This is a genomic window from Nesterenkonia sp. HG001 (assembly GCF_034438835.1).
GTDB lineage: Bacteria > Actinomycetota > Actinomycetes > Actinomycetales > Micrococcaceae > Nesterenkonia > Nesterenkonia xinjiangensis.
Genome location: NZ_JAOSZD010000002.1, coordinates 168,513 through 594,970, shown reverse-complemented (window position 1 = coordinate 594,970; position 426,458 = coordinate 168,513). Strand labels below are relative to the sequence as shown.

Sequence of the window (426,458 nt, the reverse complement as noted above, 5' to 3'; positions counted from 1 at the left end):
GACGGAACCGCCGGAAAGCGATGACATTGCCCGCCATCGGCAGATAACGAAAGATCAGCAGAAACACCAGAGGCAGGACCAGCAAGCTATAAAGCCGCCAATCCTTCTTCAACGCATACCGCCAGGTATTCGTATTGTTCGTCCCGGCATACAGACTCCGCCGCCGCGACCCACGCCGGGGCTCCGACACCAGATCATCGACGACGGCGGCCTCCGCCCCGCCGCGTCCCGGGAGGGTGCCCGGACCGGGCTGGATAGTCGTCATCACTCGCCCTCCCCATGCCCCTCGGCCTCGTCGAGCTCGTCGAGCATCTCCTGACCCCGCTGGTATGCCTCGTTGGCGAGCTCGACGTACTCGTTCATGTTCCGCGCCTCGAGCTCCGCCACGTAGGTGTCCCAGTCGTCCAGGTCCCGCTGGCCCAGGATGAACTGGGCGGTGGCCTGATGGACCTGGTCCGTCAAGGAGTTCTGCCACAGCGCGGCCTGTTCCAGCTCGAGCTCGTCGAACGGGATGTTCGGCTGCAGGGGCAGCTCCTCCTTATCTGCCATCTGATCCTGCAGCTCGACGATCTCCTCGCTCATCAGCGACAGGAAGATCTCGGTGTCAGACCCGAAATTGTGCGTGAACACGCCGTTGTAGAAGCCATGATCGATGGAGAGATGCTCCTCGGCACCGGAGTTGAACCCCTTGATATCCACGTCCTCGGCCAGCTGCCGCTCACCGTCGTCGTCGATCTCATAGGTCTCGCCCTCCACACCCCAGGTGGCGAAGACCAGTCCCTCGTCGGAGTAGTAGAGCCAGTCGAGGAACTGCAGCATGGCGATGAAGTCCTCGCGTTCGGCCGTGTGGGCTCCGATCACCATCCCGACGTCGAAGCGACCGCCGCTGGCCACGTTGTCGCCTGCAGGACCGGCAGGCACCCGGATCATCCGCACCTCCGCGTCGTCCTCACCGATCTCCTCGAAGGCGGTGCGCAGGGTCTCCAGCTCCTCCTCGTTGGAGGCGACTGCCGCCGACTGCCCGGAGGCGAACTTCTGCACGGCCGAGTCGTCGTCCTGGGTCAGCGACTCGGAGTCCAACAGGCCGTCCTGAGTCAGTCCCGCGAAGTACTCCAGCATCTCCCGGTATTCGTCAGTGGCGCCGGTGAAGACCAACTCATCAGCCTCGGCGTCGTAGTAGAGGCCGTTGCCCAGCCCCCACCCACCGGTGGTGTTGAAGTTGGGGCCGGCAAGGTTGAGGGTGGCGTTCATCTCCCACCGGTCAGACCACGGGATCATCTCCGGATGCTCGGCACGGATCTGCTCCAGCTGGTCTTGGAACTCGTCCCAGGTCTCGGGATCCCCGAACCCCATGTCCTGCCAGATGTCATCCCGGATGGCCACGCTCCAGTTGTGGAACGGGTCCTCCCGCATGCCCGGCAGGATGTAGGCCCTTCCGTCGTCCTGTCGCAGGTTGTCGAACTCCTCCTGCAGGTCCCACCGCTCAAGCTTGTCGGTGAAGTTCGGCATGTACTCCAGGTAGTCGCTCACCGGCAGCAGCGCCCCTCCGGAGATGTAGGGGATCTCATCCCCCGGCCACATCACGGGCACATAGTCGGGGATCTCCCCGGAACCGATGAGCACCGAGCGCCGATCCTCGAAGTCGCTCAGCGGCGCCACCACAGGATCCAGGGTGACCCCATGCTCCTCCTCCAGATGTTCCAGGATCAGCCAGTCGTCCTGCAGCGGGTAGTTGGGGTGGTCCCGATACAGCAGCGAGACGGTGATCGGCTCCTCGGCGACGAAGGTCTCACCGACGGAGTAGTCCCCCATCGCGCCCACTCCCTGGGCCTCCTCGTCGATCTCGGCCAGCTCGGAGGCTGCTCCGGAACCGCAGCCGGCCAGCAGCAGGGAGGTCACTCCCAGCGCGGCCACCGGTGTCCTCCAGCGTCGCATCTCAGGCATCGTCCTCACCCTGCTCCTCACCCTGCTCCTCTGCCTGTTCCTCGATCTGCTCCTGGGCCCGCTCATAGGCCTCGTTGGCCATGTCCACCAGGCTCTGCATGTTCAGGCTCTCCAGCTCTGCCACATAGGCGTCCCAGTCGTCGACGCTGCGCTGCCCCAGGATGAACTGAGCGGTGGCCGTCTGGACGTGATCCGTCAGGCTGGTGGACCACAGGCCCAACTGCTCCAGCTCGAGATCGGTGAAGGGGTACGCCGGTGTCACCGGGCGCTCCTCCTTGTGCTGCATGCTTTCCTGCCACTCGATGACATGCGGACGCAGGCCCGAGTGGACGAACTCCGTCAGCGAGCCCGCGGCGTGCATGAACGGCTGGTTGTGGAAGCCGTAGTCGCGCAGCAGATGCTCCTCGGCATCAGGGTGGAGGCTGTTGAGGTCGATGTCCTCACCCAACGTGATCGCGCCATCCTCATCACGCTCGTAGGTCTCGCCCTCCACTCCCCATGTGGCGAACTCGAGCCCGTCGTCCGAGTAGTAGAGCCAGTCGATGAACTGCAACAGCGCCAGGAAGTCGTCCTCGTCAGCGACCGAGTTGGAGATCATCAGCCCGGAGTCGGTCCGCGCCCCGCTGTGCACGAAGTCCCCGTCACGGCCCCCAGGGATGGGGATGAGCCGAGCTTCGGCTCCTTCGGTGCCGAGCTCCTCGAATCCACGGTGATAGATGGTCGTGGACTCGTCGTTGCCTCCGATGACGAAGGAGTCCCCGGCGGAGAACTTCTGCTCCGCCATCTGGTCGTCCTGGGTCATGGTCTCGGCATCCATGAGCCCTTCCTCCACCAGACCGGCGAAGAACTCCACGAGATCGCGGTACTCGTCCGAGGCACCGGCGTAGATGAACTCGTCGTTCTCATGGTCGAAGTACAGACCTTGCCCGTAGCCCCAGCCTGCCACGGTGTCGAAGTTGGCCGAGGCGATGTTCAGGGTGCTCTGCAGCTCCCACCGGTCGGACATCGGGGTCACATCCGGGTAGGCGTCCTTGACCTCGCGCAGCTGGTCGGCCAGCTCGTCCCAGGTCTCGGGGTTCTCCAGCCCCAGCTCGTCCCAGATGTCTCCGCGGACCACCATGCTGAAGATGTAGAAGGGGTCCTCACGGAGCCCCGGGAGCATGTAGGCCTTGCCGTCCTCCTGACGCAGCGCGTCGAACTCATCCCAGAGCTCCCACTGGTCCAGCTTGTCGGTGAAGTTCGGCAGATACTCCAGGTAGTCGCTGACCGGCAGCACGGCGCCCCCGCCCAGATAGGGGACCTCCTGGCCGGGATAGGTCACCGGGACGTAGTCCGGCATCTCCCCGGCGCCGATGAGCAGGGAGCGCTGCTCCTCGAAGTCGCTCAGCGGCGCATCGACCAGGCTCAGGGAGACGTTGTGCTCTTCCTCGAGCTGCTCGAAGAACATCCAGTCCTCATCGAGGCCATGATCGGGGTTGTTGCGGTAGAGCACGGAGATGTCCACGGGCTCGGTGGCGACGAAGGTGTCGCCGACGCCGAAGTCCTCCATGGCGCCACGGCCGACATGGTCCTCGTCCACCTCGACGCCGTTCTCCTCAGCGCTTCCCGCTCCCCCGCAGGAGGTCAGCAGCAGGGCCCCGGTGATCGCCAGGGCTGTGGTGGTCCTCCACGGGCAGATCCCCCCGGATCGGTTGTGCGCAGCATGCCTCATGGTGCAGTTCCCTTCAGGTGCGATGGAAGGTGCGGTGCCACGGTCTTATGTTTTGTTGTGACATGAGGCACAATAAGCGGAGACCTCACACTGTGCAACAGCTCACAGTGCGGAAAGAGCGATTCCACGCCCGGCGACGCGGGGCGCGGTCAGCGTGCCTGGAAACGGCCCTCGCCGGGCAAGCAGATTCGCCGGGCAAGCAGAACAGCCCCCGCCGTGACGGCAGGGGCTGCTCCTCGGAGACGTTCCGGCGGAGGGAACACGCGTGCGGAGCAGGCTCACCCCGCTCAGTATCGGCCCACGGCCCTCGGATCGGCCTGGATGTCACGGCCGACGACGCCACCGTCATGTGGCTGACGGTGCGGCGGCGACCTCCTGGCTCCTCACGCGGGATTCCACCGGCGGAACCAGGAGGCGGCCGGAGGAAGCGCCTCAGCCAGCGGGGCGATCTGCGGGTGCCAGCGACGCTCCCACTCCAGGGACACCCAGCCCGTGAAATCCTGCAGCAGGCGCGCCTGCTGCTGAACGGGAACCTGCCCTTCGCCCACAACCACCGGCACCCACGCCCCGTCCCTCCAGACGGCGTCCTTGACCTGGAAGTACGCGAGGTGGTCGCCGAGCAGCTCCCTGGTCTCCTCCGGGTCCTCTCCGCTGCGCCAGGGGTGCAGGCCATCCCACAGCACGGCCGCCAGCTGGGGCTCCCTGAGCTCCTGCACCAGCCGCAGGGTCTGGCGCCCCGTGGGGTGGCTGTCATGGGTCTCCACCAGCAGCCGGACCCCTGCCGCGCGCAGCTGCGGAAGCACCGCAGCGATCCGGTCCTGCGCGCCCGCGTCAGCCTCGTCCTCGCCGCCGGGGAACACCCGGACAGCCTCAGCCCCGGTGACCTCGGCCAGCCGGATCATTGCCCGCAGCTCCTCCACCACCCTCGCGTCCTCGCCAGGGCGGCAGACCTGCACGTACCCGGCCAGCGCGGAGATGACGAGGCCCGCGGCTCGGACCTGCTCACCGATACCTGCCGCCTCCGGCTCGGAGACACCCAGATGGAGGAACTCCTCCTCATGGACACGCAGCTCCACCCCCTGGGCATCGTTCTCGACAGCCAGACCCAAGACATCCTCCAGGGAGGCTCCGGGGCAGCCCAGCGTGCTGAAGGCGAACCTCCAGCTCATGCCGCACCCCCGGAGCTTCGGGTCACGGCCACCGGATCCAGGGACACCACCGTGTCCTGGGTGTCTCCCGTCCAGCCGAAGAGGACCGAGTCCTCGGTGATCCGCAGACCACGGATGATCTGCGCCGGGTCGGAGACGGCGCCGTCCTCATGGGTCAAGGCCGCCAGTGCGACGAAGACCTGTGAGGAATCCGGCTCCGTGGCCGCTCGCAGCCGCGGCACCCGTGCCGAGGCGACATGAGCGGTGCCAGTGGGAGCAGCCACGTCGTCGAGCTGCTCCCATCCGGCCAGCGGCAGCAGCACCGAACGCAGGTCCGCCTCGAGCTGAGGACCGGCGACGGCCCAGCCTGTGGACTCCACCGTGGCACCGATCGGGCAGCCGGCGACCTGATGGATACGCAGCTCATAGGCTCCTCGTGCCACCACGATGCTGTCCACGCGCAGTCCCGGCACCGCGGAGGAGGCTCCTCCGCCGAAGATCGGCTTGTGCCAGGAGGCCGCCCACCCCCAGTCGCCGTGTGACGCCGCACCCAGGCTGCGGGCTCTGACCCGAGAACCGCGACGCTCGCGCCAGACGACGGCGAGATCGTTGTCCGGCAGGTTGTGCCGGGCAGTGGGGCCGGTGTGCGAGGAGTAGGACCAGCGGGCATAGAGAGGGTCCGGGGCCGCGGCGGCCTCGCCGGACTCCTCGCGCAGAGGATCGGTGCCGTGGTTGTGCATGCGGGCCACACCGTCGGCCACAGTGGACTGCAGCAGGAAGCCGGCGCTGGGCACCGCCACCACGTGGTCCTCCAGCTCTGTGGGCATCGGCTCCTCGGTGGCCGTCCACAGCGGATGGTCCGCCGGAGCCAACAGGGCGGAGAACGCCTTCGAGGCCCAATACGGTGAGGCCGGGCCCGAGTAGGGCTGCAGGCTGGCCTCATGCTCGCCGAACCAGCCCAGGCTCAGCAGCCCGTGCTCGTTGAGGGCCCCCTTGTCCAGGAAGCAGCGCAGCGTCCCGGACATGATCCGCCGGGAGGCGCCCGGGGTCAGCGGGGAGACGTCAGCCGCGGCTCCGAGCCCCACCGCCGAGGCGGCCGCGAACCGGTAGGTCATCGACCGGCCCATATAGATCGGCGCCCCGTTGGGCGCGAAGAAATGGCTGAAGGTCTCCAGGTGCTCGCTGAGCCGGTCGCCGTAGATGCCGGCGATCTGTTCCGGGGCGGCACCGGATTCACGGGCGGACATGACCGCGTCCAACACCGGGTAGAGGTGCAGGGCCCAGCCGACGTAATAGTCGATGCCGCCGCGGTCGCCGTCGGTGTACCAGCCCTCTCCCTGGTACCAGCTCTCCAGCAGGTCGAGACCACGACGCCGGATGCGGGCGGTCTCCGCATCGCCTCGTCCCACCGATTCCAGGAACCCGGCCACCGTGTAGGGGAAGAGGTACCAGTTGTTCGGCGCAGGCAGGGAGCGGAGCGAACCACGCAGCCAGTGCTCGATCTTCTCCTGCTGGATCTCGTTGAGCTGATCCCACAGCCAGGGCCTCGTGAGCCGCAGGCCGATGGCCACCGAGGCGGACTCCACCATGGGCTGGCCGAACACGTCGAAGTCGCGGATGATCGGCCAGGACTCGGGGTCGTCGGCCCCCGCGTTCTCGGTGCCTGCCACGACGCCCGAGGCGTAGCGGTCCACCCAGTTGTGCGGGTCCGCGCCGCCGGCTCCGGCAACCCGGAACGCAGCAGCCAGGAAGGTGCGGGCGTAGCCCTCGAGCCCGTCGGAGCGCACGCCGGAGCGCGAACTGCGGCCAGGCAGGTCCAGACGACCTCCGCGCGGCGAGGCCCAGCGCCACGCGTTGGCCACCATGCCGTCTGCGGCGGCCTCCCAATGCTCGCGTGTGAAGCCTGTGTACGGGCTCAGCGTCCGGTGTTCCGCCGGCAGAGTGAGTCCCGTGTACTGCAGGGTGTCCTGGGTGGTCGAGGTGGTCATGCGGTCAGCTCCAGAGTCTCGTGACGGACAGGGTGAAGGAGGGGTTCGCCGGCGACGGCGCGCGCCAGGTCGGCCAGGGCGGAACGGCGCATTCGGATCAGCTCGTTGCCCTGTGAACCGGCAAGATGCGGTGTGATCAGTACGTTCTCGCATCCCCACAGGGGATGCTCCGGCGGAAGCGTCTCGGGGTCGGTGACATCGAGCACCGCACGAATACGTCCGGCCACGGCGGCCTCGGTCAGCGCGTCCTGATCCACCACCGCACCGCGAGCGGTGTTGATCAGCGTGGCTCCAGGCTTCATGGCTGCGATCAGCTCCGCACTGACCAGTCCGCGGGTGGCCGCGAGCAAGGGGGTGTGCAGGGAGACGATGTCGCTGCGTGCGAAGAGGTCCTCATTGGTGACCAGCTCCGCGCCCCAACATGCGGCTTCGTCCGCCTCGACGTAAGGGTCCGCCACGAGCAGGTCCATGTCGTGCCATGCAAGACGCTCCAGCACCCCCCGGCCGATGAGCGAGGCGGAGAGGACCCCTACCGTGATCCCGTGATTGCCCAACCCCGGGGGGATCTCCCCCAGCGACGGCTGGCGACAGGTCCGGGCGTAGGCTTGGGCTCGAGGCAGCACCTTCTTGCCCTCGAGAAGGATCATCGCCAGGGTGTATTCGATGACAGGCTTGGCATTGGCCGCCGCCGCCGAGGAGACCACGATCCCGCGGGCGAAAACCTCCGGTCCCACATGCCCGCGCACCGAGCCGGCAGTATGGATGATGGCGCGCAGCTTCGGTGCCGCGGCGAGCTGTGCCTCCCCCACCGGAGGGCACCCCCACCCGGTGATGAGGACCTCGACATCGCCGAGCAGCGCCTCGGCCTCCGGGGTGCTGAAGTCGGTCAACGGCGTATCGGTCAGCAGTCGTGCGTGCTCGGCGATCTCTGCCCGCCCGGCCTCGCCGATGAGCGCCTCATCGGTCGCCGGGGCCATGGCCAGCAGGGCGGTCGGCGTCGTCGTCATGTTTTCCATGGTTCCGTTTCTGCGCGGGGTCTGCCCTGCGCTCATTTCACCGACCCCGCGGTCAGGCCGGCCTTCCAGAACCGCTGCAGCAGCATGAACGCCAGGATCAGGGGCAGCAGGCCCAGCAACGAGCCCGTGATGACCACCAGCTGGTACTCCGGTGAGACCGTGGCCATGGAGTTCCAGTTGTACAGGCCCAGAGCCACCGGGTAGAGCTCCTGGTCGGAGAGCATCACCATCGGCAGGAAGAAGTTGTTCCAAATGGCGGTCAGCTGGAACAGGAAGACGGTCATCACCCCGGGGGCGAGCATCTTCAGCGCCACGGTGAAGAACATCTTCACCTCTCCCGAACCGTCCATCCGTGCGGCATCAAGCACCTCGTCGGGGATGTACCCCTCGGAGAAGATGCGGCCCAGGTAGACGCCGAAAGGATTGAACAGCACAGGGATGAACACCGACCAGAACGTGTTGACCAGACCGATCTCTGAAGCGATCAGGTACAGAGGCAGCGCCAGCACCGTCTGCGGGACCATCACGGCCAAGAGCACCAGCCCGAAGAGCTTCTCCTTGTGCCGGTAGTCGTATTTGTCGAACGCGTAGCCGGCGGCCACACTGATCAGCGAGGCGAGGATGCCGCCGAGCACCGCATACAGGATGGTGTTGAGATACCAACGGGCGTAGAGACCTCCATCGGTGGCGAACAGCTCCCGAATGTTGTCGAAGAGTGCGAACTCGCGGAGGCTGAACACCTGTGCCGAGGAGAGCGCGTCCGCATCGGAGGCGGCGGCGAAGAACAGCCAGGCCACCGGGGCCAAGGTGTAGATGACGAACACGCCCAGGACCAGGTAGACCACCGGCCGCCCCAGCAGGAACGGGCGGCGTGGCCTCGTGGTCATCGGCGCGGATCCTCCCGCACCGGAGCTGGAGCGCTCAGCGCGGGCTGCTTGCCCGCTGCGAAGCGGATCAGTGATGGTCGTGCTCATGTCAACGTCCTTCCTGCCGCTGGAGCCGATTCGACAGCTTGGTCAGCCCGAAGGACAGTGCCATGGTCGCCACCATGAGCACGACGGCGGCAGCTGCCGCCAGGCCGTAGTTGTTGCGGGTGAAGGCGGCGTCATAGATGTACATCGACGGGGAGAACCGAGAATTGATGGCCGGCGTCGACTGGCTCAGCAGCATCGGCTCGGTGAACAGCTGCAGGGTCCAGATCATGGCGAAGAGCAGCACCATCACCAGCGAGGACGTGATCATCGGCAGCTTCACCAGGGTGGCGATGCGCACCGGACCGGCGCCGTCCATGCGGGCAGCCTCCAGCACCTCCCCGGGGACCGCCTGCAGGGCGGCGTAGAAGATCACGGAGAAGTAGCCCAGCGAGGACCACACCGCGATGTTGATGATCGAGGGGACCACCATGTTCACGCCCAAGAAGTTGATCTCCAGATCCAATCGGGACAGCGCCTCCGTGACCGGGCTGATGCCGGGGGTGTAGAGGTAGAGCCAGATGATGGCGGCGATGATGCCGGGCACGGCATGGGGCAGGAAGAGACCCAGCTGGATCACCGAGCGCAGCCGGGAGATCCCAGAGTCCAACAGCAGCGCCAGCAGCAGAGCGCCCACGGTGACCACTGGAATGTAGACCACGCAGAAGAGCAGGATCAGCCCCAGCGACCCCATGAAGGTGGGGTCGGAGAACACCGCCACGTAGCTGCGCAGCCCCACGAAGGTCTGTTCAGGGGCGCCGAAGCCGAGCCCCGTGTTGTCCTGGGTGAAGAAGCTCATATAGAGCGCCATGACCAACGGGGCGACGAACACCCCCGCCATGAGCAGGAAGAACGGGGCCATCAGCATCCCGGAGGCGCGCAGCTTCTGCCTGCGCCCCGGGGATCCGGCGGGGAGATGTCCTCCCCCCGGCGCTGTGGACCGCGACGGCTCAGGCGGGGCCGGCGCCGTCCTCGGGCGGTGGTCTGTCACACTCATCCTGTCACCTCACTGACCGACAGTCCCAGGGCGCGCAGGTCGGGCACGGTGCCGGCCTGGGAGGCACGCACCGCATCCAGCAGGGTGTCCTCACCGGCGGGGACACGGGCGAAATTGTCCTGCATCACCTGCAGGGTGGATGTCATGCGTGGCCCCCAATTCCAGTCGTCGCGCACTTTGGGCGCCTCCTGGGCGAAAAGGCTGTAGATGTCCTGGCCGCCGTAGTAGGACTCGTCGAAGGCCTCACGTGCCACCTCCACCAGCTCTTCGACCACCGGGAACATGCTCGAGGTCCCGGCAGAGAGGCGCGCGGCCATGGAGTCTGGATGGCTCACCTGCCACCGGATGAACTCCAGGGCGGCCTCGGGCTCGCGGCTGTCTCCGGTCAGGGCGAAGGTCGATCCGCCATGGTCGCCCAGAGATGCTTCGCCCTGGGACCACTGCGGCAGCGGTGCTATCCGCCAGAGCCCGGTCTGCCCGGGCCGTGCGCCCATCTGGGCACCGGCGTCCCAGGCGCCGGAGAGCCGCGTGAGGATCTGGTCGGAGCTGAGCAGGGCATCGAACTCCTGGCCGTCCGGCATGATGCGGACGATGTCCTCGTCGATCATGGACTGCCAGAACTGGGCGACCCTGCGGGTCTCCTCGTCGGCCATGTGGACGTGCCACGCATCGTCACGGGTGTCGAACCACCGTCCTCCGGCCTGCTGGCTGTAGCCGGCGAAGTACGTGCCGCCGTTCGTCGGGAAGATGGCGATGCGTCTGCCGTCGCGCTCGTCGCGGATGCGTCGGCCCAGTTCAGCGAACTCGTCCCAGGTGCCGGGGATCCCGTATCCGCGGTCCGTGAAGATGTCGTCGCGGTAGTGCATCACCAGCGGTTCCAGGTCATTGGGGACGGCGTAGATCCCGTCCCCGTACGTGGTGCGGGCCAGCGCAGCAGGCAGCAGCTGGTCATGGAAATCCGGGCTCATCATCGAGCTGATGTCCTGGGCGATGCCGTCCACCACGAACTCGGGCACCTGGGGGTACTCGAGGGTGACCACGTCCGGAGCGTTGCCAGCACGGGAGGCGTTGCGCAGGATCGCGTACCCGCCCTCGCCTCCGGTGGGTATCTGGTTGAAGACGACCTCGATGTCATCGTGGGTGTCGTTGAAGACCTGGACCACCTCGTGACTGCCGCGCAGCGAGGACCAAAAGGTCACCTGCGTCTTCCCTCCGGGGCGCGGACGGGTGCCGGATGTTCTTCCCGAGCCGCAGGCGGTGACGCCGCCCAGCAGCGGCAGGGCCAGCCCCATGCTCAGCAGGCTCCGGCGGTTGACGGCCTCTGACATGTCGACCTCCACGTCCTTTCCTCATCATGTGATGCCCGACACAGCGGACGGTGACAAGTATCATTATCGATCTCATATCAGTCAAACGATCAAACAATCTCTTATGATGGCGTGAGACCGCAGAGAAGCCGAGTCACTGGGCGAGGGAGACGCTCATGCGCATCGACCCGAACCTCACCTCATCCATGCGACCCGCGATGGCGAGGCCTCGGCTGATCGCACCTATACTTCACTCAAACGATCATCCACGGAGGGAAGGAGCCGAGGTGCGAGAGTCTGCGGAGGATCGACGCCAGAGGATCCTGGAGATCATTGACCACCGTGATGAGGTCAAGGTCGCGCATCTGGCCGCCCTGCTGGGAGTCTCCATGGTGACCGTCCGGCGGGACCTGGAGGCCCTGACCCGTCAGGGCGCGGTGGTGAGGCTGCACGGGAAGGTGACCGCACCGCGGCGCACCTCCGGAGAACCGGCACCTGGCGACGGCGCGGCGGGGACGGTGTCGATCATCTCCCCGGAGAGGCATCCCTACCTGAACGAAGTGGTGCAGAGCGCACGACAGTCCCTGCAGCATGCCGGATATCGCGTGGTGCTGCATCTCACCCCGAACGAGCGCTCCCCCGCGGCCCACCAGTGGCGGCATCTGATCGACGACGAATCCGACGGGCTGCTGCTGGCCCCGCGGTGGCGCTCGGCGGAGGTGATGCAGGCTGAGGCACAGGCACTGAAGGACGTGGCGCTCCCCACGGTGCTCATGGAGCGCCGGCCGCCCCGAGGTCCGGCATGGCAGCACTTGGACGCGGTCTCCAGCGACCATGAGCACGGGGTCTCCCTGGCGGTGGAGCACCTTGTGGACCTGGGGCACCGCAGGATCCTGCTGGCGACCCGGCAGGACTCCCCCACGGCGCGCGCCGTGAGCACGGCCTTCGCCTCAGTCGCCGCCGCGCACCCTCAGGTGGAGCACCACATGAGCGTGCTCAGCTCGCCCGATGCTGCCGGAGAGGACCATGGTGCGGTGGTAGGAGCGGTTCAGGTGGCCTACCCGGACCACGACGACCCGTCATGGCTGCCCCGGCTGCTGAAGGATCAGGGATTCACCGCCGCACTGATCCACAGCGACGAGAACGCCTTGGTGCTTGCCCATCGCCTCACCGCGGCAGGGCTCTCCCTGCCGGGGGACTGCGCGGTGGTGGCCTATGACGACGTCGTCGCCGGACTGGGCTCCGTGCCGCTGACGGCAGTCGCCCCTCCGAAGGCGGCGGTGGGCCGGGTGGCGGCACAGCTGCTCATCGAACGCATCCGCACCCAGCGCAAGGAGCAGTCATGGACCCCGCGCCGCATCGAGCTGCTGCCGACTCTCGAGGTCCGTGACTCCACCTGACGGCCAGCCACCGGCCCGACGATCCCGCTGAGCACGCCGTTCAGCACCTCCGGACCGCCTCCGGGGTGGTGTGGACGTCGCGGCGCACCTCGGCGGCGAACACGTCATGCGTCCGAAGAGCTCACCGGCTGGTGCCCGGCTGGATCGCGGCGGGGACCTCCGGAATCCAGACTCGCATGGTGGAGGGGCCCCGATTGGCCCAGCGGTGATAGGGAATCATGGGCACATGAGCCAGCGGCGTCTCGTCATCGGGCTCCTGGGGGCGCCGCGGGGGGAAGGGCCACTGCGATTCGGAGTTCCGGTGCCGGCGCACCGGCAGCATGACCTGCCCCTCGGTGAGGGTCAGGGGGTGGCGCGGATCGGCACGGACCGTCGCAACATCGGCGTCCGCTGCCTCGACGGCGTCCGGAGCCGCTGCCGCAACGTCCGGCGACTCCAGCGCCATGACCAGAGGCCCGCACTCGACGGCGACGTGGCCGCGCACCGCATCCACGCGCGGATCTGCCCACGACCACCGCGGGGCCACCGGCAGGTCCAGAGTCACGGCTTCGCCGACGCGCAGAGGTCGGGGCAGCTCAAACATGCCGGGTTCGACCATCTGAGGAGCTTCTCCCGTGATCCAGGCCCTGGCACCGTCGGCCCAGTTCGGGATGCGCATGCTCAGCGTCCACGTCTGAGGGGCCTGTTCCACCCGCACCTGGATGTTCCCGTGGTGGGGGTACTCGGTCTCCACCAGCAGTCGGAGGGGTTCTCCGTTCAGCTCCGTGGCGATCGTCCCCTGCGCGTACTGGTGGATCTGGAGGCCCTGGTCATCAGCCGTGGCGACGTAGGCGGCCAGGGAGGCCAGCGTGCGGGTGACGTTGGTGGGACAGCACGACACGTCGAACCAGGGGGCTCGCATGCCGGAGGCCGCACGCGGGCTGGCCTCGCCTGCTGGAGGCCTCCTGCCTGCCTCGCGCTGGTGCAGGGTGTTGGTGTAGAAGAAGCTGTGCCCGTCCTCGGCCACGGCTGCAGCCACCACATTGAACAGGGTGCGCTCCACCGCATCGGCATGCAACGGATCTCCGGTCGCCAGCAGCAGCCTGTGGTTGAGCTGGACCGAGGCGATCCCGGCGCAGGTCTCCGAGTAGGACCTGTCGGGGGGCAGCGCGAAGTCGGCCCCGAAGGACTCGCCCTCATGCTGTGCTCCCATCCCTCCGGTGATGTAGGTGCGTCGGGCGAGGGTGCGCCGGACCTGCTGCGCCGCGGCGGTGAGCAGTCCATCGTCATCGGTGTCCATGGCCACGTCCACAGCTCCGGCGGAGAGATAGAGGGCCCGCACCGCATGACCGCGCAGTGTCTCGGCTGCACGTACGGGGGTGTCATCCTGGAAATACTCCTGGCCGAGGAAGATCTTGCGCAGGCTCCCGTGGCCGCGCCGCTCCACGAACTTCTTGGCCTGCTGCAGGTACTTCGGCCGACCGGTGGCCCGGGCGAGCTCGGCCAGCGCGGTTTCGATCTCCGGGTGTCCGCAGACTCGGGTGTCACCCTCATCGCCGAACTCCCTGCAGACGTGGTCTGCTGCGGCGACGGCGGTGCGCACCAAGAGGTCCTCACCGTAGGTGCGCAGTCGTGCCACACCTGCCTGGATCAGGTGCCCGTAGCAGTAGAGCTCGTGGCCCCATTCCAGGTCCGAGTATCTCGGCCGTTGCCCTGGACGGCCGAAGGCCGTGCTCAGGTAACCGTCGGCTTCCTGGGCCGAGGCTACTCGCCGGCTCAACCTGGCGAACCGTTCTTCCAGCTCGGGATTCGGACGGCGCCCCAGCTCCCAGGCCATACCTTCGAGCAGCTTGTAGATCTCCGAATCGGCGAACTCTCGGCCGCTGCGGCCCTCGGGGAGTCCCCCCGTCATGGCCAGGTCGAAGTTCCCCGCCCACCCCTGGCGCTCCAGCCAGTGCTCCACATGCGGAATGATCTCCTCCGCGTTCAGCTGCTGGCGGTCGCCCCAGAACCCGGGGGCAAGCGTCACTTCATGGATGCCGAGGGGTCGCAACCGGGGATGATCGGGCATGACAGGTGCTGGGGTGCTCATGGTGGGGGCTCCTTGTGTCGGCACTACTTCACCGCGCCGACGGTCAGTCCGTCGCGCAGCAGGCGGTAGCTGGAGATGAAGACGATCAGGATGGGGATGGAGGTCAGCACGGCCAGCGCCATCAGGCCCGGCCAGTCGATTCCGAAGGCGGACACCTGCTGGGACAGCAGTGCGGACAGCGGATACCCTCCGGGGCTCAGCATGAAGCTCACCGCGTAGAGGAATTCGCCCCAGGCCAGCAGGAAGGTGATGGAGCTGATGGTCAGCACCCCGTTGCGCGCCAGCGGCAGGACGATCAGCCAAAAGATGCGGAACAGTCCTGCCCCGTCCAATGCCCCGGATTCCTCCAGAGACATAGGCACGGCACGGAAGAACGGCCGAAGCAGCAGAGTGGCGAACGGCGTGAGCAGCGCGGCGTCGGCGATGATCACACCGACCAGCGAGTCCAGCAGTCCCCAGTTGCCGAAGAGCCTGAACAGGGGGATGACCATGGCTGTCTGAGGCATCATCTGCAGCACGATGAGCGCGATCAGCCCGATCGTGACGGACCAATGCGTCACTCTGGCCAGCGCGTAGGCGGCGGGGACCGAGATCAGGAGCACCAGGACGGTGGCCCCGACGGCGATCGCCACGGACTGACCGAGCGCATCGATGAGATTGCTGTTCACGTTCCGTGTATAAGCCTGGACTGTCGGTTCGAAGAGCAGCGCCGACGAGGGGTCGAACACGTCCGCGGAGTCTTTGAACGAGGTCAGAACGATCCACAGCAGCGGCACTCCGTAGAGCACCGTGAAGAACAGCTTGGTGACGATCGCCACCGGCCCGGCGTGGGGATTCATGACCTCTCCTCCCGACGGATCGTCCAGGCGTAGGCGCCGGCGAGCGCCAGCACGCCGACGACCGCCAGGAACGAGGTCGCCGATCCGAGCCCATAGTCGTAGCGGTTGAACGCCTGCAGGTACCCGAGGAACGGCAGGGTGGCTGTGGCAGTGCCCGGGCCTCCGAAAGTCATCACGTAGATGTAGTCGAAGCTGCGGAATCCGTAGACCACGGTGAGCACGAACAGCACCAGGGTGGTGCCGCGGACGGCCGGCATCATGATGAAGCGAATCTCCTGGAACTTGCTTGCCCCGTCCACGGCAGCAGCCTCGAACACCTCCGGGGGAATGGCCATCAGCGCGGCTCGGAAGACCAGGGCGTTGAAAGGGATGACGGCGAAGGCCGCCACGGAGGCGACCGAGATCAGCGCCCACTGCGGGTCGTACAGGAAGGGGAGGGTGTCCAGTCCGAGGGCGCCCAGCACAGTGTTGAACAGGCCGCGTTCGGCCAGCAGGAACTTCCAGACCGAGCCGTTGACCACCGGCGGCAGCGCCCAGACGAACACCATCAGCGCCAGCAGCGCCGCGGACCACCATCCGGAGGTCCGCATGGCGATCGCCGCGACGAACCCGAGCAGCATGCCCGAAGTGGTGACCACCGCGACGACGACCAGGGTCCTGTTCACCGCGGCCGCGCTCTCACCGGCGGTGAAGCCCCTGATGAAGTTCTCCAGACCCACGAACTCCCACCCTGGGACGTTGAGCGTCGCCTGGGTGACATCGTGGACGCTCATCCACGCCAACTGGAGCAGCGGATAGACCGCGAATGCGGCCATGAACGCGGCAGCGGGGATCAGGAAGACCAGGTGCCGCCGCGAATTCTGGAACCCGCGGCGGCTCCTGGAGGTCGTCAGAGGTGCTGTGGTCACTGGTCGAGCAGACTCTCGAGCGTGGCCATCGCCTCGGCGGCGGCGTCCTCAGGTGACGACTGCTTGCCGATCACCGCGCTCCACGCCTGTGCCATGCTGACCTGCACATCTCCCACCGCCTCGGGGGGCAGCACCGTATCCGGGTAGTTCGCCCCGAGCTCCGTGACGGACTCGCTGAAGGCGGAGAGGATCTCATCATCGGTGACCAGATCGTCTTCGGCAGAGTCCGAGCGAGATGGCAGGGACCCTACGATCTCCAGCGCATGAAGCTGTCCCTCGGCGTCGAGAAGGGTGCTCTCGAGGTACTCCCACGCCAAGTCGGGATTCTCACTGTTGACGCCGATGCCCTGGCCTTCGCCGCCCAGGTACACCCCACCGCTCTCACCCAACGGCAGCGGCACCACACCGTAGTCGAAGTCAGCGTCGGCTTCGGCGTTGCCGCGCTGCCAGTTGCCGTTCACGGCGAAGGCGGTGTCTCCGGAGGCCCATTCCTGGAATGGCACCGTCTGGTCCCACGTCACCGCTTCTTGGGAGAGCCACCCCTCGTCGACCCATGTCTCCGCACGGGTCAGAGCCTCGACCAGCGCTTCTTCATCGGGGGACTCGTAGCTGAAGCCGGCAGCCGTGAGCCAGGGGTAGGCCTGCCATTCCCCCTGGGAATTGGGCAGTCCGGTCAGCGTGATGCCCCGGTATCCGGCCTCCTCAGCGGCGCCCATGGCGGATTCGAGCTCGTCGATGGTGGTCGGCGGCTCCTCTCCGAGTTCGTCGAGGATCTCTGCGTTGTACCACAGCCCCAGTAGGTTGACGTAGCCCTGGACGGCGTAGATGTCCCCGTCGATCTGGTGCAGCACGGATTCTTGGACGAGGTCGGCGTCGTCGAAGGTGTCCCAGTAATCGTTGATCGGGGTCAGCGCGCCACCCAGGGCGATGATCGACGTCTCTGCGCCGTTGAAGAAGGCGACGTCGGGCCCTTCTCCGGCGCCTGCGGCGTTGACCAGGCGCGAATTCATCTGGTCATAGGGGACGTAGACGTTCTCGACCGTCACGTCGTCGCGCTGCGCTTCGAACTCCTCGGCGTAGGTGTCCATCAGCTCCACCTGTGCATCCTCGGACTGGTAGTGCCAGACGGTCAGCGTCTGCGGACCCTCCTGGGCTCCCGAGTCGCCGGACGCGTCATCATCGCCGTCACCTCCGCAGGCAGTGATCGTGAGCAGCGTCGCAACGCTGGCGATGCCGAGAGCTCGGACGCCGTTGTTCGTTGACATGAGTTCCTCCGGGTGCGAGTGAGAGCGGTGATGGAAACTTTTAGAAAACGTTTTCGGTTACGCTAGCAGTGACATCAATCACATACAAGGGTCGCTCTCCGGCGGTTCCAGGCTATTCTTGACTGACCAGCGATCAAGGATGGGCTCAGTGAACGAAACAGAAGCACCGCTTCGACGGCGGGTGACGCTGCGGGATGTCGCCGCCCTGGCAGGCGTCTCGCCCAGCACCGCGTCGAAGGCCCTCAACGATCGTCCGGGACAGGTCAGCACCTCCACGAAGGAACGCGTTCGAGAGGTCGCCGAGAGGCTGGGCTTCACCCCCAATGCACTGGCTCAGGCCATGCACAGCAGCCGCACCGGAACGGTGGGGCTGATCACCGATGATCTGGAGGGCCGATTCAGCCTGCCGATCCTGATGGGTGCCGAGGATGCCTTCGGTGCGGGACGAACCTCAGTGTTCCTCTGCGACGGGCGAGGTGACCCCATCCGGGAGAGCCACCACCTCAAGGCCCTGGTCGGGCGGGACGTGGATGGCCTGATCGTGGTCGGGGCGCGCCCCGACGCCCGGCCGTCGGTCAGTCACCGTGTGCCCATGCCGGTGGTCTACGCCTACGCGCCCTCCGAGGACTCGCAGGATCTGGCCGTCGTGCCGGACAATACGCGTGCCGGCGAACTGGCAGCTGAACACCTCGTGGCGATGGGCCGTACCCGTATCGCCCACATCTCCGGTGACCCCACATATTCTGCCGCCCAGAACCGTGCTGCCGGCATCGCGACGGTTCTGGACGCCCATGGCCTGGAGCAGGTCGGGCCCACCCAGTTCGGCGCCTGGGATGAGCCATGGGGACGAGCAGCGACTCGCAACCTCCTGGAGCACCGCACCGCAGTGGATGCCATCATCGGAGGCAGCGACCGCATCACCCGGGGAATCATCGAGACCGTGCGGGCCTCGGGCAGGGAGATCCCCTCCGACATCGCCGTCGTCAGTTTCGACAACTGGGAGCCCCTGATCAGTGGGTCACAGCCCAGTCTGACCAGCGTGGACTTCGGCTTCAAACAGATCGGCCGACGCGCGGCGCATCTGTTGTCTGCCGCGCTGGACGGGCAGCCCCCTGCACAACGTGTCGAGACGGTCACTCCCAAGCTGGTGATTCGCAATTCCTCGACCGGAACATAGCCATGCCAGCTGCCCGACGATCCCGCTGAGCACCCCGGTCAGTACCTCCGGACCGCCTCCGGGTTGGTGTGGACGTCGCGGCGCACCTCGGCGGCGATGCGACGCTCGACGATGAAGCTCAGGAACGGCACCACCCCGCCCAGCACGATGGTCACCAGCCGGGAGAAGCGCCAGTTCATCAGGAACCAGAGGCGGAAGCCGGCGATCACGTAGACCACATAGATCCAGCCGTGCACCACGGCCGTCCAGTAGGAGATTCCCGTGCCGCCGACCACTGACTCCTTCGGATGGAAGCCCAGCGTGTTCTCCTCCCCTGCAGCCGTGGTGCCGCCGGCGTAGAGCTCGTAGCCGAAGCCGTAGTCCATGATCATCTTGGCCACCAGGATCAGCAGCATGATCCCGGTGGTGAAGGCGAAGATCTTGTAGAAGGTCAGGGAGCCGTTGATCTGCTGCATCGTGCCCTGGAAGCGGCGCTTCTGCGGGCGCTTCGGCGCGGCGGGCACCTCGGGTGCGGCGCCCTGGAGGGATCCGGTGTTCTCGGTCATCGTGCGTCCTTCTCGTCAAGCGTGCGTGCCGCCTCATCCGTGGCGGTCTGTTCGGCCTGCTCCGGGCTCTGCCCGGACTCGATCGCGGCCAGGTACTCGAGCCGCCACTGCTCCTCCCACTCGGTGTCGAGCACGGAGGCCTCCTGCTCCTTCTCGTGGGCGTCCTTGACCAGGCGCCACCAGAGATAGAAGGCGAAGCCGGCGAAGACCACCCACTCCACGGCGTAGAACAGGTTCAGCCAGTTCACCGAGGAGCCCTCCGGCTGTGGCCCCACCCAGACAGACTCCAAGGGCGAGGCCGGGTCCTCGGCACCGATCTCCTGACCGGAGGCGTCGACGACGTCGAAGGCCACCAGGAACCCGGAGTAGGAGGGCAGGTCCCAGACGTTGATCAGCTCCGCCGGAGAGAGGCTCGAGAAGATGTGTGCGGCCTCGCGCTCCCCCGGGATCGGCGCCTCCGGGGGCAGCAGACGCCCCTGCAGCTCGAGCTGCCGGCCGGCGGGCAGGGAGTCCACCGCGTCGACGTCGTCGGTCCAGCCGCGCACCACCGGGATCACCTCATCCGCCGGGGCGCCGTCGACGGCGAATGCCCCGACGACCCACCAGCCAGACTCGCCGTCCTGCAGGCGCTCATCGATGAGCACCTGGGTCTCTTCGATGAACTCGCCGGAGAGGGTCACGATGCGGTCCGCCTGCTCCAGGGCCATCGGCTGCTCGGGCTCGTGGACCTCGGTCAGCGGGACCGGCTCCTCGGTGATCTCCTCCGAGGGAGCACTCTCCGTACGGGACTGGCCGAACTGCCAGGCGCTGAGCACCACGAACACAGTGGCCAGGATCAGGGCCAGGGCGAGCATCGCGATCCACTTGGGCTGCAGCGCGGTCTTGAGCACCGCACCAGGATACGCGTGACAGCTGCGACCCGCTCCAGAGGCTCCGATTATTTCTACCTTCGGTAGAAGAAACCCCAGGTCGTCACGAAGATGACCCCGATTGGTGACGAGGAGCACGCTGGTGTCAGTATGGACCCATGATGCGCTTGGATCACGTCTCTTATGCGGTCGGCCCGGATGGCATGGACGCCACGGTCGAGAGGATCGTCCATGAGCTGGGCGTGGAACGAGTCAAGGGTGGCATCCACCCGCGCTTCGGCACACGCAGCTCGATCATCCCGCTGCGAAACCGCCAGTACCTGGAGATCGTCGAGGTTCTCGACCACCCCTCCGCCAACAAGGCACCGTTCGGCCAAGCGGTGCGCAACCGCTCCCAGGTGGGCGGCGGCTGGATGGGCTGGTGCGTGACGGTGGACGACCTCTCCCACTTCGAGGAGCGGCTGGGCCGGAAGGCCGTGCCGGGCAATAGGAAGTTTCCTGACGGCCAGGAGCTCACCTGGCAGCAGATCGGCATCAAGGGGCTCATCGCTGACCCCCAGGTGCCCTATCTGCTCCGGTGGGATGAGGGCACCGAAGACCTGCACCCCTCCCAGGCCTACCCGCCGCAGGCGGAGCTGGTGCGGCTCTCCATCGCCGGTTCTCCGGACCGGGTGGCCGACTGGCTGGCCTGTCCCAACGGCGATCCCTTCCAGGACGTCGCAGTGGACTGGGTGGCCCCCTCGGGCACGCCCGGGCTCATGTCAGTCACCTTCCGGACCCCCAAGGGCGACATCACCATCTGATCCGTCGGCCCCTGCGAGCCTCGCCTGGACTTCAGGCGGGGTCGGACAGGTGCCGGCGGGCGCGCTCGAGCACAGCCTGCGCCGCCTGCTCGGCACCGTCGGAGAACGGCTCACGCGGGCCGGCCAGCTCCGCGCCGCGAGCGTCCATGGTCTCCAGCGCTGCGGTGAGCCGGGCGCGCAGACGGTCGACGTCGTGCGGGCCCTCCAGCTCCTCACGCAGACCCCAGCCGGCATCGGCGGCGCGCACCGCTCGAGTGCGCAGCGCCTGCTGCTGCTCGGGGCGCAGGCGACGCCGCGAGCGACGGGCCGCCCCGCGGAGGGGCTCCTCACCCGCAGGCCCCTCGGTGAGCCATAGGGCCGGCACCCCGGCGGGCACCCAGGTGTGCAGGGCCCGGAATCCGGGGACTGCCAGCGCCGCCACGGTGCGAGCCACCAGCTCAGGGGTCAGCCCACCGGCGACCTTCTCGGCTCCGGCGGGCACGCGCCGAGCCACGGCGCTGTCCAGCAGGGCGACAGTCCACTGCCTCTGATGCGCAGCGAACCACTCCAGGGCCAGGTCCTCGGCCGCGGCGGCGGTGTCCGGGCTCAGCCCGGCCAGATCCACGACCACCGTGGGCCGTGCGGTGGCGTCTCCGGCGAGGTTCGCCTCGGCGTTCTCTGCGCTCCCCGCGGCGGCATCCAGCACGGCGGCCTCCAGCACGGGGTCCACCTCGACGCGGCTGTGCTCGGCGGTTCCGGAGGAGCGTGAGGTGAGGCGGCCGTTCACCAGCTCACCGACCTCGATGGTGAGTTCGGCGGTGCGCGGGGCCGCTCCGCTGCGCTCCTGGGCGTCCATCGCGGAGACGACGTCGACCCGAGACACACCGTGGGTGCGACGCAGCCGGTCCAGCAGCCAGGCGGGGAAGTCGCCGTCGACCACGAGCACGTCCGGCTCGAAGCCGACGGTGAGCCGGTCCAGGCGAGGAAGGAGGTAGTCCTCCGCCCACGTCTCGGGATCCATGTTCAGCCGGCGCGCCGAGCCGATGCGCTGCAGCGGGAAGGGCGGACCCTGCGGCCCGGGCGGCTCGGTGGAGGACAGCGTCGCCATGACCACGTCGGCCTGGCTGTGGAGCTTCTCTCCGATGCGCGTGAGGCGGCGCAGGGTGCCGGTGACGGCGTCGTCGTCGCTGAGCAGCAGCACGCGGGGACGGGTGTGCGGCATGGTTCGTTCCTTCGTCTCGGCGAGATGTCGTCCAGCCCTGGGGCTCAGAGGCGTTCGATGCCCTCAGCAGTGGTCGCTCCACGAGTGTCGAAGAGCAACTCCGCAGACTCAGCAATAGCGTCCAAGTCATAGACCGCATGCGGCTGCAGAACCACCACGATATCCGCCTCCCCCAAAGCCTCATCCAGATCCGGAACCCGCTGCAGCGACCCACCACCCACGAACCAGGTCTCCACATACGGATCATGAAAAGACACCACCGCCTTCTTCTCCCGCAGCACCTTCGCCACCGGCACCGCCGGAGACTCCCGCTGATCCGCAATATCCGGCTTATACGTCACCCCCAACAACAACACCTTCGACCCATTCAGCGGCTTACGCACCTCATTGAGCGCCTCACCGATCCGCGCAGCCACATACGTCGGCATCGAGTTGTTGATCTCCTGAGCCAACTCCACGAACCGGAACTGATACCCCAGAGTCTTCCGCACCTGAAAACTCAAATAATTCGGATCAATCGGAATGCAATGACCCCCCACACCAGGACCAGGAGTGAACTTCTGGAACCCGAACGGCTTCGTCCCAGCCCCCCGGATCACCTCCCAGATATCAATATCCAGATCATGACAGAACCGCGCCATCTCATTGACCAACGCGATGTTCACATGCCGATACGTATTCTCCAGCAGCTTCGCCGTCTCCGCCTCCTTGGTGCCCGAGACCGGCACCACCTCCTCGACGAACCGGCCATAGAACCCCGACGCCACCCGCGTAGCCGCCGCAGAAAGCCCACCCACCAGCTTCGGAGTGTTCCTGATCCCATACCTCGTAGACCCAGGATCCACCCGCTCCGGCGAATAGGCCAACAGAAAATCCTCACCATGGACCAGCCCTGAAGACTCCAGAATCGGCAGCACCACATCCTCAGTGGTCCCCGGATACGTCGTCGACTCCAGAATCACCGTGGTCCCCGGCACCAGATGCTCAGCAATCGTGCGCGCAGAAGCCTCCACCGCCCGCAGATCCGGACCACCCTCCTCACTGAGCGGAGTCGGCACACAGATCACAATCACCGAAGCCCCCGCCAGATCCCCCGGATCCACACTGGCCCTAAACCCCTGGGAGAGCATCACCGCGACATCCTCATCACTGAGGTCATCCACATGCGAGACACCGGCGTTCAGCTGATCCACCAACGACTCCGAGACGTCGAAACCCACCGTGGGAATCCCCACCGCCACCGCCGCCTGAGCCAACGGAAGACCCACATACCCCTGCCCCACAATCACAGCAGGACGCTCGTGGGCGTGCCCGCCATCAGCGGCTGAGGGGGATCCGGCAGTTGGATTCGATGCAGGTGTCACACGTGTCCTTCGGTCTCGTGGCGTCCTCGTGGGGCCGATGCCACTCTATCGGGCCGAGCGTGATCCGGACTGGGCCTTCCTCCCCGTGTCACACGGGGAGGAAGTGTTCCAGGACTGCCCCGGCCATGTCACGTGGCTTCCCTTCCACAGGAAACTCAGTCATCGGCATAGGTGCAGTCTCCACCTCGGTCACCAGATGGTTCTCGGGAGTCGGAGCTTCGGTGATGGATGTCGCAATGAGGTCCACCCCGAGGCACTCCACCCCTGGGATCGCCTCCACGGCCTGCACGGCGATTTCCGCGAATCCAGGGTGGATGGTCTCAGTGAAGTCGATGCTGTCGCCTCCGCTGGCGAGGTTGGAGACGCGACGCAGAGTCACTCGGGTGTTCTCTGCGGGGACATCCTGAAGGCACGCCCCTGAAGCGGCGAGGTCGTCGAGGTGTTCCAGAGAGTCAGGAATCGGGTACCTGTGGAGCATCGGGTGCTCAGCACGTCGCCTGTTCTTGGCCTCGATCAGCTCGAGAATCGTCGAGGACCCGTCCCCCACGACAGAGGCTCGTCGGCGCATCGTGACGGACACGAGACGGCCCCCCACCACGAAGCAGCGATAGTCGTCCCCAGAGAAATGCTGCTCCACCAGAGCCAGTTGCATCTGTTTGGACGTGCCGTAGGCATTGAAGGCTCGGTTCCAGGCCTGGTGGAACTCGTCCTCGGTCCGGATCCCAGTGGTGACTCCCCGCCCCCGGGAAAGCCTGGTCGGTTTGATCACGGCGGGCTCGGTGAGCGTCTGCGCCCATTGCCAGGCCTGGTGCTGCTCGTCTCGGGTGAACGTGCGGGATCTGGGGACACTGATACCGGCCTCCGCGAGGAGTTGCCGGCTGAGCTGTTTGGTGTCCGCGAGGTATCCCCCGGCGTGGCTGGTGGAGGGGCCGAGCATGTTGTAGAAGATGATCGGGAGCCGGCCGCCAGGTTCGACGACGATCACATACCGGTTCAACCGACGATACGGCAGGCCACGGCGGATGACGGCATGCTCCATGACCGCACTCTTCTGGTGGATACCCTGCTTCTCACAGGTCGCGAGGTGAGCGGCCAGACCCTCCATCAAAAGGCTTCCATCTCCGAACCGGTCCTCGATGACGCCTCGTGGATGACACGATTCGCCAGCAGGACCGCGGGGTCGATGAGCGGACGTGCCGACTCCTGCGGATCCAACGCCAGAGGGATCTCTGTGCAGGCACCCAGAACAATGTCTGCTCCTTGGGCCGCCATCCACTCCGTCACCTGAATCAGGGCCCGGCGCTCCGTCGGACCGAGGGTACCGGACTTCACCGCGTAGATAGCCTCCATGACGGTCCGCTGATCTTCCACCCCAGGAAGGACAGGATCAACTCCCACAGCTCGCAGACCGCGCTGATACAGCTGAGCTGTGATGGTCGCGTTCGTGGCCAGCACACCTGCCTTCTTCACGTGGGGCAGTGATCCAAGATGCTCCGCCGCAACATCGACGATGCTGAGATACTCAAGGTCGACCCGTTCGCGGACCTCCGGCAGAAAAGCGTGGGCTCCGTTGCAGGTGACGACGTAGAAATCCGCTCCAGCATCCTTCAGGGCCTGAGCTCCGCGAGACAGCGCAGGGACGGGGCTCTCCCCCTCACCTGAGATGGCCATGGACCGATCTGGCACTGAGGGGTCAGACCAGATCATCACTTTAAGGTGATCCTGGTCCCGGGTAGCAGGTGTCGCGGCGACAAGCTTGGAATAGAAGTCCACTGTCGCGGCGGGACCCATGCCGCCAAGAATACCTACCAGGGGTGTCTCGCCCGCGTGCTCCATCGCTGGGCCCTCCTCCCGAACAAGCTTGCCATCCGATACCCCACCTGCCGGTCGACGGCCCACTGATCGTACCGCAGGTCACCGTCGAGATCGGTGTGACACCTCGACGGTCAGCTGAGCTGCTCGGAGCATAGGATCATCAGGGAACAGTCCCGCCCACACCAACCATCACACGCTGTCGGATCAGCTGAGGGTGTTGGTGGGGCCCGCGCGTAGCTCCACTTCTGAGTGGGAGCTCCTGGGAAGGATCACATGGTGAACGATTGGCCCGCAGACTTTCAGCCAGACGTCGTACGAGACGCCTTCGGAGGCAAACTCACCAGCTATGTCATCGCTTTGGAAGCCTGGCGGAGAGGCCTGAGCGTCACGTTCCTCAGCGCTGACATCAGCCGGTATCGGATCACGGACGGCGCCGGGCGTTCGGTGCGTTTCATCAGATCGCGCCCGAACCTGACGACACTGCAGGCCGTCAGGACGGCTAACGACAAATCTCTCACCAACGAAGCGCTCCGAGCTGCGGGCATCCCCGCACCGCGATCCGTACGGGTGGACTTGGCCTCCGCAACGCCCGCTACACTCATGCACCAGGCGGACAGTCTCGGCTATCCGGTGGTTCTGAAACCCACGAACGGCAGCATGGGGCAGGGAGTCTTCGCCAACATTCGCACCCCGGAACAGCTCTGCCGGAGGTTCGAGGATCTGCGAAGCACCGTCAAGACCACGGATGCCGTCCTCGAGACTCATATCGCAGGAGAAGACCACCGAGTCCTGGTCGTCGGCGATCGCTACGTGGCCGCGTGCCGGCGGATACCGGCGAACGTCACTGGCGACGGTCGTTCAACAGTCTCCGAACTGATCCGACGGAAGAACGCGGCTCGACGCCGAAACCCGTTCCTGTCCAAAGGACTCATACGTGTGGATGACGAAGTCAGAGACTTTTTGGAGTCCCAGGGGCTCGAGACAGACTCAGTACCCGCACACGGAGCCCGCATCCAACTCCGCAGCGCCGCGAATGCCAGTGCCGGAGGAGACGTCGTCGATGTCACGGAGTCACTCCCGCAGGAGATTCGAGAAGCCGCAGTCGCAGCTGTCGCGGCCTTTCCGGGACTTCACACGGCGGGTGTCGATGTGCTCATAGACCATGATGAGGCTCACTCCACCACCTCCTACGCCGTCCTTGAACTCAACGCGCACCCCCAGATCGGAGTGAATATGTACCCGACGGAGGGACGAGGAGCCGACGTCCCCCGCCACATCCTGGATGTGCATTTCCCCGACTCGCAGCGCGGAGGTCGACAAGAGGACGCAGAAATCTGCTTCCCCCTGTCCGCCATCCAGCCAGCATTGAGCAGTGGCGTGTCTGACGCCGTGACTCTGGCGCCGCTCCCGCATCACGGATTTCCCGTGCGGCAGGTGCACGTGGGGCCAGGCTCGACCTCCCTCACGAGGGGGCAGCTCATCCAGGTGCAGCGGGCGGCCCGTGAAGCCGGAGTCGCCGGGTCCCTGAGACAGGAAGACCAGGAGATCACCTTGCGTCTCGCCGGAGAAGCCGCAGGAGTCGAGACCGTGCTGGCTCGGGCAGAAGCTGTTCTGTCGACGTGCTTCGACCGCCACCGTCCGTGGGTAGGACCGGTCAGAGTCGGTTTCGTCACGGGTGGATGACGCTGCACCTCAGAGGATGAGCCTGCACGGAGGTCACGACGATCGTCGTCTCACTTCTCCAGCAGCCTTGTCGACTCCAGATAGGGGCCGAACGTGCGCCCATGGAGCAGGTCGGCCAAGATCCGGGATTCAGCACGGACCCAGGCCTCACCCAGCACCCTGTCCCAGTGGTCGTTGAACTCATCGAAGTTCCCCGGCCGTGGAGTGAACTCTCCGAAAACGATCCCGTCCTGGCCATTAAGCATGTCAATACGCATGAATGGGTGAGGGATCGCCCGGCTGATCGCTGACACCGTCTCCAGATGTTCCGAAGTGACGCCGATCCCGTCGAAGACGAGATCCTCGTATCGCCCGGTCCTGGTGGGCTGGTTGTCCGCCGTCCAGAAGGCAACTTCGAGGTCAGGCTCGCGACGCGACTCTTGCATGAGCAGGATTTCGCCGTAGAACGCGTAGAACTTCAGGTTTCGCGCGGCGGTCCCGGCCGAAGCGTCTTCGAGAACCAGCTCCTCCACCATCCAGCGGTCTGGAAGAGGGTTGGGATTCGTCGTGTCATCACGAGCCATCAGAGCTCGCGCGTGGTTCTCGAAATCCTCCCAGGAGGAGAAGGTCTCGTTGTCTCGGACATGGACGATCCTCGACTCGCTGAAGAGGAGATAGCATCCCCGGGCACCGGTGGACTTGGTCGCCTTGATCACCCCGGGGGTCTCGCGGGGCAGCGCGTCGAAGGAGTAGGTCTGAGTGTCCGACTGCGGCCTTCTGACTCCGAGACCGTCCAGAAAGGCGTAGGCCGAGTTCTTCTGGTCGAGGGCCCACGTGGGACGCAGGACTCCGAGTTTCCTCGCCTCAGACATCTCCAGCATCTTCGCGCGGAAGGAGATCCCCTTGGGGACCCGCAGGCCTCGTCGCTCGATGCGCCGCAGGACGTTGTGTGTCACGTGCTGGGGGCCCGCCTGATCCAGCAGCGGCTGCACCTCGTCACGGAGGTAGCCGCTGCTGACACCGCGCAGGGCTCGCGGCGACAGCTTGCTGTTGATGGTGCTCTTGAGCAGGGCGTCTGCGGACTCACTGACCGCCAGGGTCGACGCCGTCACCTTCTTGATCGCCACGGATCATCCTCTCTCAGGAGAGACCTCGGCGGTCTCAGCCAACATTGCACGTTGTCCCCCCACACCAGAATCGAGGGCTTGCTCGATCAGTGCGGCGACATCGTGTGCGCCACCGCGCAGCGTCATGGTCACTGTTCCCAGGGCCGTGTCGGCGACCTGCCCCATGGCCTCCAGATCGAGCGTGTCGGCTGCTCCGATCATGGCGTCGAGGAATCCCTGCGCGTTCACGGCTCCTTCGAGCCGCGTCTGCACATGTATGCCCGTATCAGTCGGAGTTGGAAGAGTTCTGGCCACGCCGGATTCCAAGATCGCGACGGCCAACTCCTCTGCCGTGTCCGAAGAGACAGCTCCCTGGACTGCGAGCCACGGCCTTTCGGACAGTTCAACGATCGGGACCTCTTGGCGAGTCACCTCCGTCCGCCAGTCCGGGACAACAACGTCAACCGCGGCCAGAGACAGTCCCTGGAATGCTGTGACGACATCGCGCGCGACTGTCTTCAGCGACTCGTGCACCTCGTCCGTGATGTCCTTGCCCTGGTCCCCGGAGTTCCACGGGCCGTGCGGAAGGTACATGGCATTGACGATCTGCCCCTCCAGGACGAGCAGTCGGACATAGGCGCCCCGCACCTGCTCCTCGATGAGGAAGCGATACCCGGGAGGCACGACGATCTGCCCGTTGTGAATTCCTGGTTCACGAAGCTCCGTCAGGGCATAGGCCGCGCGCACGTAGTCGGCTCGGTCTCCCGGCGGGGCGAAGAAGTACTCAGCTCCGCGCACGAGGGCCTCTTCATCTCGGATGTCCGCCTGCGTCTCGATGGTGTTGTCACCCTGCGCAGGCTTGAGCACGACGGGGTAACCGATGCGTTCGGCGTACCGCCGTGCGGCCCCGCGGCTGCGTCCCACCGAGAACGTCGCCCCCTTGGGGACCTTGAACCCGGCCTTGGCCAGGATCGCACGCCTGATGCGCTTGTCCTGGGCGAAGGTCGCGCCGGACAACGTCGTCGTCTGAGGTATGCCGTGAGCGAAAGCAGTCTCACCCGCCGGGCGCCCGTCGCCGCCGACGATCAACACCTGCCTCGGGAGGAGCGTCACGCTCATCCGGCGCGCCAGGGCGGCGGTGTGCACTTCAAAGCCATCTCGCAGTGCAGAGGGCATCTCGGCGGTGCGCTGTCGACTCGTCATCTCTGTACTCACTTCTCTCGGGCTGTCAGGCTCGCGCTGCGGGCTTGGTCTCGACCGGTGCCTGGTCGACGATCTCGAATCCGCTGACGCCCGGATCCTGGATATGCTCGGTGGTGTAGGTCGTCGGCAGGGACCTCCGGGGCCCGAGGATCGTCGACGCGACGAGCGCCGTCGTCGCATCTGTGGACCCCACGAGGACAGCTTCGACAGTCTTCCGGCTCACATTTCTCACCCAGCCCGTGACGCCGGACTGGAGCGCACGACGCCGCAACCAGTTCCTGTAGCCCACTCCGGTGACCTTCCCACGGACGGTCACCTTCAGTGCCACCGAGCTGGACCGCTCCGTGTGGGCGTCCAGGGCATAGTGATCGATGGTGGCCTGCATGAGCGTGGCCGCGACCTTCCTCGGGGTGCCGTACATAGGGTATTCGCAGTTGCCGATGGCGGCATGCGCGTTGAGCTCGCAGATGCCTGCGTCCTGCTCGTCCAACGGCCTGCGGTGGTCCTCGAGGAGGAAGTCCACCCCGCAGTACACGAGTCCCGGAATCGCCTGGACCGTCTTGACGCAGGCCTCCTGGATCGAGGGATGCAACTCGTCGAGGACATCGATCGAGTCGCCGCCCTGGGACAGGCTGCAAGTGTTGGCCAGCTGGACACGTTGACCGGGCGAGGGCACAGAGTCGAGGCTGAGTCCTGCCTTCTCCAACTCATACCTGGCGGCCTCATCGTACTTAGCCGGTCGCGCCCAGAGGTGGGGGTTGCGCCGACGGGCCACGTTCTTGTCGATCATGAGCTCCGCCACCGTGCGACGACCGTCTCCCATAACCGAAGCAGGCTCGCGGAGGATCGCGGCGACTACGCGGTCCCCCACCACGACGATGCGGTAGTCCTGACCATTGACGTGCTTCTCGACGATGAAGTCCTGGGTGCCCAGTTTCGAACCCGACATGAGCCGGAAGGCGGAATCAAGCTGGTCACCATCCTGGATGCCTGCCACCACACCGATGCCCCGCACTCCCATGGCGGGCTTCACCACGACGGGATAGCCGATCCTCTCGGCGAACGCCCTCGCGGTCGCAAAGTCTCCTTGCGCGAACGTCCTTCCCTGCGGGACGGGGATGCCAGCACGCTGCAGCTGCAGTCGGGTGGCTTCCTTGTGCGTGCACAACGCCAGCGACACAGCGCTGCTGAGAGGGTTTCGGCTCCACTTGAAGGCCACCGGCGGGTGCGTGCCGTCGGTAGCGCTGAACGCCCCTTTGGAGAAGCGTGTCGTCTGCAGACCCAGGGCCAGCGCTTCGCGTTCGAGCAGGTGCCCCTTAGAGCCGTTCGGGCCCAGCGGATGCAGGTTGTCCACGTCGTCGTACACGGTCGGCGCCATTCCAGCGTTCATGACCACGGGGGCCTCCGGAAAGGTCACCATGTTCTCGATGTCGCCAACGAGCGCCGCTGGAGCCAGTGACACACCAAGCCCTTCGGCATCAGCGCCGGCGACCTGGCGGAACGGCAGCCGCCGCAACGCGCCGAGCCCCGCCCAGAGGTCCTGGTACGAGGAAGACGAGTCGTCGTCACCTTCGTAGGCACCCGAATCTGAAGTTCCCGTGGATTCGGCCGACTCCTCGTCATCCGTCTCGTCCTCGGATTCCTCCGGCTCGTGGGGCGTCATGACGACCTCAGCACCGACGAGTTCCTGATCGATGAGCGGCTCCGTCTCAAAGCCGTCCAGCTGGGTGAACGGCAGGTGCTCTTCGACGACGGCGGAGACCGTGGCATGATGCACCGCCGGCAGCGACAGGGCGAGCTGGCTGAGGGCAGATGTGGTCACCCGACTTGCGCCGATCATCCGGCTCAGAAAGATCTGCATACCCGGGTCATGGGCGACAGCCCGTTCAGCGATGTCCAGGCTGGCGAGCAGACCCCCTACCTGCGCCGGCCGGAGGTGAATAGCCCTCACTCCGCCCTGAGAACACAGGCTCTCGAATGACTCCATGTCCCACACGGACTCATCCGCCATGATGCGGACGTCCAGATCGGAGCCAGCGGTCAGCTCGTCGGCCAAGATCTGCAGCGAAGCCAGCTTATCGCCAGCTCCACGCTTCACAGGCTGATCCATGACGACGGCGGCAGGCAGGTCTCCCTGACGAGCACCCACGACCACTGACCGCACGAAGTCCCGGGCGGTCTCGATATCCATGCCCGACGTGAAGTCGAGCCACAGCGGCGTAGCGGGGTCATCAGCTTCTCGCACGGAGGCCAGCACCTTGAGAAAGCCACCTGCTGCCTCGTCGGCGTCTCGGCAGGCGAGCCGGATACGACGGTGCGCTCCAGGCTCCAGATGACGTCCGTCAGCGTAGTCACTCTCTCCCGGTTCGCCATGAGAGGCGATCGGCAGACCGGGACCCCCTTCACGGCACTTCCCCAGCAGGCCGCTCAGGGGGATGCCCAGCGCGCGGGCTGCCAGATCCAGCAGCGCCTCCTCCACGCCGAGCAGCGTCCCGCGGAAGGGGCGGACATAATCCGAGTCGACAGAGTAGTCATCCGCCATCTCGACGAAGCTCGCCATCAGACGTCTCACGGTCCGCACGGCATCCTCCGCCTGGCCGATGCCGAGAGCCTCCCCCTCGAGCCTCTGCACCACGGCGCTCAAGAACGGCCAGGACGAGCCAGTCTCATCACCCGTCACGGCTCCGCGTGGCTGCCCTTCCCCCAGGCCCTCGACGATCCCTCCGTCCGAGGACTCCGCCTTGAGGTGGACTACATAATTGAACTTGGTGCCGCGGCCCACCACCTCGCGCGGGACTCGATACGAAAACGCCCGAGTGCGAACGATTCGGATAGCCGGGGAGGTGTCTGTGGATGTGGAGGAAGTCATATGTGGTGGCGAACTCTCGTCCATCGGTCGGCTGAGGTGCGGGTCAGATCGGACATGGACCAGACCGCAGTGATGCTATCACCGCGACCTCGCTGAGTTTCGGCACGGCTCGGCCTCAGCGACCGATGAGCCGACGAATCCGCCGCGCTGCGGCGGCGATGAATCTGCCCCCGGCAAGGCCGGTGGGGGCACGCGTACGGAGACTGTTGCCCGCAGGCGTCATCGCGGCATGGACAGCCTGCAGAGCCTCCTCGGGGCCGTCGGCCCGCAGCACCCGCTCGGGTCCGAAGCGGCCCAGCGCCTCCTGATGCAGCTCGGTGAGGGAGCCCGTCTCCGACGCAGGGACCGCGATATGCGTGACCAGCACCGCGGCGGGGGCGTCCAGGTCCGCGAGACTCTCCACCCAGAGCACGGACGGGCGGCCGGTGTGTTCGGCGCGGATCAGCGCTTCCAGCGTCTGCGGGTCCGGGGCGTCGTCGAGACCTCGCGCCGTCTTCCCCGCGTGCAGCAGCAGCGGCAGTACTCGTGTGCTCATCATGTCTCCTCAGCCGTGCCGCAGCGGGGTCGGATCGGTCTCGGTCAGGCGGTCCTCATGCCGACGCAGCCACAGCGCCATGAGGGCGAGTCCGCGGATCAGGTGCTGGGCACGGGTGCGAGTGAGCTGACGGCGCCACAGCTCGGCGTCGCCCTCGCGAAGCTTGTCCCCGAGCAGGGCAGCCGCCGGGGAGGTCATGACGAGCTCCCGATACCAGGCCGCCGCGTCCAGCGAAGCACCGCGGCGCACATGCTGTCGGCCCGTGGTGAGGTCCGCGGCGGTGGGGATGTCGTCGAACTCAGGACGCACCCGGCGCAGCAGGCCCGGGTACCAGCGGCCGTCCCGTTTCGCCGCGTGCTCCACACGCAGAGCCTGCGAGACCACCTGGTGGGACATGATCGGCACCGCCGTGGGCCGGCTTCCGCCCAGCACGGCGGCTGGGGCCATGCTGATGCCGGGCAGGGTGCGGGTCAGGTAGGCCGTGAGCGTCGCTCCCTGCGGGTGCTCGGCCAAGGGTTCGGCGATCCTCATGAAGTCATCCCGCCCTGCGGCGGTCAACGCGCCCGCCACTCCTGGGGCGAGGAGCTCCTCGGCCACCTGCAGGTATCGCGCCAGGCGGCCGAACCGGGAGGTCATCAGCTCCTGCGGTCCACCTCCCTCCTGGAGCACGGCTGGATCGTCGGGGAATCCGCCTCCCAGGAAGACCCCTCCGCCAAGACCGTCTAGCACGGTCCCCTGCTGACGGGCCAGCTCACGTGCCACCGGCATGAGCCATACATGGAAGGAGGCCTGATGCCCGGTCACCTCAGCGTATTCCGCGAAGTCCTGCGCGAAGCCGTCATGCCGGCCGGGCACGATCCGCTGCCGGATTCCCAGACGAGAGGCGATCCGGGCCGCGGTGAGCTCCTCCAAAGTCGTGCCGGTGTCGGAGCTGGTGGTCCAGGCGGTCAGCCCGCCGGGCTGGCCCAACTCGTCTGCGAGGCCGGTCAGCAGCCGGGAGTCACGGCCTCCGGAGAGCATCGGCTGCAGCGGGCCGCTCTCGCCGAGCGCGGCGACCTGACCGCGCATCGCCTCCAGGACGTCGCCGGTGAGGCTCTCCGGGCTCAGGCCCGGTTCCGGGGTGATCTGCTCCCAGGGCCAGGCCACACGTCTGCCGCGCGGAGCGCCGCCGTGCTCCAGACGCACCTGCTCCATGGGGCCCAGGCGGCGGATCCCCTCCACGGTGGTGCGCCCGGCCAGGGGCGCGCCGATGCCGATGATCTGTGCCCAGCCGGTCCAGTCGGGGGCGAGCAGCCCCGGCGCGGTGTCCACCAGCAGATTCAGCTCGGTGGCGAAGTAGACGACGTCCTCATGCTGCTCCACGTAGACGGGCTGGACCCCGGAGATGCCGGTGTGCAGGACCATCGCGCCGTCAGGCTCCAGGACCACTCCCGCGACGTCGGCGTCACGGGCGGCGTGCTCCCACCGCACCGGCGCGGTCCCGAGCCCCGCGGGCTCCGGAGTGGCGGTGGAGAACATCCAGGCCTCGCCACCGACCTCGGGACGGGCCCGCAGCGCGGTGCTGCCGATGAGCAGCGCCGCAGGACGGTCGACGATCACCGCGGTGCCACTCTCTTCCGGAGCGAGTCCGGCCGCGCCGGCCATGCGCCGCACACGCGCAGGATCGCCGGCTCCGAGCATGCCGCAGACTCGGGTCGTCTCGGTCACAGACATCTCCTTGCGCGCCCGGTGCCCGGACGCCGACTCTTCGGGAACCTCGGATGTACGAGGATGGCAGAGGCCCGGGGCGTCGGCGAAGCACGGCGCCTCCGGCTTGGTACGATCCTAACGCTCGTGAACCCCTGCACCTGGAGGCGACCACACCGATGGATTCCGCGGCCGACCACGGACGGCACACCGTCCCAGACGGTGCGGCACAGCCCGTGCCCTCTCCGACGCCTCCCCCGCCGTCCTTCTCCCGGAAAGTGGTGCGGAAGTCCCGGCAGATCGCCCGCAAGGCGGACCACAAGCGCCGCAATTGGCGCAAGGAGGTGCGCAAATCACGTCGCTGGGCCGAGGACTACCGGAAGTTCCTCCGCAAGGAGTTCCGGTGGGAGACCTCACCGGCTATGCGTCGCCCTCAGTGGTGGGCCCAGGGTTTCCTCTCCCGTTCCGTGACCCTCTACGACCTGCCCAATGAGGACCAGCAGGACTACGTCACCGACGTCCAGCGATACACCCGCACCAAACGCATGGTGCACCCCCACCTGCAGGAGATCCTGGACAACAAGTTCTCCTTTTTCCTGCTGATGAATCAGCTTGGGCTCGACTCCGACGTCGTGCCGCTGCTGGGCCTCTACTCCCGAGGAGAGGTCCATGTCTTCCCGAACGACGACCAGGTCCCCCTCCGGGAGTTCCTCGAGACCCGCTTGGAGGTCGGCCAGCGAGTCTTCGTCAAGCCCCTGCGGGGTGCGGAGGGGCGGTTCGTCGTCTCGGTCCGCCGCACCGCGGACGGTTGGCGGATGAACGGCCAGGATCGCAGCTTCGAGGACGTCGCCTCCTGGATCGAGGCTCGCCCGAAGCCGATGATCTTCGAAGCCGCCGTCCCGCAGGCCGAGTCCCAGGCCCAGCTCAATCCGCATTCCACCAACACACTGCGGGTGCTGACCATGCCGGACCTCACCCAGGGCAAGGAGCCGTTCATCGCCGTCGCGGTCCAGCGCATCGGCACCTCCCGCTCGGCCCATGTGGACAACTGGACCCAGGGCGGGCTCAGCGCGAAGATCGACATCGCCACGGGCACCCTCTCCCGCGCCGGGCAGCTTCCCGACGACCACACCCCGGTGTGGCACACCGTGCATCCGGACTCCGGGGCGCAGATCGAAGGCGCGACGGTCCCCTTCTGGGAGGAGACCAAGGCGCTGGTGCTCGAGGGCGCGAAGCGGCTGAACTTCATGGAGTACATCGGCTGGGACATCATCGTCAGCCCCACAGGCCCGGTCATCCTCGAGGCCAACGTCAACTCCGGGATGAACGTGCTGCAGGTCCACGGCCCCCTGTTGAAGGACGAGCGCGTGCGGCGCTACTTCGAGAAGCGCGGAGTGGTTCCCAAGAAGCGCAACTGAACCTCCCCCGCTGAGCACCAGCGGAAGTGGACCTCAGAGTGTGGTGGCCAGGTGGATCCTGCGCAGCCGGTCCAGGGCCGTGGGCAGCTCGGCGGCACGGATCCGGGTGCTCGCCCCATAACCCATGAGCAGCTCCGCGCTCCAACCGGTGCCCGGCTCCTCCGGACGGTGCAGCACGACGACGCCGTCCAGACCTTCGGGCACCGGGTGGTCCTCCTGCGGCTGGTCGGTGATGAGCAGCAGCGGCCCGGCGGCACCGACGGCCCGAGCGGCGCCCTCCCCTGCGGCACGGAGCAGCGCCTGATGCAGCCGCTCGGCCGTGGGCCCGGCGGCCTCAGCCCGGCCGATGCGCACCACTGACCATCCGGACTCCGAGGCCCAGCCCTGCAGCGCCTCACCGGCGGTGACGCCGTCGGCGACGATGACCCCGGCAGAGTCCCCGCCGGTGACTGTGACCGTCGGAGTGAAGCCCCCACCGAGGTCCAGCTGACGGGCGAGGCCGTCCTCGAGGGCTCCCCGCCACCAGCCGCGCAAGGCCCTCTCCTCCTGTGCCACCGGCCCACCAGGCTGTGGGCCCTCGGGCAGCGCCTGGCGGGCCAGCTCTGCGGCGGTGGACATGAGCTTCTCCGGCGCCCGAGAGAAGGCTCCCACCCGGGCGATGTCCTCCAGGACCTGCTCAGGGCTCTCGGGTGCCAGCACCAGCGAGGCGCCGTACTGCCGGCGCGCCCACTCCAGGTGGTCGACGGCGGCCGGGAGCCAGTTCTCCCCCTGCAGCGCGGCCCAGTCGGCCTCGCCGAGCAGGTGTTCCACGGTCCAGTCCACAGTACGCACGGGCGCGCTGGTCGGCACATCGGTGACGACCACCATGCGGAAAGCATAGGTGGCCTCACGGATGATCTCCACGGCCCGAGTCAGCGCGGCGTGCAGCGAGGCGCTGCGCCGTGTCATCACCGCCATCACCACCGGCAGCTCGTAGAAGGTCTGGGGGCGCAGGGTGCCCAGCGGGGCGAAGTCCATCGTGCTCGCCACGGTCAGCACCTTCTCACCGTGACGGCCGCGGGCCCAGGTCTCCAGGCTCGTGGACCAGGAGTCCGCGGAGGCGGCGCCGGCCGGCGCCTGGCCGACGCGCGTGTCACTGGTCGGCGTCGAGCTGCTCGACGTGGAGGAGGTCTGCATCAGCGGGACTCCTGTCCTTCTCTGGGTGCATGGTGTGCGAGCGGGGCCTCCGCGGCGGTCCCGGGGGCCCTCGGCAGCTGGGAGGGCGTCATCACGCGACGGAAGCAGCTGGCCACCCGCGGCTCGGGGGCGACGTCGTCGCCGGCACGGCCACGCACCCAGGTGCCCGGGACATCGGCCCAGGCCAAGGCCCTGAGCACTCCTTCGGGGACCTCCTCCCCCACCACGAGCACCTGCCCGGGACGGTGAGTGCGCAGCAGCCGTCGCAGGCTGCCGTGGAGGTGGCTCTGCCAGGTCTGATCATCGGTCTGCAGCGCCGCGGCGGTGGGCAGCTGCACCGTGGGACCAGAGCCGTCGGGTCCACGGCCGAGGCGGTCGGTCAGGTCCACGCGCAGCACAGGACGGTCCCCGGAGGCCCGCAGGTGGGCGAGCGCCCGCTCCAGGACATCCTCCTCGGCCTGGGCGGCGACCAGCAGGGTAGGACCGGGCAGGGCCGGGACCTCCCCCGGCTCGGCGTTGACGGGGGTGCCGGGTGCCTCGACGCCGAGTTCTTCGAGCCGCCGGATGTGCATCTCCGGGCTGAACGCCAGGGCGAAGTCCTGGGCACGTGCGGACTGCTTCAGGAACTTCGCCGGGTCCGCGTAGTACTCGTCCACGGTGCGCTGGACCTCCCGCGGCGAGGCGTAGAGCGCGGCGTCGCCGAAGAGCTCCTCCATATAGGGCGGCATGATGGCCACGCAGCCGGCCGCCAGCGCCTCCATGGCCGCCCGGCCGAACGCCTCCTTGAGGTCCGGGTGGTGCATGTACACCCAGAAGTCGATGCGTTCCAGGAAGTGCTCCGGCTCTTCGCCGCCGAACTCCACCACGTGCCAGCGGGAAGGCACGTAGCCCAGTTTGTGCTCGGCCACCTGCGCTCCGCCGAGGATCTCCACCTGATAGCGCGGCGAGTCCGGGTAGGCCTGCAGGATGTCCCGTCCGGTGGCCGGCCACTTTCCCGGCTGCGGGCGGGAGTGCCGGCCGATCACCGGCCGATCCGCGATGAAGCCGGTGCGGCGACGGATCTCCCCGGAGATGCGGAAGATGTTGACCCAGTCCTTCTCCCGCAGCGGGACGCGGGTGGTCTGGTCCAGCACGGTCTGGCGCACCACCGGGCCGATGGGGGCCCACACCGGGGTGACGCCGAAGAGCCGGCGAACCCGCGCGTCGGTGGCCTCCACCGGGTAGTGCCAGGTGTCCGCGGCGTCGACCGCGGCATGGTTGACCACGATGATCACGTGGTCTGCGCTGATCCCCTCGCAGGCGGAGAGCGTGCTGTAGATGACAGTGGGGTGCCTGATGACCAGCACCTTGGCGTGGATCCGTTCCCGCGGGGAGGCGATGCGCACTCCGGGCAGGTCCAGGATGCGCTGGATGTGGGTGCTCCAGGGATTCGGGTAGTTGGTGATCGAGCCCGCGGCGTGGACCAGGGCCGTGCTGATCCCGGCCTCCGCCTGGGCGCGGACCTCCTCGGCGATGCTGCTGGTGGTGCCGCCGGGCAGTCGGAAGTCGGAGAGGATGACGACGTCGACGTCGTACGTGTCAGCTGGCCCAGCCAGGACCGATGCCATGGCCGCCCTCAGTCCTGCTCGGGCGCCCGGGAAGCGTCCGGGGAGAAGGACTCCTCGAAGAGCCGACGGCGCAGCTGGGTCTGCGCGGCCTCCTGCTGCTCCAGCAGCCGGGCCAGGCGCTGCTCGTTGCCGCCGTGGGCCTCGAGCTGCTCGCGCACACCTTCGATGACGTCCTCCGGGGAGATCTCCGGGCGGGGCTCACCGACGCGGCCTTCTTCGGACCGGGTTCGAGTGCGCAGCACCGCCCGGTGCAGCACCACGGCGCAGCCGGCGATCAGCCCCTGGGTAGCCAGCAGCAGGATGACCAGACCTGCGGTGTCATGGCCGAACAGCACCGCGAGGATCCCACACAGGGACACCACCGCCGCGGCGGCGCAGACCGCGAGCATCAGGCGCATCCGGCGCAGCCGCCGACCGATCATCGTCACCCGTCCCACTCCCCACGGTTCGTTCTGCAAGACCACATCATTCATACCAGAGCCGGGCACCTGTGCGGCGTCGGCGCACCGGGCGACGGACACCCTCGCGGCACGCACCATACGATCAGCTGATCACCAGCGATCACCCAGTCTCACCGCGCATCACGGCACCTGTGCCAGAACCTCGCGAGTACGACATCTCCCAGCATATGGCCTCCTTCGGGAGGCGGCCGCTGAGCACCGTGCTGCTCGAGCGCGAATGCCTGCGGCACGGCCTGGGCACCCTGTGCAGCGGCGGGCTGACCTTCACCGCCACGGACCCCGCGGGACGGAGCACGGTCTTCTCCCGCACCGGCTCAGTGCTGAACTCCAGCCCCACGTGCTCCCCGTCCACACGCCACCGATAAACGCCGGTGACGCCGTCTTGTCCCTGAGCCGCGCTAGACTCTGCCTGGATCGACCTCGGTCATGCTCCCTGTCCGCCGCCTGTCGGCGTGCGGGGGGAGGTTTGTAGACTGTGGGGCAACTGTGGCTGGGCGCACGCGTCAGCCCCGGTCGCAGCGATCACGCACGCAGCAGTCGGAGGCTCCCCGCACGGGACGCACCAGGGAGCACACCGTCACAGATGAGGCCGACCACGAGGAGTCCAGCAGCGATGACGGGAACGGTCACCGAACCCTCGAATGAGCGCACCCAGGAGCTGAAGCCGGTTCCGGATCTTCCCGCGCCGCCGCAGGGCGAGCAGCTGGACCCCCTGGTCGTGCAGCTCCTCGAGCAGCACCGCGCCCTGCTGCGCGAGCTGCAGTGGGCCTATAAGCAGCTCGACACCTTCCACCGACTGGAGGTCGAGGGCGTGCTGAAGGATCTCTCCCGCAGCATCGACGAGAAGATGGCAGACCGCCAGCTCGCCAAGCAGGTGGAGAGGCTCTCCAAGGACGTCGAGAAGCTCACCCGTGACGTCAAGTACGTGAAGAGGAACACGCCGGAGCAGTCCGCCCGGATCAGCCACTCCGCCCGGCGCGCGGTGAAGGTCGCGGCGACCGACCCCAGGCGCGCCGCCCGGGCCGCGGCGCGTCGTCTGCCCCGCCCGGTGAAGGATCAACTCAAGCGGCTCTCCGGGGGCGCCGGCAGATGACGCCGGAGCCGAACACCCTCCAGTACCGCATCGCCCAGCTCGAACAGGGACTGGAGCTCTTCGAGGACCTCGGCACCGAGCTCACGGGCCACAAGGCCTCGCTCGAAGGCCTGCTGCAGGACACCCGATTCCGCCAACTCTCTCCGTTGCGCGCGACCCCCTTCACCCACGGCGCGCTCAACGCCGAGCAGCTGCTGGAGGACGTCCGCCCCGCTGTCGAGGCCCTGCCGCCCGGGGAGATGGGCATCTCCCGCCCGCACAGTCAGCTGAGGATCGCCGTCGTCTGCGACAGCTTCTTCCACCAGTCCATGGACGGTCTGGTGGACCTGGTCCCGCTGAAGCCCAAGGACTGGCGCAACCAGCTCACCGAGGAGAACCGCCCGGACCTGCTGCTGGTCGCGGCCACCTGGAAGGGTGTGGACGGCAAGTCCTGGATCGGCAACGCCCGCCCCGACTCCTGGCGGCGTCGGCAGCTCACGGACGTGATCATGCGGACCTTCCGAGAGCACGGCATCCCGGTCGTCTACTACGGCAAGGAGGATCCGCCCAACTACGAGCTCTTCCTCTCCCTCGCCCAGGCCGCGGACCACATCCTCACCACCGCGGAGGAGATGGTCCCGCACTACGAGCGGGACTGCCCGGACGCGCAGAGCATCGGGGTGCTGCCCTTCGGGGTGAACCCGCTGGTCCACACGCCCATCGGTTCCCGGCCCGCCGCCAGCGACCTGATCCACTTCGCCGGCTCCTGGCTGCCGGAGAAGTACCCGCAGCGCACCACCTACGGCTCCTGGGCGCTCAACGGGGTCATCCAGTCCGGCTACCCGCTGGTGATCATCGACCGCCACTCGGCCTTCGAGCCCAGCCCCTACGACCGCCGCTACTCCTACCCGCGCGGCTACACCCCCTACATCGCGCCCGCGCAGCCGCGTGAGGACCTCATGGAGATGCAGCGGGTGACGGATGTCGCGGTGAACCTCAACTCGGTGGTCGCCTCCCAGTCGATGTTCGCCAACCGGGTCCTGGAGCTGCAGGCCTCCGGCACGATGGTGATCTCCACCTACAACCAGGGGGTGAACTCGTTCTACCCGCAGGTGCACATCGCCAACTCGGCCGACGACGTCGCCGCCATGCTGAACTCCATCACGCTGGAGGAGCTGCGCCGGGTCCAGGGCGACGGCATCCGCAAGGTCTTCCTGGACGATCACGCGATCAACCGGCTGGCCAGCATCGCCCGGGCCGCCGGCGCCACCCCGCCGCAGGACAGCGAGCGCATCCTGGCGGTGACGGACAGGCCCACCGACGCCCTGGCCCGGGAGATGGCCGAGCAGACGCATTCCGCCGTGCCGCTGACCAGCTGGGAGAAGCTGCGCGAGCACGACGGCGACTACGACATCCTGCTGCCTGTGACCCCCTCCCGGCACTACACGCCTCGCTACGCCGCCGACCACGCCGCAGCCTTCACCTACCAGTCGGCCGCGGTCACCACCAAGCTGGCGGGCACCGCCGCAGAGACCGACGACGACGCCCACCGCCACCACACCGGCATCCGTCGGCTGGACCTCACCGCCTGGTGGCGTCCGGACCTGGACGGCGTGGACTCCCCGACCAGTCTGGCTCTCCGCGCCCGCCAGGCCCGGGTGTACGCCGTGGACCATCTGAACCATCACCCGGCGGACCGCACCGTGACGATCTCACCCAACACCGGGGAGCTCTCCGGGGTAGCCCAGGCGCTGAAGGACATCCAGGAGGACCTGGTGTTCTCCAATGCGGACCCTGCCCAGCTGGACCACTCCGCCCATGCTCCGCTGGCCCGGCGCATCCTCACTCCCCGCCGGCCGGCCCCTGACCGGCTCCGCGGCGACGACCTCGACTTCGCCGGCCGGGAGTTCCGTACAGTGGCGGAGAAGTACGGCCTGCAGCTCTCGGTGGTGGTGCCGGTCTACAACAACGGCGATCACCTGCGCCACAAGGCCTTCGCCTCGCTGCGCCGCTCCACGATCTTCGACATGATGCATGTGCTGCTGATCAACGACGGCTCCACGGATCCGGCCACCGCCGACACCGTGGAGGACCTGGCGCACACCTATCCGAACGTCTCCGCCTTCCACCACCCCGAGGGTGGCTCCGGCTCGGCGTCGCGGCCGCGCAACACCGGGTTGGCGCTGGCCTCCACCCCGTATGTGACCTATCTGGACCCAGACAACGAGGCCGTGGAGTCGGGGTACACCCGGCTCTACCAGGAGTTCGTGGAGCACCCGGAGGTCGACTTCGTGCTGGGCCACATGACCTTGTGGCGCAACGCCCCGACCAAGCGGCAGCAGAAGAACGTCAAGACGGTGAAGTTCCTCAACAGCCTGGCCAAAGGCATGGAGGAGGATGAGCACGGGAACCTGATCAGCCCGGGAGATGTGCTCTCCCGCACCGCCTTCATGCCCTTCAGCATCCAGGCGATGATCGCCCGCACCTCGTGGCTGAAACGGCTGGGACTCACCCAGCCGGTGGGCGGCGTCGGGCAGGACTCCTACTTCTCCCAGCAGATGCTGCACTACGCGCGTCGGATCCGTCCGGTGCGCACCAAGGTGCACACCTACTACAGCGAAGTCAGCGACTCCACCGTCAATGCCGTCAGCGCCAGGCTCTTCCACCGCTACGTGCCGTTGGAGCGGGACCGTTCCGAGTGGCTGCGCTCGGTGGGCCTGCTGGACGAGTACCGCCGGACTCGGCTCGAGGGCTTCCTGGTCAGCTGGTACCTGAAGAAGCTCGACGCCGTCCCGGCCGAGCAGTGGCAGGAGGCGGCTGAGACCCTGGCCTGGATCGTGGACCTCTACGGAGGCTACGACGGCGACCATCCGCGGATCCTGGACTTCTACCGATCGCTGCACGACGCACGGCCCGATGCTGCCCAGGAGGATGCTCGATGACCCGCCCACCCGCCGGGGAGTTCTCCTTCCGCGTCGCCGAGCTCGACGCCGGTCTGGAGGCCTTGGAGTCGCTGATCTCCGGAGGAGGGTCCCAGCGGGGGCTGCGCCGGACGCTGCTGCGTGAAGGGTCGCCCCACCTCTCCAGCCCCTTCATCCGGGACGCTCAGGACGTCGGCGAGCTGATCGATCGTCTGGCGCCCGTGCTCCAGGAGCTTCCTCCCGGCGAACCGGGGATCGCGAAGCCGCACACCGGGCTGCGCGTGGCGATCATCTGTGACGAGCCGCTGCATCGGAGCTTCACCGGGCTGGCTGACCTGATCTACCTGAGCCCCGAGTCCTGGCAGGAGCAGCTTGCCGAGTCGGGGCCCCCTGACCTGCTGCTGGTGACCCCGGTGGTCTCCGGGATCGACGGCGGCTGGTCCGGCGTCGAGCGGCTCTCCTCCGCCCCGCGGACCGCGCTGACCGGACGCATCATCCCGCACCTGCGCGCCCGGGGTGTTCCGGTGGTCTTCTGGGGCACCCAGGTGCCGCGCTTCTACCCGCACTGGCAGGGCATCGCCGAGCAGACGGATCACATCCTCACCGCCACCGCGGAGCATCTCCCCCGCTACGCGCAGGACTGCCCGCGGGCGCAGTCGATCGGGCTGCTGACGATGGGGGTGAACCCGGTGCACCACTCCCCGATCGGCACCCGCCCGGCGGCCACAGACCTGATCCCGTTCTTCGGAACCTGGCACGAGCAGCTCTTCCCCCAACGACGCGAATACGCCGGCTGGCTGCTGGACGGGGTGCTCGAATCCGGCCGGCCGCTGGCGCTGATGGACCGCCGCTCCCAGGATCCGGCCCGCACCGGCGAGACCGCCTGGCCCCCGCGCTGCACCCCGTACCTGACCACGACTCGTCCGCGGGACCTGGTGGCTCGGCTGCACCGGGCCACGGACCGTGCGATCGCACTGAACTCCGCGGTCGGCTCGCAGACGATGCTCAGCGACCGGATCCTGGAGCTCGAGGCCTCCGGGACGATGGTGCTCTCCACCTACAACCAGGGCGTGAACTCCGAGCACCCGCATGTGCACATCGCCCAGTCTCCCCAAGACGTGGCCGCGGCCTTGGAGGTGCTCACCCACCGGGAGCTGCGCCGCACCCAGGCCGAAGGCATCCGGAAGGCCTTCCTGGACCACCATGCCGCGGACCGGCTGATGACCATCGCCGCGGCCGCCGGCGTCGGGACGCTCCCACGCTCTCCACGGCTGCTGGCCGTCACCGAGGAGCCCAGTGAGACGCTGCGCCGGGACCTCGCGGGCCAGAGCCTCGGCCCGGTGGAGCTGATCGACTGGGAGCAGCTCTCCCGCCGCGCCTCCGCCGGCATCGCAGAGGTGGACATGCTGCTGCCGGTGAGCCCGCAGCACCGCTACGCCCCCACCTACGCGGCCGACCACCTGGCCTCCTTCGCCCACCAGCGGGACTGTGTGACCACCAAGCTCACCTCCCCGGGCGTCCCGACCGGAACCCTGGACGGCACGCGGCCCGGCACCACCGCCGACGACGACGCCGTCGCCCAGTCGGATCGGCACTCCCACCGGCACCGTGTGGGTGTCGAGGACCTCGCACTCAGCGCCTGGTGGCGCCCGGCCGCCGACCGGCTGGTCTCCGCCGAGCGGCTGGGGCAGGTGGCGCGCAGCGTGCAGGCCTACGCGATCGACGGATTCGGACATCACCCGGCGACCACGGGGATCACCCTGCGGGATGCCGCTCCGGATCTCGACGACGCCGTGGAGACCTTCGCCGCCGAGGTCCGCGAGACCGCCGAGACCCTCAGGCTGCGCCTGAGTGTGGTGATCCCGGTCTATGAGAACGGCGACCACCTGCGGCACAAGGCCTTCGCCTCGCTGCGCCGTTCCAGTCTCTTCGACCAGATGCACATCCTGCTTCTCGACGACGGCTCCAGTGACCAGGCGACGCTGCAGACCGTGGACGAGCTGGCCGGCGAGCACCCGCAGGTCAGCGCCTACCGCTTCGCCCAGGGCGGCTCCGGTTCTGCCTCACGCCCCAGGGACTTGGGGGTCCGACTGGCCGCCACCGAGCAGATCGCCTTCCTCGACCCGGACGATGAGATGGTCGAGGACGGGCTGGCCCGGCTGGTGGCTGAGCTGGACGCTCATCCGGACGTGGACTTCGTGCTGGGCAACTTCACCCGTTGGTCCACCCGGCATCAGCGTCTGGACCACCATGCGGAGATCCAGGAGACCTTCGCGGAGCACCTCGATGCGGCGGGCACTGTCGTGCTGCCGACAAGCCCGCATGAGCTGTGGGGGTTCCGCTCGCTGCGCATCCACGCCGCGGTGGTGCGCACCGCCTGGCTGCAGTCACTGGAGCCGGTCCAGCCGGTGGGCGCGGCCGGGCAGGACAACTTCCTGGCCCAGCAGATGATGCACCGGGCGCGCCGGATCCGCTCTGTGGACACCCCGGTGAACGCGTACTACAGCGAGGTCAGCGGGTCGATGGTGAACTCGGTGTCCCCCCGGTACTTCCGCAAGTATCTGCCGCTGGACCGTGCCCGCGCCCGCTGGCTGCGCGAGAACGACCTCCTGGAGACCTACCGCCGCACCCGGTTCGAGGGGTACACGGTCAACTGGTATCTGAAGAAGCTGCGCACCGTGCCCCCGGAGCAGTGGCTGGATGCAGCCGAGACGATCGCCCAGATCCTCTCCTGCTACGGGGAGCACGAGTGGACCGACCCCGTGGTGGGGCAGTTCTTCTCCGATCTGGAGACCGCCCGGTCGGGTCAGGGTGGGAGCGGCGCCGATGGTTGAGCCGCCCGCACGTCGGGGGCCGGATGAGCCGACCACCGACGCGAACCTCGCCTTCGTGCAGCGGCACCTGGCGCACCGGCATCTGCAGTTCACCCCGCTGGCCTCATGGCCGGGGCATCGCGGTGCCTTGACACGAGAGGCCAAGCGCCGGGGCCTGACGGTGCGCGAGCAGGACAAGTCGATGTACTTCTTTGAGGCCGGCCGCTGCATCGGCGGCACGGTGGGGCTGATCAGCACCCTGGTCGGGTACTCCGCGGCCCGCACCACCCGCTCCAAGACCTTCACCAAGGATCTGCTGGCCCGCGCCGGGCTCCCGGTGCCCCGGGGCCGGCACTTCCCGGCCACCCGGCTGGAGACCGCGGTGAGCTGGTGGGCGGAGCAGACCACCGACGGCGGACTGGGCGAGGTCGTCGTCAAACCCGCCGACGGCAACGCGGGCCGGGGGGTCAGCGTGGAGGTCCGCACCGAGGATCAGCTGCGCAGCGCGTGGCAGCGTGCCCGCCGCGAGTCCACCAGAAAGCAGGTGATCCTGGAGGAGCAGGTGCGCGGGGTCGACACCCGGGTGTTCGTGGTCGGCGACAGCGCCGTCGCGGCGACGGTCCGGGTCCCCGCCCATGTGATCGGCGACGGCTCGCGCAGCGTGGCGAAGCTCGCCGAGGAGTACGAGCAGGCCCGCACCGTGCACAAGTACCTCTCCTCGCGCCCCACGTTTCTGGACGTGACGCTGCTGGGCCGGCGCGGCATCGGACTGGACGACGTCCCCGCCACCGGTGAGGTGGTCTTCCTCAACGGGACGGCGAACGTCTCCCAGGGCGGGGTGACGGTCGACGTCACCGAGGAGATCCATCCGGAGCTGCTGGAGCTTGCAGTGCGCGCGGTGTCGGCCTTCCCGGACCTGCGATGCGCCGGAGTCGACCTGCTGGTCCCTGAGCTCGGCTCCCCCGAGGACGCGAGAGTGATCGAGCTGAACACCTCGGCGAATCTCTCCATCAACCAGGTGCCCGGATACGGGACATCGCGGGACGTGGCCGCGGCTCTGCTGGAGGAGATGCAGCGCGGCCGATGAGCGAGGGTCCAGGAAATGAGAAGCCCGGCGGCTGCCGAGCGAGCAGGCCCTGGGGCATCTAGACTGATGACGGCCGGGAGCAGGGGGTGCTCTCGGACGAGACCATACCGATCACACATCACTGAACGTGGACTGGACGAACAAGGAGTCACCCGTGACAGCAGGGGCAGCGGCATCGGAGAGTGAAACGACCACCTTCGAGGGCAGGACGGACATCACCGCCACGGACGACGTCGACGGCAGGGGGCCGGTCGCCGTGGAGGAGCCGCTTCCTGACGTGGTCGACGCCCTGCTGGACCAGCAGCGCGCCCTCCTGCGTGAGCTGCAGTGGACCTATCAGCAGCTGGACACCTTCAACCGCAACGAGACCCAGCGGGTGCTGAAGAACCTGGCCTCGAAGATCGCCAGCTCACCTGCGGTCTCCACCGAGACCGTCGAGAAGGCCGAGGATTCGCTGCGCAAAGAGGTCCGCCAGGTCGGCAACTACGCCCAGCGCGTCCCCTCCGGGTTCCCCAAGCGGTTCCAGCAGCTGGAGCGCCGTCTGGACGGCGTCGAGAAGCGCCTCTCCTCCATGGAGCAGCGGCTGGAGGCGCTGGAGGATCCCCTGACGAAGCTGTCTTCGACGATGACCCGAATCGACCGTTCTGTGGCTCGGCTCTCCCGTGCCCAGGACCAGCAGGGGACGGTCCAGCGCCGGGTGAAGACGGTCGTGCGGAACACCGTCCCCAGCCCGGTGGTGCGCCGGATCCGCCAGGTGATCTCCCGGGCGGGTGCTGACCGTTGAGTCCAGCGCCGCACTCGGTCAGGTTCCGACTTGAGCAGGTGCAGCAGCGCCTGGGCCAGTTCGAGGAGGTCAGCAGCGGCCACCAGCCGCGCCGCGCCCTGCTCGCACCGCAAGGGGCTGTCACCGCGGCGGCTTCGGCGCCGTTCGTGCATGACGCCCGGGATGCCCGGGAGCTCTTCGAACGCCTCCTCCCGTCCCTGCATCAGCTTCCCGCCGGGCAGATGGGCATCTCCCGGCCGCACACCGGGCTGCGCATCGCCATCATCTCGGACACGTTCCTCTTCGAGTCCTTCGCCGGCCTGGCGGAGCTGATCCCGCTCACCCCACGGAACTGGGAGGAGCCGCTGGAGCAGGAACAGCTGCCCGACATCCTGCTGGTGGCCGCGACCTGGCGAGGGCTCAATGAACGCTCCTGGCGAGGGCTGTCGAATCCGGCGTCGAACCGGCGCCGGCTGACGGTCGAGGAGATCATGCCGGCCTACCGGCGCCGCGGCATCCCGGTGGTCTACTACGGCAAGGAGGACCCGCCGAACTACTCCTCCTTCGTGGGCCTCGCCCAGGCCGCCGACCACATCTTCACCACAGCTGCAGAGATGATCCCCGACTACCGCCGGGACTGCCCGCAGGCCGCCAGCGTCGATGTGCTGCCCTTCGCCGTCAACCCGCTGGTTCACACCCCGCTGGGGTCGCGCCCGGCCGTGAGCCCGATGATCCATTTCGCCGGTTCGTGGCTGCCGGACAAGTACCCGCAGCGCAGCCGGTACGGCACCTGGGCGCTCAACGGCGCGGCGCTGTCTGACCGCCCGCTGGTGATCTTCGACCGCAACTCGGACCTGTTCCTAGGAGACCCGCGGTATTCGTTCCCCACCGGATACTCGCCGTATCTGGCGCCGGCGCGGGAACGTGAGGACCTGATGCTGCTCCAGCGGGGCACGGACATCGCGGTGAACCTGAACTCGGTGGTCGCCTCGCAGACGATGTTCGCCAACCGGGTCCTGGAGCTCCAGGCCACCGGCACGATGGTCATCTCCTCGTACAACCAGGGGGTCAACTCCTACTACCCGCAGGTGCACATCGCCAACTCCACGGCAGACGTCTCCGGCATGCTGGAGGCGCTCACCACCGAGGAGCTGCGTCGCATCCAGGGTGATGGGATCCGCAAGGTCTTCAGCGATGACCACGGGGTGAACCGCCTGGCGGCGATCTGCCGGGTGGCGGGGGTGCCGGAGCCGCAGGATCATGACGTGGTCCTGGCGGTGGCCGAGCATCCCACGCCCCAGCTGGTGAGGGATCTGCGGCATCAGACCCACTCCGCAGTGGACGTGGTCAGCTGGGAGCAGCTGCCCCAGCGGCATGGCACCTATGACATCCTGCTGCCGGTCTCCGCTTCCCGGCGGTACTCCCCCACTTATGTGGCTGACCATGCAGCCTCCTTCGCCTACAGCGCGGCCGCGGCGAGCCACAAGCTCGACGGCGACGCCGAGGCCGCGGACCCGCTGGCACACCGGCACCACCAGGGCGCCTCCGCGCTGCCTGACCTGTCGCTGTCGTCCTGGTGGAGGCCTGAGGCGGAGCAGGTGAGCTCCCCGCAGGCCCTGCGCCGCCATGCGGAGCAGGCCGAGATCTACGCCATCGACCATCTGGGGCACCGGGCCGCGGCCGAGTCCGTGACCCTTCAGCCTCAGCAGGAGACCCCCGCCGAGACCGGCGGCACCGAGGCGCCGCTCTACACCGGGGACGATGTCGGGGCCAAGGCCGCGGAGTTCCGCGCGCTGGTGGAGGAGTTGGATCTCACGCTCGCGGTGGTGGTCCCGGTGTACAACAACGCCGATCACCTCCGGCACAAGGCGTTCCAGTCGCTGCGCCGGTCGCGGAACTTCCACCGGATGCACATCCTGCTGGTCAATGACGGCTCCACCGACATGCACACGGTGGACACCGTGGATGAGCTGGCGGCTTCCTGGCCGAACGTCTCTGCCTTCCATCACTCCCCCGGCGGTTCCGGATCCGCCTCGCGGCCCCGGAACACCGGCCTGGATCTGAGCTTCACCGAGTTCGTGACCTATCTGGACCCCGACGATGAGGAGTACCGGGACGGGTACTCGGTGCTCATGGAGGCGCTGGAGGCCCGGCCGGACGCCGAGTTCGCGGTGGGTGACATGATCCGCTGGCGTTCCGGCCGGAAGCACATGCACTATGTGAACCACATGAACCGCCACATCGAGGAGCGCGACGGTCTGCTGCGCCCCGCGCAGGACTCGCTGCGCCAGATGCGCTTCGTCCCCGTCTCCATCGAGGCGGTGGTGGCACGCACCGACTGGCTGAAATCGCTGGGTCTGACCCAGCCGGTGGGCGCCACCGGCCAGGACACCTACTTCTTCCAGCAGATGCTGTACTACTCGACAGCGATCCTCACCATCTCCAAAGCGGTCTACACCTATTACGGCGCGGTGGACACCTCCATCGTCAACGTGGTCTCTCCGCGGTACTTCCGCAAGTACCTGATCCTGGAGGAACACCGCACCCGGTGGCTCGAGGAGACGGGCCTGATGCAGGACTATCGGGACACGCGCCTGGAGCCGTTCTTCCGCTCCTGGTACCTGAACAAGCTGGAGAAGGTCCCCGCGGATCAGCGCCAGGAGGCCGACGACGTCGTCCGCGAGCTTGCGGCGCTCTATGGCGACCATCAGTGGCAGGATCCGGCGATCCGCTGCTTCCTGCAGCTCGAGGAGGTCGCCCGATGAGCGTGGAGACACCCCGGAGCCCGGGTGCGGACATCACCGCCCGGCTTCACCAGCTCGAGTCAGCCGTGTCCCAACTGGACCAGGTCCATGCAGGCAGGCTCGCCGCCGCGGAGTACCTGGCCGACGCCGCCCTGGCCGGGCCGCACCCCTCGACACCCTTCGCCCACGGCGGGGTCAACGCGCAGGATCTCGTAGAGGAGCTGAAGCCTGTGCTGTCCGCCCTGCCCGAGGGTGAGCCGGGGATCAGCCGTCCGCACACGGGGCTGCGCATCGCCCTGATCGCGGATCCGCAGCTGTTCCAGATGCTCGAGGGGGCCGCAGAGCTGCACCATCTGGCTCCCACCGCCTGGCGCGGGATGCTGACCGCCGGAGAGGACGAGCGCCCGGATCTGCTGCTGGTCACCCCGGTCCAGGAGGGCCGGAAGGGCAGCTGGAGGAACGCGGACATTCCGGGCACCTACCTGCGCCGCCGGATCACCGAGAAGATCATGCCCGCCTTCCGAGAGGCCGGCATCCCGGTGGTCTTCTGGGGGACCCAGGAGGCCCGTTTCTATGACGACTGGGTGGATGTCGCCCGCCAGGCGGACCATGTCCTGAGCACCGGGGAGGAGCTGCTGGACCGGTACGCCGCGGACTGCTCCCAGGCGCAGTCGGTCTCGCTGCTGCGGACCGGGGTCAACCCGCTGCGACATTCGCCGATCGGCACCCGACCGGCGGGCTCGGATCTGATCTCCTATGCCGGCACCTGGCATGCGAAGCTGTTCCCCCAGCGACGTCAGTACGCGACCGCCCTGCTGGAGGGAGTCATCCGTGCCGAGCGGCGCCTGCTGCTGGTGGATCCCCGCTCCCAGGCGGCCACCCGGGACGACCGTTTCGCCTACCCACGAGGCTTCACGCCCTACCTGGCTCCACAGATGGGCAGAAAGCGCCTGCTGCGTCTGCAGAGGGCCTCGGACACGGCGGTGGCGCTGAACTCCACCGTGGACTCGCAGACCGCACTCTCGCAGACCGTGTTGGAGCTGCAGGCCTGCGGCACCGCGGTGCTCTCCACGTACAACCAGGGGGTGAACTCCGAGTATCCGCATGTCCACATCGCCCAGTCCGCAGATGACGTCGCCGCGCATCTGGAGACCCTGACCCTGGAGGAGCTGCGCCGCACCCAGGCCGCCGGGCTCCGCCGTGTGTTCCTTCAGGACCATGTGGTGGACCGTCTGCACGAGCTGGCCCGGATCGCCGGCGTCGTCCCCCGTGGTGAGGCGCCGGTGCAGAATCTCCGGGTGCTGGCAGTCGCGGAGGAGCCTTCGGAGGCGCTGCAGCGCCAGATGGCACAGCAGAGCATCGGCCCGGTGGAGCTCGTGGCCTGGGATGAGGCCGCCCCCTGGCGGCGCGCAGTCGATGTGCTGCTTCCGGTCTCCGCCGAGCGGGTCTACGGGCCGGAGTACGCGGCCGATCATGTGGCCGCCTTCGCTTACCAGTCCGCACCGGTGACCGCCAAGGTGGAGGGGCCCGCCGAGGCCGCAGATCAGCTGTCTCACCGGAGGATCGACGGCAGCTTCGTCCCCTTGGAGCTGAGCGCATGGTGGCGGCCCGTGGCCGCGCTGCTGGTGAGCAGGGAGCGGCTGGGCATGGCACGCCGGGAGTTCCCCGTCTACGCGATCGATCATGGCGAACATGGCCGGGCCGATGGTCCGCTCACTGGGGTGTCGGACGGTGCAGGCGGCTCAGGTACAGACGATGACGTCGAGGCGGCGCAGCAGGTGATCCGCAGAACGGCGGAGGAGCTGGGGCTGAAGCTGAGCGTCGTCGTGCCGGTCTACAACAACGGGGCGCATCTGCGGCACAAGGGCTTCGCCTCGCTGCGGCGATCCTCGATCTTCGAGCAGATGCATGTGCTGCTGATCGACGACGGCTCCACAGATCCGGTGACCAGGGCGACGGTGGATGAGCTGGCTGAGGAGCATCTCAATGTCTCGGCCTATCGTTTCGCCTCCGGCGGGTCCGGCTCGGCCTCCCGCCCCCGGAATCTGGGGGTCCGGCTGACCGCCACACCGTATGTGACCTACCTGGATCCTGATGACGAGATGGTCGAGGACGGCCTGGCCGCTCTGGTGACCGAGCTGGACGCCCATCCGGAGGTGGACCTGGTGATGGGCAACTTCCTGCGCTGGTCCACCCGGAAGCTGAGGATCAATCATCATCGGGAGCTCCAGGAGGCGTTCTCCGAGGTCCTCGATGATTCCGGCACGCTGCACCTGCCGGAGGATTCCCTGGCACAGTGGGGCTTCCGCTCCCTGCGCATCCACTCGGCGGTGATCCGCACCGACTGGCTGAAGCCCCTGGATCTGCAGATGCCGCACGGCGCGGTGGGCCAGGACAACTACCTCTCCCAGCAGATCCTGCATCATGCCCGGCGGATTCGGACTCTGGACGTCGACGTCAACGCCTACTACTCCGAGGTCACCGGCTCGGCGGTGAACGCGATCTCGCCGACGTACTTCCGGAAGTATCTGCCCCTGGAGCAGGACCGTGTCGCCTGGCTGCGGGAGCAGGGGCTGCTGGAGGCGTATCGGCGGACCCGCCTGGAGGGGTATGTGACCAACTGGTACCTCAAGAAGCTCAGCTTCGTGCCGGCGGAGCAGTGGCGTGAGGCGGCGGAGCACATCGCCGAGATCCTCGCCCTGTACGAGGACGGCCCGTGGCTGAGTCCGGAGATCGAGGAGTTCCTGACCACGCTGCGCTCCGCCCTGGACGGCGCCTGACCTTTCCTGCTGGACATCTGCGAGGAGACTCCGTTGACGATCACCCATCTGGCCCCGCATCGCCGCTTCATCGAGAACCATGTGGTGCCGCGCTACCGCGTCATGAACACCTGTGCCGTGTGGCCCGGCCACCGCGGGGGCATCATGCAGTGCGCCCGAGAGCGGGGCATGGAGGTCATCGAGCATGGCAAGACGGCCATGTTCTTCCGGGACGGGCGGCTGATCGGCGGCCTGAACAGGTTCGCGCCCTCGCTGACCGGGGGCCTGGCGGAGCGGGTCTGCCTGTCCAAGACATTGACGAAGGTCGCCCTGGGCCAGGCCGGCGCCCCTATCCCGCGGGGGGTGTTCCTGACGGTGAAGCAGCTCGACGCCGGGCTGGCGCATCTGCGCGGCGCCGAGGGCCGGGCATTGGTGCTGAAGCCTTCTGATGGCAATGCCGGTCGTGGTGTCACCACGAACATCACCACCGAGGAGCAGCTGCGGGCGGCGTGGGCCGAGGCCCGCCGGGAGACGGCGAACGGGCGGCTGATCCTGGAGGATCATGTCGAGGGGGTCGACCTGCGCACCTATGTGGTCGACGGCGAGCTGATCGGAGCCGCTGTGCGTGTCCCCGCCCATGTGGTGGGTGACGGCACGGCCAGCGTCTCCACCCTGGTGGAGGAGCTGACGACGATGCGCGCCTCACACGCCTACCTGCGTTCCAAGAAGCTCCAGGTGGACGGCCGCGTCCTGGCGGCTCAGGGGGTGGAGGCGGAGTCGAGTCCCGAGAAGGGTCAGGTGGTCCTGCTGAACTCCGAGCCGTATCTGGGCTCCGGCGGGATCAATGTGGACGTCACCGATGTCCTGCACGAGGATCTGCACCGGCTCTCCCTGGAGACGGCGGCCGCCATTCCCGGGCTGCATGCCGTGGGGCTGGATCTGATGGTCCCGGACGTGCAGAGCGGCGAGGGGGCCTTCATCACGGAGCTGAACTCCCGGGCGAACCTGTCCATGAACCAGTGGCCCGCCTATGGCCAGGAGCGGCCGGTGGTCAGCCGGCTCGTGGACGCCATGGAGCGGCTGGGAGCCGTTCAGGGAGTCTGAGGGTCCTCATCTTCCGGGGTGGGCTGCCCCCGCAGTGCCTCAAGGTCGGTCTGGGCCTGCTTGAGCTTCTTCTTCAGGACCGCGTTCTCCTTCTGGAGCTCCGTCTTGCGGGCGTAGGTCTTGTCTCCGCGCTGGAACTCAGCCACAGGGATGCTGAGGTCGGGGGTGCGCCACTTCTTGCCGTTGACGTAGAACTTCACTAGCTGTGGTTCGCTGCGCTCAATGATGGCTCGGAAGAGGCCCTTCTGGGCACGGACCGCTTCGGGGACCTGCAGCATGAGCTGGATCATCCGGCGGGAGCCGTAGAGGCTGTAGGTGTCGAACGTGAAGTCGGACTCCACCAGGTGCGCCAAGCCCCAGTAGGCGGTCCGGTGCTCCCACTGGAAGATGTCACTGATCAGATAGCCGTTGGGGACGCTGCGAAGCTGCGTGGAGTCGATGTACTCCTGGAACGCGTCGATGCCCGGTCGGAATGCTGACCGGGGTTTCTTCGTCCTGCGCAGGGCCCGACCATGTTTGGTCAGGGTCGCCATGCGTTCGGCGCTGAAGTTGTGGTCCTCGGAGTGGTGCATCAGGTGCCCGTAGTGCCATTTGCCGATGCCGTTCACCTGGGATCTCAGGTGGATGGCGTCATGGGGAAGCTTGCGGTGGTAGACCCACGCCAGCTTGCGCATGTGTGCTCGCGGGCTGGCCTCCTCCAGCACAGCGCGGAAGGCCTCCGGGGTGGCTTCCTCCTCGTCCAGGTGGAAGACGGTGTGGTCCAGTCCGTAACGTTCTGCGATGCGCCCGGCCAGCTGCCCGTCTCGAGAGAGCATGCGGGAGGTCGAGTCACCGGGCCGCTTCTCCTTGGAGTAGGTGAAGGTCTTCAGTTTGTCGTAGTGGCCGTTGAACGCCGCCAGCGATGTTCGGGTGTCCACGCCGGCGCTCATCGAGAGCAGGATCTGCCGGTCCTCATCCAGCAGGAGGTCCCGCTGGATCTCCAGCTGGGGGAGCATCCTCTCCACGGCCTCATCGACGGTCAGCGGGTCGTAGGGGCGCGGCCCGACACGGGTGATCGCCCCGGTGCCGACGGTGACCTCGGTGTTGGGCATCAAGAACCAGACGTCCGCGTACTCCGTGGAACGCCCGGGCATGTCGAAGGACTGGGTGTCCCCGATCCACTTCGCGATGCGACTCAGCGGGGCTCCGACGACCATCCCGACCAGGTTCACGTGTGAACCGAGTACTCGAGCTTCGGAGTCGTGGAACATGGCACGGGCTCCGGAGGCGTCGGTCTGCGCCTTGACGGTGCTGCCCTGACGATCCAGCACCACGTACTGGCCGAACATGTCCTCGAGGTCGTCCAGGAACGCCTGTCGACTCTCGGCCAGGGAAGCCACCAGGGCACGCGCGATCTCTCCGACATCGGTCGTGCGGAAACCCGTGTGGACCACGTGCCCGCTGACCAGCACTTCAGTGTCGTCGAGCCGCGCGATGGCCAGGGCATTCCGGGGGTCCCAGTGAAAGGTCCCGCCGGCGAACTCTACGCTCTGCCAGTGGTCCGCCGGTGCTTCGACGGAGGGCCCAGCGCTGTAGAGGTAGCCACGGCTGAAGCGCAGGTGGGTGAAGGCTTCCTGCGGTTCGACAGGTTCGCTCTGACGCGGCCGGTAGTCGACATTGACTTCAGTTGATTCGGTGCGCGCTGTCACAGGTATCCCTCCACTCGGATTGACGGGCATTCGATGTCTATAGGAGAGCTCATATGGTCAGCGCAAGGGCGGAGCGATGAGCGAGATTCAGCTTCTGCAGTATCAGGCCGATGTCCTCGACGTTTGCCTCTGTTGAACTTCCGAAAGCAGTCGCCACTAGGCCAGTACCTATATTGACAACAGCAAGAACTTTGGGATGTTGAAGTGTCTCTTCAACCCCGTCCGGGAACAGGCCTGCCACGACAGCTGGTCCGTCTGAATCGAGGAAGGCATCACACGCCGCTCCAGCCAGAGAAGCAAGGACTGCAGGACTCACTTCTCCGGCGACACTTGTAACCTCGATGGAAGACCAACCGGCCTGTTGGGCCGCCCTGGTCCACTCTCCACTGTCGTGCCCGATGAAGACTCCTGGCGCGTCGCTCTTGGTGATTGTCAAGAACGCTTCACCACCAGGAAGCGAGATCGGGACCTTGCTGACGCCCTCCTCCACCTGATGCAGCCATCCACGGAGACCGTTGCGCGACGAGGACGCCGAATCCCCAACCGTCCCGCTGAAGTGCGCGATCGCTGTGCGGAGCGTGGAGTCGGGAATCTCGAAAACTCTCGCAACTCGACGGAGGGCGGCCGGCACCTCTCTGGCATCTGTGGGCGCAGTCAAAAGTCCGACGCCGTAGGCACGCTGGGCCCACTGCACTCGAGCGGCTGCCATCTCTAACCAGTTTCGATGCGAGATCTTGTGCCAGTTGCTCTCAGAAAAGCAGTGTTCAATAGCCCAATCGAAGTCGCGGAGTCCAGCCCGGGTGACATCGTCTGTGAACACCACGACTTTAAAGGACGACGTCACCTGTTGCATCATCTCAAGGGCTTCGTAGAACGCCCTTTGAAAGGACTGCGTGGCTTCCGTGGAGATGACCATGAGTACAGGAACAGCATCATAAGCGCGAGGATTCAATACATGTCGCGGCGCAAACGGCAATGGCTTTCGACCGGCTGGCCGCAGTCCTGAATACTCTCCTGCGGCGACTTGCTCGAGACTGCAAGACCAGGACGCCGCAAAGACACGGTTCACTTGTGATTGTGTCACAGTGATTCTCTCTTTCCCATGATCATTCGGGCCGCTTCCACGGCACCATTCACTTTCGGCAGCGCGGCCAGCTTCTCGCGCATCAGGTCAAGGGTCGAGTCCTGGGTCATGAGCTCCAGCGCCCGGGCGACAGAATTGACGTCCTCGCTCTCAAGCTGAGCACCCACGCCCGCATCTGCAGCCCAGCGGACTCGCGCAACCTGGTCATCAGTCATCGTCGCCTCGTTCGGCACCCATAGAGTCGGAAGGTCTCCGGCAACCCACTCGTGGAAGGCGTTGTAGCCGGCAGCGGATACCGCGACGTCAAAGGCCTTCGTATAGCGGGCAAGGGGATAGACCTGCAGGGTCTCGATATCGTGAATTGAGTCGCCTTGGGCGATGGGCGGCTTGGTCATGACTACTCGCCAGCCCGGAGCATTGTTGGTGAACCAGTTCAGGAGGGCACTCTGCAGCCCACCTATGTCATTGATATTGCCGGCACCCAGGGTGATGAGTACTACTCTGTCATCCTGGCCGTAGCCCAGCTCGTCGCGCGCCGATGTCCGGCTCAACACATCATCCCCTGAGAGCAATGTGATGGGCGCAACCCGTGCCGCGTCGGTCAGGTTCGTTGTCATCCCCCTGTCGTAATCCGACGCGAACTCCCCTGGCTCAATGATCAGATCGAAGAACTTCGCGTGGTCGAGCTGCTTGCCGGGAACTTCCGGCCGCCACATGGCTCGCCTCATCCAGATCTTCTCCACTGGCCGATGGCGCAGGACGGCCATCAACCCCTTGTACGGCCATGTGCCGTCGAAGACGAACGCGTCCGGCTGAACGTCGTCCAACAGCCGTTTGAAGCGCTCCTTGAAGAGATCGTTCCACGGCGACGTCTCCATGGACATCGCCCCACTCGACCCTATGTACTCGAATGGGATCCCATACTGAGCCACTACAGGCGCGCCCATGGACAGAGACGCGAATATTGGCTCGGCCTGACCCTCCAGGCGCGTCGCCACGGACAATAGGCGGGTGAGATGCCCCATGCCAGCACCGTTGCTGGTCAGGAAGAGCACTCGCTTCTTGGGTTTCCACCGCAGGTGAGGGGTCGGCGCAGACGGGCTCTCGGACCCAGGCTCTACCGAACGGACGCCAAGAGCCGACATCCGTTCCACATGCATCCTCGGTTGGAAGTTCTTGACGAACTCCTGCCCTCTCCGAGACTGTGCCAGGTAATCCTGAGGAGCCGCATACAAACTCCGCACCAGATCCTGAACTTTAGCGGGCGTAGAGTACAATGCCGCATCACCATACGTCTCCCGCAGATACTCCGGAAGGATCACCACAGCTCCAGCCGCCAGCGCTTCCATGATCGCCCGTCCGTAGGCTTCCCGGAGGTCTTCATGGTGGAAATACACCCAAAAGTCAATGCGGCGAAGGAAGGCTTCGGGAGACTCTCCTCCGAAATTGATGACGTTCCAGCTGTTGGGAACCCACCCTATGACCGACCGGACAACCTGGGCGCCGCCCAGTATTTCGACTTGGAAGTCGTCGCCACGCGGGTAGGCGGCGAGAATCTCGCGCTTGGTAGAAGGCCATTTCGCGGCCTGCGGCCGAGAGTGACGGCCGATCACCGGCACATCTCCGACGAAACCCGAGCGCCCGGAATCCACCTCGCCCAGGTCCAGAACGTTGAACCAATTGTCCTGCATGAGATCAACCTCGACGCGCTGCTCGGCGATCGTCTCCCTGACCACAGGGCCGATAGGCGCCCAGGTAGGGCGCACGCCGAACATCCGAGTGAGTTTCGAATCAACTTCGGCGACGTCGTAGTGATAGTCCCCTCGGTTATCGACGGCCGCGTTGTTCGCCACCATTATGACCCGGTCAGCGGTAATGCCCTTGAACGTCGCTGGCGTCGTCTGGACAACTGTCGGGTGACGCACGACGACTGTCCGAGCGTGAACCTCCGCCCGTGGAGAGAGCATACGAACGTGCGGCAGGTCTAGGAGACTACGAATGGGAGGGCTCCAGCCCGCGACTTTACCCACCAGGTCACTTGGGGCGTGCAGGAGATAGGAGGGCATTCCCGCGGCTGCCTGAGCACGGACTTCCTCAGCAACACTGTGGCTCGTGCCTCCCGGAAGGCGGAAGTCCGACATGTGGATCACTTCCACTACTTGCTTGTGAATCATGGAGCGACCTCTTCCGGATTAGGCGAGTGCTTGGGGTTCCGGTCGTCTTCGAGCAAGAGCCTCTCGAAAAGGGCCCTCTTGACGGCGTCTATGCTGGCTGGGCTGCTTCCCACCCGGGCATCCGCACCAGCTAACATTTGGACAGTCTCCCGCGTACGGCTCTGCACGGCGCGGACATCGGCCATATCCTTGCGAACGTTCGCCGTCTGCGCGCGGATTTCTTTGCGCAGAGACGCCGTCGCCTGTGTCAGGGCCTCTGCCGTTCCAGTTCGGACCTCATTGATAGGAGCTGTGACTACACCATCAATCACCTCGCCGAGAGCCCCCTGGAGTTCCTGGCGGATACCTGAGTCCAGTCCATGGACCACCAACTTCATGGCATCAGTGCGGGCAAGGACACTCTCGACGAGGTCCTGCTCGCCGAGCGAACTCGCCTCCTGGCGAAGGCCCTGAATTTCTCGCAAGATGGCTGCTCTGGCCTCTTCAAGCCCGATGTTCGGCGTAGTCGATGGCATCGTTGTGTCTTCTCCTCGCATCTGAGTCGCCTATGTAGGGGACGGCTTCTCACCGCATGTGGCTGGTTCGCGGACCGTCAGAGACGGTGGACGTCGTCCCGGCCGCTGGATCCTCGGGTGTCGAAGAACAGCTTCGCGCGATCAGCGATCCAGTTCAGGTCGTAGCTAGAGTGTCCCTGCAGAAGGACCACAGCGTCGGATTCCTGCAGGGCGGTTTCCAGATCTGCCACCCGATCAAGGGTGCCACCATTGACGTGCCACCGCTCAACATGGGGGTCGTGGAAACTGATGTCCGCCTTCTTCTCCCGGAGCACCTTTGCGACCGGGATAGCAGGGGATTCCCTCTGATCGGCGATGTTTGGTTTGTAAGTCACGCCGAGAAGGAGGATCTTGGACCCGTTGAGCGGCTTCCCTACGTCGTTGAGCAGGTCCCCCAGTCGACTCCCCACATAGGCGGGCATCGAGTTGTTGATCTCCTGGGCAAGCTCCACGAACCGGAACTGGTAGCCGAGAGTCTTCTTGACCTGAAAGCTCAAGTAGTTGGGATCGATCGGGATGCAGTGACCCCCCACCCCCGGGCCCGGGGTGAACTTCTGGAATCCGAAAGGCTTGGTCGCAGCTCCCCGGATGACCTCCCAGATGTCGATACCGAGGTCATGGCAAAACCGCGCCATCTCGTTGACCAGTGCGATGTTCACATGCCGGTAGGTGTTCTCCAGCAACTTCGCGGCCTCCGCTTCTTTCGTGCCGGACATCCGGACGACCGTGTCGACGAACCGCTCGTAGAAGGATGCCGCGCGCTCCGTCGCCTCGGGGCTGACCCCTCCGACGAGCTTCGGGGTGTTGGTGATCCCGTAGTGCGCGCTACCAGGGTCGACGCGTTCCGGTGAGTAGCCCAGGTAGAAGTCGGTGCCATGCTCAGCGCCTTCGGCGGACAGGATCGGTAGCACCACGTCATCGGTCGTCCCCGGGTAGGTTGTGGACTCCAGGATCACCGTTGCGCCAGGCTTCAAGTTCCGGGCAACGGTACCCGTCGCGGCTTCGACCGCCCTCAGGTCCGGGCCTCCGTCGTCGCTGAGCGGCGTCGGGACGCAGATCACGATGACGTCGGCGTCGCGCAGACTGGCGGGGTCACTGGATGCCCGGTAGCCCTGGCCCAGCATGGTGGCGATGTCATTATCAGATAGGTCATCGACATGCGATCGCCCTCCGTTGAGGGCTTGTACGGTGCGGTCCGCGATTTCGAAGCCGATCACACGAAGCCCAACGTCGCACATGGCCTGTGCCAGGGGCAGGCCGACGTATCCCTGGCCGATCACAGCGACGGTCTGCTGCTCATCGATATCTGTCAAGCTTCTACCTTCGGCTCGTGCGAGTGGATCGAGCGCAAGTCTACTTGTTGGCAGGACGACATCGGCCGCAAGCAAACTTCTAGGCCCAAAGATCACCTGGCACTTCAACGTGCGGCCGAGGGAACTAGTCAGAACGAAGTACTGAGCCGAGCTGCCTCCCCCGCCAGGATCACCGTAGAAACACCACGTCCTTTGATCGCGTGCTCAAACCGTCGCCCCTCCGTGGATTCCAATGCCTCGCGGGCCCGTGCCACATACGTCGAAGACAAGAGCCCACACTCGATTGCTCCGGGAGCAGCCGCGTGAAAGGCCTCCATGAAGGGCTCCAACGGCTTCTTCGCTGGGGAGATCTCCCTGGGTGGATGCTCCATCTCCCCGTAGACCGCTCCCTGGAATCGATCAGGATTCACGCGAACTCTTGTCAGATCGCGGTAGTGCTCGTCGCCCCATCCCTTCGACGCGGAGTCATACGGCTCCTTCGCCAGGTCAGGAGCGAGGTTCAGCATGATGTCCGCGTAAAACTGAGCCCGGTCAAGGTGGGCATCCGTCATCAGTCCAGAAGCAACTTTCAATCGGCGCGAGGCCAGGGGAGCAACGTTGTGGGTTCGAAGTGGGACCCTCCCACCGTGAAAACGGTTTCTAAACTGACGGAAATGCTCAAGCCGCCGATCTGGGTGACCTGAAACATAGTCGAGAGTCTCATCTATTCTTCTAGATAGTTTGCTCACATCAGCATCAGACACATATGAAGTCTTTAGGCGCCCAAGTCTATCCCTCAGAAATTCCTCTCTATATACACTCCTATGAACCCCGCCAGCGGCGCCACTTAATGTTATTTCGGCAGTATAGGAGCGAAATTGATAGAGCGGAGTGTAAGTTCCGAGGTCGTGGGCACGCCACACTCGATAACCATGGTCCAAATCTACAAAATAGGAATCGGCGCTAGTGTTACGGTTCAATCTAAGACCGTACTTCTCGTCCAACGCCGTCGCGACCCTCCAGTCATCCACGAGCTTTGGATTGCTGCGGAAACGCACAATATCGCCTATAGCGACGGAAGACTCGTTTGCCACCTTCAGTCCAGCCAAGACCGTCCTGGAGTCCCTGCCACCGGTGATATCGCTGGCCAACGGAACACCCGCTTGGAGTATCGATGTCAGCCGCCCGACCATCTCGTCAAGTGCGTCTTGAAGAGCTTCCTGGTAGTCAACTGGGCGGGCCTCTTCGCGCCATCGGATGGAAATCGTGGTTCGAGCACCCGAACAGACCACAGCTTCTTCCCGGGGTGCCAGGAGGCGGATCTCGCGGAAAATGGTGTCCAAAGACAGTAGCTGGCTACCTATCATACCCTTGGGACTAAGCAGAAAACCCCGAAACTGCAGTTCATCAATAGCTAATGGCCACCTGCACTCATTCACATATTCAGCAAGCTCGATCAATGAGGTGCCTAGCGCCCAACGATGCCCACGCTGATAGAGAAAGAGGCGACCGTACCCCGCATCGTCTGTGCCAACTACGGCTTGTTCGAGAGCATTCCGCGTCACGCTGACATATGCCCCGTCATGCCCGGCAGGAACCTGTCCGTATACACGTCGCCCGGACTCGCCAAAAATGAAGTTCCCCCCGACCTGTGCATACCCTCGCAGAGCAGGGATCGGAAGAAGACCATCTGAAGATGAGGCGATGAGACTAGAGGTCACGTTGCCAGCCTATCCAGATTCGCGCTTTTCACAAGGTTTCGCCTTTGGCCAACACTCCAAGACGGCTGACGGCGGCGTCCACGTGACGATAGGGGCCCTCGGCCGCCCAACGCTTCAGCGTTCGCTGCTCCGCGTCCCTATGGGCGTCATCCAGCACAACGACCGCACATTCACTGAGGACTCGACTCAGTAGTGGGACAGCAGGGTACCTGGCGTCGTCTCCAGTCGATTCAGGAGGGCCATCCACGATCAAGAGATCAATTTTTCCCACGTCTTCGAAGGCGGACAATGAATACCAGCGAAAGTCATCACCTGCTACCTCTACGGCCTGCAAAGGCGCCAAGCGTAAGTCGACACTGCCGGAAAGACCATGCCGCTCCACGTCAGCACGCGTCTTTTCTAAGTAGTATTCATCATGATCTACAGAAATCAAATCTGAACCCAACTCTTCGCACAGATAGCCGAGCCAAATCGTGGAGGTGCCGCTCCCAAGTTCGAGAATTCTCTTTGGCTTGATGCTACTGACTACATGAACTAGATGAAGAAGAGCACCCGCATCGATTGCGAACCCTCCCGTAGAAGGAAGGGGAGCACGAGGGTGCTTGATCACATCTGAAAGACGCAACAATGCTTCCACCTGCCGGACAGTGTCACGACTACTCTGTGTCATCTGCCGGGCGATACGCTGACGAACGCTCCGCAGGGCATCGGAGTCGTCCCTCCGAGAACTCGATTCTTCTTCAGCCTCGAGCAACTGCCTATGATGCGCGCGAAGCCGCTGAACGACCTTGCGTTCTGATTGCTCAATTCTTTCCTGGTTGCGCTGTGATTCCGATCGAACGGAGCTCTGAACCCTACGAATCGTGGAATCGAGAGCGACAGTCTGTTCCAACACCTCCGCTACCTGGGCATCCAGACTTTCGAGCGTGGAGTGAATGTCTGAGCGGTCGCCGACAGCTTGTCCTCGATCCACAGGTTTTGAAGAGGCTGTCCACTCGCGCGAGGCACCCCGAACTTTACTCCAGCCCATACGCCATATGACCGCCCCCACAATCGCAACGCCGACCACAGTGAAGACCGCGACTCCCACATCGCCTGCCACCGTGGCTGCCACACTCAGCGTGAATAGACCGACCGCCGTTGCAAGGAGCACGAAGCGGAGCACCCAGCGTGCCATAGTCACCAACCCTTGTGGACATCCTGGTTCGCCGATGCCGTGCCCGAGCCATCCGCACTCCCTGAGCGGCACATCCATTCGGCAACATTACGCGCTTTACACTAGCTGACCGCCATCACCTACGACGGAATCTCCAACCGATTGGAAGCGCGATCCGACCGCAGAAGAGCTTCGGCCGCTTGGAACGTTCCGACCCGCGGTACGAGATCACGCCCGCGCGCCGCCACCTGATCCGCCGCCCCGGGCACAGCCTCGGCGAGGTCATCCCCCAGCGCGACGATGCGGTTCTCGGCGTCGACGTGCACCACCCTGGGAGCATGCTCGGCGATCTCGGCATCGGTGCCCATCTGGTAGGTGATGATGATCACCAGGTCCCCGGTGTCGACCAGGTGCGCGGCGGCACCGTTGATGCCGATCACCCCAGAGCCCCGCTCCCCGGCGATCGTGTAGGTCTCCAGGCGGGCGCCGTTGCTGATGTCGACGACGTGCACCTGCTCCCCCTCGACGATGCCCGCAGCCTCGAGCAGGTCCTCATCGATCGTGATGGATCCGACGTAGTGGAGGTCAGCCTGGGTCACCGTGGCGCGGTGGATCTTGCCACCCAGGACGGTTCTCAGCATCCGGTGCTCGCTTTCGACGTCGGTCTACTCGATGATCTTGACGCTCGGCCCACGGAGGCAACGCCTTCCACAGGGTACTAAACCCCGGGACGACTTCCTGAGCACGGGGAGAGTCTCTCAGCAGAACTGTCAGTCAACACAGTGGGGTCCCGCAGGAAAGCTCCTGCGGGACCCCACTGCCGACGCGCAGATCAACTGCGGACGGTCGGCGCATTGGAGTATTCGGCGTCCTTGCTCAGCTCGGCCACCAGCTTCTTGCGGCGCACCGCGTAGACCTCTTCGAGGCGAGCCTGGCGGCGGGCCCGGCGCCGCTTGGTGGGCCAGGTGATGATCAGCGTGAGGATTGCCAGGATCACAACCAGCCCGACCACGGTGACGCCCGCATCCATCCAGAACTGCTCCGGGTAGAGACGGATCAGCGTGGACTCCGGGCTGAACGTCCACGTTCCGTCGGCGAAGAAGACGCGGTGGAAGGCTTCGAAGAACTGCTGCCAGCTCAGAATCGCGACGACGGCGGCCGCGGCGATCAGCCCCAGGGTTACCCAGGCGCCGGCGAAGAAGCCGCGGGCCACTCCCCCCGGGCGCCAGCGCCGCAGCAGCAGAGCGAAGATGAGGACGAGCAGCAGCAGGACCAGCCCACCGCCCATGGCTGCCAGCATGACCACCTTGACATCGGTCATGTGGCTGACCTCTGCGTCGGTGAACAGCGCTTCCCCACCGGGGGCCAACTCCGCCAGGTAGCGGGAACCCGCAGCGTTGAAGAGGTAGTCCATGCCGTAGGAGCCGTAGAGCAGCCGGTCGGCGAGGTCGAAGCCGAAGGTGTCCTCCGGGAAGCCCGGCCTGTTGTAGGCGACCCAGAGGAACGCCGGAGAGGCCACCAGGCGGATCGCCGCCACGGTGACCAGCAACGGCACGAAGATCGCGATGAGGACCTGCAGGAAGCGGGAGACTCCGCGCTTGTCCCGAGAGACCTCCTCATCGAGGTCTGCATCGGTGATGGCCTCACCGGACTCGGTGCGAGAGACCGGGCCCGCCACGGCGGCTGGTTCGTAAGGTCGGTAGGGTTCCTCCTCCTGGACGGCAGGAGCAGACGAGACTGCCGCTGGGGCGGTCTCCTTCGGGGAGCTCGCCGCAGAGATCGTCTCCGGGGAGCCAGCAGCGGCAGGGGAACCCGCCACCGGGGAGGCCGCCGTCGTCTTCGGCAGCGCGGTCGTGTCGGAGGTGGTGCCAGCTGCGGTGCTGGGGGTGGTGTCGTCGTCGCCCGTGGCTGCGCCGCCGGCGGGCGCCGCCGTCCCCACTGCGGCGATGTCGCCAAGCGGGCGGGTCTCGTCCTGGGAGGGGCGCGGCACCGCTGTGGTGGCGTCCCCGTCTGCCGGGTCTGGGGTCACGGGCGGCGCCACGCCGCCCTGATCCTGAGGAGCCTCGCCGGAGGTCTCCTGTGCCGAGGCGCCCTCGTCCTCCAGGTGGTCCTCCGGGAAGTCTGGCTCGTCCTCAGCGAACTCACCGTAGTTGAGCCCCGACTCGAAGTCGTTGCTGGCCCTGGCGGTCTCCTCGTTCTCGGACCGCTTCGAATTCGCGCTCATGTTCGCCTCTCCACGCAGTGCTTTCCACTCTCGAGAGTACGGTCTCCCCGGGACAATTCCATGGAGACCTGCCGCAGAGTGTCGGAACACCGCCCCCACAGGGCTGGTGCAGCCCTGTCAGGCCGTCAACTCGTGGGCGCCGGCGTCGTACCGGCCCAGATCGCCGGTCACACCTGCACGGTGGGCGCGCCCGCCCAGCACCAGGGTGTACACCCAGTAGGCGGCCAGGACGACCGCGCCGATGAGGATCTTCAACCACGGGGGCAGCCCACTGGGCGTCACGAAACCCTCTACGATTCCGGATATCAGCAGCACGATCACCAGCCCGACGGCCACGGTGATCAGCCGCCTCCCCTCATAGGCCAGTGAGGTCAGGCGCCGCTGCTGTCCCGGCGCCACCCAGGCCCAAAAGATCCTCAGACCCGCAGCACCGGCGATGAAGATTGCGGTGATCTCCATCAGCCCGTGCGGCAGAATGTTCAGCCAGAACACGTCAGCTGCACCCTGCTCAGCCATGATCCCTGCAGCGATGCCCACGCTCTGGGCGTTGACGAACAGGATGAACGGCACCCAGACCCCAGACACTCCGAAGGCCACCTCCTGGGCAGCGATCCACGCGTTGTTCGTCCACACCTGGGCCGCGAACGAGGAGTTCGGGTGCTCCGAGTAATACTCCACGAATAGTGACTCCGCGAGCTCCTGACGCTCTGCCTCCGGCATCAGCAGATCCAGCTGCGGGTGGTGATAGGTCCAGACCCCGTAGCCCACTGCCACTGCGATGAACGCCGTGCCCAGGATCAGGGTCAGCCAGCGGATCCGGTAGAACGCCGCCGGCAGCGATTGCGCGAAGAAGTAGGCGATGCCCTCGAAGACGTTTCCTCCGGAGCCTGTCAGCTGGGTGCGGGCCCGGCCCAGCCGGGCGGAGAGGCCCGCCGCGAGCGAGCCACCGGGCTCCACAGCCTGGACCATGGACAGATGCGTGGAGGTGCGTTCATAGAGCCGCAGCAGCTCATCAGCCTCCCCCGCACTCAGGCGGCGGCGGTCGGAGAGCACCGCCAGGCGGTCCCACTCCGACTGATGCACGGCGACGAAGGCATCGATGTCCACAGCATCGAGACTATCGGACCACCACAGTTCCTCGTCAGCGGGACTGGACTTTCACACCCTCGTCTCGGGAAACATGACGTCCAGAACGGCGCCGGCCGCATCCCGAGGCGTTCCGGCCCAAGGAAAGTGGTGTCCCTGGATCTGCGGACTCGCGTTGATCTCGATGATGTTCATCTCGCCGCTGTGCCGCTCGACAGCGACGTCGAACCCCGCGCATCTCAGCCCAGGCACAGCCTGCACACTGCGTGCTACGAGCTCCCGCACCTGCCCCTTCAGCTCATCAGTGACATCCACGGCATCGCCACCGGTGGCCAAGTTGGCTGACTCGCGGATCTGCACGTCCTCCCCTGACGCCGGCACGCTATCCAGGGTTCGACCCTGTGAGGCCAGGAATCCGCGGGCGATTCCATCCAACGAGATCTTCTTGTGGGCGATCCTCCGATCGGCGTTCTTCCGCTCCACGAGTTCGGCGATCGTTGAGACGCCGTCACCCTGGACGTTGGCCGGTCGACGGCAGGTGATGGCGATGACGTCACCGTCGACGACGAAAACCCGGTGGTCCTGCCCAGAGACCTGTTTCTCCACCAGGACGCTGCGGTGCCGGGCGGCCAGATCCCGGAATACTTGAGCGAGCGTCCCCGCATCTCTGACGCCCATGTGGACATCTTTGCCCTGCCGCCCGTCCACAGGTTTGATCACCACCGGTGCGATGGACTTGGCCCAAGCCCATGCCCGGTCAGCGTCTCCGACATCAAAGACGCAGTTCTCCGGGCACGCAACCCCGGCGTTGCGCAAGAGTCGGCTGAGGACGTCCTTCTGGGAAACACACCGCCGCGCCAGGCTGGAGTTCAACCCTGAATTCCCTGCGTACCACCGATGCTCCGTGGTGCCGTGGCGGAGGTAGATGCTCTTCCTGTCTGGCTTGCCGAACACCTCGATGCCACGGTCGATCGCCGACGCCACCATCACGACGTTGTTCCAGGCTGACGGGTTGAAACCCTGCTGCTCCAGGATGTGTTGCGCAGCTCGGTAGTCGGGTGAAGCCACCATCAGCCTCCTGAGGTCATCGAGGAACCGCGCATGAGACCGTGCACAGACCCTGCGGCAGGGACCGGACAGACATCCGATCCGACAATGACGGTAGGCACCAGACCTGATGGCCGCCTTCATGGGAGGTGGGAGTACCCTGCCCCCACCCGGAATGAACGTCCAAGATCGCTTCAGTACAGTGGACCCATGCGCACCGTGATCACCGGCGAGGCCGTCCAGCTCGAGCTTCCTCCGGCCTCCGTGGCGGTGCGCGGCACATCGCTGCTGATCGATCTTGCTCTGTACGTGCTGATCTACATCGGCATCCAGCTGCTCTTCGGCTACTACTCAGGCCAGATCTTCCAGACCATGGACCCCGCCATGTACGCCGCCTTCAGCATCAGCACCCTGGTCCTCTGCTTCGTCATCCTGCCCATCGTCATCGAGACGCTCTCCCGGGGCCGCTCGCTGGGCCGGCTCATCATGGGAGTCCGCATCGTCCGCGACGACGGCGGCACCGTCCGCATGCGCCACGCCCTGATCCGCGGCCTGGTCGGCTTTCCGGAGATCTTCATCACCCTGGGGATGCTGCCGCTGTTCTGCGGCATGCTCAATGCCCGCGGCAAGCGACTGGGCGACATGGCCGCCGGCACCTACGGGATCCTGGTCCGCCAACCGAAGATCAGGCCGATGATGCTGCCGGTGCCGCAGCACCTGACCTCCTGGACCCAGATCGCGGACCTGGGCCGAATCCCCGACCGCCTCGCGCTGCGCCTGTCCCGGCTGCTGCGCCGGATGGAGACCACCGGCCGAGGCGACAACATCGCCGTGCTGCACCGCACCGCTGACCAGCTCGCTGAGGAGCTGCGTCCGCATATCTCCCCTCCTCCGCCACCGGCGACCTCTCTGGAGTTCCTCACCGCCGTGATGGCCGAGCGGCGCAACCGCGAGTACCGTCGGATGCGCCGCCAACAGGACCGCACCGCAGAGCTCGGACGGCGGCTGCACACGCTGCCCTATTCCTGAGTGACCTGAGGTGACGCCACCAGGATGTTGCGTCAGCGCCCCGCGATAGGCTGGGATCCATGCCCAGTGCACCCCAGACGACCGTCATCTCCCCCGACGTCCTCGAGATCCTGCGCTGTCCCGTGACCGCGGCACCGCTGCGTCAGGACGGCGACCACCTGGTCTCCGTCAGCGATGACACGATCCGCTATCCCATCGAGCACGGCGTACCGCGGCTGCTGGCCGACGCCGCCTCCCGCGACACCCCCGAGGAGACCTCCACCCCATGAGCTTCGACCACAAGATCGCCGACATCTCCCTGCATGAGGCCGGCCGGCACCAGATCCGCCTCGCCGAGCACGAGATGCCCGGCCTGATGGCGCTGCGCGAGGAGTACGGCGCATCCCAGCCGCTGGCCGGGGCCCGCATCGCAGGCTCCCTGCACATGACCGTGCAGACCGCCGTGCTGATCGAGACCCTCACCGCACTGGGCGCCGAGGTCCGCTGGGCCTCCTGCAACATCTTCTCTACCCAGGACGAGGCCGCGGCCGCCGTCGTCGTCGGCACCGGCACGCCGGAGGACCCGCACGGCGTGCCGGTCTTCGCCTGGAAGAACGAAACGCTGGAGGAGTACTGGTGGACCGCCTCGCAGATCTTCGCCTGGCCCGGCATCGATGAGGACCCCACCAAGGGCGCCAACATCATCCTCGACGACGGCGGCGACGCCACCATGCTGGTCCACAAGGGTGTGGAGTTCGAGGCCGCCGGTGCCGTCCCCTCGGCAGGTGAGGAGGACCCGGAGGAGTACCGCATCGTCCTGGAGACGCTGCGCAAGTCCCTGGGCGAGAACCCGCAGCGGTGGACCGGAGTGGCGCAGAACCTGCTCGGCGTCACCGAGGAGACCACCACCGGCGTGAACCGGCTCTACCAGCTGGCCCGTGAGGACTCGCTGCTGTTCCCAGCGATCAACGTCAACGACTCGGTCACCAAGTCAAAGTTCGACAACAAGTACGGCATCCGCCACTCCCTGCCCGACGGCATCATGCGCGCCACGGACGTGCTCATCGGTGGCAAGATCGCCGTGGTGTGCGGTTACGGCGACGTCGGCAAGGGTGCTGCGGAGGCGCTGCGCGGGCAGGGCGCGCGCGTGATCATCACCGAGATCGACCCCATCATCGCCCTGCAGGCCGCGATGGACGGCTACCAGGTGGCCACCTTGGACGAGGTCATCGACCAGGGCGACATCTTCATCACCACTACCGGCGGCAAGGACATCATCTCCGCCGCGGACATGCAGAAGATGAAGAACAAGGCCATCGTGGGCAATGTGGGCCACTTCGACAACGAGATCGACATCGCTGGCCTGGCCGCGATCCCCGGCGTGGAGAAGATCGAGATCAAGCCCCAGGTCCACGAGTGGGTGTTCCCCGACAGCAAGGGGAAATCCATCATCGTGCTCTCAGAGGGTCGCCTGCTGAACCTGGGCAACGCCACCGGCCACCCCAGCTTCGTGATGAGCGCGAGCTTCGCCAACCAGGTGATCGCCCAGATCGAGATCTTCGCGAAGTCCCACAAGACCCACGCCGGCGAGGACGTGTACCAGAACGCGGTGTACACGCTGCCGAAGGTCCTCGATGAGAAGGTCGCCAGGCTGCACCTGCCGGCCCTGGGCGTGAAGCTCACCGAACTGAGCAAGGACCAGGCCGATTACCTCGGCCTCGACGTTGCCGGCCCGTACAAGCCGGAGCACTACCGCTACTGAGCCTCACGCAGGCCCACGGCATAGGGCCCGTTCCGAGCACTTCATCAGAGTGCTCGGAACGGGCCCTATTGCCGTGCTTGATGCGGGATTGCGTCCTCAGCGACGCTTCGTCAGGAATCCCCAGACGAAGGAGAACACCAGGGCGCCGATCACGGCGATGCCCAGGGAACCCCATGACCAGGGGTCACTGAGCACATCCCCGACACCCTTGCCGCCGAACAGGCCGAACAGGATCCCCCCGACGATGGCGCCGACGATCCCGAGCAGCATTGCGCCGATCCAGCCTCCGCCCTGCTTGCCGGGGAGGATGAGACGTGCCAGGGCGCCGGCGATCAGGCCGACGACGATCCAACCGATGATGGTCATGAACAATGCCTACTTTCTTCAGGTGAGAGGTGATGATCAACGGGCCGCAGCGTGTTCGCCGCCGGTCCGCACGGTCTCCGCATCATGTGGCGGAAAAAGGACGGTGGCAGTGGAGGATGAGCGAGTGCGCAGCACCGGGTCGAGGACCACGGTGACCGATCCGAGCCGGGTCTCCAGGGACCGCGACAGATCACCGCAGACGTCGACCGTCAGGCGGTGGAGCGCCTCCTGGAGGTCTCCGCGCTCGTCGACCTCTGCGACAAGCAGAACCTCCGGTCGGCGAGCCCGCCCGCCGATGTGCGCACTGACGCCGACCACGTCGGGGATCTCCTCGGCCGCCTCTTCCACGGCGGAGGCGAGTACCCTGGACGGCAGGACCGTCACTCCGGTGCGTCCGTCCTGCTGCAGCTGAAAGTCGGGGCGCCGGGACGGGCGGGGGAAACCCCGGACCAGCCAGGTCAGGACAAGGACGGCCACCAGGATGCTCAGCCCCAGAACCAGGGCGGGAAGCCATGTCAGGCCTGCCACCGCCTCGTCGAGCGTCTGATCTGTACCGGCGAGCTCGATGCCCTCAGGCAGCTGACGCTGCCACTGATCGGCCAGCCCGGTGCCCAGCAGCACCAGCAGTCCTCCGGCCACCACCGAGACCAGCCCGATGCATGCCAGCCATGTGCGGTTTCGAGCATGGGAACGGGCGATCATGAGGTACCTCCGCTCCGCACATGCACGGTCACCCGGTGCCGCACCCGAGGCTGCAGCGTCCGGACCCTGCGGTCGATCCGCTCCTGGATCTCCCGCCGGGTCTCCGCCAGCTCAGCGGCGTCCGAACGTGCCACCACCGAGATGCGGCGGCCCGTGGAACGGGCCCCCGCGCTGGTGACCCCGTCGGTGCGCCTCGCCTCACCCTCCGCCAGACGTCCCAGACCTCGCGAGGTCACGAAGTACGTGAGGTCCCCGACGTGGTCAGCAGATGTCCCAGAGGACGGGGCGATCCCGTGGACGACCGGTCGGCCCGGCCAGATCGCGGCACAGAGAACCAGGACCCCAACCAGTAGGAGCAGTGCTCCGAGCGTCAGGACGACGGGGGATCCCCAGCTGAGTGTGCCAGCGGTCTCCAACGGCGGCACGCTCTCCCCTGCCAGCAGCAACGCCGAGACCCATCCGGTCAGGCCTGCCACCATCAGGAGCACGATTCCCACGATCCACGCCGCGATGACCCGCTGAGGTCTGCGCCTGATCACCTGGTCTCGTCTCATGCGAGTCTCCTTCCCTCGGTGCCGTCCCGGGAGCCCAACCGTCCGGGAGAGCCCATCCGTTCGATCTGCAGATCCACCCGGCGCACCGGGATGCCGGTGAGCAGCTCCACACGGTCGGAAAGGTGCCGCCGTGCCGATTCGGTGACCTCGCGCACCGGCACCGGGTACGGAAGCGCCAGACGCACCTCGAGCGCAGCTGTGCCTCCGGAGAGGGTCGCCTCGACTCTGGGACGGGTGTTCCTGTCCACGCGCCGGAGGCCGAGAGGGCCCCGCCCGGCGGCCCAGACCTCCGGAAGCTCCGAGGCGGCCTGGGCGGCCGACTTCGCCACCACAGACTCGTGGATCACGAGGCTGCCGCCGACGCCTGCTGGGGCACTCATCGCCGGGCCCTCTCGCGGGAGAGCAGCCTGGTGAGATCCAGCCGTCCATCGACGACCGCTCCGACTGTGAGCCCGAGCGCTCCGAAGAAAGCCACGCCCAGCATGGCCAGGAAGCTCCCGAAGACAGCAACGAGTCCCAGGACGAGACCGACAAAGAGTCCCGCGATGGTCGTATTCATGGTGCGCTCCTCTCGAACAGTTCGAGCATCAGGCCAGATCGTGGTCGTCGCCCTCGTCGTCGTCCTCCGGGAGGTGCACGTCAGCGACAGTGATGTTGACCTCCACCACCTTCAGTCCGGTGCCGTGCTCGACAGACCGGATGACGTTGCGGCGGATGTTCTCCGCGACCTCCACGACCGCGGCGCCGTACTCGACGATGACGGTGAGGTCGACAGCGGTCTCCTTCTCGCCCTTCTCCACGGAGACGCCACCGCTGACCTGGGTCTTGGATCCCGGGATGCGCTCGGAGATCGCGTCGAAGGTGCGTCGTGCGACGTTGCCCATGGCATACACTCCGGGGATCTCACGTGCGGCGATCCCGGCGAGCTTCTGCACCACCGTCTCCTCGACCGTGGTGGTGCCGTAGGCGGTGACCAGAGGGCTGTCTGCGGGACGCCCGTCGTTCGGAGCCTGTACGGCCTTGCCCGTGCTGGTACCCGCGCTGCTCTGCGCGACGGCGGACGGGGTGGCGGTCTGACGGTTCTCAGCCATGATGTTCTCCTTCTGATTCACCCCCACGGGCCTTCCCGTGAGGTGTTGACATCAGTGATGACGATGACCGTCCGGTAACCTCACGCTCGATCTGAGAACTTTTTCGAGAATCCCCTCCCCCGTCCGGACCCCGCGCCGGATGTACCATGAGCCCATGAGGAGCAGTCATGCCTCGCGGCCACCGGCCTCACGTGACGTGGGGACCGCCGTCGCGCGGGCTCAGGATGGCGATGTCCAGGCCTTCGAAGAGCTGCTGGACATGTACGAGGCGCCGTTGCTGCGCCTGGCGGTCCGCATGCTCCGGGACCGCTCCGAGGCCGAAGACATCGTGCAGGACACCTTCTTGACCGTGTGGAGGAGATTGCACACGCTGGAGGATGTCGAGAAGTTCAAGACCTGGATCTATCGACTGACCAGCAATGCCTGCATCGACGTGATCCGTCGCCGGGAACGGCAGCGCACGACGGCGACGGACCCGTCCGACCTCGTGACCGTGGTGTCGTCGGAGTCATCGCTGGAAGACGCCACCGAGAGAGGCGAAGCGCTCCGCCACCTGGAGTCGGTCCTGGTGACCCTGCCGGCCGAACAGCGCCTGGCCTGGCTGCTGTTCGAGATCGAGGGCCAGTCCTACGCGGAGATCGCCGCTGTCATGGACAGCACGGAAGGCAGCGTCCGGGGACGGATCCATCGGGCGCGCGCAGCCATCGTCAGGGGAATGGAGGGATGGGCATGACACGCACTCCAGACCAGTTCGCGCACGACCCTGATGACGCGCAGCGACACGATCAGGAGCTCGTAGGGGCCAGCTATCGGCGTCTCCAGGGGGTCATCGACGATTATCGGGACACGGAGCCCGAGGCCCCGTCCACGCTGGAGTCCCTGCGAGGGCGCATCATGGACATCGTCCATCGCGAATCGGCGCTGGGGCCCACCACGGAGCTCGCCACCTCCTCCGGTGGACGCTTCGAGATGCTGACCTCCACGATTCGGCAGGTGGTCCGTGAGGCGGTCGACGACGAACCCGGGGTCGTCGCTCGGCGGGTGCACGTGCGCGTGACCGAGCAGGCTGATCAGCAGGGGCTCGACTTGGAGGTCTCGGTGTCGATCGGGCCCGACGTCTCCATCCCCGCAGTCGAGAGCTTGGTGCGCGACCGAGTCGCCCGCGCTGTGACTGCAACGGTGGGAACTCAGCTGGCGACCATGGACATCAGAGTGGAGGACATCCATGACATCTGAGCAGCAGCAGGTCCTCGACCCCCATGCAGCGGTGGTCCGGGCCATCGAAGACGTCCCCGGGGTGGCGCGTGTGGTCCCCGGCTTCCGCCAGATCCTCACGTCGGCGGCCAAGTCCCTGCTGCGCCTGGACTCCGCAGAGCGGGCCACAGGTGTGGACATCGTCACGCGGGAGGGGTCCCGGCGGGTCTATGTGGACTGCCACATCGACGGCACGCGCCCGGCGACCCTGGTCGCGGAGGACGTGGTGGCCGCCGTCGCCGAAGTGCTCGACATGTCTCCGCAGGACGTCACCCTGCGGATCATGCGGGTGGAGCAGAAGGACGAGAAAGGCTGAGGGCTCAGTCCTTCAGCATGCGCAGGTGGCCGCGGGTGAGGGCCGCCTCGGGCGTGGGTGGTTCGATCCGGCTGCGGCTCTCTCGGGTAGGCAGGCTCCCCGGGGCACGGACGCCCGTCTCTTCCGTCAGGTTCTGCTCGTCACGAGCACGCTGGGCGGCGCGGTCGGCGTCTTCACCATGCCGGACGGCGTCGGCCAGGGCCAGCAAGTCATCCTGCGGCTCGGCGGGAGCTGAAGGGTAGTCCAGGCGCATCACCTCCCAGCCGCGGGGTGGGTTCACCGTGTCGGCGTGGTGGGCGCAGAGGTCGTAGCTGTGAGGCTCTGAGTACACGCTCATCGGCCCCACGACGACCGTGGAGTCTTGGTAGCTGTAGGTCAGCGTGGCGACAGCCGGTCGCCCACAGCCACTTCGAGTGCATCGTCGCGAGGAATCCACGGTGCTCAACCCTAACGGAGGCCGACGCCGGGGCCCAACAGGCGCACCGGCAGGTGCAGGAGCAGTTCGGCGGAGCAGCCCATCTCAGTGCTGCAGCCGGACGGGGACGGTCTGGCTGGGATCACGCAGCAGGTCCACGGTGCTCAGCGAGAGACGTTCCTGGTCGCGGGTGGTCATCCCGGCGTAGACGCCCGGCTCCGCCTCGTCCACGACGACGGCGACGGCATCACCGAGATCATCCGGGCTCAGCGTCAGCTCTCCTTCCGCCGGCACGGTCACCTCCTGGGCATCTGAGAATTCTCCGTCCTCGTCGAGCAGCCGGTAGCTGAGCCGAGACTCATCCTGCAGGCTGGTCAGCCGAAGCTCCGACTCCCCCACGTCCGGGATGAGCGCGCCCGAGCCCTCCGAGAGCGGCGTGGCACCGACCTGCCAGGAGAAGTCCAACGCGGCGGTGTCCTCGGCGGGGTCCCCGCCCTCGATGCCGTGGCTGGAGGCGGCCACGTGCGTGGGTTCGTCGGAGCGGACGACGACGTCGTACACCCCGGCGTCGAGCCCGCGCAGATCGACGGTGTCCACCTCGCCGGGCTCCACCGTGAAGACCGCAGGGCCCTCGAGCAGCTCCACACCGTCTGCCCCGTAGACCTGGACCTCCATGGTGGTCCGGGTGTCCCCGGGGGCATGGATCCACAGCTGGGCGGGTCGGGGCGCGGGATCCTCCTCCGTGGACTCGGGCACCGGGATTCCCGGCATCACATGCTCGGCAGCGGGGGCGGCACGTCCGGGGAGGAAGTCGATGCCCTGACCGGTGAGCCCCACCGCGCGGGAGGACTGCAGCTGAGCAGAGACCGGTGCGCCGGAGGCCTGCACGGCGACGGCGAACTCCGGATCCGATCCGGCCAGTGCCGCGATGTTGACGGTACGCACGGACTCGCCGGGCACCACCAGGGTGCGAGTTCCCGAGGAGCCACGGTGCCCGTCGGCGTCATAGCCGACCACCTCCACGGTGGCGGGACGGTCGAAAGGGTTGGCCAAGGTCAGCAGCGAGGTGGACCCGGCCCCGACCTCAGGGCCGAAGAACCACTGGGAACGCTGCGGGACGGTGCATGTCGCGGTGGCCAGACCGGTCACCGGGCCGGAGTCGGCGAGGTAGGTGTAGCGCGCCGCCCCCGCGCCGGAGACCCCGCTGGGCAGCCCCTGGACCTCCAGCAGGGGGGCACGGGTCATCCCCCCGAACGATTCGTAGACCGCATCCAGCTCCCCCAGTGCGGGCGGATCCGGCGGCAGCTGGTCCAGGTCGACGCTCTCGGACTCCTCAGGATCAGTCAGCTCCGTGGTGTTCACCCGGTACTCCTGTCCCAGCTGAGCCCACCAGGCCGCCGGGAAGGTGCCCTCGGCATCGGCCGCCAGCACCAGCGCCTGGAAGCGGACGGCGGCGGAGTCGTCACGGTCTCGGTACTGGAGCAGCCCATCCGTGCTCAACGAGTCCGCCAGCCCCGGCATCGGCGGACACACGGCAGCCGTGCCGGAGTCCGCGGCAGGGAATGCCGCAGCGGCGACCCCTCCCGGCTCGGTGGATCCGCCGCGCGGGTCCAGCGCCACCGAGCCGCCCACCACTCCGAGGATGCCCAGAGTGGCCAGCACCGCGCCGGCGCGCACGCCCGCACCAGGACGACGCGTGCGTTCCGGCTGTTCAGGCTGTGCAAGCGGCTCCGGCTGCTCCGCTGCCTCTGGCGGCTCCGGCACCTCTTCCTGCTCGGGGGGCTCAGTGGGCTCGATGGCGGTATCCTCCGCCACAGGCTCAGCCGGGACGGCCTCCGGCTCCTGCCGCGCGGCACGGCGGAGCTCCTGACGACGCTCCTTCTTCAGCTGACGGATATGACGGCGGACCTTCTTCGCACTCACGACTGCTCACCCCTCCCGTCCATACGGGCCAGCTCGGCATCGGTGGCCACCGGCAGCAGGCGTGCCCCACGCGGCAGCGGCACCGCGATCAGCACCACCAGCAGCAGGAGACCGCCCACCAGGATCAGCAGCGGCCACCGGTATGGGCTGCTGTGCTCGGCGGTGAGCACTCCCGAGACCTCACCGGCGGACTGGCCGGTCAGCAACTCGGCAGGAACGTGGAAGCTCTGTGTCCAGGTGCCTCCGGGAGCAGGTTCCAGGGACTCGCCGTCGAGCTGGGCGGACCATCCGGACGCCCGTTCCGTGGCCAAGCGCAGCACCAGGTCCTGATCAACGACCAGAGACTCCCCAGCGACGTCGACCAGCTCGGCCAGGTCCACGTCGACCTGCCGCCCCTGGGAGGGCAGCAGTGCCACGGTGTGGCCATACTCATCCACGAGCCGCGCCCACGCTGTGGAGGCGCCCTCCACATCGGGGACGGCGAACACTTCCGCCCGCTCAGGGACCTCCGCACGCCAGAGCAGGCCACGATCAGTCGGCCCCACCGCAATCAGCCCCCCGGCCGTGTCCACGGCATCCACCAGCGGGGAGTCCTCACCGCTGCGAATCAGCACGTACCCGATGCCGAGCTCCTCCATCAAGGGACCGACCTCCCCGGAACCGGGGGTCACCAGTGCCGCGACGAGCTGCCCCAGACGCCGGTCGCCGGGGGTCAGGTCACGAGCTGAAGCGGCCGGCTCGACCCACAGCGGGACGTCGCCGGCGCTCACGACGGCCCGGGTGGAGTCCAGCGTGCGGCCTTGCTCGGAGACCAGCTCACCGACAACGCCGTCGCGACCGGCGTCGAGCACCAGAGTGCGCAGCTGGGCGGGGCCGGTGCCCTGATCCGCCGCCGTGGCGGGGACCTGCCGCACCTGGCCTGGGGCGATCAGCGTTTCAGTGGGGGTGACCGCGGTCAGCGACTCGTCGCTCAGCTGCGACCCCGGCAGCGCACGCGGCACCGCCCAGGAACCCAGCGAGGCGATCACCGAGAGCACCAGCAGCGTGGCGGCCACCGGCGCCAGAGTGGGGCCCATCTGCGGCAGCGCACGCGGCAGGCGGTCCAACGAGCCCACGGCGGCGATCAGCAGGCAGAACGCCATCACTGAGACCAGTGGGCCGACGTCGGCGGGGATGAGCTGGACGCCGTCGTCGCCGGCAGCCATCCGGGAGGCTGCTGCCGAGACGCCCAGCGCGGCCAGCAGGACCACCCCGGCCGTCAGCGCATGGGAGCTGCGGCGGGTCGCGGTGACCACGCCCAGCAGGGCCACCAGCAGCAGCGGGGCTCCGACCACCAGCGCCAGGCGCAGGCTCCAGAAGTCGGAGGCGAAGAACTCGGGCATCGTCGCGCCGAACAGGCCCGCAGAAGGATCGAAGGGACGCGAATGGCCGAGCAGCTGCTGCCACAGCGGCGCCACTGCGGCGACCAGCGGACGGGTCGGGTCCGAGAGCAACACAGCGACCGCGTTCTGCCCAGTCAGCACAGCCGAGCCGAGCATGGGTGCGGCCAGTGCCAGCGAAGGCAGCGGGAGCAGCCAGAGCACCCGGCCCCGGCCACGCAGGACCAAAGCCCCGACCACGCACACCACGACCGTGAGCACCAGCAGCACCGGGGCGGCGGCGGTCACCACGGTCAGCAGCAGTGCGGCCGCCGCAGCGTGCTCCCAGGAGGCGGCGTAGAAACTGCGCGTCTGTCCGGGGCGCGAGGGCGACTCGTACACCGGTCTCGCGCCCAGTGCCCGAGCACCGGTGAGCACCACCAGCGGCATCAGAACATGGGCCAGCACCACGCCCACCCTCCCCTCGCCGAGGGCGATGTGCAGACTCGGCACCCCGGCCCAAAGCAGCGCCGCCACCACACGGACCGTGGCCCGGGCGGTGACCAGCCGGGAGGCCAGCCAGGCGGTCAGCGCCGCCAGCGGCAGCGCGAGGACCGTCAGCCAGACCAGCACTGTGGAAGCGTGCCCCCCGGAGAGCACAGAGAGGATCAGCAGCACCAGGGTGAACGGGTCAGCCCCGGAAAGCTGCCCCAGGCCGTCGGTGGAGATCAGGCTGACCATCGAGGCGGCGATCTCTGCAGGCACGGCAGTCACCGGCAGGGCCGCGCCCCCGATGAGCGCCTCGGCGGGGAGCAGATCGCGGAACACCAGCAGAGAGAGACCGGTGAGCCCCAGAAGCATCAGGAACAGGCCCAGCCGGTCCCCCGAACGGCGGGTGGGCATCTCGTCGAACTCACCGTCGGCAGAACCCTGTCCCAGCAGCGCGTCGTGGTCATCCTCTTCGTCACCCCGCGCCCCGGCCAGGCCATAGCCGGCCCGCTGCGGCGCGACCGTCTCGGCGGTCATCAACCGCCGGCGGTGCCTGCGCAGCTCAGCTGAGCTCAACCGCAGTTCGCGCTCAGCCCGGCGTCCGGAGCGCAGCAGCTCATGCTCGGAGTCGATCCGCTCGTCCCGCAGCAGCCTCTCCATCACGGCGCGCCGTCCCGCACGGATGAAACGTCGGGAATGCCCGATCGCACCGAGTCCGAACAGCGCACCGGCTGAGGAGACCAGTTGGCCCACGGCCGCGTCAGGCGCCTTCACAGCGGTGAGCAGCACAGTGCGCAGCACGGCGGCCATCCATTGGCCGATCCAGAGGAAGGGCACCGCCGCCGGGGAAGATTCGGTGAGTCGCCGACGGATCTGACCGCGGCGCTCAGGTCCCGACAGGTGCAGGGCACCGCCGAGCCGGTGGACCTCCTCACGAGGAGTCGGGTCCAGTCGGCGGATGCGGGCTGCCGGCCGGATGACGACGTGGGCACCGACCTCCCGGGCGCGTCGGCAGAACTGGGCCGCCGCGGCATCGGGTGGAAGCGTCGGGTCGAATCCACCCAGATCTCCGAAGAGCGGGGCGTGGACGAGCATGCCGTGAGCGGCGACCGCCGGCACGGCATCGCGGCCGTCGTACTGTCCCTGATCCAGCTCCTTGGGCTCGCTGAGCGGCACGACTTCCCCGGAGCGGGCACTCCAGAGCCCGACGTCAACCAGCCGGTCGACGGCGACCTCCTCTGCGGAACCGCTCGCATGCAGCTGCTTGGCACCGATCACCTGGATCTGCGGGTGGGTCTCCTCATCGGTGACCGTGAACAGCCGCTCCTCGAGCTGCTCCAATGCGTCGGGCTCAGGAAGGGCGTCACTGGGAAGGATCCACAGCCACTGGGGGCGGGGAGAGAATCCGTCCGGCAGCCGGCGCTCCAGATGACGCCACAGCGACGTCACGCGGCTGCCACCCGGGCCGGGGTTGGTGGTGCGGGAGGCCTGCCCACGATCGCGCAGCAGACGGGAACGTAGCGAGCGCGAGAGGTCCTGGGGGCCCCGCCACGTCTCGGCGGAGAGCTCGATGACCGCGTCGGGCTGCCGAGTCTGGGCGGCCAATGCCGCCCGCAGCTCCTGGACCCGCCCGTCTGACGAGGAATCGCCGCCGGCGTGCAGGACGACGGCGGCGATGTGTGGGACGGAGATGCCGGCGATCAGACCGCTCGCTTCCGCAGCTTGCGGCGCTCGCGCTCGGAGAGACCTCCCCAGATGCCGAATCGCTCGTCATTGGCCAAGGCGTAGTCCAGGCATTCCTGCTGGACGTGGCAGGCACCGCAGACCTTCTTCGCGTCCCGGGTCGACCCGCCCTTCTCCGGGAAGAAGGCCTCGGGGTCGGTCTGTGCGCAGAGCGCGTCGACCTGCCAGGCGAGCTCGCCCTCGATCTGCTCCGCGGGGATCAGCGACGGCAGTCCGAGCCACGCCTCGTTTCGGACGGGCTGGACCTCGGGCTCAGTGCGGCGGGAAGGAGCCTCACTGAGCGCGACCGGCGGCTCTACGTCGTCCTCGTACTGTGGGGTGATCTCGGGGTGCTTCTCCGACTCTTCATGGGCGGCGAGGAAGGAGGTGGCCTGGTCATCCAGGGAGCGTCCGTGCTCCAGCCGGTCCGCGGCCTGCGGGTCCGCCGGGTCCACGAACCAATCGGCAGGGACGTCCAGCGAGGGTCGCTGGGCGGCGCGAGAGTGCTCGTGCTGCTCGTCGCTCAGCCGCTGTGCGTTCCCCATGGAGGCCTCCCCTGTCATCAGTCAGTGGTGTGAAGTACAGATGGTCCTTGACCACCATGCGGCCGAAGCCGCCGACACCCCCTAATTACACTGGCGTAAGTAACCATCCGTCAAGTGCTGTGAGCCTGGTCTCCAGAGGCCTCGATCAGCGCCATGACGCCCGACACGCCGCGCCAGCACCGGTCGACGATCGGTGTGGCGCAGGAGGAGGAATCCATGACACCGCTCAGCCTGGGCACAGGATCCCACGGAGTTCCCAGGGACTTCCCAGCTCTGATGGAGCTGCTGGGGTCCCGACCCCAGCCCGCCGTCGTCTGGTACGGGCCGTCCGAGGAGCGCGTGGAGCTCTCCGGAAGGGTCCTGCAGAACTGGGCGATCAAGCTGGTCGGACTCTTCCGCGAGGAGGCCGAGCTGGAGCTCGGCGATCACGTGCTGGTGGACGTCGCCCCGCACTGGAAGGCCTGCGCCGTCGTGCTGGCGGCCAGCTCCCTGGGCTGCCGAGTGACGCTGGGCCGCACTCGGGAGGTCAAGGCGGAGGAGGTCCGCCTGGTGGTCACTGACCGACCCCAGGCTTGGGAGGCGTCCGAGGCGCTCGGCGACGCCGAACTGGCGGCCCTGTCCCCCGGCCTGCTCGACGACTCCTACGCCGACGCCCTCGGAGAAGACATCCCCGGATGGGTGCTCGATGTCTCCGCGGAGGTCCGTCAGCACCCCGATCAGCTCCTGGACCCGCTGCCGCAGGTCGCCCTTCCGGCGCACGAGGGGGCCAGCACAGCCGGATCCGAGTCGATGGCGCGCTGCGACGTCATCTGCGCCGACGAAGAGGGCCTGGCCGTCATCCTCGACTCTGCCCAGCGATGGAAAGCCTGGCGCGCCCAGGCCTGGGACCCGCAGGCACCAGCGGTGATCCTCCACGCCTGGGCCGGCAGCGGGACGGTGGTGGTGGTCGACGCCGGCACCCTCGGGGGCCAGGACGAGATCTGGGATCGGGTGCTCAGGAACGAGGGTGTCGACTGAGATGCTCGTCGCGGGCGGGCCGGTGCTCTCCGGTGACCACAGGGATGTCCCCGGTGAGCAGCTCGCGGTCGGAGATCATGTGCGGACCCGGCTCATGCTCGGCCTCGGCCTCGCCGGTGAAGACCCAGAACTTATAGGCCACGAAGCGGAACGCGGTGGCCAGCACCAGGCCGATGACGTTGCCGGCGATGAAGACCTGGGTGACCGAGTCCATCCCCAGGAGGTACTTGCTCACGCCCACACAGCCGGTCTGGATTCCCAGCCCGATAGCGTTCATCAGCAGGAACATCATCAGTTCACGCATCTTGCCGCGAGTACGGCTGTGCCGGAAGGTCCAGTACCGGTTCGCGACCCAGGAGAACATGGTGGCCACCGCACCGGCGACGACCTTCGCCTTGAGCTGGGAGTCGTCGAGCGGCCCGCTGAGGAGCCAGAGGAAGATCGCGGAGTCGATCACGAACGCCACGCCGCCGACCACGCCGAACTTGGCGAGCTCCCGCCACAGGGCGAGGAAGAGGTCGCGGGCGCGGAACCAGAGGCGGGAGATCATAGACTGCAGGGACTCCATCAGCGGAAATAACGGGGGCGGGCGAGCAACTCAGGCCACAGCCTAGGCCTTACCCGCCGTCGTCCAGTGTACGGAAAACCCTGGACGTCTCCTGCAGAGCAGCTGGTTCGACCCCCTGCTATGAGCAGAATCACGGCCCCGCCCGCACCGACCGACACCCCGCAGACACGGCCGCGGGCGCACCCGCCATGCCCTCCCGGGTGTTTCCTCACCGCCGGGGCATCCCCGATGCTCCATAATGAGGGACTGTGACTCCAGCCGAAGCCCACTCATCAGTGACCGCGCCCCACCTGGCAGCTGCGGCCCGCGGCGATGCGCCGCGCGTCGGCGTCCTCGGAGACGGCCAGCTGGCCCGCATGATGGCGCCGGCCGCCGTGGAGCTCGGCATCGAGCTGCGGCTGCTCGCCGGCTCCGCGGACTCCTCCGCCGGTCAGGTGATTCCCCGCACCACCCTCGGGGACTACCGCTCCGTGGAGGACGTGCTGGCCTTCGCCGACGATGTCGACGTCATCACCTTCGACCATGAACACGTCCCGGCCGAGGTGCTCACCGCGCTGATCGACCAGGGCACGGCACTGCACCCAGGCCCAGACGCCCTGCACTACGCCCAGGACAAACTGGCCATGCGCCGCGCCGTCGAGGAGCTCGGCCTGCCCAACCCGCGCTGGGCGGAGGTGCACAGCGTCGAGGAGCTGGTCGGCTTCGGCGAGGAGACCGGCTGGCCCGTGGTCCTCAAGACCCCGCGCGGCGGCTACGACGGCAAGGGCGTGCGCATCATCACCTCCGCTGAGACCGCCGTCCAAGCTCAGGACTGGTTCGACCGCGCCGCAGCCCAGCACACCGGGCTGCTCGCCGAGGAGAAGGTCCCCTTCACCCGTGAGCTCTCCGCCCAGGTGGCACGCTCCGCCCTCGGCGAGATCCGTGCCTATCCTGTGGTCGAGTCCAACCAGGCCCACGGCGTCTGCGATGAGGTCATCGCCCCCGCCCCGCACTCCCACCCCACCCACATGGAGGACGCCGCGAGCATCGCCCGGCTCATCGCCGAGCGCCTCGCCGTCACCGGGATGCTCGCCGTGGAGCTCTTCGAGATCGCCGAGGGCGAGCGCGCCGGCGTCTACGTCAACGAGCTGGCCATGCGTCCCCACAACTCGGGCCACTGGTCCATGGACGGGGCCGTCACCGGTCAGTTCGAGCAGCACCTGCGCGCGGTGCTGGGCCTCCCCCTGGGCTCCACCGCCCCGATCGCCGGCCCCGGCAGCCGCACCGTGATGAAGAACCTCTTCGGAGCCTCCGCGCCGAACCTGCACGCCGGAGTGCCCGACGCCGCACGCCACCTGCCCGAGAGCAGGATCCACCTCTACGGCAAGGAACCCCGCCCCGGGCGCAAGGTGGGACATGTGAACGTGGTGTTGGCACCGGAGCCCGGCGAGCCCGCCGTCGCCGCCGGGGAGCTCCAGCGCGCCCGGCAGGCCGCTGCACGCGCCGCGGAGCTGATCACCGAGACGACTGCCGCACGACCACACCACGACGAAGGGACCGGCACCGATGGCCGATGACTCCAGCCCACTGGTCGGACTCGTGATGGGTTCGAACTCCGACTGGCCCACCATGAAGGCTGCCGCCGCGGCTCTCGACGAGTTCGGCATCCCCTTCGAAGCCGACGTCGTCTCCGCCCACCGGATGGCCGAGGAGATGATCGACTACGGGCGCACCGCCCACGACCGAGGGCTGCGGGTGATCATCGCCGGCGCCGGCGGAGCGGCTCATCTCCCCGGGATGCTCGCCTCCGTGACACCCCTGCCGGTGATCGGCGTGCCGGTGGCGCTGCGGCACCTCGACGGCATGGACTCGCTGCTGTCCATCGTCCAGATGCCAGCTGGAGTCCCGGTGGCCACCGTGTCGATCGGCGGGGCGCGCAACGCCGGGCTCCTGGCCGTGCGCACCTTGGCCTCCGGCGACGGTGACCTGGCTGCCCGCCTGCGCGAGAAGCTCGTGGAGTTCGCCGCCGACCTCTCCGCGCAGGCTCACGCGAAAGGGGCCTCGCTGCGCGAGGAGGCCGCTGAGCTGCCCACCTACCGTCGTCGCCACACGCATTCCTGACCGATGACCCCGGCAAACGTCACCTATCACCGTTTCACGACCGAACCCGAGGTCGTCCGCAGCCCGCAGAGGGGCTCCTCCACTGACCGCACCCGTCGGGCCGTCCTGCTGCTGGCCATGACCCTGTTCTTCCCCGGCTCCGCGCAGATCGCCGCCGGCCACCGAGGCTTCGGGCGCAAGGCGGTGGCCGTCACGATCGCCGTCTGGGCGGTGCTGCTGGTCGGTGTCGTCATGTTCTTCACGCTGCGCGGACTGGTGCTGGGCCTGGCCACCCGTCCCTTCACCCTGTGGATGCTCACCGTGCTGCTCGGCGCCCTGGCCCTCGGCTGGGCCGTACTGTGGATCGACACCTTCCGGCTGCTGCGGATCACCACCCTGGCGCCCGGGCTGAAGCCGATCATGGCCGTGGCCACCGTGCTGCTGATGGCGATCACCTCGGGCGGACTGGGCTACGCCGCGCACCTGGTCAACGAGTCCCGCGGGTCGCTCTCGGGCATCTTCAGCGCCGGCCCGGCCATCGACGCCGTCGACGGCCGGTACAACTTCCTGCTGCTCGGCGCCGACGCGGGCGAGGGCCGCGAAGGGCTGCGCCCGGACTCCATCCACGTGGTCAGCGTCAATGAGAACAGCGGTGAGTCGATCCTCATCTCCATCCCGAGGAACTTCCAGAACGCCCGGTTCAACGAGGGGTCCCCCCTCTGGGACGCCTACCCCACCGGTTATGACTGCGGCAACGAGTGCATCATCAACTTCCTCTACACGGATGTGATGAACCACCACCAGGACCTCTACCCCGACGCCGAGGACCCCGGTGCCGAAGCGATGATGGACGCCACCTCCGGCATCCTGGACCTCGACGTCAACGGCTACGTGATGATCGACATGGACGGCTTCGCCCACCTCATCGACGCCATGGGCGGGGTCACCGTGGACTCCGGAGGCTGGGTCCCCTACCGCGGCCCGCGGCCGGACGGCACCTGGGGCGACAACTGGTGGGGCCCCGGAGAGCACACCTTCAGCGGCAACGACGCGCTGGCCTACGCACGCTCTCGCACGTTCTCCTCCGACTACAACCGCATCCAGCGGCAGCAGTGCATCCAGCAGGCGATGATCGCCCAGTTCAACCCGCAGACCCTGCTCACCCGGTTCACCGAGATCATGGATGCCGGCGAGCAGGTCGTGGAGACCAACCTGCCGCAGTCGCAGCTGGGCTCCTTCCTCGACCTCGCCGTGGACGCCAAGGAGCAGACGCCGCAGCGCCTGGTCCTGGGGGCGCCCGACTTCGGCTCAGCCGGCGATCAGTTCTCCACCTACCCGGACTTCGATGAAATCCATCAGCGCGTGGACGAGCTCATCGAGCAGGAGGAGGGAGGCAGCAGCTGGTTCAGCTCCGCCGGACCGCAGAAGCCGGTGCTGGGCGCCGCAGTGGTCACCACCGCCTCCGTGGAGACCCGTGACGCTGTGGAGGATGACGAGCCCACCCTGGATGATGAGACCGAAATACCCACTCAGCCGGACGGCTCCCCCCTGACCGCGGAATACCTGCGGGACCTGCAGGACGCCGGGCAGCAGGGCGTCCTGGAAGAGGCGGCCTCCAGCAACTACGAGTGCACACCGCTGCGCTGAGCCCGCCCGTCGGAGCAGGGAGGCGCCCCTGGGAGTTTGGCCACAGTTCTCCGGAAGTCCGCCAGCATCTGCCTGACCACGCCGCGCCCGCTGATAGTGTTCTGGCGATGTTCAGGATGACCAACCCCGTACGCGACTATGCCTGGGGCTCGACCACTGCGTTCAGCCGGCTCTTCGGCCTGCCTGCCGACGGACCCCAGGCCGAGCTGTGGATGGGCGCTCACCCTGCGGCCCCCTCCCAGGTGGTGATCGACGGCGCCCCCACCGGCCTCGACGCCCTGTGCGAACGCCGCCCCGAGCTGCTGGACGGGCACGACGGATTCCCCTACCTGTTCAAGGTGCTGGCCGCCGACCGGCCGCTGTCCATCCAGACCCATCCCACCAGGGAACGCGCCCAGGCAGGCTTCGCCGCCGAGGAGGCGGCCGGGATTCCCCGGGACTCCCCACGACGCAACTACAAGGACACTCACCACAAGCCGGAGCTAGTGGTGGCGGTGGAGGACTTCTCCGCCCTCTGCGGGTTCCGCCCATCTCCGGCGGCCGCCGGCGACGTCGCCGCGCTGCGCAGTCTGCTGGCCGACGCCTCAGCTGGCAGTACGGCCGACGTGCCGATGCTCGCGGCGCTGGAGCAGCTGGAGCACCTGCTGGAGGCAGAACGCCTGGCCGAGGCCCTGGAACTGATCCTGCGCGGAGAACGCGGAGCCTTCGCGAGGATCGCTGCCGCAGTGGTCGAGATGCTGGACGAATCTGGGCCGGATGAGCCCGGTCTGGACCCGATGGCTGCAGACACTCTGCGGCGCGCCGGCTCCGCATTCCCGGACGACCCTGGGCTGCTCGTGGCACTGCTGCTGAACCGGGTGGACCTCTCCCCCGGCCAGGCACTGTACCTGCCCGCCGGGAACCTGCATGCCTACCTGCACGGGGTGGCCGTGGAGATCATGGCCAACTCGGACAATGTGCTGCGCGGCGGGCTGACGTCCAAACACATCGATGTGGACGAGCTGCTGGCAGTGACCGACGCGACCGTGCTCCCGGTGCCATGGTGCACCCCTGCCTCGGTGGACGAGCACCGGCGGCGCTACACCCCGAACTGCGAGGAATTTCAGCTCGAGCATCTGATCCTGGGAGCTCACCGTCGGGAGACCGGGGAAGAGACCCCTGCCGTTCGAATCCGCCCCGATGGGCCGAGCGTGCTGCTGTGCCTGCGTGGCGAGATCCACGTGGAGGGCGAAGCCGAAAGCCGGACCTCCTTGGTCCTTCGAGCCGGCGAGTCGGCGTTTCTGGCTCCGGATGAGGGCGTCGCCGTGAGCGCCGAGGCTGAGTCTGAAGCCTTCCTCGCCGCGCCTGGCCGTGCGGCGCAGGACTGACCCTCAGTCTCAGCTCTCTCCAGGAGGTGGCTCCCGCCGCAGCTCCCTGGGCCGAGCGTCACGACGGCGGCGCGCCGTCCAGTAGGCCCGCGCCTCCTCCGGAGACTCGGTCGGCTCATGCGTGACGACCGCCGAGGGCGGTGGCACGTCCTCCGAGGCGCTTTCCTCGGCGTCGTCCTCCTGGCCTTCACGGCCTTCACGGCCTTCACCCTCGACGGTCGTCATGCGTGGTCCTCTCTCAGGGTCCTGGTCTCAGGGTCCGGGCCCCGATCATACGCCTGGCTCAGCGCGTGGAGGCATAGTCGTACACCTGCTCGGCCTCAGCGCCGAAGTAGGGTCCGAACATCACGTCGGGCAGGAAGGTGTAGCCGTAGGAGTTCACGGAGTTCTGCGCGCCGGCAGAGCCGGTGCCCAGGAACCAGGGGCCACCGGAGGAGCCGCCGGTCATGTTGCACGGGATTCCCTGGGTGCTGCCGCCGAGCGGATCGTTGCTGGCGGTGCCCTGGCACTGGTGCAGCTCCTGGCCGTTGAAGGGTGCGGCGGCCGGATAGCCGTAGGCCGAGTAGTACTGGCCGCGGGGCTGGTTGAAGGTGATCGCGGAGGCGACACCGACCTGCTGCTGCACGGTGGTGCCGTTCTTGGTCTCCAGGACCGCGAAGGCATAGTCGTGCTCGAAGTCGCTGCTACGCGCCCACTGGTCGGAGGTCACGAGTTCCTCGGCAGCCCAGACGCCGTGCTGAGACTCCCCGTAGTCGTAGGCGGGGGCGAAGACGAAGTTGCTCGCGAAGTCTCCTCCGTCGCCGTCGTGCAGACAGTGCCCTGCAGTGGCGACTGTGGACTGGTTGGCCGACGCCACCACGTTCGCCGAGCAGACGAAGTCGCCTGCGGAGGTGGAGAAGAAGACCTTGCCGATGTGCGGGCTGTCTGCCGGATTCTGCTGCTGGCTCTGGTGGGGCTCGATCGTTCGCGGGTCTGCCGCCTCGAACTCGCTGAAGATGTCCTCCAGAGTGGCGCCGTCCACCTCTTCCACGATCTCCGGCTCGACGGGTTCGGCCGCAGCCATCCGCTCCGGCGTCCAGTACTCCTCAGCCTCGGCCTGCTCGCCGTCAGGCACGACGTCGACTTCGACGCCGTCCTGGGCGGGACCGGACGGGAGGTCCGCTCCGGAGTCTGCGGCGACGGGGGTGGCCGTCACCAGTGCTGCGGCGCTCAGCCCGAGGACGCCGCCCAGGCTCATGATTCGCCTGATGCTCATATTCTTCTCCCCTTTCAGGAGTTTCTCTGTCAGGCCACAGCCCATGTTCCGAGCTGTGACCAACGACACAGTAGCAACGGGATTCACTCCTGTGAAGAGGTTGCCAGAAGAAAGTAACTCAGAAGTCACATGCTGATCAGACTGACAGGCAGCACCGATCATCGGTGAATCGTTCCAGGTCAGCGAGACTCTGCACGAGGAGCAGACGACGAGGTCGTCGACGGCGGCGAGATGTGCTGCGCTGGACTGTCCCAAGCCTGAGCATCGTGGACCACCTGATGCCATGGCGCTCCAAAGGGGTGTTACGATACGGACCGTGACGAATCTAAACCCAGATGTGACGACGAGACCACCTGGTCGCCCACGTGACACCGCCAGAGAAGATGAGATTCTGGGTGTCATCCTCGAGGTGCTGAGCACATCGGGCGTCGACGGTGTCACGTTCGAAGAAGTCGCTCGGCGCGCCCGAGCATCGAAACGCACGCTCTATCGCCGGTGGGCGACGAAGCAGGAGATGATCGTCGCCGCCATCAAGGCCGGACCCGCCGCGGCGACCAAGCCCGAGCCGATCGACACGGGATCTCTGCGAGGAGATCTCTTGGCACTGCTCGAACGGCTGGAAGCGACGATGGACGCCGGCGAACCCATCAGCCTGACGATCATGCAAGCAGGGCTGCGTGACCCCGACCTCTGTGAACACATCGAGGCGTCAGCAGGTCCGACCGGCGCCCGCCTCACCGATGCCGTCCTGCAGTCCGCGATAGCCCGCGGTGAGCTCCCCGCGACGGCTGACCGCTTCGCCTACGAGGAAGTCGCCGCCGGGGTGCTCATCATCCGCAAGCTCAACGGCCTGTCGACCGACGCCACCTACCGCGAAGCCCTGGTCGACGCGATCCTGATCCCCGCGCTCCGCAGCGGCGTGGAAGCCGGCCAGCACGGCATCTTCTCCGGCGCGCCCACACCGTCAGCTCCGACCCGCACCGATGAACACGAGAGACTCCATGACTGATCTCAGGATCCCAGACTTCACCTACGACCGCCTCACCGGCACGGACGGCGTCGGGCTCAACGTCGCACATGCGGGGCACGGACCACCCGTCGTCCTTCTTCACGGCTTCCCACAGACGCATGTGATGTGGAGCGCCGTCGCCGGAGACCTCAGCCGCGACCACTCCGTGATCGCCGTCGATCTGCGAGGCTACGGGGACAGCGACAAGCCGGAGGCTGCGACGCCGGACACGTATTCGAAGCGCACCATGGCCTCGGACGTCGTGGAAGTCGCCATGCAGCTCGGTCATGATCGATTCGCCGTCATCGGCCACGATCGTGGCGCGCTCGTCGGCGTCCGTGCCGGCCTCGATCACCCCGACACGATCACCCACACCGGGATACTGGACGTGCTCCCGACGATGGACACCTGGGATGTCCTCCACGGCGTCGACGCCAAGATCGCCTGGCACCTCTACCTCATGGCGCAGCCCAGAGGGCTGCCCGAGAAGATGATCGAGGCTGTCGCCGAAGAATTCTTCGCCTCCTTCCTCGACGCCTGGGACCCCACCGGCACCACCTTCTCCCCGGAGCTGCGCGCCCACTACGTGAGGGCGTCCACGGCGGCCGTGCCATCCATCGTCGCCGACTACCGAGCGACGGCGAGCATCGACCTGGACATGGATCGGGCAGATCGCGCGAACGGGCGGCGACTCTCGATGCCCGTGGCCGTCATCTCGCAGGACTGGGGCAGCCAGCTCGGGTTCGATCCCACCCAGATCTGGGGTGCCTGGGCAGCCGACTTCACCTACGAACCGATCAACGCCGGTCACTTCATGGCCGAGGAGAATCCTGCCCGGATCGCTGAGTTCACCCGACGGCTCCTGGGTCGATAGACCACGGAGCCGACCGCCGGCCCTCCGATCATCCAACACAGGGAGGGAGTCCCGATCAGCTGCGGATGTAGGTCTCCCACTTGCGGGCCTGGTGCTCAGCCTCCACCGTGCGAACCGTGCCGGACTTCGCGCGCATGACGATCGAATGCGTCGTGACCCGCTCGCCCTCATAGCGCACACCGCGCAGCAGGTCGCCGTCGGTGATGCCGGTGGCGGCGAAGTAGCAGTTGTCAGAGGTCACGAGCTGCTCGGTGGTGAGGATGTCCGAGACGTCATGGCCCGCGGCCTCGGCAGCCTCACGCTCGGCGTCGTCGGTGGGGGCCAGACGGCCCTGGATGACGCCGCCGATCGCGCGGATGGCGCAGGCGGTCACGATGCCTTCCGGCGTACCCCCGATCCCCATCAGCGCGTCCACGCCGGAGCCTTCGCGGGCAGCGGCGATCCCGCCGGCCACGTCCCCGTCCATGATGAACCGGGTGCGGGCCCCCGCATTGCGGATGTCCTCCACCAGCTGTGCGTGGCGCGGGCGGTCCAGCACGCAGACATTGAGCTGGTTGATGCGCTTGCCCTTGGCCTTGGCGATCAGGTGCAGGTTCTGCTTGACCGGAAGGCGCAGGTCCACCATGTCTGCGGCCTCAGGACCCGTGACCAGCTTGTCCATGTAGAAGACCGATGAGGGGTCGAACATCGAGCCTCGCTCAGCCACGGCCAGCACGGCCAGCGCATTGTTGTAGCCCAGCGCGGTCAGCCGCGTCCCATCGATCGGATCGACGGCGACGTCGGCCTCCGGCCCGGCGCCGTTGCCCACCCGTTCACCGTTGAAGAGCATCGGCGCCTCGTCCTTCTCCCCCTCACCGATGACGACCACGCCGTTGAGGTTCACCGTGTCGAGAAGGGAGCGCATGGCGTCCACGGCGGCACCGTCGGCGCCGTTCTTATCACCATGGCCGACCCAGGCGCCGCCGGCGATGGCGGCCGCCTCGGTCACGCGGACGAGCTCGAGGGCCAGGTTCCGGTCCGGCTCGGAGTCCCCCACCGCCAGCCGGGGCGAGAGATGCGAGTAGTCCTGCGGGCTCTCGGCACTCGGGGCGGGGGTCGTCGTTTCAGTCTCGGACTCGTTGGACACGTCGTCAGCCACCTGTTCGTCTCGCCGTGGACGGCTTCGTCGCCGCCCGTTGCTGTCGGTGCCTCGATGATAACGCGGGGCATGCCTGGAGGAGCTGGTGACCGGCGGGTACAGGCGCCTGTGACATGTAAGGTTCTGCTCACTCAGCCGGGCGGACGATGTGAGACGACGGCGGAGGCTCGCCATCTCCCCAGACCCGCGCCCCGATCCAACTGCCCCGCCCCCGCCCGGCTGCGTGATGCGATCACCTTCCGCGACGGCACCTGCCAAGCCCTCGGCTGCGAGATCCCCGTGCCTCGCTGCGACATCGACCACCGGCCGAAATCCCACGGCCACCTCACAGTGCCCGAACCCACGGCACCAGAACCCACACCACCCGAACCCGCACGGTCCGACCCTCCTCCGGAACGGATCCGCCGCAGGGGCCGTCCCGAGGACACCCTGCCCACCGGCCTGCACTCCCATGATCCCCGCGGCCCCAGCAGCCATCGCCGGGGACTCCCTGCCCACACACCCGTCGACCTCGTCCACACACATCACGAGGTCCACGACCGTGCCCACCCCTCAGTCGGCGCGCGCGTCGTCGACCGCTCCCGGGGTGGCGAGCCGGTCGAGGGCCTCATCCCGCATCTGGACCTTGCGGACCTTCCCAGTCACGGTCGTGGGGAACTCGTCGACGACTGTCACGTACCGGGGGATCTTGTACCGCGCCAGACGACCATGGCAGAACCGCCGCAGCGCCGTTGCGGTGAGCAGCTCGGCCCCGTCGCGCAGCCGCACCCAGGCCATGAGCTCCTCGCCGTACTTCTCGTCCGGCACTCCGATCACCTGGGCGTCGACGATGTCCGGATGGGAGTAGAGGAACTCCTCGATCTCTCGGGGGTAGATGTTCTCCCCTCCCCGGATCACCATGTCCTTCATCCGGCCGGTGATCTGCACGTACCCGGCGCTGTCCATCCGTGCCATGTCCCCGGTGTGCATCCACCCCTCGGCGTCCACCGCCTCGGCGGTCCTGTCGGACTGGTCCCAGTAGCCCTGCATGACCAGATATCCACGGGTGCACAGCTCGCCGTCGCGATCCACAGGCAGGGTCACCCCACTGACCGGGTCCACCACCTTGACCTCCACGTGCGGGCCTGCACGTCCCACGGTTCCCACCCGGCGGCCCAGCTCGTCGTCCACGCGCGTCTGCAGAGACACCGGTGAGGTCTCAGTCATGCCGTAGCAGATGGTGACCTCTTCCATATGCATCACTTCGATCACCTGCCGCATGATCTCCTGCGGACACGACGAGCCGGCCATGATGCCGGTGCGCAGGCTGCTCAGGTCGAAAGAGTCGCGGTCCTCGAGCCCGAGCTCGGCGATGAACATCGTGGGCACGCCGTAGAGGCTGGTGCAGCGCTCGTCCTGCACGGTCTGCAGCGTGATGCGCGGATCGAACGTCGGGGCCGGGATGACCATGGCCGCACCGTGGGTGGTGGCTCCGAGGTTTCCCATGACCATCCCAAAGCAGTGGTAGAAGGGCACCGGGATGCAGATCCGGTCCCGTGCGGTGTATCGACAGATCTCCCCCACGAAGAAGCCGTTGTTCAGGATGTTCCGATGAGTCAGCGTCGCACCCTTGGGGAAGCCGGTGGTCCCGGAGGTGTATTGGATGTTGATCGGGTCGCCCGGGTCCAGCGCGGCGGCGACGGCGTCGAGTGTGTACTCATCCGGCTCCGGGACCATCAGCTCCTCCCACTCCGGGGAGCCCATGATCACGCTGAGCTCCAAAGCGCCCAGCTCCTGCTCGGCGGCGCGCAGCATGGCCGGGTAGTCCTGGCCGCGGACGGCGTCGGAGGCGATGACGGCGGTGATGCCCGCCTGGCCGAGCACGTGGTTCAGCTCGTGCTGGCGGTAGGCGGGATTGATGGTGACCATGATCGCGCCCAGCTCGGCGGTCGCGTACTGAGTCAGCGTCCATTCCCAGCGGTTCGGGCTCCAGAGGCCGACCCGCTGCCCTGTCCTGACTCCGGCGCGATGCAGTCCGGTGGCCAGCCGACGCACGTCGCGGCGGAACTCGGCGTAGGTCCAGCGCCGGCCGTGATGGACGTCCACCAGCGCCTCCCGCTCACCATGCTCCTCGACGGTGAGCCGGAGGCTGTCGCTGATGGTGGTCTGCAGCAGGACCGGCTCGGCCGGGCCGACGTCGTATGCGAGGGTGTCGCGGGTCTCATGGCTCAGGTTCATCTGTGCTCCGGATCCTGCCGAGAATAGTGGCGACGTCCGATGGATGACGACAGGGCCGAAGCTCACAGCACAGTGAGGCGGATCACAACACTTCGGCGAGGAGAACTGCAGGGCAGCCTGCGGAGGCCTGCTCAGCGGGGCATCTCGACCTCCACGGCGGCGCGCGCCATGACCTCCAAGGCGCGGGCGCCGATCTGCGAGGTCCGCGCCGAGGGGGCCCGGCCATGGAAGTGCCTGAGCGAGTGGGCGGTGGAGTTGATCAGACCGAAGAGGCCATGGACGCGGATCCGCAGCTCCTCGGCATCCGCCGTCGGATGGAGGGCACTGATGCTCTCGGCCCAGATGTCCATGTATTCGCGCTGCATCCGGCGGATGCGCCGCCGGTCGTCGTCCGCCAGACGGCCCAGCTCCTGCTCCTGCACCCGGATGACCTCAGGGCTGCCCAGCGCGAAGCGCACCTGGAAGGCGATGAGCCGATGCAGCCTCTCCTCCGGGGACAGCGACTGGGCACGCAGCTGCTCGGCACCTTCGAGCAGCTCCTCGCTCACCCCCAGCAGCAGCTGGCAGAGCATGTCCCGCTTTCCCTTGAAATGGCGGTAGATGGCCTGGCCAGTCACTCCCACCTCACCGCCGATGTCGTCCAGCGCCACGGCGGAGAAGCCGCGAGTGCCGAAGAGCCGGCCGGCTGCCTCGAGGAGTTCCCCGCGGCGCCGGTCCTTCTCCTGCTGGCGGCGCGTGAGCGGGGCACCCTCAGGGATGGACATCATGTGATCACCCCCACTAGAGTCGCTTTCAGTGAACATCGGTTAACTCAAATCTACCGGACTGCAGGAGGACGACGTGGAGCCACGGGGCATCTCGCAGATCCTCTCCAGCGCCGTGGACCCTCGGGACGAGACCTTTCAGGCCAACGCCCGACGGAACCGCGAGCTGCGGGCAGAGCTGCGCCAGACTCTGCGCCGCACCGCCCTGGGCGGCTCGGAGAAGTCCCGGCAGCGCCACCAACAGCGTGGCAAGCTGCTCCCCCGCGAGCGCGTGGACCGGCTCCTCGACGCCGGCAGCCCTTTCCTGGAGATCGGCGCCCTGGCCGCCCACGGCATGTACGAGGACTCCTCCCCCGGCGCCGGCATCATCACCGGCATCGGGCTCGTGCACGGCAGACAGGTGATGGTGGTCTGCAACGACTCCACCGTCAAGGGAGGCACCTACTTCCCCCTGACGGTGAAGAAGCACCTCCGCGCCCAGCGGATCGCCGCGGAGAACCGTCTGCCCTGCCTCTACCTGGTGGATTCTGGAGGAGCCTTCCTCCCGATGCAGGACGAGGTCTTTCCCGATGAGGACCACTTCGGCCGGATCTTCTACCACCAGTCCCAGCTCTCCGCGCAGGGCATCCCCCAGATCGCCGCGGTGCTGGGCTCCTGCACCGCCGGCGGGGCCTACGTGCCAGCGATGAGTGATGAATCGGTGATCGTGCGCAACCAGGGCACCATCTTCCTCGGCGGCCCGCCGCTGGTGAAGGCCGCCACCGGGGAGGTCGTCACGCCCGAGGAGCTGGGCGGGGCGAAGGTCCACACCGCCCAGTCCGGAGTCGCCGACCACATCGCCGAGGACGACGACCACGCCCTGCAGATCGTCCGGGACATCGTCGCCACCCTTCCGCCCCCGGGGCCGCGGGCCTGGGAACGCGCGGAGGCGGCACCCCCGCCCCGGCTCGACGTCGCCGAGCTTGACGGCATCATCCCGCAGGACGTCAACCGGCCCTACGACGTCCACGAGATCATCGCCCGGATCGTCGACGACGGCGCCTTCCACGAGTTCAAGCGCGACTACGGCACCACCCTGGTCACCGGATTCGCCCACCTCGACGGGCACCCGGTGGGCATCGTGGCGAACAACGGGATCCTGTTCTCCGAATCCTCGCTGAAGGGCGCCCACTTCATCGAGCTGTGCGACCAGCGCGGCATCCCACTGCTGTTCCTGCAGAACATCTCCGGCTTCATGGTGGGCCGTGACTACGAGGCCGGGGGCATCGCCAAGAACGGCGCGAAGATGGTCACAGCGGTGGCCACCACCCGGGTGCCGAAGATCACCGTGATCATCGGCGGCTCCTTCGGCGCCGGGAACTACTCGATGTGCGGCCGTGCCTACTCCCCACGGTTCCTGTTCACCTGGCCCAATGCCCGGATCTCCGTGATGGGCGGGGAACAGGCCGCCGCGGTGCTGGCCACGGTGAAGCGCGACCAGATCGAGTCCGCCGGCGACGACTGGGGCCCTCAGGAGGAGGAGTCCTTCAAGGAGCCCATCCGACAGACCTACGAGCACCAGGGGCAGCCGTACTACTCCTCGGCCCGGCTCTGGGACGACGGGATCATCGACCCCGCCGACACCCGCCGGGTGCTCTCCATGGCGCTGGAGGTCTGCTCGCGGACCCCGCTGCCGGAGCCGAACTTCGGCCTGTTCAGGATGTAGGAGACCAGATGCCGCAGCCCCCGAGGACCCGTCCCGCTCCGCTGTTCTCCACCGTGCTGGTGGCCAACCGCGGGGAGATCGCCTGCCGGGTGATCGCCACCCTGCACCGGTTGGGGATCGCCTCGGTGGCGGTGCATTCGGAAGCCGACGCCGACGCTGCCCACGTCCGCCTGGCGGACCGTTCCGTCTGCCTGGGTCCGGCAGCGGCCTCCGCCTCCTATCTGGACATCGAGGCGGTCATCGAGGCCACCCGCGTCACCGGGGCGGAGGCCATCCATCCCGGCTATGGGTTCCTCTCCGAGAACCCCGCCTTCGCCCGGGCCTGCGCAGAGGCCGGCATCGTGTTCATCGGCCCCGGAGTCCGCGCCCTGGAGATCATGGGCGACAAGATCCGCTCGAAGGACCACGTGGCCGCCGCCGGGGTGCCGCTGGTCGAGGGCGTCTCCGCACCGGGGCTGGGTGACGACGAGCTGGTCGCCGCGGCCGCGGGGATGACCTATCCTGCGCTGATCAAGCCCTCTGCCGGGGGTGGCGGCAAAGGGATGCAGGTGGTCGAGCGTCTCGAGGATCTCGCCGCGGCGCTGCCGGCGGCGCGCCGGGTCGCCCGGTCGGCCTTCGGGGACGACTCGCTGATGATCGAGCAGCTGATCCGCTCCCCCCGGCATATCGAGGTTCAGGTGCTCGCCGATGACCATGGGCGCGTCATCCACCTCGGCGAGCGCGAATGCTCTCTGCAGCGCCGTCATCAGAAGGTCATCGAGGAGGCCCCCTCCCCGCTGCTGCTGGACTCACCCGACGGTGAGCGGCTCCGTGCCCAGCTAGGTGAGGCCGCCTGCGAGGCGGCACGCAGCGTGGACTACCGCGGTGCCGGCACGGTCGAGTTCCTGGTCTCCGACGCGCAGCCGGAGAAGTTCTTCTTCATGGAGATGAACACCCGCCTGCAGGTGGAGCACCCGGTCACCGAGGAGATCACCGGGGTGGACCTGGTGGAGCAGCAGGTGCGCATCGCCGCCGGCCAGCCGCTGGAGCTCACCCAGGACGACGTCGTCCTCACCGGTCATGCCATCGAGGCGCGCGTCTACGCGGAGACCCCTGAGGCGGGGTTCATGCCCTCCACCGGCCGTATCCTGCACCTGCGTGAACCCTCCGGGCCCGGGATCCGAGTGGACTCCGGACTGCGTGAAGGCTCCACCGTCGGGGTGGACTACGACCCGATGCTGGCCAAGGTGATCGCCTCCGGCCCTAATCGGGAGCAGGCGCTGGCGCGGCTGCACCGCGCACTCGGCGAGACCGTGGTGCTCGGGGTCCAGACGAACCTGGCCTACCTGCGCGGTCTGCTCGCCGACGAGGACGTCCAGGCAGGGCGGATGGACACCACGCTGATCGAGCGCCGGCTTCCCGAGCTCGAGTTCCCCTGGCCCGACGACGACGTGCTCACCGCCGCGGGTCTGCACCTGGCCGGACCACAGGCCAGGCCGGCGTCGGGCATGGGATCAGGCTGGACCAGCGACGGTTGGCGGCTGACCGAGCCGGCGGTGCCCACCGTGTTGGTCACCTACTGCTCTCCCGGCGGGGAGCAGCTCACCGCCACGGTGCAGCTCGACGGCACCGCGACGCTGACCCCACTGCCGACCGGCGCCTCGACCTCCGGCCCCGGGACGCACCTGCTGACCCGTAAGACACGGTGCCGACCGGTGGCGCTCGTGCGGGACGGCGCCGAGGTCTGGGTGTGGGCACAAGGCCTCACGGTCCGGCTGACCGTGGCGGACCGGCGAGCGCAGACGGTGACCGCTCTCGCCCAGCGGGAGGCCGAGCTCTCCGAGGCGTCGCCGGAGGTCACCGCACCGCTGCCCGGCACCGTGATCGCCGTCGAGGCCGACACCGGGACGCAGGTGACCACCGGGGATCCCCTGGTGACGATCGAGGCGATGAAGATGGAGCATCGGATGCTCGCCCCGTTCGACGGCACGGTGAGCATCGCCGTGGCCGCCGGAGACCAGGTGTCGCTCGGCCAGGTGCTGGCGACCGTGACCAAGGAGGACTGAACCCATGCCACAGTCGATGGACCACATGCTCAGCGAGGAGCACCAGGCCCTCGTGGGCGCCGTCAGGGACTTCACCCGGGAGGTGGTCGCCCCCGTCTCGGCGACCCACGACGAGGCCCACTCCTTCCCCTACGAGGTCGTCTCCCAGATGGCCGGGATGGGGCTGTTCGGCCTCCCGTTCCCGGAGGAGCACGGCGGCCAGGGCGGTGACTACTTCGCCCTCTGCCTGGCCCTGGAGGAACTGGCGAAGGTCGACCAGTCGGTGGCGATCACCCTGGAGGCCGGCGTCTCGCTGGGGGCGATGCCGATCTACCGCTTCGGCACCCCTGAGCAGAAGGAACGTTGGCTGCCGGAGCTGACCAGCGGAGAGCGGCTGGCCGGGTTCGGGCTCACCGAGTCCGAGGCCGGCTCCGACGCCGGAGGCACCCGCACCCGCGCGGTGCTGGAGGACGGCGAATGGGTCATCGACGGCACCAAGGAATTCATCACCAACTCCGGGACCGACATCACCTCCCTGGTCACCGTCACCGCCGTCACCGGAGAAAGGACGCTGGGCGACGGGAGCGTGAAGAAGGAGATCTCCACGATCTTGGTGCCCACCGACACCCCGGGCTTCACGGCGGAACCGGCCTATGACAAGGTCGGCTGGAACGCCTCAGACACCCATCCGCTGACCCTGCGGAACGTCCGCGTCCCGGAGGAGAATCTGCTCGGCGAGCGCGGGCGGGGCTATGCGAACTTCCTGGGCATCCTGGACGAGGGTCGCATCGCCATCGCCGCACTGGCCACAGGGGCCGCACAGGGCTGCGTGGACGAATCCGTCCGCTACGCTCAGGAACGGGAGACCTTCGGGGCCCCCATCGGCTCGAATCAGGCGATCTCCTTCAAAATCGCCCGCATGCAGGCCAGGGCACACTCGGCCCGGCTGGCCTACTACGACGCCGCCGCTCGCATGCTGGCGGGCAAGCCGTTCAAGACCGAGGCGGCCATCGCGAAGCTGATCGCCGGTGAGGCCGCCATGGACAACGCCCGCGACGCCACCCAGGTCTTCGGAGGCTACGGCTTCATCAACGAGTTCGTGGTCGCTCGGCACTACCGGGACTCGAAGATCCTGGAAGTCGGCGAAGGCACCACAGAGGTCCAGCTGATGCTCATCGCCCGCAGCCTCGGACTGGACTGACCGGCGCAGGAGGGAGAGGATCAGCCATGACCACTGAACGGATCATCCAGCAGCGCGGCCTGTATCTGGACGAGATCGAGGTGGGCGCCGTCTACCGGCACGCCCCGGGTCGCACGGTGACCGAATCTGACAACGTCCTGTTCACCACGCTGACCATGAACACCCAGTCCCTGCACCTGGACGCCCACTGGGCCGCCACCCAGCCCTTCGGCCGTCCGCTCATGAACTCCATGTTCACCCTCTCCACCCTGGTCGGAGCCTCGGTGGCGCAGCTGACCCAGGGCACGATCGTGGCGAACCTGGGCTTCGAGACCGTCTCCTTCCCCCACCCCCTCTTCCCCGGGGACACGCTCTCCTCGGAGTCCGAGATCCTCGAGAAGCGGCTCTCCTCCTCCCGACCGGGGCAGGGGATCCTGAAGATCCGGCACCGAGGGCGTAACCAGGACGGCACCGTGGTGGCCGAATGCATCCGCTCGGTGATGCTCTGGGTCTCGGAGGACGCCCACCGGGAGGGTGCACCAGGAGGTGCCTCATGAGGCGACGTCGTGGATTCACCGTGGGCCCGTCCCTGCTGTTCTGCCCGGCTGACCGGCCAGAACGCTATGCCAAGGCCGCCGATCGTGCCGATGCGCTCATCCTCGATCTGGAGGACGCCGTGGCCGACCGGGACAAGCCGCACGCCCGCCGGCACCTCCGTCAACACCTGCAGACGCTGGCCGCACCCGAGTCCGCCGAACTGCGCGCCCGCACCGTGGTCCGCATCAACCCCGCCGGCACCCCGGGCTTCGCCGCCGACGTCGACCTGCTGGCCGGCACCGGTGTGGAGCTGGTGATGCTGGCCAAGACGGAGTCCCGCGAGGAGGTCGACGCCGCGGCCCGGGCGCTGCCCGATGCCGGGATCATCGGCCTGTGCGAGACCGCCGCCGGGGTGACCCGCGCCGAACAGATCGCTTCCCACCCGCAGGTGGTCGCGCTGATGTGGGGCGCGGAGGATCTCCTGGCCTCGATCGGGGGGAGCTCCTCGCGCCGGCCGGACGGACGCTATCGGGATGTGGCCCGACAGGCCCGCGCCCAGGTTCTTCTGGCCGCGGCCACCCACGGAGCGGCTGGGATCGATGCGATCTACGCCGACATCGAGGACACCGACGGGCTGGCCGCCGAAGCCGCCGACGCCGCCGCCAGCGGCTGGACCGCCAAAGCCTGCATCCATCCCGCCCAGGTGCCTGTCATCCGCAGCGCCTATGCTCCCACCGAGCAGGAGCTGGACCACGCCCGGGCGCTGCTGGCCGAAGTGCCCCACCACGGCGGAGCGTTCCGCTTCCGCGGGTCGATGGTGGACCTGCCGCTGGTCCGCCATGCCGAGCAGGTGGTCCGGCGGGCCGAAGCCGCGGCTCAGTCGCTCCGGTGACGCTGGCCGGGAAGCGGACGCGAGGAGGTGCCCTTCCAGCTGCGCAGGGCCCAGATGGTCAGGAGGACGACGACGGCCCAGGCGCAGAGCACGACGACCCCCGGCATGATCCCGGGCTGCGAGATGAACGCGCCCACGGCCACCAGAGAGACCTGGCCGGGGATGGTGGAGACCAGCCCGGCGACCACGAAGTCCCGCTGCGAGACCCCGAAGGCGCCTGAGCCGTAGTTCACCGGCCAGTACGGCAGCCCGGGCATGAGCCGCAGCGTGCAGACCGCGTGGAATCCGGCGTCGGCCAGGTGCCGCTCCACAGTGGAGGCGTGGGTGCCCAGCAGACGGATCACCGTGGTCCGGCCCAGGCCACGGGCGAGCCAGTAGGCGGCCCAGCAACCGATGAGCACCCCGATGATCGAGAGGATGCTGCCCTGCACGACGCCGAAGAGCAGCCCTCCGGTGACGGCCATGATCGTCACCGGGATGGGTGTCATGGCCACCAACGCGTAGAGACCGATGAACGCGAACCAGGCGCCCCATCCGAGGTCCTCCATCGCGGCGCGCAGCTCCTCCACCGAAGGCAGCCGGACGTTGAAGGCAAGCCAGAGCATGAGCAGCAGCACCAGCACCAGCACCGTGTTGCGCAGGTAGGTGCCCCACTGCAGGGCGAGACCACGCCGGGGAGGGGTGTCCCCGCCGTCGTCGGGGGTGGTGCTCCCGTCCGGCTGGTCCTGACTCATCGGCTCCACTCTACGACGCTAGGCTGACGTCCATGACCCCAGACACGAGCACCGGCAGCACCTTCCACCAGCTGTGCGCCGAGCGTGGCAGGGCGTTCCCGCTGCTCACCGAGCGGCTGTTGCTGAACCCTTTCACCGCGGAGGACCTCCATGAGGTGTGGGAGTACTGGCTGTCCCGGGGGTCCAAGTTCACGGTTCCTCGGCTGGCGGGACGGCGTCGGCTATGCGGTGCTGGCCGAGGAGCTGCCGCCCCGTCATTGAAGGTCAGGTGGACGGATCACCGGCAGAACTTTGGGACAATGGCAGGGTGACAGAGCGCGAACACGAGCCCCGCCCCTCCGAGGACCACGCCCCGGCCAAACCGCAGCTGACTCCTGCCCAGTCCAAGCGGATCTCGCAGCCGATGGTCGCCATGGTGATCACCATGGCCGTCACCGTGGGGGCCGTCGCCGCCTTCTACATGATGAACCCGGAGCCGGACGTGGAGCCGTACCACCGGGACGAGGACGTCCACCAGGAGGCGCTCTACGTCGCCGAGGTCGCCGACTTCGCACCCCTGGCCCCGGACGTTCCCGAGACCTGGACCGCCAACTATGCCCGCTGGGAGACCCGCCCGGAGCACGGCGTGTCGGTCTGGGAGGTCGGCTACACCACCGACGCGGTCGACTTCATCGGGTTCGCGCAGACCGACCAGGGCAACCCCACCTGGATCGCGGAGGAGACCTACCAGGCCACCCCCACCGGCATCGTGGACATCGAAGGGCTGGAGTTCGAGGTCCGGGACGGCGACCGCGGCCGCACCTACTATGTGCTCACCGAAGACGAGAACGACGTCGACGGCACCACCGTGGTGATCACCGGCGACGCCTCCGAGGAAGAGTTCACCCACGCCCTGACCGCGCTCGTCGACTCCCTCGGTGAGGAGCCGGACACCGAGGAGTGACCTGCGGTGGCTTAGTCTGATCATCATCGCCCAAGCCCGCGGGAGGCATCCCGTTCACTGTGACATCTGTGAGGAGCACGATGACCCACACCACCGCCCCTGAGCCCACTCCCTCGCCGCTGAGTCCCTTCGAGGTCTGGGAGCGCCTGCAGATCGGCAACGCCCGGTTCGTCTCCGGAGAGGTCGCACATCCGAACCAGAACGCCGAGCGCCGCAGCTCGCTCACCGAGGGGCAGCACCCCATGGCGGTGATCTTCGGCTGCTCGGACTCCCGGCTGGCCGCAGAGATCATCTTCGACGTCGGACTCGGTGACGTCTTCGTGGTCCGCACCGCCGGTCAGGTGATCGACGACGCTGTGCTGGGCTCCCTGGAGTACAGCGTCGACGTCCTGCAGGTGCCGCTGATCGTGGTGCTGGGCCACGACTCCTGCGGCGCGGTGACCGCCGCCATGGAATCCGCGGCCTCGGCGACCACGCCCACCGGCTTCGTGCGCAGCCTGGTGGAGCGCATCACGCCCTCGGTGCTGGCCGCTCAGCGTCAAGGGCTGACCACAGTCAACGAGACCGTCGAGGAGCATGTGAAGCAGACCGTCTCGCGCATCACCGAGCACTCGCGCACCATCTACGAGGCCGTCGAGGAGAACCGCACCGCCGTCATCGGGGTGACCTACCGGCTCGCCGAAGGGCGTGCAGATCTGGTGAGCACCATCGGCAGGGTCTGACCTCCGCTTCACAGTGCGCCGGCTCGGTGCGGAGCCTGCCGGGCCTCCCTAGAATGGCCCCATGACAGAGAACTCTGCATCTCAGACCGAATACCGAATCGAGCGCGACACGATGGGCGAGGTGAAGGTGCCCGCCCACGCGCTGTACCGCGCACAGACCCAGCGCGCCGTGGAGAACTTCCCCATCTCCGGACGCACCCTGGAGCGCGCCCACATCGAGGCGCTGGCACGAGTGAAGAAGGCCGCCGCCCGCGCGAACGCAGAGCTCGGGGTGCTCGACGCCGAGCTCTCCGAGGCCATCGCCGGTGCCGCCGAGAAGGTCGCCTCCGGCGAACTCGATGAGCACTTCCCTGTGGACGTGTTCCAGACCGGGTCCGGGACCTCCTCGAACATGAACACCAACGAGGTGCTGGCCACCCTGGCGAACCAGGCGCTGAAGGAGAAGGGCTCGGACAAGGAAGTCCACCCGAACGACCACGTCAACGCCTCGCAGTCCTCCAACGATGTCTTCCCCACCTCGGTCCACGTGGCCGCCACCTCCGCGCTGATCAATGACCTCAAGCCCGCCCTGGCCTACCTGGCCGAGGCCCTGGAGGCCAAGGCCGCCGAGTTCGCCGACGTCGTGAAGTCCGGCCGCACCCACCTGATGGACGCCACCCCGGTGACCCTGGGGCAGGAGTTCGCCGGCTACGCGGCCCAGATCCGATATGGCATCGAGCGCATCGACTCGGCCCTGCCGCGCGTTGCCGAGGTTCCGCTGGGCGGAACCGCCGTGGGCACCGGTATCAACACCCCGAAGGGCTTCGCCGAGAAGGCCATCGCCCACCTGGCCGAGGACACCGGCCTGCCGCTGACCGAGGCGCGCGACCACTTCGAGGCGCAGGCCAACCGCGACGGACTGGTCGAGGCCTCCGGCCAGCTGCGCACCATCGCCTACTCGCTGATCAAGATCAACAACGATCTGCGCTGGATGGGCTCCGGTCCCAACACCGGTCTGGGCGAGATCTCCCTCCCGGATCTTCAGCCCGGCTCCTCGATCATGCCCGGCAAGGTCAACCCGGTGATCTGCGAATCCGCCATCCAGGTCTGTGCCCAGGTGATCGGCAATGACACCACTGTGGCCCTGTCCTCGACCAACGGCGCCTTCGAGCTCAACGTGGGCATCCCGGTGATGGCCGCCAACCTGCTCGAGTCCATCCGCCTGCTGAAGAACACCAGCTACGTGATGGCCGACAAGATGATCTCCGGCCTGACCGCCAACGAGGACCGCTGCGCCTTCCTGGCCGGAGCCTCACCCTCGGTGGTGACGCCGCTGAACAAGCACATCGGCTACGAGGCGGCCGCCGACATCGCCAAGCACGCGGTGAAGAACAAGGTCACCGTGCGCGAGGCCGTCGTGGAGCTGGGCTACCTCGAGCGCGGCGAGCTCACCGAGGCGCAGCTGGACGAGGCCCTCGATGTGAAGTCGATGACCCAGCCGGGATGACACCCCGTGCGGCGACAGATTCCCCGGTGATCGCGGAGCTCCATGCGGCCCTTCCCGGACGGGTCATCACTGACCCGTCCGGGCTGGTCGCGCTCTCCACCGACAAGTCCGGGCACCGCGGCGAGGGCGTTCCGCTGGCGGCCGTGCACGCCCAGAGCGTGGAGGACGTCCAACAGGTGTGCCGGATCGCCAGCGCGCATCGCACCCCGGTGGTGACCCGAGGTGCCGGCACCGGTCTCTCCGGCGGCGCCACCGCGGGCGCCGGGGAGATCGTGCTCTCCCTGGAACGCATGGACCAGGTGCTGGAGATCTCTGAGGGCAACCGGCTGGCGGTGGTGCAGGCCGGAGTGATCAACGGCCGGCTCGACGAACATCTGGCCCCCCACGGGCTCTGGTGGTCCCCGGACCCGGCCAGCAAGGACATCTCCACCGTGGGCGGCAACATCGCGATGAACGCCGGCGGGCTGCTCTGCGCCAAGTATGGGGTCACCCGAGAGTCGGTGCTGGCGTTGAAGGTGGTGCTGGCCGACGGGCGGTTGCTGGAGGTGGGGCATCGCACCGTCAAAGGTGTGACCGGCTACGACCTCACCGCGCTGATGATCGGCTCCGAGGGCACGCTGGGGATCATCGTGGAGGCCACGTTGGCGCTGCGCCCCGCCGTCACCGGGGACACCCCGACCCTGGGTGCGGTCTTCCCGAGCATCGTCGACGCCGCCGCGGCCGCCGCCGAGGTGGTCCGCGCAGGCCATGTGCCTGCGGCCATGGAGCTGTTGGACCGGCCCTGCCTGGACGCGATCGCCGCGCACACCGGCAAGGAGCTGGCCCCCGGCGGTCAGGCGTATCTGCTGCTGCAGCACGACGGCGCCGCAGCCCGTGAGGAGGTCGCCTCCACCGCGGAGATCCTCGCCCGGCACCGGGCGCAGCTGACCCATGCCACCGACCAGGCCGACTCCGAGCGGCTCTTCGCGCTGCGGCGCCTGATGTTCCCCTCCCTGCAGGCGTTGGGTTCGCTGCTGATCGAGGATGTCGCGGTGCCGCGGGATCGCCTGGCCGAGGCGTTCGCGGAGATCCGCCGCATCGAGGAGGAGTTCGGGCTGAGCATCCCCACCGCCGCCCATGCCGGGGATGGAAACCTGCATCCCACGTTCACCTTCACCGGGGAGATCGTGCCGCCGCAGATCTGGGAGGCGGCGGGCCGGATCTTTGAGATGGCCCTGGCCATGGGCGGTACGCTCACCGGAGAGCACGGGGTGGGGCTGCTGAAGCGCCGTTGGCTGGCCGACGAGCTCGGAGCCGACCAGATGGACCTGCAGCAGCAGATCAAGGCGGTCTTCGACCCTGCCGAGATCCTCAACCCGGGAAAGATCTTCACTCCATGAGCAGCTGCGCGGGCGCCCCGGCGTCGAGCGCCCAGTCGATGACCATGCGCTGATCCTCCGCGAGCGGCTCGGGCAGCGCGGCGACCGAGAACCAGCCCACGTCCACGGATTCGTCGTCGTTGACCCGCGGCTCGCCCTCCACCGGCTCCATCTCCAGCACGGTGTCCAGGAAGCGGCAGCGGTCCCCGTTGGCGTACTGCACCAGGTGGGTGGCGAACACTCCGGCCACCCGCACCGGCCGCGCGAGGACGGCAGTCTCTTCCGCGACCTCCCGCACGGCGCCCTTCCCTGGCTGCTCACCAGGATCGAGGATCCCGGAGGTCACGGTCCACGCCCCGTTGTCACTGCGACGGACCAGCAGCACCTCCGGCTCCGGCAGGTCGACGTCCCCGACCCGACGGCGCAGGACGACGCCGCGCACAGCAGGAATCCACAGGTCAGAAGTGCCGATATGGGTGCGCAGGTCACGGATGAACTCTGGTGTCGGTGCCATCGCCTGCCACCTTAGCGGCTCAGGCCGCGATCATCGCGATCGCGGTGCCCAGGATCAGGAAGGGTCCGAAGGGAAGACGGGTGCGTCGGTCCGCCTGCCGGGTCAGGATCAGGACGAGAGCGACCGCCCCGGCCAGCAGGAAGGAGAGCAGCACGGCGGCCGCCACCGTCGCCCAGCCCAGAAAACCGGTATAGAGCCCCAGCACGACGGCGAGCTTGACGTCGCCCATGCCGATGGAGGGCGGGTGCGCGAGCCGAGCGATCAGGAAAAGCACTCCCCAGAGCAGCCCGGCACCGATGCCTCGGAGAAGTCCCAGGATGTCCCCAAGCAGCACCGAGACCACGAGCAGCATCCCCGCGGTCACCGCCGCCCACGGGTAGAGGATCCGGTTGGGCAGCCGGTGCTCCGTGAGGTCGATGAAGCTCAGGGCGACCGCGCACACGGCGAAGACCATTCCCCCGAGGAGAAGCACCATCCCCGCTAGCACCTCCGCCGCCGCCCCCGAGGTGATGAGGTCGCCGATGAAAGGAATCACGCATCCAGCTTAGGAAGGCGCAACGCTGAGGGGAACCCGCCCGGTGCGCCCTGTGGAGAGCCTCTCCACCCTGTGCGCCGGCAGGTCGCCCCGACCGAGCAGGGGGCGCCGTACCGGTGACGGCTCCCCCTGCTCGGTGGACATGGCGCTCAGTGGTGAGCGTGAGTCAGCGGCGCGATCCCTTGCGGCCGGTGATCAGCTGCCAGATGAACGCGACCAGGACGCCGCCTCCGATGGCGAACAGCCAGGTGGCCAGGTCGAAGAACTCGTCGTTGACGTTGATGTCGAAGACGGCAGAGGCGATGAACCCTCCCAGCAGCGCTCCGAGCAGGCCCGTGATGAGCGCTCCCAGCCATCCGCCCGGGCCGTTGCCCGGAAGGATCAGCTTTGCGATGGCGCCGGCGATGAGGCCCAGGACGAGCCAAGCGATGATTCCCATAGGTGTCTCCCTCGTGTGGATGTGATGTGTCACGGTGTTCGCTGGTCAGCGGACGGCGGATCGGGCCCGAGCGGGCCGCCGTACCCGATGCCGTCATGCTTCCGCGAGCGGACCGGGCAGTGTCCTTCTCCGGCAGGGCGGTTCAGGTGGTTCATGGGGCCGGCCTTCGCCCCTGCAAGTCCTCGGGGAACAGGAAACCGACAGGGTCACGACCGTCGAGGACGAGGAAGGGACTCTCGGAGTCACAGGCCAGGAGGCAGGACATCGCTTCCACATCGACGAGCGAGGCGTCGACGCGGATCCGGCCCTGGTGCTCCACCAGGAGAGCGGCGCAGAGCTTGTGCCGCCAACCGGCGGGGTCCTCCGCCATGCGGCGTCGCAGGCGGCGCCGAGGCAGGTGGCCGACGATCTGACCGGAGAGGTCGATGACCCCCAGCTCGGCATCGTCCTCGAGCGCCATGGTCATCACGCTGTGCAGAGCAGCCGTGACGGGCACGGTGCTCGCCAGGGGCCGCATGACCTCGCCCGCAGTCTCCGGTCTCCGCGTGGAGACGGCCCCGCCTCCCGGTCGGAGCAGCACGGCGCGCTGACCTTGCGGGAGTGGGCCCTGGAGGCGGCGCTCCAGCATGCGAAGAGCGCCGGCGTCCCAACGGCCCACATGGCGCAGATCAAGGATGACCGGTGGAGTCCCTGGTGGTGACGCACGCTCTGACAGCGCGTGAAGAAGATCTCCGACAGCGATGTGGTTCAGTGCGCCGAAGACACGCAGACGTCGCGGGGCGACGGGGTCGTCGACGACAGAGATACGGGCAGCGGGCATCGGGGCACACCTCAAGCAGAGTCATTGAGGATGAGGCCCACTGCTGAACCTGATCCCCTCAAATAAACCACATCTCTTCCACGAGTGAAAACATCACCCCCTGAACAGGCTGAGCAGACATCGGCCATGGCCCGCGGCAGGCGCCACCCGGAATGCACCCGCCCCGTGCTGGCGATGAGACGCGTGGTGTCGTACATTTGCTTCTCGTCGCATCCGCGGCGACCCGCAGGGCCTCCGAGAGCAGGGGATGAACGATGAGCCACGACGATCCCGAGGCAGCGGGTCAGCAGCTGTACGAGCTCCTGGCCAAAGACCGGGAGCTGACGGAGTTCCTCCACGAGGTCGCCAGCACCTCCGCCGGTCAGATCGGACGCCACGGCCGAACGGGCTGCGGGGTGATCCTGACCCGCGGCCGCCGGAACACCGTCGTCGGGTACTCCGATCCGGACGCCAGGAGGATGGACGAGATCCAGGCCGGGTTCGACGACGGCCCCTGCCTCACCGCCCAGCGCACCGAGACGATCTCCCATGTGGTCGACGTCCTCCATGAGACACGCTGGCCCGCATACATGTCGGAGGTCAGGGCCTTCGGCATCCGCAGCATCCTCGGGGTGCCTCTCGTGCTCGGCGATGCCGGAGCCGCCGCCATGAACTTCTACTCCACCGAGGCGGATTCCTTCACCACCGCGGACATCGAGGATGCGCGCAGGTTCTCCAGGATCGCCTCGCAGGCGCTCACCGTCGCGGCACGCATTGCCCGGACCCAGGAGGCTGCGGAGCACCGACGCCGCGCCATGGCGTCCCGCACGCCGATCGACGTCGCGGTCGGCATCGTGATGGCGCAGAATCGTTGCAGTCAGGAGGCGGCGTTCGAGATCCTCCAGACGGCGTCGAGCCATCGCAACGTCAAGCTCCGGGACCTCGCGACAGAGCTTGTGGCCTCCATCGGCCAGCCGGTGCCGGTTGCGGCATTCGAGGAATGACCATCTCCGATCTCGGTCGGACGAGCAGCATACGCTCGGTCACGACCAGAGGTTGCCGCCTCTGCACCCCGACGGGACTCTTGATCCCGGTACGGCTCTGAGAACGTGTCCGAGACATGCAGTGGCTGATTCTCCGAACCCCTGTGGAGGGACCGAGGTCAGTCACCCATCGACCCCTGCCAGGCGGTCACGTAGCGCCAGACGCCCTCGCAGCCCTCGACATAGTCGACACCGAGCTCCTCGATGACGGCGTCGGCGATCGCCTCGGTCTCCGCCTGCGACGCCGTGCCGCCGGTGCGAGCACGCTCGACCGCGGCGCAGATCCACCCATGCAGCTCACTGAGGTGGGACTCCACTCCTTCGATCCGCCAGCTTCTGGTCTCCTCCGTCGCAGCCTGATCAGGTCCGGTGGCCAGCGTCATCGCTCGCCTCCAGCCCCGGCTGACTGGTCGACCCGCGCCTGGGACGCCTTCAGCCCTGCGGACAGGTGCCGGTGAAGCTGCTCAGGAACCAGGGTGCCGACGGCCTCGTCGCCGTCGACCACCACCACCGGGCCGACGTCGGGCTCCTGACATCGGCGGAGCGTCTCGGCCACCGAAGGGTCGTCGAGGAAGGCGTCCGCCGAGACCTGGTCGGCGAAGGTCTCCACCAGGGAGGCGCAGCGTTTGTGCCGCCAGTCCTCCTCGCTGTGCAGCATCATCGCTCGCAGCCGCTCCTGACGGATGAGCCCCAGCGGCTGGTGGGCGAGGCTGAGCACCACCAGGTCCTCACCCTCGCTGACACGCTCGGAGGCCTCGTGCAATGACTGCACGGTGCTGATCGTGGAACGGACCGGAGTCATCACCGCCCGGATCGGGACGCCGCCGTCGTCGGGCCTTCGGACATCGTCCTGCGACATCTCACTCTGGTGGCTCCACTCCTGGCGGGCGTCGGTGACATGGCTGGGAACGACGGAGGCGTCGGCGGAGACCGGAAGGTCCACTGTGACGGCGGGTCCGAGGCCTCGGCTGTTGAGTTCGGCGACACTCCGCATGGTCTCATCCAAGGCGTGCGGCTCGATCTCTTGGAGCCCACACAGGCTCAGCAGCAGGTCCGGGCAGTCGGGAAGGTGCGCCCGACGCTCCAGGAACGTGATCAGCTGCGGCACGGTGCGTGAGGTCAGAGATCCTCGGACCCGGATCCGCAGGGCTCCCCGGAGGCTGTCCGGTGACAGGTCGAAATGGAGTGCATGGTACATCGTCCACCCCTAGAACGGTGAGTGGAATGGGCCTGCTGCTAGACCTGGCTCTCCACTTAACCACAATGAATGCATCCGGGGAAAGGGCGCGGGGCCGCCCCGGGGGGTCCATCACTTCTCGCCTCATCACGTACCATGGGTGACCCCGCTCATAGGCGGCCACGAAGCTCGTCGAGCTCCGCGAGAGAGGATTCATGGTGACTTCTGGCGAAAGTTCGACGTCGGCGGCTGAGATGCTCTACGACCTGCTGGTCGACAACGAGGACCTCGCCGGCTTCCTGGGCGATCTCGCGAGCATCTCGACCGATCAGGTGGGGCCGGGCGGCGCCACGCACTGCGGGGTCCTCCTGGAGCGGCACCGCCGCAACGTGGTGGTGGGCTGGAGCAGCCCGGAGGCCCGGCAGCTCGACGAGACGCAGGCCGGATTCGACGCCGGTCCCTGCCTGGACGCCCAGCGCACCTCCACCCTCATCCGTGTGCCCGACGTCCGATACGAGGCGCGCTGGCCTGCCTATATGGCTGTGGTGCGCGAGTCCGGGATCCGCAGCATCCTGGCAGTGCCGCTGACCTTGAGCGGGGCTGGCGTGGCGGCGATGAACTTCTACACCTCCGACCCTGCCGGATTCGACGATGCCGACATCGAGCGTGCTCGGCAGCATGCCGCCCTGGCCTCCCGCGCCCTGTCGGTCGCAGTGCGGATCGCCAAGGAATCCGAGGAGGCCGCGGACCGACGCCGGGCCATGGAGTCCCGCACCGCGATCGACGTGGCGGTCGGGGTGATCATGGCGCAGAACCGGTGCCGCCAAGAGGAAGCATTCGACATCCTGCAGAAAGCCTCCAACAATCGAAATCTCAAGCTGCGCACCCTCGCCGAGGAACTTGTGGGCTCGATCGGGCAGCAGGCGCCGATCACCAGCTTCGACAGCTGAGCATTTCCTCTCCCCTGTTGTTAAGTCGCGCTCTCGCAGATCCCATCAGCCGAAGCTGCACGACGACGAATGGCGATGCTCTAAAGCCAATGAGTGCAAAAAATCACCCCTGCGGGTATCCTGATTAGACATTCGCTATTCTGGCGACGGAATCAGGGAGGCACTCATGGCTGAGGCATGGCGTGAAGCACGTCTGATTCCGACCTCGGGGATCCGAGGCACGACGGAGCAGGAAGTCAGGGCCACGTCTGCCCTGCTGGCCGTCTTGAGCATCGTGCCCAGCTTCGCTCATGCTCTGCTGAAACCCTGCGGTGCGTCATTGGGCCGCATGCGGGCGAATGTCGAGTGCTTCGTGGAAGTCGCCTTCGAGGACAAGAAGAAGAAGCGCTCTCCCAGACCCGATGGTCTGATTCGTGTGACCCGAGGGAGCACGGTGTGGACCGCTCTGGTGGAGGTCAAGACCGAGGGCAACGGACTCGACCAGGAGCAGGTCGAGAGCTATATGGACGTCGCCAAGGAGCACGGATTCGACGCCGTCCTCACCATCTCCAATGAGATCCCTCCGATCCAGGGGACCCATCCTCTCTCGCTCGATGGGCGGAGCCTTCGCGCCATACCCGTCTTCCATTACTCGTGGGTCCGGATTATCACTCTCGCCATCATGGAACGGGAAGTCCGTGGCATCGAGGACGATGAACAGAAGTGGATTCTCGGCGAACTGATCCGGTATCTGGAACACGAGAACTCCGGTGCGCTGGACTTCACCGACATGGGCACATCGTGGAAGGCCGTCACCGAGTGCGTGAAGACGGGGCTGGTCCGACGCGGAGCCTCCGATGTGCTGGAAGTGGCCACGAGGTTCGACGGATTGATCCGCTATATCTCCTTCAAGCTGGGGCAGCGGCTCGGAGTTGACGTCACTCCCCAACTCCCCCGCAAGCAGAGAGAGAATCCTGCCGAACGGGCAGCGCAGCTCGCCTCGGAGCTTGAGAAGGACGGATCCTTCTCAGGGAGCATCCGCATTCCCGGCACCGTCAGCGACATGGACATCCGCTGTGACATGCGAGCCAAGCAGATCCAGATATCGACCACTGTCCCGGCCTCCGGTCACGCGCGGAATGCAACCCGGATCAACTGGCTCCTCCGTCCGCTGGATGACGATCTGACGGACGTCGTCGTCGAGGCTCATGCTGGGAGGCGACACCACGCCGAAAGCCTCGAAGCACTCCGCGAAGACGTGAAGGACGCCCTCCCCGAGGGGTTCCCGGAGATCAGGAGCTTCACCATCACCCGTGTCAGCCACCTGGGCCTGCAGGGGACCACGCGGGGCAAGGAGTCGTTCATCAACTCCGTCATCCAGGCAGTCGATGACTTCTACGCCAACATCCTGCAGCGTCAACGTGTCTGGACACCGCCCGCCCCCGAGTATCGCTCTCGCGCCAGCGAGCCCGGTCAGGAGGAGGTCTATTCCTCTGAAGAACTGGCTTCTCCACCAGCTGAGGTCGATCATTCTGAGGAAGGCGTCACCGCACACGACAGCTGAGCATCTCTCCTCGCCGTCTCGTTCATCTGCCCTCCCTACAATGGACGCGAGTCGACTCGAAGGGCGAGACATGATCATGAGGAGAAGCTCCACCCCGGCGCCGTCCGGGAGCGATCCGCAGGGCTCCGACTCCTGGGGGGCACTCTGGAAAGACGCCCGCCGTCACGCTCTGCGGACGTTCGCCCCGGTTCTGATACCTCTGGTGCTGATGTGGGGGTTCTACATCGTGAAGCTCGCCACGGGGAACTGGATCAACATCGCCCTCAGCCTAGATGCCCGCAGCATCTCCGGGCTCGTCGGCATCCTCTTCATGCCGCTGCTGCACGGCAGCTTCAGCCACCTCCTGGGCAACACCTTCTCCTGGCTGATCCTGGGTGGGATGACCGCCCTGCTGGACCGACGCTTCCTGCTGATCATGGGGCTCATCTGGCTGCTCACCGGGGCGATCCTGTGGGTCATCGGCACCCCGTGGCTGTGCCACGCCCCGGACGGCTATGACTGCGTCCGCCGACACGTCGGCGCCTCCGGGGTCATCTACGGCTTCGGCGCGTTCCTGGTGGCCTACGGATTCCTCACCCGCCGCATCTCCGCGATCCTGGTGGCCTTGTTCGTGCTGCTCTTCCATGGGCTGTCCATGCTGGCCGGCATCCTGCCGCTGACTGCAGGGTCCGGGGTCTCCTGGACCGGACACCTCTCCGGCGCGATCGCCGGCGTCGTGGTCGCCTTCCTCATGACGAAGGAGGCCCGGGCCGCGCGTGCGGCCCGAGCCTCCCCCTGAGAGCTGACGCGCTCCCGGTTCAGTCAGATTCGAGCACGGAGGTGACCAGCGCGGCGATCCGCGAACGCTCGGACCGGGTCAGGGTCACGTGGCCGAACAGGGGGTTGCCCTTGAGGAGCTCGACGACGGCGGCGACCCCGTCGTGGCGGCCCACGCGCAGGTTGTCACGCTGAGCGACATCGTGGGTGAGCACGATCTTGGAGTTCTGCCCCATGCGGCTCATCACGGTCAGCAGCACGTTCTTCTCCAGGGACTGGGCCTCGTCGACGATCACCCAGGCATCGTGCAGGGACCGGCCACGGATATGGGTCAGCGGCAGGACCTCCAGCATTCCGCGGTGGGTGACCTCATCGAGCACATTCTCCGAGACCAGAGCCCCCAGAGTGTCGTAGACCGCCTGGCCCCAGGGGTTCATCTTCTCCGCCTCGGTGCCGGGCAGGTAGCCCAGCTCCTGGCCGCCCACCGCGTAGAGCGGACGGAAGACGATGATCTTCTTGTGCTCGCCGCGCTCCAGCACCGCCTCCAGTCCGGCACACAGGGCCAGCGCGGACTTCCCCGTCCCCGCGCGACCGCCCATGGACACGATCCCGACAGAGGGATCCATGAGCATGTCGATGGCCAGTCGTTGCTCGGCCGAGCGCCCGTGGAGCCCGAAGACCTCCTGATCACCCCGGACGACCTCCACATGCCGAGGAGTCGAGGAATCCGGCTGGGCATCGCCCGCGGCCGTCTTGACCCTGCCCAGCCCGGAGCCGCTTCCCGAGGAGATGATCAGCCCGGTGTTGACGGGAAGCTCAGAGGCCTCCTCGAGGTCGATCCTCTCGCCCGCATAGAGCTCGGAGACCTGCTGCTCGGTGGCGGAGACCTCAGCCAATCCGGTCCATCCGGAGTCCGTCACCCACTCGTTGCGGTACTCGTCGGCGTCCAGACCCATGGCTGACGCCTTCACCCTCATGGGCAGGTCCTTGGAGACCACGGTGACATCCCGACCTTCGTCGGCGAAGCTCTTCGCCACGGCGAGGATCCGCGAATCGTTGTCCGTGCCGCGGAACCCCTGCGGGAGCACATCCAGCGAGATGTGGTTGAGCTCCACGATCAGGTGGCCTCCCTCCTCATTGAGCGGGATGGGCCGGTTGAGCACACCATGGGTGACCCGCAGCTCGTCCAGCAGGCGCAGCGCGGAACGGGCGTAATACCCCAGCTCGGAGTCGTGACGCTTGTTCTCCAGTTCGGAGATCACGACGACGGGGATGATCACCTCGTGCTCGGCGAACCTCAGGATCGCCTTCGGATCCGAGATCAGGACCGAGGTGTCGAGCACATAGGACTTCTGCGCGACCTCACGCTCGACGGGGTCGTCGGTGCGCTCGGCGGCTGCAATCTGGTCGGGGGTGTTGACGGAGGCCACGGTAACTCCAGTCCGGAAACGACGAGAGGCTCCGCCGTGCGGCCGGCTGCGCTCCTGGAGAGCGTGCACTGCCACCTCGACGGAACCTCACGTGTTCCCGCATCGATAGTCGGACGATGTCTGCGGCTCGGCCCCTGCAGGGGCCGGACCGACCCTTGCTGCCATTCGGCATGTGTATGGGCCTCCCCGGTCAGGTACCTGACACCTTCAGAGTAGGGCCCACCATGCCCTCTGACGCGGATGCGTGCGGAGTGTCACATGACGATTCGGTGAACACCGGGGCTCATCCGCCGAACCTCCGCTGCCGCTGAGCGTAGTCGCGCAGGGCGCGGACGAAGTCCACCCGCCTGAAATCCGGCCACAGCGCCTCGCAGAAGTAGAACTCCGAGTAGGCCGACTGCCACATCAGGAACCCGGAGAGGCGCTGCTCTCCTGAGGTGCGGATGATCAGGTCCGGGTCCGGCTGCCCGCGGGTGTACAGCCACTGGGAGATCGAGCCCGGCGTCAGCTCTTCGGCCACCTCTTCCAGGCCACGCCCCTGGGAGTCGGCCTCGCGCAGCAACTCCTTGACCGCGTCGACGATCTCCTGCCGACCCCCATAGCCGACCGCGACGTTGACGTGCACGGCCGGCGACCGCTCGCGACTGCGGCGCACGATCCGCCGGATGCTTCCGGTGCGGGTGGTGACGGTCTCGGCGTCGTCGTCGGCGGGCTCCGCGGCATCCTCGGCCTCGTCGGCCGCCGCGTTGCGCTCCCCCAGCTGGCGCAGACGAGCCGCCAGAGGCTCCGGAAGCAACTCCAGGGCGCCCACCGGATGGACCCGAACCGGGCGCCCGCCCGGGCGGCTCTCGGCCAGCCGATCCAGCGTGTCACCGATGATCTCCATGAGCTGGTCCAGCTCCGCGGCGGAGCGGTTCATGTTGTCGGTGGAGAGCATGTAGAGGGTCACCGTGGGGATGCCCAGCTCCGCGCACCAGTCGATGAACTCCACGATCTTGTGAGCGCCGGCCAGATGCCCGTCGGCGGTGGGGGTGCCAGCCAACTTGGCCCAACGACGGTTGCCGTCGACGACGACTCCGATGTGCTGCGGCATACGCTCTCTGGGCAAGGCGCGGCTCAGCCGCGACTCATACATGCTGTAGGCCAGATCCATCAGCCCCATGCGGCCTTCCTTCCTCAGCGCCCCGCCGTGCTCCCCCACCGTACCGCGCCGACACGGGTGGAATCGTTGACACCCACCTGCGGGTTTGCGACAGTGAAGTCACCCACGATGGAGACCACGGAGGCAGCTCATCCCCATGATCCAGCGGAGACCCCGCAGCCGAGCCGAAGCCGCGGTGGCCGCCCTGGCCGCCGCCGGCGTGCTGGTTCTGCTGGGCTGCGCTCCCGAAGCCCCGCCCGCAGCCCCGGAGGAGCCGCAGGAGTCCGACCCTTCGGAGGAGACTCCTGGCACGGAACCCGACCCCGAACCGGAGCCCGAGGAGGACCCCGGGGAGGATCCTGAGGGGACGGACGCGGTCGTCGTCGACCAGACCGTGTGGAACTTCGACACGATGGAGGAGGTCGACCTCCGGGTGGAGGTCCATCCCTTCGTGCGGGTCTCGACCAAGGAGGGCGACTTCCTCAACGGGCTGATCACCTATCAGATCACCTCCGACTCCGGCGAATACCACCTGGACCGCCACGGAGTGCATCCCCACGAGGTTCGCCTGGTGGACACCGAGGCCCAGAGGATCACGCATCCGGCCTTCGCCACCGACGGCAGCGGCGAGGAACACCTGGCCGATGTCGAGGACTCCACGGTGCATGCCGGCGACGGCCCCGTGCGCTGGGCCGGGGTCCACGCCGATCCGGGCACCGAGAGCACCGCGGTGCTGCTCCCCTACCTGGGACTGATCGAGGACGTGGCCATCGTGGACGCGGAGGACGCCGACACCTCCGACTACCTGCCGGCGGAGGAGGCGCTGCCCGAACTGGTGGAGATCCATGAGGCCACCTGGGACCTGCAGTCCCACCGCGAGCGCGCCGACGGAGACGTCCAGATCCGCCAGAGCGACGATGGAGCCACCCTCACCCTGGACTCGGACATCCTCTTCGCCGTCGACGAGCACACCCTCACCGAGGAGGCCGAAGCCGCTCTGCAGGTGGCCTCCGACGAGCTGGAGGGCTTCGAGGGAGGTGAGCTCAGGATCATCGGGCACACCGATGACGTGCGCTCCCTGGAGCACAACGAGCAGCTCTCTGCGGATCGCGCCGAGGCCGTCCACCAACGCCTGGAGGAGCTGCTGGATGCGGAGGACCTCACCGTCACCGCGGAGGGTCGGGCCTTCCACGAGCCGGTGGCCAGCAATGAGACCGAGCAGGGCCGGGCGATGAACCGCCGGGTGGAGCTGCACTACACGCCGGCCGAGGTGTCGGATCCGCCTGACACCGAAGACGCCGGAGGGCTCGAGCAGACCGAGGACGACGATCTGCCGTCCACCTCCGGACCGGTCGGAGAGGCCGGGGAACCCCTGGAGATCACCGGAGAGCACGGCGGGGTCGTCGAGGTCAACGTGGAAGGGGTCTACACCGCCGGGAATCTGCTGGTCGGCAGAATCCGGGTGGAGGTGCTGGAGACCGCCGACGACGGCGAGGAGCCCCTGCCGCTGTCCTGGGCGCTGGGATTCGGGGACCTGGGCATGCACGAGAGCCATGAGAACCCCTACAATCCGGGGAACCAGACCGACGCGCTGACCCTGCTGAATTCTCAGGAGCGGATCTTCCCCTTGGAGTTCGGCGGCACCGAGAGCTTCGAGGGCGCCGACGAGGACGGATTCATCCTGGAACAGGGCGACCCCTGGCGCTCCGTGGCGGCCGACCGCGGCTTCGGCACGGACGCCGAGGCCGAGGTGGGAAGCTGGTCGATGGCCACCGTCCTGTGGCCGCAGACCGGAACCGAGGAGGTCGTCGTCGACGTCCCGGGGCAGAGTGAGCACGCCGAACGCCCGTGGTCCGAGCCATGGCGCGTGGTGGACGTGCCCGTCGAGACGGAGAAACCCTAGTGCAGGAGACCCTCACACCGACTCGCCGGCGCTCCGCCCTGCCGATCTTCATCGCCTGCGCCTACGGCCTCGCATGGCTGGTGGCCCTTCCGCTGTGGCTGGGTGACGGCCTGAACTCACCGTGGTTCATGGTCGTCACCATCGCGATGATGTTCACCCCCGCCGTCGCCGCGCTCGTCGCCGTACTGGTGGAGAGGCCGCAGAAGAAGGCCCAGGCACTCGGGCTGGTCCCGCTGCAGCCAGTCGGCAGGCTCCTGCGCCACCTGGCGCTGGGACTCGTGGTGCCGATCGTCGTATGCCTCGCCGCGCTGCCGATCGGCCACCTCGCCGGCGTCTTCCCTGCGGACTTCACCGGTTTCAGCGGCTTCCAGCAGATCACCGAGCAGCAGCTGGCCCAGGCCGGCGTCGACGAGCTGCCCCTGCCGATCGAGACACTCGCCGCCCTCCAGATCATCAACGTGCTCGTGGCGGCGCTGGTCATCAATCTGCTGCCTGCACTGGGAGAGGAGATCGGGTGGCGCGGATGGATGCTGCCCAAGCTCCTGCGCTTCGGCCCCTGGGGCGCCATCGGGATCTCCGGGATCATCTGGGGCCTGTGGCATTCCCCGCTGATCCTGCTGGGCTACAACTACCCCGGCACCCCGGGATGGCTCGCATTGGTCGCGATGGTCGCCCTGTGCACGATCATGGGCGGTGTCTTCGGCTGGCTGCGCCTGCGCAGCGGCTCAGTGTGGCCGGCCGCGCTGGCGCACAGCACCTTCAACGCAGCGGCCACCACCTACTTCCTCTTCATCGCCGCCGACGCCACCTTCGACCCCCTGCACGCCACCATCACCGGATGGACCGGATGGATCCTTCCGGCCGTCGTCGTGCTGCTGGTCGTCCTGACCGGCAGGTTCTCCCCCGTGTACCAGGGATCGGCAGGAGATCTGCCGCGCGACGACCAGTGAGCCGTGCGACACAAAGTTACCCGCAGGTTACTTGTGGCCTTTAGACTGGGCATATGGCACAGAAGTCCGCCGTGGACACCTCCCGTCCCACTGTCGCACCCGCCGACCGGCTCTTCGACTCAGACCTCGCGCTGAAGCCGCGGATGCGCGGCTGGCTCCACGCCGGAATGGTCCCCCTGGCTCTTGCGGCCGGCATCGTGCTCATCGCCGTGGCCCCCACGAGCACACTGCGCGCCGCCTCGGCGGTCTACGCCCTCACCGGGCTGCTGCTCTTCGCGGTCAGCGCCACCTACCACCTGGGCCGCTGGTCGCCACGGACCAAGCTGCTGCTCAAACGGCTGGACCACACCAACATCATGCTCATCATCGCCGGGACCTACACCCCACTGACCCTGGCGCTGCTGCCCGAGCCCAAGGACCTCATCCTGCTGGTCGGCGTCTGGGTCGGTGCGCTGGGCGGGGTGGCGTTCCGGATCTTCTGGACCTCCGCCCCGCGCTGGCTCTACACCCCCGTCTACGTGATCCTCGGACTGGCCGCAGTCGTATTCATCGGAGACTTCTTCGCCGCGGATCTGGCAGCGGCGATCCTCATCTGCGTCGGCGGCGCCGCCTACATCACCGGAGCCGTGATCTACGGACTCAAGCGACCCAACATCTCCGCGCAGTGGTTCGGCTTCCACGAGCTCTTCCACGCCTGCACGCTGATCGGATTCATCTGCCACTACATCGCGATCATGCTGGCCCTTCTGGGCTGACCTGCTCCAGCGCCTCCTCCACCGAGGCCACCGGGGGCAGACAGACCATCGCCCCCGGGGCGTTCAGGCACAGACTCAGCTGCAGCTCCACCGAACCTGCCGGGGCGGAGCCCGCAGAACCTTCCATGCTCTCCCCCGCACCCGGCTCGACCGGCACCCCCAGCAGCGCGGCGGTGCGGCGCACCTGACGCGCCTGCTCGACATCGGCGGAGACCAGCCGCAGCGTCGGGGAACGACGCGCGGCCCGACGAGCCACCAGCAGGCTCGCCCCGGCCACACCGGGCGCCTTCGACGTCACCAAGGGCAGATGATGCAGCAGATCCGTGGCACGGAGCCGATGATGGTCCCCCAGCGCCTCGGCCAGCTGCAGGGCGACCGCCAGCGAAGCGACCGGACTCGGCTCCGGGCCGTCCAACGCACCCGCCAGACTGGGGCCGTCCTGCACCGCGGTGAGCAGGCCGTCGTCGAGGCTCTCCAGCACCTCCCAGCCGTGCTCGCCGTGGCGGGTGAAAGCCTCCAGCGTGGCCGCGAGGACGGCGACCCCGCGCTCCAGCCAGAGGCGGGCCCCGGCGGCCGAGCTGAGGGCGAAGCAGGCTGAGGCCAGCTCCGCGTGATCGGCCAGAGTTCCGGGGCGGTCCGCCGCCCGCCCCTGATGGGAGACCCGTGCCACGCCCGTGACCCGGCCGTCCTCCTCCTGGGCCACGTGGATGCTCCAGAGGGTCTCGGCGATCTGCTCGGCCAGCTCCACCGGGGCGTCCTCGCCCCAGAGCATGCCCGCCTCGGCCAGTGAGCGGATCGCCGTGGCGTTCCAGGCGGCCACGACCTTCTCGTCCCGGCCGGGCTGGGGACGCTGGTCACGACGGCTCAGCAGCTCCTCGGCGATGCTCTCCCAGATCTGCTGGTCCGCTGCGGAGAGCGGCACCGAGAAGTGCAGCGTGCGACCGGTGGCGAGGTCCACGTGGCCGCCCTCTGGCGGGGCGCCGCGGCTCAGTGTGGCCAGCCGCCGAGCCTGCTCCATGCTGTGCCCGGCCGCCCGGGCGGCGTCGACGATCTCCACGTCGCTGAACAGGTAGGTGCCGCCCTCGACGTGCCGGCCCTGGTCATCCACCGTGTCCGCATCGAGGGAGGCCGCCAGCAGCCCTTCCGGGGTGAGCATGCGGCCGGTGAGCCAGCCGATGGTGGCTCGCGCGCGCCGTCCGGCCCGGTCCTGCTGCGCCGCGGTGCCAGCTGGATGCACGCTCAGCCGCGCGCAGTGTCCCAGCAGCTGGGCGTTGTCGGCGAGCATCTTCTCGAAGTGCGGAACCATCCAGGCACGGTCCGTGGCGTAGCGGGCGAAGCCGCCGTCGAGCTGGTCGAACAGCGCCGAACGGCCCATCGCCTCGAGGGTGCGGACCGCGAGCCCGCCGGCCACGTCTGCCGGATCTCCGCCGGCCTGCCGCTGCCAGCAGGACTCCTCCAGCAGGAACGCGAGCAGCGGAGAGGGCGGGAACTTCGGGGCGGCCCCGAACCCGCCATGGACGGTGTCCTCCTCAGAGGCGAGCACTCGCAGCGCCGTCTCCACCCACTCCTGGGTCTGTGCCCAGGTCTCAGAGCCGGGGTCGCTGTCCTCGGCCGGGAAGAGTGCCAGCTGCGCCTGCTGTCGGCGCTGGACGCCCAGCGCGCGAGCGATCTTCTCAGCGGACTCCTCGACCTCCTCGCGGCGCTGGGTCCAGGCGGTGTGGACGGCGTCGAGCACCTCGGTGAAGGCCGGGATCCGCCCGTGGCGCGCCGGTGGGAAATAGGTGCCCGCGTGGAAGGCGCGTCCGTCGGGCAGAGCGAAGACGCTCATCGGCCAGCCGCCCTGCCCGGTGAGGGTCTGCGTGGCGGCCATGTAGGCGTCGTCGACGTCGGGGTGCTCCTCGCGATCCACCTTGATCGCCACGAAGCGGGAGTTCAGCGCCTCCGCGGTGCGTCCGTCCGCGAAGGACTCGGCAGCCATCACGTGACACCAGTGGCAGGCGGAGTAGCCGATGGAGATGAAGACCGGCACATCGCGTCGGCGAGCCTCCTCGAAGGCCTCCGGGCCCCACGGATGCCAGTCCACGGGGTTCTCGGCGTGCTGCCGCAGGTACAGCGAGGAGCTCTCAGCCAGACGATGTCCCATCACGCCAGTCTCCCGCACCGTCGACGACGGCGTCGATGGCCCACGCCACACCGTCGTCACCTGAGGACATACGCGGAATAGTGCGGACAGGACCCCCGTTCCTCCTCTCGTGCCGCGCCGAGTCCCGGCCGCGGGACGACCGCGAACACCTCTGAAGACCCTGAACGGAGCTCACCCATGTCCACCACAGCGGACACCGCCGAGACGACGCCGACCAGGCGCCTGCCCGCCTGGATGACGTCCTTCGGCAACCAGATCCTCGCCGCACTCGTGCTGGGCCTCGGCGTCGGATTCCTCGCCCGCGGCATGGGCGGGACCGAGGAGGATCCCAACTGGCTGACCGCCACCGTCACCGAGGTCGGCGGGGTCTACGTGTCCCTGCTGACCGCCGCCGTCGTGCCCCTGGTGTTCACCGCGGTGGTCACCTCCATCGCCCAGCTGCGCCAGGTCACCAACGCCGCCCGGCTTGCCGGCCAGACCCTGCTGTGGTTCGCCATCACCGCGTTCATCTCAGTGCTGATCGGCATCGCCATCGGTGTCATCGGGCAGCCCGGCCAGCACACCGACGTCACCGCCGAGTCCGCCGCGGAGCCCGGAAGCCAGGGCTCCTGGATCGGATTCCTCGAATCCATCGTGCCGGCGAACTTCATGGGGCTGACCGCGGACTCCTCGATGGGCGAGGACGGCGCCCTCACCACCGATCTGACGTTCAACGTGCTGCAGGTGCTGGTCATCTCCATCGCCATCGGCATCGCCGCGATGCTGATCGGCAAGAAGGCCGAGCCGTTCCTGAACCTCACCTCCTCGGTGCTGGCCATCATCCAGAAGGTCCTGTGGTGGATCATCCGGCTGGCTCCGATCGGCACCCTGGCGCTGATCGCCCGCGCGGTGGCCACCTACGGCTGGGACGCGCTGTCCTCGTTGGGGGTCTTCGTGCTGTGCATGTATGTGGGTCTGGCGATCGTGTTCTTCCTGGTCTACCCGCTGCTGGTGCGCACCAACGGGCTCTCCGCCAAGCAGTACTTCACCGGCGTGTGGCCGGCCGTGCAGCTGGGCTTCGTCTCCCGCTCCTCGGTGGGCACCATGCCGCTGACCCAGCGGGTCACCGAACGGAGCCTGGGCGTGCCCCGCTCCTACGCTTCCTTCGCGGTGCCCCTGGGTGCGGTGACGAAGATGGACGGCTGCGCGGCGCTCTACCCGGCTATCGCGGCGCTGTTCGTGGCCCAGTTCTTCGGCCTGGACCTGACCATCACCCAGTACGTGCTGATCGTGTTCGTCTCCGTCATCGGCTCCGCCGCCACGGCAGGCACCACCGGTGCGACCGTCATGCTCACCCTGACGCTGTCCACCCTGGGGCTGCCCCTCGAGGGCGTGGGGCTGCTGCTGGCGGTCGAGCCGATCGTCGACATGGGCCGCACCGCGCTCAACGTGGCCGGGCAGGCCCTGGTCCCTACCATCGTCGCCAAGCGTGAGGGCCTGATCGACATGGAGCTCTACTCCGCGCGCCGCACCGGGGTGCCCTTCGACGACGACACCGAGGATGAGGAAGCCGACGACACCACGGATCTCCCCTCGTCCGACGGGGACTCCGACGCTGGCCCGGAGGCCCGCCAGTCGGCTCGCTGAGGCAGCACCCGCCCCTCCTTCGCTTCCCCTCCGTCGAGTGGGGGATTCACCCGCAGCTCACTCGCCGATCCGGCAGTGAGCCGCCGGTGAATCCCCCACTCGACGTGACGGGGCTCGGGCCCGCCGCATCCGCCGCGCGCCAGGTCCCTGACAGCTCGCGGACTCAGATGAGTGAGCGGCGCCGACGTAGCGCCTCAGCGACGGCGGCCACCACCGCACGGAAGTCCGTGCGAAGGTCCTCCCCATTGACGTGGAGCACCTCCCAGCCTGCCGCCCGGAAGATCGTGTCTCGACGCTGATCCCGGCGGTGCTGATCGGCATCGTAGTGAGTCTTCCCCTCGTACTGGATGGCGATCCTCCACTCCGGATAGCCAAGATCTGCCCGTGGCGACCAGGGCGAGTCAGGGTTCGCCGGCACCTGCAGCTCCGGCTCAGGCAGGCCCGCCTCGACCAGTGCCAGCCGAAGCAGCGTCTCCGGCGGAGAATCCGCGCCGACGCGAACATCATGAAGCGCCAGTCGGGCGGTCCGTCGACCCCTCACCCGGCGCGTCGTCTCCACCACCTCGTGCAGCTCGTCCATCGTGGTGAAGGGCTCGAATCGCCCCTCGTATCGCTCGTAGGGTCGGCGCACGAACTGGTCTCCCAGGACGACCAACTCCCGATGTGAGCAAACTTCCGCCAGTTCGAGCCAGTTTCTCGCTGCGGAGCTGACGGAGACGCCGTCGAACTCCACCACATCCCGATCTCGCACCGCGCGCCGGTGCCCGACCACGCCTGTGCGCTCCACACGCGTATCCGGCGAGGGTCTCTGGGTCAGATGGACGCGGCGGTCCATCGCCAGGTGTCGCGGAAGGTCCAGGCCTCGCAGCTGGGCCGCCGTACTGTCGGAGATCCAGGCCTCTGGGCGCTCCGACATCAGCGCGCGGGCCACAAGATGGTGGCGTCTCTCCGGTGGCGTGCGCTCCACCAGCTCCGTGGCGGCATAGACGCCCGCTCCCAGCGGGACGACGTCGTCATAGGTCAGGCGCCGTTCGTCGACGCCCATGGCCACGGCCTGTGCACGGGTGAAGGCCGAGCTCAGGAGCGGCTCAGGAAGGCGATGGCGACGGGGCGATCGTCGAGGCATGGGATGAGTGTGCCGTAGATCGATGACCGCCTGCAGACGTTATCCACAGGTTCGCTCCGACCTCCGTCGAGTGGGGGATCTGCAGGCACTTAACTGCCTGTATGGGCGAGTTAGCTGCCTGTAGATCCCCCACTCGACGGTGGGAGGTGGTGGGAGGTGGTGGGAGACGGAGAGGGCTTCAGCGGGTGAGTTCGAGCCGCGGGATGCCCACCGGTTCGAAACCGAACACCTGCCCGTAAAAGCTCAGCGAGGCCTCCTGGGCGGCGATGATGTTCTCCGCCTTCCTGAAGCCGTGCTGCTCCCCCTCAAAGAGCAGGTAGGCATACGGGATCCCCTTGGCGGCCAGCGCATCGCGGAACATCTCCGCCTGATTCGGCGGGACGATCGGGTCCTCGTCGCCCTGGAGCAGCAGCACCGGGCAGGACAGCGAGTCCACGTGGTTCAGCGGTGCACGCTCCACGTAGACGGACTCCTCCTCCGGGTACCGGCCGATCAGCCCGTCCAGGTACCGGGACTCGAAGTCATGGGTGTCCTGAGCCAGCGCGACGGCGTCAGCCACCCCGAAGCTGGAGACCCCGGCGGAGAACTCCTCGGTGCGGGTCAGGCAGGCCAGCGTGGTCCAGCCGCCCGCACTGCCCCCCTCGATGCCCAGCCGCTCCCCGTCGGCGATGCCGGCCCTCACCAGGTGCCGCATCACCTCCACAGTGTCCTCGACGTCGACCACGCCCCACTGGCCCTTGAGCCGGTCACGGTAGGCCCGCCCGAAGCCGGTGGAGCCCCCATAGTTGATGTCGACCACGCCGATCCCTCGCGAGGTGTAGTACGCGATCCCCAGTGACAGCCCGACGGCGGCCTGCCCGGTGGGGCCGCCGTGGACCTGCGCGATGTACGGCGGCAGCTCTCCCTCAGGCGCCTGTGCCCCGGCGTTGCGCGGCCGGTAGAGCACCGCGTGGACCTGCTGGCCTGCGGCAGTGGTGACAGTGATCGGTTCGGGCACCGGCAGCAGCCCCGGGTCCGGGGCGTCCTCGCGGGAGGAGCGCACCGTATGGAGCCCCTCGACCCGCCAGCCGTCGGCCCTGCCGGTCCCATCGTCCCCGACTCCTCGGACCAGCGCCCCCGCGTGCACCCCGGAGAACTCCTCGGGAGACACCCCGGCGAAGGCGAGCAGGCCGTCCGCGCGGTGCCGCACTCCGGTGATCATGGTGTGGGGCAGGTCCAGTTCTCGCACGGCACCGGCCGGGATGTCCAGCACCCCGAGACGGTCGACGGCGGTCCCATGGACCACCAGGGCGGTGTCGGCGTCGAGCAGGGTGAGCCAGGTCTGGCCGAGCTGCCACAGCGGCCCGGCGAACTCCTGCTCAGCGACCTCCGGATCAGCGGCAGGACCGGATGTCAGCACCGGGCGCGGATCCTTCCCGAGGGTGGCGGTCCAGGGGTTCCACCACCCGGTCCGGTCGGAGAGCCAGATCAGCCGGGAGGCGTCGCGCCACTCCGGCTGCAGCACGGAGGTGCCGGTGTCGCCGTCGAGCACGGCGTCCTCGACGACGACGCCGGCCTCCACCCTGCCCACATGCAGTTCGGTGCCGTCCCAGGGCATCTGCGGGTGCTCCCAGGAGACCCAGGCCAGGTGCGCGCCGTCGGGCGAGAGCCGCGGGTGGGCGACGAAACGCGATGACGGGGTCACCCGCCGGATCAGCGTGGCGTCGTCGGCGGCGGCCCCGTCAAGCGGCACCGCGGCGACATACCGTTCGATGCCCTTTGCGCCGGTGTGGTCCTCACAGATCCACCAGACCTCGTCGTCGTGGCCGGGCAGCTGCACGTGCACGGGCTGGGCCCAGCGCAGTGAGGGCCCCGCGGCAGAGGCCACGGTCTCGCCGATCGGACTGAGCGGTGTGGGGGCCTCACCTTCCCGGAAGCGATGGATGCGCTGGTCGGCGAAGTTCACGAACAGGATCAGCGGAGAGTCCCGGCCATCGTCGATCGCCAGCCACGAGGCTCCGCCATATTCGTGCACGCGCGAGCGAGCGTTGTAGGGGGCAGGCAGCACGGTGACGGTCTCCACCGGTCCGAGCCCGTGGGACGTCACACCGGGCCGTCGCACCGGCCGCGCGCTGCGCACGATGGCCTGACGCCCGGCCTCGGCGGCCAGCCCCTCGGTCCACCACAGGTGGTCGCCCACCAGGGAGGGTGCGGAGACCCGGTTCCCTCCGACGGCGAGCTGCTCGGCGGTGATGCTGGAGGGCCACTCCCCGAAGGGGAGGGTGGCGGGGGTCGTCGTGGGGCGTGTGGCGTCAGACATGACGCCAGTCTAGAGATCAGCGCACGGCGTCGGTGCCGGGGCGCTCCTCGTCGGGCTCGGCGGACTGCGCCTCGGGGGCTTCTGCGGAGCTCTCCGGGGGCGCTTCTGCTGCGGGGCCGAAACGCTCGGCCGCTGCGGCGTCGCGGGCATGCCGCTGGGCTTCGGATATCTCTGCCGGGACCACCTCGCCCGGAAACTCAGGCTCCTCGCCGGCCAGCTCGGCCTCGACCTGGGTGCGGTACTTCATGCGCCTCATGCGCTTGGCGAGATCACGGACCACGAAGATCAGCAGCACGACGATCAGTGCAGTGAACAGGAACCCCTCGATGCCGGGGCTGATGTCAGACTCTTCCAATCCGGGGCGCAGGTCGGGCGCGTCACCACCGCCCCCTCCGGGCCACCAGTTCGTCAGTGCTGGGAATGGATACACGGGAGTCTCTCGCCTCTGGTCCGAAGTCTGTCGCTTGTCCGAAGGCCAAGTCTACGCCGTGTAGAAATCGAAAGCACACGCGGCAGGTCAGGTCGATCCCCGCTCATCGCGGGAGGCTGCGAGGATCTCCTCCAGCGCTGCGACATGACCGGCGTAGGCCTGTCGACCGGTCTCGGTCAGCGAGACCAGGACTCGGGACCGTCCCGCACGGAGGAAGGGGGCCTGCCGCGCATACCCCGCCTCCGCGAGCTGACCGAGATGCTTGCTCAACGCTGACTTCGACAGCCCGGTGCGCCGCTGGATCTCGGAGAACTCGATGCCGCCGGCCTGGGAGAGCATCGCACTGATGCGCAACCGGTGCGGCGCGTGGATGAGCGGATCGAAGCACGGCTCGGGCGAAGGGTCAGGCACGACGCCGGACCCGGACGTAGAACAGGTCCACCACGACGATGAATCCCGCGAGCAGCGCGCCCCCCGCGATCCACACCCAGGAGCCGAGCATGCTCTCCAACAGCAACGGGGAGAGCGCCAGGAGTACGACCACGATCGACGCCGGCACCACCCGTCGCCAGCGGACATCCATCCTGACATAGCCCTTTGGCGGATTCGCCGTGAGCACGAGCCAAAGCACCAGGCCGGCCGCTGCCAACGTCAGCACGGACAGCGTCACCCGAAGAGCGGGCGACGAGCCTCCCACTCCCTGATTGACGAAGCCGAGCAGGAGCATCACGGCCAGGGCAGGGACATACCACCGGGAGAAACCTCTGTAGAGGGTCTGGTCCTCCTCAGCGCGTGCGGCCTCCAGCGCTTCCCTGGCGGCCTCCACACCAGGGAGCTCGTGGGGCGACGGGCGATCACTCGGAGTTTCCATACAGGAAACCCTAATTCTCAGTTTCCCTTATGGCAACACGCAGTGATCAGCGCAGACCCGCGAACAGATCGTGTTCGGGCAGCTGCGTGTCCACCCGAGAGTCGATGAGCACGTAGTCGTCGTACGGCCACACCTTGCGCAGGAAGTCGTTGGGAGTGGCGAAGAAGAACCCATCCGGCTCCACCTGGGTGCGGTGGGCGCGCAGGGCGCGATCCCGGTGTTCCAGGTAGTCCCCGACCGGCACCTGGGTGGTGACCTGATGCTTGGTCAGCCAGGGCACCTCGCCGTCCTCATCGAAGCGGGCCAGACGCTCCCCGTAGGGCGAGTCGAAGCCCGCCTCGACCAGCGCCTCGTGGATGGCACGGAACCGCCCCGGGTTGAACGCACGATCGTAGTAGAGCTTCTGCGGCTCCCAGGGCTCCCCGGCATCCGGGTAGAGTCCGGCGTCTCCCGCCGCATGGAAGGCGTCCACGGTGATCTTGTGGGACATGATGTGATCCGGGTGCGGGTAGCCCCCGGACTCGTCGTAGCTGATGATCACATGCGGCCGGAACCGGCGCACCAGACGCACCAACGGGTAGGCCGCCTGCTCCAGGGGCAGCGCCGCGAACGACCCGGCCGGCAGCGGCGGCATCGGGTCGCCCTCGGGCAGCCCGGAGTCCTCGAAGCCGAGCCAGACATGCTGGACGCCGAGCGCCTCGGCGGCCTCACGCATCTCCACCCGACGCACTCCGGGCAGATCCCGATGGCACTGCTGCAGCTCCCCGGCGGCGGCGTTCAGCAGATCACCGCGCTCCCCGCCCGTCGCCGTGGCGACCATGACCTCCGCGCCGGCATCTGCATAGGCGGCCATCATCGCCGCGCCCTTGGAGGACTCATCGTCGGGATGAGCGTGCACGGCCAGCAGACGCAGCCCGGCTGAACGCGGCACATGCTCGTGGTGCTCCGCCGCGTGCGGGTCGACGGCGTCGCGGAGCCCGCGAGGGGGACGGACCGTCGCGGCGTCCTTGCGGATCACCGGCGTCGAGGCGGCGAGGGGGTCGGCGGGGTGGTCTGGGGTCGGGGTCACAGGTGATCTCCGTGGCTGGTGGGCTCGGTGAGGGTCCGGGATCGGGTCGGTTCTGATCGAACGTCATCGTCCCTCGACGCATCAGAACCCCTCGAGACACTAGAATAATCCCGATGAGTCACTCGACCGCCCCGCACAGCCTCGCCGAGCGTTACGGCGCCCCGAAGCGGCCCCTCTCGTCCCGGACGCGCGTCGGGCTCGTGGTCGGTGCGCTGGTCGCAGCCCTGGCGGTGGCCGTGTACTTCACCGTGGGCAACACGGTGGGTCAGCTCACCTCGAAGGACGTCGGTTACATCATCCACTCAGACACCTCGGCCTCGGTGGACTATGAGCTCACGAAGGACTTCGACGCCACTGTGCAGTGCATGGTGCAGGTGCTCGACGACTCCTACGCCATCGTGGGCGCCAAGACTGTGACCATCGGCCCGCACGAAGGCAGCGGTTCGGCGGACCGCAGCCAGTACTTTCGCACAGATGTGCGCACCGAGTACCGCGGAGTCACCGGCATCGTGGACTCCTGCTGGGAGCTGGGCTGATGCGACCAGGCTCGTTGATGCACCGCATGCGCGGTGTCATCGCGCTGGTCCTGCTGGTGTGCTTCGTGGCCGCCTTCGTGCTCACCGCCTGCGACGGCGACTCCCCCGATCCCGAGTCCGCCGCCACTCCGGACTCCGAGGTGGTGGTGCTCGCCGCCGCCTCGGTGGAGCCGGTGCTGCAGCGGATCGAACAGGGCCTGCAGGAGCGCGACGCCGGACTCACGCTGGCCGCTGAGTACGGCGGCACCTCGACGCTCGTCTCGCAGATCAGGTCAAGCCGCCCCTTCGACGTCGTCATCACCGCCTCCCGAGCGCACATGGGCGAACTGGTCGAGGACGGCCACGTCAGCAGAGACGCCTACCCGGTGGCCACCAATCGGCTCGCCCTGGTCGTCCCCGCGGAGAACCCTGCCGACGTCGACAGCTTCGACGACTTCATCGCCCACGCCGACGACCTCCTCACCGCGACCTGCGCACCGGAGGTCCCCTGCGGTGAGCTGACGCGCACCATGGAGGAGGAGCTCGGGGTCGAGGTCCACACTGACACCGAGGAGACGTCGGTGTCCTCGGTGATGACGAAGGTGCGGATGGGAGAGGTCGACGCCGGCTTCACCTACATCACCGACGCCCACGCCGCCGGAGACGAGGTGCAGGTCTTCGAGATTCCGGACTTCGCGAACAACGACACACAGGTCTGGGCGGCCATCGCCGCCGAGCCAGAGGACCGTGAGGCCGCCGAACAGCTCCTGACCCTGGTGGCCGGCGAGACCGGACGCACCGCCTTCGAGGAGGCCGGCTTCCTGCCGCCTCCGGCCGCTGAAGCCTCGAGCACTGACTGACCCTCCATGGCCCGACACGTCGACCGCCTCCCCGGCGTGCTGTGGCTGCCCGCCCTCGTCGGCGCTGCGCTGCTGACCCTGCCGGTGCTCGCCCTGCTCCTGCAGGCCGACCTTCTGGCGGTCCCGGCCCTGCTGTCCTCGCCGGTCACTCGTGACGCCCTCGCCCTGAGTTTCCAGACGGCGACGGCGGCGACTCTCCTGTGCGTAGTCTGCGGAGTCCCGCTGGGGGTGCTGATGGCGCGCGGCAGGTCCGTCCTGCTGCGCTGGGCGCGCCCGCTGGTACTGCTGCCCCTGGTGCTGCCGCCGGTGGTGGCGGGTGTGGCCCTGCTGTCCGCCTTCGGCCGCATGGGCCTGATCGGAGCGCCCCTGCAGGCTCTTGGCGTCCAGATCACCTTCACCTGGGTGGCGGTGGTGCTCGCCCAGGCCTTCGTCGCGATGCCGTTCATGGTGCTCTCGGTGGAGTCTGCCCTGTCCTCGCTGGACCGGCAGTACGAGGAGGCCGCCGCGACCATGGGGGCCGGCCCGCTGGCCGCGCTGTGGTGGGTGGTCCTTCCGCTGATCCGCCCCGGCATGCTGGCCGGCACCGTGCTGTGCTTCGCCCGCTGCTTGGGCGAGTTCGGCGCCACTCTGGCCTTCGCAGGCTCAGCCTCCGGCACCACCCGCACCGCTCCGGTCGAGGTCTACCTGCTCCAGCAGTCCGACCCCGAGGCCGCCGCCGCCCTGGCGGTGGTGATGATCGCCGTGGCGCTGGTCGTGGTCGGTCTGGTCTATGGGCCTGGACGGCGGCTGTTCACCCCACTACGCTGAGCCGCTCACCGTTTCGCCCAGAGTGCTCTCGCGGCCGCACCGTTGAGGTTCTGCCGCGACAGCACTACGATTGTGGAAACGCAGAACAACCCCGCCGGGGAGCGACCGGGCCAGAGGCTCGGGACGTGTGTCCTCAGGCGGGGTCTTTGCATGTACGACGAGGAACCTCACGGCATCGCTGTCTGGACGGGAAACCCCGGCACGGAGGGCGATGCCGACTGATGTGGCGGCGGACCCTCCGTCCGCGGCTGGGTTCCTCCTCAGACCCGAGGAGATCAACAGTGGCGACGCACGCGCACCAGACCGACGAGAACGCACAGTGGCTGACCCAGGAGGCCTACGACCGGCTCAAGTCCGAGCTGGCGCACCTCAGCGGCCCTGGTCGCCAGGAGATCGTGGACCGTATCGAGTCCGCCCGAGAAGAGGGCGACCTGAAGGAGAACGGCGGCTACCACGCGGCCAAGGAGGAACAGGGCAAGGCCGAGGCCCGGATCCGCTACCTGACCAGTCTGCTCGAGAACTCCTACGTGGGTGAGGCCCCCGCCGGCGACGGCACCGTCATGCCCGGCATGGTGGTCACCGCGACGATCGCCGGGAACGAGATGCGATTCCTCTTCGGCAACCGTGAGATCGCCGGAGACTCGGATCTGCAGGTCTACTCGGCCAGCTCCCCCATCGGTGAGGCGATCAACGGTGCCAAGGCCGGGGACAAGCTGTCCTATCCGGCGCCGAACGGCAAGGACATCCCGGTGGAGATCCACTCCGCGGAGCCCTTCACCGGCTGATCTTCAGACCCAGCCGTCGAGGTCGCTGGCGTTGTCCTGGCGCCGGCGGCCGCGGCGGACGCTGCGCCGCGTGCGCCGGGAGGTCGGAGCGTGTCCCTTCGCGGAGGCACCCTGACCCCCGGCGGCCGGGTGCTTCCGACGCTGCTCTCGATTGCGCATCCAGCGGCCCAGCACCCAGGCCAGCCCGGCCAGGGCCGCCAGGCTCAGCGCCCACATCAGGCCGATCAGAGCCAGCCCGATCAGGTCCGCCCAGGCGCCGTCGGTGCCCCCGGTCCCGGCGCCGTCCTCGGGGACCACGCTTCCCGCGACGCCGATCTTCCACGGCATGACTGTGCTCATCACCACGTCCTCAGTTCATCACGATCGGCTCGTAGCCTTCAGCCCGCAGGCTGTTGAGCACCAGGGCGGAGTGCTCCTCCCCTTTGGTCTCCATGTTGATCACGATGGAGACGTCTCCCATGGACAGCGCGCCGCCGATACGGGTGTGGTCCACCCCGGTGACGTTGGCATCAGTCTCGGCGATGATCCGCGAGATCATCGCCAGTTCACCGGGCCGGTCCTTGAGCATGAGCTTCACGGTGAGGAAACGGTTGGCGGCTGAGAGCCCGCGCTGAATGACCTTCAGCATCAGCATCGGGTCGATGTTGCCCCCGGAGAGCAGGGCGACGATCGACCTGGGTTCGATCCCCAGCCCGGCGAGCCGGCCCTCCATCAGAGCGGCGACGCCGACCGCGCCGGCCGGCTCCACCACCATCTTGGAGCGCTCCATGAGGAAGATCAGCGCCTGGGCGATGGCATCCTCACTGACGGTGACGACGTCGTCGACGAGGTCCTTGATGATCTCGAAGGGAATCTGCCCGGGCCTGCCCACAGCGATGCCGTCGGCGATCGTCCGGACGCCCTTGATGGGCACCAGCGCGTCGGCGGCCAGCGAGGGCGGATAGGCGGCGGCGTTCTCCGCCTGCACGCCGATGATGCGCACCTCACGGCCCTGCCGGGCGGCCTCCTGCTTGATGGCCACCGCATTGCCGGCGAGCAGACCGCCGCCGCCGATGCCCATGATGACGGTGTCGACGTCGGGGACCTGCTCGAGGATCTCCAGGCCGATGGTGCCCTGACCGGCGACGACGTCGGTGTTGTTGAACGGGTGGATGAACACCGCCCCGGACTCGGAGGCGTAGTCCTGCGCCTCGGCCAAGGCCTCATCCACGTTGGAGCCGTGCAGGATGACCTCGGCTCCGTGATCCCGGGTGGCGGCCAGCTTGGGCAGCGCGACCCCGCGCGGCATGTAGATCTTCGCGCGGATCCCCAGCTTCTTCGCGGCCAGCGCCACACCCTGGGCGTGGTTCCCCGCAGAGGCGGCGACGACGCCGCGCTCCTTCTCCTCCGCGGACAGCCGCGCCATGCGCACATAGGCGCCGCGGACCTTGAAGGAGCCGGCACGCTGGAGATTCTCGCACTTGAGATGGACGGTGGCGTCCATCATCCGCCCCAGGGCCCGGGAATGCTCCATGGCGGTGGGCACGATGACTCCGTCCAGCAGCTCCCGGGCGGCGCGGATGTCCTCCAGCTGCACGCTGAGGTGGCGGCCGGGCAGCTGCTGCGGGGCGTGATGCTCCGTGATGGCGTCTCCTCCTGCCGCGGAGCCCTCCGGGCTCGTCATGGGCGTCTGGCGCTGGATCTGGTCGATCTGGGGCATCCGGTGTCCTGTGTCAGTCCTCGTCCTTGGAAGCGTCCCGGGAGTCTGCGGCGCCGATCTTCCCCGGACGCCCGCCACGGCGGACGAACCCGGGCTTGTCCGGATCCAGACCGGGCATGGTCTCCAGGAAGCGGCGCTTGATGCCCGCCGTGGTCTCCTGCTCCTGGACCTCGATCTCGCGGCGGGCGACCTCGCGGCGCAGCTCCTCCTCCTGCTGCTCCTGCTCCATCGCGATCGCTTCGTCGTCTCGGCGCCACTCCTCCTTGACGATGTAGCGCACCGAGCGGTTGACGAAGGCCAGCACCGGCACGGCGAACAGGGCGCCGACGATCCCGAGCAGCGTGGTGCCGGCGGTCACGGCCAACACGACAGCCAGCGGATGCAGCTTCACGGCCTTGCCCATCACGATGGGCTGCAGCACGTTGGATTCGATCTGCTGGACCAGCAGCACCACGCCGAGCATCAGCAGCGCGTTGACCAGGCCGTTGGCCACCAGGGCCAGCAGGACTGCGATCGCACCGGTCACCACGGCACCGATGATCGGGATGAAGGAGCCCAGGAAGACCAACACGGCCACCGGCATGGCCAGCGGCACGCCGAGCAGCGCGGCACCGATGCCGATGCCGACGGCGTCGACGGCGGCGACGAAGACCTGCACCCGCACATAGGTGCCCAGCGAGGTCCATCCGCGGCGGCCAGCCCCGTGGATCGCCGGGCGGAACTTGCGCGGCACGAAGTGCACCGAGAAGTCCCAGATGCGGCGCCCGTCGGAGAGGAAGAAGATCAAAGTGAACAGTGCCAGGATCAGTCCGACGACCAGGTTGCCGGCCGTGGAGCCGATGGACATGGCCCCGCCGAGGATCGATTCGGAGTTGTCCTGCACCCACTGGGTGACCTCGGCGATCCACTGGTCGAACTCCTCAGCCGAGATGGAGACGCCCAGATCCCGGCCGACCTCCTCGGCCATGGCGACGAGCTCCATCACCCCGGTGCGGACTTGGTCGGCCATCTCGGCGAAGCCGGTGATGATCTGTTGGCCCACCTGGAAGAGCAGACCCAAGACGAAGGCGATCAGCAGCAGGATGGTGGTGATCGCCGCGAGGATCCTGGGGAAGCGCAGTCTGCGGAGGAAGTCATGGACAGGGCGCAGCAGCGTGGACAGCAGGGCCGCCACCAGCAGCGGAATGATCAGCAACGAGACATAGCTCAGCAGCCACAGCAGCACACCGGTGAAGGCCAGGATGAGCAGCACCCGCCAGGCCCAGGCCGCGGCGATGCGCACCCCCCACGGGATGTCCTCCTGGACGCGCTGGGCGTCGGTGAGGCCGGCGAGCCGGTCATGCTCGAGCCGACCGGCGCCATCGATGCCGCCCTCCGCGCCAGGCGTGTGGGCCGACGGTGCGGACTCCGACTCCCGGGCACCTGCACGCCTCGTCGCCCCGACGGACCCTTCGGCACCCGACGCCGCCGCGTGCGCGCCCGCGGGCACGGCGGCCGGCTGCCTGTCGGCCCCATCGTCGACGGCGCCTTGCCGGCTGTCAGCGCGGTCTTCCTCAGCGTTCATGCGCTCCATGGTGACACAGCTCTCCTGGACTCGAAGGATCAGTGCGTGAAGGTTCAGTGACTGAGACGTCCTCAGACGACGACGGGCCCGCTGCGCACCCGGTGCGGCGCGCGGCGGACCCATCGCGGTGTCATGCGAGGCACAGCAGAGTGCTGCCTCGCCGAGGCTGCTGCGTCAATCCGCCATCGACCTGATGATGGCGATGATGCGCAGGATCTCGATGTAGAGCCAGACCAGGCTCACGGTCAGGCCGAAGGCGGCGGCCCAGGCGTACTTGCGGGCGACACCGGCCTCCACCCCCTCCTGGATGTTGGTGAAGTCCAGGACCAGCGAGTACGTGGCCAGCAGGATCGCCAGCGCGCCGATGGCCAGGCCGATCCACGGGCTGAACTCGGTGCGCAGGCCGAACATGGAGGAGGTGCCGCCGAACATCATCAGTCCGAAGTTGACCAGGCAGAACACCAGGTAGGCCATGCCGGCGACCATGAACATCTTGTTCAGCTTCGGAGTGGCACGCACCTTGCCGGAGCGGAAGAGCACCAGCACCGAGGCGAAGACGATCACGGTGCCCAGCACCGCCTGCAGGACGATGCCTGGGAACTGCCACTCCAGGAACATCGAGATGCCGCCCAGGAAGAGTCCCTGGAATGCGCTGTAGGCCAGGATCAGCGCCGGGTTGGGCTCACGCTTGAAGGCGTTGACCATGCCGAGCGCGAAGCCGCCCAGCACACCCAGGATCATCAGGCCGCTGGCCAGTCCCGGAGACATGGCACCGACGGTGACGGAGACTCCGGCACCGATGAGCACCACGACGAAGCTGATCAGGGTCCTGCGGATGACCTCGTCATAGGTCATCCGGCCCAGGTCTTCGCCGGTCGGGGACGGCTGGCCGTACATCTGGCGCAGCTGGTCAGCGCCCGGAGTCTGCTGGCCGGGCAAGCCGTGCTGCTGGGCGTAGGTCGGACCGGCGCCGGGCTGCTGAGCCCGGGGCTGCTCGGTGACGCTGCCCTGGTCGCTCATGTAGAAACGACGCCGCTCTCGCTCCTTGAACTGCGAGGGAAACGCCTGCGAGTTGAAGATCGGGTTGGACATGTCGTGGGCCGCACTCCTATCGGGGCTCGTGGCTCTGTCGAATGCGCAGCTCCTGCAGTCCGCCGGTGAGCGGCTCTGCGGCGAGCACCTGCCCGCCGCGGCAGGGGTGCAACGCTGACGCACCTTGCGGACAGTCTACCGGGAACCGGGCGTGATGTGCGCCGCATATCCCCTGGTGAGGCGCCCGAGGTCGATCTCGTCCGCGCAGGGCTGAAGCGCGCCGGAATCTGCGGCGCCTCCGGAGCCCGCTGGCGCTGGGCGCGAACGCGTCCTACAGTAGGGCGGCAGACCCTCTTGAACACCGTTCAAACCAGTCGATCCCTCAGCCCGACATCAGGAGCACCGATGACACCGCCCGCGGGCCCCCAGCACCCGACCACCCCCGAGGCCAGCACCCGGGACAGCGAGGCTCTCCCCTCCGAGGCCCTGGTGGCCGGCACGGCCACCGCCTCGGTGCGCGGCGTCGCGCAGATGGCGATGTTCGCCGCCCTGGTCGGCGTACTGGGTCAGCCCTTCGCCATCCCGCTGATCGGCGGCGTCCCGATCACCCTGCAGACCCTCGGCGTCATGCTCGCCGGCGCGATCCTCGGCCCCTGGCGGGGCGCAGGCTCCATGCTGCTGCTCCACGCGCTCGTCGCCGCCGGCCTGCCGCTGCTCTCCCAGGGCTCGGGCGGGCTCGGCGTCTACGCCGGCCCCACGGCCGGCTTCGCACTGGGCTGGATCCCTGCGGCGTTCCTCATCGGCCTGATCACCCAGTGGCGATGGCCGCTGGCCTGGTGGCGCACCGGACTGGGCGTGATCCTCGGCGGCATCGGGGTGATCTACCTGTGCGGGATTCCCGTGATGGCCCATCAGCTCGGCCTGACTCTGACCCAGGCGGCGTTCGCCAGTGCAGGGTTCCTGCCCGGCGATGCGGCCAAGGCCGTCATCGCCGTGGGCATCACCCATGCCCTGATCAGGGCCTACCCCGCGCCGTTCACCTGGGCACGCCGTCGATGACGCCCGGCACGGTCCGACGGCGGGCCCCCCGGGCGGCATCGGGCGGACCGGGGGGCCCGGCGGCGGCGATCATGCCGCTGCACCGTCCCGGCACCTCGCTGCTGCACCGCACCGGTGTGGCCACGAAGTTTTTGCTGGTCTTCCTGTTCGCGCTGGCTGTCTCGCTGCAGCGCGAGAACGTCTGGGTGGTGCTGGGAGCCTGGGCGCTCGTGCTGCTCGGGCACCTGGCCGCCGGCGTCGGCGCGGCCGGGCTGCTGCGGCGCCTCTGGGGGCTGCGCTGGATCCTGATCATCCTCACCGTCCCGCAGCTGATCTTCCTGGACCCGCAGACGACCGCGCTCAACGTCTCCCGGGTGGTCGCGGTGATCATGGTGGCCGGACTGTTCACACTGACCACCCGCACCACGGACATCATGACGGCGTTCGACCGTGCCCTGAGGCCGCTGGGACGCTGTGGGGTCGACACGTCGCGGATCTCGCTGGCGCTGTCGCTGACCATCCGATCGGTGCCGGTGATCCTGGCGTTCTCCTCCCAGATCCAGGAGGCCCTGCGCGCCCGAGGCCGGCGAATGACTCCGAAGGCGCTGGTCATGCCGCTGCTGGTGATGTCATTGCGGCATGCCGAAGAGACCGCCGAGGCGCTGGCCGCCCGCGGAGTGCGCTGAGACGAGCCGATGGAGCGGGTGCTCCTCCGCCAGAGTCAGCAGGGTCACCGCGCCGTCCACACCCTCCCCTGCCTCTGCCGGGAACCCGGCCTCCGGAATGGCTTTCCGCACCAGTCGGCGAAACTCCTCCCGCACGACGGAGGAGCGGAGGACGCCGCCGATCGCGGCGACCTGCGGGGCCGCGCCCGCACCGTCCTCCCCCACCCGCCGCAGAGCGGTGAGGGCTGAATGGGCGAGCTCTCCGGCGGCCTCGGCGCTGATGCGTCGGGCCACCTGATCGTTCTCGGAGAACTCCGCCACCGCCGGAGCGAAGGAGGCCATCACACTGACCGCCGCGGGATCGTTCTGCAGCCGGATGTAGGCGCCCTCGAGGTCGGGCCACCGGGATCGGACGACCTCGGTGAGCGCGGTGGCGGGCCCGCGGCCGTCATAGGCACGCATCACTGCTTGCAACGCGGCCCGCCCCATCCAGCAGGCGCTGCCGGCGTCGCCCATGAGATGACCCCAGCCGTCCACGCGGGCCACCTCCTCGGCACCTACGCCGAGGGTGACGACTCCGGTGCCGGCGGCCACGACCACACCGCGCGCGGCACCCAGCGCACCGAGGTAGCCGGTGACCGAGTCATGGGCCAAGCGCAGGGTGCCGATGCACTCGTCCGTCGGGGCGGAGCCGTCGAGCAGCTCAAGCAGGCGCGCGGCGTCGGCATCCGCAGCGGTGAGCCCGGAGACGCCCAGGGCGACAGTCGCAGCACCCCGCGAGGGACCCGCGACGGCCTCTGCCAGACCCGCAGAGTCTGCGGCGGCGCGGATGATGTCGCGCAGCTGGGGCAGCAGGGGCCGATGGGTCTGCACACCGGGCAGCTCGAGGCGCTCCGGCGGGTGTCCGGCTTGCAGCAGACGCGCCTTGGTGGTGGTCTGCCCGACGTCCAGGGCCAGGGAGGACGCGCGGAGCTGCGGCGGAGCGCTCCGGGGTTCGGTGATGGGCACTGGTCCTCCGTCCGATGGTGGGGATCATGACATCGTAGGACATTCGTGCGCGGTCAACAATGAAAGGGAAGAGCTTTCGCCTGCGTCACACATGTCCTACGCTGTCATGGTCAGCCGATCAGCCACCTCAGGAGGCGGGGATGTCCCTGCAGCAGCGTGCCACCCTCGACGACGTCGCCCGCCTCGCTGGTGTGAGCCGCAAGACCGTCTCACGGGTCTACAGCGAACCGGAGAAGGTCGCCGGCACCACGCGTGATCAGGTGCTCGCCGCCGCACGACGGCTGCGCTTCCGACCCAACACCTTGGCCCGGACGCTGCGCCGCGGCGGCACCTCCTCCACGGTCGGACTGCTGATCGGGGACATGAGCAACCCCTTCTACCACAGCGTCGCGGCCGGCATCGAGCGTGAGCTCTCCTCGGCAGGACTGACCCTGGTGCTCGGCTCCAGCGACGATTCGGAGGAGGGCGAGGAACGGGTCGCCGACGCCCTGCTCTCGCAGCGTGTCGCGGCGCTGATGATGATCCCGGCGGCCGCAGACCAGTCCTACCTGGACGGCGAGCGCCAGTTGGGCACCCCGGTGATCGCCGTGGACCGGCCGGCGAAGAACCTGCTGGCGGACGCCGTCCTGCTGCAGAACCGCAGCGGCGCCCGGCAGGCCACGGAGGCGCTGCTGGCCCAGGGGCACCGCCGGATTGCCTACCTCGCGAGCCCAGCCGACATCTATACCCAGCGGGAACGCCTGGCCGGATACCGGGGGGCCATGACGGAGGCGGGCCTGGGCAGGACCGGACCGCTGGAGCACCTCAGCGACGATGCGGACGAAGACGCCGTCGCCCGGGCCGCCCTGGGCTCTGCGGAGCCGCCGACGGCCGTGCTGGCGGGGAACAACCGGATGAGCGTGGCGGTGCTGCGCGCGGCACGCGAACTGCAGGTCAGCCCTGCGCTGATCGGATTCGACGACTTCGACACCGCCGATGTGCTGGGCATCAGCGTCATCAGTCACGACCCGCTGGAGATGGGGCGCCGCGCAGCGGCCCTCGCCGTGGAGCGCATCGCCCGGCCCGCGACCGTGCCGGAGGTGGTGGAGCTCCCCACTCGTCTGGTGCTGCGCGGCTCCGAGCGACCGGAAGGGGTGTCGCTGTGACCAGCGGCGAGATCCGCCCGGGCAGCGGTCCTGTCTTCTCCCCCACCTCGGCCACAGGCCAGGGGCTGCTGAGCCCACAGCCCCTGCTGCTGAGCGTCCCCGCCGGCCAGGCGAGCGTCGCCCTCCCGCTGCCCGGCGTCGGGGACGGGCCCGCGTCCTCCTTCCTCGGGGCCGGACTGGTCGGGCGGCGTATCCGGGCTGAGGACGAGCTCACCTTCGCGGTCCTCCCGGAGGCGGGCGACGCCACCGAGGATCCGGAGCGTCGTTGGGCGGCGACGGCGGTGACCGTGGACGTGCTGCTCGACGACGGCACGCGGCTCAGCGCCCACGGGGTGACCGACCAGTACGGGGCCGCCCTGGATCCCGAGGCTCAGGCACGCGCGCGACGCACATGGGTGGACCAGTGGAACCTGCGGACCGTGGCCCTGCGCCCCGTCGCAGGGCGGAGCATCGCGGAGGTCCAGGTGCGGGCGACGGCCGATCCCGGGGCCCCCATCCGCTGCTGGATCGACGCGATCGCGATCGGCCCGGGCGCCCCCGTGCCACGGAGCCTGGTCGACGCCGTGGACATCCGCCGCGGCACCCACTCCAGCGGCGAATTCTCCCGCGGCAACAATGCGCCGCTGGTGTGCGTCCCCCACGGCGGACTGTTCGGCCTGCCCATGACCGACGCCTCCGCCGGGAACTGGCCCTATTCCTATCAGGCACATTCCGCGGTGGACCCTTCCCCGCGCCACGGAGAGCCCCGGGTCCGGCCGCAGCTGCAGGGCTTCGGGACCAGCCATCTCCCGAGCCCCTGGATGGGCGACCGCGGGGTGTTCATCCTGGCACCCACCCTGCGCAGCTCCGCCGTCTCTGCGCCCGCCGACGAGGCGCGTCGACGTCGGGCGCTGTGGTTCGACCACGCCGAGGAATCCCCACACGCGCACCAGTATGAGGTGAGGCTCGAAGGTGAGGACGATGCCGGTCGGCGGCGCCGGATCGAGGCCGCGCTGACCGCGGCGCACCACGGGATCGGCCTCGCCCTGGACTATGAGGTGCCCGGCAGCCTCTGCCTCGACCACCGGGGTCTGATGGAGGACCTCAGCTGGCAGCTCGAGGACGGAGTCCTGCTCCTGGAGGGGACGCTGCATGACCGGGAGAACACCCCGGCCCTGCACGTGGCGCTGCGCGTGGAGGGCGTCACGTCCGCGCAGCTGAGCACCGGGGACGTTGCAGCAGGCCTGTGCGGGCACCTCAGCGTCGGTGCAGGACACGTGGAGGCCGTCGTCGGGATATCCTCGGTCAGTCCGACCCTGGCCCGCGCCCATCGCGACGGGCTCCCCGACGTGGCGACCATGGGAGCCCGGGCCCGGCAGAGCTGGAGCGCAGTGCTGGACCGTATGCAGGTGGCGGAGCCCACACTGCTCGGGGACGTTCCCGCCCAGCGCGACAGGCTCACCACGCTGGCCTCGAGCCTGTACCGGGTCTGGGCGTATCCGCAGCGATCCGGCGAGCCGGTCGACGGAGGCGGCCTGGTCCATCGGGCGGTGGCGGGAGAGGCACTGCGAATCCCGATCACCCCGCACGGGGCCCCGGAGGTGGCCGCAGGAGAGCTGACGGTGACCAACGGCTTCTGGGACACCTACCGCACGGAGTGGCCGCTGCTGGCGCTGCTGGATCCCGTGCGGGCCGGAGAACTGGCTGACGGACTGCTCGCCCATGCCCGGCACGGCGGGTGGGTGCCCCGATGGAGCGCCCCGGGGCCCTGCGACATCATGACCGGCACCTCCAGCGACGTCGTCCTGGCCGACCTGCTGGCCCGCCAGGTTCCGGGGGTGAACTGGGCGGAGGCCTATCGGACGGCGGCCCGGCACGCCTTCACGGCACCGCCCGACGACAGGGTGGGCCGCAAGGGGCTGCGGCCGGCGATCTTCCGCGGCCATGTGGACACCGCCACCGACGAGGGCCTCTCCTGGACCTTGGACAACGCGATCAACGACGCCGGGGCGGCCCTGCTGGCTCGCCACCTGCTGGAGACCGACGCCGACCTGCCTGGCCATGACCTGGCCGCCGAGGCGGAGCACCTTGAACGTCGTGGCCTGGCCTACCAGGACGTCTTCCACCCGGAGCACCAGTTCTTCATCGGGCGGAGGCCCGACGGCGCCTGGCGCGTGGACCAGGACTTCGACCCCGATGTCTGGGGCCACGACTACACCGAGACGAACGCCTGGGGCACCCGGGTCACGGCACCTCACGACCCGCTGGGACTCGCCGAGCTGTTCGGCTCTGAGGCCGCACTCGGCGAGGCACTGGACGAGATCCTCGACCGGCCGGAGCTCGCCCGGGAGGAGACCAGCGGCAGCTACGGATTCGTCATCCACGAGCAGCGCGAGGCTCGGGACTGCCGCCAGGGGATGCTCGCGCTGTCCAACCAGCCGGCCCACCATATGCCGTTCATGCTGATGGCGGCCGGACGTCACGACGACGCCCACCGGGTACTCGGCGACGCCCTGGACCGACTCTTCGTGGGGTCTGATCTGGGACAGGGGCATCCAGGCGATGAGGACAACGGGGAGATGAGCGCCTGGTGGCTGTTCGTCTCGCTGGGCCTGTACCCGCTGGTGCCGGCCAGCGGCGAGTACGTGCTGACACCGCCGCGCTGGCGCAGCATCAGCCTGCAGATCCCCGGCGCCTCGGCGCCGCTGCGTGTGACCACCGACGGTCCGCTGCCCGGGGCCGGCCCCCGCTTCATCCAGGAGGTCCTGCTGGACGCCGAGCCGTGGGAGCGGATCTCCGTGCCCCATGCCCGGCTGCGCGACGGCGCCCATCTGCACATCTCACTGAGCGACCGGCCGCAGGGTTGGGCCTCTGACACCCGCCCCCGCGGGCTGAGCGACCGGCTGCGGGCCGCCGGACGCCCGGACACCCCGCTGCGGGATGCGCTGGCGGCGGCCCAGGACCCGGCCCATGCACCCCTGGTGGACGACGTCGGCCAGACCGCCGTGGAGCTGGCGCCGGGAGAGTCAGTGGTGCTGGAGGCGCTGCGCACCGAGGACGGCACCACCGCCCGGAGGACGCCGCTCTACACCCTGAGCTCCGCCCGGGCGGAGACCTCGGCGGGCTGGCAGCTGCACGGGATCACCGCGGGCGGCGGCGAGCTCCTCCTGGACGAGCGGACCGACGAGCGCTTCGACCAGCCGCGCAGCACGCGCCCGTTCCTCACCCGGGCGCCTGTGACCCCCGAGGTCCCAGACTGGGCGGCCGTCCGGCTGACCGCAGGCACCGCCCTGGCCCTGGAGCAGGTCGAGCTCTTCCTGGACTGAGCGGCCGCGGCCTGGGCCCGGGCCGGGACTCAGCAGGGAGGGGCGGTGCTCGCCCGGACCTCGAGGGTGGCCTGGGGTCCCGGCTCTTCGCGGGCCGGGCCGCCGGCGACGGCGGCGAGCAGCAGCCTCGCGGCCTGTGCTCCCAGAGCGGTGGTGTCACGGGAGACGGCCGTGATGGGTGGCCGGACTAGTCGGGCGACGTGCGAATCGTCGAAGGAGGCCAGGGAGAGGTCTCCGGGCACGGCGACGCCCATCTCATGGGCCACGTTGAGCCCGGCGACGGCCATGACGTCGTTGTCATAGACGATGGCGCTGGGCCGCTCCCCCAGGCTGAGCAGGCTGCGGGTGCGGGCAGCGGCCGAGGCCGCTGAGAAGTCCCCGTCCTCCACGAGGGCCTGCAGTCCTCTGCCCTCGGCGGTTCGCCGCAGCTGAGCCCGGCGGGCCGCCACGTGGTCGAGCTCGGGATCGCCGCAGACGTAGGCCAGCCGGCGGTGCCCGAGCGCGGCCACATAGTCGAAGAGCATGGTGGCCACGCCGTCGTTGTCCATCCACACGGCCGAGACCTCCGGCCTCGGAGCGTGGGAGCCGACCACGACGGCGGGCAGCTCCAGCTCCGCCAGGAGCTTCAGTCGAGGATCGTCGGCGTGGGGGTCGATCACCACGACCCCGTCCACCCGCCGACTGGACCACCAGCTGGAATATGTCTCCAGCTCCTCCTCCTCCGCAGAGACCACACGGACCATCAGTGCGCTGTGGGAGTCACCGAGGCCGAGCTGCAGACCGGCGATGAGCTGGTTGAAGAAGGCCTCTGTGCCCAGCGCCGCGGGCGGTCGGTCGATCACCAGACCGATCGCCCCCACGGTGCCGCCGGTCAGCGCCCGGGCCGCTGAGTTGGGACGCCACCCCAGGTCCCGGGCGATGCGCAAGATCCGTTCCCGGGTGGCCTCGCTGACCCCGGGCCGCCCGTTCAGCGCGAACGACACCGCGCCCTTGGAGACACCGGCCTCTCGGGCGATGTCGGCGATGGTGGTCCGTTGTCCGCTCCGTGATGCTGGCACTGTGCCGTCCTCTCCGCGTCCTCGACGTGCGCACTTCTGGTCCATCGTCGCCCATACCCATGCGGCCGGGACTGACAGTCCCTGATGATCTCGTCATACTCGAGGGGCTTGACTCTACCGGTTTAGGTCACCATTATAGGTGACTACCGGCATCATTGTGAGCCAAGTCACGAAGAATTGCTGAACAGTTTTATCACTCGTATCCGCGTCCGTCGCAGGACGCCGAGGAGGAACGGACCATGACCCCCAGAGCCCCGCACCACCCAGGTCTCCCCCGCCCGCACGCCGGCCGCAGCGGCCCTCGGGCCGCCCTGGGCGTCGTCGCCCTCTCCGCGCTGGCCCTGACCGCCTGTGGCGGAGGCGACGATGCCTCCGCCGAACCCCAGGACGGCGAGATCACCGGCTCGGTGACTCTGCAGACCTGGGCGCTCACCCCCAGCTACACCGACTATCTCGACGACGTCATCGAGGCCTTCGAGGAGGCGCACCCCGGCACCGAGGTCACCCTGCTCGACCAGCCCGGTGACGGCTACTCCGACCAGGTGCTCACCCAGGCGGCCGCCGGAGAGCTTCCGGACGTGGTCAACCTGCCGCCGGACTTCGCTCTGCCGCTGGCCCAGGAAGGCATGCTCCTCGATGTGGCGGCCGCCGATGAGACCCTCCGCGACACCTATGTGGAGGGCGGCATCGAGGCCTACGAGTTCGAGGGCCTCGAGGGCGTCTACGGCTACCCCTGGTACCTGAACACGGACATCAACTACTGGAACATGGACAAGCTCGAGAGCTGCGGGCTCGATCCGGAGAACCCGCCCGCGGACCTGGATGAGCTCTTTGAGCAGGCTGCCGTCATGCATGACGAGTGCGACGGCGAGGAGCACCTGATCAGCGCCCGGCCAGGACTGGGCACCTTCACCCTGGCCGGCATCGAGATCCTCGACGACGCGGGCGACGAGTTCGTCTTCGCCGTCCCGGAGGCCGTCGAGATCCTGGACCGGTACCGTGATGCCTACGCCGAGGGCCACATGCCCGGCCAGGTCCTCAACGATGACTACCTCGGCAACGCCACGATGTTCACCGAGGGTCAGGTCGCCTGGACCACCGGCGGCGGCACCGCCATGGGCGACTTCATCACCAACAACCCCTCCCTGGAAGGCAACGTGGCGGTGAGCCCCGCGCTGGACACCCCGCCGCTCTACGTGCAGGGGTTCTCCGTGGCCGCCGACTCGGACAACCCGGCCACCGCCCTGGCGCTGGCCCAGTGGTTCACCAATGCGGAGAACCAGGAGGCCTTCGCCGCGGAGGTGAACATCTTCCCCTCCACCATCGCCTCCAAGGACAGCGAGGAGCTCGCCGAATCCGACGGCACACCGGAGGACGACGCCCGGGTCCTGGCCTTCGAGTCGATCTCCCAAGCTGAAGTGGTCCAGCCCTTCGCCATCAACGAGGCGATGACGGACTACTTCAACCAGCAGCTCAGCCTGGCCATCAGCGGGGACATCACCAGCGAGGAAGCCCTGGAGACCGCCCAAGAACGCATGAACCAGCTGCTCGACTGAGACGTGAGGACATCCCTGTGACTCTGGCCACACGCTCCGGCCCCCAGTCCGTGAAGCTCAGAAACGCCCGCAGCACCCAGGTGCCGACCAACGGCCCCGTCGTGCCCTGGGTGCTGCTGGCTCCGGCGATCCTGTTCCTCGCCGTCTTCACGGTCTGGCCCTCCCTCAACACCATCCGGGTCGCCTTCACCGACACCACCCCGCTGGGAGGCGGCGACTACATCGGATTCGACAACTTCGCCGCCATGGCGCAGGACCCCCAGGTGGTCAACGCGCTGCTCAACAGCGTCGTGTTCATGATCGTCTGCCTTCCGCTGCTGATCATCCTGCCTCTGCTGATCGCCATGCTGGTGCTCAAGGCGCTGCCGGGCATCGCCTTCTTCCGGATCGCCTACTACACCCCGGTGATCGCCTCGGCCGTCGTGGTCGGCCTGGTCTGGCAGTGGATGCTCAACGATCGAGGCCTGATCAACAACCTGGCGCTGCAGCTCGGCGTCCTCCAGACTCCGATGCCGTTCCTCACCGAACGTTGGCTGCTCATCCTCAGCGCCATCGCGCTGACGGTGTGGCAGGGCCTGGGCTACTACATGATCATCTACATGGCCGCCCTGGGGAACGTGGACCGCAACCTCTATGAGGCGGCCGCCGTGGACGGAGCGGGCGCCATCCGCCGCTTCATCTCCGTGACCATTCCCGGCGTCCGGCGGACCATGACCCTGATCGGCATCCTGGTCTCCGTCTCGGCCCTGCGCGTCTTCTCCGAGATCTATGTGCTCTCGGGAGGGACCGGGGGGCCGGGCGGGCAGGCGATGACCCTGGTGATGCTCATCCAGCAATACTCCCGGGGCTTCTTCGGAGACCTGGGCTATGCCGCCACGCTGAGCATCCTGCTGTTCCTGGTCACCCTGGTCCCGCTGATCGTGCTGGCCAGACTCAACAAGGGAGACGACTGATGTCCACCACCGTCAGCACGGTCACGGAGCCCGTCGCGCCCGAAGGACCGACCCGCCGACCAGACCGCCCGGCCCGGCGCCGCCGACCGCGCAGACGAAGCGGCCGCGGCTTCGGCACCCTCTCCCCCAGCGGCATCGCCCTGCGCTATGCCCTGCTGCTGTTCGTCCTGGTGATCACGATCGGGCCCTTCCTCTGGCAGTTCTCCACCTCGTTGCGCGGCCCCGGGGAGGACGTCTACTCCCGAGAGATCTCCTTCATCCCTCAGGAACCGACCCTGGACAACTATCTGCGGGTCACCGACGCCATCCCGGTGTTCGGATTCATCATGAACTCGGTGATCGTGGCGGCCCTGGCCGTCGGAGGCAACGTCCTCTTCGCCACGCTGGCCGGCTTCGCCCTGGCCCGTCTGCGCTTCAAGGGGCGGGTGGTCCTCATCGGCGCACTGCTGGGTACCCTGGTGCTGCCCGGGGAGGCCACGATCATCGCGCAGTATCTGACCATCCGCGGCATGGGGCTCTCCGACACCCTGCTCGGCGTCGCCCTGCCCGGCATGGTGGCCGTGCTCAACGTCCTGCTGATGTACAACGCCTTCCGTCAGATCCCTCCGGAGATCGATCTCGCCGCCGTCGTCGACGGGGCCGGAGTCTGGCGCCGGCTCTGGAACGTGGCGCTGCCCTCGGCCAAGGGGACCATCGCGGTGGTCGCGATCTTCTCCTTCATCGGCGCCTGGAACGACTTCCTCTGGCCGCTGATCGCGCTGACCACCCCGAGCAACTACACCCTCACCGTCGGCCTGCAGTTCCTCGCCGGCACCTTCGTCAATGACCAGCGACTCATCGCCGCCGGAGCGATGATCGCCTTCATCCCGATCGCGATCGTCTTCGCGGTGCTGCAGCGCTACTTCTTCCGCGGCATCGAGGAGGGCGGGGTCAAGGGCTGAAGCCCGTCCTCCTCAGTCCCACACGATCCACCAGTTCAGCAAAGGACCCCGCATGACCTGTTCCTGTCCCACCACTGCCCCTGCCCCGTCGCCGATCGGTACGGTGCGCTGATGCGGTTCGGGCTCAATCACACACCGCGGCACGGCTGGTTCCACGCCTGGCAGGACCTGGACCTCGCCGACGTCGCCGACGACATGTCCGCCATCGCCTCCCTCGGCGTTGACCATGTGCGGATCTTTCCGCTCTGGCCCCTGATCCATCCCAACCGGGGACTCATCCGCGAGCGCGGACTGGCCGACGTCGTCGACGTGGCCCGGGTGGCTCACGAGCATGGGCTCGACGTCGTCGTCGATGCGCTCCAGGGGCACCTCTCCAGCTTCGACTTCCTGCCGGCCTGGCTGGGCACCTGGCATCGTCGGAACATGTTCACCGACCCGGAGGTGGTCAGCTCCACCGCCGAGTACGTCCGGCGGCTCACCGCCGCGGTGGCGCGGGAGCCGAACCTGATGGGCATCACCCTGGGCAACGAGATCAACCAGTTCGCCGCCGCCCCGCATCCGGACCCGCACCCGGTGGACGCGGCCGGCGGCACCGCGTGGTTGGAGACCATGCTCGGCGCCGCCCGCGCCGAGACCGACGCCCTGGTGACCCATTCGATGTACGACGCCGGCTGGTACGACTCCACGCAGCCCTTCGGTCCCGCCCACGCCGCCGAGCTGGGCGACGCGACGATCACCCACTCCTGGGTCTTCAACGGCGCCGCCCAGCTTGCAGGAGGGCTCGCCGAGGAGTCGGTCAGCCACGCGGAGTACCTGACCCGCCTGGCCCAGGCCTGGCACCCACCCGGCTCGGCCCGGCCGATATGGCTCCAGGAAGCGGGAGCTCCGACCACCGTGATGGATCCGGCCGAGGCACCCGAGTTCATCCGCCGCAGCATGCGCCGGGTCGCGCAGGTCCCGCACCTGCTGGGGATCACCTGGTGGTGCAGCCATGACGTCTCCCGGGACCTGCTGGACTTCCCCGAGGTGGAGCACGACCTGGGGCTGATCGACGTCTCCGGCCGGATCAAGCCCACCGGGGAGGCCTTCGCCGAGACGGTGGCCGAGCTGCGCGCCGAGCCTCCGGCCGCCACCGCGGCGCAGGCGCCCGCGGTGATCATCGACGACCTCGGCCGGGATCCCCGCGACGAGCTCGGGCCGGGCGGCGCCGTGCATCGGGCCTGGCTGGACGCCCGTGACGGGCATGCTGGCACTGCGCTGACGCTGCGCTCCCAGTCCCAGGATCAGGACCCGACCCGGGACCTGACCCGCGGATCCCTGTCCGCTCACCACCTCTCAGACCTTCCGACCCCTGCCCCCACCCCCCAGAGGAGCTGACCTGTGCACGACGACGTCTCACTGACCCTCGGACGAGTCCGCCGCGTCCTGACCGAGCGCATCCGCCCAGCCGTCCATGGACCCCGCCTGCCGATGGAGGTCCGGGCGCATCGGCTGCCGGGTGAGCCCGTGCCGCCCGACCAGGGTCTCGGGCTCGAGCATGACCCCTATGAGGTCGGCACCCCCTGGGGCCCGGCCTGGTCCACCACCTGGTTCCGTCTGCGGGGCGAGATCCCTCAGCAGTGGGCCGGTCAGCCGGTGGAGGCCCTCATCGATCTGGGCTTCGACGTCAACATGCCCGGATTCCAGTGCGAGGCCCTGGTCTACCTGCCTGACGGCACGCCGGTGAAGTCGCTCAACCCGCGCAATCAGTGGGTGCGGGTCTCCGATACTGCCGTCGGCGGAGAAGCGGTGGAGCTCCACCTGGAGGCCGCCGCGAACCCCGTGCTGCTGGACTATCACCCGTTCCTGCCCACTCAGGAGGGCGATGTGCAGACCAGCTCTCCGAAGCCCCTCTACACCACACGACACATGGACCTCGCAGTCTTCCACCCGGAGGTCTTCGAGCTCGCGAGTGACCTCACGGTGCTCCTCGAGCTGGTGGAGCAGCTGCCGGAAGGGGCCCGTCGGGGACGGATCCTGACCGCTCTCGACGCCGCACTGGACCGGGTCGACCTGCAGCGTATCCCTGAGACCGCCTCCGCAGGACGAGCTGAGCTGGTCGAGGTGCTGCAGGCTCCCGCCTCGGCGAGCGCGCACACGATCTCGGCGATCGGGCATGCCCACATCGACTCCGCCTGGCTGTGGCCGGTGCGCGAGACCATCCGCAAGGTGGCCCGGACGAGCTCGTCGATGACGGAGCTGATCGACGCGACCGATGATTTCCTCTACGGAATGTCCTCGGCCCAGCAGTACGCCTGGCTCAAGGAGCACCGCCCGGAGGTCTTCGCCCGGGTGAAGCAGGCCGTGCAGGAGGGCCGATTCGTGCCGCTGGGTGGCATGTGGGTGGAGTCGGACACCACCATGCCCTCCGGGGAGTCCCTGGTCCGGCAGTTTCTTCACGGACAGCGGTTCTTCGAGTCCGAGTTCGGGATCCGCTGCCGTGGTGTGTGGCTGCCGGACTCCTTCGGCTACTCCCCCGCCCTCCCGCAGCTGATGCGCCGGGCCGGGTTCGAGTGGTTCTTCACACAGAAGATCTCCTGGAACCAGGTCAACAGGTTCCCGCATCACAGCTTCGACTGGGAGGGGATCGACGGGTCCCGGGTCTTCACCCATTTCCCACCGATGGACACCTACAACGCCCAGCTCTCCGGGGAGGAGCTGGCGCGTGCTGATCGCCAGTTCCGGGAGCACCGCACCTCCACGAGCTCGGTGGCGCCGACCGGATGGGGCGACGGCGGAGGCGGCACCACCCGGGAGATGGTCGCGGCCGCGCGCAGGGTGGCCGACCTGGAGGGCAGTCCGAAGGTCCGCTGGGAGCACCCGGATGACTTCTTCTCCCGGGCCAGGGCCGAGCTGCCCGAGCCGCCGGTCTGGGTCGGTGAGCTGTACCTCGAGCTCCACCGGGCCACGCTGACCAGCCAGCACGGCACCAAACGCGGCAATCGCCGCACCGAGCACCTCCTGGTGGCCGCCGAGCTGTGGTCGACGCTGGCGGCCGTGCGGACCGGCGCCGACTACCCGTATGAGGCGTTGGAGACGCTGTGGGAGACCGTGCTGCTGCACCAGTTCCACGACATCCTGCCGGGCACCTCGATCGCCTGGGTGCACCGCGAAGCCGTGGAGACCTACGCCCGGGTGGAGGACGAGGCCCGCAAGATCATCGACGGCGCCCTGGATATGCTCGCCGGCAGCGGCACGGATCACCTGGTGGCCAACGCCGCCCCGGCGCCGGCCCGGCTGCACGGCATCGAGCTGCCGGCCGACACCCTGACGGCCCCGGGATCCTCCTCTGCGCCGGCCGTAGAGCTTCGCCGCGACGGTGAGGACCTGCTGCTGGAGAACTCCCTGGTGAGGATCCGCCTCGACGACGCCGGGCACGTGGTCTCCGCCGTGGAGCTGGCCACCGGGCGGGAGGCGATCGTGGCCGGTGAGCGCGCCAACGTGCTTCGTCTGCACCAGGACTTCCCCAACATGTGGGACGCCTGGGACGTGGACCGTTTCTATCGCAACACCGTGGAGGTCATCGACGGCGTCGACGAGCTGACCGCTGAGGTCGACGCCGCCGGTGCTGCGGTGGTCACGGTCACCCGTTCCTTCGGCAGCTCGACCGTCACCCAGCGGCTCACCCTGGAGCCGGAGAGTCGGATGCTGCGCATCGAGCAGGAGACCGACTGGCACGAGGCGGAGAAGTTCCTCAAAGCGGTGTTCCCCCTCCAAGTCTGGGCCACCGAGACGATCGCCGAGACGCAGTTTGGCGTCCAGCGGCGTCCGACCCACACCAACACCAGCTGGGAGGCGGCGAAGTTCGAGACCTCCATGCACCGGTTCGTGCTGGTCGAGGAGGAGGACTTCGGCGTCGCACTGGTCAACGACTCCATCTACGGATTCGACGTCACCCGCGATGCCGACGGTGAGGTCACCACCACAGTGGGGCTCTCGCTGCTGCGCGCGCCCCGATTCCCCGACCCGGAGACGGACCAGGGCCTTCAGCACCACTGCCTCGGGCTGGTCGTCGGCGCCGATGTGACGTCCGCGACCGTCGAGGCGTCCGCACTGAACATCCCACCGGTGGAGATCGCCGGCGATGCACAGACCGCAGCACGTCTGGGCCGCCCCCTGGCCCAGGTGGAGGGGCCCGCCGTGCTGCGGTCCGTGGTGAAGCTGGCGGCGGACCGCTCTGGGGACGTCGTGGTGCGCGTCTACGAGTCCGCCGGCCGGCGCAGCCATGCCGAGCTGACCCTGGACCCGGCCCTGGACGCCGAAGCAGCGCGCGCCGTCTCTCTTCTCGAGGAGGAGACCGATGACGTCCCAGAGCTGACCGTGGACTCCCAGGCCGGGCGACTGAGCTGGCCGATCAGACCGTTCGAGGTGACCACGGTGCGCATTCCGCAGGCCTGATGCCCGCCAGACGACGGGAGCCCCTCCACCGTCAGGGTGGAGGGGCTCCCGTCACTGCGAGGTGGTCAGCTGATCGCGTCCTCGATCTCGCCGTGCATGCGCTCGGCGGCCTCCTCGGCGGTGACGCGGCCGAAGAAGAACTCGTCCTCGTACCGGATGACGATGTCCTGCACCGCACCGTAGCCTTCCGGCGCCAGAGGCGGCGAGTCCGCGACGACGTCCTCGAGGCTCTCGGAGAACTCCACGATCCGAGACTCGACACCGTCGAGGTCGTCGCGGATCTGATCCCGGATCGAGGCGTTGCCGGGGATGCCGCGCTCGATCTGCTGCAGCTCACCGGCACGCTCATCGTTGACCAGGAAGTCCACGAACAGCTGGGCCTCCTCTGGGTGGTCGCTGCCCGAAGCCACGGAGTAGAACATCGAGGCCTTGTAGTACATGTAGGCGTCGGAGGCGTCCCCGGTGAGGCTGGGCATCATCAGCGGCTCGAGGTCGATCTCCTCGTTGCCGGAGAGCGCCACGAGCATGGCGTCCCAGGCTGGGAACATCGCTCCCTCCCCGGTGGCCAGCAGGGTCTGTTCGCGGGCGATGCCGCGCTGCTCGGCCATCTCGGCCGCATCGGGGAAGGCCCCGGCCTCGTCGAACTCGCCGAGCATCTCGAAGTAGCCGACAGCGTCCTCCGGCTCCCAGGCCAGCTGCCCTTCGTCGTCCACCATGCTGACCCCGTGGGTCTGTCGCAGCCAGGTCTCCAGACCGGCGGAGTCGAAGGAGCCGGACTGTCCGTAGGCGTCGGTGTTCTCCGAGACTCCCACGGCGAGGTCCTTCAGATCGTCCCAGGTCCAGGTGGAGTCATCGGGCATCTCCAGCCCCGCCTCCTCGATCAGCTCCGGGTTGACCGCGAAAGTCAGGGCGGTCTGACCCACCGGCATCGCGTAGAGCTCGCCGTCGAGGGTGCCGGTGTCCATCAGCTCATCGGTGAACTCGCTGGTGTCGATGTCCTCAAGCGGCAGCAGGATGCCGCTCTCGATGTACTCGCGCAGGTACACCAGGTCCATCTGGATGATGTCGGGAGTGTCACCGGCCGCGGTCTGAGTGGCCAGCTGATCCCAGTAGCCGTCCCATTCACCGTACCGGTGGTCGATGGTGATGTGCGGGTGCTCCTCCTCGAAGATCTCGATGATCTCCTGGGTGTACTGGTGACGCACGTCCCCGCCCCACCAGCTGAAGGTCAACGTGACGTCGCCCTCGTCGTCGCCCCCGTTCCCGCAGGCGGTGGCGGCCAGGCCGGCGATCGCCAGGCCCGCACCTGCCCTCATCCATCGTCTCCGGCGAACGCTCGGGGGCACGTGCCTCGGAGTTGTCAGTGTGTTGCTCATGGGGTGCTCCTCATCATCGGGGGCTCTGCCGGTCCACTAGGGTCTCGGGAGCGCTCCAGACCTGGAGCCGCCCGCACATGCCGAACAGCCGCGGCTCGGGTCTGGGTGTCCCACGGATCACGGAGGCTTCGCTGAGGTGGGCGCCGTCGCCTTCCGCCAGCGCGTCCATCTGGACCCGCGTGCGCTCGGTCTCGGCCTCTACCGTGGCGGCCCAGATCCTCCGCCACTCGTCGAGGCGCGGCCGGACCAGCTCGACGGCGCGGGCATGGAGCCGCTGCAGCGCAGCAGGTCCCTCACGCTCGACGGCGGCCAGCAGCGTTCGGTAGCCCTCGATCGCCAGGTCTCTGCGCGTGCGCGCCGCCTCGGCCCGGGCCTGCTCGTCCCCCTCGGACGGCAGCGCGACGGCCCGGCGGTACCGCTCGGGGTCGGCGAGGATCTCGTCCGGGAAGGTCATCACGGCATCACCGGCCTCCGGGAGCCCGGCGTTCTGCATGATCACGGAGAGCTCCAGGCCCGCATGGTTGACCAGACGGTGCACCGTGCCGGGGGTGAACCACAGCAGCGAGCCCTTCTCCAGGTCATCCCGGGCGGCACCAGCGGAGCTGAGCGTGTGGACCTCACCGCGCCCGGCCGTGACCACGTAGGCCTCGGTGGAGAGCGTGTGCAGGTGCGGCGTCCCGCCGTGCAACCCGTCCGGGGTGTCCCAGTCATAGACGCACAGGTCGCTGACCGAGGTCCCGCCGGGGAAGTCCGGGAGGGAGCGCGAAGGCTTCGCGGAGCTCTGATGCGCGGCGCTCACCAGGCGAACTCCCTGCCCAGCTCGTCCAGCTCCGCACGGGAACAGACCTTGGCGATGAACACGAACCGGTGGCCCAGCCGCAGCCGACCCTCATGGGGCAGGTGGATCTCCTGGTCGAAGGCCGGGGACTGGCTGGTGACCGTGAAGATCCCGGTGCGGGTGAACCACTTGATCGGAGGCAGCTCGGCGTCCTGGGACTCCGAGGCCCCGGCGAAGGCCATCACGGTCCCACCCCCGTCGATCTCGTCATGTGCGGAGGAGAAGGCGACCCAGTCCGCCACCGCGCCCATGGTGTTCTCCTCACCCTCGGCACCCGCGGAGTTGACGACGTCGCATCCGGTCCAGGAGCGCGGGCCGCGCCAGAACCAGCCGGTGTATCCGGCATTGGGCCGGCCGGCCGTGGTCGGGCTCCCCATCGGCAGGGTGCGACCGCTGACGTTGGTCAACTCTGTGGTCAGATCGATCGCCCAGAGGCCCTGCCCGGGGCCGAAGCGGTCAGCGTCCAGGGAGTGGATCCGCTGGACGCGGTGCTCGTCGAACCAGTGTTCTCCGCGGGAGGTGAACCACTCCAGGGATTCGTCGAACACGACCTCCTCGCCACCCTGCGGCGCTGAGGCGAATCCGGCGTGCTTCATCGTGCCGAGGTTGTCCCGCATCTGGTAGCCGGATTCGGTCGAGAAGGTCGGCCCGCCCCAGAAGTTCTGGTCAGCCACATGGGACCAGGTGAACTGCAGGCCGGTGTGCCAGCGGTGATCCCAGGGGCGGCGGACCGCGGCGGGACCGCCGTCAGTGAAGCGCAGCGGGTAGAGGTAGGGCTTCGGGGCCTCCTCCTGCGGTGAGTCCGGGTGGATCACATAGCGCAGGATCTCGGTGCCGCCGGCGTCGACGGAGACGGCGTCCTGCTCGGTGCGGACGTCGAAGCGGGTGGTGACTGCCGTGGTGGTCACTGGACGGTCTCCTTGCTGACAGCGGTGTTCTCCGCGCTGCCGTAGATGAATGCGGGGTCGTGCATGCCGGTGTAGTAGGTGCCCGTCGCGGCGAGCTGGTCGCGTGCGACGGTCCGGCCTGTCTCGGCGGACTCGTAGAGGGCGGCGATGAACTCCAGCACCCGACGGCCGTCATCGCCGGAGGCGCGTGGTCGGACCCCCGCCGCCATGGCGTCGAGCAGCTCGGCGAGCTGCTGCTTGTGCGATGAGGGGATGTTCTCCTGCGGCACCCAGCCGGTGGCCGCCTCGTCCCCGGCACGGTGCGGGGCCGGGGTCCAGGTCCAGGAGCTGTTGTCATAGCCGTAGAGGTGCTCGACCTCCACCGTGGCGTCCTGGAAGTCGAAGCGCAGGTAGGAGACCTCGCGCGGGGAGAGGACGCTGTTGACGATGGAGGCCATCGCGCCGTTGGTGAAGCGCACCGTGGCCATGGAGACGTCCTCAGTCTCGACGTCGCGGTCCAGCGCGTCGGCGACGGCGGTGACCTCGGTCCAGTCGCCGAGGATCTCGAAGAGCAGGTCCATCTGGTGGATGCCGTGGCCCATGGCCGGCCCTCCGCCCTCGGTGGCCCACTTCCCGCGCCACGGCACCTCGTAGTAGCCGTGGGTGCGGTACCAGAGCGTGTGGCAGACCGCCACGAGGGGGCGCCCGAGGGTGTTGTCGCGGACCTGCTGCTTGAGCTGCTGGGCGCCGGATCCGAAGCGGTGCTGGAAGACGTAGGAGGCGAAGGGCCCCTGCGCGCCCTCATGGGCGGCGACCTCGTCGTACTCGGCGAGCGTGAGCACCGGAGGCTTCTCGCACCAGACCCACGCGCCGGCCTTGAGCCCCTTGATGAGCCCTTCCTTATGAGCCACCGGAGGGGTGCACAGGATCAGCAGATCGGGCTCCTCGACCGCGAGCATGGAGTCCACGTCGGTGTGGCGGCCCGGGATCCCCCACTCGTCCGCGACGGCGGCCACGCGGTCGGCGTCGACATCGGCGATGGCGACCACCTCCACGCGGTCCTCGTGGGCCTTCAGCGTCGGCAGGTGCGCCCCGCTGGCGATCCCTCCGGCGCCGACGACGGCGGCACGGATGCGGGCGGAAGAGGCTGTCATGGAAGGGCTCCTGGAAGTAGAGGGGCGATCTGCGCGTCAATGTGATCGATCACTATTCGGCGTCAGACACGAGCCTAAGGAGCCGATGGATATGCTGTCAACACCCTGATGTTGCTCAGATCACCTCTTCCCGGCGCCCAGGGCGCCCTGTCGCCCGGAACGGCGGGCGCTGACAGACTGGAGGAGATCAGCTCCACCCGACCCGACCAGAGGTGACCACGTGGCGTCCCATCCCACATCCGAGGCGCGGCCGGCACGCGCGGCGACGATCCACGAGGTCGCCCGGCGCGCCGGGGTGTCCCATCAGACCGTCTCGCGCTTCCTGCGCGGGCTGGGACCGTTCCGCCCGGACACGGTGACCCGGGTGGAGGCTGCGATCAAGGAGCTCGACTACCGGCCCAACATGATCGCCCGGTCCATGCGCACCCGGCAGACCGGGGTGCTCACCGCCCTGCTCCCCTCCCCCGTGACCCAGATGCCGACCCCGATGCTCGCCGCGGCGGCCGAGGCCGCCCATGCCGCGGGCTACTTCATGGAGATCGCCGTCGTGGAGGGCCCCGCAGAGGCCCGCAGCCGCCGCGCCCGGGAGCTCATGGGCTCCGGGCGCGTGGAAGGGGTGCTCTCCCTGGCCGGCCTCCCGGACATGGACGACCAGCCGAAGACCGCCACCTCAGGGGCACTGACGATCATCGAGCAGTTCGATGATGACCTGCGCGGACTGGGCGGACTGGCAGACGCCGGAGCGCTGCGCGAGATCGTCCGCACCCTGGCCGACTGGGGACACCGCCGCTTCCTGCACATCCAGGGCCCCGAGGAATGGACCTCGGCTCGGGCCCGCCGTGAGGTCTACGAGCAGACCATCGCCGAGCGAGGACTCGAGTCCCACGGCGTGGTGGGAGGCGACTGGTCGGCCGCCATCGGATATGAGTCCATCCGCGCGCTCGAGGACTCCTCCGGCGTGACGGCGGTGATCGCGGCCAACGACTTCGTGGCCATGGGAGCGATCCGCGCCGCTCACGAGCGCGGCTGGCATGTGCCTCGAGATATGAGTGTGACCGGCTGGGACGACATCGACGTGGGCCGGTACGCGACCCCCTCGCTGTCCACGGTGACGGTGGACCGTGCGGGGCGGGGCCGCGGGGCGATGCGTCGGCTCATCGCCCTGGTCCGCGGCGAGGAGCCGCCGAGCAGCGCACCGGAGCCCAACCGCGTGGTGCTGCGCGAGTCCACCGGCCCTGCGCCGCGGCCCTGACTCGCCATCACGACCCGCGGACCCTCCCGGTGTCATCGAGGGGTCGATATGAACGCCGCAGGCCCCCTATCTCGGCCTCGCAAGCGATCATATCGACCATTCGACGAGTCAGGGGTGGTGCCCCCACTGGGACTCGAACCCAGACTGTGCTGATTTTAAGTCAGCTGCCTCTGCCGATTGGGCTATGGGGGCGCACACATGACGACGGCGAGCGGCCGCCAGGACCATCTTAGGTCGAGGCGACGGCTCGCCGTCGTCGTCTGTGGAACTCTCCGCGTCAGACCAGGTCGGTCTTCGGCTCTCCGCCGGTGATCAGGCGTCGGCCTTCTTCTTCGCCGGAGTCGCCGCCTCCTCGAACTGGCGACGCGGGGTCTCCAGGTCGCGCAGCGGGGTGATGTCCCGGCCGAAGATGAACTCACTGATCCAGTTGCTGGCCACCCGCACCTTGCGCTCCACAGTGGGGATCGCCATGCCGTGGTAGCCACGGTGGGCCATCCAGGCCGGCACACCCTTGAGCTTGACGCCCATCGGGTTGCCGACGCCCTTGAAGAGGCCCAGACCGGCGACAGCACCCAGGGAGTCGTGCTTGTACTCGCTGATCTTCCCCTCGCCGAAGCGAGCGGCCAGGAGATTCTTCACCAGCTGCTTGGACTGGCGCAGGGCGTGCTGGGCGTTCGGGACGCAGAAGCCGCCGGGGCCGGCGCCGGTCAGATCCGGCACGGCGGCCACGTCGCCGGCGGTCCAGGCGCCCTCGATCGAGCGGCCCTCCTCGTCGACGATCTGCAGGGTGGCGGAGGCCGTGATGCGGCCGCGCTCGTCGATCGGGAAGCTGGAACGGCGGGCCACCGCGTTGGCAGCCACACCGGCGGTCCAGACGAGAGTGTCGGACTCGAAGCGGTCGGCCTCGGACTTGTCGGCCATGTTGATGAGCTGGAGCTCACCGTCCACCGCGGAGCCCAGGGAGGTGTTCAGCAGCACCTCGATGCCGCGGCCGCGCAGGTGCTCGACGACGCCGACCGCCTGGTCCTCGGAGACCTCGGGCATGATGCGGCCCATGGCCTCGACGAGCACGATGCGCACGTCGGACTGGCTCAGCCGGGGGTTGGCGGCCACGGCGGCGCGGATGATGTCCTCCATCTCCGCGATGCACTCGATGCCGGCGAAGCCGCCGCCGACCACGGTGAAGGCCAGGGCGCGGGCCTTGGCCTTCTCGTCGGTCATGGTGGAGGCGGCCTCGATCCGGTCGAGGATCTGGTTGCGCAGGGTCAGCGCCTCCTCGATGGTCTTCAGGCCGATGCCCTGCTCCGCGAGGCCTTCGATCGGGAAGGTGCGCGTCGTCGCGCCAGCGGCCAGGATGACGTCCTGATAGGGGATCTCGAAGCTCTCACCGTCCTCCAGCTCGACGCTCGCGGTGCGTGCGGAGTGGTCGACGTCGGTGACCTTGCCGGTGATGACCTCGGTGTCCCGCAGGTGCTTGCGGTGGGAGATGACCGCGTGGCGGGCCTCGATGTGGCCTCCCACGACCTCCGGGAGGAACGGCTGGTAGGTCATGTAGGGAAGCGGGTCGACAAGGGTCACCACACCACCCTCGGCCTTGACCTTCTTCTGGAGCTTCTGGGCGACGGTGAGGCCGACATAGCCACCGCCGACGATCAGAATGCGCGGTTTCTCTGAGAGCTTCTGCGAGATTGCCATAGATGCCATCCTAGCGCTGGTGCCGAGGGGAACGTGAACTGCACACAGCAGAGGCGGTGGGCCGACGCCGAGTGCTCGGCACGGCCCACCGCCACGCTGCGTGTCCTTCTGCGGCTCATACTACTGCCAGGCGCGGTGTCCAGCGCAGGTGTGACGCGGAACCCACCCGCCGAGGAGACGTCAGGACCTCCGGCGCGAGGTCAGGTGCACCGCGGCCACGCTGATCACGGAGATCACGAGCAGGGCAGCGACGCCAACCACCACCGGGCCTGCCCAGTTCTGCACGACCCGCGCCTCGGAGGCCTGAGGCTGATCGCGCGGGTCACCCTCCGGCCCCGGCGAGACACCGGAGTCAGAGGGGATGTCGGTGTGCTCGGACTCCTGCGACTCTCCCCGTCGGTGGACGCGGATCCATTCCTCCAGGGTCTCGTACGCGGCCGAGTCGAATTCAGGGACGTCATCGCTGCCCACAGCCTCCGCCACGTTGAGCATGCCCTGCCCGAACTCCGGGTCGATGCCCTCCCCGTCGCCGACTCCGTCGGCGGTGCTCAGCAGGCGATGCTTGACCTCCGCCGCAGAGAGCTCCGGGTGTGCGGACCAGACCAGCGCGGCCGCTCCGGCGACGATCGGTGCTGCGCCGGAGGTGCCCATCCATTGCGTGTTGTGGCCGTCAGGCACGGCACCGACGAGCGGTTCGGAGGGCGCCGCGATGTCCACGGCGATGCCCTGGGCGGAGGCGTCCTCGCTGATCTCCCGCTCCTCGTTGACCCCGGCGACGGTGAGCACCCCGGGGATGGTGGCCGGCGCGCCCACGCTCCAGCTGCCCGAGACGCGGTTGCCCGCGGCGGCGACGATGAGCACGTCGTTCTCGGCGGCGTTGAGGAAGGCCTCGTCCCAGGACTCGGGCCATTCCTGCTGGTTGGGCAGCCCGAAGGACATGTTGATGATGTCGGCTCCGTTGGCCACCGCCCAGTCCACGGCTTCGACGACCTGATCCTCCAGGTCGGGGCCGTAGGCGTTGGGGATCTCCAGAGCCATGGAGGCGCTGAGGATGTCAGCTTCCGGGGCCACCCCGATCACGCCCGCGGACTCCTCCTCGTCGTCCTCGTCGTCATCGTCATCGTCATCGTCGTCGTCATCGTCATCGTCATCGTCGGAGTTCGACGCCGGCAGGACGGCGGAGGCGGTCAGATCCAGTGCCTCGCGGCCCTCCCCGGAGGTGAGCCGCGCGGGGCTGAGCACCCCGGTGCCCTGGGTGAGGCCCATGTTCTCCTGCTCTTCGAGCTCTTCGATGAGGTCGTCCCAGAACTCCTCCCAGTCCTCGTCGGAGAAGTCTTCGTAGTCCTCAGGCTCGGGAAGCTCCTCGAGATCGTCCTCGGTGGCCTCCTGCCCGCGACCAGCGGCCAGCGAGGCCACCATGGTCCCGTGCTCGGTGGAGAACTGGTCCACCGGACCACCGGAGCCGTCACCGCCACCGGAGACGTCGGTGCCTTCGACGACGGCCCCCTCCAGGGTCGGGTGGTCGCCGTCGACACCGGTGTCCAGGATCGCGATGGTGACCCCGTCGCCCCGCGCAGTCTCCCAGGCCTCCGTGACGCCGTAGTCCTCGAGCCAGAACTGGGCGTCCCGCCAGGCATCGGCGTGGGCGGAGGGTGCGGCGACCAGGCTCGGCGCAGCCAGCACCGGCGCCAGGAGCAGGGCGGCGGCGGCAAGGGCTCCGCCGCGTGCCGCACCCCGCCGGGCTGCATGTCTCGTCTCCGGCCCAACCTCAGTCATGATGTGTCCCTCGGTTCCGCACCCCGTCGGGGTCCTCGTCGATCGTCTCGCCTGGTCCTCGCAGCCGACAGCCGGCTCGTCGGCTGAGCCGACGTCGTCGTCCGGCTCAGTCCTGGTGGGCCGTCTCCCGCGCCGCGCCGGTGGCGATCGACAGCGCGATGCCGTCCAGAATGTCATGCTCCGAGGTGAGGGCGGTAGTCACCCGCCCCTTGGAGACCTTGTTGACATAGTCCAGGATCGTGCCCCAGATCAGCGCGCCGGCACCGATGACGTCCACCCGCCCCGGGTGCATGAACGGCATCTGGGCACGCTGGTCGCGGGTGGAGTGCACCAGCTGGTCCACCGACTGGTGGATCCGGTCCAAGCCCACCTCGGCACCGTGGATGAGGTCGGGATCGTAGTCCTCAAGGTTCAGCGCGTGGGCCGTCACCGTGGTCACGGTGCCAGCCACGCCGATGATGACGTCGGTCTCATCCAGCGGCATCACCTGCCCGACGTCCTCCAGGAAGGAGAGCGTCTCGAAGCTTGCCATGGAGGTCTCGGTCTCCTGCGGCGGGTCGGTGCGCATGTGCCGCTCGGTGAAGCGCACGCAGCCCATGTCCGTGGAGATGGCGTGCTCCATGCCTCGGGAGGTCCCCAGCACGAACTCCGTGGAGCCGCCGCCGAGGTCCACCACGAGCACCGTGCGGTCCGGATCCCAGTCCAGCAGGGAGGAAGCCCCCACGAAGGACAGACCGGCCTCCTCGCTGCCACGGATGACCTCCGGCTCCACTCCCAGGCGATCCCTGACGCCCTCGACGAACGCCGCTCGGTTCTTCACGTCCCGGGTGGCGGAGGTGGCCACGAAGCGCACGGCCTCGACCTTGTGGCGCCGGATCAGCGCCGCGTAGCTGTCCACGGCCGCGAAGGTGCGCTCCAACGCCCCTGCGGAGAACTCGCCGGTCTCGTCCACGCCCTCACCAAGGCGGACGACGGTCATCTGCCGGACGACGTCGGTGAGGCGAGAGCGATGCATCTGGGCGACCGCAGAACGTTCCCCGGTGTCGGTGCCGAACGGCTGTTCCGCCTCGTCGGGGACGGAGTCGCCCGCGCCCTCCACGTCGGCGATCAGCAGGCGGATCGAATTGGTCCCGCAGTCGATGGCGGCCACTCTCATTGCTGCTCCTCCTTCAGTCGCCGCACATGTCGGCTGAGGTCTTTGGTCGGGATCTCTGCGGCGTGGTCCCACGCCTCGGCGCAGGTACACACCGCAGGCGTCCAGTCATCGGAGATGCGGTCCAGGGTCTCGTCGCCGAGCGGGCTGATCCCCCGGCCCACGGCCAGTGTGTGCCCCAGCAGCACGTGGAGGCACTTGACCCGGTCCGGCATGCCGCCGGCCGAGATGCCTTCGATCTCCCACACCGGCTCCAGCCCGGAGGCGAGCCGGATGCGCTCACGCTGGGCGAGGTAGTCCTGATGGGCGGCGCGGTGCCGGGCGGCCAGCTCCTCGTCCTGACTGAGCCGTTCGGTCATCTCCGCCATCACTCCGGCGGCCTCCAGCCGGGAGACCGCTTGGGTCAGCGTCGGGTGGGTGAGGTAGAAGGTGGTCGGGAAGGGGATCCCGTTCGAGAGCCGCGGCGCCGTGGCCGCCACCAGCGGGCTGCCGCAGCGGCAGCGGGCGGGGATCTCGATGACGTCGCGCACCGGCCTCCCCAGCTGCAGGCTGAGGGTGTCCAGATCTTCCTGGGTCGGCAGGGACGGGCTGGGCTGGCTCATCGTCTTGCGGGGTCTCCTGAAGGTGGTGGGCGGGCCCACCTCCGCGATGGGCCTCCACAGTCGAGACTAATCTACGGCAGACCGGACCAGGGAATCCCAGAGGGCGTCGGCCCAGGGAAGGTCGGTGCGAACTTCGCTGTCTTCCTGGTTCTCCGGGGCGTCGTCGTCCCCACCGAGGTCACCGATGACGTGATACTGCCGCTCCCCCGGCATCACCAGGTTGACGCGCTCCCGTGCCTGCTGGCGGACATACTCGGGATCGTCCCAGCGGGTGACCTCGGACTCGAGCTCGTCCTGGCGCTCCTGCTGCTCGGCGATGCCGGCCTCCAGCTCCGCGATCTCGCCGCGCTGTTGGATGTAGGTGCGCACCGTGGGGACCAGGAAGGACACCACGACCAGCGCCACCAGAGTCATCACGATCAGCCGGCCGGAGAGCGTGCGCTCCGGGACCATGGTGCGGGCGCTGGCGGTCGTCTTCCCTGCTGGCCTTCCGGTGGAGTCCCGGTCGAGGTCCCTCTGCGGGGCTGCGCGGCGAGCCCGGCGGGCGGTGATGTCGACCGGCATGCGGATCTCCCCGGAGATCTGCTCGCGCTCGGCGAGCCGACGAGCCTCCGCGGTTGCACGACGGCGCTCTGACCTGGGTTTTTCTGTCTCTGGAGGATTCTCGCGGGGATGCTTGGCGTGCCTGCCCATGGTCACCGCCTTCCCTCTGCCACCGGCGTCTCACCTGCGGCGGCGCCACTCGCGCCGTCGGAGTTCAAGGGTAGTCGCGGCCCGGGGCTCGACCGCGGCAGACACGCTGAGCGGCTCTGGGGATGACAGAAAGAGGCCACGTCCTGCCGCGTGTCGACGCAGCGGACGTGGCCTCTCTCAGCCCCTCAGCGGGCGGGCAGGAGTTTCAGCGGGTGAACCGCGGGAAGGCGCTCGCTCCGGCGTAGGCCGCGGCGTCGCCCAGCTCCTCCTCGATGCGCAGCAGCTGGTTGTACTTGGCCACACGCTCGGAGCGGGCCGGGGCGCCGGTCTTGATCTGGCCGGCGTTGGTGGCCACGGCGATGTCGGCGATGGTGGTGTCCTCAGTCTCGCCGGAACGGTGGGAGACCATGGTGGTGTAGCGGCTGCGCTGCGCCAGCGAGATGGCGTCGAAGGTCTCGGTCAGCGAGCCGATCTGGTTGACCTTCACCAGCAGCGAGTTGGCGGTGTCCGCCTCGATTCCCTTAGCCAGACGGTCCGGGTTGGTGACGAAGAGGTCGTCACCGACCAGCTGGACCTTGTCCCCGATCTGCTCCGTCAGCGTCTTCCAGCCGGCCCAGTCGTCCTCGTCCAGCGGGTCCTCGATGGAGACCAGCGGGTAGGCGTCGACGAGCTCCGAGTAGTAGGCGCTCATCTGCTCGGGCGACTTCTGCTCACCTTCGAAGGTGTAGGCGCCGTCCGTGTAGAACTCGGTGGCCGCCACGTCCAGGGCCAGCGCGATGTCTGTGCCCGGGGTGTAGCCGGCACGCTTGATCGCCTCGGTGATCAGGTCCAGCGCGTCACGGTTCGACGGCAGGTCCGGGGCGAACCCACCCTCGTCGCCGAGGCCGGTGGCCAGGCCTTTCTCCTTCAGCAGGCCCTTCAGCGCGTGGTAGACCTCGACGCCGGAGCGCAGCGCCTCGGAGAAGGTGGCCGCACCGATGGGAGCGATCATGAACTCCTGGATGTCCACGTTGGAGTCCGCGTGGGAGCCGCCGTTGAGGATGTTCATCATCGGCACCGGCAGCAGGTGAGCGTTGGGGCCGCCGAGGTACTTGTACAGGGGCAGGTCGGAGGCGTCGGCAGCGGCCTTGGCCACGGCCAGGGAGACTCCGAGGATGGAGTTCGCACCGAGGCTGTTCTTGTTGTCCGTGCCGTCGAGGTCCAGAAGGATCTGGTCGATCAGGCGCTGCTCGGTGGCGTCCTGACCCTCCAGGGCGGGGGCGATGACGTCATTGACCGCGGACACGGCGGCGGTGACACCCTTGCCCAGGTAGCGGTCCTTGTCGCCGTCGCGGCGCTCGACGGCCTCGAAGGCGCCGGTGGAGGCTCCGGAGGGGACGGCGGCCTGGCCGAAGCTGCCGTCGTCGAGCAGGACGTCGACCTCGACGGTCGGGTTGCCGCGCGAGTCGAGGATCTCGCGACCGTACACACTGGCGATGAGTGACATAAGTTGTCGGCTCCTTCTTGGGTTATCTGGACACTCCGGGGCCGACGCGTCCTTGCGCCAGCGTGCTGAGGTGGCGGCGCAGCGCTCGTTCGGGATCTTGACCCCGAGAACGCGCTCTGTGCACCACCGAGAAGAGTAGTTCACCCAGGGCGTCCTCGTCAGCCGCTACGAGTGGATCGTGACCCGTGGAGAAGTGCCCCGGACCGGCGTCGGGCTCTCCCACCGCACCCGGGGGCAGGGTGCGGTCCAGTCGGTCGATGAGCTTGGCCGCGCGCGCCAGGGCCGGCAGGTGGGCGGGCAGGGAGCCGACGACGGCGGAGAGCTCGGCCGCCCCCTCGCCTCTGGGCGGGGAGGTTCCGTTCGCGTCCCCGGCGGTCTCGCCCACTCTGTCCGCGGCATCCTCAGCCACCTTCGCGGCAGCATTTTCGGCAGCCTTCTCCGTGGCCTTGATCCGCGTCCAGGCACGCTCGATCTCCTCCAAGGAGGCCTCCGCGTCGACGTCGAGCTCCCCGGCGTCGTCGAACACGTGCGGGCTGCGGCGCACCAGCTTGGCAGTGATCGCCTCAGCCACGCCGTCGAGGTCGAAGGAAGCCCGTTCGGAGGCCAGCTGCGCATGCAGCACGATCTGGAAGAACAGATCCCCCAGCTCCTTGCGCAGAGTCTCCCCGAGCCGTGAGGACTCGATCTCCTCGACGGTCTCATACGCCTCCTCGACGAGATACTCGACGAGGGAGTCGTGGGTCAACCGCTGGGTCCACGGACAGTGGACGCGCAGCTGGGCCACCACCCACTGAAGCCGCCGCAGAGGATCCGCCGGCGACCTCAGGGGCGGCTGGTGGGCCTGGGTCACTGCCAGGCCTCGAGGATCAGCGCGGAGAGCGCCTCACGCTCCTCGTGCCCGAGGAAGGCAGACTCCAGGGCGTTGATCTGGAAGTCCGCGAGTTCGGCCAGATCGTAGTCGAAGGCCTCCGCCAATAGGGCGAGCTCCCCGGAGAGGGTGACCCCGGAGACCAGCCGGTTGTCCGTGTTGACACCGACGTTGAAGCCCAGCTGGTAGAGCATGTCGAAGGGGTGGTCGGTGATGGCCGCCGGAGCATCCTCCGGACCGAAGGGGGCGATGGCACCGGTCTGCAGGTTCGAGGTCGGGCAGACCTCGAGATGCACCTGACGGTCACGCACCCAGCGGGCCACCTCGCCGAGGCCGACCTCGTAGGCCTCACCGTCCTCGTCGGAGGTCACCGGCTCCTCGGAGATCGAGATGTCCTGGGCCACGCGCACCCCGTGGCCAAGCCGCCGAGCTCGTCCGGAGACCAGCGCGTCGCGGACGGACTCGACGCCGTCTGCCTCCCCGGCGTGCACGGTGGCGGGGATCATCTCCTCGGCCAGGGTGGTGAAGGCGGCGGCGAAGCGAGAGGGAGGGAAGCCGTGCTCGGGACCAGCGATGTCGAAGCCGACCACGCCACGGTCGCGGTGGCGCACGGTGAGCTCCACGGCCTCCTTCGCACGATCGGACTGGCGCATCGCGGAGATGATCTGCCCGACGACCACGAATTCGTCCCGGTCCTCCAGGGCGGCCATGCCTTCGTCCAGACCGGCTTGGACCGCCTCGACAGCCTCGTCCAGGCTGAGGCCCTGCCGCTGGTGCTGCTCGGGGGCCCAGCGGACCTCGCCGTAGACCACGCCGTCCTCAGCCAGGTCCTCCACGTACTCGCGGGCCACGCGGCGCAGGTTCTCGGCGGTCTGCATCACCCCTGTGGTCAGGGCGAAGGCCTCCAGGTAGCGCTCCAGGGAGCCGGAGTCGGCGTTCTCTCGGAAACGACGGGCCAGCACCTTGGCATCCTGGGTGGGCAGCTCGACGCCGGCCGGGCCGGCGAGCTCGATCAGCGTGGCGGGACGCAGGCCGCCGTCGAGGTGGTCGTGGAGGCTGACCTTCGGCAGCGAGCGGAGCTGCTCGATGAGGGCTTCGGAGGGACCGGTGGTCTCGGGCGAGGAAGTCGCAGTCATGGCACCAGCCTATCGGCCGCAGGGTGGGCGTGGGAGCACCGGTCACGTCTCGCCGACGTCCTCCTCCTCTGCATGACGATGGTGCCGACGCAGCCTGATGGGCGCCTCCACCTCGATCACCCCGGTGTCCTGGTAGCCCTCGGGGTCGATGTGCACGCCCTTGCGGTCCAGCCAGACGGAGAGCAGCCGGAAGAGTCTGTCGCAGAGCAGCCCCAGCAGCACCGCAGCGCCGATGCCCACCAGCATGGCCAGCAGCTGGTTGCCCAGCAGCTCGGTGCCCACCGCTCCCAGCAGGATCAGCCAGGCCGCCCACATCAGCGAGGCGGCCGCATCGATGAGCAGGAACCGCCGGAGCGAATACCGGGTGGATCCGGCCACGAAGTTGATCGCCACCCTCGCCCCGGGGATGAACCGGCCCACGAAGATCAGCAGGACCCCGCGCTTGTCCAGCTCGTGGCGGGACCAGGTCAAGGTCCGTTGCATGGCCGGGCGGCGCAGCAGACGGAACCTGTCGGTGCCGATCACCCGACCCAGGTTGTAGGCCGCGAAATCACCCAGCAGCGCAGCCCCTGCCGCCACCAGGATCACCCACAGCCACCAGGGCGTCCCCGGCTGGTCTTGGACCGAGCCCAGGGTGATGATCAGCGAGTCCGAGGGCAGCGGCGGGAACACGCCGTTGACGAAGACGAAGCCGGCCAGACCTATGAGGGTCCACCAGCCTGAGGCCACCTCGATGACCAGCGCATTGAAGAACTCGCTCCACTCCTGGAAACGCGTCATCGACGTCCCTCTCAGCTGTGCCGCGGCCGCGTGCTGCTTACAGGTCCTCGGCGCTGATGCGGTCCAGCACCAGGTCCCCGACCTCCACCGGGCCGCCGTCGGCATCGACGTCCACGGCACCGTCCAGGGCCTCCTCGGCGCGGGCCATCCTGGACTCCTCATCGGTGAGCAGGGTGAACAGAGGCTGCCCCGCCGTGACGTCGTCTCCCGGTTTGATGTGCATCCGCACGCCGGCGCCGGCCTGGACCGCGTCCTCCTTGCGCGCTCGGCCCGCGCCCAGGCGCCAGGCAGCGATCCCGACCGCCATGGCGTCCAGGCGGGTCACCGTCCCGGAGACCCCCGCGGTGACCGTGTGCTGGTGCGCCGCCGTCGGCAGTGTGGCCTCCGGGTCTCCGCCCTGGGCGGCGATCATCCGCCGCCAGGTGTCCATGGCCCGGCCGTCCTGCAGGGCCTGCGCCGGATCGGCGTCGGGCATCCCCGCTGCGGTCAGCATCTCCTGGGCCAGCGCCACGGTCAGCTCGACGACGTCGGCCGGCCCGCCTCCGGCGAGCACCTCCACCGACTCCTGGACCTCGATGGCGTTGCCGGCGGTCAGTCCCAGCGGAGTCTCCATGGCCGTGATCAGCGCCGTGGTGGCCACTCCGGCGTCCGTGCCCAGGGCGACCATCGTGCGGGCCAGCTCCTCGGCGTCATCCCGGGACTTCATGAACGCCCCGGAGCCCACCTTCACGTCCAGCACGAGCGCGTCGGTGCCCTCTGCGATCTTCTTGGACATGATCGAACTGGCGATCAGCGGGATCGCCTCCACGGTGCCGGTGACGTCGCGCAGCGCGTAGAGCTTCTTGTCCGCCGGGGCCAGGCCCGCACCGGCGGCGCAGATCACCGCGCCCACCTCATCGAGCTGGGTCAGCATCTCCTCGTTGCTCAACGCGGCCCGCCAGCCGGGGATGGACTCGAGCTTGTCCAGGGTGCCGCCGGTGTGGCCCAGCCCGCGCCCGGAGAGCTGCGGGACCGGCACCCCGAAGCAGGCCACCAGCGGAGCCAGCGGCAGGGTGATCTTGTCCCCGACCCCGCCGGTGGAGTGCTTGTCCGCCGTGCGGCGCCGCGCACCTTCGGCGGTCTTCAGCGAAGAGAAGTCCATGCGTTCCCCGGACGCGATCATCGCCCGAGTCCAGTGGGAGATCTCGTCACGCCGCATCCCGCGCAGCAGGATCGCCATGGCCATGGCGGACATCTGCTCGTCGGCCACCCGTCCCGCGGTGTAGACGGCGATCACCCAGTCGATCTCCGACTGGGAGAGCCGGCCGCCGTCGCGCTTGGTGCGGATCAGGTCGACGACGTCGAAGGCCTGGGGGTCGAAGGAGTTCTTCTCGGCAGGGGTCTGCTCAGCGCTCATGGGGCGTCCTCTCGGATCGACGGTGCAGGGAACGGAAGGTCGGCTCCGCGGCGTTCAGGCCTCGAGGTCCCGAGGGCCGAAGGCCTGCGGCAGCAGGTCCTGCAGGGTGGTGACACCCTCGGCGGTGCGGATGTACATGGTCTCGGCCGAGAACTCATGCAGCAGCTGACGGCACCGGCCGCACGGCGTGATGGGCTCACCGTCACCGTTGACACACGTGAACGCCACGATGCGCCCACCACCGGTCATCTGCAGCTGACCGACCATCGTGCACTCCGCACAGAGGGTCAGCCCGTAGGAGGCGTTCTCCACATTGCAGCCGGAGACGATGCTGCCGGTCTCCAGCAGCGCCGCCGCCCCGACAGGGTACTTCGAGTACGGCACATAGGCCTTGGTCATGGCGATCCGGGCCTGGGTGTGCAGGACGTCCCAGTCCACCGCCCCGCCGCCGGGGGCGAGCCGCAGGCTGCCGGTGAAGTCGAAGTCGTCCGGCTCCGCAGGGGGACCGCCGACAGGACCTGAGGGTCCTGGGACGGAGCCCGAGCCGCTGGGGTGTTCAACGCTCATGGGGTCATCCTACGGGTGGTCGGGGACGCCGTCGTGGCGGTGGTCCTGCAGGGCACGCAGCGCGGCGGCCACCATGACCTTGGTGCCGGCCGCCAGCGCGCGCTCGTCAGGGGCATAGTCGCCGCGGTGCAGGTCGAAGTCCTCCCCGCCGGGGGTGCGGGTGCCGAGGCGGAACATGGCCCCGGGCCGTTCCTGCGTCATCCAGGCGAAGTCCTCACCGCCCATAGACTGCGGGGCCAGCTCCACCGCATCGGCGCCGAGCATGGCCCGTCCGCACTCCTCCAGCAGCATGGTCTCAGCCTCGGCGTTGTTCACCGGAGGCACTCCGCGGATGTGCTCCAGGGCGACGTCGACTCCGAAGGGCGCCGCGCACTGGGTGATGATCTCCTCCAGCAGCTCGCCGGCCCCGCGCCAGGCCTCCGCGTCCAGCACCCGCATGGTGCCGACCAGAGTGCCCGTGGAGGGGATGGCGTTGTGCGCGCTGCCGGCCTGGATCTGCCCCCACACCAGGGAGACCGCCGAACGGACGTCCACCCGGCGGGAAAGCACGCTGGGGGCAGTGCTGGCGATGTGGGCGAGCGCCGAGACGACGTCCTCGGTCAGGTGCGGCCGCGAGGTGTGCCCGCCGCGTCCGGTCACCTCGATGCGCACGACGTCCGCCGCCGAGGTGATCGCGCCGATCCGGGTGCCGATGGTGCCGACGTCGATGCGCGGGTCCGAGTGCAGCGCGAAGACCCGAGGCACCGGCTCCAGCACGCCGCGGCGGATGACCTCTAGGGCGCCGCCGGGCATGGTCTCCTCGGCGGGCTGGAAGATCACCCGCACGGAGCCGCCGAGCCCGCCCGGGTTCTCGGTGTGCAGCCGCTGCAAGCTCAGCGCCAGACCGAGCATCACCGTGGTGTGGATGTCATGGCCGCAGGCGTGGGCGACCCCAGGATTCCGTGAGGAGTATTCCAGGTCGGTGAGCTCGGTGACCGGCAGCGCGTCGATGTCTCCCCGGAAGCCGGCCACCAGCGGCCCGGCGCCGACGTCGACGAACAGCCCGGTGGTCTCCGGCAGCATCTGCGGCTCCAGACCCGCCTCGCGCAGCCAGGCGGCGAGCCGGGTCGTGGTCTCCACCTCCTGCCAGGACAGCTCCGGGCGGCTGTGGATCTCGCGGCGCATAGCGATCAGCCGCTGCTCGAGGTCCTCGACGACGTCGGCCGCGCCACGGCGCGTCGCCCCGGAGGGCACCTGGCTAGAGGACATCGGAGTCTCCCTTCTCGCGCAGCGCCTCCACGGCTTGTTTGACGGACTGAGCGTGATCTGTCGTGGTGACCAGCAGCGCATCCTCGGTGTCGACCACCACGATGCCCTCCACTCCGATGAGCGCCACCACTCGTTGGGTGTCCGAGACGACGACCCCGCTGGACTGGTCGGAGTAGACCCGTGCCTTCTCCCCCAGCACGGTCATCTCGTCCTGCTCGTGGGCCGGGTTCAGCCGCGCGATCGCCGCGAAGTCGCCGACGTCGTCCCAGGTGAAGTCCCCGGGGATGACCGCCACATCGCCGGCGTCGGCGGCAGGCTCCGCCACGGCATAGTCGATGGCAGTCTTCGGCAGGCCCGGCCAGACCCGCTGCATGACCTCGTCCTGGCGCTGCGTGCCCCAGGCTTCGGCGATCTCCACCAGGCCGGCGTGCAGCTGCGGCTCGGCGGCCTGCAGGTGCTGCAGCAGCAGTCCCACCGGGGCGACGAACATCCCGGCGTTCCAGAGGTAGTCCCCGTCGGCCACATACTGCCGGGCGCGCTCCTCTCCGGGCTTCTCTACGAACTCGGCGACCTGCCGGGCGCTGGGCGCGTGAGGGACCTCCAGCCGTTCGCCCCGGCGGATGTAGCCGAAGGCCGTCGACGGGTGGGTCGGCGTGATGCCGATGGTGACGATCTTGCCGCTGACCGCGGTGGCGACCGCCTCCCGCACCGCCGCCTGGAAGACGTCCACCGGAGCGATGACCTGGTCCGCGGCGAAGGACCCCATGATGATGTCCGGGCTGCGCCGGTGCAGGATGGCCGCGGCCAGGCCGATCGCCGCCGCGGAGTCCTTCGGCGATGGCTCCAGCACCAGGTCGGCGTCGTCGACCTCGGGCAGCTGGGCGCGCACGGCGTCGCGATGCTGCTCCCCGGTGACGACGACGACGCGCTCCCCGGTCAGCGGGGCCAGCCGCTCGTAGGTGCCGCGGATCAGCGTGGTGCCCGAACCGGTGAGGTCATGCAGGAACTTCGGCGCGTTGGCGCGCGAGAGCGGCCACAGGCGCGTGCCCACGCCGCCGGCGGGGATCACGGTGTAGAAGCGTTCGAAGCTGGGGGGCTCGGCGGAGGAGCCGGCCGCGGCGTCGACGTCAGCGCCGTGCGTGGCGGCGTCGGAATCCCCGGCATGCCGGGGGCCCGCGGCCCCGGCCAGGTATGCGTCATGTGCGAAAGTCACGTCACCAGGGTAGACGCGTCAGCCGCAGAAGACCTGATCGGGTCCTGCGCACCGACCGAGGGCGTCGAGGAAAGTGGCTTTCCGCCTCCCGTTGAACCTGGCATGGATCAGGTCATGATTCCGCGGCCTCGCGGTGGAAGGTCTACGATGATCCGCGCAACATAGCGTCCAGGAATGCGCCACGGCCCGTGTCACAGGTGACGGTGGCTTACCCTGGTACGTAGATCGCACTCGCACCGGCGTCACAGATATCCGCTCCGCCAACTGCGATCAGATGCGCACCCAAGGAAGGGCGGGCGGAACGCCATGCGACGATGCAGGGAGGTTTACACACGTGACGCAAACCAAAGGCACCCTCTACAGGGGCCGAGAAGGCATGTGGTCCTGGGTCGGCCACAGGATCACCGGCGTCGGCATCTTCTTCTTCCTCCTGGTCCACGTGCTCGACACCTCACTCGTGCGCGTCTCCCCGGAGGCCTACGATGCCGTCATCGGTGCCTATAAGAACCCCATCATGATCGTCGGAGAGATCGGCCTCGTCGGCGCGATCGTTTTCCACGCCTTCAACGGCCTGCGGATCATCCTGGTGGACTTCTGGAAGAAGGGCACCCGCTACCACAAGCAGATGCTCTGGGGCGTGCTCGCCCTCTGGCTCGTGACCATGGTCGCCTTCAGCGTCCGTCACCTGATGCTCTTCCTGGAAGGGTGGAACTGATCGATGACCACCACGAACTCTGAAGCAGTCCTTCCCGCGCAGGGCATCGAGGCTCCGCGCTCGGGACGCGTGGACCCCAAGTACCTGCGGAACAAGACCTCCTCGGGGAGTTTCGAGATGGCCGCCTGGGTCTTCATGCGCCTCTCCGGCATCGCCCTGGTGGTGCTGATCTTCGTGCACCTCTGGGTGAACCTCATGGTGGGCGACGGCATCCACCAGGTCGACTTCGGCTTCGTCGCCGGCAAGTGGGCCAACCCGGTCTGGCAGTTCTGGGACCTGACGATGCTGTGGCTGGCGATGCTGCACGGCACCAACGGCATGCGCACCATCATCAACGACTACGCCGAGAAGGACTCGACGCGCCTGTGGCTGAAGTCGATCCTCTACATCGGCAGCGCCGTGATCATCATCCTGGGCACCCTGGTGATCTTCACCTTCGAGCCCTGCCTGCTGGACAGCACCACCGGCGAGCCGCTGCCGCGGGCCGTCTGCCCGAGCTGACCGACGTGCGCCCCTCCCCGTCGTGACCCCCGGGCATCGCCGCCCGGGACGACGGCGGGGAGCGCGGGCCCGCCGGAGACGCTTCCACCACTTCGACCGAAGAGAGACACCCAAGCTGATGCAGGTTCACAAGTACGACGTCGTGATCGTCGGTGCGGGCGGCGCGGGCATGCGTGCCGCCATCGAATCGGGCCAGCGCGCCCACACCGCGGTGCTGACCAAGCTCTACCCCACCCGCTCCCACACCGGCGCCGCCCAGGGCGGCATGTGCGCCGCGCTGGCGAACGTCGAGGAGGACAACTGGGAGTGGCACACCTTCGACACGGTCAAGGGCGGTGACTACCTGGTCGACCAGGATGCTGCCGAGGTCATGGCCAAGGAGGCCATCGACGCGGTCCTCGACCTGGAGAAGATGGGCCTGCCCTTCAACCGCACCCCGGAGGGCAAGATCGACCAGCGCCGCTTCGGCGGCCACACCCGCGATCACGGCAAGGCCGCAGTGCGTCGCGCCTGCTATGCCGCGGACCGCACCGGCCACATGATCCTGCAGACGCTCTACCAGAACTGCGTCAAGCACAATGTGGAGTTCCACAACGAGTACTACGTGCTCGACCTCCTCACCGTGGAGGAGGAAGCCACCCGTGAGGACGGCACTCGCTACATGCAGAAGCGCGTGGCCGGCGTCGTCTCCTATGACCTCGCCAATGGTGAGATCCATATCTTCCAGGCCAAGTCCGTGGTCTTCGCGACCGGCGGCCTGGGCAAGATCTTCAAGACCACCTCCAATGCCCACACGCTGACCGGCGACGGCATGGCCATCGCCTACCGTGCCGGCATCCCGCTGGAGGACATGGAGTTCGTGCAGTTCCACCCCACCGGCCTGGCCGGGCTGGGCATCCTGCTCTCCGAGGCCGCCCGCGGCGAGGGCGGCATCCTCCGCAACTCCGAGGGTGAGCGTTTCATGGAGCGCTACGCCCCCACCATCAAGGACCTCGCCCCGCGAGACATCGTGGCCCGGTCCATGGCCAACGAGGTGCGCGAGGGTCGCGGCTGCGGCCCGAACAAGGACTACGTCCTGCTGGACCTGACGCACCTGGAGCCGGAGCACATCGATGCGAAGCTCCCGGACATCACCGAGTTCGCCCGCACCTACCTGGGCGTGGAGCCCTACACCGAGCCGGTGCCGGTGTTCCCGACCTGCCACTATGCGATGGGTGGGGTGCCGACCACGGTGACCTCGGAGGTCCTCCAGGACAACACCACCACCGTCCCCGGCCTCTACGCCGCCGGTGAGGTCGCCTGCGTCTCCGTGCACGGCTCGAACCGACTCGGCACCAACTCCCTGCTGGACATCAACGTCTTCGGCAAGCGGGCCGGAATCGCGGCCGCCGAGTACGCCTCGGGTGCGGACTTCGTGGAGCTGCCGGAGAACCCGACCGCCCGCACCGAAGAGCTGCTGGCCACGGTGCGCAACGGCAACGGCGGCGAACGAGTGGCCGCGATCCGCGCGGAGCTACAGGAGACCATGGACGCCAACATGCAGGTGTTCCGCTCCGAGGAGACCATCAAGGAGGCGCTCGGAGTCATCGCGAACCTGCGCGAGCGCTACAAGCAGGTGCAGATCCAGGACAAGGGCCGCCGCTTCAACCTCGACCTGCTCGAGGCCGTGGAGCTCGGATTCCTCCTGGACATGGCCGAAGTCATGACAGTGGCCGCGCTGCACCGGCAGGAATCCCGCGGCGGCCACTACCGCGAGGACTTCCCGGACCGCGACGACGCGAACTTCATGCTGCACTCGATGCTGTACCAGGATCCCGAGGCCGAGACCGAGGGCACCCAGGGCATCCGCTTCGACACCAAGCCGGTCGTCTTCACCCGCTACGAGCCGATGGAGCGTAAGTACTGATGAGCACCCCCACCCAAGACATCGCCGAGCCTGCCTCGAAGGTCGACCTCGCGGAGAGCACCGGCGGAGGCGGGGAGATCCCCAGCTTCGAGATCACCCTGAAGGTGCGCCGCTACGACCCGGAGTTCTCCGACGAGGCCCGCTGGGACGAGTGGACGCTGACCATGTATGGCACCGACCGCGTACTCGACGCCCTGCACAAGGTCAAGTGGGAGCACGACGGCTCGCTGACCTTCCGCCGGTCCTGCGCCCACGGCATCTGCGGCTCCGACGCCATGCGGATCAACGGCCGCAACCGACTGGCCTGCAAGTCTCTGCTGAAGGACCTCGACACCTCCAAGCCGATCCTGGTGGAGCCGATCAAGGGCCTTCCGGTGGAGAAGGACCTCGTGGTGGACATGGAGCCCTTCTTCCAGTCCTACCGCGAGATCATGCCCTTCCTGGTCAACAACTCCCCTGCCCCGACGGCGGAGCGGCTGCAGTCCCCCGAGGACCGTGCGCGCTTCGACGACACCACCAAGTGCATCCTCTGCGCGGCCTGCACCTCCTCCTGCCCCGTGTTCTGGACCGACGGCCAGTACTTCGGCCCCGCGGCGATCGTGAATGCGCACCGCTTCATCTTCGACTCCCGCGACGACGCCGGCGACATGCGCCTGGAGGTCCTCAACGACAAGGAGGGAGTGTGGCGCTGCCGCACCACCTTCAACTGTTCGGACGCCTGTCCGCGCGGCATCGAGGTCACCAAGGCCATCCAGGAGGTCAAGACCGCCATCCTGACCCGGGCGATGTGACCTGCTGACGCGCACACGCTGAAAAGTACGCACAGGGCCCGCCGCATCATGCGGCGGGCCTCTGTGCGTCTGCGGACAGTGCGGCCGGCGCCCTTCCCTTGCGGAGATCGTCTCTTCGTTGCAGATCGTCTCCGGATTCAGGGACGATCTGTAACGAAGAGACGATCTGCGGCGGCGGAGAATGGGCCTGTGGAGAACCTCTGCAGGGAGCAGGCGATATGGGGCAGAGTGCTGGTCATGCTCACACGTCACCACCCGCGCATCAGTCTTCACGTCGCCGGTCCGGATCCTGATGGTGGCCACACCGGTGTCCGGTTGAGCAGGCAGGTGGACGCAGGCCAGATGCTTCGGCTCCGGCGCGGAGTCTACGTCGCCGCTCGAGACTGGATGGAAGCACACCCTTGGGATCGTTCGGCGCTGGCGGTGGTTGCGACCGCTCTGGCTGATCCTCGCACCGTCTTCTGCCGCACCAGCGCACTTCTTCTCCAGGGCATCCCCCTTCTCACGCCGCCTCAGCGAGTCCACGTGCGGACGCTCCGAAGGAGCTCCGTCCGCCTCACACGCCAGACACCGATGACAGGCAGAACAGCGCCGGATCGGCTCGTCAGGACCCTGGGGCTGCCCCCTGCGGCCGTGGCACGGCTCCGCGGCATCCCGACCCAACGGCATGAGCCGGTGATCCCACCCGAGCGGGTGAGAGACGACCTGCGGGAGCACTCGGCACAGAATCCCGCCTCCGCTGCCGAGACTCTGCTCCCTCGAGCTCACCTGCCCAGCACAGCCTCGCCGCTGTGCTCTGGTCCAGAAGACGGCTACCTGGTTGAGCCGCTGCCGCTGGCCACCGTGGACACGGTGACGCGTCTGCCGGCTCCCGACGCCGTCGTCGTATTGGATGCCGTGGTGGCCCGACTCATGACTGACGGACTCGCGGAGAGGGACGCCCGGGCCCAGCTGCTCACCTGGTTGGGCCACGTCCCTACGATTCGCCGTCGAAGCCTCCTGGCCCAGCGGCTGGATTTCGCCGATCCGCGTGCCGAATCTCCCGGAGAGTCACTCTCCCGGTGGCGGATCCATGAGCTCGGATTCGTCGCCCCGGAGCTGCAGACCACCGTCTCTTCCGACGCCGGGCGGGCCCGGTTGGACTTCGAGTGGCGAGAAGCCGGCGTCGCCGGAGAGTTCGACGGTCGGTTGAAGTACGGAGCAGACTCAGGCCTCTCCGGTGAGGAAGCGGCCGATGCCGTGTACGCCGAGAAGCTTCGTGAGGATGCGATCAGGCGGACCGGGCGCGTCGTCGTGCGCTGGGGCTGGGAGCAGCTCCAACAGCCTGACGAGCTGGCACGGAGACTCACTCGCGCCGGCGTTCCCCGACGCCGCTGACCCCGGATCGTCTCTCCTTTGCGGATCGTCCCTGAATATCGGGACGATCCGCAAAGAAGAGACGATCTGTGAGCGGGCGGGCGGGTCAGCCCTTGTCTGCGCGGTCGGCGGCGACGACGGCGCCCCACGCGGCCGCGAGCAGGTACACCAGGCTGAACAGGTAGAAGTAGAAGAAGAGCCCCAGGACGGTGGCGAAGGGCAGGAGCAGCTCGTTCGCGGTCGCATTCGAGATCAGCTGCGTGGAGAGCTGCCGCAGCAGCGAGGAGCCGATGCCGGCGATGATCGCCGCCTGCCACAGAGCCGAGACGGGGATCACGATCCGCGAGGCCACACGCATCAGCAGGATCGCCACCAGCACGTCCAGGACGAATGAGACCCCGAGCGTGGTCAGCCGCGTCAGCGGCCCGTCCATGACCTCCCAGCCCAGGAACCCCAACGTGGCGTCCAGGAACACCGTCGTGAGCAGGTTGGCCGCCGTGGTGGTGGCCAGCACCACTCCCAGGACCAGCATGATGAGGAAGTCCCGGGACTTCACCACCCAGATGTACTCGGCCATCAGCGGGCGGTCGAAGATGCTGCGGATCCCGGAGCGCAGACCGTGGATCCAGCTCAAGGACGCGACGATTGTCACGATCACCGAGACCACCAGTGCCGCGTTGAATCCGGCGGTGTCGAAGAGCCGCTCGGGACTGGCCAGCCCGCCGTCGCCGGTGTCGATGACGCCGGGCACAGCCGTCTCCACGGCCTCCACGATGAAGGCCTGCATCTCCTCGTCCCCGCCGATGATCAGTCCCGCCACGGAGAACCCGGCCACCAGCATGGCGGCCACGGAGAAGAACATCATGTACGCCGCACCGGCGGCCATGACGGTGCCGTAGTGGAAGAAGAACAGATTGATCGCGCGGATCAGCCGGAACCGCGCCCAGCGGGCCAGCGCCCACTCGAGCATGGCCATCCCCACTTTCACCGGACCCTGGCGCTCACGGCGGGCCCGGCCGAGCGCCATCCGGGCGCGCAGCTCCTCCTGCTTCAGCACCGCGGAGTCGATGGGGTCCGGGCGCGCACGGACCTCCGTGCTCTCGTCGATCCTCTCGATGCGGGCTCGGGCCGACTGCACCAGCGCATTGTGGCCGGAGCTCCGCGGGCGCAGCCGTGAGGGGTGCTGGTTCACTCGCGTCTCACCTCCGGGCTCACCATCAGGGGCGTATCAGGCCCGGGTCGAGGGCAGGAAACCGACCTTCGCGTAGACGTCGTCGAGAAGCGGAGAGGCGATCGCGCGGGCCTTCTCTGCGCCCCGGGCCAGCAGGGCGTCCAGCTCAGCCGGATCCTCCAGCAGCTCCAGGGCGCGGTCACGGATCGGTCCGAACCTCGCCACCACGGCGTCAGCCAGGTCCACCTTCAGATGCCCGTACATCTTTCCCTGATACTCCTCGACCAGCTCGTCGATGCTCCTCCCGGAGACTGCCGAGTAGATGCTCAGCAGGTTGGAGATGCCGGGCTTGGTCTCCCGGTCGAAACGGATCTCCGTCCCGGCGTCGGTGACGGCGGACTTGATCTTCTTGGCGAGCTTCTTGTCCGTATCCAGGATGTTCAGCAGACCGTTCGGCGAGGACGCCGACTTGCTCATCTTGGTGGTCGGGTCCTGCAGGTCATAGATCCGCGCCCCGACCTCGGGGATGAACGGCTCCGGGACACGGAAGGTCTCCCCGAAGCGGTGGTTGAACCGCTGGGCGAGGTTGCGCGCGAGCTCCACATGCTGCTTCTGGTCGTCGCCCACCGGCACTCCGTCGGGCTGGTAGAGCAGGATATCGGCGGCCATCAGCATCGGGTAGGTCAGCAGGCCCACCCCGGCGGAGTCTGCCCCCTGCTTGGCGGACTTGTCCTTGAACTGGGTCATCCGAGAGGCCTCACCCATCCCGGTGATGCAGGTCAGGATCCAGGACAGCTGGACATGCTCCGGCACATGGGACTGCACGAACAGAGTGGAACGCTCCACGTCGATGCCCCCGGCCAGGAACTGGGCGGCGGTGTTGCGCGTGCGGTCCCGCAGCTCGGCCGGCTCATGGGGCACGGTGATGCCGTGCAGGTCCGGGATGAAGAAGAACGCATCGTACTTCTCCTGCATCGTCACCCAGTTCAGCAGCGCGCCCACGTAGTTCCCCAGGTGCAGGGAATCCCCGGAGGGCTGCATGCCGGAGAGCACCCGGTGCTCATCTGAGATGCCCACCAGCTGCGCACTGTGCTCGGCCATGTTCTCCCTCATCGCTCGCGCCGGATCGGCTCCGACGTCGTCTCTTCTCCGTGCCCCGTCAGGTTACCAGCGCGACGCCGGACTCCCCGGTCAGGAGCCCGGAACGGCCCCGATCGGTCCCCGCGGGTCCCCTCTCAGTCCAGCAGCGCATGCCGCACCCGGGGGAACCACTCGGACTGGGGATCGATGAGGTCGACGTGCCCGGCGCCCTCCAATTCGGTCAGCGGCAGCGGGACGTCTCGGGAGAAGCCGACGTCGACCGTGACGTCGGCGGTCCCGTGGAGGATCTGCACGTCAAGACCGGCCGGCAGCAGCCCGACCCGCGAGCGCGGGTCCTCCCACCGGTAGGCCTCCGGGGAGTCGGCCGGGTCGGCGCCCATGTAGTCCCGCACTGCTCCCTCGGCGAGCCCCAGCCTCGCCTCGCGGACCAGGTCGGTGATCGGCGCCAGCCCTCGGACGCGCGCCTGTGGCAGCCCGGCCCCTCGGTGGCTGGCCCAGGCCAGGGCCAGGCATCCTCCGGCGGAGTGACCAGCGATCACGGGAGCCTCCTCCAGGCCCGGGGACAGGCCCCAGCCCGGCCAGTGGTCCACGCAGTGCGCGACGGCGGCCATGACGTCCTGCAGGGTGCGGGGGTGTCCGCCGCCGCTTCCGGCACGTCGGTACTCCACCAGCGCCACGGCGGCGCCCGCCTCGGCGAGCGCAGCGGCCAGCGGACGCGCGTGGACAAGGTTCGTCCGATCCCGGAAGTAGCCCCCATGGATCAGGACGACGGCGCGCTGAGCGGTCTCGGCCGGGCCGAAGAGCTCCAGATGCTGCTCCGGGTGGTCTCCGTAGGCGACGCGTTCCCCTGGCCCGACCGGGCGTGCCAGCAGGGCCTCCAGCTGCTCCTGCTCACGCTCGGCGGCCGAAAGTGCGTGGGGCGGGTGCGTCATCAGCGTGCGTCTCGGACGTCGAGGAGGACCCGCCGGATGGTTTCCACTCCGAGCAGCACCTCGGTGAAGCTCGTCGACAACGGCGACAGGCCCAGGCGCAGACCGTGCGGAGGCCGGAAGTCGGGGATCACTCCCTGCTTCCAGAGCTGCGGCAGCACCGAGCCGAAGTCTTCATGGTCCACTGTGATGTGTGAGCCTCGGTGCGCCGGGTCCCGCGGCGAGGAGTACCGGACACCCTCGGGCAGGAGCAGCACGTCCACGAGCTCGGTGGCGAAGCCGGTCAGAGCCACGGACTTCTGCCGGATCGCCGGCATGCTGGCCTTCTCGATGAGATCCAGCATCGATTCCATGGCGATCATGCCCGTCACCGGCGGGGTCCCGCTGATGAAGCGGCGGATCCCCGGGTGAGGTTGGTAGGCAGGCGCCATCGCGAACGGGTCGGCCGCACCCATCCACCCCTGCACAGGCTGCTGCAGGCCGCCCTGATGCCGGTGGGCCACGTACCCGAAGGCCGGGGCACCGGGGCCGGCGTTCAGGTACTTATAGGTGCATCCCACCGCCAGGTCCACCCCGCAGGTGTCCAGGGCGATCTCCACGGAGCCCACCGAGTGGCACAGGTCCCAGAGCACCAGCGCGCCGTGCCGGTGCGCCGCAGCGGTGATCCCCGGCAGGTCCGCCAGGTGTCCGGAGCGATACTCCACATGGCTGAGCACCACCAGGGCTGTGCGCTCCCCCAGCAGCGCCTCGACGTCGTCGAGTCCGACGCCGTCGACCGGGGCCGGCTCGATCCAGCGCAGGGTCATGCCGTGATCCCGGGCGATGCCCTCCAGGACGTAGCGGTCGGTGGGGAAGTTCCCGGCGTCGAGGATGATCTCGTCACGATCGGGCTGGGCGGTGAGTGCGGCCCGGATCAGCTTATAGAGGATGACGGTCGTGGAGTCACCTACGAAGGTCTGGCCCGGTGCGGCCCCGAGAGTCAGCGCGGCGATGCGGTCGCCGAGACGCAGCGGCAGCTCGAACCAGGACTCGTCCCACCCGCGGATCAACCGGGCACCCCACTCGTCGACGGCGAAGCTGCCCAGCCGCGCGGCGGCGGCGCGGGTCGGCCGGCCTAGGGAGTTGCCGTCCAGGTAGGAGCGCACCTCCTCGGGGAGCAGGAACTCCTCCCGGAGCGGGGCGAGCGGGTCCCGGGCGTCCAGGTCGGCGGCACGCTCCGTGAAGGCGCTGGTGTCCGAGAAGCTGGTGCGAGGGGGCATCGTCATCTCCTCAGCGTCCGATCTCGGTACGGACTGTGAAGAGCTCGGGGAAGAAGGTCAGGTCCAGGGCTTTCTGCAGGAATCCGACCCCGCTGGAGCCTCCGGTGCCCTGCTTGGTCCCGATGATCCGCAGCACCGTGCGCATGTGCCGGTACCGCCAGAGCTGGAAGTTCTCCTCCAGGTCCACCAGCTCCTCGCAGCTCTCGTAGACCAGCCAGTGCTCCTCCGGGTTCTCATAGATGGCCCGGAACACCTCGACCAGTCCCTCATGTGAGGTGTGGGCCCGGCGCACGTCCCGCTCCAGCAGCTCCTGCGGGACCGGGTGCCCCTGCCGAGCCAGGTGGCGGATGAACTCGTCATAGATGCTGGGCTGCTCGAGCAGCTCCGCCAGCTGCCGGTGGGACTCCGGCTCGGTCTCGAAGACTGTCAGCATGCGGGAGTTCTTGTTGCCCAGCAGGAACTCCACCGCCCGGTACTGCCAGGACTGGAATCCCGAGGAGCTGCCCAGGGAATCGCGGAACTCGGCGTACTCGCTGGGGGTCAGCGTGGCCAGCACGGACCATTGCTCGGTGAGGGTGCGCTGGATGTGCTTGACCCGGGCGATGCGCTTCAGGGCGGGCTGCAGCTGATCAGCGACGATGAGGTCCCGAGCGGCGAGGAGCTCGTGGACCACGAGCTTGAGCCACAGCTCGGTGGTCTGATGCTGGATGATGAACAGCAGCTCGTCATGGTGCTCAGGGTCGCTGACCGGCTCCTGCGCGGAGAGCAGCCTGTCCAGCTGCAGATAGGACCCGTAGGTCATCTTCTCCCGCAGATCCGTGTGGATCCCCTCTTCCAGCGCGCGCTCGTTCTGCCGCGCCGTCGACGACTCTGTCATGACACCTCTCTGCTGCGCTCCTCCACCGGCGACGGCGGCCCTCGCCTCGCCGTCACGGACCCTGCGGTCGGCGTCGCCTCACTCGTCCAGCCCGAGGGCGAACCCCGCTTCGAGGTCCTGGTCCGAGTAGGTGCGGAAAGCCAGCAGCGTCTCGGTGTCCCGGATCCCCGCCACCTTCGAGATGCGGTCCGGGATCAGCTCGGCGAGCTCGTCGAAACTGGGCCCCTGGACCATGGCGATCAGGTCCCAGGGGCCGGTCACCGAGTAGACCGCCTGGACGCCGTCGATGTCGGCGATCTGGTGGCCGGCCTCAGGGATGCCCTGCGGGTCGGTCTTGATCATCACGAAGGCTGTCACCATCGCCTGCTCCTCGTCCGTCTCTGTGCTGGTCCTCCGGGCGTGCCTTCCCGACTCATCCTCGAGCCGGCCCCGGTCTGTGGTATGCCGGACAGCCTACGGGAGGCGATAGTCCACCACGAGGGGGGCGTGATCGGACCAGCGCAACGAGTAGTCCAGCGCCCGGTCCACCGTGGCGTTGTGCGCCAGGGCTGCCAGGGCCGGTGTGGCCATCTGATAGTCGATGCGCCAGCCGGTGTCGTTGTCGAAGGCCTTCCCGCGGTAGGACCACCAGGTGTAGGGGCCCTCCACCGGCCCGGCCAGGCTGCGGGCGACGTCGACGTAACCGCCCTCCTCGCCGAAGTAGCCGTCGAAGAAGGCACGCTCCTCCGGAAGGAAGCCGGAGTTCTTCACGTTGCCCTTCCAGTTCTTGATGTCCAGCTCGGTGTGGCCGACGTTGAGGTCACCGACGACGAGCACGTGGTCCCGGGTTCGGGCCAGCTCCGGTAGGTGGTGGCGCATGTACTCCAGGAACCGCATCTTGTGGTCCTGCTTGATCGAGCCGACCTCCCCGGAGTGGACGTAGACGCTGGCCACCGTCAGGATGCTCCCGTCCCCGAGGGTGAAGTCGGCCTCCACCCAGCGACCCTGGTCCTCGGGGTGGGCCTCGCCGATTCCCGCGCGGACCTCGGTGGGCGCGCTGCGGGAGACGATCGCGACCCCGGCCCGGCCCTTCGCGGCGGCCTCCTGCTCGTGGATGTGCCAGTCCACGCCGGTGGATGCGGTCATCTCCGTGATGAGCTTGGTGAGGATCGCCTCATCGGCGCGGACCTCCTGCAGGGCGAGGACGTCGACGTCGCGCTCTGCCAGCCACTCCCCCATACCCTTGCGGTGGGCGGCCCGGATGCCGTTGACGTTCACCGAGGCCACACGGGTGACGCCGTCGGCCTTGGGGTCGACGACGCGGTGCGGGAATTCGCCGAAGGGGTTGGTCTCGTCTGCCACGGATGGTCCTCTCGTCGGTCTGTGAGGCGCCCGGCCGGCGCCCGGGGGCGAGCACGCGGCTGCTAGTCGACGACCTCGCCGCTGATCGGCCGGTCGTCGTCCGTGCGGCGGCGATCCTCCCCGCCGCGGCCGACATGGTCGGCGAGCATGTCCCGACCGTTGGCGGCGGTCATCTCGATGGTCTCCAGGGCACGCTCGACCATCTCCAGGTCGGCCTCCTCGCCCTTGGCCAGCTCCTGGACGATCACCCGGCGCTGGACCTGCACGATCTTGAACGAGTGGTCCAGCTTCATGTTGCGGGAGTGCGCGTCCTCGTCCACGATCGCGGTGCCGCCGGCACCGGTGTGGCGTGCGGCGGCGTCCGCCCGGGCGGAGTCCAGGGTCTGGCCGACCTTCTGTGCGCCGCGGCGCACCGACATCACCAGGATGCCGGCCAGGATCAGCCACCCGGCGGAGATGGCGACGATGATCCAGCCGATGACGTCATTCTGGTTGGCGGCGAAGATCAGCGCCACCAGCAGCACCGTGATCATCACGGCGAAGGTGATGCCGGATGAGCGGCGCCCGAAGCTGCGGAGGGCGTCGTCGGCGCGTCGCCCGGTGGCACCGGATTCAAGGGGAGGCTGCGAACTCATGGTCCCGATTATCTCCGAGATCGGGCCAGGACGGCGAATCGCGTCAGTGTGGCGGTCGCACCAGATGGTGGCTCCACCCGAAACGCGGCAACGCGTGCCTCGGGTCACGATGGAGCCCTTCGTCATCGACCGGTTCGGAGAGCTCGATCTCGGCGTGCTCACGATGCTGGGAGTAGGTGTAGTGCTCCACGGTGAACGTGAACCCCTCCTCGCCGCGGATCAGGTGCTGGCCGGTGTACCCCTCGACGTCGTTGTCGTGATGCTGCTCCTCCTTGACCAGCATGCCGCCTGGAACCTTCAGGATCAGCGTGGCCGTCAGCATGGCCCTCACCCCTGTTCATCACCATTGTGCCCCTATACCGCTGTGCGCGTGAGTGTAGGGCGCGGGGAGGCGGCGGGGGAAGATTTCGCGGGTCACATCGGTTGGCCCCGATGTGACCAGCCCCACCCCGCATGACGACGACGGCGCCGCCGACTCCCCCGCGCCCCCGGCCCGCCGGGTGATGATCGCGCTGCTGACCCCGCTGTTCGCCGCGCTGATGAGCATCAGCATCGTCAATGTGGCGCTGCCGGCCATCGAAACCGGACTGGGCGCCGGCTCCTCCGATCTGCAATGGGTGCTCTCCGGCTATGCGCTGGCCTTCGGCGTCGCCCTGGTGCCGGCGGGCCGCGCCGGCGACCTGTGGGGACGGCGGCGGTTCTTCCTCGTCGGGGTGGCGTTCTTCGGTGCCGCCTCGCTGCTCTGCGCCCTGGCCCCCACCCCGATGGTGCTGAACCTCGCCCGCGTGCTGATGGGCATCGGCGCGGGCCTGCTGACCCCGCAGATCATCGGCATGATCCAGAGGCTGTTCAGCGGGGCCGCTCGCGGGCGCGCCTACGGGCTGATGAGCACGGTCATCGGTGTGGCGGTCGCGGCGGGCCCTGCGATCGGCGGGCTGATCATCGACGTCGCCGGCGAGGACGTCGGCTGGCGGCTGACCTTCCTGATCAACGTGCCGCTGACGCTGCTGGCCTTCGTGCTGGCCGCGCTGTGGCTTCCCCGGCCCACCGAGGACGTCGGCCCGGCCGCCGCGCGCCGCGGCTTGGGCGCCCTGGACCCGTTGGGGGTGGTGCTGCTCTCCGGGGCGGTGGTGCTGATCATGCTGCCGTTCATCCAGTTCCGCTCAGCGGTCGGGGCCGCGATCGGCCTCGCCGGGGCGGCCCTGATGGGACTCTGGGTGCTGTGGGAGAGACGCCTCGGCCGCCGCTCAGCGGAGGCTCCCATGGTGGATCTCTCCCTGTTCACATGGCCGAGCTACACGCTGAATACCCTGGTGCTCTCCCTGTACTTCCTGGGGATGCCGGCGGTGTGGGCGATCGTGGCCGTCTATGTGCAGCAGGGGCTGGGCCACGGAGCACTGATGGCGGGCCTGGTCACGCTGCCCTCGGCGGTGATGGTCATGCTGCTCTCCGCCCAGGTGGGGCGCCGGGTGGAGAGCAGCGGACCGGTGATGCTGCTGCTCGGCACGATCCTCTCGGTGATCTCGATGCTCGGGCTGGCCGGCGCCACGGCGCTGATCGGCACCGGGACGGGCGGGCTGTGGCTGATCGGGGTCGCGCTGGCGCTCAACGGAATCTCCCAGGCGCTGATCATCCCCAGCGCGCAGACGCTGTCCATGCAGGACGTCCCTCACCGGATGGCCGGTGCGGCCGGCGGCGTCGCGCAGACCTCCCAACGGCTGTTCACCGCCGTGGGCATCGCCGGGGTGACCGGCGCGTACTTCACCATCGCGGCCCTGGCCGACCATCACACCGCGATGCTGGTGGGCTCGCTGACCATCGCCGCATGCATGCTGACCTCGGTGGTGGGCGCCGTGTTCGCCGCCCGTCGTGCCCGACGGGCGGCGATGACGTCATGATGACGTCATGAGGCTCAGCGCAGCCGGGTGACCTGCTGCAGATCCTTGTCCAGCACGTACTTCGGCCGGCCGGAGAAGATCCGAGCGCGCTCCTCGGACTCCTCCCACGCCTGCTCGGCCTTCGCGAACTCCTCAGACGTGCCGAAGCGGCTGACGAACCAGGTCAGCTGCCTGCTGTCCGCGGAGAGCCACACGGATTCGACCGTGAATCCGCGCTCTTCACGGGCAGGGAAGACCTCGTCGCGCAGGAACGCGACGAACTCCTGGGCCCGCTCGGGGTCCACGGCGTAGCGACGCATCCACGTCGTGCGCTGGGTCTCTTCAGCACCGACGGGGGTCTCGGGAAGCTCGGTCATCTCTCTCCTTCGTGACAGGGGCTGAGGAACTGCGCCTCACCACCCATCCTACGAAGCAGACAGCCGCGGCGTCCTGGGCGGCTCCGTGCGACGCCGACCGGTGGCCTCGAAGGCGGCGGCGATCTGCAGCAGCCTCACATCGTCGTACGCCCGTCCGGCGAAGGTCAGCCCGACCGGCATCCCGGTGTCATCCATGGTGCCCATCGGCACCGTCACCGTGGGAATGCCCAGGTGCCGCCAGACGAGGTTCCCGTTCGCCACCCAGACGCCGTTGCGCCAGGCCAGCTCCGCCGACTCCGGATCGACGTCGGCGTCGGCGGGCCCCACGTCGGCCACCGCAGGGAAGGCGATGACATCGAGCCCGAGCCGGTCCATCCACTGCTCGAAGTCGACCTCCCGGGTGCGGATCAGCCCGTGCAGTCCTTCGGCGAGATGCGGGATGTCTTCCAGACGCAGATCCGGGTTGTCCCGCATGAACTGCGGGGAGGCGGCGATGTCGTCGTCGAAGCCGTGGTACCGGTCGGGCAGGGCGCCCTCGGGATGCGGGAAGATCTGCTCCCCGTCGACGGCGGCCAGCCTGTCCAGCGCGGGATCACCGTTCGCCTGCAGGAAGTCGTCCCAGCCCCAGGCGGAGAGGTCGAAGATCTCGCGATCCAGATAGTCCTCCCCCACCAGCCCGCGGGTGCGGATGGTCGGAGCCCCAGGCCGGTCACCCTCATAGTTGGTGACTACCGGCAGGTCAGTGATGCTCACCTGGCTGCCATGACGCTCCAGGTCCTGGCGTGCCTGCTCCCACAGCCGCAGCACACTGGGCCGCGGCGAGATGGGCCGACCGGTGGAACCGCCGATACCGGTCACCCCGTTCGGGCCCGGCTCGGCGGTTCCCGCGGAGCCGTCCAGGCCCAGGTACAGGGCCGGGGCGCCGATCCGCACGCCGTCGAGGACCTCGGCGGCGGCCGCGGCGGCGGCGGGTCGCAGCGCGGGGAAGCTCTCCGGCCGGAGCTGGGAGGCCTTCGGGATCTCCACCCAGGGCTGCACCCGCCAGAAGTCGCCGCGGGTCTGGGCGTCGTCGACCACGACGGCGTCGAGGACCTCGAGCATGTCTTCCATGCTGCGGGTGTGCGGCACCACTACGTCCATGGTGGGCACCAGCGGCCAGTTTCCGCGGATGGAGATCATCCCCCAGGAGGGGGTGTAGGCGCACAGGGCGTTGTTCGAGGCCGGGGCCCGGCCCGAGGACCAGGTCTCCTCCGCCAGGCCGAACGCGCCGAAGCTCGCTGCCGTCGCCGTGCCGGAGCCGTTGGAGGAGCCGGAGCCGAAGGCCGAGGTGAGATAGTCACCGTTGTATGGGCTCTCGGCCCGTCCGCGCAGACCGCGCTGCATGCCGCCGTTGGCCATCGGGGGCATCGTGGTCAGCCCGATCAGCACCGCTCCGGCCGCACGCAGCCGCTCCACGGTGAAGGAGTCCTTCTGGGCCACCAGATCTGCGAAGGCCGGAGAGCCCGCCGCCACCGTCAGTCCGGCGGCCTGGTAGCTCTCCTTGGCGGTGTACGGGATGCCCTCCAGCGGCCCCCGGGACTCGCCTCGGGCACGCCGCGCGTCAGACTCCCGGGCTTCGGCGAGCGCCTGCTCGTTGCGCACGGGCACGGCGTTGAGCCGCGGCCCCTGCTGGTCGTAGGCCTCGATCCTCGCGAGCGAGGCCTGCACGAGCTCCTCGCTGGTGGTCTCACCCCGCTCGAGTGCGGCCCGCATCTGCGGGATCGTCGCTTCCACGACGTCGAATCCTGCCGTCATCGCTGATCCTCTTCCGTGATACGTGGGGCCTGCCCGCCCTCGTCGCCTCGGGGACGGGGCTGCTGCTGGGTGATGCAGTGGATCCCTCCGCCGAAGCAGAGGATGTCACGGGCGTCGACCAGCTCGATGCGGCGGTCGGGGTAGGCCTGGGCGAGGATGGCGGCCGCCTGCTCGTCGTGGGCGTCGTCGTAGGCGCAGAGCACCACGAGCCCCTGGGCCACATAGTGGTTGATGTAGGTCCAGTCGACGAACTCACCGTCCTCGTCGCGGACGGTGCGCGGGGCCGGCACGTCGATGATCTCGAAGGGCCGTCCCTCCGCGTCGACGGCCTCCTCCAGCACCTGCCGCATCTGCCGGGTGACCTCGTGGTCCGGGTGGGAAGGGTCGTCCTGCCGGTGCAGCAGCACGCTGCCCGAGGGGGTGAAGCAGGCGAACATGTCCACGTGTCCGCGGGTGCCGAACTCCTCATAGTCGCGGGTCAGTCCGCGGGGGAACCACACCGCATGCCGGGTGCCCAACCGAGCGTGGAGCTCGGCCTCGATCGCGGCACGGTCCAGGCCCGGGTTCCGGCCGGGATCGGTCTGGACCGTCTCGGTGAGCAGCACGGTTCCCCGGCCGTCGACATGGAATGCCCCGCCCTCGTTGACCAGCGGGCTGCCGATGCGTTCGACGCCGGCGAGCCCGGCCATCTCGACGCCGACCTTCGCATCGCGCTCGTGCGGCGCCCATGGCTGGTCTCCCCAACCGTTGAAGACCCAGTCGACCCCGGCGACGGTTCCCTCGGCGGTCTGGACGAACGTCAGTCCGATGTCTCGCATCCAGGCGTCGTCGAGACCGATGGTGACGATCTCGGCGACCTCGCCCAGGGCCTCCCGGGCGGCGTCGTAGTCAGCGGGGTCGGCCACCACGGTGACCGGCTCCACGGCGGCGATGGTCCGCGCGACCCGTGACCAGGCTGCCCGGGCACGCGCCAGAGACAGGGATCCGGCGGGGCCGAAGGTCTCGTTCTCCGGCGGGAAGGCCATCCAGGTGCGCTCATGCGGCGCCCACTCGGGGGGCATGAAGGTACGGGTGTCCATGTCTCTCCTTGAGGTCTCTGCTCAGCCGGCCGTGCGTCGACGAAGCGTCGCCACCCAGCCAGGCGGCTGTCAGTCGGTGGGGTGCTCGGTGGTCTCGAATCGGCGGCGGAAGAACTCCGGGCTGCGTCGGTGCTGCACGAGCATCGCGGCGACGCCGAGGACGAAGATCAGCACCCCGAGGATGAAGACCAGCCCCACTCCGCCGATCTGCGAGCCGGAGCCGTAGGCCGGGTCCATCGAGTCCCAGGCGGTCTGGAAGAAGAAGATCAGCAGCAGGATCCCGCCCAGCAGCGGGGCCAGCAGCTTGTTGATGAAGGAGCCCAGCGAATCGGTGGCCTGGGCTCGGAAGTACCAGACGCAGGCCAGGGCGGTGACCCCGTAGTAGAAGCAGACCATCATGCCCAGGGTGGTGATGGTGTCCCAGAGGACGTTCTCCGAGACCACGCGCATCACCGCGTAGAACACCGAGGCGATGATCACCGAGACGATCGTCGCGTAGGCCGGGGTCTGGTGCTTGGGGCTGATCCGGGCGTACTTCGGGCTCAGCGCTCCGTAGTGGCCCATGGCGAGCATGGTCCGCGCCGGGGAGATCATCGTGGACTGCAGCGAGGAGGCGGAGGAGGAGAGCACCGCCAGGGAGATCAGGATCGCCAGAGGGCCCATGACCGGGCCGGCCAGGGCCGCGAAGACGTTCTCCTGGATGTCCGGGTTGCCCAGGCCGAGCTCCGTAGCGGAGACTCCGGCGAAGGACAGCGTCGCCAGGGTCACCAGCGTGTAGAGCCCGACGACGACCAGGATGGTCAGCAGGGCGGCCTTGCCCGGTGTGGTGGTCGTCCCGCGGGACTCCTCGTTCATGGTCAGCACCACGTCCCAGCCCCAGTAGATGAACACTGAGAGCGCGATCCCTGCGGCGAAGGCGGAGAAGGACTCCACGCCGAAGGGGTTGAACCAGTCCCAGGAGAACTGGGTGGCGTCGAAGGCTGTGCCGGTGGCCACGTGCCGGAAGGCGGCGACCGAGAACCAGACGAGCACGATCACCTGGAAGGAGACCAGCACGTACTGGAAGGCCTTCGTGGCCTCCAGCCCCCGATAGGAGATGTAGGCGGCCACCGCCATGAATGCCAGGCAGGTGATGATGTTGATCGGCACATTGCGGGTCAGGTCGGCGATCCAGTCCATGCCGGTGAGCTGGCTGATCGCCAGATAGAAGAAGTCCACCGCGATCCCGGCCAGATTGGAGAGCACCAGGATGGTGGAGGCCAGCAGGCACCAGCTGCCCATCCAGCCGATCCAGGGCCCGAACGCCCGCGAGGCCCAGGTGAACGTGGTCCCCGAGTCCGGCATGGCCCGGTTCAGCTGCCGGTAGCCCAGCGCGACCAGCAGCATCGGGATGAACCCGACGATGAGCACGGCAGGCAGGTGCTCGCCGACCGCGGAGGCGGTGGGTCCCACCGCGCCGGAGAGCGTGTAGGCCGGGGCGATGGTGGAGACCCCGATGACGACGCCGCCCAGCACGCCGATCGCACCGGCACTGAGCCCTTTCCTGTGGTCGCCTCCCTGCGAGGGGTCGAGCCCGCCGGCGGGGGCGCTGCGTGAAGTCTGAGTCATGGCTGTCTCCTCGCTCAGCGGACGGGGTCCGCGAGGTTCCGGTGTTGGGGGGTGTCGTGGCGCGGCATGACGATCAACGGGATCGGCAGCTGCGTGAGGATCCGCGCGGCAGTGTCTCCGAGGAAGAGCCGACGGCGGCCAGCCAGCCTCGAGGAGCCGATCAGCAGCACTCCCCCGGCCGGCCAGTCGACGGCCGTGGCGTCGCCTGCGTGGAAGGTCACCTGGCTGACGGGCACGTGGAGCTGCTCGGCCCAGGAGGCGGCGGCGTCGGTGACCTGATGGACGGCATGGTCGGCGGAGACCGCGGCGAACACATGGCTGACCGTGTCCTCACCGGTGTGCCCCACCGGGGCGAGGGCGAGCGGCACCGGGGAGGAGTGCAGCAAGGCGTTCACCGCCGGGTGGGTGGTGAGCCGCCGGGAGCCGACTCCGGAACCGGTGACGAGCAGGTCGGCGTCGAACTCCTCGGCGGCCGCGATGAGTCCCTCCGCCACCGAGGCCGCGCGGCTGATCCTGCTGCTGTGCTCCACGTCGGCCGGGATCATGTCCTCGGCCTCGGTCAGCCAGCCGCGACCCTGCTCGGCAATGATGTCCTCGACGTCGCCCACCGGCGGGTATGCCGGGGTGAAGGAGGCGTCCTGGCGGACCACCAGCTGGATGCGCAGCGCCGCCTCGGAGGCCTGGGCGAGCTGGATGCCCAGACGCAGGGCGTCGCGGCTGCGGTCATCGCCGCCGAATCCGACGAGGATCCGGCGCAGGGCCGAGGGCTGGTCCGAGGAGACGACGGCGGCGTCGCCGGCGGTCTGCACCTCTGGGGTCTTCGAACTCATCGTGTGCTCCTCTCTCAGGCCTGGATCGCCGGGGCCGGCAGCGCGGCGAGCACGTCCTGCGCCGCGCGGCGACCCTGCCGCAGGGCACCGTCGACGTGCTGGTAGCCTTCGGCCGCCAGATCTGAGCAGGCCCAGTGGAGCGGGCCGACGGCGTCACGCTGGTGGGCGCCGTAGCGGCTCAGGCCGCCGAGGTCGAAGCTGGCCGCGTAGGCCCCGCGGGTCCACTCTTCGGAGCCGAAGTCGGACTCGTAGTAGACCACCGGCTCCAGTGCCTCATCACCGAGGTAGTGGGCCAGTGACTGCAGGATTCGCCGGCGGCGCTGCTCCTCCGGGAGGGCGAACATCTCGTCGGCCTTCTCATCGGAGACGAAGGCGACCAGGGTGCCGCGCGGGTCCTCGTGGTTGGTGTTGTCGTAGACCTCCTGGCAGACCTCCGCGGCGCCGAAGCCGGTGCCGGAGAGTCCCGCCTCCCGCCAGAACGGACGGTCATAGACCGCGTGGACCTTGATGACCAGGCCCATGGACTGGTGCTGGTGCATCTGGTGCTGCAGCCGAGGCAGGGCCGGCTCGAAGCTGATCCGGGAGTAGAGGTTCGGAGGAACGGCGACGATCACCTGGCGGGCGCGGACGGTGACCCGGTCCGACCAGACGGTGGCGCCGTGCGGCTCGTCCCAGGCGATGGTGCGCACCGGGCTCTCCAGGTGGACGGTCCCTGGCTCGAGCTGATCGGCCATGGCCTGGGAGACGCCCTGCATGCCCCCGACCACGCGGCGGTCCAGGATGAAGTCCTCGTCGACCAGGTTGCTGAAGGACCCGGCCGAGGCGGCCATGAGCACCGCCTGAAGGGTGGAGAAGGCGTGATCCGGCTTGGTGAGCATGCCTCCGGCCAGGAAGATGGCGAGGTTCTCGCGGGCGGCCGCATCCTGGGTCTGTCCGCGCAGCCATTCGGCGAAGGTGACGGTGTCGAGCTCGCGGGCCTTCGGGTGCGCCCAGGGCTCGTGCGCGCCGATCTCGTCGACGAGCTGGTCGAGGATGCCGATGACCCGGGTCATCTCGGCAACGGTGTGCTCACCGGCGGGGAACATGTCCCCGGTGAACTCGTGCCGGGTGCCGTCCGGGGCCAGGTAGACGTTGGCGCCGTCGCGGTGCCGGGGGAAGGTCTGCAGACCCAGCTCCTCGAGCAGCCCGAGCAGCTCGCTCTGGTCCGGGGAGACCCACTGGCCACCGATCTCGAGGAACGCTCCGTCGATCTCCTGGGACCAGGTGCGGCCGCCGACGCGGTCGCGGGCTTCGAGGACGGTCACACTGCGGCCCTCCTGCTGCAGACGACGGGCCGCGCTGAGGCCGGCCGGGCCGGCCCCCACCACGACGACGTCACGGTCGAGGACCTCGTTGCTTCCTACCGAACGGATGCCTGTCACTGTGCTCTCCTTCACATCTAAATGAACTACATTCATTAACAGTCATGGAGCTGGGATTGTCAACCCCCTGCTGAGGATCACCGGCTCCTCAATTCGCCGAGAGGATCCCGCTCAGGCCGGGCCCTAGACTGGGATCGCCCTGTCACCCTCGGCGAGGATCGCCGAGGACACGGGCTGATCAGCACCGACTCCGACAGCCGCCCCTCACGTACGCACCCGCCATCGACCCGAAGGACTTTCGTTGACTCCGGATCACCCCACACCTCGACGCCGAGGCAGACCGTCATCGCCGGTCCTCTCCCGCGAGGGAATCACCGCGGCCGCCATCCGGATCGTCAGCACGCGCGGCTACGACCATCTGACGATGGCCTCACTGGCCCGGGAGCTCGGGGTCGCCGCCTCTGCGTTGTACAACCACGTCTCCTCGAAGCAGGACGTGCTCGTGCTGCTCCAGGACCGGCTCAACGAGCAGATCGACACCAGCGGATTCAGCACCCTCCCCTGGGAGGAGGCGCTGCGGCGCTGGGCCCTGTCCTACCGGGACTGCTACATCCGGCACACGGAGCTGATCCCGATCATGGCCGTTCTTCCCGTGGCTGACGCACCCCAGACGCTGCGCATGTACGAACGCGTCACCGCCGCCCTGGAGAACGCGGGGATCCCCGGGCCGGAAGCCGTGGACATGATCGTCGGCGTGGAGGCGCTGGTGTTCGGCGCCGCCTATGACGCCTCTGCTCCGGCGGACATCTTCAATCCGGGGCGTCGCGCCGACCTCGCGCCCCGCTTCAGCGAGGCCGCTGCGGGACGCGGCCAGGATGCGCGGGCCGCGGCGGACCGCGCGTTCAGCCTGACCCTCGATGCCCTGATCGACGGACTGCGCCGTCACGTGGCCGCCCAGCCCGCAGCAGACTGAGCCTGCTGCGGGCAGAGACCTGGACGGTCAGCTCGGCCGCCGGGCGGCGAGCCAAACTCTCGTCAGGCCCTCATCAGACTCCGAGGGCGTGCATCACATGCTTGACGCGGGTGTACTCCTCCACGGCGTATCCCGAGAGATCCTTCCCGTGCCCGGAGGACTTGAACCCACCGTGGGGCATCTCCGCCACCAGCAGAAGATGCGTGTTCACCCACACGCACCCGAAGTCCAGATCCCGGGTGAACCGCAGCGCCCTGGCACCATCTGTGGTCCATACGCTCGAGGCCAGGGCGTAGTCGACCCCGTTGGCCAACTCAAGAGCCTCCTGCTCACTGGAGAAGGACTGCACCGTGATCACCGGACCGAAGGTCTCCTCCTGAACGATCGCATCCGACTGCTTCACTCCGGTGATGATGGTGGGCTCGAAGAAGAACCCCGCCGATCCCTGCACCGCACGACCCCCGGTGACGATCCGCGCATGCTGCGGCAATGACTCCACCCGAGCCTTCACCGAGGCGAAATGCCGAGCATTGTTCAGCGGACCATAGTCGTTCTTCGCCTCATCAGCCTCACCGGTGACGGTGGCCTGCGCAGCGGCCACCAGATGCTCCACCAACTCATCATGGACGGCATCCTCGACCAGCACCCGGGTCAACGCCGTACAGTCCTGACCTGCATTGAAGGTCCCGAACTCCACCAGCGCCTTCGCTGTGGCCCCCAGATCCACATCGCCGAAGACCACCGCCGGAGCTTTGCCACCCAGCTCAAGATGGGTCCGCTTCAGCCCCGCCTGGGAGGCCACTGCCTCACCAGCACGCACCGACCCGGTCAGCGAGACCATCACCGCCGAGGGATGCTGGGAGAGCAGCGCCCCCGTGGAGGCATCACCGAGGACCACATTGACCACTCCCGCCGGGAAGATCTCCCCGGCCAGACGGGCCAGCACCAGAGTGGACTCCGGAGTGGTCTCCGAGGGCTTGAGCACCACTGTGTTGCCCGCGGCCAACGCCGGGCCGATCTTCCAGATCGCCATCATCAACGGAAAGTTCCACGGAGTGATCTGGGCGATGACACCCACCGGCTCCCGCCGCACGTAGGAGGTGTGGCCCTCCATATACTCCGCGGCCGCTCGACCCTCCAGCATCCGGGCCGCCCCGGCGAAGAACCGCAGCTGATCCGCCCCCGCGGCGACCTCCTCGGCGGCGATGATCGCCCGCGGCTGGCCGGTGTTGCGATGCTGGGCCTCCACGAGCTCATCGGCATGGGCCTCCACCGCATCCGCCAGGGCCAGCAGGTGCTTCTGTCGCTGCGAAGGAGTCACCGCCTTCCACGTGGCAAACGCGCCGGAGGCGGCCGCGAAGGCCGCCTCGACATCACCGGTCCCCGAGACCGGGGAGAGCGCGACCTGCTCCCCGGTGACCGGACTGATCACCTCAAAGACCCCCGCACCGTGAGCAGGGACGAATCGGCCATCGATGAAGTTCTGAAGTCGCTCACCCATGAGTGAACCTCCTGGTCTGTGGTGGTGTCTGCGGGCCCGGACGTGCGAGGCCGACTGCGGGGCCGGCACTCTCTGCGTCTCGGATTTAATGATCCGTGTTCATTTTAGGAGCGCGAGACGTGATCCGCAACACGTCGCCGTCGGGCGGAGGGAGCCCGTCGGAGGCCTGCCGCGGAATACCTGCCTCCGACCGACGGTTCTCGGAGGTGTGAAGCGCATCGGATTCCTCTCGTTCGGCCACTGGACGCCCTCTCCGCATTCGCGGACGCAGTCGGCCCAGGACGCCTTGCTGCAGTCGATCGATCTGGCTGTCGCGGCCGAGGAGCTGGGGGCCGACGTCGCCTCCTTCCGGGTGCACCATTTCGCGCGCCAGCTCGCCTCCCCCTTTCCGCTGCTGGCGGCAGTCGGAGCCCGGACCAGCCGGATCGAGATCGGCACCGGCGTCATCGACATGCGCTACGAGAACCCCGTGGCCTTCGCGGAGAACGCCGGCGCCGCGGACCTGATCTCCGGCGGCAGGCTCCAGCCGGGCATCTCCCGCGGCTCACCCGAACAGGTCATCGACGGATGGCGGCACTTCGGGTTCGCCCCTGCTGAGGGCGAGACCGACGCGGACATGGCACGCCGCCACACCGAGTCGATGCTCCAAATCCTCAGCGGCGAGGGTTTCGCCCCGCCGAACCCGCAGCCGATGTTCCCGAATCCGCCCGGGCTGCTGCGTCCTGAGCCGCACTCCCCCGGACTTCGGGAGCGCATCTGGTGGGGCGCCGGATCTGACTCCACCGCCCGATGGGCCGCCGCGCAGGGGATGAACCTGATGAGCTCGACCCTGAAGGACGACGAGACGGGTGAGCCCTTCCACGTTCAGCAGCGGCGCCAGATCGAGGCGTTCCACCAGGAATGGCAGGCCCACGACCACGCCTTCACCCCACGGGTCTCGGTGAGCCGATCGATCATCGCGATCACCAGCGACCAAGACCGTGCCTACTTCCTGGGCCAGCGCGACACCCAGGACCAGGTCGGCATGCTCGATGAGAGAACCCGGGCGATCTTCGGCCGCAGCTACATCGGCGAGCCCGAGGAGCTGGTGCAGGAGCTCGCCCGCGACGAGGCCATCGCCTCCGCGGACACGCTGCTGGTCACCGTGCCGAACCAGCTCGGGGTGGAGTACAACGCTCACCTGATGGAGTCGATCCTCACCGCGGTGGCACCCCAGCTAGGCTGGCGCTGATGATGGTATCTGTCGTCGGGAGTGATCATGACTGAATCTGTCCAGTTTCCAAGTTCGACCGGGCCGAAGCTGGCCGGTCTCATCGATCATCCCGAGGGTGACGTCCGCGGGTGGGGAGTGTTCGTCCACGGGTTCACGCTCGGCAAGGACAGCCCGGCCGCTTCGCGGATCTGCAAGCAGCTCGCCCACGAAGGCATCGGCATGCTCCGCTTCGATGCGCTGGGTCTCCGTGGCTCTGGCGGAGACTGGGGTGACGGGTCCTTCACCGTCAAAGTCGACGACACTGTCCGGGCGTGCCAGTTCATGGCTGAGCGCGGCACCCCGGCAGACATCCTGGTGGGACATTCCTGGGGCGGGGCTGCGGTGATCGCCGCAGCCGAGCGGGCCGCCGACCTACGCGCCGTGGTGAGCATCGGCGCTCCGGCAGACCCGAGCCACGTCGAGCATCACTTCGATGCTCTCGCCGACCGAGCCGTGGCTGACGGTGAGGCCGAGTGGCTCGTCGGCGGCCGGGCACTCACCCTGAAGCGCGATTTCGTCGAGGACGTGCGCCGGGCCGACATCGACGACAAGATCCGTGCTCTGTCTCTGCCGTTCTTGGTGATGCACTCTCCCACCGACAACACCGTCAGCATCGAGAACGCCAGCACGCTCTTTCTGGCCACGAAACACCCGCGCAGCTTCGTGGCCCTCGAGGGGTCCGACCACCTGCTCACTGCCGAGGGACAGGCCGCGCGGGCGGGGAAGATCATCAGCGCGTGGTCCGATCAGTACGTGGGCTGATCAGAGGGGCGGGGCCCACCGGATGGTGGACCCCGCCCCTCGTACTGCCGAATACTGCCGATCAGGCGATCAGGCGACGCGCCCCTGGGCGAAGTACTGGCCGACCTCCTTGCTGAAGGCGGTGATGAACCAGTAGATATTCACGGCGATGAACGCGATCGAGAGGATCAGCGAGAGGACGCCGATCGCCCCCATGTCCAGCATCGTTCCGATGCCGGTGAGGCCCCACACGGTGAACAGCGTGCCGAGGGCACCGAAGACAGCGCCGAGGATCCGGCCCCAGTTCTTCACCTTGGTGATGCCCAGGTAGGCCACGATGTAGAGCACCACGGGGATGATCAGCATGGCGACGGCGAAGACGAGTCCCATCGTCGCCGCTGCGGCGAGCGTGGACTCATCGACGGCGAGCCCCTGGGCGGTCATCTGCTCACGGAGCATGTCCTCGTCCATGGCGGGGAAGATGCTGGCGATCCCGGAGAGCACATAGACCCCCAGCGAGATCAGCGTGAGCTTCTTCAGCAGGGCGAACTTGGGAGGCTCAGCCATGGGGCCGCCCACCGCGTTCGGGTCATAAGGGCTGGTACCGAACTTCGAGCCGGCGCCCGGACCGGGCTGCTGGTAGGGAGCGGGTCCCGGCTGCTGGCCCGGGTTCTGACCCGGCTGCTGGTTCGGGTCCTGCGGGTTCTCATAGGGCGAGCTGGTCACGACTCTCTCCTTCTCTGATGGTGTGGTTCACAGTACCTGGATGCCTACTCGTAGCGTAGGGCCTCGATGGGGTCCTTCTTCGCCGCACGCGCCGCCGGCAGCGTTCCGGCGAGGAACGCGATGCCCACGACCAGCCCGGTGATGCTGAGGATCGCCACCGGACTCACCGCATAGAGGATGAGCCCGCCGACGTCGCCCAGCGGACCTCCGCTGCCGGTGAGCAGCGCGTTGGCCACCACACCGGCGAGCACACCGCCGCCGACTCCGATCAGCGATCCGAGCAGGCCGATCATCACGGCCTCCATCGAGAACAGACCGAAGATCCTGCCCCCGGACATGCCCAGCGCCTTCATCAGGCCGATCTCTCGGGTCCGCTCCTGCACGGACATCAGCAGAGTGTTCACGATGCCGAAGGACGCGGCGATCAGCGCGATGAACGCGAAGCCGTACAGCACCCACGCGATGGCATCGATGACGGTCTGGATGATCCCCATGAAGTCCTCGACGGTCAGGCCGACCAGACCTTCCTCCTGCAGGGCCTCTTTGATGGAGTCCTCGTAGGCCTCCATGTCCTCGACGTCGGCCGCCGCCTGGACGAAGGCGTCGGACTGCTCCACATCCAGGCCGGAGCTCTGAAGCTCGTACAGCTCGTCGTTCAGCCCGTGGGAGGGCATCGGTGAGCCACCGATGCCGGCCAGGTTCTGGACCGAGACGCCGACCACCTCGGCCTCCACAGTGTGCATCTCGCGGGCCATGTCAGCGATGCCGATCTCCACGGTCTCGCCGATGGCCGTCTCCGGGTCGGCGTCCTCATGGTCGTCGGTGGAGTCGTCGAAGACGGCCAGCCAGGTCTCGGGGATGGTGACCTCCATGGCGTCCCGCTCCGGAGCGTCCCCGGCCAGCAGGTCCATGCCCGGGGCGTCCGCGGGGAGGCCCAGGTCGTTCAGCCCATACTGATTCCCGTCGGGGGTCTCCAGGTAGCTCGGAGAGACGAAGAAGATCGGATCCACATTCGTGATCCCCTCGATCCCCTCGATGGTGTCGATGTCCTCCTCGGAGAGCATCGCCTGACCGAACTCGCTCTGCTGCCCGGCGGCTTCAGGGTCATACTCCTGAGGTCCAGGTCCGGTCTCCTCGCCCTGACCCATGGCGCTGGCCTGCATCACATAGATCTGGTCCTGCTCGCCGTATCCGGCCACCATGTCGTCGATGGTCTGGTTCACACCTGCGGCCAGCCCGGTGGTCACGGCCAGGGTGAAGGCACCGATGACGATCGCGATGACGGTCAGGAACGTCCGCAGCTTGGACCGCATGGTGTTGCCCAGCGCGGTGCGGGTGACGTCGACTGCCCTCATGCCTGACCCCTCTCATCCTCGACGCCCAGCTGAGCCGGGTCGAACGTCGTGTCCAGCTGCCCCTCGGTGACGACTCCGTGCTCCTCGGCGACGATCAGCCCGTCCTGCATCATCAGGCGCCGCTCGCAGCGGCCGGCCAGGTCTTCATCATGGGTGACCACCACCAGGGTGATGCCCTGATCACGGTGCAGGCCGAAGAGGATGTCCTCGACCACTTCTGAGGTGGTGGAGTCCAGGTTCCCGGTGGGCTCGTCGGCGAAGATCACCGAAGGGCGGTTCACCAGGGCCCGAGCGATGCACACACGCTGCTTCTGCCCGCCGGAGAGATCGGTGGCGCGGTTCTTCGCCTTGTCGGCGATCTCCAGCTGCTCGAGGACCTCCAGTCCGCGAGCATGACGATCAGCCTTGTTCAGGCCGGCGATCTTCAGCGGCAGGGTGACGTTCTCCAGCACCGTCTGATTCGCGTTGAGGAAGAACTGCTGGAAGACGAAGCCGAAGGTCTCGTTGCGCAGCCGGGAGATCTTCTTGGGCTCCAGCTGGGAGACCGGCTGGCCGTCCAGGGCGACGACGCCGGAGGTCGGCTCGTCGAGCAGCGCCAGCAGGTGCATCAGGGTGGACTTGCCAGAGCCGGACTTGCCGACGATCGCCACGGACTCACCGTCGTGGATCTCGAAGGTCAGACCTTTGAGCGCGTCGAAGCGCGAGGCTCCGCGGCCGTAGACCTTGGCCAGGTTCTCCGTCTCGAGGACCGGAATGGACATGGGCAGTGTCCTTTCCATGCAATGGGGTGGGAAGAGGAACGCTGATCATTCTTCCGGATGAGGCGATCCACCGCATCGCCCCTGAGGATGATCCGGGGCTCCTCCGGCTCCCGCCCCGAGGCTGAGAGCGGATCAGCCCTCAGAACCCTGGTCAGGCAGTGGTTGCACGCGTAAACTGCTGGTCATGCCCGAATCCGTCCGTGCCACCAGTGTGCCCGCAGAATCCCCGTCCCTGGAGGGCTCCGCCGCCCAGGGCGCCGCCCAGACCCCCGAGGAGGCCGGAGTCGTGAACCGTTCCGTGCCACAGTCGGCCGCACTGCCCGAGTCCGCGATCACCGCCTCCGGGCTCACCAAGCGCTATGGGGACTTCACCGCCGTGGACGGAATCGACTTCGCCGTCTCCCGCGGCGAGTCCTTCGGCCTGTTGGGCCCCAACGGCGCCGGGAAGTCGACGACGATGCGGATGATCGCAGCAGTGGCCTCCCGCACCGCCGGAGACCTCACCGTCGCGGGACTGGACCCGGAGAGACAGGGCCCGGAGGTCCGCGCCAGACTGGGCGTCATCCCCCAGCAGGACAACCTGGACGAGGAGCTCACCGTCCGGGAGAACATCATCATGTACGGCCGCTACTTCGGACTGCCGCGGCGTTGGCTGCTCGCCAAGGCCGAGGAGCTGCTGGACTTCGCCCAGCTCACCCATAAGGCCAAGGCCCGGGTGGAGGACCTCTCCGGCGGCATGAAGCGCCGGCTGACCATCGCCCGCGCCCTGGTCAACGAACCTGATGTGCTGCTGCTGGACGAACCCACCACCGGGCTGGACCCGCAGGCCCGCCATGTGCTGTGGGACCGGCTCTTCCGGCTCAAGGAGAACGGCACCACCCTGGTGCTCACCACTCACCACATGGACGAGGCCGAACAGCTCTGCGACCGGCTGATCGTGGTGGACCACGGCCGCATCATGGCCGAGGGGAGCCCTTCGGGGCTCATCCGCGAGCACTCCACCCGAGAGGTCCTCGAGCTGCGCTTCGGCATGGACCGCAATGCCGAGCTGGCCGAGGAGCTGGGCGCCGTGCTCGACGGCGGCGACTCCGGCTTCGACCGGTTCGAGGTCCTGCCGGACCGGCTGCTGGTGTATGCGGAGCGCGCTGAAGAGGCGCTGGAGCACATCCACGCCGCCGGCCACCGGCCGGTGACCTCGTTGGTGCGCCGTTCCTCGCTCGAGGATGTCTTCCTACGGCTGACCGGGAGGACCCTCGTTGACTGAGACGACGCTGCCTCGCTCCACGACCGGCCCGCGCACCGGCGACGGCGACCCGCCGCCGTCGCCGGCTGCTGACAAGGCGGTGCTGGCCTCCCGAGTGCGGAGCCGCGGGATCCTCTACCAGGCCGAGCACACGCTGCGCGGCATGCGCGCCTATGCGGTGGTGATCCTGACCAGCTCCATCGCGCAGCCGATCATGTACATCCTGGCCATGGGCCTGGGGCTCGGGGTGCTGGTGGGCGACCGTGCTGATCTGACCGCCTACGGCGCCGAGTCCTACCTGATGTACATCGGCCCGGCGATCCTGGCTTCGACGATGGCGATGTCCGCCGGCATCGAGTTCACCTTCCCGGTGATGGAGAAGTTCAAGTGGCGACGCATCTACTACGGGGCGCAGGCATCCCCGCTGACTCCGACGCAGATCGCCTCCGGCCACATCCTGGCTGTCTGCGCGCGCTTCGGCGTCCACGGACTGGTGTTCACCGGGGTGCTGGTGGCCGTCGGCGCGACGACCAGTCCCTGGGCGTGGCTGCAGGTGTTCACCGCCGCGTTGGGCTCGCTGGCGCTGGGCCTGCCGATCATGGCCTACATCGCGTCGCTGCGGGATGAGAAGGGCCACGCCGCGCTGATCCAGCGGTTCATCATCATGCCGCTGTTCCTGTTCTCCGGGACCTTCTATCCGCTGACCAACCTGCCCGGAGCCCTCCAGCTGATCGGCTGGGTCTCCCCCATCTGGCATGCCAACGAGCTGGGCCGAATGCTGGCCTTCGGGCAGCCGATGTCGGCGGGCATGGCCACCGTGCACCTGGGCTACCTGCTGGTGCTCGCCGGAGCCGCCTGGTTCTGGGTGCGCCGGATATACATCCGCCGCCTGGGACTCGCCGAGTGGCGCGGCCGCACCCCCGGGGAGAAGTCTCGCCTGAAGCGCGAGGCCCGTCTGGAGGCCAAGGACCTGGCCGCCGGTCCCCCGGCGCCCGGGACCCCTCCGGTGAAGGTCCGGTCCGGACTGGCCGGGAACTACTACGCGGGGAACATCCGTGCGGTCTTCTCCCGCGGAATGTCGGCCATCCGCAACAACCGTGGTGTCATCTTCCTCTCCGGATTCCTCGAGCCGGTGCTGTTCCTGACCTCCTTCGGGCTGGGCATCAGTCCGATGATCTCCGGGATCGAGGCCGCCGACGGCGGCGAGATGAGCTACGCCGCGTTCATCGCCCCGGCGCTGCTGGCCGTCTCCGCGATGAACGGCGCGGTGTTCGACTCCACGTGGAACGTGTTCTTCAAGCTGAAGATCACCAAGCTGTATCAGTCGATGATGGCGACCTCGCTGGGACCCCTCGACGTCGCGGTCGGGGAGATCCTTCTGGCGCTCTTCCGCGGCGGAATCTACGCCCTGGGCTTCCTCACCGTGCTGGTCGCCGCCGACCTGGTCAGCCCGCTCTCGGCGCTGGTGATGCTGGTGGCGGCGCTGTTCATCGCCTTCGGCTTCGCGGCCGTGGGGATGGCGGTCACCTCTTTCATGAGCCGGTTCCAGCAGATGGACTGGATGATGATGGTCATGATGCCGATGTTTCTGTTCTCAGCCACCCTGTTCCCCATCGACGTCTACCCGTCAGGGGTGCAGTGGATGATCCAGGCCCTGCCGCTGTGGCATGCGGTGGAGCTCATGCGGGACATCGCCGCGTTCTCCTTCAGCGCGCTCACCCTGGTGCACATCGGCTACTACCTGGTGATGATCGCCGTCGGAATGACGGTGGCGACGCTGCGGATGCGGCGGCTCTTCCTGCGCTGAACCCGCTGAAGCTGTGGGTTCCGGACCTCAGAACACCTGGCTGTAGGCGTTGAGCGCCGGCTGCCCTCCCAGGTGGGCGTAGAGCACTGTGGAATCGGAGGGGATCTCGGCGTCACGGACCAGGCCCATCAGCCCTGCCATGGACTTGCCCTCATAGACGGGGTCGAGGATGACGCCCTCCAGCTGGGCGGTGGCGCGGATGGCCTCGACGGTGGAGTCCACCGGGACGCCGTACTCCTCCCCCGCCCAGCCGGCGAGCACGGTGATCTCCTCCTCGGACACCTCCCGGCCCAGGCCGATCAGCTCGGCGGTTCCGCGCGCGATGCGGCTGACCTGGGCGCGGGTCCTCTCCACAGTGGCGGAGGCGTCGATGCCGATGATCCGGCGCGGGCGTCCGCCCGCCTTCTGAAGTGCGGCGAAACCGGCGATCATCCCGGCCTGGGTGGATCCGGTGACCGTGCAGACCACGATCGTGTCGAAGAAGACGCCGAGCTGCTCCTCCTGCTCAGCGACCTCATAGGCCCAGTTCGCGAAGCCGAGCCCACCGAGGCGATGCTCCGAGGCCCCGGCGGGAATGGGATACGGGGTTCCTCCCTCGGCCTCCACCTCGGCGATGGCTTGCTCCCAGCTGGTCCGGATCCCGATGTCGAAGCCGGCGTCGTCCAGACGCACGTCAGCCCCCATGATGCGCGAGAGCAGGATGTTGCCGACCTGGTCATTGACCGGGTCGTCCCAGTCCACCCAGCGCTCCTGGACCAGTCTGGCCTTCAGCCCCAGCGTCGCGGCGACGGCCGCGACCTGCCGCGTGTGATTCGACTGGTAGCCCCCGATGGAGACGATCGTGTCTGCCCCCGAGGCGAGGATGTCCGGAACGATGTACTCCAGCTTGCGCGTCTTGTTCCCGCCGTAGGCGAGCCCGGAGTTCACGTCCTCCCGCTTGGCCCAGATCTGCGCCCCGCCCAGATGCGAGCTCAGCCTCGGCATCGGATGCACCGGACTGGGGCCGAAGGTCAGCGGGTGGCGGGGAAAGTCAGTGATGGCCATGAGGGCTCCTTCAGGCGGCCCCGCAGGCGTTCGCCGGGCCCAGGGTCTGAGAGTTATCCAATATATTGCACATACCATTCCACGCTCCCCTAGGATACTGTCAAGAGGATGCCCACCCCCGGACCCTGAGGTCCATGATGCCGAGGACGACGACGCCACCCGCCGTCCTCGCCGGAGGAGACGACCGTCCATGCCCGTCCCCGTCGCCCGAGGGGTGCATCGCCGCGGCCTGCTGCGTGACGAGGTCTATCGCTCGATCCGTCAGGCCATCGTCACCGGTGAGCTCGGCCCCGGAGAGCAGCTGCGAGACACCCAGCTCGAGGACTGGCTGGGCGTCTCACGCACTCCGATCCGCGAGGCCCTGCTCCGCCTGGAGCGCGACGGCCTGGTCAGCGCGCAGCCCGGCCGCCGCACCACCGTCGCCGCGGAGGACCCGGAGCGGGTGGCACAGGCCCGGGACGTCGCCGCGACGCTGCACGAGCTGGCCGTCCGAACCGCGGCCGAGCGGCTCACCGATGCCGACCTCACACAGATGGATACGGCCAACGACCGGCTGCGTCAGGCCCTCGAGACACACGACGCGCCAGGAGCCGTCGCCGCGGACGAGGCATTCCACGCCGTCGTCGTGGGCCGGGCGAGGAACCCGGTGCTGCAGGAGACCCTGGACCAGGTGGTGGCCCTGCTGCGACGCAGCGAGCACCTGCATTTCGGCAGCATGACCGGCACCGCCTCACCGGACCAGCATGATCAGATCCTGGCCGCGCTGCAGGACGGAGACGCTGAGGAGGCCGTCCGACTGACCCGGCTCAACTGGGCCGGCCTGGGCGAAGGGTGACCACCGCCGAGGCACGAGCGTGGAGAGGGGTCAGCCGGCCTGACGCTCGGCGGCCTCCACCACATTGGTCATCAGCAGCGCCACCGTCATGGGGCCCACTCCGCCCGGGTTGGGCGAGAGCCAGTCGGCGACGTCGACCACGTCCGGGTGGACGTCTCCGTACACCTTCGCCTTGCCGCCGGCAGGGTCCTCCTCGCGGGTGACGCCGACGTCGAGCACGGCGGCGCCGGGCTTCACGTCCTCAGGCCTCACCAGGTGCTTGACCCCGGCCGCTGCGATGATCACGTCCGCCTGGCGCAGGTGATGCGGCATGTCCACGGTTCCGGTGTGCGTCAGCGTGACCGTGGCATTGATCTCCCGCCGGGTCAGCAGCAGACCGATGGACCGGCCGATGGTCACCCCCCGCCCGACGACGACCACATGCTTGCCGGCGAAGTCATAGCCCTGACGCAGCAGGAGCTCGATCGCCCCGCGCGGGGTGCACGGCAGCGGGGTATGGATCGGCTGGTTGACGTTGAGGACCAGCCGCCCCAGGTTGGTGGGGTGCAGCCCGTCAGCGTCCTTGGCGGGGTCGATGCGCTCGAGCACACGATCGGTGTCGAGATGCTTCGGCAGCGGCAGCTGCACGATGTACCCGTGGCAGGCGGGGTCAGCGTTGAGCTCGTCGATCAGCGCCTCGACCTGCTCCTGGGTGGCGTCCTCGGGCAGCTCACGCTGGATCGAGTTCATCCCGATGGCCTCGGACCGCTTGTGCTTCATCCCCACGTAGAGCTGTGAGGCCGGGTCCGCGCCCACGAGCACGGTGGCGATGCCCGGGGTGACGCCCCGCTCCTTCAGCGCCGCCACCCGCTGGGTCAGCTCGGCGCGGATCTCCGCCGACGCCGCCTTGCCGTCCAATCGCCGGGCCGTGCCGGAGGTGGTGTCCTGCTGAGCCATCACCACTCCTCCAGGCCCTCGTAGAGCGGGAAGTCAGCGGTCAGCTGGGCCACGCGCGCCTTCAGCGGCTCGAGGTCGGCCTGGCCGGCGGCGCCCTGCTTGAGGACCTCGGCGATGATGTCGGCGACCTCGGCGAACTCGACGTCGCCGAAGCCGCGGGAGGCCAGGGCGGGGGTGCCGATGCGCAGTCCGGAGGTCACCATCGGCGGGCGCGGGTCATTGGGCACCGCGTTGCGGTTGACGGTGATGCCGACCTCGTGGAGGAGGTCCTCGGCCTGCTTGCCGTCCATCTCGGAGTGACGCAGGTCTACCAGCACCAGGTGCACGTCGGTGCCCCCGGTGAGCACGTTGACGCCCTGGGCGGTGACGTCGTCGGCGACCAGACGCTCGGCCAGGATCTGCGCCCCGGAGACCGTGCGCTGCTGGCGGGCCTTGAAGTCCTCAGAGGCGGCGATCTTGAAGGCGATCGCCTTCGCGGCGATGGCGTGCATCAGGGGGCCGCCCTGCTGACCCGGGAAGACAGCCGAGTTGATCTTCTTCTTGTGCTCCTCCTTGCAGAGGATCATGCCGGAGCGGGGTCCGGCCAGCGTCTTGTGCACCGTGGTGGTGACGACGTCGGCGTGCGGCACCGGGTTGGGGTGCAGCCCGGCCGCCACCAGACCGGCGAAGTGGGCCATGTCCACCCAGAGGATCGCACCGACCTCGTCGGCGATCTCGCGGAACTTCGCGAAGTCGAGCTGACGGGGGTAGGCGGACCAGCCTGCGACGATCATGTGCGGGCGCTCGGCCAGGGCCTGCTCGCGCACCTTCTCCATGTCGATCAGGCCAGTCTCGGAGTCGACCTCATAGGCGGCGACCTCGTGGAACTTGCCTGAATAGTTCAGCTTCATGCCGTGGGTCAGGTGGCCGCCGTGGGCCAGTGAGAGGCCCATGAGCTTGTCTCCGGGCTTTATGAACGCCGTCATCACTGCGACGTTGGCCTGCGCACCGGCGTGGGGCTGCACATTGGCATGCTCCGCGCCGAAGAGCTCCTTGGCACGCTCGATGGCGAGGTTCTCTGCGACGTCGACGAACTCGCAGCCGCCGTAGTAGCGACGGCCCGGGTAGCCCTCGGCGTACTTGTTGGTCAGCACCGACCCCTGCGCCTCGAGCACCGCGCGCGGCACAAAGTTCTCAGAGGCGATCATCTCCAGAGTCCCCCGCTGGCGTCCCAGCTCGTCGGAGATCGCCTGGGCGATCTCGGGGTCGACCTCGGACAGTGGCGCGGTGTTGATGTTCACGGTGGACTCGGCAGTGGTCATCGACGCGGTCTCCTCGCTGTGAGTTCAGGAACGACGGCGGCCCGGGCCGGGGCTGTCTCTCGCAGGGCAGAGCCCCGGATCCGCCCGCAGTCGGGTGCCAGTCTAACGCCGGGAGGCCCCACGGCGACGAGAGTCACCGAATTCTGTCACGCAGTCGCGGAGTCCGAGCGCCGCTGACCTCACCTTCTTGACGTGTGCGCTCCCTCACAGTACATTGCCTCACACGTGTTAGGAGGCACTATGCACATCTCATCGCATACTCGGACCCTCACCCGGCGCACGCTGCTCGGAGTGGGCGGACTCGCCGCTCTCGGAGGCACCGTCGCGGCCTGGCCGCGTCTGGCGGGTCAGGACATCCCCGGCCGGGGCGAGGACGTCCTGCGCGTCGCCATCCAGGGCACCGCCCAGGACGCGGCGGCCCGCCAGGACCTGGCCGACGAGTTCACGGCCGAGAATCCCGACATCCCCGTGCGGATCGAGGCGATCCAAGCCGTCGACTGGGGCGACTTCTTCACCAAGATCCTCACCATGGTGGCTTCGGGGACCGCGCCCGACGTCGTCTACGTGGCCACTGAGGGAGCCCAGCTCTTCGCCGAGCGGCTCGCCGAGCCGCTGGACGACTGGATCACCCATGACGAGGCAGCCCTGGAGAACTACTTCGAGGACGTCCACCCCTCGCTCATCGAAGCCTTCATGTACCAGGGCAGCCTCTACGTGCTGCCGCTGGACTTCAATGCGGCCAACATGTATCTCAACCTGCCGACCCTGGAGCGCGCGGGCCTGGACTTCCCCTCCCCCGACTGGGACATCGACGAGTTCGAGCAGATGCTGCGCACGATGCGCGACACCGCCGAGGGCGGGTTCGTCCCCTATTTCTGGACCAACCGGCTCTTCGGAGGAATCGTCCCATGGCTCTATGCCAATGACACCAGCATTCTGACCGAGGACAGGTTCTCCGGCGGCGACTGGCTGTGGGACCGGTTCTACACACCGGAGCTGACGGCCGAGCGTCGTGGCGGGTACCGCTGGACCAGCTCCAATGTCAGCGACCCGCGCGTCGTGGAGACCTTCGAACGTCTGCAGGGCTGGGTCAACGAGGGGCTCAGCATCCGTCCCGAGGAGGGCGGGGGCAACTCGCTGATCGGGCTGTTCGCCTCCGATCGCATCGGCGCCACCCCCGCCGGCGGCTATTGGGCCCAGGGCCTGCATGAGAACGGCATGTCCGACGAGGACGTCGACGTCCAGTACTTCCCCCGGTGGCGCAGTCAGCGGCACCAGTTCGGAACGGCCGGGTATTCGATCATGCGCACCTCTGAGCGCAAGGAGCAGGCCTGGCGCTGGCTGGAGTTCACGACCCGCAAGGAGTCCATGGAGCTGGCGATGCCCGTGCCCACCACCACTCCGACGCGCCGTTCCATGGTCGACGAGGCCTTCTACAGGGAGACCGGGCCGCGCAATTGGAAGGTCTTCTACGACACGCTCGACGACTTCCCGTCCTCCGGCCCGATTCCGGCTCCTCCCCAGCAGGCCGAGGTGGAGAACGCCCTGGCCCGGAACGTCGCCCTGGGCATGAGCGGCGGTCCGGCGCAGCTGGAGACAGCCCTTGACCGCCTCGACCGTGAACTCACCGTCGCCATGGAGAAGAGCTCATGACCACCACCCCTGCACCTGCCCGGGAAGCGGCCCGTTCGGCCCGCCCCACGACGCCGTCCACCGCCACGACGACGCCCCGGATCCGCTCGCGCTCCGAACGCTGGGTCATCCTGCTTCTGCTGGCCCCCACCGTGGTCGGCATGGGGATCTTCACCCTGTTGCCGATCGTCGGCTCGCTGGCCCTGGCCTTCTTCCACTGGGACCTGCTCTCCACCCCGCAGTTCGCCGGGGTCGACAACTTCATCGCCCTCGGCGCCGACGCCACCGTCCGGACGGCCTTCCTGAACACCATCGTGTTCGTGCTCATCGCGGTGACGCTGCAGCTGAGCCTGGCGATGTTCCTGGCGGTGATGGTCCAGTCCCGCATGCCCGACTGGCTGCGGCTGTTCTTCCGCTCCACGTTCTTCTTTCCCCTGGTGCTCTCCGCGGCCGGGGTCTCCATCTTCATGAGCTACCTGTTCAACGAGCAGTTCGGCGTCGTGAACTGGATGCTCGGCCTGGTGGGCATCTCGAACGTCCCCTGGCTGACGACACCGACCGGAGCCGCCGCCGTGGTGATCTTCGTCTTCGTCTGGCAGAACTTCGGATTCTCCTTCCTGATCCTTCTGGGTGGGATCGCCTCCATCCCCAAGGAGCTCTACGAGGCCGCCGAGATCGACGGAGCCCGGGGCTGGGGAGCGTTCAAGAACGTCACCTTCCCGCTGGTCTCCCCCTCGCTGCTGGTCGCCTCGGTCACCGCGATGATCATGGCGCTTCAGGTCTTCGACCAGCCCTACGTGCTGACCCGCGGCGGGCCCGGCGACTCCACCAGGTCTGCGGTCATGGTGGTCTTCGAGGCCGCCTTCCAGCGTCTGGAGTTCGGCCTCGCCTCGGCCGCCGGCCTCGTCCTGATGCTGATCATCATGCTCATCACCTGGGCGCAGTTCCGCCTCTCCCGCCGATTCGTCTTCTACCAGTGAACCGTCAGACGTCCCCACGACCTCTGACGAAGGAGCTCTGATCCCATGACCACCCTGCAGCCTGTCACCGACAGACCCCGCCGGCGTCTGCGCCTGCCCTCCCCCTCCCGGACCGCCGCCCTGCTGTTCATGGCCGTGGTGGCCCTCGCTGTGCTCGGACCGGTGATGTGGACGCTGTCCACCTCCCTGCGCGACCCGGCCGAGTCCTTCGACCTGCCCCCGCATTTCCTCCCGCTCAGCCCGGACTTCACGGCCTACCGGGAGGTCTTCACCCAGATCGACGTCACGCGGCTGGTGCTGAACTCGGCCCTGGTCACCGCGCTGATCGCCGCCGGACAGATGCTCACCGCAGCGATGGCCGGCTATGTGTTCGCCCGGATGCGGTTCCGCGGCTCCACCCTGCTCTTCGCCCTGGTGCTGGCCACGATGATGATCCCGGTGCAGGTCACGATCGTGCCGGTCTTCATGCTCATCCGCGGGATAGGGCTGGCCGACACGCTGTTGGCGCTGATCATCCCAGCCGTTCCGACGGCCTTCGGCACCTTCCTGATGCGCCAGTACTTCCTGAACCTGCCCGGCGACTATGCCGAGGCCGCCTCTCTGGACGGCGCTGGGCCCTGGCGGGTGTTCTTCTCCGTCTACCTGCCGCTCTCCGCGCCGGGCATGGCGATCGTGGGCATCCTGGCTTTCAACTACCACTGGAACGAGTTCTTCCGGCCCCTGGTGCTGGTCAACTCCGAGGAGAACTTCACCCTGCCATTGGGCTTGGTCTCCCTCCAGGGACATCTCGGCACAGGAAGCATCTCCGTGGTGCTGGCCGGCGTCGTGCTCTCGATGATCCCCGCGCTGATCGTCTTCCTCTTCGGCCAGCGCTACCTGCGCGAAGGCCTCACCGCCGGCGCGGGCAAATGAACCAGCCCTTCACCTTCCTCCGACACCCCTCCCGAAAGGACACGATGACCAGCTCCACCTGCCAGCCCGCCGTCACCTCCCCCGCCACCGCCAGCTCTGCCCAGGATCTGGCCTTCCCGGTGGCGCACCCCCGGCCCGCCCGCGGCTGGCTGAACGACCCCAACGGACTGTGCCGGGTCAACGGCACATGGCACGTGTTCTTCCAGTTCAATCCGCACTCGGCGCGGCATGAGCACATCCACTGGGGACACCTCTCGTCCCCGGACCTCGTCGAGTGGACCGAGGAGCCCGTGGCGCTGACCCCCGGCCCCCAAGGCCCCGACGTCGCCGGCTGCTGGTCGGGCGTCATGGGCTTCGACGACGGGGCTCCGATCGCCGTCTACAGCGGTGTCCAGGGCATCGAGAACGCCTCCGAGGTGACGCTGGCCCGGGGGTCTGCTGATCTGCGCGAATGGTCGCAGGAGCGTCATGTGGCCGCGCCCATGCCAGAGGATGAGCAGGTCGTCGCAGTGCGCGACCCGTTCCTGGTGACCATCGACGGGCGACGCTGGGCTCTGCAGGGGGCGGGACTGGCGGACGGCCGGGCCGCGATCCTGCTCTATGACGCCGAAGAGCTGACGGACTGGACGTACCACGGGGTGTGGCTGAGCTCCGATCGGGCGCCGGCAGCCCTGGACGCCGACATCTGGGAGTGCCCCCAGCTGGTCTGGTTGGAGGACTCCGCGGTCTGGGTGCTGGTGGTCTCCCGCTGGCATCGCACCGACGACGGCGGCCACGAGCTCGACGACACCCGCGCTCTGCTCCTGGAGGTCGACCTGCCGGACCAGCCGCAGGACCTGCCCCGGCCACGCATTCTCGGCGAGTCCGAGGTGGATACGGGCTCCAGCTTCTACGCACCGCAGGTGCTCGCCGAGCCAGACCGGGCCTTGATGATCGGCTGGGCACGGGAACAGCGCGAACAGCAGGCCTGCGACGAGGCCGGCTGGTCCGGTCTGCTGACCTGGCCGCGTGAGCTGCAGATCCGCGACGGCGCCCTGGTCAGCAGCCCTGCCGCCGAGTGCGAGGGATGGAGGCTCGGGCCTGCCCACCACGACGACGGCGCGGCCGTCCTGCTGCCGGATGCCTGCGACGTCGTACTCCCGACCACCCCGGAAGGGACCGTGCCGACCGTGGAGCTGCGCGCCGCCGGGGACACGGACGCCGAGGCAGGACCTCCGGTGTATTCCGGCCCAGCGTCTCGGATCGTGATCGACCACTCGATCATCGAGATCTTCCGGGCCGACGGCCCCGCCTGCACGCTGCGGGCATATCCTGCGGCGGACCAACAGTGGGAGCTGCGCACCGGCGGCGCCCGGCTCAGCTGGTGGGTGCTGCGCCGGTGGAGTCCCGCCTGATCAGCCAGGTCTCGATGAGTTCGGGGATCGCACCCGCTGAGGGCTCACCTGAAGGAGCCGGGATCCCCTCGAGGAGGATCTCCATGGCCCGCCGCCCGATCTGCTGATGCGGCAGGGCCACTGTGGTCAGCGCGGGGACCACCTGGGCGGCCACGTGAGCCTGATCGTCCACGCCCACCACGGAGAGGTCCCCGGGGATGTCCACCCCGCGGTGTGCCGCGGCGAGCAGCACCCCCACCGCCGTGCGGTCGTTCGAGGCCAGCACGGCGGTGGGGGCGGCTCCGCCGTCGAGAAGCGCGGAGGCTGCGCGGTAGCCGTCGTCGATGTCCCAGCCGCAGGGCACGACCCGATGCTCCGCCCCGGTGCCGGCCACAGCATCGAGGAAGCCCTCCCGACGGCGCGGGGTCGCCGGAGAGTCCTCGGTGCCGCTGAGCAGAGCGATATCGCGATGCCCCAGGTCCAGCAGGTGACGCACCCCCAGCCGCGAGCCCCCGGCCTCATCGGCGACGACGGCCGGCGCCCGGCCGGAGGCGTCCAGACAGTTGGCGAGCACCGCCGGGGCAGAGAAGAAGTTCTCCGCCGGATCGACGCTCACCAGCCCTCCGGTGGCCAGCATGAGGGCGTCCACGCTGCGGGCGAAGAACACCTCGGCCATCTGTCCGATGCGGGAGTCGTCCCCCGCGGTGTCGGCCACCATGATCATGTAGCCGGCCTCGCGCGCCACGGCGTCGGCTCCGCTGATGATCCCCCCGGCGAAGGGCGAGGTGACGATCTCATCGGTGATCACGCCCACCGTCCGCGTGCTGCGACTGCGCAGCGACTGCCCGACACTCTGCGGAATGTACCCCAGCTCCTCGACAGCGGCACGGATCTGATCCTGGAGCACCGGAGCCACGTTGCCGTCGGCACGGCCGTTGAGGACCAGGGAGACCGCGCTGCGCGAAGCGCCGGCGCGGGCAGCCACATCGGCGGCTGTGACCCGTCGGCGTCCCTGTCGCTGCACATCGCCTCCCCGCTGTCCGTTCCCCGGACCAGTCTAGTCGGGGCGGCGGCGGAGCACCGGCAGGGCACCGGCGGCCCGGTTCATGCCGTGGCGCGTCCGCGCTTCAGCTCATCCCCCGAGTGGACGTCCCCGACGAGCTGCCGCTGCCGAGCGTCGGCGTTCCCCTTCCCCGGCCTGCCCTTGAGCACCTGCACCACCGACGGACGCGGCAGCGCGGACAGCCCTGGCTCCGGATACGCCACATAGTCGGGGAATGCCGAGCGCTGATCAGCCCAGGTGCCGTCCTCGCCAGGATGCTGGACGGCCACGAAGACGGTGCGCTCCTCATCGTGGATCACCGGGCCGCAGGTCTCGGCATCGGCCGGGACTGAGAGAAACTGCTCCACCTTCCCGCGGTTCTCCCCCTCCAGGTGGACCTTGAACAGTCCGTCGCAGAGGCCGATCCCGCTGGGGGCGCCGTCGGTGGAGATCCACAGGTTCCCCTGAGAGTCGAAGGCCACGTTGTCCGGGCAGGAGATCGGTGAGACCTGGTCCCGCGGGTATCCGCTGAAATAGGCGGCGTCGTCCGTGGAGGGATCGCCGCAGACCAGCAGCAACGTCCAGTCGAAGGCCCTCGAGGCCTGGTCACCGCGCTCGGTGATCTCGACGATGTGACCGTCGCGGTTCTGCGCCCGCGGGTTGGGCTCGTCGACGTCGGCCGCACCGTCGGTGCCGCGCTGGGAGTTGTTGGTGCAGGCCATGTAGACCTTCCCCGTGTGCGGGTTCGGCTCCACGTCCTCAGGCCGGTCCATCTTCGTGGCCCCGGCGGCGTCGGCGGCCAGCCGCGTGTGGACCAGCACCTCCTCGGCGGTGAAGCCAGCCACCTGCGGCTCCCCGTCGAGAAGCAGCGGCAGCCATTCTCCGGTCCCGTCGAACGCTCCGTCGGAGGGCAGGGCGCCGGAACCGTCGATCTCCGACGCAGGAGAGTTCCCGGAGAACTTCGCGACGTAGAGGTCGCCCGAGGTCAGCAGAGTCTTGTTGTGCTCCCGGTCCCCGTCGGCGTAGGTGCCGTGGGAGACGAACTTGTACAGGTAGTCGAAACGCTCGTCATCCCCGGCGTAGGCCACCGCATGCCCGGAGCCGGAGAGGATGACGTTGGCGCCCTCATGCTTGAAACGGCCCAGGCTGGTGTGCTTGACCGGCGTGGACTCGGGGTCCCAGGGGTCCACCTCCACGATCCAGCCGAAACGGTTCTTCTCGTTCTCATAGCCGGGGTTCCGGGTGTCGAAGCGGGGCTCGTCCTGCTCCCAGCCGCGGACCGTGGGCTCGGCGTCGATTCCGTACCGACGGTCGGTCTCTGAGGTGCCCTCAGAGACGAAGTACCCGTGGAAGTTCTCCTCCCCGGAGAGGAAGGTCCCCCACGGGGTGAGTCCTCCGGCACAGTTGTTGAGCGTGCCGCGGACGGTGCGCCCCTCCGGGTCATCGGCGGTGGCCAGCAGCTCCGAACCGGCCGCAGGTCCGGTGAACGCGAACTCGGTGTCCAGCAGGAAGCGGCGGTTGCGCGCGCCCTCGACGTCGACCCGCCAGGCATGGTTCCGGTTCTTCCGGGTGACCTCGACGATGGTCATCCCGTGCGCGGCCATGCCCACGGCCCGGCGGACGGCGTCATCGGTGCCGTCGGTGCCGTCGGTGCCGTCGGTGCCGTCGGTGCCGTCGGTGCCGTCGGGGAACATGATGTCCTCATTGGTGTACTCGTGGTTGGAGAACAGCACAGCCCGGCGGCCCTTCGATCCGGGGACCTCCACGATCTCCAGGTAGTCGTTGTTGTACCCGAACTGCTTCGCCTGGGCCTCGGCGGTCTGGTTCTCCACATCGAACTCCGGGGCGTCAGGGAAGACCCTGTCGCCCCACCGGATGATCGGCTCCCAGGTGTACCCCTCGGGCACGATCAGACCGTCGACGTCGTGATGGACAGGATTGATCGGGGAGAACCTCAGCTTCGAGTCGGTCGCCGCCGCCGCAGGGGCAGGGCCCGTGCCGGCGGCAGCTCCGACCGCGAGGGCCAGCGCCCCCGCCGCCGAGGCCCCGAGGAGCTGGCGTCGGGTCAGTGCCGCAGAGGCCACCTCGCGGAACGTCTCATTGCCGGAGGTGTTGCACACCTCCCCGGCACAGGCGTTGGCGCATTTCAAGGCGCAGGTGACGGCACTGCGCTTGCCGCGGACGTGGCCGAGCATGGGCAGCATCTCCCGGACGGGCATCGTGGCGCTTCCTCTCGCAGACGTGGGGCAGAACGCCTCCACGATTCCAGGGGCAGGAAGCGCCGGTGAGACGACCTGGTGAACTCCCGGCGACGTTCGCGCGACATCGCGCTGACGTGGGATGCTCCTTCTTGAGCCCCGGGACGAGCCGGTTCGGAGAGTCCCGCACGCGGTGTGGTCAGCGCGAGCTCTCGACTCGGCACGCCGAGTTATTGTGAATCACTCAGATCTAGGGCAGACTGGTCTCGTGAGCACGATGACCGACTGGCCCTCCCAGCTGCGCGAACGCGGACTGCGCGTCACCCGCCAGCGCCTGGCCGTGCTCGAGGCGGTGGCTCAGGACCCGCACCGCCCCGCAGAAGCGATCCACTCACGGGTCACCGAACAGCTGCCTGAGATCACGGTGCAGTCCGTCTACACGGTGCTCCACGACCTCACCGCACGAGAGCTGCTGCGCCGCTTCGACCCTCCCGGCTCCCCGGCCTGCTACGAGACACGCACCCATGACAACCACCACCACGCCATCTGCACCGTCTGCGGGCGCATCGAGGACGTCGAGTGCGTCCACGGCGAGGCACCCTGCCTGCAGACTCCGCCCGGACTGGGGATGACCGTGGAGGTCGCCGACGTCGTCTTCCGCGGGATCTGCGACGACTGCGCGGCAGCCCGCGCCCAAGGCGGAGCCGGGGAGCAGCAGTCCGCGCCCGGGGCCTCCCCGGAGGGCACCCCCGCCTCCCGAGAGACCGCCTCCGCCCGTTGACCCGCGCGTCCGGCCGCCCCGCGGACCAGCCGCGCCACCACGACCTACCGCATCCGAGAACCACCCAAGTAAGAAGAGAAAGGGACAGTCATGACCACTGGCAACACCCCGCACGCCACCGGGTCGACGACCCAGGCCGGCATCCCGGCAGTGAGCGACCGTCATTCCCTCAGCGTGGGCCCCGATGGTCCGCTGCTGCTGCACGACCACCACCTGATCGAAACGCTGGCGCACTTCAACCGGATGAACGTGCCGGAGCGTCGCCCCCACGCCAAGGGCGCCGGCGCCTTCGGCACCTTCGAGGTGACCGAGGACGTCTCCCAGTACACCAAGGCCGACCTCTTCCAGCCCGGCCGCACCACCGAGACCCTGCTGCGCTTCTCCACCGTGGCCGGTGAGCTCGGCTCCCCGGACACCTGGCGCGACGTCCGCGGCTTCGCGCTGAAGTTCTACACCGAAGAGGGCAACTTCGACCTCGTCGGCAACAACACCCCGGTGTTCTTCGTCCGCGACCCCATGAAGTTCCCGCACTTCATCCGCTCCCAGAAGCGCCTCCCGGACTCCGGACTGCGTGACGGCCACATGCAGTGGGACTTCTGGACCCAGAACCCAGAGTCGGCACACCAGGTCACCTACCTGATGGGCGACCGCGGACTGCCGGCCTCCTGGCGCCGCATGAACGGCTATGGCTCCCACACCTACCAGTGGAACAACGAGGCCGGCGAGCGGTTCTGGGTGAAGTACCACTTCCTCAACGACGCCGGCTTCGACACCATGACCAACGAAGAGGCTGAGAAGCTGGCCGGTGCGGACGCTGACTTCCACCGTCGCGACCTGTTCGATGCCATCGCCCGCGGCGAGCACCCCACCTGGACCCTCTACGTCCAGGTCATGCCGTACGAGGACGCCAAGACCTACAAGATCAACCCCTTCGACCTGACGAAGATCTGGCCTCAGGCGGACTACCCGCGCATCAAGGTCGGCACGCTGACCCTGAACCGCAACCCGCGGAACTTCTTCGCGGAGATCGAGCAGGCCGCGTTCTCTCCCGCCAACATGGTCCCGGGCACCGGCAACTCGCCGGACAAGATGCTGCTGGGCCGCAACTTCGCCTACGCGGACGCCCACCGCTACCGCATCGGTACCAACTTCCAGCAGCTGCCGGTCAACCGTCCGAAGAACGAGGTCCACTCCTACAACTTCGAGGGCAACATGTGGTACGACCACAGCGGCGACAAGCCGGTCTACGCCCCGAACACGGTGGAGGGTTCGACCTGGTCCGACGAACAGGGCCCGGTGGACAACGGCTGGGAGGCCGACGGCGAGCTGGTCCGCTCCGCCTACACCCTGCGCGAGCAGGACGACGACTTCACCCAGCCCGGCGTCCTGGTCCGCGAGGTCTTCGACGACGCCGCCCGCGACCGTCTGGTCGAGACCGTCTCCGGCGCCCTCGACGGGGTCCGCGAGCCCGTGCTCTCGAACGCCTTCCAGTACTGGAAGAACGTCGACGCCGAGGTCGGCCAGCGCATCGAGGACGCCGTCAAGAACGGCTGATCCGCACTGATCCACGCTGATCCGCATCGCGCGGATCGTGCGCTGAGCAGTCCCGCACACAGCAGGAGGCCCCTCCCCCGGCATGATGCCGGTGGAGGGGCCTCCTGTCTGTGAGGAGGGCGCGTCACGCAGACCGCGGCGCACCCGCCGAGTGGGATCAGCCCTCCAGGCCGTCCTCCTCCTCAGCACCCTCGTCCTCGAGTCCACCCTCGGTGTCCTCGTCAGCGGGGTCATCCTCGAAGCCGGGGTCCTCCTCAGCCGGGTCCTCCTCCGGGAGGCCCTCGTCAGCCGGGTCCTCCTCCGGAGCACCCTCGTCAGCCGGGTCCTCCTCCGGAGCACCCTCCTCCTCGACCGGAGCGTCCTCGGGTGCCTCACCCTCGGTGTCGCAGGCAGTGATGCCGAACAGAGCCAGCGAGCCGACTCCGACCGCAGCGGCCAGGGAACGAAGCTTGTTTGCGTCGGTTGCAGCCATGATGTGCACCTCCGTGATCGCGCATCGCATGTGATGCTCCGCGGACTCTCCGCGATTCTCTTCTCGGCCGCCCGGCAGGTGATCCGCAGCTGCGAACCGCAGTGCCGATCCGGACGGCTTGAGACCATCATGGACATATCCGAGGGGCCCCACGAAAGTTGAGAGCGGCCTTTCCGGGGGACTCAGGGGAAGCTCTTACGGAGCATTGAGCACTTACACATATTCGGCCCGCTCTCTGATCAGATGCTGGACGGAGCAGCGATGTTCTGTCCAGACCTGCTGGGAGCCCCCTCCCCGCTTCCCGGCCGCGGCAGGGCCCGCGCCCGCTGGCTCCGCGGAGCTCTGTGCGGCGCCACCAGGGCGAGAGCCCACTCCGAGCCGGGGGGGCGGAGGCCAGCGCGGCGCTGCGTCGTCAGGTACGCGCGGTCGGTGCGGGCGGCCGGTGCTGGCGGCCCGGCACACACAGATCGGCCCCGGCGGTTTGCACCGCCGGGGCCGATCTTGGCCAGCAGGGCCGATCTGTGAAGATCAACCTGCAGCCATCGTCGTAACAGAAGAGGCTTGTGGGAAGCCGGAGCTTCCGAAGGGACCTCGATCGTCAGAGGAGACGAGGGATCAGCCCTCCTCTTCCTCCTCCATCGGGTCCTCCTCGGCCGGGTCCTCTTCCATACCCTCTTCTTCCTCGACCGCCGGGTCCTCTTCGCCGGTGTCCCCGTTGGTGTCGCAGGCAGTCACGCCGAACAACGCCAGGGAACCGACACCGAGTGCGGCAGCCAGAGAGCGAAGCTTGTTGTCGTCGGTGGTAACCATAGGATCAGTACCTCCGTCCAGGTGCATCGTTGATGCATCGCGGTCTTTCCGCTGGTCACCTGATCTGACCGTTCATCGGCAGTCCCCTGCCTCGACCAGATGACTCATGTCCATTCTCACCACACCTGTTCCCTGAAAGGAAGCTCTACAAATGCTTTCTCCCGATACTATGAGGAAGCTCACATGAAGTGTTCAGGTTGCCGCGTGGATCACGCTCTACCTGGATGGGAGCTGGACGCGAACTCCTCGGACAGACTCACCGAGGACCCGCTCAGCTCAGGAGCTCCTCGATGTCCTGGACCGTGAGGATGTCCTCGTCCGCAGGTCGTTCCGGCTCCTCAGCCTCGTTCCAGTCGCTGAACCGGACGTCGAAGTGGCCGGTTTCGTCCTCGGCATGGACGGAGAGCAGCACCGGCTCCTCCCCAGCCCGTACGACGACCTCCCGGCCGTCGCCGGTGTAGACCCAGACCTCCTCGCCGTCCCGGGTCTCCGCCGCTGCTTCGAGCTCATCGAAGCCGCCGCCGGACTCCAGGCTCTCGCGGAACTCATCCAGCCACTCGGTGATCGTGAAGCCCTCGGGAAAGATCTCCGAGTAGTCCACCCACCGGCCCGCGAACTCGTCCTCCAGCTCGTCCTCATCGATCTCACCGGGAAACTGCTCCCCGACGGCACGCAGCTCGTCCTCACCGCGCAGGTACGTGGCGTCCTCGAAGGTGATGTACTCGGCCTGGGCTGCGTCGGACTCCTCGCGCATGGTCAGGGCTGAGCCGTCCACCTGACCCGAGTAGTGCTGGGTGATGGTGCCCGCATCGTCGATGTCGACCTCGCCCTCGACCTCGTCGGCGTCAGAGGGCACCTCGGCATCGAGGACCACCGACTCGGCCTGGTCCATCGTGTCCCACAGCTGGGACTCGATCTCTGAGATCTCCGGGGCCTCGTTCTCCGGCTCCTCCTCAGCGATCTCGTCAGGCTCGTCACCCTGATCCTCGGCGCCGTCCGGGTCGACGTCCTCCTGCGCCGCATCCTCCGGCTGATCATCGTCGGGCGCACAGGCGGTCAGCGTCAACACGGCGATTCCTGCGATGCCGAACATCTTCGTCGGCAGCGGAGCCGGCCGGGTCTCCATTTCCTCAGTCACGTGGTGCCTCCTTCAGACGGTCCGTCCTCTTCCGTTCCGCCGCGCGACAGGCGCGGCTCCATCAGCCCTGCTCGACGTCCTCGACGTCCTCGGCGTCGTCGACCTCGTCGTCGGGACCGTCACCGGTCTCCTGGTCGGTCGGCCAGCCCTGCTGCTCGGCGATGGCATCGAAGATGTCGTCCAGGGTGATGACGTTCTCAGGCTCATCCGGAGTCTCCGTGGAGTTCCAGTCCGCGAAGGTGTAGCTGCTGTCCTCGTCGCGCAGCTGCAGCAGGTGCGGCTGCCCGTCGGCGGCCACCACGTACTCCGCCTCGCCGTCCTCCTCCGCGTAGACGTAGACCTCCTGGCCGTCCCGAGTCTCGCGGGCACCGGCGACGTCGTCGAGGTCGGCCTCCCGCAGCTCGCGCTGCCAGATTGTCAGGAAGTCCTCGGCAGAGAAGATCGAGGCGGACCCGTCGGCGGAGAACTCCACCCACTGGTCCGCCACCAGCTCATCGATGAACCCCGGCTCGACCGCCGCGGCCACATCCTCGTCGAGTTCGCTGTAGAGCAGGGCTCCGAAGTCTTCACCCCGGAAGTACTCCACGCCGTCGACCATCCGCTGGGTGAAGGTGTTCCCCTCACCGGCGGCATAGCTCATCTCCGAATCAGTTCCGTCCAGCGCCCCGGTGATGGTGATGTCTCCGACGGTGTCCTCGTCGATCTCGTCGAAGAGCTCATCCAGGTCCGCCTCGCCGGCCTCGACCTGCCCGTCGATGGTGACGGTCTCGGCCGCGAGCATCGCCTCCCACATCTGATCCTGGATCTCGGCGAAGCTGGGGACCTCAGCCTCAGAGGCGGTGCCGGGGTCAGGGGCGTCCTGACCATCGTCAGAGAACGGGTTCGACCCGCAGGAGGCGAGCATCAGCGTCCCGGCGATCGCCAGGCCGGTCAGCGCAGTGGGCTTCATCATCAGGGCCTCTCAGCAGCTGGGGCAGGTGCGGACGTCTCGCCCGACCTCAGGGCAGGGTAATCCGGAGCGTGACTATACTGACGGATCCTGACGGCCGCCTCAATGTGAGCTGGACGCGTGTCATCGGATCTCCTCAACCCGGCACCCGTGGGCGGCTCCGGAAGGCGTGTCACACCAGCCGGGCGTCACCCTCGCGCCGAACGCGCAGCCAGCGGTGCCCATAGGCGTCGAGCCCGATCTCCGTGTGCCCGGAGGCATCGAGCGTGCAGGTGCCGGGCTGCAGCAGGTCCACCAGCTCGGCGCCCTCCTCCAGATCATCCAGCTCGAATCCGACGAGGGCGGGCTCCGGCGCCAGATTGTGCAGCAGCACCATCGTTGATCCTCGCCAGGTCATCCTGTGCACCAGCACCTGGTGGTGCGGCTGCTCGATGACCTCCACCTCGCCCCAGCCCAGCTCGGGTGACTCCCGGTATCGCTGACAGAGCCTGGTGACGTGCTGCAGCAGAGAATCCTCGTCACGCCGTGCAGCGGCCGCGTTGACATGCTCGGGGCCATAGGGGCCCTCCACCAAGGGCCGAGGAAGACGACTGGGACGGGCGGCGGAGAACCCGCCGTTCTTCTCCGCCGACCACTGCATCGGAGTCCGGACCGCGGCGCGGCCCTCCAGGTCCAGCCGCTCCCCCATGCCGATCTCCTCGCCGTAGAACATCACCGGGGTGCCGGGCAGGGCGAAGAGCAGCGAGTAGGCCATCTTGAGCCGACGCGGATCACCATCCACCATCGGCGGCAGCCGCCGCTTCAGCCCACGGCCGAAGAGCTGCATCTCTTCCTCCGGTCCGAACTCCGCGAAGATCTCCTCCCGCTCGGAATCGCTGAGCAGGTCCAAGGTGAGTTCGTCGTGGTTGCGCAGGAAGTTCGCGTACTGGCAGGTCTCGGGCAGGCCTCGCGGCCGGGCGCGCAGCGCCTCGGCGATCGGGCGGGCGTCCTGTCGAGCCATCGCCAAGAACGTCTTCTGGTTGGTGAGGAAGTCGAACTGCATGGTCAGCTGATCGCCGGCCTCACCGCCGAAGAAGTCCACCTGCTCCGCATGCGGCAGGTTCACCTCACCGAGCATGATGCCGGCGCCGTTTCCGGAGGAGCGCCGCTGCAGGAACCCGCGCAGCGACCGCAGATAGTCATGCGGCTCCTCGAAGTCGCGGTGCTCCCGGAGGCCGATGGTGTTCTCATTCAGCGCGAACGGCACCGCATCCACACGGAACCCGTCCACTCCCATCTGCAGCCAGAATCCCATCGTCCGTTCGATGGCCTCCCGCACCTGCGGATTGGCGGTGTTCAAGTCCGGCTGGTGGCTGAAGAAGTGGTGCAGGTAGTGCTCGCCCGTCTTCTCGTCGTAGCTCCAGATGCCGTCCTCGACGTCGGGGAACATGGTCTGGTCCGAGGTGTCCGGCGGGGTGTCGGAGCGCCACACATAGAAGTCCCGGTACGGGCTGTCCCGCGAGGAGCGGGACCGCCGGAACCAAGGATGTCTCTCCGAGGTGTGGTTGATGACCAGGTCGATGATCACGCGGATTCCGCGATCATGGGCCACCCGGATGAACTCGACGACGTCGCCGTGGTCTCCGTAGCGCTGGTCCACCCCGTACATGTCCTGGACGTCGTAGCCGTCATCGAGCCGGGGCGAGGGGTAGAACGGCATGAGCCACAGGCAGGTGACCCCCACCTCGGCGAGGTAGTCGACGCGCTGGGTCAGGCCGGCGAAGTCCCCCACTCCGTCTCCGTCGGAGTCCAGGAACGTCGCCACGTCCAGGCAGTAGACGACGGCGTTCTTGTACCAGAGGTCGGCGGTGTCAGCGATGCGCATGGGTGATCCTCCTTCAGCGGGTCCGCAGTGCCGGCAGGACGTGTTCGCCGGCGATCTCAAGCCAGGACCGCTGCTCCTGGCCCACATGATGCAGATAGAGCGCCTCGAAGCCGGCCTCGAGGTCTTCGGCGAGATGCTCGACGTGCGCCTGCGGCGAGTCCGAGGTCCGCACCGCGTCCAACACCCGGCGCAGCGAGACCTCCTCAGCGGCGCTGTCGAAATGCTCCGGGGTGGGCATGTCCTGGTCCAGCGGAGGGCCGAAGACATTGGTTCGCCACTGATCGTGGGCGATCTCCTCGGCCTGCCCCCGCGTGGGAGCCCAGGAGAGGTGGACCTGAAGCATCACCGGGCCGGAGCCGCCGGCCTCACGGTAGGCCGCCAGCACGTCCCGCTCCGCATGTCCCGGCTGATTGAGCGTGATCATGCCCTCCGCCCACGCGGCGGCACGTCGGGCGGACTCCGGGGTGATGCAGGCGGCGTAGAGCGGGACCGGCTCCGCGGGGAGGTCGTAGAGGACGGCGTCGTCCACGCGCACCAGGCCTTCGTGGGTGACCCGTTCACCGCGGTGCAGGCGCCTGATAACGTCCACGCACTCCTCCAGCCGGCGTCGGCGGGTCTCCAGATCCGGCCAGCGATCCCCGGTGATGTGCTCGTTCATCGCCTGGCCGGCGCCCAGCGCCGTCCACACCCGCCCGGGGAACATCTCCCCCAGGGTGGCGTAGGCCTGGGCGACGACGGCGGGATGATACCGCTGGCCGGGGGCGTTGACCGCGCCGATCGGATACTCGGTGGAGGCCAGCGCGGCGCCCAGCCAGGACAGGGTGAAGCCGGAGTGGCCCTGCCGTGCCGACCATGGCATGAAGTGATCCGAGCTCATGGCGCCGTCGAAGCCGACCTGTTCGGCCAGCTGCACGTCACGCAGCAGCTGGGAGGGAGCGATCTGCTCCTGAGAGGCATGGAAGCCCAGGCGGGGGACGCCCTCGTCCCCGGCTGAGCGGGCGGGAGCGGAGGTGCTCATGGTAAGGCCGGCTCGGCGTGGCTGTGGGCGTCCTTCAGACCCAGGTAGATCTCCGCGTTCTTCGCCAGGCCGGAGACCTCCTCGTCGGTGAGCTCGCGGCGCACCTTGGCCGGGACGCCGGCGACCAGGGAACGCGGAGGGATCACCGCCCCCTCCAGCACGAGGGCCCCTGCGGCCACCAGGCTCTGCTCCCCGATGACGGCTCCGTTCAGCAGCGTCGCCCCCATGCCGATCAGGCTGTCGGCGCCGACCGTGGAGCCGTGCACCACGGCGCCGTGGCCCACCGAGACGCCTGCGCCCAAAGTGCAGGGGAAGCCCTCGTCGGCGTGGAGGACCACGTTGTCCTGCAGGTTGGTGCCGGCGCCGACGGTGATCCGGGCGGAGTCACCGCGCACGGACACGCCGTAGAAGGCCGAGGAGTCAGGTTCCATGAGGACGTCGCCGGTGATCGCCGCGGTCGGGGCGAGGAAGACGCCGGCCCCGATGGAGGGCGTCCTGCCCTTCACGGTGAGGATATGTGCCATGTTCCGGTCCTCTCTGATCGGATGGTCGGTGCAGGGGGGTCCGCTGAGCCGTGAGCGGGCCGGCGCCGCGAGCTCAGTACCCCTGGGCCGGGTCGACGACGCCGACCGGCGGCTCGCCGTCGCGCAGGCGGCGGTGGTTCTCCAGGATGCGCTCACGCAGCAGCGGGACCACCATCGCCTTGGTGTCAGCAGTGTGAGGGGTGATCAGGCAGTTCTCCAGCTCCCAGAGAGGGTGCCCCTCGGGAAGCGGCTCCGGCTCGGTGACGTCGAGCCCGGCACCGCGGAGCTTGCCGCTGCGCAGCGCACCCACCAGGGCGTCATGATCGATCAGCCTGCCGCGCCCGACGTTCGAGACCACCGCGCCGTCCGCCAGCAGGGCCAGCTGCTCGGCGCCGATCATCTTCTCCGTGGCCGGAGTGACCGCGGCGGCCAGGGCGAGGACGTCGGCGCCCTCGAGCGCCTCCTCCAGTCGGTCCTGGGACACGGTCCGGTCTGCTCCCTCGAGGGGGGTCTCGGTGCGGCGCACCACGGTGACATGGGTGTCGAAGGCCTTGTAGAGGCGCACCATCTCGGCGGCCACTCCCCCGGCTCCGATGACCACGCAGCGCAGCCCGTTCAGCGAGATGCCACCTTCGGCGCCCCAGCTGGTCGCCTTCGCCCGGGCCTTCAGCCCACGCAGCGCCGCCAGGGTCAGCAGGAGTCCATGCTCACCGACCGGCGCGGCATAGGAGCCCTTGGCCGAGGTCCAGAGTCGTTCCGGGAAGCGGCGAAGGATCTTCCCGTACTTCTCGATCCCGGCGCTGGGGAGCTGCACCCACTCGACCTGGGGGTTCTGCTCGAGGATCTCCTCGAGGTTGAAGCTCTTGAACATGCCGGTCACCACGACGCCGGTGGGGCGCTCGTCCGCCCCGACGACGTCGGCGCCCTGAGCCTCCAGTCCGGAGACGAGCTCCTGCTCCCCCTCGGGAAGGATGTGGATGCGTGATGTCACGAGGCCTCCGATCAGTTGACTGCCCGCGCCGGCACCCCAGGGTCCGGTGCGGCGGAATGTGCTGCAGAGCACCATCCTACGGGGATCCCACCTGCTGCGCCGGCGAGGTGACGGGGACGATGCCGCGTGCAGGCACGGCCCCGGTCCATGCACGAAGGGCCCGGCCTCCCGCACGGGAGACCGGGCCCTTCATGGATCATCCGAGGATCACGGCGTCCTCGATCGAGACGCCTCAGCTGAGGCTCATCAGCCCTTGATCCCGTCGACGATGCCGTTCAGCGTGGCCGAGGGGCGCAGCGCCACAGCGGCCTTCGCGTCGTCGGGGCGGTAGTAGCCGTCCAGCTCCACCGACTGGCCCTGCACACCGTTGAGCTCGGCGAGGATGGACTCCTCCTGCGCCACGAGCTGCTCGGCCACCGGCCCGAAGACCTGCGCCAGGCCGGCGTCCTCCGTCTGCTCGGCCAGCTCCTTGGCCCAGTACTGGGCCAGGTAGAAGTGCGAGCCGCGGTTGTCGATGGTGCCCAGCTTCCGCCCCGGGGAGCGGTTCTCCATCAGGAAGGTCGATGTGGCACGGTCCAGGGCAGAGGCCAGCACTTTGGCCCGCGGGGCGTCCGCCTGCTCGGCGTACTTCTCCAGCGAGGGGACCAGGGCGAAGAACTCACCCAGGGAGTCCCAGCGCAGGTAGTTCTGCTGGACCAGCTGCTGGACGTGCTTGGGCGCCGAGCCGCCGGCACCGGTCTCGAAGAGACCGCCGCCTGCCATCAGCGGGACGATGGAGAGCATCTTCGCAGAGGTGCCCAGCTCGAGGATCGGGAACAGATCGGTCAGGTAGTCCCGCAGCACGTTTCCGGTCACCGAGATGGTATCCTCCCCGCGGCGGATGCGCTCCAGGGAGAGCGTGGTGGCCTCCACCGGGTTCATGATGCGGATGTCCAGGCCCTCGGTGTCGTGGTCAGCCAGGTAGGCCTCCACCTTGGTGATCAGGTTGGCATCGTGGGCGCGCTGAGCGTCCAGCCAGAACACCGCGGGCGCGCCGGTCTCACGGGCCCGGGAGACCGCCAGCTTGACCCAGTCCTGGATCGGGGCGTCTTTGGTCTGGCAGGCGCGCCAGATGTCACCGGCCTCGACCTGGTGCTCCAGAAGCACCGCCCCGGCGGCGTCGAGCACCTGGACGGTGCCCGGCTGAGAGATCTCGAAGGTCTTGTCGTGGGAGCCGTACTCCTCGGCCTTCTGCGCCATCAGGCCGACGTTCGGCACCGTGCCCATGGTGGCGGGGTCCAGGGTGCCGTGGGTGCGGCAGTCGTCGATCGCCGCCTGGTACACCCCCGCGTAGGAGGAGTCCGGGATGACCGCGAGGGTGTCGTCCTCCTCGCCCTTCGGGCCCCACATGTGGCCGCCGTTGCGGATCATCGCCGGCATCGAGGCGTCGACGATGACATCCGAGGGCACGTGCAGGTTGGTGATGCCCCGGTCCGAATCGACCATCGCCAGACGCGGACCCTCAGCCAGCGCCTTCTCGATCTCGGCCTTCACACCGTCTGCGACCTCCGCAGCGAGGTCCTCGACGCCGGAGAGGATGGAGGCCAGGCCGTCGTTGGCGGACAGGCCGGCCTCGGCCAGCTCGTCACCGTAGGCGGCGAACAGCTCCGGGAAGTAGGCCTTGACGATGTGGCCGAAGATGATCGGGTCGGAGACCTTCATCATGGTGGCCTTCAGGTGGGCGGAGAACAGCACGCCCTCTTCCTTGGCCCGGGCCACCTGGGCGGCCAGGAACTCGTCCAGCGCGGCCGCGCGCATCACGGTGGCGTCGAGGACCTCGCCGGCCTGGACAGGCAGCTCTTCCAGGAGCACCACGGTCTCACCGGACTCGGTGACCAGCTGGATCCTGCAGGTGTCCTCGGACTCCAGCACCACGGACTTCTCGTTGGAGGCGAAGTCATCCCGCCCCATGGTGGCCACGTTGGTCTTCGACTCCGGGGTCCATGCGCCCATGCGGTGCGGGTTGGCCCGCACATAGGCCTTCACCGACTCCGGAGCACGACGATCGGAGTTTCCCTCACGCAGCACCGGGTTCACCGCGGAGCCCTTCACCCGGTCGTAGCGGGCGCGGATCTCCTTCTCATCCTCGGTGGAGGGGGACTCCGGGTAGTCCGGCAGGGCGTAGCCCTGGGACTGCAGCTCCGCGACGGCCGCCTTCAGCTGCGGCACCGAGGCGGAGATGTTGGGAAGCTTGATGATGTTGGCCTCAGGGGTCTTGGCCAGCTCACCCAGCTCGGCCAGCGCATCGGACTCGCGCTGATCCTCGGCCAGGTGGTCGGGGAACTGGGAGATGATGCGGCCGGCGAGCGAGATGTCCCGGGTCTCCACCTCCACCCCTGCGGTCGAGGCGAAGGCCTCCACGATGGGTTTGAACGAATAGGTCGCCAGCATCGGCGCTTCGTCGGTGTGGGTGTAGATGATCTTGGCCATCGGCGCGTGATCTCCCTCGAGGTCTGTGGTCAGGGTCAACGGTCCAAATCTACCGGAGTGCGGGCCACGTCCCGTCCTCCATGTCACCGGAGGCTGCGACCCAGGGAGGTCATATCCCCAGCACGGCCCGGGCAATGACGAAGTAGATGATCAGTCCGGTCGCGTCCACGAAGGTGGAGATGAACGGATTCGCGAACACCGCCGGATCCGCACCGAGCTTCTTGCCCAGGATCGGCATCAGCCCGCCGGCCGAGGCCGCCAGGGTGCATATGGCCAGCAGCGTGAGGCCGATGACCGCGCCCACGTGCCACTCCCAGCGCCAGCTGACCAGCAGGAATCCAAGGACCCCGAGCACCGAGCCCAGCGTCAGCCCGACCCGGACCTCTCGCCAGAACACCTTGAACACATCTCGGGTGGTGACATCGCCCAGGGCCATGGCACGGGTGACGGTGGTGGCCGCCTGGTTGCCGGTGTTGCCTCCGGTGCCGATGAGCAGCGGCACGAACAGCGCCAGGACCACCACCGCTTCGAGGGTCTCCTCGAAGACGTCGAGGACCTGCACGGTCAGCGTCGCGCCGATGGCCAGGACCAGCAGCCAGATGATGCGGGAGCGCATGATCGTCAGCACCGGCGTGGACAGGTAGGGGCGGTGCAGCGGCTCGGCACCACCGTGACGGGCCGCATCCTCCGACTCCGCCCGCTCCAAGATGTCCAGGGCGTCGTCGACTGTGAAGATGCCGACCACCCGGTGCTCCTTGTCCGTGACCGGCATCGCCAGATGCTTCCGGTCGGCGCACAGGCGCGCCGCGTCCTCGGCGTCGTGGTCGGCGTCCACGGAGTCGACCTCGGTCAGCAGCGAGTCGATGGCGGCCTCGGCGTCCGCCGAGACCAGGTCACGCAGCGAGACCACGCCCTTGAGCAGCCGCTGCCGATCCACCACCGGCAGGGTGTAGAGGGTCTCGGCCTCGTCCCCGGCGCGGCGGATCTTCTCCATGGCCTGCCCCACCGTCCAGTGCTCCGGCAGAGCGACGAACTCGGGGCTCATCTGACGGCCGATCGTGCCGGAGGGGTACCCCAGCACGATGTTGGTCAGGCTGCGCTCGCGCGGATCCAGGTGACGCATCATCTTGCGCGCCACCGAAGCCGGCATCTCGTCCATCAGCCGGACACGGTCGTCTGGGTCCAGGGAGTCGAAGTACAGGGCGACGTCGACATCCTTCAGACCTTCGATGATCTCGTGCTGCAGGGCCTGGTCCAGCAGGTCGAAGACTTCGACCGCCTGGTCCTTGGCCAGCAGACGGAAGGCCACGGCACGGTCCTGCACCCCGAGGCGCTCCAGGAAGTCGACGATCTCGCCGACCGGAAGGTCATCCAGCGCCTCGCGCAGATCTCGCAGCCGTTCATGACGGACCATTTCTGCGAGCTCGTCCAGTTTCTCTGACACTGACATCACCCCTTCCGAGGGTGTTCGCACCGATGGGTGGTCATCGCCAGCGGGCGTGACCACCCCCGCGTGGCCATGCTCGCACGCCGACGGGCATCTTGCCCGTCAGGTCAGTGGAAGAAATGTCGCGCCCCGGTGAGGTACATCGTCAGACCGGCCTCCTGGGCCGCGTCGACGACCTCCTGGTCACGCTGGGATCCACCCGGCTGCACCACGGCGCGCACGCCGGCGGCGATGAGGGACTGCAGCCCGTCGGCGAAGGGGAAGAAGGCGTCGGAGGCGGCCACCGCGCCACGGGCCCGGTCCACGCCGTCACCCGCCAGCGTGTTGGCGCGCTGCACGGCCAGCCGGCAGGAGTCCAGGCGGTTGACCTGACCCATGCCGATGCCCACCGTCGCCCCCTGGCGGGCCAGCAGGATGGCATTGGACTTCACCGAGCGGACGGCTCGCCAGGCGAACTCCAGATCAGCCAGGGTGTCGTCATCGGCGGACTCACCGGAGGCCAGCTTCCACCGGCCGGCGGAGTCGCCCTCCGCCTGCAGGGCGTCCGAGGCCTGCAGCAGCATGCCGCCGGAGATCTGCTTGTACTCCACCCGGTCACGGCGATGCCCTGCGGGCAGCCGGAGCAGACGGATGTTCTTCTTCCGGGTGAGGATCTGCAGCGCCTCGTCCTCGAAACCTGGGGCGACGACCACTTCGGTGAAGATCTCCGAGACGGTGGCGGCCATCTCCGCGGTGACCGTGCGGTTCGCCGCGATGACACCGCCGAAGGCCGAGAGCGGATCGCAGGCGTGGGCCCGGCGGTGCGCCTCGGCCACCGACTCGCCCACGGCCATTCCGCACGGGTTGGCGTGCTTAATGATCGCCACCGCAGGGGCGTCGAAGTCATAGGCGGTGCGGACCGCCGCGTCGGCGTCGACATAGTTGTTGTAGCTCATCGCCTTGCCGTGGAGGGTCTCCGCCTGGGCGAGGCCCGGGTCGGCGTGGGTCTCCCCGTACAGCGCGGCCGGCTGGTGCGAGTTCTCCCCGTAGCGCAGCCCGGTGATCCGCTCCAGGGCCAGGCCCGCGTAGGGCGGGAACTGCAGCGCCTTGTCGTCACGGGACAGCGGCGGAGCCGGCACCGAGGCGGCGTCGAAGTCGTCGTCGAACTGCTGGGAGGTCCACCGGGCGACCGCGGTGTCGTAGGCGGCCGTGTGCGCGAAGGCCAGGGCGGCCAGGCGCTTCCGGGTGGGCAGGCTGAAACCGCCCTGATCAGCGGCGGAGACCACCTCGGAATAGCGCAGCGGATCCACCACCACCGCCACCGAGGCATGGTTCTTCGCCGCCGCGCGCACCATCGAAGGGCCGCCGATGTCGATCTGCTCGACGATCTCGTCCTCCGAGGCGCCGGAGGCGACCGTCTCGGCGAACGGGTACAGGTTGACCACCACCAGGTCGAAGGGCGCGATCTCCAGCTCCTCGAGCTGGGCGCGGTGATCCTCACGACGGCGGTCGGCCAGGATCCCGGCATGCACCCGCGGATGCAGGGTCTTGACCCGTCCATCCAGACACTCGGCGAAGCCGGTGACCTCGGAGACCTCGGTGACCGGCACGCCGGCGTCGGCGATCCGCTTCGCAGTGGAGCCGGTGGAGACCAGCTCGACACCCGCGGCATGGAGCCCCTGGGCGAGCTCGGTCAGGCCGGTCTTGTCATAGACCGAGACCAGGGCGCGCCGGATGGGCTGCCGCTCCGTGGCAGAGGGGGTCTCCTCCGGGGTGGGACTGGTGTTGTGCACGTTCGACACGTACGCTCCTTCTCTCCGACACGGCTGGAGGGCAGGACCCCTGCAGGTCCCGCCGCTGCGGGGCACGGCGGCCGGCCGCACCCCGGCTGCGGGCACAGCGGGCCTCGCTCAGTCTAGCGCCCCGCACCGGGACGCCGCCTCACTCTTCGAACTTGTAGCCCAGGCCGCGCACCGTGATCAGGTGCTGCGGCTGGGAGGGGTCCGGCTCGATCTTCGCGCGCAGGCGCTTCACGTGCACATCAAGGGTCTTGGTGTCCCCCACATAGTCGGAGCCCCACACGCGATCGATGAGCTGACCGCGGGTCAGCACCCGCCCGGAGTTGCGCAGCAGCATCTCCAGCAGCTCGAACTCCTTCAGCGGCAGGCTCACCGTCTCCCCGCCCACCTCCACATGATGCCGCTCCACGTCCATGCGCACCGGGCCGGCGGCCACCGTGGCGGTGTCGTCGATCTCGGTGTCCACATGACGGCGCAGCACCGCTCGGACCCGTGCCAGCAGCTCCCGGGAGGAATAGGGCTTGGTGACATAGTCATCGGCCCCGAGCTCCAGGCCCACGACCTTGTCGATCTCCGAGTCCTTGGCGGTGAGCATGATCACCGGCACATTGGAGCGCTGCCGGATCTGCCGGCACACCTCCGTGCCCGGCTGTCCGGGCAGCATCAGGTCCAGCAGGACCAGATCGGCCCCCTCCTTGTCGAAGAGCTCCACAGCACGGAGGCCGTCGTCGGCGACGGAGACCTCATATCCCTCCTTCTCCAGGGTGTACGACAGGGCCTCGGAGAATGAAGCCTCGTCTTCGACGATGAGAATCCTGGTCACTCTGTTCCTCCTTCACCGGCGCGAGCACGGTCGGACTGCACATGGTCTGATCGGGGGCCGACGTCGTCGGCCGGTGCGCCGTCCTCCGGCTCGCCGGGCTCCTGGCCCTCCTCGAGCTCCGGGATGCGCACGGTGAACGTGGACCCCTTGCCCTGCTGGGACCAGAGGGAGACCTCGCCCCCGTGATTGGTGATGACGTGCTTGACGATGCTCAGCCCCAGACCGGTGCCCCCGGTCTGGCGCGAGCGGGCGGCGTCCACCCGGTAGAACCGTTCGAAGATGCGCTCCTGGTCCTCCGGGGAGATACCGATGCCCTGATCGGTGATGGTCACCTGAGCGATGCCGTCGCGGGAGGAGAGCCCGACCCCGACCCGGGTTCCCTCCGGCGAGTATCGCACCGCGTTGTCGATGAGGTTGCGGAAGGCCATGGTGAGCTGGTCATGATCCCCATGCACCCCGCGCGGCAGTGAGCCGCCGACCCTGATGGTGATGTCCTTGGCCTCGGCCGGGAGCCTGGAGCGGTCCACCGCCTCGGAGATGACCTCGTCGAGGTCCACCGGCAGGCCGGCATGGACGACGTTCTTCCCCTGCACGCGGGAGAGCTCGATGATGTCCTGGACCAGCGCGGCGAGCCGGACGGACTCCAGCTGCAGCCGCTGGGCGAAGCGCCGGATCGCGACCTCGTCGTCGGCGGCGTCCTCGATGGTCTCGGTCAGCAGCGAGATCGCCCCCACCGGGGTCTTCAGCTCGTGCGAGACGTTGGCGACGAAGTCGTTGCGGACCGCCTCCGTCCGGGAGAACTCGGTGCGGTCCTCGGCGAGGACCAGGATGTACTCGTCCCCCAGCGGAGCCACCCTCAGGTGGACGACGATGCTGGACTCGCCCTGCAGTCCACGCGGCAGCTCGCGGTCCTGGTCGATGATGACCCCGTCGGCACGCACCCGTGCCGTGAGCGCCAGGAGCTCCTGATGCACCACCGTGTGGCCGCGCACCAGACCGAAGGCGTAGGCGGCCGGATTGGCGCGCACCACGCCGTCGACGGTGTCGACGACGATGTAGGCCAGTCCCAGCGAGGCCAGCACCTCGGTGGCTCCGGCGGGCATGGTCGGCTCGTCCACGTCGATCCCGGCCGCGCGCTGCAGCTCGCTCACCCGGAACGCGTGCATCCCGGCCACGCCGAGGAGCAGGCCGACCAGACCGGAGACGATGGCGATGAGCAGGGAATCCACCTGTACAGCTTAGGCATGTGTTCACGCGCTCGTCGCCGTCAGCCCCTCCACCGGGCAGGGGTTCAACAAGCGTTCACCTGATGGTTGACTGGCGCCGGGGCACCTGTTCACGTGCATCAGCGAGCCTGGGGCGTCGGAATGCTCCGGGATCCGTCGGCGCACCCGCGGCAGGCCGCGGCCTCCACCTCGACGAAAGGACCCGTCCCACGTGCGCAAGCTCTTTCAGGAAGACCTCCAGAACCTCGGTGAGCAGCTGATCGACATCTCCACCCTGGTCTCGCAGGCCATGCAGAAGGCCTACCGCGCCTTCGAGGCGGCCGATGTGCAGCTGGCCGAGGAGGTGATCGCCGCCGACCAGCGGATCGACTCACTGCAGAACGACCTCGACGAGCGCGCGATCGACCTGCTGGCGCTGCAGGGCCCGGTCGCCTCCGATCTGCGCACCATCGTGGGTGCCCTGCGGATGAGCACCTCGCTGGAACGTATGGGAGATCTCGCCCGACACATCGGTCAGCTGGTGCGGCTGCGCTACCCGGACCATGTCTCTCCCGACCATCTGAAGCCGGTCTACGCGAAGATGGCCCGGCACGCGCAGAACGTGGGTGAGAAGGTGGTCGTGCTGCTGCAGACCCGTGACCTCGCCCTGGTGGAGGAGATCGCCGCGGAGAACGCAGAGATCGACGCGCTGCACGCTTCGGTGTTCCGGCTGATCGCCGAGGAGGACTGGGACGCCTCGGCCGCGACCACCGCTGACTGCACTCTGGCCAGCCGGTACTTCGAGCGCTTCGGCGACCACGGGGTCTCCGTGGCCAAGAAGGTCGCCTACCTGGTCACCGGGGAGTGGGACGTCAGGACGCCCGCCGAGTGAACCGGGCCTGCGGGGCTCAGCCCCGCAGGCTCACTTCTTGCCCTGGTTCGCGACCGCCTGGATGGCGTCCTTCGCGGCCTCCGGGTCCAGGTAGGTGCCACCGGCCGTGACAGGCATGAAGTCCTCGTCCAGCTGGTAGTGCAGCGGGATGCCGGTGGGGATGTTCAGCCCTGCGATGTCCTCGTCGCTGATGCCGTCCAGGTACTTCACCAGGGCGCGCAGCGAGTTGCCGTGCGCGGCCAGCAGCACCGTCTTCCCCGCCTTCAGGTCCGGGATCACCTCCGCCTCCCAGTAGGGCAGGAAACGCTCGACGACGTCGGCCAGGCACTCGGTGCGCGGGGCGGCGCCCCCGAGGTCCGCGTAGCGGGGGTCCCCGACCTGTGAGAACTCGTCGTCGGCGTCGAGCTCGGGCGGCGGAGTGTCGTAGGAGCGGCGCCAGGTCATGAACTGCTCGTCGCCGTACTCCTCACGGACCTGGGACTTGTCCTTGCCCTGCAGCGCGCCGTAGTGGCGCTCGTTGAGACGCCAGTCGCGCCTGACCGGGATCCACAGGCGGTCGGCGGCCTCCAGCGAGAGGTGAGCGGTGGTGATGGCGCGCTGCAGCAGCGAGGTGTGGACCACGTCGGGCAGCAGGTCGTTCTCGGCGAGCAGCTCACCGCCCCGGGCGGCCTCGGCACGGCCCTGCTCGGTCAGCGGCACGTCCACCCAGCCGGTGAAGAGGTTCTTCTGGTTCCAGTCGCTCTGTCCGTGGCGGAGCAGAATGAGGTCATAGCTCATCTGGCGGTGATCCCTTCCGATGCGTGATGTGTTGGATGACGTCGGTACTGAGGGCGCACGTCAGCGGGCGCGGAACGAGGGTCGGAGCCGCTCACTCGGAGACTGCGGGGTCCACGTCGGCCAGATAGACGGCGGCCATGGTCGCCCCGATCACCGGGAACAGGAAACCGAACGGGCCGCCGAAGAGCTGGGAGTAGACGCCGAACAGGCAGAGCAGCGCCGCACCGCCGGTCATACCCAGCCAGAAGCCCTTGGTGCGCTTGAACGCGATGTCGAAGCGCTGGGCGTTCTTCGGCAGACATTTCACCAACGCCAGGCCAGCCACGATGAGGCAGACGACGGCGAAGGCGAGGAACAGATAGACCTCGGAGATGAGGACGGCGTACCAGATTCCGGACATGACTCGATGTTATCCGTTCTCGTCGCGGTTTTCCGAGGCGACCAGCCGCAGGGCGTGCAGCAGGTCCGCATAGAGGTCGTCCACATGCTCGATGCCCACCGAGAGACGGATGAGCCCGTCGGGCACCGTCTCAGGCTCGGTGGCGTGGCGACGTCGCCGCTCCGCCAGCGACTCCACTCCCCCGAGGCTGGTGGCCGGGGTCCACAGGCTCAGGTTCTCCAGCACCGCGTCGGCGGTGTCGCCGTCGGGAAGCTCGATGGTCAGGATGGCGCCGAACCCGCCCAGCTGGGCGGCGGCGCGCGAATGCTGCGGGTGGGTGTCCAGACCTGGGTAGCGCACTCCGCGCAGCGGGGTCTCCCCCGTGCCCAGCAGCGCGGCGAAGCGGCGGGCCAGCTCCCCGGCGTTGGACTCTGCGGCGTCGAGCCGGACCGCCAGGGTGCGGACCCCGCGCAGCGCGAGGAAGACCTCCATGGGCCCGGGGATCGCGCCGTGCAGCGTGCGGTGCTCATGCAGCCGTCGGTGCAGCTCCTCATCGGCGGTGATCGCTGCGCCCATGATGAGGTCCGAATGACCCGCGAGGAACTTCGTCACCGAGTGGACGACGACGTCGGCCCCGTGCTTCAGCGGCTGCTGACGCAGCGGCGTGGCGAAGGTGTTGTCCACCACCGTGATCAGCCCACGCCGCTTGGCCTCGGCCAGCAGCGCCGGCAGATCCGCGACCTCCAGCATCGGGTTCGTCGGGGACTCGACCCAGAGCATCACCGGGGAGTCCTGCGCCTGGGCGAGGGTGGCGACGTCGGCGATGGTGGTCTTCACCGCCTCGGTCTCGGCAATGTCCACCCGGTGCAGGGTGAGCAGCCCGCGATCGGCCATCTGCTGGGCCAGGGAGGAGAATCCCATGTAGCTGTGCCGGGGCAGGATCAGGTGACCTCCCGGGGGGAGCAGGTGGGTGACGGCGGAGATCGCCGCCATGCCGGAGGAGAACAGCAGCCCCGGCAGCACCGCGACCGGGTGCTCCTCCGCGGTGGTGACGAATCCGTGCCCGCGGTGCCCCTGCCGAGTGCCGGCCTCCAGGTGAGCCAGCAGCTCCTCCAGGGGCGCCCAGGACGGCACCCCTTCGCGGGCATAGTCCCAGCGGCTCTCCGCACCGGGTCGATAACGGTAGGTGGAGGTGAAGTCCACCGGCGGGTTCACCGGGGCACCCTCCTGGTGGGCTCCGCGGCCCCCGGACACGAGATAGGTACGTTCGTCAGTCACATCAGCCACGGTAGCCGAACCCCCGGGTCCCCGGACCGCCCCTGCAGCCGGGGTCCATGCTCTGAGACGGCGCCGGGCGCCCGCCCTGGTCATCTGCCGGGCCGCCGCGGCGTCGTGAACGCGTCAGGTGGAGCCGCTAGGCTGGTCCGCGTGACAGAGACCAAGCCCAGCAGCACCCGCGGCGCCTTCATCGTCGTCGAGGGCGGCGACGGCGCCGGCAAGACCACGCAGCTGGATCTGCTCGAGTCCTGGCTGCGATCCCGCGACGTCGCCTGCGAGCGCACCCGCGAGCCCGGAGGCACCCCTGTCGGCGAGCGTATCCGCTCTCTGGTGCTGGAGCACGGGCAGGGCGAGGTGGACCCGCGCACCGAGGCGCTGCTCTTCGCCGCCTCCCGCGCCGCGCACGTGGTCCAGCGGATCGACCCCGCGCTGGAGGCCGGCTCCGCGGTGCTCTGTGACCGCTACGTGGACTCCTCCGTCGCCTATCAGGGCGTGGGCCGCGGGCTGGGTGCCGAGAAGATCGCCGAGCTCAACGGCTGGGCGACCACCGGGCTGCAGGCCGATCTGACGATCCTCCTGGACGTGGACCCGACGGTGTCCCATCAGCGCCGCGCCGGCCGCGACGGTGGGCCTGGTGATCGCATGGAGTCCGCCGACGACGCCTTCCGCACCCGCATCCGTGAGGCCTTCCTCTCCCGGGCGGCCGGTGAGCCGGAACGCTATCTGGTGATCGACGCCGCCCAGGACCCCGACGCTGTGCACCGGCAGATCCGCGCCCGTGTGGCCGCGCTGCTGCCCGCCGGCACGGGGCTGGCCACCCAGGAGGCGCCCGATGACTGAGAGCCCTGCGGTCAGCACGGAGACCGGGCACGCCGAGAACGGCAGCTCTGCCTCGACGGATCCCACCGGCGTCTTCGGCGAGCTCGTCGGCCAGGAGCCCGTGGTGGACCAGCTGCGCCGCGCAGTGACCTCCAGCGCCCCGGCCCATGCCTGGCTGTTCACCGGCCCGCCGGGTTCGGGCCGCTCCAATGCCGCCCGGGCCTTCGCGGCCGCGCTGAACTGCGAGGTCGAATCCCCCGCGGGGCGGGGCTGCGGGAGCTGCCGCACGTGTCGGCTCATCATCACCGGGGCCCACCCCTCGGTGAAGCTGGTCTCCACGGAGAACGTCACCTACCGCATCGAGGACATCCGCGAGCTGGTGACCACCGCCCAGGATCGGCCGCAGGGAACCCGTTGGCGGGTGATCGTCGTCGAGGACGCCGATCGGATGACCGAGCGCGCCACCAATGTGCTGCTGAAGGCCATCGAGGAGCCGCCTCCGCACACCATCTGGGTGCTCTGCGCCCCCAGCCCTGCCGATGTGCTGGTCACGATCCGCTCCCGGTGCCGGATGGTCAGCCTGCGCATCCCCCCGGCCGAGGCGGTCGCCCGGCTGCTGGTGGCGCGGGACGGGCTCAACGCCCAGCAGGCCCACTTCGCCGCCCGGGTCTCGCAGAACCATGTCGGCGTCGCCCGCCGGCTCGCCCGCGATCCGGAGGTGCGCAGCCGGCGGGAGAACGTGGTGACCCTGCCGCTGCGGGTGCGCACCTCCACCGACGCCGTCCAGGCCGCAGGGAAGCTCGTGGAGATGACACAGGCCGATGCCGAGTCCGCGGCCGAGGCGCGGCTCGCCCAGGAGCAGGCCGCACTGCGCAGGTCCCTCGGGCTCGACGTGGAGGAGAAGATCCCGCCGAAGCTGCGCAGCCAGTTCAAGCGCCTCGAAGAGGAGAACACGCGTCGGGCCAAGCGCGCCGTGGCCGACTCCCTGGACCGGGCGCTGATCGACCTGACCGCTGTCTACCGAGACGTGCTGAGCCTCAAGCTCTCCGCCGGCGTCGAACTCATCAACGACCACCTGCGCGCCGAGCTGACCGACTACGCCGAGAACCTGAGCCCCGAGCACGCGCTGGGGTGCCTGGACGCGATCAGCGCCGCCCGCATGCGGATCGGGCAGAACGTACCACCGCTGCTGGCCATGGAGGCGCTGATGATGTCCTTCCTGTCCGTCGAGGACCACCGACGCTGAGGGGAGCCCCACATCATGACGATCACTGCGACACGGAGCCGACGGTTGTTGGCCGGAGCGGGCGCCTTCGCGCTGCTGCTGACCGGCTGCGTGCCGCTGGACTCCCCCGCTGAACCGGAGCAGACCGCGACCGCTCAGGAGGGCCGCGGCTTCGCCGGGGACCCCGCCTACTCACGCTTCTATGAGCAGGAGCTGCAGTGGGAGGAGTGCGAGCGTTCTGCCTTGTGCGCCGCCGTCGAGGTGCCTCTGGACTATGCGGACCCGGAGGGTGAGACCCTCGAGATCCAGATCATCAGCTCCGACACGGGCGGCCCGGACGCCCCGCATCTGCTCATCAACCCGGGCGGGCCCGGGGTCTCGGGCTATGACTCCGTAGCCGAAGACCTGCGCTACTTCTTCACCCCCGAGCTGCTGGAGAACCACGACGTCGTCGGCTTCGATCCCCGCGGGGTGCACCGCTCCGCGCCGGTGGAATGCCTGACCGACGAGGAGATGGACGAAAACCGGGAGCGCGTGGCGGAGGCCGACGACGAGTTCGACGACGAGGCCGCCGTCGAAGAGGCCCGCGAAGACGCCCAGTGGCTGGGCGAGCAGTGCCTGGAGAACACCGGAGACGTGCTGGAGCATGTGGACACCGTCTCCGCGGCCCGTGACATGGACGTCATCCGAGCCGCACTGGGCGAGGAGCAGCTGCACTACCTGGGGTTCTCCTACGGCACGCACCTGGGGATCGCTTACGCCGAGGAGCACCCGGCCTCTGTGGGCCGATTCGTGCTCGACGGGATGATGGACACCTCGCTGAGCGACCACGAGCTCTCCATGGATCAGGCTGTGGGCTTCGAGGCGGCGCTGCAGGGCTATGCCGAATGGTGCGCCGCCCAGGACAGCTGCCCCGTGGACGGCGAGCCCGAGGACGTCGTCGACGCCGTCGCCGGACTCTTCGAAGAGGTCTCCGAGGAGCCCCGGGAGGGGCCTGACGGCCGGACCATCTCGGTCAGCGTCCTGGTCAGCGGCTTCATCCAGCCCCTGTACTTCTCCGGCGGCTGGCCGATGCTCAACGAGGCGCTGGGTGCCGCGATCCTGGAGGACGACCTCTCCTCCTTCCAGGACTGGGCCGACCTCGCCGCCGGGCGGGAGCCCGACGGCAGCTACGGGTGGAAGAGCCAGCTCGCCTTCCGGGCGATCATGTGCCTGGACCATCCGGTCTCCGAGGACCTCGAGAGCATCGAGGCCGAGTACGACGAGACGGTGGAGGCGGCCCCGACCTTCGGCCCCTACCTGGGACACTCAGGCATCGCCTGCTCCGAATGGCCCTTCGAGGCGGTCGGAGAACCCGGCGAACCTCAGCTCGACGATGTCGAGGAGATCCTGTTCATCGGCACCACCGGAGACCCGGCGACCCCGGTCCATTGGGCCGAGGATATGCATCAGATGGTGGAGAGCTCTTCGCTGCTGGTCTACGACGGCGAAGGACATCTCGCCTACCGTCCGGGCAACACCTGCGTCACCGACATCGTGGACTCCTACCTGCTCACCGGAGAGCTGTTCGAGGGACGCCAGGAATGTTGAGACCGGCCCGCATCCCTGCTGGTGAGAGGCGCCCTTCGTTAGAATGGCGGTAGCTGGAGGACGGTGACGTCGCCAGCGGTGGTGAGCACCGTCGTCGGCAGCTCCGCCCACCGCTGTGCCCAGGAGGTCGCCATGAACGAAGATGCTCGGCACCGAAGAGCCATCCCCTACACGCGCGAGTCCCGGGGTCTGGGAGTCATCGTCGGCTTCGACGCCTCGGACCAGGGAACTCGAGCCCTGCACTATGCCGCGGTCGAGGCCCACCGTCGCTCACTGCCCCTGACCGTGATCAGCGCCTTCACCGTGCCGCGCGCCGTCGCCGGCTATGTGGACTCGGCGGCGGAGATCACCGGCGATTCGCTGGCCCGCCGCGGCGCCGAAGACATGCTGGACGAGGCCCGCGAACACCTGCGGAACTACCCGGGAAAGGTCGCGTACCGGGTGGAGCACGGAGATGCCGCAGGGGTGATGATCGCCCGATCGGAGAACGCGGCCTTCGCGGTCGTCGGCGGTCGCGGCCGCGGTGGATTCGTCGGCCGGCTGCTCGGATCCGTCTCCTCCGCGCTTCCCGTCCACGCACACTGCCCCACCACGGTGGTCAATCGCAGATACGACCCAGGGATGATCGGCGGCGCCACCCGGTTCACGCCTCGTCCTGACGACCGGCCCGTGATCGTCGGCGTCGACGGGTCCCGCCATGGGCGGGTGGCGGCCTTGCATGCCGCAGAGGCGGCCATGGCCCGCGGGACGAACCTGGAGGTGCTCCTGGCGCTGCCGCCCATCGACTCATCGGTGCTCTGGTACTCCTCGCGCTCCGCGAAGGACGCCGGCATCACGGACAAGGAGCTGCAGGGGCTGCAGGAACGTCTCGACGGGGAAGCACGCTGGCTGGGCTCCCACTTCCCGGGGCTGAGCATCGAGGGAGTGCTCGAAGAAGGTTCGGCCGCACATGTGATGGCGTCGGCCACCGCACGCGCCCAGCTGACCGTGATGGGCACCCGAGGACGCGGAGGCATCACCAGCGCGCTGCTCGGATCGGTGTCCCGCAGCGTGCTCATTGAGGCCCGCGGGCCGGTGCAGGTGGTGCCGCTGCTCGCCGACGCACGACTGGAGAACCATGAGGAGTTCTCACCGGTGCTGTAGCCCCGGATCAGTGACCTGCCGACCTGTCCCTGGCCGGTTTTGACCGGTGTGCCGAGAGCCGAGTAATGTGGTGCATCGCGCGCGTGGGCCTCAGGCCCCAGGCGGGCAGGCCACCTTAGCTCAGTCGGTAGAGCGATTCACTCGTAATGAATAGGTCGCCGGTTCGATTCCGGCAGGTGGCTCCATCGAGACGACAAAGGCTCTGGTCAGAAGCTTCTGACCAGAGCCTTTGTCGTGTCCGGGGCGAACCCACCGGCCTAAGTGGGGGGTCACTTGGGGGGGGTATGCTGAGGCACCTCAGCAGGGTTCCGTGTGCGTACTATTGTCAGTACCTCTTACTGGCCCCGCAGCTGACCCTTCGCCGACCTCTGCCAGTGGTGGCGTGACCCCAAGCCCCCAGCGATGACGTCTGGGGCTCCCGCTGGCGATTCTCACCGGGCCGGCATCTGAGCCAGGCAGTCGTGGATCACTGGATGATCTGGCTGGGCTGCATGACCGGCTGCCGTTGCCGGTGAGCGCCTCAGAGATCCAAGACTGGCTCCACCCTGAGAAGCCGGAGAAGGCTGGTGCTGCCTGGCTCGTGGAGACCGTGCGGGATGGATGGGGCCTTCGCGGTGGCAGCCACCTGGGAGGTCCACGAGGTCGGGCCTGAAGCGAGAGATGTGCGCAACAACAGCCCTGAGTTGCTGGAGCCTATCAGCTCCTCATCAGCCGGCTGAACACGCAGAGAACCTTCCCGATAGAACATCTCACCACCCCGGGTCAGGTTGCCCCACGGGCTCTCCTCGGAGCTCTCGACAGTGCCGAGAGGCCCAGTACGCCGCGCTCGAAGGACTGTCTGTCGATGTCGATGACACCGCAGACGTGGATGAAGTTCTCCGCCGTCTTGGACCCCTGCGTCCTCTGGCCCAGCCTGCAGCGAGACTTTCTGCTGTCCCTGGCGGCTGAAGGCAGCTATCGCCCGCTGTAGAGTCCGGTGATCCTGGAAGTCCTGCATGCAGGTAAATACCTTCGGCGTGCTGATCATGCCTGACACACGCAGCTCCCGTGAAGCCGACCAGAACGGAGGCACTGCCACACGTCGAGCAGCACGGAAACCTGTGGTCTAGCGCCTGAGCATGGACGAGGAGCTGGACATCGAGCGCAAACCGAGCCCTTCACGCTCGAGGACGCAGAAACGATCAGCACGACTTGATCCACTTCTGCCCAGCGGAGGCTCCCCCAGCATCAACGTCATGTTCAGCCTGGGAGGATTTTCTGGACGATCGTTAGACACGAACGGCTCGATTCTCCGCACTGTCGGGCCTGCGAATCCGTGACCCGCCGATATTGAGGCGCGTCCTTGACGGGGAACGAGGTCTGCTGAGAGCGTGGGATTGTTGGCCGATCGAACTAGCGAGGGATCGAATTGGAGAATCCAGCAACGACTCGATCGACGACAGCTTTCTAAGCAACGGCCAGACCGACGCTCAATCGCTGCCGCGCAGGTTATGTGAGGGCGCCCCTTCGACGAGTCTCAACTATTCATCGGAGGATTCCAGTGAAATATGCGTCAGCTATATGCGTCGTTCTATGTCTGGGCGCAACGCTTATTGCGCCCCCAGCGCACGCATCCTCTTCAGACGGTGCAGCTCTCGATGAAGCAGGAGAGCAGGAGCTGACTCAGTTCCTCAATGAGCACGACGTTCCCCAAGGGGATCAGGAGCACCTGCTCCAGAAGCTTGAAGAGGGGGAGCCGTGGGATTCACTCTCCGAGGGATCTGATCCTGTAGACGTCGACACGGTCACTATAGGCGAAGTTGAGCAAACGGTAGCGTACTACGAGGACGGATCAGTCTCCCCTACTACGGTCGACCAGCCTGAAGAGGACGCCGGAGAGACAGCGAACCCTCTCCTGGGCGGCTCCGTGAGCAACTGCAGCATCTCTGGAAAAACCGCGACTGGATACCATGCGAGCCAAGACCACGGAGTCATCCAAAAAGGATTCCACTTCGACTCACATGACGGCAGGACTACTAGAGCTTATGGCACCCAGCACAGATTCATCGGGGGTGCGCTAAGCAACCACCGTCTCGACTACATGGCCAGTAACCGGGTTCGCTACTCATCGGATGTCTCTGTCGCCTTCCAGGGATTCCCTCTCGGCTGGACAGCATGGATGGAAGTCTCCATCATCAATGGTCGGGCAGTCATAAACCACAACTAGTAAGGATTCGACAAAATGCAAGCAGCAGCAGTAGCAAACACTGTAGTGATCATCCTTGTCATTGCACTCCTGTCGTACCTTGTCTATTGGCTATCCAAGCGAAAGCGTCGCGACTGAGGGGGCGTGCAAGGGCCCTTGCTCGATGCGTCGGCGAGCCATGGGCACAAGTCCCGGAGTCGGCTCGAGGCACTCGTCATCACGACAACCCTGACGCTCAAGTCGGCGCATCCCGGGAACCGGCTGACGTCGCGACGAATCCTACAGAACGAAGAACCCCGTGAGCATCACGCGCACGGGGTTCTTCTATGTCTGAGGGCACTGTGTCGACGCGTCTCTGTAGCCTCGACGAACGGGCCTGATCAAGGTGACTGCAGCTCGAGGAGGACCGTTCGGCACGGCCTCGTGAGGCCTCTCCCGAGAATCCCGGTCCATCAAATCCCCTTCGTCGACGATATCTGCCTCAACCTCCACCGTACCGGCAGACGTTTATCGACGCTCTGTCACAGAAGCCTCAACGAAGCCTCCCACTCCTGGGAGTCAGCCGCCAGAAGGTAATTCAGATGGACCACCCGGGCTTCTCCTTCAAGCTGTCGAGACGCTGTTCGGCCAGCGCCAGAGCGACGTCGACTTCTGCGAGCTTGTGCTCATCATCGCGGACGCGGGCGAACAGACGCTGCATCACAGGCATCTCAGCCTCCTGCTTGCCCAACTCACCGAGCTCCTAGATCTCCAGCTGCGCACCGTGCAGCTGATTCTCGATGTGCGTGGAGCGGAGGCGCAGGTCACGCACCAGTTGTTCTTTCCATGCCTAGCGGCTTGCCGATCGAGCGTAGTCTTCCCGGAGGTCGAGTCGTGCAGTTCACAGGTCTCCACATCGCAGGGAAGGCCTGTAGCCCTGGGCCCTTCGGAGACCAGCTGGTCGACGGGGATGTGGGTCAGCAGGTCTGCGGGCTGATCTCGAGTGCATAGGCGATGGCGGTGGGGTCATCGACAGTGGCGACCGTCAGCCGGTCCTCGATGCCGCGCAGATCATCGACGTCGAGATCGTAGCCGCTGTGGTGCAGGACGTAGGTGAGCTCGTCACGGGTGAGCCCACGCGGTTCGCGGTAGTGGCGCACCGCGTCGGAGACAGCGTGCGACGTGGGCGGGACATTGGCCTCGGTGTGGTCGAGAGGCAGCAGCTTACCCACGATGGTAGGACATCATGAGCTCTGTGAGACCCCCTGGAGACATGGGGTAAGAAGCCGAGGCACTCGGGGGCGGGAGGGAAGCATCGACATCGACTCAGAGGTGAGCAGACCGGGGTTCGGACGTTGTTGGAGAATTCTTATGGACGAGAAGGAGTGTGTCCGCCCGGCGCGACGGACGACGAGTGGTGACAGTCATCGACTGAGGATGTGAGGATGCCTCGAGCGTGGGGCGAGGCGAGCTAGACAGCCTCGCTCGACAGGAGGGCAGGACCACATTCTCCCCACCCTCACGGACGAGGGTTGCGGAGCATGCCTCTGGACAGACCTCTGAGATGACTCCGCAGAACAGACGAAACCCCCGGTCAGAGCGATTTTGACCGAGGGCTTCGTCGCATGAGGGGACTACCGCAGTGAACTGGCGCCGCGCGAGTCACCCGACACTCAGCGCCTCAAGCGCGCACCTTCGCCCGGCGCCTCCGCGCCGGGGCGATCAGTCGGTCCAGACTGAAGCGGCCCGCCCCGGTGGCCGCCAGGATGATCAGCCCGGCGAAGAGCGCCAGGACGAGCTCATAGCCGCCCTCACTGACAAAGAGCCCCGCCGGCGCGTGCACCAGGAACAGGGCCACGAGCATGGACACGGCGTTGATGAGGGCCACGATCGGAGTGAGCAGCCCGAGGATCAGGAGCACCCCGCCGACCAGCTCGGCACCGGTGACGATCGCGGCGCTCGCCGAGGGCACCGGAACGCCCATGCCTTCGAAGGAGGCCGCCGTCCCGGCGACGGTCCATTCGTCGAACTTCTGCCAGCCGTGAGCGACGAGGATGACTCCCAGCGCCACCCGGGCGATCAGCAGTGCCAGGTCGGTCAGCGCCGGAGCAGCGGCGGCAGGGTTGAGCAGAGTACGCATGGAGAGGGAGACCTTTCGACGAGAGGGGCGGCCTCTGTGAGGCTCAGGGCTGCGTCCCGGGGTTCGAGCGCAGCATTTTTATTGTCGCTACAACCACGATAATGCAGGACAGTTGTCCCTTCAACTCTTCCGGGAGAGAATCAACCTGTGGACGCACAGTGGTTGGACAAGAGACAGCTGGCCGCTTGGGTGCGGCTGACCGCCGTGCTTGAGCTGCTCCCCGGCGTGCTGGACTCCCAGCTGCGCCGCGAGGCTGGCCTGACCCATTTCGAGTACTACGTGCTGGCCGTGCTCTCCGAGACGGAGGAGCAGTCCCTGCAGATGACCACCCTGGCGGCACGGACCAATGCCACCCTCCCCCGACTCTCCCATGTGATCCGCCGGCTCGAGGACCGCGGCCTGGTGGAACGCCGACGGAGTCCAGACGACGCACGCGCCACCTGCGCCCGGCTCACCGAGGTCGGCTGGGCGAAGGTCCAGGACTCCGCGCCCGGACACGTCGCCACCGTGCGGCACCATGTGATCGACGCACTGACCGACGAGCAGATCGACCAGCTGGGCGAGATCACCGAGGCCATGCTCGAGCGCCTCGACCCGGAAGGCCGGCTCATCCCGGTCTACCGCCGTCACGACTCCTGAATCGACTCCAGACCTACTATGGGCTCATGACCCACAGCCCCACCTCCCTGTCCCGTGATCCGATGCCGCTGCGCGGACGAAAGATGCTGGTCACCGGGGTGAGCCGCCGTGACGGCATCGGGCACGCGATCGCCTGCCGGCTGGCCGCCTATGGCGCTGATGTCTTCTGCCACCACCACCGCGCCCATGACGCGGCACAGCCCTATGGCGCCGACGACCTCGACGCCGTCATGGCCAGCATTGGCACACACCTGACACCCGGTGCACGACTCGAGGAGCTGGGTGCCGATCTCACCGAGACCGGCGCGCCGGAGCGGGTGATCGACGCCGCCGTCGAGACCTTCGGTGGTCTGGACGGACTGGTGTGCAACCAGGCGCTCAGCGGCGGCGACGGCGCACTCGGCGAGCTGACGGAACAGATGCTGGACCGGCATTGGGCCGTGGACGCGCGTGCCTCGATCCTGCTGGCGCAGCGATTCCTGCACCATCACACACCGAGCGACGACGCCTCGATCGTCTTCATGACCTCCGGCCAGGGTGAAGGGCCCATGCCCGGCGAGATCGCCTATGCGGCCGCGAAGGCCGCCCTGGCGGGGATCACCGCCACGATCGCGGATGAGGTCGCCGAGACCGGAATCCGGGTGAACACGGTGAACCCCGGCCCGGTGGACACCGGCTACATGACCCCGGAGACGTGGGAGCGGGTGGCCTCGATGTTCCCCCGTGGGCGGTTCGGGCGTCCGGATGACCCGGCGCGGCTCATCGGCTGGCTGATGACCCCGGAGGCGGAATGGATCACCGGCCAGATCCTCAGCACCGAGGGCGGGTTCGCCCGTGGGAGGCCACGCGAGGGCTGAGCCCCGGCGCCCCTGCCTGTCCGTCGGTCCTGCACATCAGTCCTGCACGTCCAGACCCAGGTGCTCCGCGAACGCGGGGGCAAGGTCCATGAGCTGCTCGGGGCTGATCGTGGTCCCGCGAAGTCCGGCCAGACCGACGATTCGGGACACCCTTGCTCCGCGCAGATCCACGTGCTGCAGATCCGCACCGGTGAGGTCCAGGGTGCCGATGCCACAGTCCCGCACCTGCATCCGGCGCACCTTCGCCGCGCCGAGATCCAGCTCGGTGAGCGTGCAGCCATCCAAGACGACGTCGGTCAGCAAGGCGCCGCGCAGGTTCACCAGGTCCAGCTTGGAGTCAGCGATCCGCAGCTCAGAGAGCCCGGCGTCGTGGAGCTCGGCCACCCCGACCCGGCTGCCGAGGATCTCCACCGCACGCCAGGTGGACCGGGCCGCCGCCAGGTGCGGGCTGGTGAGCCGGACCAGCCGCGACTCCGCCACGGTGGCGCCGGTCAGCGCCACGTCCTGCAGCTCGACGTCCAGGAGCTCGCACTCCACGAGGCGTGCCCCGGTGAGGTCCTCCCCGGTGAGCGTCTGCTCTGTGAACCGCAGCCCTTCGGCATGCTGGCTGACCACCAGCTCGCGAAGCTCGCCGGGGAGCAGATCCGCCGGGGCACGGAGATCGAGCCGGGGCGGGTGCGGCACCGGGACTGTTCTAGGCGAGGCGCGTCGAGGAGCGCGGCGGGAGGTCGGCATGAGCCGAGGCTATCGGTCTGCCCTGACAGGGCCAGGAAGACCAGCCCAGAAGCACCGGGCCGGGAGCACCCGGCTCGCCGTCCGCGCATATCCCCCGCCCCTGACCACCTGTGCCGCCCCGGTGGTAGAGTCCGGGACCGTGGACCTGAGAGTGGGCGTGTACGCCGTGATCACCGACGACGAGGGCCGCATGCTGCTGCCGCACTGGCGCGACGAGGGCATCGGCACCGGCTGGACGCTGCCCGGCGGCGGCATGGAGCCCGGAGAGCATCCGGCCGACACTGCGGTGCGCGAGGTGCTCGAGGAGACCGGATACGACGTCGAGCTGGACGATCTGCTCGGCGTGGACAGCGTCGTCATCCCCGGGAACAGGCGGAAGGCCGAGCATCACGGCACGCCCCTGCAGGCGCTGCGGATCATCTACCGGGCGCGCATCACCGGAGGCTCCCTGCGGGTGGAGCAGGGCGGCTCCACCGACGACGTCGCGTGGTTCCGCCCCGAGGAGATCGACCGGCTCGACCGCGTCACCCTGGTCGACGTCGCCCGCCGCCAGGCCGGGCTGCTCGCCTCCGTCTGAGCGGCGACGCCCAGCTCGCCCACGGCCGCACGGCCGCACTGCCGCACTGCCGCACTGCCGCAGCGGAGCTGCCACCACCGGGTGCTACGCTCGCGCCTGTGCGCCCCTCACACTTCTACGAGCCGACCACCGGCCACGGCCTGCCCCATGACCCCTTCAATGCGATCGTGGGTCCGCGACCCATCGGCTGGGTGTCCACCCAGTCGCCGGACGGGCGGCTCAATCTAGCCCCGTACAGCTTCTTCAACGCGTTCAACTACACTCCGCCGCTGATCGGGTTCTCCAGCATCGGGCACAAGGACAGCGTCGCCAACATCGAGGCCACCGGCGAGTTCTGCTGGAACCTCGTCACCGCGGAGCTGGGCGAGCAGATGAACCAGACCTCCGCCGCCGTCAGCGCCGAGATCGATGAGTTCGAGCTCGCCGGCCTCACTCCAGAGGACTCGCGCGTGGTCGGGGTCCCGCACGTGGGCCAGGCTCAGGTGGTCTTTGAATGCCGCCGCACCCAGACCCTGCGCCTGACCGACGCCGACGGGCAAGCCACTCCGGCGCGGATGGTCTTCGGCGAGGTCGTCGGGGTCCACATCGAAGAGCGCCTGCTCGAGGACGGCGTCTACCAGACGGCGGCCGCTGACCCGCTACTGCGCGGCGGCGGCCCGGCGGACTACTTCAGGATCCGCCAGGAGGACCGGCTGAGGATGCGCCGGCCTCAGGTGTGAACGTCCTCGGACCCCTCTCCCGGGTGCTCCTGCGCTGCGCGGTCGGGGTCCTCTTTCTCCCCGGTGATGACGGTCATCACCAGCTCACCGGGCTCGACCTCCGTCACCTCGGCCGGCGTCACCGAGGCGAACTCCTCAGCGTTGGTCACCACGACGGCCGTGACGGCGTCGAATCCGACCCCGTGCACCAGCTCCAAGTCCACATCCACCAGCGGCTGGCTGACCTCCACCCGGTCCCCGCGACGTACCGCGGGGGTGAACCCCTCGCCCTTCAGGGCCGGGGTGTGGCTGCCGCAGTGGACCAGCACGTCGATGCCGTCGTCGGTGCGGATGCCGTAGGCGTAGCCTCCTGTCGGGGCGGCGATCACCACTCCCGAGACCGGCGCCACGACATGGCCGTTGACCGGCCTGATCGCCACACCTGCGCCCATCGTGCCCGAGGCGAAGAGTTCGTCCTCCATGGCGTCCAGGGGCAGCAGCCGTCCTGGCATGGGAGCCAGGATCTCCACGGCCGAGGGGGAGGCGGCGCGCGAGCTCCGGTCCGCTGACGACGGGGCCGCGGGTGCCACCGACGTCATCGTCGAGGTGGTCGTCGGCTCCGGGTCCGGCTCGGCGTCGGGGTCCTCGTCCGGATCCTCCCTGTCCACCAGCAGCACGGTGGGGAGGAAGCCGATGAGCAGCGCCACGCCCAGCCCGATCACCAGCAGCACCACCGAGCCGTGGGGCGCCATCGCCGGCGCCCCGGCCAGCGCGGGCGGCACCGCCTGGTCCGCGGCGGCACCTGAGGAAGCGGTCAGCGCGCCGCCCACCGCTCCTCCGAGCATCCCGAACAGGAAGGGCTTCTTCAGCGGCAGGGTGACCCCGTAGATCATCGGCTCGGAGATCCCACCCACCAGCCCGGCCACGGATGCCGCGCCGGCGATCTTCCGACGGGCCGCCGAACGGGTGCGCAGCAACACCGCGATCGCGGCCCCCGCCTGGGCCACCACTGCGGCGGCGATGACCGCCGGCAGCGTCGCCGTCGTCGGAACCCCGGAGGTCTCCTCGCCGACGGACTCTGCGATGGTGCCCACCATGCCCCACTGCAGCCCGAGGATGGTCAGCACATGCCACAGTCCCCCCAGCACCGCCCCCGCCAGCCAGGGCGCGGAGCCCAGGACGCCTTCGACGGCGGCCACCAGGCCTTCCCCGGCGATGACGACGGTGGGCCCCAGCAGCACCAGCGCGGCGAAGACCACCACCAGCAGCGTGACGAGCGGGGTGCCGACGCTGCGCAGCGAGGCTGGCAGCATCCGGTCCAGGGTTCGCTCCACCCACCCCTGGGCCAGCACGATCAGCAGAATCGGGATCACCGAGGCCGCGAAGACCATGATCGGGAACGGCACCCCCAGCAGGGAGCCCGTGGGGCCCGTCGTCGTAGACTGGGTCTCACCGAGGTCCAGGAGCGAGGGGTAGACCAGTGCCGCGGCCACCGCCATGGCGGTGAAGGGCTGAGCGCCGAACCGCCGAGCGGCGGTGACGGCCAGGAAGAGCGGCAGAAAGAGGAAGATCCCCTCCGAGACCGCGTGCAGCACGGTGAAGGTGCCGGCGTCGGGGTCCAGCCAGCCGAGCTGGCCGAGCACCACCACTGCGGTCTTGAGCAGACCGGCGGCGGCCAGCGGCCAGATCACCGGAGCGAAGACGGCGGACAGCATCGCGATGGTGCGGCCGCCCAGTCCGCGCACGGAGAACACCGCAGTGGAGAACTCCAGGTCCGGGGCCGAGCCGACTGAACGGCGGGTCAGCAGCTCCAGCTCCTGGTGGACGAGGTCGGTCCCCTCTCCGGTGACCACGTGCAGCTCACCGTGGGCCTTGACAACGGTGACCACCCCGGGCAGCGCCTTGAGAGTCTCGGTGCGGACAGCGGCTGGGTCGCGCAACACCAGCCGCAGCCGGGTAGCGCAGTGCGCGGCAGAGGTGACGTTGTCGGCCCCACCGACACCGTCGAGGATGTCCTCGGCGAGAGCACGGTGGTCGGTGGTGCTCATCCGGTCAAGCTCCTTGGCGTCCTGTGCAGCATGCCCGCCGGAAGGGCGTTCTGTCTCCGGCTCGGTGAGTATAGGTCAGCGCCGAGACGATCACCAGACACAGATCATCCCGTCCGGACCACCTCAGCGGATGCGTTCCAACGCGGCTTCGGCGTCCTGCAGGCTGGACAGCACCCTGTCGGCGCGACGCCGCACGGCGACGATCTCCGCGCTGCCCAGCCGCACCATGGCGGCAGCCTCGGCAGTGGTGGCCATATGGTTGGCGGCCTTGGAGAGCTGGGAATGCAGCTCGGAAGCGCGTCCGGGGATGTCCATCCCCTCCCCGGGGAAAAGCCGGTGAGCATGGGTGCAGAGAACCTGGACGCTGGGGAGCTGTTCGGCGAGCTCGTCGCCGATGGCGACCAGGTGGTTGTGCACGGCGTCGTCCTCGACGCCTTCGATCACCTGGTGGTAGCGGTCCAGGCCGCGGGCGAACCGGTCCCGGGCCTGTCGCCAGAGACCGCGCCCCAGGTCCTTGTCCAGGCGGCGGTCACGGCGATGACGCGCAAAGAGCTTCATGCATCCCTCCACCTGTGTGCTTGGCCGGCTGCGCACCGGAGACTCTGTTCGGCTGACTCTGCTCGACGAGAAGCAAGTCTACCCACGTCAGTCGACCAGGACGTCGGCAGCGGTGCGGCCTATGGGCGCAGCAGCACCTTGCCGGTGTGGGCCCCGCTGTCGAAGTACTCATGGGCGGCGGCGGCATCCTCCAGGGCGAAGACCCGGTCCGTCTGCACGGTGATCCCGCCGTCCTCGATCACCGGCCAGACCTCCTCCCCCACCCCGGCGATGATCCGAGCCTTGGTCTCGGCGTCACGTGAGCGCAGCGTGGTCGCGATGATCCGCAGACGGCGAGCCAGCATGAGCCCCAGGTCGATCTCGGCCCTCCTGCCGCCCTGCAGCCCGATCACCACCAGCCGACCCCCGGAGGCCAGACTCTTCAGGTTCGCCTCCAGATACTTGGCCCCGACAACGTCGAGGATCGCCTCCACCCCGCGACCCCCGGTGATCTCCTCCACTCGGGCGCGGACGTCCTCCTGCCGGTAGTCGATCACGTGGTCCGCCCCGAGGCTGCGCGCCAGCTCCGCCTTCTCCGGGCTGCCCACCGTGGTGAGCGTGGTGGCGCCGAGAGCGCGCAGGAACTGCAGCGCGAAGGTGCCGATCCCGCCGGTGCCCCCGTGGACGAGCACCGTGTCCCCGGGACCGGCCGCCGCCTCGCCGCGCAGGTTGGAGTGCACGGTGGCGGCGACCTCGATCAGCCCGGCCGCGTCGACGACGTCGACCCCCTTCGGCACCGGCAGCACATGCCGGGCGTCGACGACGACCCGTTCCGCGTATCCTCCACCGGCCAGCAGCGCGACGACATCTACGCCCACCAGCTCCTGCACGGCCGCCGGGCTGCCCAGCCCTGCGGCGACCACGCGCCCCGAGACCTCCAGACCAGGGATGGGCGAGGCTCCGGCCGGAGGCGGGTAGACGCCACTGCGCTGCATGACATCGGCCCGGTTGAGCCCGGAGGCGGCCACCTCGATGAGCACCTCCCCAGCAGAGGGGACGGGATCCGCCGCCTCGGTGATGCGGATGACCTCCGGGCCGCCGGCTGCGGTGTACTCGACTGCTCGCATGCTGCTCCTTCTGCTCTGGGACGTCTCATCGTGGTCCGCTGGCCACATCTGACGGGATCTGGGCGGGGACACGCCGGCGCGGACCCCGAGATACCGTCATTCGTGGCCAGCCGATGCGTGGGGGTCTAGCTGCTGGGAGTCGGCTGCGGGAATGCGGGCCGCCCAGAGGGTCCACCGGTCCGTTTCGATGACCGGGCCTGGGGGCAGATTGTCCCGCACCACAGACACCAGGCGGGCGAGTTCGGCGTCGTCGAGCTCATGCAGGATGCTGCGCCCGGTGCGGGCGGCCAGGTCAGCGATCAGCGCCTCCCGGTCCGCATGCTCAGCACGGACCTCCCACACCGTGCTGGTCTCGACCTGCGCGCCGGAGTTCTGCAGTGCCTGGCGCAGTGCGACGGCCTCGGGACGCCGAGCCGCCTCCACCTCGAGCAGGCTCGGAAACTCCTGGAAGAACCAGCCGCGCAGGTGGCGCGCCCCACCGGGGAGGTCGACGTCGGGAGGCTGGGACACGTCGTCGAGGGTGCGGTCCTGGATGATGAGCGTGCCGCCAGGGCGCAGCAGCCGCCGCGCCTCCCGGGTGAAGGCCTGCAGGTCCTGCAGGTGGTGGACCAGGGCGCGGGCGAAGACGACGTCGGCGCTGGCGTCCGGCAGCCCGGTCGCCAGCGCGTCGCCCTGCTGGAAACTGATCCGCGGGTCGTCACGGTGGTCCTCGCCCGCACTGGTCAGGATGGGAGCACTGGCGTCGACCCCGATCACGCTGTCCGCTCCGAGGTCCCGCCAGGCTCGGCTGTAGATCCCTCCGCCGCAGCCGATGTCCACGACGTCGGCACCACGGGGATCCACGAGCGCGCGCACGTGCTCCGCCCAGCTGGGATGTGCCCGGCGGCCGGAATAGGTGCGGGCGTTCTGCTCAGCGGTGAAGTCGATCATGGCCGATCCTCTCTCCGCGGCTCCGATCACTCGGCGCCTGCTCAGGGTGCCCGACTCGATAGCGGCGCACCGTCTCCCGTATAGTCTGAGCCTAGGTTTTCACATTGGTAGGCGGCCACCGGCGACGCCCGCCCGGCTGGGTGGTCCACCGATGTGTCATCGACCTGGAGCGCTGTCCGAGCGGCCGAAGGAGCCGGTCTTGAAAACCGGTGTGCGGCAACCCCGCACCGTGGGTTCGAATCCCACGCGCTCCGCTCATGAGCAGGCCCCTGACCAGGGATTTCTGGTCAGGGGCCTTCGCGTTGTTGGCGAGAACCGCCGATTTGTTGGCAAGACACCAGCAAGATGTCACCGGCCGCGCCTACGCTCATAGGCCATGGCCACCATCCGCACTCGCACCCGCAAGGATGGGTCCGCCGCTCACACCGTCGTATGGCGAGACCCCGACCTCGGACTCAAGTCCCGCACGTTCACCACCCAGCAGCGCGCCCAGGACCTCAAAGACTTCCTCGACGCCAACAGCAACAGCCTCAAGCTCGCCACCCAAGCGAAGAAAGCAGCCGACCGACGAGCCCCCACCGTCGCCGACATCGTAGAGCACCACCTCACCGAGCTGATCGGCATCACCGAGGGCACCCGAGGCAACTACCGCCGACTCATGGAACGGCACCTGGAAGGAACCCAGCTGGCCACCACCGCCGCTGAGGACGCCGTACGGAAGGACGTGCGCGGATGGCTCGACGGCATCACCACCAAGTCCGGTGACCCCGCATCCTGGAAGACCCGGGCCAACCTGGTCGCCATCGTCTCCGCCGCCTACCGCACCCAGGCCCGCGAGGGGAAGATGACCGCCAACCCCGCGGAAGGCGCACTGGGCAAAGACATCGACCTCCCCGACCGAGAGCCGGTGCTCTTGACCGTCGACCAGCTCAAAGCACTGCGGGAGAGGGTCACGCCCCGCGGGTATGCGCTGCTGATCTGGACGCTGACCGCCACGGGCATGCGGTGGGGCGAGGCCATCGCGCTCCGGGTGAAGGACTTGCGCCTCAACGGGGATCGATCCGTGATCCACGTCTGGCAGGCCTTCAAGCGGGGCGCCAACGGCACCGTCATCCTGGGCACCCCGAAGACCCGCCGCTCATCCCGGCTGATCAGCATCCCTGCCGACCTCGCCGACGCGCTGGCCGACCGCACCCGAGGACACTCCCCGGATGATCTCGTGTTCACCAACAGCGCCGGCGGGGTCCTGACCTCCTCCCGCTTTCACCGGTCCGTCTGGCATCCGCTGGTTGACCGACTCATCGAGGATGGCACTCTCACGGAGCGGCCCTGGGTGCGAGAGATCCGCAATGCGCACTGCACACACCTGCTCCAGGCCGGGGTCCGGGTGGATGTAGTGCAGAAACGTCTCGGCCACGAGTCCCCCGCCACGACGCTGGGGGTGTACGCCCGGATGACTCAGGAGGACGACTACGCCGCGGCGGCAGCCGTGGACTGGTAGGCCCCTCCCCCACCCCCGGCCTACGGACGCCCACCATGGGGGCATGGCTGATGGTGTGATCTCGTTCCCGTTCCGGCTGACCCCACAGGGGCATGTCGCCACGGCACTGCACGGGTCCGATCAAGAGGTCGAGGAGCTCCTGGCCGCGCTGGTCCTGACCCACATCGGGGAGCGGCCCATGGAGCCGGACTTCGGCATCCCCGACCCCACATGGGTGGGGATCACCCTCAACGACGTTGAGACCGGGCTGGCCGAGTTCGGGCCGCCCGGGGTCACGATCGACATCCTGGACGAGGAACCCCTCACCGACACCCAGTCCAGCTATGTCCTCAGCTGGTCCCGCGAGCCCGTTGATCAGGAGTCACTGTGACCGAGCCTTTTCCCGAACTCGACGGCACCACGACCGGTTCCCCAGATGCTCCGGCCCCGGTGTCACCGGACCTGCTGGAGTCCATCACCGAAGAGGACCTGGTGCAGGCCGCGATCGAGCACGCTCAGGTGGCGATCCCAGAGTGGGAACCCAGGGCAGGACATACGGAAGTCATTCTGATGGAGTCGTTGGCGCAGATGCTCACGATCCTGTCCTTCGCGGTCCAGCAGGCTCCAACTGAGCTGTTGGAGCAGCTAATGCGGCTCTACGGCACTGACCGGGACCAGGGCGCGTCGACGCGAGCTGTCGCACGGTTCGAGGCCTCCGGGTCTCAGCCCCTCTATGTGGTGCCGGAGGGCACCCAGGTCCGCACCACTATGGCCTCCACCGGGGAGGTCGTGGACTTCACCACCACGGGCCGGTTGGAGATCCAGCCGCAGGAGTCCACCAGCGGGCTGCAGGAGATCGTCGCGGTCGAGGCCGGCGCCGGCTTCAACGGAATCCCGGCCGGGAGCACGCTGGAGATGGTCGACAACCTGCCGTTCCTCGAGCACGTGCAGCTGGACACCCCCACCGCTGGTGGCCGGGACGTCGAGTCGGACGCCGCGTTTCAGGCGCGGGCCTCCGCGATGCTGGGCCGGCTGGTGTCCACCCTGGTGCTGCCGGACCACTTCCAGCAGGCCGCCGTGGAGCTCCCCGAGGTCGGCCGGGCCCGCGTCATCGACGTCTACGACCCGACTGACCCCGAAGCCGGGGAGTCTCCCGGGCACGTGACTGTCGCGGTGGCGGACAACGACGGACAACCTCTGACCCCTGGGCAGATGGGCGAGGTCAAGCACCACCTGGAGCAGCAGGCCATGGCGTCACTGATCATCCACATCATCGAACCCACCTACACCAGCCTGGACATCACCCTCGAAGTGCGGGCTGCACCGGGGGCGAACCTTGAGGACGTCGAGGACGCAGTCGAGGAGCGGGTGCAGTCGTGGCTGTCGCCGGCCCGGTGGGGATGGGGCGACATGGTCAGGCAGTTCGCTCTGGTCTCCGAGGTCTCTCAGGTCGAGGGTGTCGCCCAGGTGCTCTCTGCCCCGGCCGACATGTCCCTGGACGGTGTGGCTCCACTGCCATCAGTGGATCAGCTGACCGTTACGGTGCAGGAGGGGTGACGGTGTCTCCTGAGAATCAGGCTGAGGTGCACGACTTCACCCGGGACTGGTGGGGGCGTCTCCCCCGCGCCTGGCGGATCGCTGACCGCGAGCAGAACCCGGAGGCCGGGGCGGTGCCGCTGCTACGGTGGATGGACGGCATCGGGCAGATCGCCGGCCGCACCCGCGACCTGAACTCCGACATGTGGGAAGGCCGCCTGCTGGACCCGGATCACACCCCGGACCATCTGTTGCCGTGGCTGGGCTGGCTGCTGGGCATGTCCGAACACCGCCGGCAGGCACCCCCTGCCACGCTGCGGGACAGGATCCGGGCGCAGATCGCGTCCGGCTCCCACGGGGTCGGGACCCGCCGGCACATCGCCGAGGCCGTCCGTGAGTTCCTCCACGAAGGTGGCCAGGTGCAGATCCTGGCCTCAGCGTCCTACCCGTTCACCCTGGTGATCGGTGTGGCGGAGGACGACGTCCCCGGGGCCGACTACGGGCTGCTCGAGGAGCGGATTCGAGCAGCCGGGGTGATCCCGGCCGGGCACGTGCTCGTCGTCCAGGACGTGCGCACCACCTGGGACGCCTGGGAGGACGCCGCTGGGGAGACCTGGGACGACAAGGAGACCAACATCGTGACGTGGGATGACTCTGACACCGCCGGGGTCACCTTCGAAGAGCCCTGATCGCTGCTTCCACCCGGGCCCGGTGCGATGGGTACTGGGGCCGGTCTTCCGGCCAGTGGTCGAGCCACCGGATCAGCAGCACTTCTGCCGCCCGTGCCTCCCCCTGGAGTTTCAGGATGCGGGCGGCGTAGAGGTACCAGTAGGCCTGCGGCTCCCGGGAGTCATACTGGGCGAGGGTCTCGACAGCGTGGGTGATCTCGCCGAGCAGCGAGAGGACCTCTTCGTAGAGGCCGGCTTCCTCCCACTGGCGGAGTTCGGCGTGCCAGTCGTTGAGGTCTCGGCCGCGCACCTGGCGGCGCCGGTAGAGCTCCTCGGTGTTGATCCTTCGGATCGCGTCATCGGCAGGGGTACGGGGGTGGTTCCAGTCCTCGAGCACCAGGATCAGTCACCCCGGGGTCTGGGTGTTGGCGGTCTGCAGTTCGCGGACGATCTGCGCGACGGCGGTGCGCTGGGTGCGGGTGAGGTCGGACCAACCGTCGAGGATGAGGTGCTGGGGCTGTCCCCAGTCAGACTCAGTCCAGAGGCCCATGGCCAGCCCGAAGGTCTGAACGATCACGGCGGGCTTGACCCTGAGTCCGCGGGCGAGGCCTTCGATCTGGGAGCGGGTGGGCATCTGCTCGGGTGTCTCGTCCAGCCAGCGGGTGATGGTCTTCCGGGGCGGGTTGCCGCCGCAGTCGTCCTCGAGTTGCCGCATTGACCGGTCTCCGCGGAGGGTCTCGATGAGGTCGGCCACGGGGTTGGTGGTGGGTGTGGTGGTGTCCATGGTGGTCCATTCTGCTACTGACGGGTCCGCCCCGCCCCAACAAGACAGGGGCGGGGCGGGAGGTGTAGTGGATAACTCACAGGTCCCAGCGGATGTCATGGACACCGCCGGCGTAGACCAGGGTGCCGGTCTGTCCAGCGGGCATATCCAGTACGACAAGTCCAGTCGTGTTCGTGCCCGGCTGGGCGTACTGCAAACTCCCGTTACGATCAGCGCAGAGCCAGCCTTCGTAACTGACGATCTCGTTGCGGAGCATCGTGTCGTTCTCATCGATCACGTAGAAGTCGCCTTCTGACACGCTGAATACGTCGCTTACGTCCTCGTGGGCGTCGATGGTGATGTCAAGGGCCACGAACTCTCCATTCGTCGGCTCCTCGCACCCCTCGCCCTGGAAGTCGCGGGTGATGTCGTTGAGGGTCAGGGTTCCGACGTAATCTCCCTCATCGACGAACGGGCCCTGGTCAACGTCGAGTGTTTCCCCTAGCTCAGCGTCGATGGGATCGGTCGTCTGGCCCGTCGACGAGTCTCCGATGAGCTCGTCGATCGAGACACCCCGGTCCACAAGGTACTGGAGGAACCCGAGCATCTGGAGCTCGGGCGGCAAGTCTTCGACCGACTCAATGTCCGGATACAACTCGTCCAGTTCGTCGTAGATCTCCTCGAGCTCAGACTGGACTTCAGCCTCTTCCTCCGTTCCGACTGCGTCGAGGAAGCGTTCGAACACCTCGTTCTCGCGCTCGACAAGGTCCATAGCTTCGGGGTTGAGTCCGTCGTCGCGGCTTTCCGGCTCCTCCGCGGCTGCGTCTTGTTCCTCGGCTGCAGGGCCGTCAGCATCGGTGGGCTGTTCGGTTGCAGCCTCATCTGTGTTCTCGGCGTCGGCCTCGGTGTCGCCGCCGCAGGCGGTCAAGGCGAGGAGGGCGGCTAGTGCGGTGCCGGCCAGCTGTGTAGAGGTCCTCATGGTGGGTCCTTTCAGGGTGCGAGTGAACGGATTCTGTGGTGCGAGTAGAAGTCTGCGGCTGCTTCGACCAGTCTGGGGAGGACGCCAAGCTCGTTGGCGACGGCGACCGGGCTGCAGTGGACCCGGGTGGCTTCCTCCCATGCCTGTGGGCTGATCAGGAGCCAGACGGCGTAGGCGTCGGCCTGCCGCTCGAGCTTCGGGCAGTCCCCGTCGTGGCCGTAGTGCGCGTGGCCGAGCTCGTGTGCGAGCGTCGATCGCCACTGCACCGCCCCCATCCCAGCGCGGAGGGTGATCCGCCGGGTCGGGTGGTGGTATCGACCCCATCGGTCGAGGCCGTGGACCTCATGGACCCGCACTCCCATCTGCGATGCGAATTTCTGCAAGTCCATGGGAAGACGGTACGTGGTGGGGGTGACAAGAATGCATTGCTCAACTATGCACCCCGGTCGGTCTATCAGGTATACGTCTCGAGGAGGGTGGCGAGCTCCCGCTCTGGCTGTTCCATGTTGAGATCGAGTACCTGAGCGTCCTTCTCGATTGACCGGATCAGGGGCTCCATCTCCTCCTCACGGTCGAGATCGCGGCGGGTCACGGCGATGATGGCACGAGGGCTGGCGACCCGCTCGACTGCGTCGATACGTCCGCGAAGTGCCTGGAGTGCCTGCGGCCTGTCTGCAACGGCATCCACAGGCAGCGCGGTCCCGTTGACGCCGAAACTGAAGGGGATGCGATCCTCCCTGCTGTCGTCGCTCCACTTGCCGGGCAGCTTGATGTCACGCGCCGGCTCCACATCCAGGGACCGGAAGAGGTCCAGGACGTCATCCACGAGTGATCGGGTCGTAGCTGGCTCGTCCACCAGTTCCGTGTACAGGGTGTGCAGCGTGACGTCCCACATGGAGTGGTCGTCGAGGATGGTCCCGCCCGGACGGACGGCGAAGTTCGTTGGTCTCCGCTGTCCAAGCGTCAGTGCATCCTCCCAGGTGCCCTCTTGGGCCTTCCGCTGGAAATACCTGATCCAGTCTTCGTAGAGGTCCTTGTCCAGTCCACGGGCACCGAGGCGGCGGCCGTCGATGCTGCCGTCGCCTCGCTGGCCGAAGAACTGGAAGTGCCAGTGCCCGTCGGCATGAAGCGCGACCCCGACGTTTCTGGGCTCGCGACGACGAAGGTCATGCATGTACTGGAAGAGGTACCAGTGTGCAGGCATCGCGCCTCCCTAATGTGTCAGCCTCTTCAACGGGCTTCCGTTCGGATGGTATTTTCTCGAAGCGCACCCAGGGCGGATGGGCCTCAGAAGAGTCCAGGCGAGAAGCCGAACGCCTTACTGGTGAGGCTAAAGATCGTAGAAGCACGGTATGACAAGAACTCTTCGTACTGCTTCAGGACGGGCCGATTCGCCAGCTTGCGCCTGTGGGCGGCCTCCGTTGCGACCTTGGCCCAGTACGGCCCGTGTTGCCGGATCAGACTCGCCCAACGGTCAGCGAACTCGGACCTGGGGAGCACCGATTCACGCTGGAAGGGAACGGATACTGCGTCGAAATGTTCCTGCAGAGACTCTTCCGTGCGTGGATTGAACTCGCCGAAGGCGCGCTCGTGATCGATCGCCCAGAGCCCCATCTCTGGCGACCAGATGATGTTCTCCTCCCACCTGTCGACGTTGTGTATCCATACGTCGAACACGCAGATTCCGGCGAACACGTGGGGTTCTGCGGCGGCTGCCTTGGCGACGTCGCCGGGTGGGGCTCCCTTGCCGCTTGCTCCCACTACCGCGGAGGCCCACGCTCGGTCACTTCCCCTGATGGCGGCCAGCTCACCGAACGGGACTGGGATGCCCAACGAGTGGGCCAGGCGGCTGGCGAGGTACTCGTGCAGTGGAGCGGGATGCTCGACTGGATCGCCACACTTCACATAGACCGATGCGGTGCCCGCGTAGAGGTCGCTTGTCCCGTCGTCTGAGGCCAGTAGTTCGCGAACAGCCAACCCCGGAGTGCCCTTGTAGTTCCGTTTGGCCATCAGGGGTCCTCTGAGGGCAGCTCGTCGTGTGCGATCTCGTGCTGCTCTGGGTGGGCGGCGTGCCCGTAGAGCTCAGCATGGTCCACCGGCTCATTCTCGGGTGTCTGCCGGCGGTGGGCCAGCTCGTCGTTCATGGGGGCGGAGTCGTCCTCATCCTCCACCACCTCCTCGTCGTCTGCCTCTGCGAGGGCGTTGATCAGTTGGTCAACGAGACGACGATTCCGGAAGCTCAGCCTGTGAGCTGTCTCGGGCGGCTGGTACGGCGTAGCACCCTGACCCGACATGAGTTCGTCCATCTCGGCGACGTCGAAGCCCAGGGCCTCCGCGACCGCCTGTCGGGTCTCGATCTTCATCCGTGACTGCTGGAAGAAGTACCGGCTGACCGTGGCGTTGTTGAGGCCGAGTTCCGTGGTGAGCGAGCGGACCGAGGGCTCTCCGTTGCGGGGGTTGATGTACCCCGCTTGGATGAACGCCTGCCGCACTCGCTGCGGGAGCTTGTCTGTCACGGGTCAACTCTCTGTCCAATATCGGGAGCTAGCAAGGCCCTATCCTACGCAAGTGTCCAAGAATTACACGCGTGTAACCGCCCTATTCCGCATGATTTCGGCACTTTTCGCACAGAGAGGTTGGACAACCGTGTCCAATATGTGTAGTGTGTAGCTACACGGCCAGCCAGGGAGGTGAACATGGTCAAGAACGAGCAGGACCGCATCGTCCGCCTGCGAGACGCCGAGATCTTCCGGACAATGATCGACGACCGCGGCTACACAGTCCGCACCCTCAGTGAGGAAGTGCAGCGAGACCTCCGCCGTCGCCGGCAGAAGACCATCGGCGCCAAGCGGTCCACCATCGGCAACCTTCACTCGGGCGCGCGAGACGTTGTCCGCGCCCAGGTCGCCGTCTCCATCGCGAACGTCCTCAAGTTGAAGTGGTCCAGCCTCTTCTCTGACGAAGTGTGTACCGTCTCCCGCGAGACATATACGGATCGCCGTTCGGCGGCATGAGAAGGGCCCCCAGCTGCGGCAACAGCTGAGGGCCCATGAAGACAAGGAGTAGTCAATGACTTCACCCACGATCGTACAGCGCTCCTCCGAGGGGGACCTGTTCACCACGTCCGAGGCGATCGCCCAGGGCGCGGACATCCAGCACAAGAACGTCCTGGAGGCGGTCGGCAAGTACACCGCCCAGCTCGAAGAGTTCGGAGGGGTCGCGTTTGAAACGCGACCCTTCGAGACCCCCGGCGGCACCCAGCAGAAGCGGGTCGCTCTGCTGAATGAGCAGCAGGCCACCCTGATCCTGACGCTGGCACGCAACACCGAGAAGGTCGTCGCGTTCAAGGTCGCTCTCGTCAAGGAGTTCGACCGGCTCGCACGCCAGCAGATCGACGTGCCCCCGTCGCGTGAGGAGCGCCTGGCCCTGGCCGTCATCGACGCGCAGAAGATGCTCACCGAGAAGGACGAGCAGATCGCGGAGCTCGCCCCGAAGGCCGAGGCGTGGGACTCCATCGTCGGGTCGTCCGGGTCCTGGTCGTTCAACGACGCTGCGAAGGTCCTGCACGAGCACCAGGAGATCGTCATCGGCGAGAAGCGGCTCTTCCGCCTCCTGGTGGAGCTCGGCTACCTGTACCGCGACGCCAAGGGCCGGCCGCACGTCTACCAGCGGTGTCTCGAGCAGGGACTCTTCGTCGCCAAGGCGCGCACGTTCCGCGACTTCGAGACCGGCGAGATGCGCGTCTCCAGCGCCCCGCAGGTCCGGATCACCGGCAAGGGGCTGGACATGCTGCGCCAGCTGCTCGCCCCAGCACAGAAGGAGCTCGCATCGTGATCAGTTTCCACTTCATCTGGACCCCGGACTTCACCCGGGTGACAGGCCTGCTCCTGGGAACCCCTGGTGCTGGTGACCTGCGGGTCGTCACGGAGCCGGACCTGGTCGCTGAGGCGGCCGCCGCGAACGGGGAGGTGAGTGTCTATGACGACGCATGCGCCGCCTAAGCGGGTCCGTCGGTTCGAGCGGATCGGCCCGGTCGCTGACCGTCTCGGCATCAGCGTCGACGCGCTACGTGACCTCGCCCACAACACCGGGGAGTACACGCGGATCACCCCGCGCAGCAAGCGCTCCACGATGCTGTTCTCCGCTTCCCATGAGGCCGCTATCGAGCAGTACCTCGAGGACGCCGGCGGCCGCAGGAGCCACCCCACCCCCGACGACGAGACGGACCCCTTCTGAAGGGGCCCGGGAAGACCTGAGGCCCCCACCCGGTAGGGGCAGGGGCCTCGGCGTCAGTAGCGCACCGGAACCACCCGGTGAACCGCCTCCAGCTTAACACCCCAACCCGTCAGTACCGCACCCGAACCACACCACGACACAGGAGAGGAAGGGCGCTGACCATGCCCCGCGACACCACCCTGAACGAAGAGCTCACCTACCACTACGCGCTCGATCTGCTGCGCTCCAGGCGCGTCTCCGTGCCGGGGATCGTGATCTATCTGGTCGCGATGCTCGACCCGACCGAGGAGGTGACGGCATGAGCCCCGAGGACACCACCGACATCGACGTGGACGCCATGAACGAGCTGTTGCGCGCTCAGGTCACGGCCGCAGAAACCCGGATGAAGGACCTGCAGACGGCATGCCGCCTCGGTGATCGCCGGAAGATCCGAAAGACGGCCGACGTGGCCGCTGAGCTCGCGACCTTCGCCGAGGGCATCCATCACACCCTGACCCGCCTGGCCGAGCACCTGGAGAAGGAGGACGACCGATGACCACCACCTGCACCGCCGACGACATCGAGTGCGGCCACTGGTTCCGGGAGGACGACAAGTGCACCGCCCTGGCAGTCCCCCACGGTGAGCACTGCCCCCGGCACGGGGGCGACCGAGAGCTGGACCTGTTCATCGCAGAGCACGAGGCCGAGGACTGCTGCCCCCTCCACCACGAGGAAGACGAGACCGCGCACCTGGTCGACGGCGTCTACGTCCAGGAGGCCGCCTGATGGGTGTCACCCACACGGACCTGGTGGCCCGGCACCGGCCGGCGCACGTCCGCCGCAAGATGCGCCTGTGGGCACCACTCGCCGCCATCGGGACCAGTATCTACTTCTTCAACTTCCACGACGCGGGCCTGGCCCTCTCCGGGGCCGCGATCGCGACCATCGGCCTGCTCGGGCTGATCGGTGATCAGACCAGCATGGACAGGAGCGCACTATGAGCCTCACCTTCGACCCGGCCGCGCACCGGTACCGGCTCGACGGCAAGCCCGTCACCGGGGTCACCAGCCTGATCTCCGGCGGCACTCCGAAGGAGGCCCTGATCTGGTGGGCCGCGACGACCGCCGGAGAGTGGGCAGCCGAGCACAAGGACGAGCTGGCCACCATGGCGGATGAGTCGATCATCCGCGGCGCCCAGCGGGAGCACATGCGCCGCCGTGACGACGCGGGGGTCACCGGCACCGCGGTCCACGCTCTTGCCGAGCAGCTCCACGAGCACGGCACCGTCGAAACCTCAGACCCGCTGCTGGCCAGCTTCGTTGAGGGGTACGCCGAGTTCCTCGACGCGTGGGAGATCACCCCCGTGCTGTTCGAGCGGCCATGCGCGAACCGTGCCCACTGGTACGCGGGCATGTTCGACCTGCTGTGCACCTCACCGCACCTGGCCGGCGGCGAACTAGTGCAGATCGACCTCAAGACCTCCAAGAGCGTCCATGGCGAGACCGCGCTCCAGACGGCGGCGTACAGCAGGGCCGAGTTCTACGTGGACGGGTTCGACACCGAGACCCCCATGCCCGAGATCGCCGCCACCTACGTGGCCCACGTGACCCCGACGCACCGGGACGGGTCCGCCGCCAGGTACGGGGCCGCACCCCTGGGCACGAGCCTCTACACGCTGGCCCAGACACCCCGCCAGCTCGAAGAGCACTTCCAGATGTTCCTGCACGCTGCTGCGACCGCGAAGACCAAGACCAAGCGGGACCGGCTCATCAAAGACCCCCTGACCACCCCCGAGACCACCACCACGGACGCCGCCACCACGGCGGCGGCCTGACCACCGGAAGGAAGCACCATGACCGAGATGACCAGTTTCAACAGCACCAGCCCCGCTCTCGCGCCCACCGGGCAGTCGTCGTCCAGCGTTGTGCAGATCGCAGAGTGGGCGGCCGAGCTCGACGCCGCGCACAAGCTCGGCACCGCGCTGGCGACTTCCCGGTTCCTGCCCGACTCCCTGACGATCGAGAACAAGAAGCCGAAGCCCGCCGAGCAGGTCGCCGCCGACGCCGCAGTGATCATCCTCGCCGGGAAGTCCCTCGGCCTGGACCCGCTGGCCAGCGTGCAGAACATCTTCACCGTACGCGGCCGGCCGGCCATGTACGCCCGCACCGCGGTCGGGATCAGCATGTCCCACGGCCACGAAGTCGAGCGCACCCACGCCGACCAGAACAGCGTCACCGTCCGGGCACGCCGCAAGGGCGCCCGCGAGTGGCACACCTTCACCTGGGACATGAGCCGCGCCAAGCAGGCCGGGTACGACTCCAACCCGCTCTACCAGCGCGACCCGATCGCGATGCTCACCGCGAAGGCGCAGATGGAAGCCTGCCGGAACCTGTTCCCGGACGTGCTGGCCGGCATGCCGTACTCGGCCGAGGACATCGAGCTCGAAGACCTCGGCGAGGTCCACGAGGCACCGAAGACCACCGTCAAGCGCAGCAGCCGGTCCAAGAGCACCAGCGGCACCAAGTCGAAGTCGACCGGGAAGACCGCCAAGGAGGAGCCCCCGGCCGAGCAGGAGACCACCGAGCCCACCCCCGCCGAGGATCCGGCAGAGGACACCGCCCCGCAGGACGCAACGGCTGGTGATGGGCCGATCCAGCAGCAGACCTGGGACGAGATCAAGTCCCTGCTGACCGAGAAGGACCCGACCGCGAAGCCCGGGCCCTGGGCCATGGAGACCATCGGCCGCACCGTGAAGCGCTGGCAGGACTTCACCGAGACCGAGGGCGACCAGATGCTGCAGCTCCTCATCAACGGAGAGACCACCACCGAGGAGGAGGCGGCCGCATGAACGCGCTGATCTCCCTGTCCCGCGAAGAGCAGGCACACGTGATGCTGCTCGCCGCCACGGGGAACCTCGAGCAGACCGCCAGGACCCTGGCCAAGCGGGGACTCACGCCCGCCGAGGGGATCGAGTGCGTCGCCCGGATGGCAGCCCGCTCCGCTCGGCTGCTGGCCATGGCCAAGGGGCACGACCTGCAGGAAGCCGAGGCGATCATCTTCAGCCAGCACGACGAAGACGACCAGCATCTGCCCGTCGCTGTTCAGGCGGCCAACGCGTTCGCCAACGGGCAGGACGAAACCGGCCTGGCACTGCTGGCTACCATCCCGGAACACGAGCACGGCGCCGAGTTCAACGCCACTGGGAGTGCCCTGAACGAGGCACTGTGGGCGTTCCTGATGCCGATGCTCTCCACCACCACAGAGAAAGGCGCCGACCAGTGAAACGACCGCTCACACCTGAGGCGGATGAGGCCCAGGGACGGGCGCTGAGGATCATCGCACAGCGCGGCTGGTCTGCCCAGCGCCTCGCCGACACCATCGGCGTCTCCGGGGACATCATGCGTGGCCTCACCAACGGGGTCACCGTCCCTCACCGGTCCAACATGGCCCGGATCCTCCACGGGCTGGACGCTGTGGAAGCGGGCACCACCCCTGAGGAGATGCCCCGCCCTGAGGACCAGCACAACATGCGGGCTCTGGCCCGATTCATGGACGCCAGGCGGCACCGGCGCCGCACCCGCACCAACCAGCACTCACGAGCATTCAGGAGAACACCCGCATGAGCATGAACACGCTGACCATCACCGGCAACCTGACGGGTCCGTTGGAACTCCGCTTCACCCCGTCCGGTGCCGCCGTTGCGAACGGCACCATCGCCTCCACCCCCAGGAAGTTCAACCGCCAGACCAACGAGTGGGAGGACGAGCCCACCATTTTCATCCGGTTCTCCTGCTGGCGGGCGCTAGCCGAGAACGCCGCTGAGACCCTCAGCGAGAAGGGCCTCCCGGTGGTCGCCACCGGCAAGCTGAAGTCCCGTCCGTTCGAGGACAAGGAAGGCAACCAGCGGACCTCATGGGAGCTGGACGTGGAGACCATCGGCCCGGACCTGCGCTTCTCGACCGGGCAGGTGCGACGACACCGCCCCGGAGGTTCCGGCAGCACCGGGTCCGGTGGGTTCGGTGGTGGTGCGGCGAACACCTACGACGCCACCAGCGGTGCTGGCTCCGGGTTCGGGGGCCAGTCCGCGGACCCCTGGGGAGGACAGCCCGCTGGCTCCGGCGGATCCGGCTGGCCCGCCGAAGAGCCCCCGTTCTGACGGCCGCGCCTCCCATGATCTGGCGTCCCCGGGCCTTGTCCCCTTGGGGCCTGGGGGCGCCCCTCCCCCACCACTGACCAGCGCGGGGACAGCATGACCCACATGCCAGCGAACAAGCCCCGCAATCAGCCCATCGCCCTCCGCCGCGCCCACAACTGGCCCACCAGCCGGGCCAAGGGCAGGTGGCGCCGCCAGAACCGGGCACGCATCGCACGCGACGCCCAACGCACCCGAGACAGAGAAGCAGCCCGCACACCATGAGCACCTCCCAGCACCACCCGCGTGCTGGGGCACACGGTGTCGCCGACCCTCGCACAGGACCAGTGATGCCCCTTGCCACCACGTAAGACGGATGGACCTGACTTCCGCAGGATCTACGTCTCCATCTGGGACGACCCCGACTTCACACGGTTGCCACGACGCGCACAGCACCTCTACCTGATGCTCATCAGCTACCGGCACACCCGCAGCACAGGTGTACTGGACTGGGCGCCCGGCAGGTTCGAGGACTTCGCACCCGACGCCTGCAGCGACGACCTCACCGAAGACCTCCACATTCTCGAGGACGCCGGCCTGGTGGTCGCTGACACGAAGTACGCGGAGGTCCTGATCCGCACCTACATGAAGCACGACTACCACCTGAGCAACGGCAACAGAGCCGCCGGCCTCGCCTCACAGTTCCAGTTCATCAAGTCCCCCAAGATCTACGACGCCATGCTGCACCAACTCGGCCGGCAATACCGCGAGACGCCGGACCTGAAATGCTGGGAGGTGTTCCGCCGCAAGGTACCCGAGGCCATGAGGACGATCCAGGAGCACTCGGAGAAAGCTGACAGCATCGACGCCGCGTTCTGAGCTCTGAGCAAGTGACCCCCTTCCACCACGTGGGAGGGGGTCTTCGTATGCCCAAGGAATCCTGTGGATATCTCCGAGCGTAGGCAGCGTGCCTAGGAGGGCCCGAGACGCCTCCTCACCATCGACAGTGACCTCCCGAGTGACTGCACCAGTGACTACTGAAGTGACTTCCCAAGTGACTTCGACAGTGACTTCCCAAGTGACTTCACAGGTGGCCGAATCCCCGGAATGACGCGGAACCGAAGTGACTGGGCAAGTGACTTCCGAAGTGACTTCACCAGTGACTTGCACGGTGACTAGCGAAGTGACTGGGCAAGCAAATATCTCAAATATCCCAAATGACCTACTCACCTCTCGTACGACACCCACCTCCCATAAACCTCACCTTTAAACACCTGGTTACGAAACTGAACTAGGTCACCAGCGCGCGAGAGAAAAACAATCCACAACTGTGGAAAACAGGGACTCCGCGGAACCAGAACGAACTCAGCCCATCGCCGCTGACACTCGAACCTCGCCCGCGCCTGCCCCGATGCCGGTGGATCTTGTGATCCGCTCCGGAGATTCTTCGGCCCCGTATGCCGCTCTGCGGGCCTGGCACCCCGCCTCGGGTGCATCCACCCCACTGGACCCTTAAAGGCCTGCGAGCTTGGCGCACAGCGCCGGAGAGCGGCACCCCTCACGGCGCGCCCACCAGCTACCCCGGCCGGAGCCGGACCACCCCCGAACGGTGTTGCATCACCTCCGCAGACTGCTATAGTTGTTGTCGTCAGTAGGAGCACACCCAGCCACGGAGGAACCATGACCACCACCACGACCAGCAGCGGCCCGGACATGGGCATGCTCGAGCAGCTCGCCGACGAGTACGCGGCTCTCGCCGCTGAGCACGAGACCATCAGCGCCCGCATGGAGGAACTGAAGAAGCACTTCCGGTCGTTGGCCGTCGGCCACACCCACGACGTCGGGCCGCTCACCGTGACGGTGTCGCGGAACGCGAGGCTGAACACGCGGGCGTTGGCGGCGTCCTACCCGGAGTCCGAGGCCCCGGAGCTGTACTCCTCGAAGATCGACACGGGCCGGGTGCGGGAGCACCTGGACGAGGACATGCTGGAGGACTTCACCACGGAAGCTGAGCCCCGCGTCACTATCAAGGTCACCGGCGAGGCCCAGGGGGCCGCAGCATGAGCATCTGGACCCCACACCGTGCCCGCCGGCGGGTGCCGACCGGGGAGGCCGCGGAGCTGCTGGCCCGGATCAGCCGGCACGCGTCGACCGTGGAGATCTCGGCCCGGTCCGGGTTGACCATCCGGACGCTGCGCCGGGTGCGGTCTGGCGCTCAGCCGACCGTGCACATCCGCACACTCGCCGCCCTGGAGGAGGCCGCGTTCGTGCTCGGCGTCGGCGATTGGCCCGAACCCGACGTGCTGGAGGTGGCCGCATGATCACTCCACCACGTCACACGATCACCCCCGCAGAGCTCGAGGCGGCGATGGACGCCATATTCTGCACCCCCGGGGTGAACGCAACCGCGGACTTCGACGTCCATGGGCCCGGCGTGTGCCTCAACGACATCTACCGGGAAGCCACCATGGCCGGACTCCGCGCCGTGGGAATCACCGTCGAGGAGGCCTCCCAGTGAAGCGCCGCCCCCTCCCGTCTTACTCCCCCGTCGTCGAGGCCGAGGCCCGCACCATCTGCGAGCGCCACGGCCTCAACCCCGACGAGCAAATCACCTTCCACCACCCGCGCCTCGGGGTGTTCGACGCCCCGGTCTGGTGGGACTTCACCGGCGACGCGACCGACGCCCTCCGAGAGCAGGCGGCGTCATGAGTCCGGCCGTCCGACGGATCGCCGCCACCTGCGAGGACTGCGGCCGGCCACTCCGCCCCCGCGGCACCAGCCCCGAGGATCACCCCGGCACCGTTGTCGCGGTCAGCAGCACCCGCTGCTCCCGCTGCGCCAAGGCACACCGGCACGGGAAGCCCACCTACCGGAAGCACCCCAACATCACCATCGGTGACCCCTGCGCTGAATGCGGGCGCCCCATGCGCCCCAACACGTACACCATCGCCGAAGCCCCCGGCACCGTGGACCACTTCCACCACGGCATCTGCCGCACCTGCGTCCGCCGCACAGAGCGCCTCGACCTCCGAACCCGGCCACCCCGACCCAAGCCCGTCGAACCCCCACCCGCAGGGCTCGAATCAGACGACCCCACCATCAGGACCGCGGCCGCGAGCCTCGCCCGCTTCATGAGCCGGCGCCGCCGCGGCACCCCGACCCCCGCAAGGAGCACAACCCCATGAACCGGAACACGAACCCAGCCCGCCGGCAGCCGATGTCCGAGCAGATGCAGGAACGCCTCTTCGAGCGGATGATCGGCGGCGGCGAGAAGCCCGACACCGGCCCCACCCTGGGTGAGCTTGTGCAGGCGGCCGAGCACTTCGCCCGCCGCGCCGAAGCGAACCCCAACGTGTCCGGGCGGCAGAAGCATCAGCGGCGCATCGCTCACATCACCGGCATGATTGACCAGCGCCTCGGCTACGTCGACCAGGAGGACCTGTGATGGCGCCGCAGCGGACACCCCGGTGGCGGGTCGAGCGGCACACCACCCGCGGATGGGTCACCCGCACCCCAGAGGGACACATCATCCGGGACCACCCCACCCACCAGGATGCGATCGGCTGGGCGCAGCGCCGCGCATACCGGGCCACGCTGCCGCCTATCGTCGGCGCTGTCCTGTACCTCATCGGCCACGGCCCCACGCTCCGAGCCTTCGACTCCAAGGAGGACTACACCCTTGCCATATGAACGCCCCCGCCCGCGCACCCGGATGTCCGGCCCACAGGCGCTGATGATCCTGCTCGGGCTGCTCTGCACCCTGACCAGCCTGGGCTCTCTGATCGCCTGGGCTGCCGGTGCTGATCGGTTCCTCATCGTCGCCGCGATCACTGGAACGGTCGGGCTGCTCGCCATCGTCGCCGGAGCCGGCACCGCCGGGCGCACTCATGGCTGAACGGATCCACGCGCCCCGCCACATGCGGCACCGGCTCCCCACCGACACCCTCTGGGTCGGCCGCGGCTCCCCCTGGGAGAACCCCTGGACCGCCCGCCGCCGGCTCGCCACCCGCCCAGCTGGTGACGATCACCCCGACGCCGGCGAACCCCACCCCGGCAGGTGGCAATGGGACGTGATCAACCTCCACACCGGGGAGCTCCACCAGACCCACACCGGCCGCTACGGGCACCCCGAACACGAGGCCCGCACCCAGTGCGTGCACCTGTACGAGGCGCTCACCCTCCCGTACCGGCTCGAGGCCGCACAACTCGACCCCGCCGAGCTCACCGGCAAGACGCTCGCCTGCGACTGCAGGGCAGATGCCCCGTGCCACGCCGAAGTTCTCGCGGCCCTCACCCGCCAGGAGACACCCGCATGACCCCGCTGCTGACCGTCACCGCCACCCACGTCCCCCACCAGCAGGAAGCCGGGTGGCCCTCCCACTGGTGGCACTACCAGCTCTCCGAACCCCACACCCAGATAGAGCATGACCACACCCGGACGAACTTCACCGACCTGACCGTCGCCCACCTGCCCGACCTCATCGACCCGGAGAAGGTCACCACCCGGATCATGCCGGCCACCCGCGAAGGTGAGCCCATCCCAGGGGTGGACGCCCGCACCCTCGATGGCCACCACGACCCAGCCGCCGCCGTCCGCTGGTGGCTGCAGCGCTGCGCCCTCCCCCTCGACCCGACTGGCTGCGGGCACCCTGAGACCCCATGACGACCACACCCACCACCGGCACACCCGTCCTGTTGGGCGAGTTCGAGGTGCCCGGCACCCCGGTGCCGAAGGCGCGCCCCAGGGTGGCGCAGGACCGGCGCGGCAGGAACCGCACCCACACACCGGCCCGCACCCTCGACGCCGAGGAAGCAGTACGGACGGCGTGGGCGGAGACGGTGCGGCGCCGCTACCTCGACAAGACATGGCGGTACCGGCTCGAGCTCGAGTTCTACGGGGCTCACGGGTCGGCCGACGTGGACAACCTCTGCAAGCTCGTCGCCGACGCGCTGAACGGGTGGGCGTGGGCCGATGACCGGCAGATCACTGAGCTGCAGGCCGTGAAGCGGGCCGCGCCGGCGGCTGCTCGGCGCACACGGGTCCGGGTATTCCGGGTGGAGTGATCTCCACCCCGTACGGGGTTGTTCAACCTCCACTAGATGCTATAGTTGGTGTGTCAGTAAGTGCCACAACCAACCACCCCATCGGAGGCCCACCATGCGCCCCACACCCACTCACCTCCTCCCCGACCGCTGCTACATATGCGGCGACACGTTTCACGCCGAGCGCCGGGAAGGCCACGACTTCTGGTCCAACGCCGAAGCAGACGCAGAGTTCGCGGCGAGGGATGCCTTCACCTCGGGCTCGCTGGAGGCGCGGTATGTCGCCGAGCACCGCCCCTACTGAGCACCGCCGGCCCATGAGCACCCGCACCAGTGACCCGGCAACCGTCCTGGACCCCGACCGCAACGGGCACCACGACCCCGGCACCACCCCCGACGACCACCGGGCGGTCCTCGCCCGCGAGGTCGATGCCTTCCATCAGCACAGGAGACAGGGATGAGGATCTACCGCCGCCGCGGGCGGCTCCGCCTGTGGCTCGCATGGGCCACCCACCGGATCAGGACCACGAGGAGACAACCATGACCAACCTGGACAAAACCCCGGCACACATCAGGGACACGTCGCTCGACCTGCGGGAGCTCGCGGACGACATTGAGCAGCTGATCCGCGAGCGCGACGAGGCCCGCGCAGAGATCGAGCGGCTGACCCGCGAGCTGGATGAGGAGCGCGGTCGGGACGACGTGATCGAGGCACACCGGAAGCTCGGAGAGACGCTGATGCGGGAGGGCGCTCTCCGCTGTGAAGTCGACCGCCTCCGCACCACTGTCCCCCGTGTGATCACCCCGGACGAACTGCGCGAAGGGCAGATCGTTGTCGTCTGGGAGAGCGGTGCATGGCCTCAGCCCGTGGGAGACGTCATCCAGATCAGGAGCATCGAGCACCTGGACGACGGGTCGATCGACCTCCGTGCACCCGGTGAGTGCTGCAACTTCAACCCGCACGATGAGCAGGCGGTCCTGCTGGCCGCCGCGCCCGCTGATCCTGAGCCGGAGCCGTGGGAGCCTCAGCGCGGTGACATCGGAATCGTGACACACTTCCGAGGCCGTGCGCTGGACGAGCCGGTTGCTGCGCGGCTCACCGGCCTGTCCTGGTATCGCCTGGACAGGCGCAACTGGCCTGATGAGGCCCCCAACGCCGGGCCCCGCGAGGTCACCGTCACTCGCGCCAAGGTGGTGCCCGATGAGTGAGCACACGCCGACGACAGAGGTCGTCAAGCACGCGGCATGCTTCCCCCGCGAGCGCCTGGGGGAGCCGAGACCCATCGACCGGAACGCCTTCGACCGCTGGTTGGCGGGCGTGGTCCGTGACGCCAAGGCCGAAGCGTGGGACAAAGGATATCGAGCCCATGAGGAATGGCGCTACCGCCAGGATGACGCCATTGCCGAAGGGCAATGGGTCCGAATCGACTCACCGCGAAACCCCTACCGAGAGAGGACCGACGATGCCGAATGACCTGAATGACGTCTTGAAGCCGCTCCGAGACGCGGCGGAGGAGGTGGAGCGCGGGTTCAAGCGATCTGCGATCGACGCCTTCGTCGCTGGTGCTGCTCACGCGCTCACCCACCCCATCATCCTCCGCACAGCCGAGGAGCTGGCCGCCCTGCCCGTCGGTTCTGTGGTGCTGGACTGGGTGGATCGCGCCTACGTGCGGAGCGACCTTCGCGAAGGCTGGTCGTGGGTGGCGCACGACGGTTACGCGGCAACCCACGACGGGCTGGCCCTAGCGGCGTCCGGCCCCATCGAACTGATCCGGCTGCCCGCCGAGATCTAGACCCCGAGCCCCACATTGAGCACGGAGAAACGGAGATGGACGCATCCTATCCGCGGGACACAATGCCAACCGGCGGTCCATGCGGCCGATCACCCGTCTGGGATTTTCGCTAGCGCTGTCTCGAAGCTCTCTCGAGCCTCGCGCAGACGAGCTCGCAGGCATCGTACGGAGATGTCAGGGACCTCCCCGAACACGTTTACGATCTCATCCCGCAGATCGCCGAAAGCCAGGATGAGGTGAGTGCCGGGCTCCCGTCGTGTATGAGAGTAGGTCGGCACAGTCCAACCTCTTGGAAATGACCTCAGCGCTTGAGTGAGCAACTCAAACTCAGCGCGCAGGATCTTCCGATGGCGCTTCTTCTGTACTGCGGCAAACGCGAATAGAGCCTTACGAATCTCGAAAGTGGACACTCGTCGAGTGTCTGCAGCCCGGGTTCCGGCGACTCGAGGCTTGGGGAGGTCGTACAGTTCGCCAGTTGGGCTCAGTCGGTAAGTGGCTTCTACTACGTCAGCACCGAGTATCACAGAGTCTGTCCGGCGGTGCCGGGTCGACTCTCTCCAGTAGAAGTAAGAGCTGATCACCCCGCCAACACCAGCCCCGAAAAGGGAAGCAAGAAAGGGTATGGCCCACTCATCAATCGGCAACAAGAGATCCATGATCCAACTCTACGATCCCGACCCACTCACCAGGTGGCGGAACTTCTCTGAACGGAGGCACCATGCCCACCCTCTGCCCCGATGACGGGTCCTGCACCTGTGACTGCCACGGCCCGCGCACCCTCGGCGAGCTGGCCGGGATGGCCCGGCCGCCTTGGGAGGACTGTTGCGGCCCCGGGCTGACCTGGGGGCTCACCTGGCCCGACCCGCCCACCAGCCTGGATGACTGGCCGACCTGCTGGTGCGGCTCCGGGCTGCTGGCCACCAGTTTCGGCGGTGACCCGGCAATCGCGCCGCAGGTGATCCTGTACAGCTCCCGGTGCTGCCTGGGCTGGTCACTGCGGGCCGACAGGGGAGACCGGCACAAGGACGGCGCCATAGGCACCCTCCCCGGCTGGGCCGAACCCCTCCACCGGATCGGCGGCTACAGGACCCTGCACGCAATCAACCGCGGCGAACAGCCGCCCGAACCCGACCGGCACGAGGTGCGCCTCGCCGACGGTACCGCACAGCCTGCGCTGTTCTGACCCCGGGCGGCGTCACACTCCAGGGGAGATCCAGTAGACCCGACGGTTCTTCCCTTCGGTGAACCCCAGCTGCTCGTACTTCCGCACCAGCTCATCACTGGCAGCTGACGCAACCAGAACGGCACCGGGCGGCAAAGTATCCCTGAGGCGAAGAGCCATCTGCACAGCCGACAGACGCGTCCCGGGCCGCTGCGCCAAAGCGGCCACCTGCCACCGGCGCCCCCGCGGAGTCTCCCTGCCAGTCGGCAGGGTCATGGATCCCTGCCCCAGAGCTGTTGCACCTGCTAGCAGCAGGAACATGAGCACCGCCCAGTACGTGGTTGCCCAACCAAACCCGTGGACCTCGAAGATCCAGACATACACCGCGAACAGCGGCACCATCATGACCGCCACGATCAGGAACTCGACCACCACCCGGTAGCGGCCGAAGATCACCATCCCGTCCCCTTGGGGCGTCTCATACAACTGGCCCCTGATCGCGTACGGCGCCAGCATCAACACCGCCAGAGGAAACGCCAGGACCGCGGAGAGGCGGGTCTTCACGAAAGCGGTAGCCATCAGCCACGCCAGAGAGAACGCGCGGGACGGGCGAGCAGGGGCAGGAGGGGCAGTCACGCGTTTCAGCCTATCGCCCAGTCCACTCAGCGCCACCGTCGCTCAGCGGCCCCAGAGCTCCCAGGCCACAGCCTCCATTGCCTTCGCCTGACGCTTCTCCACGTTATTGCCGTCGCCCGGATTCTGCTTGGTCTCCCAGTCATAGTCCTTCATGCGGAGGGACACCGTCTCTGAATACACCCTCTTGGCGAACCAGGCGGTCTTCCAGTCCCGACGAGTGGGATCCTGGTACTTGACCGTGACCGTGAACTCATCGGGCGCGACTGGCAACTCCAACCTTCTGGGAACGGTGGCCTCGCCATCGCCGGATTTCGAGGCCGTCTTGACATGACGATCCCGGTGCCTCTTCTCCTCATTCTCAAGCTCACGGTTCGTCCAAATGTTCGCCAACGCCTGTCCCGGAGCGAGCACCCGCGTCGGCTCCTCGAAACGTCGCCGCATGGATTTCGCAGACGCATCACGGATCGGCAGTGAGTTCTCATCCTCCTCGAACTTCGGCAACGGCGGGTCAATCGTCACACGCACGTCGCGGGCCGAAGTCGCGCCGAAGTTCTTGACAACCAGGTACAGCGCGCCGTGAACGAAAGACGGGCCGATCTGGGCGTACGGGACGACGATGGGCCGCGTGCGCTCGTGACTGTCGCGAACGGCTCGGACGAGAGCCCCAATGGCGATGATAGCCGTGAAGATCGCCGCCAGCGCGCTGAGTGGACCTGCCACGGGGTCCAATGGCTCAAGAGGTTGCAGCCACTTCGCGACGGTCTCGAACATGTGTCCCTCCAAGGTGCCGGGTGTGATGTCCCGCCATCCTATGAGGAGCCGTCGACGCCGCTCCGAGAGCTGTGGAGAACCTCACGACGTGTCCCACCCAGCACGTACCCTGGATTCATCCAGGGCCCGCACAGCCCTGGTCACTCGCAACGATGAGAGGAAGCACGGAACATGTCCGAGCTCATGCTTTCCCAGACCGCCCGAGAGGACGCGGTGGCTATCGCGTCGGTCCGGCTCCGCCGGCAGCACGCAGCCCGCCCTAAGGACGACCCCGCATGGGAGGCGTTCGAATACCTCATCCACACCAAGAAGCTCGACCCGCTCCTGGAGTTCTACGTCGAGGCCTACTGCTACGAACCGAAACGGATCTTCGATGAGCAGTGGCTGACCCCGCAGGAGTTCCAGGAGAACATCAACGACATTATCTCGAACCGGCGGCTCCCCCGGCCTATCGCGCTCACTGCCGGGTTCTTCCGATACTGGGACCAGCTTCAGGAGCCACTGGCCCACGAGACGGCACAGGTGATCCTGGAGCTGATCCGACCGCAGAAGCGGATGACGGACTGGGACGCCGACCGCGCCCGCCGGGGGCTGGACGCTGACGGGGCGGTGTGGGCGTGAGAGACATCCTGGACCAGGCGATCCAAGCCGCGAACGATGACAGCACGCCCCTCACCACCGTTCTGAGGAACCTGCTCACCGTCGGCCACCGGATCGGATCGGCCGAACTCAAAGAGTGGGCGGCGAACGAGCTCCACGGCTACGGGGACGAACCACCACGGCTACCCCACTACAGGAAGGATATTCGCGCCGCCATTTCTATGACCTTCGTCCCCCTGTACGGACGGGGGCAGGATGTCCGCTACATCTCCCCTACCGATGTTCCCAATGATGATGGGTTCCGAGACAGCCTGTTCAAGGAGCAACTGACCCAGGCGGCCAGCGAGATCACCGAGTGGGCGGGCAAGGACAAGGGCCCCTCTTCTCAGATTGGGATGCACGCGGTCAACCAGCTGCGTCGGTGGGGCGACGATGGCAGAGCGCCCGCTGCGCCGCAGTACGTGCTGGATAGCGTGAAGAAGGAGCTCTCGCCGGCCACCGTCACGGGCGTGGTGGACCAGATTCGCACCACCGCACTCGAGCTGTGCCTCGGTATCGAGTCGGAGCTCCCGCCGGACGGGGCAGCGGACGATGGGCCGCGCCTGGCCGATGCCGGGCCGGGCATGCCGGAGCGGGTCAACAACTTGACAATCCAGCACGTGTACCAGGGAGCGACCGGGCACGTGTATCAAGCGCAGCACATCGACGTAACGGTAAACCCAGGAGACGTGGACGGCCTCCTGAGGGTGGCTCGGGAGCTTGGCCTAGGTAACGACGCGGTATCGGAGCTCCGGGAGGCTGTGGAGGCCGACGGCAGGACGATTGGAGATCGGGTCAAGGGCTGGGTTGGGAAGGTGAAGCAGGGCGCGTTCAAGATCACTGGGGAGGCCTCGGCTCAGATCATCGCAGGCCAGATGTTGCTTGCGCTGGGCCAGTTCGGCGGTTCCATCCCCGTGATATAGGAATGCCACTGAGTGACCGACTAGTACCGTCGATTGAGGAGATGAAGACGATGAGCTCTGATGTTCGATACTTGTTGTCCCTCGGCGTGAGTGTCGAGGAGGTGGCGCGGCGTGCTGGCCGGACTGTCAGCGCCGTGCAGGCTGAGCTGGACCGGGACCAGCCGCGCACGAGGACGAGGGAGGACTAGGTGTTCAAGGACAAGTTCATCGGTGGTCCCCTGGACGGTGAGGTGCGGGACGTCGCGCAGGAGACCCTGGGCGGGGCCAACGTGCGGGACCGGGAGACCCAGGTGGAGTACGCCCGTGCCCCGCATCTGGACACCGAGGACGTGCGGGCGTGGATCGTGGCAGCCCCAGAACCTGAGCCGGTCCTGCAGCAGGCTCCTGCCCCCGCGGTGCGGCGCGCCCCGACACCGCCACTCTTCCCACCCGACGATGACCCGGTGCAGGTCATCGTGGAGAACAAGAGGTGCCTCACTCTCGGCGAGGTAGCACGGTTCGTGGACGCCGCCCGGGCCAACGGATGGCAGGACCACCAGGAGGTCGAGGGCGTCTCTGGCTGGTCCCTGCGGCTGAGGAAACTCTCCATGCGGAAGAACTAAACACGCGGAGTCAACAAGACCCCATTATGGAGTCTAGGCGGTACCATTGAACCGGATCACACAACCCGGCTTCGTGAGGTGCACCCCGTGACATCCCGCCAACTCTGCCCCGCCTGCACACACCGCGAGAACCACCTCATCGACCCCGACTGCCTCATCTGCGACGGCATCGGCATCATCTACCTCGGCGACCCCGCCCTCACCATCTACCCAGCCGAGGTCGTCGCGGAAGCAGTCACCATCACCCTCGAGGCAGCCGCCCGCCTCGGCGACACCACCGGTACCCTCTCCGACGACCGGCAGGCCCACCTACGGGCCGCGCTCCACGACCTGCGCGACGCCGGCCTCCTCGACTCCGAGACCACCACGCTCACCCGGGCCATGGCATCCAAGACCGGGAGCAGGAATCCGGCTGTGGCGCTGGCCGCGGAGGTGATCCAGGAGCCCATCAGCGGCCTGGACCAGCTGCTCCCCCACGCGGACCCCCACGAGTACGCCGAGAGTGACAGGCCGGGCCGCAGGGGCACCCCTGTGCTGTCGGCCAACGGGCACCCGTCACACCTTGCGAGGGTTTGCGACCCGCGGGACTCGACACTGGACACCCGGGCTGATGTGCGGCGGCGCCGGCGGAAGTCCCGACAGGCGAGGGTGCTGTCCGAAGCGGCACGAAAGGCCGCCGGCCTGAAGCGTGTTCAGCCCTCCTCCGCCCACCAGAAAGAGACGCTGCCCGCCAGAGCTGAGATTGCAGCATGATTTGCAGTGCAGGACTCGGCGCATACGATAAGCAAGCGCCACTGCGAATCCGCCCGCAGATCGCGCTACTGGAGGTGATGTGCCATGTCGCGACACTCATACTCGGACGCGTAGATTAGCTCCATCTCCGGGTACCCATTCGGCAATCGCTGATCGATGCCGCTGTAAAAGGTGTCCAGCGCGACCCAGGGATCGTTTCCACGTAGCCATTCATCCAGAGAGTACTCGAGCGCAAGGCACCCTCGGTCAGAGTCAATGCTCCTCATGAAATTGCTTCCGATCTGCTCGGCAACTTCCAGGTCCACTCCCGGTTGGATGACATCCGCATCATCCAGCGTGAACCCTCGCTCAGCGAGACTGTAGTAGAACTCAGCTCCGGAGGGCGCTGTCATCTCTTCGAACTCTTCGGTTGGAAGCCACCCAGAGTCCTCACCTGTCTCGATGGGGAAGTCATCCGCAGTCGTGTCGTAGTCTCGTGGTTCCGGTTCACTAGGCACGTCGTTTTCACGACCGCATCCTGCCACCAGAACAGACCCAACGACTGCCAAAGAAAGTAGCAGGGCTGACGAAGAACAACTTCGCGACGAGTCCAGAGGCCTATGCAACATTTGATGCCCTCCTGTTGAGCACTCTCGTTGTCTGGGCGTCAGCAATGAGGCCTAGTGCTTGTCATCATGGAAGCCCGAAACTTGATGCCACTCTAGCCGGCATCAGTGACCTGGGGCCATGATCGATCGCGCCCCGTCCTTGCGGAAATCCCGTCCACCCCCGTTCGCGGTCACCCTGCGTGCCGCTGCCGTTTCCTCGATGTTCGCTCCTGGATCCATGGTTCGATCGTGCGGCGACGCCAGGCCGCCGAGTCCTTCCGGCCACGGGGCGAGTCAGACCGGAACCGGTCAGGCAAAGGAGCCCGGCCCTCGCAGGGTGGCAGGTCATGGCGGCCAGGCTTGCCGTCGCGGCGGCGCTTGTCCGTCCGGGCTTTCTCGACCTGGAGGGACCGGACGCTGATCCCGATGGCCTCAGCCACCTCGGGGAGGGTGATCATCTCATCTGGTGCACTCATGACACACCAACTATAGCACCGTGGGGGTCATCCCGTCCCCCACCATCGCCCGGCACAGGTCCAAGGTTGAACCCACCGAGACAACCCGCACGACCCCGAACGGAGCCACCGACATGGGAGCAGCCCGCCGCCGCACAGACAAGGCCACCATGGAGCAGCGCAAAGCCTCCGCCCTCGACCTCCTCGCCCACGGCCACACCTACGACCAGATCGCCAAGACCCTGGGCTACAAGTCCAAGGCATCCGCGTACAACCTCGTCCAGCAAGCCCTGGAAGAGCACGTGAAGCAGAACGTCGAGGCCATCCAGGAGATCCGCGCCCGCGAGCTCCTGCAGCTCCAAGCCCTCGAACACAAGCTGCTCCCGACCGTGCTCGACGCCGACTTCACCATCCTGCACGGCCGGGACCTGTTCCCCGTGCTCGAGACCGTCGACCGGATCGTGAAGATCAAGGAGCGCCGCGCCAAGATGCTCGGCCTGGACGAGCAGGCAGACATGCAGCTCGGCTCCAACGGGAACATCCAGGTCATCATCGACGGCACAGTCGTGGACAAGACCCGATCCGAGGTCGAGGTGGAGATCCCCGCCGACGGAGGCGGCCAGTGAACGGAGGCCCCCTCCGGTACGACTACACCCCACACCCCAAACAGGCCGAAGCCCACAGCGTCCTGGTGGACGAGCTGCTGTTCGGTGGGGCGGCCGGCGGCGGCAAGTCGCATTGGGCGCGGGCGGAGGCCATCTCCTTCGCCGTCCAGGTGCCCGACTCCCGGACCGTGATCTTCCGCCGCACCTTCCCCGACCTGCAGCGCTCCGTCGAGGAAGAGATGAAGAAAGAGATCCCCCAGGGGCTGGCCACCTACAACCACTCCAAGCACGTCTGGACCTTCGCCAACGGGGCGATCATCGAGCTTGGGCACCTCCAGCGGAAGGACGACGTCCTCAAGTACCAGGGCGCCCAGTACCAGCTCTGCGTGTTCGAGGAGGCCACTCACTTCACCGAGTCCCAGTACCTCTACATGAAGTCCCGGCTGCGCGCCGCAGGGGCCGTGCAGAAGCGGATGAGAGAGTTGGGTCTCCGCCCCCGGATCATCGCCACCGCGAACCCCGGCGGGCCCGGCCATCACTTCATCAAGGCCCGCTTCGTGGACCCTGCACCCGCGGGGAAGATCTTCCGCACCACCCCCACCCCGGATGAGCCCCGACCCGGAACCCGGTGCTACATCCCCTCCAGGGTGACCGACAACCCCAGCGTGAACCCTGAGTACATCGACATGCTCAACGCCCTGCCCGAGACCCAGCGCAAGGCTCTGCGCGACGGCGACTGGGACGTTCTGGAAGGCGTCCGATTCAAGGACTGGCGGGCCAGCGCCCACGTCATCCGCCCAGAGCAGCTGCCCGTCCCGATCAGCACCGGGCAGAAGGTCATCGCCGTGGACTACGGGCACGCGGCCCCGTTCGCCGCCGTGTGGCTGGTGAAGCTCACCGACGACATGGTGGTCGTCTACAGGGAGGCCTACGCCAAGAACCTCACTCCCGCCCAACAGGCTGAGCTGATCCGCGACCTGTCATCCGACGAGGAGGCCCGCTCCGGGGAGAAGATCCCGGTGGTGTGTGACCCGTCCATGTGGAACAGGTCCACAGCCGGGGCTGCGAAGTCCCTGAACCCAGACAAGCCCGCCCCCGGTACTCCCGCCCACGCCTACCAGCAGGTCCTGGGCCGCACCCCGATGAAGGCGGTCAACGCCCGCGTCAACGGGTGGGCACTCGTGGACGAGCACCTGCGGATCCGTGAGGACGGGCTCCCCCGGCTGCTGGTCCATGACCACTGCGTGGAGCTGATCCGTACCCTGCCGGCCCTTCCCCGGGACCAGAAGCGGCCAGAAGATGTGGACACGACCGCGGAGGATCACCTGGCGGACAGCCTCCGCTACGGGCTGATGTATCTGGCTGGGAAGCGGGTTCTGACGGCGAAGGAACAGCAGCAGGCTGCAGACCAGTTGCCGGTCTCCCCGGGGGCGAGGTCGCTCACGGCCGGGCTGGGGCAGGCTGCGTTCTGAGCCGCCCCGTCCCACACCGGGGCGAGGACCGGCCGGATCGTGGGGTGTATGGCGACTCCTCCGACTCATGAGCAAGGCACCCCCGGCGGTATCCGCCCGTCCTGGAACCCCCACACCGGGGGGCAAAGCACGTTCGAGGTGGACCCGCTGGAGCGGTCCTGGGAGTTGCAGTTCCCGCGCAGCATCGCTGTGTTCGATCGGATGCGGTCCGAGGACGGGCACGTCGGGTCGGTGCTCTCCGCGCTCACCTTGCCGGTGGTGAAGGCCGACTGGCAGCTCGACGCCGAAGGGGTGGATGAGAAGGTGGCGCAGTTCGTGCGCTCCGAGCTGGGGCTACCCGCGCCAGGTGAGGCGCGGGCCCGACGGCGTCGGGAGGGCATCTCCTGGACCGCGCATGTCGAGCAGGCCTGCCACATGCTCTGGGCCGGGTTCATGCCGTTCGAGCAGGTCTACAGCATCGGTCCAGCTCGTGCGGATCAGGGCGTGACCGGTGAGGTGGTGCATCTGCGGAAGCTGGCCCCCCGGTTGCCGAGGACGATCCAGCGGATCGAGACCGGCGCGGACGGTGGACTGGTCGCTGTGCATCAGGAGACAGCAGACCCGGCTACGGGGCGCAGGGGTATCAGCATCGGGGTGGACCGGCTGGTGATGTACACCCACCGGATGGAGGGCGCCGACTGGTCCGGGCGCAGCATCTTGCGGCAGGCGTATAAGCACTGGCTCATCAAGGACGTCCTGATCCGCCTCGACGCCCAGGCCGCCGAGCGGAACAGCATGGGTATCCCTGAGGTCACCTACGACCGTGACAACGCCGAGGACCGGGCCCGGGCGGAAGCGATCGCGACCTCCCTGCGCGCCGGCGAGTCCGCCGGGGTAGCCCTACCCACGGGCATGAGCCTGAGCATCAAGGGCGTCCAGGGGTCCACCGTGGACCTGATCGAGCGGATCAAGTACCACGACCAGGAGATCGCCCGATCAGCTCTGGCCATGTTCCTGGACCTCGGCCACGACGCTGGCGCCCGGTCCCTGGGCGAGACGCTGCGGGACGTGTTCATGGACAGCGTGCAGGCCTTCGCGGACAGCATCGCCGAGACCGCGACCGAGCACATCGTCCGCGACCTGGTCGAGTACAACTTCGGCCCCGACGAGCCCTACCCGACCATCACCCCTGGTGACCTCAAAGCCGCCCAGGGCATCGCACTCGACGCCCTGGTGCAGCTGGTCAGCGGCGGCGTGGTGCGGGCCGATGATGACCTGGAGTCCTGGGTGCGCACCCGATCCGGGCTGCCCCCCGCCGACGCGGACACCTCCCGGGTGCCGTCGGAGACCGCGGACAACGCGGAGACCGCTGGCGCGCTGGTCCGTGCCGGGTTCGAACCGGCGGCCTCGGCACAGGCCGCCGGTCTCGGGGACCTCCCGCACACGGGCATGGCGCCGGTCACGGTCCAGTCCGCCCGCCTCAACGCGGATGAGCGCACCCCGGTCGCGGCGTCGCAGCCTGCCCTGGCTGGGGTGGATGAGCTGATCGCGGAGCTGCTGCAGAGCTACCAGGGGCGCCGGCGGCGAGGTGACCGCCAGTGACCCTGGACCAGAAGCGACTGCTCACAGTGCTGCTAGCTGCTGAGCATCAGGAGACACTGCGGATCACCGACGAGCAGGCCCAACGCCGATCCCCCAGCGTCGCCCAGCGTGCCCTGCTCGCCCACGAGCTGACCGCCCAGGTACGGTTCGCCGACATCGAGGACGACCTCGACACCGCAGTGGACGAGGCCACCGCCCTGCTCGAGGACCTGCACACCGAGGTGAAGTCCCTGATCCTGGTGGAGATCTTCGGCGAGGACCGGGAGCCGCGGTCCCCGGCTGAGGCGCACGAGGTCATCCACCGGCTCACTACCGACCAGCCCGACCAGGTGCAGGAGTCCGAGGCCCGGGTGGGTCTCGCGATCGCGGGGATCCTCGCCGGCCTCTACCTGGCCGGTGGGCGAAGGGTTATCGAGGAAGCCGAGAGGCAAGGCGTCCCCACCAGTGCCCTGTCTCCCGCCGCGTTGCCGGTCGAGGCGTTCCAGGAGCAGGCGGCCACTGTGGCGCAACACCCGTGGCGGCGGATCACCCGCAAGATCGAGGACGACCTCTCCGACCAGGCCACCCTCGCCCGCCCGCAGATCACGCCCGACGAGGTCGAGCGGGTGCTCGATGACATCAGGATCGACGGGTCCCGGGACCAGGCCCGCCAAGCCACCCAGACCACCGCCGGCCAAGGCCGGATCGACACCGTCGAGCAGACCCCTGAGCTGGAGCCAGATCAGATCTGGTCCTCCGAAATCATGGACGGCAACCAGTGCCCCGCCTGCGAGGAAGTCGACGGCCGAGACTTCGCGTCCCTGGCAGAAGCCCGGCAGCTATACCCGAACGGGCCGCACATCAACTGCCACGGCGGCGCCCGGTGCAGGGGCACCCTGATCTTCCTGTTCGGCAGCTCCTGACCCCGTCCCCCAACCGGCCCCATGGGGGAATGACCCTGAGGGCATGGACTACACGACCGTCACAGGAATCGAGATCGTCAAGGTCGGCACCCACAAGGCCGGCACCGGCGAGTTCACCGTCACCGCCGAGGACCTGCACCACATGGTGGAGGCCGCCGAGTCTGGGCGGCTCCCGAAGCCAGTGGTGAAGATCGGGCACGTCAACGCCGCAGTGGAGAACCCCGAGTGGGGCGACGGCGCACCCGCCTACGGGCAGCTGACCAACCTGCAGGTCTCCGACGACGAGACGACCCTGCTGGCCGACTGGGTGAACGCGCCTGCCGATCTTGTGGAGAAGCTGCCCTCGGCCTACCCGCACAGGTCCATGGAGGCCACGTTCAACATGGTCCTTAAGGACGAGCAGGGCGATGTGGCTGAGCAGTACCCGGCGGTGCTGACGGGTCTGGCGCTGCTGGGTGCGACCCCGCCGGCGGTGAAGAACCTTGCCGAGGTGCACACAGCGTTCAGCGACAAGATCACCGGCCGGCTGGTGCATGCCTCCGGGGGCGAGCGGGTGCAGGTGGCTGCGTCTCTGCCTGGTGAGATGACGAAGCAGGAGCTGGACGATGCACTGCGCGCCGCCGTGAGGTCCCTCGAGGTGGCCGGTGATGTGATGTGGCCCTACCTCATCGACTGGGACGACACCCACGCCTTCTACGAGATCGAGACCCCCACCGGGGTGGGCACCTTCCAGCGTCCGTACCGGGTCGACGGGAACCAGGTCGTCTGGACCGGAGACCCCGAGCAGGTGGTCGCCCGGCACACCTTCGAGCCCGTCACCGACACCGCGAGCCAGGTCAGTGCGGGGACCGTCCCACACCAGCATGCGCGGGCCTCTGATCCTGGTGCCACGGACGCCGCCGAGCCGGTGGCGGAACCCGCGACCGAAGGAGAAACCCCCATGCTCAGCGAAGAGACCCAGCAGGGTCTGCGCCAGCAGCTCGGACTCCCCGCCGACGCCACCGCCGAGAAGGTGGTCGAGGCGGTGAACAAGGCGTTCGAGGCCAACGACACGACCAGCGGCGACACCGGCACGGCCAACGCCGACGGTGAGACCCCCGCCGACGACACCGGTCAGGAGGGTGACGGTGAGGCTCCCGCCGAGCAGTCCCCGGCCGCTCAGCCTGTGGCCGCCTCCGCACCGTCCACCGTGCAGGTCTCCGAGGCCCGTCTGGAGGAGCTGCTCAAGGACCACGCCGAGATGAAGATCCAGCTCTCCGACATCCAGGCGGAGCGGCAGGCCAGCCACGTGGACGAGCAGATCACCGCGGCCAAGCGCGCCGGGAAGATCAGCCCCCGCGAAGAGGCCAACGTCCGCGCCCTGTTCTCCGAGGCGCCGGAGGCCGCCGAGAAGTTCCTGTCCAACCTGTCCCCCACGATCCCGGTCGCCGAGGTCGGCACCCACGAGGCCGTCATGGCCTCCGGTGACGACGAGGTCGCACGCCTGCAGCGCCAGGCCCGCCGAGAGCTGCTGGGGCTTCCCACCGACACCACTGAGAGTGAGGCCCGCTGATGCCTGCCAACACCGTTGCACCGTTCTTCAAGCCCGGCCAGGACATCACCGGCCACGCCACCGAGGACATCACCGGAAAGCGGTTCGTGACCGCTGCGCCGGGTGGCCGCGGAACCCTGCCCCACATCGCCCCCGCAGCAGCCGGTGACCCCGTGCTCGGGGTCGCAGGGCACGACGTCGAGGACGGCGACAACGTGCACGTCCACGTCGCCGGTGTCGTCACCGTGACCGCCGCCGATGACATCACCGCCGGCACCGAGGTGTCCGTCGGCGCTGACGGGCAGGTCGCTCCCACCTCCGAGGGAGCGGTCGTCGTCGGTTACGCCGTCGCCAACGCGGCCACCGGGGCCGACGCCCCGATCCTGCTCAAGTGAACCTGACCTGGAAGGAAACCACTTCAAATGCCTAACACTGGCTTCTACCCCCCGGCGAAGGTTCAGCCGAAGCTGCGGGACTACATCTCCAACCCGACCGAGATCCGCCGCGACCTCGATGAGCTGATCAACCGGGCGACGATCGCGGACTACGCGTTCGCGCAGGGCCCGGCGAACAACGGTGCCGTGGTCTACGACGAGGTCACCGGCCTCGTGGAGGGCGAGCGTGAGGCTGAGGCCATCGCCCCCGGTGCCGAGTTCCCGCTGCTGGATGGCGCTGCTGTGACCCCGCAGACCGCCAAGGTCCAGAAGTACGGTGGCGCCGACCACATGACCTGGGAGTCGATCAACTTCAACGAGTGGGACACGATGCAGCGCAAGCTGCGGATCCTGCGGCAGAAGGTCATCCGTAAGGTCAACAAGGTCTCCGTGGATGCCCTGGTCGCGAACCAGAACGTGCGCACGTTCGGAGTCGGCACCGCCTGGGGTGAGTCCGGGGCAGACCCGGTGGGTGACATCATGCGCGCCGCCGCCGTGGTCGAAGCCGACGAGGACTTCACCTACCAGGCGAACCTCGCCCTGGTGAACCCGCTGGACAAGCAGGACTTCCTGCTCTCCCGTGACATCCGCGACCAGTTCCCCCGAGAGAGCCGGGAGCTGAACCCGGCCCTGTCTGGGGACATCGACGGCATCGCCGGCCTCGAGTGGATCACCTCCTCCTCGGTCCCGCAGGGCACGATCTACGCGTTCGAGCGTGGCGTGGTCGGGTCTGTCCGGGACTCGGGCGGTGGGCTGCAGGTGAACACCTTCACCGACAACGACCGGCAGCGTGAGGTCGTCCAGGCGTGGAGGCACATCGTCCCGATCATCACCGACCCGCTCGCCGCGGTGAAGATCACCGGATTCCGCAACTGATTCGAACAGACGTAGGAGGGCCTGGTCAGCATGGCTGCACGGCAGAGGAAGACCCAGCAGAGCACGACCCAGAAGAGCACCACGGCGTCCAAGGCCAAGCAGGCTGAGGACCAGGTGGAGGAGACGGTGGAAGCCGGCGCCGAGGCGCAGCCTGAGGGCGCGTCAACCGTCGAAGACACCACCGCCATCAGCGATGGTGCGCAGGACGGCGGCTCTGGGGGTGATGCTGACCAGGACCCTCCCGCCGAGAGTGGCGGGGCTGACCCGCTGCTCTCGCGGTTCGTCACCGGCGAGCCCCAGGCGCAGGAGACCCCTGCCGAGGAGGCCCCGACGGACGCCCCGGTCGAGGAGGCGCCGGAGACGCCTGTGGACGCTGACGCACGGGTGCAGGCTCAGGTGGTCGCGGACATCTACGCCCGGGCCGGTGCCTCCGCCCGCAAGGGTGACACGATCACGGTCACCGGGGCGCAGCTCGCCCGTGGTGTGCGGGCCGGGATCCTCCGGGCGGTCTGAGCATGTCCGAGCAGGACTCCACGGTGGCCTGGGGTGTCTCCGTCGCCGATGTGGTGGCGGTGGCATCCCAGGCCGACGTGCATCTCAGCGTCGACGGCGGCGCCGTCGTCCAAGACCCGGCATCAGGAAACGACGTCTGGGACGGCACCGCGCAGCCGAACATCGGCCGGCGCGTGTCCCTGGAGAACGTGACCACATGGATCAGCCGAGTCGGAGCCATGGTCTCGACCCGGCTTCACCGGCGCTCCCGGCTCTCCCAGTCGGCCCGGGACGAGTTCGAGATCGCCATGGGCACCGTGGTCGAGGTCGGAGCCGCCGCCTACCTGGTCGACGCGGTCTACCCGCAGCGGGCCGGCGTCAACGACCAGGGCTCCTACGGGAACGTGCTGTGGACCCGGTACCGGCAGGGCCTGGACGACCTCGAGGAAGCCCTCGACTCCCGCATCGGTGACGGCGACGAGGACGAGACCCCCGACACCGCCGGGGCCCGTGCGGCCGCGGCATTCCCGCCCGTGGTGTTCACGGACCCGTGGGTGCGGGAGAACACCGGCCACCTGCGCCACCGGCCAGACGCGTCCAGCCGGTCTCCCGGTGCCGAGACTCCGCACAGGTGGTGAACCCTCATGCCGGCCATGCTCGACATCAGCGGCGACGGGTTCGACAAGCTCTCCCTGCTGCTGGACCGGTTCGCTGAGAACGTCAGCAACCTGGCGCCCCTGTTCGATCAGATCGCTGATGACTTCGCGAACACCCAGCGGGAGAACTTCCGCACCGCCGGCGCCGTCTACGGGCTCTGGACCCCGCTGTCCCCCGCCTACGCCGCCTGGAAGGAAGCCCACTACCCAGGGCAGCCGATCCTCACCCGCACCGGACTGCTGCGCGACTCTCTGTCCAGCCGGCCCTTCGGTGTGGAGCACATCGACCAGACCCGCATGGTGCTCGGCACCCAGGTGCCCTACGCCCGATACCACCAGGACGGGGCAGGGCTGCCGCGCCGCCCGATGATCAACCAGCCCACCCGGGGCGAGATCCGCCGGTACGGGTCCATGCTGCACCGGCACGCATTCGAAGGAGTGACCTCATGATCGGCCACGAAGGTGTCGCCACCGCCCTGGTGCGGCTGCTCAGAGACCGGGGCGAACCAGCCGCCCGCATCGTGGAGACCCAGCTGGGAATCCCGGCGGGCGCCATCCAGGTCCCGACTGGGGAGAACATCCACCCGACCTGGCTGGACGTGGTGGCCAAGGGCACCTTCCCCACGTGGATGGTCGTCTCCCAGGACACACCGCTGCGCCGTACCGGTCGGGCGGCCAGCGTCGACGGCGGGGATGACGAGCACGACTGGCTGTACCCGTTCGTCATCGTGAGCCACGTGGTCGGGCGGGATGAGCGGCACGTGGAGCTGCAGCGGTACCGGCTGATGCTGGTGGTCCGCACGATCCTCATCCAGACCAAGCTGCTCATCAAGGCCGGGGACGAGGGTGCCCGCATCCTGGTGGACGACATGCAGGAGGTCGTCGGGGGCATGTCCCAGAACCCGGAGACCAAACGGTACCTGATGGAGGGCCGGAACCACTTCCACGTGAAGACGACCGAGCTCACCCCGGCGATCCAGGTCCCGTGGGGGCCCGCCACCTCTGTGGAGTCTGACGCCCGGGTGATGGACGACGAGGGGTGACCGTCCCACACCCGCCCGGTGGTGGCGGTGAGCCTGGGGTCATGAGCCGACGAATCCTTGTCCACAATGCCGGTCCCGGGGCGCTGGTCTTCACCCAGGGCGGCCGGGTCCTGTCCCCGCACAAGACGGCCGAGTCCGACCCGGGAGACCCGGTGACTGCCCGCCTGGTGGCCGCCGGTCGTCTCATCGACGTCACCCCCACCCAGGAGGCTCCGGTCACCGGCGTGGAGGCCCACGAGCCTGCTGAGGGCACCACGAGCCAGGTGGCCGCTCCGGCTGGCAACGCTCCCCGCACCGAGTGGGAGGCCTACGCGCTGACCCAGGGGCTCACCGAGACGGACCTCGAAGGGCTGGGCCGCAACGACATCCGCGATCTCCTCACCGACGGGGACACCCCGGCCGGTGAGGAGAACACCACTGACTCCCCCGTGGACGGGGAGACGTCCACCCAGACGGCCACCAGCCCCGGTGACGCCGACACATCCGAGAAGGAGCAGTAAACCATGGCACGACGCATTGGCGTTGAACTCACCTCGGGCGTCCGCAGCGGCCCGACCAACACCGGGACCCCGTCCGGGATCCTTCACCTGGCCGGACTCGCAGAGAAGGGCCCCACCAGCCGGGCCGTGACCGTCCGATCCTTCGCAACCTACACCCGCCTCTACGGCGACCGGGCGCCCTACGCCGGGAACCTGTTCGACGCCGCCCGACTGTTCTTCGAGGAGGGCGGCTCCGAGCTGCTGGTCTCCCGCGTGGTCGGCCCGGCCGCGTCCGCCGCTTCGGTGGACCTGCTCACCCCCGACGACGGCGAGGGCGGCGGACAGGAGCCGGTGGCCCGGATCCAGGCCAACGACTTCGGCGGGTTCGCGAACCAGTGGTCTGTCCGGGTTGAGCAGGACGACGAGACCTACACCGTCCAGATCCTCGACGGCGACGACGAGGTGCTGGCCGCATGGCGCGGCATCGACAGCGTCGAGGAGCTCGTCACCCGGTCGGCCACCAGCACGGTGGTCACCATCACCAGCCTCACCGAGGACAGCGGGTCTCTGCTGCTGGAGACCGGAGACTTCGACCTGCAGGATGGAGACGACGACCGGGAGTCCATCGGCACCGAGGACGTCATCGACGCCCTGCACAAGGCAGGAACCGACGGAGAGGGCGGCGCCGTGGCCGTGCCCGGCTACCCGGCCGACGTCATCGGCGGTCAGCTGGCCGACTACGCATCCTCGTCCCGGAAGATCGCGCTGCTGTCCGCTGATGCTGACGCCACCCTGGGTGAGGTGCAGAGCCTCGCCGCAGAGCTGCAGTCCAGCATCGACGGCCAGTACGCCGGACTGTTCTTCCCCCACGTGACGATCCCGGACGGCAACGCGTCCCGGGTCGTGTCCCCTGAGGCATTCGTGGCCGCACTGCGGGCACGGGCGTTCTCCACCGGCCAGTTCTGGTCCATCCCCGCTGGTGTGCAGCGAGGACGCGCCCGGTGGGTCGTGGGCACCGCCACCCCGATCAGCGCGGACCTCAACGACCAGCTGGACGAGGCACACGTCAACGGCATTCAGACCAACGGGTCCCGCATCTACCTCAACAACTGGGCGTCCCTCGCGGTCGACCGGGACAACTTCGAGTTCCTCTCCGCCCGGGACGTGCTCAACAACCTGAAGGTCCAGATCCAGCGGGTCCTGGAGCCCTTCGTCTGGGAGACCATCGACGGCCGCGGCCACCTGCTCTCTGACATCGAGGGCGCCGTCACCTCGATCCTGTCCCCGATCGCGAACCAGAACGGCTTCTACGCCGCCACTGACTCCGAGGGCGAAGAGCTCGACCCCGGATACCGGGTGCTCGTGGACGCCACCAACAACAGCACCGAGACCGCAGCGGACAACCGGGTCCAGGTCGACGTGTCCGTCCGGCTGTCCCCGGCGGCCAAGCTGATCCAGGTCGAGATCGTCAAGGTCGCTCTCGGCGCGGCACTCTGAGAAAGGAAACCCCTGACCGATGAAGACGACTCAGCACCAGTTCCGCGTCAAGGTCTCCGGCATCCCCGGCACCTTCAACACGTTCTCCGGCGGCGGCATGGAGCGCGAATCCACCCAGTCGTGGAACGGCGGATCCCCGAACTACGACAACCTCTCCGGCCCGGCCACCTACGCGAACATCGAGGTGTCCCGACCGCACCGGCTCTCCGACGAGGAGTGGCTGTCCCAGTGGCGCAACGGGGAACGCATCCGGCGGGCCACCGTCACGAAGCAGCCCCTGGACGAGAACCTCGTCGCCGTGGGCAAGCCGGTCACCTACGAGCAGTGCCTGCTGGTGGGCCTCTCCGAGCCGGACACCGAAGCCGGGTCCGCCGCGGAGGCGATGGTGTCGCTGACGTTCGCGACGACCGGCCCCGCCCGGTGACCCGCTGATCTTCCCCAAAGGAGGTCCTGCTGGCTTGCTTCCTGCCGGCGGGCCCCCCTTGGGGAACAGTGCCGCCACCCGTCGTCTCGGGGGTGGCCACCCGTGGGACGGCACCTGATGATCCTCCCCTGCGATGGTGCGAGCGCAGGGTTCAGGTGCCGTCCCACACTCATGCCCGGGCACGCCTGAGTCTGGGGTCATCCCCGGTGACGCACACGATCCGGGGCGACCGAGACACCAGCAACACGATTGGACGTGACACCCGTGTCAGAGCAGACCAGCACCTTCGGCACCGTCGAGAACGCCACCAGCACCGGCCCCGCCTCCGCCCCCGTGGAGCCGCCCAAGGACGCCGCCCCGGCGTCCATCCTGGACGAGATCGTCGGCTCCCTCGAGAACTCCGAGGACGACCACCTCAAGATCTGGGAGGTCCCCGACCGGCCCGGCTTCGAGCTGGAGTTCTCCACCTACCTGGGATCGGCGGACTTCAAGCGCCACCAGACCGCAGCCCAGACCGGCAACCGGAAGACCCGCCGAGGCCGCGGCGCCGCAGAGGGAATCGACCAGTTCCAGCTCAGCCTGGGGCTCGTCCGGGAGCTCTCCACCCGGATCATCTTCCAGGGTCAGGACGTCCGTCAGTCCGACGGGCAGCTGATGACCCTGAACAGCCCCGAGTTCCTCGCGCTGATCAAGCGCACGAAGTGGGGCCGAGACATCTCCACCCAGGCAGAGGCCGTCGAGGAGTTCCTCACCGCCGGGTACCTGGTGCAGCTGGGTGACTCGATCATCACCGAGGCCGGATACGCCGGGGAGACCGCGCCGGTAAATCGCTGACGCGGCTCGCCGAAGACCTGCGGGAGGACCCCCGCTTCCAAGACGCCGTCAACATCGCCCGAGCCCTCGGCATCGACCCGGTGACCGTCCTGGAAGAGACCGACCCCTACCTGCAGGCCTCCCGGCTGGCCGCGGCCCAGATGATCGCCGACGACCAGAAGAAGCAACGGCAAGAGCAGCAGAAGAAACAGGCGCAGGCCAAAGCAAAGGGCCGGCGCCGCCGATGAACTGGAGGAGGGCGGCAGGTGGCACAGGAATCAGTTTCCCTGGTTGTCGAAGTCCAGGACCGCGCCACCGCCGCCCTCGACCAGGTCAACAAGAGCATCGATGACACCGCCCGCAAGGTCGACAAGGCATCGAAGGACACGGGCCGGTCCACGCGGGGGCTCTCTGACGGGTTCGACCGCGCCTCCCAGGCCGTCCACCGGTCCACCACGAACATGGGCAAAGCCCTGCAACGGTTCACCGGGGGCGGCAGCACAGCACTGCGCCGCTTCACCTCCGGGGTAGGCGACCGGTTCGGCCAGGCCCGGGAGTCAATGTCCCGGTTCACCCAGCACGTCGGGTCCTCGGAGACCCGACTGGGCCGGTTCCTGCAGTCTGGCCGCCAAGGGCTGAGGAACTTCGCCACCGGGTTCCGAGACTCCAACGCCGCCGCGTCCACCTTCACGGGCCGGATGGGGTCCCTCGGCGGGGTCATGCGCACCGTCTCCGACAGGGCCAAGAGCATCGGCTCCTCCGCCGCCAGCGGGCTCGGAGCCATGCGCCGCTACCTCTCCGACTCATCCACCATGGGTGGCCGAGTCGTGTCCAGTATCGGGGGCATCGCGTCCGCGGCTGGCCGGGCCGGTTCCGCGATCGCGTCCCGGGTGACGTCCGCTCTGTCCTCGGCGGCTTCGACGGCCACCAAGATCGTCGGAATCGTCGGCGGCATAGCCGGGGCCGCCGCCATTGGTGGTGGTGTCTCCCGCGCCATGAACATCGAGGACACCGAGGCCCGGCTGCGCGGTCTCGGCCGAGGCGCCGATGAGATCGAGTCCCTGATGGGGGACGCCTCAGACGCTATCTGGGGTACTGCCTACCGGCTGGACGAGGCCGCCGGTGTGGCCGCCACGTTCTCGGCGGCCGGGGTTGAGGGCGGCGACGACATGCAGCGCATGCTCTCCCTCGTCGGAGACAACGCTTTCGCCGCCGGCCAGTCCTTCGAGGAGATGGGCAACATCTGGGGCCGCGTGGCCGCCTACGGGCGACTCGACACCCAGACGATGAACCAGATGATGGACCGGCAGATCCCCATCCTGGACGGCATCACGGAGCACTACGGCATCACCCAGGACGCCGCCCGCGAGATGGTCACCAACGGGGAGATCGACCTCAACGCGTTCGCCGACATCATGGAGAACGTGGTCGGCGGGGCCGCCCAGGAGATGGCGACCACCACACGGGGCGCGTTCACCAACGTGCAGGCCGGCGCCATGATGCTCGGTGAGCAGGTCGTCGGCCCGCTGATGCAGATCTTCCGAGGCGCCTTCAACGCCCTCCAAGAGATCCTGTTCGCCAGCGTAGAGGTCATCTCCCCCGTCTTCGAGGTACTCACGGAGCGAGCCACCGACTGGGCGGAGGCCTTCGGTGAGTCCGGCATCGACGTCGCGGACCGCATCCGGACCCTCGTGGAGCCCATGGAGGATGTCGCGGAGCTCATGCGCGACGGGGTTCCCCTGGTCGAGGCGTTCGCGGAGGCGTTCGACATCGACCTGTCCGATGGGCTGCTGGGCACCCTGGTGGACCTGGTCCAGACGGGGCTTGAGCTGTCTCCCCTGGCTGGGATTGTCCGGGGACTGGCCGACGCCGGGGCCGAGGTCGGCGAGGCTTTCAGCGGCGCGTTCGGCGTCATCATGGACACCGTGGGCGAGGTCGCGCCCATCATCGGTGACGCGTTCGCGGACATCGGTCGGGCGCTGGCTCCGCTGCTGGCCACTGCCGCCACGACGCTGGCCGGACTGATCGAGGCTGTCCTGCCGGTCGTGATGGAGGTCGTCGCGATCGTCGCGGACCTGCTGGCCGACCTGCTGCCCGTGATCACGGAGGTAGCCGGAGAGCTCGCAGGTGCCCTGCTGGGGGTACTCGAGGCGCTGCTGCCTGCTCTGCTGCCGATCGTGGACGTCGTCGCGGACCTGCTCCTCACTCTGGCGCCCATCGTCGGTGACCTCGTCGTGGCCCTGTTACCGGTGCTGGACATCGTCGGGGAGCTCGCCGGGGTGCTGGTGGCGCTGCTGGCTCCGATCCTCGATCAGGTGGCTCACGTGCTCGGGGTGGTGGCCGAGTTCGCTGTGGACCTGGTGATTGCTCTGCTGCCTCTGGTCGAGGTCGTACTCGACGTGGCGGTCCAGCTGATCGAGGCGCTGCTGCCCGGGATCGAGGCCATCCTCAAAGCGCTCGAGCCGCTGCTGCCAATTTTCCTGGACCTGCTCCTGGTGATCCTGACTCCGCTGATTGGGGTGATCACGTTTGTCGCGGAGGTCATCGCGGACGTGCTCGTGTGGGCACTCGAGCTGCTCGCTCCGGTCCTCGAATGGGTCGCCGACGGGCTGGAGATGTTCGCCTCCTGGCTGGGTGACAAGCTCGGCGACGACGTCGATATCGCCGGTGGCGCGGTCCAGTGGTTCACCGACACCCTCGAGTGGCTGGGCGATATCTTCGAGCCCATCCTGGACGACCTCGGCGAGGCGTGGGAGTGGCTGGCCGAGGTCATCCCCGAGGTGTGGGAGGACCACCTCGAGCCCGCGCTCGATGAGTTCGGGAACTTCCTGCTGTGGCTGTGGGAGGACGTCGCTGACCCGACGCTGAGCTGGATCCTCGACAAGTGGGACGAGCTGGGGCTCGGAGTCTCCGACCTGTGGGAGAACGTCCTGCAGCCGACCATCGAGACTCTGGGCGGGGTCATCGTCTGGCTGTGGGAGAACGTCGTCTCCCCGTACCTGTCGAACGTGTGGGGTGCGTGGCAGACCTTCGGTCGCATCCTGCTCTGGGTGTGGGACGAAATCCTGTGGCCGACGATCACCACACTCGGTGACACGATTCAAACGCTGTGGACTGATTACGTATCCCCGGCGCTTACGAACATCGGCGACGCCTGGGAGACACTCTCGTCCACGCTCTCCCACGTGTGGGAGACGTACATCAAGCCGATTTTCCAGGCCGTCGGCGATTTCGTGAACGACGAGCTCGTGCCGCGAGTCGAATCCGGGCTCGAGCTGATCACCGACATCTGGGAAGGCATCAAGGCGGCCTTCGCCGACCCCGTGAACTTCGTGATCGACACCGTCTGGAACGACGGCCTGCGCGTCGCGTGGAACACCGTGGCTGGGCTGGTCCCCGGCATGTCCGAGCTCGACGCGGTCCCCACCGTCAACGCCTACGCCAAGGGCGGCACCACCGAACGAGGCCTGGCGCTGGTCGGTGAGGAGGGCCCCGAGCTGGTGTGGATGGGCGGCGGCGAGTACGTGTCCACCGCCTCCGAGACCCGGGAGCTCCTCACCCAGTCCCTCGTGGACTCCGGGCAGGACGTCCCCGCACACATGGAGTCCGACCTGCTGGGCAACTCCCCGGCCGAGTCGCTGCTGCCCGCCGGGGACGGGTTCTGGTCTGGTGTCATCGAGGGCGCAGGGAACATCGTCTCCACCATCGGGGACGCGCTCGGCAGCCTCGCAGACTGGTCCATCGGCAGCCTCGTCTCCAACGCGAAGGAGGCCGTCTTCGGACCGGTCATGAGCATCGTGGAAGGTGCCGTGTCCGACATGGGCGGTTTCGGTGACATCATCACCGGGTTCGCCGAGATGGCCATCGACGGGCTCACCAGCATCTTCGGCGGACACGACGACTCCGCCTCCGAGGGTGGGGTCATGATCGAGGGAGAGTTCGAGGGCGCCCGCGGCACCACCTTCCCCGTATCCCACGGCCCCGTCACCTCCCGGTACGGCCCCAGGTGGGGCTCCCACCACGCCGGGATCGACATCGCCGGCGGCGGGCCCGTCTTCTCCCCCTGGAATGGGATCGTCGCCGCCACCGGGTCCAACATCGGCCCCGGCCGGACCGGGCTCGGCGTGCTCATCAGCCACGGCGACGGCATCTGGTCCTACACGGGCCACCACCCAGTCGGAGGCATCACCGTGTCCCCCGGGCAGGAGGTCTCCGGCGGGCAGCGGATCGGCGCGCAGGGCGCGACCGGCAACGTCACCGGCATCCACACCCACGCCGAGATCCACAAGGGCCGCCCCTGGGCCGACGTCAACCCCGCCCCCTACCTGCTCCGCGACGAGGGCGGGATCCTGCCCCCTGGCCTGTCCCAGGTCCTCAACCTCACCGGCGGGCCCGAGTACATCCTCAACCGGCCCCAGTTCGACACGGTCGCTGACCTGCTGGACCTCTGGTCGCAGGCACCCGCCGCACCCGAGGCGCCTGACGCCCCGATCGTGCCCGCACCCACGAGTGCCGGCGGCGGGGACACGATCATCTACGAGCGCAACGTCACCATCGAAGAGGGCGCGTTCCAGTTCACCAGCACCGGAACCGGCGACGACGCCGAGGAGCTCTACGACGCTGTGAAGGAAGCCCTCGAGGAGGTCCTCGAACGCTCTGAGGAAAGGGACTACGCCTGATGCCCACCACCCGCATCATCTCCGGCCGCACCACCTCCACCCGGGTCCGCATCCAGGCCCAGGGTGGAGGCACCCGCGACCTGCCCGTGGCCCCGCCGCAGTGGTCCACCGACGGCGGCGCCGAGATCGTCCAGCTGGAACGTCCCGGACGCGAAGCACTGACCCGCATCGAGGGGCCGAAGAAGGACACCCTCTCGTTCAGCGTCGCCCTGGGGAACATCGACTGGACCACCAGCATCCAGCACCAGATCGACTGGCTCACCAAGCAGCGCGACGAGGGACGACGCATCAAGTTCTCCGGTATGCCAGCCCAGTTCTCCGGCTGGTGGCACATCGAGTCCATGCCGGTGGAGGTCACGCAGATGACCCCGGACCACAAGATCAGCCGGGCCACCGTGTCGTTCAGCCTCGTGGCGGCTCTGGACTTCACGGGCAAGGTGCAACGCACGCCTCCTCCGCCGCCGAAGAAGCCGAAAGCTCCGAAGGCGAAGACCCCGGTTTACCGCACCCACACTGTGGTGTCCGGGGACTGGCTGTCCAAGATCGCCGGACGCTACCTGGGTGACATCAACCGGTGGCGGGAGATCTACAACCTGAACAAGGACAAGATCAAGAACCCGGACCTCATCTTCCCTGGGCAGGTGTTCAAGATCCCGCCGAAGTAGGCCCCTCCCCCACCCGCGGCTGCATCCGCCCGACACTGTGGGACATGAACAACGCGTGGCACGGTCGGGCCAGCGGCACCCCCAGCAACAGTCGGCACTCGCCCATGGGTGAGAACAACCGGCTCCGTCAGGTGACGATCAACGGGTCGGGGCTGCGCGCTGACCTCATCGGCGCGTGTCTGTCGGCATCGGTGTCGGCGTCGATGGGGTCGATCACCGAGCTGCGCTTCGCCTTCGCCGACGACCACGACCTGTCCCTGTTCCGTTCTGGGATCTTCCAGGACGGGCAGACGGTGCAGTACGCGCATTGGCGGGGCCGGCTGCGTGGTGGTGGTCGGGTCCGGGCCCGGAAGGGCGGCCCGGTGGTCGAGGTGGTCGCCCCGTCGCTGTTCGTCGCGAAGCTGCAGGACCAGACAGGTGGTCGTGACTGGGGTCAGCAGAATATCGCTCAGTGGGTGCGCCGCCAGGCCGAGTCGGTTGGCATGGTGCATCAGGTGCAGCCTGATCTGGGGACTGCCACGATCGTGCGGGAGAAGCCTGACGGTGACCGCGAGGAGTCCACCTGGGACGTGATCACGGAGGTGGCGCAGGAAGCCGGCGCGTGGGTGTTCGAGCACTCGACGCGGCTGATCATGGGCAAGCCGGCTTACATCGCGGAGCGCACCCCGGTGCGGCGACACATTCCGCTGCGCTGGTCCGGGTGGGGCGACTCGTCTGCCGCCCTGGTTGGGCTGCCGGAGTTCACCCCGGGTGGCCGTGAGGATCAGGAGCTGAAGCTCAGCATCGTCGGCGAAGACGCGGACCAGATCTGCCCGGGTGACACGGTGGAGCTCTCGGGACGGCTGACTGGCGGCACCCGGGAGACGAACGCCAACGGGGTATGGGTGGTGCGGGATGTGGAGCTGCCGCTGACCCGGACGGTTCCGGTGGGGCTGACCTGCATTCGTGCTGTGGCGGGTGCTCTGTGATGCCGGCCGGGGTGTGGACTGGGGTGCTGGCGGCGGCGGTGTGGCCGCTGGTGGAGTACCGGTACACGGTGGGCCGGGATCTGGACTCGGACTGGGCGGATCCGGAGATCCCCCGCACGGTGAGCGTCGGCCAGGTGGTCTCGGCGGCGGTTGCGCCTCACGGTGTGGCGCTGCCTGAGGATGACCCACGCCTGCTGGCGGTGCTGCGCCGTGACATGGTCATGGTGGAGTCGTCTCTGTGGTGGATGCTCGCGGTGCATGCCGACGATGGGCGGCTGGGTGTGGTGACTCCTCGTGGTGTGGTCGAGTCTGCTGGTGAGCAGCTGGGCCTGATCCTGTCCCCGGAGCCGGGCCGGTATCGGGGGTATTTCCCCGTGCCTGGGGTCCGGTATCAGGGGGTGTCCCTGTGAGTCAGATCAGCAAGATCACGCAGGCCTCCCGGGCGGCCCGTCGGGTGGAGTCTGGGGCTGACCGGGTCCCGGCCGTGTGGCGTGCCCGGGTGGTGCATTCGGATGATCAGGGCGGCGTCTGGGTCGTGGTGCCCCGGCTGACCGGAGACTCCTGGCATGGGCCGGTGCAGGTCGTCGGGGATCAGCCGGACACTGGCGCCCGGGTGCTGGCGGTCGCAGTGGAGGGCCGCAAGGGCGACATGGTCGTCATCCATCCAGCCTCGGAGCGTGTGGACGACCTGGAAGCCCAGCTGGGCGGCCCCGTGTTCGACACGCTGGCAGCGCACGGCCTGGCGCTGGGGGTCGCGGAGAACATCCTCGAGGCGAACCTTCTGGGCGAGGTGACCTGGTGGCACTCCGACGACATGACGAATCAGTCCTCAGACAACGTGCAGGTGTGGCCTATCGAGGACCACACCCCGGCGGGGATCCAGCGAGCAGTCCGGCTCGAGGTCGACGTTCTCACTGAGGGGTTGGCCGGGTTCGAGCTGTTCTCCGCCGCCCCCGTAGTGGACGGCGACCGGCCGCTTACCCCGACGGCGGCCATTGACGTGGCTGGTGATTCGCATCGGTACCGGTTCGGGCTGGACTTCCACGTGCCCGCTGAGGCCGGTCTGGAGCTGAGGTTGGCGACCCGGCCGACGGGTGACCCGCGGGCGGGCCGGATCGGGTTCACGACTCCGGTGATCACGACCCCAGTGGAGAGGAGCGCCTGATGGGGGATCTGCGAGCGATCGGTCAGCCGTACCCGCTGTTGCCGGGGTTCCGGGACATTTCCGGGTTCCTGGATAACGGGTGGTCGGCGTGGACGGCGGACGAGGCGTCCGTGTTGATCGATGGCAACTGGATCGCCTACAGCCTCCGCGTCAGGGGCACTGACTCGACGTCGTGGTTCATCACCGAGCAGCTACCACCCGGGATCCTGCCGGTGGGCAATCCGCCGCTGATGGGGTGGGCGGACGGTGAGCTGATCCGGGTGCAGATCCAGAACCGGTACATCTTCATCCCTGCGGATCAGCGCGGCCCGGAGCGGCCGACCGAGCTTGTCGTGAACACGCCCGCGATGCCGAGGAGGATGCCATGAGCCTTGCTGACCACGGACTGGTGTTGCACCAGTTCCAGCCCTACCCGGAGCTCGACGGCTTCTGGAGCTTCTCGACCCTGCTGGAGAACGGGTGGCAGGCGTTGAGCGTGACGCACGCGTGTGTGCGGCCGAACCGGAACGTGGCCGAGTTCCAGTTGCGCCTGGTCGTGGGGACGAGCAACCACCTGATCAACGCCGGCGGTTGGCCCGAGGAGCTGCGACCGCATGCCAACACCGAGAGGATCGTGTCGGTGAACAGGCAACTGCACTTGATCCGGTTCAACACCGATGGGGCCGTCCTACTGCTGGGCTACTCGTCCAGCCTGCAGGGCGAGCAGTTGATCGGGGACTTCACCCTGCCGAGGAGGGCAGTATGAGTGACTTCCCGCTGATCACGACCCCGTACCCGTCCCTCCACCCGGCGCTCGACATCTCCAGCCTGCTGGTCAACGGATGGACCGAGCGGTTCCCTCAGAACGTGTCCGTCGGGGTGACCCCCAACGTGCTGTTCTACAACTTCCGGCTAGTCGCTGACGACGCTACGAACTGGATCTTCATGGAGGGCCTCCCGCCGGAGCTCCGGCCACCGCAGAACCTTCACGTCACCGCGCTGACGCCGGTCGGGGCGACCTTGGCCCTGGTCCGCGCATCCGACGGCGCCTTCATGATCCCATCACTGGGCCGCAACGCGCTCGACCCGCCATGGGACAGGACCGGGGAGCTGACCGTGACCGGCGCCGTGCCCCGCGGCGCCGGCACCTGAGACCCAGGAGGACACCATGAGTGACCTGTCGACGCTGAACACCGCCTACCCTGACGTGCATCCGTGGGTCGATCTGCGCGACTATCTGGTCAACGGGTGGACCTCGCTCGGGACGCAGACGTGTGGGGTGTCCGCGCAGCCGAACATGCTGGCTTGGTCCATGCGCCTCAACCGCGATAACTCCACCAGCCGTACCTTCATGGCTGATCTTCCCGTGAACCTCCGGCCACCGCAGAACTTGCCGGTCGGGATTTTCATCAGCGTCGGCGCCACCTACTGCCTGCTCTACCGGTCCGGGACCATGTTCGTACCGAACGCGGCGTTGGACGCGCTCGGCGGATCCTGGGACCGGACCGGTGAGATGACCGTGACAGGTCTTGTGCCCCGCGGGACGGCGGTGAGCTGAGCCCGTCCCCCACCCCTGGGGGCGATCCGGCCATGGTGAGGGCATGGCTATCGAGGAGACCGACCGGCTAGGACTGCCGACCTACACCTCCGGCACGGACGCGCATCCGATCCGTGAGGACTTCAACGCGAGGATGCAGCTGCTCGACCAGCTGGCCGCCATCGTGGAAGAGGGCCCCCACGAGGACCGGGGACTCCCCCAGACGTGGGGCAGGTTCTGGCTGTCTACCGACACCCGTGACTTGTACTTCGACCGGGGGAATGAGTGGGTGCTGGTCGCTCGCATCGGTGGTGGCGGCGCCGGCCAGGACGTCACCGTGTCAAGTTCTCCCTCCGAGGGGTCCAGTGATCGCGCGGCCCGGGCTGACCACACGCACCGGCTGCCGCTGGCCACGAGCTCCGCCCACGGTGCGATGAGCTCGGCCGACAAGTCTCTGATCGATCAGGCCTCGAACGTGAGCTACCCCAACCGGCTGGTACGGCGGGACTCCTCGGGCCGGATCAACGTCCCGGACCCGTCCCTTACTCCACACGCCACGAACAAGGCCTACGTTGACGACCAGGTCGCCACCCGGGCGGCTTCCAGCCACACGCACAGCGCGAGCGATGTCTCGTCGGGCGTTCTGCACCATAACCGGATCCCGGCGGCCACCAGCTCAACCCAGGGGGCGATAAGCGCCACGCATTTCTCCATGCTGAATGACGCCCACTGGGATGGCGGAGACGGGACCCTGGTGCGGCGAAGCTCCCCGAATCGGCGCATCCGCATCGGAGACCCCGGCTCCGCAGATGATGCGACCACGAAGCGGTACGTGGACCAGCAGATCGGGGACCACTCGCACAGTGGTACGGACATCACCAGCGGCACAGTCCCCGCCGCCCGATTGCCTGCCGCCACGCAGAGCACACAGGGGGCGATGAGCGCCGCGGACAAGGAGAAGCTGGACCTCGCACGTGCCGACGCCATCGGCGGACGTCTCGTCCTTCGCCTCTCCGGCGGTCAGGCCAGCTTCGCGGACCCCGTTGCCAACCTGCACGCGGCGAATAAGCAGTACGTCGACGCCGCGACCAGCACCGGCAGTGTCGTCAACTTCCGGGGGAACCTCACCTCGTCCACACACCTGGACACCGTGACCGGGCAAGGCGAGTACACCACCACCGGGACCAGCACAGTCCACCCCGACAACGGGTACCCGATCGACGGGGAAGCCGGAGTCCTGTCGGTCCGGTCCTCCGGCCTGTCCTACGTCCAGGAGTGGACCCAGACCAATGGGACCCCGCGCCGATGGATCCGCACCCGGAACACCAGCGGAACCTGGTTCTCCTGGCGGGAGCTGACATGATCCAGCATCCGAGGTCCCCCGGCTGGCCACAGCTGCTCTGGTCCCGCCTCCAAGAGCCCCGGCTGATGACGGCCGCCCACATCATCGCCTACGCCACCATCGCCGCCGCCGGCGCCTCCGTCCTGATGGACCCTCCCGCGTCGATCAGCACCCAGATCGGGCACACCATGACCACCCTCTGGGGGCTCATGTCCCTGATCGGCGGGGCAGTCGCCATGATCGCCTGCCCTGCCGGCCGGTGGATGATCGAGAAGCCCGCCCTGGTGCTCTGCGCCACCGGGGTCCTGCTCTACGGGCTGACCGTGTTCGGGCTGCACTGGACCACCGACGGGAACCGTCTCCCCCAGGCGCTCATCCTGGCCGCCCTGTTCCTGCACCTGGCCGGCCGGTTCGTGTACATCCGGCCGTTCTCCTACGAGCCGGGCAAATGACAGGTGGTGGTGCACACACTGCTGGCCGCGACAACGAGTGAGGGGAATCCGCGCATGTGGGACTGGTCAGTGTTCTGGCCCGCTGTGGCCAGCGTCTTCGGCGCCGGGGGATTCCTCGCCGTCACGGTCCAGGAGCTCCGGAAGTGGCGGTCCGGCCGGGCCCAGGCCGAGCGACGCCGCAACAACGACTTGAAGGCGACCGCCGACCAGGCTGCCGCGGCTCGTGCACACGCTGAGGCGCTCCGAGACTGGGAGGCCACACGGCGCCGACAGATCGCCGAGCACGCCTCGCATCTGCGCAGGATTGCCCTGGAGCACGGCGTGCCGCTTCATGAGCTTCCACCTTTCCCGGCTCCGCCGGACCGGCCTCAGCGCGACGACTACCACTGAGCCCCGTCCCCCAACCGGGGTCCGTGCCAGCGCTGAATGGATGGTGACAGCACACCACGATCGGCCTTGGAGGCACCCATGGGAGAGAAGACTCTCGACTCGGATGTCGAGGTCACCTACGACCCCGACATCACGGAGAAGCAGGCCGGCGCAGAGCCGACCCCGGAGAACGCGCTGACCCCGGAGGCGGTCGCGGAGATCGAGGCGGCCGAGCAGGTCCGGGAGGTGGTGCCCGGTGAGTGAGATCATCCCCCGCGCCCGGTGGGGCGCACGCCACCGCAACGGCGTCGGCACCAGGACGACCGGCAGGCTGGAGAAGTACCTGCACCACACGGTGACCAGCCAGCTCCCGGAGTCCGCGAGCTTCGCCCAGGACGCCGCCGCCGTGCGCACCGTCGAGACCATCGGGCAGAACCGCTTCGGCGCCGGCATCAGCTACAGCTTCCTCATCACCCCGTCGGGGCGGATCTTCGAGGGCGCCTCAGTCGACCGAGTCAGCTACCACTCCGGCCCCGGCCGCAACAGCAGGGGCGTCGGGATCTGCCTGGTCGGGAACTACGACACCCACCGGCTCGGCGCCCGCGCCCGTGACGCGGTCGTGTGGCTGCTCCAGGAGGGTGTTCGCCGCGGCTGGTGGGGCGACCCTGCGCTGACGGAGATGCACCGAGACTTCCGCGGCACCGCCTGCCCCGGCAAGCACGCCGCCGCCCAGTTCGAGGACATCAACCGCAGGGGCCGCGGCCAGACCGTCACGACCGGTTCGGGATCTTCCGGCTCTGCTGGGTCTGGCAGCACGGCCGCCGGCGGGAGCACCAGCAACGCAGGCAGCGCGGCGACGGGTGACTTCCTCGTCGGCACCGCCCGTGTCCCCGTCCACCCGGCCGCCACCCGGGACCGTGACCCCATCGGCCACGTGGGCGCCGGGCACGCGATCCGCCGAGACCCCTCCCGGGACACCCCCGGCTGGCACGGCGTCGGCGGCTCCTGGTTCGTGCACAAGTCCGAGACTGAGCCCACCAGCGCTGATGAGTCCGCTGGTCTGTACGTCGGCCAGTGGCCAGGACGTGCCCTGCCCGGACGCGACGCCCACACGTGGGAGTCGCACTTCGCATGGGTCGAGTTGCTGGCCCGTGTCGGCTACGCCGACGAGTCGCTGACCGTGGCGCTGCAGAAGTGGCTGGCCGACCTCGGAGAGGACGTCGGCCCCGCAGACGGCGTCCCCGGACCTCGGACGGTCCGCGCCCTGCAGACGGCGCTCCGCAAGCGCGGCCACTATGACGGGCTGATCGACGGCGACCGCGGGCCCATGACCATCCGCGGCGAGCTCGCCTACCTGAACTCGCAGCGCTCACACCTGGGCTCCTGGTGGCCCCAGCACACCCGAGCACCCCGACTCTGAAAGGAACACCAATGCCCGAGATCAAGGAGACCCCCGACCGGGGCATCAAGTCCGACAACGTCCGCCAGGCGGTCTACATCGCCCTCGCCGCCGGCCTCGCGATCCTGACCGTGTTCGACGTGATCACCGAGGACGTCGCCGAGCAGATCGAATCCATCGTCCTGCAGATCGCCGCACTGGCCGGCTTCTCCCTGGCCGCCGCCAACAAACCCAAGCGGCTCGACCAGCCCGGAGAGTAGCCTGGCCTCAGACGCAGAAGCGCCCCGCCTCCCACCGCTAGAACCCGCAGTGGGAGGCGGGGCGATTCTCGTGTATCTGAAGCAACCTACGCGGGTAGGAGGCCAGGCGTCGACCAACCATTCGTCTGATCCACGACGCCGTCACTGGAAACTGTCGATGTAGCGTTCATGAGGCTTCGGAGCCTCGATGCGGCCACAGCGACCTTATTCACGGTAGATGTGCCCCACTTGAAGTGATCGCCCATCGCCAGCACCGGCAGTTCGGCTACCCACCTGAGAACTTCGATGCCTACAACTCGATCGTTTGCGTCCAGGTCAACGACCACTGCATCGGAGTACTCCACGGTTCGAGCTACGGGCTGTTCCGAGATCTGGACGTACCCAACGCCGAAGGTGGAGTCAAAGTATGTACTGTCCTCGATATTCATGCTTTCCTCCTGCGGGGTTGGTCAGAGTGACCTGCCCGGATCCACACCTTACATCGTCACTGGTCGTCTTTGAAATAGGCTGTGATCACGACGATCTCAGATTCTGGGGCGGCGTCCTCGATGGGCGGTTGAGTCACCACGTAGAGTGGCTTGGGGTGAATGTCAACGATGTATACGCGGCGATTCGGGTGGTCACGCGAAGGCTGAGACCCAAGTCGCTTGTGCTCCCACAGTACCTGCTCAATAGCAGCTCGCGAGATACCTCGCATCTGCATCCTGCGCTGACAATGGGGGATAATCTTCAGTCGCATACCGAGAGCTACCCCGGGTGTCCGCTCGACTCGTTCACAGAGAAGTAGAGGCTGCGAACCAGCTCATCTCCGATCAAGATGTCAACCTGGTGTCTCCCCTCATCTTCAAGCGTCATGGGTATTCCCACAGCGAAGATGATCCCGACCCGGCCACGGTACGGGTGGATGCCTTGGGCCGGATCGAGCGAGGTTTCCAGGTGTATCCTCTCGGAAGCATCCTCAGCCCCGATCCGGAGGCGCAGCGGAAAAACTTCGCCGTCCTCTGCTGCTCGTATACGCCCTGCAATGTGCAGGTGGAAATTCGTTGGGAGTCCCAAGACGTTGAGCTGAGTGAAACTCGCCCCCACCGCCGTAAGGCTGTTACCTTCGGCGCGTGCGTACTCCGCAAGGAACGCGTAGTCGAGCTCCGGGAGGCTCTGGGGGGTAGTCATGAGCGGATCTTACTGACTTCTCGATGGATACGCATCAGCCAGCGACAAGAATTACGACCGGATCCGTTGGTGGCCGAGAAACCAGATCACGCACGGGAAGCCCCAGTAGCCATCGGTCACACCGTGTAACGCTCCGGTGTGGGGTTGTTGACTGCATCACCGACGCCGGCGTCGAGGGCGTCCGTGCTGCGGCTCCGCTGGCTGGTTGCCGAAGCGTCGGAGCACGAGCCGGAAGAGGAAGCGGCCAACCTTCATGGCAAGGTATCGAATGATCATGACCGGATAGTAACCCGCCCCGCTAGGAGCCAGCCCGAGAGCTGCGGTGCGTGATGGAGGGTGCGTCTACCCTGGGCCCATGCCTGACCTCCGCCCCTGCCGGTACTGCGGTGCGCTCATCGACTGGGGCCGCCGCCTCGACCACCTGCGTTGGCACGCGACCATCGACCCGGAGCTCGAGACTCCGACCAGCAGCCACGGTCTCTGGGCCAGCTCTGGCGAGTGGATCGAGACCGGCCCATGAGATGGCACGCCCACCGCAGCCTCGCCGCATATCTCCGGCTTGACGGCCAGCTGCAGGCCGCCTGGGGGCCCATGATGGAAGTTCCAGGGCCTGATCATGACGAAGCTGGATACCGCCGTTCCGGTCCCTGGCGCGCCCAGCAGTGCCCCGCATGCGGTGCCCTGGTCGAAGTACGGCACCTGGTCGTCCATCACGACTTCCACGCCCACCTGGACGCCCTAAGGGCCGAGTGAGCCGGCCGGAGACGAGCGTAGGCCCTCGCCTCCCTAGTGAGAGGCGGGGTGCTGCTCGTGTCCGGCGACCGTGGTTCAGATGTTCTCTCGAGTGGACATGCCGTAGTCCCGCCGAGACTGATCCACCGCTGCGCGCAAGGTATGCGCGACTCGACCCGCATCTTTGACGTGTGGAACGCGGATCGTCTCCCCCTCGGCGGTGGTGATGAACAGGCGGCCTCCGCTGAACACCGACTCGGCGGCCGATACGTTCTTCACGCGGTAAAGGTCGACGTTCTGGAAGTTCTTAGACAGTGCGCCGCTCTTCACCTCCAACGTCGTCACTCCGTACAGGGTGAGCTTCCGGGAAGAGATGGCCCAGAGCTGGAAGGGCACGGGGATCCAGAAGAGGACCCAGGACCACAGGATCGTGCCGATCACGGCCCGATAGTCCTTGTCGAAGATCGTCACCTGCTGGCTGGTCGGCGTGGGGCCCGCATGGACCTGCCCCATCCTCCCCTCGCCGCCGGTGGGCTGAACAGGCCCAGGCTGAAAAGGCCCCGGCTGCAACGTTCCGGATTGGTGCGGCGGCAACGGCGGCTGAAGCCCTGGCTGCATGGGGTCAATCTGGTTCGGCTCGTTCGGTTCGGTATTCATCATTCCCCCTATGAGAAGTGCGAGTCCGCCCAGTGTAAGAGGTGCCAATGACATGGCGGGACATTCCAAACATCTGGGGAAATGAGTAGACCCCCGGGGCTGGCCAGCGTGAGGGGGACGCTGCAACGGCCAGACCCGGGGGTCCGAATCACTCGCACCTTGATGAGGTAACGCCAGTCTATGAGCCACCCCTGACAGAAGACCGACACTCGGCTGACTGCGGCCTGGACATGACCCAGGGGCCGGCCTCGTCACTCCTCGGAGTGAATGACTCCGGCAGGGATAGCCCACGCCTTGCCAACGCGAGAGGCCAGGAGGCCCCCGTGGTCGATGCGTTTGAGGACTGCCTGCCGAGAGACCCCGAGTGCTTCGGCTGCCTCGGATACCGACAGCAGGTCGCCGGGCATGTCGAGGATCCCGGAGGACTTGTCGAACTCGTGTGTGGTCATGACCTGGCATGCCACGGGCTGGGCGTCCGCGGGGGTGGCATCGGCGGTCACGGTCAGCGCCACAGTGCTGGCCTGCCGAAGACTCTCAGCGGGCAGCGTGATGGTGATCTGGGTGGCCCGGCGTGCGCTGGTCGAGATCGCCGGGTGGAAGTCGGTTAGCGCGTCGATGGTCGTGTCGATCTCGTCGTCGGTGAGCTCACGGGCGAGGTGGATTGTGGCGTTCCAGTCGGTCATGGCGTCCTCCTTATGGTGGTGCGGCGGATGGGGGTGAGACGATGGGTGCTGAGGGGCCCCGGCCCCGGAGGTGCTTGCTTCATCTCCGGTGCCGGGGCTTCTCTCATCTTCTGGGCGGCCACCTGAATCCCTGCCGTTTCAGCGGGGCCAGGCTGTTCAACCAGGAGCGGCGGTCGCTGGGGGTTCCCGAGAAGGTGGTGACCCAGTTGCCGTTCTGGTCGAGGATCCGTCAGTGGCCCTTCTTGGTTTCGACCGGTTCGAAGCCGGCGTCCCGGAGGGCCTTGAGCATCTTCCTCAGCTCTTTGTTCATCGTCTCACCCCCTCCCTTGTTGACAACTACAGTCTACACCATAGGTTGTCATTTAGTAACCACGGAAGGAGTCGGGCGCGGGCAGAAGAAAGCCCCGGGCGCTTGCATCAGCAGAGGCGACACCGGGGCGTTAGGGTCCCAGGATAGCAACCGGCTCCGTGTTGGCGGCGCCAACAACCGACCTCGAAACGGGGGGCAGACCACCCCAATACTCCCCATAGACTGGCGTCATTCCGGGTCGGAGCGGCGTAACAATCGCGTCGGGTCGGGTTCGAATCCCACGCGCTCCGCCATCGTCCTTTCTCACGAGATGGGACCTGACGACCAGGGGACGCAATGGCCCCACGCCCTGTTCCCCTCTGTGTGCGACAAGTGGCCTCAGCCCCGAAGAGGTCCTTGTATTCATCGATGAATCGGATCATCTCCTCGCGGGGCGGTCGTGCTCCTCTGCAAAGACGGCTGAGGCCTTCCTCAGGATCTCGTTGGCTCACCGGGTCTCGGCCAGTTCACTGCCTCTCCTCAATGCATTGACTCGAATCGAACGCGCATTCAATCCTCCTGCGAATCGCTGACATGGGAGCATTTCGACGCGCAAAGGTCAGCGTGGACAGTGCGCGCACGCACGAATTAGTCCCATCCCAGATTCCATATTGCTTTAGCAAAATCACAATGGAGGCTAAGAGTACCCTGAAAGCATGACGATGCGGACATTCCGCGAGAACGCCCACACCGATGAGATGAGGGGCCATGCATAAGAAACTCTCCGCCATTTCCATTGCCGCACTACTCGGACTATCACTTTCCGCTTGCGTCGATGGTATTGAGCCCGATGACGCGGATATCAGCGCAGAGGAGGTGGGAGAGGAGCCCGAAGCGTCAACCGCGGACGACGCGGACGAAGCTCCCGATGCCCAAGAAGCCGAGGCGGAAGAAGCTGAGCAGGAAAGCGAGCGGGAAGCCGAGGAGGCAGAGGCGGATGAAGCTGAGCGCGAGGCTGAGGAGGAGGCTGCAGTCGAAGACGAGCCCGCGAATGAAGAAACCCCTGGCCAGCGCAACGCGAGGCAGTCCGCGGAGTCTTATCTGAACTACACGGCATTCTCCCGCCAGGGACTCATCGAGCAGTTGGAGTTCGAGGAATTCAGTACGGAAGATGCCGAGTATGCAGTCGACCATGTCGAGGTTGACTGGAATGAGCAGGCTGTGAAGTCAGCGGAGTCCTACCTTGAGTACACCTCGTTCTCGCTTCAGGGCCTCATCGACCAGCTGGAGTTCGAGGGCTTCACACCCGAACAGGCCCAGCACGGAGCAAACGAAGCCTACTGAGCGGCATCGTGAAGCGACAATGACGACCTGCGGAGAATCGCACCTCAGATGCGTTCTTGGGGCGACACTGGGGAATTGACACTATGCGCCGGGACACGCCGGAGCTGCTCGAAGCCCCCCCGGGATGAGACGGATTTCGAGAAGGCAGCCTTCACGCTATCCATAGGCTCGAATCCCACGCGCTCCGCCCATCTGCAGGCCCTTGACCAGGAGTTTCTGGTCAGGGGCCTGCGCTGTGTCAGGAATGGGGCGCCGATTCGGCGACGCGCGACCAGCGAGACGGAGGTCCTCACTGTGTCTCCCGTGTCTCCCGTGTCTCACTGTGTCTCCCGTGTCTCACTGTGTCTCCCGTGTCGCGGCACGCAATCGCGCGAGGCTCCGCTGGATATCGCCGGGGACGCACCGCACGCAGATCGTCTGGGGCCGCCGAGACACCATGTCGCACATCGCCTCGTGGAGGCCTCCCACCGCCGTCGCTCCAGGACTCGACTGCAGCATCTGTGCGGCCTGGTGGTTCGGGTCCCGAGACGGAGAACGGGCCGCGAACTGGGCGGTCGCTTCCGCTGCGGAGTTCATCAGGCAGACTTCCTGGAAGCGAGCGCCTCCACGGCGCGCGACGGCGCCCAGCTCATCGATGAACTGCTCGCGCTGGAGGAACTGCGGAACGATCACGTCGTGTCCCGCTGACACGTGGATCTCGCACATGGCCAGGGCGAGCTGCCGAGCGGCCAGCCCGGCGGCGGTCGGAGCTTTCTGCCAGTCCGTCAGGAAGCCACGGATGGTGTCGACGTCCAGCACCAGGGTCATCGCCCGGTCCTGAGCCAGAAGCCGGGCCAGGGTCGATTTTCCGCTGGCCGGGGCTCCGTTGATCAGCATCACCGTGGGCATAGGGTCATTGAACCCCGGGGCGCGGGACACGGCAATCCTGGAGATCATCGGCAGAGCGGCGGAGGCGCGCGCCTGACTCAGGTGCACCGCCATCTCCCGGGAGGAAACTGACCATCCCGAGCGCCTCAAGCTGACAGACTGGTGTCCGAGCAGCCGGACGAGCCGGCCCGGACCCTGGAGGAGACGATGTCAGACGCACCGCATGATCCGCGCCGATCCGGCGAACCCGAGGAGTTCGGCTCAGGCCCGCATCACCCGAGCCCGCAGGAGCCCGCGCCGCGCGGGCCCTTCCCCTACGAGGCAGGTCCGCCCGACTCCTCCGCCCATGACCGCCATGCCGGCCACGGCCAGCAGCCCCACTATCCTGCCCCGCATGATCCGCATGCGGGCTGGGGCCAGCAGGCTGCACCGAACGGACCCGGATACGGAGCACAGCCCGGATACGGAGCACAGCCCGGATACGGAGCACAGCCCGGATACGGAGCACAGCCCGGATACGGAGCACAGCCCCACCATGGTGTCCAGCCCGGAGGTGCACCGAACCAGCCCAACTGGGGCGGCGCCTACGGCCCGCCGCCGCCTCAGCCCACCGGGATGGGCATCACGGCACTGGTCTTCGGCATCATCGCGCTGCTGCTGAGCTTCATCCCCCTGGTCGGTCTGGTCAGCCTCCTGCTCGGCCCCGTGGCGGTCATCCTCGGCATCATTGCAGTCGTCCGGCGCCACGGACGCGGAGCAGGCATCGCCGGGATCATCACCGGTGGGCTGGGCACAGTCGTCGCGATCGCCGCACTGGCGCTCGCCGGGCTGGCCTTCAACAGCTTCATGGACGAGGTGGACCGCACGCAGGAGGAGATCGAGCAGCCAGCGGAGGAAGACGCCCTCGACCCCGCGGAGGCTCCGACCGACGACGACGCGGAGGACACAGAGGACGGCCCCGAGGGCGGCGCGGACGGCGACGCCGGCGAGACGTCACAGGAGGACCTCGACGACGCCGTCCAGGAGTGGGAGGAGCGGATTGAGGACGGTGACTTCAGCGACGTCTCAGAGGAAGACGTCGACGACGCCATCCAGGAGTGGGAACAGAGGATGCAGGACGGCGACGCCGACGATTGGCAGGAGCTCGCCGAACAGTGGGAGGGCGAGCTCGACGAAGAGGAGCTGCAGCGGATCCAGGAGGAGCTCGGGCACCAGTTCGAGGACCTCCCCGAGCAGCTGCCCGGCGGCTGAGGGCAGGCGCCCTCACACAGGACCCTCAGCGCCGACGGATCAGGCCTGGTCCTTGAACACCACCAGGAACTTGTGGGCCTCGTCCTCCGTGAGCGGAGAGTGGTCGGCCAGCAGGGTGGCGGCCTCGTCCACATGGTCGTCGCGCAGCAGCGCGTAGAGCTGATCGTGGACCCAGGGCTCGAGGTCCTCATGGGAGAGAGTGATCTTCTCCTCCCCCCGCTGGACCTCCAGGTGGAAGCCGGCGAGCTCCTGATCCTGCTCCGCCCAGTCCTCGGGGATGGTCAGCTCGTCCTCCAGGGAGAACCCAGACTCCGCGAGGAGTCGGCGTGCCTTCTCATCGACCTCATCGTCACCGGAGGAGCCCGCCGTCGAATCCGGCCCGCCCTCGCCGGCCGCGTCGGCGGAGCCGGCAGACCCGGCTGTGCGGGATCGGCCACCAGGGATGTCCGGCACGTCCTCTCGATTCTCGCCGATGATCTCTCCGGTCTCCGGGTCGGCCTCGGCGATCGGGCGCCCTACCCGGTCAGAGTCGGCATCCGCCCGCACGCCGTCGATGACGTCCTCGACGTACTCGCCCTCGTCGGCGCTGGGCGCCGAGGCGGCCGGCGCCGTCCCTGCCTCCGACCCGGCCCCTGCCGGGTCACCGCCGAGCTCATCCTCGAGCTGCAGCTCGGAGGGAGGCTTCTGCGGAAAACGGTGCAGGGCCTGGACGGCGATGAGGCAGTCCTTCACCGGAGCCCCGGTGGCATGCTTGAACAGCGCCAGGGCCCGCTGTCCATCGTCTGCAGCGATGGCCCGATACACTTCTCGGTGCTGATCATCGGTCAGCAGTTTCGCCGCCATCCGGGCGTTCTCCGGTGTGACGGCTTCCTCGATCCGCTTGTTCAGGCGCTGCCCCTGGCGCTGAAGGAGCAGCCGGACCCCGAAGAACAGCAGGACGGCCAATGCGATAGCTGCGAGAAACTCCACACGGCCAGTCTAGGTCAGTCAGCTGGGCGGTGTCTGCGAGGTCACGTCAGCGGAGATCAACGCCTCGGGGAGCCACCCCGGCGCGGTCTCAGTTCCGCGGCAGCACCAGCGCTGCCGCCGTCGTCGCCGCGGCCACCAGGACCAGCACCATCCCGACCGTGCCTGGCCAGCCGAGCAGGTGCAGGAACATGCCTCCGAGAAACCCGAACACCGAGGAGCCGGCGTAATAGCCCAGGTTGTACAACGACGCCGACTGCGCGCGTCCCGCCACCGCGGAGGACCCTGCCCAGCCCGCCGCCACCGCATGGGCGGCGAAGAACCCTGCGGTGAGCACCACCATCCCGAGGATCACCACCGGCAGACTGGGCACCAGGGTCAGCAGGACCCCGGCGGCCATCACCAGGTTCCCGCCCAGCAGCACCGGCCGCCGGGAGAACCTTGCGGCCAGGCGTCCGGCCCGCGGTGAGGACCACGTGCCGGCCAGGTAGGCCAGGAACACGAAGGCCGCCAGCCAGATCGGCAGCTGGAACGGCGGACCGGCCAGCTGGAAGCCCAGATAGTTGTACATCGCCACGAAGCCGCCCATGGTGAGGAAGCCCTGCAGATAGACCACCCACAGCGTCGGCGAGCGCAGATTGCCGGTCAACGCGGCCACCGCCTCGAGGAACCGGGTGCGCCGCGGCGTGAAGCGCACCGCCGAAGGTGCCAGCCGCAGGAACAGCAGCACGCACACCACGGCGAGGATCGTGACGCTGAGCATGCCGACCCGCCACCCCAGCTGCTCGCCGATCGGGGCGGCCACCAGCCGGCCGCTCAGCCCACCCACCGTGGTGCCGGAGATGTAGGTGCCCGCGGCCACGGCTGCGGCCCGCGGATGGACCTCCTCGCTGAGGTAGGCCACGGCGAGCGCCGGGACCCCACCCAGCATGACCCCTTCGACGAAGCGCACCACCAACGTCCAGGAGAAGTCCGGCACGACGACGGCGACCAGCGCACACAGGCAGGCCAGGCTGATGGCCCACAGCATGGCCGGCCTCCGCCCGTGGGCGTCGCCGATGTAGGACCAGGGGATCACGCCCAGAGCGAGCCCGAAGGTGGCCGCGGAGATCATCAGTGCCGCCTGATCGGCGGTGACGTGCTGATCAGCGGAGATCACCGGCAGCAGCCCTTGCGGGGAGTAGAGCTGGGCGAAGGTGGCCACTCCGAGGAAGAACAGGGCGGCCAGCAGCCGACGGTACGCCGCGGTGCCCGGCTCATGCCCGCCGTGGCCGGATCCCGGTGAGCGGGCGTCGTCGTCGGCTCTCACTCAGCTCACCCTACGCCCGGACTCCTGACCAGTGCCGCCGGTGCCACGTGTGTGAAGATGCTGGCTTACCATGAACCGGTGAGCATCGATCTTTCCGCCTCCTTCAAGGCTTATGACGTCCGCGGTCTCGTCGGCGAGACCATCACCGAAGAGTCCGTGCGGGCGGTGGGCGCCGCCTTCGTGGACGTGCTGAACCTGGCGGGCCGCCGGGTTCTGGTGGGTGGGGACATGCGCCCCTCCTCCGAGGACTTCTCCGCGGCCTTCAGCGAGGGAGCGCGCGCCCGGGGAGCCGACGTCGTCCAGCTGGGGCTGATCTCCACCGACATGCTCTACTTCGCCTCCGGGACCCTGCAGGCCCCCGGTGTGGTCTTCACCGCCTCGCACAACCCGGCCGGCTACAACGGGATGAAGATGTCGCGGGCCGGGGCGGTGCCGCTCTCGGCGGACACCGGCCTCACCGAGATCCGCGACGCCGCCCAGGCCCTGCTCGACGCCGCCGGTGAGGACGGCGTCGTCATCCCCGCCGCCGAGCGCACCGGGACGGTGGAGCAGGTCGACCAGCTGCACGCTTATGCGGCGTACCTGCGCTCGCTGGTGGACCTCTCCAACATCCGGCCGCTGAAGGTCGTGGTCGACGCCGCCAACGGGATGGCCGGACTCACCACCCCGGCGGTGTTGGGCGACTCGTTCCTGGATGCCCTTCCGCTTGAGATCGTGCCGCTGTACTTCGAGCTGGACGGCACCTTCCCCAACCACCCTGCGAACCCGCTGGAGTCGGAGAACCTGCGTGACCTTCAGGCCGCGGTGGTGGAGCACGGCGCGGACATCGGGCTGGCCTTCGACGGCGACGCCGACCGGTGCTTCGTGATCGACGAGCGCGGCGAGCCGGTCTCCCCCTCAGCGGTGACCGCCTTGGTGGCCCGCCGGGAGATCGCCCGCGCCCGGGCCGAGGGTGAGCAGACCCCGGTCATCATCCACAACCTCATCACCTCCCGGGCGGTGCCCGAGCTGGTGGAGGCCGAGGCCGGCCGGGCGGTGGAGACCCGTGTGGGGCACTCCTACATCAAAGCCGTGATGGCCCAGGAGCAGGCCGTCTTCGGCGGCGAGCACTCCGCCCACTATTACTTCCGAGACTTCTTCAACGCCGACACCGGAATGCTCGCTGCCATGCATGTGCTCGCCGCCCTGGGGCGCCAGGAGCTGCCGCTCTCCGAGCTGGCCGCCGAGTACAGTCCCTACTACGCCTCCGGGGAGATCAACTCCGAGGTGGAGGACAAGCGGGCCGCCGCCGAACGGGTGCAGCACGCCTTCGCCGCGCGGGACACCGTCGTCTCCCACGTGGACGGCCTGACGGTCCGCGCCGGGGACGGCACCTGGTGGTTCAATCTGCGTCCCTCCAACACGGAGCCATTCCTGCGGTTCAACGGCGAGGCGCACAGCGCCGCCAGGATGGAGTCCGTCCGCGACGAGGTGTTGGAGATCGTGCGCGGCTGAGCGTTCCGCCGCGGCGAAGTGTCAGGTCTCATCATGCGAATCACCTCTTGACAGGCCTGAGAGCACCCGGCCTACTATCACCCCGGTTCAGCTGTGACTTGCCGCACTTCGATCGGGAGGCCCCATGTCCGTCACCGTCGCCGAGCGCTCCGCATCCCTGCAGCGCATCACCGCAGGTCCTGGATTCAACCGCTGGCTGATCCCCCCGGCCGCATTGGCGATCCACCTGTGCATTGGCCAGGCCTACGCCACCAGCGTGTACAAGACCTCCCTGGTGGCGCACTTCGAGACCAGCCTGACGGCCGTCGGGGTGATCTTCTCCCTCGCGATCGTGATGCTGGGCCTCTCCGCGGCGATCTTCGGCACCTGGGTGGACCGCAACGGGCCTCGTCGAGCGATGATCGCCGCGGCCGTGTGCTGGGCGACGGGGTTCTTCGTCGGGGCGGCCGGGATCTTCACCTCGCAGCTGTGGCTGGTCTACTTGGGCTACGGGGTGATCGGTGGCATCGGGCTCGGCATCGGTTACATCTCACCGGTCTCCACCCTGATGAAATGGTTCCCCGATCGGCCGGGGCTGGCCACCGGAATGGCGATCATGGGCTTCGGCGGCGGCGCGATGATCGCCAGCCCCCTCTCCTCCACCGCTCTGGGCCTCTATGACCCGGACTTCGACCCGGCCACCGGCATCTACTCCGGAGCCGCCGTCGGCGGACTGTTCCTCACCCTGGGCGCGGTATACCTGGTGGTCATGCTCTTCGGCGCCTGGTTGGTGCGCGTGCCCGCGCCAGGTTGGACCCCCGAGGGCTACGATCCCTCGCGGGAGAAGAGGAAGGCGCTGGTGACCAGCGGGCATGTGAGCGCCGACCGGGCGCTGCGCACCCCGCAGTTCTGGCTGCTGTGGATCATTCTCTTCTGCAACGTGACCGCCGGCATCGGCATCCTGGAGCAGGCGGCACCGATGATCCAGGACTTCTTCCGGAGCGACGGCAGCACGGCGATCGCCGGCGCCGCGGCAGCCGGGTTCGTGGGTTTCCTCAGCCTGACCAACATGGCCGGACGCTTCGTGTGGTCCTCCACCTCCGACCTCGTGGGGCGCAAGAACATCTACATGCTCTACCTGGGCGGCGGACTGGTGCTCTACACGCTGCTGGCCGTCCAGGGGCCGACGTCGGTGGTCCTGTTCATCATCCTGGCTGGGATCATCCTCAGCTTCTACGGCGGCGGGTTCGCCACCATCCCCGCCTATCTGCGCGATCTCTTCGGCACCCTCGAGGTCGGGGCGATCCACGGTCGCCTGCTGACCGCCTGGTCCTGCGCCGGGGTCATGGGCCCGCTGATCATCAACGGATTCCTCGATGCCCGCGGCGAGCCAGGCAACCTCACCGCCGCAGACTATCGGCCCGCCCTGTTCACCATGGTGGGGCTGCTGGTGATCGGCCTGATCGCCAACATCCTGGTCCGCGCGGTGGATGAGAAGCACCACGTCAGCACCGAGACACCCGCCGCCACGGCGACGTCGGCGACCTCCTCCGTCCCGGAGGTGGAGCCGGCGGGCACTCCACGCGTGCCGGTCTGGCTGGCGTGGGCCGTGGTGTCGCTTCCCTTGGCGTACGGGGTGCTGCAGACGCTGAGCAACGCACTGGGGCTCTTCGCCTGATCACCACCCGCGGGCCCGTCAAAGCCGGACTACCTCCGTGGGTTCCCTCAGGAATCGTGAGCGCCTTCGACATTCGCAGGGCCTGGAGATCGTCCGCGGCTGAGCGTGCACCACTCCGGCTCAGTCCCCGTCGTGTTCGCTTGTCCCCGCGGAATTGCGCGGGGACAAACGAAGAAGACGGGGACAACTGGGCAAGCCTCGCTCGGCGAACGACGCCCGTCGCGTCACGAGCACTCCCCCGGCGCGTCCGACCTCTGCGCTCAGCCGCGGGACAACAGCCCCTGGCGATCCAGCCACTCGAACCAGAGATCCAGCCAGGCGTCCACCGGAGTGCCGGTGGCCCGGGCGCCGAAGCCGTGCAGCGCCCCGGGGTAGATGTGCCCCTCCACCGACGCCCCGGCGGTGCGCCAGGTGCTGATCAGCTCCAACACGTGGGCGGCGCAGAGCGGGTCGTGCACATCCACCACGGTGAACAGGTCCGGGAGGTGCCCAGCGCCCTCGGCCGGCGGTCCGGGCAGCCTGCCCCCGTAGATGCAGGCCAGCGCCGCAGGCCGGTTCGCCGGGTCTGCGGCGCTGACGGCGGCGGAGACGGCGTAGGCGCCGGCGGAGAAGCCGATCGCCGAGACCCGGGCCGGGTCGAGCCCCCACTGCCCTGCGCGGTCACGGATCAGGGCGAGTCCCGTCTCGACGTCGTCCACGGCCAGCCGTTGATGCCCGCCGCGGGTGTCGACGACGTCGTGATCTTCGCGCGGGGTGAAGGCGTTCGCCAGGTGTCGCCCGAAGTCCTCGATGGTCTCCCCGGTGTGCCCGAGCCGGTACTTCAGCACGAAGGCCGCCACGCCGCGCTCGCGCAGCAGGTGCGCGACGTCGGCCCCTTCGCTGTCCATGGAGAGCTTCAGGAAGGCCCCGCCGGGGGCGATGAGCACCGCCGCGCCGGTGGCCGTCCCCGGATCCGGCAGGAACGGGATCAGCGTGGGGCGGGTGACGTTGCGCAGCCGGAATCCGCCGTCGGTGCGGCGCAGGGCCTGTTCCTGGTCCGGGGTGTCGTCGGTGGGCCGCAGCGGGATCTCCGGGCCGCTCGCGCCCAGCGTGCTGGGGGCGGCGAGGGTGAAGGCAGCGGCGAACTCCGCGGCGAGGTCCTCCAAGCTCGGTGCGGCAGACGCGGGTGCGGCATCCGTGGTGATTCCTCCTGCGGTCCGGTCTCTCGGCTGATCAGGCACGGGTCTCTCCCCCGTCGTCGGAGCTGGCATCGGGTGGTCACCTTTGACCCTATCCCACCGCAGGTGACGCACTTCACACTGCCGGAGCCCGCCGAGGAGCCGCCGAGGAGCCTGTCAGGGCCGACCGCTCAGGCGCGGGCGGGGGTGGTCGCGCGCGTGGTCTTCGCGGTGGACCGCCGGAGCAGCCACAGCAGGTAGGGAGGGCCGATGACGGCGACCACCAGGCCGGCAGGCAGCTGATCCGGGGCGATGATCGTGCGTCCGAAGGTGTCGGAGAGCGAGACCAGGGCGGCGCCGAGCATCGCGGAGATCGGCAGGAACCAGCGGTGCTCGCGACCCACCAGCATCCGCGCCAGGTGCGGGGCGGCCAGGCCGACGAAGCTGATCACGCCGACGGCGATCACCGCCACCGCCGCCAGCAGCACCGCGATGATCAGTGCGACGCCCCGGACCACCGGCAGCGCGACGCCGAGGATCCGTGGAGTGATGTCATCGATGCCGACCAGGTCCAGCTCGCGGCGCAGCACCAGCAGCACCGGCACGGCGGCCAGCAGCACCACAAGCATCGGCCCCAGGTCGCGCCAGGCGGTGCCGAAGGTCGAGCCGCCGAGCCAGGAGATCGCCATCGCCTGGTTGTGCGGATGAGCGGTGGAGATCAGCAGCTGGGTGATCGCCTGGGCGGCGGTCATCACGCCGATGCCCACCAGCACCACCTTCTCCGGGGAGCTGGTGCGCGAACTGGCCAGGACGAAGACGATCAGCCCTGCCAGGATCGCCCCTGCCGCCGCCCCGGCGGACATCGTCCAGGCGGATCCGGAGGGAAGCACGATCAGCGCGATCACCGCGCCCGCACCGCCGGAGGCCGCCACGCCCAGGATGCCAGGTTCGGCCAGCGGGTTGCGGGTCACGGTCTGCACCAGCCCGCCGGCCACCGCGAGCACCGCACCGGCCAGCAGCGCGGCGGCGACCCGGGGCGCCCGGAAGTCCAGGGCGATCTCGATCGCCCGCGGCGCCTGTCCCTGCAGCCACAGCATGAGGTCCCCCGCGCGCAGCCACCAGTCACCCAGCAGCATCCCGGCGGCCGCCAGCACAAGAAGCAGCGCCCCGACGACGACGGCGACCGTGACTCGGCGGGAGAGGCGCACCCCGCTGGGCAGCCCCAGCGCCGCGATCTCCTGACTGCCGCCGCCGCTGCGCATCCGCAGGGCGATCACCACCAGGAACACCGCTCCGATCAACGAGGTCACCACCCCGGTGGGGATGCCGACCGCCAGGTTCAGGTCCCTGAAGCCGAAGACGCCGCCCAGGAAGATCCCCCGGACCCCGACGTCGGCACCGATCACGATGAGCGCCCCGAGCAGCCCCGAGCCCGCCATGGCCCAGCCGAAGCGGCCGAATCGGATCACCCGAGTAGAGAGCAGCCGGATGATCGCCGGGGCGCAGAGCCCCACGAAGCCCAGCGGCCCGACCATGGTGACCGCTGAGGAGGCCAGGACCACCGAGCAGATCAGCAGCCCGGCGCGGACAAGACCGACGTTGACGCCCATCGACTGCGCGGTGTCGCTGCCCAGGGAGAGCACGTCGGTGGCACGGGCCAGCAGCACCAGCACCACCAGGGCTGCGAGCACCACCGGCAGCAGCCCGACCACTCCGCTGATCCCGGAGAGGTTCAGGGTTCCCGCGCCCCAGAGGAACAGCCCTTGGGTGGACTGGGCATGGATCATCAGCAGCGCGGAGGTCACCGAGGCCAACCCCATGGCGACCACGGTCCCGGCCAGCACCAGACGGATCGGCGCCGACTCGGAGAATCCGGTGAGCGCCAGCACCAGGCCGGCAGCCGCGAACCCTCCGAGGAAGGCCAGCGCCGCGGAGCTCAGCAGCGGCAGGGACAGTCCGAAGGCCGCCGCCGCCGTGAGCGCCAGATGCGCCCCGGCGTTGACCGCCAGGGTGTCCGGGGAGGCGAGCGGATTGCGGGTCATGGCCTGCAGCGCGCAACCCGCGATGCCCAGCACGACACCCACCACCAGGCCCCCGATCAGCCGCGGCAGCCGGGAGTCGAGGGCGATGGCGGAGAGCTGGGCGTCCTCCCCGGTGAGGACGGCGGACAGCAGATCCCGGGCGGAGACCCCGGAGGTGCCCTGGGTGAGATGCACGGCGCTGAGCACCACCAGGGTCCCCAGCCCCACCACGAGGGTGAGCACGACCAGGAGATGGGCCCTGGCCGGGGTGGTGCGCTCCACGGCTGCGCTGGTGCGCACCGTCAGGGCGTCCGTCTGCTGTGTCATATGCCGTCCGCCGGGGTGCGGTCCGCTCTCACGCTGCTCATCCGATGGAGGTGATCAGGCGTCGTCGGCGACGGTCTCGGAGAGCTGGTCGGTCCACTGCATGGCCGAGCCAGGGCCGCCGTAGAGCCAGGTGCGCTCGATGGCGTGCATGCGGTCGTTCTCCACGAAACCCAGCGAGTTCCAGGTCGAGTTGTCCTCCAGCGGTGCGAAGGGGTCCTCCGGCTCGCTGGAGGCGGTCCACCAGAAGAACTCGGTGTCCTCGGGAAGGGCGGTCAGGCCCTCGGTGTCGGAGGAGCTGATCGCCCACCCGGCGTCACCTTCCTCCTCCCAGGCGGGGGTCAGGCCGATCTCCTCGCCGATGGCGCTGACCATGGCGCCGGGGCCGTGCAGACGGAAGGTGGCGGTGTTGCCCTCCACCGAGGGGTACACGACCACGAAGGGGGTCTCGTCGGCGTCCGCTTCGGAAAGGCGGTTCCGGGCGTCCTCGAGGTTCTGCTCATAGTCGCCCCAGACCTGCTCGGCCTCGTCCTGGGCACCGAGCAGCTCGGCGGTCTGGAAGAAGGTGCGCTCCATGTGCCCGAGCGGGTCGGAGGCATCGGCGGACTCCTGGAGCACCACCGGGGCGATGTCCTGCAGGTCCTCGAGCAGGCCCTCGGGCACGGACTCCTCGGCACCGATGATCAGGTCCGGGTTGGCCTGGCCGATGGCTTCGATGCTGGGCTCGGTGCGCAGCCCGACGTCGACGATGTCCTCGTCGACGTCGGCGGCGGAGGCCCAGGCCTCATAGCCTTCGAGGTCAGCCACGCCGACGTGGTTGCCGCCGAGCATCTCGACGTTCTCCGTCTGGACCCATTCCAGGGTGACCACGCGCTGAGCGGGAGCGTCGAGGGTGATCTCCTCCCCGGCGTGGTCGGTGACGGTGACCGGACCGGCCTCAGAGTCGGAGTCGGCATCGGCGTCGTCGACCTCGGTGGTGCCGCAGGCGGTCAGCGCCAGCGAGCCGACGGCCGCCAGTGAGAGCAGCCAGCGTGTGGAGGGGGTGTCGGTGAGGGTCATGGTGTCCTTCCGGAGTGAGGGTGAGGGGCGCTTGGGGGCGACGCCCGCAGCCTGTCCGGGCGTGAAGACGCGGCCCGGACGGGCGTGGGAGGTTCTGGTCGGGTCAGGCGGGGATCGGCAGGCGCTGCGCGGCCGGGACGTCGATCCCCGCCCGTCCCCGGCGCCCGGCACGCTGCGCACGGACCGCGAGGCCGCCGTCCGGCAGGGGCGCCACGTGGATCGGGACTCCGTAGACCTGGCTGAGCAGCTCGGAGGTCATCACCTGAGGCGGAGGGCCGGCAGCGACCACGGCACCCTCCTGCAGCAGGACCACATGATCGGCGATGTCAGCGGCCTGCTCGAGGTCGTGGAGCACGACGCCGACGGTCAGCCGGTGGACGTCAGCCAGGTCTCGGATGAGGTCCAGCAGGCTCATCTGATGTTTGAGGTCCAGGAAGGTGGTGGGTTCGTCGAGCAGCAGCACATCGGTCTGCTGGGCGAGGCAGGTGGCCAGCCAGACACGCTGGAGCTGTCCCCCGGAAAGCTCGCTGACCGGCCGGTGAATGAGTTCGTCGAGGCCGGCGAGCGCCAGCGCCCTGTCCACGGCCGCGGTGCCGCCGGGGTCGGTCCGGCGAAAACGTCCCCGGTGAGGGTGCCGGCCCAGTTCGACGACCTCCGCCACGGTGAGCCCGGTGGGGGTGGGGCGCTGCTGGGCGAGGATGGTGAGACGCTTCGCGAAGCGACGCGGGGAGAAGGTGGTGATGTCGACGTCGTCGAGGGCCACCTCGCCGTCGGCATCGGCCAGGCGGCACATGCCGCGTAAAAGGGTGGTCTTGCCACTGCCGTTGGGGCCGATCAGCGCAGTCACGCCTCCGGGGACGAGCTCGACGTCGACGCCGTGGACGACACGCTGGGCACCGTAGGAGACGGACACGCCGCTCCCCCGGAGCGAGGTGCTGGGCTTCTGCGCGGGGTTCCGCTGCGCCGGATCATTTTCCACATCTGCATCTTACTCAATGAAGCATAGGGTGTCCTAACACATCCGTTCGGGACTGGTCCGACGGGCGCAGGGAACCACCATGGGGCTTCCGGCCTGCGGATCCGGCACCAGCTCGGAATCCAGGGAGAACACCTCGGAGACGGTGGATGGGGTGAGGACCTCCTGCGGATCACCGGCGGCGAAGATCTCCCCCCGCCGCATCACCACCAGGTGGTCCGCGTAGCGAGCCGCCTGGTTCAGATCATGCAGCACCGCCACGACCGAGCGTCCCTGATCCCGGATGTCCTGGCACAGGTGAAGGACCTCGACCTGGTGTGCGATATCCAGGGCCGAGGTCGGCTCGTCCAACAGCACCAGGTCGGTGTCCTGAGCCAGCACCATAGCGATCCATGCCCGCTGGCGCTGTCCGCCTGAGAGGTCTTCGGCGCGGGCCCCTCCCAGGTCCGTGATCCCGGTGGCCTCCATGGCCAGCTCGATGGCCTCATCGTCCCCTGGCAGCCATTGGCGCAGGGGCGAGTGGTAGGGGTGCCTCCCGCGGGCCACCAACGATCGCACTGTGATCCCGTCCGGCACCACCGGCGACTGCGGCAGCAGGCCGATGCGCCGCGCCAGCTGCCTGCTGCGCCACTGGGTCAACGGGACGTCGTCGAGCTCCACCGTGCCGCGCTGAGGCCTGAGGGTCCGGGCCAGGGCCTTGAGCAGAGTGGATTTCCCGCAGCCATTGGGACCGATGATCGCGGTGAACCTCTGCAGCGGCACGGTGAAGTCCAGCCTGTCGAGCACCGGCTCAGCACCGTAACCGACGGTGACGCCTCGGGCCCGGAGCCCAGCAGCCCTGCTCGTATGGTCACGCACTGGCCTTCCTCCATTCGTGAATGAGCAGGTATCCCAGGTACACGCCGCCGACCCCGGCGGTGACGATCCCCACAGGGAGCCCGTCGAGGACTGACAGCTGCTGGACGAGGAGGTCCGCGGAGACCACGATCAGCGCGCCGAGGGTAGCCGAGGCCGCCAGATTCGCTCCGGGGCGACGCGTCAGCCGCCGGGCGATATGCGGTGCCGTCAGGGCGACGAAGGCGATCGGACCGGCCACGGCGACGGCGGCGGCGGCCAGCAGGACGGCCAGGATGATGGCCGCCGTCCTGACCCGAACCGCCCCGACCCCCAGAGAGTCGGCAAGGTCGTCCCCCAGGTCCATCAGGGTGAGCCGGTGACTCAGCAGCAGGACCAGCGGCGCGAGGACCAGCAGTGAAGCACCGATGAGCCCCGCATCCTGGAACGTGCGGGTGCCCAGCGAACCCACCAGATAGGCCGCCAGCTGATGGGCGCTGTCACGCAGACCGACCGCCACCACGTACTGGGTGATGGCATGCGCCATGGCCGAGACCGCGATGCCGGTGACGATCACCCGGGCCGGAGAGGAGAATCCACGACCGGTGGCCTGATGCACCAGCAGCGCGGCAGCCCCGGCGCCGAGCACGGCACCCATCATGGCGGGGACCTGGCCCGGCCACCACAGCGTGGCCAATGCGACGCCGGCTCCGGCGCCCGCCCCCAGGCCGATCACGTCCGGGCTGCCGAGGGGGTTGCGGGTCACCGTCTGGAAGAGCGCGCCGGCGAGTCCCAGCGCTACGCCCACCCCCACGGCGACGATCACCCGAGGACCCCGCAGCCGCTCCAGCACGAACCCCGCCGCCGCGTCCCCTTCGACACCACGCAGATGGCTGATCACCGCCGCGGGCCAGCTGCCCTGCGGGCCTGTCCCGAGGGTGAAGACCACCAGCGCCAGCACCAGCACCCAGATCAGCACTGTGACCGTGGCCGCGCGACGGTCCACGGACAGCGCGACGGCGGTCCCGATGCGCATCACCGTCACAGTCGCACCTTCCCGCGACGCACCGCGAGGAGCAGCATCGGCGCGCCGATGAAGGCGGTGAGCATGCCTACCATCAGCTCCTCCGGACGCAGGATCACCCGCGCCACGACATCCGAGGCGACCAACAGAGCCGCGCCGACCGGCACCGAGACCGTGGCCTGCAGCCGCACGTCGCTGCCGACGATCCCGCGGACCAGATGCGGGACGGCGAGACCCACGAAGGCCACTGGTCCGATGGCGGCGGTCGCCGCCGCTGCCAGCAGCGTCACCGCTGTGACCGTGCCGAGGCGCAGCCAGCCGACCCGGACGCCCAGCGAGACGGCGACACCCTCACCCAGCGCAAGCGTGTTCAGCCCGGAGACCAGCAGCACGGCGAGCAGCGCACCCAGCAGCAGCATCGGCGCCAGGTCACCCAGCGTCTCCGGCCGAGCCCCGGCCAGGGAGCCGACCACCCAGTGGCGGTAAGAGTCGAAAGTGTCGGGCCGCAGCAGGATCATGGCCTGGACATAGGCGCCGAGCACCGCCGAGACCACCGCCCCGGCCAGGATCAGCGGGACGACGGAGCCAGCCCGCGCGCGGGCGCCGATCAGCTGAACGACCAGCACCGCCAGCACAGCACCGGGCACGGCGGTCCAGGCGGCGGCCACCCCTGAGACGGGGCCTGCGACGGCAACCACGGTGACCATCGAGGCCGAGGCACCCATGGTGATGCCCAGTAAGCCGGGCTCGGCCAGCGGATTACGGGTCAGCGCCTGGATCAGCACTCCGGACAGGGCCAGGGCCGCCCCGACCACGGACCCGAGGACGGTGCGCGGGATCCGCGCGTCCACCACAGCCTGCAGGTGCTCCTCCCCGCTCCCGTGCAAGGCTTCCCACACCTCTCCCAGCGGAGCAGGGCGGGACCCGTAGGCGATACTCGCCGCGCAGACCAGGGCGAGCACCATCAGAGCCAGCAGGTGGATGAGGATGATCCTCGCTGAAGCCGACCAGCGCCGGTGCGCGGAGCCTGGACTCGGCGGCACCGTCGCAGGCAGGTCGAGGGACCTACCTGTCGGGTCCGGAGGCGTCGTCGAGAGTCGGCTGTGCGTCTCAGTGCTCACTGGCGGCGACGGCCTCTTCGATCAGCGGCTCATAGCGGTCGATGACCCAGGGCACGGTCAGCGGGCTGATGATGGAGGAGGCCGTGACCAGAGAGGCGTCCGTGGGAGCGACCACGGCGCCGTCGGCGATCGCGGGGATGGAGGCGTAGAGATCCTGAGCCTCGATCTCGGCACGGTTCTCCTCGTCGCTGTAGAAGGTGAAGATCAGCTCCGAGTCGGAGATCATGTCAGCGTTCTCCAGGCCGATCATCGCGGAATCTGTACCTTCGACCTTGTACTCGTCGAGATCGTGGACCACCGGGTCGACGGTCAGTCCCAGGTTCCGGACCATCGCGACCCGCTGCTCGTCCGGAAACATGACGCCGAGGGTTCCCGGCCCGTCGTTGTAGATGAAGGAGAAGGTGTGGTCCTCCCATTCAGGGCGGGCGGCCGCGGCGAAGGCGTCCTCGACCTCATCGATGAGCTCCTGGGCCCGCTCCTCCTGCCCGAGGGCGGTGGAGACCATCTCGATCTGCTGCTCCCAGGTGATCGTCCAGGGCTCCTCGGGGTAGGCGATCGTGGGGGCGATGTCGGAGAGGACGTCGTGCTGCTCCTCGGTGATCCCGGACCACGGTGCCAGGATCACGTCGGGGTCAAGCTCGAGAATGGCTTCGACGTCAAGCTCGGTGCCGCCGGTGAACTGCTCGGGCAGCTCTTCGCCACTCTCCTCCACAGCCTCGTGGATCCATGGCAGATAGCCGGTCTCGTCGGCGCCCCAGGCGTACTCCTCGACACCCACCGGGATGACACCGAGGGCGATCGCCGACTCTGCCGACCCCTGCCCGAGGGTGACCACACGTTCAGGCTGCCCCTCGATCTTCTCGATGCCAAAGGCGTGCTCCACCGAGCTGATCTCGCCCTGGTCCGCAGAGTCCGACGAGCTCTGGGAGGAGGCGGTGGCACCGTCATCGCAGGCGGCTACCGCCAGCAGGGCGGTCAGCGCGAGGCCGGCAGAGAGGGCGCGGGAGAGTCGGGGCAGCCCGGATGGTCGGGACATGAGGCTCCATTCGGTCAGTGGGTCAGACAGGCCACTATTTACAGCATGCCTTTGTGATGTATTCAGAGACACCTTACCTTCACACTGAAGGAGCGCCAGCCTCACTCCACCATTGAGATACACCTCACGTCAGTACAACGGAGGCCAGGAAAAGTGACCCCTGAAGGCCAGGGGGCTGACGTGCCACGCCCAGGACGGGGCGAAGAGACCAATCCCGGGGCCTAGGCACAGCCCCGCTCAAGCTCTCCAGACCGCTCGCGTCGCCCACAACATGCTCCTGCCCACCGAGGCTGTGACCCCAGGCAGATGGACGCATGAGCGACCACTCGCAACGATTCTCGCGGCCTATCTAGGTATATGTCATACTTAGATACATGGGTGAAGAGATGACGGAACCGCGCTGGCCGTCGCCCTGGGTGCGGGCCGCCCTAGGCACGGCGATCCTCGCCGCTCTGGAAGGCGGCCCGCTGCATGGTTACGGCATCGCCGTCGCGCTGCAGGGCCGAGGCTTCGGTCGCCCCAAAGGCGGCTCGCTCTACCCGCTGCTGACGGCATTGGAGAATGACGGCGCTGTCACGGCGGCCTGGGAACAGGGAGCCAGCGGCCCTGGCCGAAAGACCTACGCCCTCACCCACAGCGGGCGCACACGCCTGAAGCAGGAGCGCACAGGCTGGCACGAACTTGCTGACGCGCTCCGAGATCGAGACACGGATGAAAGGCACTCATGATGAAGGCTGTCCATACACCGCAGACCTTGGACGAGGTCGCCACCATCTTCCGTCAGGCACGCGGAGAGCGCGCTGATGAGGACTGGGCCCGCTCAGCTGCCGCCCGGCTCATGCTCGACGGTGTGCGCGAGCCGCTGGTCCATGACGGGCTGGTGGCCCTGGTGCCCGTGATCGAGGAATCTCAGGAGCCCGCCACCACGTTGTTTGGTAGCCCTGTGGAGTGGGCGCAGGAACGACACGCGGCCTGGCGCTCCGACGGTGTCCACACGACCAGGCCGAGCGGCCCGGCCTCAGTGGGTGAGTTTGTGCACGGCGTGTCTATCGGCGCCGCCATCGCCGCGCCGATCCTCGCACTCCTGCAGATGATGGCCGATGGGTGGGTCATCGACTTCACGCTGGCCCTGGTGGCGTTCCCGCTGCTCATATCCCTCGGAATTCTCGGTTTTCCGGCGGCATGGAACTGGTGTCTTCGCCGCCGAACACGTGGGGCCACCATCGCAATCGCGGTCGTCTCACTGATCGGCTACAGCTCAGTCGTTGCGAGTATCCTCTATCTCGCCCATGACGTCGTCCTGTGGAACGGCTCCGGGTTCTGGATGTTCGCCGTCGCCACGGGCTACGCCATACTCGCCAGCCTGACGCGTCGGGCATGGCCGGCATCGGACCCGAAAGCCCCGGATGAGTATGTCGAGGATGACTCCGAATGGAAGCGCAGCCTCGCCGCCTACCTTCGCGAGCGCGACGACATCCAAGAGTTCCGGCTTCAGGCGATCATCGATGACGCCGAGACCCACAGCGCCGAATCGGGTAAGTCGTTGCAGGAGGAGTTCGGGGCGCCCGCCTCGTATGCCACGCGGTTCGCGCCCCGCCTGGAGGTCAGCACACGCCGGAGGGCCTGGGCGTGGACGATGCTCCTGCTCCCGCCGATCGTCGTGTTCCTGCTGTATGGCCTCGAGGACGGCTGGCACTGGCAGAACCGGTTCTTGCCCTTGGTTCTCTGGTTCCTCGCCGCCGTCTTCATGGCGGCCACAACGTGGCGCCAAGCGATCCAGCACTCACGTGACCACACCTGATGATCTCTGCACGCCTGTCCCACGCGCGGAAGTAGCCCCACGGACGGAAGCCGGTGATCGTGCCTGAGCATCCGTCTCGAGTTGCCACACCGCCCAGGGCGCACGCTGACGGTCCCCGAACGGCACATCGAGTGGGCAGTATCGGTGCGCGTGCGGATGACCGACGCGAGTCCACACGACCAGCTCATCGGCACGCACAGCTTCATTCTCATCCACAGACACGACAGACGGTGTCGTCATCGATGGCGAGGCCGGATGCACAGCGCCTGCACGAAGGACAGAACGTCGCTGGACGGAGCCGCCTGTGCGCGCCGATCTATCCTCCCATGTGCGACGACAGGAGCGCTACAGCGAGAGCATCGCCTCAGCGTACTCGGTCAACCGCGTGACGATCTCTTCCAGGATGACCTCCCCCTGCTCTGCGGTCACCGTTGTCGGATCCCCCAACACCCCGTTGTCGGCGTAGTGCTCGAACCGCACAGAGATCGAAGGAGGCTTGATTCTGCTCAGGCGGGCCTTGGCATTGAGCTCCTGCAACGTCCGCACCCCTGCTGTGAGAGAGGAACGGTCCACCGCAGAGGGGGCGATGGCCAGCACCTGTGCAGTCTCCGACTCACCGGAGTGCCCGGAGACCTCCGCCGTGGGCAGCTTCGCTGAGGCTTCAGGAGCCAGAGTTCCGACAAGAGTCCAGGCGAAGTGGAGGTCAGGGTGGGTAGCCAGGAGATCCTGCTCGACCACACCGAGGGAAGCCCCGTTTCCGCCATGCCCGGAGACCACGAGAATCCGCTCCCACCCGGCTTCACCGAGATTCCGGACGATCGAAGAGACCACGTCGATGAAGAGGCGCGCCGACAGGCTCACGGTGCCGGGGAAGCTTGCGTGGTGGGGCGAGACCCCGTAGGGAAGACCCGGAAGCACATGCGCTCTGCCTGCCAGCCTCTCCGCCACTGCTTCAGCGACATATTCTGCCCGAAGAGTGTCAGTGGAGAGGGGAAGCCCATCTCCGTGCTGCTCCAGGGCGCCCACGGGGAGGATGAGCAGCGCCCCCCTCCGCTGTGCCGCCTCGGGACTGGTGAGTTCACCGAATCGGGTGATCCGCGTGCGGTCAGGCGTCTGCATGGGGGTTATCATCGTTCTCCTCAGCGCCGAGAGCGGCGTTCTTCAGGTTGATCAGGTGCCTCTTCGTCCTGTGCTCCGCCTCAAACGGGTCGCCCCTGCGGACGGCGTCGACGATCTCGCAGTGTTCTCGGTGATCCTGAACACGGTCATAGCGGACCCGCGAGGTCTGATGTGCCCGTCTGTAGAGGGACAGCAGAGCCTCGAGGAGCTCACAGAGCGCCCGGTTCCCACTCGCCCGAGCCAATTCAACATGGAAATGCCCGACGGGAACCTCGGTCTCGTGCTCCAGGGCATGGTCGGTGCCGCGCGTCAGACGGTTCAGGGCATCGTCGTCGCGGACCTGCGCGGCAAGGGCCGCGATTCCGGGCTCGATGGCGATGCGGGCGTCGAAGAGCTCCCCGATCGAGTCCCGGTCGGCGGGATCGTAGTAGGGGTTGTCCAGGATGCGACGGTGGATCGACGCGCCGACGTAGGTTCCGGAGCCGTGACGCAGCTCCACCAGATCGGTGGCTTCCAGCCGACGCAGCGCCTCTCGAACACTGGGCACGGTGACGCCGAAGCGGCTGGCGAGCTCGCGGGCCGGCGGAAGGGCCTGGCCGGGAACGAGACCATTGGTGCGGATAGTGCTCAGAATCTCGTGGCTGAGAGTCTCGATGAGTCGCTCGGTCTTCAACGCTCCTCCTTCTGTACAGGCTAGAGTCATTTGATCACTAGCCCGAGTCCACGTCAAGAACCTGGCGTAATGACGGTCTTGAGCACTCAGTCGGCACGATAAGTCATCAGATCTGTAATTGTCTTGGTTGCGACGTGCATCACATTACTCTACGATGAGCGTCGTCAGAGATGCCGGCTCGGCCTCTATCCTCAAGAGAAACCCAGGATTCACGAGGGACCGGCACTCATGGACTTCCCGCACTGTCCACTGAGCTAAGGATTGATCTAATGAGTAAGACGCTCCGTCTTGGTGCCGCAACCATCGCGGTCTCCGCACTGGGACTCACAGCCTGTGGCGACGACGGCGACTACCCCTCCGAAGACATCACCTTCGTCGTGCCCTTCGGCACCGGCGGAGCGAATGACCAGATCGCCAGGGCCTTCGCCCAGGAACTCGAGTCGGAACTCGGCGTCAACGTCAACGTGGAGAATCGCGAGGGCGGAGGAGCCACCATTGGCACTTCCCACGTCATCAGTTCAGATCCGGACGGCTACACCATAGGCCTGGCCCCAGGTGCAGCACTGGCGCAGCAGCCGTTGACCAATGACGATCTGCCGTACAGCTCGCCCGAGGATTATCACGTGGTCGGCAAGATCGCCGAGATGCCAGGCATCGTCGCGGTGCCCGGCGACTCGGAATTCGACGATCTGGAGGAGTTCATGAGCTACGCCAAGGACAATCCGGGAGAGCTCCAGGCTTCCCAGGCGGGCAACGGGACGACCCAGGACCTCCTGATCCGGGAGCTCGGCCGTCTGGCCGATGCTGAGATCCAATCGATCCCCCTCGCCGGCGGAGGCCAGGAGGCAACCTTGGCGGCCGTCTCCGGACGCGTCGATGCGACGTTCGGCTTCGCACCCGCGATCAAGGGCTTCGTCGAGTCCGATGACCTGAAGGTCATCGGCGTGGTCAGCGATGAGCAGTACGAGGCGTTCCCCGAGGCCCAGCTCTCGACGGACATCGGATACGACACCCCCTTGCGTGCGGTGTACTACATCGTCCTGCCCCTGGAGACGCCCGAGGACGTCCGCGAACAGCTCGAGACGGCCACCGAATCCATCGTCGACAGCGAGGCGATGGCCCAGTTCTCGGAGGAGTCCGGGTTCGTCCTGGACCACCGGGACCACGACGCCGCGGTCGAGGAGATCACGGAGTACACGGAGCTCTACGAAGAGTTCAACGCCAACTTCGACATCGAAGACTAGGTGCGCTGTGCCATCTGTGCCTGACCTCGAGAACGCTGATGGAGCGTCCATGACCACTGCCCATGAAACCCAAGAAGCCCGCGAGGTCTCCGAAGGCGGCCTGCGGATCGCCGTCGGACTGCTCGGTCTGGCAGCGTTCTGCTACTACACCTGGGACGCCGGCAGCATGCCCGTCGGCCAGATGGCGATGCCCGGTCCCGGCTTCTTCCCGCTCCTCATCGGGGCGTTCGGAGTGCTCTCCTCGATCATCGTGATCGTGGATGCGCTGTTCAAGCTGCGCCAGGAGACGACCGTGCTCATCCCGAGCGGTGGAACCGCCCGACGGCTCGGCGGCCTCATCTTGCTGCTGACGCTCTTCGTGCTGGCGATCGACGTGATCGGCACCTACCTGGGCTCCATTCTGTTCTGCTCTCTGAGCATCAAGCTTCTGAGCTCGCACGCCTGGTGGCGATGCGTCGTCTACGGCACCACCATGGCGGTGGTCTGTGTGTTTCTCTTCGACACCCTGCTCAACGTCTCGCTGCCCGGTTTCGGCCTCTGGTGATGGGGGATCCACGATGAATGCGTTTGAAGGTTTCCTCTACGGACTGGAGATAGCAGTCTCACCCGAGCTGTTGGTCGCCGCCTTTCTGGGGGCGTTCGCCGGCACACTCATCGGTGTGCTGCCGGGAATCGGCCCGGTGGCGGGCGCAGCGGTGGTCCTGCCGATCACCTTCATGTACGACCCCCTGGTCGGGATGGTGCTGATCTCCGCGATCTATCTGGCGTCCCAGTTCGGCGGCTCCATCACCTCGGTACTGGTCAACATCCCCGGGGATGCTCAGTCGATCGTCGCCACCTTCGACGGCTACCCCCTCGCGCAGAAGGGCCGGGCCGGGGCCGCTGTGGGAATCATGGTCGGCGGTTCGTTCATCGCCGGCGTCCTGGGGATCCTGGTGGTGCTGCTGACGATCCCGATCATCACGCCCGTCGCCCTGAGCTTCGGACCCGCCGAATTCTTCGCCCTGACGGCGGGAGGACTGATCGCGCTGTCTCGCATCTCAGGCGGAAGCATCGCCTCGGGTCTCTTCCCGATGGCGGTCGGCGTGGCGCTGGCGACAGTCGGCACTGACGCGATCCACAGCTACAACCGGTACACCTTCGGCGTCATTGAGCTTGCCACCGGCATCTCTCTCGCCATGCTGGCCGTGGGCCTGTACGGCATCTCCGAGATCCTCTACATGGTGGAGAACAGGAAGCTCAGCACGAAGGGCCTGAGCAGGATCCGGGTGCGCGACCTGACGCCCACCAGAGCGGAGGTCAGGGAGGCGAGCATGCCGTGGCTGCGCGGTTCCCTGGTCGGCTACGGCTTCGGGATTCTCCCCGGACCGTCGGCCACCCTCGCCACCTTCGGCTCCTACCGCGTCGAACAGGCGCTGGGCCGGGGCAAGGGCGGATTCGGCACAGGCAGAGTCGCCGGACTGGCGGGGCCCGAGGCGGCCAACAGCGGCGCGACGGTCGGCAGCATGGTTCCCGCCCTGCTGCTGGGCCTGCCATTCTCCGCGACCTTGGCGATGATGCTCGCCGCCATGCAGGTGCACGGGGTCGCGCCGGGGCCGCTGCTGATCGACAGGAACCCGGAGCTCTTCTGGTCGGTCATCGCTGCGCTGTTCGTCTGCAACATCATGCTGGTACTGATCAACGTTCCCCTCGTGGGCCTCTGGATCCGTGTGGTGCGCACACCGGTCTACCTGCTGGCCCCCTCGATCCTTCTCCTTGGTGCAATCGGCGTCTACAGCGTCAACACCAACCTGATCGATCTACGCCTGATGGTGCTCATCGGGGCGGCAGGGTACATCCTGCGGAAGGCGAACTTCAGCATCGCATCCATGCTCATAGGCCTCGTTCTGGGTTCCTTGGTGGAGCAGTACTTCCTCGAGGGAATGGCCATGGGCGCGGGCGACCCCGGGTACTTCCTCTCCACGCCGACGGCCATCGTGCTGTGGAGCCTCGTGCTGCTCGCCGTCGTGGCCCCCGTGCTCTCTCGGGCCGCCGCTCGAATCCGTGGGGGCCGCATCCACCACACTGAAACGGCCACGCCGAAAGGACGATCATGAACCGTGCATTCCTGAGGCGAGCATCTCTGAGCCTCCTCGGCTTCGCAGCGGCAGGGGGCATCCTCATGGCTTCGCCGGATGCCCCTTCCTCACAGGCGAGCGAGCAGTCACCGACGGACACGGCGAAGGGCGTCGAATGCACCGCGCCGGTGCCGCAGGCGGTCGGAAGCAGCGCGAAACACAGCATGGTCAGCGGAGCCCTGGAGCGCGAATACATCCTGACCCTTCCGGAGGACTATGCATCCCGATCCGACTGGCCGCTGATCGTGGCCTTTCACGGCCGGGGCAGCACCGGGGTTGAGGTGGAGGGCTACTCCCGGCTCTCCGACCTTCCCGCGGTGGTGGCCTACCCCTTCGGTGTGTTCCCCGACGATGCTGATCCGCGGCGTGCGTGGCAGGGCGCGCCCTACTCCGATCCCGAGGTCGATGATGTGGCGTTCGTCGAGGATCTCGTCGACCACCTCGACGCCGAGCTCTGCCTCGACGGCGAGCAGGTGTTCGCCACCGGAAAGTCCAACGGAGGAGGCCTGGCTCTCGCCCTGGCCTGCCTGATTCCGGACCGGATCACCGCCGCGGCCGCTGCGGCACCGGCGCTGTATCCGGAGACCCGGCAAGCATGCCTGGAGCCGTCAAGATCTCCCAGCATGATCATCCACGGCACGGACGACGTCACGATCCCCTACGGCGGCGACCCTGACCGGGACCTGCCCGACATCGAGGAGTGGGGTTTGGAATTGGCGCAGGCAAGTCGATGCCGCCCACATCCCGACAGAACGCACGTCGGGGACGACGTCGAGTACCTGAGCTGGTCCACTTGCGCGCGGGGCGGCGAGGTCACCGTGGTCTCCGTCCAGGGCGGAGGACATGTCTGGCCGGGGGCAGCCGCCTACTCCGGAGGCGGCTTCACCACCCGTACGCTCGACGGCAACGAGGCGGTGTGGGAGTTCTTCATGAAGTCGCGGTAGCCGACGGCGAACCGACCACCAGGGCGTCCGTGCCCCTCGGAACACCGACGAAGGAGACCATCGATGACGCGCATCGCCATGCGTGAGATCAGACGGCGTCTTCACGCCCACCCCGAACCAGGCTTCCTGGAGTTCCACACCGTCGGGGTCATCACCGAGCAGCTTGATCTGCTGGGCGTGGAGTACCACACCGGCACCGCGGCCATGGACCCCACCGCCATCATGGACGGCCCGTCGCCGGCCGAGCGCGAGGAATGGGGCCGGCGGGCGCTGGAACGCGGCATAGAACCTCGGCGGGTCGAGACGCTCACACAGGAGGGGACGGCGATCGTCGCGATCATCCGGGGCAGGAGGCCAGGCCCGGTCTGGGGCCTGCGCTGCGACATCGACGCGCTGCCCATCGCGGAAAGCCGCGAGCCGGATCACCTCCCGTGGCGTCAGGGATTCGCCTCCCGCACCCCGTATATGCATGCCTGCGGCCATGATGGGCATACGTCGATCGGCCTGGGTGTGCTCAGCCGCCTTCAGGACGAGGACTTCGCCGGCGAGCTCAGGATCTTCTTCCAACCCGCAGAAGAGGGCACCCGTGGTGCAGCCCCGATGCTCGCCGCCGGCGTCGCGGACGACGTCGAGCGGATGCTCGCCTTTCACCTGCGCGCCGATGTGCCATTGGGCACGGTCATCGGCGGCGTCGAGAACTACAAGGCGACCACCAAATGGCGGGCGATCTTCACGGGCGCCCCCGCACACGCATCCGGCGCCCCCGAGAAGGGCCGGAACGCGCTGCTGGCCGCGGCGCACGCGACGCTGGGCATCCACGGAATGCCACGATTCGCCACCACGGACACCCGTGTGAATGTCGGCACCTTCCACGCGGCAGGTGCCGCGAACATCATCCCGGCTGAGGCGACCATCACCTATGAGGTCCGCGCTGAAGACAATGACGCCGTGAACGATATGAGTCAGCGCGCGGACGCGGCCGTGGAGGGCGCGGCACGCATGCATGATGTGCAGGTCGAGACGACCCTCTCCGGACAGGCACCCACCACGACGCCGGACGAGGAGATGCTCAGCCTCATCGAAACGGCCTCCGCCGCAGTTCCAGCGATCACCGCGTTCAGTCGCCGGGCTCGACTCACATGCGGCAGCGACGACGCTCATCTGTTCATCCGTGCAGTGCAACGAAACGGCGGCATCGGCACCTACCTGGGGATAGGGGCCCAGAACACCGAGGCACCCCATCACAGTGCACATTTCGACTTCGACGAGGCCGCTCTGGACGTGACCGCCGATCTGCTGGCCGCGACGGTCCGCGAGGCGGTAGGCCCCAGGGGATAGGCGATGAACGGTTCCTCGAATCCGCCCCAGGAGAAACGCCCGACCTCTCCGATCGTCGCCACAGCGAGCCCCTGCGCGCCGCGGAGTGCGTGCCAGCGTACGAGGTGGACCTGAGACGTAACACGGATGACATGCGAACCTCCCTAGGCTTCATGCGACACAGTTGCATGACGGGACGACGACGGCGCCCCGGGTGCCCAAGACTTCCCCGAGGGACAGGACCCAGATGACCATCACCGGCGCAGGCCCTGCCGACCGGGTCCACCCTGGCCGAGTCCAACCTGCCCCCGACGACTGCGAGCACGGACGCACCGGCACAGACCCTTCCGACGCCGGGCTTCCTGTCCCGGGCCCCGCAGAGCCCGGCCCGGTGAGCCTCACGGCCGGTGCGCGTCGGTGTGCGGCCTGGTGGATCATCGGACTCTCGGCGGCGCTGCTGGGCTCCGTCGTCCTCTGTGTGGGCATCGGCCCCGCGCCGATCGCGCCGTCCACCGTGGCCGGGGCCATCGCCCACCAGCTCGGCCTGCCCGTGACACCCACATGGACGGACGCGGAGCAGGCCATCGTATGGACCATGCGCGCCCCGCGTGTGCTCCTGGGTGTCGCCGTCGGGGCGGGACTGGCCCTGTGCGGCGCCGCCCTGCAGGCCATGGTGCGCAATGTGCTCGCCGATCCCTACATCCTGGGCATCTCCGGAGGGGCCTCCACCGGGGCCGCCGGCGCCATCCTCTTCGGCCTTGGTGCGGGCGCCGGGCAGCACGCCCTGCCACTGAGCGCCTTCCTGGGAGCTCTGGGCGCCTCCCTGCTGGTGTTCGTGATCGCCCGCGCGAACGGGCAGGTGACCTCCCTGCGGCTGCTCCTCGCCGGCGTCGCCGTCGGCTATGCGCTCTCGGCCACCACCAGCTTCCTGATCTTCGCCTCCGACGACGTCGAGGGTTCCCGCACCGTCATGTTCTGGCTGCTGGGCTCTCTCTCCCTGGCGCGTTGGGACCCGTTCCTGCTGCTGGTGCTGGTCCTGGTGGCGGGCAGCGCCGGGCTGCTGATGCTCTGGTCCCGCCGTCTCGACGTCCTCGCCCACGGTGATGAGACCGCCCGGAGCCTGGGGGTCCGTCCCAACCACGCCCGTATCCAGGTCCTGACAGTGGTCTCCCTGAGCACCGGCGCGATGGTGGCCGCGGCGGGGGCGATCGGCTTCGTGGGGCTGGTGGTGCCGCATCTGGGACGGCGCCTGGTGGGCGCCGCCCACGCCCGGCTGCTGCCCGTGGTCGCACTCCTCGGTGCGGTCCTGCTGATCTGGGCCGACGCCCTGTCCCGGGTCCTCATGCAGCCCCGGGAGCTGCCCATCGGCATCGTCACCGCCCTGGTGGGCGCCCCGTTCCTGCTCCTGCTGATCCGCCGAATGCACTCACAGAACTCCTGACCGGACCCGACCACCCGAAGGACCATCATGAGCTCCCTCCTCGACCGGCCCGCCGGCACCGTCCACAGCGGGGCCGTACGCGCCGGCACCTTCGCCCTGGCCGCGCTGGTCCTCAGCGCATGCGCCGGCGGGGCGCAGGCACAGGATCCATCGGTGCGGAACTCCGAAGTGCAGGACACCGCGGTGACGGTGACCAGCTGCGGCCACCAGGTGACCCTCGAAGCCGCCCCGGAACGCGTCATCCTGCTGGAGACCGCCCCGGTGACCATTCTGGACGGCCTCGGGGTGATGGACCGCGTCGTCGCCCGCGCCGGAGACTTCCCCGCGGAGTATTACTCGCCGGAGCTGGCAGAGCAGATCCAGGACATCCCTTCGCTCTCGGAGGACCTGGACGCCTCCGGGCACCTCATGCTCTCCCAGGAGGAGGTCGTCGCCCAGGAGCCGGATCTCGCCCTGGGTCTTCCCGACGGCGTCACCCGTCAGGGTCTGGGCGATGCGGGGATCGCCGTCCTGGAGCAGGACCTCTACTGCCCGGAGCCGGACCAGGATGCGGACTTCGAGGTACTGTGGGCCGAGATCGACCGGCTCGGCACGGTGTTCCGCACCGAGGATGAGTCGGCCGCGATGGTCGATGAGCTGCAGGCTCGGATCACCACCGTAGAGACCAGCGACGCCGCCCAGCGCGAGTCGCGCACCGCGGCGGTCCTGTACCCCTCGGTCGGCGGTGGGCCCGTCTACGCCTACGGGACCGGCTCCATGGCCCAGCCCCAGCTGGAGGCAGTCGGCCTGGAGAACGTCTTCGACGACGTCACCGACCGGGTCTTCGAGGTCCAGACGGAGGAGCTCGTGGACCGGGACCCGGAGGTGCTGATCCTGCTGCACCAGGGTGAGCCCGACGGCGTCTCAGAGGCAGTCATCTCGCTGCCCGGAGCCGGCGCGATGCGGGCGGTCGAGCAGGACCAGCTCATCGTCCAGCGGTTCAACTTCACGGAACCGGCATCCCCGCTGACCGTGGAAGGCCTGGAGCGGATCGGCCAGGAGCTGCATGACCAGGACTGAGACGGCCCCGGTGCTGCATGCCGACGGGCTGGACTGCGCCGTCAGGCACGGTGCCCGCAGCCGGCTGGTGCTCCACGACGTCGACCTCACGGTCGCCGCTGGTGAAGTCGTGGGGCTCATCGGCCCCAACGGCAGCGGGAAGACCACGCTGCTGCGCACACTCAGCGGGGCGCTCTCGCCGCGCCGTGGGCAGGTGCTGCTGCACGGCCGTCCTCTGGGACGGCTCACCGCGCGTCAGGTCGCCCAGAAGATCGCACTGGTGGTCCAGGAGCCGCCGAGCGAGCTCATGCTCAGCGTGGCAGAGACGGTGCTGTTGGGCCGCACCCCGCATCTGGGCATGTTCCAGAGGCGGTCCTGCCGCGATGAGTCGATCGCCGAGCGCGCGCTGACGGCGATGGGCGTCCGCCACCTGGCCCAGCGGGAGACCAGCCGGCTCTCCGGTGGCGAGCGCCAGCGGGTCCTCATCGCCCGAGCACTGGCCCAGGAGGCCACCTGCCTGCTGCTCGACGAGCCGACCAACCATCTCGACATCGGATTCCAGCATCAGGTGCTCCAGCTGCTGCGCGGGCTCGACACCACCACCGTGGTGGTGCTGCATGATCTCAACCTCGCGGCCCGCTACTGCGATCGGCTCCTCCTGCTCCACGACGGACACGTGCGCGCATCCGGGCCGCCGGCGGAGGTGCTCGGCCCCGACCTGCTGGGTGACGTCTACACGGTCGGAGTCGACCCGGTCACTTCTCCGGACGGCACGAACCAGCTGCTGTTCCGTGCCGGCACAGCGCCCGATGAGCCCCGCCGACCATGAAGGAGCACCACAGATGAACGTCCAGGACACCCTCGACGACTACTGGTCCCGGTGGGCCGCCGACTATGAGGCCCACCAGCAGCAGCGGCTCCGCGACCACGGGGAGGTCCAGGCCTGGGAGCGGGTCTGGCGCCCGGTGCTGCCACAGGCTCCGGCAGACGTCCTCGACGTGGGCACCGGCACCGGCCACGCGGCGCTGATCATCGCCGGACTCGGCCACCGGGTCACCGGCATCGACCTGGCAGAAGGCATGCTGGCCGAGGCCCGCCGCAAGGTCCACGCCACCTCGGGTCCCCGGTTCTTGCGCGGAGACGCGGCCGATCCGCCTGTCCCACCTGGTTTCTTCGACGCGATCACCGCGCGGTATCTGCTGTGGACCCTGCGTCACCCCGACGAGGCGCTGCGTCGCTGGCATCGGCTCCTGCGCCCTGGCGGAGTCCTGGTGGCGGTGGACGCGCTGTGGTTCCCTCAGGGCCTCACCAGCCATGATGCCCACGACGGCGACGCGCCCCGATCCGGCCGGAGCGCGCACTTCCGCCGCGTCTACGGCTCCGCCCGCCAGGACCTGCCACTGGCGGAGGCAGCCGATATCTCCGTCTTCGCCGCACGCATCGAACAGGCCGGATTCTCCGAGGTCAGCGTCGACGAGCTCCCGGAGATCATGGAAAGGGACCGGCGCCACGGCGTCGCGCCCGGCCACGAGGTCCAGCGGCAGCACCGCATCCGGGCCGTCCGCCGCTGAACCTGCTCAGTCGACTCGGCTCAGTCAACTCGACATCCGGCGCAGCGCCCCAGCAGCGTGGATCGGTCCAGGTCGAGACGAAACCCGGCGCTGCGCTCCAGCGCGGCGGCGAGCTCCTCGGCGTCCTGGCGGGGCAGAGCCTGAACAGCGTCGCAGCTGTCGCAGTGCCCGTGCAGATGTGAGGTGGAGGCGAGGTGATAGGCCGCCGCCCCTCCTGGCAGCCGCCGGACCGCGACCAGCCCCAGCGCGGAGAAGAGCTCCAGGGTCCGGTACACGGTGGTGCGGTGCACTCCGCTGGCCGCGAGCTGGACGGCCAGCTCGTCAGCGCTGAGATGCTCGTGACCTCCCGCCAACACCTGAAGCACCGCCCGCCGCGCCTCCGTGTGGCGCTCACCGGACTGACGCAGCCGGGCCAGCGCCTCCTCGATGCGACGCTGCCCGCCGCCTCCGTGCAGCGCATGGTGAGAGGAGGTGGCACCTATCCCGCTCATCGGGGCACCTTCCGTCCGCGCAGCGGGTCGAGGAGGATCTCAGCCGACCAGGCCGCCGCGTCGGCGACGTCGCGGGTCTCCGGCCCGACCTGCCGGTGAAGCGACACCCAGGTGCCGGCCGAGTCCAGATGGCACAGCCCGGCCACCAGGTCACGACGTTCTTGGGGGGCCAGATCCGGGATCTCCCGGGAGAGCAGACGCTCCAGTCCGGCCCGCCCCGGGGCAGGGTCGATACCGTCGGCGCCCCGTATCTCAGCCTCTGCTACCACATGGGCCAGCTCGCGGCGTCGGGCGTAGGACTCCATGGACTCCCGCACCAGCAGCGGGAAGTCGAAGATCGACTCGCAGCCGGGGCGGGGGAAAGCCACTCGCTGGAACCACGCAGCCGCCGAGACCAAGAGCTCGGCGCGGGTTCCATAGTGGCGGAAGACCGTCCGCTCGCCGATTCCTGCTCGGCGTGCGATCAGCTTGAACGAGACGTCATCGGTCCCGAGTTCTTCGACGAGCTCGGCGAAGGCCTGGAGGATCCTGGCCTGGCTGGGCGTGAGACCCGGATCCTCGTCGGCCTCCCGGGCCGTCATCGAGGTCTCCTCCTCGGCGCTCACGGGGCCGCCTCCGCGGCCCGGTGCGACGCGAAGGCCGTCTCCGGGAAGCTGGCCCTGAGCTGCTCCGCAATGCGCCGGAAGGCCGCTGACGTGCCCTCGACGTCCATGTCCAGCCCTGTGCGGCAGCGCGCCCAGAACTGCGCCGAGGCGACGTTCACCAGCCCGGCGCAGAGCCGCCCGGCGTCGCGCCTGGCGAGCCCTGGAGCGGCTGTGCTCACCAGGGCGCGCACCGCCTCGGCGAAGAAGCTCGAGTGGTCAGGCCCCACGGGCGAGATCGCCTCGGCCCGCGCCATCAGGTGGGCGTAGGAAGGTGCACGGTCGAAATCGGAGAAGCGTGTCTCCACCACATGCAGGAAGCTCTCCCAGTCGGTGAACGTCGGAGGCGGGAGGACCTGGTCCTCCAGCCAGCGCGCCAGCGCAGAGAGCAAGTGGGGGCGGGTCGGGAAGTGCCGATAAACCGTCCGCTCGGACACACCGACCGACTCCCCCAGGGAGCGGTAGGCGATGTCGTCGAACGGCATCTCGCGCAACAGGGTCGCGGCGCTGGTGAGGATCGCCTCCGGCGTCGCCAGGTGTTCGCCCATGCTGTTCACCCTCATGTCTTCGACGGGCTCCGCGACGGGGCCACGGGCCCACCGTCCATGTCCTCGAGTCCGAGCGGCCACGGCGGGCCGGCCGTGCGGAGCTGACCCTCCGGCGGGAGCACGTACCGGTCCGAACCATCCAGGGTGAGCGCCAGCGAGGAGATGTGCTGGGTCTCGCCGAACGGCCCTGGCTCCGCGGAGGCCAGCATATCCGGCCGCTCGAACGTATAACCAGTGACGTGGCATCTCAACCGCACCGCGGAGGGACTGCCCTGCTCATCGACCATCGGCAGGGTGATCCCGTCCCAGCTGCGCCGCAGATACCACCGGCCACGGGTCAGCACCGCGGTCAGCGGGGTCACGACCGCGGCGACCACGATCGCGACCCCGACGGCGAAGGGCCGCAGGACCTCGCCGAACACGCCGGCGAAGGTCAGCAGCGAGAGCACCGTGGCGACGCCGACGGAGACCAGTCCCACCGGGTTCCAGTCATGGAGCATCCCTCTCCGATGCTCCGGCCTCAGCGGAGAGATCCGCAGCAGGCACTTGTTGACTGCGATGTCCACCGCCACGGTGACCAGCCAGGCCATCACCACATTGGCGTAGAGGCTCAGCACGAAGTACATCAGTGCGAACACGTCCAGCATCATCAGCGCGCACGCCACCGAGAGGTTCAGGACCACGAAGACGGTGCGGCCCGGATAGCGACGAGTCAGCCGGGTGCAGGCGTTCAGACAGGCCAAGGATCCTGAATAGCCGTTGGTGACGTTGATCTTCACCTGGGCCACCACGATCAGCGCCAGAGCCAGGGTGACCGCCAGCCAGTCCGGCATCAGCTCCTGGTAGATCCCCAGGAACTGGACGACCGGTTCAGCGGCTCGGTCCCCCAGGGTGGGATCTACTCGGGCCAGCACATAGACGGCGAGGAAGACTCCCAGCACCTGCTTGGCACCGCTGAAGATCACCCAGCCCGGGCCGGCCAGCAGCAGGGCCGCCCACCAGCGTCGACGGTTGCCTGCCGAGCGCGGGGGCATGAACCGGATGTAGTCCAGCTGTTCCGCCAGCTGCGGGGTCAGTGCGAAGCAGACTGCGGCGCAGGCCACCACGGCACCGACGTCGATCGCTCCACCATGGGCTCCATCGAAGGTCAGAAAGGCCGCCACGATCTCCCCGTCGACGAGCACCACCCAGACCAGGGGCAGGAGCGCCAGGACCAGCCACAGGGGCGTCGTCCAGAACTGCAGGCGTTCCAGGGCGCGCATCCCCAGGACCACGATCGGGATGACCACCACGGTGGAGACCAGGTATCCCACCGGAAGCGGAAGTCCGATGCCCACATGGAGCGCCTGAGCCATGATCGCTCCCTCGAGGGCGAAGAAGATGCAGGTGAACCCGGCGAAGATCAGCGTGGTGATGACCGAGCCCTGGTAGCCGAAGCCGGAGCCTCGGGCGATGAGGTCGATGTCCAGGTTGTAGCGGGCGGCGTAGATGCTGATCGGCAGCCCCACCAGGAAGATCGTCACCGAGGCCAGCAGGATCCCGAGCACCGCGTTCGCCGTGCCATGTTCGAGACCAATGCTCGCCCCGATGGAGAAGTCCGCCAGGAACGCGATGGAGCCCAGCGCCGTCCCTCCCACCGCCAAGGTGCTCCACCGGCGGAAGCTGCGCGGCACGTACCTGAAGGCGTAGTCCTCCAGGCTGTCCTCTGCGGCGCGGCGCGCCCGGTCCCCCTCCGTCACGTGGTCAGCGCCTCCGGCTCAGATCGCCATCGCATCGCGCACGTCGCGCTGGGCCTCGGCGCCGCCGGCGCCTGCACGGGTCACCCGGCCGGCGGCCAGCACCGCATAGCGCTCTGCCGCATGCAGGGCGAAGTCAATGTGCTGGACCGCGAGCAGCACGCTGAGCCCCTCATCCCGAGAGAGCCCGATGATCGTCTGTTCGATCTCCGCGACGACCGAGGGCTGGATCCCCTCCGTGGGCTCGTCCAGGATCAGCAGCTTCGGCTCGGTGATCAGCGCTCGGGCGATGGCCAGCTGCTGGCGCTGACCCCCGGAGAGCAGCCCCGCCCGGCGGTCGATGACCTCGGTCAGCGCAGGGAATCTCCCCAGCGCGTCGTCCACCAGCTGCGCACGCCGCGGACCGCGCCGCCGGTCCGCCACGACCTGGAGGTTCTCCCGCGTGGTGAGCTGCTCGAAGGACTGCTGCCCCTGGGGCACATAGGCCATGCCACGGCGCACGCGGGCACTGGGAGACAGCGCCGTCACGTCCTCCCCCTCGAAGAGCACCCTCCCCCGGGACGGTCTGATCAGACCGATCGCGGCGCGGAGCATCGTGGTTTTGCCGGCACCGTTGTGCCCCAGGATCGCGGCGATGCCGTGCGGGGACCCGTGCATGCTCACGGAATGCAGGACCCGGGTGCTGTCATAGCCGGCGTCGAGGTGCTGGAGCTCAAGCATGGGCCAGCTCCTCCTCCGGCATCGCGGCCGTCCCCAGGTAGACCTGCTGAACCCGAGGATCCTCCTGGACCTCGGCGACGGAGCCCTGGGCGAGGACCGTCCCCTGGTGGAGCACGGTCACCTGCGAGGCGAAGCTGCGCATGAACTCCATGTCATGCTCCACCACCAGCACAGCACGCCCCTCCTTGACCCGGTGGAGGAGCTCGCCGGTGGCCGCCCGCTCGTCATGGCTCATGCCCGCGACGGGCTCGTCGAGCATGAGCGCCTGCGCGTCCTGGACGATCAGCATCCCGATCTCCAGCCACTGCTTCTGACCATGGGAGAGCGTCCCGGCCCGGCTGTCCTGCAGATCACCGAGCCCGGTCTGCTCCAGGGCCTCCTCCACTCGCCCCCCGAGATGCCGGCGAGCGCCGAGCAGAGAGAACCAGCGGCGGTGGATGCCCGCGGCGATGTCCAGGTTCTGCGCCACGGTGAGCTGTTCGAAGACGCTCGCCGTCTGGAAGGTCCGGCCGATCCCCAGCTTCGCGATGGACTGCACCGGCCGGCCCAGCAGCTCCGTCTCACCCATGCGCACCGACCCGGACCCCGACACCAGCCCGGTGATGGCGTCCACGCAGGTGGTCTTGCCGGCACCATTGGGTCCGATGAGGAAGTGCACCTCGCCGTCGACGGCGTCGAAGGAGGCGCCTCCGACGGCGGTGAAAGCTCCGAACCGGACCTCCAGGTCTCGGATGTTCAGCGACGTCATCACTGCTCTCCCTTCTGCTCGGAACCGAGGGCCGCCGCGACCGGCGGTCCGGCGGGGGAATCCCCTCGTGCTGTCTCGGGGCCGTCGGCGGGGCCGCCTCCGGCCCCGTCGTCGTGAAGGTCGCCGCTGCCGCCGTCGTCGTCAGCCTGACGACGGCGCCGACGGACCTGGGTGACACGCAGTACGGAGGCGACCCCGCCCGGCAGCAGCGCGATGACCACGATCAGCAGGAGCCCCTGGAAGTAACTCCAGGCCGAGGGGAAGCTCTCGGCCAGCGAGGACTCCACCCAGGCCACGGCCAGGGCACCGATCACAGGGCCGAACAGGGTGGCCCGGCCTCCGATGGCCACCCCGATCACGAAGGCGATCGACGGCACGACTCCGATCTCCGCGGGCGAGATGATGCCCACCAGCGGGACGAACAGTGCCCCGCCGATGCTCGCCATCACCGCGGCGACGACGAAGGCGGTCGTCTTGATCAGGGCGGGGTCATAGCCGAGGAACCGGACCCGCTCCTCCGCATCACGGGTCGCCACGAGCAGCTCGCCGAATCGGCTGCGCATCAGCCAGTAAGCGATCACCACCATGAGGATCAGCACTCCGGCCGCCAGCAGGTAGAGGGTCCTCCGGTTCACCGGGTCATAGAGGGAGAACCCCAGGAAGGACTGGAATCCGGAGAGCCCGTTCGACCCGTTGAGGGTTCCCTGCTGCCCGACCAGCAGCACGGCGAAGGCGAACACGAGCGCCTGGTTCAAGATGGCGAAGTAGGCACCCTTGACGCGCCGCGTGAAAACGGACCAGCCGAGCACGAACGCGACCACCGCGGGCAGCAGCAGGACCGCCCCGAGCGTGAACAGCTCGCTGCGGAACGGCTCCCACCACCAGGGCAGCTCCGTGCCGAAGGTGGACATGAACCCCGGCGCCTGCTCGCCCTGGAGCTGCGCGTCGGCCAGCTGCATGTGCATGGCCATCGCATAGGCGCCGAGGCCGAAGAAGACTCCCTGCCCGAGGGTCAGCATGCCGCCGCGCCCCCAGGCCAGGCCGATCCCGACGGCGACGATCGCATAGCAGATGAAGCGCCCGAGCTGGTTCAGCCGGAAGTCGGTCAGCAGCATCGGGGCGAGGACCATCAGACCCAATGCCAGCAGGCCGATCCCCAAGAACGCCCGCGAGGGCCTGGGAAGATCAGGGCCCGCGCCGACACGACGGATCCGAGCCAGGGTCCCGCGCTCCGCGGGGGTGATGGTCGTCATGCGAGGCTCCTTGTCCGCACGGAGAACAGGCCCTGGGGCCTGATCTGGAGGAAGGCCACCACAATCACCAGCACGAGGAACTTCGCGATGCTCGCCGTGGTGCTGAACTCGATGAAGGCCTGGAGGATTCCGAGGCTGAACGCCGCGATGACGGCGCCCTTGATCTTCCCGATACCCCCGGCCACGACCACCAGGAAGGCGTCGACGATGTAGCTCATGCCCAGCGTCGGGCTGGTGGAGCCGATGAGGGTGATCGTCACGCCGGCCACGCCTGCCAGCCCGGAGCCGATGAAGAAGGTGAGCCGATCCGTGCTGCGGGTGGAGATCCCTGAGGTCTCGGCCAGGCTCCTGTTGAGGACTACCGCACGGATCCGTCGTCCCAGGCTGGTCCAGGTCATCATCGCGGAGAGCCCTGCCACGACGGCGATGACCAGCCCGAGGATGAAGATGCGGCTGACCGGCACCGCCGTGCCCAGCAGCTCCACGCTGCCCTGCAGCCAGGACGGGGTGCGTACGTCGACGGCGGGCGCTCCGAAGAGGTCCCGGGCCAGCTGCTGGAGGATGATGCCGACGCCGAAGGTGGCCAGCAGGGTGTCGAGCGGCCGATGGTACATGTGCCGGATGAGGACCTGCTCCAGCAGCACACCCAGCAGTCCGCCGACCAGGAAGGCGAGCGGCAGCGCCACGATCAGCGAGATCCCGGCGTGCCCGAAGATCCCCTGCAGCACGAACGCGGTGTAGGCGCCGACCATGATGAATTCGCCGTGGGCCATGTTGATGACGCCCATCTGGCCGAAGGTCAGAGCCAGGCCGACCGCCGCGAGCAGCAGGATCGACCCGACGCTCACCCCGGCGACGAGCTGGGAGAGGATCATGTCCATGTCGAGGGGCTCCTCATCATCGATCGCGGGGCGGGCTGGTCAGTCCTCATCAGAGCCTTCATCAGAGTCCTCGTCAGCCCCGTCCTCGTCAGCCTCGTCCGCCTCCTGGGCGTACTCCTCGGCCTCTTCCTCGTCAGCCCAGGAGTACGTCTCGAGGAAGGGATCGGGATCGGTGAGCTCACCCTCCCAGATGGTGTCGATCAGGCCGTCGGCGGTGATGCGGCCGATGCGCGGCGTCTTGGTGACGTGCTGGTTCTCGCCGTCGATCGTCACGGTCCCCTCCGGAGCGGCGAAGGAGGTGCCGTCGGCGGCGTCACGGACTGCGTCGACGTCGAAGGACTCCGCCTCCTCGACCATGGCGGCCCAGAGGTGGAGGCTGTTGTATGCCGACTGCATGACGTCCGAGGTCACGCGGCCCTCCCCGTACTTCTCCTGGAAGGCCGCCACGAAGTCCTCGTTCTGCTGATTCTCGAGGGTCTGGTAGTAGTTCCAGGAGGTGAGCTGCCCCTCGATGTTCGAGGCGCCGATGCCCTCGATCTCCTCCTCCGCGATCGAGACGGAGAGCACCGGCGTCGTCTCGGCGTCGAGGCCCAGCGAGTTGTACTGGCGGAAGAACGCGACGTTGGAATCGCCGTTGAGCGTGTTGAACACGGCATCGGCACCGGAGGAGGCCAGCTGATTGGCGATCGTGGTGAAGTCGGTGGAGCCCAGCGGGGTGTAGTCCTCTCCGAGGATCTCGACACCGTTCTCTTCCGCCCACTGGCGGATGATCATGTTCGCGGCCCGCGGGAAGACATAGTCGGAACCGACCAGGTACAGCGACTCCGCGCCCTCCTCCTCCAGGAGGTAGTCGAGGGCAGGGACGATCTGCTGGTTGGTGGTCGCCCCGGTGTAGATGATGTTCTCGGAGGCTTCGAGCCCTTCGTACTGAGTCGGGTAGAACAGCAGCGCGTCGTGCCCTTCGAACACCGGCAGCATCGCCTTGCGCGAGGCGGAGGTCCACCCGCCGAAGACGGCGGCCGTGCATTCCTGCACGATCAGACGCTCCGACCGCTCGGCGAAGGTGGCCGGCTCAGAGGCTCCGTCCTCCTCGACGATCTCAAGCTGCTTGCCCAGCACGCCGCCGGCGTCGTTGATCTCCTCCGCCGCCAGGTGCAGGACGTCGTTGACCGTGGCCTCACTGATCGCCATGGTTCCGGACAGTGAGTTGATGAATCCGATCTTGATCGAATCGCCGTCGACGTCAACGCAGGACTCTGTGCCGCCGCCGACGGCTTCCTCCCCGGCTCGAGCGCCGCATGCGGTGAGCAGCAGGGCCCCGGCCGCGATGAGGGCGGAGCAGGTCCGCAGGCTCCGGGTACGACGCTGGTGGAGTTCGCCCATGGGGTTCGTCTTCTCCTCAGTCAGATGAGTGTGAGTGGCCGCGCTAGGTCGCGGTGGAACCAGCCTGAGCGCATGGCATTACTCTGACGTTGCTCTCATATTTCTTCTCTGTAAAACATCCCCTCCCCTGGGCCCCAGATGATCGGGGGCTTCTCTGCCGGAATTGCGGGGAAAATGACCGATCTGAGGCGTTCCAGAGAAGAGCACTGGACCGACGGAAGAGAAGGACGGACCGCGGACAGGACACATTGGTGTGGCAGAATTCTGACGCAGGGGAAGACCTCTTCCCCGCAGGACTGATGAGAGGGACGACCGTGCACTTCACCCCTGCCGACCAGGAGAAGCTGCTGCTCGCCGCCGCCGCGATGGTCGCGCGTGATCGCCTGGGCCGGGGCGTCCGACTGAACCACCCGGAGACCGTCGCGCTGCTGTCCTCCTGGGTGATCGAGGGAGCCCGCGACGGGCGGACCGTGGCGGACCTCATGGAGGAGGGACGTCACGTGCTGACCCGCAACCAGGTCATGGACGGCGTCCCGGAGGTCCTCACCGATGTCCAGGTCGAGGCCACCTTCCCCGACGGACGCAAACTGGTGACCCTCCACCACCCGATCGACTGACACCGACCCTTTCCCGACGCGGAGGAGCCATCATGGCAGGCAGCACCACATCAGGCCCGGGCGCCGTCCGCGTCCGTGCCGGCAGCATCGAACTCAACGCGGACCGCACCGACGATGAACGCATCCGCCTGATCTTCACCAACACCGGCGATCGCCCCGTGCAGGTGGGCTCCCATCTGCATCTGCCCGACGCCAATCCGGCCCTGGAGTTCGACAGGGCCCGCGCCCAGGGCTTCCGCCTCGACGTGCCCGCCGGGGCGTCCCAGCGGTTCGAACCGGGCGCCTCCCGCGCCCTCGACGCGGTCGCACTGCGCGGCCGCCGGGTGGTGGCCGGACTGCAGGTCCGTCCGGAGCCCCTCGACCTGGACGCCCCTGCCGGAAACTCCCGGGAGGGTGAGGACTGATGGTCAGCATCGACCGCGAGACCTATGCCGCCATGTTCGGTCCCACTGCGGGCGACCAGCTGCGGCTCGGCGACACCGACCTCTGGATCGAAGTCGAGGAGGACCGCACCGTCGGCGGCGACGAAGCGGTCTTCGGCGGGGGCAAGTCGATCCGCGAGTCCATGGCCCAGAGCATGCTCAGCCGGGCGGCAGGCGCGCTGGACACGGTGATCACCAACGCGATCATCCTCGACTGGTGGGGAGTCGTCCGCGCGGACATCGGCATCCGCGACGGTCGGATCGTCGGCATCGGGCACGCAGGGAATCCGGACATCTCTGATGGCATCGACCCGGAGCTGATCATCGGCCCCTCCACCGACGTCATCTCCGGGGAGGGCAAGATCGTCACCGCCGGAGCCATCGACTCCCATGTGCACCTGATCTCTCAGTCGCAGATCCACGAGGCCCTCGCCACCGGGATCACCACGGTGGTCGGCGGCGGCACGGGCCCTTCCGAGGGTTCGAAGGCCACCACCGTGACCCCGGGTCCCTGGCACCTGCGGCAGATGCTGCGCGCCCTGGACACCCTGCCCGTCAACGTGCTCCTGCTGGGCAAGGGCAACACGGTCTCCACGGCCGGCCTCGAGGAGCAGGCCCTCGGCGGGGCCGCCGGATACAAGGTCCATGAGGACTGGGGATCCACCCCTGCGGCGATCGACGCCGCCCTGAGCGCCGCGGACCGCTGGGGGCTGCAGGTGGCGCTGCACTCGGACTCGCTCAACGAGGCCGGATTCGTGGAGTCCACGATCCGCGCCATCGACGGACGCTCGATCCACGCCTTCCACATCGAGGGAGCCGGCGGCGGGCACGCCCCGGACATCCTGACCCTGGCGGGCCTGCCGCACATCATCCCCGGCTCCACGAACCCCACCCTTCCGCATACGGTCAACACCGTGGCCGAGCACCTGGACATGCTGATGGTCTGCCATCATCTGAACCCGTCGGTGCCTGAGGACCTGGCCTTCGCCGAATCCCGCATCCGAGGGACCACGATCGCCGCCGAGGACATCCTCCACGACATGGGGGCGCTGTCCATCACCTCCTCCGATGCGCAGGCCATGGGACGGATCGGGGAGGTCATCACCCGCACCTGGCAGGTCGCCCATGTGATGAAGGGCCGGCTGGGGCCGCTGGACGGCGGAATGCCTGCGGACAACGAACGCGCCCGACGCTACGTGGCCAAGTACACGGTGAACCCCGCGATCGCCCACGGCATCGCCCACGACGTCGGCTCCGTCGAGACCGGACGGATGGCGGACCTGGTGGTCTGGGACCCGCGGTTCTTCGGCGTGCGGCCTTCGGTGGTGGTCAAGGCCGGCAGCATCGTCTGGGGCGCCCTGGGTGACCCCAACGCCTCCATCCCGACTCCGCAGCCGGTGCTCCAGCGGCCCACCTTCGGCCACCTTGCGGGCGCCGACCATGCGGTGACCTATGTCGCCCCGGCTGCACTCGACGCCGGATTGGAACAGACCCTCGGACTGCGGCGCCGCCTCCGGCCGGTGACCTCCACCCGGGACATCGGGAAGGCCGAGATGAGGAACAACTCCGTCCTGCCGGAGATCACGGTGCGTCCCGACACCTTCGAGATCTCCATCGACGGCGAGGCCGTGGAACCGGCTCCGGCCGAGGAGCTCCCACTGGCGCAGTTCTACTCGATGTTCTGATGTCGCAGCCCGATCTCGGCGCGGCGGCCCCTCCCGCCCTGGCCGCCCAGACCGTCGCCCTGCTGCTGGCCGACTCACGTCTGCCCTCGGGCGGCCACGTCAACTCCGCGGGACTTGAACCGGCCCTGCTGGCGGGGATGCCGCTCAGCCAGGTGCCGCTGTTCCTGCGGACCAGGGCGCGCACCGTCTCTCTGGTCGACGCGGCGACGGCCGTCGTCGTCCGCGGCCAGCTGATGCGGCTCGGCGGTCACGGCGCCGCAGGAGGCACTGAGATACGCACGCAGCTGCGCATGATCGAACGGCAGTGGGCGGCCCGGACGCCGAGCCAGGCGGCACGGAGCATCGCCCGGGAGCTGGGGCGCGGCCTGCTGCGCCTGACCCGCTCACTGTGGCCGGAGTCTCCGGGGCTGGAGATGCTGCGCGACCTCGGAGGCCCCCAGACCGGTGACGCCCGGGATGCGCGGGCACGCCCGCTGGTCATGGGGGCGGTGGCCGCACACACCGGCCTGGACGCCGCCTCATTGATGCGGCTGTCCATATACGACGACGTCGCCTCCGCCGCGGCTGCCCTGCTGAAGCTCGAACCCGGGGATCCTGTGGCCGCGATGGCGCTGGTGCTGGAGGCCTGCCGAGCGGCCGAACCCGACGTCGCAGCCCTGGCCCACATCACCCAGGCCGAGGAGATCCCCGCGCCGAGCGCACCACAGACCGAAGAATGGACAGAACGTCACACACTCACCACCAGGAGGTTGTTCCGTGCCTGAGAACCCTGCACCCGCCCTCGTCCCGACCGCCGCGCCCCCCGAGTCCTCGCGGCGTGCCCTGCGCCTGGGCATCGCGGGCCCGGTGGGCACCGGTAAGTCCTCGCTGATCGCGCTGATCTGCCGCGCCCTCGGCGACGAGCTGCGCCTGGGGGTGATCACCAATGACATCTACACCGACGAGGACGCCCGGTTCCTGCGCTCCGCCGGGGTCCTGGATCCCGAGCGCATCCGTGCCGTGGAGACCGGGGCCTGCCCCCACACCGCGATCCGCGACGACGTCACCGCCAATCTGCTGGCCACCGAGGACATGGAACGCGACTTCGCCCCGCTGGACACGGTGCTCATCGAGTCCGGCGGCGACAATCTCACCGCGACCTTCTCCCCCGCCCTGGTGGACGCCCAGATCTTCGTGCTGGACGTGGCCGGAGGCGGCGACGTCGCGCGCAAGGGCGGTCCCGGGATCGGCCGGGCCGACCTGCTCGTGGTCAACAAGACGGACCTCGCCCCCTACGTGGGCGTGGATGTGGAGCGCATGGTCGCCGATGCAGAGGAGGCCAGGGAGGGCCGCGCCGTGCTGGCCCTCTCCCGCGAGGACGACCAGTCCGTGCAGGCGCTGCGCCGCTGGGTGCTGCAGGTGCTCGCGGCCCACCGCTCCGGAGAGCACATCCCGCAGGACCCAGGGCCTATGGCACCCCACTTCCATGCTGACGAGGAGCACCCGGAGGGCGGGTACGTGCATGCCCACGCCTGACGATCGGCGCATGCCCACGCCTGACGATCGTCGGATGCCCGCAGACGGAGGGTGGGAGCGCCCGCATGCGCATCCAGCTCTGCGCCGGTGAGCCGCGGGCCAGGACCGAGCTGATCGTCGGGAAGCTGGCGCCCCGGCTCATCTCCCGGGGCCCCCGCCACGCCCACGTGGGGGTGACCGCCGCCGAGATGATCCTGCTCGACGGGGACAGCCTCACCGCCGAGGTCAGGGTCGGGGCCGGCTGCGTCCTGCGCGTCGAGGACATCGGGGGCACCGTCGCCTATCCGCGGCGTGCATCCCAGACCGGGCTGTCTGCTTCCGCAGAACGCGTGCAGGGTCGACAGACCGCCTCCTGGCACCTGGACATCCAGGTCGAGGACGGCGGGACCCTGCTGTGGCACGGACTGCCCTTCGTCATCGCGGAGGCCGCCGACGTCGTCCGTCGAACCTCTGTCAGGCTCGGACACGGTGCCCGCGCCGTGCTGCGCGAGACCCTCGTGCTGGGACGGCACGGGGAGCAGGGCGGGCGGATCCGCTCCGCGCTCGAGGTCCAAGACCCCGACGGTCCGCTCCTCCTCGAGGAGCTGACGGTGGACGGCGCCCGCCCTGAGCCGGGGGTCCTCGGAGGTCAGCGGGTGGCTGACACGATCCTGGCCGCCGGATTCCGGCCCCCTGCCCGCCCGGGCGATCTCCTGCTGGAGGCCCCGGGGGCGCTCGCACGCCTTCTGGGAACGGCCGCCCATGACTCCCCGCTGGACACCCGGTTCCAGGAGTGGGTGGCGGCGGCGACGCACTGACCGCTCAGACCGGTGCCCCGGCGACGCGTCGTCGCCGGGGCACCTGCCGATCATCTCTCAGCCGGGAACGTGGCTCTGGTCAGCCGCCCATCCGATCGCGCAGCTGCTGGAGCTCGTCCTGGATGGACTGCGGCAGGGAGCCGCCGAACCGCTCGAACCACTGCTCGATGTCGGCCAGTTCGGCACGCCACTCCTGCGGATCGACCCTCAGGGCATCGTGGAGGTCCTCGTCGGAGATGTCGAGCCCGGTGGTGTCCAGCGCCTCCGGCGTGGGGGTCAGGCCGATCGGCGTCTCGACGGCCTCTCCACGGCCCTCGATGCGCTCCACGATCCACTTCAGCACCCTGGAGTTCTCAGCGAAGCCGGGCCAGGCGAAGCCGCCGTCGCGGTTCCGGCGGAACCAGTTGACCAGGAAGATCTTCGGCAGCTTCTCGGGGTCGGCCTTCCCGGAGACCCGCACCCAGTGGTTGAGGTAGTCCCCGGCGTCGTAGCCGATGAAGGGCAGCATCGCCATCGGGTCACGGCGCACCTTGCCCACTGCGCCCTCTGCGGCGGCGGTGGTCTCTGAGGAGAGCGTGGCGCCGAAGAAGATGCCGTGGTTCCAGTCTCGGGACTCCGTGACGAGCGGGACCGTCGTCTTGCGCCGACCTCCGAAGAGGATCGCGTCCAGCTTGACGCCGTCCGCGGAGTAGTACTCCTCGGCCAGCATGTCGGTCTGGTCGATGGGGGTGCAGAACCGCGCGTTCGGGTGGGCGGCCGGCGTCTCGGAGTCCGGGGTCCACTCGTTGCCCTGCCAGTCGGTGAGGTGCGACGGCGGCTCCTCCGTCATGCCTTCCCACCAGACGCCGCCGTCGTCGGTCAGGGCACAGTTGGTGAAGACCGAGTTGCCTTTGGCGATGGCGCGCATGGCGTTGGCGTTGGTGTGCCAGCCGGTGCCCGGTGCGACCCCGAAGTATCCGGCCTCGGGGTTGACCACACGGAACTCGCCGTCCTTGCCCGGGCGGATCCAGGTGATGTCATCGCCCAGGGTCTCGGCGGTCCATCCTTCGAGGGTGGGGTCGATCAGCGCCAGGTTGGTCTTCCCGCAGGCTGAGGGGAAGGCCCCGGAGATGAAGTGGCTCCGCCCCTGCGGGCTGGTGAGCTTGAGGATGAGCATGTGTTCGGCCAGCCATCCCTCGTCCCTGGCCATGGCCGAGGCGATGCGCAGCGCGTAGCACTTCTTGCCCAGCAGGGCGTTGCCGCCGTAGCCGGAGCCGTAGGACCAGATCTCCCGGGTCTCCGGGAAGTGGACGATGTACTTCTCCTTGTTGCACGGCCAGGCGACGTCGTCCTGGCCGGGCTCCAGAGGGGCGCCCACGGAGTGCACCGCGGGCACGAAGAACGCGTCGAGCTCCTCCATGCGGCGCACCACATCGGTGCCGATGCGGGCCATGATCCGCATCGAGGTCACCACGTAGGCGGAGTCGGTGACCTCCACCCCGAACTTGGGGTCCTCAGCGTCGAGAGGACCCATCACGAACGGGATGACGTACATCGTCCGACCGCGCATGGCGCCGTCGAACACTCCTGAGAGGGTCTCGCGCATCTCGGCGGGGTCCACCCAGTTGTTCGTGAAGCCGGCGTCGCGCTCGGCCTCCGAGCAGATGAAGGTGCGGGACTCCACGCGGGCGACATCGGCGGGGTCGGAGAATGCGGCGAAGGAGTTCGGGAAGTCGGGACTGGTCAGACGGGTGAAGGTTCCTGCCGCGACGAGCTCGTCTGTCAGGCCGACATATTCTTCTTCGCTGCCGTCCACCCAGTGGATCCGATCCGGCGTGGTCAGTTCTGCGATGTCGCTGACGAACTGGATCAGCTTCTCGTGTGTCGTGGGGGCATCCACGTGGATGTCCTCCGCACCGGGCGTCTTTGCAACGGTGTCGACCATCGTTTCCCTCCATTGGGTTCCTGAAGTGCACGGTCCGCTCAATCGCACTCCTGTGTGCGGCCACGACGATGGACATCGCACGTCGACGGTGACGTGCGCCGGCTGGCGTCCACATCATCGTGGACACCGAGCGCGTCGGAGCCTTGAGCAACCGGTCCTTCAACTGTACTTCCCCGCGCGCACGGTGACCCCAAGGAAGTCCACATAATGGGAGACGGATGCTGGTTGAACCGATTTTCGTGAGGAACACCACTCTCTCAAGGGGGATTTTGCCCTCGCTCCGCAGCGCGTGTATAGTTTTCTAGGTCGAGATCGCGAGGGCGTGATCGGCGGACAACAGAACATGCGCCTATAGCTCAGCTGGATAGAGCGTCGGTCTACGGAACCGAAGGTCTGGGGTTCGAATCCCTATGGGCGCACCGAAGAGAAGCCCCGCGGCGATGATTCGCCGCGGGGCTTCGTCGTGCCCGTGGAGTCATGTCCGTATCCCCGATCCCTCCCACCTACCCGCCCTCGATCTGCGCCGGATCTGACCGAACATCCTCCTCTCGGAGGATCCGGCAACGCGGGGCTGCGACCTAGGCTGTTCGCCATGCACGCTCTGTTTCGCGCACATGCCGCTCCTGCCGCCGTCGCCGCCCTCTGCTTGGGGACGCTGGGCCTGACCGCTTCCCCAGCCGCGGCCTCCGGTGACCCCGAAGATGATGTGGTCCGCGACCTGAGCATCAGCATCGACCTCGACGAGGACGGCGTGATGCACGTCCAGGAGACCTATGACTGGGACTTCGGGGAGCGCGAAGGGCTGGGCTTCTTCCGCACCCTGAGCACCGAGCTGCCCACCGACGAAGGACGTCGCCTCTACGACGTCGACGACTTCGAGCTCAGCAGTCCCAGCGGCGCCCCTGCCGAGGTCGCCGATGTCGAAGAGACCAGCGACGGTCTGCGACTCAGCCTCGGCGCACCGGACGACTCAGAGGAGACACGCACTGGCCTGCAGACCTACGAGCTGCGGTACACCGTCCACGGGGCCGTCGATCCGGCCTCCTGGGAGTGGATCACCGCCGGGCCGGACCAGGACGTCCCCATCGAGCGCGTCACCACCGAGGTCACGGCCCCCGCGGAGATCCTCGACGCCGCCTGCTGGCAGGGCGCCGACTCCGACCTGGACGACGGCGTCGCCTGCACCGCCGAGGTCGACGGCGACACCGTCACGGCCACCGCCACAGGGCTGGCCCCGGGCGGTTGGCAGGGGGTGCAGGTCGACGTCCCCGAGGGCACCTTCTCCGAGGCCACCCCGATCTATGCCGAGCCCACCGCGCTGGAGCGCCTCGGCGACGACCTCGCCCCCACCACCGACCGCATCAGCCAGACCCTGCTCGATGCCTGGTGGGCGGTGTCCGCCGTGGTCGTAGCCGCCGTCGCGGGGCTGGTGGCTCTCCGCCGACGCTCCGGCCGCGATGAGCACTTCCCCGGACTTGTCCCCGGCGTGCTCCCGGAGCCCGGAACCACGCTGGAGACCGCGCGGCTGGAGCACGAGCCGCCGCCGACGGCACGTCACACCGTGCCTGATGACCTGCGTCCGTACGAGGCGGCCCTGCTCTGGCGCAAGTCCACCCTGTTCCTTCCGGCCGATTTCACCACCCTCACGCTGGTGGATCTGGCCGCCCGAGGGCACCTTCGCCTGGAGGAGACCCCTGGCTCAGACGGGGACGACTCGGGCCCGGACTGGATCGTGTCCGCCACCGGTGCCCACGGCACGGGACTGGCCGGGTGGGATAAGGACCTGCTCGCAGCGGTCGTCGCGGCAGGAGACGGAGACCGGATCCGGCTCTCCGACCTGGACGGAGACTTCTCCTCGGCGGCTCAGAAGGCCCAGTCGAAAGCCGTGGAGGCCTTCGACTCCCGGCATCTGCTGGCCCGGCGCCTCGGCGGTGTCGGCAGCCTGTGGGGTTGGGCCGCCGCGGCCGTGACCCTTCTGCTGCTCATCCTCACCATCGTCGGCTGGGCCACGCAGCTGCCGACGTCGCTGAATCTGCTGCTGACTGGGGCCACCGCGATCCTCGTCCTCCTGGGGCTGACCTGGATGGCGACCTCCAGCAGGAGTAATCCGCGCACGGCACTCGGCCGAGCCCACCTGGAGCAGCTGCGCGGGCTGCGGCGGGGCCAGGCCGCCGTCGTCGACCTCTCGCCGAGTCCCGCGGACACCCCGGAGGAGCTCACGCCGGAGGAGATCACGGCCCAACTGCCCTATGCCATGGCGCTGGGCGACGACGAACGCTGGGCCGCCCTGGCCGATGCGCGCTCCCGCATGGACCCGTCGTCCTGGGAGCGCCATCAGGGTCTCTCGACCGTGAGCTGGGTGGTGCTGGCCACGAGTCTGCAGAGCACGATCGGCGCATCCCACAGCTCCTCCGGGACGGGTTCCGGAGGAGCCGGCTCATCAGGATTCTCCGCCGGGTCCTTCGGCGGAGGTGGAGGCGTCGCCGGCCGGTGACGGGCGCCGTGGTCAGCCCAGCTGGGCCTGCATGGCCTCCACGATGCTCCGCTCACCCTCGGTGATGCGCTCCGAGGCCATGTCCGCCTGGTGCCAGAACGGGTAGGCGATCCCCGGCCGGGCAGCCTCCTCGATACGGGCGTGCTCCTCCTCGCCGAGCTCCAGGTGCAGGGAACCCAGCAGGTCCTCCCACTGCTCCATGCTGCGGGCGGCCACGGCCAGATTCGTCACCCCCGGACGCTGCAGCAGCCAGGCGAGCACCACCTGCGGGATCGTCGCACCCAGGCCGGCGGCCACCTCGTCGAGGGCTTCCACGACGTCGTACAGCGTCCCCCAGTCGCCGACCCGCAGATCGGAACCGTCGCCGTCGGTCATCCGGGTCCCGCCCTCAGGCGAGGTTCCGCGGCGGTGCTTGCCGGTGAGCAGGCCCATGCCCAGCGGACTCCAGGCCTGCGTGCCGATGCCCTGGTCGCTGGCGGCGGGGATCATCTCGTATTCGGCCTCCCGCGCACTGGGGCTGTAATGGATCTGCTGGACCACGGGCTTGATGAATCCGTGCCGCTCGCAGACCATGAGGGCCTTCATCAGCTGCCAGCCGGTGTAGTTGGAGACGCCGTAGTAGCGGATCTTCCCGCTGCGGACCAGCCCGTCCATGGTCTGCAGGGTCTCCTCCAGCGGCGTCTCGCCGTCCCAGTGGTGCAGGTAGAACAGGTCGATGTGATCCCGGCCGATGCGGCGCAGCGACTGCTCGACCTGCTGCAGCAGGTGCCAGCGTGAGGCGCCGGCGTCGTTGGGGCCCTCCCCCACGGCGAGCCGGGCCTTGGTGGTGACCAGCCAGGAGTCGCCGTGGTCGCTGATCCGCAGCGCTTCGCCCAGGATCTCCTCGGCCACTCCCAGGGAGTAGAAGTTGGCGGTGTCGACCAGGTTGATGCCGGCCTCTGCGCCGCGATCCAGCAGGGCGGCTGCCTCCCGGGCGTCCAGATCTCCCATGTGCTCCATGCCGTGGGCGCCGCCGAAGGGCAGAGTGCCCAGAGCGAGCGGGCTGACACGCAGCCCGCAGGTGGCCGAGAGCGGGCGGTGGAACGCAGTGTCCATGGAGTTCTCCTTCACAGTGCGGATGTGCTCTGTGCCGGCGACGCCATCGGCGCACGGCCACCGCCACGGTAGAACCTGCCCCACGCGCCGGACAAGGGCTTAGGTGCCCGGAGGAGGGCCCCAAGGCTCGACGGCGGCGAAGCCCGAAAAACGCGCGGGGGTCAGAGGCAGCGCCTCATGCGCACCCCGCTGCCGCCCTCCCAGCTGGTCGCGCCGGCCTCCTGGAAGCCATTGCTCTCCAACACACGCCGGGAGGCGGGGTTCTCGTGGGAGACGTCCGCGGTGATGACTCGGAGCCCGTAGGACCGGACCGCGAGCTCACAGATCTTCGCCACCGCCCACGTGGCCACGCCTCGGCCGCTCACAGACTCCGCGACCCGATACCCGAGCGTGGCCTGGCCGGCGTCGACGTCGATCAGATTGATCCGACCGATGATCTCCTCCGCGCATGCCGTCGGCTCCCTCGCCGGCTCGGGCGTCTCAGGGGCGTGGGTGACGATCACGTGGAGCAGATCGGTGCCTGCGGACTGCGCGTCCAGCAGCGCCTGCATGCGCTGGTCGAACTCTTCGAAGAAGGCGTCTCCACGGTCAGGGATGAAGTGGGCGAAGTACTCACGGTTGCGCTCCTCGAAGCGCAGCAGCCGGTCCCGATGCGCTGCGGACAGCGGTTCGATCCTCCAAGCCATGGGCGGCCCCCCCTCCAGCTCTGCACGGCAGGTCATGTCTCCGGCACTGTAGCGGAATCCGGACTGGGCACCCCTGCACGGCGTTGCATCCACAGAAAAACACAGATAAAGTCTGGCAAATCCCACCGAACGTGGGTAGAATCACACTCACAGCGTCCTTCGGTCCGCCCAGGCTCCGTGGCCCAGCCCACGGAGCCGAGCAGCCGGAGGCGCCCCGGAACCAAAACCCCTGCACTCTCACCGCCGAGGACCGGAGGACGCTATGGCCCTGCTCGCCCCGGAGCGCCACGAACGCATCCTGGCCCACCTGCGCACCCACGGCACAGTGACCGTTCAGCAGATCGCCGAGGATCTCTTCGTCACCCGCGAGACCGTCCGGCGCGACCTGGACCAGCTGGAGTCCGCGGGCTCCCTGCGGCGCGTGCACGGCGGCGCGGTCTCCTCCTCCCCCTCCTCCCGCACGGAGACCTCCTGGCGGGACCGCCGCTCCAGCCGGGCCGAGCAGAAGCAGGCCATCGCCCGCGCCGCACTGGAGTTCCTCCCCCCTGCCGGCACCGGCTCCCTGCTGATGGACGCCGGCACCTCCACCGAAGCCCTCGCCGACCTCATCGCCGAGGAGGTCCGTGATGCCGACCCGGCCGGTTCCCGGATGCTGATCACCAACGCCGTGCCCATCGCCCAGAAGCTCAGCGACGTCGGCGCCGTCGACGTCGAGATCCTCGGCGGCCAGGTGCGCGGCCTCACCGGCGCGGTGGTCGGGGAGCAGGCCCTGGCGACCCTGGCCCGCCGTCAGGCCGACGTCGCATTCCTGGGCACCAACGGTGTCGACGCCGCCTTCGGCCTCTCCACTCCGGATGCCGCAGAAGCCGCCATGAAGTCCGCGCTCCTCCGTGCCGCCCGCACCTCGGTGCTGCTGGCCGACTCCTCCAAGCTCGGCCGCTCCACCCTCATCCGCTTTGCCGAGCTGAAAGAGATCTCCGTGCTCATCACTGATGCCGAGCCCGAAGCCGAACTCGCCGAGGCCCTCGAGGCCGCCGAGGTGACTGTCGTCGTGGCGGTGCCACGATGATCATCACCCTCACCCCCAACCCCAGTCTCGACAAGACCGTCGAGCTGGACGCCCCGCTGGCCCCCGGCGCCGTCCAGCGCGCGGTGCGCGCCTCAGCAGAACCCGGCGGCAAGGGCGTGAACATCTCGCGCGCCCTGGTCGCCGCCGGCCAGGAGACCCTGGCGGTGCTCCCCGGCGACGCCGCCGACCCAGTCCTCGCCGCACTGCGCGAGATTCATGTGCCCCACCGAGGACTCGCCCTCGGCGAAGCAGTGCGCACGAACATCACCGTGACCGACCCAGCCGGAACCACCACCAAGATCAACGAGCCCGGCCCCGCCTTCGACACCGTGCGCACCCAGGCCCTGCTCTCCCTGACCCTCAGCAGCGCAGACGGCGCCTCCTGGGCCGCGCTGGCCGGCTCACTGCCCCCCGGCGTGCCCACCGACTTCTATGCGCAGGTCATCACCGGGCTGCGTACCGCCTGCGACGGCCGCACCCCGAAGATCGCCCTGGACTCCTCCGGGCCCGCGCTGGCCGCCGCCGTCGCCGCGGAGCCGGAACTGATCAAGCCCAACGGTGAGGAGCTGCTGGAGCTGGTCACTTTGCTGACCGGTCAGGCGCCGCTCTTCCCCGACGGCACCTCGATCCGGGCCGAGGAGCTGGAGCGCCGCCCCGACGACGTGCTCCGCCTCGTCCGCACCACCCAGGACCACGGCGTCCGCGCCGCCCTGGTCACCCTCGGCGCCCACGGGGCGCTGTTCGTCCCGGCCGAGCCCGAGGCCCAGGTGCTGCGCGCCTGGGGCCCCGAGCTCGTGGCACGCTCCACCGTCGGCGCCGGTGACGCCTCCCTGGCCGGCTTCCTACTGGCCGACCAGCTCGGTCGGAGCACCGCCGACCGTCTCCGCCAGGCCGCGGCACAAGGTCGTGCGGCCGCCGCTCTCCCCGGATCGGTCATGCCGAGCCCGGAAGATCTCGACCTCGACGTCGTCGTCGTGGAACCCCATCCCGCCTGATCCACCGGCCCTTCAGCCGGGCGCATCTGCCGGACCGCCACGAAACACCGCACCAGAACTGCGAGGCCCACGCCATGAACAGCATCATCACTCCGGAGCTCGTCAGCCTTGACGAGATCCGCCCCAGCGACAAGCGGGAGGTCATCGTCTCCCTGGCCTCCCGCGTCCAGCAGGCGGGCCGCACCACGGCCGCCGACTCCCTCATCGCCGACGCCTGGGCACGTGAGGAGAAGTCCGCCACCGGCATGCCCGGCGGTGTGGCCATCCCACACTGCCGCACCTCGGCCGTCCACGAGGCCACGCTGGCCTTCGCCCGTCTGGACGAGCCGGTGGACTTCGGCGCCAAGGACGGCCCTGCCGACCTGGTGTTCTTCATCGCCGCGCCCGACGGCGCCGACAAGGCCCACCTGAAGATCCTCGCCGCCCTGGCCCGTTCGCTGGTGCGGAAGGACTTCGTCGCCACCCTGCGCGAGGCCGCCGACGAGCAGCAGGTGGTGGACCTCGTCACCGAGGCCGTGGCACCGGCGGTGGCCGAGCTCGAGGACGCCGCCGCCTCCCGGCCCGCCGACGCCCCACCCGAGGCACCCGCTGCATCTGCGGTGCCGGCCGCGCCCGCGCCAGGCACTCGGCGGCTGGTCGCCGTCACCGCCTGCCCCACCGGCATCGCCCACACTTACATGGCCGCCGACGCGATCAAGCAGGCCGCCGAGGAGAAGGGCGTGGAGATCCACATCGAGACGCAGGGCTCGGCAGGCGCCACCGCGCTGCCCGCCGACGTCGTCTCGGCCGCCGACGCAGTGATCTTCGCCGTGGACGTCGACGTCCGGGACAAGGCCCGGTTCGCCGGCAAGCCCGTGATCCACGTGCCCGTCAAGCGCGGCATCGATGAGCCCCACGCGCTGGTCGACCGGGCGCTGGCCGCCGTGGACGACCCGAACGCCCCGCGTGTCTCCGCCGAGGAGTCCGGCGAGGAGTCCCACGCCGGCCCCGACGAGAGCTTCGGCAAGAAGACCCAGCGCGTGCTGATGACCGGTGTCTCCTACATGATCCCGTTCGTCGCCGCCGGTGGCCTGCTCATCGCGCTGGGCTTCCTGCTCGGCGGATATGACATCACCGAGGTCGCGGACGACGTCGCGCTCGGCAACACCCTCTTCAACCTTCCCGACGGAGGGCTGCTCACCTACCTGGGCGCGGTGGCCTTCACGATCGGGGCGACCTCGATGGGCTTCCTGGTGCCCGCCCTGGCCGGCTACATCGCCTACGGCATGGCCGACCGGCCCGGCATCGCCCCCGGCTTCACCGCCGGCATGGTCGCCGTGACCATGGACGCCGGATTCATCGGCGGCATCGTCGGAGGTGTCCTCGCCGGTGCCGTGGCAGCAGGCTTCCGCCGTCTGGAGGTGCCCCGCTGGCTGGCCGGCCTGATGCCGGTGGTCATCATCCCGCTGATCGCCACCGCCGTCTCCTCCGGGCTCATGTTCCTGCTCCTGGGCGGACCCATCGCCCAGCTGACCACAGCGCTGGAGTCCTGGCTGTCCGGAATGACCGGCACCGCCGCCGTCGTGCTGGGCATCGTACTGGGGCTGATGATGTGCATCGACCTGGGCGGTCCGATCAACAAGGTGGCCTACTCCTTCGCCGTGGCCGGTCTCGCCGCGGGATCCATCACCGACAACCCGGGCCCGCTGATGATCATGGCCGCGGTCATGGCCGCCGGCATGGTGCCGCCACTGGGCATGGCGCTGGCCACCTTCCTGGACCGGAGCCTGTTCACCGTCGCGGAGCGGGAGAACGGCAAGACGGCGGTCCTGCTCGGTGCCGCGTTCATCTCCGAGGGGGCGATCCCGTTCGCCGCGGCCGACCCGCTGCGCGTGCTGCCCTCGGCGATGGCCGGCGGTGCGGTGACCGGCGCCCTGACGATGGCCATGGGAGTCACCTCCCAGGCGCCACACGGCGGCGCGTTCGTGTTCTTCGCGATCGACTCCTTCGTCCTGTTCGTCCTGGCAGTGCTCGCCGGATCCGTGGTGACCGCCCTCGTGGTCATCGCTCTGAAGCGGTGGACCCGCAGCACCCCGCCAGGAGTTCCGGCCGCCGCCCAGCCCGCGACGGCGACCGCCTGACCGGAGCAGCTCCGCTGCCCCTCGGCCACCCCCCCCCCCGGTGACCGACCCCTGACCCCGCGCCGATGCGGCGGCCCCGGCACACCCCGGGCCCGCCGCATCGGCGTGCTCCCACGCGGGCCGCGTCACAGGCCGTCCCGCGTGCCCAGATCCGCACCGCACCACCTAGGATTCATCCATGAGCTCCCCCGAGAACATCAGCACAGCCCCCGCTCAGCCTGCGAGCACCCTTCCGGGCACCCGGTTCACCGGAGTGGGGGTCTGCCCCGGACGCGCCGTCGGACCAGTGCTGTCCATGCCGGAGCCGGTCGCCGAACCGGAGAACGCCCCGCGCGACTCGGGCCTCAGCGAGGCCAGCGCCGTCGAGTCCCTGGAGTCGGCCACGGCCGCCGTCGCCGAGCAGCTGCGCGCCCGCGCCGCGGAGGCCAGCGGGGACGCCAAGGGGGTGCTGGAGGCCACTGCCATGATGGCCACCGACTCCATGCTAAAGAAGGCGGCGCTCAAACGGATCTCTGGGGGCAAGACCGAAGAGCGGTCCTTCTACGAGGCTGCCGCCGAGGTCACCTCGATGCTCGCCTCCCTGGGCGGGAAGATGGCCGAGCGCCAGCGCGATGTCCGCGACGTGCGGGACCGCGTCATCGCCCAGCTGCGCGGCATCACCCCGCCGGGCATCCCGCACAGCGACACCCCGTTCATCCTGCTGGCTGAGGACCTCGCCCCGGCCGACACCGCCACGCTGGACCCGCAGAAGGTCCTGGCGCTCGTCACCCAGGACGGCGGGCCTCAGTCGCACACCGCGATCATCGCCCGCTCCCTGGACCTGCCTGCGGTGGTCGCCGCCCCCGGAGTGCTGCAGATCGCCGACGGCACCGAGGTCCACGTCGACGGCGCCGCCGGCGTCATCGACACCGAGATCACCGAGGAGCTCCGCGCCGAGGTGGAGGCCCACCGTGCACGCCGCGCGCAGATCTCCGCATTCGACGGCGACGGCCGGCTCGCCGACGGCGCCGCACTGCCGCTGCTGGCCAATGTGGGCAACGGCGCTGACGCGCGTGCCGCCGCGGCGGCGGGCGCCCAGGGCGTGGGCCTGTTCCGCACCGAGTTCCTCTTCTTCGACCGCGACTCCGAGCCGAGCCATGAGGAGCAGGTCTCCGCCTACCGCGAGGTCTTCGAGGCCTTCACCTCCCGCGGCACTGCCGAGGCTCCGGCGAAGGTCGTGCTGCGCACCCTCGACGCCGGCGCCGACAAGCCGCTGCCCTTCCTCACCGATGCCCAGGAGCCCAACCCGGCGCTGGGCGTGCGCGGCTTCCGCACCGAGCACTCCTCCCCCGGGGTGCTGGCCCGTCAGCTGGCCGCCGTCGCGGAGGCGGAGAAGGCCGCCGGGGAGGGCGTCGACGTCTGGGTGATGGCCCCGATGATCTCCACCGCCGAGGAGGCCGCCCAGTTCCGCACGATGGCCGAGCACGCAGGGCTGAAGACGCCCGGGGTGATGATCGAGGTGCCGGCGGCCGCGCTGACCGCCGGCCCGATCACTGAAGAAGTCGAGTTCGTCTCCATCGGCACCAACGACCTCACCCAGTACACGATGGCCTCGGACCGTCAGCTGGGTTCGCTGGCCGCCCTCAACGACGCCTGGCAGCCTGCGGTGCTGCAGCTCATCGGCGCCACCGGCTCCGCCTCCCACGGCCCGGTGGGCGTCTGCGGCGAGGCGGCCGCGGACCCCGCACTGGCTCCGGTGCTGGTGGGACTCGGCGCGACCTCTCTGTCGATGAGTGCCGCGGCCCTGCCTTCGGTGGCCGCCGTGCTGCGCACCGTCAGTCTCGCCCAGGCCGAGGAGCTCGCCGCGGCCGCGACCGCCGCTCGCTCCTCGTCCGAGGCCCGCGCCGCCGTCGTCGCCCAGCTGCCGGCGCTGCAGGAGCTGGGCCTCGCCTGAGGCCCGGCACACCATAAGATGTGTACAGACCTGCGGCGGAGACGCCGCAGGGCATCACGCTCACCCGAGCACGACTCCAGACCAGCAGGAGGAGAACCCATGGCCCAGAGGACCGCAACCATCGGCTCCAAGGCAGGACTGCACGCGCGTCCTGCGGCCGTCTTCGCAGAAGCGGCGAGCGCACAGCCCGTGGAGGTGAGCATCGCGAAGGCGGACAGCCCCGAGGAGACCTTCGACGCAGGCAGCATCCTGGGCCTGATGGGCATCGGTGCCGAGTTCGGCGACCAGGTCGTGCTCACTGCTGAGGGCGACGGTGCCGACTCCGCACTCGACGAGCTGGTGCGCATCCTGGAGACCGAACAGGACGACTGACTCTCATCCTGCGAGGCCACGCAGCCCGACGCACGGAGGCCGGTGCGCGGATCCTGAGGATCTGCGCACCGGCCTCCGTGCGTCTGGGGTCCTGCTCAGCCCCGACGGTGCGCCGGCATCAGTCCCAGAAGTCCACAAGCCGAGAGTCCCGCCCGTCCAGCTCGGCCCAGGGCCTGTCGATGACGAAACGGGCCAGGCCCGCCGTCGGGTAGCGGGAGGCCAGGCGCAGCACCGGATCTTCCTGTGAGTCCACGGAGGCCAGCTCCATGCAGAGGTCCTGCACCGTGGGCAGGTGGCCGATGACCAGCAGCCGTCGCACGGTCTCCGGAGTCTCGTTGATGATGGCGAGCATGTGCCGGGACGAGGCCCCGTAGAGACGACCGTCGAGGTACGGGGTGGGAGCCTTCTCGCCGAGCTCATGGTTGATCCAGAGGCAGGTCTGCCGGGTGCGCATGGCATCGGAGCAGACGGTGGCGTCCGGCATCACCTGGTGCTGCACCATCCGCTGCCCGACGGCGCGGGCCTGCTCCGCGCCATGGATGGTGAGCGTGCGGCCATGGTCGTCCTCGGAGAAGGCGTGCCCGGCCTGGGCGTGGCGGAGGACGAGCAGTTCGACGGAGTCGGTCATGATCTCCTCCCGGGGCGCGTGGCGCCGATCAGATGCTGTATTCGGGGGCGGCCCAGACGGTGACCTCGGGGTGCTCGTAGAACCGGTAGCCCTGGCCGCGCACGGTGCGCACCGTGTTCGCGAGCCGACCCAGCTTGGAGCGCAGCCGACGGATGTGCACGTCGATGGTGCGCTCGTTGGGCATCTGGTCCGCATCGATGTTGCGCCACAGGGCCTGCAGGAGCTCCTCACGGCCCACGGTGCGGGTGCCGTTCTCCACGAGGTAGTTCAGCAGCTCGAACTCCTTGTAGGTGAGATTGAGGCTCTCCCCGTCAAGCTTCACCTCGCGCCGGGAGAGGTCGATCAGCACTCCGGAGTTCGTCGGGGCCTGCGGCGCGGCGATGGGCGCCTCCATGGTGCGGTGCGTGACGGTCGGATCACCGAGCGCCTGCCTCACGACGTCGAGATCGCTGCCCTCTGCGGCGGCCGATGCCATGGCCATCGCGATGTGGACCTGCGACTCCGGGGCGATGGACTCGACGTAGTCGCGCAGCTCACTGGCGATCTTGTGCAGCGAGGTGCCGGCGGCGGTGGCGGTGTCCTCGTCGAGGCCCACGTAGACGACGAACCCGCGGGCGACGACGTCGGGCTGGACCAGCTGGGGCCCTCCCCCGTTCTGGGCCACTACGGGGACCGGGCCGGTTCGGGGCTGCTCGGAGGACCTGGTGCGGCTGGACCTGCCCCGGGCTGCCTGCTCACCGCCGTCGCGCATTCGACGCGCGATCTCCGCACGACGTGCCGCGTTGCGCACGGACACGTGGACATACCCGGGGTTGGGGACCTGACTCGGACGTGCGGACATGTGCTGGTTCTCCCTGGCTACGGGCCGGTGGATTCGACCTCAAGACTCCATGTCATAAAAGAAAAAAGCAAGTAACAAAGCCTGGAATATTCCACATGCTGAGACCATACGGCGTGTTTGTGAGCAGGCTCACGTTTTCAGGGGGCGAATGAGGGCTCGCCAGACCGCGGAGGAAGACTGCAAGCGGCCTCGAGGAACGCCGCAGAACCACCGTCGCAGGCGCCCCGGCGCTGTGGTGGACCGGAGGACAGCAGCGCCGAGCTCCGCCACCCGGACGTCGCCGGGCCTCCAGGCAAGGCGCGAATCATAGCGGCTGCAGCCGGGCGGCGCCTGACCAGGTCCTCCCAGGAGGGCCTGGACTCACTCCGCCAGCCCGTAGAGGCGGTCTCCGGCATCACCGAGGCCAGGCACGATGTAGGCGTTCTCATCGAGCCTCTCGTCGATGGCGGCCAGGTACAGGTCCACGTCGAGATCGCCGACCTCCTCCTCCAGCCGGGCGATGCCCTCCGGGGCGGCCAGCAGGCAGATGCAGGTGACCTCGGCGGCGTTGCGGCGCTTGAGGAATCCGATGGCCTCCGCCAGCGTGCCGCCGGTGGCCAGCATCGGGTCGAGCACGAAGACGTGACGGCCGGTGAGGTCGTCGGGCAGACGTTCGGCGTAGGTGATGATGTCGAGGGTCTCCTCGTTGCGCGCCATCCCGAGGAAACCGACCTCCGCGGTGGGGATCATCGACGTCATGCCGTCGAGCATGCCGAGGCCGGCGCGCAGGATCGGGACCACCAGCGGGGTGGGACCGGACAACTGGGTGCCCTCGGTCTCGGTGACAGGAGTGGTGATGGTGATCGGTTCGGTCGCGATCGAATCGCTGGCCTCATAGGAGAGCAGCATCACCAGCTCCTTGGTGAGCTGCCGGAAGTGGTTCGAGCTGGTCTCCACCCTCCGGAGCTGGGTGAGCTTGTGGGCGATGAGGGGGTGTTCCACGACCTGTACACGCATGCGACCAAACTACCAGGGCGTCGAGCGCCAGTACGCTGGTCCCATGCCCCCTGCCCCGCACCACGATCCGCGTCGCGGCCCGCCCTCCGTGCCCTCCCGGGACCCTCGGGATGCCGCCGTGCAGGCGGAGCTGGTCGGACGCTGCCTCGCCCTGGCCGAGCAGGCCGCCGCCGCCGGGGATGTGCCGGTGGGCGCCGTCGTCGTCTCCCCGGAGGGTGAGATCATCGGCGAGGGCCACAACACCCGCGAGGCCGACGGCGACCCGACCGGCCATGCGGAGATCATCGCGCTGCGCGAGGCCGCACGCCGGCGCGGCACCTGGCGGCTGGAGGACTGCACCCTGGCGGTGACCCTGGAGCCCTGCCCCATGTGTGCCGGGGCCATCGTGCTCTCCCGCATCCGACGGGTGATCTTCGGTGCCTGGGACGAGAAGGCCGGAGGGGCCGGCTCGGTGTTCGACATCCTGCGAGAACCGAGGCTCAACCATTGGGTAGAGGTCCACCCGGAGGTGCGGGCCGAGGAGTGTGCCGCCCAACTGAGCAGGTTCTTCGCGCAGCGTCTGCGGTCGAACCCAGGTGCGGAATGAGCCGGGCAGCTGGTGCGCACGAGATCCCTGCCACGGGAGCCGCCCGGAGGCCCTCACGGGTTGCTAGAGTTGCGCGGTGCCCTCCGCCCCATCTCCCTCCACCGCACCCGGGTCCCGAGAACCGGCCCGCCACGACGCCGAGCTGACCGACTCTCTGGCCCGCGCCGAGGCGCTGATCACCCTGACCCCTGACTACCCGGAGCCGGGCGTGCTCTTCCGTGACATCTCGGCGCTGCTGGTAGACGCCGAGGCCCTGCGTACCATCACCGAGGCGCTGATCGCCCCCTTCGCCGGGACCTTCGACGTCGTCGCCGGGATCGAGGCCCGCGGCTTCCTCCTGGCCGGCACCATCGCCGCCACCTCGGGGGTCGGCATGCTGCCCATCCGCAAGGCCGGGAAGCTGCCGAACCCTGCCGCGAGCATCGAATACCACCTGGAGTACGGCTCCGCGGTGATAGAGGCCCCCGGGGTGCTCGAGCCAGGAGCGCGGGTGCTGCTGGTCGATGATGTGCTCGCCACCGGAGGCACCCTGGCCGCCTCCCGACAGATCGTCGCCGCGCTCGGTGGCGAGGTGGCCGGAGCCGCCGTCGTGCTCGAGCTCGAGGCACTGGGCGGCAGACGCACCGCCAGTGACGTGCACGCGCTGTTCCACGCCGCAGACTGAGGGGCCCCGATTGGAACCGGACGCGCTTCTTCGGTAGCATCTTCAGGTCTGAGGTGACGTGTCCGAGCGGCCGAAGGTGCGACACTCGAAATGTCGTGTACGGTAACCCCGTACCGTGGGTTCAAATCCCACCGTCACCGCCAGTTTGCAGGCCCCTGACCAGGAGTTTCTGGTCGGGGGCCTTCGCTTTGTCTGAGGCTCTGGTCAGTTCACCGCGAAGAACCCGTCGTCCGTGCTGATGAAACCGAGTCGCGCCCGGATCAGGCCATCGCCCTCGTCGGGCACAGCGATCGCGATGTTTCCCTCGGCGGAGCCACCAGTGTAGAGCTCCTGCCAGGTGTCCAGTTCGTCGGGCGGAATCGAGAGCGTGTCGAAGCTGCTGTACGTCTCACCCGAGCCGCTCACGAAGGCGAAGTCGACGCCCATCATAATCATCTCGGAATCCGCTCCGTGATAGGTCACCGTGGTGTGGATCAGCATGTAGGAGGTCCCGTCAGGGGCTGGATCGTTGAACTGATTCTCGGCAAGGACCTGGTCATCCGCCTCCGGGGTGACTTCGTTGATCACCACCTCCCAATCATCGTGGGCGAAGGACTCTCCCAGGGAGAACGGGTCCTCCCGGGTGCCCCGGGGGCCGTCAGCCTCATCCTCGGTGACCTCGTCAGCCTCCTCGACGTCGCCTTCAGCCTCGTCTTCAGCCTCGTCGTCCGGATCCTGCCGCTCGACCTCGGTCTCATCGCCTTCCGCGTCGGCCTCATCGTCGGCCACGTCCTCGCCAGCGTCTTCATCGCCATCGAGGCTCTCGTCGTCCTCGTCCACCTCGGGGGACTCAGGCGAGGGACTCGCCTCCTCGACCTCCGGTGATTCCCCGGCAACCTCGACGGCGGGGTCCTCCTCGACTTCTCGCGCCTCCCCCAACGTCACACAGCCGCTGAGGCTCAGGGCGAGCAGGGTGCAGGTGGCCGCTGTCGCGGTCCGGCGGAGATCGGTCTGCATGGGTCCCCCTCAGGGATCACAGTGCTGTGGAATCCACCCATGCGGGAGACTCTGTCCTCCGGTCTCCATCACGTCTGGAACGGTCTGATCAGCGTAGACCAGCGGCATGGCACGGGTCTGCCTCACCGGGCCGACCAGGACATCCCCTTCTCCGCGAGCGCCTCGGTGAGGATGCGGATGGCCTTGGGGCCCACTCCATGGATGGCCAACAGCTCCTTCGGAGCATGTGAGGCGGCATCCGCGAGGCTCCGGATGCCGTGGGTGGACAGCTCGCGGGCCGCGGTCTTGCCGATCGCGTCGGGAAGGTCGCCCACGGGGCGGACGTCAGGGGTGCTCATCAGTCATTCCTCAGAGTCAGGGGTCGTGTAGAAGCGCGTGGTGCGTCCCGAGGCGGCCGCGGCCGCCTCGGCAGGGGTCCCGGCCGCCTCCGAGGCCCTGCCCCACGCGGCGCTGCTGCCGGCGATGAACTCCTCGGCGCCCGCGGTGGTGACCCAGAGGGTCTGTTCCGCCGGCACCGTGCTGCCGGTGCGCAGGTGATGGGCCAGCCCGAGCAGCGCGAGGTCCCAGCCCACTCCCCCGGCACCTGGACCGTATGTGGACCAGAAGTCCCAGGGGATCAGCCCGCGATGCTCCACGGTCAGCCGGGAGGAGCACTCCGCCTCGGGGCCATGGCTCGCCGATTCGCCGCCGTACGGTTCCGCGGCCTCACAGCGGACCACCACCTGGGAGACGTCCCGGCCGAACTCCCAGCTCAGCTGCATCTCCCCCACCTGGCCTCCGCCGGGCGGCGCACAGCGCTCCACAGTGCCGGTGGCGTTGTCCTGCACGCTGAACCGGCCGCCCAGCCGCAGATCACCGGTGACCGGGGCGAACCATCGAGCCAGCCTGTCCTCCCGCACACAGCACTGCCAGAGCTCCTCCAGGTCCACGGCGAAGCTCTGCCTCACCCGGGTCGTGACGGCGACGCCGCCGTCGGACTCGAGGATCTCCAGCTCCCGGTGGACAGCCTCCAGCTGACCTGCGGCCTCGATGATCCGCTCCCCTGAGCTCTGTTCCGCGTGACCGGCCATGGGGACATTCATCCAGAGGACGGCCTCCGGCGGCAACTCCTCGAGGCCGAAGGACCGACGCTGTTCACCGTGAGGCCTGTTCCTGTTCTCCACATTCTGTTTGGATGGACAACGATCTGAGCACCTGATCTGAGCACCTGATGAGGGAGAACACGTGACCACACCGACTCGGCCTCCCGTGCCGCCGACACCTCGTATCCGCAGCACCCGCGGTTTACGCTTCCGAGGAGCCGCCGGGCTCTCTGCGGGCCTCGCCTTCGCCCTCCTGGCCCCGAGCAGCGCCCTGGCCGCACCCGCCGCCGAGGACAGCACGACCGGTGAGGTCGTCGAGCTGAGCATCGTCGGAGTCAACGACCTCCACGGCCGGCTCGAGCCCGCCGGCGACGTCCCGGGGGCTGCGGTGCTGGCCTGCGCAGTGGACCAGGTGCGCACCGAGAACCCGCACACGGTGTTCGTCTCCGCCGGGGACAACATCGGGGCCTCCACCTTCACCTCCTTCATCCAGCAGGACCAGCCGACTTTGGACTCCCTGGCGGCCATGGATCTGGAAGTCTCGGTGCTGGGCAACCATGAGTTCGACGCCGGCGCCGACGACGTGGACGATCGAGTCCTGCCTGAGGCCGGATTCCCCCACATCGGTGCCAACATCCGCGACGCCGACGGCGAGCACCTCTACGAGCCGTACCACCTCACCGAGGTGGCCGGTGTGACGATCGGCTTCATCGGTATCATCACCGAGGACATGCCGGGCCTGGTCAACCCCGCCGGGATCGAGGGCATCGAGTGGACCTCCATGAAGGAGGAGGTCGGCCGGTACGCCGAGCAGCTGACCAACGGGGACCCGGCCGACGGAGAGGCCGACGTCGTCGTCGTGCTCGCCCATGAGGGCCTGCCCGGCACGGATCCCGCCAGCGCGCAGAGCCGCTCCTTCGGGGAGCTGGTGGATGATCCGCACCCGTCGGTGGACGCGATCTTCAGCGGCCACACCCACCAGTCCTACGCCCATGACCTGGACGGGCTGCAGCTGGTGCAGGGCGGTGAGTACGGGGAGCAGATCTCCCGCGTGGACCTCTCCGTGGACACCAGCACCGGCGAGGTACTCGTGAGCCATGCCGAGACCGTCGACCTGGTGGTCGACGGCGCCCCGATCTGTGAACCGGACGAGCATGTCTCCGAGATCGTCGCCGATGCGGTGGAGGTCGCCGACGAGCTCGGGGCGGAAGTGGTCGCCGAGACCGCCGGCGAGGTGCCGTTCCGCCGCGCGGTGAACTCCGACGGCTCCGAGAACCGGGGCGCGGCCTCCACTGTGGGCGAGCTGGTGGCCGACGCCCAGGTGTGGGCGGTGCGGCAGACCCAGCCCGACGTCGACTTCGCCATCACCAACTCGGGCGGGCTGCGTGCAGATCTGCCCCAGGGCGAGCTCGCCTACCGGGACCTGGCGGCGGTCCAGCCCTTCGCCAACACTCTGGTCACTGTGGAGCTCACCGGAGCGCAGGTGCGCGAGCTCTTCGAACAGCAGTGGCGCGATGACGGCGGCTTCTCCAAGCATGCCCAGTCGGCCGAGGTCAGCTACGTCGTCGACCCCGAGGCACCTGCGGGTCAGCGCATCACCGAAGTGCGGATCGATGACGAGCCGGTGGATCCCGAGGCCACCTACCAGGTGGCGATGAACTCCTACATGGCGGCCGGAGGCGGCGGGGTCGACGTCGTCCTGGAGTCCCCGCAGGCCGTGGACACCGGGATGAATGACCTCGAGGCCTTCGTCAGCTACGCGGCCGAGCAGGAGACCCTGGAGCCCGATCTGCGGCGCCGGGCCGTGGCGGTCAGCTGGGACGGCGACCCGGACGCGGTGCACGCCCCCGGTGATGAGATCTCCCTGGACATCGGCGGACTGGCCTACAGCGCCGAGGACGTCCCCGCCGGAGAGACGCTGCAGGCCGAGCTGGGCGGCGTCGACGTCGGCGGGTTCCCGATCGACCTGTCCACGGTGGACCACGAGGATCTGCGAGGCCAGGCCGAGGTCACCGTGACGGTGCCCGAGGGCGTGGAGGCCGAAGGCGGCATCGCCGAGCTGCTGCTCACCGAGCCGGTGACCGGCACCGAACTGGCCGTCCCGATACGGGTCACGGAGGATCCCACGACTGACGAATCCGCTGACGAGCGCACCGACGACGGGGTGGACGTGGATCGTCCCGAGGAGGACCGGCCCGACTCCGACGACGGCGCCGAGACGCCCGGGGCTGAGACCGAGGCTGAAACCAGGGCTGAGACCGCCGAGGACACCACCTCAGCCGGCAACCTGACCGACGCATCAGGGGCGGCTCAGACGGCTGACCAGCCCGGCAGCGGCGCACCCACGGGCGACGCCGCCACAGGCCCGGACGCTCCGGGCTCCTCTGCGGCGACGCCCGGTGACCCGCTGGCAAGCACCGGGGCTCCCGGCATCCTCTGGCTCGGACTCGGCGCACTCGTGCTGCTGACTGCGGGCATCCTGCTGGTGCGGCGAGGACGGCGCCGCCTGACCGACTGACCCGGCTGAACGCCTCCGAGAGCTGGCCGAAGGGTTCTCGAGCCACCGTGTCAGAGCCCCGCCCTAAACTGTGTGCCGGCGACCGACGATGACGTGGATCACACCCACGGGTCGGCGCACCGGACCACTGAAGACCGCACGACACGATCACCACACGATGAGGACTCCGCCCCATGCATACACCAGGTGACACATCTGCCAGGAGACGCGCACCCCGCGTGCTCGCGGGGATCGCCTCCGCCGGCCTCGCCGCCTCACTGATCATCCCTACGCCCGCGACCGCCGCCCCGGCCGAAGCCTCGACCACCCCATCCGTCGAACGTGCCGAGAGCGTCGTCATCAGCGAGGTCTACACCACCGGTGCCGGCCAGGACGCCGCCTTCGACGAACGGTTCATCGAGCTGCACAACCCCGGAGACGAGCCTGTGGACCTCGAGGGTTGGGCGATGTCCTACCGCCCGGCATCCCGCGGCGAGGACGATCTGACGCCCTCGGGCCACGTGACATTGACTGGCGCCATCGAACCCGGCGGCCACTACCTGATCGCCAACCCCGGTCTGAGCGCCGGTGACGGCGAGGCCCTCCCCGAGCCCGACGCCCGGCTCAGCGGCGGTACCGCCATCCGCGACGGTGTCATTTGGCTGGCCTCCACACCTGAGCGCCTGGACCTCCCTCTCGGCGATGTGCGGGACCATGAGGACGTCGTCGACCTGCTGGGGTACGGAGGAGCGAACACCTCTGAGACCGCGGCCGCGCCGTCGCCGTCAGGCAGTGCCGACGTGCGCTCCATCGCCCGGGTGGACGAGGCCGTGGACACCGATGACAACTCGGCAGACTTTGCCCTCTCGGAGGCCATCACCCCGACCAACAGCGCTGGGGAGCAAGCGGTCCATGAGCCGGAGGAGCCCGAGCGCCAGGAGCCGACGGACCTGGAGATCCATGAGATCCCGCGCAGCCTGGATTCGGCGGAGAACGAGCTACTCGAGCAGCCGGTCACCGTGCGCGGCGTGGTCACGGGCGCCTACCCGACCGGTGGCTTCAACGGGTTCACGCTGCAGACCGAGGGCACCGGCGGAGACCTCGACCTGGAGACCCACGCAGCCTCCGACGGCATCTTCGTCTATTCACCCTGGCGGGCCGACGAGGTGGAGATCGGCGACTTCGTGGAGATCACCGCAGATGTCACCACCTACTCGGGGCAGGTCCAGCTCTCGCTCTACCCGGGCTCCTCGCAGACCCCGGAGCATGAGTTCGCTCTGATCACCGACGAGACGCATGAGGCGGTCAAGCCGGCCGTGGTCGAGATCCCTGAGACCGATGCGGAGCGCGAGGCGCTGCTGGGCATGGTCATCGACCCGCAGGGCACCTACACGGTCACCGACCACTACACGCTGAACCAGTTCGGGGAGATCGGCATCGTCCTCGGCGAGGAGCCGCTGACCACCCCGACCGCAGCCCACAGGCCCGGCCCGGAGGCCGATGCCCTGGCGGAGGAGAACGCCGAGCGGATCATCTACCTGGACGACGCCGCCACCACCGACTTCTCCCGCTCCCCCGGATGGGACGAGGAGCTCCCCTATCTCACTGCTGAGGACCCGGTCCGGATCGGGGCGGAGGTCCAGTGGGAGAACACAGTGATCATGGACCGCCGCTTCGATGAGTGGCGCCTCCAACCCACCGCGCAGCTGACCCCGGACAGCGCCGAGGCGGTCCAGCCGGCTCGCGTCGAGAACACCCGGGAAGGCCGAGACGCCCCGGCCGAGCGTGATGCGGACCTGCGCATCGCGGGTTTCAACGTGCTCAACTACTTCGTCACCCTCGGCGAGGACGAGGAGGGCTGCGAGTACCACGCCGACCGTGACGGGAACCCCACCACCGCTGATTGGTGTGAGGTGCGCGGCGCCTGGTCCACCGAGTCCTTCAAACGCCAGGAGGCGAAGATCGTCGACGCCATCACGACGATGGACGCCGACGTCGTCGCCCTGCAGGAGATGGAGAACTCGGCCCACTTCACCGACGACGCCGACCGCGACCTTGCCCACGAGCGTCTCGTCGAGGCCCTCAACCAAGACCTCGGCACCGACACCTGGGCCTACGTGGCCAGCCCTGAGACCGCACCCGCCCCGGAGGACGAGGATGTGATCCGCAACGGGTTCATCTACCGCCCCGAGGCTGTGGAGCCGGTGGGCGAGTCGGTCATCCTCTTCGACGGGGGCGTGGACGAGATCATGACCCCCGAGTTGGAGGACTTCGACCTGGCCGAGGTCTACTCCAACGCCCGCGAGCCGCTGGCCCAGGAGTTCCAACCGGTGGGCGGTGACGAGCAGGATCGCTTCATCGCCGTCGTCAACCATTTCAAGTCCAAGGGCTCCGCGCCCGACGGCGGACCGAACGCCGACTCCGGCGACGGACAGGGCGCCTGGAACGCCGACCGGGTGGAGCAGGCACGCGCCCTGGTGGCCTTTGCCGACGCGCTGGAGGAGGACACCGGCACCGAGAAGGTCTACCTGATGGGTGACTTCAACTCCTATGAGATGGAGGACCCGCTGCAGGAGTTCCTCGGCGCCGACTACACCAACGTCTCGGCGGAGACCGGCCAGCACAGTTACATGTTCAACGGCCAGGTGGGGTCCCTGGACCACCTCTTCGCCTCCGAAGCCGCCGCCGAGACGATCTCCCAGGCGGAGGTCTGGAACATCAATGCCGTGGAGCCGATCGCCCTGGAGTACAGCCGGTACAACGGCAACGCCTCCGACCTGTTCAGCGCGGACATATGGCGCTCCTCGGACCATGACCCGATCGTGGCCGACCTGCGGTTCGAGGCGACCGAAGCCCCCGGTGAAGGTGACGAGGACGGCTCAGGCGAGGACGGCGGGACCTGGCCCCCGCGCGGACCGGGGAACAACAACGGCCACGGGCATGGCTCAGGCGAGGGTCGTGGCCATGAGCGAGAGGGACACCCCGGCAACGGCCCGGGGAACACCCCAGGACGACGTTGAGCTGGTGAGTTTCCGCCGAAACCCGAGCCCTGCGGGCCGGATTCGGGCGGAAACTCACCAGCTCAACAGGGCTGAGGACCGCTTCAGCGGGACTGCTGGCCCAGCGGAGAGACGATCGCGTCCACCCGCTGGAAGGACTTCAGGTCCGAGTAGCCCGTGGCGGCCATCGCCCGACGCAGCCCGCCCATCAGGTTCGAGGATCCGTCCGTGTGATGGGCAGGCCCCCAGAGGACCTCCTCCAGCGGCGCCACGGTGCCCACCCGGGTGCGGTGTCCGCGCGGGAAGTCGGGGTGTACGGCCTCCTGGCCCCAGTGCCAGCCGCGACCCGGCGCCTCCTCGGCGCGGGCCAGGGTGGTGCCCAGCATGACGGCGTCCGCGCCCATGGCCAGGGCCTTGACGATGTCGCCGGATGAGCCCAGGCCGCCGTCAGCGATGACATGGACATACCGGCCCCCGGACTCGTCCAGGTAGTCCCGACGGGCCGCTGCGACATCGGAGATGGCAGTGGCCATCGGCACGCGGATGCCCATCGCGCGACGAGTGGTGGTGGAGGACCCTCCCCCGAAGCCGACCAGCACGCCGGCGGCGCCTGTGCGCATCAGGTGCAGCGCCGGCGTGTAGCCGGCCGCCCCACCGACGATCACCGGGACGTCGAGCTCATAGATGAACTCCTTGAGGTTCAGCGGGTCACCGTTCTGCGCGACATGCTCGGCCGAGACCGTGGTGCCGCGGATGACGAACATGTCCACCCCGGCCTCCACCACGGTCTGGTAGAACTCCTGGGTGCGCTGGGGAGTCAGGGAGCCGGAGACCACCACCCCGGCCTGCCGGATCTCAGCCAGCCGTGCCTTGATCAGCTCGGCCTTGATCGGCTCCGAGTACAGCTGCTGCAGCCGCCGGGTGTTCTCCGGGGAGATCTCATCCTCAGCGAGATGCTCGATCTCCTCCAGCACCGGGGAAGGGTCCTCGTATCGGGTCCACAGGCCCTCGAGGTTGAGCACACCGAGCCCGCCCAGACGCCCCAGCGCAATCGCCGTCTCAGGGGACATCACCGAGTCCATCGGCGCCCCGATGACCGGGGTCTTGAACGTGTAGGCATCGATCTGCCAGTCCAGGCTTACGTCCTGGGGGCTGCGAGTCCTGCGGCTCGGAACGACGGCGACGTCGTCCAGCGCCCAGGCGCGTCGCCCGCTCTTGGCCAGACCGATGGGGATCTCGTTGCTCAACTGGTGCTCCTTGCTCTCGCAGAGGTTGTCAGAACGTGGTCAGCGGGACCCGTGGGCCCCAAGTCTTCTCCGCCGGTGAATCTGCTCAGCCGACCGGTGCGGTGCGCCAGGACTCTCGGACGTGGGCCGCCGCCCAGAAGCGGTGCTCGTAGACGCAGCCCTGCTCGAAGGCCGCCAGCATCCGGGCGCGCAGCGCCCCGTCAGCACCCTCGTAGAGCTGCTCGAAGATGCCGATGGCCTCCTCCACCGCCTGGTCGAACTCAGGGTCCGAGTAGACCTGCACCCAGCTGCGGTAGGGATGATGGGCCATCGCCTCTCCGATGTCTTCAACGAGGTGTCGGCCCACCTCGGCGTAGACCCAGAAGCAGGGCAGCACCGCCGCGACCGCCACCGCGTGATCGCCGACTGCGGCGGTGGCCACCAGCCAACTGGTGTACCCCTGGGTGGTCGGCGAGGGGCGCGGTGCGTCGTGCTCATCAGCCATCTCGGAGGCCAGGGCGGAGAACTCCGCCGAGCTCATCAGCTCGGCCTGCATGGCTTGCTCCTCGGCAATCGTGTCCGAGGTGGCCCGCGCCCAGAACCGGCGGTGCGCGGCCGACGGAGCACGAGCCGCCAGCAGGGTCATCGCCTGCCCGTATCCGGCGAGGTAGGCCGAGTCCTGCAGCAGATAATGCACGAAGGTCTCAGCCGGCAGGGTGCCGGCGGCCAGCTCGGCCAGGAACTCCAGGGACGAGATCCGCGCCAACGCCTCACGGGAGTGCCGCCAGGCGGTCAGCCCGTGGTCTCCTGCGCACAGCGCCGGCGAGTCCACGTAGGGCGCCGGTCCGATCCGGTGCTGGTCTGCCCCGGGCTGGGTGGTGATCATCAGGCCTGCCGTCAGCGACGCCGGTAGTTGGGCGATTCGACGGTCATCATCACGTCATGCGGGTGAGACTCCTTCAGCCCCGCCGAGGTGATGCGCACGAACTTACCCTTGGACTTCAGCTGGTCGATGGTGTGGGCACCCACGTAGAACATGGTCTGACGCAGTCCGCCGGTGAGCTGGTGGACCACCGCGGAGAGCGGACCCCGATAAGGCACCTGGCCCTCGATGCCCTCGGGGATGAGCTTCTCGTCGTCGGGGACGTCCGCCTGGAAGTAGCGGTCCTTGGAGTAGGAGGTGTTCTTCCCGCGGGTCTGCATCGCTCCCAGCGAGCCCATGCCGCGGTAGGCCTTGAACTGCTTGCCGTTGTAGAAGACCAGGTCACCGGGGGACTCCGCGGCGCCCGCCAGCAGCGAGCCGAGCATCACGGAGTTCGCGCCGGCCACCAGGGCCTTGCCGATGTCACCGGAGTGCTGCAGCCCGCCGTCTGCGATCAGCGGCACACCGGCCGGGATCGCGGCCTTGGCGGCCTCATGGATGGCGGTGACCTGGGGGACGCCGACCCCGGCGACCACCCGCGTGGTGCAGATGGAGCCCGGCCCCACCCCGACCTTGATCGCATCCGCTCCGGCGTCGATGAGAGCCTGAGCACCCTCACGGGTCGCGGCCTGCCCGCCGATGACGTCCACCCCGGCGGCGTGCGGCTCGGCCTTAAGCTTGGCGATCATGTCCAGCACCCCGCGGGTGTGGCCGTTGGCGGTGTCGACCACCAGGGCGTCCACCCCGGCGTCGATGAGCGCCATCGCGCGTTCGAAGCCCTCACCGAAGAATCCGACCGCCGCGCCGACGCGCAGCCTTCCCTCGGAGTCCTTGGTGGCCTGCGGATACTTGTCGGCCTTGTCGAAGTCCTTGATGGTAATCAGCCCGGTGAGGCGGCCGTCGTCGTCCACCAGCGGCAGTTTCTCCACCCGGTGCTCGGAGAAGAGCTGGATGACCTCGTCGCGCGAGATGCCCACCTGGGCGGTGATGAGCGGCTGCGGGGTCATCTTCTCGTAGACCTTGGTGGTCAGGTAGTCCTCGGAGGCGACGAAGCGGATGTCGCGGTTGGTGATGATGCCCAGCAGCTTCCGGTCGGCGTCGACCACCGGCAGCCCGGAAACGCGGTAATGGGCGCAGAGGTCGTCGAGGTCCTCCAGCGTGGCGTCCGGGGTGATCGTCACCGGGTCGGAGATCATGCCGGACTCCGAGCGCTTGACCTGGTCGACCTGCTTCGCCTGGTCCTCCAGGGAGAGGTTCCGGTGGAGGATGCCGATGCCGCCGAGCCGGGCCAGGGCGATCGCCATGGGTGCCTCGGTGACCGTGTCCATGGCCGCGGAGGCCACCGGGGTGTTCAGCGTGATGTTGCGGCTGAACTGCGTGGAGGTGTCGGCGTCGGACGGGATGACGTCAGTGGCGCCGGGCAGCAGGAGGACGTCGTCGTAGGTCAGTCCGACGAAGCCGAAGGGGTCGTGGTCCTCTGCGGGGGTCTCAGTCACGGGGTCTCGCCTCTCCAGGGGGTCGCTCGGGTGCTCGCGGGGCCGTGGCGCCGTCGGGTGCGCCGCCGTCGGTGTCAGGGCCACAACAAGTCTACTGCCGCCGAGATTCCTGTGTGTCCGGCTGACGGCGGGGCCGGGCGGGGCCCATGGCAGGCGTGAGGCGACCAATGTGACAGCATATGAACTTATCTGTTCATATTTCTGAAGATATCGCCCATAGTGGTGTGCAGGCACATCCGCACCACTTCTGCACACACCTTCCTGCAGCGAAAGGCATCACCGCATCATGAGCACCGAAGAGGCACCCACACCCGAAGAGAACCAGAGCTCAGGCCGACGCTCCAGCGGCAAGCTGGCCGTGGCGTTCGTCGCCGTGGCGGCACTGGCCGCCACCGCCGGAGGCGTCGTCACCAGCAGCCTCAGCGGCGGCGACGAGGACGGCTCCGCCTCCGCGGCCCCGGGGGGATCCGGCGAACAGGCCGCCACCGTGGCGAATGTTCAGGTCACCGGCGAGAACCGCGGCCAGGACGAGGTCCACCAGGGCGGCGACGAGGACCTGGAGAACGTCCTGGTCTCCACCGACTGGCTCGCCGATCGCCTCGACGAGGGCGACCTCGCCGAACAGGGCATCGTGCTGATCGACGTCTCCGAGGAGCTGCCCACCTCGGAGCTGACTCCCTACTCCGAGGCCCACATCCCCCAGGCCCAGTACGTGAACTGGTCCACCGAGTTCACCCAGCCCAACACCCGGGAGTTCATCTCCCAGGACGAGTTCACCGAGCTCACCCAGAGCCTGGGCATCGACGACGGCGACACCATCGTCCTCTACGGCGACAGCAACAACTGGTTCGCCGCCTACGCCGCCTGGGTGTTCAAGCTCTACGGCGCCGAGGACGTCCGGCTGCTCGACGGCGGCCTGCACAAGTGGGAAGCCTACGACGAGCGTGAGCTCACCGAGGAGGTCCCCGACGTCGCCGAGGGCACCTGGGAGGCCCAGCCGCAGAACCTCGACATCCGTGCCCTGCAGCCGGAGGTCCTGGAGATCGCCGACGAGAACGTGGACGGCGAGTCTGACACCGCGCTGGTCGACATCCGCTCCGCCGACGAGCACGACGGCGCCGTCGGCGTGGACCCGGCGATCTTCGAAGGCGAGTCCACCTCCATCTGGGGCCACATCCCCGGCTCGGTGAACGTCTCCTGGGGTGAGATCGTCGACCCCGAGACCGGCCAGTTCCTGCCCGCCGACGAGATCCGTGCCATCTACGAGGACGCCGGCGTGGACCTCGACTCCCCGATCGTCACCTACTGCCGCATCGGTGAGCGCGCCTCGCACTCCTGGTTCGCCCTGAACCAGATCCTCGGCGCCGACGCCCAGGTCTACGACGGCTCCTGGACCGAGTGGGGCAACTCAGTCGGCGTGCCGGTGGCCAACAACACCGACGAGCGGGCCGGCCTGTGGGGCAGCGGCAGCGGCTCGTGAGCACCACCGCAGAATCCACGACGACGGAGCCCGCCCGCCGCACCGGCGGCCCGGGCTCCGTCTCGGTCCCCGCCGACCGTCCGCTGGGCTGGACCCGGGCGGACTCGGCGCGCACCGGCGTCGCACTGGGGGTGGCGGCCCTGCTGCTGGGCCTGGCCGCCTGGCTGGCCGTCACCGACGGCGAAGGCCTCGGCGGGTCGAACGCCTCCTTCGCCCTGCTGATCGGCGCCGGACTGGGCATCCTGTTCGAGCGCGGCCGGTACTGCTTCTTCTGCGTGTTCCGCGACTTCTTCGAGAAGGGCAGCTCCCGGGGCCTGTACGCCGTGCTGGTCTCCATCGCGGTGGGGATGATCGGCTACGCCGTCGTCTTCTCCCTGCGGGTGTCCAACCCCACCGGCGGCACGCTCCCCTCGGACGCGCACATCGCCCCGGTCTCGCTGGCCCTGGTGATCGCCGGACTGGCTTTCGGGCTGGGCATGGTCATCTCCGGGGGATGCATCGCGGGGCACCTCTACCGCCTGCCCGAGGGGCATCTTCGCTCGATCCCGGCGCTGGCCGGTGTGGTGGTCGGCTTTGCCGCGGGCTTCCTCTCCTGGGACTTCATGTACTCCGGGTTCATCGCCGGAGCTCCGGTGCCCTGGCTGCCGGCCGGCGGCGGGTACACGGTGGCCATCCTGCTGCAGCTGGGCGTGCTGGCCGGCCTCGGGCTCTGGCTGCTGCGCTGGAACCCACCCGTGCAGGGACGCGGGGATCGCGTGGTCGACGGGACCGAGATCCGCAGGCTGCTCTTCTTCAAGCGCTGGCCCGCCCTGGCCACCGGGGCCGGCGTCGGGGTCCTGGCGGTGCTGGCCTACTACAAGGACCAGCCGCTGGGGGTGACCAGCCAGATCTCCTCGCTGACCCGCACGAGCATGGACTCCGCGGGGCTGCTGCCGAACTTCATGCCTGGCCTGGACGAGCGGCTGGCCGGCTGCGTGGCGCTGGTGGTGCACACCGTGACCACCAACGGCTGGCTGATACTGGGGATCGTGCTGGCCTCCCTGGCGGCGGCGCTGCCCGGTCGCCGAGTCCGTGTGGAGCGGCTCACCGGGTGGAACTCCCTCACCGCGGCGATCGGCGGGGTGCTGCTGGGATGGGGTTCGATGATCGGGCTGGGCTGCACCATCGGAGTGCTGCTCTCCGGCACCCAGGCCATGGCGCTCTCCGGCTGGGTCTTCGGCGTGGCGGTCTTCGTCGCCGCCGGCGTCGGCTTCCGACTGGGCCTGCATCGGCGGGCCAGCCCCGGCGTCTATCGCTGAGCGGAGCACTCCGCATCACCGGAATGGACCGACTCATAGGGCGGTCTTAGCACTCTGCTTGACCGAGTGCTAAGGCCGTCCTAAAGTTTGTGTTGGCACTCGACGTCATCGAGTGCTGATTCGGCGCCGGTGTCACCGGTGTCGGAGCCTGACGGGGCGCCATCCGGCACCGCGACGACGGTTGGTCACTCCCAAGGCGCGCAACAAACCCGGCCTGCGGCACGACGTCGGCGTCACACGACGTACAGCCCTGGCCTGAGCACAGACCCGATTCGACTTCACGCAAAGGAGAGCACTGACGTGTCAGTCTCTATCAAGCCCCTCGAGGATCGCATTGTTGTCCGCCCCCTGGAAGCTGAGCAGACCACCGCTTCCGGCCTCGTGATCCCGGACACCGCCAAGGAGAAGCCCCAGGAGGGCGAGGTCGTGGCAGTGGGCCCCGGCCGCTTCGACGACAAGGGCAACCGCGTCCCGGTCGACGTCTCTGAAGGCGACGTCGTCATCTACTCCAAGTTCGGCGGCACTGAGGTCAAGGTCGGCGGCGACGAGTTCCTCGTCCTGAACGCCCGCGACGTCCTGGCTGTCGTCGAGAAGTGATCGCGGACCTCCGCACACTTCTCGAGACCCGCATCTGACTCGCAAAGGAAGCAACTCACATGGCAAAGCAGCTGGAGTTCGACGATGCCGCCCGGAAGGCTCTTGAGGCCGGCATCGACAAACTCGCCGACACTGTCAAGGTCACGCTGGGCCCCAAGGGCCGCAACGTCGTCCTGGACAAGTCCTGGGGCGCGCCGACCATCACCAACGACGGCGTGACGATCGCCCGCGAGATCGAGGTCGAGGACTCCTACGAGAACCTCGGCGCTCAGCTCGCGAAGGAGGTCGCCACCAAGACCAACGATGTCGCCGGCGACGGCACCACCACGGCCACCGTGCTCGCCCAGGCCCTCGTCAAGGAGGGTCTGCGCAACGTGGCCGCCGGTGCGGCGCCGAGCGAGATCAAGCGCGGCATCGAGACCGCCGTGACCGCGGTGACCGAGCGCCTGAAGCAGAACTCGCGCGACGTCGAGGGCGCCCAGGTGGCCCACGTGGCCGCGATCTCCGCCCAGAACGACGAGGTCGGCGAGCTGATCGCCCGCGCCTTCGACGCCGTGGGCACCGAAGGCGTCATCACCATCGAAGAGTCCTCCACGACGTCGACCGAGCTCGACATCACCGAGGGCATGCAGTTCGACAAGGGCTACCTCTCCCCGCACTTCGTCACTGACGCCGACCGTCAGGAAGCTGTACTGGAGGACCCGCAGATCCTGATCCACCAGGGCAAGATCTCCAACATGCAGGAGTTCCTGCCGCTGCTGGAGAAGGTCCTGCAGGCGAAGAAGCCGCTGTTCATCATCGCCGAGGATGTCGAGGGCGAGGCCCTCTCCACCCTGGTGGTGAACAAGATCCGCGGCACCCTGAACGCCGTGGCCGTCAAGGCTCCCGGCTTCGGCGACCGCCGCAAGGCCATGCTGGAGGACATCGCGATCCTCACCGGCGCTCAGGTGGTCTCCCCCGACCTCGGTCTGAAGCTGGACCAGGTGGGCCCCGAGGTGCTCGGCACCGCTCGTCGTGTGACCGTCACCAAGGACAGCACCACGATCGTCGACGGCGCCGGCTCCACGGAGGACGTAGAGGCCCGTGCCGCGACGATCAAGGCGCAGGCCGACGCGACCGATTCCGAGTGGGATCGGGAGAAGCTGCAGGAGCGGCTGGCCAAGCTGGCCGGCGGCATCGGCGTCATCAAGGTCGGTGCGGCCACTGAGGTGGAGCTCAAGGAGCGTAAGCACCGCATCGAGGACGCCGTGTCCTCCACTCGCGCGGCCCTCGAGGAGGGCATCGTCGCCGGTGGCGGCACCGCGCTGATCAACGCGCTCTCCGCCCTCGACGAGGACGAGAACGTGCAGGCGCTGGCAGGCGACGCCGCCGCCGCGGTGGGCATCGTCCGCCGCGCGCTGGTCCAGCCGCTGCGCTGGATCGCGCAGAACGCCGGCGAGGACGGCTTCGTCGTCGCCTCCAAGGTCGCGGAGCTGGAGCCGAACCACGGCTACAACGCCAAGACCGGCGTGTACGGCGACCTGATCGCCGACGGCGTCATCGACCCGGTCAAGGTCACCCGCTCTGCGCTGCAGAACGCCGCCTCCATCGCGGCGCTGGTGCTGACCACCGAGACGCTGGTCGTCGAGAAGAAGCACGACGAGGACGAGCACTCGCACTGATTGCTCTGATCCGTCTCTGAGAGGGGCCCTGGCACGTCGTCTGACGCGCCGGGGCCCTTCTTGTGTCTCCCCTCCCAGTTGAGCTGGTGAGTTTCCGCCCGAAAGACACGCTCTGGGGCCGTATTCAGGCGGAAACTCACCAGCTCAACTGAGCAGGAGGACGCTCACTCGGGCCACGACGCCGATGAAGTCCTCTCTGAAGTCCACGCGATTCGCCCGCACGACCGTCCACCCGTCCCGGCGGAATGCACCGTCGCGCCACTCGTCGCTGGCCTGCTGCTCGGCCTCGAAGTGATGGGCTCCGTCATACTGGACCGCCACCTTCCGACGGCGGTACGCCAGGTCGGTCACGGGGCTGACGGGATCATCCGGGTCAAGTCTCGCCTGCAGCTCCGGCTCCGGATGGCCGGCCTCGACGAGTCGCAGACGAAGAAGGGTCTCCGGCGGGGAGTCCGCCCCGACGCGCACCCTCTCGAGAGCCTGCCGTGCGGCGACGATCCCCCGGGTGTGGCCGTGCCGCGACAGACACTCCTCCAGCAGCTCACGCGTGCTCCAGGGGTGTTCCCTGCCTTCGAAGACTGCTCGAGGCTCACGGACCAACGCGTCGCCCAGCACCACGAGCTCGTCCGGTCGAAGGTGCGGCATGAGGTCGATGAACACTCGCTCCGGTGAAGCGAGCCGCAGGCCCTCCTGCTCCAGCACCTCCCCCATGGTGTTCTTGATCGGACCGTGCTGACGCACTGCCCCGAGCCCGGCCACAGTCCTGCCCCTGAACCGGCCGCTGACATGGATCGCTGAATCCCGCGCGAAACGCGGAGGGAGGGGCAGGCCGTGCACCCGGGCGGCAGTCGCGTGGCTTAGCCAGAGGCCCGGCGCACGGGAGCAGAGTGCCTGCAGCAGGGCGAGATCGATCGTCTCGGGCGGCACCCCCTCCACATGCGGCCCTTCACCGTGCGGCCCTTCACCGTGCGGCCCACCCACACCCGCGGCGGGTGCGACGTCGGCGTCGCCCGGCACAGGACGATGGCGGTAGATGCCTCGGACGACCCGCTCGATGTCACGGGCCCGGAGTCGCTTCTCCGGCACTCCCGCGGCCAGGGCCTGTTGGCAGGTGAAGATGCGGCCGTAGAGCGACGGCGGGAGCGGGTCAGGTCGACGCATGAGGGCCAGCCTGCCCGATCGGCTTCCGCGGCACAGCCCCACGAGGCGCTTCTGTGGATAACCTTCCCCGGAGACGAGTTGAGCTGGTGAGTTTCCGCCTCAATCAGCCGTAGAACGACCTCTTTCAGGCGGAAACTCACCAGCTCAACGTGGAGGGTGGCGAGGGGTGCTCAGCGCACCGGGACCGGTGCCGGCTGGTCGCCGTCGCCGCCGCTGCCGGGGTCCTGCGGGCCCGACTCGGGGTGGGTGCCGTTGGCGATGGAGTCGGCCCGCTCCTCCCAGAACTCAGCGTTGCGCACGCCCAGGGTGCGCGGGTCGAACTGCGGGTCCTTCCCCGCCTTCATCTGCGCCCGATAGTCCTTGAGCGCCTTGAACGCCGGCTGCTGGATGAGCAGGATTCCCACGATGTTCAGCCAGGCCATGATGCCCACGCCGATGTCACCGATCGACCAGGCCCTGCCTTCAGCGCCCATCGCCCCGTAGAAGACCACGATGAGGATGACGACCTGCAGCACCGCCAGCAGCGCCCGCTGCACACTGGTGCTCTTGACCTTGCGCATCGCGTAAGTCAGGTTCGTCTCGGCCATGTAGTAGTAATAGACCAGCGTCGAGAAGGCGAAGAACGTCAGCGCGATGGCCACGAAGATCGATCCGGCGCCGGCGAAGACCGTGTCCAGCGCGTGCTGGGTGTACGGCGCCCCGGCCTCCGCTCCCTCGGGCAGGTTCGTGGCGTGGTCGATGACGCCGTCGTCGGTCTCCACCTGGAACATGCCCGTCGAGAGGATCAGGAACGCGGTGGCCGAGCAGACGATCAGCGTGTCGATGTAGACCGCGAAGGCCTGCACCAGCCCCTGCTTGGCCGGGTGCGAGACTTCGGTCGCAGCGGCCGCGTGGGGCCCCGTGCCCTGACCGGCCTCGTTGGAGTAGATGCCGCGGCGCACACCCTGGTCGACGGCGTACCCGAGGATGCCCCCGAAGACGGCGTGGGCGCCGAACGCGGAGTCGAAGATCAGTCGCAGCATGGACGGGATCTCGGAGGCGTTGGCCAGCAGGACGATCAGCGCGACGATGATGTAGCCGATGGCCATGATCGGCACCACGGTGGCGGTGAAGTGCGCGATGCGCTTCACACCGCCGATGATGATGATGCCCAGCACGATGGCCAGGAAGACACCGATCATCCAGCGGTCGAGCGCCGGGAAGGCGCTGGTCAGCGCACCGGACATGGTGTCCGTCTGGATGCCGGGCAGGAAGATGCCCAGGGCGATTACGGAGACCACCGCGAAGATCCAGGCGTAGATCTTCAGCGGAACGCCCGCCCAGGTGTGCCGGTACACGCGCTCGAAGTAGAACGCCGGACCACCGCGATACTCACCGGTGCGCGGGTCGCGCTCCTTGTAGATCTGGCCGAGGGTGGACTCCACGAAGGACGTCGCCGCGCCCAGCAGCGCCACGATCCACATCCACATCACCGCACCCGGGCCGCCGGAGGCGATCGCCACGGCCACACCGGCGATGTTGCCGGCACCCACACGCCCGGACAGGGACATCGTCAGGGCCTGGAAGGGCGAGATGCCGTCCCTCGAGCTGCCGCCCTGGACCAGGTTCCGGATCATATTGGGGATCTGGCTGAACTGCACCAGCTTGGCGCGGATGGTGAAGAGCAGACCGGCGCCGAGGCACAGCCACACCAGGGCTGGGCTCCAGACGACAGTGTCCGCCCATTCGATGAAAGCGTCCATGGGTTTCCTTCCCTCATCAACACACTCCTGACCGCGACGCACGGGATGGTGTGGCCTGCAGCCGGCAGCGAGGACGACGGCTCCTGAGTGTTGCCGGCGTCCATGGAGTGTCGGAACTCACGTCGAGCTCCGGTCGCAAAGATTAGCACCGTCCTGTGTCGGCGAGGTGTCACCGAGGACGGCGCGGCGTGATGCCGCTCACATCATGGCACACCGAGTATGAGATCACCGATTTCTGCCGAGACCGACTTCATCGCCCCACCATGACTATGCTGTGCTCCGTGACCAGCCCGACGTCGTCGACTCCGGAACTCCCTGCCCCGGCACCCTCACGCCGCTTCCTGGCATGGGAGGTCATCCTGGTGCTGGGCCTGTCTCTGGGCCGCTCGGCGATCTACGCGATCCTGCAGCTGGCCGAGCGGCTCTCCCTGGCCCCGCTGTCGGAGCAGTCGGCCACCGTGCACTCCAGCCGCTCCCGGCATGAGCTCTTCGACCTGACCTACCAGCTGCTGGACAGCCTCTTCGCCCTGGTGCCGGTGGCCCTGGTGATCTACCTGTTCCTGCTGCACGGGACGAACCCGTTCCGCCGCTTCGGCCTGGACTTGCGCCGCCCTGGACGGGACCTCGGGATCGGTCTCGGACTGTTCGTGCTCATCGGGGCCGGGACCCTGGTGATCTACCTGGCCGGGCGCACCGCTGGGATGACCATGGAGATCGTCCCGTCCGACGTCACCGAACATTGGTGGACGACGCCGGCGCTGCTGCTGGCCGCGGTGCGCCACGCCCTGGTGGAGGAGGTCATCATGATCGCGTATCTGTTCGACCGGGCGCGCCGCCTGTGGCCGGCCCTGGCGTCATCGTCCTCTCGGGTCTCTCCGATGTGGTGGGTGATCGCCGCCGCCGCGTTGCTGCGTGGCGCCTACCACCTCTACCAGGGCTTCGGGCCAGGGGTCGGCAATGCCCTGATGGGACTGATCTTCGGCGCGGTCTATCTCCGGTACGGCCGGGTGATGCCGTTGGTGATCGCCCACTTCCTGCTGGACGCGGTCGCCTTCCTGGCATTCCCGCTGGTGCTTCAGCTCACCGGAATGTCGGGGCTCATCGGCGGATGACCGCGGCCAGCGCCTCGATCGGCTCGCTGATCTGCCGGAAGGACTCGTCGTAGACATCCTCGGGCAGCATGTAGGGGTCGACGACGTCGCCCTCCGGACCCGGCCCCCCGGCCGCCCGGCGGGCCTCATCCAGCAGCGGGACGACGGTGGCGAGCCGGTCCCGGGACGAGGCACCCTCGCCGACCAGCTCGTCGATCCGCTCCTTCACCTCTCCCAGACTCCGCAAGTGTTCGAGCAGCCGGCCCAGTTCACGCACGGTGAAGGTCCGAGCTCGGGCGCCGGGCACCTCGGCGAGGACATCGTCGACGTGCTCCCGGGTCGCAGTGAGGATCAGATCCGCCTCCTCGACCATGGACGCGGTGACCTGCCGGGCGGTGAAACCCCCAGCCTCCGCCCCGTACTCCTCGACGCGGCGTTTCATGGGCGGCTGCATGTCCTCGCCGTCATGGGCGAAGGTGCCCCCGGAGTGCACATGCAGTCCCTCCTCGACGGCGTCGGCGAAGACATGGGCGATGAGCCGCTCCATGGCCGGGGAACGGCAGATATTGCCGGTGCATACGGTCAGCACGGTGTAGTCCTGGGTCATGGTCCTCTCCTGGCGAGGTCTCGCGGATCGATTCTGCTCAGGATCCTCTCATAGGGCCAGGGTCGTCTCGCAGCAGCGCAGGGTGGCGGCCGCATAACCGTCCCCGAAGAGCACCCAGTGTCCGAGAAGGTAGAACAGCTGGTGGGCCGGCACACGATCCTCCCATCCCGGCGCGAGGGGCCACTGGGCCTGATAGCCCGCCACCACGGCATCCAGGTGGGGCAGGCCGAACAGCTGCATCATCGCCACATCCGATTCCCGGTGGCCAGCGTGGGCGAAGGGATCGATGAGCACGCCCTCGACGTCGGCGTCGCGGCCCGGTGAGCCTGCGGCGGCGGGCTCCTCCGGGGAGGCCCGCCGCCACAGCAGGTTCCCGGACCAGAGGTCACCATGGAGGCGCGACGGCGGCTCCGCGTGATCCGTGGCCTGGTCGATCCCGCTTGCGCCGCTTGTGCCACCTGTCCCGCCGCCGTCGAGGTCGCCGGACGCGATGCGGTCCCGGGCGGCACGCAGCACCGGCGGGACTGCCGTCAGGCGCTCCAGCAACGGATCCAGTCGCTCAGCGGCGAGGAAGGAGCCCCAGCTGAGATGCGTCCCCGAGCCCATGGGGAGCAGCTGGCCGGCCGGGCCGAACAGGGGCGGCTCCCCGGGCGGGTGCTCCGGGGGCAGGGCGCCGAAGGCCGTGCCGGCAGGCAGGCTCCGGTGGGTGCGGGCCAGGGCTGCACCGAAGGCCGCGGCTGACATCCGATCGGGCCGGGCCTCGACGATGGCCTCCAGAGTGAGCGCGTGCTCGTCGACGTCGAGCACGCGGGCCACGGCAGCTCCCCCATCCGGCACCGCTTCAGCGAGCCAGCGCAGCCCTGCCGCCTCGATCTGCGGCGCCGCCGCCGTCCCGCTGGCCTTGCGGAAGCTCATCGCGCCCACCCGAGGACATCATGTTCCTTACTCACGCTGAGCACTCGCGCTCCGTGCTCGCGGACCGGGCGCAACGTGTCCGGGGCGGGGAAGGGCGGGGTGTGCTCCCGAGGCCGAGCGCCCACCACGGAGGCCGCCCCCATCGCGTCCTCGGCCACACGAATACGGTCCGGGCTGACTTCCACGATCCGGACCCGGACCTCGTCTCCCTCGGGCAGCCTCAGCAGCCAGGGACCCGCCAGGAAGGGCAGGCCTCGCCCGTCCAGCGCCTCCTCAGCCTGGAGCCAGTCGACCGGTTCGGTGATCGGCCTGCCGAGGACGTCCACGGCGACGAAGCCGTCCCCGATCATACGGATCCATCCCACACGCTCACCGTCGTTCCGGCGATGGTCGATCCAGTCCTCGTCCATGGCGCCACTCTACTCACGGCCATCGACACTGTCGCCGAGACGGCCACCGTCCCCGCAGGCTCAGAGATCCTCACCCTGACCGCTGTGCTCCCCCGCCGTCGGCGGAATGTCCGGCGATCTCGCGGAGCTCGGCCCTGATGATGTCGAGCACCCACGCGGAGTCTGCCTCCGGCGGCTGATGGAAGACGTGGAAGGCGAGCCCGTCGATCAGCGCGTGGAGCCGCTGCGCCTTGGCGAGGGCCGCCGGAGTCCCGGGCTCTGGGGTCAGCATGTCGACGACGCGTCGACAGAGCCCAGCCAGCCGCTGGTGCGCCTCACCCCGGACCCGATGAAGCTCCGGCACCGCGGCACGTTCAGCCAGGAGGGCGAGGTTGACCTCGAACTCCGCCCGGGTGTCCGGTGTGATCGGAAGGACTTCTCTGATGAGCGCGAGGGCACGGGCATGCGGATCACCGGAGGCCGCCTTCGGGTAGGTGGCATACAGACGATCCGTGGCGCGCTGCACCATGAGCTCGGCGGAGAACTGCACCAGCTCCGCTCGGCTCGGGAAGACATGCCGGAGCGACCCGACGGCGACGCCGGCCCGCTCCGCGACGGTGCGGACGGAGACCGCGGAGATGCCCTGGTCGAGGATCACCTGCCACACCGCCTCCGCGAGCTGGTTCTTGCGCGCGTCACGATCCATGGTCCGAGGCATGGACAGACATTAGCACGACCGTGCTACACTCGCGGCGTCATATATAGCACGACTGTGCTAGAACCGCTGGGCACCCTGCACCACGGACGCCTCTGACGCCGACCCGGAGTCCAAGACCTTCGACTATGACGGCGACACCCTGGAGGTCGCCGACGAGCCCATCGACCTCGCATCCCGCTGATGCTTCTCGGCAGACCCCACAGCGGCACGACCCCGATCACCACGTCACGGAACAGGAGACCCTTCCATGCGCATTCTCATGGAGATCATCGGCATCATTCTGCTCATCAACGGAATCGGCGGCCTACGGAACGACGACTTCGGCCTCCTGGGCCGCTTCGCCGACGGCGCCGCACTCACCGCGCTCCAGGGAGCCGCCGTCCTGACCGGCGCAGCACTGACGGGAGGAAGCCTCTGGGGGCGCCGGTCCGCAAAGACGAGGCGGAAGCGGTCCGAGCCCTCCGATCACTGGACCGACGACGTCCTCGACGAACTGCTGTGACCGGCGATCGGCAGGGAGCTCACACATGAGGCCCCAGACATTGAGGAGGCCCGGGCTGACTGCGCATCCCCTCGATACGCAGACCGCCCGGGCTCCCCAGCTCAACGCGCCACCGGCTCAGTCGCGCTGCTTCTCGAACGATGTGCCGTACGGCTTGTCCTGCAGAAACTCCAGGATGGCCATCTCTCGGGTGTCCGAGGGCAGCTCGTTCGGGTCCTCGAAGAGGCGTCCGGCGGCCCGGTCGGCCAGGTACTGCTTCATCTCCTCCTTGACCTTCGGCGCCAGGATCACGCAGCCGACGACGTTGATGAAGATGCACAGGAACAGGGCCGAGTCGGCGAAATCGATGATGTTGCCGAAGGACACCATGCAGCCGATCACTATCATCACGCAGATGATGGCGCGGAAGATGAGGTCCTTGGTCTTCGACATGCCCACCAGGTAACGCCAGGCCTGGATCCCGTAGTAGCTCCAGGTGATCAGGGTGGAGAATGCGAAGAGCGCCACACAGATCGCCAGGACCACGGAGAATCCGGGCAGGAAGGTCTCGAAGGAGGCGGCCGTCAGGCCCACCGGGTTGTCGTGACCGACACCGATGGCCTCCTCGTACTCGGCGGGCCAGGCGAAGATGATCACCAGTGCGGTCATAGTGCAGACCACCACAGTGTCGATGAACGGCTCCAGGATGGCGTTGAAGCCCTCTGAGACCGGGCGGCGGGTCTTCACCGCAGAGTGCGCGATCGGGGCCGAGCCGATGCCGGCCTCGTTGGAGAACGCGGCACGCTGCACACCGATGATGATCACACCGATGACACCACCGGTGATGCCCTCGGCCGTGAAGGCCCCGGAGAAGATGGCGCCGAACGCCTCACCGATGTTGGTGATGTTCACCGCGATGACGATCAGGCAGGCCAGCACGTAGATGCCGGCCATCGTTGGCACGATCCTCGCCGTGGCGGAGCCGATCCGGCGGATGCCGCCGATGATGACCAGGGCCACCAGTCCCGCGAAGATCACACCGAAGATGAATGCCGAGGTGTCTGTGCCCAGGAAGGCGAACGTCGAGGTGCCGGTCATCTCGTCCAGCGTGCTGCCGGCGGACTCGATGGCGCCGTACGTCTGGTTGGCCTGGAACATGCCGCCGCCGATGATCCCGAACAGCATGATCGAGATCGCGAAGAGGCCGGTGATGATGAGCACCGGCACCCTGCCCAGCTTCCGGAACGCCACCGGCAGGTACTTGAACGGCCCGCCGTGGACGATGCCGTTCTCGTCGATGTGGCGGTACTTGACCCCCAAGGTGCACTCGACGAACTTGGTGCACATGCCGAACAGGCCGGCGAGGATCATCCAGAACGTGGCGCCGGGCCCACCCAGGGAGACCGCGGCGGCGACACCGGCGATGTTGCCGAGCCCCACGGTGCCGGAGACCGCAGCGGTCAGCGCCTGAAAGTGGGTGACCTCCCCCGGGTCGTCCTCAGTGGTCCATTTGCCACGCACGATCTCGAAGGTCACCGGAGCCGTGCGGAACTGCACGAAGCCGAAGTAGATGGTGAATCCGATGGCCGCCACGATGGCCCAGAGGACCACCAGCGGCCCGTCCCACAGGGTGGTCCCTTCCGGGAACGGGGCACCGAGTGGAACCTCCACATTGGTGCCGAAGATCAGATTGACGAAGAACCCGGTGATCTCACCGAATCCTTCGTCGATGGTGTCAGCGATGCCCTGCAGGCCGTTGGCCGGTTCCTCAGCCTCGGCAGCCACAAGGACTGGGCTTCCTATGGACATGTCTCATCCCCCAATGGATGGTAGTGCGAGCCAGATCACATGGATCTTGTGAACCGAGAGTACTACCCGGTCCACGCAACAATCTATAAGCGGGAGATTTCATGCGCTTTGCCGACAGCAATGAAGATGTGTCCTGAATGTTTCCTATGACGTTTTTCTTGCGGCGGTCAGCCTGATCAGGGGTGCTGGGACGACAAAGGCCTCGTGCGGCACCGCAGTGGTGCCGCACGAGGCCTTCTCGGCGTGTCGTGCTCCGACGCCCATTGCCGGGCCTGTCCCGGCAGGGAGAGGCTCGGCTCAGCGCGTGGTCGGAACGTCTGGTTCGGCCGGTTCGACCTGCGCCGGGGCAGACTCCTCAGAGCCGTACTCCCCCACATACTGGGTCCGGACATCCCGGATCAGGAAGAAGAGGAACACGAAGAGCAGGATGCAGATGACCAGGATCACCGGATGCAGCCCCCGTTGAGGGCTGCGGGCCGGCTCGTCGCCGTCCCGCCCCGGGTTCTTCATCCTTCGATGCCCAGCCTGCTCAGGACGATCTCGCGGACCTTGCCGGCGTCGGCCTGGCCGCGGGTCTCCTTCATCACCGGGCCGATCAGCGCCCCGATCGCTTTGAGCTTGCCGCCCTGGATCTTCTCCACCACGTCGGGGTTCTCCGCCATGGCCTTCTCCACGGCCGCGGTCAGCGCGCCGTCGTCGGAGACGACCTCCAGGCCGCGTGCCTTCACGATCTCCTGCGGCGTGCCTTCCCCGTCGATGTGGTGCTCCAGCACCTGACGGGCGATCTTGTCATTGATCCGCCCCTCCTCGATGAGGCCGGCCAGCTCGATGATCGTGGCGGGCTCCACACCCAGGGCGCCGGGGTCGACGTCGCGCGCATTGGCCAGCCGGGAGATCTCGCCCATCCACCATTTGCGCGCCACGGCCGGGCTGGCGCCGGAGGCCACCGTCTCCTCGACCTGGTCCATCAGCCCGGCGGCGACGACGTCACGGAACTCCGCCTCGGAGTAGCCCCAGGCCTCGCGCAGACGACGACGGCGCTCGGCCGGCGGCTCGGGCAGCTCGGCACGGAGCTTCTCGATCCACTCCTGCGTGGTGACGATCGGCAGCAGGTCGGGCTCCGGGAAGTACCGGTAGTCATCAGCGTCGGACTTGGGCCGCCCGGACGTGGTGGTGCGGGTGCCCTCCTGCCAATGGCGGGTCTCCTGGACGATGCTCCCTCCGGCGGAGAGCACCCCGGCGTGACGACGGATCTCGTAGATCACCGCGTGCTCCACCGCCCGCAGGGAGTTCACGTTCTTGGTCTCAGACCGGGTGCCGAACTCTGTAGTGCCCTTGGGCATCAGCGAGACGTTGGCGTCGCAGCGGACGTTTCCACGCTCCATGCGAGCGTCCGAGATGTCCAGGGCCCTGACGATGTCCCGCACGGCGGAGACATAGGCCCGGGCGATCTCCGGTGCGCGCTCCCCGGCTCCGACGATCGGCTTGGTGACGATCTCGATCAGCGGCACCCCGGAGCGGTTGTAGTCCACCAGGGAGTAGTCCGCGCCCTGGATGCGTCCGCTCGCGCCCGCGTGGGTAAGCTTGCCGGCGTCCTCTTCCATGTGGGCGCGCTCGATCTCCACGCGGAAGATCTCGCCGTCGTCGAGCTCCACATCCAGGTGGCCGTCGAAGGCGATGGGCTCGTCGTACTGCGAGGTCTGCCAGTTCTTCGGGGTGTCCGGGTAGAAGTACTGCTTGCGAGCGAAGCGGCAGGTCTCCGCGATGCGACAGTTCAGCGCCAGCCCCAGCTTGATGGCGTCCTCCACGGCCTGTCCGTTGACCACAGGCAGCGTACCGGGCAGGCCCAGGCAGACGGGGTTGACGTTGGTGTTCGGCTCGTCGCCGAAGGCGTTCGGCGCCGAGGAGAACATCTTGGTCTTGGTGTTGAGCTCGACGTGGACCTCAAAGCCGAGGACCGGGTCGAAGCGTGCCATCGCCTCCTCATAGGACAGCGGCGATGCTTCTGCGAGCGTCTCAGTCATGGAAGTCCTCACTCTCCTGCAGTCTGGGCCGCGGGGGTCTGCAGCTCGGGGGCCCGGGCCCAGAGCGGCTCGGCGTCGGCGGTGAGCAGCCGCTCCAGGGCGGCCCCGGCGTGGTAGACCCGGGCGTCCTCGCGCGCAGGGGCCAGGAACTGGATGCCCACAGGCAGCTGCCCGCCGGCTCCGTCGTCGGCCAGTCCGCCGGGCACGGAGATGCCGGGGATCCCTGCCAGGTTCGCCGGGATGGTGGCGACGTCGTTGAGATACATGGCCAGCGGATCGTCGAGCTTCTCCCCCAGCGGGAACGCCACCGTGGGCGACGTCGGCGAGATCAGCACGTCGGCCTTCTCGAAGGCGGCGTCGAAGTCCTGCTGGATGAGCGTGCGGACCTTCTGCGCGGAGCCGTAGTAGGCGTCGTAATAGCCCGCGGAGAGGGCGTAGGTGCCCAGCACGATCCGGCGCTTGACCTCCTCGCCGAAGCCGGCGGCGCGGGTGGCACCCATGACGCGTTCGATGGTGAGCGGGGCATCCGTAGGGAGCACCCGGCGACCGTAGCGGACGCCGTCGTATCGTGCCAGGTTGGAGGAGGCCTCCGAGGGCATGATCAGGTAGTAGGCGCCCAGCGCGTACTCGAAGCTGGGGCAGTCCACCTCCACGATCTCGGCACCGGCCGCGCGCAGCGTGTCCAGGGACTCCTGGAAGCGGGCGAGCACGCCCTCCTGGTAGCCCTCACCCTGCAGCTGCCGGATGACCCCGATCTTCAGACCAGTGACGTCCTGACGGCGGGCGGCCTGGGCGAAGGCGGGGACCTCGTCGACCAGCGACGTGGAGTCCTTGGGGTCATGGCCGGCGATGAGCTCGTGGAGCAGCGCCGCATCCTCGGTGGTGCGGGCCACCGGGCCGATCTGATCCAGCGAGGAGGCCATGGCGATGGCGCCGTAGCGGGAGACCGAGCCGTAGGTGGGCTTGGTGCCCACCGTGCCGGTGACCGCACCGGGCTGGCGGATCGAGCCGCCGGTGTCGGTGCCCAGCGCCAGCGGCGCCTCGAAGGCGGCGACGGCGGCCGCGGAGCCGCCCCCGGAGCCGCCCGGGATCCGGTCCAGGTCCCAGGGGTTGCGGGTGGCCCCGTAGGCCGAGTGCTCCGTGGAGGAGCCCATGGCGAACTCGTCGAGGTTGGTCTTGCCGAGGATCGGCAGCTTCGCGGCGCGGACCTTCTCGATGACGGTCGCGTCGTAGGGACTCATCCAGCCCTCGAGCATCTTCGAGCCCGCCGTGGTGGGCTGCCCGACGGTGACGATCAGGTCCTTCACCGCGATCGGCACTCCGGCCAGCGGGTGGAGCGCCTCGGCGCCCCCTCCCCCGGCGGCACGGATCTTGTCCACCTCGGCGGCGGTGGCCAGCGCCTCCTCACCGGAGACGTGGAGGAAGGCGTTGATTCCGCGGTCTCCGCCGTCCACGGCGGCGATGCGGTCCAGGTGTGCCTGCACCAGCTCGGTGGAGGTGAACTCCCCGGCGCGCATCCCCTCCGCCATCTGGGCGGCGGTCAGTCGGATCATCTCAGTCATGCTGGGCCTCACTCCTCGTCCAGGATCGCCGGAACCTTGAATCGCCCGTCCTGGGCGTCAGGGGCGTTGAGCAGGGACTGCTCTTCGGTGAAGACCTCGCCGACGACGTCCTCACGGAACACGTTGGTCAGCGGCAGCGGATGGCTGGTGGCGGGCACCTCGGCGGAGACCGCCTGGGACACCGTCTTCACGGAGTCGACGATGACGGCCAGCTCGCCGGCCATGGTCGTCAGCTCCTCCTCGGTCATGCTGATATGCGCAAGTTTCGCCAGATGCTCGACGTCGGCACGCGAGATCTCAGACATGCAGCTCCTACGGGATAGTGGCTTTCTCAGAGGGAAATCGAAGTCCGAGCCAGTCTAGTCGAGCCGGAGCGGGCCATGATGCGGGAGCCACACGTCGGCTCAGCCCGCCACAGGCCGCACGAAGGTCGGGAAGCGAGCGTCCTTGCCGTGCACCTCACGGGTGATCACCAGGTCTCGGGCCGGCGCCTCCACGAAGCCCTCGGAGCGGTAGAGCGCATGGGCGGCGGTCATCGAGACCAGACTGCACAGCACCAGGTTCTCGGCCCCCTCCGCCTCGGCGCGGCCGATCAGATGGCGCACCAAGGTCCGGGCGATCCCGCGGCCCTGGAAATCCGGGGCGACGGCGAGCATGCGGAACTCCATCTCCCCGGGGGCGGCCAGCTCGGCGAGCTCATCGCCGGGCCGGGCGATGACCGTCGAGGCGGCGGCGACACCGTCGACCTCGGCCACCAGCAGCTCCCCGTGCGCAGCACGGGAGGCGACGTCGGTCAGCTGGGCGGTGTAAGGATCGTCCGGGGGCAGATGCCCACCCTCGACATAGGCGCCGAGGGTGATCTCGGCGATACGATCGTGCTCCTCGGCACGGGCAGGGCGGATCACGACGTCGGCGCGTGGGGCGGACGCGGCAGCACCGGGGCCCGGCTCAGCAGGCGCCCGCGGGGTGTGGTCCTCTCCGGCGAGCTGGCCCGTCATCCGGCGACGCCGTCCTGAGCCTGCCCGCCCTCCTGCTCCTCGGCCGTGTTCTCCCCAGCGAGGCCGAGCGGCAGGGGCCGCAGCCGGGTGTGGGGCATGCCGATGTCACCCACCACGCACCAGTCCCCGGCCACGGAGCTGTCTGCCACCGCGGGACGACGCACCGGCACGCCCGCCTCCTCAGCGATCAGCGCCGCCGCAGACCAGTCATGCTCCTGGATGCCGAACTCGGCGTAGGCGTCCACGGTGCCGTCGGCGACCATGCAGATGTCCAGCGCCGCGGCACCCAGTCGGCGGAGGTTCCCGAAGCTGCCGAGCATCGCCGAGACCGCGGCGGTCTGCTGAGCGCGCCGGTCGGGGTCGTAGCCGAAACCGGTGGAGAGCAGCCCTGCCGCCAGGCTGCCCTGCGGGCCCTGCAGGCGCACCGGCTCCTGGGCCGGGGAGCCCGGACCCTCACCCTGCAGCCGGTCGGTGAAGGCGCCACGGTCGCGCGCGGCCCACCAGATGCGCCTCAGGGCAGGCGCGTGGACCACACCGGCCACCCAGCGACCCTCAGGGTCCTGCACCGCCACCGAGGTGCCGTAGTAGATGATGCCGCGCACGAAGTTCGTGGTGCCGTCCAGGGGGTCGATCGACCAGCGGTACCCAGTGGCTCCCTGAGGCCTGACGGTGCCGTACTCCTCCCCCGTCACGGTGTCCTCGGGGCGGCGACGCTCCAGCACGGCACGCACCGCCTGCTCGGAGCGCCGATCGAAGTCCGTCACCAGATCGGACACGGAGCTCTTCGTCTCGACCTCGCTCCCGCCCAGCATCAGCCCGGCGGGGGCGACGTCATCACGCTCGGCCAGCACGCCCGCGCCTGCGACGGCGGCCTCCCGGGCGATGTCCAGCAGCTCGTCAACAGTGCTCACTCGTCACTCTCCATACCCTCGTCACTCTCCATACCCTCGTCGGTCTCCAGACCTTCCGGTCCCTTCTTCAACAGCATCTCGAACTGCTCCTCATCGAGCACCGGCACACCCAGCGACTCGGCCTTGTCCCGCTTGGAGCCGGCACTTGCCCCCGCCACCACGAAGGAGGTCTTCTTCGACACCGAGCCGGAGGCACGGCCGCCGCGGGAGATGATCGCCTCCTTGGACTCATCACGGGACCAGTTCTCCAGGCTTCCGGTGACCACCACGGTGAGGCCCTCGAGCGTGCGCGGGGTCTCCTCGTCGACGTCGTCGACCATCCGCACCCCGGCCTCCGCCCAGCGCTCCACGATGCGCTGGTGCCACTCCAGGGAGAACCACTCGCGGACCGCGGCCGCGATGGTGGGTCCGACGCCGTCGATGCCGGCGAGCTCCTCCTCGTCCGCAGCACGGATCTTCTCCATGGAGCCATAGGCCGCGGCCAGCGCCCGAGAGGCGGTGGGGCCCACGTGCCGGATGGACAGCGCCACCAGCACACGCCACAGCGGCTGCTCCTTGGCCTTCTCCAGCTCGGTGAAGAGCGTGACCGTGTTCTCTCGGGGCTTGGAGGGCTCCTTGAGCTCACCCTTGTGGTACTGGGGCTTCGTCCAGAAGTACAGGACAGGCGCGTACCGCCCGGTGCCTTCGAACCTCCCGCTCTCCGGATTCTTCTCCAGCACCTCCCGCCACCGGTAGACGCCCTTGAGGTCCTCGGCCGTGAGGTCGAAGAGATCCGCCTCCTGGCGCAGCACCGGGGCCTGCGGCAGCGGTTCCCCTTGCTCGCCGTACTCCACCTGGGCCCCCGACTCCGCGGTGCGCTCCTCGTCGATGAGCTCCCGAGGCGGGCGAACCTCATCCGGGTCCGGGTTGGTCAACGCGAGGCCGGCCTCTTCCCCGAGGGCCTCGATGTCCAGGGCACCCCGCGAGCCGACATGGATGACCCGCCCGGAGAGCTGGGCGGGGCAGCTCTCGGCGTTGGGGCAGCGGTAGTCGACGTCGCCCTCCTTGGCGGGACGCAGCTCTGTTCCGCAGGCCGGGCAGGTCGCAGGGAAGACGAACTCCCGCAGCGCCTCCTCGCGGCCCTCACGGGCGGACAGCACCGGCCCCAGCACCTCGGGGATGACGTCACCGGCCTTGCGGACGATGACGTCGTCGCCGATCAGCACGCCCTTGGCACGCACCACGTCCTGGTTGTGCAGGGTGGCCCGGGAGACCACCGATCCGGCCACCTTCTTGGGCTCCAGCACAGCGAACGGGGTGACCCGCCCGGTGCGTCCGACCTGCACCTGGATGTCCAGCAGGCGGCTGTGGACCTCTTCGGGCGGGTACTTGTAGGCGGCGGCCCAGCGCGGCACGCGAGAGGTGTGCCCGAGCGCGCGCTGCTGGTCGAGGTCGTCCACCTTGATGACGACGCCGTCGATTTCGTGGACGAGCTCATGGCGCCTCTCCTGGTGCTCGTCCAGGTAGGCCTCGATCTCCTCATAGCTGGTCAGCAGCCTGGTGTAGGGGCTCACCGGAAGGCCCCAGGAGGCGAGCAGGTCATAGGCCTCGTGCTGGGAGCTCAGCACCATGCCTTCCCGCGCGCCGATGCCGTGGACGAACATGGACAGCGGACGCTCGGCGGTCTTGGCCGGGTCCTTCTGGCGCAGCGAGCCGGCGGCGGCGTTGCGCGGGTTGGCCAGCGGCGGCCGGCCGGCCGCCGTGAGCTGGTCGTTGAAGGCGCGGAAGTCCTGGGTGGGCATGAAGATCTCCCCACGCACCTCCAGCTCGGCCGGATGGCCGGTGCCCTTGAGCCGACGCGGGATGTCCCCGATGGTGAGCACGTTATGGGTGACGTCCTCACCGGTGATCCCATCACCTCGGGTGGCGGCACGGACCAGCCGGCCCTCGCGGTAGAGCAGGTTGATCGCCAGACCGTCGATCTTGACCTCAGCCAGCCAGGTGGGCGTCACACCGGGGCGCAGCGCGGTCAGCGAGGCGAGCGCCCGGTCGTACCAGGTGCGCAGCTCGCTGCGGGAGAAGAGGTCCTCCAGAGAGTACAGGCGCTGGATGTGAGTGACCGGTGAGAAGGCTTCGGAGACCTCGCCGCCGACCTCCTGGGTCGGGGAATCGGCGGAGATCAGTTCAGGGTGCTCTCGCTCGATGCGCTGCAGACGGCTGTAGAGCGCGTCGAACTCCGCGTCGGAGATCAGCGGCTCGTCCGCCTGGTAGTAGGCGATGCGATGGCGACGCACCTCCTCGACCAGCTGCTCGTGCTCCTCGCGCAGGGCCTCCGGCGGCGGGGACGAGGCGGGCTCGGCAGCAGACGGATCGACGTGCGCGGCGGCAGGGGTCTCGACGGCGTCGTTCTCAGCGGGCTCGGTCACGGAGACAAGTCTAGAACCTCCTGGTGACACGAGAGGAGGGGCCACGAGCAGACCAGGGCGAGGAAGGTGCCATGGCCATGGCGCACCGGCTGGCGGGCGCCCGCTCGACGCCGCCCCGGCCACCCGACAGGATGGAGCCATGAGCCCTGCCGGCACCGCCTCCTCACCCAGCTCCGACGGCGGACGCCGCACCCAGGGCAGCATGCTGGTGCTCCTGGGGCTGGCATGCCAGCAGATCGGTGCGGCCCTGGCGGTGCTGGTGTTTCCGGCGGCCGGGCCGGTGGGGATGGTCGCGCTTCGCCTGCTGCTCTCGGCGGGGATGCTGTGGGCTCTGGTCCGGCCCCACGTGCGGGGCCTCTCGGCACGCTCCTGGGCTGTGGCGGCCGGCTATGGGCTGGTGCTGGCGGGGATGAACGTGGCTTTCTATCTGGCGCTGGCCCGGCTGCCGCTGGGCACCACGGTCACCCTGGAGATCCTCGGCCCGCTGACGCTGAGCATCATCGCCGGGCGCAGCTGGCTCAGCGCGCTCTGGGCGGTCGCGGCACTGGTGGGCGTGGCGATGATCGGCTGGGACCCCGCCACAGCCCTGGATCCGGTCGGGGTGGCCTGCGCACTGCTGGCCGCCGCCCTGTGGGCGGCCTACATCCTGCTGACCAAACGCACCGGTGAGGAGTTCACAGGACTGATCGGGCTGACCCTCGGGATGACGGTCGGCGGGCTCGCGGTGGCCCCGGCCGCCGTGGTGCTCTCCGGCCCTGCGCTGCTCGACCCGACCATACTGATGATCGGCCTGGGAGTGGCTCTGCTGTCCTCCACGGTCCCCTACGCCATGGAGATGCTGGCGCTGCGGCGCCTGCCGGCGAGCTCCTTCGCGATCCTGCTGGCGCTGGCCCCGGCCATCGCGGCCGCGGCCGGATTCCTGCTGCTGGGACAGCAGCTCTCCGGCTACGCGCTGCTCGGCATGGGCCTGGTGGTCCTCGCGGCGATGGGATCGGTCCGGAGCTGAGCTGCCGGCCTCAGCCGTCGCGGACGTCGACCACGATGACCGTGACGTTGTCCCGTCCGCCCTCGCGCAGCGACTGATGGATCAGCCAGTCCACGGTGTCCTGCGGGGACCGGCCGGCCGCGAGGATGTCGGCGATCTGGGCGTCGGTGAGCTCACCGGTCAGCCCGTCGGAGCAGACGAGCAGCCGCTGGCCGGCCGTGACAGGCGTCAGCGTGTAGTCCCCGCTCAACAGGTCCCCGGCGCCCAGGGCGCGGGTGATGACGTTGCGGTTCGGGTGGTCCCGGATCTCCTCGGCGGTGATGATCCCAGACTCGAACATCTCCTGGACCTGCGAGTGATCCCGAGTGAGCTGACGCAGCGTGCCGTCCTGGTGCAGGTAGGTGCGCGAATCACCGATGTTGAACACGAGCCACTGGAGCTGGTCCTGGGCCTCCACCAGCACGGCCCCGGTCAGCGTGGTCCCGGCCTTGGCGCCGGTGGCCTCCCGGATCCGCTCGTCGGCGTCGTCGAGGAAGGCCTGCAGATCGACCTGGCTGATCGGCCCGGGCGCCGCGTCCCAGCCCTCCGCGAGCGCCTGGACGGCCAAGGCGGAGGCCACCTCTCCGGCTTCATGGCCGCCCATCCCGTCAGCGACGGCGAACAGCGAGTCTGTGACCACCGAGGAGTCCTCGTTGAGCTCCCGGCGCAGGCCGACATGAGAGCCGTACCCGTAGTCCAGGTACAGGCCGCCGTCGGGGCCCGGCTGCTGCTCGTCACTCATGGTCGTCGTCTGCCCTTCACCGAGTGGGTCGTCGAAGGCGCGGCTGTGCGCCAGAACACCAGACCATCATGTCACGGTCAGGTCACGCACCACAGCATTGCGACCTGCCCGCCTGCGGCCGCATCTCGGCTCGTCACCGGGGTCACGGTCTCGCTGCGAAAGGTCGGCCGCCACAGCCGAGGCTCACGCACCCTCCGACTTGCAGAACATTGATTACCTCTATTCTGATAAGGTCACCCTTTGCTGCCATCCCGTCTATTTCGCAACATATTCATGCGCAAAGCTTGCGAGCCACAGTGGAGGAACGATGGACCGCACCGCGCCCGGCACCCGTGAGGCGCCTCCGCCCCGATTCGCCGAATCCCCGAACCGGCTCTTCCTCACCCGCGTGCACGGCACGACCCGACTCTCACCGGGCTTCCTCCGCATCACCCTGCGCAGCGAGTCCCTGCGCCGCTTCGCTCCCCTGGGGCTGGACCACCGGTTCAAGATCCTGCTGCCCTCCGAGGACGACGGATTCGCTCCCGAACTCGCGGAGGATCTGCTCCCGGAGTCCCGGTGGCGCCGACGCTGGCGGGACCTGCCTGCCCGCCGACGGCCCCTGCTCCGGAGCTACACGGTCAGCGCAGCCCGCCCCACAGCCGGAGAGCTCGACGTCGACGTCCATCTCCACGCCCACCCCGGCCCTGCCGCACGGTGGGCGTCCCTGGCCCGTCCCGGGGACGCACTGGTCATCTCCGGCGCCGAAGCGTCACAGAACCGGCTCGAGCGCTGTGTGCAGTGGACACCAGGCGGGGCCCGCAGGGCGTGGATCGGCGGCGACGAGTCCGCCGCCCCCGCGATCCTCGGCATCCTTGCGGGCCTCAGCCGCCCCCACGCGCACGACGACGCCTCCGCTCCTCACCGGCATCTCGGGACCCTGGAGGTGACCGTCACGGCGGAGGCTGAGGATCCCGAGGACGCCGCCTGGATCCGCAGCTGCCTACAGGCCCACACAGAGACCCTCCCCGGCGCCTCGTTCGAGGTCATCTGCCGGCCGGATGCGGCTCGCGGCGAGGCGCTTCATCGTTCAGCGGCACGCTGGCTCACCCGCGAGCTCGGTCCCGACGGTGCGTCGGGGGCCGCCGTCGGCCCTCCGGACATCGCCGACCTCTACGCCTGGGCAGCCACAGAGAGCTCCCAGGTCGCGGCGCTCAAGCGTCGGCTCCGCCTCGCAGGGCTCCCCGCGGCCCAGATCCAGGCGCAGGCCTATTGGACTCAGCGCCCGTCCCGCCCGTCCCTCCAGCCTTCGCCCGAGTCCGGCTTCCCATACCCCGCCGGCTTCCCATACCCCCTCCCACGACATCGAACAGAGGCATGATGACCCACACCGACCTGTCCCGCACTCCAGTCGAGGAGGCCGTCCAGAGCCCCGACCCTGCTCGGCTCCGGCTGATCAGCGTCACGGTCGCCGTCGCGGCGCTCAGCCTGGTCACAGCGTGCAGCGCCTCACCCGAGGAACCCGCCTCCTCCGAGGAGGGCCCCGGAGCCGCCCAGACGAGAACGATCGACCATGCCCGCGGCGAGACGCCCGTGCCCGATGACCCGGAGCGGATCGTCGTCCTGGAGCCGGTCCAGCTGGACACCGCCGTCGCCCTGGGACGGGCGCCGGTGGGTGCTGCCGTGCTGGATGAATCCACCGGTGCCCCCGAATACCTGGGCGACGACGTCGCAGACCTCACCACGGTGGGCACCGTCCCCGAGCCCGATGTGGAACGCATCGCCGCTCTGGAGCCTGATGTCATTCTGGGCACCGAGTCCCGGCACTCCGCGATCTATGACCGCCTCTCCGACATCGCCCCCACCATCTTCATGGAGACCCAGGCGGACCCTTGGGAAGAGAACGTAAAGCTGATCGCCGAGACACTGGGAGATGCCCAAGGAGGACGTGACCTGCTCGCCGACTATCGGGACCGCTGCGAAGAGATCGCCGACGAGCACGACACCGCCGGGGAGACCGCACAGCTGATCCGCCCTCGAGACGCCCGGCTGACCCTCTACGGCCCGATCTCCTTCGCGGGCAGCACCTTGGAATGTGCTGGCTTCACCATCCCCGACCATGACTGGGAAGACATCTCGCTGGACATCTCCCCGGAGAACGTCCGCTCGGGCACCGCCGACCTCGTCCTGGTGACCTCCATCGATGCTGAGGACCCCACCACCATGCCCGAGGCCGTCACGCAGAACTCGGACGCCTTCGAGGACGTGCACCTGGTGGACCAATCGTTCTGGATTACAGGTGTCGGGCCGCTGGGCGGCCAGGTGGTGCTCGACGACCTCGACGCCATCCTCTCCGAGCGGTGACCGCGGCAGTCGGCACGGCCGCCAGGAGGCCCCGCTCGCAGCATCGGCGGAGGGGCGGCAGGATCGCCATTCTGGTCACAGCCGTCCTGCTTCCCGGCGCACTCGTCGCGTCTTTGGCGGTGGGCGCCAATCCGCTGTCGCCCGACACCGTGCTGGCGACGATCACCGGAGGCGGCACCGCCGAATCTCACTACGTGATCCTCGAGCAGCGGCTGCCCCGGACCGCGGCCGCCGTCGCGGTCGGCGCCGGGCTCGGGGCCGCCGGTGCGCTCATCCAGGCCTTCACCCGCAACCCGCTCGCGGATCCCGGGATCCTGGGCGTCAACGCGGGGGCGGCCTTCTTCGTCGCCGTCGGCGTGGGTCTGTGGGGCATGACCGACCCGGTGGCGCACGGTTGGCTGGCCTGCGCCGGGGCCCTCCTCGCCGCCCTCGCCGTCCAGACGATCGGCACCTCCCGGAGAGGGCCGGCCGAGCCGACGCACCTGACGATGGTCGGAGTGGCGGTGGGGGCCGTGCTCTCCGGGCTCACCACCGCGCTGGTGCTGACCCATCCGCAGGCGTTCGACCATATGCGCAGCTGGAACGCCGGCAGCCTCCTGGACCGCGGCTTCGAGGTGAGTCTTCCGCTGATGCCGCTGATCGGGCTGGGCCTGCTGGGTGCTGTGCTGATGACCCCGGCGCTGAACTCCATGAGCCTGGGAGCTGATGTCGCCCGCGCCCAGGGAGTCGCGCCCCACCGGCTGCAGCACCTGGTCCTGGGCTGCCTGACGCTGCTCGCCGGCGGGGCGACCGCGATCGCGGGGCCGATCGCCTTCGTGGGACTCATGGTCCCGCATGTGGCCCGCTGGACCTGGGGCACGGACCAGCGCACGATCATGACGGGATCCATCCTCCTGGGTGCGCTGCTGATGCTCCTCGCCGACGTCCTGGGCCGGCTCCTCGTCCCCGGGGAGATGCCCGTCGGACTGGTGACCGCCTTCGTGGGGGCCCCGGTGCTGATCGTTCTGGTCCGCAGACGTCGGGCGAGCACCCTGTGAGCATCACGCCGGGCCCGAGGAACATGCTGCTCCGCGTCGGCGGAGCCCGCGTCGTGGCGGCACGCCGCGCCCTCACGACCACGGCCATCCTCTGCGCAGCCTCCGGGCTGCTGCTGATCGGCTCGCTGGCCTGGGGCGACTATCCGCTCAGCGTCACCGAGCTGCTCCACGCTTTCGCCGGACAGGAGGACGGACTCACCCGCACCATCGTGATGGAATGGCGCCTGCCCCGCGCCCTGGCCGCCCTGGCCTTCGGCGCCGCACTGGCCGTCTCCGGCGCGATCTTCCAGACCTTGACGCGCAACCCCCTCGCCAGCCCGGACATCATCGGGCTCTCCCATGGATCCTTCACCGGGATGCTGGTGGTCCTGGTGGTGCTCGGAGGCAGCTGGACCGGGCAGCTGGCCGGCGCGCTGCTGGGAGGTCTGGCCGCTGCGGCGATCATCCATCTGCTCGCCTGGCGAGGCGGTCTGCAGGGGTTCCGGCTGATCGTCGTCGGGATCGGAGTGTCCTCGATGCTCGCCTCGACGAACACCTGGCTGCTGCTGACCGCGGACCTCGACACCGCGATGGCAGCCTCCGCCTGGGGCGCAGGGACGCTGAGCCGGCTGCCCCTGCACGCCCTCCCCGCGGCCCTGGCCCTGACACTGATGCTGCTGGGCCTCGGGCTGCTCGGGGTCCCCGCGCTGCGTCAGCTGAGCCTCGGCGACGACGTCGCCCGCAGCACAGGGCTGCGTGTGGAGAGGGCGCGGCTGCTGCTCATCGGGGTGGCCGTCGCGCTGATCGCCGTGGTGACCACGATGTGCGGGCCGATCTCCTTCGTCGCGTTGGCCGCACCGCAGATCGCTCGCCGCCTCGCGGGCACCGCGGAGATCCCCCTGACCACGACCGCCGCCTGCGGGGCGCTCCTCCTGCTGGCCTCTGACGCCGTCGCCCAGCATGTCCTGCCGATGACCATCCCAGCAGGCGTGGTCACGGTGGCGCTGGGCGGCGCCTACCTGATCTGGCTGCTCATCCACGAGATCCGAAGGACCCAATGACGACTCCCTGCCGCCGGAACGTCCAGACCAGCCCCGCCTCCCCGGCCAGGGCCGACCCGCTCGTCGCCGACGCCGTGACTCTCCAACCGGGAGACACTCCGGTCTCGACCGGGCTGAGCCTGGAGATCGCCCGAGGCTCGTTCACCGTGATCATCGGACCCAACGCCTGCGGAAAGTCCACGCTGCTGCGCGCCCTGGCCGGGCTGCTGACCCCCGATCAGGGCCGGATCCTGCTCGACGGGTCCGACCTGCGCCGATGGTCCGCGCGGCAGGCGGCCTCCCGCCTGGGCCTGCTGCCGCAGACAGCCACCAGCCCGGACGGCATCGGCGTCAGCGAGCTCGTCGCCCGAGGTCGGTTCGCACACCAGCGGCTGCTGCGCCAGTGGTCCGCCGACGACCAGCACGCCGTGGACGAGGCGCTCCGCCTCACCGGCACGGAGCACCTGGCCGCACGCCGAGTCGACGAGCTCTCCGGCGGCCAGCGGCAGCGCGTCTGGATCGCCATGGTGCTGGCCCAGCAGTCGCCGACGATCCTGCTCGACGAACCCACCACCTATCTCGACATCTCCCACCAGCTCGAGGTGCTCAACGTCCTGCACGCCCTGCATCTGCAGGGCCGGACGATCGTCGTGGTCCTGCACGACCTCAACCAGGCCGCCCGCTACGCCGACCGGCTGGTGGTGATGCGCCAGGGGAAGATTGTGGCCGAAGGAGACCCCCAGCGGGTGCTGACCACCGAGCTGGTGCGAGAGGTGTTCGAGCTGCCCAACCGCGTGGTGCCGGACCCCGTCACCGGCACCCCTCTGGTGGTGCCCGAGGACACCCGCGCGGGTGCCCCCGCCCCCTGAGGAGGGCTCAGGAGTTCTCGAGCACGATCCCGGTGCCGCCGGCGCGCAGCAGCATATGCGGCTGGACCTCCCCGAACCCGCGCACGATCCGCGGCGGCTGCGGGACCAGCAGGTAGTCGTCGTCGGGCTCCAGGGAGCGAGCCGTCACGGAGTCCACCAGGATGGTGCCGGGGTCTGCGAGCGCGGTGAGCCGTGCGGCCAGGTTGACCGTGGGCCCATAGATGTCACCCATGCGGGAGAGCACCCGGCCCCACACCACCGAGACACGCGCCTGCGGGAGGACGTCGTCGGCAGCGATGCTCTCGGCCAGGGCCAGGGCGATCTCCGCTCCGGCCTCAGGGGTCTCCGCGTTGAACAGCACCTCGTCCCCGACGGTCTTGACCAGCCGGCCGCCGCCGATGGAGATGATCTCCGCACAGGTGGACTCGAAACGTTGCACTGTGTGGGCCAGCGTGCGCTCGTTCATGGTCCGCGAGAGAGAGGTGTAGGAGACCAGGTCCGCGAAGCCGACCGCACGGGCCAGCGGCAGGGGCGAGTCATGCTCGGAGCCGTCCCGACCCAGCGCGGTGGCCGCCAGACCGGACTCCACGCGTACGGTGAGCCGCTGCAGCGCGGCGGAGAGCTGCCGGCGCCAGGTGTAGCCCATCAGCTGCTGGATCGGTCCGATCAGCTCGGGAAGGGTCTCCACCACCTGCGTGCGGGCCTTGGCATCGGAGAGTCGCTGGTTGGCGATCTTGTCCTCCACCAGCGCCTCGATCTGCCACACCACCATGCGATCGGTCATCTGCCCCACGGACCGGGTCAGGGAGATCGCCGTCTCCTCGTTGAGATGTCCTTCACGGACCAGGTCGATCATCGTGGACAGAGCTTCGACGTCGGCGTCGGTGAAGGCCTTGACGTCGTCATCCAGGTTGGGGAATCCCAGGGCGCGCCACAGCCTGCGGGCCGCATGGGTGGAGACCCCGAGCTCGGCGGCCATCTCCCGATAGGTCAGGGTCCGCTCGGCGCCGAGCAGACGATGCTCCAGATCCCGGATGTTGCGGTGCCAGCCCTGCTGCTCGACCGTGGGGATCGGGATGGCGGCCGTCTCGGGGGCACGCTCCCACTCGGGGTATTCGGCGTCACCGAGACCCTCCGGAGTCTCGTCATCGGCAGGGACCTGCTCAGCCTGCTCAGCTTGGCCGGTCTGCTGCGCCTCCTGCGGAGTCGCCGCCGTCGGGGCACCGGCGTCGAGGCGATCGCCCAGGTCCAGGTTCTGCGGAGTGGGCGCGGTCGGGGGCGGACCAGCAGGCCTTGTGGCGGTGGGGCGGGGCAGGGTGATCTCACCGGTGTGGAGGCTGGGTGTCGTCGTCGGCCGTGGGGAGGGGAAGTCGGACCAGTCCGAGCGCGCCGCGGAAAGCTCATCGGCGGAGTAGGGGGCGGCATCTTCGCCGGTGCTCTCGCTGGGAGCGTCGCCCCCCGCGCGGGTCCCTTCACCGTGCTGCTCAACCATGCCTCACACCGTCCGTCCTGCCGAATGGCCGAAGTTCTCCGGCCCGCGCGGAGCCTGCATCCCGGGCTGCTGGGAGTACTGCCGGGCCACGGCCTGCCGGTAGGCCGCCAGCTCCTCCGCCATGACCGTGTGGAGATGCTCGACGTCGGGCATGTCCTCCAGCACGGTGCGCTGCTGCTGTCCATAGGCACCGTGGATGAGCACCAGGTCCCCGGCCAGCTGCATGGACTGCACCCGCGACTGCTTGAGCTGCACCTCGGACATCAGCCCGAGCGGCACCACGACCGGTTGGGGCGCGCCGAGCAGGTTCTTCTGCACCACGCGCAGGGTCGTCAGATAGGTGAGTCGCACCGCCCAGCGCAGCACCGGGCGGAGAGTCCCGAGCACCAGCCACAGTCCGCCGCCCACCCAGATCAGGAAGACCCCGATGTGGCTGTAGTAGCGGATGAACTCAGGCTGGGATCCGCGGGAGACGTAGCCGAGCAGGAAGCTGATCACCGTCACGGCCAGGAGGAGGTTCAGCAACGCAGGGATCAGGGCGCGATGGTGGGCGCGGGTGCGCACGACGACCTGTTCGCCGTCCACGAGCTTCAGCTTCATCGTGAGCCCTCGTCCTCCGCTCTGATCAGGTCAGACACCGGCCAGCAGGGGTTGGGCCGGGCACCGGGCCAGTCTACCTGCGGGCTCAGCCATCGGCCCGTCGCAGGTGGACCACGTCTCCGGCGGAGAATCCGCGGCGTCGTTCCGCGGCAGGGCCGGGAGCCGGCAGCCAAGGCTCCTCGGCGCCGGAGCGGCGGTGGGTGACCTCCACCAGCAGCGAGCCGTCCTGCTCGAGCCCGACCGCGACGCCGCGCGCAGCGCTCCCGCCGGGCAGCTCCACCCGGACCTCCTGGCCGAGCGTGTCCATGGCCCGGCGGATGCGCTCACCCAGGCCGCTGTCCCGGATGCCGGATCCGGAGGCGGCCGTGCGCTCCAGCTCCGCGAGGTTCGCGGCGAGGCGTTCCAGCAGCCCGACGAGCACCTCGGTGCGCAGCCCGGTGATCAGGTCGGTCTTCTGCTGTGCTCCCGGCACGCGCTCAGCAGAGCCGTCCTCCCCGAGGCGGCGCAGTTCAAGGAGGACGGAGGTCGAAGTCGAGGTGGGCAGGTCCCGAGCCTGCAGCAGCACGTTGACCCCCACACCGAGCACCACGGTGATCCCTCCTCGGGAACCGGCAGGAACCGGAGCCAGCACCGAGAGGATCCCGGAGATCTTGCGCCCCGCGACGTGGACGTCGTTGGGCCACTTCAGTCGAGCCGGGATCCCGTGCCCGCCGCGCAGCGCCTCCACCAGGCTGAGCCCAGCGACCAGGGAGATCCAGGGCAGCTGGGGGGTGGGGTCGACGCCGTCCCGTCCAGGACGCAGCACCACGGAGGTGGACAATGAGGTGCGCGGCGGGGAGCTCCAGCCCCGACCGAGCCGACCGGTGGCACCGGTCTGCTCCTCTGCGGTGAGCACCGAGAGGTGGGGCCATGTCTCGGTGAATCCGGGCTCCCCGGCGGCCCGGGTGAGCTGGAGGTTGGTGGAGTCCACGGTGTCGAGCACCCGCAGCTGGGAGTAGGGCCCGGCGCTGACCAGCTCCTCGCGCAGCCGCGCAGTGTCGAGGGGCCCAGCGTCGAGGGGCCCAGTGTCGAAGGGCCCGGTGTCGAGGGGGCGTGCACCGGCGGGTGCCGCCGCCGTCGGGCTGCCTCCAGCGCCCTGATCATGGTCCTGCCCGCTGCCGTCTCCCACTCCGCTCCTCCCGATGATCCTGCGCCACCCTGATGCCCGGAAGATCGCCCCTCAGAGGAAGATGTCCGGGATCAGCTCGCGCCCGTGCTCCACAGCGTAGTCGGAGAGGTCCTCCACCCCCGCGGCGGCGAGCACCTGCTCATCGGTGAGGAACTCCCCGCTGCGCCGTCCGGCCGCACCCGAGAGCAGGGCCAGTGCCGCGTGGGCGACGACGGCGGGGGTCCGCGCCGCGCGGACCATCTCCTCGCCGCCGGGCATGGCACGGATGGCGGCGGTGTCGATGAGCGTGGCGGGCCACAGCGAGTTCACATCCACCCCTGTCCCGGAGAGTTCCTGGGAGAGCCCCAGAGTGGTCATCGACATCCCGTACTTGGCCATCGTGTAGCCCAGATGACGGCCGAACCACTGCGGATCCAGGCGACCCTCGGCGTCGGTCAGCGGCGGCGACAGGGTCAGGACCTGCGCGTGCCGTCCCGCGGCGGCGGCCTCACGCAGATGCGGCATGGCGGTCTTGGAGAGGTGGAAGGTGCCCCGGACGTTGATGTCGTGCATCAGGTCGTAGCGCTTCATGTCCAACGCCTCGATGGTGGAGAGATCGATCGCCGAGGCGTTGTTGATGATGATGTCCACGCCGCCGAGCTCCGCCTCGGTGGTCTCCACGGCACGGACGACGTCGGCGTCCTCCCGCAGGTCCCCGACGATCGCCAGTCCACGGCCTCCTGCGGCCTCGACGTCGGAGACCGCCGAATGCACGGTCCCGGCGAGCTTGGGGTGCGGGGTGTCGGTCTTGGCGAGCATGGCGATGTGTGCACCTCGGCCGGCCAGGGCGACGGCGATGGCGTGACCGATGCCCCGGCTGCCGCCGGACATCAGCACGCGGGCGCCGTCCAGGTCTCGGTCGCCGAGGATCTCAGCGGGGATCCCGGTGAGGGCGTCTGCGGGGGCGTCTGCGGGAGTGGATGCTGCGGACTCAGTCATGCCCCCAATTCTACTCATGGGTAACCCTCATATGTCACCTGCGTCACACTCGCGTTCCGCCCCGGGCCCAGCCTTGTAGGGTTCCTACAGCCGTCGGCCGACCTGAGCGGGCTAGACTGGCCGCTGGATTGTAGAGTTCCTGAAGGATCCGGCAGCGACGCGACCGCGTACCAGCGCACCCTGTGACGCTGCCGTCCGCCGACCGCCGGAGAAAAGGGTTCCCCACGGACGATGAGCACCTCCCCCCGCACTGACGCCCGCGCCAACGCCGACGGCCGCACCGCCCCGAAGCCCGGCGCCGAGCACGATCAGTCCACCACCGCCGGCAAGCTTGCCGAGTTCCGCCGCCGGCGGGACCTCACCCACGCCCCCGCGGGAGAGGCGGCAGTGGAGAAGCAGCATGCCCGGGGCAAGCACACCGCCCGGGAGCGCATCGAGATGCTGCTGGACCCCGACTCCTTCGTGGAGCTCGACGCCCTCGCGGTGCACCGGTCCACCTCCTTCGGCATGGAGAAGAAGAAGCTCCTCGGCGACGGCGTCGTCTCCGGCTACGGCACCATCGACGGACGCATGGTGGCCATCTTCGCCCAGGACTTCACGGTCTTCGGCGGCTCGCTCTCCAAGGTCAACGGCGAGAAGATCGTCAAGGTCCAGGAGTTCGCCGCCCGCAACGGCTGCCCGGTCATCGGCATCAACGACGGCGGCGGCGCCCGGATACAGGAGGGCGTGGCCTCGCTGGCCATGTTCGCCGACATCTTCCGGAACAACGTCCATTCCTCCGGCGTGGTCCCGCAGATCACCCTGATCATGGGCCCCTCCGCCGGCGGCGCCGCCTACTCCCCCGCGCTGACCGACTTCGTGATCATGGTGGACAAGTCCTCGCACATGTTCATCACCGGTCCCGACGTCATCAAGTCCGTCACCGGTGAAGACGTGGACATGGAGACCCTCGGCGGGGCTCGCCAGCACAACACCACCACCGGCACCGCCTCCTACCTGGCCTCCGACGAGGAGGACGCCCTCGAGTTCGTCAAGGAGCTGCTGGAGTTCCTGCCGCTGAACAACCTCGCCGAGGCCCCCGTGGAGCCCCACGAGGACCGCGCCAAGATCGAGGCCGAGGACGAGGCGCTGAACACGCTGATCCCCGATTCGGCCAACCAGCCCTATGACATGCGCGTGGTGATCGAGCAGATCCTCGACGAGGGCCACTTCCTGGAGCTCCAGGCGCTCTACGCCCCCAACGTCACCATCGGCCTGGGTCGGGTGGAGGGCCGCAGCGTCGGAGTGGTCGCCAATCAGCCCGCGCAGCTCGCCGGGACCCTGGACATCGCCGCCTCCGAGAAGGCCGCCCGCTTCGTGCGGTTCTGCGACGCCTTCAACATCCCAATCCTCACCCTGGTGGACGTGCCCGGCTTCCTGCCGGGGACCGACCAGGAGTTCAACGGCATCATCCGCCGCGGCGCCAAGCTGCTCTATGCCTACGCGGAGGCCACGGTCCCGAAGATCACCGTCATCACCCGCAAGGCCTTCGGCGGCGCCTACATCGTGATGGGCTCCAAGAAGCTCGGCGCCGACGTCAACCTGGCCTGGCCCACTGCGCAGATCGGCGTGATGGGCGCCCAGGGTGCGGTGAACATCCTGCACCGCCGGGAGCTGGCCGCCGTGCAGAAGGAGGGCGGCGACGTCGAGACCCGCCGCCAGGAGCTCATCGACGACTACGAGTCCGAGCTGCTCAACCCGTACCAGTCCGCCGAACTGGGCTACATCGACGCCGTCATCGAACCCGCCGAGACCCGCTGGCAGGTCACCAAGGCGCTGCGCGCGACGTACCACAAGCGCGAGGCGCTGCCCGCCAAGAAGCATGGAAACATCCCGCTGTGAACGGGCGGAGCGCACAGGCATCGACGTCGCGGAAGGAGACCCGAGCATGACGGTCGTCCCAGAGGACCCCGGCAGCGAAGAACCGGTGCAGGAGCAGGCTGTCCTGCAGGTCGGCGGCACCCCGCTGAGCATCGAGGAGCTCGCCGCGGTCACCGCCGTCATCGGGCGGCTGGCCACTGCGGAGCCGGTGGCCGACGTCAGCGCCGGCACCACCGGCCCGCGCGACCGCACCCTGCAGCGCCGCCGCCACCTGGGTCTGTGGGGCCGCCCGGGCACAGATTCCTGGCAGCACGCGGCAGGACTGAGGTGACCCGATGAGCAGCGCACATCGTGACCGAGCGCCCCGGCTGATCCTCGCCTCCGCCTCCCCGAGCCGCCGCCAGATCCTCGAGGCGGCCGGCCTCGACTTCGAGGTGGTCGTCTCCGAGGTGGACGAACCCGCCGTCGTCGCCTCCGCCGTGGAGGCGCTGGGGCCGCTCTCCCCCGCCGAGGAGGCCCTCCTGCTGGCCCGCACCAAGGCCGAGGATGTCGCCTCCCGAGGCGCGGCCCGCGGCGCCCTGGTGCTGGGCTGCGATTCGGTCTTCGAGCTCGACGGCGTCGCCTACGGCAAGCCCTATGAGATCGAGGTCGCCGTGGAACGCTGGCGGCAGATGCGCGGGTCCACCGGCACGCTGCACACCGGCCACTGGCTGGTCGACGCCGCGAGCGCCACCCGCACCACCGGCTCCAGCTGGCTGGGGCAGCAGCCCGGCCATGACGGAGAGCTGCAGGCCGCAGGAGAGACGGTCTCCACCCGCATCACCTTCGGCCGCCCCACCGATGAGCAGATCCGCACCTATGCGGAGTCCGGAGAGCCCCTGAACTGCGCCGGCGCCTTCACTCTGGAGGGTGCGGCGGCAGAGTTCATCGAGCACGTCGACGGCGACCGGGAATCGGTCATCGGCGTCTCGCCCGCCGCGCTGGCCCGGCTCCGTGCCCAGCTGGAGGACGGGCCGGTCCCCCAGCCCGGATCCAGCAGCTGAAGTTTTTGCCGCGTCCACCCCGACTACCAGGAGTGCAGAAGAGACCATGACCGAGTTCAGCAAGGTGCTGATCGCCAACCGCGGCGAGATCGCGGTGCGCGTGATCCGTGCGGCCCGCGACGAGGGGCTGTCCACTGTGGCCGTCTATGCCGATCCGGACCGCGACGCCATGCACGTCACCATGGCCGACGAGGCCTACTCCCTCGGCGGGGCCACGGCCGCGGACAGCTACCTGGTGGTCGAGAAGCTCCTGGAGGCCGCCCGCGCCACCGGCGCCGACGCCGTCCACCCCGGCTACGGGTTCCTCTCCGAGAATGCCGACTTCGCCCGCGCCGTCACCCGGGCCGGGCTGACCTGGATCGGACCCACCCCGGAAGCGATCGAGACCCTCGGCGACAAGGTCTCCGCCCGGCAGCTGGCCGAGAAGGTGGGCGCACCGATGGCACCCGGCACCAAGGAACCGGTGAAGTCCGCCAAGGAGGTCATCAAGTTCGCGGACAAGCAAGGGCTGCCCATCGCGATCAAGGCCGCCCACGGCGGCGGCGGACGCGGCATCAAGGTGGTCCGCGAGCACGAGGAGATCGTGGAGCTCTACGACTCCGCCGTGCGTGAGGCCACCGCCGCCTTCGGCCGCGGAGAGTGCTTCATCGAGCGGTTCCTGGACGCCCCGCGCCACGTGGAGACCCAGTGCCTGGCCGATGAGCACGGCAACGTCGTGGTCGTCTCCACACGTGACTGCTCCCTGCAGCGCCGCAACCAGAAGCTGGTCGAGGAGGCCCCGGCCCCATTCCTGAACCGCCAGCAGAACCGGCAGCTCTACCGAGCATCCAAGGCGATCCTGCGCGAGGCGGGCTACACCGGTGCCGGCACCTGCGAGTTCCTGGTGGGCCGGGACGGCACGATCAGCTTCCTGGAGGTCAACACCCGCCTGCAGGTGGAGCATCCTGTCTCCGAGGAGGTCACCGGCATAGACCTGGTCCGTGAGCAGTTCCGGATCGCCCGCGGCGAGCGGCTGGGCTACGACGACCCGGAGATCCGCGGTCACAGCATCGAGTTCCGCATCAACGGTGAGGACGCCGGGCGCAACTTCATGCCCGCCCCGGGCAAGCTCGAGCGCTTCGACCTGCCCACCGGGCCCGGTGTGCGCGTCGACTCCGGAGTGCGTGCCGGCGAGACCATCTCGGGGGCCTTCGACTCCATGGTCGCCAAGCTCATCGTCACCGGCGCCACCCGCGCCCAGGCCGTCCAGCGTGCGCGTCGGGCGCTGGCGGAGATGACCATCGAGGGCATGCCCACCGTGCTGCCCTTCCACCGCCGGGTCCTCGAGGACCCGGCCTTCGTCCCTGAGCTCGCGGCCGAGGAGGGCGGGCACGGACACCGGAGGGCGCCGGCGTCGTTCTCCGTGCACACCCGGTGGATCGAGACCGAGTTCGACAACACGATCCCTCCGTACAATCCGCTCTCCGCCCACGCCGACCCGGATCACGAGGAGGAACGCGCCTCGGTGGTCATGGAGGTCAACGGCAAGCGGGTGACCGTCGGCCTCCCGGCGTCGCTGGCCGCCGGGAAGCTCGCCACCCAGGCGGGCAGGAAGCGACGGCGCAAGTCGCGCAGCACCGCGGCCGCCGGAGCCTCCGGTGACCAGCTCACCTCGCCCATGCAGGGCACCATCGTGAAGGTGCAGGCCAAGAACGGGGACAAGGTCGCCGAAGGCGACCTGATCCTGGTCCTCGAGGCCATGAAGATGGAACAGCCGCTGACGGCCCATAAGGCCGGCAAGATCAAGGGGCTCAAGGCCGAGCCGGGCGCTTCCGTCGGTGCCGGGGAGGTCCTGGCCACGATCGAGGGCTGAGCACGACGCCTCATCCCGTTGACTCCGGAGGGATTGTCCCTAGACATCGCGTCAATGTGTGCCTTCCGACCGTTCCTCCGGGGTCGCGCTGTCTCTGGTCTGGGCAGGGCGGGGCGGGGTCTCCACGTCTCGCGCAAGCTCTCCGAGGATCGGAGACACTGACCTCGACAGGTTCAGCCACAAGTCAGGCGCTGTCGAGTCGACGTGTATTTTCCGGGACAAGTCTTGTGACAGGAACATTCCCGCTTGATGCCTGTGTCGACACGAGAGGAGCTCCCGCTCATGAAAACTCCAGCACGTCTTGCTTGCACGTTCGCCGCCCTCGGGATGATGTCATCGGGAATCGCGCTTTCAGCTCCTGCTGCTTCCGCGTCGAGCTGCCATGGAGTCAGTGACCGGGAACAAGTGGCCGCGAGTGAAGCACATGTCTGGGCTGACTCCTGCGCTGTCGACGGTCTCATCGATGACTACAGGCTCGTGAGTCAGACGACCGGTGACGTCACCTCGATCCTCAAGAACCCCATAGGGACCGTCACCACTCAGGCCTACGGCTGGTGGGCCGACTGGAACGCGAGCAAGCTCGAAGACTGCGCCGCTGCCGGCACTGGGGTCAAGTGGTGGGAAGCCAATGGCATCATCGGCAGCTGCGAAGCACAGTGAGGCTCCAAGGGCCGTCATCGGCGCCTCCTTCGGCGTCTGACTCAATGCCGGGTCCATGGGAACCGGTGAGGATCTCAACCTGTGGCAGATGCTGCTCTTCCTCAGTGTCGGCATGACCCGGATGGGGCTCTTCCCCACCACCACCCGGTACACCGGCTCCGGTGTGCACTACTACACCTGCTCGGGGCCGCGCTGCCCCCTGTTCGCCGCGACCTGGCTGGTCCAGAATCATGGGATCCACCCCGTCGGTCTCTATCTGGCGACCCTCGGGGCGCTCACGCTCACCGCGAGTCCGTGTCGGCCCCTGCGGAGCGCACCGCAGGTGCGACGTCACGTCGGTGCCACAACCCCCAGAAGGAGAGGATGGAGAGTCCCGCGAAGCCGAGCGACAGCACACTCGCCCCCAAGTAGGCGTTGTAGTCCCACACCTCGTCGGGTGCGGAGAAGTCGATGCCGCGGCTGAATCCTGCGCCCCAGAGGAGTCCGCCCATCGCCAGGGTCAGCGCGGTCAACCCCATGATCAGGACGGCGAGGATGACACGTCCGCGGAACGTCCTGCCTCGGTATCGGACCACGCGGCCGCGGCGGGCAAGCCACCACGAAGACAGGCAGGCACATATCAGTGCGACCGCCATGGCACCGAGGGTGTCGCTGAACCTGTGCCACTGGGCGGTGATGGTGTACGCGCCGATGCTGAGGGCCCACGGCGCGGCGAAGAACATCATGATCCCGCGCATCCGGTAGGGCACGACAAGGATGAGCGCGAAGATCACCGTGAGCGCGATGGTGGTGTGGCCGCTGGGAAAACTGTTGTGCGCATGGCCGGCGGCGTCCACCAGTTCTGGCCGAGGCAGGATGAACCGCTTCAAGAGCTGTGTGATCGCCTGGCTCAGGACGATCAGCCCGGCACCCGCGACCGCCAGGTCCACCCTCCTCCGCACCAGCGCGATCGTCGCCACAAGGAGCGTCAGCGCCGCGAGAGAGACCATGGTGATGGCGTGCAGTTCCACGTTGGCGCTGACGAAGTCCTGGCCGCTGACCTGGTCCGCACCGCGCAGCGCGGCGTTCTCCAGGGCCTGGCCCTGTGGCGTCCACACCGCGAGCAGATAGCTGCCTGCCAGCACGACCGCTCCGGCCCAGGATCTCAGCCGCCGAGCTTGGCGGCCTCGGCTGCTCGACGCCTGATATCATCCCAGTCCCCTGCGGCGAGCGCGGCCTGCGGTGTCAGCCAGCTGCCTCCGACGCAGGCGACGTTCTTCAGCTGGAGATACTCCCGCACGTTGCCCAGGCCGATCCCGCCGGTGGGGCAGAAGGTGACCCCGGGCACGGGCCCGGCCACGGCTTTGAGATAGGGCACACCGCCGGCGGCCTCCGCCGGGAAGAACTTGAGCTCGGTGATCCCGGCGTCCAGCGCGTCCATCACCTGACCCAGGGTGGAGACGCCGGGCAGGCACGGGACACCGGAACTGGGGATCCAAGCCAGGAGACTCTGTGAGAGACCGGGAGTCACCAGAAACTCCGCCCCGGCCTCCAGCGCATCCTCCGCCTGCTGCGGATTCAGGACCGTGCCGGCCCCCACCAGCATGGTGGGCACCTCCGCCGCGATGCGGCGCAGGGCCTCAAGTCCCTGGGGTGTGCGCAGAGTGACCTCGATGATCGGCACACCTCCGTCCACCAGCGCCTGCGCCACAGGCACCGCCGCCTCGACGTCGTCGATCGTCACCACGGGGATCACCGGCGACGCCGCCAGGACCTCTCGAGTGTTCTCAACCATCAGCGCTGCTCCTCTCCTCTGACCGGCGTATGATCTCGGATCTCAGGGCCTCGTCACCCGTGCGCAGGATCCTCGCCCATTCGACGATGACGCGCAGCAGCTCATCCCGCGCCTGCAGGTCCTCGAACAAACCCGCGATCCGGAGGACCTCCGAGACGGAGCCCTCAGCGCCCTCTGCCGACAGACCCTGCCGACGCATCTGATCGGCGAGCGGGTCCGCGACATCCTCTTCGCGGCCAT

The 426,458-nt window shown here is 68.3% G+C and carries 418 protein-coding genes, 5 tRNA genes and 2 pseudogenes (1 of these 425 only partly in view); 211 read left to right on the top strand and 214 right to left on the bottom strand.

What is annotated here, in order from left to right:
- The 9 genes and pseudogenes from ODE13_RS05575 to ODE13_RS05535 form a co-directional block, all read right to left on the bottom strand.
- Nucleotides 1–265, bottom strand: a pseudogene (locus tag ODE13_RS05575) (sugar ABC transporter permease); the annotation flags it as partial.
- Nucleotides 265–1,944, bottom strand: coding sequence for an extracellular solute-binding protein (locus ODE13_RS05570; protein WP_322478344.1), 1,680 nt, complete (start codon nucleotides 1,942–1,944; stop codon nucleotides 265–267). The gene ODE13_RS05570 and the pseudogene ODE13_RS05575, both read right to left, overlap by 1 nt.
- A complete protein-coding gene (locus ODE13_RS05565) occupies nucleotides 1,937–3,655 on the bottom strand; it encodes an extracellular solute-binding protein (protein ID WP_322478343.1) in 1,719 nt (572 codons plus the stop codon). The genes ODE13_RS05570 and ODE13_RS05565 overlap by 8 nt, the downstream gene beginning before the upstream one ends.
- Nucleotides 3,656–4,038: 383 nt before the next feature.
- Entirely contained in the window at nucleotides 4,039–4,824 is a 786-nt protein-coding gene (locus ODE13_RS05560) for a sugar phosphate isomerase/epimerase family protein (protein ID WP_322478342.1), read from the bottom strand.
- Nucleotides 4,821–6,791: a DUF2264 domain-containing protein gene (locus ODE13_RS05555; RefSeq protein ID WP_322478341.1), complete on the bottom strand. Its 1,971-nt coding sequence runs from the start codon at nucleotides 6,789–6,791 to the stop codon at nucleotides 4,821–4,823. Before ODE13_RS05555 ends, ODE13_RS05560 begins: the two co-directional genes overlap by 4 nt.
- A complete protein-coding gene (locus tag ODE13_RS05550; protein WP_322478340.1) occupies nucleotides 6,788–7,798 on the bottom strand; it encodes a hydroxyacid dehydrogenase in 1,011 nt (336 codons plus the stop codon). Before ODE13_RS05550 ends, ODE13_RS05555 begins: the two co-directional genes overlap by 4 nt.
- 41 nt (nucleotides 7,799–7,839) lie before the next feature.
- Entirely contained in the window at nucleotides 7,840–8,781 is a 942-nt protein-coding gene (locus ODE13_RS05545) for a carbohydrate ABC transporter permease (protein ID WP_322478339.1), read from the bottom strand.
- A gap of 1 nt (nucleotide 8,782) precedes the next feature.
- Nucleotides 8,783–9,775: a sugar ABC transporter permease gene (locus ODE13_RS05540; protein ID WP_322478338.1), complete on the bottom strand. Its 993-nt coding sequence runs from the start codon at nucleotides 9,773–9,775 to the stop codon at nucleotides 8,783–8,785.
- Nucleotides 9,772–11,103, bottom strand: a complete 1,332-nt coding sequence (locus tag ODE13_RS05535; protein ID WP_322478337.1) for an ABC transporter substrate-binding protein — start codon at nucleotides 11,101–11,103, stop codon at nucleotides 9,772–9,774. The genes ODE13_RS05540 and ODE13_RS05535 overlap by 4 nt, the downstream gene beginning before the upstream one ends.
- A 266-nt stretch (nucleotides 11,104–11,369) precedes the next feature.
- Between ODE13_RS05535 and ODE13_RS05530 the strand changes: the two genes are divergently transcribed.
- Nucleotides 11,370–12,482, top strand: a complete 1,113-nt coding sequence (locus tag ODE13_RS05530) for a substrate-binding domain-containing protein (RefSeq protein WP_322478336.1) — start codon at nucleotides 11,370–11,372, stop codon at nucleotides 12,480–12,482.
- 121 nt (nucleotides 12,483–12,603) lie between these two features.
- On the opposite strand, the gene ODE13_RS05525 is transcribed toward ODE13_RS05530, so the two are convergent.
- Genes ODE13_RS05525 through ODE13_RS05510 form a run of 4 tightly spaced genes read right to left on the bottom strand, consistent with a single transcriptional unit; the run spans nucleotide 12,604 to nucleotide 17,565 of the window.
- Nucleotides 12,604–14,553, bottom strand: a complete 1,950-nt coding sequence (locus tag ODE13_RS05525; RefSeq protein WP_322478335.1) for a glycoside hydrolase family 127 protein — start codon at nucleotides 14,551–14,553, stop codon at nucleotides 12,604–12,606.
- 23 nt (nucleotides 14,554–14,576) lie between these two features.
- Nucleotides 14,577–15,392, bottom strand: coding sequence for a carbohydrate ABC transporter permease (locus tag ODE13_RS05520; protein WP_322478334.1), 816 nt, complete (start codon nucleotides 15,390–15,392; stop codon nucleotides 14,577–14,579).
- Complete coding sequence (locus tag ODE13_RS05515) at nucleotides 15,389–16,300, bottom strand: sugar ABC transporter permease (protein WP_322478333.1); 912 nt, start codon at nucleotides 16,298–16,300, stop codon at nucleotides 15,389–15,391. Before ODE13_RS05515 ends, ODE13_RS05520 begins: the two co-directional genes overlap by 4 nt.
- A complete protein-coding gene (locus tag ODE13_RS05510) occupies nucleotides 16,297–17,565 on the bottom strand; it encodes a sugar ABC transporter substrate-binding protein (protein ID WP_322478332.1) in 1,269 nt (422 codons plus the stop codon). The genes ODE13_RS05515 and ODE13_RS05510 overlap by 4 nt, the downstream gene beginning before the upstream one ends.
- A gap of 148 nt (nucleotides 17,566–17,713) precedes the next feature.
- On the opposite strand from ODE13_RS05510, the gene ODE13_RS05505 reads away from it, so the two are divergent.
- Nucleotides 17,714–18,742 carry a LacI family DNA-binding transcriptional regulator gene (locus ODE13_RS05505; RefSeq protein ID WP_416210565.1) on the top strand — a complete coding sequence of 343 codons (1,029 nt, stop codon included), beginning with the start codon at nucleotides 17,714–17,716 and terminating at the stop codon, nucleotides 18,740–18,742.
- 38 nt (nucleotides 18,743–18,780) lie between these two features.
- Here ODE13_RS05505 and ODE13_RS05500 read toward each other — a convergent pair whose 3' ends face one another.
- On the bottom strand, nucleotides 18,781–19,287 hold the full coding sequence (locus tag ODE13_RS05500; RefSeq protein WP_322478330.1) for a DUF3817 domain-containing protein: 507 nt from the start codon (nucleotides 19,285–19,287) through the stop codon (nucleotides 18,781–18,783).
- A complete protein-coding gene (locus ODE13_RS05495) occupies nucleotides 19,284–20,177 on the bottom strand; it encodes an SURF1 family protein (RefSeq protein WP_322478329.1) in 894 nt (297 codons plus the stop codon). The genes ODE13_RS05500 and ODE13_RS05495 overlap by 4 nt, the downstream gene beginning before the upstream one ends.
- A gap of 137 nt (nucleotides 20,178–20,314) precedes the next feature.
- Between ODE13_RS05495 and ODE13_RS05490 the strand changes: the two genes are divergently transcribed.
- On the top strand, nucleotides 20,315–20,959 hold the full coding sequence (locus tag ODE13_RS05490) for a VOC family protein (RefSeq protein ID WP_179540523.1): 645 nt from the start codon (nucleotides 20,315–20,317) through the stop codon (nucleotides 20,957–20,959).
- 31 nt (nucleotides 20,960–20,990) lie between these two features.
- On the opposite strand, the gene ODE13_RS05485 is transcribed toward ODE13_RS05490, so the two are convergent.
- From ODE13_RS05485 to ODE13_RS05470, 4 genes are all read right to left on the bottom strand, one after another.
- The gene (locus ODE13_RS05485) at nucleotides 20,991–22,160 is read right to left on the bottom strand and encodes a hypothetical protein (protein WP_322478328.1); all 1,170 of its coding nucleotides are present in this window, start codon (nucleotides 22,158–22,160) and stop codon (nucleotides 20,991–20,993) included.
- 44 nt (nucleotides 22,161–22,204) lie between these two features.
- Nucleotides 22,205–23,449 (bottom strand): nucleotide sugar dehydrogenase, encoded by a 1,245-nt coding sequence (locus tag ODE13_RS05480; protein WP_322478366.1) that lies wholly within the window; start codon nucleotides 23,447–23,449, stop codon nucleotides 22,205–22,207.
- A gap of 163 nt (nucleotides 23,450–23,612) precedes the next feature.
- The gene (locus ODE13_RS05475; protein ID WP_322478327.1) at nucleotides 23,613–24,563 is read right to left on the bottom strand and encodes a hypothetical protein; all 951 of its coding nucleotides are present in this window, start codon (nucleotides 24,561–24,563) and stop codon (nucleotides 23,613–23,615) included.
- Nucleotides 24,564–24,628: 65 nt separating this feature from the next.
- A complete protein-coding gene (locus tag ODE13_RS05470; RefSeq protein ID WP_322478326.1) occupies nucleotides 24,629–25,360 on the bottom strand; it encodes an aspartate/glutamate racemase family protein in 732 nt (243 codons plus the stop codon).
- Between the two features lie 252 nt (nucleotides 25,361–25,612).
- On the opposite strand from ODE13_RS05470, the gene ODE13_RS05465 reads away from it, so the two are divergent.
- Complete coding sequence (locus tag ODE13_RS05465) at nucleotides 25,613–27,022, top strand: hypothetical protein (protein WP_322478325.1); 1,410 nt, start codon at nucleotides 25,613–25,615, stop codon at nucleotides 27,020–27,022.
- Nucleotides 27,023–27,072: 50 nt separating this feature from the next.
- Here ODE13_RS05465 and ODE13_RS05460 read toward each other — a convergent pair whose 3' ends face one another.
- From ODE13_RS05460 to ODE13_RS05440, 5 genes are all read right to left on the bottom strand, one after another.
- Nucleotides 27,073–28,128 (bottom strand): ATP-grasp fold amidoligase family protein, encoded by a 1,056-nt coding sequence (locus ODE13_RS05460; RefSeq protein ID WP_322478324.1) that lies wholly within the window; start codon nucleotides 28,126–28,128, stop codon nucleotides 27,073–27,075.
- 3 nt (nucleotides 28,129–28,131) lie between these two features.
- Nucleotides 28,132–29,310, bottom strand: coding sequence for a hypothetical protein (locus ODE13_RS05455; RefSeq protein ID WP_322478323.1), 1,179 nt, complete (start codon nucleotides 29,308–29,310; stop codon nucleotides 28,132–28,134).
- A 25-nt stretch (nucleotides 29,311–29,335) separates the two neighbouring features.
- Nucleotides 29,336–32,179, bottom strand: a complete 2,844-nt coding sequence (locus ODE13_RS05450; RefSeq protein WP_322478322.1) for an enolase C-terminal domain-like protein — start codon at nucleotides 32,177–32,179, stop codon at nucleotides 29,336–29,338.
- A 115-nt stretch (nucleotides 32,180–32,294) separates the two neighbouring features.
- Complete coding sequence (locus ODE13_RS05445) at nucleotides 32,295–32,717, bottom strand: hypothetical protein (RefSeq protein WP_322478321.1); 423 nt, start codon at nucleotides 32,715–32,717, stop codon at nucleotides 32,295–32,297.
- Between the two features lie 6 nt (nucleotides 32,718–32,723).
- The gene (locus ODE13_RS05440) at nucleotides 32,724–34,421 is read right to left on the bottom strand and encodes an asparagine synthase-related protein (RefSeq protein WP_322478320.1); all 1,698 of its coding nucleotides are present in this window, start codon (nucleotides 34,419–34,421) and stop codon (nucleotides 32,724–32,726) included.
- A gap of 158 nt (nucleotides 34,422–34,579) precedes the next feature.
- Between ODE13_RS05440 and ODE13_RS05435 the strand changes: the two genes are divergently transcribed.
- Complete coding sequence (locus ODE13_RS05435; protein ID WP_322478319.1) at nucleotides 34,580–35,818, top strand: sugar-transfer associated ATP-grasp domain-containing protein; 1,239 nt, start codon at nucleotides 34,580–34,582, stop codon at nucleotides 35,816–35,818.
- Between the two features lie 33 nt (nucleotides 35,819–35,851).
- On the opposite strand, the gene ODE13_RS05430 is transcribed toward ODE13_RS05435, so the two are convergent.
- From ODE13_RS05430 to ODE13_RS05420, 3 genes are read right to left on the bottom strand one after another with little or no spacing between them, the layout of a single operon-like run.
- Nucleotides 35,852–36,994 carry a hypothetical protein gene (locus tag ODE13_RS05430; protein WP_322478318.1) on the bottom strand — a complete coding sequence of 381 codons (1,143 nt, stop codon included), beginning with the start codon at nucleotides 36,992–36,994 and terminating at the stop codon, nucleotides 35,852–35,854.
- Nucleotides 36,994–38,601 (bottom strand): hypothetical protein, encoded by a 1,608-nt coding sequence (locus tag ODE13_RS05425; RefSeq protein WP_322478317.1) that lies wholly within the window; start codon nucleotides 38,599–38,601, stop codon nucleotides 36,994–36,996. The genes ODE13_RS05430 and ODE13_RS05425 overlap by 1 nt, the downstream gene beginning before the upstream one ends.
- Before the next feature lie 8 nt (nucleotides 38,602–38,609).
- Entirely contained in the window at nucleotides 38,610–39,059 is a 450-nt protein-coding gene (locus tag ODE13_RS05420) for a hypothetical protein (protein WP_322478316.1), read from the bottom strand.
- A 134-nt stretch (nucleotides 39,060–39,193) separates the two neighbouring features.
- Between ODE13_RS05420 and ODE13_RS05415 the strand changes: the two genes are divergently transcribed.
- From ODE13_RS05415 to ODE13_RS05375, 9 genes are all read left to right on the top strand, one after another.
- Complete coding sequence (locus tag ODE13_RS05415; RefSeq protein ID WP_322478315.1) at nucleotides 39,194–39,427, top strand: hypothetical protein; 234 nt, start codon at nucleotides 39,194–39,196, stop codon at nucleotides 39,425–39,427.
- Between the two features lie 248 nt (nucleotides 39,428–39,675).
- Complete coding sequence (locus ODE13_RS05410; RefSeq protein ID WP_322478314.1) at nucleotides 39,676–40,155, top strand: hypothetical protein; 480 nt, start codon at nucleotides 39,676–39,678, stop codon at nucleotides 40,153–40,155.
- Complete coding sequence (locus ODE13_RS05405; protein WP_322478313.1) at nucleotides 40,152–43,076, top strand: glycosyltransferase; 2,925 nt, start codon at nucleotides 40,152–40,154, stop codon at nucleotides 43,074–43,076. Before ODE13_RS05410 ends, ODE13_RS05405 begins: the two co-directional genes overlap by 4 nt.
- A complete protein-coding gene (locus ODE13_RS05400) occupies nucleotides 43,073–45,889 on the top strand; it encodes a glycosyltransferase (RefSeq protein ID WP_322478312.1) in 2,817 nt (938 codons plus the stop codon). The genes ODE13_RS05405 and ODE13_RS05400 overlap by 4 nt, the downstream gene beginning before the upstream one ends.
- Entirely contained in the window at nucleotides 45,882–46,955 is a 1,074-nt protein-coding gene (locus ODE13_RS05395) for an ATP-grasp domain-containing protein (RefSeq protein WP_322478311.1), read from the top strand. The genes ODE13_RS05400 and ODE13_RS05395 overlap by 8 nt, the downstream gene beginning before the upstream one ends.
- A gap of 154 nt (nucleotides 46,956–47,109) precedes the next feature.
- Nucleotides 47,110–47,739: a hypothetical protein gene (locus ODE13_RS05390; RefSeq protein ID WP_322478310.1), complete on the top strand. Its 630-nt coding sequence runs from the start codon at nucleotides 47,110–47,112 to the stop codon at nucleotides 47,737–47,739.
- Between the two features lie 38 nt (nucleotides 47,740–47,777).
- Entirely contained in the window at nucleotides 47,778–50,483 is a 2,706-nt protein-coding gene (locus ODE13_RS05385) for a glycosyltransferase (protein WP_322478309.1), read from the top strand.
- Complete coding sequence (locus ODE13_RS05380; RefSeq protein ID WP_322478308.1) at nucleotides 50,480–53,242, top strand: glycosyltransferase; 2,763 nt, start codon at nucleotides 50,480–50,482, stop codon at nucleotides 53,240–53,242. The genes ODE13_RS05385 and ODE13_RS05380 overlap by 4 nt, the downstream gene beginning before the upstream one ends.
- Nucleotides 53,243–53,275: 33 nt before the next feature.
- A complete protein-coding gene (locus tag ODE13_RS05375) occupies nucleotides 53,276–54,325 on the top strand; it encodes a hypothetical protein (protein ID WP_322478307.1) in 1,050 nt (349 codons plus the stop codon).
- Here ODE13_RS05375 and ODE13_RS05370 read toward each other — a convergent pair.
- From ODE13_RS05370 to ODE13_RS05320, 11 genes are all read right to left on the bottom strand, one after another.
- Nucleotides 54,313–56,013 carry a hypothetical protein gene (locus ODE13_RS05370; protein ID WP_322478306.1) on the bottom strand — a complete coding sequence of 567 codons (1,701 nt, stop codon included), beginning with the start codon at nucleotides 56,011–56,013 and terminating at the stop codon, nucleotides 54,313–54,315. The genes ODE13_RS05375 and ODE13_RS05370 overlap by 13 nt on opposite strands.
- A gap of 49 nt (nucleotides 56,014–56,062) precedes the next feature.
- Nucleotides 56,063–56,929, bottom strand: coding sequence for a hypothetical protein (locus tag ODE13_RS05365; RefSeq protein WP_322478305.1), 867 nt, complete (start codon nucleotides 56,927–56,929; stop codon nucleotides 56,063–56,065).
- A gap of 164 nt (nucleotides 56,930–57,093) precedes the next feature.
- Entirely contained in the window at nucleotides 57,094–59,271 is a 2,178-nt protein-coding gene (locus tag ODE13_RS05360) for a hypothetical protein (RefSeq protein WP_322478304.1), read from the bottom strand.
- Entirely contained in the window at nucleotides 59,268–59,786 is a 519-nt protein-coding gene (locus ODE13_RS05355; protein ID WP_322478303.1) for a hypothetical protein, read from the bottom strand. The genes ODE13_RS05360 and ODE13_RS05355 overlap by 4 nt, the downstream gene beginning before the upstream one ends.
- 77 nt (nucleotides 59,787–59,863) lie before the next feature.
- Nucleotides 59,864–61,138: a nucleotide sugar dehydrogenase gene (locus ODE13_RS05350; RefSeq protein ID WP_322478302.1), complete on the bottom strand. Its 1,275-nt coding sequence runs from the start codon at nucleotides 61,136–61,138 to the stop codon at nucleotides 59,864–59,866.
- 128 nt (nucleotides 61,139–61,266) lie between these two features.
- On the bottom strand, nucleotides 61,267–62,838 hold the full coding sequence (locus ODE13_RS05345) for a hypothetical protein (protein WP_322478301.1): 1,572 nt from the start codon (nucleotides 62,836–62,838) through the stop codon (nucleotides 61,267–61,269).
- A gap of 28 nt (nucleotides 62,839–62,866) precedes the next feature.
- Complete coding sequence (locus ODE13_RS05340; protein WP_322478300.1) at nucleotides 62,867–64,093, bottom strand: O-methyltransferase; 1,227 nt, start codon at nucleotides 64,091–64,093, stop codon at nucleotides 62,867–62,869.
- Between the two features lie 41 nt (nucleotides 64,094–64,134).
- The gene (gene panD / locus ODE13_RS05335) at nucleotides 64,135–64,635 is read right to left on the bottom strand and encodes an aspartate 1-decarboxylase (protein WP_322478299.1); all 501 of its coding nucleotides are present in this window, start codon (nucleotides 64,633–64,635) and stop codon (nucleotides 64,135–64,137) included.
- Nucleotides 64,636–64,826: 191 nt separating this feature from the next.
- Entirely contained in the window at nucleotides 64,827–66,218 is a 1,392-nt protein-coding gene (locus ODE13_RS05330; RefSeq protein ID WP_322478298.1) for a TIGR01906 family membrane protein, read from the bottom strand.
- A 117-nt stretch (nucleotides 66,219–66,335) separates the two neighbouring features.
- Nucleotides 66,336–67,325 carry a stage II sporulation protein M gene (locus ODE13_RS05325; RefSeq protein ID WP_322478297.1) on the bottom strand — a complete coding sequence of 330 codons (990 nt, stop codon included), beginning with the start codon at nucleotides 67,323–67,325 and terminating at the stop codon, nucleotides 66,336–66,338.
- A 51-nt stretch (nucleotides 67,326–67,376) separates the two neighbouring features.
- A complete protein-coding gene (locus ODE13_RS05320) occupies nucleotides 67,377–68,375 on the bottom strand; it encodes an ATP-grasp domain-containing protein (RefSeq protein ID WP_322478296.1) in 999 nt (332 codons plus the stop codon).
- 186 nt (nucleotides 68,376–68,561) lie between these two features.
- Between ODE13_RS05320 and ODE13_RS05315 the strand changes: the two genes are divergently transcribed.
- The 3 genes from ODE13_RS05315 to ahcY are packed head-to-tail and all read left to right on the top strand — an operon-like array spanning nucleotide 68,562 to nucleotide 71,121.
- On the top strand, nucleotides 68,562–69,380 hold the full coding sequence (locus ODE13_RS05315) for an RDD family protein (RefSeq protein WP_322478295.1): 819 nt from the start codon (nucleotides 68,562–68,564) through the stop codon (nucleotides 69,378–69,380).
- A gap of 59 nt (nucleotides 69,381–69,439) precedes the next feature.
- Nucleotides 69,440–69,649: a hypothetical protein gene (locus ODE13_RS05310; RefSeq protein WP_322478294.1), complete on the top strand. Its 210-nt coding sequence runs from the start codon at nucleotides 69,440–69,442 to the stop codon at nucleotides 69,647–69,649.
- A complete protein-coding gene (gene ahcY / locus ODE13_RS05305) occupies nucleotides 69,646–71,121 on the top strand; it encodes an adenosylhomocysteinase (RefSeq protein ID WP_322478293.1) in 1,476 nt (491 codons plus the stop codon). The genes ODE13_RS05310 and ahcY overlap by 4 nt, the downstream gene beginning before the upstream one ends.
- Before the next feature lie 96 nt (nucleotides 71,122–71,217).
- Here the strand turns inward: ahcY and ODE13_RS05300 are convergent, their stop codons facing one another.
- The 6 genes from ODE13_RS05300 to ODE13_RS05275 are packed head-to-tail and all read right to left on the bottom strand — an operon-like array spanning nucleotide 71,218 to nucleotide 73,834.
- Entirely contained in the window at nucleotides 71,218–71,487 is a 270-nt protein-coding gene (locus tag ODE13_RS05300) for a GlsB/YeaQ/YmgE family stress response membrane protein (protein WP_179540564.1), read from the bottom strand.
- Nucleotides 71,488–71,523: 36 nt separating this feature from the next.
- Nucleotides 71,524–72,189: a hypothetical protein gene (locus ODE13_RS05295; RefSeq protein WP_322478292.1), complete on the bottom strand. Its 666-nt coding sequence runs from the start codon at nucleotides 72,187–72,189 to the stop codon at nucleotides 71,524–71,526.
- Nucleotides 72,186–72,743 carry a DUF6286 domain-containing protein gene (locus ODE13_RS05290; protein ID WP_322478291.1) on the bottom strand — a complete coding sequence of 186 codons (558 nt, stop codon included), beginning with the start codon at nucleotides 72,741–72,743 and terminating at the stop codon, nucleotides 72,186–72,188. The genes ODE13_RS05295 and ODE13_RS05290 overlap by 4 nt, the downstream gene beginning before the upstream one ends.
- The gene (locus ODE13_RS05285) at nucleotides 72,740–73,123 is read right to left on the bottom strand and encodes an Asp23/Gls24 family envelope stress response protein (protein ID WP_179540567.1); all 384 of its coding nucleotides are present in this window, start codon (nucleotides 73,121–73,123) and stop codon (nucleotides 72,740–72,742) included. Before ODE13_RS05285 ends, ODE13_RS05290 begins: the two co-directional genes overlap by 4 nt.
- Nucleotides 73,120–73,302, bottom strand: a complete 183-nt coding sequence (locus tag ODE13_RS05280; protein ID WP_179540568.1) for a hypothetical protein — start codon at nucleotides 73,300–73,302, stop codon at nucleotides 73,120–73,122. Before ODE13_RS05280 ends, ODE13_RS05285 begins: the two co-directional genes overlap by 4 nt.
- Nucleotides 73,303–73,330: 28 nt before the next feature.
- On the bottom strand, nucleotides 73,331–73,834 hold the full coding sequence (locus ODE13_RS05275; protein ID WP_179540569.1) for an Asp23/Gls24 family envelope stress response protein: 504 nt from the start codon (nucleotides 73,832–73,834) through the stop codon (nucleotides 73,331–73,333).
- 139 nt (nucleotides 73,835–73,973) lie between these two features.
- Here ODE13_RS05275 and ODE13_RS05270 point away from each other — a divergent pair, with 139 nt between their 5' ends.
- The 3 genes from ODE13_RS05270 to ODE13_RS05260 are packed head-to-tail and all read left to right on the top strand — an operon-like array spanning nucleotide 73,974 to nucleotide 75,404.
- A complete protein-coding gene (locus ODE13_RS05270) occupies nucleotides 73,974–74,567 on the top strand; it encodes an RNA polymerase sigma factor (RefSeq protein ID WP_322478290.1) in 594 nt (197 codons plus the stop codon).
- Nucleotides 74,564–75,070, top strand: coding sequence for a hypothetical protein (locus tag ODE13_RS05265; protein WP_322478289.1), 507 nt, complete (start codon nucleotides 74,564–74,566; stop codon nucleotides 75,068–75,070). Before ODE13_RS05270 ends, ODE13_RS05265 begins: the two co-directional genes overlap by 4 nt.
- Nucleotides 75,060–75,404, top strand: coding sequence for a hypothetical protein (locus tag ODE13_RS05260; RefSeq protein ID WP_322478288.1), 345 nt, complete (start codon nucleotides 75,060–75,062; stop codon nucleotides 75,402–75,404). The genes ODE13_RS05265 and ODE13_RS05260 overlap by 11 nt, the downstream gene beginning before the upstream one ends.
- Nucleotides 75,405–75,408: 4 nt before the next feature.
- Here the strand turns inward: ODE13_RS05260 and ODE13_RS05255 are convergent, their stop codons facing one another.
- From ODE13_RS05255 to ODE13_RS05240, 4 genes are all read right to left on the bottom strand, one after another.
- A complete protein-coding gene (locus ODE13_RS05255) occupies nucleotides 75,409–75,840 on the bottom strand; it encodes a DUF3499 domain-containing protein (RefSeq protein ID WP_322478287.1) in 432 nt (143 codons plus the stop codon).
- A gap of 84 nt (nucleotides 75,841–75,924) precedes the next feature.
- Complete coding sequence (locus ODE13_RS05250) at nucleotides 75,925–77,742, bottom strand: DUF5719 family protein (RefSeq protein WP_322478286.1); 1,818 nt, start codon at nucleotides 77,740–77,742, stop codon at nucleotides 75,925–75,927.
- Nucleotides 77,739–81,194 (bottom strand): hypothetical protein, encoded by a 3,456-nt coding sequence (locus ODE13_RS05245; RefSeq protein ID WP_322478285.1) that lies wholly within the window; start codon nucleotides 81,192–81,194, stop codon nucleotides 77,739–77,741. The genes ODE13_RS05250 and ODE13_RS05245 overlap by 4 nt, the downstream gene beginning before the upstream one ends.
- A gap of 95 nt (nucleotides 81,195–81,289) precedes the next feature.
- A complete protein-coding gene (locus ODE13_RS05240) occupies nucleotides 81,290–81,856 on the bottom strand; it encodes a WhiB family transcriptional regulator (protein WP_322478284.1) in 567 nt (188 codons plus the stop codon).
- A gap of 216 nt (nucleotides 81,857–82,072) precedes the next feature.
- Between ODE13_RS05240 and ODE13_RS05235 the strand changes: the two genes are divergently transcribed.
- Nucleotides 82,073–82,873: a TIGR03089 family protein gene (locus ODE13_RS05235; RefSeq protein WP_322478283.1), complete on the top strand. Its 801-nt coding sequence runs from the start codon at nucleotides 82,073–82,075 to the stop codon at nucleotides 82,871–82,873.
- On the opposite strand, the gene ODE13_RS05230 is transcribed toward ODE13_RS05235, so the two are convergent.
- A complete protein-coding gene (locus tag ODE13_RS05230; RefSeq protein ID WP_322478282.1) occupies nucleotides 82,851–83,423 on the bottom strand; it encodes a GtrA family protein in 573 nt (190 codons plus the stop codon). The genes ODE13_RS05235 and ODE13_RS05230 overlap by 23 nt on opposite strands.
- A gap of 266 nt (nucleotides 83,424–83,689) precedes the next feature.
- Between ODE13_RS05230 and ODE13_RS05225 the strand changes: the two genes are divergently transcribed.
- From ODE13_RS05225 to manA, 4 genes are all read left to right on the top strand, one after another.
- The gene (locus ODE13_RS05225) at nucleotides 83,690–84,997 is read left to right on the top strand and encodes a 5-(carboxyamino)imidazole ribonucleotide synthase (protein ID WP_322478281.1); all 1,308 of its coding nucleotides are present in this window, start codon (nucleotides 83,690–83,692) and stop codon (nucleotides 84,995–84,997) included.
- Nucleotides 84,987–85,541, top strand: a complete 555-nt coding sequence (gene purE / locus ODE13_RS05220) for a 5-(carboxyamino)imidazole ribonucleotide mutase (protein WP_322478280.1) — start codon at nucleotides 84,987–84,989, stop codon at nucleotides 85,539–85,541. The genes ODE13_RS05225 and purE overlap by 11 nt, the downstream gene beginning before the upstream one ends.
- 3 nt (nucleotides 85,542–85,544) lie before the next feature.
- A complete protein-coding gene (locus tag ODE13_RS05215; RefSeq protein WP_322478279.1) occupies nucleotides 85,545–87,167 on the top strand; it encodes an LCP family protein in 1,623 nt (540 codons plus the stop codon).
- A 107-nt stretch (nucleotides 87,168–87,274) separates the two neighbouring features.
- Nucleotides 87,275–88,534 (top strand): mannose-6-phosphate isomerase, class I, encoded by a 1,260-nt coding sequence (gene manA / locus ODE13_RS05210; protein WP_322478278.1) that lies wholly within the window; start codon nucleotides 87,275–87,277, stop codon nucleotides 88,532–88,534.
- A 9-nt stretch (nucleotides 88,535–88,543) separates the two neighbouring features.
- Here the strand turns inward: manA and ODE13_RS05205 are convergent, their stop codons facing one another.
- A complete protein-coding gene (locus tag ODE13_RS05205) occupies nucleotides 88,544–88,759 on the bottom strand; it encodes a hypothetical protein (RefSeq protein WP_322478277.1) in 216 nt (71 codons plus the stop codon).
- 58 nt (nucleotides 88,760–88,817) lie between these two features.
- On the bottom strand, nucleotides 88,818–89,789 hold the full coding sequence (locus ODE13_RS05200; RefSeq protein ID WP_322478276.1) for a trypsin-like serine peptidase: 972 nt from the start codon (nucleotides 89,787–89,789) through the stop codon (nucleotides 88,818–88,820).
- 316 nt (nucleotides 89,790–90,105) lie between these two features.
- Here ODE13_RS05200 and ODE13_RS05195 point away from each other — a divergent pair, with 316 nt between their 5' ends.
- Both ODE13_RS05195 and ODE13_RS05190 read left to right on the top strand, forming a co-directional pair.
- Entirely contained in the window at nucleotides 90,106–90,798 is a 693-nt protein-coding gene (locus ODE13_RS05195) for a TetR/AcrR family transcriptional regulator (RefSeq protein ID WP_416210560.1), read from the top strand.
- Nucleotides 90,791–91,672 carry an alpha/beta hydrolase gene (locus ODE13_RS05190; protein ID WP_322478274.1) on the top strand — a complete coding sequence of 294 codons (882 nt, stop codon included), beginning with the start codon at nucleotides 90,791–90,793 and terminating at the stop codon, nucleotides 91,670–91,672. Before ODE13_RS05195 ends, ODE13_RS05190 begins: the two co-directional genes overlap by 8 nt.
- Nucleotides 91,673–91,727: 55 nt before the next feature.
- Here the strand turns inward: ODE13_RS05190 and glpX are convergent, their stop codons facing one another.
- From glpX to ODE13_RS05175, 3 genes are all read right to left on the bottom strand, one after another.
- A complete protein-coding gene (gene glpX, locus ODE13_RS05185; RefSeq protein WP_179542962.1) occupies nucleotides 91,728–92,798 on the bottom strand; it encodes a class II fructose-bisphosphatase in 1,071 nt (356 codons plus the stop codon).
- Between the two features lie 564 nt (nucleotides 92,799–93,362).
- A complete protein-coding gene (locus ODE13_RS05180; RefSeq protein WP_322478273.1) occupies nucleotides 93,363–95,027 on the bottom strand; it encodes an AMP-binding protein in 1,665 nt (554 codons plus the stop codon).
- 131 nt (nucleotides 95,028–95,158) lie between these two features.
- Nucleotides 95,159–95,794: a helix-turn-helix domain-containing protein gene (locus ODE13_RS05175; RefSeq protein ID WP_322478272.1), complete on the bottom strand. Its 636-nt coding sequence runs from the start codon at nucleotides 95,792–95,794 to the stop codon at nucleotides 95,159–95,161.
- Between the two features lie 112 nt (nucleotides 95,795–95,906).
- Between ODE13_RS05175 and ODE13_RS05170 the strand changes: the two genes are divergently transcribed.
- From ODE13_RS05170 to ODE13_RS05150, 5 genes are read left to right on the top strand one after another with little or no spacing between them, the layout of a single operon-like run.
- Complete coding sequence (locus ODE13_RS05170) at nucleotides 95,907–97,496, top strand: carboxyl transferase domain-containing protein (RefSeq protein ID WP_322478365.1); 1,590 nt, start codon at nucleotides 95,907–95,909, stop codon at nucleotides 97,494–97,496.
- Nucleotides 97,497–97,504: 8 nt separating this feature from the next.
- A complete protein-coding gene (locus tag ODE13_RS05165; protein WP_322478271.1) occupies nucleotides 97,505–99,541 on the top strand; it encodes an acetyl/propionyl/methylcrotonyl-CoA carboxylase subunit alpha in 2,037 nt (678 codons plus the stop codon).
- 16 nt (nucleotides 99,542–99,557) lie between these two features.
- Nucleotides 99,558–100,721 (top strand): acyl-CoA dehydrogenase family protein, encoded by a 1,164-nt coding sequence (locus tag ODE13_RS05160; protein WP_416210572.1) that lies wholly within the window; start codon nucleotides 99,558–99,560, stop codon nucleotides 100,719–100,721.
- Between the two features lie 26 nt (nucleotides 100,722–100,747).
- Nucleotides 100,748–101,257 (top strand): MaoC family dehydratase, encoded by a 510-nt coding sequence (locus tag ODE13_RS05155; RefSeq protein ID WP_322478269.1) that lies wholly within the window; start codon nucleotides 100,748–100,750, stop codon nucleotides 101,255–101,257.
- Entirely contained in the window at nucleotides 101,254–102,129 is an 876-nt protein-coding gene (locus ODE13_RS05150) for a CoA ester lyase (RefSeq protein WP_322478268.1), read from the top strand. The genes ODE13_RS05155 and ODE13_RS05150 overlap by 4 nt, the downstream gene beginning before the upstream one ends.
- Here ODE13_RS05150 and ODE13_RS05145 read toward each other — a convergent pair.
- Complete coding sequence (locus ODE13_RS05145) at nucleotides 102,114–102,863, bottom strand: TVP38/TMEM64 family protein (protein ID WP_246348690.1); 750 nt, start codon at nucleotides 102,861–102,863, stop codon at nucleotides 102,114–102,116. The genes ODE13_RS05150 and ODE13_RS05145 overlap by 16 nt on opposite strands.
- A 32-nt stretch (nucleotides 102,864–102,895) precedes the next feature.
- Here ODE13_RS05145 and ODE13_RS05140 point away from each other — a divergent pair, with 32 nt between their 5' ends.
- The 5 genes from ODE13_RS05140 to ODE13_RS05120 all read left to right on the top strand — a co-directional run bounded on the left by ODE13_RS05140 (nucleotide 102,896) and on the right by ODE13_RS05120 (nucleotide 107,393).
- Entirely contained in the window at nucleotides 102,896–103,174 is a 279-nt protein-coding gene (locus tag ODE13_RS05140) for a hypothetical protein (protein ID WP_322478267.1), read from the top strand.
- Nucleotides 103,171–103,806, top strand: a complete 636-nt coding sequence (locus ODE13_RS05135; RefSeq protein WP_322478266.1) for a DUF4245 domain-containing protein — start codon at nucleotides 103,171–103,173, stop codon at nucleotides 103,804–103,806. Before ODE13_RS05140 ends, ODE13_RS05135 begins: the two co-directional genes overlap by 4 nt.
- 80 nt (nucleotides 103,807–103,886) lie before the next feature.
- Complete coding sequence (locus ODE13_RS05130; RefSeq protein ID WP_179540593.1) at nucleotides 103,887–104,528, top strand: carbonic anhydrase; 642 nt, start codon at nucleotides 103,887–103,889, stop codon at nucleotides 104,526–104,528.
- 61 nt (nucleotides 104,529–104,589) lie between these two features.
- Nucleotides 104,590–106,014, top strand: a complete 1,425-nt coding sequence (locus tag ODE13_RS05125) for a class II fumarate hydratase (protein ID WP_322478265.1) — start codon at nucleotides 104,590–104,592, stop codon at nucleotides 106,012–106,014.
- Nucleotides 106,011–107,393, top strand: a complete 1,383-nt coding sequence (locus ODE13_RS05120) for an FAD-binding oxidoreductase (protein WP_322478264.1) — start codon at nucleotides 106,011–106,013, stop codon at nucleotides 107,391–107,393. Before ODE13_RS05125 ends, ODE13_RS05120 begins: the two co-directional genes overlap by 4 nt.
- On the opposite strand, the gene ODE13_RS05115 is transcribed toward ODE13_RS05120, so the two are convergent.
- The 4 genes from ODE13_RS05115 to ODE13_RS05100 form a co-directional block, all read right to left on the bottom strand.
- On the bottom strand, nucleotides 107,383–107,886 hold the full coding sequence (locus tag ODE13_RS05115; protein WP_322478263.1) for an NUDIX domain-containing protein: 504 nt from the start codon (nucleotides 107,884–107,886) through the stop codon (nucleotides 107,383–107,385). The genes ODE13_RS05120 and ODE13_RS05115 overlap by 11 nt on opposite strands.
- A 19-nt stretch (nucleotides 107,887–107,905) precedes the next feature.
- The gene (locus ODE13_RS05110; RefSeq protein WP_322478262.1) at nucleotides 107,906–108,421 is read right to left on the bottom strand and encodes an A24 family peptidase; all 516 of its coding nucleotides are present in this window, start codon (nucleotides 108,419–108,421) and stop codon (nucleotides 107,906–107,908) included.
- 166 nt (nucleotides 108,422–108,587) lie between these two features.
- The gene (locus tag ODE13_RS05105; RefSeq protein ID WP_179540598.1) at nucleotides 108,588–108,860 is read right to left on the bottom strand and encodes a GlsB/YeaQ/YmgE family stress response membrane protein; all 273 of its coding nucleotides are present in this window, start codon (nucleotides 108,858–108,860) and stop codon (nucleotides 108,588–108,590) included.
- A gap of 151 nt (nucleotides 108,861–109,011) precedes the next feature.
- A complete protein-coding gene (locus ODE13_RS05100; RefSeq protein ID WP_322478261.1) occupies nucleotides 109,012–109,680 on the bottom strand; it encodes a hypothetical protein in 669 nt (222 codons plus the stop codon).
- A 254-nt stretch (nucleotides 109,681–109,934) separates the two neighbouring features.
- Between ODE13_RS05100 and ODE13_RS05095 the strand changes: the two genes are divergently transcribed.
- Nucleotides 109,935–110,663: a GAF and ANTAR domain-containing protein gene (locus ODE13_RS05095; protein WP_322478260.1), complete on the top strand. Its 729-nt coding sequence runs from the start codon at nucleotides 109,935–109,937 to the stop codon at nucleotides 110,661–110,663.
- A gap of 158 nt (nucleotides 110,664–110,821) precedes the next feature.
- Here ODE13_RS05095 and ODE13_RS05090 read toward each other — a convergent pair whose 3' ends face one another.
- Both ODE13_RS05090 and ODE13_RS05085 read right to left on the bottom strand, forming a co-directional pair.
- Nucleotides 110,822–111,085 (bottom strand): hypothetical protein, encoded by a 264-nt coding sequence (locus ODE13_RS05090; RefSeq protein WP_322478259.1) that lies wholly within the window; start codon nucleotides 111,083–111,085, stop codon nucleotides 110,822–110,824.
- The gene (locus ODE13_RS05085; protein WP_322478258.1) at nucleotides 111,082–111,900 is read right to left on the bottom strand and encodes a hypothetical protein; all 819 of its coding nucleotides are present in this window, start codon (nucleotides 111,898–111,900) and stop codon (nucleotides 111,082–111,084) included. The genes ODE13_RS05090 and ODE13_RS05085 overlap by 4 nt, the downstream gene beginning before the upstream one ends.
- A gap of 194 nt (nucleotides 111,901–112,094) precedes the next feature.
- On the opposite strand from ODE13_RS05085, the gene ODE13_RS05080 reads away from it, so the two are divergent.
- The 3 genes from ODE13_RS05080 (at nucleotide 112,095) to ODE13_RS05070 (ending at nucleotide 115,150) form a co-directional block, all read left to right on the top strand.
- Nucleotides 112,095–112,829 carry a GAF and ANTAR domain-containing protein gene (locus ODE13_RS05080; RefSeq protein ID WP_322478257.1) on the top strand — a complete coding sequence of 245 codons (735 nt, stop codon included), beginning with the start codon at nucleotides 112,095–112,097 and terminating at the stop codon, nucleotides 112,827–112,829.
- Between the two features lie 166 nt (nucleotides 112,830–112,995).
- A complete protein-coding gene (locus ODE13_RS05075; protein WP_322478256.1) occupies nucleotides 112,996–114,372 on the top strand; it encodes a hypothetical protein in 1,377 nt (458 codons plus the stop codon).
- A 208-nt stretch (nucleotides 114,373–114,580) separates the two neighbouring features.
- Nucleotides 114,581–115,150 (top strand): rhomboid family intramembrane serine protease, encoded by a 570-nt coding sequence (locus tag ODE13_RS05070; protein WP_322478364.1) that lies wholly within the window; start codon nucleotides 114,581–114,583, stop codon nucleotides 115,148–115,150.
- A 19-nt stretch (nucleotides 115,151–115,169) separates the two neighbouring features.
- Here the strand turns inward: ODE13_RS05070 and ODE13_RS05065 are convergent, their stop codons facing one another.
- Entirely contained in the window at nucleotides 115,170–116,531 is a 1,362-nt protein-coding gene (locus tag ODE13_RS05065) for a PhoH family protein (RefSeq protein ID WP_322478363.1), read from the bottom strand.
- A gap of 310 nt (nucleotides 116,532–116,841) precedes the next feature.
- Nucleotides 116,842–117,651 carry a polyprenyl diphosphate synthase gene (gene uppS / locus ODE13_RS05060; protein ID WP_416210571.1) on the bottom strand — a complete coding sequence of 270 codons (810 nt, stop codon included), beginning with the start codon at nucleotides 117,649–117,651 and terminating at the stop codon, nucleotides 116,842–116,844.
- Between the two features lie 205 nt (nucleotides 117,652–117,856).
- Here uppS and ODE13_RS05055 point away from each other — a divergent pair, with 205 nt between their 5' ends.
- From ODE13_RS05055 to trhA, 3 genes are read left to right on the top strand one after another with little or no spacing between them, the layout of a single operon-like run.
- Complete coding sequence (locus ODE13_RS05055; RefSeq protein ID WP_322478254.1) at nucleotides 117,857–119,602, top strand: OmpA family protein; 1,746 nt, start codon at nucleotides 117,857–117,859, stop codon at nucleotides 119,600–119,602.
- Nucleotides 119,602–120,552: a CPBP family intramembrane glutamic endopeptidase gene (locus ODE13_RS05050; protein WP_322478253.1), complete on the top strand. Its 951-nt coding sequence runs from the start codon at nucleotides 119,602–119,604 to the stop codon at nucleotides 120,550–120,552. Before ODE13_RS05055 ends, ODE13_RS05050 begins: the two co-directional genes overlap by 1 nt.
- Before the next feature lie 53 nt (nucleotides 120,553–120,605).
- The gene (gene trhA, locus ODE13_RS05045; protein ID WP_322478252.1) at nucleotides 120,606–121,307 is read left to right on the top strand and encodes a PAQR family membrane homeostasis protein TrhA; all 702 of its coding nucleotides are present in this window, start codon (nucleotides 120,606–120,608) and stop codon (nucleotides 121,305–121,307) included.
- Here the strand turns inward: trhA and ODE13_RS05040 are convergent.
- A complete protein-coding gene (locus ODE13_RS05040; protein ID WP_322478251.1) occupies nucleotides 121,285–123,450 on the bottom strand; it encodes a thioredoxin domain-containing protein in 2,166 nt (721 codons plus the stop codon). The genes trhA and ODE13_RS05040 overlap by 23 nt on opposite strands.
- A 177-nt stretch (nucleotides 123,451–123,627) precedes the next feature.
- On the opposite strand from ODE13_RS05040, the gene ODE13_RS05035 reads away from it, so the two are divergent.
- Complete coding sequence (locus ODE13_RS05035; protein WP_322478250.1) at nucleotides 123,628–125,076, top strand: dicarboxylate/amino acid:cation symporter; 1,449 nt, start codon at nucleotides 123,628–123,630, stop codon at nucleotides 125,074–125,076.
- Nucleotides 125,077–125,239: 163 nt separating this feature from the next.
- Here the strand turns inward: ODE13_RS05035 and ODE13_RS05030 are convergent, their stop codons facing one another.
- From ODE13_RS05030 to mca, 6 genes are all read right to left on the bottom strand, one after another.
- A complete protein-coding gene (locus tag ODE13_RS05030) occupies nucleotides 125,240–126,202 on the bottom strand; it encodes a hypothetical protein (protein WP_322478249.1) in 963 nt (320 codons plus the stop codon).
- Nucleotides 126,203–126,380: 178 nt separating this feature from the next.
- Nucleotides 126,381–128,501: a prolyl oligopeptidase family serine peptidase gene (locus tag ODE13_RS05025; RefSeq protein ID WP_322478248.1), complete on the bottom strand. Its 2,121-nt coding sequence runs from the start codon at nucleotides 128,499–128,501 to the stop codon at nucleotides 126,381–126,383.
- Nucleotides 128,502–128,517: 16 nt separating this feature from the next.
- Nucleotides 128,518–128,931 (bottom strand): hypothetical protein, encoded by a 414-nt coding sequence (locus tag ODE13_RS05020; protein WP_322478247.1) that lies wholly within the window; start codon nucleotides 128,929–128,931, stop codon nucleotides 128,518–128,520.
- Between the two features lie 87 nt (nucleotides 128,932–129,018).
- A complete protein-coding gene (locus ODE13_RS05015) occupies nucleotides 129,019–129,342 on the bottom strand; it encodes a transcriptional regulator (protein ID WP_322478246.1) in 324 nt (107 codons plus the stop codon).
- Nucleotides 129,335–129,802 carry a hypothetical protein gene (locus tag ODE13_RS05010; RefSeq protein ID WP_322478245.1) on the bottom strand — a complete coding sequence of 156 codons (468 nt, stop codon included), beginning with the start codon at nucleotides 129,800–129,802 and terminating at the stop codon, nucleotides 129,335–129,337. The genes ODE13_RS05015 and ODE13_RS05010 overlap by 8 nt, the downstream gene beginning before the upstream one ends.
- 46 nt (nucleotides 129,803–129,848) lie before the next feature.
- On the bottom strand, nucleotides 129,849–130,733 hold the full coding sequence (mca, locus tag ODE13_RS05005) for a mycothiol conjugate amidase Mca (RefSeq protein WP_322478362.1): 885 nt from the start codon (nucleotides 130,731–130,733) through the stop codon (nucleotides 129,849–129,851).
- Between the two features lie 251 nt (nucleotides 130,734–130,984).
- Between mca and ODE13_RS05000 the strand changes: the two genes are divergently transcribed.
- The 4 genes from ODE13_RS05000 (at nucleotide 130,985) to greA (ending at nucleotide 133,838) form a co-directional block, all read left to right on the top strand.
- Entirely contained in the window at nucleotides 130,985–131,407 is a 423-nt protein-coding gene (locus ODE13_RS05000) for a DUF4307 domain-containing protein (RefSeq protein WP_179540618.1), read from the top strand.
- A 26-nt stretch (nucleotides 131,408–131,433) separates the two neighbouring features.
- Nucleotides 131,434–132,246, top strand: a complete 813-nt coding sequence (gene modA, locus ODE13_RS04995) for a molybdate ABC transporter substrate-binding protein (RefSeq protein WP_322478244.1) — start codon at nucleotides 131,434–131,436, stop codon at nucleotides 132,244–132,246.
- A gap of 6 nt (nucleotides 132,247–132,252) precedes the next feature.
- Complete coding sequence (locus tag ODE13_RS04990; RefSeq protein ID WP_322478243.1) at nucleotides 132,253–133,053, top strand: ABC transporter permease; 801 nt, start codon at nucleotides 132,253–132,255, stop codon at nucleotides 133,051–133,053.
- 281 nt (nucleotides 133,054–133,334) lie between these two features.
- Nucleotides 133,335–133,838 (top strand): transcription elongation factor GreA, encoded by a 504-nt coding sequence (gene greA / locus ODE13_RS04985; RefSeq protein WP_322478242.1) that lies wholly within the window; start codon nucleotides 133,335–133,337, stop codon nucleotides 133,836–133,838.
- Nucleotides 133,839–133,841: 3 nt separating this feature from the next.
- Here the strand turns inward: greA and ODE13_RS04980 are convergent, their stop codons facing one another.
- The 4 genes from ODE13_RS04980 to ODE13_RS04965 all read right to left on the bottom strand — a co-directional run bounded on the left by ODE13_RS04980 (nucleotide 133,842) and on the right by ODE13_RS04965 (nucleotide 138,193).
- Complete coding sequence (locus tag ODE13_RS04980; protein ID WP_322478241.1) at nucleotides 133,842–134,177, bottom strand: hypothetical protein; 336 nt, start codon at nucleotides 134,175–134,177, stop codon at nucleotides 133,842–133,844.
- A gap of 10 nt (nucleotides 134,178–134,187) precedes the next feature.
- Entirely contained in the window at nucleotides 134,188–135,537 is a 1,350-nt protein-coding gene (ilvA, locus tag ODE13_RS04975) for a threonine ammonia-lyase (RefSeq protein ID WP_322478240.1), read from the bottom strand.
- 13 nt (nucleotides 135,538–135,550) lie between these two features.
- The gene (locus ODE13_RS04970; protein ID WP_322478239.1) at nucleotides 135,551–137,101 is read right to left on the bottom strand and encodes an AI-2E family transporter; all 1,551 of its coding nucleotides are present in this window, start codon (nucleotides 137,099–137,101) and stop codon (nucleotides 135,551–135,553) included.
- Nucleotides 137,102–137,275: 174 nt separating this feature from the next.
- The gene (locus ODE13_RS04965) at nucleotides 137,276–138,193 is read right to left on the bottom strand and encodes a Bax inhibitor-1/YccA family membrane protein (RefSeq protein ID WP_179540623.1); all 918 of its coding nucleotides are present in this window, start codon (nucleotides 138,191–138,193) and stop codon (nucleotides 137,276–137,278) included.
- Between the two features lie 345 nt (nucleotides 138,194–138,538).
- On the opposite strand from ODE13_RS04965, the gene ODE13_RS04960 reads away from it, so the two are divergent.
- Both ODE13_RS04960 and ODE13_RS04955 read left to right on the top strand, forming a co-directional pair.
- Nucleotides 138,539–139,192 carry a biotin transporter BioY gene (locus tag ODE13_RS04960; RefSeq protein WP_322478238.1) on the top strand — a complete coding sequence of 218 codons (654 nt, stop codon included), beginning with the start codon at nucleotides 138,539–138,541 and terminating at the stop codon, nucleotides 139,190–139,192.
- A 71-nt stretch (nucleotides 139,193–139,263) separates the two neighbouring features.
- The gene (locus ODE13_RS04955) at nucleotides 139,264–139,857 is read left to right on the top strand and encodes an energy-coupling factor transporter transmembrane protein EcfT (protein ID WP_322478237.1); all 594 of its coding nucleotides are present in this window, start codon (nucleotides 139,264–139,266) and stop codon (nucleotides 139,855–139,857) included.
- On the opposite strand, the gene ODE13_RS04950 is transcribed toward ODE13_RS04955, so the two are convergent.
- On the bottom strand, nucleotides 139,801–140,844 hold the full coding sequence (locus ODE13_RS04950) for an N-acetylglucosamine kinase (RefSeq protein WP_322478236.1): 1,044 nt from the start codon (nucleotides 140,842–140,844) through the stop codon (nucleotides 139,801–139,803). The genes ODE13_RS04955 and ODE13_RS04950 overlap by 57 nt on opposite strands.
- A 140-nt stretch (nucleotides 140,845–140,984) precedes the next feature.
- Between ODE13_RS04950 and ODE13_RS04945 the strand changes: the two genes are divergently transcribed.
- Together ODE13_RS04945 and ODE13_RS04940 are read left to right on the top strand one after the other, a co-directional pair.
- Nucleotides 140,985–141,989, top strand: a complete 1,005-nt coding sequence (locus tag ODE13_RS04945; protein WP_322478235.1) for a LacI family DNA-binding transcriptional regulator — start codon at nucleotides 140,985–140,987, stop codon at nucleotides 141,987–141,989.
- Nucleotides 141,986–145,294 (top strand): glycoside hydrolase domain-containing protein, encoded by a 3,309-nt coding sequence (locus tag ODE13_RS04940; RefSeq protein ID WP_322478234.1) that lies wholly within the window; start codon nucleotides 141,986–141,988, stop codon nucleotides 145,292–145,294. Before ODE13_RS04945 ends, ODE13_RS04940 begins: the two co-directional genes overlap by 4 nt.
- 29 nt (nucleotides 145,295–145,323) lie before the next feature.
- Here the strand turns inward: ODE13_RS04940 and ODE13_RS04935 are convergent, their stop codons facing one another.
- Nucleotides 145,324–146,352, bottom strand: coding sequence for a LacI family DNA-binding transcriptional regulator (locus tag ODE13_RS04935; RefSeq protein WP_322478233.1), 1,029 nt, complete (start codon nucleotides 146,350–146,352; stop codon nucleotides 145,324–145,326).
- Between the two features lie 239 nt (nucleotides 146,353–146,591).
- On the opposite strand from ODE13_RS04935, the gene ODE13_RS04930 reads away from it, so the two are divergent.
- The 5 genes from ODE13_RS04930 (at nucleotide 146,592) to ODE13_RS04910 (ending at nucleotide 154,239) form a co-directional block, all read left to right on the top strand.
- Nucleotides 146,592–147,908, top strand: a complete 1,317-nt coding sequence (locus ODE13_RS04930; RefSeq protein ID WP_322478232.1) for an ABC transporter substrate-binding protein — start codon at nucleotides 146,592–146,594, stop codon at nucleotides 147,906–147,908.
- A gap of 17 nt (nucleotides 147,909–147,925) precedes the next feature.
- On the top strand, nucleotides 147,926–148,861 hold the full coding sequence (locus tag ODE13_RS04925; RefSeq protein WP_322478231.1) for a sugar ABC transporter permease: 936 nt from the start codon (nucleotides 147,926–147,928) through the stop codon (nucleotides 148,859–148,861).
- Complete coding sequence (locus tag ODE13_RS04920; RefSeq protein WP_179540631.1) at nucleotides 148,861–149,802, top strand: carbohydrate ABC transporter permease; 942 nt, start codon at nucleotides 148,861–148,863, stop codon at nucleotides 149,800–149,802. The genes ODE13_RS04925 and ODE13_RS04920 overlap by 1 nt, the downstream gene beginning before the upstream one ends.
- A gap of 111 nt (nucleotides 149,803–149,913) precedes the next feature.
- Nucleotides 149,914–151,179: a glycosyl hydrolase gene (locus ODE13_RS04915; RefSeq protein ID WP_322478230.1), complete on the top strand. Its 1,266-nt coding sequence runs from the start codon at nucleotides 149,914–149,916 to the stop codon at nucleotides 151,177–151,179.
- 3 nt (nucleotides 151,180–151,182) lie between these two features.
- A complete protein-coding gene (locus ODE13_RS04910; RefSeq protein ID WP_322478229.1) occupies nucleotides 151,183–154,239 on the top strand; it encodes an alpha-mannosidase in 3,057 nt (1,018 codons plus the stop codon).
- Nucleotides 154,240–154,304: 65 nt separating this feature from the next.
- On the opposite strand, the gene ODE13_RS04905 is transcribed toward ODE13_RS04910, so the two are convergent.
- From ODE13_RS04905 to ODE13_RS04890, 4 genes are read right to left on the bottom strand one after another with little or no spacing between them, the layout of a single operon-like run.
- Nucleotides 154,305–155,615 carry an ABC transporter substrate-binding protein gene (locus tag ODE13_RS04905; protein ID WP_322478228.1) on the bottom strand — a complete coding sequence of 437 codons (1,311 nt, stop codon included), beginning with the start codon at nucleotides 155,613–155,615 and terminating at the stop codon, nucleotides 154,305–154,307.
- A gap of 13 nt (nucleotides 155,616–155,628) precedes the next feature.
- A complete protein-coding gene (locus ODE13_RS04900; protein ID WP_322478227.1) occupies nucleotides 155,629–156,414 on the bottom strand; it encodes a cupin domain-containing protein in 786 nt (261 codons plus the stop codon).
- Nucleotides 156,411–157,361 (bottom strand): PmoA family protein, encoded by a 951-nt coding sequence (locus tag ODE13_RS04895; protein ID WP_322478226.1) that lies wholly within the window; start codon nucleotides 157,359–157,361, stop codon nucleotides 156,411–156,413. Before ODE13_RS04895 ends, ODE13_RS04900 begins: the two co-directional genes overlap by 4 nt.
- The gene (locus tag ODE13_RS04890; RefSeq protein WP_322478225.1) at nucleotides 157,358–158,494 is read right to left on the bottom strand and encodes a Gfo/Idh/MocA family oxidoreductase; all 1,137 of its coding nucleotides are present in this window, start codon (nucleotides 158,492–158,494) and stop codon (nucleotides 157,358–157,360) included. The genes ODE13_RS04895 and ODE13_RS04890 overlap by 4 nt, the downstream gene beginning before the upstream one ends.
- A 220-nt stretch (nucleotides 158,495–158,714) precedes the next feature.
- Here ODE13_RS04890 and ODE13_RS04885 point away from each other — a divergent pair, with 220 nt between their 5' ends.
- Nucleotides 158,715–159,746: a LacI family DNA-binding transcriptional regulator gene (locus ODE13_RS04885; protein ID WP_322478224.1), complete on the top strand. Its 1,032-nt coding sequence runs from the start codon at nucleotides 158,715–158,717 to the stop codon at nucleotides 159,744–159,746.
- Nucleotides 159,747–159,861: 115 nt separating this feature from the next.
- Here the strand turns inward: ODE13_RS04885 and ODE13_RS04880 are convergent.
- From ODE13_RS04880 to ODE13_RS04815, 14 genes are all read right to left on the bottom strand, one after another.
- Nucleotides 159,862–159,938: transfer RNA gene (locus ODE13_RS04880), tRNA-Leu, on the bottom strand.
- Between the two features lie 120 nt (nucleotides 159,939–160,058).
- On the bottom strand, nucleotides 160,059–161,441 hold the full coding sequence (locus ODE13_RS04875) for an NAD(P)/FAD-dependent oxidoreductase (protein WP_322478223.1): 1,383 nt from the start codon (nucleotides 161,439–161,441) through the stop codon (nucleotides 160,059–160,061).
- Between the two features lie 180 nt (nucleotides 161,442–161,621).
- Nucleotides 161,622–163,217: a S8 family peptidase gene (locus ODE13_RS04870; protein ID WP_322478222.1), complete on the bottom strand. Its 1,596-nt coding sequence runs from the start codon at nucleotides 163,215–163,217 to the stop codon at nucleotides 161,622–161,624.
- A gap of 106 nt (nucleotides 163,218–163,323) precedes the next feature.
- A complete protein-coding gene (locus ODE13_RS04865; RefSeq protein WP_322478221.1) occupies nucleotides 163,324–164,373 on the bottom strand; it encodes a Ppx/GppA phosphatase family protein in 1,050 nt (349 codons plus the stop codon).
- Nucleotides 164,370–164,972: a DUF501 domain-containing protein gene (locus tag ODE13_RS04860; RefSeq protein WP_322478220.1), complete on the bottom strand. Its 603-nt coding sequence runs from the start codon at nucleotides 164,970–164,972 to the stop codon at nucleotides 164,370–164,372. The genes ODE13_RS04865 and ODE13_RS04860 overlap by 4 nt, the downstream gene beginning before the upstream one ends.
- A gap of 66 nt (nucleotides 164,973–165,038) precedes the next feature.
- On the bottom strand, nucleotides 165,039–165,536 hold the full coding sequence (locus ODE13_RS04855) for a septum formation initiator family protein (RefSeq protein WP_322478219.1): 498 nt from the start codon (nucleotides 165,534–165,536) through the stop codon (nucleotides 165,039–165,041).
- A gap of 334 nt (nucleotides 165,537–165,870) precedes the next feature.
- Nucleotides 165,871–167,151, bottom strand: a complete 1,281-nt coding sequence (gene eno, locus ODE13_RS04850; RefSeq protein WP_322478218.1) for a phosphopyruvate hydratase — start codon at nucleotides 167,149–167,151, stop codon at nucleotides 165,871–165,873.
- Nucleotides 167,152–167,173: 22 nt separating this feature from the next.
- The gene (locus tag ODE13_RS04845) at nucleotides 167,174–167,896 is read right to left on the bottom strand and encodes a MazG nucleotide pyrophosphohydrolase domain-containing protein (RefSeq protein ID WP_322478217.1); all 723 of its coding nucleotides are present in this window, start codon (nucleotides 167,894–167,896) and stop codon (nucleotides 167,174–167,176) included.
- A 101-nt stretch (nucleotides 167,897–167,997) separates the two neighbouring features.
- Nucleotides 167,998–169,155, bottom strand: a complete 1,158-nt coding sequence (locus ODE13_RS04840; protein ID WP_322478216.1) for an adenosine deaminase — start codon at nucleotides 169,153–169,155, stop codon at nucleotides 167,998–168,000.
- A gap of 42 nt (nucleotides 169,156–169,197) precedes the next feature.
- The gene (locus ODE13_RS04835) at nucleotides 169,198–169,935 is read right to left on the bottom strand and encodes a DedA family protein (protein ID WP_179540644.1); all 738 of its coding nucleotides are present in this window, start codon (nucleotides 169,933–169,935) and stop codon (nucleotides 169,198–169,200) included.
- A gap of 37 nt (nucleotides 169,936–169,972) precedes the next feature.
- Nucleotides 169,973–171,331 carry a thymidine phosphorylase gene (locus ODE13_RS04830; protein WP_322478215.1) on the bottom strand — a complete coding sequence of 453 codons (1,359 nt, stop codon included), beginning with the start codon at nucleotides 171,329–171,331 and terminating at the stop codon, nucleotides 169,973–169,975.
- A gap of 54 nt (nucleotides 171,332–171,385) precedes the next feature.
- On the bottom strand, nucleotides 171,386–171,898 hold the full coding sequence (locus ODE13_RS04825) for a cytidine deaminase (protein ID WP_416210553.1): 513 nt from the start codon (nucleotides 171,896–171,898) through the stop codon (nucleotides 171,386–171,388).
- A gap of 9 nt (nucleotides 171,899–171,907) precedes the next feature.
- A complete protein-coding gene (locus ODE13_RS04820; RefSeq protein WP_322478214.1) occupies nucleotides 171,908–173,146 on the bottom strand; it encodes an amidohydrolase in 1,239 nt (412 codons plus the stop codon).
- Complete coding sequence (locus ODE13_RS04815) at nucleotides 173,136–174,215, bottom strand: mannose-1-phosphate guanylyltransferase (protein ID WP_322478360.1); 1,080 nt, start codon at nucleotides 174,213–174,215, stop codon at nucleotides 173,136–173,138. The genes ODE13_RS04820 and ODE13_RS04815 overlap by 11 nt, the downstream gene beginning before the upstream one ends.
- A gap of 478 nt (nucleotides 174,216–174,693) precedes the next feature.
- Between ODE13_RS04815 and sdhC the strand changes: the two genes are divergently transcribed.
- The 5 genes from sdhC to ODE13_RS04790 all read left to right on the top strand — a co-directional run bounded on the left by sdhC (nucleotide 174,694) and on the right by ODE13_RS04790 (nucleotide 179,649).
- Nucleotides 174,694–175,074 carry a succinate dehydrogenase, cytochrome b556 subunit gene (gene sdhC, locus ODE13_RS04810; RefSeq protein WP_179540648.1) on the top strand — a complete coding sequence of 127 codons (381 nt, stop codon included), beginning with the start codon at nucleotides 174,694–174,696 and terminating at the stop codon, nucleotides 175,072–175,074.
- Nucleotides 175,075–175,077: 3 nt separating this feature from the next.
- On the top strand, nucleotides 175,078–175,575 hold the full coding sequence (locus ODE13_RS04805; protein WP_179540649.1) for a succinate dehydrogenase hydrophobic membrane anchor subunit: 498 nt from the start codon (nucleotides 175,078–175,080) through the stop codon (nucleotides 175,573–175,575).
- A gap of 118 nt (nucleotides 175,576–175,693) precedes the next feature.
- On the top strand, nucleotides 175,694–177,481 hold the full coding sequence (sdhA, locus tag ODE13_RS04800) for a succinate dehydrogenase flavoprotein subunit (RefSeq protein WP_179540650.1): 1,788 nt from the start codon (nucleotides 175,694–175,696) through the stop codon (nucleotides 177,479–177,481).
- Nucleotides 177,481–178,272 carry a succinate dehydrogenase iron-sulfur subunit gene (locus ODE13_RS04795; protein WP_322478213.1) on the top strand — a complete coding sequence of 264 codons (792 nt, stop codon included), beginning with the start codon at nucleotides 177,481–177,483 and terminating at the stop codon, nucleotides 178,270–178,272. The genes sdhA and ODE13_RS04795 overlap by 1 nt, the downstream gene beginning before the upstream one ends.
- A 573-nt stretch (nucleotides 178,273–178,845) precedes the next feature.
- The gene (locus tag ODE13_RS04790; RefSeq protein ID WP_322478212.1) at nucleotides 178,846–179,649 is read left to right on the top strand and encodes a hypothetical protein; all 804 of its coding nucleotides are present in this window, start codon (nucleotides 178,846–178,848) and stop codon (nucleotides 179,647–179,649) included.
- An 85-nt stretch (nucleotides 179,650–179,734) separates the two neighbouring features.
- On the opposite strand, the gene ODE13_RS04785 is transcribed toward ODE13_RS04790, so the two are convergent.
- The 9 genes from ODE13_RS04785 to ODE13_RS04745 all read right to left on the bottom strand — a co-directional run bounded on the left by ODE13_RS04785 (nucleotide 179,735) and on the right by ODE13_RS04745 (nucleotide 187,263).
- The gene (locus ODE13_RS04785) at nucleotides 179,735–180,820 is read right to left on the bottom strand and encodes a YihY/virulence factor BrkB family protein (RefSeq protein WP_322478211.1); all 1,086 of its coding nucleotides are present in this window, start codon (nucleotides 180,818–180,820) and stop codon (nucleotides 179,735–179,737) included.
- Nucleotides 180,821–180,856: 36 nt separating this feature from the next.
- The gene (gene trpS / locus ODE13_RS04780; protein ID WP_322478210.1) at nucleotides 180,857–181,900 is read right to left on the bottom strand and encodes a tryptophan--tRNA ligase; all 1,044 of its coding nucleotides are present in this window, start codon (nucleotides 181,898–181,900) and stop codon (nucleotides 180,857–180,859) included.
- A gap of 134 nt (nucleotides 181,901–182,034) precedes the next feature.
- Nucleotides 182,035–182,832 carry an alpha/beta hydrolase gene (locus tag ODE13_RS04775; protein ID WP_322478209.1) on the bottom strand — a complete coding sequence of 266 codons (798 nt, stop codon included), beginning with the start codon at nucleotides 182,830–182,832 and terminating at the stop codon, nucleotides 182,035–182,037.
- Entirely contained in the window at nucleotides 182,832–184,088 is a 1,257-nt protein-coding gene (gene kynU, locus ODE13_RS04770) for a kynureninase (protein ID WP_322478208.1), read from the bottom strand. The genes ODE13_RS04775 and kynU overlap by 1 nt, the downstream gene beginning before the upstream one ends.
- A gap of 10 nt (nucleotides 184,089–184,098) precedes the next feature.
- Nucleotides 184,099–184,965 carry a tryptophan 2,3-dioxygenase gene (kynA, locus tag ODE13_RS04765; protein ID WP_322478207.1) on the bottom strand — a complete coding sequence of 289 codons (867 nt, stop codon included), beginning with the start codon at nucleotides 184,963–184,965 and terminating at the stop codon, nucleotides 184,099–184,101.
- Nucleotides 184,966–185,043: 78 nt separating this feature from the next.
- The gene (locus ODE13_RS04760) at nucleotides 185,044–185,325 is read right to left on the bottom strand and encodes an Lrp/AsnC family transcriptional regulator (protein ID WP_179540658.1); all 282 of its coding nucleotides are present in this window, start codon (nucleotides 185,323–185,325) and stop codon (nucleotides 185,044–185,046) included.
- 93 nt (nucleotides 185,326–185,418) lie between these two features.
- Entirely contained in the window at nucleotides 185,419–186,183 is a 765-nt protein-coding gene (locus ODE13_RS04755) for an exodeoxyribonuclease III (protein ID WP_416210570.1), read from the bottom strand.
- A gap of 185 nt (nucleotides 186,184–186,368) precedes the next feature.
- A complete protein-coding gene (locus tag ODE13_RS04750; protein WP_322478205.1) occupies nucleotides 186,369–186,941 on the bottom strand; it encodes a hypothetical protein in 573 nt (190 codons plus the stop codon).
- 43 nt (nucleotides 186,942–186,984) lie between these two features.
- Nucleotides 186,985–187,263, bottom strand: coding sequence for a hypothetical protein (locus tag ODE13_RS04745; RefSeq protein WP_322478204.1), 279 nt, complete (start codon nucleotides 187,261–187,263; stop codon nucleotides 186,985–186,987).
- A gap of 112 nt (nucleotides 187,264–187,375) precedes the next feature.
- Between ODE13_RS04745 and ODE13_RS04740 the strand changes: the two genes are divergently transcribed.
- A complete protein-coding gene (locus ODE13_RS04740) occupies nucleotides 187,376–188,839 on the top strand; it encodes an MFS transporter (RefSeq protein WP_322478203.1) in 1,464 nt (487 codons plus the stop codon).
- 14 nt (nucleotides 188,840–188,853) lie between these two features.
- Here the strand turns inward: ODE13_RS04740 and ODE13_RS04735 are convergent, their stop codons facing one another.
- The 6 genes from ODE13_RS04735 to ODE13_RS04710 form a co-directional block, all read right to left on the bottom strand.
- Nucleotides 188,854–189,195 (bottom strand): hypothetical protein, encoded by a 342-nt coding sequence (locus tag ODE13_RS04735; protein WP_322478202.1) that lies wholly within the window; start codon nucleotides 189,193–189,195, stop codon nucleotides 188,854–188,856.
- 48 nt (nucleotides 189,196–189,243) lie between these two features.
- Nucleotides 189,244–190,989: an amidase gene (locus ODE13_RS04730; protein ID WP_322478201.1), complete on the bottom strand. Its 1,746-nt coding sequence runs from the start codon at nucleotides 190,987–190,989 to the stop codon at nucleotides 189,244–189,246.
- On the bottom strand, nucleotides 190,986–192,068 hold the full coding sequence (locus tag ODE13_RS04725) for an agmatine deiminase family protein (RefSeq protein ID WP_322478200.1): 1,083 nt from the start codon (nucleotides 192,066–192,068) through the stop codon (nucleotides 190,986–190,988). Before ODE13_RS04725 ends, ODE13_RS04730 begins: the two co-directional genes overlap by 4 nt.
- A gap of 69 nt (nucleotides 192,069–192,137) precedes the next feature.
- Entirely contained in the window at nucleotides 192,138–193,676 is a 1,539-nt protein-coding gene (locus ODE13_RS04720) for an APC family permease (RefSeq protein ID WP_322478199.1), read from the bottom strand.
- A 14-nt stretch (nucleotides 193,677–193,690) separates the two neighbouring features.
- Nucleotides 193,691–194,506, bottom strand: a complete 816-nt coding sequence (locus ODE13_RS04715) for a universal stress protein (RefSeq protein ID WP_322478198.1) — start codon at nucleotides 194,504–194,506, stop codon at nucleotides 193,691–193,693.
- 14 nt (nucleotides 194,507–194,520) lie between these two features.
- Entirely contained in the window at nucleotides 194,521–195,927 is a 1,407-nt protein-coding gene (locus ODE13_RS04710) for an NAD(P)/FAD-dependent oxidoreductase (protein ID WP_322478197.1), read from the bottom strand.
- Between the two features lie 241 nt (nucleotides 195,928–196,168).
- On the opposite strand from ODE13_RS04710, the gene ODE13_RS04705 reads away from it, so the two are divergent.
- The gene (locus ODE13_RS04705; RefSeq protein WP_179540668.1) at nucleotides 196,169–196,840 is read left to right on the top strand and encodes a TetR/AcrR family transcriptional regulator; all 672 of its coding nucleotides are present in this window, start codon (nucleotides 196,169–196,171) and stop codon (nucleotides 196,838–196,840) included.
- A 73-nt stretch (nucleotides 196,841–196,913) separates the two neighbouring features.
- On the opposite strand, the gene ODE13_RS04700 is transcribed toward ODE13_RS04705, so the two are convergent.
- On the bottom strand, nucleotides 196,914–198,341 hold the full coding sequence (locus ODE13_RS04700) for an aminobutyraldehyde dehydrogenase (RefSeq protein ID WP_322478196.1): 1,428 nt from the start codon (nucleotides 198,339–198,341) through the stop codon (nucleotides 196,914–196,916).
- A gap of 208 nt (nucleotides 198,342–198,549) precedes the next feature.
- Between ODE13_RS04700 and ODE13_RS04695 the strand changes: the two genes are divergently transcribed.
- Both ODE13_RS04695 and ODE13_RS04690 read left to right on the top strand, forming a co-directional pair.
- Nucleotides 198,550–199,572 (top strand): LLM class flavin-dependent oxidoreductase, encoded by a 1,023-nt coding sequence (locus tag ODE13_RS04695; RefSeq protein WP_322478195.1) that lies wholly within the window; start codon nucleotides 198,550–198,552, stop codon nucleotides 199,570–199,572.
- Between the two features lie 27 nt (nucleotides 199,573–199,599).
- Nucleotides 199,600–200,355: an alpha/beta hydrolase family protein gene (locus tag ODE13_RS04690; RefSeq protein WP_322478194.1), complete on the top strand. Its 756-nt coding sequence runs from the start codon at nucleotides 199,600–199,602 to the stop codon at nucleotides 200,353–200,355.
- A gap of 69 nt (nucleotides 200,356–200,424) precedes the next feature.
- Here ODE13_RS04690 and ODE13_RS04685 read toward each other — a convergent pair whose 3' ends face one another.
- Genes ODE13_RS04685 through ODE13_RS04675 form a run of 3 tightly spaced genes read right to left on the bottom strand, consistent with a single transcriptional unit; the run spans nucleotide 200,425 to nucleotide 203,176 of the window.
- On the bottom strand, nucleotides 200,425–201,060 hold the full coding sequence (locus ODE13_RS04685; RefSeq protein WP_322478193.1) for a hypothetical protein: 636 nt from the start codon (nucleotides 201,058–201,060) through the stop codon (nucleotides 200,425–200,427).
- A gap of 44 nt (nucleotides 201,061–201,104) precedes the next feature.
- On the bottom strand, nucleotides 201,105–202,415 hold the full coding sequence (locus ODE13_RS04680; protein WP_322478192.1) for an ABC transporter permease: 1,311 nt from the start codon (nucleotides 202,413–202,415) through the stop codon (nucleotides 201,105–201,107).
- Nucleotides 202,412–203,176, bottom strand: a complete 765-nt coding sequence (locus ODE13_RS04675) for an ABC transporter ATP-binding protein (RefSeq protein ID WP_322478191.1) — start codon at nucleotides 203,174–203,176, stop codon at nucleotides 202,412–202,414. The genes ODE13_RS04680 and ODE13_RS04675 overlap by 4 nt, the downstream gene beginning before the upstream one ends.
- Nucleotides 203,177–203,360: 184 nt before the next feature.
- On the opposite strand from ODE13_RS04675, the gene ODE13_RS04670 reads away from it, so the two are divergent.
- Both ODE13_RS04670 and ODE13_RS04665 read left to right on the top strand, forming a co-directional pair.
- Nucleotides 203,361–204,440 (top strand): ABC transporter ATP-binding protein, encoded by a 1,080-nt coding sequence (locus ODE13_RS04670; protein WP_322478190.1) that lies wholly within the window; start codon nucleotides 203,361–203,363, stop codon nucleotides 204,438–204,440.
- Nucleotides 204,433–206,226: an ABC transporter permease gene (locus ODE13_RS04665; RefSeq protein WP_322478189.1), complete on the top strand. Its 1,794-nt coding sequence runs from the start codon at nucleotides 204,433–204,435 to the stop codon at nucleotides 206,224–206,226. The genes ODE13_RS04670 and ODE13_RS04665 overlap by 8 nt, the downstream gene beginning before the upstream one ends.
- 27 nt (nucleotides 206,227–206,253) lie before the next feature.
- Here the strand turns inward: ODE13_RS04665 and ODE13_RS04660 are convergent, their stop codons facing one another.
- A complete protein-coding gene (locus ODE13_RS04660; RefSeq protein ID WP_322478188.1) occupies nucleotides 206,254–207,270 on the bottom strand; it encodes a 1-aminocyclopropane-1-carboxylate deaminase in 1,017 nt (338 codons plus the stop codon).
- Nucleotides 207,271–207,460: 190 nt separating this feature from the next.
- Between ODE13_RS04660 and ODE13_RS04655 the strand changes: the two genes are divergently transcribed.
- Nucleotides 207,461–208,105: a GntR family transcriptional regulator gene (locus ODE13_RS04655; RefSeq protein ID WP_322478187.1), complete on the top strand. Its 645-nt coding sequence runs from the start codon at nucleotides 207,461–207,463 to the stop codon at nucleotides 208,103–208,105.
- Nucleotides 208,106–208,135: 30 nt separating this feature from the next.
- Here ODE13_RS04655 and ODE13_RS04650 read toward each other — a convergent pair whose 3' ends face one another.
- A complete protein-coding gene (locus tag ODE13_RS04650; protein ID WP_322478186.1) occupies nucleotides 208,136–209,041 on the bottom strand; it encodes a bifunctional methylenetetrahydrofolate dehydrogenase/methenyltetrahydrofolate cyclohydrolase in 906 nt (301 codons plus the stop codon).
- On the bottom strand, nucleotides 209,041–210,342 hold the full coding sequence (gene glyA / locus ODE13_RS04645; RefSeq protein ID WP_322478185.1) for a serine hydroxymethyltransferase: 1,302 nt from the start codon (nucleotides 210,340–210,342) through the stop codon (nucleotides 209,041–209,043). The genes ODE13_RS04650 and glyA overlap by 1 nt, the downstream gene beginning before the upstream one ends.
- Nucleotides 210,343–210,582: 240 nt before the next feature.
- Here glyA and ODE13_RS04640 point away from each other — a divergent pair, with 240 nt between their 5' ends.
- The 4 genes from ODE13_RS04640 (at nucleotide 210,583) to ODE13_RS04625 (ending at nucleotide 215,260) form a co-directional block, all read left to right on the top strand.
- Nucleotides 210,583–211,995, top strand: a complete 1,413-nt coding sequence (locus ODE13_RS04640; RefSeq protein ID WP_179540680.1) for an ABC transporter substrate-binding protein — start codon at nucleotides 210,583–210,585, stop codon at nucleotides 211,993–211,995.
- Nucleotides 211,992–212,954 (top strand): carbohydrate ABC transporter permease, encoded by a 963-nt coding sequence (locus ODE13_RS04635; RefSeq protein ID WP_416210550.1) that lies wholly within the window; start codon nucleotides 211,992–211,994, stop codon nucleotides 212,952–212,954. The genes ODE13_RS04640 and ODE13_RS04635 overlap by 4 nt, the downstream gene beginning before the upstream one ends.
- 129 nt (nucleotides 212,955–213,083) lie before the next feature.
- Complete coding sequence (locus ODE13_RS04630) at nucleotides 213,084–213,866, top strand: carbohydrate ABC transporter permease (RefSeq protein WP_322478358.1); 783 nt, start codon at nucleotides 213,084–213,086, stop codon at nucleotides 213,864–213,866.
- Between the two features lie 44 nt (nucleotides 213,867–213,910).
- Nucleotides 213,911–215,260, top strand: a complete 1,350-nt coding sequence (locus ODE13_RS04625; protein WP_322478184.1) for a glycoside hydrolase family 32 protein — start codon at nucleotides 213,911–213,913, stop codon at nucleotides 215,258–215,260.
- Here the strand turns inward: ODE13_RS04625 and ODE13_RS04620 are convergent.
- Both ODE13_RS04620 and ODE13_RS04615 read right to left on the bottom strand, forming a co-directional pair.
- Complete coding sequence (locus ODE13_RS04620; protein WP_322478183.1) at nucleotides 215,223–216,263, bottom strand: LacI family DNA-binding transcriptional regulator; 1,041 nt, start codon at nucleotides 216,261–216,263, stop codon at nucleotides 215,223–215,225. The two genes, ODE13_RS04625 and ODE13_RS04620, sit on opposite strands and share 38 nt — an antisense overlap.
- An 80-nt stretch (nucleotides 216,264–216,343) precedes the next feature.
- On the bottom strand, nucleotides 216,344–218,500 hold the full coding sequence (locus ODE13_RS04615; protein ID WP_322478182.1) for a PhoX family phosphatase: 2,157 nt from the start codon (nucleotides 218,498–218,500) through the stop codon (nucleotides 216,344–216,346).
- Between the two features lie 256 nt (nucleotides 218,501–218,756).
- On the opposite strand from ODE13_RS04615, the gene ODE13_RS04610 reads away from it, so the two are divergent.
- Both ODE13_RS04610 and ODE13_RS04605 read left to right on the top strand, forming a co-directional pair.
- The gene (locus ODE13_RS04610; protein WP_322478357.1) at nucleotides 218,757–219,260 is read left to right on the top strand and encodes a Fur family transcriptional regulator; all 504 of its coding nucleotides are present in this window, start codon (nucleotides 218,757–218,759) and stop codon (nucleotides 219,258–219,260) included.
- A 90-nt stretch (nucleotides 219,261–219,350) separates the two neighbouring features.
- Complete coding sequence (locus tag ODE13_RS04605) at nucleotides 219,351–220,814, top strand: catalase (RefSeq protein WP_179540685.1); 1,464 nt, start codon at nucleotides 219,351–219,353, stop codon at nucleotides 220,812–220,814.
- Between the two features lie 157 nt (nucleotides 220,815–220,971).
- Here ODE13_RS04605 and ODE13_RS04600 read toward each other — a convergent pair whose 3' ends face one another.
- The 13 genes from ODE13_RS04600 to ODE13_RS04540 form a co-directional block, all read right to left on the bottom strand.
- Nucleotides 220,972–221,286 carry a hypothetical protein gene (locus ODE13_RS04600; protein WP_179540686.1) on the bottom strand — a complete coding sequence of 105 codons (315 nt, stop codon included), beginning with the start codon at nucleotides 221,284–221,286 and terminating at the stop codon, nucleotides 220,972–220,974.
- Between the two features lie 615 nt (nucleotides 221,287–221,901).
- Nucleotides 221,902–222,096: a hypothetical protein gene (locus ODE13_RS04595; protein WP_322478181.1), complete on the bottom strand. Its 195-nt coding sequence runs from the start codon at nucleotides 222,094–222,096 to the stop codon at nucleotides 221,902–221,904.
- 271 nt (nucleotides 222,097–222,367) lie between these two features.
- The gene (locus ODE13_RS04590; RefSeq protein ID WP_322478180.1) at nucleotides 222,368–223,234 is read right to left on the bottom strand and encodes a hypothetical protein; all 867 of its coding nucleotides are present in this window, start codon (nucleotides 223,232–223,234) and stop codon (nucleotides 222,368–222,370) included.
- A gap of 61 nt (nucleotides 223,235–223,295) precedes the next feature.
- On the bottom strand, nucleotides 223,296–224,186 hold the full coding sequence (locus tag ODE13_RS04585) for a hypothetical protein (RefSeq protein WP_322478179.1): 891 nt from the start codon (nucleotides 224,184–224,186) through the stop codon (nucleotides 223,296–223,298).
- Between the two features lie 169 nt (nucleotides 224,187–224,355).
- Nucleotides 224,356–226,047 (bottom strand): alpha-amylase family protein, encoded by a 1,692-nt coding sequence (locus tag ODE13_RS04580; RefSeq protein WP_322478178.1) that lies wholly within the window; start codon nucleotides 226,045–226,047, stop codon nucleotides 224,356–224,358.
- A gap of 13 nt (nucleotides 226,048–226,060) precedes the next feature.
- Nucleotides 226,061–227,065, bottom strand: a complete 1,005-nt coding sequence (locus tag ODE13_RS04575; RefSeq protein ID WP_322478177.1) for a TIGR03885 family FMN-dependent LLM class oxidoreductase — start codon at nucleotides 227,063–227,065, stop codon at nucleotides 226,061–226,063.
- A complete protein-coding gene (locus tag ODE13_RS04570) occupies nucleotides 227,062–227,589 on the bottom strand; it encodes a gamma carbonic anhydrase family protein (protein ID WP_322478176.1) in 528 nt (175 codons plus the stop codon). The genes ODE13_RS04575 and ODE13_RS04570 overlap by 4 nt, the downstream gene beginning before the upstream one ends.
- Nucleotides 227,590–227,662: 73 nt before the next feature.
- A complete protein-coding gene (locus ODE13_RS04565; protein ID WP_322478175.1) occupies nucleotides 227,663–228,580 on the bottom strand; it encodes a D-isomer specific 2-hydroxyacid dehydrogenase family protein in 918 nt (305 codons plus the stop codon).
- A 246-nt stretch (nucleotides 228,581–228,826) separates the two neighbouring features.
- Nucleotides 228,827–231,049: an NADP-dependent isocitrate dehydrogenase gene (locus ODE13_RS04560; RefSeq protein WP_322478356.1), complete on the bottom strand. Its 2,223-nt coding sequence runs from the start codon at nucleotides 231,047–231,049 to the stop codon at nucleotides 228,827–228,829.
- A gap of 109 nt (nucleotides 231,050–231,158) precedes the next feature.
- Entirely contained in the window at nucleotides 231,159–232,499 is a 1,341-nt protein-coding gene (gene mgtE, locus ODE13_RS04555) for a magnesium transporter (protein ID WP_179540694.1), read from the bottom strand.
- Nucleotides 232,500–232,603: 104 nt separating this feature from the next.
- Nucleotides 232,604–234,277: a bifunctional phosphoribosylaminoimidazolecarboxamide formyltransferase/IMP cyclohydrolase gene (gene purH / locus ODE13_RS04550; RefSeq protein ID WP_416210549.1), complete on the bottom strand. Its 1,674-nt coding sequence runs from the start codon at nucleotides 234,275–234,277 to the stop codon at nucleotides 232,604–232,606.
- Between the two features lie 139 nt (nucleotides 234,278–234,416).
- The gene (locus tag ODE13_RS04545; RefSeq protein ID WP_179540695.1) at nucleotides 234,417–235,097 is read right to left on the bottom strand and encodes a response regulator; all 681 of its coding nucleotides are present in this window, start codon (nucleotides 235,095–235,097) and stop codon (nucleotides 234,417–234,419) included.
- Nucleotides 235,094–236,326, bottom strand: a complete 1,233-nt coding sequence (locus tag ODE13_RS04540; RefSeq protein ID WP_322478174.1) for a sensor histidine kinase — start codon at nucleotides 236,324–236,326, stop codon at nucleotides 235,094–235,096. The genes ODE13_RS04545 and ODE13_RS04540 overlap by 4 nt, the downstream gene beginning before the upstream one ends.
- Before the next feature lie 208 nt (nucleotides 236,327–236,534).
- Between ODE13_RS04540 and phoU the strand changes: the two genes are divergently transcribed.
- A complete protein-coding gene (gene phoU / locus ODE13_RS04535; RefSeq protein WP_179540696.1) occupies nucleotides 236,535–237,194 on the top strand; it encodes a phosphate signaling complex protein PhoU in 660 nt (219 codons plus the stop codon).
- 30 nt (nucleotides 237,195–237,224) lie between these two features.
- Here the strand turns inward: phoU and ODE13_RS04530 are convergent, their stop codons facing one another.
- The 3 genes from ODE13_RS04530 to ODE13_RS04520 all read right to left on the bottom strand — a co-directional run bounded on the left by ODE13_RS04530 (nucleotide 237,225) and on the right by ODE13_RS04520 (nucleotide 239,628).
- A complete protein-coding gene (locus ODE13_RS04530) occupies nucleotides 237,225–237,971 on the bottom strand; it encodes a phosphoglyceromutase (RefSeq protein ID WP_322478173.1) in 747 nt (248 codons plus the stop codon).
- Between the two features lie 91 nt (nucleotides 237,972–238,062).
- Nucleotides 238,063–238,371: a DUF2516 family protein gene (locus tag ODE13_RS04525; protein WP_322478172.1), complete on the bottom strand. Its 309-nt coding sequence runs from the start codon at nucleotides 238,369–238,371 to the stop codon at nucleotides 238,063–238,065.
- Nucleotides 238,372–238,380: 9 nt separating this feature from the next.
- Nucleotides 238,381–239,628: a trans-sulfuration enzyme family protein gene (locus ODE13_RS04520; RefSeq protein ID WP_322478171.1), complete on the bottom strand. Its 1,248-nt coding sequence runs from the start codon at nucleotides 239,626–239,628 to the stop codon at nucleotides 238,381–238,383.
- A 150-nt stretch (nucleotides 239,629–239,778) separates the two neighbouring features.
- Between ODE13_RS04520 and tmk the strand changes: the two genes are divergently transcribed.
- From tmk to ODE13_RS04490, 6 genes are all read left to right on the top strand, one after another.
- On the top strand, nucleotides 239,779–240,468 hold the full coding sequence (tmk, locus tag ODE13_RS04515; RefSeq protein WP_322478170.1) for a dTMP kinase: 690 nt from the start codon (nucleotides 239,779–239,781) through the stop codon (nucleotides 240,466–240,468).
- Nucleotides 240,461–241,693 carry a DNA polymerase III subunit delta' gene (locus tag ODE13_RS04510; protein WP_322478169.1) on the top strand — a complete coding sequence of 411 codons (1,233 nt, stop codon included), beginning with the start codon at nucleotides 240,461–240,463 and terminating at the stop codon, nucleotides 241,691–241,693. The genes tmk and ODE13_RS04510 overlap by 8 nt, the downstream gene beginning before the upstream one ends.
- Nucleotides 241,694–241,708: 15 nt before the next feature.
- Nucleotides 241,709–243,262, top strand: coding sequence for an alpha/beta hydrolase (locus ODE13_RS04505; protein WP_322478168.1), 1,554 nt, complete (start codon nucleotides 241,709–241,711; stop codon nucleotides 243,260–243,262).
- A 132-nt stretch (nucleotides 243,263–243,394) separates the two neighbouring features.
- Nucleotides 243,395–244,405 carry a universal stress protein gene (locus ODE13_RS04500; protein WP_322478167.1) on the top strand — a complete coding sequence of 337 codons (1,011 nt, stop codon included), beginning with the start codon at nucleotides 243,395–243,397 and terminating at the stop codon, nucleotides 244,403–244,405.
- Between the two features lie 109 nt (nucleotides 244,406–244,514).
- Nucleotides 244,515–244,590, top strand: a tRNA-Thr gene (locus ODE13_RS04495).
- A gap of 1,355 nt (nucleotides 244,591–245,945) precedes the next feature.
- Nucleotides 245,946–246,611, top strand: coding sequence for a hypothetical protein (locus tag ODE13_RS04490; protein ID WP_322478166.1), 666 nt, complete (start codon nucleotides 245,946–245,948; stop codon nucleotides 246,609–246,611).
- A 556-nt stretch (nucleotides 246,612–247,167) separates the two neighbouring features.
- On the opposite strand, the gene ODE13_RS04485 is transcribed toward ODE13_RS04490, so the two are convergent.
- The 3 genes from ODE13_RS04485 to ODE13_RS04475 all read right to left on the bottom strand — a co-directional run bounded on the left by ODE13_RS04485 (nucleotide 247,168) and on the right by ODE13_RS04475 (nucleotide 248,709).
- Nucleotides 247,168–247,299, bottom strand: a complete 132-nt coding sequence (locus ODE13_RS04485) for a hypothetical protein (protein WP_322478165.1) — start codon at nucleotides 247,297–247,299, stop codon at nucleotides 247,168–247,170.
- A 247-nt stretch (nucleotides 247,300–247,546) separates the two neighbouring features.
- A complete protein-coding gene (locus ODE13_RS04480) occupies nucleotides 247,547–247,801 on the bottom strand; it encodes a hypothetical protein (RefSeq protein WP_322478164.1) in 255 nt (84 codons plus the stop codon).
- A 449-nt stretch (nucleotides 247,802–248,250) separates the two neighbouring features.
- Entirely contained in the window at nucleotides 248,251–248,709 is a 459-nt protein-coding gene (locus ODE13_RS04475) for a DoxX family protein (protein WP_322478163.1), read from the bottom strand.
- Nucleotides 248,710–248,856: 147 nt separating this feature from the next.
- Here ODE13_RS04475 and ODE13_RS04470 point away from each other — a divergent pair, with 147 nt between their 5' ends.
- Nucleotides 248,857–249,348, top strand: coding sequence for a MarR family winged helix-turn-helix transcriptional regulator (locus ODE13_RS04470; protein WP_322478162.1), 492 nt, complete (start codon nucleotides 248,857–248,859; stop codon nucleotides 249,346–249,348).
- 26 nt (nucleotides 249,349–249,374) lie between these two features.
- Nucleotides 249,375–250,205 carry an SDR family oxidoreductase gene (locus tag ODE13_RS04465; protein WP_322478161.1) on the top strand — a complete coding sequence of 277 codons (831 nt, stop codon included), beginning with the start codon at nucleotides 249,375–249,377 and terminating at the stop codon, nucleotides 250,203–250,205.
- 36 nt (nucleotides 250,206–250,241) lie between these two features.
- Here the strand turns inward: ODE13_RS04465 and ODE13_RS04460 are convergent, their stop codons facing one another.
- Nucleotides 250,242–250,940, bottom strand: a complete 699-nt coding sequence (locus ODE13_RS04460) for a pentapeptide repeat-containing protein (protein ID WP_322478160.1) — start codon at nucleotides 250,938–250,940, stop codon at nucleotides 250,242–250,244.
- Nucleotides 250,941–251,079: 139 nt separating this feature from the next.
- Between ODE13_RS04460 and ODE13_RS04455 the strand changes: the two genes are divergently transcribed.
- Together ODE13_RS04455 and ODE13_RS04450 are read left to right on the top strand one after the other, a co-directional pair.
- Nucleotides 251,080–251,517, top strand: coding sequence for an NUDIX hydrolase (locus tag ODE13_RS04455; protein WP_322478159.1), 438 nt, complete (start codon nucleotides 251,080–251,082; stop codon nucleotides 251,515–251,517).
- 98 nt (nucleotides 251,518–251,615) lie between these two features.
- On the top strand, nucleotides 251,616–252,236 hold the full coding sequence (locus ODE13_RS04450; RefSeq protein WP_322478158.1) for a flavin reductase family protein: 621 nt from the start codon (nucleotides 251,616–251,618) through the stop codon (nucleotides 252,234–252,236).
- Here ODE13_RS04450 and ODE13_RS04445 read toward each other — a convergent pair.
- The 4 genes from ODE13_RS04445 to ODE13_RS04430 all read right to left on the bottom strand — a co-directional run bounded on the left by ODE13_RS04445 (nucleotide 252,227) and on the right by ODE13_RS04430 (nucleotide 256,857).
- Nucleotides 252,227–254,263 carry a glucose PTS transporter subunit IIA gene (locus ODE13_RS04445; RefSeq protein WP_322478157.1) on the bottom strand — a complete coding sequence of 679 codons (2,037 nt, stop codon included), beginning with the start codon at nucleotides 254,261–254,263 and terminating at the stop codon, nucleotides 252,227–252,229. The genes ODE13_RS04450 and ODE13_RS04445 overlap by 10 nt on opposite strands.
- A 123-nt stretch (nucleotides 254,264–254,386) precedes the next feature.
- Entirely contained in the window at nucleotides 254,387–254,821 is a 435-nt protein-coding gene (locus ODE13_RS04440; RefSeq protein ID WP_322478156.1) for a hypothetical protein, read from the bottom strand.
- A gap of 119 nt (nucleotides 254,822–254,940) precedes the next feature.
- Nucleotides 254,941–255,927: an NAD(P)H-quinone oxidoreductase gene (locus ODE13_RS04435; protein ID WP_322478155.1), complete on the bottom strand. Its 987-nt coding sequence runs from the start codon at nucleotides 255,925–255,927 to the stop codon at nucleotides 254,941–254,943.
- A 96-nt stretch (nucleotides 255,928–256,023) separates the two neighbouring features.
- The gene (locus tag ODE13_RS04430) at nucleotides 256,024–256,857 is read right to left on the bottom strand and encodes a class I SAM-dependent methyltransferase (protein ID WP_322478154.1); all 834 of its coding nucleotides are present in this window, start codon (nucleotides 256,855–256,857) and stop codon (nucleotides 256,024–256,026) included.
- A 166-nt stretch (nucleotides 256,858–257,023) separates the two neighbouring features.
- Here ODE13_RS04430 and ODE13_RS04425 point away from each other — a divergent pair.
- The 5 genes from ODE13_RS04425 (at nucleotide 257,024) to ODE13_RS04405 (ending at nucleotide 260,562) form a co-directional block, all read left to right on the top strand.
- Nucleotides 257,024–257,111, top strand: a tRNA-Ser gene (locus tag ODE13_RS04425).
- A 122-nt stretch (nucleotides 257,112–257,233) separates the two neighbouring features.
- The gene (locus ODE13_RS04420) at nucleotides 257,234–258,358 is read left to right on the top strand and encodes a site-specific integrase (RefSeq protein ID WP_322478153.1); all 1,125 of its coding nucleotides are present in this window, start codon (nucleotides 257,234–257,236) and stop codon (nucleotides 258,356–258,358) included.
- A gap of 43 nt (nucleotides 258,359–258,401) precedes the next feature.
- A complete protein-coding gene (locus tag ODE13_RS04415; RefSeq protein ID WP_322478152.1) occupies nucleotides 258,402–258,728 on the top strand; it encodes a hypothetical protein in 327 nt (108 codons plus the stop codon).
- The gene (locus ODE13_RS04410) at nucleotides 258,725–259,894 is read left to right on the top strand and encodes a baseplate J/gp47 family protein (RefSeq protein ID WP_322478151.1); all 1,170 of its coding nucleotides are present in this window, start codon (nucleotides 258,725–258,727) and stop codon (nucleotides 259,892–259,894) included. The genes ODE13_RS04415 and ODE13_RS04410 overlap by 4 nt, the downstream gene beginning before the upstream one ends.
- A gap of 2 nt (nucleotides 259,895–259,896) precedes the next feature.
- Entirely contained in the window at nucleotides 259,897–260,562 is a 666-nt protein-coding gene (locus tag ODE13_RS04405) for a phage tail protein (protein ID WP_322478150.1), read from the top strand.
- Here ODE13_RS04405 and ODE13_RS04400 read toward each other — a convergent pair.
- The 7 genes from ODE13_RS04400 to ODE13_RS04370 form a co-directional block, all read right to left on the bottom strand.
- Complete coding sequence (locus ODE13_RS04400; protein ID WP_322478149.1) at nucleotides 260,543–260,938, bottom strand: hypothetical protein; 396 nt, start codon at nucleotides 260,936–260,938, stop codon at nucleotides 260,543–260,545. The genes ODE13_RS04405 and ODE13_RS04400 overlap by 20 nt on opposite strands.
- A 9-nt stretch (nucleotides 260,939–260,947) precedes the next feature.
- The gene (locus tag ODE13_RS04395) at nucleotides 260,948–261,325 is read right to left on the bottom strand and encodes a hypothetical protein (RefSeq protein ID WP_322478148.1); all 378 of its coding nucleotides are present in this window, start codon (nucleotides 261,323–261,325) and stop codon (nucleotides 260,948–260,950) included.
- Nucleotides 261,326–261,401: 76 nt separating this feature from the next.
- Nucleotides 261,402–262,283, bottom strand: a complete 882-nt coding sequence (locus ODE13_RS04390) for a hypothetical protein (protein WP_322478147.1) — start codon at nucleotides 262,281–262,283, stop codon at nucleotides 261,402–261,404.
- 11 nt (nucleotides 262,284–262,294) lie between these two features.
- Nucleotides 262,295–262,672, bottom strand: a complete 378-nt coding sequence (locus tag ODE13_RS04385) for an ImmA/IrrE family metallo-endopeptidase (protein ID WP_322478146.1) — start codon at nucleotides 262,670–262,672, stop codon at nucleotides 262,295–262,297.
- Between the two features lie 65 nt (nucleotides 262,673–262,737).
- Nucleotides 262,738–263,487 (bottom strand): hypothetical protein, encoded by a 750-nt coding sequence (locus ODE13_RS04380; protein WP_322478145.1) that lies wholly within the window; start codon nucleotides 263,485–263,487, stop codon nucleotides 262,738–262,740.
- Nucleotides 263,488–263,570: 83 nt separating this feature from the next.
- Nucleotides 263,571–264,293 carry a HipA family kinase gene (locus ODE13_RS04375; RefSeq protein ID WP_322478144.1) on the bottom strand — a complete coding sequence of 241 codons (723 nt, stop codon included), beginning with the start codon at nucleotides 264,291–264,293 and terminating at the stop codon, nucleotides 263,571–263,573.
- Entirely contained in the window at nucleotides 264,293–264,799 is a 507-nt protein-coding gene (locus ODE13_RS04370) for a hypothetical protein (RefSeq protein WP_322478143.1), read from the bottom strand. The genes ODE13_RS04375 and ODE13_RS04370 overlap by 1 nt, the downstream gene beginning before the upstream one ends.
- A 180-nt stretch (nucleotides 264,800–264,979) precedes the next feature.
- Here ODE13_RS04370 and ODE13_RS04365 point away from each other — a divergent pair, with 180 nt between their 5' ends.
- From ODE13_RS04365 to ODE13_RS04210, 32 genes are all read left to right on the top strand, one after another.
- The gene (locus tag ODE13_RS04365; RefSeq protein WP_322478142.1) at nucleotides 264,980–265,297 is read left to right on the top strand and encodes a hypothetical protein; all 318 of its coding nucleotides are present in this window, start codon (nucleotides 264,980–264,982) and stop codon (nucleotides 265,295–265,297) included.
- 55 nt (nucleotides 265,298–265,352) lie between these two features.
- Nucleotides 265,353–266,117, top strand: coding sequence for a phage regulatory protein/antirepressor Ant (locus ODE13_RS04360; protein ID WP_322478141.1), 765 nt, complete (start codon nucleotides 265,353–265,355; stop codon nucleotides 266,115–266,117).
- Nucleotides 266,114–266,284, top strand: a complete 171-nt coding sequence (locus tag ODE13_RS04355; protein ID WP_322478140.1) for a hypothetical protein — start codon at nucleotides 266,114–266,116, stop codon at nucleotides 266,282–266,284. Before ODE13_RS04360 ends, ODE13_RS04355 begins: the two co-directional genes overlap by 4 nt.
- Nucleotides 266,262–266,519 carry a hypothetical protein gene (locus ODE13_RS04350; protein WP_322478139.1) on the top strand — a complete coding sequence of 86 codons (258 nt, stop codon included), beginning with the start codon at nucleotides 266,262–266,264 and terminating at the stop codon, nucleotides 266,517–266,519. The genes ODE13_RS04355 and ODE13_RS04350 overlap by 23 nt, the downstream gene beginning before the upstream one ends.
- Nucleotides 266,520–266,680: 161 nt before the next feature.
- Nucleotides 266,681–266,821: a hypothetical protein gene (locus ODE13_RS04345; protein ID WP_322478138.1), complete on the top strand. Its 141-nt coding sequence runs from the start codon at nucleotides 266,681–266,683 to the stop codon at nucleotides 266,819–266,821.
- On the top strand, nucleotides 266,818–267,054 hold the full coding sequence (locus ODE13_RS04340; RefSeq protein WP_322478137.1) for a hypothetical protein: 237 nt from the start codon (nucleotides 266,818–266,820) through the stop codon (nucleotides 267,052–267,054). Before ODE13_RS04345 ends, ODE13_RS04340 begins: the two co-directional genes overlap by 4 nt.
- Nucleotides 267,051–267,284 (top strand): hypothetical protein, encoded by a 234-nt coding sequence (locus ODE13_RS04335; RefSeq protein ID WP_322478136.1) that lies wholly within the window; start codon nucleotides 267,051–267,053, stop codon nucleotides 267,282–267,284. Before ODE13_RS04340 ends, ODE13_RS04335 begins: the two co-directional genes overlap by 4 nt.
- A complete protein-coding gene (locus tag ODE13_RS04330; protein ID WP_322478135.1) occupies nucleotides 267,284–267,499 on the top strand; it encodes a hypothetical protein in 216 nt (71 codons plus the stop codon). Before ODE13_RS04335 ends, ODE13_RS04330 begins: the two co-directional genes overlap by 1 nt.
- Nucleotides 267,496–268,332 (top strand): hypothetical protein, encoded by an 837-nt coding sequence (locus ODE13_RS04325; protein WP_322478134.1) that lies wholly within the window; start codon nucleotides 267,496–267,498, stop codon nucleotides 268,330–268,332. Before ODE13_RS04330 ends, ODE13_RS04325 begins: the two co-directional genes overlap by 4 nt.
- A gap of 18 nt (nucleotides 268,333–268,350) precedes the next feature.
- Nucleotides 268,351–269,346 (top strand): hypothetical protein, encoded by a 996-nt coding sequence (locus tag ODE13_RS04320; RefSeq protein ID WP_322478133.1) that lies wholly within the window; start codon nucleotides 268,351–268,353, stop codon nucleotides 269,344–269,346.
- Entirely contained in the window at nucleotides 269,343–269,780 is a 438-nt protein-coding gene (locus tag ODE13_RS04315) for a hypothetical protein (protein ID WP_322478132.1), read from the top strand. The genes ODE13_RS04320 and ODE13_RS04315 overlap by 4 nt, the downstream gene beginning before the upstream one ends.
- Nucleotides 269,777–270,121: a hypothetical protein gene (locus ODE13_RS04310; protein ID WP_322478131.1), complete on the top strand. Its 345-nt coding sequence runs from the start codon at nucleotides 269,777–269,779 to the stop codon at nucleotides 270,119–270,121. Before ODE13_RS04315 ends, ODE13_RS04310 begins: the two co-directional genes overlap by 4 nt.
- Nucleotides 270,118–270,654 carry a single-stranded DNA-binding protein gene (gene ssb, locus ODE13_RS04305; protein ID WP_322478130.1) on the top strand — a complete coding sequence of 179 codons (537 nt, stop codon included), beginning with the start codon at nucleotides 270,118–270,120 and terminating at the stop codon, nucleotides 270,652–270,654. The genes ODE13_RS04310 and ssb overlap by 4 nt, the downstream gene beginning before the upstream one ends.
- A 102-nt stretch (nucleotides 270,655–270,756) precedes the next feature.
- A complete protein-coding gene (locus tag ODE13_RS04300) occupies nucleotides 270,757–270,915 on the top strand; it encodes a hypothetical protein (RefSeq protein WP_322478129.1) in 159 nt (52 codons plus the stop codon).
- A 150-nt stretch (nucleotides 270,916–271,065) separates the two neighbouring features.
- Nucleotides 271,066–271,509, top strand: a complete 444-nt coding sequence (locus ODE13_RS04295) for a hypothetical protein (RefSeq protein WP_322478128.1) — start codon at nucleotides 271,066–271,068, stop codon at nucleotides 271,507–271,509.
- Nucleotides 271,510–272,310: 801 nt separating this feature from the next.
- Nucleotides 272,311–272,694, top strand: coding sequence for a hypothetical protein (locus ODE13_RS04290; protein WP_322478127.1), 384 nt, complete (start codon nucleotides 272,311–272,313; stop codon nucleotides 272,692–272,694).
- Nucleotides 272,691–272,951, top strand: coding sequence for a hypothetical protein (locus ODE13_RS04285; protein ID WP_322478126.1), 261 nt, complete (start codon nucleotides 272,691–272,693; stop codon nucleotides 272,949–272,951). Before ODE13_RS04290 ends, ODE13_RS04285 begins: the two co-directional genes overlap by 4 nt.
- Complete coding sequence (locus ODE13_RS04280; protein ID WP_322478125.1) at nucleotides 272,948–273,148, top strand: hypothetical protein; 201 nt, start codon at nucleotides 272,948–272,950, stop codon at nucleotides 273,146–273,148. The genes ODE13_RS04285 and ODE13_RS04280 overlap by 4 nt, the downstream gene beginning before the upstream one ends.
- Nucleotides 273,145–273,339: a hypothetical protein gene (locus tag ODE13_RS04275; RefSeq protein ID WP_322478124.1), complete on the top strand. Its 195-nt coding sequence runs from the start codon at nucleotides 273,145–273,147 to the stop codon at nucleotides 273,337–273,339. The genes ODE13_RS04280 and ODE13_RS04275 overlap by 4 nt, the downstream gene beginning before the upstream one ends.
- A complete protein-coding gene (locus tag ODE13_RS04270; RefSeq protein ID WP_322478123.1) occupies nucleotides 273,336–273,815 on the top strand; it encodes a hypothetical protein in 480 nt (159 codons plus the stop codon). The genes ODE13_RS04275 and ODE13_RS04270 overlap by 4 nt, the downstream gene beginning before the upstream one ends.
- The gene (locus ODE13_RS04265; RefSeq protein WP_322478122.1) at nucleotides 273,812–274,075 is read left to right on the top strand and encodes a hypothetical protein; all 264 of its coding nucleotides are present in this window, start codon (nucleotides 273,812–273,814) and stop codon (nucleotides 274,073–274,075) included. The genes ODE13_RS04270 and ODE13_RS04265 overlap by 4 nt, the downstream gene beginning before the upstream one ends.
- A complete protein-coding gene (locus ODE13_RS04260; RefSeq protein ID WP_322478121.1) occupies nucleotides 274,075–274,320 on the top strand; it encodes a hypothetical protein in 246 nt (81 codons plus the stop codon). The genes ODE13_RS04265 and ODE13_RS04260 overlap by 1 nt, the downstream gene beginning before the upstream one ends.
- Nucleotides 274,310–274,525, top strand: coding sequence for a hypothetical protein (locus ODE13_RS04255; protein ID WP_322478120.1), 216 nt, complete (start codon nucleotides 274,310–274,312; stop codon nucleotides 274,523–274,525). Before ODE13_RS04260 ends, ODE13_RS04255 begins: the two co-directional genes overlap by 11 nt.
- Nucleotides 274,518–274,946 (top strand): DUF4326 domain-containing protein, encoded by a 429-nt coding sequence (locus ODE13_RS04250; protein WP_322478119.1) that lies wholly within the window; start codon nucleotides 274,518–274,520, stop codon nucleotides 274,944–274,946. Before ODE13_RS04255 ends, ODE13_RS04250 begins: the two co-directional genes overlap by 8 nt.
- Nucleotides 274,943–275,293, top strand: coding sequence for a hypothetical protein (locus ODE13_RS04245; protein ID WP_322478118.1), 351 nt, complete (start codon nucleotides 274,943–274,945; stop codon nucleotides 275,291–275,293). The genes ODE13_RS04250 and ODE13_RS04245 overlap by 4 nt, the downstream gene beginning before the upstream one ends.
- On the top strand, nucleotides 275,290–275,694 hold the full coding sequence (locus ODE13_RS04240; protein ID WP_322478117.1) for a RusA family crossover junction endodeoxyribonuclease: 405 nt from the start codon (nucleotides 275,290–275,292) through the stop codon (nucleotides 275,692–275,694). Before ODE13_RS04245 ends, ODE13_RS04240 begins: the two co-directional genes overlap by 4 nt.
- Nucleotides 275,695–275,788: 94 nt before the next feature.
- Entirely contained in the window at nucleotides 275,789–275,977 is a 189-nt protein-coding gene (locus tag ODE13_RS04235; RefSeq protein ID WP_322478116.1) for a hypothetical protein, read from the top strand.
- Between the two features lie 13 nt (nucleotides 275,978–275,990).
- The gene (locus ODE13_RS04230) at nucleotides 275,991–276,134 is read left to right on the top strand and encodes a hypothetical protein (RefSeq protein WP_322478115.1); all 144 of its coding nucleotides are present in this window, start codon (nucleotides 275,991–275,993) and stop codon (nucleotides 276,132–276,134) included.
- A gap of 79 nt (nucleotides 276,135–276,213) precedes the next feature.
- Nucleotides 276,214–276,882 (top strand): hypothetical protein, encoded by a 669-nt coding sequence (locus ODE13_RS04225; protein ID WP_322478114.1) that lies wholly within the window; start codon nucleotides 276,214–276,216, stop codon nucleotides 276,880–276,882.
- The gene (locus tag ODE13_RS04220; protein WP_322478113.1) at nucleotides 276,875–277,147 is read left to right on the top strand and encodes a hypothetical protein; all 273 of its coding nucleotides are present in this window, start codon (nucleotides 276,875–276,877) and stop codon (nucleotides 277,145–277,147) included. Before ODE13_RS04225 ends, ODE13_RS04220 begins: the two co-directional genes overlap by 8 nt.
- Nucleotides 277,137–277,466, top strand: coding sequence for a hypothetical protein (locus tag ODE13_RS04215; protein ID WP_322478112.1), 330 nt, complete (start codon nucleotides 277,137–277,139; stop codon nucleotides 277,464–277,466). Before ODE13_RS04220 ends, ODE13_RS04215 begins: the two co-directional genes overlap by 11 nt.
- 718 nt (nucleotides 277,467–278,184) lie before the next feature.
- Nucleotides 278,185–278,649, top strand: coding sequence for a hypothetical protein (locus ODE13_RS04210; RefSeq protein WP_322478111.1), 465 nt, complete (start codon nucleotides 278,185–278,187; stop codon nucleotides 278,647–278,649).
- Between the two features lie 12 nt (nucleotides 278,650–278,661).
- Here the strand turns inward: ODE13_RS04210 and ODE13_RS04205 are convergent, their stop codons facing one another.
- Together ODE13_RS04205 and ODE13_RS04200 are read right to left on the bottom strand one after the other, a co-directional pair.
- Nucleotides 278,662–279,264, bottom strand: coding sequence for a hypothetical protein (locus tag ODE13_RS04205; RefSeq protein WP_322478110.1), 603 nt, complete (start codon nucleotides 279,262–279,264; stop codon nucleotides 278,662–278,664).
- A gap of 42 nt (nucleotides 279,265–279,306) precedes the next feature.
- On the bottom strand, nucleotides 279,307–280,035 hold the full coding sequence (locus tag ODE13_RS04200) for a hypothetical protein (protein WP_322478109.1): 729 nt from the start codon (nucleotides 280,033–280,035) through the stop codon (nucleotides 279,307–279,309).
- Between the two features lie 171 nt (nucleotides 280,036–280,206).
- Here ODE13_RS04200 and ODE13_RS04195 point away from each other — a divergent pair, with 171 nt between their 5' ends.
- The 4 genes from ODE13_RS04195 (at nucleotide 280,207) to ODE13_RS04180 (ending at nucleotide 282,952) form a co-directional block, all read left to right on the top strand.
- On the top strand, nucleotides 280,207–280,656 hold the full coding sequence (locus ODE13_RS04195) for a hypothetical protein (protein ID WP_322478108.1): 450 nt from the start codon (nucleotides 280,207–280,209) through the stop codon (nucleotides 280,654–280,656).
- Nucleotides 280,653–281,597, top strand: a complete 945-nt coding sequence (locus tag ODE13_RS04190) for a hypothetical protein (RefSeq protein ID WP_322478107.1) — start codon at nucleotides 280,653–280,655, stop codon at nucleotides 281,595–281,597. The genes ODE13_RS04195 and ODE13_RS04190 overlap by 4 nt, the downstream gene beginning before the upstream one ends.
- A 188-nt stretch (nucleotides 281,598–281,785) precedes the next feature.
- Complete coding sequence (locus tag ODE13_RS04185) at nucleotides 281,786–282,199, top strand: hypothetical protein (protein ID WP_322478106.1); 414 nt, start codon at nucleotides 281,786–281,788, stop codon at nucleotides 282,197–282,199.
- A gap of 87 nt (nucleotides 282,200–282,286) precedes the next feature.
- The gene (locus tag ODE13_RS04180; RefSeq protein ID WP_322478105.1) at nucleotides 282,287–282,952 is read left to right on the top strand and encodes a hypothetical protein; all 666 of its coding nucleotides are present in this window, start codon (nucleotides 282,287–282,289) and stop codon (nucleotides 282,950–282,952) included.
- A 65-nt stretch (nucleotides 282,953–283,017) separates the two neighbouring features.
- Here the strand turns inward: ODE13_RS04180 and ODE13_RS04175 are convergent, their stop codons facing one another.
- Nucleotides 283,018–283,476 carry a hypothetical protein gene (locus ODE13_RS04175; protein WP_322478104.1) on the bottom strand — a complete coding sequence of 153 codons (459 nt, stop codon included), beginning with the start codon at nucleotides 283,474–283,476 and terminating at the stop codon, nucleotides 283,018–283,020.
- Between the two features lie 652 nt (nucleotides 283,477–284,128).
- On the opposite strand from ODE13_RS04175, the gene ODE13_RS04170 reads away from it, so the two are divergent.
- From ODE13_RS04170 to ODE13_RS04020, 31 genes are all read left to right on the top strand, one after another.
- The gene (locus ODE13_RS04170; protein ID WP_322478103.1) at nucleotides 284,129–284,620 is read left to right on the top strand and encodes a hypothetical protein; all 492 of its coding nucleotides are present in this window, start codon (nucleotides 284,129–284,131) and stop codon (nucleotides 284,618–284,620) included.
- Nucleotides 284,617–286,071: a phage terminase large subunit gene (locus ODE13_RS04165; protein WP_322478102.1), complete on the top strand. Its 1,455-nt coding sequence runs from the start codon at nucleotides 284,617–284,619 to the stop codon at nucleotides 286,069–286,071. The genes ODE13_RS04170 and ODE13_RS04165 overlap by 4 nt, the downstream gene beginning before the upstream one ends.
- A 138-nt stretch (nucleotides 286,072–286,209) precedes the next feature.
- Complete coding sequence (locus ODE13_RS04160) at nucleotides 286,210–287,652, top strand: phage portal protein family protein (RefSeq protein WP_322478101.1); 1,443 nt, start codon at nucleotides 286,210–286,212, stop codon at nucleotides 287,650–287,652.
- Complete coding sequence (locus ODE13_RS04155; protein WP_322478100.1) at nucleotides 287,649–288,554, top strand: hypothetical protein; 906 nt, start codon at nucleotides 287,649–287,651, stop codon at nucleotides 288,552–288,554. The genes ODE13_RS04160 and ODE13_RS04155 overlap by 4 nt, the downstream gene beginning before the upstream one ends.
- A 43-nt stretch (nucleotides 288,555–288,597) precedes the next feature.
- Nucleotides 288,598–290,106 carry a phage protease gene (locus tag ODE13_RS04150; RefSeq protein ID WP_322478099.1) on the top strand — a complete coding sequence of 503 codons (1,509 nt, stop codon included), beginning with the start codon at nucleotides 288,598–288,600 and terminating at the stop codon, nucleotides 290,104–290,106.
- Nucleotides 290,106–290,480, top strand: coding sequence for a capsid cement protein (locus tag ODE13_RS04145; protein ID WP_322478098.1), 375 nt, complete (start codon nucleotides 290,106–290,108; stop codon nucleotides 290,478–290,480). The genes ODE13_RS04150 and ODE13_RS04145 overlap by 1 nt, the downstream gene beginning before the upstream one ends.
- 27 nt (nucleotides 290,481–290,507) lie before the next feature.
- Nucleotides 290,508–291,395, top strand: a complete 888-nt coding sequence (locus ODE13_RS04140) for a hypothetical protein (protein ID WP_322478097.1) — start codon at nucleotides 290,508–290,510, stop codon at nucleotides 291,393–291,395.
- Nucleotides 291,396–291,425: 30 nt separating this feature from the next.
- Complete coding sequence (locus tag ODE13_RS04135) at nucleotides 291,426–291,908, top strand: hypothetical protein (protein WP_322478096.1); 483 nt, start codon at nucleotides 291,426–291,428, stop codon at nucleotides 291,906–291,908.
- 2 nt (nucleotides 291,909–291,910) lie between these two features.
- On the top strand, nucleotides 291,911–292,525 hold the full coding sequence (locus tag ODE13_RS04130) for a hypothetical protein (protein ID WP_322478095.1): 615 nt from the start codon (nucleotides 291,911–291,913) through the stop codon (nucleotides 292,523–292,525).
- A 6-nt stretch (nucleotides 292,526–292,531) separates the two neighbouring features.
- On the top strand, nucleotides 292,532–292,993 hold the full coding sequence (locus tag ODE13_RS04125) for a phage virion morphogenesis protein (protein WP_322478094.1): 462 nt from the start codon (nucleotides 292,532–292,534) through the stop codon (nucleotides 292,991–292,993).
- Entirely contained in the window at nucleotides 292,990–293,586 is a 597-nt protein-coding gene (locus ODE13_RS04120; RefSeq protein WP_322478093.1) for a hypothetical protein, read from the top strand. The genes ODE13_RS04125 and ODE13_RS04120 overlap by 4 nt, the downstream gene beginning before the upstream one ends.
- A gap of 41 nt (nucleotides 293,587–293,627) precedes the next feature.
- The gene (locus tag ODE13_RS04115) at nucleotides 293,628–294,086 is read left to right on the top strand and encodes a hypothetical protein (RefSeq protein WP_322478092.1); all 459 of its coding nucleotides are present in this window, start codon (nucleotides 293,628–293,630) and stop codon (nucleotides 294,084–294,086) included.
- Between the two features lie 3 nt (nucleotides 294,087–294,089).
- Nucleotides 294,090–295,562: a hypothetical protein gene (locus ODE13_RS04110; RefSeq protein ID WP_322478091.1), complete on the top strand. Its 1,473-nt coding sequence runs from the start codon at nucleotides 294,090–294,092 to the stop codon at nucleotides 295,560–295,562.
- Nucleotides 295,563–295,581: 19 nt separating this feature from the next.
- Nucleotides 295,582–295,986, top strand: a complete 405-nt coding sequence (locus tag ODE13_RS04105) for a hypothetical protein (RefSeq protein ID WP_322478090.1) — start codon at nucleotides 295,582–295,584, stop codon at nucleotides 295,984–295,986.
- A 264-nt stretch (nucleotides 295,987–296,250) separates the two neighbouring features.
- On the top strand, nucleotides 296,251–296,820 hold the full coding sequence (locus ODE13_RS04100) for a hypothetical protein (RefSeq protein ID WP_322478089.1): 570 nt from the start codon (nucleotides 296,251–296,253) through the stop codon (nucleotides 296,818–296,820).
- 80 nt (nucleotides 296,821–296,900) lie between these two features.
- Nucleotides 296,901–297,047 (top strand): hypothetical protein, encoded by a 147-nt coding sequence (locus ODE13_RS04095; RefSeq protein ID WP_322478088.1) that lies wholly within the window; start codon nucleotides 296,901–296,903, stop codon nucleotides 297,045–297,047.
- Nucleotides 297,048–297,065: 18 nt separating this feature from the next.
- On the top strand, nucleotides 297,066–301,478 hold the full coding sequence (locus ODE13_RS04090) for a tape measure protein (protein WP_322478087.1): 4,413 nt from the start codon (nucleotides 297,066–297,068) through the stop codon (nucleotides 301,476–301,478).
- Nucleotides 301,478–302,143, top strand: a complete 666-nt coding sequence (locus ODE13_RS04085; RefSeq protein ID WP_322478086.1) for a LysM peptidoglycan-binding domain-containing protein — start codon at nucleotides 301,478–301,480, stop codon at nucleotides 302,141–302,143. The genes ODE13_RS04090 and ODE13_RS04085 overlap by 1 nt, the downstream gene beginning before the upstream one ends.
- A 44-nt stretch (nucleotides 302,144–302,187) precedes the next feature.
- Nucleotides 302,188–303,111, top strand: coding sequence for a hypothetical protein (locus ODE13_RS04080; protein WP_322478085.1), 924 nt, complete (start codon nucleotides 302,188–302,190; stop codon nucleotides 303,109–303,111).
- On the top strand, nucleotides 303,111–303,521 hold the full coding sequence (locus tag ODE13_RS04075) for a hypothetical protein (protein ID WP_322478084.1): 411 nt from the start codon (nucleotides 303,111–303,113) through the stop codon (nucleotides 303,519–303,521). The genes ODE13_RS04080 and ODE13_RS04075 overlap by 1 nt, the downstream gene beginning before the upstream one ends.
- Nucleotides 303,518–304,276 carry a hypothetical protein gene (locus ODE13_RS04070; protein ID WP_322478083.1) on the top strand — a complete coding sequence of 253 codons (759 nt, stop codon included), beginning with the start codon at nucleotides 303,518–303,520 and terminating at the stop codon, nucleotides 304,274–304,276. Before ODE13_RS04075 ends, ODE13_RS04070 begins: the two co-directional genes overlap by 4 nt.
- Nucleotides 304,276–304,644 (top strand): hypothetical protein, encoded by a 369-nt coding sequence (locus ODE13_RS04065; protein ID WP_322478082.1) that lies wholly within the window; start codon nucleotides 304,276–304,278, stop codon nucleotides 304,642–304,644. The genes ODE13_RS04070 and ODE13_RS04065 overlap by 1 nt, the downstream gene beginning before the upstream one ends.
- Nucleotides 304,641–305,021: a hypothetical protein gene (locus tag ODE13_RS04060; RefSeq protein WP_322478081.1), complete on the top strand. Its 381-nt coding sequence runs from the start codon at nucleotides 304,641–304,643 to the stop codon at nucleotides 305,019–305,021. The genes ODE13_RS04065 and ODE13_RS04060 overlap by 4 nt, the downstream gene beginning before the upstream one ends.
- Nucleotides 305,018–305,407, top strand: coding sequence for a hypothetical protein (locus tag ODE13_RS04055; RefSeq protein WP_322478080.1), 390 nt, complete (start codon nucleotides 305,018–305,020; stop codon nucleotides 305,405–305,407). The genes ODE13_RS04060 and ODE13_RS04055 overlap by 4 nt, the downstream gene beginning before the upstream one ends.
- A 16-nt stretch (nucleotides 305,408–305,423) precedes the next feature.
- Nucleotides 305,424–305,813, top strand: coding sequence for a hypothetical protein (locus ODE13_RS04050; RefSeq protein WP_322478079.1), 390 nt, complete (start codon nucleotides 305,424–305,426; stop codon nucleotides 305,811–305,813).
- A gap of 43 nt (nucleotides 305,814–305,856) precedes the next feature.
- Nucleotides 305,857–307,155 carry a pyocin knob domain-containing protein gene (locus ODE13_RS04045; RefSeq protein WP_322478078.1) on the top strand — a complete coding sequence of 433 codons (1,299 nt, stop codon included), beginning with the start codon at nucleotides 305,857–305,859 and terminating at the stop codon, nucleotides 307,153–307,155.
- The gene (locus tag ODE13_RS04040; protein ID WP_322478077.1) at nucleotides 307,152–307,586 is read left to right on the top strand and encodes a hypothetical protein; all 435 of its coding nucleotides are present in this window, start codon (nucleotides 307,152–307,154) and stop codon (nucleotides 307,584–307,586) included. The genes ODE13_RS04045 and ODE13_RS04040 overlap by 4 nt, the downstream gene beginning before the upstream one ends.
- Before the next feature lie 6 nt (nucleotides 307,587–307,592).
- Nucleotides 307,593–307,976, top strand: coding sequence for a hypothetical protein (locus ODE13_RS04035; protein ID WP_322478076.1), 384 nt, complete (start codon nucleotides 307,593–307,595; stop codon nucleotides 307,974–307,976).
- A 78-nt stretch (nucleotides 307,977–308,054) separates the two neighbouring features.
- Complete coding sequence (locus ODE13_RS04030) at nucleotides 308,055–308,219, top strand: hypothetical protein (RefSeq protein WP_322478075.1); 165 nt, start codon at nucleotides 308,055–308,057, stop codon at nucleotides 308,217–308,219.
- Nucleotides 308,212–309,375, top strand: a complete 1,164-nt coding sequence (locus ODE13_RS04025) for a peptidoglycan recognition family protein (protein ID WP_322478074.1) — start codon at nucleotides 308,212–308,214, stop codon at nucleotides 309,373–309,375. Before ODE13_RS04030 ends, ODE13_RS04025 begins: the two co-directional genes overlap by 8 nt.
- An 11-nt stretch (nucleotides 309,376–309,386) precedes the next feature.
- Nucleotides 309,387–309,614 carry a hypothetical protein gene (locus ODE13_RS04020; protein ID WP_322478073.1) on the top strand — a complete coding sequence of 76 codons (228 nt, stop codon included), beginning with the start codon at nucleotides 309,387–309,389 and terminating at the stop codon, nucleotides 309,612–309,614.
- Nucleotides 309,615–309,700: 86 nt separating this feature from the next.
- Here ODE13_RS04020 and ODE13_RS04015 read toward each other — a convergent pair whose 3' ends face one another.
- Genes ODE13_RS04015 through ODE13_RS04010 form a run of 3 tightly spaced genes read right to left on the bottom strand, consistent with a single transcriptional unit; the run spans nucleotide 309,701 to nucleotide 310,784 of the window.
- Nucleotides 309,701–310,042, bottom strand: coding sequence for a DUF2283 domain-containing protein (locus ODE13_RS04015; protein ID WP_322478072.1), 342 nt, complete (start codon nucleotides 310,040–310,042; stop codon nucleotides 309,701–309,703).
- Nucleotides 310,043–310,098: 56 nt separating this feature from the next.
- Entirely contained in the window at nucleotides 310,099–310,353 is a 255-nt protein-coding gene (locus ODE13_RS16920) for a DUF4258 domain-containing protein (RefSeq protein ID WP_416210543.1), read from the bottom strand.
- Nucleotides 310,354–310,361: 8 nt separating this feature from the next.
- Nucleotides 310,362–310,784, bottom strand: a complete 423-nt coding sequence (locus ODE13_RS04010) for a DUF6941 family protein (protein ID WP_322478071.1) — start codon at nucleotides 310,782–310,784, stop codon at nucleotides 310,362–310,364.
- 355 nt (nucleotides 310,785–311,139) lie between these two features.
- Between ODE13_RS04010 and ODE13_RS04005 the strand changes: the two genes are divergently transcribed.
- Nucleotides 311,140–311,304: a hypothetical protein gene (locus tag ODE13_RS04005; protein ID WP_322478070.1), complete on the top strand. Its 165-nt coding sequence runs from the start codon at nucleotides 311,140–311,142 to the stop codon at nucleotides 311,302–311,304.
- Nucleotides 311,305–311,612: 308 nt separating this feature from the next.
- Here the strand turns inward: ODE13_RS04005 and ODE13_RS04000 are convergent, their stop codons facing one another.
- From ODE13_RS04000 to ODE13_RS16915, 3 genes and pseudogenes are all read right to left on the bottom strand, one after another.
- Nucleotides 311,613–312,176: a PH domain-containing protein gene (locus ODE13_RS04000; RefSeq protein ID WP_322478069.1), complete on the bottom strand. Its 564-nt coding sequence runs from the start codon at nucleotides 312,174–312,176 to the stop codon at nucleotides 311,613–311,615.
- A gap of 248 nt (nucleotides 312,177–312,424) precedes the next feature.
- Entirely contained in the window at nucleotides 312,425–312,856 is a 432-nt protein-coding gene (locus ODE13_RS03995; protein ID WP_322478068.1) for a helix-turn-helix domain-containing protein, read from the bottom strand.
- Nucleotides 312,857–313,531: 675 nt separating this feature from the next.
- Nucleotides 313,532–313,653, bottom strand: a pseudogene (locus ODE13_RS16915) (IS3 family transposase); the annotation flags it as partial.
- A gap of 260 nt (nucleotides 313,654–313,913) precedes the next feature.
- Here ODE13_RS16915 and ODE13_RS03990 point away from each other — a divergent pair.
- On the top strand, nucleotides 313,914–314,489 hold the full coding sequence (locus tag ODE13_RS03990; protein ID WP_322478067.1) for an Ltp family lipoprotein: 576 nt from the start codon (nucleotides 313,914–313,916) through the stop codon (nucleotides 314,487–314,489).
- A 336-nt stretch (nucleotides 314,490–314,825) separates the two neighbouring features.
- Here ODE13_RS03990 and ODE13_RS03985 read toward each other — a convergent pair whose 3' ends face one another.
- The gene (locus ODE13_RS03985) at nucleotides 314,826–315,377 is read right to left on the bottom strand and encodes an AAA family ATPase (protein ID WP_322478066.1); all 552 of its coding nucleotides are present in this window, start codon (nucleotides 315,375–315,377) and stop codon (nucleotides 314,826–314,828) included.
- Nucleotides 315,378–315,563: 186 nt separating this feature from the next.
- Here ODE13_RS03985 and ODE13_RS03980 point away from each other — a divergent pair, with 186 nt between their 5' ends.
- Entirely contained in the window at nucleotides 315,564–316,607 is a 1,044-nt protein-coding gene (locus ODE13_RS03980) for a hypothetical protein (RefSeq protein ID WP_322478065.1), read from the top strand.
- 39 nt (nucleotides 316,608–316,646) lie between these two features.
- Here the strand turns inward: ODE13_RS03980 and ODE13_RS03975 are convergent, their stop codons facing one another.
- Complete coding sequence (locus ODE13_RS03975; RefSeq protein ID WP_322478064.1) at nucleotides 316,647–317,576, bottom strand: hypothetical protein; 930 nt, start codon at nucleotides 317,574–317,576, stop codon at nucleotides 316,647–316,649.
- An 88-nt stretch (nucleotides 317,577–317,664) separates the two neighbouring features.
- Nucleotides 317,665–318,882: an MFS transporter gene (locus ODE13_RS03970; protein ID WP_322478063.1), complete on the bottom strand. Its 1,218-nt coding sequence runs from the start codon at nucleotides 318,880–318,882 to the stop codon at nucleotides 317,665–317,667.
- A gap of 57 nt (nucleotides 318,883–318,939) precedes the next feature.
- Between ODE13_RS03970 and ODE13_RS03965 the strand changes: the two genes are divergently transcribed.
- Both ODE13_RS03965 and ODE13_RS03960 read left to right on the top strand, forming a co-directional pair.
- The gene (locus tag ODE13_RS03965; protein WP_416210541.1) at nucleotides 318,940–320,376 is read left to right on the top strand and encodes a phosphomannomutase/phosphoglucomutase; all 1,437 of its coding nucleotides are present in this window, start codon (nucleotides 318,940–318,942) and stop codon (nucleotides 320,374–320,376) included.
- Between the two features lie 124 nt (nucleotides 320,377–320,500).
- Nucleotides 320,501–322,033, top strand: a complete 1,533-nt coding sequence (locus ODE13_RS03960) for an OFA family MFS transporter (RefSeq protein ID WP_322478061.1) — start codon at nucleotides 320,501–320,503, stop codon at nucleotides 322,031–322,033.
- A gap of 260 nt (nucleotides 322,034–322,293) precedes the next feature.
- Here ODE13_RS03960 and ODE13_RS03955 read toward each other — a convergent pair whose 3' ends face one another.
- The 8 genes from ODE13_RS03955 to ODE13_RS03920 all read right to left on the bottom strand — a co-directional run bounded on the left by ODE13_RS03955 (nucleotide 322,294) and on the right by ODE13_RS03920 (nucleotide 331,585).
- Nucleotides 322,294–323,253 (bottom strand): alpha/beta hydrolase, encoded by a 960-nt coding sequence (locus tag ODE13_RS03955; protein ID WP_322478060.1) that lies wholly within the window; start codon nucleotides 323,251–323,253, stop codon nucleotides 322,294–322,296.
- A gap of 128 nt (nucleotides 323,254–323,381) precedes the next feature.
- Complete coding sequence (locus ODE13_RS03950) at nucleotides 323,382–325,538, bottom strand: iron ABC transporter permease (RefSeq protein ID WP_322478059.1); 2,157 nt, start codon at nucleotides 325,536–325,538, stop codon at nucleotides 323,382–323,384.
- Nucleotides 325,539–325,592: 54 nt separating this feature from the next.
- Nucleotides 325,593–326,594 carry an iron-siderophore ABC transporter substrate-binding protein gene (locus ODE13_RS03945; protein WP_322478058.1) on the bottom strand — a complete coding sequence of 334 codons (1,002 nt, stop codon included), beginning with the start codon at nucleotides 326,592–326,594 and terminating at the stop codon, nucleotides 325,593–325,595.
- Nucleotides 326,595–326,697: 103 nt separating this feature from the next.
- On the bottom strand, nucleotides 326,698–327,573 hold the full coding sequence (locus tag ODE13_RS03940) for an ABC transporter ATP-binding protein (RefSeq protein WP_322478057.1): 876 nt from the start codon (nucleotides 327,571–327,573) through the stop codon (nucleotides 326,698–326,700).
- A 33-nt stretch (nucleotides 327,574–327,606) separates the two neighbouring features.
- Nucleotides 327,607–328,428, bottom strand: a complete 822-nt coding sequence (locus tag ODE13_RS03935) for an ABC transporter ATP-binding protein (RefSeq protein WP_322478056.1) — start codon at nucleotides 328,426–328,428, stop codon at nucleotides 327,607–327,609.
- Nucleotides 328,421–329,440, bottom strand: coding sequence for a FecCD family ABC transporter permease (locus tag ODE13_RS03930; RefSeq protein ID WP_322478055.1), 1,020 nt, complete (start codon nucleotides 329,438–329,440; stop codon nucleotides 328,421–328,423). The genes ODE13_RS03935 and ODE13_RS03930 overlap by 8 nt, the downstream gene beginning before the upstream one ends.
- A gap of 5 nt (nucleotides 329,441–329,445) precedes the next feature.
- A complete protein-coding gene (locus ODE13_RS03925; protein ID WP_322478054.1) occupies nucleotides 329,446–330,549 on the bottom strand; it encodes an iron ABC transporter permease in 1,104 nt (367 codons plus the stop codon).
- Nucleotides 330,539–331,585 carry an iron-siderophore ABC transporter substrate-binding protein gene (locus ODE13_RS03920; RefSeq protein ID WP_179540730.1) on the bottom strand — a complete coding sequence of 349 codons (1,047 nt, stop codon included), beginning with the start codon at nucleotides 331,583–331,585 and terminating at the stop codon, nucleotides 330,539–330,541. Before ODE13_RS03920 ends, ODE13_RS03925 begins: the two co-directional genes overlap by 11 nt.
- 374 nt (nucleotides 331,586–331,959) lie before the next feature.
- On the opposite strand from ODE13_RS03920, the gene ODE13_RS03915 reads away from it, so the two are divergent.
- Entirely contained in the window at nucleotides 331,960–332,313 is a 354-nt protein-coding gene (locus tag ODE13_RS03915; protein WP_246348699.1) for a PadR family transcriptional regulator, read from the top strand.
- 122 nt (nucleotides 332,314–332,435) lie between these two features.
- Nucleotides 332,436–333,386 carry a hypothetical protein gene (locus ODE13_RS03910; RefSeq protein WP_322478053.1) on the top strand — a complete coding sequence of 317 codons (951 nt, stop codon included), beginning with the start codon at nucleotides 332,436–332,438 and terminating at the stop codon, nucleotides 333,384–333,386.
- A 345-nt stretch (nucleotides 333,387–333,731) separates the two neighbouring features.
- Here ODE13_RS03910 and ODE13_RS03905 read toward each other — a convergent pair whose 3' ends face one another.
- Nucleotides 333,732–334,505: a creatininase family protein gene (locus ODE13_RS03905; RefSeq protein WP_322478052.1), complete on the bottom strand. Its 774-nt coding sequence runs from the start codon at nucleotides 334,503–334,505 to the stop codon at nucleotides 333,732–333,734.
- The gene (locus tag ODE13_RS03900) at nucleotides 334,492–335,178 is read right to left on the bottom strand and encodes a FadR/GntR family transcriptional regulator (RefSeq protein ID WP_322478051.1); all 687 of its coding nucleotides are present in this window, start codon (nucleotides 335,176–335,178) and stop codon (nucleotides 334,492–334,494) included. The genes ODE13_RS03905 and ODE13_RS03900 overlap by 14 nt, the downstream gene beginning before the upstream one ends.
- A 269-nt stretch (nucleotides 335,179–335,447) precedes the next feature.
- On the opposite strand from ODE13_RS03900, the gene ODE13_RS03895 reads away from it, so the two are divergent.
- The 9 genes from ODE13_RS03895 to ODE13_RS03855 all read left to right on the top strand — a co-directional run bounded on the left by ODE13_RS03895 (nucleotide 335,448) and on the right by ODE13_RS03855 (nucleotide 344,850).
- Entirely contained in the window at nucleotides 335,448–336,422 is a 975-nt protein-coding gene (locus ODE13_RS03895) for a tripartite tricarboxylate transporter substrate binding protein (RefSeq protein WP_322478050.1), read from the top strand.
- A gap of 49 nt (nucleotides 336,423–336,471) precedes the next feature.
- Nucleotides 336,472–336,966 (top strand): tripartite tricarboxylate transporter TctB family protein, encoded by a 495-nt coding sequence (locus ODE13_RS03890; RefSeq protein WP_179540735.1) that lies wholly within the window; start codon nucleotides 336,472–336,474, stop codon nucleotides 336,964–336,966.
- Between the two features lie 13 nt (nucleotides 336,967–336,979).
- Complete coding sequence (locus ODE13_RS03885) at nucleotides 336,980–338,518, top strand: tripartite tricarboxylate transporter permease (protein ID WP_322478049.1); 1,539 nt, start codon at nucleotides 336,980–336,982, stop codon at nucleotides 338,516–338,518.
- Nucleotides 338,515–339,483, top strand: coding sequence for a poly(3-hydroxybutyrate) depolymerase (locus ODE13_RS03880; RefSeq protein WP_322478048.1), 969 nt, complete (start codon nucleotides 338,515–338,517; stop codon nucleotides 339,481–339,483). The genes ODE13_RS03885 and ODE13_RS03880 overlap by 4 nt, the downstream gene beginning before the upstream one ends.
- 63 nt (nucleotides 339,484–339,546) lie before the next feature.
- Nucleotides 339,547–340,821 (top strand): amidohydrolase, encoded by a 1,275-nt coding sequence (locus ODE13_RS03875; protein WP_322478047.1) that lies wholly within the window; start codon nucleotides 339,547–339,549, stop codon nucleotides 340,819–340,821.
- 226 nt (nucleotides 340,822–341,047) lie between these two features.
- A complete protein-coding gene (locus ODE13_RS03870) occupies nucleotides 341,048–342,241 on the top strand; it encodes an iron ABC transporter permease (protein WP_322478046.1) in 1,194 nt (397 codons plus the stop codon).
- A 27-nt stretch (nucleotides 342,242–342,268) separates the two neighbouring features.
- On the top strand, nucleotides 342,269–343,300 hold the full coding sequence (locus ODE13_RS03865; protein WP_322478045.1) for an ABC transporter substrate-binding protein: 1,032 nt from the start codon (nucleotides 342,269–342,271) through the stop codon (nucleotides 343,298–343,300).
- Nucleotides 343,287–344,108 carry an ABC transporter ATP-binding protein gene (locus ODE13_RS03860; protein WP_179540740.1) on the top strand — a complete coding sequence of 274 codons (822 nt, stop codon included), beginning with the start codon at nucleotides 343,287–343,289 and terminating at the stop codon, nucleotides 344,106–344,108. The genes ODE13_RS03865 and ODE13_RS03860 overlap by 14 nt, the downstream gene beginning before the upstream one ends.
- A 13-nt stretch (nucleotides 344,109–344,121) precedes the next feature.
- Entirely contained in the window at nucleotides 344,122–344,850 is a 729-nt protein-coding gene (locus tag ODE13_RS03855; protein ID WP_179540741.1) for a class I SAM-dependent methyltransferase, read from the top strand.
- A 20-nt stretch (nucleotides 344,851–344,870) separates the two neighbouring features.
- On the opposite strand, the gene ODE13_RS03850 is transcribed toward ODE13_RS03855, so the two are convergent.
- From ODE13_RS03850 to urtA, 9 genes are read right to left on the bottom strand one after another with little or no spacing between them, the layout of a single operon-like run.
- On the bottom strand, nucleotides 344,871–345,341 hold the full coding sequence (locus tag ODE13_RS03850) for a Fur family transcriptional regulator (RefSeq protein ID WP_179540742.1): 471 nt from the start codon (nucleotides 345,339–345,341) through the stop codon (nucleotides 344,871–344,873).
- Nucleotides 345,338–345,946: a helix-turn-helix domain-containing protein gene (locus ODE13_RS03845; RefSeq protein WP_322478044.1), complete on the bottom strand. Its 609-nt coding sequence runs from the start codon at nucleotides 345,944–345,946 to the stop codon at nucleotides 345,338–345,340. The genes ODE13_RS03850 and ODE13_RS03845 overlap by 4 nt, the downstream gene beginning before the upstream one ends.
- Entirely contained in the window at nucleotides 345,943–346,530 is a 588-nt protein-coding gene (locus tag ODE13_RS03840) for a TetR/AcrR family transcriptional regulator (RefSeq protein WP_322478043.1), read from the bottom strand. Before ODE13_RS03840 ends, ODE13_RS03845 begins: the two co-directional genes overlap by 4 nt.
- A gap of 11 nt (nucleotides 346,531–346,541) precedes the next feature.
- Nucleotides 346,542–348,269, bottom strand: coding sequence for a hypothetical protein (locus tag ODE13_RS03835; RefSeq protein ID WP_322478042.1), 1,728 nt, complete (start codon nucleotides 348,267–348,269; stop codon nucleotides 346,542–346,544).
- An 18-nt stretch (nucleotides 348,270–348,287) separates the two neighbouring features.
- Entirely contained in the window at nucleotides 348,288–348,986 is a 699-nt protein-coding gene (locus tag ODE13_RS03830) for an ATP-binding cassette domain-containing protein (RefSeq protein WP_322478041.1), read from the bottom strand.
- Nucleotides 348,979–349,734 (bottom strand): urea ABC transporter ATP-binding protein UrtD, encoded by a 756-nt coding sequence (urtD, locus tag ODE13_RS03825; protein ID WP_179540745.1) that lies wholly within the window; start codon nucleotides 349,732–349,734, stop codon nucleotides 348,979–348,981. The genes ODE13_RS03830 and urtD overlap by 8 nt, the downstream gene beginning before the upstream one ends.
- Nucleotides 349,734–350,987, bottom strand: coding sequence for an urea ABC transporter permease subunit UrtC (urtC, locus tag ODE13_RS03820; protein ID WP_322478040.1), 1,254 nt, complete (start codon nucleotides 350,985–350,987; stop codon nucleotides 349,734–349,736). The genes urtD and urtC overlap by 1 nt, the downstream gene beginning before the upstream one ends.
- Nucleotides 350,984–351,868 (bottom strand): urea ABC transporter permease subunit UrtB, encoded by an 885-nt coding sequence (gene urtB / locus ODE13_RS03815; protein WP_179540747.1) that lies wholly within the window; start codon nucleotides 351,866–351,868, stop codon nucleotides 350,984–350,986. The genes urtC and urtB overlap by 4 nt, the downstream gene beginning before the upstream one ends.
- A 39-nt stretch (nucleotides 351,869–351,907) precedes the next feature.
- Nucleotides 351,908–353,251: an urea ABC transporter substrate-binding protein gene (gene urtA, locus ODE13_RS03810; protein ID WP_322478039.1), complete on the bottom strand. Its 1,344-nt coding sequence runs from the start codon at nucleotides 353,249–353,251 to the stop codon at nucleotides 351,908–351,910.
- Nucleotides 353,252–353,565: 314 nt separating this feature from the next.
- Here urtA and ODE13_RS03805 point away from each other — a divergent pair, with 314 nt between their 5' ends.
- From ODE13_RS03805 to ODE13_RS03780, 6 genes are all read left to right on the top strand, one after another.
- Nucleotides 353,566–353,868: an urease subunit gamma gene (locus ODE13_RS03805; protein WP_322478354.1), complete on the top strand. Its 303-nt coding sequence runs from the start codon at nucleotides 353,566–353,568 to the stop codon at nucleotides 353,866–353,868.
- 32 nt (nucleotides 353,869–353,900) lie between these two features.
- Nucleotides 353,901–354,272 (top strand): urease subunit beta, encoded by a 372-nt coding sequence (gene ureB / locus ODE13_RS03800; RefSeq protein ID WP_322478038.1) that lies wholly within the window; start codon nucleotides 353,901–353,903, stop codon nucleotides 354,270–354,272.
- Nucleotides 354,272–355,975, top strand: coding sequence for an urease subunit alpha (locus ODE13_RS03795; protein ID WP_322478037.1), 1,704 nt, complete (start codon nucleotides 354,272–354,274; stop codon nucleotides 355,973–355,975). The genes ureB and ODE13_RS03795 overlap by 1 nt, the downstream gene beginning before the upstream one ends.
- A complete protein-coding gene (locus ODE13_RS03790; RefSeq protein WP_322478036.1) occupies nucleotides 355,975–356,739 on the top strand; it encodes an urease accessory UreF family protein in 765 nt (254 codons plus the stop codon). The genes ODE13_RS03795 and ODE13_RS03790 overlap by 1 nt, the downstream gene beginning before the upstream one ends.
- Nucleotides 356,732–357,490 carry an urease accessory protein UreG gene (gene ureG / locus ODE13_RS03785; RefSeq protein WP_322478035.1) on the top strand — a complete coding sequence of 253 codons (759 nt, stop codon included), beginning with the start codon at nucleotides 356,732–356,734 and terminating at the stop codon, nucleotides 357,488–357,490. The genes ODE13_RS03790 and ureG overlap by 8 nt, the downstream gene beginning before the upstream one ends.
- Nucleotides 357,491–357,555: 65 nt before the next feature.
- Nucleotides 357,556–358,287, top strand: a complete 732-nt coding sequence (locus ODE13_RS03780) for an urease accessory protein UreD (RefSeq protein WP_322478034.1) — start codon at nucleotides 357,556–357,558, stop codon at nucleotides 358,285–358,287.
- Between the two features lie 79 nt (nucleotides 358,288–358,366).
- Here ODE13_RS03780 and ODE13_RS03775 read toward each other — a convergent pair whose 3' ends face one another.
- Nucleotides 358,367–360,211: a phosphoenolpyruvate carboxykinase (GTP) gene (locus ODE13_RS03775; RefSeq protein WP_322478033.1), complete on the bottom strand. Its 1,845-nt coding sequence runs from the start codon at nucleotides 360,209–360,211 to the stop codon at nucleotides 358,367–358,369.
- Between the two features lie 345 nt (nucleotides 360,212–360,556).
- Here ODE13_RS03775 and ODE13_RS03770 point away from each other — a divergent pair.
- Both ODE13_RS03770 and ODE13_RS03765 read left to right on the top strand, forming a co-directional pair.
- A tRNA-Arg gene (locus tag ODE13_RS03770) sits at nucleotides 360,557–360,630 on the top strand.
- 173 nt (nucleotides 360,631–360,803) lie between these two features.
- Nucleotides 360,804–362,705 (top strand): DUF2207 family protein, encoded by a 1,902-nt coding sequence (locus ODE13_RS03765; protein WP_322478032.1) that lies wholly within the window; start codon nucleotides 360,804–360,806, stop codon nucleotides 362,703–362,705.
- A 12-nt stretch (nucleotides 362,706–362,717) separates the two neighbouring features.
- On the opposite strand, the gene ODE13_RS03760 is transcribed toward ODE13_RS03765, so the two are convergent.
- Nucleotides 362,718–363,800, bottom strand: coding sequence for an aldo/keto reductase (locus ODE13_RS03760; protein ID WP_322478031.1), 1,083 nt, complete (start codon nucleotides 363,798–363,800; stop codon nucleotides 362,718–362,720).
- A gap of 161 nt (nucleotides 363,801–363,961) precedes the next feature.
- Complete coding sequence (locus tag ODE13_RS03755; protein WP_322478030.1) at nucleotides 363,962–364,486, bottom strand: GNAT family N-acetyltransferase; 525 nt, start codon at nucleotides 364,484–364,486, stop codon at nucleotides 363,962–363,964.
- Between the two features lie 262 nt (nucleotides 364,487–364,748).
- Here ODE13_RS03755 and ODE13_RS03750 point away from each other — a divergent pair, with 262 nt between their 5' ends.
- The 5 genes from ODE13_RS03750 to ODE13_RS03730 all read left to right on the top strand — a co-directional run bounded on the left by ODE13_RS03750 (nucleotide 364,749) and on the right by ODE13_RS03730 (nucleotide 370,975).
- Nucleotides 364,749–365,555 carry a DeoR/GlpR family DNA-binding transcription regulator gene (locus ODE13_RS03750; protein WP_322478029.1) on the top strand — a complete coding sequence of 269 codons (807 nt, stop codon included), beginning with the start codon at nucleotides 364,749–364,751 and terminating at the stop codon, nucleotides 365,553–365,555.
- On the top strand, nucleotides 365,552–366,550 hold the full coding sequence (locus ODE13_RS03745; protein WP_322478028.1) for a hexose kinase: 999 nt from the start codon (nucleotides 365,552–365,554) through the stop codon (nucleotides 366,548–366,550). Before ODE13_RS03750 ends, ODE13_RS03745 begins: the two co-directional genes overlap by 4 nt.
- A gap of 74 nt (nucleotides 366,551–366,624) precedes the next feature.
- Nucleotides 366,625–368,670, top strand: a complete 2,046-nt coding sequence (locus ODE13_RS03740) for a fructose-specific PTS transporter subunit EIIC (RefSeq protein ID WP_322478027.1) — start codon at nucleotides 366,625–366,627, stop codon at nucleotides 368,668–368,670.
- A gap of 178 nt (nucleotides 368,671–368,848) precedes the next feature.
- Entirely contained in the window at nucleotides 368,849–370,603 is a 1,755-nt protein-coding gene (gene ptsP / locus ODE13_RS03735) for a phosphoenolpyruvate--protein phosphotransferase (protein WP_322478026.1), read from the top strand.
- Between the two features lie 99 nt (nucleotides 370,604–370,702).
- Nucleotides 370,703–370,975 (top strand): HPr family phosphocarrier protein, encoded by a 273-nt coding sequence (locus tag ODE13_RS03730; protein ID WP_179540761.1) that lies wholly within the window; start codon nucleotides 370,703–370,705, stop codon nucleotides 370,973–370,975.
- Nucleotides 370,976–371,093: 118 nt separating this feature from the next.
- Here the strand turns inward: ODE13_RS03730 and ODE13_RS03725 are convergent, their stop codons facing one another.
- The 3 genes from ODE13_RS03725 to upp all read right to left on the bottom strand — a co-directional run bounded on the left by ODE13_RS03725 (nucleotide 371,094) and on the right by upp (nucleotide 373,440).
- Nucleotides 371,094–371,603 carry a SixA phosphatase family protein gene (locus ODE13_RS03725; RefSeq protein WP_322478025.1) on the bottom strand — a complete coding sequence of 170 codons (510 nt, stop codon included), beginning with the start codon at nucleotides 371,601–371,603 and terminating at the stop codon, nucleotides 371,094–371,096.
- A 28-nt stretch (nucleotides 371,604–371,631) separates the two neighbouring features.
- Nucleotides 371,632–372,444: a winged helix-turn-helix domain-containing protein gene (locus ODE13_RS03720; RefSeq protein ID WP_322478024.1), complete on the bottom strand. Its 813-nt coding sequence runs from the start codon at nucleotides 372,442–372,444 to the stop codon at nucleotides 371,632–371,634.
- Between the two features lie 360 nt (nucleotides 372,445–372,804).
- On the bottom strand, nucleotides 372,805–373,440 hold the full coding sequence (gene upp, locus ODE13_RS03715; RefSeq protein ID WP_179540764.1) for a uracil phosphoribosyltransferase: 636 nt from the start codon (nucleotides 373,438–373,440) through the stop codon (nucleotides 372,805–372,807).
- Between the two features lie 43 nt (nucleotides 373,441–373,483).
- On the opposite strand from upp, the gene tadA reads away from it, so the two are divergent.
- From tadA to ODE13_RS03700, 3 genes are all read left to right on the top strand, one after another.
- Nucleotides 373,484–374,026 carry a tRNA adenosine(34) deaminase TadA gene (gene tadA / locus ODE13_RS03710; RefSeq protein ID WP_322478023.1) on the top strand — a complete coding sequence of 181 codons (543 nt, stop codon included), beginning with the start codon at nucleotides 373,484–373,486 and terminating at the stop codon, nucleotides 374,024–374,026.
- Between the two features lie 142 nt (nucleotides 374,027–374,168).
- Complete coding sequence (locus tag ODE13_RS03705) at nucleotides 374,169–374,690, top strand: adenine phosphoribosyltransferase (RefSeq protein ID WP_322478353.1); 522 nt, start codon at nucleotides 374,169–374,171, stop codon at nucleotides 374,688–374,690.
- A gap of 52 nt (nucleotides 374,691–374,742) precedes the next feature.
- A tRNA-Ser gene (locus ODE13_RS03700) sits at nucleotides 374,743–374,833 on the top strand.
- Nucleotides 374,834–374,894: 61 nt separating this feature from the next.
- On the opposite strand, the gene ODE13_RS03695 is transcribed toward ODE13_RS03700, so the two are convergent.
- The 3 genes from ODE13_RS03695 to ODE13_RS03685 all read right to left on the bottom strand — a co-directional run bounded on the left by ODE13_RS03695 (nucleotide 374,895) and on the right by ODE13_RS03685 (nucleotide 376,756).
- On the bottom strand, nucleotides 374,895–375,686 hold the full coding sequence (locus tag ODE13_RS03695) for a hypothetical protein (protein WP_322478022.1): 792 nt from the start codon (nucleotides 375,684–375,686) through the stop codon (nucleotides 374,895–374,897).
- 122 nt (nucleotides 375,687–375,808) lie between these two features.
- On the bottom strand, nucleotides 375,809–376,024 hold the full coding sequence (locus ODE13_RS03690; protein WP_322478021.1) for a helix-hairpin-helix domain-containing protein: 216 nt from the start codon (nucleotides 376,022–376,024) through the stop codon (nucleotides 375,809–375,811).
- A 3-nt stretch (nucleotides 376,025–376,027) separates the two neighbouring features.
- The gene (locus ODE13_RS03685) at nucleotides 376,028–376,756 is read right to left on the bottom strand and encodes a polyketide cyclase (RefSeq protein ID WP_322478020.1); all 729 of its coding nucleotides are present in this window, start codon (nucleotides 376,754–376,756) and stop codon (nucleotides 376,028–376,030) included.
- Nucleotides 376,757–376,910: 154 nt separating this feature from the next.
- Here ODE13_RS03685 and ODE13_RS03680 point away from each other — a divergent pair, with 154 nt between their 5' ends.
- The gene (locus ODE13_RS03680) at nucleotides 376,911–379,286 is read left to right on the top strand and encodes a bifunctional metallophosphatase/5'-nucleotidase (protein ID WP_322478019.1); all 2,376 of its coding nucleotides are present in this window, start codon (nucleotides 376,911–376,913) and stop codon (nucleotides 379,284–379,286) included.
- Nucleotides 379,287–379,504: 218 nt separating this feature from the next.
- Nucleotides 379,505–382,285 (top strand): ExeM/NucH family extracellular endonuclease, encoded by a 2,781-nt coding sequence (locus tag ODE13_RS03675; protein ID WP_322478018.1) that lies wholly within the window; start codon nucleotides 379,505–379,507, stop codon nucleotides 382,283–382,285.
- Nucleotides 382,286–382,368: 83 nt separating this feature from the next.
- Here the strand turns inward: ODE13_RS03675 and ODE13_RS03670 are convergent, their stop codons facing one another.
- The 3 genes from ODE13_RS03670 to guaB all read right to left on the bottom strand — a co-directional run bounded on the left by ODE13_RS03670 (nucleotide 382,369) and on the right by guaB (nucleotide 385,908).
- A complete protein-coding gene (locus tag ODE13_RS03670) occupies nucleotides 382,369–383,511 on the bottom strand; it encodes a GuaB3 family IMP dehydrogenase-related protein (RefSeq protein ID WP_179540783.1) in 1,143 nt (380 codons plus the stop codon).
- An 85-nt stretch (nucleotides 383,512–383,596) separates the two neighbouring features.
- Nucleotides 383,597–384,376, bottom strand: a complete 780-nt coding sequence (locus ODE13_RS03665; RefSeq protein ID WP_322478017.1) for a TenA family protein — start codon at nucleotides 384,374–384,376, stop codon at nucleotides 383,597–383,599.
- 11 nt (nucleotides 384,377–384,387) lie between these two features.
- On the bottom strand, nucleotides 384,388–385,908 hold the full coding sequence (gene guaB / locus ODE13_RS03660; RefSeq protein ID WP_179540785.1) for an IMP dehydrogenase: 1,521 nt from the start codon (nucleotides 385,906–385,908) through the stop codon (nucleotides 384,388–384,390).
- A 286-nt stretch (nucleotides 385,909–386,194) separates the two neighbouring features.
- Between guaB and ODE13_RS03655 the strand changes: the two genes are divergently transcribed.
- The 4 genes from ODE13_RS03655 (at nucleotide 386,195) to groL (ending at nucleotide 390,944) form a co-directional block, all read left to right on the top strand.
- On the top strand, nucleotides 386,195–387,388 hold the full coding sequence (locus tag ODE13_RS03655; RefSeq protein ID WP_179540786.1) for a sulfurtransferase: 1,194 nt from the start codon (nucleotides 386,195–386,197) through the stop codon (nucleotides 387,386–387,388).
- On the top strand, nucleotides 387,385–388,686 hold the full coding sequence (locus tag ODE13_RS03650) for a YeeE/YedE thiosulfate transporter family protein (protein WP_179540787.1): 1,302 nt from the start codon (nucleotides 387,385–387,387) through the stop codon (nucleotides 388,684–388,686). The genes ODE13_RS03655 and ODE13_RS03650 overlap by 4 nt, the downstream gene beginning before the upstream one ends.
- Before the next feature lie 300 nt (nucleotides 388,687–388,986).
- Entirely contained in the window at nucleotides 388,987–389,283 is a 297-nt protein-coding gene (gene groES / locus ODE13_RS03645; RefSeq protein WP_179540788.1) for a co-chaperone GroES, read from the top strand.
- A gap of 59 nt (nucleotides 389,284–389,342) precedes the next feature.
- Complete coding sequence (gene groL, locus ODE13_RS03640; protein WP_179540789.1) at nucleotides 389,343–390,944, top strand: chaperonin GroEL; 1,602 nt, start codon at nucleotides 389,343–389,345, stop codon at nucleotides 390,942–390,944.
- 144 nt (nucleotides 390,945–391,088) lie between these two features.
- Here the strand turns inward: groL and ODE13_RS03635 are convergent, their stop codons facing one another.
- A complete protein-coding gene (locus ODE13_RS03635; protein WP_322478016.1) occupies nucleotides 391,089–392,105 on the bottom strand; it encodes a hypothetical protein in 1,017 nt (338 codons plus the stop codon).
- Nucleotides 392,106–392,275: 170 nt separating this feature from the next.
- A complete protein-coding gene (locus tag ODE13_RS03630; RefSeq protein WP_322478015.1) occupies nucleotides 392,276–393,847 on the bottom strand; it encodes an alanine/glycine:cation symporter family protein in 1,572 nt (523 codons plus the stop codon).
- 281 nt (nucleotides 393,848–394,128) lie between these two features.
- Here ODE13_RS03630 and ODE13_RS03625 point away from each other — a divergent pair, with 281 nt between their 5' ends.
- The gene (locus tag ODE13_RS03625; RefSeq protein WP_322478014.1) at nucleotides 394,129–394,959 is read left to right on the top strand and encodes a CPBP family intramembrane glutamic endopeptidase; all 831 of its coding nucleotides are present in this window, start codon (nucleotides 394,129–394,131) and stop codon (nucleotides 394,957–394,959) included.
- On the opposite strand, the gene ODE13_RS03620 is transcribed toward ODE13_RS03625, so the two are convergent.
- From ODE13_RS03620 to ODE13_RS03605, 4 genes are all read right to left on the bottom strand, one after another.
- Nucleotides 394,946–395,545, bottom strand: a complete 600-nt coding sequence (locus ODE13_RS03620; protein WP_322478013.1) for a low molecular weight phosphatase family protein — start codon at nucleotides 395,543–395,545, stop codon at nucleotides 394,946–394,948. The two genes, ODE13_RS03625 and ODE13_RS03620, sit on opposite strands and share 14 nt — an antisense overlap.
- 48 nt (nucleotides 395,546–395,593) lie before the next feature.
- Nucleotides 395,594–396,460: a fructosamine kinase family protein gene (locus tag ODE13_RS03615; RefSeq protein ID WP_322478012.1), complete on the bottom strand. Its 867-nt coding sequence runs from the start codon at nucleotides 396,458–396,460 to the stop codon at nucleotides 395,594–395,596.
- Nucleotides 396,457–396,870, bottom strand: coding sequence for a hypothetical protein (locus ODE13_RS03610; RefSeq protein WP_322478011.1), 414 nt, complete (start codon nucleotides 396,868–396,870; stop codon nucleotides 396,457–396,459). The genes ODE13_RS03615 and ODE13_RS03610 overlap by 4 nt, the downstream gene beginning before the upstream one ends.
- 70 nt (nucleotides 396,871–396,940) lie before the next feature.
- A complete protein-coding gene (locus ODE13_RS03605; protein WP_322478010.1) occupies nucleotides 396,941–397,567 on the bottom strand; it encodes a TetR/AcrR family transcriptional regulator in 627 nt (208 codons plus the stop codon).
- Between the two features lie 247 nt (nucleotides 397,568–397,814).
- Here ODE13_RS03605 and ODE13_RS03600 point away from each other — a divergent pair, with 247 nt between their 5' ends.
- A complete protein-coding gene (locus ODE13_RS03600; RefSeq protein WP_322478009.1) occupies nucleotides 397,815–398,069 on the top strand; it encodes a hypothetical protein in 255 nt (84 codons plus the stop codon).
- A 117-nt stretch (nucleotides 398,070–398,186) separates the two neighbouring features.
- Here the strand turns inward: ODE13_RS03600 and ODE13_RS03595 are convergent, their stop codons facing one another.
- The 8 genes from ODE13_RS03595 to ligA form a co-directional block, all read right to left on the bottom strand.
- Nucleotides 398,187–399,857: an alanine/glycine:cation symporter family protein gene (locus ODE13_RS03595; RefSeq protein WP_322478008.1), complete on the bottom strand. Its 1,671-nt coding sequence runs from the start codon at nucleotides 399,855–399,857 to the stop codon at nucleotides 398,187–398,189.
- A gap of 297 nt (nucleotides 399,858–400,154) precedes the next feature.
- A complete protein-coding gene (locus ODE13_RS03590; RefSeq protein WP_322478007.1) occupies nucleotides 400,155–400,367 on the bottom strand; it encodes a hypothetical protein in 213 nt (70 codons plus the stop codon).
- The gene (gatB, locus tag ODE13_RS03585) at nucleotides 400,364–401,881 is read right to left on the bottom strand and encodes an Asp-tRNA(Asn)/Glu-tRNA(Gln) amidotransferase subunit GatB (RefSeq protein ID WP_179540799.1); all 1,518 of its coding nucleotides are present in this window, start codon (nucleotides 401,879–401,881) and stop codon (nucleotides 400,364–400,366) included. Before gatB ends, ODE13_RS03590 begins: the two co-directional genes overlap by 4 nt.
- Nucleotides 401,882–401,889: 8 nt before the next feature.
- Nucleotides 401,890–403,443: an Asp-tRNA(Asn)/Glu-tRNA(Gln) amidotransferase subunit GatA gene (gene gatA, locus ODE13_RS03580; RefSeq protein WP_322478006.1), complete on the bottom strand. Its 1,554-nt coding sequence runs from the start codon at nucleotides 403,441–403,443 to the stop codon at nucleotides 401,890–401,892.
- A gap of 8 nt (nucleotides 403,444–403,451) precedes the next feature.
- Nucleotides 403,452–403,748 carry an Asp-tRNA(Asn)/Glu-tRNA(Gln) amidotransferase subunit GatC gene (gene gatC, locus ODE13_RS03575; RefSeq protein WP_322478005.1) on the bottom strand — a complete coding sequence of 99 codons (297 nt, stop codon included), beginning with the start codon at nucleotides 403,746–403,748 and terminating at the stop codon, nucleotides 403,452–403,454.
- Nucleotides 403,749–403,847: 99 nt separating this feature from the next.
- Nucleotides 403,848–404,441 (bottom strand): N-acetyltransferase, encoded by a 594-nt coding sequence (locus ODE13_RS03570; protein ID WP_322478004.1) that lies wholly within the window; start codon nucleotides 404,439–404,441, stop codon nucleotides 403,848–403,850.
- A complete protein-coding gene (locus ODE13_RS03565; protein WP_322478003.1) occupies nucleotides 404,438–405,352 on the bottom strand; it encodes an inositol monophosphatase family protein in 915 nt (304 codons plus the stop codon). The genes ODE13_RS03570 and ODE13_RS03565 overlap by 4 nt, the downstream gene beginning before the upstream one ends.
- The gene (ligA, locus tag ODE13_RS03560; protein ID WP_416210537.1) at nucleotides 405,349–407,757 is read right to left on the bottom strand and encodes an NAD-dependent DNA ligase LigA; all 2,409 of its coding nucleotides are present in this window, start codon (nucleotides 407,755–407,757) and stop codon (nucleotides 405,349–405,351) included. The genes ODE13_RS03565 and ligA overlap by 4 nt, the downstream gene beginning before the upstream one ends.
- A gap of 139 nt (nucleotides 407,758–407,896) precedes the next feature.
- Here ligA and ODE13_RS03555 point away from each other — a divergent pair, with 139 nt between their 5' ends.
- A complete protein-coding gene (locus ODE13_RS03555; RefSeq protein WP_322478002.1) occupies nucleotides 407,897–408,763 on the top strand; it encodes an EamA family transporter in 867 nt (288 codons plus the stop codon).
- A gap of 10 nt (nucleotides 408,764–408,773) precedes the next feature.
- Here the strand turns inward: ODE13_RS03555 and ODE13_RS03550 are convergent, their stop codons facing one another.
- On the bottom strand, nucleotides 408,774–409,523 hold the full coding sequence (locus tag ODE13_RS03550; RefSeq protein ID WP_322478001.1) for a PP2C family protein-serine/threonine phosphatase: 750 nt from the start codon (nucleotides 409,521–409,523) through the stop codon (nucleotides 408,774–408,776).
- A gap of 307 nt (nucleotides 409,524–409,830) precedes the next feature.
- Between ODE13_RS03550 and ODE13_RS03545 the strand changes: the two genes are divergently transcribed.
- From ODE13_RS03545 to ODE13_RS03525, 5 genes are read left to right on the top strand one after another with little or no spacing between them, the layout of a single operon-like run.
- Nucleotides 409,831–410,883, top strand: coding sequence for a siderophore-interacting protein (locus ODE13_RS03545; RefSeq protein ID WP_322478000.1), 1,053 nt, complete (start codon nucleotides 409,831–409,833; stop codon nucleotides 410,881–410,883).
- Nucleotides 410,880–411,866 carry an iron-siderophore ABC transporter substrate-binding protein gene (locus ODE13_RS03540; protein WP_322477999.1) on the top strand — a complete coding sequence of 329 codons (987 nt, stop codon included), beginning with the start codon at nucleotides 410,880–410,882 and terminating at the stop codon, nucleotides 411,864–411,866. Before ODE13_RS03545 ends, ODE13_RS03540 begins: the two co-directional genes overlap by 4 nt.
- On the top strand, nucleotides 411,863–412,903 hold the full coding sequence (locus tag ODE13_RS03535; RefSeq protein ID WP_322477998.1) for an iron chelate uptake ABC transporter family permease subunit: 1,041 nt from the start codon (nucleotides 411,863–411,865) through the stop codon (nucleotides 412,901–412,903). Before ODE13_RS03540 ends, ODE13_RS03535 begins: the two co-directional genes overlap by 4 nt.
- Nucleotides 412,900–413,943: a FecCD family ABC transporter permease gene (locus ODE13_RS03530; RefSeq protein WP_322477997.1), complete on the top strand. Its 1,044-nt coding sequence runs from the start codon at nucleotides 412,900–412,902 to the stop codon at nucleotides 413,941–413,943. The genes ODE13_RS03535 and ODE13_RS03530 overlap by 4 nt, the downstream gene beginning before the upstream one ends.
- On the top strand, nucleotides 413,940–414,791 hold the full coding sequence (locus tag ODE13_RS03525; RefSeq protein ID WP_322477996.1) for an ABC transporter ATP-binding protein: 852 nt from the start codon (nucleotides 413,940–413,942) through the stop codon (nucleotides 414,789–414,791). The genes ODE13_RS03530 and ODE13_RS03525 overlap by 4 nt, the downstream gene beginning before the upstream one ends.
- A 7-nt stretch (nucleotides 414,792–414,798) precedes the next feature.
- Here ODE13_RS03525 and ODE13_RS03520 read toward each other — a convergent pair whose 3' ends face one another.
- From ODE13_RS03520 to ODE13_RS03505, 4 genes are all read right to left on the bottom strand, one after another.
- A complete protein-coding gene (locus ODE13_RS03520) occupies nucleotides 414,799–416,043 on the bottom strand; it encodes an adenylate/guanylate cyclase domain-containing protein (protein WP_378937843.1) in 1,245 nt (414 codons plus the stop codon).
- Nucleotides 416,044–416,286: 243 nt separating this feature from the next.
- Nucleotides 416,287–416,883, bottom strand: coding sequence for a hypothetical protein (locus ODE13_RS03515; protein WP_322477995.1), 597 nt, complete (start codon nucleotides 416,881–416,883; stop codon nucleotides 416,287–416,289).
- 85 nt (nucleotides 416,884–416,968) lie between these two features.
- Nucleotides 416,969–418,051, bottom strand: coding sequence for a biotin--[acetyl-CoA-carboxylase] ligase (locus ODE13_RS03510; RefSeq protein WP_322477994.1), 1,083 nt, complete (start codon nucleotides 418,049–418,051; stop codon nucleotides 416,969–416,971).
- Between the two features lie 51 nt (nucleotides 418,052–418,102).
- Nucleotides 418,103–419,029: an SDR family oxidoreductase gene (locus ODE13_RS03505; RefSeq protein WP_322477993.1), complete on the bottom strand. Its 927-nt coding sequence runs from the start codon at nucleotides 419,027–419,029 to the stop codon at nucleotides 418,103–418,105.
- Nucleotides 419,030–419,260: 231 nt separating this feature from the next.
- Here ODE13_RS03505 and ODE13_RS03500 point away from each other — a divergent pair, with 231 nt between their 5' ends.
- The 5 genes from ODE13_RS03500 (at nucleotide 419,261) to ODE13_RS03480 (ending at nucleotide 424,444) form a co-directional block, all read left to right on the top strand.
- Nucleotides 419,261–420,910: an acyl-CoA carboxylase subunit beta gene (locus tag ODE13_RS03500; protein WP_179540814.1), complete on the top strand. Its 1,650-nt coding sequence runs from the start codon at nucleotides 419,261–419,263 to the stop codon at nucleotides 420,908–420,910.
- Nucleotides 420,911–420,956: 46 nt separating this feature from the next.
- Complete coding sequence (locus ODE13_RS03495) at nucleotides 420,957–421,220, top strand: hypothetical protein (RefSeq protein ID WP_179540815.1); 264 nt, start codon at nucleotides 420,957–420,959, stop codon at nucleotides 421,218–421,220.
- 4 nt (nucleotides 421,221–421,224) lie between these two features.
- Nucleotides 421,225–421,932, top strand: a complete 708-nt coding sequence (locus tag ODE13_RS03490) for a Maf family protein (RefSeq protein WP_322477992.1) — start codon at nucleotides 421,225–421,227, stop codon at nucleotides 421,930–421,932.
- A gap of 46 nt (nucleotides 421,933–421,978) precedes the next feature.
- Nucleotides 421,979–423,784, top strand: coding sequence for an acetyl/propionyl/methylcrotonyl-CoA carboxylase subunit alpha (locus ODE13_RS03485; RefSeq protein ID WP_179540817.1), 1,806 nt, complete (start codon nucleotides 421,979–421,981; stop codon nucleotides 423,782–423,784).
- A 282-nt stretch (nucleotides 423,785–424,066) separates the two neighbouring features.
- Nucleotides 424,067–424,444, top strand: a complete 378-nt coding sequence (locus tag ODE13_RS03480; protein WP_322477991.1) for a hypothetical protein — start codon at nucleotides 424,067–424,069, stop codon at nucleotides 424,442–424,444.
- A gap of 281 nt (nucleotides 424,445–424,725) precedes the next feature.
- Here ODE13_RS03480 and ODE13_RS03475 read toward each other — a convergent pair whose 3' ends face one another.
- The 3 genes in view from ODE13_RS03475 to ODE13_RS03465 are tightly spaced (at most 20 nt apart) and all read right to left on the bottom strand, a layout consistent with a single transcriptional unit that may run on beyond the window.
- Nucleotides 424,726–425,568 carry a phosphatase PAP2 family protein gene (locus tag ODE13_RS03475; protein WP_322477990.1) on the bottom strand — a complete coding sequence of 281 codons (843 nt, stop codon included), beginning with the start codon at nucleotides 425,566–425,568 and terminating at the stop codon, nucleotides 424,726–424,728.
- Nucleotides 425,569–425,588: 20 nt separating this feature from the next.
- Nucleotides 425,589–426,218: a bifunctional 4-hydroxy-2-oxoglutarate aldolase/2-dehydro-3-deoxy-phosphogluconate aldolase gene (eda, locus tag ODE13_RS03470; protein WP_322477989.1), complete on the bottom strand. Its 630-nt coding sequence runs from the start codon at nucleotides 426,216–426,218 to the stop codon at nucleotides 425,589–425,591.
- On the bottom strand, nucleotides 426,211–426,458 hold the 3' portion of the coding sequence (locus tag ODE13_RS03465; RefSeq protein ID WP_322477988.1) for a mannitol dehydrogenase family protein. 1,264 nt of this gene lie beyond the right edge of the window; the window shows 248 of its 1,512 coding nt (coding positions 1,265–1,512); the start codon falls outside the window, past its right edge — the gene reads right to left on this strand; its stop codon occupies nucleotides 426,211–426,213. The genes eda and ODE13_RS03465 overlap by 8 nt, the downstream gene beginning before the upstream one ends.

What these genes read in the sequence shown, in the direction of transcription:
- ODE13_RS03755 (WP_322478030.1), bottom strand. Translation starts at nt 364,486, where the DNA reads ATGGCTTGGAGGATCGAACCGCTGTCCGCAGCGCATCGGGACCGGCTG.
- ODE13_RS03610 (WP_322478011.1), bottom strand. Translation starts at nt 396,870, where the DNA reads ATGGACGAGGACTGGATCGACCATCGCCGGAACGACGGTGAGCGTGTG.
- trhA (WP_322478252.1), top strand. Translation starts at nt 120,606, where the DNA reads ATGGCACAGAAGTCCGCCGTGGACACCTCCCGTCCCACTGTCGCACCC.
- ptsP (WP_322478026.1), top strand. Translation starts at nt 368,849, where the DNA reads ATGAGCTCCCCCGAGAACATCAGCACAGCCCCCGCTCAGCCTGCGAGC.
- ODE13_RS03505 (WP_322477993.1), bottom strand. Translation starts at nt 419,029, where the DNA reads ATGACTGAGTCCGCAGCATCCACTCCCGCAGACGCCCCCGCAGACGCC.
- mgtE (WP_179540694.1), bottom strand. Translation starts at nt 232,499, where the DNA reads ATGTCAGTGTCAGAGAAACTGGACGAGCTCGCAGAAATGGTCCGTCAT.
- ODE13_RS03740 (WP_322478027.1), top strand. Translation starts at nt 366,625, where the DNA reads ATGAACAGCATCATCACTCCGGAGCTCGTCAGCCTTGACGAGATCCGC.
- ODE13_RS04225 (WP_322478114.1), top strand. Translation starts at nt 276,214, where the DNA reads ATGACCAACCTGGACAAAACCCCGGCACACATCAGGGACACGTCGCTC.
- ODE13_RS04855 (WP_322478219.1), bottom strand. Translation starts at nt 165,536, where the DNA reads ATGCCGGTCGACATCACCGCCCGCCGGGCTCGCCGCGCAGCCCCGCAG.
- ODE13_RS04385 (WP_322478146.1), bottom strand. Translation starts at nt 262,672, where the DNA reads ATGGACTTGCAGAAATTCGCATCGCAGATGGGAGTGCGGGTCCATGAG.
- ODE13_RS03655 (WP_179540786.1), top strand. Translation starts at nt 386,195, where the DNA reads ATGAGCACCGAAGAGGCACCCACACCCGAAGAGAACCAGAGCTCAGGC.
- ODE13_RS04630 (WP_322478358.1), top strand. Translation starts at nt 213,084, where the DNA reads ATGGCCGTGGTGGCCCTCGCTGTGCTCGGACCGGTGATGTGGACGCTG.
- ODE13_RS03790 (WP_322478036.1), top strand. Translation starts at nt 355,975, where the DNA reads ATGTCGCAGCCCGATCTCGGCGCGGCGGCCCCTCCCGCCCTGGCCGCC.
- ODE13_RS05405 (WP_322478313.1), top strand. Translation starts at nt 40,152, where the DNA reads ATGACGCCGGAGCCGAACACCCTCCAGTACCGCATCGCCCAGCTCGAA.
- ODE13_RS04135 (WP_322478096.1), top strand. Translation starts at nt 291,426, where the DNA reads ATGGCTGCACGGCAGAGGAAGACCCAGCAGAGCACGACCCAGAAGAGC.
- ODE13_RS04150 (WP_322478099.1), top strand. Translation starts at nt 288,598, where the DNA reads ATGGACTACACGACCGTCACAGGAATCGAGATCGTCAAGGTCGGCACC.
- ODE13_RS04915 (WP_322478230.1), top strand. Translation starts at nt 149,914, where the DNA reads ATGCGGTTCGGGCTCAATCACACACCGCGGCACGGCTGGTTCCACGCC.
- gatB (WP_179540799.1), bottom strand. Translation starts at nt 401,881, where the DNA reads ATGACTGAGACGCTCGCAGAAGCATCGCCGCTGTCCTATGAGGAGGCG.
- ODE13_RS03555 (WP_322478002.1), top strand. Translation starts at nt 407,897, where the DNA reads ATGAGCCCTGCCGGCACCGCCTCCTCACCCAGCTCCGACGGCGGACGC.
- ODE13_RS05280 (WP_179540568.1), bottom strand. Translation starts at nt 73,302, where the DNA reads ATGAATACGACCATCGCGGGACTCTTTGTCGGTCTCGTCCTGGGACTC.
- ODE13_RS04140 (WP_322478097.1), top strand. Translation starts at nt 290,508, where the DNA reads ATGCCTAACACTGGCTTCTACCCCCCGGCGAAGGTTCAGCCGAAGCTG.
- ODE13_RS05400 (WP_322478312.1), top strand. Translation starts at nt 43,073, where the DNA reads ATGACCCGCCCACCCGCCGGGGAGTTCTCCTTCCGCGTCGCCGAGCTC.
- ODE13_RS04650 (WP_322478186.1), bottom strand. Translation starts at nt 209,041, where the DNA reads ATGGCTCAGCAGGACACCACCTCCGGCACGGCCCGGCGATTGGACGGC.
- ODE13_RS04930 (WP_322478232.1), top strand. Translation starts at nt 146,592, where the DNA reads ATGACCCCCAGAGCCCCGCACCACCCAGGTCTCCCCCGCCCGCACGCC.
- ODE13_RS05295 (WP_322478292.1), bottom strand. Translation starts at nt 72,189, where the DNA reads ATGATCGCCCGTTCCCATGCTCGAAACCGCACATGGCTGGCATGCATC.
- ODE13_RS04210 (WP_322478111.1), top strand. Translation starts at nt 278,185, where the DNA reads ATGCCCACCCTCTGCCCCGATGACGGGTCCTGCACCTGTGACTGCCAC.
- ODE13_RS05205 (WP_322478277.1), bottom strand. Translation starts at nt 88,759, where the DNA reads ATGACGACCGTCGAGGGTGAAGGCCGTGAAGGCCGTGAAGGCCAGGAG.
- ODE13_RS16920 (WP_416210543.1), bottom strand. Translation starts at nt 310,353, where the DNA reads ATGCGACTGAAGATTATCCCCCATTGTCAGCGCAGGATGCAGATGCGA.
- ODE13_RS04030 (WP_322478075.1), top strand. Translation starts at nt 308,055, where the DNA reads ATGGGAGAGAAGACTCTCGACTCGGATGTCGAGGTCACCTACGACCCC.
- ODE13_RS05035 (WP_322478250.1), top strand. Translation starts at nt 123,628, where the DNA reads ATGTCCACCACAGCGGACACCGCCGAGACGACGCCGACCAGGCGCCTG.
- modA (WP_322478244.1), top strand. Translation starts at nt 131,434, where the DNA reads ATGCGCGGTGTCATCGCGCTGGTCCTGCTGGTGTGCTTCGTGGCCGCC.
- ODE13_RS04325 (WP_322478134.1), top strand. Translation starts at nt 267,496, where the DNA reads ATGAGCCTCACCTTCGACCCGGCCGCGCACCGGTACCGGCTCGACGGC.
- ODE13_RS04215 (WP_322478112.1), top strand. Translation starts at nt 277,137, where the DNA reads ATGCCGAATGACCTGAATGACGTCTTGAAGCCGCTCCGAGACGCGGCG.
- ODE13_RS04125 (WP_322478094.1), top strand. Translation starts at nt 292,532, where the DNA reads ATGCCGGCCATGCTCGACATCAGCGGCGACGGGTTCGACAAGCTCTCC.
- ODE13_RS04365 (WP_322478142.1), top strand. Translation starts at nt 264,980, where the DNA reads ATGGTCAAGAACGAGCAGGACCGCATCGTCCGCCTGCGAGACGCCGAG.
- ODE13_RS05565 (WP_322478343.1), bottom strand. Translation starts at nt 3,655, where the DNA reads ATGAGGCATGCTGCGCACAACCGATCCGGGGGGATCTGCCCGTGGAGG.
- ODE13_RS04350 (WP_322478139.1), top strand. Translation starts at nt 266,262, where the DNA reads ATGACGACGCATGCGCCGCCTAAGCGGGTCCGTCGGTTCGAGCGGATC.
- ODE13_RS03880 (WP_322478048.1), top strand. Translation starts at nt 338,515, where the DNA reads ATGAACCGTGCATTCCTGAGGCGAGCATCTCTGAGCCTCCTCGGCTTC.
- ssb (WP_322478130.1), top strand. Translation starts at nt 270,118, where the DNA reads ATGAGCATGAACACGCTGACCATCACCGGCAACCTGACGGGTCCGTTG.
- ODE13_RS04050 (WP_322478079.1), top strand. Translation starts at nt 305,424, where the DNA reads ATGAGTGACCTGTCGACGCTGAACACCGCCTACCCTGACGTGCATCCG.
- ODE13_RS03500 (WP_179540814.1), top strand. Translation starts at nt 419,261, where the DNA reads ATGAGCACCTCCCCCCGCACTGACGCCCGCGCCAACGCCGACGGCCGC.
- ODE13_RS04055 (WP_322478080.1), top strand. Translation starts at nt 305,018, where the DNA reads ATGAGTGACTTCCCGCTGATCACGACCCCGTACCCGTCCCTCCACCCG.
- ODE13_RS04970 (WP_322478239.1), bottom strand. Translation starts at nt 137,101, where the DNA reads ATGAACGCTGAGGAAGACCGCGCTGACAGCCGGCAAGGCGCCGTCGAC.
- ODE13_RS05395 (WP_322478311.1), top strand. Translation starts at nt 45,882, where the DNA reads ATGGTTGAGCCGCCCGCACGTCGGGGGCCGGATGAGCCGACCACCGAC.
- ODE13_RS05520 (WP_322478334.1), bottom strand. Translation starts at nt 15,392, where the DNA reads ATGAATCCCCACGCCGGGCCGGTGGCGATCGTCACCAAGCTGTTCTTC.
- ODE13_RS03545 (WP_322478000.1), top strand. Translation starts at nt 409,831, where the DNA reads ATGGACCGCACCGCGCCCGGCACCCGTGAGGCGCCTCCGCCCCGATTC.
- ODE13_RS04990 (WP_322478243.1), top strand. Translation starts at nt 132,253, where the DNA reads ATGGCCCGACACGTCGACCGCCTCCCCGGCGTGCTGTGGCTGCCCGCC.
- ODE13_RS03915 (WP_246348699.1), top strand. Translation starts at nt 331,960, where the DNA reads ATGGGTGAAGAGATGACGGAACCGCGCTGGCCGTCGCCCTGGGTGCGG.
- ODE13_RS04735 (WP_322478202.1), bottom strand. Translation starts at nt 189,195, where the DNA reads ATGACCGAGCTTCCCGAGACCCCCGTCGGTGCTGAAGAGACCCAGCGC.
- ODE13_RS03525 (WP_322477996.1), top strand. Translation starts at nt 413,940, where the DNA reads ATGACGACTCCCTGCCGCCGGAACGTCCAGACCAGCCCCGCCTCCCCG.
- ODE13_RS04570 (WP_322478176.1), bottom strand. Translation starts at nt 227,589, where the DNA reads ATGGCACATATCCTCACCGTGAAGGGCAGGACGCCCTCCATCGGGGCC.
- ilvA (WP_322478240.1), bottom strand. Translation starts at nt 135,537, where the DNA reads ATGCCCCAGATCGACCAGATCCAGCGCCAGACGCCCATGACGAGCCCG.
- panD (WP_322478299.1), bottom strand. Translation starts at nt 64,635, where the DNA reads ATGCTGAGAACCGTCCTGGGTGGCAAGATCCACCGCGCCACGGTGACC.
- manA (WP_322478278.1), top strand. Translation starts at nt 87,275, where the DNA reads ATGTTCAGGATGACCAACCCCGTACGCGACTATGCCTGGGGCTCGACC.
- ODE13_RS05500 (WP_322478330.1), bottom strand. Translation starts at nt 19,287, where the DNA reads ATGACCGAGAACACCGGATCCCTCCAGGGCGCCGCACCCGAGGTGCCC.
- ODE13_RS04235 (WP_322478116.1), top strand. Translation starts at nt 275,789, where the DNA reads ATGCGCCCCACACCCACTCACCTCCTCCCCGACCGCTGCTACATATGC.
- ODE13_RS03920 (WP_179540730.1), bottom strand. Translation starts at nt 331,585, where the DNA reads ATGTCCCGACCATCCGGGCTGCCCCGACTCTCCCGCGCCCTCTCTGCC.
- ODE13_RS05550 (WP_322478340.1), bottom strand. Translation starts at nt 7,798, where the DNA reads ATGACGACGACGCCGACCGCCCTGCTGGCCATGGCCCCGGCGACCGAT.
- ODE13_RS04245 (WP_322478118.1), top strand. Translation starts at nt 274,943, where the DNA reads ATGACCCCGCTGCTGACCGTCACCGCCACCCACGTCCCCCACCAGCAG.
- ODE13_RS04640 (WP_179540680.1), top strand. Translation starts at nt 210,583, where the DNA reads ATGCACATCTCATCGCATACTCGGACCCTCACCCGGCGCACGCTGCTC.
- ODE13_RS04715 (WP_322478198.1), bottom strand. Translation starts at nt 194,506, where the DNA reads ATGAGTTCGAAGACCCCAGAGGTGCAGACCGCCGGCGACGCCGCCGTC.
- ODE13_RS04825 (WP_416210553.1), bottom strand. Translation starts at nt 171,898, where the DNA reads ATGAGCGTTGAACACCCCAGCGGCTCGGGCTCCGTCCCAGGACCCTCA.
- ODE13_RS03795 (WP_322478037.1), top strand. Translation starts at nt 354,272, where the DNA reads ATGGTCAGCATCGACCGCGAGACCTATGCCGCCATGTTCGGTCCCACT.
- gatA (WP_322478006.1), bottom strand. Translation starts at nt 403,443, where the DNA reads ATGACTGAGATGATCCGACTGACCGCCGCCCAGATGGCGGAGGGGATG.
- ODE13_RS04860 (WP_322478220.1), bottom strand. Translation starts at nt 164,972, where the DNA reads ATGAGCCAGCCCAGCCCGTCCCTGCCGACCCAGGAAGATCTGGACACC.
- ODE13_RS05330 (WP_322478298.1), bottom strand. Translation starts at nt 66,218, where the DNA reads ATGAGCGCGAATTCGAAGCGGTCCGAGAACGAGGAGACCGCCAGGGCC.
- ODE13_RS05235 (WP_322478283.1), top strand. Translation starts at nt 82,073, where the DNA reads ATGACACCGCTCAGCCTGGGCACAGGATCCCACGGAGTTCCCAGGGAC.
- ureB (WP_322478038.1), top strand. Translation starts at nt 353,901, where the DNA reads ATGGCAGGCAGCACCACATCAGGCCCGGGCGCCGTCCGCGTCCGTGCC.
- ODE13_RS05140 (WP_322478267.1), top strand. Translation starts at nt 102,896, where the DNA reads ATGACCCCAGACACGAGCACCGGCAGCACCTTCCACCAGCTGTGCGCC.
- ODE13_RS04445 (WP_322478157.1), bottom strand. Translation starts at nt 254,263, where the DNA reads ATGAGCACCACCGACCACCGTGCTCTCGCCGAGGACATCCTCGACGGT.
- ODE13_RS05240 (WP_322478284.1), bottom strand. Translation starts at nt 81,856, where the DNA reads ATGGGGAACGCACAGCGGCTGAGCGACGAGCAGCACGAGCACTCTCGC.
- ODE13_RS05555 (WP_322478341.1), bottom strand. Translation starts at nt 6,791, where the DNA reads ATGACCACCTCGACCACCCAGGACACCCTGCAGTACACGGGACTCACT.
- ODE13_RS04315 (WP_322478132.1), top strand. Translation starts at nt 269,343, where the DNA reads ATGAACGCGCTGATCTCCCTGTCCCGCGAAGAGCAGGCACACGTGATG.
- ODE13_RS05570 (WP_322478344.1), bottom strand. Translation starts at nt 1,944, where the DNA reads ATGCCTGAGATGCGACGCTGGAGGACACCGGTGGCCGCGCTGGGAGTG.
- ODE13_RS03590 (WP_322478007.1), bottom strand. Translation starts at nt 400,367, where the DNA reads ATGAAGAACCCGGGGCGGGACGGCGACGAGCCGGCCCGCAGCCCTCAA.
- ODE13_RS05410 (WP_322478314.1), top strand. Translation starts at nt 39,676, where the DNA reads ATGACGGGAACGGTCACCGAACCCTCGAATGAGCGCACCCAGGAGCTG.
- ODE13_RS03780 (WP_322478034.1), top strand. Translation starts at nt 357,556, where the DNA reads ATGCGCATCCAGCTCTGCGCCGGTGAGCCGCGGGCCAGGACCGAGCTG.
- tadA (WP_322478023.1), top strand. Translation starts at nt 373,484, where the DNA reads ATGCCCCCTGCCCCGCACCACGATCCGCGTCGCGGCCCGCCCTCCGTG.
- eda (WP_322477989.1), bottom strand. Translation starts at nt 426,218, where the DNA reads ATGGTTGAGAACACTCGAGAGGTCCTGGCGGCGTCGCCGGTGATCCCC.
- ODE13_RS04835 (WP_179540644.1), bottom strand. Translation starts at nt 169,935, where the DNA reads ATGACGCGTTTCCAGGAGTGGAGCGAGTTCTTCAATGCGCTGGTCATC.
- ODE13_RS04600 (WP_179540686.1), bottom strand. Translation starts at nt 221,286, where the DNA reads ATGGCTGCAACCGACGCAAACAAGCTTCGTTCCCTGGCCGCTGCGGTC.
- ODE13_RS04200 (WP_322478109.1), bottom strand. Translation starts at nt 280,035, where the DNA reads ATGTTCGAGACCGTCGCGAAGTGGCTGCAACCTCTTGAGCCATTGGAC.
- ODE13_RS04485 (WP_322478165.1), bottom strand. Translation starts at nt 247,299, where the DNA reads ATGCCTGTGATGCAGCGTCTGTTCGCCCGCGTCCGCGATGATGAGCAC.
- gatC (WP_322478005.1), bottom strand. Translation starts at nt 403,748, where the DNA reads ATGTCTGAGATCTCGCGTGCCGACGTCGAGCATCTGGCGAAACTTGCG.
- ODE13_RS03615 (WP_322478012.1), bottom strand. Translation starts at nt 396,460, where the DNA reads ATGAGCTTCCGCAAGGCCAGCGGGACGGCGGCGGCGCCGCAGATCGAG.
- ODE13_RS04440 (WP_322478156.1), bottom strand. Translation starts at nt 254,821, where the DNA reads ATGAAGCTCTTTGCGCGTCATCGCCGTGACCGCCGCCTGGACAAGGAC.
- ODE13_RS03750 (WP_322478029.1), top strand. Translation starts at nt 364,749, where the DNA reads ATGGCCCTGCTCGCCCCGGAGCGCCACGAACGCATCCTGGCCCACCTG.
- ODE13_RS05425 (WP_322478317.1), bottom strand. Translation starts at nt 38,601, where the DNA reads ATGGCATCGGTCCTGGCTGGGCCAGCTGACACGTACGACGTCGACGTC.
- ODE13_RS04965 (WP_179540623.1), bottom strand. Translation starts at nt 138,193, where the DNA reads ATGTCCAACCCGATCTTCAACTCGCAGGCGTTTCCCTCGCAGTTCAAG.
- ODE13_RS04380 (WP_322478145.1), bottom strand. Translation starts at nt 263,487, where the DNA reads ATGCCTGCACACTGGTACCTCTTCCAGTACATGCATGACCTTCGTCGT.
- ODE13_RS04170 (WP_322478103.1), top strand. Translation starts at nt 284,129, where the DNA reads ATGGGAGCAGCCCGCCGCCGCACAGACAAGGCCACCATGGAGCAGCGC.
- ODE13_RS03850 (WP_179540742.1), bottom strand. Translation starts at nt 345,341, where the DNA reads ATGAGCGGGATAGGTGCCACCTCCTCTCACCATGCGCTGCACGGAGGC.
- ODE13_RS03620 (WP_322478013.1), bottom strand. Translation starts at nt 395,545, where the DNA reads ATGACCCAGGACTACACCGTGCTGACCGTATGCACCGGCAATATCTGC.
- ODE13_RS05150 (WP_322478268.1), top strand. Translation starts at nt 101,254, where the DNA reads ATGAGGCGACGTCGTGGATTCACCGTGGGCCCGTCCCTGCTGTTCTGC.
- ODE13_RS04280 (WP_322478125.1), top strand. Translation starts at nt 272,948, where the DNA reads ATGATCACTCCACCACGTCACACGATCACCCCCGCAGAGCTCGAGGCG.
- ODE13_RS04430 (WP_322478154.1), bottom strand. Translation starts at nt 256,857, where the DNA reads ATGATCGACTTCACCGCTGAGCAGAACGCCCGCACCTATTCCGGCCGC.
- ODE13_RS03630 (WP_322478015.1), bottom strand. Translation starts at nt 393,847, where the DNA reads ATGGACGCTTTCATCGAATGGGCGGACACTGTCGTCTGGAGCCCAGCC.
- ODE13_RS05115 (WP_322478263.1), bottom strand. Translation starts at nt 107,886, where the DNA reads ATGGCACCGACACCAGAGTTCATCCGTGACCTGCGCACCCATATCGGC.
- ODE13_RS05215 (WP_322478279.1), top strand. Translation starts at nt 85,545, where the DNA reads ATGACCCCGGCAAACGTCACCTATCACCGTTTCACGACCGAACCCGAG.
- ODE13_RS03595 (WP_322478008.1), bottom strand. Translation starts at nt 399,857, where the DNA reads ATGTCCATAGGAAGCCCAGTCCTTGTGGCTGCCGAGGCTGAGGAACCG.
- ODE13_RS04805 (WP_179540649.1), top strand. Translation starts at nt 175,078, where the DNA reads ATGACCACCACGAACTCTGAAGCAGTCCTTCCCGCGCAGGGCATCGAG.
- ODE13_RS03950 (WP_322478059.1), bottom strand. Translation starts at nt 325,538, where the DNA reads ATGACACAGCAGACGGACGCCCTGACGGTGCGCACCAGCGCAGCCGTG.
- ODE13_RS04395 (WP_322478148.1), bottom strand. Translation starts at nt 261,325, where the DNA reads ATGGACACCACCACACCCACCACCAACCCCGTGGCCGACCTCATCGAG.
- ODE13_RS04285 (WP_322478126.1), top strand. Translation starts at nt 272,691, where the DNA reads ATGAGCATCTGGACCCCACACCGTGCCCGCCGGCGGGTGCCGACCGGG.
- ODE13_RS05290 (WP_322478291.1), bottom strand. Translation starts at nt 72,743, where the DNA reads ATGAGACGAGACCAGGTGATCAGGCGCAGACCTCAGCGGGTCATCGCG.
- ODE13_RS05130 (WP_179540593.1), top strand. Translation starts at nt 103,887, where the DNA reads ATGACCCACACCACCGCCCCTGAGCCCACTCCCTCGCCGCTGAGTCCC.
- ODE13_RS04700 (WP_322478196.1), bottom strand. Translation starts at nt 198,341, where the DNA reads ATGGGTGAGCGACTTCAGAACTTCATCGATGGCCGATTCGTCCCTGCT.
- ODE13_RS03990 (WP_322478067.1), top strand. Translation starts at nt 313,914, where the DNA reads ATGCATAAGAAACTCTCCGCCATTTCCATTGCCGCACTACTCGGACTA.
- ODE13_RS04265 (WP_322478122.1), top strand. Translation starts at nt 273,812, where the DNA reads ATGAACCGGAACACGAACCCAGCCCGCCGGCAGCCGATGTCCGAGCAG.
- ODE13_RS04690 (WP_322478194.1), top strand. Translation starts at nt 199,600, where the DNA reads ATGACTGAATCTGTCCAGTTTCCAAGTTCGACCGGGCCGAAGCTGGCC.
- ODE13_RS04530 (WP_322478173.1), bottom strand. Translation starts at nt 237,971, where the DNA reads ATGAGCTATGACCTCATTCTGCTCCGCCACGGACAGAGCGACTGGAAC.
- ODE13_RS04230 (WP_322478115.1), top strand. Translation starts at nt 275,991, where the DNA reads ATGAGCACCCGCACCAGTGACCCGGCAACCGTCCTGGACCCCGACCGC.
- ODE13_RS04260 (WP_322478121.1), top strand. Translation starts at nt 274,075, where the DNA reads ATGGCGCCGCAGCGGACACCCCGGTGGCGGGTCGAGCGGCACACCACC.
- ODE13_RS05200 (WP_322478276.1), bottom strand. Translation starts at nt 89,789, where the DNA reads ATGAGCATCAGGCGAATCATGAGCCTGGGCGGCGTCCTCGGGCTGAGC.
- ODE13_RS04610 (WP_322478357.1), top strand. Translation starts at nt 218,757, where the DNA reads ATGACCGACTGGCCCTCCCAGCTGCGCGAACGCGGACTGCGCGTCACC.
- ODE13_RS04580 (WP_322478178.1), bottom strand. Translation starts at nt 226,047, where the DNA reads ATGCGCATCGCTGACACCGCCGACCTCTGGTACAAGAACGCCGTCGTC.
- ODE13_RS04080 (WP_322478085.1), top strand. Translation starts at nt 302,188, where the DNA reads ATGAACAACGCGTGGCACGGTCGGGCCAGCGGCACCCCCAGCAACAGT.
- ODE13_RS04335 (WP_322478136.1), top strand. Translation starts at nt 267,051, where the DNA reads ATGACCACCACCTGCACCGCCGACGACATCGAGTGCGGCCACTGGTTC.
- ODE13_RS04775 (WP_322478209.1), bottom strand. Translation starts at nt 182,832, where the DNA reads ATGACGCACCCGCCCCACGCACTTTCGGCCGCCGAGCGTGAGCAGGAG.
- ODE13_RS04760 (WP_179540658.1), bottom strand. Translation starts at nt 185,325, where the DNA reads ATGGTGACAGCCTTCGTGATGATCAAGACCGACCCGCAGGGCATCCCT.
- ODE13_RS05000 (WP_179540618.1), top strand. Translation starts at nt 130,985, where the DNA reads ATGAGTCACTCGACCGCCCCGCACAGCCTCGCCGAGCGTTACGGCGCC.
- ODE13_RS03985 (WP_322478066.1), bottom strand. Translation starts at nt 315,377, where the DNA reads ATGCCCACGGTGATGCTGATCAACGGAGCCCCGGCCAGCGGAAAATCG.
- ODE13_RS05175 (WP_322478272.1), bottom strand. Translation starts at nt 95,794, where the DNA reads ATGATGTCCATCCCTGAGGGTGCCCCGCTCACGCGCCGCCAGCAGGAG.
- ODE13_RS03775 (WP_322478033.1), bottom strand. Translation starts at nt 360,211, where the DNA reads ATGGTCGACACCGTTGCAAAGACGCCCGGTGCGGAGGACATCCACGTG.
- ODE13_RS04040 (WP_322478077.1), top strand. Translation starts at nt 307,152, where the DNA reads ATGATCCAGCATCCGAGGTCCCCCGGCTGGCCACAGCTGCTCTGGTCC.
- ODE13_RS04680 (WP_322478192.1), bottom strand. Translation starts at nt 202,415, where the DNA reads ATGAGGGCAGTCGACGTCACCCGCACCGCGCTGGGCAACACCATGCGG.
- ODE13_RS03550 (WP_322478001.1), bottom strand. Translation starts at nt 409,523, where the DNA reads ATGAGTGACGAGCAGCAGCCGGGCCCCGACGGCGGCCTGTACCTGGAC.
- ODE13_RS05260 (WP_322478288.1), top strand. Translation starts at nt 75,060, where the DNA reads ATGACATCTGAGCAGCAGCAGGTCCTCGACCCCCATGCAGCGGTGGTC.
- ODE13_RS03745 (WP_322478028.1), top strand. Translation starts at nt 365,552, where the DNA reads ATGATCATCACCCTCACCCCCAACCCCAGTCTCGACAAGACCGTCGAG.
- eno (WP_322478218.1), bottom strand. Translation starts at nt 167,151, where the DNA reads ATGTCACTCATCGCCAGTGTGTACGGTCGCGAGATCCTCGACTCGCGC.
- ODE13_RS03495 (WP_179540815.1), top strand. Translation starts at nt 420,957, where the DNA reads ATGACGGTCGTCCCAGAGGACCCCGGCAGCGAAGAACCGGTGCAGGAG.
- ODE13_RS04745 (WP_322478204.1), bottom strand. Translation starts at nt 187,263, where the DNA reads ATGCTGACGGCCACGCTGATCCTGAAGGTTCCAGGCGGCATGCTGGTC.
- ODE13_RS03905 (WP_322478052.1), bottom strand. Translation starts at nt 334,505, where the DNA reads ATGCAGACGCCTGACCGCACGCGGATCACCCGATTCGGTGAACTCACC.
- ODE13_RS04460 (WP_322478160.1), bottom strand. Translation starts at nt 250,940, where the DNA reads ATGCCGACCTCCCGCCGCGCTCCTCGACGCGCCTCGCCTAGAACAGTC.
- ODE13_RS04615 (WP_322478182.1), bottom strand. Translation starts at nt 218,500, where the DNA reads ATGCCCGTCCGGGAGATGCTGCCCATGCTCGGCCACGTCCGCGGCAAG.
- ODE13_RS04375 (WP_322478144.1), bottom strand. Translation starts at nt 264,293, where the DNA reads ATGGCCAAACGGAACTACAAGGGCACTCCGGGGTTGGCTGTTCGCGAA.
- ODE13_RS04750 (WP_322478205.1), bottom strand. Translation starts at nt 186,941, where the DNA reads ATGAGTTCGCAGCCTCCCCTTGAATCCGGTGCCACCGGGCGACGCGCC.
- ODE13_RS05470 (WP_322478326.1), bottom strand. Translation starts at nt 25,360, where the DNA reads ATGGAGCACGCGGGCGAGACACCCCTGGTAGGTATTCTTGGCGGCATG.
- ODE13_RS03875 (WP_322478047.1), top strand. Translation starts at nt 339,547, where the DNA reads ATGACGCGCATCGCCATGCGTGAGATCAGACGGCGTCTTCACGCCCAC.
- ODE13_RS03725 (WP_322478025.1), bottom strand. Translation starts at nt 371,603, where the DNA reads ATGACCGACTCCGTCGAACTGCTCGTCCTCCGCCACGCCCAGGCCGGG.
- ODE13_RS03895 (WP_322478050.1), top strand. Translation starts at nt 335,448, where the DNA reads ATGAGTAAGACGCTCCGTCTTGGTGCCGCAACCATCGCGGTCTCCGCA.
- ODE13_RS05190 (WP_322478274.1), top strand. Translation starts at nt 90,791, where the DNA reads ATGACTGATCTCAGGATCCCAGACTTCACCTACGACCGCCTCACCGGC.
- sdhA (WP_179540650.1), top strand. Translation starts at nt 175,694, where the DNA reads ATGCAGGTTCACAAGTACGACGTCGTGATCGTCGGTGCGGGCGGCGCG.
- ODE13_RS04220 (WP_322478113.1), top strand. Translation starts at nt 276,875, where the DNA reads ATGAGTGAGCACACGCCGACGACAGAGGTCGTCAAGCACGCGGCATGC.
- ODE13_RS04130 (WP_322478095.1), top strand. Translation starts at nt 291,911, where the DNA reads ATGTCCGAGCAGGACTCCACGGTGGCCTGGGGTGTCTCCGTCGCCGAT.
- ODE13_RS03685 (WP_322478020.1), bottom strand. Translation starts at nt 376,756, where the DNA reads ATGGCCGGTCACGCGGAACAGAGCTCAGGGGAGCGGATCATCGAGGCC.
- ODE13_RS05540 (WP_322478338.1), bottom strand. Translation starts at nt 9,775, where the DNA reads ATGAGTGTGACAGACCACCGCCCGAGGACGGCGCCGGCCCCGCCTGAG.
- ODE13_RS03720 (WP_322478024.1), bottom strand. Translation starts at nt 372,444, where the DNA reads ATGTCCGCACGTCCGAGTCAGGTCCCCAACCCCGGGTATGTCCACGTG.
- ODE13_RS04065 (WP_322478082.1), top strand. Translation starts at nt 304,276, where the DNA reads ATGGGGGATCTGCGAGCGATCGGTCAGCCGTACCCGCTGTTGCCGGGG.
- ODE13_RS05070 (WP_322478364.1), top strand. Translation starts at nt 114,581, where the DNA reads ATGTGGGGGTTCTACATCGTGAAGCTCGCCACGGGGAACTGGATCAAC.
- ODE13_RS04505 (WP_322478168.1), top strand. Translation starts at nt 241,709, where the DNA reads ATGACGATCACTGCGACACGGAGCCGACGGTTGTTGGCCGGAGCGGGC.
- ODE13_RS04595 (WP_322478181.1), bottom strand. Translation starts at nt 222,096, where the DNA reads ATGGTTACCACCGACGACAACAAGCTTCGCTCTCTGGCTGCCGCACTC.
- ODE13_RS05490 (WP_179540523.1), top strand. Translation starts at nt 20,315, where the DNA reads ATGATGCGCTTGGATCACGTCTCTTATGCGGTCGGCCCGGATGGCATG.
- ODE13_RS04510 (WP_322478169.1), top strand. Translation starts at nt 240,461, where the DNA reads ATGACTGAGAGCCCTGCGGTCAGCACGGAGACCGGGCACGCCGAGAAC.
- ODE13_RS05360 (WP_322478304.1), bottom strand. Translation starts at nt 59,271, where the DNA reads ATGATTCACAAGCAAGTAGTGGAAGTGATCCACATGTCGGACTTCCGC.
- ODE13_RS05525 (WP_322478335.1), bottom strand. Translation starts at nt 14,553, where the DNA reads ATGAGCACCCCAGCACCTGTCATGCCCGATCATCCCCGGTTGCGACCC.
- ODE13_RS03965 (WP_416210541.1), top strand. Translation starts at nt 318,940, where the DNA reads ATGCTGGCTTACCATGAACCGGTGAGCATCGATCTTTCCGCCTCCTTC.
- ODE13_RS05165 (WP_322478271.1), top strand. Translation starts at nt 97,505, where the DNA reads ATGCCGCAGCCCCCGAGGACCCGTCCCGCTCCGCTGTTCTCCACCGTG.
- ODE13_RS05475 (WP_322478327.1), bottom strand. Translation starts at nt 24,563, where the DNA reads ATGGAGCATGCCGTCATCCGCCGTGGCCTGCCGTATCGTCGGTTGAAC.
- ODE13_RS04110 (WP_322478091.1), top strand. Translation starts at nt 294,090, where the DNA reads ATGGCACGACGCATTGGCGTTGAACTCACCTCGGGCGTCCGCAGCGGC.
- ODE13_RS03760 (WP_322478031.1), bottom strand. Translation starts at nt 363,800, where the DNA reads ATGGACACTGCGTTCCACCGCCCGCTCTCGGCCACCTGCGGGCTGCGT.
- ODE13_RS04655 (WP_322478187.1), top strand. Translation starts at nt 207,461, where the DNA reads ATGCCCGTCCCCGTCGCCCGAGGGGTGCATCGCCGCGGCCTGCTGCGT.
- ODE13_RS04300 (WP_322478129.1), top strand. Translation starts at nt 270,757, where the DNA reads ATGCCAGCGAACAAGCCCCGCAATCAGCCCATCGCCCTCCGCCGCGCC.
- ODE13_RS05445 (WP_322478321.1), bottom strand. Translation starts at nt 32,717, where the DNA reads ATGATGAGCACACGAGTACTGCCGCTGCTGCTGCACGCGGGGAAGACG.
- ODE13_RS04005 (WP_322478070.1), top strand. Translation starts at nt 311,140, where the DNA reads ATGCCTGACCTCCGCCCCTGCCGGTACTGCGGTGCGCTCATCGACTGG.
- ODE13_RS05465 (WP_322478325.1), top strand. Translation starts at nt 25,613, where the DNA reads ATGGTGAACGATTGGCCCGCAGACTTTCAGCCAGACGTCGTACGAGAC.
- upp (WP_179540764.1), bottom strand. Translation starts at nt 373,440, where the DNA reads ATGCGTGTACAGGTCGTGGAACACCCCCTCATCGCCCACAAGCTCACC.
- ODE13_RS05300 (WP_179540564.1), bottom strand. Translation starts at nt 71,487, where the DNA reads ATGACCATCATCGGTTGGATCGTCGTCGGCCTGATCGCCGGCGCCCTG.
- ODE13_RS04320 (WP_322478133.1), top strand. Translation starts at nt 268,351, where the DNA reads ATGACCGAGATGACCAGTTTCAACAGCACCAGCCCCGCTCTCGCGCCC.
- ODE13_RS03635 (WP_322478016.1), bottom strand. Translation starts at nt 392,105, where the DNA reads ATGCGTCGACCTGACCCGCTCCCGCCGTCGCTCTACGGCCGCATCTTC.
- ODE13_RS04000 (WP_322478069.1), bottom strand. Translation starts at nt 312,176, where the DNA reads ATGATGAATACCGAACCGAACGAGCCGAACCAGATTGACCCCATGCAG.
- ODE13_RS05125 (WP_322478265.1), top strand. Translation starts at nt 104,590, where the DNA reads ATGACAGAGAACTCTGCATCTCAGACCGAATACCGAATCGAGCGCGAC.
- ODE13_RS03600 (WP_322478009.1), top strand. Translation starts at nt 397,815, where the DNA reads ATGCGCATTCTCATGGAGATCATCGGCATCATTCTGCTCATCAACGGA.
- ODE13_RS05095 (WP_322478260.1), top strand. Translation starts at nt 109,935, where the DNA reads ATGAGCCACGACGATCCCGAGGCAGCGGGTCAGCAGCTGTACGAGCTC.
- ODE13_RS04465 (WP_322478161.1), top strand. Translation starts at nt 249,375, where the DNA reads ATGACCCACAGCCCCACCTCCCTGTCCCGTGATCCGATGCCGCTGCGC.
- ODE13_RS04725 (WP_322478200.1), bottom strand. Translation starts at nt 192,068, where the DNA reads ATGGACACCCGTACCTTCATGCCCCCCGAGTGGGCGCCGCATGAGCGC.
- ODE13_RS03865 (WP_322478045.1), top strand. Translation starts at nt 342,269, where the DNA reads ATGAGCTCCCTCCTCGACCGGCCCGCCGGCACCGTCCACAGCGGGGCC.
- ODE13_RS05560 (WP_322478342.1), bottom strand. Translation starts at nt 4,824, where the DNA reads ATGAGCTGGAGGTTCGCCTTCAGCACGCTGGGCTGCCCCGGAGCCTCC.
- ODE13_RS04195 (WP_322478108.1), top strand. Translation starts at nt 280,207, where the DNA reads ATGTCCGAGCTCATGCTTTCCCAGACCGCCCGAGAGGACGCGGTGGCT.
- ODE13_RS05365 (WP_322478305.1), bottom strand. Translation starts at nt 56,929, where the DNA reads ATGGTCATCTCCACGGAAGCCACGCAGTCCTTTCAAAGGGCGTTCTAC.
- ODE13_RS05355 (WP_322478303.1), bottom strand. Translation starts at nt 59,786, where the DNA reads ATGCCATCGACTACGCCGAACATCGGGCTTGAAGAGGCCAGAGCAGCC.
- ODE13_RS04830 (WP_322478215.1), bottom strand. Translation starts at nt 171,331, where the DNA reads ATGAGCGCTGAGCAGACCCCTGCCGAGAAGAACTCCTTCGACCCCCAG.
- ODE13_RS03765 (WP_322478032.1), top strand. Translation starts at nt 360,804, where the DNA reads ATGCACGCTCTGTTTCGCGCACATGCCGCTCCTGCCGCCGTCGCCGCC.
- ODE13_RS05285 (WP_179540567.1), bottom strand. Translation starts at nt 73,123, where the DNA reads ATGAGTGCCCCAGCAGGCGTCGGCGGCAGCCTCGTGATCCACGAGTCT.
- ODE13_RS03830 (WP_322478041.1), bottom strand. Translation starts at nt 348,986, where the DNA reads ATGCTTGAGCTCCAGCACCTCGACGCCGGCTATGACAGCACCCGGGTC.
- urtC (WP_322478040.1), bottom strand. Translation starts at nt 350,987, where the DNA reads ATGACGACCATCACCCCCGCGGAGCGCGGGACCCTGGCTCGGATCCGT.
- ahcY (WP_322478293.1), top strand. Translation starts at nt 69,646, where the DNA reads ATGAGCTTCGACCACAAGATCGCCGACATCTCCCTGCATGAGGCCGGC.
- ODE13_RS05435 (WP_322478319.1), top strand. Translation starts at nt 34,580, where the DNA reads ATGGATTCCGCGGCCGACCACGGACGGCACACCGTCCCAGACGGTGCG.
- ODE13_RS03730 (WP_179540761.1), top strand. Translation starts at nt 370,703, where the DNA reads ATGGCCCAGAGGACCGCAACCATCGGCTCCAAGGCAGGACTGCACGCG.
- ODE13_RS04240 (WP_322478117.1), top strand. Translation starts at nt 275,290, where the DNA reads ATGACGACCACACCCACCACCGGCACACCCGTCCTGTTGGGCGAGTTC.
- ODE13_RS04330 (WP_322478135.1), top strand. Translation starts at nt 267,284, where the DNA reads ATGGGTGTCACCCACACGGACCTGGTGGCCCGGCACCGGCCGGCGCAC.
- ODE13_RS03860 (WP_179540740.1), top strand. Translation starts at nt 343,287, where the DNA reads ATGACCAGGACTGAGACGGCCCCGGTGCTGCATGCCGACGGGCTGGAC.
- ODE13_RS03665 (WP_322478017.1), bottom strand. Translation starts at nt 384,376, where the DNA reads ATGATCACCACCCAGCCCGGGGCAGACCAGCACCGGATCGGACCGGCG.
- ODE13_RS04500 (WP_322478167.1), top strand. Translation starts at nt 243,395, where the DNA reads ATGAACGAAGATGCTCGGCACCGAAGAGCCATCCCCTACACGCGCGAG.
- ODE13_RS04820 (WP_322478214.1), bottom strand. Translation starts at nt 173,146, where the DNA reads ATGTCCTCTAGCCAGGTGCCCTCCGGGGCGACGCGCCGTGGCGCGGCC.
- ODE13_RS04790 (WP_322478212.1), top strand. Translation starts at nt 178,846, where the DNA reads ATGACAGGCAGAACAGCGCCGGATCGGCTCGTCAGGACCCTGGGGCTG.
- ODE13_RS04870 (WP_322478222.1), bottom strand. Translation starts at nt 163,217, where the DNA reads ATGACTGAGGTTGGGCCGGAGACGAGACATGCAGCCCGGCGGGGTGCG.
- ODE13_RS04945 (WP_322478235.1), top strand. Translation starts at nt 140,985, where the DNA reads ATGTCCCTGCAGCAGCGTGCCACCCTCGACGACGTCGCCCGCCTCGCT.
- ODE13_RS04340 (WP_322478137.1), top strand. Translation starts at nt 266,818, where the DNA reads ATGAGCCCCGAGGACACCACCGACATCGACGTGGACGCCATGAACGAG.
- ODE13_RS03890 (WP_179540735.1), top strand. Translation starts at nt 336,472, where the DNA reads ATGACCACTGCCCATGAAACCCAAGAAGCCCGCGAGGTCTCCGAAGGC.
- ODE13_RS05055 (WP_322478254.1), top strand. Translation starts at nt 117,857, where the DNA reads ATGATCCAGCGGAGACCCCGCAGCCGAGCCGAAGCCGCGGTGGCCGCC.
- ODE13_RS04560 (WP_322478356.1), bottom strand. Translation starts at nt 231,049, where the DNA reads ATGGCCAAGATCATCTACACCCACACCGACGAAGCGCCGATGCTGGCG.
- ODE13_RS04120 (WP_322478093.1), top strand. Translation starts at nt 292,990, where the DNA reads ATGATCGGCCACGAAGGTGTCGCCACCGCCCTGGTGCGGCTGCTCAGA.
- ODE13_RS05455 (WP_322478323.1), bottom strand. Translation starts at nt 29,310, where the DNA reads ATGACGAGTCGACAGCGCACCGCCGAGATGCCCTCTGCACTGCGAGAT.
- ODE13_RS04585 (WP_322478179.1), bottom strand. Translation starts at nt 224,186, where the DNA reads ATGATGAAGCCCACTGCGCTGACCGGCCTGGCGATCGCCGGGACGCTG.
- ODE13_RS05380 (WP_322478308.1), top strand. Translation starts at nt 50,480, where the DNA reads ATGAGCGTGGAGACACCCCGGAGCCCGGGTGCGGACATCACCGCCCGG.
- ODE13_RS03570 (WP_322478004.1), bottom strand. Translation starts at nt 404,441, where the DNA reads ATGACGGGCCAGCTCGCCGGAGAGGACCACACCCCGCGGGCGCCTGCT.
- ODE13_RS05275 (WP_179540569.1), bottom strand. Translation starts at nt 73,834, where the DNA reads ATGGCTGAGAACCGTCAGACCGCCACCCCGTCCGCCGTCGCGCAGAGC.
- urtB (WP_179540747.1), bottom strand. Translation starts at nt 351,868, where the DNA reads ATGGACATGATCCTCTCCCAGCTCGTCGCCGGGGTGAGCGTCGGGTCG.
- ODE13_RS04720 (WP_322478199.1), bottom strand. Translation starts at nt 193,676, where the DNA reads ATGACTCAGACTTCACGCAGCGCCCCCGCCGGCGGGCTCGACCCCTCG.
- ODE13_RS05080 (WP_322478257.1), top strand. Translation starts at nt 112,095, where the DNA reads ATGGTGACTTCTGGCGAAAGTTCGACGTCGGCGGCTGAGATGCTCTAC.
- ODE13_RS05485 (WP_322478328.1), bottom strand. Translation starts at nt 22,160, where the DNA reads ATGCCGCACACCCGTCCCCGCGTGCTGCTGCTCAGCGACGACGACGCC.
- ODE13_RS04625 (WP_322478184.1), top strand. Translation starts at nt 213,911, where the DNA reads ATGACCAGCTCCACCTGCCAGCCCGCCGTCACCTCCCCCGCCACCGCC.
- ODE13_RS04675 (WP_322478191.1), bottom strand. Translation starts at nt 203,176, where the DNA reads ATGTCCATTCCGGTCCTCGAGACGGAGAACCTGGCCAAGGTCTACGGC.
- ODE13_RS03605 (WP_322478010.1), bottom strand. Translation starts at nt 397,567, where the DNA reads ATGCCTCGGACCATGGATCGTGACGCGCGCAAGAACCAGCTCGCGGAG.
- ODE13_RS04250 (WP_322478119.1), top strand. Translation starts at nt 274,518, where the DNA reads ATGGCTGAACGGATCCACGCGCCCCGCCACATGCGGCACCGGCTCCCC.
- purE (WP_322478280.1), top strand. Translation starts at nt 84,987, where the DNA reads ATGGCCGATGACTCCAGCCCACTGGTCGGACTCGTGATGGGTTCGAAC.
- ODE13_RS05545 (WP_322478339.1), bottom strand. Translation starts at nt 8,781, where the DNA reads ATGAGCACGACCATCACTGATCCGCTTCGCAGCGGGCAAGCAGCCCGC.
- ODE13_RS03480 (WP_322477991.1), top strand. Translation starts at nt 424,067, where the DNA reads ATGAAAACTCCAGCACGTCTTGCTTGCACGTTCGCCGCCCTCGGGATG.
- ODE13_RS04795 (WP_322478213.1), top strand. Translation starts at nt 177,481, where the DNA reads ATGAGCACCCCCACCCAAGACATCGCCGAGCCTGCCTCGAAGGTCGAC.
- kynU (WP_322478208.1), bottom strand. Translation starts at nt 184,088, where the DNA reads ATGCCCCCTCGCACCAGCTTCTCGGACACCAGCGCCTTCACGGAGCGT.
- ODE13_RS03945 (WP_322478058.1), bottom strand. Translation starts at nt 326,594, where the DNA reads ATGACCCTCACCGACACCCCCTCCACACGCTGGCTGCTCTCACTGGCG.
- ODE13_RS03885 (WP_322478049.1), top strand. Translation starts at nt 336,980, where the DNA reads ATGAATGCGTTTGAAGGTTTCCTCTACGGACTGGAGATAGCAGTCTCA.
- ODE13_RS05510 (WP_322478332.1), bottom strand. Translation starts at nt 17,565, where the DNA reads ATGTCAACGAACAACGGCGTCCGAGCTCTCGGCATCGCCAGCGTTGCG.
- ODE13_RS04085 (WP_322478086.1), top strand. Translation starts at nt 301,478, where the DNA reads ATGCCCACCACCCGCATCATCTCCGGCCGCACCACCTCCACCCGGGTC.
- ODE13_RS04660 (WP_322478188.1), bottom strand. Translation starts at nt 207,270, where the DNA reads ATGGCCATCACTGACTTTCCCCGCCACCCGCTGACCTTCGGCCCCAGT.
- ODE13_RS04415 (WP_322478152.1), top strand. Translation starts at nt 258,402, where the DNA reads ATGGCTGATGGTGTGATCTCGTTCCCGTTCCGGCTGACCCCACAGGGG.
- ODE13_RS05090 (WP_322478259.1), bottom strand. Translation starts at nt 111,085, where the DNA reads ATGACGCTGGCCACCGGACCTGATCAGGCTGCGACGGAGGAGACCAGA.
- ODE13_RS03840 (WP_322478043.1), bottom strand. Translation starts at nt 346,530, where the DNA reads ATGGGCGAACACCTGGCGACGCCGGAGGCGATCCTCACCAGCGCCGCG.
- glyA (WP_322478185.1), bottom strand. Translation starts at nt 210,342, where the DNA reads ATGACCACTGCCGAGTCCACCGTGAACATCAACACCGCGCCACTGTCC.
- ODE13_RS04875 (WP_322478223.1), bottom strand. Translation starts at nt 161,441, where the DNA reads ATGGCAATCTCGCAGAAGCTCTCAGAGAAACCGCGCATTCTGATCGTC.
- ODE13_RS04920 (WP_179540631.1), top strand. Translation starts at nt 148,861, where the DNA reads ATGTCCACCACCGTCAGCACGGTCACGGAGCCCGTCGCGCCCGAAGGA.
- ODE13_RS05025 (WP_322478248.1), bottom strand. Translation starts at nt 128,501, where the DNA reads ATGTCTGACGCCACACGCCCCACGACGACCCCCGCCACCCTCCCCTTC.
- ODE13_RS05010 (WP_322478245.1), bottom strand. Translation starts at nt 129,802, where the DNA reads ATGGAAACTCCGAGTGATCGCCCGTCGCCCCACGAGCTCCCTGGTGTG.
- ODE13_RS04605 (WP_179540685.1), top strand. Translation starts at nt 219,351, where the DNA reads ATGACCACTGGCAACACCCCGCACGCCACCGGGTCGACGACCCAGGCC.
- ODE13_RS03980 (WP_322478065.1), top strand. Translation starts at nt 315,564, where the DNA reads ATGTCAGACGCACCGCATGATCCGCGCCGATCCGGCGAACCCGAGGAG.
- ODE13_RS04905 (WP_322478228.1), bottom strand. Translation starts at nt 155,615, where the DNA reads ATGAGCAACACACTGACAACTCCGAGGCACGTGCCCCCGAGCGTTCGC.
- ODE13_RS04865 (WP_322478221.1), bottom strand. Translation starts at nt 164,373, where the DNA reads ATGAGAGTGGCCGCCATCGACTGCGGGACCAATTCGATCCGCCTGCTG.
- ODE13_RS03515 (WP_322477995.1), bottom strand. Translation starts at nt 416,883, where the DNA reads ATGAAGCTGAAGCTCGTGGACGGCGAACAGGTCGTCGTGCGCACCCGC.
- ODE13_RS04670 (WP_322478190.1), top strand. Translation starts at nt 203,361, where the DNA reads ATGCCCGAATCCGTCCGTGCCACCAGTGTGCCCGCAGAATCCCCGTCC.
- ODE13_RS05105 (WP_179540598.1), bottom strand. Translation starts at nt 108,860, where the DNA reads ATGGGAATCATCGCTTGGCTCGTCCTGGGCCTCATCGCCGGCGCCATC.
- ODE13_RS05145 (WP_246348690.1), bottom strand. Translation starts at nt 102,863, where the DNA reads ATGAGTCAGGACCAGCCGGACGGGAGCACCACCCCCGACGACGGCGGG.
- urtD (WP_179540745.1), bottom strand. Translation starts at nt 349,734, where the DNA reads ATGACGTCGCTGAACATCCGAGACCTGGAGGTCCGGTTCGGAGCTTTC.
- ODE13_RS05075 (WP_322478256.1), top strand. Translation starts at nt 112,996, where the DNA reads ATGGCTGAGGCATGGCGTGAAGCACGTCTGATTCCGACCTCGGGGATC.
- ODE13_RS05155 (WP_322478269.1), top strand. Translation starts at nt 100,748, where the DNA reads ATGACCACTGAACGGATCATCCAGCAGCGCGGCCTGTATCTGGACGAG.
- ODE13_RS04755 (WP_416210570.1), bottom strand. Translation starts at nt 186,183, where the DNA reads ATGGGGGAGTGGCTGGCAGAGCGCGACGTCGACGTCCTCGCCCTGCAG.
- ODE13_RS04390 (WP_322478147.1), bottom strand. Translation starts at nt 262,283, where the DNA reads ATGAGGACCTCTACACAGCTGGCCGGCACCGCACTAGCCGCCCTCCTC.
- ODE13_RS04435 (WP_322478155.1), bottom strand. Translation starts at nt 255,927, where the DNA reads ATGCGAGCAGTCGAGTACACCGCAGCCGGCGGCCCGGAGGTCATCCGC.
- ODE13_RS03960 (WP_322478061.1), top strand. Translation starts at nt 320,501, where the DNA reads ATGTCCGTCACCGTCGCCGAGCGCTCCGCATCCCTGCAGCGCATCACC.
- ODE13_RS04010 (WP_322478071.1), bottom strand. Translation starts at nt 310,784, where the DNA reads ATGACTACCCCCCAGAGCCTCCCGGAGCTCGACTACGCGTTCCTTGCG.
- ODE13_RS04980 (WP_322478241.1), bottom strand. Translation starts at nt 134,177, where the DNA reads ATGAGCACAGTCATGCCGTGGAAGATCGGCGTCGCGGGAAGCGTGGTC.
- ODE13_RS04360 (WP_322478141.1), top strand. Translation starts at nt 265,353, where the DNA reads ATGACTTCACCCACGATCGTACAGCGCTCCTCCGAGGGGGACCTGTTC.
- ODE13_RS05180 (WP_322478273.1), bottom strand. Translation starts at nt 95,027, where the DNA reads ATGAACCTGAGCCATGAGACCCGCGACACCCTCGCATACGACGTCGGC.
- ODE13_RS04015 (WP_322478072.1), bottom strand. Translation starts at nt 310,042, where the DNA reads ATGAATATCGAGGACAGTACATACTTTGACTCCACCTTCGGCGTTGGG.
- ODE13_RS05085 (WP_322478258.1), bottom strand. Translation starts at nt 111,900, where the DNA reads ATGTACCATGCACTCCATTTCGACCTGTCACCGGACAGCCTCCGGGGA.
- ODE13_RS04730 (WP_322478201.1), bottom strand. Translation starts at nt 190,989, where the DNA reads ATGACGGCAGGATTCGACGTCGTGGAAGCGACGATCCCGCAGATGCGG.
- ODE13_RS04270 (WP_322478123.1), top strand. Translation starts at nt 273,336, where the DNA reads ATGAGTCCGGCCGTCCGACGGATCGCCGCCACCTGCGAGGACTGCGGC.
- ODE13_RS04060 (WP_322478081.1), top strand. Translation starts at nt 304,641, where the DNA reads ATGAGCCTTGCTGACCACGGACTGGTGTTGCACCAGTTCCAGCCCTAC.
- kynA (WP_322478207.1), bottom strand. Translation starts at nt 184,965, where the DNA reads ATGACAGAGTCGTCGACGGCGCGGCAGAACGAGCGCGCGCTGGAAGAG.
- trpS (WP_322478210.1), bottom strand. Translation starts at nt 181,900, where the DNA reads ATGGCCGAGCACAGTGCGCAGCTGGTGGGCATCTCAGATGAGCACCGG.
- ODE13_RS03485 (WP_179540817.1), top strand. Translation starts at nt 421,979, where the DNA reads ATGACCGAGTTCAGCAAGGTGCTGATCGCCAACCGCGGCGAGATCGCG.
- ODE13_RS03540 (WP_322477999.1), top strand. Translation starts at nt 410,880, where the DNA reads ATGATGACCCACACCGACCTGTCCCGCACTCCAGTCGAGGAGGCCGTC.
- ODE13_RS04575 (WP_322478177.1), bottom strand. Translation starts at nt 227,065, where the DNA reads ATGAGCACCTCCGCTCCCGCCCGCTCAGCCGGGGACGAGGGCGTCCCC.
- ODE13_RS03855 (WP_179540741.1), top strand. Translation starts at nt 344,122, where the DNA reads ATGAACGTCCAGGACACCCTCGACGACTACTGGTCCCGGTGGGCCGCC.
- ODE13_RS05030 (WP_322478249.1), bottom strand. Translation starts at nt 126,202, where the DNA reads ATGCCTCGACGATCGCCCCGTCGCCATCGCCTTCCTGAGCCGCTCCTG.
- ODE13_RS05430 (WP_322478318.1), bottom strand. Translation starts at nt 36,994, where the DNA reads ATGCAGACCTCCTCCACGTCGAGCAGCTCGACGCCGACCAGTGACACG.
- ODE13_RS04635 (WP_416210550.1), top strand. Translation starts at nt 211,992, where the DNA reads ATGACCACCACCCCTGCACCTGCCCGGGAAGCGGCCCGTTCGGCCCGC.
- ODE13_RS04020 (WP_322478073.1), top strand. Translation starts at nt 309,387, where the DNA reads ATGCCCGAGATCAAGGAGACCCCCGACCGGGGCATCAAGTCCGACAAC.
- ODE13_RS05315 (WP_322478295.1), top strand. Translation starts at nt 68,562, where the DNA reads ATGCGCACCGTGATCACCGGCGAGGCCGTCCAGCTCGAGCTTCCTCCG.
- groL (WP_179540789.1), top strand. Translation starts at nt 389,343, where the DNA reads ATGGCAAAGCAGCTGGAGTTCGACGATGCCGCCCGGAAGGCTCTTGAG.
- ODE13_RS04145 (WP_322478098.1), top strand. Translation starts at nt 290,106, where the DNA reads ATGCCTGCCAACACCGTTGCACCGTTCTTCAAGCCCGGCCAGGACATC.
- ODE13_RS04525 (WP_322478172.1), bottom strand. Translation starts at nt 238,371, where the DNA reads ATGTCCGGAATCTGGTACGCCGTCCTCATCTCCGAGGTCTATCTGTTC.
- ODE13_RS05265 (WP_322478289.1), top strand. Translation starts at nt 74,564, where the DNA reads ATGACACGCACTCCAGACCAGTTCGCGCACGACCCTGATGACGCGCAG.
- ODE13_RS04420 (WP_322478153.1), top strand. Translation starts at nt 257,234, where the DNA reads ATGGCCACCATCCGCACTCGCACCCGCAAGGATGGGTCCGCCGCTCAC.
- uppS (WP_416210571.1), bottom strand. Translation starts at nt 117,651, where the DNA reads ATGCCGCAGCACATCGGAGTCGTCGTCGACGGCAACCGTCGTTGGGCC.
- ODE13_RS05230 (WP_322478282.1), bottom strand. Translation starts at nt 83,423, where the DNA reads ATGATCTCCCGCCTCTGGTTCCGCGCCCGCGACCTCTTCCTCGCCCTG.
- urtA (WP_322478039.1), bottom strand. Translation starts at nt 353,251, where the DNA reads ATGGGCGAACTCCACCAGCGTCGTACCCGGAGCCTGCGGACCTGCTCC.
- ODE13_RS05310 (WP_322478294.1), top strand. Translation starts at nt 69,440, where the DNA reads ATGCCCAGTGCACCCCAGACGACCGTCATCTCCCCCGACGTCCTCGAG.
- ODE13_RS04960 (WP_322478238.1), top strand. Translation starts at nt 138,539, where the DNA reads ATGACACCGCCCGCGGGCCCCCAGCACCCGACCACCCCCGAGGCCAGC.
- ODE13_RS04105 (WP_322478090.1), top strand. Translation starts at nt 295,582, where the DNA reads ATGAAGACGACTCAGCACCAGTTCCGCGTCAAGGTCTCCGGCATCCCC.
- ODE13_RS05340 (WP_322478300.1), bottom strand. Translation starts at nt 64,093, where the DNA reads ATGGATGTGCCGCTCAGGGAGTGCGGATGGCTCGGGCACGGCATCGGC.
- ODE13_RS04890 (WP_322478225.1), bottom strand. Translation starts at nt 158,494, where the DNA reads ATGACAGCCTCTTCCGCCCGCATCCGTGCCGCCGTCGTCGGCGCCGGA.
- ODE13_RS04345 (WP_322478138.1), top strand. Translation starts at nt 266,681, where the DNA reads ATGCCCCGCGACACCACCCTGAACGAAGAGCTCACCTACCACTACGCG.
- ODE13_RS04045 (WP_322478078.1), top strand. Translation starts at nt 305,857, where the DNA reads ATGGCTATCGAGGAGACCGACCGGCTAGGACTGCCGACCTACACCTCC.
- ODE13_RS03870 (WP_322478046.1), top strand. Translation starts at nt 341,048, where the DNA reads ATGACCATCACCGGCGCAGGCCCTGCCGACCGGGTCCACCCTGGCCGA.
- ODE13_RS05270 (WP_322478290.1), top strand. Translation starts at nt 73,974, where the DNA reads ATGTACCATGAGCCCATGAGGAGCAGTCATGCCTCGCGGCCACCGGCC.
- ODE13_RS05120 (WP_322478264.1), top strand. Translation starts at nt 106,011, where the DNA reads ATGACACCCCGTGCGGCGACAGATTCCCCGGTGATCGCGGAGCTCCAT.
- ODE13_RS04840 (WP_322478216.1), bottom strand. Translation starts at nt 169,155, where the DNA reads ATGACTGCGACTTCCTCGCCCGAGACCACCGGTCCCTCCGAAGCCCTC.
- ODE13_RS03995 (WP_322478068.1), bottom strand. Translation starts at nt 312,856, where the DNA reads ATGACCGACTGGAACGCCACAATCCACCTCGCCCGTGAGCTCACCGAC.
- ODE13_RS04115 (WP_322478092.1), top strand. Translation starts at nt 293,628, where the DNA reads ATGAGCCGACGAATCCTTGTCCACAATGCCGGTCCCGGGGCGCTGGTC.
- ODE13_RS05040 (WP_322478251.1), bottom strand. Translation starts at nt 123,450, where the DNA reads ATGGGACATCGTCTGGCTGAGAGCTCCTCGCTGTACCTGCGGCAGCAC.
- ODE13_RS05100 (WP_322478261.1), bottom strand. Translation starts at nt 109,680, where the DNA reads ATGCCCGCTGCCCGTATCTCTGTCGTCGACGACCCCGTCGCCCCGCGA.
- ODE13_RS04075 (WP_322478084.1), top strand. Translation starts at nt 303,111, where the DNA reads ATGCCGGCCGGGGTGTGGACTGGGGTGCTGGCGGCGGCGGTGTGGCCG.
- ODE13_RS04290 (WP_322478127.1), top strand. Translation starts at nt 272,311, where the DNA reads ATGACCACCACCACGACCAGCAGCGGCCCGGACATGGGCATGCTCGAG.
- ODE13_RS03695 (WP_322478022.1), bottom strand. Translation starts at nt 375,686, where the DNA reads ATGCAGACCGATCTCCGCCGGACCGCGACAGCGGCCACCTGCACCCTG.
- ODE13_RS04955 (WP_322478237.1), top strand. Translation starts at nt 139,264, where the DNA reads ATGCCGCTGCACCGTCCCGGCACCTCGCTGCTGCACCGCACCGGTGTG.
- ODE13_RS03490 (WP_322477992.1), top strand. Translation starts at nt 421,225, where the DNA reads ATGAGCAGCGCACATCGTGACCGAGCGCCCCGGCTGATCCTCGCCTCC.
- ODE13_RS04475 (WP_322478163.1), bottom strand. Translation starts at nt 248,709, where the DNA reads ATGCGTACTCTGCTCAACCCTGCCGCCGCTGCTCCGGCGCTGACCGAC.
- ODE13_RS05535 (WP_322478337.1), bottom strand. Translation starts at nt 11,103, where the DNA reads ATGTCAGAGGCCGTCAACCGCCGGAGCCTGCTGAGCATGGGGCTGGCC.
- ODE13_RS05320 (WP_322478296.1), bottom strand. Translation starts at nt 68,375, where the DNA reads ATGGTGGCTTCACCCGACTACCGAGCTGCGCAACACATCCTGGAGCAG.
- ODE13_RS03690 (WP_322478021.1), bottom strand. Translation starts at nt 376,024, where the DNA reads ATGAGCACCCCTGACGTCCGCCCCGTGGGCGACCTTCCCGACGCGATC.
- ODE13_RS05450 (WP_322478322.1), bottom strand. Translation starts at nt 32,179, where the DNA reads ATGACTTCCTCCACATCCACAGACACCTCCCCGGCTATCCGAATCGTT.
- ODE13_RS05160 (WP_416210572.1), top strand. Translation starts at nt 99,558, where the DNA reads ATGGACCACATGCTCAGCGAGGAGCACCAGGCCCTCGTGGGCGCCGTC.
- ODE13_RS03930 (WP_322478055.1), bottom strand. Translation starts at nt 329,440, where the DNA reads ATGCGCATCGGGACCGCCGTCGCGCTGTCCGTGGACCGTCGCGCGGCC.